The organism is Xanthomonas sp. NCPPB 4037, assembly GCF_041475695.2.
Taxonomy (GTDB): Bacteria; Pseudomonadota; Gammaproteobacteria; order Xanthomonadales; family Xanthomonadaceae; genus Xanthomonas; species Xanthomonas campestris.
Map to the genome: position 1 here is coordinate 1,768,678 of NZ_CM191261.1, position 461,373 is coordinate 2,230,050.

Annotated in this window: 393 protein-coding genes, 7 tRNA genes, 6 other RNA genes and 8 pseudogenes (2 of these 414 cut by a window edge); 237 read left to right on the forward strand and 177 right to left on the reverse strand. The window is 64.9% G+C overall.

Annotation, left to right across the window (positions count from 1 at the left end; translation table 11 throughout):
• Positions 1–932: the 5' portion of an XC_2801 family transcriptional regulator gene (locus tag ACCQ01_RS07920; protein ID WP_011036627.1), read on the reverse strand. 103 nt of this gene lie to the left of the window's left edge; only the first 932 of its 1,035 coding nucleotides appear in the window; its start codon is at positions 930–932; its stop codon lies off the left edge, out of view.
• A gap of 129 nt (positions 933–1,061) precedes the next feature.
• Between ACCQ01_RS07920 and ACCQ01_RS07925 the strand changes: the two genes are divergently transcribed.
• The 6 genes from ACCQ01_RS07925 to ACCQ01_RS07950 all read left to right on the forward strand — a co-directional run bounded on the left by ACCQ01_RS07925 (position 1,062) and on the right by ACCQ01_RS07950 (position 8,714).
• Positions 1,062–1,289 (forward strand): hypothetical protein, encoded by a 228-nt coding sequence (locus tag ACCQ01_RS07925; protein WP_115005587.1) that lies wholly within the window; start codon positions 1,062–1,064, stop codon positions 1,287–1,289.
• On the forward strand, positions 1,286–2,059 hold the full coding sequence (locus ACCQ01_RS07930) for an SDR family NAD(P)-dependent oxidoreductase (RefSeq protein ID WP_042598752.1): 774 nt from the start codon (positions 1,286–1,288) through the stop codon (positions 2,057–2,059). The genes ACCQ01_RS07925 and ACCQ01_RS07930 overlap by 4 nt, the downstream gene beginning before the upstream one ends.
• Complete coding sequence (locus ACCQ01_RS07935; protein ID WP_042598753.1) at positions 2,056–3,246, forward strand: efflux RND transporter periplasmic adaptor subunit; 1,191 nt, start codon at positions 2,056–2,058, stop codon at positions 3,244–3,246. Before ACCQ01_RS07930 ends, ACCQ01_RS07935 begins: the two co-directional genes overlap by 4 nt.
• 114 nt (positions 3,247–3,360) lie before the next feature.
• On the forward strand, positions 3,361–6,531 hold the full coding sequence (locus tag ACCQ01_RS07940) for an efflux RND transporter permease subunit (protein ID WP_115004308.1): 3,171 nt from the start codon (positions 3,361–3,363) through the stop codon (positions 6,529–6,531).
• Between the two features lie 33 nt (positions 6,532–6,564).
• Positions 6,565–7,296, forward strand: a complete 732-nt coding sequence (locus tag ACCQ01_RS07945) for an SDR family oxidoreductase (protein ID WP_040941522.1) — start codon at positions 6,565–6,567, stop codon at positions 7,294–7,296.
• The gene (locus ACCQ01_RS07950) at positions 7,290–8,714 is read left to right on the forward strand and encodes an efflux transporter outer membrane subunit (protein ID WP_228432911.1); all 1,425 of its coding nucleotides are present in this window, start codon (positions 7,290–7,292) and stop codon (positions 8,712–8,714) included. Before ACCQ01_RS07945 ends, ACCQ01_RS07950 begins: the two co-directional genes overlap by 7 nt.
• A gap of 94 nt (positions 8,715–8,808) precedes the next feature.
• Here the strand turns inward: ACCQ01_RS07950 and ACCQ01_RS07955 are convergent, their stop codons facing one another.
• Complete coding sequence (locus ACCQ01_RS07955; protein ID WP_228425101.1) at positions 8,809–9,783, reverse strand: GGDEF domain-containing protein; 975 nt, start codon at positions 9,781–9,783, stop codon at positions 8,809–8,811.
• Positions 9,784–10,032: 249 nt separating this feature from the next.
• Between ACCQ01_RS07955 and ACCQ01_RS07960 the strand changes: the two genes are divergently transcribed.
• Positions 10,033–10,266, forward strand: a complete 234-nt coding sequence (locus tag ACCQ01_RS07960; protein ID WP_019237807.1) for a hypothetical protein — start codon at positions 10,033–10,035, stop codon at positions 10,264–10,266.
• A gap of 16 nt (positions 10,267–10,282) precedes the next feature.
• On the opposite strand, the gene ACCQ01_RS07965 is transcribed toward ACCQ01_RS07960, so the two are convergent.
• Positions 10,283–11,938 carry a sensor domain-containing diguanylate cyclase gene (locus ACCQ01_RS07965; protein ID WP_043877806.1) on the reverse strand — a complete coding sequence of 552 codons (1,656 nt, stop codon included), beginning with the start codon at positions 11,936–11,938 and terminating at the stop codon, positions 10,283–10,285.
• A 187-nt stretch (positions 11,939–12,125) separates the two neighbouring features.
• Between ACCQ01_RS07965 and ACCQ01_RS07970 the strand changes: the two genes are divergently transcribed.
• Together ACCQ01_RS07970 and ACCQ01_RS07975 are read left to right on the forward strand one after the other, a co-directional pair.
• Positions 12,126–12,368, forward strand: a complete 243-nt coding sequence (locus ACCQ01_RS07970) for a hypothetical protein (protein WP_161960349.1) — start codon at positions 12,126–12,128, stop codon at positions 12,366–12,368.
• A gap of 302 nt (positions 12,369–12,670) precedes the next feature.
• Complete coding sequence (locus ACCQ01_RS07975; protein WP_228432910.1) at positions 12,671–12,841, forward strand: hypothetical protein; 171 nt, start codon at positions 12,671–12,673, stop codon at positions 12,839–12,841.
• A gap of 301 nt (positions 12,842–13,142) precedes the next feature.
• Here the strand turns inward: ACCQ01_RS07975 and ssrA are convergent.
• Positions 13,143–13,539, reverse strand: a transfer-messenger RNA (tmRNA) gene (ssrA, locus tag ACCQ01_RS07980).
• A 133-nt stretch (positions 13,540–13,672) separates the two neighbouring features.
• Here ssrA and ACCQ01_RS07985 point away from each other — a divergent pair.
• Complete coding sequence (locus tag ACCQ01_RS07985; protein WP_228432909.1) at positions 13,673–16,132, forward strand: S8 family serine peptidase; 2,460 nt, start codon at positions 13,673–13,675, stop codon at positions 16,130–16,132.
• Positions 16,133–16,372: 240 nt separating this feature from the next.
• On the opposite strand, the gene smpB is transcribed toward ACCQ01_RS07985, so the two are convergent.
• Complete coding sequence (gene smpB / locus ACCQ01_RS07990) at positions 16,373–16,876, reverse strand: SsrA-binding protein SmpB (RefSeq protein ID WP_011036652.1); 504 nt, start codon at positions 16,874–16,876, stop codon at positions 16,373–16,375.
• 60 nt (positions 16,877–16,936) lie between these two features.
• On the opposite strand from smpB, the gene ACCQ01_RS07995 reads away from it, so the two are divergent.
• Positions 16,937–17,368 (forward strand): type II toxin-antitoxin system RatA family toxin, encoded by a 432-nt coding sequence (locus tag ACCQ01_RS07995; protein ID WP_011036653.1) that lies wholly within the window; start codon positions 16,937–16,939, stop codon positions 17,366–17,368.
• 2 nt (positions 17,369–17,370) lie between these two features.
• Positions 17,371–17,667, forward strand: coding sequence for an RnfH family protein (locus ACCQ01_RS08000; protein WP_012438734.1), 297 nt, complete (start codon positions 17,371–17,373; stop codon positions 17,665–17,667).
• A gap of 218 nt (positions 17,668–17,885) precedes the next feature.
• Here the strand turns inward: ACCQ01_RS08000 and ACCQ01_RS08005 are convergent, their stop codons facing one another.
• Positions 17,886–18,281, reverse strand: coding sequence for an outer membrane protein assembly factor BamE (locus ACCQ01_RS08005; RefSeq protein ID WP_011036655.1), 396 nt, complete (start codon positions 18,279–18,281; stop codon positions 17,886–17,888).
• Between the two features lie 103 nt (positions 18,282–18,384).
• Here ACCQ01_RS08005 and fur point away from each other — a divergent pair, with 103 nt between their 5' ends.
• On the forward strand, positions 18,385–18,795 hold the full coding sequence (gene fur, locus ACCQ01_RS08010) for a ferric iron uptake transcriptional regulator (protein WP_005988392.1): 411 nt from the start codon (positions 18,385–18,387) through the stop codon (positions 18,793–18,795).
• Between the two features lie 653 nt (positions 18,796–19,448).
• Here fur and recN read toward each other — a convergent pair.
• On the reverse strand, positions 19,449–21,113 hold the full coding sequence (recN, locus tag ACCQ01_RS08015; protein ID WP_228432908.1) for a DNA repair protein RecN: 1,665 nt from the start codon (positions 21,111–21,113) through the stop codon (positions 19,449–19,451).
• A gap of 138 nt (positions 21,114–21,251) precedes the next feature.
• On the opposite strand from recN, the gene hrcA reads away from it, so the two are divergent.
• The 6 genes from hrcA (at position 21,252) to ACCQ01_RS08045 (ending at position 28,501) form a co-directional block, all read left to right on the forward strand.
• Complete coding sequence (hrcA, locus tag ACCQ01_RS08020) at positions 21,252–22,283, forward strand: heat-inducible transcriptional repressor HrcA (RefSeq protein ID WP_029628994.1); 1,032 nt, start codon at positions 21,252–21,254, stop codon at positions 22,281–22,283.
• A gap of 100 nt (positions 22,284–22,383) precedes the next feature.
• The gene (gene grpE, locus ACCQ01_RS08025; protein ID WP_014507314.1) at positions 22,384–22,902 is read left to right on the forward strand and encodes a nucleotide exchange factor GrpE; all 519 of its coding nucleotides are present in this window, start codon (positions 22,384–22,386) and stop codon (positions 22,900–22,902) included.
• A gap of 141 nt (positions 22,903–23,043) precedes the next feature.
• Positions 23,044–24,972, forward strand: a complete 1,929-nt coding sequence (dnaK, locus tag ACCQ01_RS08030; RefSeq protein ID WP_228432907.1) for a molecular chaperone DnaK — start codon at positions 23,044–23,046, stop codon at positions 24,970–24,972.
• A 138-nt stretch (positions 24,973–25,110) separates the two neighbouring features.
• Positions 25,111–26,241 carry a molecular chaperone DnaJ gene (dnaJ, locus tag ACCQ01_RS08035; protein WP_014507316.1) on the forward strand — a complete coding sequence of 377 codons (1,131 nt, stop codon included), beginning with the start codon at positions 25,111–25,113 and terminating at the stop codon, positions 26,239–26,241.
• Between the two features lie 227 nt (positions 26,242–26,468).
• The gene (gene pdxY / locus ACCQ01_RS08040) at positions 26,469–27,377 is read left to right on the forward strand and encodes a pyridoxal kinase (RefSeq protein ID WP_114997662.1); all 909 of its coding nucleotides are present in this window, start codon (positions 26,469–26,471) and stop codon (positions 27,375–27,377) included.
• Positions 27,374–28,501 carry a prephenate dehydrogenase gene (locus ACCQ01_RS08045; protein WP_228432906.1) on the forward strand — a complete coding sequence of 376 codons (1,128 nt, stop codon included), beginning with the start codon at positions 27,374–27,376 and terminating at the stop codon, positions 28,499–28,501. Before pdxY ends, ACCQ01_RS08045 begins: the two co-directional genes overlap by 4 nt.
• 378 nt (positions 28,502–28,879) lie before the next feature.
• Here ACCQ01_RS08045 and ACCQ01_RS08050 read toward each other — a convergent pair whose 3' ends face one another.
• From ACCQ01_RS08050 to ACCQ01_RS08125, 16 genes are all read right to left on the reverse strand, one after another.
• Positions 28,880–29,077, reverse strand: coding sequence for a hypothetical protein (locus tag ACCQ01_RS08050; RefSeq protein ID WP_115576809.1), 198 nt, complete (start codon positions 29,075–29,077; stop codon positions 28,880–28,882).
• Between the two features lie 271 nt (positions 29,078–29,348).
• The gene (locus tag ACCQ01_RS08055; protein ID WP_115555735.1) at positions 29,349–30,752 is read right to left on the reverse strand and encodes a TolC family protein; all 1,404 of its coding nucleotides are present in this window, start codon (positions 30,750–30,752) and stop codon (positions 29,349–29,351) included.
• Complete coding sequence (locus ACCQ01_RS08060; RefSeq protein WP_228432905.1) at positions 30,749–31,834, reverse strand: efflux RND transporter periplasmic adaptor subunit; 1,086 nt, start codon at positions 31,832–31,834, stop codon at positions 30,749–30,751. Before ACCQ01_RS08060 ends, ACCQ01_RS08055 begins: the two co-directional genes overlap by 4 nt.
• On the reverse strand, positions 31,818–33,509 hold the full coding sequence (locus tag ACCQ01_RS08065) for an ATP-binding cassette domain-containing protein (protein WP_228432904.1): 1,692 nt from the start codon (positions 33,507–33,509) through the stop codon (positions 31,818–31,820). Before ACCQ01_RS08065 ends, ACCQ01_RS08060 begins: the two co-directional genes overlap by 17 nt.
• Before the next feature lie 88 nt (positions 33,510–33,597).
• A complete protein-coding gene (locus ACCQ01_RS08070) occupies positions 33,598–34,497 on the reverse strand; it encodes a hydrogen peroxide-inducible genes activator (RefSeq protein WP_115004321.1) in 900 nt (299 codons plus the stop codon).
• 95 nt (positions 34,498–34,592) lie between these two features.
• Positions 34,593–36,359 carry an ABC transporter transmembrane domain-containing protein gene (locus ACCQ01_RS08075; protein WP_014507324.1) on the reverse strand — a complete coding sequence of 589 codons (1,767 nt, stop codon included), beginning with the start codon at positions 36,357–36,359 and terminating at the stop codon, positions 34,593–34,595.
• Entirely contained in the window at positions 36,356–36,958 is a 603-nt protein-coding gene (locus tag ACCQ01_RS08080) for an IMPACT family protein (RefSeq protein ID WP_228432903.1), read from the reverse strand. Before ACCQ01_RS08080 ends, ACCQ01_RS08075 begins: the two co-directional genes overlap by 4 nt.
• A 208-nt stretch (positions 36,959–37,166) precedes the next feature.
• A complete protein-coding gene (locus tag ACCQ01_RS08085; RefSeq protein WP_014507326.1) occupies positions 37,167–37,760 on the reverse strand; it encodes an LOG family protein in 594 nt (197 codons plus the stop codon).
• A gap of 153 nt (positions 37,761–37,913) precedes the next feature.
• Entirely contained in the window at positions 37,914–39,356 is a 1,443-nt protein-coding gene (gene lpdA, locus ACCQ01_RS08090) for a dihydrolipoyl dehydrogenase (RefSeq protein ID WP_115572795.1), read from the reverse strand.
• 112 nt (positions 39,357–39,468) lie between these two features.
• On the reverse strand, positions 39,469–40,677 hold the full coding sequence (gene sucB, locus ACCQ01_RS08095) for a dihydrolipoyllysine-residue succinyltransferase (RefSeq protein ID WP_228432902.1): 1,209 nt from the start codon (positions 40,675–40,677) through the stop codon (positions 39,469–39,471).
• Between the two features lie 42 nt (positions 40,678–40,719).
• On the reverse strand, positions 40,720–43,548 hold the full coding sequence (locus ACCQ01_RS08100; RefSeq protein WP_115004326.1) for a 2-oxoglutarate dehydrogenase E1 component: 2,829 nt from the start codon (positions 43,546–43,548) through the stop codon (positions 40,720–40,722).
• 180 nt (positions 43,549–43,728) lie between these two features.
• Entirely contained in the window at positions 43,729–44,640 is a 912-nt protein-coding gene (locus ACCQ01_RS08105; RefSeq protein ID WP_228432901.1) for a GNAT family N-acetyltransferase, read from the reverse strand.
• A complete protein-coding gene (locus ACCQ01_RS08110) occupies positions 44,637–46,160 on the reverse strand; it encodes a ribosomal protein uL16 3-hydroxylase (protein ID WP_228432900.1) in 1,524 nt (507 codons plus the stop codon). Before ACCQ01_RS08110 ends, ACCQ01_RS08105 begins: the two co-directional genes overlap by 4 nt.
• A 311-nt stretch (positions 46,161–46,471) precedes the next feature.
• Entirely contained in the window at positions 46,472–46,972 is a 501-nt protein-coding gene (locus ACCQ01_RS08115; protein WP_228432899.1) for a DUF3060 domain-containing protein, read from the reverse strand.
• 88 nt (positions 46,973–47,060) lie between these two features.
• A complete protein-coding gene (gene purB, locus ACCQ01_RS08120) occupies positions 47,061–48,428 on the reverse strand; it encodes an adenylosuccinate lyase (RefSeq protein WP_228432898.1) in 1,368 nt (455 codons plus the stop codon).
• A 35-nt stretch (positions 48,429–48,463) separates the two neighbouring features.
• On the reverse strand, positions 48,464–49,786 hold the full coding sequence (locus ACCQ01_RS08125) for a hemolysin family protein (protein ID WP_228432897.1): 1,323 nt from the start codon (positions 49,784–49,786) through the stop codon (positions 48,464–48,466).
• Between the two features lie 286 nt (positions 49,787–50,072).
• On the opposite strand from ACCQ01_RS08125, the gene ACCQ01_RS08130 reads away from it, so the two are divergent.
• A complete protein-coding gene (locus ACCQ01_RS08130) occupies positions 50,073–51,476 on the forward strand; it encodes a class II fumarate hydratase (protein ID WP_228432896.1) in 1,404 nt (467 codons plus the stop codon).
• Between the two features lie 303 nt (positions 51,477–51,779).
• Here the strand turns inward: ACCQ01_RS08130 and ACCQ01_RS08135 are convergent, their stop codons facing one another.
• The 7 genes from ACCQ01_RS08135 to ACCQ01_RS08165 form a co-directional block, all read right to left on the reverse strand.
• Positions 51,780–52,202: a hypothetical protein gene (locus ACCQ01_RS08135; protein WP_228432895.1), complete on the reverse strand. Its 423-nt coding sequence runs from the start codon at positions 52,200–52,202 to the stop codon at positions 51,780–51,782.
• A gap of 98 nt (positions 52,203–52,300) precedes the next feature.
• The gene (locus tag ACCQ01_RS08140) at positions 52,301–52,834 is read right to left on the reverse strand and encodes a DUF2884 family protein (RefSeq protein ID WP_014507341.1); all 534 of its coding nucleotides are present in this window, start codon (positions 52,832–52,834) and stop codon (positions 52,301–52,303) included.
• A 27-nt stretch (positions 52,835–52,861) separates the two neighbouring features.
• Complete coding sequence (locus ACCQ01_RS08145) at positions 52,862–53,686, reverse strand: DUF4097 family beta strand repeat-containing protein (protein ID WP_228432894.1); 825 nt, start codon at positions 53,684–53,686, stop codon at positions 52,862–52,864.
• A gap of 9 nt (positions 53,687–53,695) precedes the next feature.
• Complete coding sequence (locus tag ACCQ01_RS08150; protein WP_011036684.1) at positions 53,696–54,682, reverse strand: ABC transporter permease; 987 nt, start codon at positions 54,680–54,682, stop codon at positions 53,696–53,698.
• Entirely contained in the window at positions 54,679–55,554 is an 876-nt protein-coding gene (locus tag ACCQ01_RS08155) for an ABC transporter ATP-binding protein (RefSeq protein WP_228432893.1), read from the reverse strand. The genes ACCQ01_RS08150 and ACCQ01_RS08155 overlap by 4 nt, the downstream gene beginning before the upstream one ends.
• A complete protein-coding gene (locus ACCQ01_RS08160; protein WP_011036686.1) occupies positions 55,551–55,913 on the reverse strand; it encodes a GntR family transcriptional regulator in 363 nt (120 codons plus the stop codon). Before ACCQ01_RS08160 ends, ACCQ01_RS08155 begins: the two co-directional genes overlap by 4 nt.
• 2 nt (positions 55,914–55,915) lie before the next feature.
• Positions 55,916–56,164 (reverse strand): hypothetical protein, encoded by a 249-nt coding sequence (locus tag ACCQ01_RS08165; protein WP_012438718.1) that lies wholly within the window; start codon positions 56,162–56,164, stop codon positions 55,916–55,918.
• A 134-nt stretch (positions 56,165–56,298) separates the two neighbouring features.
• On the opposite strand from ACCQ01_RS08165, the gene ACCQ01_RS08170 reads away from it, so the two are divergent.
• The 11 genes from ACCQ01_RS08170 to ACCQ01_RS08220 all read left to right on the forward strand — a co-directional run bounded on the left by ACCQ01_RS08170 (position 56,299) and on the right by ACCQ01_RS08220 (position 66,165).
• Positions 56,299–56,856, forward strand: a complete 558-nt coding sequence (locus ACCQ01_RS08170) for a glutathione peroxidase (RefSeq protein ID WP_228432892.1) — start codon at positions 56,299–56,301, stop codon at positions 56,854–56,856.
• Between the two features lie 60 nt (positions 56,857–56,916).
• A complete protein-coding gene (locus ACCQ01_RS08175) occupies positions 56,917–57,078 on the forward strand; it encodes a hypothetical protein (RefSeq protein WP_223648265.1) in 162 nt (53 codons plus the stop codon).
• Positions 57,008–57,910 (forward strand): FKBP-type peptidyl-prolyl cis-trans isomerase, encoded by a 903-nt coding sequence (locus ACCQ01_RS08180; protein WP_225041547.1) that lies wholly within the window; start codon positions 57,008–57,010, stop codon positions 57,908–57,910. Before ACCQ01_RS08175 ends, ACCQ01_RS08180 begins: the two co-directional genes overlap by 71 nt.
• Before the next feature lie 24 nt (positions 57,911–57,934).
• Positions 57,935–59,281 carry a UDP-glucose dehydrogenase family protein gene (locus tag ACCQ01_RS08185; protein ID WP_014507346.1) on the forward strand — a complete coding sequence of 449 codons (1,347 nt, stop codon included), beginning with the start codon at positions 57,935–57,937 and terminating at the stop codon, positions 59,279–59,281.
• Positions 59,274–59,510 carry a SlyX family protein gene (locus ACCQ01_RS08190; protein ID WP_011036690.1) on the forward strand — a complete coding sequence of 79 codons (237 nt, stop codon included), beginning with the start codon at positions 59,274–59,276 and terminating at the stop codon, positions 59,508–59,510. The genes ACCQ01_RS08185 and ACCQ01_RS08190 overlap by 8 nt, the downstream gene beginning before the upstream one ends.
• Before the next feature lie 18 nt (positions 59,511–59,528).
• Positions 59,529–60,206 carry a DUF2058 domain-containing protein gene (locus ACCQ01_RS08195; protein WP_323370324.1) on the forward strand — a complete coding sequence of 226 codons (678 nt, stop codon included), beginning with the start codon at positions 59,529–59,531 and terminating at the stop codon, positions 60,204–60,206.
• Positions 60,207–60,460: 254 nt separating this feature from the next.
• Complete coding sequence (locus tag ACCQ01_RS08200; protein WP_228432890.1) at positions 60,461–61,303, forward strand: transporter; 843 nt, start codon at positions 60,461–60,463, stop codon at positions 61,301–61,303.
• A gap of 243 nt (positions 61,304–61,546) precedes the next feature.
• The gene (locus ACCQ01_RS08205; protein ID WP_228432889.1) at positions 61,547–62,656 is read left to right on the forward strand and encodes a LacI family DNA-binding transcriptional regulator; all 1,110 of its coding nucleotides are present in this window, start codon (positions 61,547–61,549) and stop codon (positions 62,654–62,656) included.
• A 13-nt stretch (positions 62,657–62,669) separates the two neighbouring features.
• Positions 62,670–63,980, forward strand: coding sequence for an L-fucose:H+ symporter permease (gene fucP / locus ACCQ01_RS08210; protein ID WP_014507349.1), 1,311 nt, complete (start codon positions 62,670–62,672; stop codon positions 63,978–63,980).
• On the forward strand, positions 63,977–64,963 hold the full coding sequence (locus ACCQ01_RS08215) for a carbohydrate kinase family protein (RefSeq protein ID WP_228432888.1): 987 nt from the start codon (positions 63,977–63,979) through the stop codon (positions 64,961–64,963). Before fucP ends, ACCQ01_RS08215 begins: the two co-directional genes overlap by 4 nt.
• Positions 64,960–66,165, forward strand: a complete 1,206-nt coding sequence (locus ACCQ01_RS08220) for an AGE family epimerase/isomerase (protein ID WP_228432887.1) — start codon at positions 64,960–64,962, stop codon at positions 66,163–66,165. Before ACCQ01_RS08215 ends, ACCQ01_RS08220 begins: the two co-directional genes overlap by 4 nt.
• A gap of 413 nt (positions 66,166–66,578) precedes the next feature.
• On the opposite strand, the gene metH is transcribed toward ACCQ01_RS08220, so the two are convergent.
• The 3 genes from metH to ACCQ01_RS08235 form a co-directional block, all read right to left on the reverse strand.
• The gene (gene metH, locus ACCQ01_RS08225) at positions 66,579–69,335 is read right to left on the reverse strand and encodes a methionine synthase (protein ID WP_228432886.1); all 2,757 of its coding nucleotides are present in this window, start codon (positions 69,333–69,335) and stop codon (positions 66,579–66,581) included.
• Between the two features lie 82 nt (positions 69,336–69,417).
• Positions 69,418–70,557 carry a homocysteine S-methyltransferase family protein gene (locus ACCQ01_RS08230; RefSeq protein ID WP_075285812.1) on the reverse strand — a complete coding sequence of 380 codons (1,140 nt, stop codon included), beginning with the start codon at positions 70,555–70,557 and terminating at the stop codon, positions 69,418–69,420.
• Positions 70,554–71,549 carry an ArsR/SmtB family transcription factor gene (locus ACCQ01_RS08235; RefSeq protein ID WP_014507354.1) on the reverse strand — a complete coding sequence of 332 codons (996 nt, stop codon included), beginning with the start codon at positions 71,547–71,549 and terminating at the stop codon, positions 70,554–70,556. The genes ACCQ01_RS08230 and ACCQ01_RS08235 overlap by 4 nt, the downstream gene beginning before the upstream one ends.
• Before the next feature lie 123 nt (positions 71,550–71,672).
• On the opposite strand from ACCQ01_RS08235, the gene ACCQ01_RS08240 reads away from it, so the two are divergent.
• The 3 genes from ACCQ01_RS08240 to ACCQ01_RS08250 all read left to right on the forward strand — a co-directional run bounded on the left by ACCQ01_RS08240 (position 71,673) and on the right by ACCQ01_RS08250 (position 74,792).
• Complete coding sequence (locus ACCQ01_RS08240) at positions 71,673–72,821, forward strand: acyl-CoA dehydrogenase family protein (protein WP_042598792.1); 1,149 nt, start codon at positions 71,673–71,675, stop codon at positions 72,819–72,821.
• Between the two features lie 70 nt (positions 72,822–72,891).
• Positions 72,892–72,957: a hypothetical protein gene (locus tag ACCQ01_RS08245; RefSeq protein ID WP_233125238.1), complete on the forward strand. Its 66-nt coding sequence runs from the start codon at positions 72,892–72,894 to the stop codon at positions 72,955–72,957.
• 311 nt (positions 72,958–73,268) lie between these two features.
• Entirely contained in the window at positions 73,269–74,792 is a 1,524-nt protein-coding gene (locus ACCQ01_RS08250) for a platelet-activating factor acetylhydrolase IB subunit (protein WP_228432885.1), read from the forward strand.
• A gap of 551 nt (positions 74,793–75,343) precedes the next feature.
• Here ACCQ01_RS08250 and ACCQ01_RS08255 read toward each other — a convergent pair.
• Positions 75,344–75,430 (reverse strand) — tRNA-Leu (locus tag ACCQ01_RS08255).
• 121 nt (positions 75,431–75,551) lie between these two features.
• On the opposite strand from ACCQ01_RS08255, the gene rnr reads away from it, so the two are divergent.
• From rnr to ACCQ01_RS08275, 4 genes are all read left to right on the forward strand, one after another.
• Entirely contained in the window at positions 75,552–78,077 is a 2,526-nt protein-coding gene (gene rnr / locus ACCQ01_RS08260) for a ribonuclease R (protein WP_228432884.1), read from the forward strand.
• Between the two features lie 126 nt (positions 78,078–78,203).
• Complete coding sequence (locus tag ACCQ01_RS08265; RefSeq protein WP_014507360.1) at positions 78,204–78,677, forward strand: GFA family protein; 474 nt, start codon at positions 78,204–78,206, stop codon at positions 78,675–78,677.
• 315 nt (positions 78,678–78,992) lie between these two features.
• Complete coding sequence (rlmB, locus tag ACCQ01_RS08270) at positions 78,993–79,742, forward strand: 23S rRNA (guanosine(2251)-2'-O)-methyltransferase RlmB (RefSeq protein WP_228432883.1); 750 nt, start codon at positions 78,993–78,995, stop codon at positions 79,740–79,742.
• A gap of 247 nt (positions 79,743–79,989) precedes the next feature.
• On the forward strand, positions 79,990–83,022 hold the full coding sequence (locus ACCQ01_RS08275) for a diguanylate cyclase domain-containing protein (RefSeq protein WP_372358894.1): 3,033 nt from the start codon (positions 79,990–79,992) through the stop codon (positions 83,020–83,022).
• Positions 83,023–83,200: 178 nt separating this feature from the next.
• Here ACCQ01_RS08275 and rnt read toward each other — a convergent pair whose 3' ends face one another.
• The 9 genes from rnt to ACCQ01_RS08320 form a co-directional block, all read right to left on the reverse strand.
• Positions 83,201–83,851: a ribonuclease T gene (rnt, locus tag ACCQ01_RS08280; protein ID WP_011036706.1), complete on the reverse strand. Its 651-nt coding sequence runs from the start codon at positions 83,849–83,851 to the stop codon at positions 83,201–83,203.
• Positions 83,852–83,990: 139 nt separating this feature from the next.
• Positions 83,991–84,395 (reverse strand): RcnB family protein, encoded by a 405-nt coding sequence (locus ACCQ01_RS08285; protein WP_019237786.1) that lies wholly within the window; start codon positions 84,393–84,395, stop codon positions 83,991–83,993.
• A gap of 135 nt (positions 84,396–84,530) precedes the next feature.
• A complete protein-coding gene (phoU, locus tag ACCQ01_RS08290) occupies positions 84,531–85,241 on the reverse strand; it encodes a phosphate signaling complex protein PhoU (RefSeq protein ID WP_042598798.1) in 711 nt (236 codons plus the stop codon).
• Positions 85,242–85,361: 120 nt separating this feature from the next.
• The gene (pstB, locus tag ACCQ01_RS08295) at positions 85,362–86,192 is read right to left on the reverse strand and encodes a phosphate ABC transporter ATP-binding protein PstB (protein ID WP_011036709.1); all 831 of its coding nucleotides are present in this window, start codon (positions 86,190–86,192) and stop codon (positions 85,362–85,364) included.
• A 22-nt stretch (positions 86,193–86,214) separates the two neighbouring features.
• On the reverse strand, positions 86,215–87,078 hold the full coding sequence (gene pstA / locus ACCQ01_RS08300) for a phosphate ABC transporter permease PstA (protein ID WP_228432881.1): 864 nt from the start codon (positions 87,076–87,078) through the stop codon (positions 86,215–86,217).
• Positions 87,078–88,052: a phosphate ABC transporter permease subunit PstC gene (pstC, locus tag ACCQ01_RS08305; RefSeq protein WP_011036711.1), complete on the reverse strand. Its 975-nt coding sequence runs from the start codon at positions 88,050–88,052 to the stop codon at positions 87,078–87,080. Before pstC ends, pstA begins: the two co-directional genes overlap by 1 nt.
• A 111-nt stretch (positions 88,053–88,163) precedes the next feature.
• Positions 88,164–89,255 (reverse strand): phosphate ABC transporter substrate-binding protein PstS, encoded by a 1,092-nt coding sequence (gene pstS, locus ACCQ01_RS08310; protein ID WP_228432880.1) that lies wholly within the window; start codon positions 89,253–89,255, stop codon positions 88,164–88,166.
• Positions 89,256–89,432: 177 nt separating this feature from the next.
• On the reverse strand, positions 89,433–90,452 hold the full coding sequence (pstS, locus tag ACCQ01_RS08315; protein ID WP_012438693.1) for a phosphate ABC transporter substrate-binding protein PstS: 1,020 nt from the start codon (positions 90,450–90,452) through the stop codon (positions 89,433–89,435).
• Positions 90,453–90,644: 192 nt separating this feature from the next.
• Positions 90,645–91,895, reverse strand: a complete 1,251-nt coding sequence (locus ACCQ01_RS08320; RefSeq protein ID WP_228432879.1) for an OprO/OprP family phosphate-selective porin — start codon at positions 91,893–91,895, stop codon at positions 90,645–90,647.
• 338 nt (positions 91,896–92,233) lie between these two features.
• On the opposite strand from ACCQ01_RS08320, the gene ACCQ01_RS08325 reads away from it, so the two are divergent.
• From ACCQ01_RS08325 to ACCQ01_RS08335, 3 genes are all read left to right on the forward strand, one after another.
• Positions 92,234–92,554, forward strand: a complete 321-nt coding sequence (locus tag ACCQ01_RS08325; protein WP_192886189.1) for a hypothetical protein — start codon at positions 92,234–92,236, stop codon at positions 92,552–92,554.
• 112 nt (positions 92,555–92,666) lie between these two features.
• Entirely contained in the window at positions 92,667–93,347 is a 681-nt protein-coding gene (locus ACCQ01_RS08330; RefSeq protein WP_014507368.1) for a carbonic anhydrase, read from the forward strand.
• Positions 93,348–93,359: 12 nt separating this feature from the next.
• A complete protein-coding gene (locus ACCQ01_RS08335; protein WP_070692868.1) occupies positions 93,360–94,919 on the forward strand; it encodes a SulP family inorganic anion transporter in 1,560 nt (519 codons plus the stop codon).
• A gap of 202 nt (positions 94,920–95,121) precedes the next feature.
• Here ACCQ01_RS08335 and nth read toward each other — a convergent pair whose 3' ends face one another.
• Genes nth through ACCQ01_RS08350 form a run of 3 tightly spaced genes read right to left on the reverse strand, consistent with a single transcriptional unit; the run spans position 95,122 to position 96,963 of the window.
• Entirely contained in the window at positions 95,122–95,805 is a 684-nt protein-coding gene (gene nth / locus ACCQ01_RS08340) for an endonuclease III (RefSeq protein WP_228432878.1), read from the reverse strand.
• Positions 95,802–96,170, reverse strand: a complete 369-nt coding sequence (locus ACCQ01_RS08345; RefSeq protein ID WP_228432877.1) for a hypothetical protein — start codon at positions 96,168–96,170, stop codon at positions 95,802–95,804. The genes nth and ACCQ01_RS08345 overlap by 4 nt, the downstream gene beginning before the upstream one ends.
• A 10-nt stretch (positions 96,171–96,180) precedes the next feature.
• Positions 96,181–96,963 carry an enoyl-CoA hydratase/isomerase family protein gene (locus tag ACCQ01_RS08350; protein WP_014507372.1) on the reverse strand — a complete coding sequence of 261 codons (783 nt, stop codon included), beginning with the start codon at positions 96,961–96,963 and terminating at the stop codon, positions 96,181–96,183.
• A 164-nt stretch (positions 96,964–97,127) separates the two neighbouring features.
• Here ACCQ01_RS08350 and ACCQ01_RS08355 point away from each other — a divergent pair, with 164 nt between their 5' ends.
• The 4 genes from ACCQ01_RS08355 to ACCQ01_RS08370 all read left to right on the forward strand — a co-directional run bounded on the left by ACCQ01_RS08355 (position 97,128) and on the right by ACCQ01_RS08370 (position 100,622).
• Entirely contained in the window at positions 97,128–97,826 is a 699-nt protein-coding gene (locus ACCQ01_RS08355; RefSeq protein WP_004429231.1) for an FKBP-type peptidyl-prolyl cis-trans isomerase, read from the forward strand.
• Between the two features lie 90 nt (positions 97,827–97,916).
• Positions 97,917–98,714, forward strand: coding sequence for a CoA pyrophosphatase (locus ACCQ01_RS08360; protein WP_228432876.1), 798 nt, complete (start codon positions 97,917–97,919; stop codon positions 98,712–98,714).
• A complete protein-coding gene (locus ACCQ01_RS08365; protein WP_228432875.1) occupies positions 98,711–99,598 on the forward strand; it encodes a sulfurtransferase in 888 nt (295 codons plus the stop codon). Before ACCQ01_RS08360 ends, ACCQ01_RS08365 begins: the two co-directional genes overlap by 4 nt.
• 73 nt (positions 99,599–99,671) lie before the next feature.
• A complete protein-coding gene (locus ACCQ01_RS08370; protein ID WP_228432874.1) occupies positions 99,672–100,622 on the forward strand; it encodes a DUF1684 domain-containing protein in 951 nt (316 codons plus the stop codon).
• Between the two features lie 9 nt (positions 100,623–100,631).
• Here ACCQ01_RS08370 and ACCQ01_RS08375 read toward each other — a convergent pair whose 3' ends face one another.
• Positions 100,632–101,207: an N-acetylmuramoyl-L-alanine amidase gene (locus ACCQ01_RS08375; RefSeq protein WP_228432873.1), complete on the reverse strand. Its 576-nt coding sequence runs from the start codon at positions 101,205–101,207 to the stop codon at positions 100,632–100,634.
• Positions 101,208–101,230: 23 nt separating this feature from the next.
• On the opposite strand from ACCQ01_RS08375, the gene ACCQ01_RS08380 reads away from it, so the two are divergent.
• The 9 genes from ACCQ01_RS08380 to ACCQ01_RS08420 all read left to right on the forward strand — a co-directional run bounded on the left by ACCQ01_RS08380 (position 101,231) and on the right by ACCQ01_RS08420 (position 111,114).
• Entirely contained in the window at positions 101,231–101,722 is a 492-nt protein-coding gene (locus tag ACCQ01_RS08380; RefSeq protein WP_039528007.1) for an MOSC domain-containing protein, read from the forward strand.
• Positions 101,719–102,246 carry a YqiA/YcfP family alpha/beta fold hydrolase gene (locus ACCQ01_RS08385; protein WP_228432872.1) on the forward strand — a complete coding sequence of 176 codons (528 nt, stop codon included), beginning with the start codon at positions 101,719–101,721 and terminating at the stop codon, positions 102,244–102,246. The genes ACCQ01_RS08380 and ACCQ01_RS08385 overlap by 4 nt, the downstream gene beginning before the upstream one ends.
• A gap of 40 nt (positions 102,247–102,286) precedes the next feature.
• A complete protein-coding gene (locus ACCQ01_RS08390) occupies positions 102,287–102,793 on the forward strand; it encodes a GNAT family N-acetyltransferase (protein ID WP_228432871.1) in 507 nt (168 codons plus the stop codon).
• Between the two features lie 160 nt (positions 102,794–102,953).
• The gene (locus tag ACCQ01_RS08395) at positions 102,954–103,910 is read left to right on the forward strand and encodes an SAM-dependent methyltransferase (protein ID WP_228432870.1); all 957 of its coding nucleotides are present in this window, start codon (positions 102,954–102,956) and stop codon (positions 103,908–103,910) included.
• A gap of 427 nt (positions 103,911–104,337) precedes the next feature.
• Entirely contained in the window at positions 104,338–105,951 is a 1,614-nt protein-coding gene (locus ACCQ01_RS08400) for an ABC-F family ATP-binding cassette domain-containing protein (protein ID WP_228432869.1), read from the forward strand.
• Positions 105,952–106,118: 167 nt separating this feature from the next.
• Positions 106,119–108,254, forward strand: coding sequence for a bifunctional 23S rRNA (guanine(2069)-N(7))-methyltransferase RlmK/23S rRNA (guanine(2445)-N(2))-methyltransferase RlmL (gene rlmKL, locus ACCQ01_RS08405; RefSeq protein WP_228432868.1), 2,136 nt, complete (start codon positions 106,119–106,121; stop codon positions 108,252–108,254).
• Between the two features lie 210 nt (positions 108,255–108,464).
• Positions 108,465–109,241, forward strand: coding sequence for an NAD kinase (locus tag ACCQ01_RS08410; RefSeq protein WP_228432867.1), 777 nt, complete (start codon positions 108,465–108,467; stop codon positions 109,239–109,241).
• Positions 109,242–109,408: 167 nt separating this feature from the next.
• Positions 109,409–110,374, forward strand: a complete 966-nt coding sequence (locus tag ACCQ01_RS08415) for a 5'-nucleotidase (RefSeq protein ID WP_012438679.1) — start codon at positions 109,409–109,411, stop codon at positions 110,372–110,374.
• A complete protein-coding gene (locus ACCQ01_RS08420) occupies positions 110,371–111,114 on the forward strand; it encodes a fused MFS/spermidine synthase (protein ID WP_228432866.1) in 744 nt (247 codons plus the stop codon). The genes ACCQ01_RS08415 and ACCQ01_RS08420 overlap by 4 nt, the downstream gene beginning before the upstream one ends.
• 36 nt (positions 111,115–111,150) lie before the next feature.
• Here the strand turns inward: ACCQ01_RS08420 and ACCQ01_RS08425 are convergent, their stop codons facing one another.
• From ACCQ01_RS08425 to asnS, 13 genes are all read right to left on the reverse strand, one after another.
• Entirely contained in the window at positions 111,151–111,723 is a 573-nt protein-coding gene (locus ACCQ01_RS08425) for a DUF2939 domain-containing protein (protein ID WP_228432865.1), read from the reverse strand.
• Between the two features lie 112 nt (positions 111,724–111,835).
• Entirely contained in the window at positions 111,836–112,522 is a 687-nt protein-coding gene (locus tag ACCQ01_RS08430; RefSeq protein WP_228432864.1) for a DUF2461 domain-containing protein, read from the reverse strand.
• Complete coding sequence (gene sbcB, locus ACCQ01_RS08435; RefSeq protein ID WP_228432863.1) at positions 112,519–113,964, reverse strand: exodeoxyribonuclease I; 1,446 nt, start codon at positions 113,962–113,964, stop codon at positions 112,519–112,521. Before sbcB ends, ACCQ01_RS08430 begins: the two co-directional genes overlap by 4 nt.
• A 362-nt stretch (positions 113,965–114,326) precedes the next feature.
• Positions 114,327–115,697 (reverse strand): FAD-dependent oxidoreductase, encoded by a 1,371-nt coding sequence (locus ACCQ01_RS08440; protein WP_076035980.1) that lies wholly within the window; start codon positions 115,695–115,697, stop codon positions 114,327–114,329.
• A 49-nt stretch (positions 115,698–115,746) separates the two neighbouring features.
• Positions 115,747–117,018 (reverse strand): kynureninase, encoded by a 1,272-nt coding sequence (gene kynU, locus ACCQ01_RS08445; protein ID WP_228432862.1) that lies wholly within the window; start codon positions 117,016–117,018, stop codon positions 115,747–115,749.
• Between the two features lie 32 nt (positions 117,019–117,050).
• Positions 117,051–119,180, reverse strand: a complete 2,130-nt coding sequence (locus ACCQ01_RS08450; RefSeq protein WP_228432861.1) for an FUSC family protein — start codon at positions 119,178–119,180, stop codon at positions 117,051–117,053.
• Positions 119,181–119,242: 62 nt separating this feature from the next.
• On the reverse strand, positions 119,243–119,773 hold the full coding sequence (locus tag ACCQ01_RS08455; RefSeq protein WP_228432860.1) for a 3-hydroxyanthranilate 3,4-dioxygenase: 531 nt from the start codon (positions 119,771–119,773) through the stop codon (positions 119,243–119,245).
• Positions 119,774–119,848: 75 nt separating this feature from the next.
• Entirely contained in the window at positions 119,849–120,511 is a 663-nt protein-coding gene (gene can / locus ACCQ01_RS08460; RefSeq protein ID WP_014507393.1) for a carbonate dehydratase, read from the reverse strand.
• A 93-nt stretch (positions 120,512–120,604) separates the two neighbouring features.
• Complete coding sequence (locus ACCQ01_RS08465) at positions 120,605–121,243, reverse strand: FMN-binding negative transcriptional regulator (protein ID WP_228432859.1); 639 nt, start codon at positions 121,241–121,243, stop codon at positions 120,605–120,607.
• Position 121,244: 1 nt separating this feature from the next.
• On the reverse strand, positions 121,245–121,580 hold the full coding sequence (locus ACCQ01_RS08470) for a hypothetical protein (RefSeq protein WP_012438669.1): 336 nt from the start codon (positions 121,578–121,580) through the stop codon (positions 121,245–121,247).
• On the reverse strand, positions 121,577–121,882 hold the full coding sequence (locus ACCQ01_RS08475; RefSeq protein WP_042598819.1) for a hypothetical protein: 306 nt from the start codon (positions 121,880–121,882) through the stop codon (positions 121,577–121,579). Before ACCQ01_RS08475 ends, ACCQ01_RS08470 begins: the two co-directional genes overlap by 4 nt.
• Positions 121,879–122,133 (reverse strand): hypothetical protein, encoded by a 255-nt coding sequence (locus tag ACCQ01_RS08480; protein ID WP_228432858.1) that lies wholly within the window; start codon positions 122,131–122,133, stop codon positions 121,879–121,881. Before ACCQ01_RS08480 ends, ACCQ01_RS08475 begins: the two co-directional genes overlap by 4 nt.
• Before the next feature lies 1 nt (position 122,134).
• A complete protein-coding gene (gene asnS / locus ACCQ01_RS08485; protein ID WP_228432857.1) occupies positions 122,135–123,529 on the reverse strand; it encodes an asparagine--tRNA ligase in 1,395 nt (464 codons plus the stop codon).
• A gap of 188 nt (positions 123,530–123,717) precedes the next feature.
• Here asnS and ACCQ01_RS08490 point away from each other — a divergent pair, with 188 nt between their 5' ends.
• The 7 genes from ACCQ01_RS08490 (at position 123,718) to zipA (ending at position 131,655) form a co-directional block, all read left to right on the forward strand.
• Positions 123,718–124,056: a HesB/IscA family protein gene (locus tag ACCQ01_RS08490; RefSeq protein ID WP_014507399.1), complete on the forward strand. Its 339-nt coding sequence runs from the start codon at positions 123,718–123,720 to the stop codon at positions 124,054–124,056.
• A gap of 349 nt (positions 124,057–124,405) precedes the next feature.
• Positions 124,406–124,840: a 30S ribosomal protein S6 gene (gene rpsF, locus ACCQ01_RS08495; protein WP_011036747.1), complete on the forward strand. Its 435-nt coding sequence runs from the start codon at positions 124,406–124,408 to the stop codon at positions 124,838–124,840.
• Positions 124,841–124,851: 11 nt separating this feature from the next.
• Positions 124,852–125,082: a 30S ribosomal protein S18 gene (gene rpsR, locus ACCQ01_RS08500; protein ID WP_005991243.1), complete on the forward strand. Its 231-nt coding sequence runs from the start codon at positions 124,852–124,854 to the stop codon at positions 125,080–125,082.
• A gap of 325 nt (positions 125,083–125,407) precedes the next feature.
• Positions 125,408–125,857, forward strand: coding sequence for a 50S ribosomal protein L9 (rplI, locus tag ACCQ01_RS08505; RefSeq protein ID WP_005991240.1), 450 nt, complete (start codon positions 125,408–125,410; stop codon positions 125,855–125,857).
• A 371-nt stretch (positions 125,858–126,228) separates the two neighbouring features.
• Positions 126,229–127,182 (forward strand): alpha/beta hydrolase, encoded by a 954-nt coding sequence (locus tag ACCQ01_RS08510; protein WP_228432856.1) that lies wholly within the window; start codon positions 126,229–126,231, stop codon positions 127,180–127,182.
• Positions 127,183–127,360: 178 nt separating this feature from the next.
• The gene (gene smc / locus ACCQ01_RS08515; protein ID WP_228432855.1) at positions 127,361–130,864 is read left to right on the forward strand and encodes a chromosome segregation protein SMC; all 3,504 of its coding nucleotides are present in this window, start codon (positions 127,361–127,363) and stop codon (positions 130,862–130,864) included.
• Positions 130,865–130,920: 56 nt separating this feature from the next.
• Positions 130,921–131,655: a cell division protein ZipA gene (zipA, locus tag ACCQ01_RS08520; protein ID WP_070692902.1), complete on the forward strand. Its 735-nt coding sequence runs from the start codon at positions 130,921–130,923 to the stop codon at positions 131,653–131,655.
• Positions 131,656–131,836: 181 nt separating this feature from the next.
• Here the strand turns inward: zipA and ACCQ01_RS08525 are convergent, their stop codons facing one another.
• Positions 131,837–132,961, reverse strand: coding sequence for a pyridoxal phosphate-dependent aminotransferase (locus tag ACCQ01_RS08525; protein WP_228432854.1), 1,125 nt, complete (start codon positions 132,959–132,961; stop codon positions 131,837–131,839).
• Between the two features lie 187 nt (positions 132,962–133,148).
• Between ACCQ01_RS08525 and ligA the strand changes: the two genes are divergently transcribed.
• The 6 genes from ligA (at position 133,149) to ACCQ01_RS08555 (ending at position 144,109) form a co-directional block, all read left to right on the forward strand.
• Complete coding sequence (gene ligA, locus ACCQ01_RS08530) at positions 133,149–135,650, forward strand: NAD-dependent DNA ligase LigA (RefSeq protein ID WP_228432853.1); 2,502 nt, start codon at positions 133,149–133,151, stop codon at positions 135,648–135,650.
• Positions 135,647–136,621, forward strand: a complete 975-nt coding sequence (gene epmA / locus ACCQ01_RS08535) for an EF-P lysine aminoacylase EpmA (RefSeq protein ID WP_228432852.1) — start codon at positions 135,647–135,649, stop codon at positions 136,619–136,621. Before ligA ends, epmA begins: the two co-directional genes overlap by 4 nt.
• Before the next feature lie 111 nt (positions 136,622–136,732).
• Positions 136,733–137,419 carry a DUF3011 domain-containing protein gene (locus ACCQ01_RS08540; RefSeq protein WP_012438660.1) on the forward strand — a complete coding sequence of 229 codons (687 nt, stop codon included), beginning with the start codon at positions 136,733–136,735 and terminating at the stop codon, positions 137,417–137,419.
• A gap of 47 nt (positions 137,420–137,466) precedes the next feature.
• Positions 137,467–138,531 carry an S-methyl-5-thioribose-1-phosphate isomerase gene (gene mtnA, locus ACCQ01_RS08545; RefSeq protein ID WP_228432851.1) on the forward strand — a complete coding sequence of 355 codons (1,065 nt, stop codon included), beginning with the start codon at positions 137,467–137,469 and terminating at the stop codon, positions 138,529–138,531.
• 209 nt (positions 138,532–138,740) lie between these two features.
• Positions 138,741–141,440, forward strand: coding sequence for a DNA gyrase subunit A (gene gyrA, locus ACCQ01_RS08550; protein ID WP_228432850.1), 2,700 nt, complete (start codon positions 138,741–138,743; stop codon positions 141,438–141,440).
• Between the two features lie 191 nt (positions 141,441–141,631).
• Positions 141,632–144,109, forward strand: a complete 2,478-nt coding sequence (locus tag ACCQ01_RS08555; RefSeq protein WP_228432849.1) for a glucose/quinate/shikimate family membrane-bound PQQ-dependent dehydrogenase — start codon at positions 141,632–141,634, stop codon at positions 144,107–144,109.
• Positions 144,110–144,528: 419 nt separating this feature from the next.
• On the opposite strand, the gene ACCQ01_RS08560 is transcribed toward ACCQ01_RS08555, so the two are convergent.
• Positions 144,529–145,254, reverse strand: a complete 726-nt coding sequence (locus ACCQ01_RS08560; protein ID WP_228432848.1) for a hypothetical protein — start codon at positions 145,252–145,254, stop codon at positions 144,529–144,531.
• A gap of 162 nt (positions 145,255–145,416) precedes the next feature.
• Here ACCQ01_RS08560 and ACCQ01_RS08565 point away from each other — a divergent pair, with 162 nt between their 5' ends.
• Positions 145,417–145,938 (forward strand): hypothetical protein, encoded by a 522-nt coding sequence (locus ACCQ01_RS08565; protein ID WP_228432847.1) that lies wholly within the window; start codon positions 145,417–145,419, stop codon positions 145,936–145,938.
• Positions 145,938–147,737: a P-loop NTPase family protein gene (locus ACCQ01_RS08570; protein ID WP_228432846.1), complete on the forward strand. Its 1,800-nt coding sequence runs from the start codon at positions 145,938–145,940 to the stop codon at positions 147,735–147,737. The genes ACCQ01_RS08565 and ACCQ01_RS08570 overlap by 1 nt, the downstream gene beginning before the upstream one ends.
• 278 nt (positions 147,738–148,015) lie before the next feature.
• On the opposite strand, the gene hutU is transcribed toward ACCQ01_RS08570, so the two are convergent.
• Genes hutU through hutI form a run of 4 tightly spaced genes read right to left on the reverse strand, consistent with a single transcriptional unit; the run spans position 148,016 to position 153,335 of the window.
• A complete protein-coding gene (gene hutU, locus ACCQ01_RS08575; RefSeq protein WP_228432845.1) occupies positions 148,016–149,683 on the reverse strand; it encodes a urocanate hydratase in 1,668 nt (555 codons plus the stop codon).
• A 15-nt stretch (positions 149,684–149,698) separates the two neighbouring features.
• Positions 149,699–150,541 (reverse strand): N-formylglutamate deformylase, encoded by an 843-nt coding sequence (gene hutG / locus ACCQ01_RS08580; protein ID WP_228432844.1) that lies wholly within the window; start codon positions 150,539–150,541, stop codon positions 149,699–149,701.
• A 34-nt stretch (positions 150,542–150,575) separates the two neighbouring features.
• Positions 150,576–152,117, reverse strand: a complete 1,542-nt coding sequence (gene hutH / locus ACCQ01_RS08585) for a histidine ammonia-lyase (RefSeq protein ID WP_228432843.1) — start codon at positions 152,115–152,117, stop codon at positions 150,576–150,578.
• A gap of 12 nt (positions 152,118–152,129) precedes the next feature.
• Positions 152,130–153,335 (reverse strand): imidazolonepropionase, encoded by a 1,206-nt coding sequence (gene hutI / locus ACCQ01_RS08590; protein ID WP_228432842.1) that lies wholly within the window; start codon positions 153,333–153,335, stop codon positions 152,130–152,132.
• A gap of 75 nt (positions 153,336–153,410) precedes the next feature.
• Between hutI and ACCQ01_RS08595 the strand changes: the two genes are divergently transcribed.
• The gene (locus ACCQ01_RS08595; protein ID WP_372358895.1) at positions 153,411–154,766 is read left to right on the forward strand and encodes a formimidoylglutamate deiminase; all 1,356 of its coding nucleotides are present in this window, start codon (positions 153,411–153,413) and stop codon (positions 154,764–154,766) included.
• Positions 154,767–154,818: 52 nt separating this feature from the next.
• A complete protein-coding gene (gene hutC, locus ACCQ01_RS08600; RefSeq protein ID WP_228432840.1) occupies positions 154,819–155,556 on the forward strand; it encodes a histidine utilization transcriptional repressor HutC in 738 nt (245 codons plus the stop codon).
• A 182-nt stretch (positions 155,557–155,738) separates the two neighbouring features.
• Here hutC and ACCQ01_RS08605 read toward each other — a convergent pair whose 3' ends face one another.
• From ACCQ01_RS08605 to ACCQ01_RS08615, 3 genes are all read right to left on the reverse strand, one after another.
• On the reverse strand, positions 155,739–156,737 hold the full coding sequence (locus tag ACCQ01_RS08605; protein WP_228432839.1) for a restriction endonuclease: 999 nt from the start codon (positions 156,735–156,737) through the stop codon (positions 155,739–155,741).
• A 242-nt stretch (positions 156,738–156,979) separates the two neighbouring features.
• Positions 156,980–157,540: a phasin family protein gene (locus tag ACCQ01_RS08610; protein WP_014507416.1), complete on the reverse strand. Its 561-nt coding sequence runs from the start codon at positions 157,538–157,540 to the stop codon at positions 156,980–156,982.
• Between the two features lie 135 nt (positions 157,541–157,675).
• Positions 157,676–157,951, reverse strand: coding sequence for a polyhydroxyalkanoic acid system family protein (locus ACCQ01_RS08615; protein ID WP_057672745.1), 276 nt, complete (start codon positions 157,949–157,951; stop codon positions 157,676–157,678).
• 111 nt (positions 157,952–158,062) lie between these two features.
• On the opposite strand from ACCQ01_RS08615, the gene ACCQ01_RS08620 reads away from it, so the two are divergent.
• Positions 158,063–158,872: an FHA domain-containing protein gene (locus ACCQ01_RS08620; RefSeq protein ID WP_057672743.1), complete on the forward strand. Its 810-nt coding sequence runs from the start codon at positions 158,063–158,065 to the stop codon at positions 158,870–158,872.
• On the opposite strand, the gene msrQ is transcribed toward ACCQ01_RS08620, so the two are convergent.
• Positions 158,814–159,470, reverse strand: a complete 657-nt coding sequence (gene msrQ / locus ACCQ01_RS08625) for a protein-methionine-sulfoxide reductase heme-binding subunit MsrQ (RefSeq protein ID WP_228432838.1) — start codon at positions 159,468–159,470, stop codon at positions 158,814–158,816. The two genes, ACCQ01_RS08620 and msrQ, sit on opposite strands and share 59 nt — an antisense overlap.
• A 151-nt stretch (positions 159,471–159,621) precedes the next feature.
• The gene (msrP, locus tag ACCQ01_RS08630) at positions 159,622–160,590 is read right to left on the reverse strand and encodes a protein-methionine-sulfoxide reductase catalytic subunit MsrP (RefSeq protein ID WP_228432837.1); all 969 of its coding nucleotides are present in this window, start codon (positions 160,588–160,590) and stop codon (positions 159,622–159,624) included.
• A gap of 175 nt (positions 160,591–160,765) precedes the next feature.
• Here msrP and serC point away from each other — a divergent pair, with 175 nt between their 5' ends.
• From serC to aroA, 3 genes are all read left to right on the forward strand, one after another.
• Entirely contained in the window at positions 160,766–161,851 is a 1,086-nt protein-coding gene (gene serC, locus ACCQ01_RS08635; protein ID WP_228432836.1) for a phosphoserine transaminase, read from the forward strand.
• Positions 161,852–161,917: 66 nt separating this feature from the next.
• The gene (gene pheA, locus ACCQ01_RS08640) at positions 161,918–163,120 is read left to right on the forward strand and encodes a prephenate dehydratase (protein WP_228432835.1); all 1,203 of its coding nucleotides are present in this window, start codon (positions 161,918–161,920) and stop codon (positions 163,118–163,120) included.
• 115 nt (positions 163,121–163,235) lie between these two features.
• Positions 163,236–164,552, forward strand: a complete 1,317-nt coding sequence (aroA, locus tag ACCQ01_RS08645; RefSeq protein WP_228432834.1) for a 3-phosphoshikimate 1-carboxyvinyltransferase — start codon at positions 163,236–163,238, stop codon at positions 164,550–164,552.
• Here the strand turns inward: aroA and ACCQ01_RS08650 are convergent.
• The gene (locus ACCQ01_RS08650; RefSeq protein ID WP_228432833.1) at positions 164,536–165,099 is read right to left on the reverse strand and encodes an energy transducer TonB; all 564 of its coding nucleotides are present in this window, start codon (positions 165,097–165,099) and stop codon (positions 164,536–164,538) included. The genes aroA and ACCQ01_RS08650 overlap by 17 nt on opposite strands.
• A 113-nt stretch (positions 165,100–165,212) precedes the next feature.
• Positions 165,213–165,869 carry an energy transducer TonB gene (locus tag ACCQ01_RS08655; protein ID WP_042598846.1) on the reverse strand — a complete coding sequence of 219 codons (657 nt, stop codon included), beginning with the start codon at positions 165,867–165,869 and terminating at the stop codon, positions 165,213–165,215.
• Positions 165,870–165,978: 109 nt separating this feature from the next.
• Between ACCQ01_RS08655 and serS the strand changes: the two genes are divergently transcribed.
• From serS to ACCQ01_RS08685, 6 genes are all read left to right on the forward strand, one after another.
• Positions 165,979–167,259 carry a serine--tRNA ligase gene (serS, locus tag ACCQ01_RS08660; RefSeq protein ID WP_228432832.1) on the forward strand — a complete coding sequence of 427 codons (1,281 nt, stop codon included), beginning with the start codon at positions 165,979–165,981 and terminating at the stop codon, positions 167,257–167,259.
• Between the two features lie 277 nt (positions 167,260–167,536).
• Positions 167,537–168,556 (forward strand): LysR family transcriptional regulator, encoded by a 1,020-nt coding sequence (locus ACCQ01_RS08665; protein WP_011036777.1) that lies wholly within the window; start codon positions 167,537–167,539, stop codon positions 168,554–168,556.
• A 174-nt stretch (positions 168,557–168,730) separates the two neighbouring features.
• Positions 168,731–168,820: transfer RNA gene (locus ACCQ01_RS08670), tRNA-Ser, on the forward strand.
• An 84-nt stretch (positions 168,821–168,904) separates the two neighbouring features.
• Positions 168,905–170,374, forward strand: coding sequence for a site-specific integrase (locus ACCQ01_RS08675; RefSeq protein ID WP_228432831.1), 1,470 nt, complete (start codon positions 168,905–168,907; stop codon positions 170,372–170,374).
• Between the two features lie 54 nt (positions 170,375–170,428).
• Positions 170,429–170,803 (forward strand): type II toxin-antitoxin system RelE/ParE family toxin, encoded by a 375-nt coding sequence (locus ACCQ01_RS08680; RefSeq protein ID WP_076035963.1) that lies wholly within the window; start codon positions 170,429–170,431, stop codon positions 170,801–170,803.
• 1 nt (position 170,804) lies between these two features.
• Positions 170,805–171,146, forward strand: coding sequence for a helix-turn-helix domain-containing protein (locus tag ACCQ01_RS08685; protein ID WP_076035962.1), 342 nt, complete (start codon positions 170,805–170,807; stop codon positions 171,144–171,146).
• A gap of 88 nt (positions 171,147–171,234) precedes the next feature.
• Here the strand turns inward: ACCQ01_RS08685 and ACCQ01_RS08690 are convergent, their stop codons facing one another.
• Genes ACCQ01_RS08690 through ACCQ01_RS08700 form a run of 3 tightly spaced genes read right to left on the reverse strand, consistent with a single transcriptional unit; the run spans position 171,235 to position 172,703 of the window.
• Complete coding sequence (locus ACCQ01_RS08690; RefSeq protein ID WP_228432830.1) at positions 171,235–171,585, reverse strand: hypothetical protein; 351 nt, start codon at positions 171,583–171,585, stop codon at positions 171,235–171,237.
• On the reverse strand, positions 171,582–171,896 hold the full coding sequence (locus ACCQ01_RS08695) for a hypothetical protein (RefSeq protein ID WP_221290892.1): 315 nt from the start codon (positions 171,894–171,896) through the stop codon (positions 171,582–171,584). Before ACCQ01_RS08695 ends, ACCQ01_RS08690 begins: the two co-directional genes overlap by 4 nt.
• Before the next feature lie 45 nt (positions 171,897–171,941).
• Positions 171,942–172,703 carry a hypothetical protein gene (locus tag ACCQ01_RS08700; protein WP_221290891.1) on the reverse strand — a complete coding sequence of 254 codons (762 nt, stop codon included), beginning with the start codon at positions 172,701–172,703 and terminating at the stop codon, positions 171,942–171,944.
• 161 nt (positions 172,704–172,864) lie between these two features.
• Between ACCQ01_RS08700 and ACCQ01_RS08705 the strand changes: the two genes are divergently transcribed.
• From ACCQ01_RS08705 to ACCQ01_RS08715, 3 genes are all read left to right on the forward strand, one after another.
• Entirely contained in the window at positions 172,865–173,143 is a 279-nt protein-coding gene (locus ACCQ01_RS08705; protein ID WP_052309057.1) for a helix-turn-helix domain-containing protein, read from the forward strand.
• A 99-nt stretch (positions 173,144–173,242) separates the two neighbouring features.
• A complete protein-coding gene (locus tag ACCQ01_RS08710; RefSeq protein WP_043890308.1) occupies positions 173,243–174,334 on the forward strand; it encodes a nucleoid-associated protein in 1,092 nt (363 codons plus the stop codon).
• A 9-nt stretch (positions 174,335–174,343) separates the two neighbouring features.
• The gene (locus ACCQ01_RS08715; RefSeq protein WP_012437556.1) at positions 174,344–175,621 is read left to right on the forward strand and encodes a hypothetical protein; all 1,278 of its coding nucleotides are present in this window, start codon (positions 174,344–174,346) and stop codon (positions 175,619–175,621) included.
• Here the strand turns inward: ACCQ01_RS08715 and ACCQ01_RS08720 are convergent.
• The 3 genes from ACCQ01_RS08720 to ACCQ01_RS08730 form a co-directional block, all read right to left on the reverse strand.
• Positions 175,614–176,129 (reverse strand): hypothetical protein, encoded by a 516-nt coding sequence (locus ACCQ01_RS08720; protein WP_221290890.1) that lies wholly within the window; start codon positions 176,127–176,129, stop codon positions 175,614–175,616. The genes ACCQ01_RS08715 and ACCQ01_RS08720 overlap by 8 nt on opposite strands.
• A gap of 9 nt (positions 176,130–176,138) precedes the next feature.
• Complete coding sequence (locus ACCQ01_RS08725; protein ID WP_221290889.1) at positions 176,139–176,747, reverse strand: hypothetical protein; 609 nt, start codon at positions 176,745–176,747, stop codon at positions 176,139–176,141.
• Between the two features lie 115 nt (positions 176,748–176,862).
• Complete coding sequence (locus ACCQ01_RS08730) at positions 176,863–178,236, reverse strand: site-specific integrase (protein ID WP_372358864.1); 1,374 nt, start codon at positions 178,234–178,236, stop codon at positions 176,863–176,865.
• Here ACCQ01_RS08730 and ACCQ01_RS08735 point away from each other — a divergent pair.
• Positions 178,147–179,249 (forward strand): IS3 family transposase gene (locus tag ACCQ01_RS08735; RefSeq protein ID WP_503257891.1). Its coding sequence is split into 2 segments (ribosomal slippage): positions 178,147–178,405 and positions 178,405–179,249, totalling 1,104 coding nucleotides; the frame shifts between segments, so codons are not numbered across the junction. The two genes, ACCQ01_RS08730 and ACCQ01_RS08735, sit on opposite strands and share 90 nt — an antisense overlap.
• An 80-nt stretch (positions 179,250–179,329) precedes the next feature.
• On the opposite strand, the gene ACCQ01_RS08740 is transcribed toward ACCQ01_RS08735, so the two are convergent.
• Both ACCQ01_RS08740 and ACCQ01_RS08745 read right to left on the reverse strand, forming a co-directional pair.
• A complete protein-coding gene (locus ACCQ01_RS08740; RefSeq protein WP_116670933.1) occupies positions 179,330–179,680 on the reverse strand; it encodes an HNH endonuclease in 351 nt (116 codons plus the stop codon).
• A 185-nt stretch (positions 179,681–179,865) separates the two neighbouring features.
• The gene (locus ACCQ01_RS08745) at positions 179,866–180,192 is read right to left on the reverse strand and encodes a conjugal transfer protein TraD (RefSeq protein WP_116670932.1); all 327 of its coding nucleotides are present in this window, start codon (positions 180,190–180,192) and stop codon (positions 179,866–179,868) included.
• Between the two features lie 258 nt (positions 180,193–180,450).
• On the opposite strand from ACCQ01_RS08745, the gene mobQ reads away from it, so the two are divergent.
• Entirely contained in the window at positions 180,451–182,043 is a 1,593-nt protein-coding gene (mobQ, locus tag ACCQ01_RS08750; protein WP_228432545.1) for a MobQ family relaxase, read from the forward strand.
• A gap of 43 nt (positions 182,044–182,086) precedes the next feature.
• Here mobQ and ACCQ01_RS08755 read toward each other — a convergent pair whose 3' ends face one another.
• Complete coding sequence (locus ACCQ01_RS08755; RefSeq protein ID WP_311195713.1) at positions 182,087–182,452, reverse strand: hypothetical protein; 366 nt, start codon at positions 182,450–182,452, stop codon at positions 182,087–182,089.
• Positions 182,453–182,660: 208 nt separating this feature from the next.
• A complete protein-coding gene (locus tag ACCQ01_RS08760; protein ID WP_228432544.1) occupies positions 182,661–183,458 on the reverse strand; it encodes an NYN domain-containing protein in 798 nt (265 codons plus the stop codon).
• Positions 183,459–183,784: 326 nt separating this feature from the next.
• On the opposite strand from ACCQ01_RS08760, the gene ACCQ01_RS08765 reads away from it, so the two are divergent.
• Positions 183,785–184,147: a hypothetical protein gene (locus tag ACCQ01_RS08765; protein WP_228432542.1), complete on the forward strand. Its 363-nt coding sequence runs from the start codon at positions 183,785–183,787 to the stop codon at positions 184,145–184,147.
• Between the two features lie 379 nt (positions 184,148–184,526).
• Here the strand turns inward: ACCQ01_RS08765 and ACCQ01_RS08770 are convergent, their stop codons facing one another.
• From ACCQ01_RS08770 to ACCQ01_RS08800, 7 genes are all read right to left on the reverse strand, one after another.
• Complete coding sequence (locus ACCQ01_RS08770) at positions 184,527–185,711, reverse strand: FAD-dependent monooxygenase (RefSeq protein WP_228432540.1); 1,185 nt, start codon at positions 185,709–185,711, stop codon at positions 184,527–184,529.
• 34 nt (positions 185,712–185,745) lie between these two features.
• Complete coding sequence (locus tag ACCQ01_RS08775; protein WP_042598853.1) at positions 185,746–186,204, reverse strand: MarR family winged helix-turn-helix transcriptional regulator; 459 nt, start codon at positions 186,202–186,204, stop codon at positions 185,746–185,748.
• Positions 186,205–186,424: 220 nt separating this feature from the next.
• Positions 186,425–186,498: non-coding RNA, sX9 sRNA (locus ACCQ01_RS08780), on the reverse strand.
• Between the two features lie 74 nt (positions 186,499–186,572).
• On the reverse strand, positions 186,573–187,250 hold the full coding sequence (locus ACCQ01_RS08785) for a glycosyltransferase family 2 protein (RefSeq protein WP_228432538.1): 678 nt from the start codon (positions 187,248–187,250) through the stop codon (positions 186,573–186,575).
• Entirely contained in the window at positions 187,247–187,843 is a 597-nt protein-coding gene (locus ACCQ01_RS08790; RefSeq protein WP_228432537.1) for a methyltransferase domain-containing protein, read from the reverse strand. The genes ACCQ01_RS08785 and ACCQ01_RS08790 overlap by 4 nt, the downstream gene beginning before the upstream one ends.
• Positions 187,840–188,601 (reverse strand): PIG-L deacetylase family protein, encoded by a 762-nt coding sequence (locus ACCQ01_RS08795; protein WP_228432535.1) that lies wholly within the window; start codon positions 188,599–188,601, stop codon positions 187,840–187,842. The genes ACCQ01_RS08790 and ACCQ01_RS08795 overlap by 4 nt, the downstream gene beginning before the upstream one ends.
• Positions 188,589–189,584, reverse strand: a complete 996-nt coding sequence (locus tag ACCQ01_RS08800) for an acyl-CoA dehydrogenase family protein (protein WP_228432533.1) — start codon at positions 189,582–189,584, stop codon at positions 188,589–188,591. Before ACCQ01_RS08800 ends, ACCQ01_RS08795 begins: the two co-directional genes overlap by 13 nt.
• A gap of 287 nt (positions 189,585–189,871) precedes the next feature.
• Here ACCQ01_RS08800 and ACCQ01_RS08805 point away from each other — a divergent pair, with 287 nt between their 5' ends.
• Together ACCQ01_RS08805 and ACCQ01_RS08810 are read left to right on the forward strand one after the other, a co-directional pair.
• On the forward strand, positions 189,872–190,483 hold the full coding sequence (locus ACCQ01_RS08805; RefSeq protein ID WP_372358896.1) for a DUF488 domain-containing protein: 612 nt from the start codon (positions 189,872–189,874) through the stop codon (positions 190,481–190,483).
• A gap of 175 nt (positions 190,484–190,658) precedes the next feature.
• A complete protein-coding gene (locus ACCQ01_RS08810) occupies positions 190,659–190,889 on the forward strand; it encodes a DUF1653 domain-containing protein (protein WP_070694577.1) in 231 nt (76 codons plus the stop codon).
• A 35-nt stretch (positions 190,890–190,924) separates the two neighbouring features.
• On the opposite strand, the gene ACCQ01_RS08815 is transcribed toward ACCQ01_RS08810, so the two are convergent.
• On the reverse strand, positions 190,925–191,143 hold the full coding sequence (locus ACCQ01_RS08815; protein ID WP_228432532.1) for a hypothetical protein: 219 nt from the start codon (positions 191,141–191,143) through the stop codon (positions 190,925–190,927).
• A 61-nt stretch (positions 191,144–191,204) separates the two neighbouring features.
• Here ACCQ01_RS08815 and ACCQ01_RS08820 point away from each other — a divergent pair, with 61 nt between their 5' ends.
• Positions 191,205–191,429, forward strand: a complete 225-nt coding sequence (locus ACCQ01_RS08820) for a hypothetical protein (RefSeq protein WP_228432530.1) — start codon at positions 191,205–191,207, stop codon at positions 191,427–191,429.
• A 230-nt stretch (positions 191,430–191,659) separates the two neighbouring features.
• Positions 191,660–191,734: non-coding RNA, sX9 sRNA (locus ACCQ01_RS08825), on the forward strand.
• Positions 191,735–191,894: 160 nt separating this feature from the next.
• On the opposite strand, the gene ACCQ01_RS08830 is transcribed toward ACCQ01_RS08825, so the two are convergent.
• Both ACCQ01_RS08830 and ACCQ01_RS08835 read right to left on the reverse strand, forming a co-directional pair.
• Positions 191,895–192,632 carry a DNA/RNA non-specific endonuclease gene (locus tag ACCQ01_RS08830; protein ID WP_042598859.1) on the reverse strand — a complete coding sequence of 246 codons (738 nt, stop codon included), beginning with the start codon at positions 192,630–192,632 and terminating at the stop codon, positions 191,895–191,897.
• A 281-nt stretch (positions 192,633–192,913) separates the two neighbouring features.
• Positions 192,914–193,219: a hypothetical protein gene (locus ACCQ01_RS08835; protein ID WP_228432528.1), complete on the reverse strand. Its 306-nt coding sequence runs from the start codon at positions 193,217–193,219 to the stop codon at positions 192,914–192,916.
• Positions 193,220–193,346: 127 nt separating this feature from the next.
• Between ACCQ01_RS08835 and ACCQ01_RS08840 the strand changes: the two genes are divergently transcribed.
• Together ACCQ01_RS08840 and ACCQ01_RS08845 are read left to right on the forward strand one after the other, a co-directional pair.
• A complete protein-coding gene (locus tag ACCQ01_RS08840) occupies positions 193,347–193,475 on the forward strand; it encodes a hypothetical protein (protein WP_014507435.1) in 129 nt (42 codons plus the stop codon).
• Positions 193,472–196,339, forward strand: a complete 2,868-nt coding sequence (locus ACCQ01_RS08845; RefSeq protein WP_228432526.1) for a hybrid sensor histidine kinase/response regulator — start codon at positions 193,472–193,474, stop codon at positions 196,337–196,339. Before ACCQ01_RS08840 ends, ACCQ01_RS08845 begins: the two co-directional genes overlap by 4 nt.
• A 22-nt stretch (positions 196,340–196,361) precedes the next feature.
• Here ACCQ01_RS08845 and ACCQ01_RS08850 read toward each other — a convergent pair whose 3' ends face one another.
• A complete protein-coding gene (locus ACCQ01_RS08850; RefSeq protein ID WP_267132053.1) occupies positions 196,362–196,754 on the reverse strand; it encodes a response regulator in 393 nt (130 codons plus the stop codon).
• Between the two features lie 175 nt (positions 196,755–196,929).
• On the opposite strand from ACCQ01_RS08850, the gene ACCQ01_RS08855 reads away from it, so the two are divergent.
• Both ACCQ01_RS08855 and ACCQ01_RS08860 read left to right on the forward strand, forming a co-directional pair.
• Complete coding sequence (locus ACCQ01_RS08855; protein WP_228432522.1) at positions 196,930–198,426, forward strand: ATPase domain-containing protein; 1,497 nt, start codon at positions 196,930–196,932, stop codon at positions 198,424–198,426.
• Positions 198,427–198,508: 82 nt separating this feature from the next.
• Positions 198,509–200,485, forward strand: a complete 1,977-nt coding sequence (locus ACCQ01_RS08860; protein ID WP_372357279.1) for an ATP-binding protein — start codon at positions 198,509–198,511, stop codon at positions 200,483–200,485.
• A 36-nt stretch (positions 200,486–200,521) separates the two neighbouring features.
• Here the strand turns inward: ACCQ01_RS08860 and ACCQ01_RS08865 are convergent, their stop codons facing one another.
• The 14 genes from ACCQ01_RS08865 to ACCQ01_RS08930 form a co-directional block, all read right to left on the reverse strand.
• The gene (locus ACCQ01_RS08865; protein ID WP_228432520.1) at positions 200,522–201,247 is read right to left on the reverse strand and encodes a tetratricopeptide repeat protein; all 726 of its coding nucleotides are present in this window, start codon (positions 201,245–201,247) and stop codon (positions 200,522–200,524) included.
• Positions 201,247–201,648: a cytochrome c-type biogenesis protein gene (locus tag ACCQ01_RS08870; protein WP_225443923.1), complete on the reverse strand. Its 402-nt coding sequence runs from the start codon at positions 201,646–201,648 to the stop codon at positions 201,247–201,249. The genes ACCQ01_RS08865 and ACCQ01_RS08870 overlap by 1 nt, the downstream gene beginning before the upstream one ends.
• 47 nt (positions 201,649–201,695) lie before the next feature.
• Positions 201,696–202,238 carry a DsbE family thiol:disulfide interchange protein gene (locus ACCQ01_RS08875; protein WP_228432518.1) on the reverse strand — a complete coding sequence of 181 codons (543 nt, stop codon included), beginning with the start codon at positions 202,236–202,238 and terminating at the stop codon, positions 201,696–201,698.
• Positions 202,235–204,232, reverse strand: coding sequence for a heme lyase CcmF/NrfE family subunit (locus ACCQ01_RS08880; RefSeq protein ID WP_228432516.1), 1,998 nt, complete (start codon positions 204,230–204,232; stop codon positions 202,235–202,237). The genes ACCQ01_RS08875 and ACCQ01_RS08880 overlap by 4 nt, the downstream gene beginning before the upstream one ends.
• Before the next feature lie 66 nt (positions 204,233–204,298).
• Positions 204,299–204,769 (reverse strand): cytochrome c maturation protein CcmE, encoded by a 471-nt coding sequence (gene ccmE, locus ACCQ01_RS08885; protein ID WP_228432514.1) that lies wholly within the window; start codon positions 204,767–204,769, stop codon positions 204,299–204,301.
• Complete coding sequence (ccmD, locus tag ACCQ01_RS08890) at positions 204,766–204,969, reverse strand: heme exporter protein CcmD (RefSeq protein ID WP_116890809.1); 204 nt, start codon at positions 204,967–204,969, stop codon at positions 204,766–204,768. Before ccmD ends, ccmE begins: the two co-directional genes overlap by 4 nt.
• Positions 204,966–205,724 (reverse strand): heme ABC transporter permease CcmC, encoded by a 759-nt coding sequence (gene ccmC / locus ACCQ01_RS08895; RefSeq protein ID WP_228432512.1) that lies wholly within the window; start codon positions 205,722–205,724, stop codon positions 204,966–204,968. Before ccmC ends, ccmD begins: the two co-directional genes overlap by 4 nt.
• An 8-nt stretch (positions 205,725–205,732) precedes the next feature.
• Positions 205,733–207,028, reverse strand: coding sequence for a S8 family peptidase (locus ACCQ01_RS08900; RefSeq protein WP_228432510.1), 1,296 nt, complete (start codon positions 207,026–207,028; stop codon positions 205,733–205,735).
• A complete protein-coding gene (locus ACCQ01_RS08905) occupies positions 207,025–207,681 on the reverse strand; it encodes a zf-HC2 domain-containing protein (protein WP_228432508.1) in 657 nt (218 codons plus the stop codon). The genes ACCQ01_RS08900 and ACCQ01_RS08905 overlap by 4 nt, the downstream gene beginning before the upstream one ends.
• Complete coding sequence (locus ACCQ01_RS08910) at positions 207,678–208,271, reverse strand: sigma-70 family RNA polymerase sigma factor (protein ID WP_228432506.1); 594 nt, start codon at positions 208,269–208,271, stop codon at positions 207,678–207,680. The genes ACCQ01_RS08905 and ACCQ01_RS08910 overlap by 4 nt, the downstream gene beginning before the upstream one ends.
• 51 nt (positions 208,272–208,322) lie before the next feature.
• Complete coding sequence (locus ACCQ01_RS08915) at positions 208,323–209,066, reverse strand: TorF family putative porin (protein ID WP_372358897.1); 744 nt, start codon at positions 209,064–209,066, stop codon at positions 208,323–208,325.
• 468 nt (positions 209,067–209,534) lie between these two features.
• Positions 209,535–209,924 (reverse strand): c-type cytochrome, encoded by a 390-nt coding sequence (locus ACCQ01_RS08920; RefSeq protein ID WP_228432504.1) that lies wholly within the window; start codon positions 209,922–209,924, stop codon positions 209,535–209,537.
• Between the two features lie 22 nt (positions 209,925–209,946).
• Positions 209,947–211,293 (reverse strand): cytochrome C, encoded by a 1,347-nt coding sequence (locus tag ACCQ01_RS08925; RefSeq protein WP_228432502.1) that lies wholly within the window; start codon positions 211,291–211,293, stop codon positions 209,947–209,949.
• A 71-nt stretch (positions 211,294–211,364) separates the two neighbouring features.
• Positions 211,365–211,985, reverse strand: a complete 621-nt coding sequence (locus ACCQ01_RS08930; protein WP_228432500.1) for a cytochrome b — start codon at positions 211,983–211,985, stop codon at positions 211,365–211,367.
• 300 nt (positions 211,986–212,285) lie between these two features.
• On the opposite strand from ACCQ01_RS08930, the gene ACCQ01_RS08935 reads away from it, so the two are divergent.
• The 14 genes from ACCQ01_RS08935 to ACCQ01_RS09000 all read left to right on the forward strand — a co-directional run bounded on the left by ACCQ01_RS08935 (position 212,286) and on the right by ACCQ01_RS09000 (position 225,910).
• Positions 212,286–212,723: a sugar 3,4-ketoisomerase gene (locus ACCQ01_RS08935; protein WP_228432498.1), complete on the forward strand. Its 438-nt coding sequence runs from the start codon at positions 212,286–212,288 to the stop codon at positions 212,721–212,723.
• Positions 212,720–213,391, forward strand: coding sequence for an acetyltransferase (locus ACCQ01_RS08940; protein WP_228432496.1), 672 nt, complete (start codon positions 212,720–212,722; stop codon positions 213,389–213,391). Before ACCQ01_RS08935 ends, ACCQ01_RS08940 begins: the two co-directional genes overlap by 4 nt.
• 4 nt (positions 213,392–213,395) lie before the next feature.
• Complete coding sequence (locus ACCQ01_RS08945; RefSeq protein WP_119959825.1) at positions 213,396–214,349, forward strand: glycoside hydrolase family protein; 954 nt, start codon at positions 213,396–213,398, stop codon at positions 214,347–214,349.
• Entirely contained in the window at positions 214,336–215,268 is a 933-nt protein-coding gene (locus ACCQ01_RS08950) for a GNAT family N-acetyltransferase (RefSeq protein WP_228432494.1), read from the forward strand. Before ACCQ01_RS08945 ends, ACCQ01_RS08950 begins: the two co-directional genes overlap by 14 nt.
• Positions 215,268–216,380 (forward strand): DegT/DnrJ/EryC1/StrS family aminotransferase, encoded by a 1,113-nt coding sequence (locus ACCQ01_RS08955; RefSeq protein ID WP_228432550.1) that lies wholly within the window; start codon positions 215,268–215,270, stop codon positions 216,378–216,380. Before ACCQ01_RS08950 ends, ACCQ01_RS08955 begins: the two co-directional genes overlap by 1 nt.
• Positions 216,377–217,630: an O-antigen translocase gene (locus ACCQ01_RS08960; protein ID WP_228432492.1), complete on the forward strand. Its 1,254-nt coding sequence runs from the start codon at positions 216,377–216,379 to the stop codon at positions 217,628–217,630. The genes ACCQ01_RS08955 and ACCQ01_RS08960 overlap by 4 nt, the downstream gene beginning before the upstream one ends.
• Positions 217,627–218,577 (forward strand): glycosyltransferase, encoded by a 951-nt coding sequence (locus tag ACCQ01_RS08965; RefSeq protein ID WP_115530194.1) that lies wholly within the window; start codon positions 217,627–217,629, stop codon positions 218,575–218,577. The genes ACCQ01_RS08960 and ACCQ01_RS08965 overlap by 4 nt, the downstream gene beginning before the upstream one ends.
• On the forward strand, positions 218,574–219,704 hold the full coding sequence (locus ACCQ01_RS08970) for a hypothetical protein (protein ID WP_228432490.1): 1,131 nt from the start codon (positions 218,574–218,576) through the stop codon (positions 219,702–219,704). The genes ACCQ01_RS08965 and ACCQ01_RS08970 overlap by 4 nt, the downstream gene beginning before the upstream one ends.
• Positions 219,705–219,741: 37 nt before the next feature.
• Entirely contained in the window at positions 219,742–220,596 is an 855-nt protein-coding gene (locus ACCQ01_RS08975) for a Wzz/FepE/Etk N-terminal domain-containing protein (protein ID WP_228432488.1), read from the forward strand.
• Positions 220,597–220,761: 165 nt separating this feature from the next.
• A complete protein-coding gene (locus ACCQ01_RS08980) occupies positions 220,762–221,607 on the forward strand; it encodes a class I SAM-dependent methyltransferase (RefSeq protein WP_228432486.1) in 846 nt (281 codons plus the stop codon).
• A gap of 12 nt (positions 221,608–221,619) precedes the next feature.
• Positions 221,620–222,834, forward strand: coding sequence for an amidohydrolase family protein (locus tag ACCQ01_RS08985; protein WP_228432484.1), 1,215 nt, complete (start codon positions 221,620–221,622; stop codon positions 222,832–222,834).
• Positions 222,835–222,854: 20 nt separating this feature from the next.
• Entirely contained in the window at positions 222,855–223,553 is a 699-nt protein-coding gene (locus ACCQ01_RS08990) for a class I SAM-dependent methyltransferase (protein ID WP_228432482.1), read from the forward strand.
• 123 nt (positions 223,554–223,676) lie between these two features.
• Complete coding sequence (locus ACCQ01_RS08995) at positions 223,677–224,801, forward strand: glycosyltransferase family 4 protein (protein ID WP_228432480.1); 1,125 nt, start codon at positions 223,677–223,679, stop codon at positions 224,799–224,801.
• Positions 224,798–225,910 carry a glycosyltransferase family 4 protein gene (locus tag ACCQ01_RS09000; protein WP_228432478.1) on the forward strand — a complete coding sequence of 371 codons (1,113 nt, stop codon included), beginning with the start codon at positions 224,798–224,800 and terminating at the stop codon, positions 225,908–225,910. Before ACCQ01_RS08995 ends, ACCQ01_RS09000 begins: the two co-directional genes overlap by 4 nt.
• A 17-nt stretch (positions 225,911–225,927) precedes the next feature.
• Here the strand turns inward: ACCQ01_RS09000 and ACCQ01_RS09005 are convergent, their stop codons facing one another.
• The gene (locus ACCQ01_RS09005) at positions 225,928–227,142 is read right to left on the reverse strand and encodes a nucleotidyltransferase family protein (RefSeq protein ID WP_228432476.1); all 1,215 of its coding nucleotides are present in this window, start codon (positions 227,140–227,142) and stop codon (positions 225,928–225,930) included.
• A 53-nt stretch (positions 227,143–227,195) separates the two neighbouring features.
• Positions 227,196–228,683, reverse strand: coding sequence for a B12-binding domain-containing radical SAM protein (locus ACCQ01_RS09010; RefSeq protein ID WP_228432474.1), 1,488 nt, complete (start codon positions 228,681–228,683; stop codon positions 227,196–227,198).
• 219 nt (positions 228,684–228,902) lie between these two features.
• Here ACCQ01_RS09010 and ACCQ01_RS09015 point away from each other — a divergent pair, with 219 nt between their 5' ends.
• Together ACCQ01_RS09015 and ACCQ01_RS09020 are read left to right on the forward strand one after the other, a co-directional pair.
• Positions 228,903–229,991 (forward strand): HPr kinase/phosphatase C-terminal domain-containing protein, encoded by a 1,089-nt coding sequence (locus ACCQ01_RS09015; RefSeq protein WP_228432472.1) that lies wholly within the window; start codon positions 228,903–228,905, stop codon positions 229,989–229,991.
• A 39-nt stretch (positions 229,992–230,030) separates the two neighbouring features.
• Complete coding sequence (locus ACCQ01_RS09020) at positions 230,031–231,731, forward strand: ATP-binding cassette domain-containing protein (protein WP_228432470.1); 1,701 nt, start codon at positions 230,031–230,033, stop codon at positions 231,729–231,731.
• Positions 231,732–231,786: 55 nt separating this feature from the next.
• Here ACCQ01_RS09020 and ACCQ01_RS09025 read toward each other — a convergent pair whose 3' ends face one another.
• On the reverse strand, positions 231,787–233,193 hold the full coding sequence (locus ACCQ01_RS09025; RefSeq protein WP_228432468.1) for an MFS transporter: 1,407 nt from the start codon (positions 233,191–233,193) through the stop codon (positions 231,787–231,789).
• A 422-nt stretch (positions 233,194–233,615) separates the two neighbouring features.
• On the opposite strand from ACCQ01_RS09025, the gene ACCQ01_RS09030 reads away from it, so the two are divergent.
• Both ACCQ01_RS09030 and ACCQ01_RS09035 read left to right on the forward strand, forming a co-directional pair.
• On the forward strand, positions 233,616–234,617 hold the full coding sequence (locus tag ACCQ01_RS09030) for an LLM class flavin-dependent oxidoreductase (RefSeq protein WP_115530203.1): 1,002 nt from the start codon (positions 233,616–233,618) through the stop codon (positions 234,615–234,617).
• Between the two features lie 60 nt (positions 234,618–234,677).
• Positions 234,678–235,178, forward strand: coding sequence for a pyridoxamine 5'-phosphate oxidase family protein (locus tag ACCQ01_RS09035; protein ID WP_011036864.1), 501 nt, complete (start codon positions 234,678–234,680; stop codon positions 235,176–235,178).
• 31 nt (positions 235,179–235,209) lie between these two features.
• On the opposite strand, the gene ACCQ01_RS09040 is transcribed toward ACCQ01_RS09035, so the two are convergent.
• Both ACCQ01_RS09040 and ACCQ01_RS09045 read right to left on the reverse strand, forming a co-directional pair.
• On the reverse strand, positions 235,210–235,884 hold the full coding sequence (locus ACCQ01_RS09040) for an exopolysaccharide biosynthesis protein (RefSeq protein WP_228432466.1): 675 nt from the start codon (positions 235,882–235,884) through the stop codon (positions 235,210–235,212).
• Entirely contained in the window at positions 235,868–237,178 is a 1,311-nt protein-coding gene (locus ACCQ01_RS09045; protein WP_014507468.1) for a hemolysin family protein, read from the reverse strand. Before ACCQ01_RS09045 ends, ACCQ01_RS09040 begins: the two co-directional genes overlap by 17 nt.
• A 273-nt stretch (positions 237,179–237,451) precedes the next feature.
• Here ACCQ01_RS09045 and ACCQ01_RS09050 point away from each other — a divergent pair, with 273 nt between their 5' ends.
• The 3 genes from ACCQ01_RS09050 (at position 237,452) to ACCQ01_RS09060 (ending at position 240,188) form a co-directional block, all read left to right on the forward strand.
• Positions 237,452–238,078 carry a DUF47 domain-containing protein gene (locus ACCQ01_RS09050; protein WP_011036867.1) on the forward strand — a complete coding sequence of 209 codons (627 nt, stop codon included), beginning with the start codon at positions 237,452–237,454 and terminating at the stop codon, positions 238,076–238,078.
• Between the two features lie 9 nt (positions 238,079–238,087).
• A complete protein-coding gene (locus ACCQ01_RS09055; protein WP_011036868.1) occupies positions 238,088–239,215 on the forward strand; it encodes an inorganic phosphate transporter in 1,128 nt (375 codons plus the stop codon).
• Positions 239,216–239,426: 211 nt separating this feature from the next.
• Positions 239,427–240,188: a YdcF family protein gene (locus tag ACCQ01_RS09060; protein ID WP_228432464.1), complete on the forward strand. Its 762-nt coding sequence runs from the start codon at positions 239,427–239,429 to the stop codon at positions 240,186–240,188.
• A gap of 54 nt (positions 240,189–240,242) precedes the next feature.
• On the opposite strand, the gene ACCQ01_RS09065 is transcribed toward ACCQ01_RS09060, so the two are convergent.
• On the reverse strand, positions 240,243–241,739 hold the full coding sequence (locus ACCQ01_RS09065; RefSeq protein ID WP_228432462.1) for a S10 family peptidase: 1,497 nt from the start codon (positions 241,737–241,739) through the stop codon (positions 240,243–240,245).
• Positions 241,740–241,881: 142 nt separating this feature from the next.
• Here ACCQ01_RS09065 and ACCQ01_RS09070 point away from each other — a divergent pair, with 142 nt between their 5' ends.
• Positions 241,882–242,670, forward strand: coding sequence for a CDP-diacylglycerol diphosphatase (locus tag ACCQ01_RS09070; RefSeq protein ID WP_228432549.1), 789 nt, complete (start codon positions 241,882–241,884; stop codon positions 242,668–242,670).
• A gap of 268 nt (positions 242,671–242,938) precedes the next feature.
• On the opposite strand, the gene parE is transcribed toward ACCQ01_RS09070, so the two are convergent.
• A complete protein-coding gene (parE, locus tag ACCQ01_RS09075) occupies positions 242,939–244,828 on the reverse strand; it encodes a DNA topoisomerase IV subunit B (RefSeq protein ID WP_076035918.1) in 1,890 nt (629 codons plus the stop codon).
• Between the two features lie 163 nt (positions 244,829–244,991).
• On the opposite strand from parE, the gene ACCQ01_RS09080 reads away from it, so the two are divergent.
• The 9 genes from ACCQ01_RS09080 (at position 244,992) to truD (ending at position 252,938) form a co-directional block, all read left to right on the forward strand.
• The gene (locus ACCQ01_RS09080; protein WP_019237729.1) at positions 244,992–245,231 is read left to right on the forward strand and encodes a hypothetical protein; all 240 of its coding nucleotides are present in this window, start codon (positions 244,992–244,994) and stop codon (positions 245,229–245,231) included.
• Between the two features lie 166 nt (positions 245,232–245,397).
• On the forward strand, positions 245,398–247,062 hold the full coding sequence (gene pyrG / locus ACCQ01_RS09085; RefSeq protein ID WP_042598891.1) for a CTP synthase: 1,665 nt from the start codon (positions 245,398–245,400) through the stop codon (positions 247,060–247,062).
• Positions 247,063–247,472: 410 nt separating this feature from the next.
• Complete coding sequence (gene kdsA / locus ACCQ01_RS09090; RefSeq protein ID WP_011036875.1) at positions 247,473–248,303, forward strand: 3-deoxy-8-phosphooctulonate synthase; 831 nt, start codon at positions 247,473–247,475, stop codon at positions 248,301–248,303.
• On the forward strand, positions 248,300–248,662 hold the full coding sequence (locus ACCQ01_RS09095; protein WP_228432460.1) for a hypothetical protein: 363 nt from the start codon (positions 248,300–248,302) through the stop codon (positions 248,660–248,662). Before kdsA ends, ACCQ01_RS09095 begins: the two co-directional genes overlap by 4 nt.
• 124 nt (positions 248,663–248,786) lie before the next feature.
• Positions 248,787–250,079, forward strand: coding sequence for a phosphopyruvate hydratase (eno, locus tag ACCQ01_RS09100; protein ID WP_011036877.1), 1,293 nt, complete (start codon positions 248,787–248,789; stop codon positions 250,077–250,079).
• Between the two features lie 3 nt (positions 250,080–250,082).
• Positions 250,083–250,448, forward strand: a complete 366-nt coding sequence (gene ftsB, locus ACCQ01_RS09105) for a cell division protein FtsB (RefSeq protein ID WP_011036878.1) — start codon at positions 250,083–250,085, stop codon at positions 250,446–250,448.
• Positions 250,445–251,242, forward strand: a complete 798-nt coding sequence (gene ispD / locus ACCQ01_RS09110) for a 2-C-methyl-D-erythritol 4-phosphate cytidylyltransferase (protein WP_228432458.1) — start codon at positions 250,445–250,447, stop codon at positions 251,240–251,242. The genes ftsB and ispD overlap by 4 nt, the downstream gene beginning before the upstream one ends.
• Before the next feature lie 5 nt (positions 251,243–251,247).
• On the forward strand, positions 251,248–251,739 hold the full coding sequence (ispF, locus tag ACCQ01_RS09115; RefSeq protein WP_228432457.1) for a 2-C-methyl-D-erythritol 2,4-cyclodiphosphate synthase: 492 nt from the start codon (positions 251,248–251,250) through the stop codon (positions 251,737–251,739).
• Positions 251,740–251,834: 95 nt separating this feature from the next.
• Positions 251,835–252,938, forward strand: a complete 1,104-nt coding sequence (truD, locus tag ACCQ01_RS09120) for a tRNA pseudouridine(13) synthase TruD (RefSeq protein ID WP_228432456.1) — start codon at positions 251,835–251,837, stop codon at positions 252,936–252,938.
• A 116-nt stretch (positions 252,939–253,054) separates the two neighbouring features.
• Here truD and ACCQ01_RS09125 read toward each other — a convergent pair.
• Together ACCQ01_RS09125 and ACCQ01_RS09130 are read right to left on the reverse strand one after the other, a co-directional pair.
• Positions 253,055–253,130, reverse strand: a non-coding RNA gene (locus ACCQ01_RS09125) — sX9 sRNA.
• Positions 253,131–253,190: 60 nt separating this feature from the next.
• Positions 253,191–253,730 (reverse strand): Smr/MutS family protein, encoded by a 540-nt coding sequence (locus ACCQ01_RS09130; protein ID WP_228432455.1) that lies wholly within the window; start codon positions 253,728–253,730, stop codon positions 253,191–253,193.
• A gap of 99 nt (positions 253,731–253,829) precedes the next feature.
• Here ACCQ01_RS09130 and surE point away from each other — a divergent pair, with 99 nt between their 5' ends.
• Genes surE through ACCQ01_RS09150 form a run of 4 tightly spaced genes read left to right on the forward strand, consistent with a single transcriptional unit; the run spans position 253,830 to position 256,695 of the window.
• Positions 253,830–254,609: a 5'/3'-nucleotidase SurE gene (gene surE / locus ACCQ01_RS09135; protein ID WP_115576897.1), complete on the forward strand. Its 780-nt coding sequence runs from the start codon at positions 253,830–253,832 to the stop codon at positions 254,607–254,609.
• On the forward strand, positions 254,606–255,283 hold the full coding sequence (locus tag ACCQ01_RS09140; protein ID WP_011036884.1) for a protein-L-isoaspartate(D-aspartate) O-methyltransferase: 678 nt from the start codon (positions 254,606–254,608) through the stop codon (positions 255,281–255,283). Before surE ends, ACCQ01_RS09140 begins: the two co-directional genes overlap by 4 nt.
• Positions 255,284–255,301: 18 nt before the next feature.
• Positions 255,302–255,916, forward strand: a complete 615-nt coding sequence (locus ACCQ01_RS09145; protein WP_011036885.1) for a YqaA family protein — start codon at positions 255,302–255,304, stop codon at positions 255,914–255,916.
• Positions 255,913–256,695: a peptidoglycan DD-metalloendopeptidase family protein gene (locus ACCQ01_RS09150; RefSeq protein ID WP_228432453.1), complete on the forward strand. Its 783-nt coding sequence runs from the start codon at positions 255,913–255,915 to the stop codon at positions 256,693–256,695. The genes ACCQ01_RS09145 and ACCQ01_RS09150 overlap by 4 nt, the downstream gene beginning before the upstream one ends.
• A 174-nt stretch (positions 256,696–256,869) precedes the next feature.
• Here ACCQ01_RS09150 and ACCQ01_RS09155 read toward each other — a convergent pair whose 3' ends face one another.
• Both ACCQ01_RS09155 and yhbY read right to left on the reverse strand, forming a co-directional pair.
• A complete protein-coding gene (locus ACCQ01_RS09155) occupies positions 256,870–257,244 on the reverse strand; it encodes an Mth938-like domain-containing protein (protein ID WP_011036887.1) in 375 nt (124 codons plus the stop codon).
• 16 nt (positions 257,245–257,260) lie between these two features.
• A complete protein-coding gene (gene yhbY, locus ACCQ01_RS09160) occupies positions 257,261–257,566 on the reverse strand; it encodes a ribosome assembly RNA-binding protein YhbY (protein WP_011036888.1) in 306 nt (101 codons plus the stop codon).
• 65 nt (positions 257,567–257,631) lie between these two features.
• On the opposite strand from yhbY, the gene rlmE reads away from it, so the two are divergent.
• The 7 genes from rlmE (at position 257,632) to ACCQ01_RS09195 (ending at position 265,051) form a co-directional block, all read left to right on the forward strand.
• The gene (rlmE, locus tag ACCQ01_RS09165) at positions 257,632–258,264 is read left to right on the forward strand and encodes a 23S rRNA (uridine(2552)-2'-O)-methyltransferase RlmE (protein WP_225041414.1); all 633 of its coding nucleotides are present in this window, start codon (positions 257,632–257,634) and stop codon (positions 258,262–258,264) included.
• 61 nt (positions 258,265–258,325) lie between these two features.
• Positions 258,326–260,266, forward strand: a complete 1,941-nt coding sequence (gene ftsH, locus ACCQ01_RS09170) for an ATP-dependent zinc metalloprotease FtsH (protein ID WP_016945233.1) — start codon at positions 258,326–258,328, stop codon at positions 260,264–260,266.
• 312 nt (positions 260,267–260,578) lie between these two features.
• Complete coding sequence (gene folP / locus ACCQ01_RS09175; RefSeq protein WP_228432548.1) at positions 260,579–261,481, forward strand: dihydropteroate synthase; 903 nt, start codon at positions 260,579–260,581, stop codon at positions 261,479–261,481.
• Positions 261,481–262,464, forward strand: coding sequence for a tRNA (adenosine(37)-N6)-dimethylallyltransferase MiaA (miaA, locus tag ACCQ01_RS09180; protein ID WP_114997975.1), 984 nt, complete (start codon positions 261,481–261,483; stop codon positions 262,462–262,464). Before folP ends, miaA begins: the two co-directional genes overlap by 1 nt.
• Positions 262,465–262,540: 76 nt before the next feature.
• Positions 262,541–262,819, forward strand: coding sequence for an RNA chaperone Hfq (gene hfq / locus ACCQ01_RS09185; protein ID WP_011036893.1), 279 nt, complete (start codon positions 262,541–262,543; stop codon positions 262,817–262,819).
• Positions 262,820–262,830: 11 nt separating this feature from the next.
• Positions 262,831–264,150, forward strand: coding sequence for a ribosome rescue GTPase HflX (gene hflX / locus ACCQ01_RS09190; RefSeq protein WP_011036894.1), 1,320 nt, complete (start codon positions 262,831–262,833; stop codon positions 264,148–264,150).
• 406 nt (positions 264,151–264,556) lie between these two features.
• The gene (locus tag ACCQ01_RS09195) at positions 264,557–265,051 is read left to right on the forward strand and encodes a CinA family protein (RefSeq protein ID WP_016945236.1); all 495 of its coding nucleotides are present in this window, start codon (positions 264,557–264,559) and stop codon (positions 265,049–265,051) included.
• Between the two features lie 224 nt (positions 265,052–265,275).
• Here the strand turns inward: ACCQ01_RS09195 and ACCQ01_RS09200 are convergent.
• Positions 265,276–265,348, reverse strand: a non-coding RNA gene (locus tag ACCQ01_RS09200) — sX9 sRNA.
• A 362-nt stretch (positions 265,349–265,710) separates the two neighbouring features.
• Here ACCQ01_RS09200 and ACCQ01_RS09205 point away from each other — a divergent pair.
• The 9 genes and pseudogenes from ACCQ01_RS09205 to ACCQ01_RS09245 all read left to right on the forward strand — a co-directional run bounded on the left by ACCQ01_RS09205 (position 265,711) and on the right by ACCQ01_RS09245 (position 278,975).
• On the forward strand, positions 265,711–268,128 hold the full coding sequence (locus tag ACCQ01_RS09205; protein WP_228432451.1) for a TonB-dependent receptor: 2,418 nt from the start codon (positions 265,711–265,713) through the stop codon (positions 268,126–268,128).
• 421 nt (positions 268,129–268,549) lie between these two features.
• Positions 268,550–270,226: a 2-polyprenylphenol 6-hydroxylase gene (gene ubiB / locus ACCQ01_RS09210; protein WP_042598904.1), complete on the forward strand. Its 1,677-nt coding sequence runs from the start codon at positions 268,550–268,552 to the stop codon at positions 270,224–270,226.
• A 66-nt stretch (positions 270,227–270,292) separates the two neighbouring features.
• The gene (lexA, locus tag ACCQ01_RS09215) at positions 270,293–270,934 is read left to right on the forward strand and encodes a transcriptional repressor LexA (protein WP_228432449.1); all 642 of its coding nucleotides are present in this window, start codon (positions 270,293–270,295) and stop codon (positions 270,932–270,934) included.
• A gap of 172 nt (positions 270,935–271,106) precedes the next feature.
• Positions 271,107–272,138, forward strand: coding sequence for a recombinase RecA (gene recA, locus ACCQ01_RS09220; protein WP_011036899.1), 1,032 nt, complete (start codon positions 271,107–271,109; stop codon positions 272,136–272,138).
• Between the two features lie 115 nt (positions 272,139–272,253).
• The gene (gene recX / locus ACCQ01_RS09225) at positions 272,254–272,742 is read left to right on the forward strand and encodes a recombination regulator RecX (protein ID WP_103699613.1); all 489 of its coding nucleotides are present in this window, start codon (positions 272,254–272,256) and stop codon (positions 272,740–272,742) included.
• Positions 272,743–272,843: 101 nt separating this feature from the next.
• Positions 272,844–275,492: an alanine--tRNA ligase gene (gene alaS / locus ACCQ01_RS09230; protein ID WP_228432447.1), complete on the forward strand. Its 2,649-nt coding sequence runs from the start codon at positions 272,844–272,846 to the stop codon at positions 275,490–275,492.
• A gap of 141 nt (positions 275,493–275,633) precedes the next feature.
• On the forward strand, positions 275,634–275,846 hold the full coding sequence (csrA, locus tag ACCQ01_RS09235; protein ID WP_042598908.1) for a carbon storage regulator CsrA: 213 nt from the start codon (positions 275,634–275,636) through the stop codon (positions 275,844–275,846).
• 85 nt (positions 275,847–275,931) lie between these two features.
• Positions 275,932–276,024, forward strand: a tRNA-Ser gene (locus ACCQ01_RS09240).
• Between the two features lie 1,038 nt (positions 276,025–277,062).
• Positions 277,063–278,975: pseudogene (locus ACCQ01_RS09245) on the forward strand (methyl-accepting chemotaxis protein).
• A gap of 683 nt (positions 278,976–279,658) precedes the next feature.
• Here the strand turns inward: ACCQ01_RS09245 and ACCQ01_RS09250 are convergent.
• On the reverse strand, positions 279,659–280,360 hold the full coding sequence (locus ACCQ01_RS09250; RefSeq protein WP_228432445.1) for a pirin family protein: 702 nt from the start codon (positions 280,358–280,360) through the stop codon (positions 279,659–279,661).
• A gap of 137 nt (positions 280,361–280,497) precedes the next feature.
• Between ACCQ01_RS09250 and ACCQ01_RS09255 the strand changes: the two genes are divergently transcribed.
• Together ACCQ01_RS09255 and ACCQ01_RS09260 are read left to right on the forward strand one after the other, a co-directional pair.
• Positions 280,498–281,442, forward strand: a complete 945-nt coding sequence (locus tag ACCQ01_RS09255; RefSeq protein WP_228432443.1) for a LysR substrate-binding domain-containing protein — start codon at positions 280,498–280,500, stop codon at positions 281,440–281,442.
• 44 nt (positions 281,443–281,486) lie between these two features.
• Entirely contained in the window at positions 281,487–282,479 is a 993-nt protein-coding gene (locus ACCQ01_RS09260; protein ID WP_228432441.1) for a DedA family protein/thiosulfate sulfurtransferase GlpE, read from the forward strand.
• Between the two features lie 65 nt (positions 282,480–282,544).
• Here the strand turns inward: ACCQ01_RS09260 and ACCQ01_RS09265 are convergent.
• The 9 genes from ACCQ01_RS09265 to ACCQ01_RS09305 form a co-directional block, all read right to left on the reverse strand.
• Positions 282,545–282,621: transfer RNA gene (locus ACCQ01_RS09265), tRNA-Arg, on the reverse strand.
• A gap of 96 nt (positions 282,622–282,717) precedes the next feature.
• A tRNA-Arg gene (locus ACCQ01_RS09270) sits at positions 282,718–282,794 on the reverse strand.
• Between the two features lie 68 nt (positions 282,795–282,862).
• Positions 282,863–283,714, reverse strand: a complete 852-nt coding sequence (locus ACCQ01_RS09275) for an alpha/beta hydrolase family protein (protein ID WP_228432439.1) — start codon at positions 283,712–283,714, stop codon at positions 282,863–282,865.
• Positions 283,705–284,520: a bifunctional hydroxymethylpyrimidine kinase/phosphomethylpyrimidine kinase gene (gene thiD, locus ACCQ01_RS09280; RefSeq protein WP_228432437.1), complete on the reverse strand. Its 816-nt coding sequence runs from the start codon at positions 284,518–284,520 to the stop codon at positions 283,705–283,707. The genes ACCQ01_RS09275 and thiD overlap by 10 nt, the downstream gene beginning before the upstream one ends.
• A gap of 66 nt (positions 284,521–284,586) precedes the next feature.
• A complete protein-coding gene (locus ACCQ01_RS09285; RefSeq protein WP_116923313.1) occupies positions 284,587–285,066 on the reverse strand; it encodes a hypothetical protein in 480 nt (159 codons plus the stop codon).
• Positions 285,066–286,463, reverse strand: a complete 1,398-nt coding sequence (locus tag ACCQ01_RS09290; protein ID WP_011036911.1) for a PhoH family protein — start codon at positions 286,461–286,463, stop codon at positions 285,066–285,068. Before ACCQ01_RS09290 ends, ACCQ01_RS09285 begins: the two co-directional genes overlap by 1 nt.
• Positions 286,464–286,545: 82 nt before the next feature.
• Entirely contained in the window at positions 286,546–287,028 is a 483-nt protein-coding gene (locus tag ACCQ01_RS09295; RefSeq protein WP_228432435.1) for a peroxiredoxin, read from the reverse strand.
• A 38-nt stretch (positions 287,029–287,066) separates the two neighbouring features.
• Positions 287,067–287,417 (reverse strand): ribonuclease E inhibitor RraB, encoded by a 351-nt coding sequence (locus tag ACCQ01_RS09300; protein ID WP_016945239.1) that lies wholly within the window; start codon positions 287,415–287,417, stop codon positions 287,067–287,069.
• 13 nt (positions 287,418–287,430) lie between these two features.
• On the reverse strand, positions 287,431–288,057 hold the full coding sequence (locus tag ACCQ01_RS09305) for a glycine cleavage system transcriptional repressor (RefSeq protein WP_011036914.1): 627 nt from the start codon (positions 288,055–288,057) through the stop codon (positions 287,431–287,433).
• Between the two features lie 92 nt (positions 288,058–288,149).
• On the opposite strand from ACCQ01_RS09305, the gene dapA reads away from it, so the two are divergent.
• Both dapA and ACCQ01_RS09315 read left to right on the forward strand, forming a co-directional pair.
• A complete protein-coding gene (dapA, locus tag ACCQ01_RS09310) occupies positions 288,150–289,058 on the forward strand; it encodes a 4-hydroxy-tetrahydrodipicolinate synthase (RefSeq protein ID WP_228432433.1) in 909 nt (302 codons plus the stop codon).
• Positions 289,059–289,074: 16 nt separating this feature from the next.
• Positions 289,075–289,593 (forward strand): hypothetical protein, encoded by a 519-nt coding sequence (locus tag ACCQ01_RS09315; RefSeq protein WP_228432431.1) that lies wholly within the window; start codon positions 289,075–289,077, stop codon positions 289,591–289,593.
• A gap of 76 nt (positions 289,594–289,669) precedes the next feature.
• Here the strand turns inward: ACCQ01_RS09315 and fdxA are convergent, their stop codons facing one another.
• From fdxA to ACCQ01_RS09340, 5 genes are all read right to left on the reverse strand, one after another.
• The gene (fdxA, locus tag ACCQ01_RS09320) at positions 289,670–289,993 is read right to left on the reverse strand and encodes a ferredoxin FdxA (protein WP_011036917.1); all 324 of its coding nucleotides are present in this window, start codon (positions 289,991–289,993) and stop codon (positions 289,670–289,672) included.
• A 217-nt stretch (positions 289,994–290,210) separates the two neighbouring features.
• Positions 290,211–291,089, reverse strand: a complete 879-nt coding sequence (locus ACCQ01_RS09325; protein WP_228432429.1) for a 2-dehydro-3-deoxygalactonokinase — start codon at positions 291,087–291,089, stop codon at positions 290,211–290,213.
• Positions 291,086–291,997, reverse strand: a complete 912-nt coding sequence (locus ACCQ01_RS09330) for an SMP-30/gluconolactonase/LRE family protein (RefSeq protein WP_228432428.1) — start codon at positions 291,995–291,997, stop codon at positions 291,086–291,088. The genes ACCQ01_RS09325 and ACCQ01_RS09330 overlap by 4 nt, the downstream gene beginning before the upstream one ends.
• Complete coding sequence (gene dgoD, locus ACCQ01_RS09335; RefSeq protein ID WP_228432426.1) at positions 291,991–293,139, reverse strand: galactonate dehydratase; 1,149 nt, start codon at positions 293,137–293,139, stop codon at positions 291,991–291,993. Before dgoD ends, ACCQ01_RS09330 begins: the two co-directional genes overlap by 7 nt.
• On the reverse strand, positions 293,136–293,774 hold the full coding sequence (locus ACCQ01_RS09340; protein WP_042598921.1) for a 2-dehydro-3-deoxy-6-phosphogalactonate aldolase: 639 nt from the start codon (positions 293,772–293,774) through the stop codon (positions 293,136–293,138). The genes dgoD and ACCQ01_RS09340 overlap by 4 nt, the downstream gene beginning before the upstream one ends.
• 419 nt (positions 293,775–294,193) lie before the next feature.
• Here ACCQ01_RS09340 and ACCQ01_RS09345 point away from each other — a divergent pair, with 419 nt between their 5' ends.
• From ACCQ01_RS09345 to ACCQ01_RS09400, 12 genes are all read left to right on the forward strand, one after another.
• Complete coding sequence (locus ACCQ01_RS09345; RefSeq protein ID WP_011036922.1) at positions 294,194–295,165, forward strand: LysR family transcriptional regulator; 972 nt, start codon at positions 294,194–294,196, stop codon at positions 295,163–295,165.
• A 263-nt stretch (positions 295,166–295,428) separates the two neighbouring features.
• A complete protein-coding gene (locus ACCQ01_RS09350) occupies positions 295,429–298,341 on the forward strand; it encodes a TonB-dependent receptor (protein ID WP_228432424.1) in 2,913 nt (970 codons plus the stop codon).
• Positions 298,342–298,678: 337 nt separating this feature from the next.
• Positions 298,679–301,429 (forward strand): TonB-dependent receptor, encoded by a 2,751-nt coding sequence (locus ACCQ01_RS09355; RefSeq protein ID WP_228432422.1) that lies wholly within the window; start codon positions 298,679–298,681, stop codon positions 301,427–301,429.
• Positions 301,430–301,540: 111 nt separating this feature from the next.
• The gene (locus ACCQ01_RS09360) at positions 301,541–303,796 is read left to right on the forward strand and encodes a beta propeller repeat protein (protein ID WP_228432420.1); all 2,256 of its coding nucleotides are present in this window, start codon (positions 301,541–301,543) and stop codon (positions 303,794–303,796) included.
• Between the two features lie 103 nt (positions 303,797–303,899).
• A complete protein-coding gene (locus tag ACCQ01_RS09365; protein WP_228432418.1) occupies positions 303,900–305,813 on the forward strand; it encodes a sialate O-acetylesterase in 1,914 nt (637 codons plus the stop codon).
• A gap of 83 nt (positions 305,814–305,896) precedes the next feature.
• Positions 305,897–307,564 (forward strand): GH35 family beta-galactosidase GalD, encoded by a 1,668-nt coding sequence (gene galD / locus ACCQ01_RS09370; protein ID WP_075287474.1) that lies wholly within the window; start codon positions 305,897–305,899, stop codon positions 307,562–307,564.
• A 104-nt stretch (positions 307,565–307,668) separates the two neighbouring features.
• Positions 307,669–310,572: a TIM-barrel domain-containing protein gene (locus ACCQ01_RS09375; protein ID WP_228432416.1), complete on the forward strand. Its 2,904-nt coding sequence runs from the start codon at positions 307,669–307,671 to the stop codon at positions 310,570–310,572.
• Positions 310,573–310,663: 91 nt separating this feature from the next.
• On the forward strand, positions 310,664–313,027 hold the full coding sequence (locus ACCQ01_RS09380; protein ID WP_228432414.1) for a glycoside hydrolase family 95 protein: 2,364 nt from the start codon (positions 310,664–310,666) through the stop codon (positions 313,025–313,027).
• A complete protein-coding gene (gene xylB / locus ACCQ01_RS09385) occupies positions 313,024–314,517 on the forward strand; it encodes a xylulokinase (RefSeq protein WP_228432412.1) in 1,494 nt (497 codons plus the stop codon). The genes ACCQ01_RS09380 and xylB overlap by 4 nt, the downstream gene beginning before the upstream one ends.
• A 36-nt stretch (positions 314,518–314,553) precedes the next feature.
• On the forward strand, positions 314,554–315,894 hold the full coding sequence (gene xylA, locus ACCQ01_RS09390; protein WP_228432410.1) for a xylose isomerase: 1,341 nt from the start codon (positions 314,554–314,556) through the stop codon (positions 315,892–315,894).
• Between the two features lie 85 nt (positions 315,895–315,979).
• Entirely contained in the window at positions 315,980–317,407 is a 1,428-nt protein-coding gene (locus tag ACCQ01_RS09395; protein ID WP_228432408.1) for a sugar porter family MFS transporter, read from the forward strand.
• A gap of 321 nt (positions 317,408–317,728) precedes the next feature.
• Positions 317,729–319,231, forward strand: a complete 1,503-nt coding sequence (locus ACCQ01_RS09400; protein WP_042598929.1) for an MASE1 domain-containing protein — start codon at positions 317,729–317,731, stop codon at positions 319,229–319,231.
• On the opposite strand, the gene ACCQ01_RS09405 is transcribed toward ACCQ01_RS09400, so the two are convergent.
• Together ACCQ01_RS09405 and ACCQ01_RS09410 are read right to left on the reverse strand one after the other, a co-directional pair.
• Complete coding sequence (locus tag ACCQ01_RS09405) at positions 319,215–319,649, reverse strand: hypothetical protein (RefSeq protein ID WP_103701295.1); 435 nt, start codon at positions 319,647–319,649, stop codon at positions 319,215–319,217. The genes ACCQ01_RS09400 and ACCQ01_RS09405 overlap by 17 nt on opposite strands.
• Positions 319,650–320,097: 448 nt before the next feature.
• Entirely contained in the window at positions 320,098–320,319 is a 222-nt protein-coding gene (locus ACCQ01_RS09410) for a hypothetical protein (RefSeq protein WP_228432406.1), read from the reverse strand.
• Positions 320,320–320,545: 226 nt separating this feature from the next.
• On the opposite strand from ACCQ01_RS09410, the gene ACCQ01_RS09415 reads away from it, so the two are divergent.
• Both ACCQ01_RS09415 and folE2 read left to right on the forward strand, forming a co-directional pair.
• Positions 320,546–321,700, forward strand: a complete 1,155-nt coding sequence (locus tag ACCQ01_RS09415; RefSeq protein ID WP_228432404.1) for an N-acetylmuramoyl-L-alanine amidase — start codon at positions 320,546–320,548, stop codon at positions 321,698–321,700.
• Positions 321,701–321,734: 34 nt separating this feature from the next.
• Positions 321,735–322,670, forward strand: a complete 936-nt coding sequence (gene folE2 / locus ACCQ01_RS09420; protein WP_228432402.1) for a GTP cyclohydrolase FolE2 — start codon at positions 321,735–321,737, stop codon at positions 322,668–322,670.
• A gap of 386 nt (positions 322,671–323,056) precedes the next feature.
• On the opposite strand, the gene ACCQ01_RS09425 is transcribed toward folE2, so the two are convergent.
• Positions 323,057–323,131, reverse strand: a tRNA-Glu gene (locus tag ACCQ01_RS09425).
• Between the two features lie 47 nt (positions 323,132–323,178).
• Here ACCQ01_RS09425 and pcnB point away from each other — a divergent pair.
• The 7 genes from pcnB to ACCQ01_RS09460 all read left to right on the forward strand — a co-directional run bounded on the left by pcnB (position 323,179) and on the right by ACCQ01_RS09460 (position 329,379).
• Complete coding sequence (gene pcnB, locus ACCQ01_RS09430; RefSeq protein ID WP_011036939.1) at positions 323,179–324,546, forward strand: polynucleotide adenylyltransferase PcnB; 1,368 nt, start codon at positions 323,179–323,181, stop codon at positions 324,544–324,546.
• Between the two features lie 3 nt (positions 324,547–324,549).
• Entirely contained in the window at positions 324,550–325,035 is a 486-nt protein-coding gene (folK, locus tag ACCQ01_RS09435; RefSeq protein WP_042598934.1) for a 2-amino-4-hydroxy-6-hydroxymethyldihydropteridine diphosphokinase, read from the forward strand.
• A gap of 35 nt (positions 325,036–325,070) precedes the next feature.
• Entirely contained in the window at positions 325,071–325,886 is an 816-nt protein-coding gene (gene panB, locus ACCQ01_RS09440) for a 3-methyl-2-oxobutanoate hydroxymethyltransferase (protein WP_011036941.1), read from the forward strand.
• The gene (panC, locus tag ACCQ01_RS09445; protein ID WP_076036829.1) at positions 325,883–326,737 is read left to right on the forward strand and encodes a pantoate--beta-alanine ligase; all 855 of its coding nucleotides are present in this window, start codon (positions 325,883–325,885) and stop codon (positions 326,735–326,737) included. Before panB ends, panC begins: the two co-directional genes overlap by 4 nt.
• A gap of 107 nt (positions 326,738–326,844) precedes the next feature.
• Complete coding sequence (gene panD / locus ACCQ01_RS09450; protein WP_042598937.1) at positions 326,845–327,225, forward strand: aspartate 1-decarboxylase; 381 nt, start codon at positions 326,845–326,847, stop codon at positions 327,223–327,225.
• Positions 327,222–328,736: a glucose-6-phosphate isomerase gene (pgi, locus tag ACCQ01_RS09455; RefSeq protein WP_228432400.1), complete on the forward strand. Its 1,515-nt coding sequence runs from the start codon at positions 327,222–327,224 to the stop codon at positions 328,734–328,736. Before panD ends, pgi begins: the two co-directional genes overlap by 4 nt.
• Positions 328,737–328,791: 55 nt before the next feature.
• Positions 328,792–329,379: an ATPase gene (locus tag ACCQ01_RS09460; RefSeq protein WP_228432398.1), complete on the forward strand. Its 588-nt coding sequence runs from the start codon at positions 328,792–328,794 to the stop codon at positions 329,377–329,379.
• Positions 329,380–329,434: 55 nt separating this feature from the next.
• Here the strand turns inward: ACCQ01_RS09460 and ACCQ01_RS09465 are convergent, their stop codons facing one another.
• On the reverse strand, positions 329,435–331,390 hold the full coding sequence (locus ACCQ01_RS09465; protein WP_228432396.1) for a PhoX family protein: 1,956 nt from the start codon (positions 331,388–331,390) through the stop codon (positions 329,435–329,437).
• A 430-nt stretch (positions 331,391–331,820) separates the two neighbouring features.
• Between ACCQ01_RS09465 and ACCQ01_RS09470 the strand changes: the two genes are divergently transcribed.
• Positions 331,821–334,439, forward strand: a complete 2,619-nt coding sequence (locus ACCQ01_RS09470; protein WP_228432394.1) for a glycoside hydrolase family 3 protein — start codon at positions 331,821–331,823, stop codon at positions 334,437–334,439.
• 263 nt (positions 334,440–334,702) lie between these two features.
• Positions 334,703–336,265, forward strand: a complete 1,563-nt coding sequence (locus ACCQ01_RS09475; protein ID WP_011036949.1) for a sodium/sugar symporter — start codon at positions 334,703–334,705, stop codon at positions 336,263–336,265.
• An 80-nt stretch (positions 336,266–336,345) separates the two neighbouring features.
• Here the strand turns inward: ACCQ01_RS09475 and ACCQ01_RS09480 are convergent, their stop codons facing one another.
• Positions 336,346–338,202, reverse strand: a complete 1,857-nt coding sequence (locus tag ACCQ01_RS09480) for a putative bifunctional diguanylate cyclase/phosphodiesterase (protein ID WP_228432393.1) — start codon at positions 338,200–338,202, stop codon at positions 336,346–336,348.
• Between the two features lie 426 nt (positions 338,203–338,628).
• Here ACCQ01_RS09480 and ACCQ01_RS09485 point away from each other — a divergent pair, with 426 nt between their 5' ends.
• A complete protein-coding gene (locus tag ACCQ01_RS09485; protein WP_228432391.1) occupies positions 338,629–339,630 on the forward strand; it encodes a glycoside hydrolase family 5 protein in 1,002 nt (333 codons plus the stop codon).
• Positions 339,631–339,952: 322 nt separating this feature from the next.
• Here the strand turns inward: ACCQ01_RS09485 and ACCQ01_RS09490 are convergent, their stop codons facing one another.
• Both ACCQ01_RS09490 and ACCQ01_RS09495 read right to left on the reverse strand, forming a co-directional pair.
• Complete coding sequence (locus ACCQ01_RS09490) at positions 339,953–340,528, reverse strand: response regulator transcription factor (RefSeq protein ID WP_042598943.1); 576 nt, start codon at positions 340,526–340,528, stop codon at positions 339,953–339,955.
• On the reverse strand, positions 340,525–341,751 hold the full coding sequence (locus tag ACCQ01_RS09495; protein WP_042598944.1) for a sensor histidine kinase: 1,227 nt from the start codon (positions 341,749–341,751) through the stop codon (positions 340,525–340,527). Before ACCQ01_RS09495 ends, ACCQ01_RS09490 begins: the two co-directional genes overlap by 4 nt.
• A 121-nt stretch (positions 341,752–341,872) precedes the next feature.
• Here ACCQ01_RS09495 and ispG point away from each other — a divergent pair, with 121 nt between their 5' ends.
• Both ispG and ACCQ01_RS09505 read left to right on the forward strand, forming a co-directional pair.
• A complete protein-coding gene (gene ispG / locus ACCQ01_RS09500) occupies positions 341,873–343,138 on the forward strand; it encodes a flavodoxin-dependent (E)-4-hydroxy-3-methylbut-2-enyl-diphosphate synthase (RefSeq protein ID WP_228432389.1) in 1,266 nt (421 codons plus the stop codon).
• Complete coding sequence (locus ACCQ01_RS09505) at positions 343,119–343,850, forward strand: phosphatase PAP2 family protein (RefSeq protein ID WP_228432387.1); 732 nt, start codon at positions 343,119–343,121, stop codon at positions 343,848–343,850. The genes ispG and ACCQ01_RS09505 overlap by 20 nt, the downstream gene beginning before the upstream one ends.
• 141 nt (positions 343,851–343,991) lie before the next feature.
• Here ACCQ01_RS09505 and ACCQ01_RS09510 read toward each other — a convergent pair whose 3' ends face one another.
• The 8 genes from ACCQ01_RS09510 to amaB form a co-directional block, all read right to left on the reverse strand.
• A complete protein-coding gene (locus tag ACCQ01_RS09510) occupies positions 343,992–345,275 on the reverse strand; it encodes an MFS transporter (protein WP_228432385.1) in 1,284 nt (427 codons plus the stop codon).
• A gap of 193 nt (positions 345,276–345,468) precedes the next feature.
• The gene (locus ACCQ01_RS09515; protein WP_228432383.1) at positions 345,469–346,173 is read right to left on the reverse strand and encodes an aspartate/glutamate racemase family protein; all 705 of its coding nucleotides are present in this window, start codon (positions 346,171–346,173) and stop codon (positions 345,469–345,471) included.
• 144 nt (positions 346,174–346,317) lie between these two features.
• Positions 346,318–347,229, reverse strand: a complete 912-nt coding sequence (locus ACCQ01_RS09520) for a DMT family transporter (RefSeq protein ID WP_042598948.1) — start codon at positions 347,227–347,229, stop codon at positions 346,318–346,320.
• Positions 347,223–348,275 carry a UDP-N-acetylmuramate dehydrogenase gene (gene murB, locus ACCQ01_RS09525; protein ID WP_228432381.1) on the reverse strand — a complete coding sequence of 351 codons (1,053 nt, stop codon included), beginning with the start codon at positions 348,273–348,275 and terminating at the stop codon, positions 347,223–347,225. Before murB ends, ACCQ01_RS09520 begins: the two co-directional genes overlap by 7 nt.
• Positions 348,272–349,327, reverse strand: a complete 1,056-nt coding sequence (locus ACCQ01_RS09530) for a quinone-dependent dihydroorotate dehydrogenase (protein WP_076055474.1) — start codon at positions 349,325–349,327, stop codon at positions 348,272–348,274. Before ACCQ01_RS09530 ends, murB begins: the two co-directional genes overlap by 4 nt.
• A gap of 5 nt (positions 349,328–349,332) precedes the next feature.
• Positions 349,333–350,100, reverse strand: a complete 768-nt coding sequence (locus tag ACCQ01_RS09535; protein WP_043921735.1) for a class I SAM-dependent methyltransferase — start codon at positions 350,098–350,100, stop codon at positions 349,333–349,335.
• A gap of 2 nt (positions 350,101–350,102) precedes the next feature.
• A complete protein-coding gene (locus ACCQ01_RS09540) occupies positions 350,103–350,387 on the reverse strand; it encodes a DUF4190 domain-containing protein (RefSeq protein WP_011036963.1) in 285 nt (94 codons plus the stop codon).
• A gap of 328 nt (positions 350,388–350,715) precedes the next feature.
• Positions 350,716–352,248, reverse strand: a complete 1,533-nt coding sequence (gene amaB / locus ACCQ01_RS09545; protein ID WP_228432379.1) for an L-piperidine-6-carboxylate dehydrogenase — start codon at positions 352,246–352,248, stop codon at positions 350,716–350,718.
• 136 nt (positions 352,249–352,384) lie between these two features.
• On the opposite strand from amaB, the gene ACCQ01_RS09550 reads away from it, so the two are divergent.
• From ACCQ01_RS09550 to ACCQ01_RS09575, 6 genes and pseudogenes are all read left to right on the forward strand, one after another.
• Positions 352,385–352,461 (forward strand) — tRNA-Arg (locus ACCQ01_RS09550).
• An 886-nt stretch (positions 352,462–353,347) separates the two neighbouring features.
• On the forward strand, positions 353,348–355,048 hold the full coding sequence (locus ACCQ01_RS09555) for a ShlB/FhaC/HecB family hemolysin secretion/activation protein (protein ID WP_228432377.1): 1,701 nt from the start codon (positions 353,348–353,350) through the stop codon (positions 355,046–355,048).
• Between the two features lie 69 nt (positions 355,049–355,117).
• A pseudogene (locus tag ACCQ01_RS09560) lies at positions 355,118–367,168 on the forward strand (two-partner secretion domain-containing protein); the annotation flags it as partial.
• 62 nt (positions 367,169–367,230) lie between these two features.
• A non-coding RNA gene (locus ACCQ01_RS09565) (sX9 sRNA) lies at positions 367,231–367,305 on the forward strand.
• Between the two features lie 9 nt (positions 367,306–367,314).
• Positions 367,315–369,456: pseudogene (locus ACCQ01_RS09570) on the forward strand (hemagglutinin repeat-containing protein); the annotation flags it as partial.
• Complete coding sequence (locus ACCQ01_RS09575; protein ID WP_080565816.1) at positions 369,453–369,704, forward strand: hypothetical protein; 252 nt, start codon at positions 369,453–369,455, stop codon at positions 369,702–369,704. The pseudogene ACCQ01_RS09570 and the gene ACCQ01_RS09575, both read left to right, overlap by 4 nt.
• A 41-nt stretch (positions 369,705–369,745) precedes the next feature.
• Here ACCQ01_RS09575 and ACCQ01_RS09580 read toward each other — a convergent pair.
• Positions 369,746–369,954 (reverse strand): annotated as a pseudogene (locus ACCQ01_RS09580) (transposase); the annotation flags it as partial.
• Here ACCQ01_RS09580 and ACCQ01_RS09585 point away from each other — a divergent pair.
• Entirely contained in the window at positions 369,948–370,169 is a 222-nt protein-coding gene (locus tag ACCQ01_RS09585) for a hypothetical protein (protein WP_228432373.1), read from the forward strand. The pseudogene ACCQ01_RS09580 and the gene ACCQ01_RS09585 sit on opposite strands and share 7 nt — an antisense overlap.
• A 2-nt stretch (positions 370,170–370,171) precedes the next feature.
• Complete coding sequence (locus tag ACCQ01_RS09590) at positions 370,172–370,558, forward strand: hypothetical protein (RefSeq protein ID WP_147308924.1); 387 nt, start codon at positions 370,172–370,174, stop codon at positions 370,556–370,558.
• A 230-nt stretch (positions 370,559–370,788) separates the two neighbouring features.
• Here ACCQ01_RS09590 and ACCQ01_RS09595 read toward each other — a convergent pair whose 3' ends face one another.
• Positions 370,789–371,004 carry a hypothetical protein gene (locus ACCQ01_RS09595; RefSeq protein ID WP_228432372.1) on the reverse strand — a complete coding sequence of 72 codons (216 nt, stop codon included), beginning with the start codon at positions 371,002–371,004 and terminating at the stop codon, positions 370,789–370,791.
• Between the two features lie 97 nt (positions 371,005–371,101).
• The gene (locus ACCQ01_RS09600; protein WP_116891620.1) at positions 371,102–371,455 is read right to left on the reverse strand and encodes a SymE family type I addiction module toxin; all 354 of its coding nucleotides are present in this window, start codon (positions 371,453–371,455) and stop codon (positions 371,102–371,104) included.
• Between the two features lie 475 nt (positions 371,456–371,930).
• On the opposite strand from ACCQ01_RS09600, the pseudogene ACCQ01_RS09605 reads away from it, so the two are divergent.
• The 3 genes and pseudogenes from ACCQ01_RS09605 to ACCQ01_RS09615 form a co-directional block, all read left to right on the forward strand.
• Positions 371,931–376,625: pseudogene (locus ACCQ01_RS09605) on the forward strand (hemagglutinin repeat-containing protein); the annotation flags it as partial.
• Positions 376,626–376,634: 9 nt separating this feature from the next.
• The gene (locus ACCQ01_RS09610) at positions 376,635–377,084 is read left to right on the forward strand and encodes a hypothetical protein (RefSeq protein WP_228432369.1); all 450 of its coding nucleotides are present in this window, start codon (positions 376,635–376,637) and stop codon (positions 377,082–377,084) included.
• A 96-nt stretch (positions 377,085–377,180) separates the two neighbouring features.
• Positions 377,181–377,528: pseudogene (locus ACCQ01_RS09615) on the forward strand (hypothetical protein); the annotation flags it as partial.
• Here ACCQ01_RS09615 and ACCQ01_RS09620 read toward each other — a convergent pair.
• A pseudogene (locus ACCQ01_RS09620) lies at positions 377,528–378,630 on the reverse strand (IS3-like element IS1404 family transposase). The pseudogenes ACCQ01_RS09615 and ACCQ01_RS09620 sit on opposite strands and share 1 nt — an antisense overlap.
• Positions 378,631–378,712: 82 nt before the next feature.
• On the opposite strand from ACCQ01_RS09620, the gene ACCQ01_RS09625 reads away from it, so the two are divergent.
• Positions 378,713–379,441 (forward strand): VENN motif pre-toxin domain-containing protein, encoded by a 729-nt coding sequence (locus tag ACCQ01_RS09625; RefSeq protein ID WP_228434326.1) that lies wholly within the window; start codon positions 378,713–378,715, stop codon positions 379,439–379,441.
• 84 nt (positions 379,442–379,525) lie between these two features.
• On the opposite strand, the gene ACCQ01_RS09630 is transcribed toward ACCQ01_RS09625, so the two are convergent.
• Positions 379,526–380,506: an IS5-like element IS1646 family transposase gene (locus tag ACCQ01_RS09630; protein ID WP_144421975.1), complete on the reverse strand. Its 981-nt coding sequence runs from the start codon at positions 380,504–380,506 to the stop codon at positions 379,526–379,528.
• Positions 380,507–380,634: 128 nt separating this feature from the next.
• Here ACCQ01_RS09630 and ACCQ01_RS09635 point away from each other — a divergent pair, with 128 nt between their 5' ends.
• The 3 genes from ACCQ01_RS09635 to ACCQ01_RS09645 all read left to right on the forward strand — a co-directional run bounded on the left by ACCQ01_RS09635 (position 380,635) and on the right by ACCQ01_RS09645 (position 384,445).
• Positions 380,635–381,270, forward strand: coding sequence for a deaminase domain-containing protein (locus tag ACCQ01_RS09635; protein ID WP_228434329.1), 636 nt, complete (start codon positions 380,635–380,637; stop codon positions 381,268–381,270).
• Positions 381,248–381,634: a hypothetical protein gene (locus ACCQ01_RS09640; RefSeq protein WP_228434332.1), complete on the forward strand. Its 387-nt coding sequence runs from the start codon at positions 381,248–381,250 to the stop codon at positions 381,632–381,634. The genes ACCQ01_RS09635 and ACCQ01_RS09640 overlap by 23 nt, the downstream gene beginning before the upstream one ends.
• Positions 381,635–381,772: 138 nt before the next feature.
• On the forward strand, positions 381,773–384,445 hold the full coding sequence (locus tag ACCQ01_RS09645; protein WP_323370350.1) for a hemagglutinin repeat-containing protein: 2,673 nt from the start codon (positions 381,773–381,775) through the stop codon (positions 384,443–384,445).
• Here the strand turns inward: ACCQ01_RS09645 and ACCQ01_RS09650 are convergent.
• Positions 384,383–385,491 (reverse strand): IS3 family transposase gene (locus ACCQ01_RS09650; protein WP_503257963.1). Its coding sequence is split into 2 segments (ribosomal slippage): positions 384,383–385,230 and positions 385,230–385,491, totalling 1,110 coding nucleotides; the frame shifts between segments, so codons are not numbered across the junction. The two genes, ACCQ01_RS09645 and ACCQ01_RS09650, sit on opposite strands and share 63 nt — an antisense overlap.
• A 21-nt stretch (positions 385,492–385,512) precedes the next feature.
• On the opposite strand from ACCQ01_RS09650, the gene ACCQ01_RS09655 reads away from it, so the two are divergent.
• On the forward strand, positions 385,513–386,352 hold the full coding sequence (locus ACCQ01_RS09655) for a VENN motif pre-toxin domain-containing protein (RefSeq protein ID WP_372358867.1): 840 nt from the start codon (positions 385,513–385,515) through the stop codon (positions 386,350–386,352).
• 14 nt (positions 386,353–386,366) lie between these two features.
• On the opposite strand, the gene ACCQ01_RS09660 is transcribed toward ACCQ01_RS09655, so the two are convergent.
• Positions 386,367–387,581: an IS4-like element IS1481A family transposase gene (locus tag ACCQ01_RS09660; RefSeq protein ID WP_372358868.1), complete on the reverse strand. Its 1,215-nt coding sequence runs from the start codon at positions 387,579–387,581 to the stop codon at positions 386,367–386,369.
• A 303-nt stretch (positions 387,582–387,884) separates the two neighbouring features.
• Between ACCQ01_RS09660 and ACCQ01_RS09665 the strand changes: the two genes are divergently transcribed.
• The 3 genes from ACCQ01_RS09665 (at position 387,885) to ACCQ01_RS09675 (ending at position 392,556) form a co-directional block, all read left to right on the forward strand.
• Positions 387,885–388,373, forward strand: a complete 489-nt coding sequence (locus ACCQ01_RS09665) for a TspO/MBR family protein (protein WP_372358869.1) — start codon at positions 387,885–387,887, stop codon at positions 388,371–388,373.
• A 710-nt stretch (positions 388,374–389,083) separates the two neighbouring features.
• Complete coding sequence (thrA, locus tag ACCQ01_RS09670; protein WP_100665527.1) at positions 389,084–391,591, forward strand: bifunctional aspartate kinase/homoserine dehydrogenase I; 2,508 nt, start codon at positions 389,084–389,086, stop codon at positions 391,589–391,591.
• Positions 391,588–392,556, forward strand: a complete 969-nt coding sequence (locus ACCQ01_RS09675) for a homoserine kinase (RefSeq protein WP_228433423.1) — start codon at positions 391,588–391,590, stop codon at positions 392,554–392,556. Before thrA ends, ACCQ01_RS09675 begins: the two co-directional genes overlap by 4 nt.
• 68 nt (positions 392,557–392,624) lie before the next feature.
• On the opposite strand, the gene ACCQ01_RS09680 is transcribed toward ACCQ01_RS09675, so the two are convergent.
• A complete protein-coding gene (locus tag ACCQ01_RS09680; protein WP_029217002.1) occupies positions 392,625–392,939 on the reverse strand; it encodes an EthD family reductase in 315 nt (104 codons plus the stop codon).
• 164 nt (positions 392,940–393,103) lie between these two features.
• Between ACCQ01_RS09680 and thrC the strand changes: the two genes are divergently transcribed.
• The gene (thrC, locus tag ACCQ01_RS09685) at positions 393,104–394,408 is read left to right on the forward strand and encodes a threonine synthase (protein ID WP_228433421.1); all 1,305 of its coding nucleotides are present in this window, start codon (positions 393,104–393,106) and stop codon (positions 394,406–394,408) included.
• A gap of 99 nt (positions 394,409–394,507) precedes the next feature.
• Positions 394,508–395,248, forward strand: a complete 741-nt coding sequence (locus ACCQ01_RS09690) for a murein L,D-transpeptidase catalytic domain family protein (RefSeq protein WP_228433419.1) — start codon at positions 394,508–394,510, stop codon at positions 395,246–395,248.
• Between the two features lie 91 nt (positions 395,249–395,339).
• Here the strand turns inward: ACCQ01_RS09690 and ACCQ01_RS09695 are convergent, their stop codons facing one another.
• Positions 395,340–395,963, reverse strand: coding sequence for a Crp/Fnr family transcriptional regulator (locus tag ACCQ01_RS09695; RefSeq protein WP_228433417.1), 624 nt, complete (start codon positions 395,961–395,963; stop codon positions 395,340–395,342).
• 246 nt (positions 395,964–396,209) lie between these two features.
• Here ACCQ01_RS09695 and hisS point away from each other — a divergent pair, with 246 nt between their 5' ends.
• The 11 genes from hisS to ACCQ01_RS09750 all read left to right on the forward strand — a co-directional run bounded on the left by hisS (position 396,210) and on the right by ACCQ01_RS09750 (position 407,323).
• Entirely contained in the window at positions 396,210–397,643 is a 1,434-nt protein-coding gene (hisS, locus tag ACCQ01_RS09700; RefSeq protein ID WP_228433415.1) for a histidine--tRNA ligase, read from the forward strand.
• Between the two features lie 217 nt (positions 397,644–397,860).
• On the forward strand, positions 397,861–398,187 hold the full coding sequence (locus tag ACCQ01_RS09705) for a YerC/YecD family TrpR-related protein (RefSeq protein ID WP_011036977.1): 327 nt from the start codon (positions 397,861–397,863) through the stop codon (positions 398,185–398,187).
• 9 nt (positions 398,188–398,196) lie between these two features.
• The gene (hisG, locus tag ACCQ01_RS09710; RefSeq protein WP_011269813.1) at positions 398,197–399,111 is read left to right on the forward strand and encodes an ATP phosphoribosyltransferase; all 915 of its coding nucleotides are present in this window, start codon (positions 398,197–398,199) and stop codon (positions 399,109–399,111) included.
• A complete protein-coding gene (hisD, locus tag ACCQ01_RS09715; RefSeq protein ID WP_228433413.1) occupies positions 399,108–400,403 on the forward strand; it encodes a histidinol dehydrogenase in 1,296 nt (431 codons plus the stop codon). The genes hisG and hisD overlap by 4 nt, the downstream gene beginning before the upstream one ends.
• Positions 400,400–401,488, forward strand: coding sequence for a histidinol-phosphate transaminase (hisC, locus tag ACCQ01_RS09720; RefSeq protein ID WP_228433411.1), 1,089 nt, complete (start codon positions 400,400–400,402; stop codon positions 401,486–401,488). Before hisD ends, hisC begins: the two co-directional genes overlap by 4 nt.
• The gene (gene hisB / locus ACCQ01_RS09725) at positions 401,485–402,612 is read left to right on the forward strand and encodes a bifunctional histidinol-phosphatase/imidazoleglycerol-phosphate dehydratase HisB (protein ID WP_014507574.1); all 1,128 of its coding nucleotides are present in this window, start codon (positions 401,485–401,487) and stop codon (positions 402,610–402,612) included. Before hisC ends, hisB begins: the two co-directional genes overlap by 4 nt.
• Positions 402,609–403,211: an imidazole glycerol phosphate synthase subunit HisH gene (gene hisH, locus ACCQ01_RS09730; protein WP_042598963.1), complete on the forward strand. Its 603-nt coding sequence runs from the start codon at positions 402,609–402,611 to the stop codon at positions 403,209–403,211. Before hisB ends, hisH begins: the two co-directional genes overlap by 4 nt.
• Positions 403,208–403,942: a 1-(5-phosphoribosyl)-5-[(5-phosphoribosylamino)methylideneamino]imidazole-4-carboxamide isomerase gene (gene hisA, locus ACCQ01_RS09735; RefSeq protein ID WP_228433409.1), complete on the forward strand. Its 735-nt coding sequence runs from the start codon at positions 403,208–403,210 to the stop codon at positions 403,940–403,942. Before hisH ends, hisA begins: the two co-directional genes overlap by 4 nt.
• The gene (hisF, locus tag ACCQ01_RS09740; protein ID WP_042598965.1) at positions 403,936–404,712 is read left to right on the forward strand and encodes an imidazole glycerol phosphate synthase subunit HisF; all 777 of its coding nucleotides are present in this window, start codon (positions 403,936–403,938) and stop codon (positions 404,710–404,712) included. Before hisA ends, hisF begins: the two co-directional genes overlap by 7 nt.
• On the forward strand, positions 404,702–405,322 hold the full coding sequence (hisIE, locus tag ACCQ01_RS09745; RefSeq protein WP_228433407.1) for a bifunctional phosphoribosyl-AMP cyclohydrolase/phosphoribosyl-ATP diphosphatase HisIE: 621 nt from the start codon (positions 404,702–404,704) through the stop codon (positions 405,320–405,322). Before hisF ends, hisIE begins: the two co-directional genes overlap by 11 nt.
• A gap of 414 nt (positions 405,323–405,736) precedes the next feature.
• Entirely contained in the window at positions 405,737–407,323 is a 1,587-nt protein-coding gene (locus ACCQ01_RS09750; protein ID WP_228433404.1) for a calcineurin-like phosphoesterase C-terminal domain-containing protein, read from the forward strand.
• Between the two features lie 191 nt (positions 407,324–407,514).
• Here ACCQ01_RS09750 and ACCQ01_RS09755 read toward each other — a convergent pair whose 3' ends face one another.
• From ACCQ01_RS09755 to ACCQ01_RS09770, 4 genes are all read right to left on the reverse strand, one after another.
• Positions 407,515–408,564, reverse strand: coding sequence for a C13 family peptidase (locus ACCQ01_RS09755; protein WP_228433402.1), 1,050 nt, complete (start codon positions 408,562–408,564; stop codon positions 407,515–407,517).
• A 356-nt stretch (positions 408,565–408,920) separates the two neighbouring features.
• A complete protein-coding gene (gene mtnC / locus ACCQ01_RS09760) occupies positions 408,921–409,619 on the reverse strand; it encodes an acireductone synthase (RefSeq protein ID WP_114998142.1) in 699 nt (232 codons plus the stop codon).
• A 2-nt stretch (positions 409,620–409,621) separates the two neighbouring features.
• A complete protein-coding gene (locus ACCQ01_RS09765) occupies positions 409,622–410,188 on the reverse strand; it encodes a 1,2-dihydroxy-3-keto-5-methylthiopentene dioxygenase (protein WP_011036989.1) in 567 nt (188 codons plus the stop codon).
• 33 nt (positions 410,189–410,221) lie between these two features.
• The gene (locus tag ACCQ01_RS09770; RefSeq protein WP_011036990.1) at positions 410,222–410,875 is read right to left on the reverse strand and encodes a methylthioribulose 1-phosphate dehydratase; all 654 of its coding nucleotides are present in this window, start codon (positions 410,873–410,875) and stop codon (positions 410,222–410,224) included.
• Positions 410,876–411,393: 518 nt separating this feature from the next.
• Between ACCQ01_RS09770 and ACCQ01_RS09775 the strand changes: the two genes are divergently transcribed.
• Positions 411,394–412,192 (forward strand): IS5 family transposase gene (locus ACCQ01_RS09775; RefSeq protein ID WP_228433400.1). Its coding sequence is split into 2 segments (ribosomal slippage): positions 411,394–411,665 and positions 411,664–412,192, totalling 801 coding nucleotides; the frame shifts between segments, so codons are not numbered across the junction.
• Positions 412,193–412,393: 201 nt separating this feature from the next.
• On the opposite strand, the gene ACCQ01_RS09780 is transcribed toward ACCQ01_RS09775, so the two are convergent.
• A complete protein-coding gene (locus ACCQ01_RS09780; RefSeq protein ID WP_228433398.1) occupies positions 412,394–413,824 on the reverse strand; it encodes an amino acid permease in 1,431 nt (476 codons plus the stop codon).
• 76 nt (positions 413,825–413,900) lie between these two features.
• A complete protein-coding gene (locus ACCQ01_RS09785) occupies positions 413,901–415,373 on the reverse strand; it encodes an amino acid permease (RefSeq protein ID WP_228433396.1) in 1,473 nt (490 codons plus the stop codon).
• Positions 415,374–415,552: 179 nt separating this feature from the next.
• Here ACCQ01_RS09785 and ACCQ01_RS09790 point away from each other — a divergent pair, with 179 nt between their 5' ends.
• Positions 415,553–416,104, forward strand: a complete 552-nt coding sequence (locus ACCQ01_RS09790; protein ID WP_076056997.1) for an NUDIX hydrolase — start codon at positions 415,553–415,555, stop codon at positions 416,102–416,104.
• Positions 416,105–416,210: 106 nt separating this feature from the next.
• On the forward strand, positions 416,211–416,492 hold the full coding sequence (locus ACCQ01_RS09795; protein WP_011036994.1) for a hypothetical protein: 282 nt from the start codon (positions 416,211–416,213) through the stop codon (positions 416,490–416,492).
• A 197-nt stretch (positions 416,493–416,689) separates the two neighbouring features.
• Here ACCQ01_RS09795 and serA read toward each other — a convergent pair whose 3' ends face one another.
• Positions 416,690–417,931, reverse strand: coding sequence for a phosphoglycerate dehydrogenase (gene serA / locus ACCQ01_RS09800; protein WP_040941385.1), 1,242 nt, complete (start codon positions 417,929–417,931; stop codon positions 416,690–416,692).
• 207 nt (positions 417,932–418,138) lie between these two features.
• On the opposite strand from serA, the gene ACCQ01_RS09805 reads away from it, so the two are divergent.
• From ACCQ01_RS09805 to ACCQ01_RS09815, 3 genes are read left to right on the forward strand one after another with little or no spacing between them, the layout of a single operon-like run.
• Positions 418,139–419,557: a D-2-hydroxyglutarate dehydrogenase gene (locus ACCQ01_RS09805; protein WP_228433394.1), complete on the forward strand. Its 1,419-nt coding sequence runs from the start codon at positions 418,139–418,141 to the stop codon at positions 419,555–419,557.
• 34 nt (positions 419,558–419,591) lie between these two features.
• A complete protein-coding gene (locus ACCQ01_RS09810) occupies positions 419,592–419,885 on the forward strand; it encodes a DUF2388 domain-containing protein (RefSeq protein ID WP_011036997.1) in 294 nt (97 codons plus the stop codon).
• Complete coding sequence (locus ACCQ01_RS09815; protein ID WP_228433392.1) at positions 419,882–421,744, forward strand: DUF7844 domain-containing protein; 1,863 nt, start codon at positions 419,882–419,884, stop codon at positions 421,742–421,744. The genes ACCQ01_RS09810 and ACCQ01_RS09815 overlap by 4 nt, the downstream gene beginning before the upstream one ends.
• Positions 421,745–421,999: 255 nt before the next feature.
• On the opposite strand, the gene ACCQ01_RS09820 is transcribed toward ACCQ01_RS09815, so the two are convergent.
• From ACCQ01_RS09820 to ACCQ01_RS09840, 5 genes are all read right to left on the reverse strand, one after another.
• Positions 422,000–422,401: a hypothetical protein gene (locus tag ACCQ01_RS09820; protein WP_116922267.1), complete on the reverse strand. Its 402-nt coding sequence runs from the start codon at positions 422,399–422,401 to the stop codon at positions 422,000–422,002.
• Between the two features lies 1 nt (position 422,402).
• Positions 422,403–422,969, reverse strand: a complete 567-nt coding sequence (gene yeiP / locus ACCQ01_RS09825; RefSeq protein ID WP_011037000.1) for an elongation factor P-like protein YeiP — start codon at positions 422,967–422,969, stop codon at positions 422,403–422,405.
• 100 nt (positions 422,970–423,069) lie between these two features.
• A complete protein-coding gene (locus ACCQ01_RS09830) occupies positions 423,070–423,840 on the reverse strand; it encodes an SDR family oxidoreductase (protein WP_228433390.1) in 771 nt (256 codons plus the stop codon).
• A gap of 103 nt (positions 423,841–423,943) precedes the next feature.
• Entirely contained in the window at positions 423,944–424,840 is an 897-nt protein-coding gene (locus tag ACCQ01_RS09835; RefSeq protein WP_228433388.1) for a hydroxymethylglutaryl-CoA lyase, read from the reverse strand.
• A 76-nt stretch (positions 424,841–424,916) separates the two neighbouring features.
• Positions 424,917–425,714 carry an enoyl-CoA hydratase-related protein gene (locus ACCQ01_RS09840; protein WP_076036860.1) on the reverse strand — a complete coding sequence of 266 codons (798 nt, stop codon included), beginning with the start codon at positions 425,712–425,714 and terminating at the stop codon, positions 424,917–424,919.
• 116 nt (positions 425,715–425,830) lie between these two features.
• On the opposite strand from ACCQ01_RS09840, the gene ACCQ01_RS09845 reads away from it, so the two are divergent.
• The 13 genes from ACCQ01_RS09845 to recJ all read left to right on the forward strand — a co-directional run bounded on the left by ACCQ01_RS09845 (position 425,831) and on the right by recJ (position 440,024).
• A complete protein-coding gene (locus ACCQ01_RS09845) occupies positions 425,831–426,079 on the forward strand; it encodes a FeoA family protein (RefSeq protein WP_228433433.1) in 249 nt (82 codons plus the stop codon).
• Complete coding sequence (gene feoB, locus ACCQ01_RS09850) at positions 426,076–427,935, forward strand: ferrous iron transporter B (RefSeq protein WP_228433386.1); 1,860 nt, start codon at positions 426,076–426,078, stop codon at positions 427,933–427,935. Before ACCQ01_RS09845 ends, feoB begins: the two co-directional genes overlap by 4 nt.
• Before the next feature lies 1 nt (position 427,936).
• Entirely contained in the window at positions 427,937–428,185 is a 249-nt protein-coding gene (locus ACCQ01_RS09855; protein ID WP_011037006.1) for a DUF6587 family protein, read from the forward strand.
• A gap of 63 nt (positions 428,186–428,248) precedes the next feature.
• Entirely contained in the window at positions 428,249–428,749 is a 501-nt protein-coding gene (locus ACCQ01_RS09860) for a nuclear transport factor 2 family protein (protein ID WP_228433384.1), read from the forward strand.
• 105 nt (positions 428,750–428,854) lie between these two features.
• Positions 428,855–430,156, forward strand: coding sequence for an aminotransferase-like domain-containing protein (locus ACCQ01_RS09865; RefSeq protein ID WP_323370335.1), 1,302 nt, complete (start codon positions 428,855–428,857; stop codon positions 430,154–430,156).
• Complete coding sequence (locus ACCQ01_RS09870) at positions 430,153–430,881, forward strand: MOSC domain-containing protein (protein WP_228433380.1); 729 nt, start codon at positions 430,153–430,155, stop codon at positions 430,879–430,881. Before ACCQ01_RS09865 ends, ACCQ01_RS09870 begins: the two co-directional genes overlap by 4 nt.
• A gap of 74 nt (positions 430,882–430,955) precedes the next feature.
• Entirely contained in the window at positions 430,956–431,672 is a 717-nt protein-coding gene (gene dapB / locus ACCQ01_RS09875) for a 4-hydroxy-tetrahydrodipicolinate reductase (RefSeq protein ID WP_011037010.1), read from the forward strand.
• A 240-nt stretch (positions 431,673–431,912) separates the two neighbouring features.
• Positions 431,913–433,040, forward strand: coding sequence for a glutamine-hydrolyzing carbamoyl-phosphate synthase small subunit (gene carA, locus ACCQ01_RS09880; protein WP_228433378.1), 1,128 nt, complete (start codon positions 431,913–431,915; stop codon positions 433,038–433,040).
• Entirely contained in the window at positions 433,040–433,591 is a 552-nt protein-coding gene (locus ACCQ01_RS09885) for a hypothetical protein (protein WP_228433376.1), read from the forward strand. Before carA ends, ACCQ01_RS09885 begins: the two co-directional genes overlap by 1 nt.
• 57 nt (positions 433,592–433,648) lie before the next feature.
• Positions 433,649–436,891: a carbamoyl-phosphate synthase large subunit gene (carB, locus tag ACCQ01_RS09890; protein ID WP_228433374.1), complete on the forward strand. Its 3,243-nt coding sequence runs from the start codon at positions 433,649–433,651 to the stop codon at positions 436,889–436,891.
• Between the two features lie 8 nt (positions 436,892–436,899).
• Positions 436,900–437,364 carry a transcription elongation factor GreA gene (greA, locus tag ACCQ01_RS09895; RefSeq protein ID WP_014507602.1) on the forward strand — a complete coding sequence of 155 codons (465 nt, stop codon included), beginning with the start codon at positions 436,900–436,902 and terminating at the stop codon, positions 437,362–437,364.
• Between the two features lie 3 nt (positions 437,365–437,367).
• Positions 437,368–438,288 (forward strand): phosphoglycerate mutase, encoded by a 921-nt coding sequence (locus ACCQ01_RS09900; protein WP_228433372.1) that lies wholly within the window; start codon positions 437,368–437,370, stop codon positions 438,286–438,288.
• Positions 438,285–440,024 carry a single-stranded-DNA-specific exonuclease RecJ gene (gene recJ / locus ACCQ01_RS09905; protein ID WP_228433370.1) on the forward strand — a complete coding sequence of 580 codons (1,740 nt, stop codon included), beginning with the start codon at positions 438,285–438,287 and terminating at the stop codon, positions 440,022–440,024. The genes ACCQ01_RS09900 and recJ overlap by 4 nt, the downstream gene beginning before the upstream one ends.
• An 87-nt stretch (positions 440,025–440,111) precedes the next feature.
• Here the strand turns inward: recJ and ACCQ01_RS09910 are convergent, their stop codons facing one another.
• From ACCQ01_RS09910 to ACCQ01_RS09920, 3 genes and pseudogenes are all read right to left on the reverse strand, one after another.
• The gene (locus ACCQ01_RS09910; protein ID WP_114998193.1) at positions 440,112–441,140 is read right to left on the reverse strand and encodes a DUF1176 domain-containing protein; all 1,029 of its coding nucleotides are present in this window, start codon (positions 441,138–441,140) and stop codon (positions 440,112–440,114) included.
• Positions 441,141–441,229: 89 nt separating this feature from the next.
• Positions 441,230–442,492: an acyltransferase family protein gene (locus ACCQ01_RS09915; protein ID WP_228433368.1), complete on the reverse strand. Its 1,263-nt coding sequence runs from the start codon at positions 442,490–442,492 to the stop codon at positions 441,230–441,232.
• 202 nt (positions 442,493–442,694) lie between these two features.
• Positions 442,695–443,876 (reverse strand): annotated as a pseudogene (locus ACCQ01_RS09920) (acyltransferase family protein).
• Between the two features lie 208 nt (positions 443,877–444,084).
• Between ACCQ01_RS09920 and ACCQ01_RS09925 the strand changes: the two are divergent.
• From ACCQ01_RS09925 to ACCQ01_RS09945, 5 genes are all read left to right on the forward strand, one after another.
• Positions 444,085–444,933, forward strand: coding sequence for a LytTR family DNA-binding domain-containing protein (locus tag ACCQ01_RS09925; RefSeq protein WP_228433431.1), 849 nt, complete (start codon positions 444,085–444,087; stop codon positions 444,931–444,933).
• A 73-nt stretch (positions 444,934–445,006) separates the two neighbouring features.
• A protein-coding gene (prfB, locus tag ACCQ01_RS09930) for a peptide chain release factor 2 (RefSeq protein WP_100097357.1) occupies positions 445,007–446,132 on the forward strand; the annotation gives its coding sequence in 2 pieces (ribosomal slippage) (positions 445,007–445,081 and positions 445,083–446,132; 1,125 coding nt in all).
• A gap of 211 nt (positions 446,133–446,343) precedes the next feature.
• Positions 446,344–447,861: a lysine--tRNA ligase gene (lysS, locus tag ACCQ01_RS09935; protein WP_228433366.1), complete on the forward strand. Its 1,518-nt coding sequence runs from the start codon at positions 446,344–446,346 to the stop codon at positions 447,859–447,861.
• Between the two features lie 138 nt (positions 447,862–447,999).
• The gene (gene rpfG, locus ACCQ01_RS09940; RefSeq protein WP_011037024.1) at positions 448,000–449,136 is read left to right on the forward strand and encodes a cyclic di-GMP phosphodiesterase response regulator RpfG; all 1,137 of its coding nucleotides are present in this window, start codon (positions 448,000–448,002) and stop codon (positions 449,134–449,136) included.
• Between the two features lie 2 nt (positions 449,137–449,138).
• Entirely contained in the window at positions 449,139–451,304 is a 2,166-nt protein-coding gene (locus tag ACCQ01_RS09945; RefSeq protein ID WP_228419481.1) for an ATP-binding protein, read from the forward strand.
• Positions 451,305–451,361: 57 nt separating this feature from the next.
• On the opposite strand, the gene ACCQ01_RS09950 is transcribed toward ACCQ01_RS09945, so the two are convergent.
• A complete protein-coding gene (locus ACCQ01_RS09950; protein WP_042598991.1) occupies positions 451,362–452,228 on the reverse strand; it encodes a crotonase/enoyl-CoA hydratase family protein in 867 nt (288 codons plus the stop codon).
• A 177-nt stretch (positions 452,229–452,405) separates the two neighbouring features.
• Positions 452,406–454,088, reverse strand: coding sequence for a fatty acyl-CoA ligase RpfB (gene rpfB, locus ACCQ01_RS09955; RefSeq protein ID WP_103700790.1), 1,683 nt, complete (start codon positions 454,086–454,088; stop codon positions 452,406–452,408).
• A 97-nt stretch (positions 454,089–454,185) separates the two neighbouring features.
• Here rpfB and ACCQ01_RS09960 point away from each other — a divergent pair, with 97 nt between their 5' ends.
• Entirely contained in the window at positions 454,186–454,632 is a 447-nt protein-coding gene (locus ACCQ01_RS09960) for a nuclear transport factor 2 family protein (protein ID WP_228433364.1), read from the forward strand.
• 190 nt (positions 454,633–454,822) lie between these two features.
• On the opposite strand, the gene acnA is transcribed toward ACCQ01_RS09960, so the two are convergent.
• A complete protein-coding gene (gene acnA, locus ACCQ01_RS09965) occupies positions 454,823–457,591 on the reverse strand; it encodes an aconitate hydratase AcnA (RefSeq protein WP_228433362.1) in 2,769 nt (922 codons plus the stop codon).
• Positions 457,592–457,739: 148 nt separating this feature from the next.
• Here acnA and ACCQ01_RS09970 point away from each other — a divergent pair, with 148 nt between their 5' ends.
• From ACCQ01_RS09970 to ACCQ01_RS09985, 4 genes are all read left to right on the forward strand, one after another.
• Complete coding sequence (locus ACCQ01_RS09970) at positions 457,740–457,997, forward strand: AbrB/MazE/SpoVT family DNA-binding domain-containing protein (RefSeq protein ID WP_011037031.1); 258 nt, start codon at positions 457,740–457,742, stop codon at positions 457,995–457,997.
• Positions 457,994–458,401 carry a type II toxin-antitoxin system VapC family toxin gene (locus ACCQ01_RS09975; protein ID WP_011037032.1) on the forward strand — a complete coding sequence of 136 codons (408 nt, stop codon included), beginning with the start codon at positions 457,994–457,996 and terminating at the stop codon, positions 458,399–458,401. Before ACCQ01_RS09970 ends, ACCQ01_RS09975 begins: the two co-directional genes overlap by 4 nt.
• Positions 458,402–458,453: 52 nt before the next feature.
• A complete protein-coding gene (gene acnB, locus ACCQ01_RS09980; protein ID WP_228433360.1) occupies positions 458,454–461,045 on the forward strand; it encodes a bifunctional aconitate hydratase 2/2-methylisocitrate dehydratase in 2,592 nt (863 codons plus the stop codon).
• 196 nt (positions 461,046–461,241) lie between these two features.
• Positions 461,242–461,373, forward strand: partial view of an alpha/beta fold hydrolase gene (locus ACCQ01_RS09985; protein WP_228433358.1) — the 5' end (the start) only. The gene runs 744 nt beyond the window's last position; the window shows 132 of its 876 coding nt (coding positions 1–132); it begins with the start codon at positions 461,242–461,244; the stop codon falls past the right edge of the window.

Below are 461,373 nucleotides of genomic sequence, written 5' to 3' on the forward strand. Positions count from 1 at the left end.
CGTGCAGGGCACTGTGCCATCATGTAATCGGCGTCGAAGTTCAGGCGCGTCACCAGGAAATCCACGAACGCACGCACCTTCGGCGACACCAACCGGCCACCGGCGAAGACCGCGTTGAAGTCCACTTCCGGCCCGGTCCAACCGGCCAGTACACGCCGCACCATGCCCGATTGCACGAACGGCTTGGCCATCACATCGCCGGTCAGCAACAAGCCTTCGCCGCATAGCACCGCACCATTGAGTGCGGCCGGGTCGTTGGCCACCATCAACGGATTGACCGGGAATTCGCGCACATCGCTGCCGTCGCTGAGCGACCAGAAGAAGCGGTTGTTGTGCACGTTGCGGTTCTTGCGCAGGGCGAGCGTGCGATGGAACTGCAACTCGTCCGGGTGCAGCGGCTCGCCATAGCGTTCGATGTAAGACGGGCTGGCAAACACCTGCGTGCGCAGGCTGCCCAGCTTGCGCGCGACCAGGTTGGAATCGGGCAGGGCACCCACGCGCAGGGCCAGATCGGCTTCGCCGCCGATCAGGTCCAGCTTCTCGTTGCCCAGGTGCATGTCCAGCTGGATTTCCGGGTATTGCGCGTGGAATTCGCCCAGCAACGGCGCGATCCAGGTGATGCCCAGCGAGTACGGTACGGTGAAGCGCAACCAGCCGCGCGGGCCCGATTGCAATTGGCCGACGGCGCTTTCGGCTTCTTCCAGTTCACGGGCAATGCGCTGGCAATGCTCGTGATAGACCGCGCCGGCTTCGGTCAGGCCGATGCGACGCGTGGTCCGGTGCAGCAGGCGGGCACCCAGCCGGGTTTCCAGTTCCTGCACCTTGCGGCTGACCGTGGTCTTGGGCAGGCCGAGCGAGTTGGCGGCAGCGATGAAACTGCCTTGTTCGACCACCTTGACGAAGATCAGGGTGTCGTTGAGATCGTGGGTCATGAGGGGTGCCTTCCGGAGTCTGGAGGGATTGGACCGCTTGCGGGACGATTATTCCCCTAAATCCGGACTAATCAAGTGCTGCTTTGAGGCCTAGCTTATGCGGCATCCCCTCCACGCAGGAGCGCCGCCATGTGGTTACGCCAACTTCTCGGCTTGTCCCCCAGTCCCCGCGACGCCCTTGAGAGCGCGTTCGATCCGGTGCAGATGCCGGAAAAACGCCCGCATTCCAGCGTTTCGCGTGCCTTTGCTGCCTCGCCCAAGCGGCAGGCCGGCGGTGCGCCGGTGCGCCGCAGCGGGCTGTCTGCACGTTGGGCCATGTGTGGGATTGTCCCGATTTCGGGAGTGAAAGTCCCGTGACTGGGATGGTCCAATCCGAGACGGTCGTTCTGGGTGGCGCGGGCAACGTCGGTGCCGGCATTGTCGCCGCGCTGCTCGAGGCGCAGCTGCCGGTGCTGGTAGTCGGTCGCGATGCCGCCAAGCTGGCTGCGTTGCGCGCCCGCCATGGCGACAGCCCCTTGCTGGAGACGGTGCAGGGCTCGGTGGCCGATGACGCCGCCGCGCAGGCGCTGGCTGCCGAGCTGGCGCAGCGCCCACGCCCGCTGGCGGCGGTGGTTGCGAGCCTGGGCAGCCCGCTCAAGGCTGGCCGCCTGCTGGACCGCCCGGTCAACGCCTTGCGCCGCCGGCTGGACCGCGACCTGCTTCCGCACCTGGCGGCCGCCCGGCATCTGATGCCGCTACTGGCCGAGGCCGATGGCGGCGGCCGTTACCTGTTGCTCGGCAGCCCGTGTGCGTTGCGCGCGTGGTCGGCGCACGGCGATATTTCCATCGCCGCGGCGGCCACCCGCATGCTGGCGCAGGTGCTGCACGAAGAAGCCAAACCGTTGGGCGTGCGCGTACACCTGCTGTCGGTCGAGCAGCCGGTGTGCACGCCCAGCCGTGCCAAGGAGGCCTGCCCGGAATGGATCCGGGCCGTTGACGTCGGCCGCGCCGCCGTCTCGTTGATCGCCGGGCCTGGCCAGCCCGGACACGCCATCGTGACCGTCAGCCGTCGCCCGCAGACCGCACCGTCGGCTGGCCGCCTGGCCGGTCTGCAGTTTCCCCTTCCCACCCGAGAGATTTCCCCATGACCCCGAACGCCACCCCGTTCCGTTTTCCCTTGCGTACTGTATTGACGGGCGCTGTCCTCGCGGTCGTGTTGGCCGGTTGCGGCAGCAAGGCCGCCGAGACCGGCGCGCCGCCACCGCCCAGCGTCAGTGTCGCCCCGGTGCTGCTGAAAGAGATCAGCCAGTGGGATGAATTCAGCGGCCGCATCGAGCCGGTGGAAAGCGTGGAGCTACGCCCGCGCGTGTCCGGCTATATCGACAAGGTCAATTACGCCGAAGGCGCCGAAGTGAAGAAGGGCGATGTGCTCTTCAGCATCGACGACCGCAGCTACCGCGCAGAGTTTGCCCGCGCCAATGCCGCGCTGGTGCGTGCCCGCACCCAGGCCAGCCTGGCCCGCAGCGAAGCGACGCGTGCGCGCAAGCTGTCCGAGCAGCAGGCCATCTCCACCGAAACCTGGGAACAACGCCGCGCCGCGGCCGACCAGGCCGATGCCGAGGTGCTGGCCGCACAAGCTGCTGTGGACACCGCCAAGCTCAACCTGGACTGGACACGCGTGCGTGCCCCGATCGACGGCCGCGCCGGGCGTGCGATGGTCACCGCCGGCAACCTGGTCACTGCCGGCGACAGCGCCAGTGTGCTGACCACGCTGGTGTCGCTGGACAAGGTGTTCGTGTACTTCGATGCCGATGAAGGCACCTTCCTGCGCTACTCGCAGATGAGCCGCAACGGCGAGCGTCCGGACGAGCGCGGCGGCGAGTTGCCGGTGCGCATCGGCCTGGTCGGCGAGCAGGGCTTCCCGCACAGCGGGCGCGTGGATTTCCTGGACAACCAGGTCACCCGCAGCACCGGCACCATCCGCGTGCGTGCCGTGCTCGACAACGCGGATCGGCAGTTCACGCCAGGCCTGTATGCGCATGTGCAGTTGCTCGGCAGCGGCCAGTTCAAGGCCATGCTGGTCGATGAAAAGGCCGTGCTGACCGACCAGGACCGCAAGTACGTCTACGTGGTCGACAAGGATGGCAAGGCGCAGCGACGCGACGTGGAGCTCGGCCGTACGGCCGATAGCCTGCGCATCGTCCGCAAGGGCCTGGCCGCCGGTGACCGCGTAGTGGTCGATGGCGTGCAGAAGATCTTCATGCCCGGCATGCCGGTCGACGCCAAGGCTGTGGCCATGGTGCCGGCGGCGGACAAGCGCACCGCGTCCAACTAAGCACCCGTTTTACCGCTGCACCGCGCGCCCCAACCGCCGGCCATCCCGATGGCCGGACCGGGGCGCTGTGTGCCGCGCCGCCACCCGGCGGCGACTTCTTTCAGGACCATCCCCATGGACTTTTCCCGTTTTTTCATCGACCGACCGATCTTTGCGGCGGTGCTGTCGATCATCATCTTCGCGGCTGGCTTGATCGCCATGCCGCTGCTGCCGATCAGCGAATACCCCGAAGTGGTACCGCCGAGCGTGCAGGTGCGCGCGGTCTACCCGGGCGCCAACCCCAAGGTCATCGCCGAGACCGTCGCCACGCCGCTTGAGGAAGCCATCAACGGCGTCGAAGACATGATGTACATGAAGTCGGTCGCCGGCTCCGATGGCGTGCTGGTGGTCACCGTGACCTTCAAGCCCGGTACCGATCCGGACCAGGCGCAGGTGCAGGTGCAGAACCGCGTCAGCCAGGCGCAGGCGCGTCTGCCCGAGGACGTGCGTCGCCAGGGCGTGACCACGCAGAAGCAGTCGCCGACGCTAACCATGGTCGTGCATCTCACCTCGCCCAAGGGCAAGTACAACTCGCTGTACCTGAGCAACTACGCGTTGCTGAAGGTCAAGGACGAGCTGTCGCGCCTGCCGGGCGTGGGCCAGATCCAGATCTTCGGCGCGGGCGATTACGCCATGCGCATCTGGCTGGACCCGGACAAAGTGGCTGCGCGCGGGCTGACCGCCAGCGATGTGGTTGCCGCCATCCGCGAGCAGAACGTGCAGGTTTCCGCCGGTCAGTTGGGCGCCGAGCCGATGCCCAACAAGAGCGACTTCCTGCTCTCGATCAATGCGCAGGGCCGCCTGACCACCGAAGAAGAGTTCGGCAACATCGTGATCCGCAGCGGCAACAGCGGCGAGATCGTGCGGTTGTCGGATGTGGCGCGCCTGGAACTGGGCGCCGGCAACTACACCTTGCGCTCGCAGCTGGACAACCAGAACGCGGTGGGCATGGGTGTGTTCCAGTCGCCCGGTGCCAACGCAATCGAATTGTCGGACGCGGTGCGCGCCAAGATGGCCGAGCTGGAAAAGCAGTTCCCGCAGGACATGGCGTGGTCGGCCGCGTATGACCCCACCGTGTTCGTGCGCGACTCGATCAGCGCGGTGGTGCATACGCTGCTCGAAGCGGTGCTGCTGGTGGTGCTGGTGGTGATCCTGTTCCTGCAGACCTGGCGTGCCTCGATCATCCCGTTGCTGGCGGTGCCGGTGTCGGTGGTCGGTACGTTTGCCGCGCTGTATCTGCTGGGTTTTTCGATCAACACGCTGAGCCTGTTCGGCCTGGTGCTGGCAATCGGCATCGTGGTCGACGACGCGATCGTGGTGGTGGAAAACGTCGAGCGCAATATCGAAGAAGGCCTGACCCCGCTGGCCGCGGCGCACCAGGCTATGCGCGAAGTGTCCGGGCCGATCATCGCGATCGCGCTGGTGCTGTGCGCAGTGTTCGTGCCGATGGCGTTCCTGTCGGGTGTGACCGGACAGTTCTACAAGCAGTTCGCGGTGACCATCGCCATCTCCACGGTGATCTCGGCGATCAACTCGCTGACCCTGTCGCCGGCGCTGGCCGCCATGCTGCTGAAGGCACACGACGCGCCGAAGGACGGCCCGTCGCGGCTGATCGACCGCTTGTTCGGCTGGCTGTTCCGTCCGTTCAATCGCTTCTTCAACAGCAGTTCGCACAAGTATCAAGGCGCGGTGTCGCGCGCGTTGGGCAAGCGCGGTGCGGTGTTTGTGGTGTACCTGTTGCTGCTGGTCGGCACCGGGGTGATGTTCAAGCTGGTGCCGGGCGGCTTCATTCCCACCCAGGACAAGCTGTACCTGATCGCAGGCACCAAGCTGCCGGAAGGCGCCTCGCTGGAGCGTACCAATGAGGTGATCCGCCAGATCACCCAGATCGCGCTGCAGACCGAAGGCGTGGACCACGCGATTGCGTTCCCGGGTTTGAATCCGCTGCAGTTCACCAACACGCCCAACACCGGCACGGTGTTCCTGACGCTCAAGCCCTTCAGTGAGCGTAGCCGCAGTGCGGTGCAGATCAATGCGGAAATCAACGCACGCATCAGCCAGATCCAGCAGGGCTTCGCGTTCGCCTTCATGCCGCCGCCGATTCTGGGTCTGGGGCAGGGCTCGGGCTACTCGCTGTACATCCAGGACCGTGCGGGACTGGGCTACGGCCAGCTGCAGAGTGCGGTGAACGCGATGTCCGGTGCGATCTCGCAGACGCCGGGTATGCAGTTCCCGATCGGCACCTACCAGGCCAACGTGCCGCAGCTCGATGCCAAGGTCGACCGCGACAAGGCCAAGGCGCAGGGCGTGCCGTTGACCAATCTGTTCGACACGCTGCAGACCTACCTGGGTTCGTCGTACATCAACGACTTCAATCGCTTCGGTCGCACCTACCAGGTGATCGCCCAGGCCGATGGACAGTTCCGCGACAGCGTCGAAGACATCGCCAATCTGCGCACCCGCAACGACCGTGGGCAGATGGTGCCGATCGGCAGCATGGTGACGCTGGGCCAGACCTACGGCCCGGATCCGGTGATCCGCTACAACGGGTATCCGGCTGCTGACCTGATCGGTGAAGCAGACCCGCGCGTGCTGTCCTCCACCGAGGCCATGCAGACGCTATCCGGCATGGCACCGAAGGTGTTGCCCAACGGCATGAACATCGAGTGGACCGACCTGAGCTACCAGCAATCCACGCAAGGCAACTCCGCGTTGATCGTGTTCCCGATGGCGGTGCTGCTGGCGTTCCTGGTGCTGGCCGCGTTGTACGAAAGCTGGACGCTGCCGCTGGCGGTGATCCTGATCGTGCCGATGACCTTGTTGTCTGCGTTGTTCGGTGTGTGGCTCACCGGTGGCGACAACAACGTGTTCGTGCAGGTGGGCCTGGTGGTGTTGATGGGCCTGGCGTGCAAGAACGCGATCCTGATCGTGGAATTTGCCCGCGAACTGGAAATGCACGGCAAGGGCATCGTTGAAGCCGCACTGGAAGCCTGCCGCCTGCGGCTGCGCCCGATCGTGATGACCTCCATTGCCTTCATCGCCGGCACCGTGCCGCTGGTGTTCGGCCATGGCGCTGGCGCAGAAGTGCGCTCGGTCACCGGCATCACCGTGTTCGCCGGCATGTTGGGCGTGACCCTGTTCGGCCTGTTCCTGACGCCGGTGTTCTACGTGGCCCTGCGCAAGTGGGTGACCCGTGGCGAACCCGCCGCATCGGCCGCCGTGGCACATGATCCGGTCAAGGCCTGATTCCTCTTCCCCCATCTTTGAAGGACATTGCACATGAGCACCAACAAGATCGCACTGGTCACCGGCGGTACCCGCGGCATCGGCCTGGAGACCGTCCGTCAACTGGCCCAGGCCGGCGTGCACACGCTGCTGGCCGGCCGCAAGCGCGATGACGCCGTTGCCGCCGCACTCAAGCTGCAGGCCGAAGGCCTGCCGGTGGAAGCCATCCAGCTGGACGTCAACGACGACATCAGCATCGCCGCGGCCGTTGGCACGGTGGAGCAGCGTCACGGCCACCTGGACATCCTGATCAACAACGCCGGCATCATGATCGAGGACATGCAGCGCAAGCCGTCCGAGCAGAGCCTGGACACCTGGAAGCGCACCTTCGACACCAATCTGTTTGCGGTGGTCGGCGTGACCAAGGCGTTCCTGCCGCTGCTGCGTCGTTCGCTGGCCGGGCGCATCGTCAATGTCTCCAGCATCCTCGGCTCGTTGACCCTGCACACACAGCCGGGCTCGCCGATCTATGACTTCAAGATACCCGCCTACGACGCCTCCAAGAGCGCACTCAACAGCTGGACCGTGCACCTGGCCCATGAGCTGCGCGAGAGCGCGATCAAGGTCAACATGGTGCACCCGGGCTATGTCAAAACCGACATGAACGGTGGCGTCGGCGAGATCGACGTGGAGCAGGGCGCACACAGCAGCGTGCAGATGGCATTGATCGATGCGCACGGCCCCAATGGCAGCTTCACCCACCTGGGCGAGGTGCTGCCATGGTGAGGACCTTGCTGGGCGCCGCGCTCGCCGCGGCGATCCTGAGTGGTTGCGCGGTCGGGCCGGATTACCGCCCCGAACCGCCGGCCGCGGTGACACTGCAAGGCGCGCAGGATGCGGCCTACAGTGCCGAGTCGCCGGTGGGCAATTGGTGGTCGCAGTTCGATGACCCGGTGCTGGAACAACTGGTGCGCGATGCGTTGTTCGCCAACCACGATCTGCGCATTGCCGTCTCGCGCGTCAAGCAGGCGCGTGCGGTGTTCGTCGAACGCCGGTTGGACCAGGCGCCGCACATCACCGCACAGGGCAGCTTCGATCGCCGCGAACAACAGCAGGTGATCGCCGGCAATCAGCGTTTCCTCACCGAGCAGACCACGCTGGGTCTGGATGCGGCGTGGGAGCTGGATCTGTTCGGCCGCCAGCGGCGTGCGTCGGAGGCGGCGCGTGCCGACCTGGAAGCCGAGCAGGCCGGCCTGCAGGACGTGCAGGTCACGGTGGCCGCGGAAGTGGCGCGCAACTATTTCGAATTGCGCGGTACGCAAAAGCAGCTGGACGTCTCCAAGCGCACCCTGACCAACCTGCGCGACACCCAGAAGCTGACGCAGACGCGTTGGGACCTGGGTGCCGGCAGCGAGCTGGATGTGCAGAGCAGCCTGGCACGCTTGAAGGCCATCGAAGCCGACATTCCATTGCTGGAAACTGCCGAGGCGCAGTACCGCCATCGGATTGCCGTGTTGCTCGGTCAACAGCCGAATGCGCTGGATGCCACCCTGGTGCCGCGCATCGCACCTCCGTTCGCCCGCGCCTTGCCGCTTGGCGATACCGCCAGCTTGCTGCGGCAACGCCCGGACGTGCGCACCGCCGAACGGCGTCTGGCTGCGGCCACCGCACAGGTGGGCGTGGCCACGGCCGATCTGTTCCCGCGCATCAGCGTGAGCGGCTTTGTCGGCTTTCTGTCTGGCGATGCGGCCAGGTTGACCCAGGGCAACGCAAAGGCGTGGTCGATCACGCCGTCGATCAGCTGGGCCGCGTTCGACTTCGGCACCGTACGTGCACGCCTGCGTGCCAGCAAGGCGCAGGCCGAAGGCGCGTTGGCGCAGTACCAGCAGACCGTGCTGCTGGCACTGGAAGACACCGAAAATGCCTTGACCGGCTACGGGCGTCAGCAGGCGCGCCTGGCGATCGTGGTGGACCAGGCCAATGCGGCGCGGCGTGCCGAGCAGCTGGCGCAGATCCGCTACCGCGAGGGTTCGGAAGACTTCCTGACCCTGCTGGATGCACAGCGCACCCAGCTGGCGGCTGACGATGCATTGGCGCAGGCCGAAGCGGCGGTCAATGTCGGCGTGGTCGGCGTCTACAAGGCGCTGGGTGGCTGGAAGCAAGGCGATGCACCGGCCGCGCCGGTGGCAGTGGCCGAGCGCTGAGATGGCAGGGCGGGGTGGCCGCGCGGCCACCCCGCCCATGCAGGCACGAGGGTATCAATCGCTGATCGGCAATTGCCGATCAGCGATTGATGACTCAGTCGGCGATGCGCACGCTGTCGCGGCCGCCGTTCTTGGCCAGATACAGCGCCGCATCCGCACGCGAAAACCAGTCTTGCCAGTGCGTCTCGCCATCGTGGCGGGCCGCGCCCAGCGACACGGTGATGCGTCCGCCCGGCCCGCGTAATCCGTTGCGGATCACCTTGCGCAAGCGTTCGGTGGCCGCTTCCAGTTCCGCCAGCGAGCCGGCACGCAGCAGCACCACGAACTCTTCGCCGCCGAAACGGAACACCTGGTAAGGCTCACGCACCTCGAACCGCAGGATCGTGGCCAGGTCAGCCAATGCCGCATCGCCGGCGGCATGCCCGTACAGATCGTTGACGTCCTTGAAGTGGTCCAGGTCCAGGATGATCAGGCTGTTGAGCCGATCCTGCGGCTGGCGCTGATCGATCTGATGGGTGAGCGCGCGCTCGAGCATGCGCCGGTTGGGCAGCCCGGTCAGCGCATCCAGCGAGGCCAGTTCTTCCAGATGCACGCGGTCGTCCTGCATGCGCACCGAGAACGCGTAGCCCACCGCCAGCGTCACCAAGGTGACCATCACAGTGGAGATGCCCTGGCCAGGGCTGACGATCAAGCCGGGCAGCAACAGCAAGGCCGCCAGCAACGGCAGGCTCAGCAACACCGCGCGCTGCGGGCCGCAGAGAAAATAGTTGGTGGCCAGCACCGGGAACAACCAGGGCAGGGCGCCGTCGCCGCCGCTCCAGCAGCCGATCAGGCAGCCAGCGACATTGATGGAGGCCAGCCACACCCCGCCGCGTCCGGTGCGCTCGGCACTGCGCATGCGCCAGCCACGCCACACCGCGACCAGGCCGAGCGCGGCAGTCAACGCACATGCCACCACTTGGCCATGCATGGCCAGGTACACCGCGTACAGGCAGAGCAACAGCGCGGTGATCGGCCCGAGCATCTTGACGATGCCGAGGCGGAAATCCCGCCGCAAATGGAGGATCACGGGCGAAGTTCTGGAGGAGTCGGCATCAGTATCGGCCGACGCGTGCGAAAGTTGAGGGAAGGTGGTGCGCGCCGGCAGCGCATCGTGCGTGCGCAAGGTTGGCCAGATGCCGATGCGGCGCACAACGCTGATCAGCACGGACCTCGATACGCCGCACCCGACCAGATGCCGCATCCCGCATGCGCTGCGCGGTTTCGCAGATCCTTGACGGCATAGCCGCAACCTTGGGACTTTGCCGTGGAGTCACCGATGCCTAATCGCTCAGAGTTGGATGCGCACCTGGATGCACTGCAGGACGCGCTGCCAAACGTGGCGTCCGATGAGGACGCCGACTTCGATTATCTGGATTTCCAGGCCCGCGCCGAGGCCGTCCTGCACAGCGCCGCACCCGAAGACGCCGCGCATGTACGTGGCCGCATCGACGACATGCTGGCCAGCGCCGGGCTGATCCCGACCGACGACAACGGCCAAGCCTGTCGCTGACAGCAGGGGCCTGGCGTCACACGCTGCCCGGCGTCACCGCGCTGACCACCTGATTGCGCCCGGCCTGCTTGGCCCGATACAGCGCCTCGTCGGCCTTGCGCAGCAACTGCGCGGCGTTGCCTGCATGCCCGGGGAAGGTCGCTACGCCGAACGAGGCAGTGATCTTGGGCAGTGACACGCCATCGGCCATTACCTGCAGGCCATCGATGCCGGCGCGTAATTTCTCCGCCATCGCGCTGGCGGTGGCCAGGTCGACCTCGGGCAGGATGATGGTCAGTTCCTCGCCGCCGTAGCGGCAGCAGATGTCTTCGCCGCGGGTCTGCGCCAGCAGCAGTTCGCCGATCGCAGCAAGCACGCGGTCGCCACCGCTATGTCCATGCAGGTCGTTGAATTGCTTGAAATGGTCCACGTCCAGCATCAGCACCGACAATGGCTGCACACGTCGGGTGCAGCGCGACAGCTCGTGGTTGAGCGCTTCTTCCAGATAGCGGCGGTTGAACAGGCCGGTCAGCGGGTCACGGATGGACTGCTGGCGCAGCGTCTCGCGCAGGCGCAGGTTGTGCAGCGCCAACGACAATTGTTCGGCGGCCGCCTCGGCCACTGTCAGCGAGGCCAGTTCCTGCGCGTTGTCGCCGCGCAGCGCGAGCATGCCCAGCTGGGTGCCCTGTGCCGACAATGGAATGCAGACCGTGCTCGCATGCGGCGGAAGATTGACGCCGGCATGCTGGCAGACCATGCCTACGCTGGCGTCCTCCACCAGGTGAGTGCGGTCGCGTCGCAGTGCCCAGCACTCTTCGGGCGCAATGCTCCCGCGTTCGCCATCTGCCAGCGTTCCCCACGCCGCCACCTGCTCGGCGCGATCGCGCGAGGCGCGCAGCAGATACACCGCGCCCGACACACCGGGCACCAATGGGGCGATCGTGCGTGCCGTGATTTCCAGAGCTTCTTCCGCGTTGCGGCAGTTCTGCAACAGGCCGGAGTAGCGCGCCAGCGCTTCCAGGCCTGCCGAGGTGCGTTCCAGCGTGCTGAACGATTCGGCCAGCCGCGTGCTGCTCGTGCTGGCTTCTTCCTCGGCGCGCACACGGCGGGCCAATTCGCGCGACAACAGCCGGTAGGCCAGCACCATGACCAATAGTCCGGACAAAATGCCGATCGCCGTCATCCACAGCACCCAGCGCGCGCTGTCGTGGTTGGCCTGGGTGCGCGACACCAGCTGCCGGCGCTCCAGTTCACCCATCAGTTGCACCTGCCGGCGCAGGGCCGAAGAGGTCTGGAACACGCCCTTGGCGATGGAGGCGCGCGCGCCATCCAGCCCGGTGGCGCGATAGCTGTGCAACAGGTCGTTGATCTGCACCAGGCGCATGTCCACCAGCTTGTCCAGCGCGGCCACGTTGCGCAGTTGCAGGGGGTTGTCCTGCACCAACACCTCAAGCCGTGCAATGCGCCCGGGCAGGCGCCCGATGGCGTCGGCATGCACGCCCAGAAAGGCCTCGTTGTCGGTCAGCACGAAGCCACGCGCCGACGACTCTGCCGACAGCAGCCCGGCCTGGATCTCGTCGATGCTGGCAATGACTTCCTGCGTATGCGAGACCCACGCGGCCGCCGTCAGCGACTGCCGCGAGGTGATGTAGCCACCGACGCCGATCAACACAAAGATCAGCCCGCCGAGCATCAAGGCCCCGGCGGCGTGGCGTTTTGCTTTTCTGGTCAACACCGTGTTCCCCAAACAAGGATCGTCTGGTCGAGTCCGATGCAAGCGCTGTGCCTATGCTTCACTTCGCTTGCCCGCTGGCGGCACGGGGTCGCCTGCGTGCGGAGCCAGCGGTATCCTTGTGGCGAGTCATCGAGCCGAGCACGCGTTGGTCATTTTTCTTGGGCGTTACCAGTTGTCGTGCAATGCGCTGCCGCACCCTGCCCAAGGGTGGCGCGCGGACTGGCGCATCCAGCAGGTGGGTGCATCCAAGGCCGGCGACCTGGCCCGCGGCGAGCTCTCGCCCCTGTTTACCGACCACCGCAGCGCCATGGCCGCCGCCCGTGCCGCCGGCATGGTGATCCTGGAAGCCATGCACGCCGACGCCCAGCGGCAGCTCGAATACGCCTGAGCACTGGCGTTGCTTCTCGCCGACGCCGCCTGAACTCCAAGGCCTTCGGCGTTCGATCTCGGGCCGACGCGATCAACGGCCGGCGGGCGAGGCCGGGCTTGGGAGGGCATATCGCCCGCCTTGACGGTGTACGCGCACGAGCCGAACCGGCGGTGGAAATTCCCTTTTTGACTTGTTCTAGCGAGCTGCCTGCCGAGCGCCCATTGCCTGCCGGCAGGCACCCGGTGTTCTGCGAACACACTGGCACGCCATTTGCTGCTGTCTCTCTACGAGCGCTGGGGAGCGCGCCAAAGAGAGCAGGAATGGAAGAGCACACCAAACAGGCCTTCGTCATGCTGCGACAGGAAGCCACCGAATTGCTGGCCCTGTTCGACCGCCTATGCTGCGATACCGCGCCAGTGACAGTGGTGCCGGGCAATGCGGCCGAGCCGGTCCGCGCGCATGCGCCACAGACCGGTGACGTCACTCTCTGACGCGCTGCGTCCACTGTCGGGGCTGAGCGAGCCGCATCACGGTCGTGTTGTGGTGATCTGCTGTGCCGCCACTGCCACTGCCCGTGCCGGCGCTTCGCGCTACTGCCCCCTAACGAGGCGGCACTGTAAACGCTTGTGAGCAAGCAGGGCGGGGCTGCAAAGCCCAGGTGTCGGGAACTTCTTGCGGACCGGCCTGACCCGCACGGCAGCGCTCTCCAAACGCCCAACACCGCACATGAAAAAGGCCAGTCGTCTCTCGCGAGAACGCCTGGCCTTAGTCGGTCGTCTTAGGACCGTTGTTTGGTGGAGGTGGGCGGAATCGAACCGCCGTCCGGAAGCACTCCATCCCCAGCACTACATGCTTATCCCTCCGTTAGATCTCGTTCCCAGGCAGCACGGCGGGCAAAGCGCACCTGAAAACCAGCCTGCTTGATCTAACCGATAGCTGACAGGCAGCCACTACCGGCGGTTCCGTGATAATGACCCTACATCTACGAGCACGGGCACAAGTAGTTTCGGGGGTTCGCCTTAGGCGGCTGTAGAACTACAACTAAAGCCAATTAAGCAGCGATAGCGAAGTCCGAACCGTAGTTGTCGTCGTTGGCAACTAAAAGTTTGCTGCTGGATTAACGAGGAAAGCTGCCCCCTCGGCATGCGCCAAGCGACTTCGCGACCCCCGTCGAAACCAGTGCACCCCCGGGGAAAGCATCAAAACGCTGACGTAACCAGTGTAGGGATCGGCGCGCCCGGTCACAAGTAGTGAGATAGGCAGCGCTTACAGTGGCTTCAGTTGCACAGACCGGAACTATCCGGAAGTGAAGGAGCCACTGGATGAGCACAGGCAAGCGCCCCACCGGCCCGCGCACGACGCGCGCCGCAACCAAGAAGACCGCCAAGGCCGCCCCGCCGGCCAAGCGCCGTCCGGCGCGTCAGGCCACCGCCAAGGCGGAAACGCAAGAGGAAAACGGCCATCGCACTCGGGTGCAGGGTAAAGCCCGCACCGTCATCTACATCCATGGCATTGGCAACAAGCCGCCGGCTGAGGTATTGCGCTGCCAGTGGGACAAGGCCTTGTTCGGCCGCCCGATGGGTGAGCGCACGCGGCTTGCGTACTGGGTCAACCGCGAGCGCTACCCGGTGCCCGAGCCTGGCAGTTGCGATGGCCGCGATGTGGGGCCGGCGTTGAATCAGAGCGTGCAGCGGGCGTTGAGCACGCTGGGGCTGGTGCCGGGCGAGCAGGACCTGCACGCGCTGGCCGATGCGCTGGCACAGAGCGAGCAGGAGCGTGCTGATCTGCACCAGATGCTGGACGAGCTGCAGGCCGCGCCGCTTGCCGGCGGCGTGCAGGCGAAGGGGCCGATCGATGCGATCAACCGCGTGCTGTTGCGGCTGATTTCCGCGGCGCTGCTGCAGGATGTGCACGATCTGTTCTTTGTCCCTGAGCGGGCTGCGCAGATGCGCGAAAGCCTGGCGCAACGGTTGCGCGCCGGTGGCGGGCCGTTTGTGGTGGTGGCGCACAGCCAGGGCTCGATGATTGCCTACGACGTGCTGCGGCAGTTGCAGGCCGATGGCTGCGAGGTGGCGCTGTTCCTGACCCTGGGCTCGCCGCTGGGCTTGCCGCAGGTGCGCAGCATGTTCAAGCGCTGGACCGGGACGCGCAAACTGCCGTTCCCCGACTGCGTGCGGCGCTGGGTCAATGTGGCCGAAACGCGCGACCCGATCGCGCTGGATCCAGACCTGACCGACGACATCGCCAATGCCAAGGGGCGGTTCGAGAACATCGCCGCCGCGCGGCTCAACCCGGACTGGGAGCACAACCCGCATTCGGGCTCGGGATATCTGGCCATTGCGCAGGTGCGTGCAGCGGTGCGGCAGGCGGTGGGTGTGGGCTTCGATCAACCGGTCTCCAATGCGGTGCTGATCAAGGACCTCAGTGAGCAGCTCGAGGCGCACGGCGCGGACTATCGGCACGAGGTGTTGATCGAGCTGGACCGTCGCGTCCTGGGCGCGGACCCGGCCGGCGTGCGTGCGCAGTTGCTCACCCACATGCGCCAGATTGCCGGGCAGAGCACCGGCCTGGACGGCGATGCATTGGACGACGCGATCGAACTCGAAGACAGCCTGCAACGCTTCATTTCGGCGCGGCTGACGCGGTTCGAGATCGAAACGCTGCAAAGCCGCTACCGCGCGCTGGGTTTCCGGCGCGTCTGGCGCGATGCCGGCAAGCGTGCGCTGATCCACGTCTCGGGCAATGTGCTGCATGTGGATGCAGCACGCACGGCGTATCGCGCACGTGGGCAGCAGATCGGCTGGGCGGTCCTGGATACCGGCATTGCGGCCGGGCATCCACATTTCTTCGTGCCGGGCGAGCGCGACAATGTGGTGGCGCAGTGGGATTGCACCCGGCGCGGCGCGCCCAAGCGGCTGACGCGGGCCGATGGCAAACGGTTCACCGCACTCGATGGGCACGGCCATGGCACGCACATCGCCGGCATCATCGCCGGCTGTTGCCGGGCGACGGTGCCCGATGCCCGTGGCAAGCCGGGCGAACTGCTGGAATTTGCCGGCATGGCGCCGGAGACGCAGCTCTATGGCTTCAAGGTGCTGGACGACGCCGGCAACGGGCGCGATTCGTGGATGATCAAGGCAGTGCAGCACGTGGCCGACCTCAACGAGCGTGCCGGCGAACTGGTGATCCACGGCGTCAATCTGAGCCTGGGCGGGTGCTTCGACCCGGAAAGCTACGGTTGTGGCTTCACGCCGTTATGCAACGAGTTGCGGCGGTTGTGGCGGCAGGGCGTACTGGTAGTGGTGGCGGCCGGCAACGAAGGCCTGGCCTGGCTGATGCAGAACGACGGCGGCACCTACCCGGCGAATATGGATCTGTCGATCAGCGATCCGGGCAATCTGGAGGACGCGATCGTGGTGGGATCTGTGCACAAGAGCAGCCCACACAACTACGGCGTGTCGTATTTTTCATCCCGCGGGCCGACCGCCGATGGCCGCTCCAAACCCGATGTGGTCGCCCCGGGCGAGAAGATCCTGTCCGCGTACTACGGCTTCGACCCGCGCGACCCGTCCAGCCTGATGGTCGAAATGAGCGGCACCAGCATGGCCGCACCGCATGTGTCCGGCGTGCTGGCCGGTTTTTTATCCGCACGCCGCGAGTTCATCGGCTTTCCGGACCGGGTCAAGCAACTGCTGCTGGACACCTGCACCGACCTGCAGCGCGATCGTTACGTGCAGGGCAGGGGGGTGCCGAATTTGATGCGGATGCTTGGAGCGACGTGATGGCGCGGGAATTAGGAGTAGGGAATCGTAAAAGCGAAGGTTGGTCGATGAGAGCCGGTACCACGCAGCGTGATGAGCTCGAGTTCGGCTAGCGACGCGTTGCGCCGCGAGAACGGGCAGGAGTCCTCGTCAGCGCACTGCCCGGATGTCCGCCACCTAGCTGGCGATGCCAGCCATCATCAAGCTCAGGCGATGCCGCCTTTACGATTCCCGATTCCCCAATCCCGATTCCCGGCTTACTCACGCATCCCGATTATGCCGCCGCATCACGCGCTGCTTGTCGCGCTGCCAGTCGCGTTCCTTGGCGGCATCGCGCTTGTCGTGCGATTGCTTGCCCTTGGCCAATGCGATCTCCAGCTTGACCTTGTTGCTGCTCCAGTACAGCGCGGTGGGCACCAGCGTGTAGCCTTCGCGCTCCACGCGGGTCAGCACCTTGTCGATCTCGGCCCGGTGCAGCAGCAGCTTGCGGTCACGGCGCTCCACCGGAATCACGTGGGTGGAAGCCTGGATCAACGGGGTGATCTGCGCGCCGATCAGGTAGATCTCGCCCGACCGCACGTAGGCGTAGCCGTCGACGATGTTCGCGCGCCCGGCGCGGATGGCCTTGACCTCCCAGCCCTGCAGGGCCAGGCCGGCTTCATAGCGCTCCTCGAGGTGGTACTCGTGGCGCGCACGTTTGTTCAGGGCGATGGTTTTCGTGGCCGTCGCGCTCTTTGCTTTATCCTTGGCAGGTTTCTTGCTCATGCCGCTATTGTCGCCGATTCGGCGTCGCCAAACGATCGCCCGTCTTTCACAAGTCAGAGAATGCCTACCATCCGTCGCAGCGCCCTAGTCGAACACAGCGCCACCCGCATGTTCGATCTGGTCAATGATGTCGCCGCCTATCCGCGCCGCTTCGGCTGGTGCGACGCTGCGCATGTGCTTGAAGAGGACGACGCCCACATCGTGGCGCGGCTGGACCTGGGGCTGGGGTCGTTCCGCACCTGGTTCACCACCGAAAACATCCTGGAGCGGCCCGAACGCATCGTGATGCATCTGCGCGACGGGCCGTTCAAGCGCCTGGAAGGCCTGTGGGAATTTCAATCGCTGGGTGACAACGCGTGCAAGGTGAGCCTGACCCTTGAAGTGGAAACCAGCTCGCGGCTGCTGGGCCCGGCGCTGGCGCTGGGCTTCCAGGGCCTGGCCGACCGCATGGTCAATGACTTCGTGCGGGTCGCCGATCGCGGCGACGTCTAGTCATGCGGGTGGAGGTCATCGTCGCCTGGCCGGACCGCTACAGCGCGGTCCAGCTGGAACTTGCCGAGGGCGCCACCGTTGCCGAGGCCGTTGCCGCCTCCGGGTTTGCCGGTGACCAAGCGCTGGTCGCCCAGGCGGTGCATGGCGTGATTGCCACGCCGGCCCAGGTGTTGCGCGACGGCGACCGTGTCGAATTGCTCAGGCCGCTGCTGCTGGACCCGAAGGAGGCGCGCCGGCGTCGTGCCGCGCCCGCCAAACAGGCGCCGGGCACGCAAAAGAAGCGCAATGCTTCGCCGTAAGGTGCGTTTGATGCGCGGGGAGAGATGAGTTGCCGTCTGCTCCAAGCTCGGGGCGGGCATCGAAAAGCAGGGTGCTAATGGTCAGCGCCTCGGAGCACGCACATGGAAGCAGCGCGCAGCATCCTGTGGGGTCACCGAGACAAGCAGGGCTGGCCGTTGACCAGCGATACCCAGATCAAGCAGCAGCGAGTGGTGATCCACTCGCTGCGTCAGCGTCCTCAGCGGCCGCGCTGCTTCTTCTTGTCGCGGGCCAGGTTGCGGCCGAACTGCTTGGGCGCCGACTTGGCCAGCTGCTCGTCCTGGGCCGGGAAATAATCGCCTTCCCAACGCACGACCTGCTCATTTTCGAAGAACACGGTGAAGTTCTTGACGTCGGTCCGCGCCAGACGATCGACACGCTGCGTGGACGTGTAGTCCCAACGCTGGGCATGGAACGGATCGGGGATGGACGGTGTTCCCAGCAACGCGCTGACCTGCTGCTTGCTCTGGCCTACCTGCAGTTGCTCCACGGCGGTCTGTTTGATCAGATTGCCCTGGTAGATCGGCTGCTTGTAGATGATGCCGCAGCCAGCGGTGGAGAGTGCAACGGCGGCGACCAGCAGGAGATTGCGCATCGGGGATTAAGTGCTGAGGAAATCACGCCGATGATACACTCCCGGCGGTCGCCGCGACCCGTCTCAGGCAGCTGGCGCTAAATCGCCAATGAACGGAGAACGTATGGAAACCCACGACCTGCGCAAAGTCGGGCTCAAGGTGACCCATCCGCGTATGCGGATCCTGGAACTGCTCGAACAGAAGAGCAACCAGCACCACCTCAGCGCAGAAGACATCTATCGCCAGCTGCTGGACCATGGCGACGAAATCGGCCTGGCCACGGTTTACCGCGTGCTGACCCAGTTCGAGGCCGCAGGCCTGGTGTTGAAGCACAATTTCGAAGGCGGCCAGGCTGTGTACGAGCTGGACCGCGGCGGCCATCACGACCACATGGTCGATGTGGACACCGGCCACGTGATCGAGTTCGAGAGCGAAGAAATTGAAGCGCTGCAGCGCCAGATTGCGGCGAAGCATGGCTACGAGCTCGAAGAACATTCGCTGGTGCTGTACGTGCGCAAGAAGCGCCCGCGCTGACGCCACGTTGCTGTAGGCAACACTGACAAGGCGGCTTCGGCCGCCTTGTGCATGTTTGGGAGAAGCGCATTGCTATCTGCTGCGCGCGACGTGCTATCCGTTTTGGCGTTAGATGAAACAGCGGTCAGCGTTCTGGCGCGTAAGTGCGTTTTGGTGCGCCGCACAGCGCGTGCCCGCCGCTGCGCCTGCACGCGACGATTGAGTACTGCCATCCCACTACTCAACTGCCGATGCAGGAGGTCTGCAGTGATGCGTGGATTGCGCATGTCACGTGTGGCTAGGGCGTTGTGCAGTGCGCGTGCGCAGCAATTGCAGCGCGCGCCGCAATCGAGACGTCCGTGGTCAAGCGCGATGTACGCCTGCCGTTCGGCGGGAGCAAGCGCCCCAGCTTCAGTCTGGAATTGGTCTCAGGTAAGACACTGGCGCCGCATTGTCGCGATGCGCCGTAAATACTGCATCGGGTGCCGGCTTACCGAATCACCAGGCCTGCGCTATCGAACAGGCCAATCGCACTGAGAGTCGGAGCTCAACAGGCATGCCGATCTACCGATCGCAGCAATATCCAGCCCCGCAAGCGCGGAGGGAAAGTCAGTGCGAACTCGGGCGGGCACATCGCGCTGCGAGCCCGCAGCACGATGTGCCCGCCCTGCAACTCAGGCGCTCTGCAGCAGCTTGCGCGCCGCCGCGCGGGCTTCCTTGCTGACTTCCACGCCGCCGAGCATGCGCGCCAGTTCTTCCTGGCGTGCCTGCGGGCCGAGCAGCTCCACCGCGCTCTGGGTCATGCCATCCACCGGTGCCTTGCTCACGCGGTAATGCGCGTGGCCTTTGGCGGCGACCTGTGGCAAGTGGGTGACGCACAGCACCTGGCGTTCTTCGCCCAGGGCACGCAGCTTCTGGCCGACGATGTCGGCCACCGCGCCGCCGATACCGGAATCCACTTCGTCGAACACCATGGTCGGCACGCTGTCCAGGCCGAGCGCCGCCACTTCGATCGCCAGCGAGATACGCGACAGTTCGCCGCCGGAGGCCACCTTGCGCAGGGCGCGCGGCGGCTGCCCGGCGTTGGCGGCGACCAGGAATTCCACCCGCTCGGCGCCATTGGGATCCGGGCGCAGGGTCTCTTGCGGCTGCAACTGGATCAGAAATTGCCCGCCGCCCATGCCCAGTTCGCCGATCAGCGTGGTGGTGGCAGCGGACAGTGCCTGCGCGGCGCTCTGGCGGCTGGCGCTGAGGACGCTGGCGGCGCCTTGCCAGACGCCGATGGCGGCCTCGATGTGCTTGTCCAGCTGCTGCAGGCGCTCGTCGGCGCCGCGCAGGCTGTCGACCTCGGCGGTGAGGTGGTCGCGATGCGCGGCCAGCTCGTCGGGGGCGACGCGGTGCTTGCGCGCCAGGTCATGCAGGCGGCCGAGGCGGCGCTCCATGGCCTCGAACTGGGTCGGGTCGGCATCCAGGTCGTCGCGCACGCGGTCGAGCAGGGCGAGCGCTTCTTCGATCTGGATCGCGGCGCTGTCCAGCAGCGCATCCACTTCGCCCAGCCGCGGCTCGTGCTCGGCCACCCGGGCCAGGTCGTGCCGGCTGTCCTGCAGCAGGCCCAGCGCCGAAGGGCCCTCGTCGCCATTGAGCTGCTGGACCACGCTTTCGCAAGCACCGATCAGGGCAGTGGCATGTGCCTGGCGGCGATGGTTGGTGTCCAGCGCGGCGATGGCCGCCGGGTCCAGATCCTCGCGCTCCAGTTCGGCCAGTTGGTGCTCCAGAAAGCCGATGCGGTCGGAGACATCGCCTTGCGCAGACAAGGCATCGCGCTCGTCCAGCAGCGCCTGCCAGCGCTGGCTGGCCTGGCGCACCTGCTCGCGCTGGGCGCTGTTGCGGGCGTAGGCATCGAGCAGGGCCAGCTGGCTGTTGCGGGCCATCAGCGCCTGGTGCTCATGCTGGCCGTGGATTTCCACCAGCCGCGCGGCCAGGTCGGACAGCTGCGATGAGGTCACCGGGCGGCCGTTGATCCAGGCGCGCGAGCCGCCGTCGGCGCGAATGATCCGGCGCAGCTGGCATTGGGCATCGTCATCGAGCTCGTTGTCGGCCAGCCAGGTCAGGCCGGGATGCTCGGCCGGCAGCTGGAATTCGGCCGACAGCTCGGCGCGGTCGGCGCCGTGGCGGACCACGCCGCTGTCGGCGCGCTGGCCGGACAAAAAGCCCAGCGCATCCACCATCAGCGACTTGCCGGCGCCGGTTTCGCCCGAGACCACGGTCATGCCCGGCCCGAATTCGAGTTCGGTGGCGCGGACAACGGCGAAATCCTTGATTGAGAGGTGTCTGAGCATGGGGTCGAGTGTGAACGCTTTGGGGAAGCTTAGGGCCGATGGGGACGCTGGGGGAATGGGATGCTTGCCAACCCCGGGGCCAGACATTATCTATGCCCAGTCTCACCGGATGATCCCATGCGCGCGTCCCAGTCCCCAATGCTCGACCCCCGCGCACGCCACCTGCTGCGCACGCTGATCGCGCGTTACATCCGCGATGGCGAACCGGTGGGCTCCAAGACGCTGGCCCAGCATGCCGGCCTGGATGTCAGCCCGGCGACGATCCGTAATATTTTGGCCGACCTGGAAGACATCGGGTTGCTCAGTTCTCCGCACACCTCGGCCGGGCGGGTGCCCACCGCGCACGGCTACCGGGTGTTCGTCGACAGCCTGGTGCAGATGCAGCCGCCCGGCGAAGAGGAGGTGCGCCGGCTGCGCGCCGAGCTGGCCAGTAGTAACGGGACGCAGTCGCTGCTGGGTAGCGCCTCGCAGATGCTGTCGGCGATGAGCCACTTCGTGGGTGTGGTGAGCGCGCCGCGCCGCGAGCAGTTTGCGTTCCGGCATATCGATTTCGTGCCGCTGGACGCGCGCCGGGTGCTGGCGATCCTGGTATTTGCCGACAACGAGGTGCAGAACCGGGTGATCGAGCCGCGCCGCGCCTACGAGCCGGCCGAGCTGGAACGGGTGGCCAACTACCTCAACGCGCAGTTCGCCGGGCGCGCGCTGTCGGACATCCGCGCTTCGCTGCTGCGCGAACTGCGGCTGGCCAAGAACGAGATGGAGCAGTTGCTGGCGCACAGCGTGGACCTGGCCAGCGAGGCGCTGGTGCCGGCCGACGCCGACGACATGGTGATGGCCGGGCAGACCCGCCTGATGGGCGTGCAGGACCTGTCGGACCTGGACCGGCTGCGCGAGCTGTTCGAGGCCTTCGCCAGCAAGCGCGAGATCCTGCAGTTGCTCGAACGCACCATCCAGGCGCCGGGCGTGCGCATCTTCATCGGCGAGGAAACCGGCATGGTGTCGCTGGACGACGTCTCGCTGGTCACCGCGCCGTATACCGCCGGCGGCCAGGTGCTGGGCGTGTTGGGGGTGATCGGGCCCAAACGCATGGCCTACGACCGGGTGATTCCGCTGGTGCAGACCGCCGCGCAGATGCTGGGCGCGGCCATGGAGCCGCCCGGCACGCGATAACCGCGCTCGATCGGAGTGATGGCATTTGCTTGAAACGCGCGCGAGCGCCCACATACGGGGTGACGTTGGGGCGGGCGTTCCGCTTGCCCGGGAACTGCACATGAACCAAGACCACCCCGAATTCGACTCCGAAGACCTGTCCCAGAACCCGCCCGAGACCGATCCGCTCAAGGCCGAAATCGAGTCCTTGCGCAGCGAGATCGCCCTGGTCAAGGCCGACGCCCTGCGCGAGCGCGCCGACCTGGAGAACCAGCGCAAGCGCATCGCCCGCGATGTGGAGAACGCGCGCAAGTTCGCCAACGAGAAGCTGCTCGGCGAACTGCTGCCGGTGTTCGACAGTCTGGACGCGGGCCTCACCGCCGCCGGCACCGAGCCCAGCCCGCTGCGCGATGGCCTGGATCTGACCTACAAGCAGCTGCTCAAGGTGGCTGCCGACAACGGCCTGACCCTGCTCGACCCGGTCGGCCAGCCGTTCAACCCCGACCAGCACCAGGCGATCAGCCAGGGCGAGGCCGAGGGCATCGCGCCGGGCCACGTCGTACAGGTGTTCCAGAAGGGTTACCTGCTCAACGAGCGCCTGCTGCGCCCGGCCCTGGTGGTCGTGGCCAAGCACGACTGAGCACTGCTGCCGGCTGAACCGGCCGGCGCAGGCGCGGAACGCAGATTCGTACAGGTGGCTTGAACACCTGCGCACCACCCCCACATCTCAGCCAGACCCGGCGTCGCCGGACACAGCTAAAGACTCATCAGGAGCGTATCCATGGGCAAGATCATTGGTATTGACCTCGGCACCACGAACTCGTGCGTGGCGATCATGGACGGCGGCAAGGCCCGCGTCATCGAAAATTCCGAGGGCGATCGCACCACGCCCTCGATCGTCGCCTACACCAAGGACGGCGAAGTGCTGGTCGGTGCCTCGGCCAAGCGCCAGGCGGTGACCAACCCGAAGAACACCTTCTACGCGGTGAAGCGCCTGATCGGCCGCAAGTTCACCGACGGCGAAGTGCAGAAGGACATCTCCCACGTGCCGTACGGCATCCTGGCGCACGACAACGGCGATGCCTGGGTGCAGACCAGCGATTCCAAGCGCATGGCGCCGCAGGAAATCTCCGCACGCGTGCTGGAAAAGATGAAGAAGACCGCCGAGGACTTCCTGGGCGAGAAGGTCACCGAAGCGGTGATCACGGTGCCGGCGTACTTCAACGACAGCCAGCGCCAGGCCACCAAGGACGCGGGCCGCATCGCCGGTCTGGACGTCAAGCGCATCATCAACGAGCCGACGGCTGCTGCCCTGGCCTATGGCCTGGACAAGAACGGCGGTGACCGAAAGATTGCCGTGTATGACCTGGGCGGCGGCACCTTCGACGTGTCGATCATCGAAATCGCCGAAGTCGATGGCGAGAAGCAGTTCGAAGTGCTGGCCACCAACGGCGACACCTTCCTGGGCGGCGAAGACTTCGACAACCGCGTCATCGAGTATCTGGTCGACGAATTCAACAAGGATCAGGGCATCGATCTGCGCAAGGATCCGTTGGCGCTGCAGCGCCTCAAGGACGCCGCAGAGCGCGCCAAGATCGAGCTGTCGACCTCGCAGCAGACCGAAGTGAACCTGCCGTACGTCACCGCCGATGCCTCGGGCCCGAAGCACCTCAACATCAAGTTGACCCGTGCCAAGCTCGAAGCGCTGGTGGAAGACCTGGTCAAGAAGTCGATCGAGCCGTGCCGCACCGCGTTGAACGACGCCGGCCTGCGCGCCAGCGACATCAACGAAGTGATCCTGGTCGGCGGTCAGACCCGCATGCCGAAGGTGCAGCAGGCGGTTGCCGATTTCTTCGGCAAGGAACCGCGCAAGGACGTCAACCCGGACGAAGCCGTGGCCGTGGGCGCCGCGATCCAGGGCGGCGTGCTGGCAGGCGACGTCAAGGACGTGCTGCTGCTGGACGTGACCCCGCTGTCGCTTGGTATCGAAACCATGGGCGGCGTGTTCACCAAGATCATCGAAAAGAACACCACCATCCCGACCAAGGCCTCGCAGACCTTCTCCACTGCCGAAGACAACCAGTCGGCCGTGACCGTGCACGTGCTGCAGGGTGAGCGCGAGCAGGCCCGCTTCAACAAGTCGCTGGCCAAGTTCGACCTGTCCGGCATCGAGCCGGCGCCGCGTGGCATGCCGCAGGTGGAGGTGTCCTTCGACATCGACGCCAACGGCATCCTGCACGTGTCGGCCAAGGACAAGAAGACCAACAAGGAACAGAAGGTCGAGATCAAGGCCGGTTCGGGCCTGTCGGATGAAGAGATCCAGCGCATGGTCGCCGACGCGGAAGCCAACCGCGAAGAAGACAAGAAGTTCCAGGAGCTGGTGCAGACCCGCAACCAGGCCGATGGCCTGATCCATGCCACCCGCACCGCGATCACCGAGCATGGCAGCAAGGTGGGTGGCGATGTGATCGGCAAGGTGGAAGCGGCGTTGGCCGATCTGGAAACCGCCATGAAGGGCGACGACAAGGCGCAGATCGAAGCACGCAGCAAGACCCTGGAAGAAGCCGGTCAGTCGCTGTACGCAGCGGCCGCCGCAGCAGAACAGGGCGGCGGCGCCGATGCGGCCAGCGGCAATGCGCAGGCCTCCAAGGCCGCCGATGACGTGGTGGACGCCGAGTTCACCGAGGTCAAGGACGACAAGAAGGCGTGAGTCGGGAATAGGGAATAGAGAATCGGAGGAGCGGTGCTACGGCATCGCTCCTTCGCTGTTCTGACCCTTCCGGATGCCTACTGATGTGAGGATGTACGCTTTGAACGATTCCCTTCTCCCGATTCCCGATTCCCTGTCATGAGCAAACGCGATTACTACGAAGTTCTGGGCGTGGCCCGTGGCGCCAGCGACGAGGAGCTGAAGAAGGCTTATCGGCGTTGTGCCATGAAGTACCACCCGGACCGCAATCCCGGCGACGCTGCTGCAGAGGCAACGTTCAAGGAATGCAAGGAAGCCTATGAAGTGCTGTCGGATGGCAACAAGCGCCGTGCCTACGACGCGCACGGCCATGCGGCGTTCGAGCACGGCATGGGCGGCGGCGGCGGTGGGCCTGGTGGTCCGGACATGGGAGATATCTTTGGCGATATCTTCGGCAATATTTTTGGCGGTGGCGCCGCCGGTCCGCGCGCTGCGCGACGTGGTGCCGACGTCGGCTACGTGTTGGAACTGGATCTGGAAGAAGCCGTCGCCGGCATCGAGCGGCGCATCGAGATCCCCACGCTGATCGAGTGCGACCCCTGCCACGGCAGCGGCTCGGAAGACGGCAAGGTGGAAGTCTGCGCAACTTGCCATGGGCGCGGCCAGGTCCGCATCCAGCGCGGCATCTTCGCCATGCAACAGAGCTGCCCGCATTGCGACGGCCGCGGCACGCTGATCCAGAACCCGTGCAAGACCTGCCACGGCGCTGGTCGCGTGGAAGAAGACAAGGTGCTGTCGATCAAGGTGCCGGCAGGCGTGGACACCGGCGACCGTATCCGCTTGGCAGGCGAGGGCGAAGCCGGCCCGGCCGGTACGCCACCGGGCGATCTGTATGTGGAAGTGCGCGTGCGCGAGCATGCGATCTTCCAGCGCGATGGCGACGACCTGCATTGCGAGGTGCCGATCCGCATTTCGCAAGCGGCACTCGGCGACACCGTGCGGGTGGCCACGCTGGGCGGCGAAGCGGAAATCCGCATCCCGGCCGAAACGCAGACCGGCAAGCTGTTCCGGCTGCGTGGCAAGGGCGTGCGCTCGGTGCGCAGCCGCAGCGAGGGCGATCTGTACTGCCGCGTGGTGGTGGAAACGCCGGTCAACCTCACCGCCGATCAGCGCGAGTTGCTCAAGCAGTTCGAGGCCACGTTCACCGGTGAGGACGCGCGCAAGCACTCGCCCAAGTCGGCGACGTTCATCGATGGGGTGAAGGGTTTTTGGGATCGGATGACATCCTGATCCAGGGGCGCCGATCCAGCTGATGTGATCCAGCAACGTCCGGCGTGCAGAGATGCACGCCGGATTTTTTATGGAATCGCCTGCGCGGATTGCCTGCCCAACTCGGCATAACCAAGCAGTCACCAGGCGCAGCGTTGTCTGCGCGGGTGTGCCATACCTGCTGTTTCGACAGCACGCTTGCTGGCTTGCGCGGATAATGGGACATCTCTTTCGAAGATGGTGCCTGCATGAGCGACGCAACCGACAGCCACCTCGTCCACGGCCGCCGTCAGCGCCCGGATGGTCCTGCACCGGTCGATGTGATCTCGGTGCAATCGCAATTGGTCTACGGGCATGCCGGCAATAGCGCTGCGGTGCCACCGTTGCGCGCGCTGGGCTTGCGCGTGGCGGAAGTGCCCACCACCTTGCTGAGCAATGCGCCGTTCTATGCCACCTTGCGCGGACGCATCCTGCCGGCCGACTGGCTGGCGGATCTGTTGCTGGGCGCGACCGAGCGCGGCCTGCCGCAGCGTGCACGCATGCTGGTCTCCGGTTACTTCGGCAGCCTGGCCAATGGCGAGGCCTTTGCGGACTGGCTGGAGCAGACCCTGCCGCAGGCGCCACAGTTGCGCTATTGCCTGGACCCGGTGATTGGCGACACCCACACCGGCCCCTACGTGGAGCCTGGGTTGGAGCGCGTGTTTGCCGAGCGGCTGTTGCCGCATGCCTGGCTGGTCACGCCCAATGCCTTCGAGCTTGGTCGCCTGACCGGGCTGCCGAGTCTGGAACAGGACGATGCCATCGTCGCTGCACGCGCCTTGCTTGCGCGTGGCCCGCAATGGGTGCTTGCACATAGCGTGGCGGGCGGCACCGGCGAGCTGGTGACCTTGGCTGTGAGCGCTGAGGCAGTCTATCGCTGGGCCAGCCCGCACCTGCCGGTGGACGTGGCCGGCACCGGTGATGTGCTGATGGCGTTGCTGATCGGCCTGCTGCTGCGCGATGTGCCATTCGAGCAGGCGGTGGGGCATGCACTGACCGGCGTGCATGCGGCGCTGGAGGCCACCTTGGCTGCCGGCTTTGAGGAATTCGATGTGCTGGCCGCCGCGCCGGCCGCGCTTGGCACCGCGCCGCGCTTTGCGGTCGAGCGACTGGCGTGATCGCGCATCCGGTCGTTGGCATCGTCGGGATCGCCGGCGCCTACGGGCGCTGGCTCGCCCAATTCCTGCGCACGCGCATGGGGCTGGAGGTGATCGGCGTGGATCCGGCGTTGCCGGACGGGCTGGACGACGCCACGCTGGTGGCGCGCGCCGATGTGCTGATTTTCTCGGCGCCAATCCGCCACACCGCCGCGCTGATCGAACGCTATGCCGCTCTTGCCGGCGCGCGTGCGGCGGAGCAACTTTGGCTGGATGTCACCTCGATCAAACAGGCGCCAGTCGCGGCGATGCTGGCGTCTCAGGCCGAGGTGGTGGGCCTGCACCCGATGACCGCACCGCCCAAGTCGCCCACCTTGAAGGGGCGGGTGATGGTGGTCTGCCGCGCACGTGTGCAGCGCTGGTCCGGCTGGGTGGATGCGCTGTGCAGCGCGTTGCAGGCCGAGTGCGTCTACGCCACACCCGAACACCACGACCGCGTGATGGCGCTGGTGCAGGCCATGGTGCATGCCACCCATCTGGCGCAGGCCGGCACCTTGCGCGACTACGCCCCCTTGCTCGGCGAGTTGCGCACCTTGATGCCGTATCGCTCGGCCTCGTTCGAACTGGATACCGCGGTGATCGCGCGCATCCTCTCGCTCAATCCGTCTATCTACGAAGACATCCAGTTCGGCAATCCATACGTTGCCGAAATGCTCGACCGTCTACTCGCGCAGTTGCAAGAACTGCGCGGCCTGGTGGTGCAGGGCGATGATGCGGCACGCCTGCGATTTCGGCAGGCCTTTCTCGATGCCAACGCGCAGGCCCTGCAAGGCGACTCACTGGCGGCCGGCAACTACACCTATGAGCGGGTGGGCTACCTGCTGGCCGACCTCACCGAGCCGCTGGCCTTGAGTGTGTATTTGCCCGAAGACCAGCCGGGCTCGTTACGCGTGTTGCTGCATGTATTCGAGCAGCACGGCGTCAATCTGTCCTCGATCCATTCCTCGCGCACGCCCGGCGGTGAGCTGCACTTCCGGATGGGGTTCGAGCCGGAGAGCGATCGCGCTGCACTGGGCCTCGCCGCAGCGCAGATCGATGCCGACCGTATCGGGCGGGTGCTGGAGCGGGTTGATCGGGAACGTTGAGTCTTTCGACTCAGGCGTGGTGCTCCAGAGTTTGCGAGACCTGACTCATCCGCGGCAGCGATGTAGTCATAGGCCTCGCGTCTGCCCACGCCTGTTCCGCATCACGAGTAGGCAGGCTTTAAGGTGCTTTGCTTCTGTCAATCGAATGGCCTCTGGACGCACCACATCTGCGGCAGCAACGCAGTGGCAAGTGGAAACGGACTCGCCTGTTGAGTAATTCGAATCATTGTGAAAGCGGCCCCGAGCACTGGCGCCGACACGTGGCAGATTCATCCACACAGGGTGTGGATGAATCCTGGACAAGCATGTGGATAACTCGCATCAGCCCTTGCAGCGCAACGGCCGGGTTTGCCATGGTCAAAAAATGACCAGCTGGCGTTATGCCGCTTGCAGGCTCAGCTCACCACCAGTGGTGACGAAGCGTTGGCCCTGCCGCAGCAGATGGCGACCGTCGGGGAGCTCATAGCGTGGTGTCGCGTGTGTCTGCGTGCGCCCCTGCGGCTGGTCGTCGCGGAACTCGATGATCACGTAGGGCTCGCCGTCTGCACCGACGGCCGGAAATTGCCGAAAAGACATCTCGCACCTCCTCAGTTTCAAGGTTGCAATGCGACCGACAACGATCGCGCGACCGGCGCTGTTGCCGGTGTCGCGAGCATGCGCAGCGCCGTGTTACCGATGCGTCGTCAAGCGATGAAGCACACAATGATGGCGCCGGTTGTGGCTGCTTTTTAGCTTCTCGCGCTACGCGCGCGACACTTCGAGGGCATGGCAGTGGTGCGTTGCACGCTGCCCAACGGCGGGCTTGTTGTGCTGGATCCACGAACAAATCCGCCAGCGCCAGCGTGCGCTACTGGCGCAGCATCAAAGCATCACGGTCCGCAGTGGCCGCAGCCAGCTCGGCACGTGCGGAGGCGATCCGCGCCTGTGCATCGATCAGCCGCACGCGGGCATCGTTGGCAGTTTCTTCGCGTTGATTGACGAGAAAAAAGTCGCCCGAGCCCAGTTCGAAACGGCGCCGCTCCGCCGCAGCGAGCCGGTCTGCCAGGCTGCGCTCCTCATCGGCGATGCCGGCCAGCCGCTCGGCGGCATTGAGCGAGATGACGATGGATTCCACTTCCACTGAAATCTGGTCGCGAAGGAAGCGGCTGCGTTGATCCAGCGCCTCGATCTCCGCGCGTGCCTCGGCCACGCGGCCCTTGGCGGAACGGTTTTCCAGCGGCACGCTGAAACGGAAGCCGATGATCGCATCGGTTGGCGAACGGTTTGGGCCACCCACGCCGGGCGCGCCCAGATCCTTGCTGACCTCGAAACTCACGTCCAGGCGTGGCTTCAGATCGTTCTGCGCCAGCATCAGGCGGGCGGTGGCCTGATCGATGCGGGTCAGCACGGCGCGGTAATCGGGGCGTTCCACTGGCGCGGTGATCTTGCTGGCGCCGGCCAGGCCTTCGAGCGCGGAGGTATCGGCGGGCAGCCGCTCGGCGGACACGATCAGCGGCATGCCGGCGTCGTCGCGCAGATACAAGGACAACGCATTGGCCGCATTGGCGAAGTCCTGCTCCGAGCGCACCACGAGCGCACGGCGGCGCACCAGATTCTGGTCGTTTTCGGTCAACAGAATGGTTGGCCGTGCGCCGAGCGTCACCTGCCGGGAAATCGCGTTGCGGCGGCGTTCGGCCAGTTCCAGCAGGTCCTTGTAGGCCCGCAGCTTCAGCCCGGCCGCGACCCAACTCTGGTAGGCATCCACCGCGCGGCGCTGCACGCCAATCGCCACCATCTCCGCTTCGTACTGCGCCACGTCGATGTCGCCGCTGGCCACGCTGCGACGGGTGCGGCGCTCATCCACCACGCGGTCGCGCAGCAGCGCATACAGCGCACCGACTTTCACTTCGCCGCCGCGGTCGGTGTAGGACTTGTCTTCGTAGACCGGAAACGACCCGCGCGAGGACCGGTACCCGCCGTAGTAGTAGCCGCCGTTTTCCTCGAAGGGCCGCTTGACCGTGCTCTCGATCGAACTGCCGTCGTAATAGCCGGCTTCGCGCGAGCGGCCATCGATATCGAACACCGTATCGAACGCGCCATTGGCCGATAGCCCCTTGCCTTCGGCCTGGCGCACCTTGGCCAGCGATTCGACGATCTGCGGCGCCGAGCGGGCAGAGGACTGCAATACCTCGTCCAGGGTCAGGGCAGCGGTCTGGGCGAATGCCGCACCGGGGCAGAGTGCGATCAGCAGGGCAACAAGACGGCGCATCATTTCTTGCCCGTCGCGTCGTCTTCGGCCTTGTACACCGCCGGCTTGGCCTTGCCGTCATCCTGCTGCGTGGCGGTCGGGCGGCGGCCGAATTCCAGCGGGAAGTTGTTGAGTTGGCGCCACAGTTCGTAGCCGACCCGCACGGTTTCGCCCTGCACCCAGCCGCGCACCTTGCCGCCCTGGCGCGCGAATTCCTGCGCCGGCCACGCCGGCTTACCCGGCATGGGTTCGACCAGGATGCGGAACAACCCATCGGGTGCGGCGTTGGGGTCGATGGCACGCACGCGGCCATCGAACATGCCGTGCGCCACTGACGGCCAGCCGCTGAACTGGATTGCCGGCCAGCCTTCGAACTCCAGACGCACCGGCCGGCCCGGGCGGATCAACGGCACGTCGCGGCCGTCGATATACAGTTCGACCGCACGCTCCACGCGTTCTGGCGCGATCACCGCGAGCACCGTGCCCGGCGACACCATCGCGCTGCCGCTGGCGGCGTTGAGCTGTTGCACGCGGCCGTCGCGCGGCGCACGCACCAACTGCGCAGATTGGCGATTCAACTGGATGTCGATCCGGGTCAACTTGGCGCGCGACTCGGCCAGCTTGGCATCGGCTTCGGCCACCTTGATCTGGGTCAACTCGTAGTCGCGGCGGCCGGCCAGGCCTTCGGCGAGCAATTGCCGGCTGCGCTCCACATCGATGCCGGCCACCGCGCGTGATTGCTGGATGGCGGTGATCTCGGCCTGCACTTGCGCCCGTTCGCTGGCCAGGCGGGTCAGCAGGTCCGGATCCAGATCGCCGACGCGCGCGATCGGGTCGCCACGCGAGACATGCTGGCCGTCGTGCACGTACCACGTCTCGACACGGCCGGGAACGAAGGCGGTGACCTGCTGCTGGCGGTCGCCCGGGTCCAGCGAGACCACTTGTCCCTTGCCGCTGGCGGTCTGCACCCATGGCGCCAGCGCCAGGATCGCCACGGCAATGGCCACGCCGATCAGCAGCATCCAGGCCAGTGCCTTGGCGATGCTGGGCGGCCGCATCGCCGCCAGGGTGGGGAAGTGCGCGTTGCGATCAGCGGCCTGGCGCATCGTCTGCCTCCTGCATGGATGCGATCAGGGCATCGCGCGTGGCGTAGCGCTGCTGCTGCTCGGGCTGCAGGCGGAACCAGCCGTCCAGGGTGATGTCCTCCGGCCGGCCGGTGCACAACAAGGCGGTGGTGCCGGTGGCTTTCAAACGGCGCAGGATCTTGGTCAGGCGTTCGGCCGGAATCAGGTCGTACAACTGCGACAGCATCAGCACACGCGGTTGCACCAGCAGCGCATTGGCCAGCTTCAGCGCCATTACCTCGCCGATCCACAACGGGTAGCCGGAGGCAGCCAGGCGCGTGTCCAGCCCCTTGGGAAGCGCGGCAATGCGGCTGCGCAAGCCCACCGCATCGATGGCTTCCAGCATCGCTTCGGAGCTCACATCACTGGAGGCCAGCGCCAGGTATTCGCGAATGGTGACCTCCACGATGGTGGGGCGGTCGAGCACGGTGACTTCCGAGCGCAGCAGGTACATGTCGAAGGTCGCCATGTCGGCGCCGCCCACCATCACCAACCCGCGATCGGGCACCACGTGCCGTTTCAACACCATTGCCAGCAGCCGCTCGGCACCGCCATCGGCCAGCGTCACCAGCTGTTCGCCGGCGGCCAGCGAAAAGTCGAACCGCGCGCCGTCGATCACCACCCCATCCAGGCGGACCGCGCTGTTGCCCGGGGTCGTGCCCGGCGCCACCACGGCACGCTCCTGCGGGATGGCAAACAGCAACGAGAGTTCTTCGGAGCTGGCGACCAGGTCGTAGAACGCGTCCAGGTAGGTGCCTAGCTGGGAGATACCGTAGAACACCGCGCTCAGGATCAGCTCGGCCGCCACCAGCTGGCCGATCGACAACTCACCGCGCAGGATCAGGTTGCCGCCCAGTGCCAGCAACGCGGCGCTGGCCACCGCGTAGACCAGCAGGAAGGAGGCGGTCTGGGTGAAGCTGTAGCTGAAGTGGCGCCGATGCCGATCGATATACGCGGCCGTGACCGCCTCGGAGCGATCCATCGCGAAATCGAGATGGCGGCTGGACTTGTAGAACCCGTTGGAGCCGCCGACGCTTTCCAGCCAGCGGGCAGCCTCGTGCTTGGCGTGGCTCAGATCCACCGCGGTGCGGATCGACCCGCGCGACCAGATCATCCAGATGCTGAAGATCACCAGCAGCAGCAGGGCGTTGAAGCCCAGGAAAAACGGGTGGTAGAAGCTGGTGACGATCAGCCCCACCGCCGACTGCAGCACGATGGTGAACGCACCGATGGCCAGACTCGGCACGGCCTTCTGCACCACCACCAGATCGAAGTAGCGGTTGAACATGTCGCCGCGGTTCTGGTCGGCGAAGAACGGGTTCTGCGCATGCACGGCGCGCACCGTGATCTCGGCCACCACGCGTGCGAACAGGCGGCGTTCGAACAGCGCCATGACCCACACCCGCATCGCGCTCAGGCCGGCGACCAGCAGCAACAGGCCGAGCAACAATCCCGACAGGGTCCATAGCGGCGTGGGCAGCGCGGTGTTGGCCACGCTGTTGATCAGCAACTGCACCGAGATTGGCGTGGCCAGCGACAACAGACTGATCGCCACGCCGTAGACGATGGCCAGACGCACATAGGGCATGTCCGGCCCGACGATCTCCGCCAGCCAGCTTGCCGCTTCCCGCCATCCGATCTGTTTACCCGCCGCCATTGCACTTCCGCTGATGAGTTCAGTGCAGCATTGACGAGTTCGTGCTCACGAACAAGGTCGGCGAGCTTATTTGCCGCATAGGATTTTCCTATGCGGCGGCGGCACGCAGTAAATCGGCGATAAGCCCGAACGCCGGCGCACGGCCGGCACCTTGTCGCCAGAGCAGGCCGATGTCGCGGTAATAGCGCCCACCCTTGACCGGCCGCACCACCACATCATCGCCCTCGCGGATCTCCTGGCGCACGTACAGATCCGGCAGCAGCGCCAGGCCCATGCCCATGCCGGCCATCTGCCGGATCGCATCCAGACTGGTGCCTTCGTAATCGCGCAGCACGTTGGCGCCGACTTCCGCCGCAATCGCGGCCACCTGCTCGGCCAGGCGATATTCCGGCATCAGGGTCAGCAAGCTGGCACCGCGCAGATCGGCGGGAGTGATGCAGGCTTTGGTCCGCAGTGGATGGTCGGCAGCCATGGTCACGTGCAACGGTTCGCGGAACAGGCGTTCGCTATGCAGGCCGCGCCCGGCCACCGGCAACTGCGCCAGGATCACGTCGTGCACGCCAGTGGCAAGGTCGCTGGCCAGCACTGTTGGCAATCCTTCGCGCACATGCACGCGCAGCGCCGGATGCTCACGGTGCAGCCGCGCCACCAGGCTGGGCATCAGGTACGCGCCCAGCGTGGGCGACACGCCGAGCCGGATGGTGCCGATCAGCGAATCCGCCGAGGTGGCGCGCACGTCTTCCAGATCGGCCAGATCGAGCAGGATGCTGCGTGCACGCGCCAGCAGTTCGCGCCCCAATGGGGTGAGGATCGCGGGCCCGCCGCGTTCGAACAACGGCGCGCCGATGATGGTTTCCAGCCCACGGATCTGCTGCGACAGCGAGGGTTGCGAAACACCCATCTGCTCGGCGGCACGGGTGAAGCTACCGGTGTCTGCCAGCGCGACGAAATAACTGAGTTGGCGGATGGTGGTTCTGGGGCGGGGCATGGGTCAGCTCCTGGCCTCAGCGCGCATAGGCGTGCATGCCGAGGTGGCCGTACGCGCGTGCCGCGTGATTGCAGCAATCAGCGAGCGTGTGGCGGTCACTGATCGATGAACTGCAGCTTCGCCAACTCCGCGTACAGCCCGCCTTCGGCCACCAGTTGCGCATGCGTGCCCTGCGCCACGATGCGGCCGGCGTCCATCACCACAATGCGATCGGCCTTGAGCACGGTTGCCAGGCGATGCGCGATGACCAGCGTGGTGCGGCCCTGCATCAAGCGGTCCAGCGCCTGCTGCACGGCGCGCTCGCTTTGTGCATCCAGCGCGCTGGTGGCCTCGTCCAGCAACAGGATCGGGGCATCCTTGAGCAGCGCCCGTGCGATTGCCACGCGCTGCTGCTGGCCGCCGGACAGGCGCGTGCCGCGCTCGCCCAGTTCGCTGGCATAGCCCTGCGGCAATGCGCGCAGGAAGACGTCGGCCTCGGCAGCCGTGGCGGCGGCTTCCACCTGCGCGTCGCTGGCGTCCAGGCGGCCATACCGGATGTTGTCGGCGGCACTGGCGGCGAACAAGGTCGGCTGCTGCGGCACTAGTGCGATCTGCTCGCGCAGCAGCACTGGATCGGTCTGGCGCAGATCTACGTCATCGATCCGCACGCTGCCGCTCAGCGGGTCGTGGAAACGCAACAGCATCGCCAGCACCGTGCTCTTGCCGGCGCCGGAGGGGCCGACCAGCGCGACGGTTTCGCCCGGCTGCACATGCAGGTCGAAGCCATCCAGCGCCGGCATGTCCGGGCGTTGCGGGTAGTGGAAGACCACCTGGTCGAAATGGATCGCGCCGCGCACCGGCACCGGCAACGGCTGCGGGGTCGCAGGCGCGACAATTGCCGACTGCTCGTCGAGCAACTCGCCGATCCGCCCCATGCCACCGGCTGCGCGTTGCAGCTCGTTCCACACTTCGGCCAGCGCACCCACCGAACCACCGCCAATCAATGCATACAGCACGAACTGGCCCAGCGTGCCCGGCGTCATCTGCCCGGCGATGACATCGTGCGCGCCCAACCACAGCACCGCGACGATGGCTCCGAAGATCAGCATGATCGCCACTGCGGTGACGGTGGCCTGGGTGCGGATGCGTACGCGCGCGGTCCCGATGGCTGCCTGCAAGGCCTGGCTGAAGCGGTTGCTCTCATAGCCCTCGCGCGCATGTGCCTGCACCGTGCGCACCGCCCCCAGCGTTTCGGCGGCAAGCGTGTTGGCGTCGGCCACGCGGTCCTGGCTGGCCCGCGAGATCTTCTGCAGGCGTCGCGCGCCGAGCACGATCGGCAGCACCGCCAGCGGAATGCCGATCAAGGTGAAGCCGGCCAGCCGCGGGCTGGTGACGAACAGCATCACCAGGCTGCCGATCACCGTGACCGAACTGCGCAAGGCCACCGACATGGTGGTGCCGACCACGCCGCGCAGCAGTTCGCTGTCTGCCGACAGGCGCGATACCAGCTCGCCGCTGCGGCTGCGATCATGGAAACCGGCATCCAGGCCAATCAGATGGGCATACAGGCGGCCGCGCAGATCGGCGACCACTTTTTCGCCCAGCAGCGCCACGAAATAAAAGCGCGCCGCCGTGGCCAGCGCCAGCACCACCGCCACCGCGAATAGAAGCGCGAAGGCCTGGTTGATCTGCGTTCCGCCGGAGAAGCCGTGGTCGATCATGCGCTTGACCGCAGCCGGCAGGCTCAGCGTGGCCGCCGAGGAGACCGCCAATGCGACCAGCCAGGCCGCGAACAGGCCGCGCTGGCGCTGCACGAAGGGCCACAGGGTGCGCAGGTTGCCAAGCTTGCGGAGTGGGGCAGGCTTGGCGGGGGGCTGGCTCATGCGGCTTCCGGTGTTGAGAGATGGACCCTGTTGCGAGTGGCGTCGCACAGGCGGGTTTTCAAGCCGGCGAGCTGATCCGCGGCCACTTGCACGCGCAATGCGGCGCCCTCGGCGTCGAATTGCTCGTCCAGCTTGTCGGCGTGGAAGGTCGATAGCGCGGCGTGGACCACGCCCAGGTCGTCGAACGGGCAGCGCACGGCCAGCAGCGACATCGTCACCAGTGGCCGGCGCATGGCCAGCCGCAGGCATTCGGCGGCCGTACCGACATAGGCGCGCACCAGGCCGCCGGCGCCGAGCTTGATGCCGCCATACCAGCGCGTCACCACCACCACGACGCGGTCGTAGCCCTGGCCATCGATCGCAGCCAGGATCGGCCGGCCGGCGGTGCCGCTGGGTTCGCCGTCGTCGCTGGAGCGGTATTCCTGCCCGTAGCGGTAGGCCCAGCAATTGTGTGTGGCATCCACGACCGCAAAGCGCCGCACCTGCTCCAGTGCCTGCTCGGGCGATGCCAGCGCGCAAGCCTGTGCGACAAAGCGACTGTGCTTGATCTCCAGGCTGTGGTGCGCGTCGGCGGCAAGGGTGTCTGGCATCGCGTGCATTCTATGCGAGCTGGTCGCGCGCGGCCGGGCGTGCGTCTCTGTGCGAGCAGGTGCGGGCGCCAAGATGTTGCGGCGCGGATGTGCAGCGCGCTATCCGCATGGTCACTGATCAGCGTGGTGCTAGATCACTACAGCATCTGCGCGGGGTTCGCGCCGTACTCCTAGCCGCTGCGCTGGTCCGCAGCGACTGTTGCTGCCGCCGTGACGATCACACCAGGGTGGAGCGGCGCTTCTCGTCGATCCACTTCGATGCCTGTGCCGGCGTGTAGTGCTGCATCCACTCCAGCATCTGCTCGATGTCGGCGCCGTACCACAGGTCGCTGCGCTGATCCGGATGCAGGAAGCGTTCCTCGACCATGCGATCGATCATGCCGATCAGCGGCGCATAGAAGCCTTCGATGTCCAGGAACGCGCAGGGCTTGTTGCCGATGCCCAGCTGCCGCCAGGTCAGCATCTCGAATATCTCCTCCATGGTGCCAAAGCCGCCGGGCAGGGCGACGAACGCATCCGACAGCTCGAACATGCGCATCTTGCGCTCATGCATGGAGCCGACGATTTCCAGCGTGGTCAGCCCGCGATGCGCCACTTCCCAATCGGCGAGCTGCTGCGGAATCACGCCGGTCACTTCGCCACCTGCGGCCAGCACCGCGTTGGCCACCGTGCCCATCAGCCCGACATTGCCACCGCCATACACCAGGCGCAGCCCCTGTTTGGCGATGCGGTCACCCAGCGCGATGGCGCGCTCGGCATAGGCAGGCTTGTTGCCGGCATTGGAACCACAGTAGACGCAGATGCTTTTCATGGGATGAGAATCGGGAGCAGGGAATTGGGAATGGGTAAAAGCAGAAACAAAAGCCGGAACGCATGACGCCGGACCTAGGCCCGGCGTCATGCATGAGGAGTGAAGCGACGAACCGCTGTTGCGATTCCCGATTCCCCACTCCCGATTCCCGGCTTAATTCGCCTTATGAATGGCGCGCTTGCTCACCGCCATGGCGGCGTCGTGGATTGCTTCGGACAGGGTCGGGTGCGCATGGCAGATGCGTGCCAGATCGTCCGCCGAGCCGCTGAACTCCATCGTCAGCACACCTTCGTGCACCAGCTCCGAGACACCGACGCCCACCAGGTGCATCCCCAGCACGCGGTCGGTTTCGGCATCGGCGATCACCTTGACGAAGCCGGCCGGCTCGCCCATGGCCACCGCACGGCCGATCGCCGCGAACGGGAAGCTGCCGGCCTTGTAGGCCACGCCTTCGGCCTTGAGCTGCTGCTCGGTCTTGCCAACCCAGGCAATTTCCGGCTCGGTGTAGATGACCCACGGAATGGTGTCGAAGTTGACGTGGCCGGGCAGGCCAGCAATCAGCTCGGCCACTGCGATGCCTTCCTCAAAGCCCTTGTGCGCCAGCATCGGGCCGCGCACGCAGTCGCCGATCGCCCACACGCCGTCGACGCCGGTGTGGCAATGGCCATCGACCTCGATCTGGCCACGCTCGGTCACCTTGACGCCGGTGCCCTCGGCCAGCAGGTTCTTGGTCGCGGCCTTGCGGCCCACGGCCACCAGCAACTTGTCCACGGTCAGGGTCTGCTCGCCGGCGGCGTCGGTGTAGCTGAGCACCACCTGCTTGGCGTCGCCGCTGCCGGTGATCTCGGTCTTGCTGACCTTGGCGCCCAGCTTGATGTCCAGGCCCTGCTTCTTGAATTCCTTCAGCGCGGTCTTGGCTACTTCGGCATCGGCCAGCGCCAGGAAATCCGGCAGCGCTTCGAGGATGGTGACCTCGGCGCCCAGACGCTTCCACACGCTGCCCAGTTCCAGGCCGATGACGCCGGCACCGATCACTGCCATGCGCTTGGGCACTGCGGTAAAGTCCAGGCCGCCGACGTTATCGACGATGGTGTCGCCGTCGAACTTGGCGAACGGCAGTTCGATCGATTCCGAACCGGCCGCAAGGATCACGTTGGTGCCCTTGAGCTCGATCTCGCCGCCTTCGTGCTGGGTCACCTTGACGATGTTGCCCGGCTGCAATTGGCCGAAGCCGTAGTACGGGGTGATCTTGTTCGCCTTGAACAGCATCGCGATGCCGCCGGTGAACTGCTTCACGATCTTGTCCTTGCGGCCGATCATGGTGGGCACGTCCATCTTGGCGTCGTTGAAGCTGATGCCGTGGTCGCCGAACAGGTGGCCCATGTTCCAGAACTGGCGCGAGGAATCCAGCAGCGCCTTGGACGGGATGCAGCCCACGCGCAGGCAGGTGCCGCCCAGGGCGGGCTTGCCGTCCTTGCCGATGGCTGCGTCGATGCAGGCGACCTTCATGCCGAGCTGCGCTGCACGAATCGCAGCGTGATAACCGGCCGGGCCGGCACCGATGACGACGACGTCGAATTGTTCTTGTTCGCTCATTCTTCGCTCACGAGATTGGGGATTGGAGATTGGGGATTCGCAAAAAGCACGATGCTCTGAATCGGGGCGCTCTCGCTAATCCCCAATCCCGAATCACCAATCCCGGCTTTCATCACAGACCAAACAGCATCCGGCCCGGGTTTTCCAGCTGATTCTTGATGTCGACCAGGAACTGCACCGAATCCTTGCCGTCGATGATGCGGTGGTCGTAGGACAGCGCCAGGTACATCATCGGCGCGATCACGACCTGGCCGTTCTCGGCGATCGGACGTTCCTTGATCGCGTGCATGCCCAGGATGGCGCTCTGCGGCGGGTTGATGATCGGGGTCGATAACAGCGAGCCGAAGGTGCCGCCATTGGTGATGGTGAAGGTGCCACCCTGCAGGTCGTCCAGGCCCAGCTTGCCGGCGCGCGCCTTGGCGGCGTAGTCGGCGATGCCCTGTTCGACTTCGGCGAACGACTGGCGCTCGACGTTACGCAGCACCGGCGTCACCAGGCCCTTCTCGGTGGAGACGGCGATCGAGATGTCGCTGTAGCCGTGATAGATGATGTCGTCGCCGTCGATCGAGGCGTTGACCAGCGGGAAGCGCTGCAGTGCGTTGGCGGCGGCCTTGACGAAGAAGCTCATGAAACCGAGCTTGATGCCGTGCGCCTTCTGGAATTCGTCCTGCAGTTCCTTGCGCGCGGCCGACACCTTGGCGAGGTTGACCTCGTTGAAGGTGGTCAGCATCGCGGTGGAATTCTTGGACTCCATCAGGCGCTTGGCGATCGTCTTGCGCACGCGGGTCATCGCCACGCGCTCTTCCGGACGGGCGCCAGACGCCTTGCCCACGCCGCCGGCCTTGGCGAAGTTGACGATATCTTCCTTGGTCACCGCGCCACGACGGCCGGTGCCGTCTACCTGCGACGGATCCACGCCCTGGGTGATGGCGGAAAAACGCGCACCCGGCGGCAGGCTGTCAGCAGACGACTTCGATGCAACCGGCGCTGCAGCGGCAGCCGGTGCCGGCGCAGCAGCAGGCGCAGCGGCGGCAGCCGGGGCATCGGCCTTCTTCTCTTCGGCCGGTGCGGCCGCGGCCACGACGCCTTCTTCGATGATCGCCAGGATCTGGTTGCTGGTGACCGTGCTGCCGGCTTCGAACTTGATTTCCTTCAGTACGCCGTCGACGGGCGAAGGAACTTCCAACACGACCTTGTCGGTTTCCAGATCGACCAGATTCTCGTCGCGCTTGACCGCTTCACCGGCCTTCTTGTGCCAGCTGGCGATGGTGGCGTCGGAAACGGATTCGGGCAGTACCGGAACTTTGACTTCGGTGGCCATTCGGGGAGCGTCCTAGGGTTTTCGTTCTTTGGGGAAGAGGAGTTATTCAGCGACTTGGTCGTTGAACGGATTGAGCAGCGCATCGGCAACCAGCTTCTGCTGTTCGGCGATGTGGTCGGCCATGTGGCCGGCAGCAGGCGAGGGCGAACGGGCACGGCCGGCGTAATGCAGGCTCTGACCGCTGGCCAGACAGAAATTCAGGTGATGGCGGATCTGGTACCACGCACCCTGGTTCTGCGGCTCTTCCTGACACCACACCACGTCGGCGGCATTACCGAAGCGCTTGAGTTCTGCAGCCAGCTGCGCACGCGGGAACGGGTACAGCTGCTCCACACGCAGGATGGCAACGTCGTCCTGGCCACGCTTGGTCTGGTCTTCGAGCAGGTCGTAATAGACCTTGCCCGAGCACAGCACCACGCGCTTGACCTTGCTCGCGTCGGCCTTGGCATCGGGGATCAGATGCTGGAACTGCCCATCGGCCAGTTCTTCCAGCGTCGACACCGCCAGCTTGTGGCGCAGCAACGACTTCGGGGTCATCACCACCAGCGGCTTGCGGGTGGTCATGCGCATCTGGCGACGGATCATGTGGAAGCACTGCGCCGGGGTCGTCGGCACGCACACCAGCATGTTCTCCAGCGCGCACAGCTGCAGGAAACGCTCAAGACGTGCGGAGCTGTGCTCCGGACCCTGGCCTTCGTAGCCGTGCGGCAGGAACAGCGACAGACCCGCGATGCGGCCCCACTTGGCTTCGCCGGCGGCGATGAACTGGTCGATCACTACCTGCGCGCCATTGGCGAAGTCGCCGAACTGCGCTTCCCAGACGCACAGTGCATTCGGGTCCGTGGTGGAGTAGCCGTACTCGAAGCCCATCACCGCTTCTTCGCTCAGCAGCGAGTCGATGATGGTGGCGTCTTCGGGGTTTTCCACCAGCTGGCGCAGCGGCAGGTAATAGCTGTCGGTCTTCTGGTCATGCAGGATCGCGTGACGGTGGAAGAACGTACCGCGGCCCGCATCCTGGCCGACCAGGCGCAGCTTGTGGCCTTCGGCCAGCAAGGTGGCGTAGGCCAGATTTTCGGCGAAGCCCCAGTCACCGGCCTGATTGCCGGCGGCCATCTTGACGCGGTCTTCGTAGATCTTCGCCACACGGGCGTGCAGTTCCACACCGGCCGGGATGGTGGTGATCAACTTGGCCAGACGGTCCAGCTCATCGCGCTTAACGCGCGTATCGACCGGATCGGCCGCAGTGCCGACCAGATACTTGGACCAGTCGATGGCGAATTCGTCCGGCTTGCGCTTGGCTAATTCGGTGGTGTATTCGCCCGAATCCAGCTTGTTGCGGTAGCCATCCACCAGCGCCTTGGCCTCGTCGGCGCTCAGTACGCCATCGCTTTCCAGCTTGGTGGCGTAGAGCTCGCGGGTGGTCTTGTGCTTGCGGATGGTCTGGTACATCACCGGCTGCGTGGCCGCCGGCTCGTCGGCCTCGTTATGGCCCCAACGGCGGTAGCAGACCAGGTCGATGACCACGTCCTTCTTGAACTGCTGGCGGAACTCATAGGCCAACTTGGACACGAACATCACCGCGTCCGGATCGTCGCCGTTCACGTGGAAGACCGGCGCGCCGATCATCTTGGCCACGTCGGTGCAGTACAGCGTGGAACGGGCATCGTCGCGTGCGCTGGTGGTGAAGCCGATCTGGTTGTTCACCACGATATGCACGGTGCCGCCGACCGCGAAACCGCGCGCCTGCGACATCTGGAACAGCTCCATCACCACGCCTTGGCCGGCGAATGCGGCGTCGCCATGGATCAGGATCGGCAGCACGGTCTTGCGATCCGCATCACCGAAACGCTCCTGACGCGACCGCACGCTGCCGACCACGACCGGGTCGACGATTTCCAGGTGCGAGGGGTTGAACGCCAGCGCCAGGTGGACCTGCTTGTCGTCGCCGACCGCAATGTCCGCCGAGAAGCCCATGTGGTACTTGACGTCGCCGGTGTGCGCGCGGTCGTCGTGGGCGTGCTCGAACTTGCCTTCGAACTCGTCGAACAGCTTGCGCGGGTTCTTGCCCAGCGTATTGACCAGCACGTTGAGGCGGCCGCGGTGGGCCATGCCGATCACGATGTCCTTGACCTGGTCATTGCCGGACTGGCGAATGATGGTGTCCATCATCGGGATCAGTGCGTCGCCGCCTTCCAGCGAGAAGCGCTTCTGGCCGACGTACTTGGTGTGCAGGTAGCGCTCCAGGCCTTCGGCGGCGGTGAGCCGCTCCAGCGTGCGCTTGCGGCTGGCCGCATCGGCAGCGATCTTGCCGCCGGCATCTTCCAGGCGCTTGTAGATCCACTGGCGCTGGTCGAATTCGGGGATATGCATGAATTCGGCGCCGATCGTGCTGGCGTAGGTCGCCTTCAGGCGCGCCAGCAGATCCTTCAGCTTCATCCGCGGCTGCCCGCCGACGCCGCCGGTGCTGAACTCGCTGTCCAGATCAGCCTGCGAGAGGCTGTGGAACGGCAGGTCCAGGTCGGGCGGGTTGACCGGCGGGGTCAGGCCCAGCGGATCGAGCTGCGCGCCGAGATGACCACGCGAACGGTAGGCGGTGATCAGACGACCGACATTGCGCTCGCGCTCGTCGCTGGCGCCCACACCGGTACCGGCATTGGCAGCCTGTTTGGAGGCGCTGAGAATGTGGGCAATTGCCGCCGAGTGCGGCACATCACCGGCATCGCGACCGTTGAAGCCGTCGAAATACGCCTTCCACTTCGGATCGACACTGTCGGGGGCGACGAGGTACTGCTCGTACAGATCCTCGATATAGGCGGCATTGCCGCCGGCGAGCTGCGATGACTGCGCGAACTGCTTTAGGAGATTATCCACGATGGTAAGTCGGGTCTGCTGTGGGGATGATTGTGCGGAAGCGGCAGGGCGAGTTGCCCTATCGGTCGATCTCAAATCTCGAAAAATTATACCCCCTTGCGCTTGCGAGGGGGCGTCTGCGAGCTGACCGGCGGGGTAGACCAATTGGCCAGACGCCTACGCGCAAGGGGCGCTGCGGCGTCAGATGCCAAGCGCGCGCGGTTCGTTCCAAAGTGCGCTGCGCTCCCATATCTGCGCGAATTCACGCTCCAGCTGCCGGCTGCGTGCCGCGCCGGTCAGCCAGGTTTCGCCGTCGTCGAAGCGGTGCCCTGTTGGACGAAAGTAGTAGGCGTCATCGCCGATCACGTAGGCCGATGCATAGCTGGTATCGACCGGATCGCTGATCGCACGGAACCGGAACACGCTGGGCAGGCGTTGCGCCAGCCGCAGCAGTGCGCTGCTGCTGGCGCCGGCCGCGGCGGGCTCCTGCACCAGCACGTGCACGCGCTTGTCGTGGCGAGCGGTGGCAAAGCGACGCAGCGCCTCGAGCACGGCCGGGGCATCGAACAACGCCACGTCCAGGGCGCGCGTGTAGATCAACACCTGCCGGCGCGCGGTGCCGAGCAGGGCGGTGGTGGCGGTGTGTGCCGCTGCCAGGGTTTCGACCGCCATCGGGCCGTCCAGGCGGCGATACAGCGCTTGGCCTGCAGGCACCTCCTCTGCGGTTGTCGAGAGCTCAGTGGGAGGCACAGGCAGGAAACCGAGCCGGCCGAACAGGGCGGCGGCTTCTGCGCTGACATGCGTGCTCACGGTGGGCCAGCCGCGCTGGCGGGCGCTGTCCACGGCGGCGGCAAGCAGGCGAGCGGCCAGACCGCGCCGGCGCCAGGCTGGCAGGACGCCCAGGCGGTCGATGCGCCGATCCGGGGTGAGCCGGACGGCGGCGACCAGCTCGCCATCCGCATCGCGTGCGGCCAGGTGCAGACTGAGCGGGTCGAGGGCATCCCAGGAGTCCTCGGTAGCGCTGGCCGCCCAGCCCGCACGCAGCGCACGCAAGGTCCCGGCCTGCGTGGCCGGGTCCAGGGTGACGATCTGCGCCGGGCCGGCGGTGGTCATGCGCGCTGCGGATCCTCGTCGTCGTGCAACGCGTCGTCGTCGGCCGGGTTGGCGTCGTCGTCTTCCTGCGCGGCAGTGGCGTCGCTTGCCGTGCCGGTGTCGGCGGCCGCGTCGGCGGTGTCGTCCTCGTCTTCCGCTTCCTTGAGCGCATCCGGCTGGTCAGCCTCGTCTGCGACCGCTTCCACGTCGGCGTCCGCATCGATCTGCGCGGCGTTGGTGTCTGTATCCAGATCAGCGTCTTCGTCGTCGGCGTGGTCGGCCGACAGGCTCAGCGTATGCGCATCGTTGTCGTCGTCGAGGTCTTCGTATTGATCCTCATGCGCGCGCTGGTAATGGCCTTGCGCCAGCAGTTCCAGCACCACCTCGCGGCCACGCACGGACAACTGCCCGTACAGCGCGCCGTCGATCTCCTCGGCAGCGGCCAGGCGGCTGGCGTCCTTGACCGACAGCGCAAATTCCAGGCCGCTGCAGAACAGGGTGGCGCCGCGCTTGGCACGTCGCCAGGCCAACCGCGACCACGGGTGGCGATGCAGCAGCACGCCTTCGTCCAGGGCCTGCTCCACGGCCTCGCGCGGGATTGGTTCCGGTGCCGGCACCACGTCGCCGGAGGCACGGTAAGTGGTCATGAAGCGGCCAAACCAGTCGCCCAGGCGGTCCGGGTCGTTCATGCGCAAGGCGTTGAGCGCGGCGACCACGCGGTTCATCGCGGTGACATCGATCTCGTACGGATCGGCCGGCACCTTGAGGTCTTCGTCGTGATAGCGCACGGCCTCGTCGGCATCGGCGATCAAGGTGTCCAGATAGTCACCGATCAGCTCGGCAGAGGAGGGCGCGCGGGTGCCGATGGAAAAGGTCAGGCAAGCGTCCTCGGCCACGCCGTGGTGCGGCACCAGCGGCGGCAGGTACAGCATGTCGCCCGGGCCCAGCACCCAGTCGTGGGTCGGCTTGAATTCGCGCAGCAGCTTGATGTCCACATCGTCGCGGAACGCCAGCGGCGTGGGCTTGCGGCCCTGCGAGGTGCGTGCGTCGACCTGCCAGCGGCGATGGCCCAGGCCCTGCAGCAGGAACACGTCGTAATGGTCGACATGTGCGCCCACCGAGCCGCCGGTGGCGGCGAAGCTGATCATGATGTCGTCGATGCGCCAGCGCGGCAGGAAGCGGAACTGCTCCAGCAGCGCACGCACGTCGGCGTCCCACTTGTCCACGTCCTGCACCAGCAGGGTCCAGTCGTGGTCGGGCAGGCCGGGGAAGTCGGTTTCCTGGAACGGGCCGGTGCGCACGCTCCAGTCGTCGGTGGCGCGGTCGTGGCTGATCAGCCGCGCCAGCACGCCGTCTTCGCAGGCCAGGCCGGCCAGGTCTTCGGGCTGCAGCGGCGACTGGAAATCCGGGAACGCGTTGCGGATCAGCAGCGGATGCTTGTGCCAGTAGGTGCGGAGAAAGCGCTCGACCGGCATGCCCAACGGCAACCCTGGACGGGCCTGGACTTCGATGACGGGAGGGGTCGCTTTGCGTGCAGCCATGGAGGAAATCCTTGCAAGGTGTAGACGGGAGTGCGCGGGCGCGGTCTGGCCGCGCGAAGGCGCCTATTGTCCGATGCTTGCGCCGGATGTGCACCTGCGCCGCGTGCACGGGGCGGCCCTCCTTCAGCAATGTGCGTGACGGGGCGTGTGTTGGGGCGTGTGCAGGCCGCACGATCAGGCAAGCCGGTGGCCGGCATGCGAATCGACGGTTGCGGCGCTGCAGTACACGCGGCCGGCTTCGCAATGGTAGCGACCGCGTCGAGCGGTTTTTAAGCGGATCTGCAGCCGGATCCGCCAGGCGCTGCCGGCCCTCACATCACCTTGTTGCCACGACCGCGGTCGTCCAGCGTGGGTTTGCTGGACGGGTTGACGGTGTTGTCGTTGCCGGAAAAGCGCACCTGCTTCACCTCGCGCGCCAGCACCAGATTCTGGTTGCCCTGGATGTCCACACTGTCGACGTTGGTGAGGTTCAACGTGTTGTTCTGGCCGGTGACGCTGAGCTCGCCGAGCTGTTTGTTGAGAACAGTGAAATTGCTGCCTTCCAGCCGGATAGCGCGCGCCTTATCGACGTTCAGCGCGCCGCGCGAGGCGGTGATGGTGATCGAGGCGCACGCGCCATGAATCAGCCATTCGGTGTCATTGCGGGTCAGGCGCAGATCCTTGCCGTTGCAATCGGCGCCGCTGGCTGGGTCGGTGAGCGTCGAAGACGCCGCCGAGACCGCCTGCGCGGCGGGGCCATCGCCGCCGCAGCTGCTCAGCAGGGCAATGGTGGCAAGGGACAGCAGAGGAGCGTTGATCCGGACTGCGCGCATGGTCGATCCTTCAATGGATGAGGCAGGTCGATGAGGCCGGCACCATACCAGCCTCACCCGTGCGCGCTGTTGACGCCGGACCGACGCGTCAGATGGCGCGCGCCAGTTGCTCGGCCAGGCCGGTGTAGCCACCGGGCGTCAACGCACGCAGGCGCTGCTTGTCCTCTTCGGGCAGTTGCAGGCTTTCCACGAACGCCTGCATCGAGGCGGCGGTGATGCCCTGCCCGCGGGTCAGTGCCTTGAGTTGCTCGTAGGGATTGGGCAGGCCATGGCGGCGCATCACCGTCTGCACGGCCTCGGCCAATACTTCCCAGGCGGCGTCCAGATCGGCATCCAGGCGCTCGGGATTGACGGTCAGCTTGCCCAGGCCTTTGGCCAGCGAGTCGAGTGCCACCTGGGTATGGCCGAACGCGGTGCCGAGGGCGCGCAGCACGGTGGAGTCGGTGAGGTCGCGCTGCCAGCGGCTGATCGGCAACTTGGCGCTGAAATGCTCGAACAGCGCATTGGCGACGCCGAAATTGCCTTCGGCGTTCTCGAAGTCGATCGGGTTGACCTTGTGCGGCATGGTCGAGGAACCGACTTCGCCTTCTTTCAATTTTTGCTTGAAATAGCCGAGCGAAATGTAGCCCCAGATGTCACGCGCCAGGTCGATGAGGATGGTGTTGGCGCGGCGAGTGGCATCGCCGATTTCGGCCACGTTGTCGTGCGGCTCGATCTGCGTGGTGTAGGGGTTGAAGACCAGCCCCAGGCCTTCGACAAAGCGCTGCGCGAACTGCGGCCAGTCCACCGACGGGTAGGACGCCACGTGTGCGTTGTAGTTGCCCACCGCGCCATTGATCTTGCCGGTCAGCTCGACCGCGGCGATCTGCTTGCGCTGGCGCTCCAGCCGCGCCACCACGTTGGCGATCTCCTTGCCGAGCGTGGTGGGCGAGGCGGTCTGGCCATGCGTGCGCGAGAGCATCGGCTGCGCGGCCTGGGCGTGCGCAAGCGTGCGCAGCGAGGCGGCGACACCGTCCAGGGTGGGCAGCAGCACCTCGCGGCGCGCCTGCTCCAGCATCAGGCCATAGCTGAGGTTGTTGATGTCTTCGCTGGTGCAGGCGAAATGCACGAATTCCAGCGCCGGGCCCAGCTCGGCATCGTCCTTGAGCTGTTCCTTGATGAAGTACTCCACCGCCTTGACGTCATGGTTGGTGGTGCGTTCGATCTCCTTGACGCGTGCGGCGTGCGTCACGCTGAACTGCTCGGCCAGGACGCGCAAGCGCTGCGTGGCGGCGGCCGAGAAGGCCGGCAGTTCGGCGATGCCCGGCTCGGCGGCCAGTGCCAGCAGCCACTCGATCTCCACTTTCACCCGTGCCTTGATCAGGCCGTATTCGGAAAAGATCGGGCGCAGCGCGTCCACCTTGGAGGCGTAGCGGCCATCGAGCGGGGACAGGGCGAGCAGGGCGGAATCCGACATGGGCAGGGCACTGGGAAGCAGGCGGGGCGGCTATTCTACGCCGCCCCGGCGCCGGCTTCGCCGACCGGGCGCACCGTCACCGCCTGGATGCGGTGGCCGACCATCCGCCGGACCGTGAGCAGGTGCCCGTCCAGTTCCAGGGTCTCGCCTTCTTCCGGCAGCCGCTGCAGCTGGTGCACGATCAGGCCGCCAACCGAATTGACCTGGTCGGGCGCGCTGAGATCGCGGCCCAGCAGGCGTTCCAGGCGAAAGATCGAGGTGCTGCCGGCCACCAGCAGCGAGCCGTCCTGGCCGCGCACCGGTGCGTCGCGCACCACGTGGCGGTGCTCGTCCTCGATCTCGCCCACCACCACTTCCAGCAGGTCCTCTAGGGTGAAGAAGCCCAGGATGCGGCCGTGCTCATCAACGCACAGCGCCAGATGGGTGGCGCCGCTGCGGAACTGCTCCAGCGCCCGCGGGATCGGGCTTTCCAGCGCCAGCACGGTGGCCGGGCGCAGCAGGGGGCGCAGCGCATCAAGGGTCTGGCCGCGCGCCATCGCCACCAGGATGTCCTTGGTGTGCAGGATGCCGAGTACCTGCTCGCCCTCGGCGTCGAACCAGGGATAACGGCTGTAACGCGAGGTGCTGAATTCCACCAGCACCGTCTGCAGCGTCATGCCTTCCCGCAGGCTGCGCAGGTGCTCACGTGGGCGCATCAGGTCGCCAGCCACCAGGTCGGGCAGCTCCAGCACGTGGCTCATCAGTGCCATGCCGTGATCGGGCGCGACCGCGTTGGGGTCCTGGCGGCCCACGATCAGCTTGAGTTCCTCGCGCGAATAGCGGTGCGATTGGTGCTCCACCTCGCCCCAGCCCAGCACGCGTAGTAGCCGGTTGGCGCTGGTGTTGAGCACCCAGATCGCCGGATACATGACCCAGTAGAACGCGTATAGCGGTGCGGCCGTCCACAGCGACATGCGCTCCGGGCGGCGAATGGCCATCGATTTGGGCGCCAGTTCGCCAAGCACGATGTGCAGAAACGAGATCAGGCTGAAGGCGATCGCCAGCGCGGTGAACTGCGCGGCTTCCGGCGATAGCCCCAGTGTGTCGAACACCGGCTGCAGCAGATGCGCGAAGGCCGGCTCGCCGACCCAGCCCAGGCCAAGCGAGGCCAGCGTGATCCCGAGCTGGCAGGCCGATAGATACGCGTCCAGGTGTGCATGCACGCCCAGCAGCAGGCGCCCGCGCCAGCCGTGGTGTTCGGCCAGGCCCACTGCCTGGGTATGCCGCAATTTGACCAATGCAAATTCGGCGGCGACAAAAAAACCGTTCAACAGCACCAGCAACAACGCGATCAGCAACAGCCCGACGTTAGCCCACATGGCGTACTTCACGCGGTGCGGTCACCGGAATGCGCTGCGCAACGTGTGCGGGGCTGGGGCGGCGGTGTGGCCTGGCGTGGCACGCGATCAAAAGATGGGTTCTACAGTCAGGCGCGTCGCCCATGGCAGCGAAAGATCTCCAGCAAACACAGGCAACAGTCTAGCCGCAGTGCTGCGATGACATCGCGGCGACGGCTTGGGCGCGTATCGTATGGCGTCGCCAGCCCGGGTGCGCCCCGCTGCCAGCCTTCCTTCACCACCAATCAACGATGTGCGGAGAGTGCAGATGAGCGAGAGTTTCAGGATCGAACACGACAGCATGGGCGAATTGCAGGTGCCTGCCGATGCGTTGTGGGGTGCGCAGACCCAGCGCGCCGTGCAGAACTTCCCGATTTCCGGCCAGCCGATGCCGCGCGGTTTCATTCGCGCGCTGGGGTTGATCAAGGCCGCGGCCGCAGGGGTCAATGCCGATCTCGGGCTGCTGTCCAAATCGGTGGCCAAGGTGGTGCAGGAAGCCGCCTTGCAGGTGGCGCAGGGCACGCACGATGCGCATTTCCCGATCGATGTGTATCAGACCGGCTCTGGTACGTCGTCGAACATGAATGCCAACGAGGTGATTGCCACGTTGGCCACGCGCGCCGGCAAGGATGCGGTGCATCCCAATGACCACGTCAATCTCGGGCAGAGTTCCAACGACGTGGTGCCCACCGCGATTCGCGTCTCGGCATTGCTGGCGGTGCAGGAGCAGCTGCAGCCGGCGCTCAAGCACCTGCGCAAGACCATCGACAAGCGCGCCAAGGGTCTGGACAAGATCGTCAAGACCGGCCGCACGCATCTGATGGATGCGATGCCGCTGACCTTTGGTCAGGAGTTCGGCGCGTGGTCTGCACAGCTCAGCTCCGCGCAGGAGCGCATCGACGACAGCCTGAAGCGGCTGCGCCGGTTGCCGCTGGGCGGCACTGCGATTGGCACCGGCATCAACGCCGATCCGCGCTTCGGCGGCAAGGTGGCCAAGGCCTTGTCCACGTTGAGCGGCGTCAAGTTCGAGAGTGCCGAGAACAAGTTTGAAGGCCTCGCCGCGCAGGACGACGCGGTGGAATTGTCAGGCCAGCTCAATGCGCTGGCGGTGGCCTTGATCAAGATCGCCAACGACCTGCGCTGGATGAATGCCGGGCCGCTGGCAGGGCTGGGCGAGATCGAATTGCCGGCGCTACAGCCAGGCAGTTCGATCATGCCGGGCAAGGTGAATCCGGTGATTCCCGAGGCGACCGTGATGGTGTGCGCGCAGGTCATCGGGCACCACACCGCGATCACGGTGGCCGGGCAGACCGGCAATTTTCAGTTGAACGTGGCGTTGCCGCTGATCGCCGCGAACCTGCTGGATTCGATCAACCTGCTCAGCAACGTCTCGCGCCTGCTCGCCGATACCGCCATTGCCGGATTGAAGGTGCGCCAGGAGCGCGTGCGCGAGGCCCTGGACCGTAACCCGATCCTGGTGACCGCGCTCAACCCGATCATCGGCTACGAGAAGGCCGCCGCGATCGCCAAGCGCGCCTACAAGGAGCAGCGCCCGGTGCTGGATGTGGCCAAGGAAGATAGCGGTCTGAGCGAGACAGAGTTGCGCCGTTTGCTGGACCCGGCGGCGTTGACACGCGGTGGCATCCAGGCGGGCGGCGGTGGTGGCGGCTGACCTTGGTCAGCTGTTGTAGGAGCGCATCTGGTGCGCGATGGGCTTTGTCGATAACGCTTCATCGCGCGCAAGCGCGCTCCACGGGCTCGCGGTGACGCCCAGCATTACGTACGTTCGATGTTTCGGCGGCATGCTGCCGAAGCTTCGCAGTACGGCTACAGCGACAGGATAGCTTTGCGCAGGTGCCGTAGGCGCTGATTGCACTCAGCTGTCGTAGGAGCGCGCTTGCGCGCGATGGGGCGGTATCGATAACGCTTCATCGCGCGCAAGCGCGCTCCTACGGATTGCCGCGGTTATGCAGACTCAATGCCGCTCGGCCTGCACATTGCTAAAGCTTTCGCGATACGGCTGCAGCGGCGGGATGTCGTTGAGCAATTCGCCACTCAGGCGCTGGATTTCCGGCGTTGCGGTGAGCTTGATCGACTTGTACTCGGGGTCCGGGCCCGCATCGGCGATGGCCTGCTGGCGCAACATCTGCAGGTGACCGAACAGCAGCTGCAACTTGAGCCGGGTCGGCTCGGCCTGCGGCAGGGCGATATCGTCGATCTTCAGCGTGCCGTCCGGAGTGATTTCCGCATTGGCTGCGGGTGGGCGGCGAATCATCACCGACTGGGTGGTCACCGCGACACGTGGCTTGCCACGTTCAGCGCGGCGGGACGATTGGTCACCGCAGGCGGCCAGGGTGCACAGCAGTAGCGCCATGCAGAGCATCACGAACTTGTTCATGGGGTCGGTGGGTCGTGGGAAGACAAGTAGTGTAATCCCGCGTCCGTCAACGCTGCCCCGATCAATCGACCGGGGCGGCGCATCCCTGCACAGGGGCGTTACTTACGGCAGTCCTCGACGTCGTGCTGGGTGAGGCTGGCGTAGGGCGCAAATGCCGGAATCAGGCTGGCGGCCGCATCCTGCGCCGTGCGCAGGCCAACCAGGCGGTCGCAGATCTGCAGTGCGTGTTGCTTGAAGGTGTCGGCCTCGGCTTCGATCTTCTCGCCGATCTGGTCGGGGTTGCCGCTCAGCACGCCCTTGAGCGCTTCGCCGGCCGCGTGCGCACCGAACGCCGCGCCCTTGGTGCCGATCTCGATGCCTTGCTTGGCCACGGCCTGCAACTGCGCGTAATAGCCGCGCATGGCCTGCTGCTGCGCAGCGTTCAGCGCCACCGGCTTGCCAGCGATGCGCAAGCTGCCGTCTGCACCGATCCTGGCTGCCGGCAAGCCGCTACGGTTGAGCGTGACGCTGTTGTTGTCGAACGTCACGCCGCTGCCGTTGACCTGCGCCGAGCCGCTGGTCGTGCTTTCCGAGTGCCCGCCGCACCCCACCAGCAACGCCCCCATCAGTAATGCCGAAGCAAGCACTTTCATCTGCAGTCTCCCCATGTTGGACGTTGATCAGTTGTCGGCCGGCACACGCGTGGTGCCGGAGATATCGCTGGCGCTGATATCGCCACTGCCCTTGTGCGCCAACGTCAGATCCCCTCGCACCTTGCGCACATCCGCGGCCCCGGAGGCGATCGATTCGATGTTGACGCTGCCTTGTACATCGCGGACTTCGAGATCGCCCGAGCCAATGCTGCCGACCTGCACGTTGCCGGCGACGCCATGCAGCTTCACGTCCCCCGAGCCGATCTTGCCGACCTCGGCTGCGCCACGGATCTGGCGCGCCTTGATATCGCCAGAGCCCACGGCCAGCACCTGCAAGGCGCCCGCGTCCTCCAGTTCGATATCGCCCGAACCCACCTTGGCGGTCACGCGGCCCTTGGTGCGGCGCACGGTCATGTCGCCGGAGCCAACGTCGGCGCTGACGGCTGCGGCGCCGCTGATCTCGGCATCGCCGGAACCGATATCGAACTGCACCAGCAGCGTATTCGGCACGCTGCCGCGCAGGTCCAGATAGGCGTAGCTCTCGCCAATGGAAATGCGCAGCGGGCGGTCGTCTTCCAGCGTGACCACCAGTTTGCTGCCCACCCGTTTCTGGGTGACGGTGAGGTTGCGCAGCAACTCTGGCCGGGCAGCGCAGGCACGCCCGCTCACGCGACCGCTGGTGCCCGGGATCGCCTCCAGGCGCAGGTCATTGGAAGCGATTTCGAACAACACCGTCTTGATCCCGGACAGCTGCAACTCCAGGCTGCGCGGATCGGAAAACTTGCACTGCTCTTCGGCCACGGCAGCGCCGGGCAGACCAAGCAGCAGGAGCAGACTCAGTGGCAGGCGCATGGCGCGACCTCAGGCTTCGGAGCGCCGGCGGCGCAGGTAGATGGAGGCAGCGATCAGGGCAACGCCGATGGCCGCACCGATCCAGATGTCCGGGTTGCCGTAGACGCGTGCGCTGTCAGTGTGTTGCAGCACCCATTGCACCAGGTCGCTGGGATTCTGCATCGCACTGCTGTCCAGGGTGCCGCTGACCGCGCGCGGCGACCAGGTGCCGGGCAGGGCGCTCAGCAGGCCGCGGTAGCCGACGATGTACCAGACCCAGCCGATCGGCAGCGACACACCGGGCATGGCCGAGAGAATGCTCAGCATCACGCAGGCCAGCAGCGGGAACAGCACCGCCCACAGGAACGGCTTGGAAGTGGCCCAGGCCGAGCAGAACATCAGCCAGCCCACGGTCGGCAGCGACCACAACAGGCTCATCGGCACGGTCATCAACAGCCGTCCAACCAGGGCGAACGGATGCGAATGCGTGGCCATGGCCCACGGGCTGGGGACGCCGGCGATCAACGCGCCACCGATGGCGATCAACCACAGGGCAAGGCCGACCACCAGGCCGATCGCAATCGCGATCAGCGGCGCCAGCAACAACGCCCATGCGGCCTTGGACAGCACTGTCTGCGTGTCCGACACCGGCAAGGATTTCCAGAACAGCACGCTGCGATCGCGGCGGTCGTCGTAGAGGCTGCCCAGCGCATAGAAGAACACCACGAAGGCCAGTACGACCGAGGCGATGCCGATGCCGCCCAGCAGCAGGCCGTCGCCCACCTGGCCCAGGGTGCGGGTGTATTCGGCCAGGTCGTCCATCCTCATGCTGTCGCCGGACATGTTGCCGCGCGCGCTGACTGCGCCGATCACCGCGCCCAGCAGCGCGAAGAACACCGCGATGCCGCCGGTGATCACCTGCGACCAGACGAAACCGCCACGGTGCTCCCAGTACTCGCGTTTGAGCAGCCAGGTGAACGTGCGTGCGGGAGATGCTTGGTGGGTCATTGCATTCATGCGTAGGTCCCCTTCATGACAGCAACAAACAGATCGGCCAGGCCGGGATTGCGGGTTTCACCGAAGCGGGCCAGTTGCTCCTTGGGCGCACCGTCGAACAGCATCACGGTCTTGCCGAACGGCAGGCTGCGCTCGTCGATGGGGCCCAGTGCGCGCGCGCTTTCCAGGTGCTCGGCGTTGACCAGCACTTCGGTGTAACGCTCGGCGACGTGTTCCATATCGGCCGTGAGCACGATGCGGCCGTCGCGGATGAACATCACATCGGTGAGGATGTGCTCGATCTCTTCCACCTGGTGGGTGGTGACGATGATGGTTTTCTGCTCGTCGAAGTAGTCTTCCAGCAGGCGCTGGTAGAACTGCTTGCGGTACAGGATGTCCAGGCCCAGCGTGGGTTCGTCCAACACCAGGATGCGCGCGTCGATGGCCATCACCAGGGCCAGGTGCAGCTGCACGATCATGCCCTTGGAGAGTTCGCGCACCCGCGATTTGCGATTGAGCTGGGTGTTGGCCAGAAAACGCTCGCACTTGGCACGGTCAAAGCGCGGGTGGACGCCGGCGACGAAGTCGATGGCCTCGCCGACACGCAGCCAGCGCGGCAGCACCGCTACATCGGCAATGAAGCAGACCTCGTTCATCAGCGCATTGCGTTGCGTGCGCGGGTCCATGCCCAGCACCTGCAGCTCGCCGTCGAAATCGGTCAGGCCCAGCACGGCCTTCAGCGCGGTGGTCTTGCCGGCGCCGTTGGGGCCGATCAGCCCGATGATGCGGCCGGCGGCGATGGTGAAGCTGGTGTTGTCCAGCGCAAGTCGGTGCTTGTAGGCCTTGCGCAGGCCACGAGCGTCGACCACGTGGTCGGTGGAGACGGCGGTCATGGTGTTTTCCCCTGTGGCAGCAGATCGTCGATGGTCAGTCCCAGGCGCTGGATGCGTTCCAGCACCGCAGGCCATTCTTCATTGAGGAAGCGCTCGCGTTCGCTTCCGCGCAATTTCTGTGCGGCTTCCGGGGTCATGAACATGCCCAGGCCTCGGCGCTTCTCCACCAGGTTTTCGTCGGCCAGTTCCTGATAGGCGCGCGAAACGGTGATGGGGTTCAATTGATAGTCGGCCGCCACTTGCCGTACCGAGGGCAGGGCGTCGCCAGGCTTGAGGATTCCATCGAGCATCATGGCAATCACACGTTCCTTGAGTTGGCGATAGATGGGAGCGCCGTCGCTCCACTGGATGTCAGTCATGATCAGCTCCGTGGGCGCAGGACTTGCGCGAAGGAGAAATAGGGCATCGACAGCGAGGCGCGCAGGTGCCGGCTGGGCCGGGTGCGTGTCTCGGGGGGAGTTGTCGCGTTTTCCGTAACCGCCTCCGACGCGCCATAATCGGCGCCGGTATCCGTGACCTGACTGGAAGCGGCTCCCAGGCAACCAATGGCGAACAGGGTGCTGCCGAACAGCAGCAGCGGAACTGGTCGCGTAAAGCGTGTGCTGTTCATGCTTTCCCCTGCGTTGGATGACTGGTGTTGTATTCAACTATAACACCGACACGCAGGCAGTCAACTGCCTGTCATACCCAACTGATGGCACTCCGCCGCTGGCGCGCGTGTCCTCACCACCTAGGGCACCGCTCATGTCGCTCAATCGTCTGTTGGTCCTTGTATTTGCTGGACTTTTTTCCACTGCTGCGGTGGCGGCCGGCACCTCGGTGCTGGATCTGGACTACCGCCCGCTGGCCGGCAAGGCCCCAATCAACCTGAACCGTAGTTACGGCGGCAAGGTGGTGATGGTGGTCAACACCGCCAGCAAGTGCGGCTTCACCCCGCAGTACGAAGGCCTGGAGACGCTCAATCAGCGCTTCGGCAGCCGCGGGTTCACGGTGCTCGGCTTCCCGTCCAATGATTTCCAGGGACAGGAACCCGGATCTGAGAAACAGATCCAGGAATTCTGCACGCTGACCTATGGCGTCAAGTTCCCGATGTTTGAGAAGGTGCATGTGCTGGGCGCGCAGGCGACCCCGCTGTATCAGCGACTGACGCGCGAGACCGGCGTGGCGCCGGGTTGGAACTTCCACAAGTATTTGATCGGTCGCAATGGACAGGTGGTGGCGCAGTTCCCGAGCAAGGTCAAGCCGGACGATCCGCAGGTGCTGGCGGCGATCGAGCGCGAGCTCAAGGCGCCGGCACGCTGAGCGCGGCGCGCGCAACGTCGCGTGCACATGCGACAATGCGTATTCAGCGCCGGCGTCGGCGTGATCTTTTCACTTTCGGGAAGTGCATCGAATGAAGATGGGAAAGCGCGGCGCGGCGGCGTCGCTACTGATGGTGGCAATGTCGGCAACGATGCCTGCGATGTCGCAACAACCGGCCGCAGCGGCCACCAAGGAGAAGCCGGCTTTGAATGCATCGTCTGAAAAGAGCAACGTGAGTTACGCCATCGGTATGGACGTGGCACGTTCGTTCGAGCCGATCGCGCAGGACATCGATGTGAGCGCCATGCAGCGCGCCATCGAGAACGCCTTCAAGGGCGGCAAGCCGCTGTTGTCCGACGAGCAGACCCAGGCCACCGACACCGCACTGCGCACCGCGCTGGCGGCACGCAACGGCCAGCAGATGCCGGGCATGGCACCGGGTAGCGCCCCGGCGGCACCGTCCAAGGAAAATGTCGGCCTGATGCTCGGTGATCGCGCGGTTGGCCCGTCGCTGGCAGGCATCAAGGACGAGATCGATCTGTCGATCCTGATGGAAGCCGTACGCACCGTATTCGCCAAGGGCACCACGCGGTTGACCCAGCAGGAAGCGGCCGCAACGATGCAGGCGTTCGCCACTGCCAAGCAGGGCGCAGCCGGTGCCAAGAATCGCGAAGAAGGCAATGCGTTCCTGGCCAAGAACAAGACCGAAAAGGGCGTGATCACCACGGCCTCGGGTCTGCAGTACATGGTGCTGCGCCAGGGCAGCGGCGAGCGCCCGATGCCCACCAACACGGTGCGCGTCAACTACGAAGGCAAGCTGCTCGACGGGAAGGTCTTCGACAGCTCCTACCAGCGCGGCCAGCCGGCCGAGTTCGGTCTGAATCAAGTGATTGCTGGATGGACCGAGGGTGTCGCCTTGATGCCGGTCGGTTCGAAATATCGTTTCTGGATTCCATCCAACTTGGCCTATGGCCCGAACGGCACGCAAGGGGGGCCGATCGGACCGGACGCAACGTTGACGTTCGATGTCGAACTGATGGGTATCCTTCCCTGATCCCCCACAGGAGTACCCCCACCCATGCGAGTTGCGATCTTTGGTACCGGCTATGTTGGTCTTGTCACCGGTACCTGTCTGGCGGAAGTAGGTCATCACGTTATCTGCGTGGATATCGACCAGGCGAAAGTTGATGGTCTCAATCGTGGGGTGATTCCCATCTATGAACCCGGCCTGGAGCCGATGGTGAAAGCCAACCACGCCTCTGGCCGGTTGCGCTTCACCACCGACGCGGCCGAGGCGATTGCGCACGGCGAAATCACCTTCATCGCCGTGGGCACGCCGCCGGACGAGGACGGCAGCGCCGACCTGCAGTACGTGCTGGCGGTTGCGCGCACCGTGGGCCGTCATATCGACGGGCCGTCGGTGATCGTCAACAAGTCCACGGTGCCGGTCGGTACCGCCGACAAGGTGCGCGCGGCCATCCAGGAAGAACTGGATGCACGCGGCGTGGACCATGAGTTCGACGTGGTTTCCAACCCCGAGTTCCTCAAGGAAGGCGACGCGGTGGCTGACTGCATGCGCCCGGACCGGATCGTGATCGGTGCCAAGAAGCCGGCAGCGATTGCACGCATGCGCCGCCTGTATGCCCCGTTCAACCGCAACCGCGATCGCATCGTGGAAATGGACGTGCGTTCGGCCGAGCTGACCAAGTACGCGGCCAACGCGATGCTGGCGACCAAGATCAGTTTCATGAACGAGATCGCCAACATTGCCGAACGCGTCGGTGCGGACGTCGAGCATGTGCGTAACGGCATTGGTTCGGATCCGCGCATTGGCTGGCACTTCATCTACCCCGGTGCCGGCTACGGCGGCTCGTGCTTCCCGAAGGATGTGCAGGCGCTCGCCAAGACCGCGCAGCAGTACGGCATGCAGCCGACCCTGCTCAACGCGGTGGAAAGCGTCAACAACGCGCAGAAGGGGCATCTGTTCGAACTGGTGCAGCGTCACTATGCCGATGGCAACGGCAGCATCGCCGGCAAGACCTTTGCGGTGTGGGGCCTGGCGTTCAAGCCCAATACCGATGACATGCGTGCAGCCTCCAGCCGTCGCCTGATGGCGCAGTTGTGGGAAGCCGGTGCCAAGGTGCGCGCGTATGACCCCGAAGCCACGCACGAAGCCAAGCGCATCTTCGGCGAGCGCGACGACCTGACGTTCTGCGACGACGCCTTCGCCGCACTGGAGGGCGCCGACGCGCTGGTCGTGGTCACCGAGTGGAAGCAGTTCCGCAGCCCGGATTTCGGCAAGATCAAGCAGGCTCTGAAGGACGACGTCGTGTTCGACGGCCGCAACCTGTACGACCCGCAGGAGATCGAAGCCGCAGGTCTGGCGTACTACGCCATCGGACGAGGCCGTTCGCTGCATGCATGAGCAACTCTCGCCGCGCGACCAGGAACTGGAAGCGCGGTTGGTGGAACTGGAAACGCGCCTTTCCTTTCAGGAGCAGGCGCTGACCGAACTGAGTGAAGCGCTTGCGGACGCCCGTTTGACGGGCGCCCGCAATGCTGAATTGATCCGCCACCTGCTCGAGGATCTGGGCAAGGTGCGCTCCACGTTGTTTGCGGATGCGGCGGACGAACCGCCACCGCCGCACTATTGATTGCAGATTGCCACCGCCATGAGCGATACCCTACGTGACCAGTTGCTTGGGTTGGGCTTCAAGCCCGCCCCCAAGCCCGAACGCAAACCCGACGCACGGCCTGCCGCGCGTCCGCATGGCAAGGGTGGCAAGCCTGCGCCCGGCAAGCCGGGACAGGGCAGGGGACCGCAGCGGCCGCATGCCGCCGCGGCACCCGACGGCAAGCCCGCGCCCTCTGCCAGGCCGCATCCGAACGCAGACCGTCGTGGGCCCCGGCCTGCGCGCACGCGCGAGGATATCGACCTGGCCAAGGCCTACGCGATCCGCGCGCAACGCGAGAAGGACGAGCGCATCGAAGCCGAGCGCGTGAAGCAGGAAGAAGCACGCCTGCGGCGCGAAGCCAAGGCCAAGCTGGAAGAACTGCTCAAGGACAAGAGCCTCAATCACGCGGAAGCGGACATCGCCCGTCACTTTCCGTATGGCGGCAAGATCAAGCGCATCTACGTCACCGCCGATCAGCTCAAGGTACTCAATGCCGGCGAGTTGGGCGTGCTGCAACTCAACGGCCGCTATCTGCTGGTGACAGCGCAGGTGCTGGCCGAAGCCGAAGCCGTGTTTGCACCATCGGTGGCGTTGAAGGTGGACCCCAATGCACCGGCCGGTGACGACCCGTACGCCGACCCGAGATACCAGGTGCCGGACGACCTGGTCTGGTGAGTCGGGGCTTGTTTTTCCGGCACATTGAAGGCAACAAATCAGGCACCTGAGCGGTGCCTTTTTGTTGGCCCATCGCTGTCTTTGTTGGCTCGTAGGCCTAACGAATGCCTGGCTTCCAGCGCTTCGGTTCTGTTGCGCCGCGATACACAGGCCAATCACGGCCAGCACCCCACCATCGCAGCGCTCGCGGATGGCGGCTTCGCGGATGATGACGCGACTGATGCGCCGCCGCTTCTTCATTGGAAGGTCTTGCCATGTCCACACTGTCACGTTTTCGCTCTGCCTCTTCCTCTTCCTCTGCGGCTGAAGCAACGTATTGCGCGCAGTCACGTCACCGATCATTTGCACGCCGTCTCGGTACATCCGCCGCAGTGCTGCTCGCACTGACTCTGCTCAGCCAGCGCGCTTTCGCGCAGGCCGACGATGCGCCGGCGTTCGATCGCCCGGGGATCCCGTTCGCGGCCGAGACGCTGCGCCCCGGCGCGTTTGCCTGGGAGCAGGGGCTTCCCGATGCCAGCACCGACCGCAGCGGCGGACAGCGCACCACGCTGTACACGGCCGATACCGTGCTGCGCCTGGGCCTGTTTGAGAACGTCGAGCTGCAGCTGGACAGTGACAGTTACAACTGGCAGCACGCCGGTGGTGAGCGCGTGCGGGGTGGTGGGGACAGTCACGTTGCACTCAAGGTGGCGCTGCCGTCGCGCGTGGAGAGCTTTCATTGGGCCGTGCTCGGCAGCTACAGCGTGCCGACCGGCAGTGCGGCCTTCAGCGATGGCTATTCGCGCGAACTGGGTGTCACCGCCTCGTGGGACCTACCGCAGGAGCGCGCATTGGCGTTGTACGTCAACTACGCGCGCGATAGCGATGGCCACCAATGGACCTTCGCACCGAACTACACCTTCTTTTCCGGCGAGCACTTCAGCAGCTATGTGGAAGCCGGCATCGACTCGGGGGGTGACCATGCACGGGTCGCGGGCGCGGGCGGTGCCTGGCAGCTGCCGCACGCGATGCAGTTGGATGTCTCGGTGTTGCGTGGGCTGACCTCCGAGAGCCCGGACTGGCAGGGCGGGCTAGGGCTGTCGATCGCCTTCCAGTAACGGTGAGCTGCGGATACGCCGGGGCCAGCACACAGGCGCTGGATTTGGAGCCAGGGCGCTTGATCTGGTCGTCGCGGTGCAGGGACATTCGTCAGTACCAGTGGACTGACCGACGCACGCTCCAGCCCGTTCCCACAGAAATGCTGCACTGCCGCATGCATTGAATGCAGGGAAAAGGCCTAATTGGATCGATCCAATCAGCGTCGAGTGCATGCCTCTTCCTTACCACTCCAGGTCTGCTGCGTGACAGGCGCCACGCCGGCGCCTCCGTCGCCTGAGGACGACGCAGCGGGCCGTACCCGCCGTGGCGCGGTGACCTTGCGCGATATCGCCAACGCCATCGGCGTCTCGCGCGCGACCGTGTCGCTGGTGCTACGCGGCAGCCCGCTGGTGCATGCGAGCACGCGCGCGCGGGTCGAGGCCGAGCTGGATCGCCAACATTATGTCTATAACCGTGCCGCCGCCAATCTGCGCCGCCGCACGTCATCCAGCATCGCGCTGGTGATCAATGATCTGTCCAATCCGTTCTTCGCCGAATTCGCCGCTGGCGTGGACGAGGCGCTGGGCGCAGCCGGGTACGTGACCTTGCTCGGTAGCACCGGCGAATCCACGCAACGCCAGCAGGCGGTGCTGAGCTCACTGATGGAGCACACGCCCGCCGGCATCATCCTCTCGCCGGCCGAAGGCAGCCAGGCGCAGGCACTGACCCAGGCGTTGGGACGGCAGCGCAACGTGCTGCTATTCAATCGCGAGGTCGCCGATGCCGAGTGGGATCTGCTGGCGCTGGACAACGAGCAGGGCGCCTTCGAGGCCTGCTCGCATCTCATCGCGCAAGGCCATCGGCACATCGTCTTTTTCGGTGGACATGCCGCATCCAGTTCCTGCCGGCAACGGCGCGCCGGTTACGCGCGCGCAATGGCGGCCGCCGGTCTGGCAGTGCAGTGGGTGGAGTCGGCACCCAACCGCCAGGATGCCGCAGTCTGTGCGACCCAGATGCTTGCGCACCCCGACCGCACTGCCAGTGCCGCGGTTTGCTACAACGACAGCGTTGCACTCGGATTGATGGCCGCGTTGGCCATGCGCGGCATTGTGCCCGGCCGCGACTTTGCAGTGACCGGCTTTGACGATATCGCCGAAGCCGGCTTGTTCACCCCCGCACTCACCACCTTGGCGGCCGACCCACGCGCGCGTGGCCAGCAGGCTGCACGGCTGATGCTGCAGCGCATTGAACACCCCGACCATGCGCCGCAGCGGCTTACCGCCGCGGTGGCATTGAAGATTCGCGCGAGCAGCGCATGTGCACCGTCCCCCGCAGTGTCCACCCATCCTCCCACCAAGGCCCCAGGCCGCTGACCAGGCAACTCCTATGGTTTCCCTTTCCACGCAATCCACTGTGCCAAGCGGCAACAAGGCGCCCGTCAACAACGGCGTCGCATTGTCGGTGGCCACCACGATCTTTTTCATGTGGGGCTTTCTTACCTGCCTCAACGACATCCTGATCCCGCATCTGAAAGCGGTGTTCGAGCTCAACTTCGCGCAGGCGATGCTGGTGCAGTTCACCTTCTTCGGCGCGTATTTCCTGATGTCGCTGCCGGCCGGCTGGCTGGTGGCGCGGTTGGGCTACAAGCAGGGCATCGTGGCCGGCCTGGCGGTGGCGGCGGTCGGCGCGCTGGGCTTCTGGCCGGCGGCGGAACTGCGCGTGTATGGCGCCTTCCTCGGTGCATTGTTCGTGCTGGCCACCGGCATCACCATCCTGCAGGTGGCGGCCAATCCGTACGTGGCGCTGCTCGGTCCCGAGCGCAGCGCATCGAGCCGGCTCACCCTGGCACAGGCGCTCAATTCGCTTGGTACCGCGATCGCGCCGCTGTTCGGTGGCTGGCTGATCCTGTCCAACACCGTGATGACGGGCGACCAGCTCAAGGTGCTGCCGGAAGCCGAGCAGTTGGCCTATCGCGTGCAGGAAGCGCAGGCAGTGCAGGGGCCGTATATCGGCCTGGCGGTGGTGTTGTTCCTGCTGGCGATCTTCGTGTTCCTGTTCCGCCTGCCGGCGCTCACCGATGCGAGTGCGCAGAAGGACGAAAGCGCGCATTCGCTGCTGGATGCATTGCGCCACCCGCATGTGCGGTTCGGCGTGCTGGCGATCTTCTTCTACGTAGGGGCGGAAGTCGCGATCGGCAGCCTGATGGTCAACTACTTCTCGCTGCCGCAGATCGGCGGCTTCACCGAGCGTCAGGCGACCAACTACGTCTCCGCGTACTGGACGCTGGCGATGATCGGGCGCTTCATCGGCTCGGCGCTGCTGGCCAAGTTGTCGCCGCGCGTGTTGTTGTCGGTATTCGCAGGTATCAATGCGCTGCTGCTGGGCCTGACCATGGCCAGTGGCGGCATGCTGGCGGTGTATGCGCTGGTGGCGATCGGCCTGTTCAACTCGATCATGTTCCCGACCATTTTCACCTTGGGCATCGAGCGTCTTGGCCCGCTGACCGGGCGTGCGTCGAGCCTGCTGATCATGGCCATTGTGGGTGGCGCGATCGTGCCGTACCTGCAGGGCCTGCTGGCAGACCGCATCGGCTTGCATGAGTCGTTCGTGTTGCCGCTGCTGTGCTACCTATACATCGTGTTTTACGGCATCTGGGGCTCGCGTCTGCGCGGCGCACTGGCGGAGGCGCGCGCATGAGTGCTGCCAAGAACCAGGTGGTGTGTTTCGGCGAAGCGCTGATCGACATGCTGGCGCTGCCGCCGGCCGGCCCGGACGAGGCTCGCACCTTCGCCCAGTATGCGGGTGGCGCTCCGGCCAACGTCGCTGTTGCGGTGGCGCGGCTGGGCGGCGCGGCGCACTTTGTAGGCATGCTCGGGCGCGACATGTTTGGCGATTTCCTGCTGGAGAGCCTGCAGCAGGCCGGCGTCGTGACCGATGGCATCGTGCGGACCGATGAGGCCAAGACGGCGCTGGCATTCGTCGCGCTGGATGCGGCCGGCGAACGCAGTTTCAGTTTCTATCGCCCGCCTGCGGCGGACCTGTTGTTCCGTGCCGAACATTTCGCCGCCGATGGCTTTGCGCAGGCAGCCGTGTTGCACGTGTGCTCCAACAGCATGACCGAGCCGGCCATCGCGCAGTGCACGCTCGACGGCATGCGCCGCGCGCGTGCCGATGGCGCCATCGTCAGCCTGGATCTCAATCTGCGCCCGATGCTGTGGCCGCAGGAGGTCGACCCGGCACCGCTGTTGTGGGAAGCGCTCGCGCTTGCCGATGTGGTGAAACTGTCGCGCGAAGAGCTCGACTATCTTGCCGGCACGCTCGACAGCGATGCCAGCGCGGTGACGCAGAAGCTGTGGCAAGGCCATGCCCGTTGGTTGCTGGTCACCGATGGCGGCGGGCCGGTGCATTGGCAGACGCGTGTGGATTCCGGGCAGGTGCCCGCGTTCCAGGCGCAGGTGCGCGACAGCACGGCGGCCGGCGATGCCTTCGTGGGCGGCCTGTTGTTCCAGCTGGCGGCGCGCGCGAGCACGCTTGAGCAGCTGTGTGCCGACCCGGCGGCCATTGCCGAGGTGATTCGCTTCGCCGCCGCGGTTGGTGCGCTGGCGGTGACACGCAAGGGCGCATTTGCCGCGATGCCCAGCGTTGACGAGGTCCATTCTTTGATCCAGGAACAATCATGAGCCCATTGCCCGCGACCCCCGCACCGGATTTCCGTTCGGCCGATGTCCTGCGCCAGCACATCGCCGACACCATGGCCTTCTACCACCCGCGCGCGATCGACCCGGCCGGCGGCTTTTTCCAGTATTTCCGCGACGACGGCTCCATCTACGAGGCCGGGCACCGGCATCTGGTGAGCAGCACGCGCTTTGTCTTCAACTATGCGATGGCCTACCGCGAATTCGGCAATGCCGACTATCTGGACGCGGTGCGGCATGGCCTGGCCTATTTGCGTAACGTGCACCGTAATGCCGCCACCGGCGGTTATGCGTGGACGCTGCGCGATGGCGTGGTGGAAGACGACATGAACCACTGCTACGGCGTCGCGTTCGTGTTGCTGGCGTATTCGTGCGGCTTGAAGGCCGGCGTGGACGAAGCACGCGCGTGGATGCACGAGACCTGGCAGCTACTGGAGAAACATTTCTGGGAGCCGGGTTTTGGTTTGTACCGTGACGAAGCCGATGCGCAGTTCAACTTCACCACGTATCGCGGCCAGAACGCCAACATGCACATGTGCGAGGCGATGATCGCCGCCTACGAAGCCAGCGGTGAGCAACGCTATCTCGACCGCGCGCTGCTGCTCGCCGACAACATGACCCGGCGCCAGGCCGCCAAGGCCGATGGCCTGGTGTGGGAGCACTACGATCTGCAGTGGAATATCGATTGGGACTACAACCGCGAAAATCCCAAGCACCTGTTCCGCCCGTGGGGATTCCAGCCCGGGCACCAGACCGAATGGGCCAAGTTGCTGATGTTGCTCGATCGCTATGCGCCGGCCGACTGGTTGCTGCCGACTGCGCAGCACCTGTTCGATGTGGCGGTGGAGCGGTCGTGGGACGCCCAGCGTGGCGGGCTGTATTACGGCTTCGACCCCGACGGCAAGGTCTGCGACGACGACAAGTATTTCTGGGTGCAGGCCGAGTCGCTGGCTGCCGCTGCGTTGCTGGCGCAGCGCAGCGGTGAGGCGCGCTACTGGCAGTGGTACGACAAGCTCTGGGAGTACTCCTGGACGCACATGATCGATCACCGTTACGGCGCGTGGTACCGCATCCTGGATGCGGACAACCGCAAGTACAGCGACGAGAAGAGCCCGGCCGGCAAGACCGATTACCACACCATGGGTGCGTGCTACGAAGTGTTGAACGTGCTGCGGCCGGCTGCGTGATGCGACACGGTCGGCGAAGTGTGCCCACCTTCAATGACTCCAAGACGCCGAGATATCGACTCGTAGCGGCGTTTAGACGCAGTCAGACGTTGAGGTCAGAAGCCTAGTCGGTCGAGGGCGCGATGTCCTCACCGCTCGCGGGACACGCCGTGAACCCATCCCTGGGGGCTCGGTGGCGGCATCCATGCCGCCACACGGTCCCGCAAGCGGCGAGGACACCACGCCAGAGAGTTTTCTGGTTGCTTTGTTGAAAACCACGCACACCGCCCATCGCGACTGGTCCTTGTCTGTCCACTGTCGCGGGACCTTACGCGGCATGGATGCCGCGTAAGCGCTTACAAGGACGTACTTGCAGCGTGTCCCGTGATGGGGGCGGGCAGGGGCCCTGCAGCCAGGCGGCAGATCAGCTGCCCTTACTCCGGGTCGTAATCCAGATTCGATGCCAACCAGCGTTCGGCCAGCGCCAGCGTGATGCCCTTGCGCTTGGCGTAGTCGGCAACCTGTTCCTTGCCCAGGCGCCCCACCACGAAATACTGGCTCTTGGGGTGGCTGAAGTAGTAGCCCGACACGGCCGCGGTGGGCAGCATGGCGAAGCTTTCGGTCAGCGACATCGCCGCGTTGCGCTCGGCATGCAACAGATTGAACAAGGTGCGTTTTTCGCTGTGCTCCGGGCAGGCCGGATAACCGGGCGCCGGGCGGATACCTTGATAGCGCTCTGCAATCAACGCCTCGTTGTCCAGCGTCTCATCGGCGATATAGCCCCAGAATTCGGTGCGCACGCGCTGATGCAGGCGTTCGGCCAAGGCCTCGGCCAGGCGATCGGCCAACGCCTTGAGCAGAATGGAGTTGTAGTCGTCGTGGGCCGCTTCAAAACGCGCCACATGCGGGTCGATGCCGATCCCGGCGGTGACTGCGAACGCGCCAATCCAGTCCTGCTTGCCGCTGCTCCTGGGCGCGACGAAGTCGGCCAGACAGAAGTCCGGGCGGTCGACGGGTTTGTCGACTTGTTGGCGCAAAAAGTGCAATAAATGCCGAGATTCGGGATTGGGAATTCGGGATTGGCTGGGCTGTTGCGACTCCCCAATCCCGACTGCCGAATCCCTGTGGTCCGTCAGGACCACTTCAACATCATCGCCCACACTGTTCGCCGGCCACAGGCCGAAGACGGCTTTGGCGGTCAGCCATTTCTCTTCGACGATGCGCTTGAGCATGCGCCGGGCGTCGCGATACAGCTCGCTGGCCTGGGGGCCGACGATCTCGTCGCTGAGGATGGCCGGGAACTTGCCGGCCAGTTCCCAGGCCTGGAAGAACGGGGTCCAGTCGATCAGCTCGATCAGCTCGTCCAGCGGGTAGTCGTCGAACACGTGCAGGCCGGGCTGGCGCGGCGCGGGGGGCGTGTAGCTGTCCCAGCCGCCATCGAACTTTTGCGCGCGTGCCTTTTCAAGCGATACCAGCCGCTTGGCATCGCCACGGTTGCGATGGCGCGCGCGGATCTCTGCGTAATCGGCATCGTTGGCGGCGACGAAGGCCTGGCGCAGATCGCGCGAGATCAACGATTGCGCCACACCCACCGCGCGCGAGGCATCCTTCACCCACACGGTCGGCGCGGTGTAATGCGGGTCGATCTTCAGCGCCGTGTGCGCACGCGAGGTGGTGGCGCCGCCGATCAAGAGCGGAATCTCGAAGCCCTGCCGCTGCATCTCGCGCGCTACGTGCGACATCTCTTCCAGCGAGGGCGTGATCAGGCCCGATAGCCCGATCAGGTCTGCGTTTTCTTCGCGCGCACGATCCAGGATGACCTGCGCGCTGACCATCACGCCCAGGTCGACCACATCGAAGTTGTTGCACGCCAGTACCACGCCGACGATGTTCTTGCCGATGTCGTGCACGTCACCCTTGACCGTGGCCATGATGATCTTGCCGTTGGACTTGCCGACATCGCCGGTACGCAGTTTTTCCGCCTCGATGAAGGGCAGCAGATAGGCCACGGCCTTTTTCATCACGCGTGCGGATTTGACTACCTGCGGGAGGAACATCTTGCCGGCGCCGAACAGATCGCCGACCACGTTCATGCCGTCCATCAGCGGCCCTTCGATCACGTCCAACGGGCGCGTGGAGAGTTGCCGGGCTTCTTCGGTGTCGGTTTCCACAAACGCATCGATGCCGTGCACCAGCGCATGCGCCAGGCGTGCACGCACGGGTTTTTCGCGCCAGGCCAGATCTTCGGTCCTGGCGGCGCCCTTGGTGCCCTTGTAGCGCTCGGCGATTTCCAGCAGCCGCTCGGTGCCGTCCTTGCGGCGGTTGAGGATCACATCCTCCACGCGCTCACGCAGTTCCGGGTCGAGCTCATCGTAAATCGGCATACCGCCGGCGTTGACGATGCCCATGTCCATGCCGGCCTTGATTGCATGGAACAGGAACACCGAGTGGATCGCCTGACGCACGCTTTCATTGCCGCGGAACGAGAACGACACATTGGAGACGCCGCCGGAGATATGGCAATGCGGCAGGGTGCGTTTGATCTCGCGCGTGGCCTCGATGAAGTCCACCGCGTAGTTGTCGTGCTCCTCGATGCCGGTAGCCACCGCAAAGATGTTCGGGTCGAAGATGATGTCTTCCGGCGGGAAGCCCACTTTTTCAGTCAGCACTTTGTAGGCGCGTGTGCAGATCTCCACCTTGCGCGCGCAGGTGTCGGCCTGGCCCACTTCATCGAAGGCCATCACCACCGCGGCGGCACCGTAGCGCAGCACCTTGCGCGCCTGTTCGATGAACACCGCTTCGCCTTCCTTGAGCGAGATCGAGTTGACGATGCTCTTGCCCTGCAGGCACTTCAGGCCCGCTTCAATCACGGTCCATTTGGACGAATCCACCATCACCGGGATGCGCGCGATATCCGGCTCGGACATGATCAGGTTGAGAAAGCGCGTCATTGCCTTCTCGGAATCGATCAGGCCCTCGTCCATGTTGACGTCGAGAATCTGCGCGCCGTTGGCAACCTGTTGGCGCGCCACCTCCACCGCTTCCTCGTAGCGCTCTTCCTTGATCAGCTTGCGGAACTGCGCGCTGCCGGTGACGTTGGTGCGCTCGCCCACGTTGACGAACAGCAGGTCCGGGGTGATGACCAGCGGTTCCAGGCCGGACAGACGGGTGTAGCGGGGCTGTGCGTTCATGCGGGCATCTGCAAGGTGACGGGTCGGCCAGAGCACGCGTGCGTGTCAGGCCGGCAACGAAGACGGCGCGCGCAGGCCTGCGTCATGCGGCTTGCTCCAGCGCGTTGGGCAGCTGGCGCGGCGGCAGGTCGGCCACGGCCTCGGCAATCGCGCGGATATGGTCCGGCGTGGTGCCGCAGCAACCGCCTACCAGGTTGAGCAGGCCGGATTTGGCGAACTCGCGCAGCGTTTCGGCCATTTCTTCCGGCGTCTCGTCGTATTCACCGAACGCATTGGGCAGCCCAGCATTGGGATGCGCGCTGACGTAGGCATCGGCGATTTGCGAGAGCGTCTCCACGTGCGGGCGCAATTCCTTGGCGCCCAGCGCACAGTTCAGGCCCACCGACAACGGCTTGCCGTGTGCAACCGAGGCGTAGAACGCTTCGGCGGTCTGCCCGGACAGCGTGCGCCCGGAGGCATCGGTGATGGTGCCGGAGATCATCACCGGCAGGCGGCCGCCACGCGCTTCGAACACTTCTTCGATCGCATACAGCGCAGCCTTGGCGTTGAGGGTGTCGAAGATGGTTTCCACCATCAAGGTATCGGCGCCGCCATCGATCAGGCCGTCGATGGCTTCGCGATAGGTTTCGCGCAGCGCATCGAAGCTGGTATTGCGGTAACCGGGGTCGTTGACGTCCGGGCTGATCGAGGCGGTGCGGCTGGTGGGGCCGAGCACGCCGATCACAAACCGCGGCTTGTGCGGCGTCAGCGCTTCGACGGCATCGCAACAGGCGCGTGCGACCTGGGCACCGGCCTTGTTCAACTCGTACACCAGATGTTCGAGGTGATAGTCGGCCTGACTGACCGAGGTGGCGTTGAAGGTATTGGTTTCCAGCAGATCCGCACCGGCATCCAGGTAGGCGCGATGAATGCCGGCGATGATCTCCGGGCTGGACAGCAGCAGCAGATCGTTGTTGCCCTTCAGGTCATGCCCTTGCGGCGCGTGATCGCAGCCGGCGCCGTGCACGTGCCCTTGCGCGCTGTCGTACCCTTCGGAAAACCGCGTGCCGCGGTAATCGGATTCCTGCAGATCGTGGCGCTGGATCATGGTGCCCATTGCGCCATCGATGATGAGGATGCGCTCGCGTAGCGCCGCGGTGAGCTTAGCCGCGCGTTCCGGGTGCAGCCATGGCAGCGAAAACGGGATGGAGGATTCGGCACTGGGGATTGGCAGGTGTGTCATGCGCTGGCTCTCCGCGACGTGTTGCTCTTGCCTTCAACCAATCCCGACTCTCGATTCCCAATTCCCGGCTTCATCGCAATCAACGAGATCACTTCGAAATGCGGTGGACGCTTTTCGCGCGTCACCGACTCCAGGCTGGACACGTCCAGGCCGGCTTTCTCGACGAACTTGCGCAATTCCTTGGCTGCAAAGCCCAGGTTGACGTGGCCGTAGGCCTGCACCGCTGCGCGGTGCTCGTGCTTGGCCAGGCTGCACAGCAACAGCCGGCCGCCGGGGCGCAGTACGCGCGCCGACTCGGCCACCGCCTGCGCAGGCTTGGCCGCATAGGTGAGGGCATGCATCAGCACCACCAGGTCGAAGCTGGCATCGGGGAAGGGCAGTGCATGCATGTCGCCTTCGCGCACTTCCACATTGCGCAGCTTGCGCAGGCGCTCGCTGGCCGCAGCGACCACGCGTGCGCTGGTGTCGATGCAGATGTAGCGGGTGGCGTGTGGCGCCACCAGCTCGGCGAGTACGCCATCGCCGGAGGCGATATCGAGCACGTCGCCGGTTTCCAATAGCGGCAGCGCGGTGCGTGCCAGCGCTTCCCAGGTGCGCCCTGGCGAGTAGTGGCGCTCCATGTCGCCGGCCACCGAATCGGCCCAGTTCTGGTCGGCGGCGCGGTTGGCGAGCACGGCAGCCACGCGCTCGGCGTCCTGGCGCAGCAGCGGGTCGTCGCTGCCGGTGCTCAGCGCCAGCCACAGCGCACGCTGGGCCGGGTCCAGTGACACTTCGTCGAAGCGGTAATACGCCGACACGCCGGCGCGGCGGTCGCGCACCAGGCCGGCCTCCTTGAGCTTGGCCAGATGGGTGGACACGCGCGGCTGGGCGAGGCGGGTGATGGCCGACAGCTCGGCCACGGTGAGTTCTTCCTGTTCCAGCAAGGCCAGCAGGCGTACCCGGGTGGCGTCGGCAAACACTTTCAGGCGGGCCGACCAGTCTTCCAGATCCATGAATATCTCTATATCGCGATATGGAGATATTTTCGGCCGGGCGGGGTGTGGGGTCAACTACATACGCATGCGAATGGTTGTGGCTACAATGGCCGCTCAGCCAATACCCGGGAGGGGTCGAACGTGGATTTCAGCTTTACCGAAGAACAACTGATGATCCAGGACGTGGCCCGCCGGATCGCGCAGGAAAAGATCGCCCCCAGCGCCGAGCAGTTCGACCGCAGCGGCGAGTTTCCGCTGGAGAACATCCAGCTGCTGGGCGAGAACGGCCTGATGGGCATCGAGGTGCCGGCCGAGTACGGCGGCGCCGGCATGGACCCGATCAGCTATGCGCTGGCGATGATCGAGATCGCCGCCGCCGATGGCGCGCATTCCACCATCATGTCGGTCAACAACTCGCTGTTCTGCACCGGCATCCTGAAGAACGGCACCGAGGCGCAGAAGCAGCTGTACGTGCGCGCAATCGCCGAAGGCACGCACATCGGCGCGTTCGCACTGACCGAGCCGCAATCTGGCTCGGATGCCTCGGCCATGCGTTGCCGTGCGATCAAGCAGGGCGATGGCAGCTTCGTCATCAACGGCAAGAAGAGCTGGATCACCTCCGGCCCGGTGGCCAAGTACATCGTGTTGTTCGCGGTGACCGAGCCGGACAAGGGCTCGCGCGGCATCACCGCCTTCATGGTCGATACCGCGCGCGCCGGCTTCCATCGCGGCAAGACCGAGCCCAAGCTCGGCATCCGCGCCTCGGCCACCTGCGAGATTGAGTTCGCCGATTACGTGGCGCAGCCGGACGAGGTGTTGGGCGCGGAAGGCGAGGGCTTCAAGACCGCGATGAGCGTGCTTGACGCAGGCCGGATCGGGATCGCCTCGCAGGCAGTGGGCATTGCGCGTGCGGCCTATGAGGCCACGCTGTCCTATGTGAAGGAGCGCAAGGCGTTTGGCGCGGCGATCGGCACCTTCCAGATGACCCAGGCCAAGATCGCCGACATGAAGTGCAAGCTCGACGCAGCCTTGCTGCTCACTTTGCGCGCGGCCTGGCTCAAGGGGCAGGGGCAGAAGTTCGGCACCGAAGCAGCGGTGGCCAAGCTCACCGCCTCCGAAGCGGCGATGTGGATCACCCATCAGGCCGTGCAGATCCACGGCGGCATGGGCTATTCCAAGGAAATGCCGCTGGAGCGCTACTTCCGCGATGCCAAGATCACCGAAATCTACGAAGGCACCTCGGAGATTCAACGCCTGGTGATCGCGCGCGGCGAAACCGGGCTGCGCTGAGTTCGGCTGCCCAGCGCTGCCGCGGGTGCGGTAACGCCGGAACGCTCTCCGCGATGCCAAGATCACCGAAATCTACGAAGGCACCTCGGAGATTCAACGCCTGGTGATCGCGCGCGGCGAAACCGGCCTGCGCTGAGGTCGGCCGCGTTTCGTCACGCGCCACCGGTCGAGGCCTATCCACATCAGTCGCGTAATAGTTTGCTGAAATCGTGGTGTATCAGATGGCGATCCACCGCCTCGTAGGAGCGCGCGCGCGATGAAGCGTTACCGAGAATGCCGCATCGCGCGCAAGCGCGCTCCTACGATGTCTAGGCTGCTCAGCCTGCACGGCGTCAGGCGCCGAGCCACCACCACAGCAGCGCCAAACCGCAGCCTCGCTGCGTACACGCTTGTCGTACGCCGCGCACGCAGACCACAATCGCCGCATCTCCCGTCTCTGGTGCGCGCATGTTCCGGTCTTTGCACGCGGTGGTTTCCCGCCTTTCGCTGTCTGCCATTGCGCCCGCGCTGGTGTGCTGTGGGCTATTGCTGGTCTGCACCGCGGCCACTGCGCAGACGCCGCCACCGTCGATCGTGCCGACCGACCGGCTGCAGGAGCCTTGGTGGTCGCAGCGGCATGCGCAGGTGCTCGAGCAGGCGAAACAACACGCCGACACGCCGCTGCTGCTGATCGGCGATTCGATCACCCAGAACTACGACAAAGCCCAGGCACCCGACGAGAATTTCCAGCCCACCTGGCAGACTTTTTACGGCAGCCGTGGTGCGCTCAACTTAGGCTTCAGCGGCGATGGCACCGAGCACGTGCTGTGGCGCCTGGCCAACGGTGAAGTGGACGGCCTGCATCCCAAGGTGGCCGTGGTGTTGATCGGCACCAATAACACCGGGCACCTGCAGCACACCGCCGAGCAGACCCAGCTGGGCATCGATGCGGTGGTCGCGGCGATCGAACAGAAGCTGCCACGCACGCACATCCTGTTGCTGGGTGTGCTGCCAAGTGCGGTCTCGGCCGAAAAGTCGCGCCGCGACGCGCAGGTCAACCAGGCCCTGGCGATGCGCTATGGCGATAATCCGCGCGTGACCTACCTGGATGTGGGGTCGATCTTCCTGCGCGACGGCGCGCTGCGCACCGAGCTGTTCTACGACACCCGCTTCCGCCCGCCGGCCGGTGCCCTGCATCCGGACACGCAGGGCCAGCGCATGCTGGCGGAAGCCATCGAGCCGACCCTGGCGAAGCTGCTGGGCGAGCCACCGGTCAAGCCGGTCGCCGAGCTCGGCCGCGACGTGGCAACCTCGCTGATCCCGGTCGATTGGCTGGAGCAGGACTCCTACGACTGGTACGCGCGCCACCACGCCGCACTGGCCACCGCGCGCAGCCTCAAGCCGGAGGTGGTGATGATCGGTGATTCGATCACGCATTTCTGGGCCGGCCCGCCGCAGGCCACGCGCGTCAGCGGGCCGGCGTCCTGGGCCTGGCTGTACGGCAAGCGGCCGGTGTTGAATCTGGGCTTTGGCTGGGACCGCACCCAGAACGTGCTGTGGCGCATTCGCCAGGGCGAACTCGATGGGCTCGATCCGCGTTGGGTGGTGCTGCATATCGGCACCAACAATCTCACCGGCACCGCGCAATCGCGCGCCAGTACGCCCGCCGAGACCGCGCAGGGCGTGGAAGCGGTGGTTGCCGAAGTGCGCCAGCGCCTGCCCAACAGCAAGTTGATCCTGATGGCGATCATGCCCCGCGGCCATCGCCCCGACAGCCCGCAGCGAGCGCCGATCGCCGAAACCAACCGCCTGCTTGCTGCGCGCTTTGCCGGTGACCCGGCGGTGCGGCTGGTGGATATCGCGCCGCAAATGCTGCAACCCGACGGCGCCTTGCCCGAGGCGCTGATGCCCGACGGTACCCACCCCAGCGAGGCCGGCTATCGGATCTGGGCACAGGCCCTGCGCGTGGCAGGCATTACTGCCGCGCCTTGAGCTGCGGTGTTCACGGGCGGCGCCGCCTGCGCCTGTGATCGTCGCTGCGATGCGATGCGATGAGGTGGGTCGAATTGCTTAGGTCGAGTTGCTGTTGCGTCGCAGCTGGCGCACGGCGCGTCCGGTTTCGTCGACGCCAATCGCATGACGTCTATCGCCCTGATGCTTGACCCTTGCGATTGAGCAGCACTTCTACGCGCGCGGCGCACACATGAGTTCGTTAGGAAAGGCTGGGAGCAAGCAAGCCGTGGGGCAGGGCAGAGACCACGCAGTTGCCGTGCTTGTCAGAGTCCGTTGAACTGCATGGTCATGCAGTCAACAGACAGGCTGAGGCTGCCTGCATCGAGGGCGCAAGCGCCAACGCATCGAGCAGGAACAAACAGGCCGGGTTAGGTGCTTTCGCCACAAGCCGAGCGCAGCCGCGCACATCTGGCGCAAGGCCTGCATTACCGATCTCGCGCAGCGTGCAGTGCCCACGTCGCAGCACCTACCCGAAAAAATCTGACCCCAGAAACCAGAAGACCCCCGATCGCTCGGAGGTCTTTTTAAACTGGTGCCCAGAAGAGGACTCGAACCTCCACGAAGTTGCCCCCGCTAGCACCTGAAGCTAGTGCGTCTACCAATTCCGCCACCTGGGCAGGTGAGCCGCGAATTTTGCAGACTCCTGGCGGGCTTGTCAACGGGTGATGTGGAGCAATTGCCAAGGGCCTGGCTGGCATTGCCGCCCACGTCAGGACCGCAAGGGGTACCATTAGGGTAATGACAAAGAAAAATACCCCCGATTCCGACCGGCCCAGCCGCCGCAAATCCGCCAGCCCGGGCGAGTCCAGCACCGCCGAGCAACAGAAACTGCCGGGCTGGATGCCGGACTTCCTGGTCCGCGCTGCGGCAGGTGCGTCCACCAAATCCGCCAACAAGCGCGCTGCGGCAAAGGCGTCGTCCGACCAGCCGGCACCTTCCGTCGAGCCTGCTGCGCCCCGCGCACCGCATCCTCGCAAGAGTGGCCCGCCTGCGCCGCCGCCGGAACGATTCCAGAAAGACGCCGTCCAGGCTGTTGCGGACGCCGGATTCAAGGACCCGCACGCCGACCGCGAAGCGCTGCGCTACGCCGAGCCGATTGCCAGCCGCGAAGCCATCCTGCAATTGCTGGAAGATTGCGACGGCCCGCAGACCGCTGAAGAAATCGCCGAACAGCTGGGCTTGAGCGATCGCATCGATGCGCTGGGCAAGCGCCTGGCCGCGATGGTGCGCGAAGCGCAGCTGGTGCAGAACCGCCGTGGCGGCTATGCACCGGTGCAGCAGACCAGCCTGATTGCCGGCGTGGTGATCGCCAATCCGGAAGGCTTCGGGTTCCTCAAGCCGGACGAAGGTGGCGACGACCTGTTCCTGCCGCCGTTCGAAATGCGCAAGGTCATGCACGGTGATCGCGCACTGGCCAACGTCACCGGCATTGACCGCCGTGGTCGCCGCGAAGGCGCCATTGCGCGTGTGCTGGAACGGCGCATGTCGCGCATGATCGGGCGCTTCTTCTACGAGCACGGCGTGGCCTACGTCGACCCCGACGACAAGCGCGTGCAGCGCAATGTGCAGATCGCCCCGGACGGCATCGGTGAGGCCCGCGAAGGCCAGCTGGTGGTGTGCGAGCTGATCGCACCGCCGGACGCGCGCCGCCCGGCGATCGGCAAGATCATCGCGGTTCTTGGCGACAAGCTGACCCCGTCGCTGGTGGTGGAAATGGCCATCCATGGCCACGAGTTGCCGCATGAATTCCCGCAGGAAGTGCTCGACGAAGCCGCGGCGGTGCCGCTGGTGGTCGAGCCGCAGATGATCGGCGGGCGCGTGGATCTGCGGCAGATGCCGCTGGTCACCATCGACGGCGAGGACGCCAAGGATTTCGACGACGCGGTGTATTGCGAGCCCAATGCCGACGGTTTCCGTCTGGTGGTGGCGATCGCCGACGTGTCCAACTATGTGCGTCCCGGCACGCCGCTGGACGACGAAGCGCAAAAGCGCGCCACCTCGGTGTATTTCCCCGGGTTTGTGGTGCCGATGCTGCCGGAGACCCTGTCCAACGGCATCTGTTCGCTGATGCCCAAGGTCGACCGCATGTGTTTCGTCTGCGATATGCAGGTCGGACGCGATGGCGAAGTGACCGGCTCGCGTTTTTACGAAGCGGTGATGAATTCGCATGCGCGCCTGACCTATAACCAGGTCTGGAAGGCGGTTGGCGAAGACGATGCCGATACCAAGGCGTTTATCGGCCCGTTGTTGCCGCAGGTGCAGCGTCTGCATCAGCTGTACAACGTGTTGTCGAAGGCGCGCACGCATCGCGGCGCGATCGAATTCGAAACCTCCGAAGTGCGCTTCGTGCTCGACAACACCGGCGAGGTCACCCAGGCCGGCATGCTGGTACGCAACGACGCGCACAAGCTGATCGAGGAATGCATGATCGCCGCCAACGTCGAGGCAGCGCGTTATTTGTTGAGCATGCATGTGCCTGCGCCGTACCGCGTGCATGAGCGGCCGCCGGAGAGCAAGTTCGAAGACCTGCTGGAGTTCCTCAAGGAATTCCAGCTGAGCCTGCCGGCGTGGAGCAAGGTGCGCCCAGGTGACTACACCAAGTTGCTGAAGAAGGTGCGTGCGCGTCCGGATGCCGCGCTGCTGGAATCGGTGCTGCTGCGCAGCCAGAGCCTGGCGGTGTATTCGCCGGAAAACAACGGGCACTTCGGCCTGGCACTGGAGGCGTATGCGCACTTCACCTCGCCGATCCGCCGTTATCCCGATCTGCTGGTGCACCGTGCGATCAAGCACGCGCTGACCGGCGCCAGCCCGGAAAAATACATCTACACCCCGCGTCAGATGGCCGCGTTGTCGCTGCAGTGTTCCGAGCGTGGCCGGCGTGCCGACGAGGCCGAGCGCGAAGTGGACGAGCGTTATCGCGCCGCCTGGATGGAAAAGCATGTCGGCGGCCAGTTCGACGGCGTGATCAGCGGTGTAACCAGCTTCGGCTTGTTCGTGGAATTGACCCAGTCCAAGGTCAACGGCCTGGTGCACGTCACCCAGCTGCCGCAGGACTACTACCAGTTCGATCCGATCCGCAAGACGATGACCGGCGAACGCCGCGGTCGCGAATTCCGTCTGGGCGACCCGGTACGCGTGTTGGTGCTCAAGGCGAGCATGGAAGAACGCAAGATCGACTTCCGTCTGGCCGAAGATGGTGCGCCTGCAGAAGCACCGCTGCCGCCGCGTGAGAAGCCGGCCAAGCGCAAGAAAAAGCCGTATTGATGCTGCGCGGTAGTGCGGGTGGCCGGCATGGCGGCCCGCACTGCTGAGCCGGACAGTGCGGAGTGAGTGCCACCGCGCCATGATGACGCGGTGGTTTGCCTAACACGCCGATCTGCGAGGCAAACGATGAGCGCATCTTCCGAATACAGCGGTGGCTGCCAATGCGGCGCGGTGCGCTTTCATGTGCGCGGCGTGCTGGACCACGCGTCAATCTGTCACTGCCGCATGTGTCAGAAAGCGTTTGGGGCGTATTACGCGCCGCTGGTGTCGGTGCGTGGCGCCGCGTTCCGCTGGACCCGCGGTGAGCCCAAGCGCTTCGCGTCGTCGACGCTGGTGCAGCGCGGTTTTTGCGCCGAGTGCGGCACGCCGTTGACCTATGAAGCACCTGATGGCGTGGCGATTGCCGCTGGTGCATTCGATACGCCAGAGCGGTTGCCCCCACATATTCAGTACGGGCTGGAGCGCAAGTTGCCGTTCGTCGATACCCTGACGCAGCTGCCGACACGCCCGAGCGAGGACGACGCGGCGGCATTGGCTTTCCAGGCCGCGCTCGTATCGCATCAGCATCCGGATCACGACACCGAGCGGTGGCCGGTGTAAGCAGCGATCGGGCCTCGCCTTGCAGGTCCTCGCTGTGTTCAATCAGGCTGATGTCGGCGCACTGCGGTTCGTTGCCGACGTCGACGCGACAAGCGTTCAAGCGCTTGTCCACAGCGGTTCACCTCGCGCGGAAACAGTCCGGCGCACGGCTGCCGTTGCGGCGTGCGCGCTGCGGGCAGCGGCGTATGACTCCCGCAGGTGCCAGCGGCGGCGCTGCAATCGTTTACCTGCTTTGTCAGGCGATCCATGCCCCGGCCGTGACGTAGCAGGCCGCAGGCCCTACCATTCCCCCTCATTTCTTCGTATGCCCGCGCAATGAGCAAGCAGAACCAGTGGATCGTCGGCGTCAATGCTGTCGCCTCGTCCGTCGAGAACGACGCCGACAACGTGCGCGAGGTCCTGATCGAGGCCGGTAGCAAGAACCCGCGCCTGACCGAGATCGAAGAACAGGCGCGCCGCAAGGGCATCGACGTGCGCCGGGTCAACACCCAGGCGCTGGACGGCGTGGGCGGGCAGGTGCGCCATCAGGGTGTGGCTGCGCGCTACGCCGCAGCGCGACTCTGGGCCGAGAACGAACTGGAAGGCCTGGTGGAGAGTGCGCAAGGGCGCGCGCTGGTGCTGATCCTGGACGGCGTGCAGGACCCGCACAACCTGGGGGCCTGCCTGCGCAGCGCCGCTGCTGCCGGCGTCACCGCGGTGGTGATTCCCAAGGACAAGTCCGCCACGGTCAACGCCACCGTGCGCAAGACCTCGGCCGGCGCGGCCGACCGCATCCCGGTGGTGGCGGTGACCAACCTGGCGCGCTGCCTGCGCGATCTGCAGAAGCAGGGCGTATGGCTGTATGGCCTGGCCGGCGAAGCGGAGGCTTCGCTGTACAGCGTGGACCTGCGCGGCAATGTCGGCCTGGTTCTGGGCGGCGAGGGCGATGGCTTGCGTCGGCTCACCCGCGAGCATTGCGATGGCCTGGTCAAGATTCCGATGCCCGGTGACATCGAAAGCCTCAATGTCTCGGTGGCCACCGGCGTGACCTTGTTCGAGGCCGTGCGCCAGCGTCTGGGCGCCTGAGTCATGCGGTGCGCCGGCGCCGCAGTGCGCGGGCCGGGCACTGCGGCAGCGAGTTTATAAGCGCGCAGCGCTCATCGGTGGCATACCGGCAACACCACACTCTTGCGCAATTGCAGCGCATCGCGCGGTGCGCTGGCCTCGTCCACGCACCGGCCAGCCCACTACATCAGGTCTGGCCATCGCGACAGCGGCACTGCCGCGCTTTTTTGCCTACCATATCCGCAGCGAACGGCGTGTCGTGTGGGTGATGAAGCTTGGGGTGGGCGCTCGCAGCGCGGGCGATAGTGGGGATGGCGCAACGGCGTCGACACGAGGGTGGGGGCAGTGGCAACGCTGGCTCGCGGCCTGCGTGTGCGCGCTGTTGTGGATGTGCTCGCTTGCAGCACACGCGGCCCCGGGCACGAGCGCACGCCTGCGCGACTACGCCATCGACAGCTGGAGTTCGCGCAACGGACTGCCGCATAACTCGCTGCGCGACATCGCCCAGACCGCCGATGGCTACCTGTGGTTCGCCACCTGGGAGGGCCTGGTCCGCTACAACGGGCTGGAATTCACCGTCATCGATCGCAGCACGCGGCCCGGCCTGCCCGACAACGGCGTCGGCGCGCTGTACGTGGATCACGACGACGCCCTGTGGCTGAGTGATGCACGCGGCAATCTGGTGCGCCACGGTGCCGATGGTCACTGGCGGCAGTGGCCGCGCCGTGCCGATTGGCCACAGGCGCTGATCCACGGCATGACCATGGATGCCGATGGCCGGATGTGGCTGCTGTTCGAAGGCCATGGACTGGGCTGCCTTTGGCCGGATGGGCGCTTCGACTATTTCCCGCCGCAGGCAGGCGTGCCGTTGCAAAGCAGCTTCCCGCGGATGGTGTTCGACGGCCGGGGACGGCTGTTGATCGGCACCTTGGATGGGCTGATCTACCGCGAGCCGGATGGCCGCATGCATCGCGCACCCGCAGCGTTCGGCCTGCCGCCGGGTCTGGCCTGGCCGTATCGGGCACCGGACGGCACGGTGTGGGTGGTGGCCGGCGAGCAGCTGTATCGCCTGCAGGGCGAACGTGCGCAGCTGGTGCACCAGGTGCCGGGGCAGGGCCACTTCACTGCGATGCTGCAGGATCGCCATGGCGACCTGTGGCTGGGCAGCGAGAGCCAGGGCCTGCTGCGCATTGGCAGCCACGGCGTGGAGCATCTGGAGGCTGGCCGTGCGCTGCCCACCGGGCGCATCGTCAGCCTGCGCGAGGATGCCGAAGGCAGCATCTGGGTGGGCGCCAACGGTGGCCTGTTCCGCCTGCGCGAAACCTTGTTCAGCAGCTACAGCCAGCGCGACGGGCTCAGTGGCGACTACGCGCGCGCGCTGCTGGAAGACCGCGATGGCAGTCTATGGGTGGCGACCACCGCAGGCCTGGACCGCCTGCTGCCCGACGGCCGCATCGTGCCGGTGCCGGTGGCCACACCGTCCGGGCGGCGGTTGTCGGTGCTCAGCCTGGCGCTGGATGGGCGCGGCGACCTGTGGGTGGGCACCTATGCCGATGGCGTGTTCGTGCTGCGCAACGGGCGTGTGCTGCGCCACTTCGGTGAGGCCGACGGCATTCCCAACGGGCACATTCGCGCAATCGTGATCGACGATGCCGACACCGTCTGGCTGGCGACCCAACGTGGCGTGGTGCATCTGGTCGATGGGCGGCGGGCGCCGCTGGCCATCACCGGCCTGCCCGATGGTGTGGTGACTGCGCTGGCCAGCATCGATGGCGCGCTGTGGGTCGGTTCGGTCGATGGCGCGGCCGTGGTCCGTGACGGTGTGCTGCAGCAGCTGCTGCTGGAGCGGCTGGGCGGTGCGCGCAGCGTGTTCGGATTCCAGCGCGTTGGCGAAGATGTCTGGATTTCCACCGATCGTGGGCTGTACCGGGCACGTCGTGGCGCGCTGGCACGCGTGGGGCTGGAGCAGGGCATGCCGGTGGACACCGTGTTCCAGCTGGTCGCCGACCGCCTGGGCAATGCCTGGATCAGCAGCAACCGCGGCGTGCTGCGAACTGAACTCAATACACTCAATGCAGTGGCCGACGGGCGCGGCCGGCTCGGCATCGAACGCTACGGCGAAATCGATGGCATGGGCAACGCGCAGGCCAATGGCAGCTCTGGCCCGAGCATGATCGAACGTGCCGATGGCACCGTGTGGGTGGTGACGGCCGGCGGCGTGAGCACCGTGGACCCGGCACGCCTGCAGCGCTTCCGCGAACGGCCCGCGCCGCCGCCGTTGATCGAAAACGTGCAGCAAGGCGGCCGCCCGGTGCCATGGCGGCAGCAGACCAAGCTGCCGGGCGGGCAGCGGCTGACGGTGTCCTATGTCGGCATGAGTTTCCTGCTGCCCGAACGCATCGAGTACCGCACGCGCCTGGATGGTCTGGACAACACCTGGATCGAGCGTGGCCGGCAGCGCAGCGTGGAATTCATCGGCCTGCCGCCGGGGCGTTACAGCTTGCGTGTGGCCGCGCGCCACCCAGGTGGTGCCTGGAGTCCGCACGAAGCGGTCTGGGCGTTCGAGGTGCTGCCGCTGTGGTGGCAACGCCAGGACGTGCGGCTGGCCGGCGTGCTGGGCGCGCTGCTGTTGCTGGCGTTGCTGTATCGCTTTCTGTTGCGGCGCTACAAGACCCACAACGCGCGGCTGGCCGAACTGGTGCGCAAGCGCACCGAAGACCTGCAACGGCAGGCGCAACGGCTGTTGCAGGCCAACCAGGAAAAGAGCGAGTTGCTGACGCGTTTGCGCATCAAGTCCGATGCGTTCGAACGCCAGGCCCACGAAGATGCGTTGACTGGTTTGCCGAACCGGCGGCATTTCGACGAGGCGCTGGCACGTGATCTAAGTCGTGCCCGCCGTAGCGGGCGGCCGCTGGTGCTGGCGATTCTGGACATCGACCATTTCAAACGCATCAACGACCAGTATTCGCATGCCAGCGGCGATGCGGTGCTGCATGACGTGGGCGTACTGCTCACGGCGGCGGCGCGTGCCTCGGACCTGCCCGCGCGCCTGGGTGGTGAGGAATTTGCGCTGCTGCTCAGCGACACCACGCTTGAGCAGGCGCACGCCTTGTGCCTGCGCATCCGCGCGCAATTCCATGCGCGGCATGACTGGGGCGGCGTGGAAGACCTGCAAGTGACCTTCAGTGCGGGACTGGCCGAACTGGGCGAGGAAGAGTCGGGTTCATCGCTGATGCAACGCGCCGACCATGCGCTCTACGAAGCCAAGAGCGCCGGGCGCGACCGGATCTGTATTGGTTAGGACGGGATTGGGGATTTGGGATTCGCAAGAGCGCGCTGTTTGGCGCTGTGCTGGTTACAAGAAACGGCGCGGGGAATTAATCGCGTTGCATGCAGCACTGCTGCTACCGACGTTGTCTCAGAAGCCGGGAGCGCCGCTCTTACGAGTCCCTAATCCCGACTGCCCAATCCCCACCCACTCACCCCGCGCTGGCCGGGCCCGGCCACGCGTTGGCAATCTTGCAGAACAGCCGCGCGGTCTGTTCGGTGTCGTACACCGCGCTGTGCGCATCGGCGCTGTTCCAGTCCAGGCCGGCGGCCTGCGCGGCGCGCGCGAGCACGGTCTGGCCGTATGCCACGCCGGCCAGGGTCACCGTGTCGAACACGCTGAACGGATGGAAGGGGTTGCGCTTGTGGCCAACGCGGGCAACCGCGGCATTGAGAAAATTCAGGTCGAAATGCGCGTTATGGCCCACCAGGATCGCGCGCTGGCAGCCATACTTCTTGACCGCTGCGCGCACCGGTGCGAACACATGGTCCAGCGCGTCCTTTTCCTGCTTGGCGAAACGGAACGGATGGTCGAGCACGATGCCGGTGATCTCCAGCGACTTCGGGTCGATCTCCAGCCCCGGCGCCGGCACCAGATGCGCACTGGCGGTTTCGCCCGGGAAGAAATGCCCCTGCGCGTCCATCTCGATCGGCACGCAGGCGATTTCCAGCAAAGCGTGCTTGTTCCAGTCGAACCCGCCGGTTTCCACGTCCACCACCACCGGCAGATAGCCGCGAAAACGCCGCGACATGGGGAGCAGGGAGGGGGAGGGTTGCAGGTCGACCGGTTCGTTCATAGGCATAGCCTAGCAGGTCGCATGGCCGGCCCGATCGGTCACACGGCCGCCGTCCTTGCGCAGTAGAAAGACGGCCAGACACGAAAAGGCCAGACCCGCGCGTGCACGGATCGGGCCTGGTGACGTCAGCTGCGGGGCGCAGGTATCAGCGGCCGGCGACCACGCTGGCAATCAGGCCGGTCGCAACCGCGATCAACACGTAGGTGTTGTCCACACGGCGCCACTCATGACCACGCGGCGGCGTGTTCAGGTGATGCTTGCGGTAGTCGGCCACGCGGTTGCCGCGATGGTCCGGTGCCAGCCGTTCGCCGCGGCGGTACGGCGGGCCGTGGCGATCGTTGCGGTGGTCGTTGGCGCGCGCATTGCGGTGGTCGTCGCGGTGATCATCGTGGCGGTCGTCGTGACGGTCAGGGCCACGGTCGTCATGGCGTTGTGCAGACCGGTTGCGATCGTCGTCGTGGCCGCGGTTGTCGTGCTGCTGAGGTGCGGCAAACGCGCCGCCGGATGCCAGCAGCGACAGGGCCATGAAGGAACCAATGATGCGTTTCATCTGCGCGACTCCTGAGGTCACAGGGACTGCCTGTGCAATTTCACCCTAGGCGTCTGAAGATGAATACGTAATGAAATAAAGCTTTTCGGGCGATCTCCCGGTCATCCGCAGCGCCGCTGGGGCAGAGCGCTGGCCTCAGATGACGCCGGTAGTGCTGGTCTCGTCGCGCTTCAGTCGCGGCGGCAGCGGCTGCTCGCCATGCACCAGGAACCAGACGTTCTCGGCGATATTGGTGGCGTGGTCGCCGATCCGTTCCAGGTTCTTGGCCATGAACAGCAGATGCGTGCACGGGGTGATGTTGCGCGGGTCTTCCATCATGTAGGTGAGCAGCTCGCGGAACAGTGCGGTGTACTGCGCATCCAGGCGTGCATCTTCGTCGCGCACACGGATCGCCGCATCGGCATCCTTGTTGCGGTAGGCCTGCACGGCTTCGCGCACGGCCTGCGCGGCCATCTGGCCGAGCGCGCGCAAGCCCACCGTCTGCGGCAGCGGCGGCGCGGAATTGAGTGCGATCGAGCGCTTGGCCACGTTGGCCGCGTAATCGCCGATGCGTTCGATATCGGCCGGAATCCGCAGGCCGGCCAGGATCTCGCGCAGGTCGCGCGCCATCGGCCCGCGCAATGCCAGCCGCATCACGTCATGGCTGATCGCATGTTCCAGCGCATCGATGGCTTCGTCGTTGACCACGATGCGGTGCGCGGCATTGTCATCACGGCGCTCCACCACATCCAGCGCCGCTTCCAGCTGCGCCACTGCGGTATCACCCATGCGCACGATTTCGGCGACAAGACGGTGCTGCTCCTCGTCGTAGCTTTTGACGATGTGGTCGTTGAGGTGCTGGTTCATCGTGTTCTCGATTCGTGGCAGTGGTGGATGTCCGTCCCTGCCCAGGCATGCGCATGCAGGTGGCGTCGCACGCGGCGGGGTGGCGGAGCTGCTTCAATGCGGTGATACGGCAGGCCTACATCAGCCGAAGCGGCCAGTGATGTAGTCCTCGGTCTGCTGCTTGGACGGCTGCGAGAAAATGGTTTCGGTGCGATCGTGTTCGATCAAATCGCCCAGATACATGAAGGCGGTGTAATCGGAGACGCGTGCGGCCTGCTGCATGTTGTGGGTCACGATCACGATGGTGTAATCGCGCTTGAGTTCTTCCACCAGTTGCTCGATACGGCTGGTGGAAATCGGATCCAGCGCGGAGGTCGGTTCGTCCAGCAACAGCACGTCCGGCCGCAGCGCCACCGCACGCGCGATGCATAGGCGCTGCTGCTGGCCACCCGACAGACCCAGCGCGCTTTGGCCCAGCTTGTCCTTGACCTCGTCCCACAGCGCGCCCTGGCGCAGCGCGTGCTCGACGCGGTTCTGCATGTCGGCCTTGGACAGTTTCTCGTGGTGACGGATGCCGTAGGCCACGTTCTCGAAGATGGTCATCGGGAACGGCACCGGCTTCTGGAACACCATGCCGACCTTGCTGCGCAGGCGGTTCATCGGATATTTCGGCGACAGGATATTTTCGCCATCCAGCAGCACTTCGCCACGCGCTTCCAGCTTCGGGTACAGCGCATAGATGCGGTTGAAGATGCGCAGCAGCGTGGACTTGCCGCAACCGGATGGCCCGATCAGCGCGGTGACGCGCTTTTCCGGGATTTCGATATTGATGCCCTTGAGCGCGTGGTACTTGTCGTAATAGAAGTCCAGGTTACGTGCGGCCACCTTCACCGGCGCCTGCGCCGTCGGCGCCCCCTTGGCGGCCGGAACAGCGATGCGATGCATCGGCTTGGCGTTTTGGAGATCGTTCATGTCGGGCGTCCGGAAAGAAAGGTCAGTCATTGGAAATCTTGTTACGCAACAGCAGCGCACGTGCGCCCAGGCTCACCAACAAGACGAACACGGTCAGTACCAGTGCACCCGACCAGGCCAGTGTCTGCCACGACTCATACGGGCTGCCGGCAAACTGGTTCATGATCACTGGCACGCTGGCCATCGGCTGGAAGATGTTGCTGTTCCAGTACTGGTTGCCGAAGGCGGTGAACAGCAGTGGTGCGGTTTCGCCGCTGATACGCGCCAGCGCCAGCAGCACGCCGGTGACGATGCCGGCAGACGCGCTGCGATACAGCACCTGCACGGTCACCTTCCAATGCGGAATGCCCAGCGACAGCGCCGCTTCGCGCATTTGCGAAGGCACCAGGCGCAGCATTTCGTCGGTGGTGCGCACCACCACCGGCAGCACGATGAAGGCCAGCGACAGCGCACCGGCGAACGCGGAGAAGCGCCCGCCGGTCTGCATCACGTACAGCGTGTACACGAACAGGCCCAGCACGATGGACGGTGCCGACAGCAGGATGTCGTTGACGAAGCGCACCACCACGCCGGTCTTGCGCGCATTGCCGTATTCGGCCAGCCAGGTACCGGCCGCCACGCCCAGCGGCGTGCCGATCGCGATCGCCAGGCCACACATCACCGCGCTGCCGAAGAAGGCATTGAGCAAGCCGCCTTCCTGCATCGGCGGCGGGGTCATCTTGGTAAACAGGTTGACGTCGATGCCGGGCACGCCCTTGGACAGCAGCGTCCACAGGATCCAGCCGAGGAAGAACAGCCCGAACAACGCCGTGATGCAGGACAGCAGCAGCGCCACCACGTTGGTGATGCGGCGCCGCGTGTAGAGGTGTTGCGAGACCGACGACATCAGTTGCCCTCCCGACGCGAGAGCTGCATCAGCATGAAGCGCGCAATGGCCAGCACGATGAAGGTCACGATGAACAACACGAAGCCCAGCAACAGCAGCGCGGAGCGATAGGTTTCAGTTGCCTCACCGAAATCGTTGGCGATCAATGCCGCAATGGTGGTGCCTGGTTCGAGCAGCGACGGCGACAGGCGCACCGTGTTGCCGACCACGAAGGCCACCGCCATGGTTTCACCCAGTGCGCGGCCCAAGCCCAGGAACACGCCGCCAATCACGGCAGACCGCGTGTAGGGCAGCACGATGTCCCAGCTGACTTCCCACTTGGTCGATCCCAGCGCGTACGCCGATTCCTTCAGGCGCGTCGGCACGGTCAGGAATACTTCGCGCATCACCGAGGAAATGAACGGGATCACCATGATCGCCAGCACAAAGCCTGCGGTCAGCAGGCCGATGCCCAGCGGCGGGCCCTGAAACAGTTTGCCGATCAGTGGCAGCGTGCCCAGGTTGTCGTTGAGCCACGGCGTCACGTGCTCGGTCATCACCGGCACTAGCACGAACAGGCCCCACATGCCGTAGATGATCGAAGGAATGCCGGCGAGCAACTCGATTGCCGTGCCGACCGGGCCGCGCAACCAGCGCGGCGCTACTTCGGTGAGGAAGAAGGCGATGCCGAAACTCACCGGCACTGCAATCACCATCGCGATCAACGCAGTGACCAAGGTGCCGTAGATCGGTGCCAGCGCACCGTATTTGTTCTCGACCGGATTCCAGTCGGCGGAATAGAAGAAGCTCAGGCCCTGCATCTGCAGCGCGTGGCGTCCGCCCCACAACATCGACAGCGCAGCGCTGCCCAGGGCCAGCAGGACGAAGACGACGGTTGCCGCCAATGCCAGTTTGAACAGGCGATCGGCACGCGCATCGCGCAGATCGCGGCCGCGCGGTGCGGTCATCGCTTCGGGAATGGCGGTGGCATTCATTCGATTGGGCTCGTCACCCGCGCAATCGCGGGAGCGTGAGATAGCAGGATCGACGCGGCGCCCTCAGGCACCGCGTCGCAGCGCAACCCGCCACAGCGGCGGGGGCGAACATCACTTGAACTCGCTGCCCCAGTAGGCTTCGATCTGCTTCACCAGCTCCGGCGGCAACGGCACGTAGTGCAGTTCGCTGGCCTGGGCCTGGCCGTTTTCCAGCGCCCACTTGAAGAAATCCAGCGTGGCCTTGCTGCGGGCCGCATCCTTGGGCTGCTTGTGCATCAGCATGAAGTTGGTCGCGGTGATCGGCCAGGCCTTCTCGCCCGGTGCATTGGTGATCACCAGGTTGAAGTCCTTGGCGTTGGTCCAGTCGGCGCTGGCCGCTGCGGCGGCGAAGCTTTCAGCGTTTGGCTCCACCCACTGGCCGGCAGCGTTCTGCATCGACGCGTACGGCATCTTGTTCTGCAGCGCGTAGGCCAGTTCGACATAGCCGATCGAGCCCTTGATCTGCTGCACGTACGAGGCCACGCCTTCGTTGCCCTTGCCGCCCACGCCGCCCGGCCATTGCACCGAGGTGCCTTCGCCGACCTTGGTCTTCCACTCCGGGCTGACCTTGGACAGGTAGTTGGAGAAGTTGAACGTGGTGCCCGAACCGTCGGAGCGATGCACCAGGTTGATCTTGGTCGCCGGCAGGGTCACGCCCGGGTTGGCCGCAGCAATCGCCGCGTCGTTCCACATGGTGACCTTGCCCAGGAAGATGTCGCCGAGCAGGGCGCCGGTCAGGCGCAGCTTGCCGGGCGCCATGCCTTCGATGTTCACCACCGGCACTACGCCGCCGATGGCCGAGGGGAACTGGCCCAGGCCGGCCTGCTGCAGCTCGGCGCTATCGAGCGGCTTGTCGGAGGAGCCGAAATCCACGGTGCCGGCCTTGATCTGCGCAATGCCGCCGCCGGAACCGATCGACTGGTAATTGACCTTGTTGCCGGTGGCGGCGTTGTAGTCGGCCGACCACTTGGACACCAGCGGGTAGATAAAGGACGCACCGGCGCCGGCGATCTCCGCGGTCTTGCTCTCGCCGGCCGCCGCGCCTGCGTTGGCACCGCCTTGTGCGGGATCGCCGGACTGCGCGTCCTTGCCGGGCGAGCAGGCCGTCAGGGCAAGGGCGATGGTGAGGGACAGGGCGGTCAGGCTGGCCGACTGCAATTTCATGGTGGCTCCGAGGCAGGATTGGCCGGGTGTCCGGCAGACGCAGCTATGAAATGATGTTTTTGTTACACGTGCATGACAGTGCCATCCGGGCACTGGCATCACAAAAAAAGACGCGGACCCGAAAGTCCGCGTCCCGGTCCGGACGCCGGGGAGAGAGACGGCGTCGGTCCTGTGCACTTAGCGGGGCAGGGTCTTGGCCCAGTAGGCCTCGATCTGGCTGACCAGCGTGTCCGGCAGCGGCACGTAGTCCAGCGCCTTGGCCTGCGCATCGCCCTTGCTGTAGACCCAACGGAAGAACTCCAGGGTGTTCTTCAGGCCGGCCGGATTCTTCGGCTTCTTCTGCACCAGGATGAAATTGGTGGCGGTGATCGGCCAGGCGTTGTCGCCGGCGGCATTGGTCATCACCAGGTAGAAGTCCTTGCTGCTGCCCCAGTCGGCACTGTTGGCGGCCGCGGCGAAGGTCTCATCGGACGGCTGCACAAACTTGCCGGCCGCATTCTTCATCGCGGTGTAGGCCATCTTGTTCTGCAGCGCGTACGACAGCTCGACATAGCCGATGCCGCCCTTGATCTGCTTCACGTAGGCGGCCACGCCTTCGTTGCCCTTGCCGCCGATGCCGGTCGGCCACTGCACCGCGGTGCCTTCGCCGACCTTGCTCTTCCAGTCCGGATTGACCTTGGACAGATAGTTGGTGAAGTTGAAGCTGGTGCCCGAACCGTCGGAGCGATGCACTACGGTGATCTTGCTGTCGGGCAGCTTCACGCCCGGGTTCAGCGCAACGATGGCCGCATCGTTCCAGGTGGTGACCTTGCCCAGGAAGATATCGCCCAGGGTCTTGCCGTCCAGCTTGACCGCACCGGCAGCGATGCCCGGCACGTTGATCACCGGCACCACGCCGCCGATCACCGAGGGAAACTGCGCCAGCCCGGCGGCAGCCAACTCTTCGGGCTTGAGCGGGGCATCGGAAGAGCCGAAATCCACACTGGCGGCCTTGATCTGCGCAATGCCGCCACCGGAGCCGATCGACTGATAGTTGACCTGCTTCTTGGTGGCGGTGTTGTAGTCGGCCGACCACTTCGACATGACCGGGTAAATGAACGATGCGCCGGCGCCGGTGACATCGGCAGCCTGGGCGCCCATGGCCAGTGCGGCAGCGAGCACGCCGACAGCCAGACGGGATTTGATGGAAGAGATCACGGAACAGCTCCTTGTAGCGATAGGGATGACGTCCCGCAGGGCGCCATTGCAGGGCAACGGCGTGACTGCGCAATGTCGGGGAGATGACACGAAGATGACGGGGCGGAAGTGGCACCTTTCACAGCGACGCACAGCGCCACGTGCCGTCAGTGCCAGCGGCAGGTGTCCGCAGACGCCTGCCGCTGCGATGGCTTACCAATAGAACTGCGCGCGTGCCTCGATGATCGACGGGTTGTCGTCGACCAGCCCGCGGGTGGCGCTGTTGTAGCGGGTGCTTTCGACCTTGGCGTAGTCGAGTGCGAACTTGAAGTTGGAGCGCCAGTACCAGTTGGCGCCGATGGTCCACACATCCATCTTGCCGCCCAGCACGCCATCGACGAACGGCGTGTTGCCGTTGGCGACCAGGTGGCCGTCGTTGAGGTCCAGGGTGTCGTAGCGCACTGCCAGCTGCCACATGCCCGATGCCGGTTCGTTGGGCAGCGGGGTGGTCGGCACGCCGGCCTTGTAGCCCCAGGTCTCGCCGGTGATGTTCCAGACCCCGCTGACGTACCAGCCGTCACTCTTATAGTCGTTTGCGCTGGCGCCGATGCGGTTGGCGTTTTCCCGGAAGTACTCGCTCTGCAGCTTGAACGGCCCGGTGATCCACATCGCTTCAGCGCCAGCCACGCCCACGTTGTCGACATTGGTGATGGCACCGCTGTCGATCAGGCGCACGGTGGTGAGGTCGGCGTCCGGCCGCGCGCGCAGGCGCAGGGTGTCGTCGTCGGTGTCGTAGGCCAGATAGCTGAGGCCGAAGTGCAGCACATTGCCGGTCTCATTGATCGGCGCCCAGGTGCCGCGTGCGCCGTAGCCGCTGCCGTGGGCCTGGTTGCGGGTCAGTTCGCGGCCGAACGCGCTGGCGGTCAGGCTCCAGTTGTTGTCGCCCATGCCGTACGCCACACCGAGCCGGCGCGAGATGCCGTAGGTATTGGTGACCGCGGCCTTGGACACAAAGTCATTGTTCTTGGTGCTGGACAGCTCTTCCAGGCTGTTGGGCTGCTTGAACTGGCCGAACTGCAGGTAGTTGTTGGCGTTGCCGCCGAACTTGTACTTGATGTTGTTGTCCAGGAAGCGTCCGGTGCTGCGGATGGTGGTGCCGCGCACAGTGACTTCCTTCAGCACGCTGGGGTCGTAGCCGGCGACCCATTCAAAGTTGCCCGGCCCCTTGCCCTTGAGCACCAGCTCGGCGCGGCGAATGCTGAATTCGGAATTGTCACCGTTGGCGCCGATCGGGCCGTTGAGATCCTGCACGTCGTTGTGGAACCAGTTGCCATCGGCCTGGACCAGGCCTTCCAGCGACATTTCCGAGCCGCCGATCACATCGATGGCGATTTCGGCGTGGGCTGCCGGCGCGGCGAGCGCCATCAGCAATGCGGAGCCGAGCAGGGTAGGAGAAAGTTTCATGGTGCCTTGCGACCTGACGAGAAAGTGGGCGCAGGCTAGGTCGTGAAAGTTGCGTTAATGTGACAATTCCGCAACCATTCGTCGGAACACTTTTTGTCAATCAAGACAAAGATTTACGCGTGTTTTGTTTTTGTCAGTGTGTGTCATGAGTCTGAACGAAGTCGCGCTTATGACAGTTTTGATAGCGCCGAAACCCGGCAATTTGCGTGACTTAGTTAATGGCGAGCTGAACCGCAGCCCGCAAGTGGCGCTTTCCATCGCACTTTGTGCATCGCACCACTTGCGCTGTCGGGTTCTAAATTGTTAGTTTCGAGGCCATGTTTCCGCGATTCCTCCAATTGCTGTTGGTTTGCCTGCTCGCGCTCACCGCGTGGTCGGCAGCCAATGCGCACACCCGCATCCAGAATGCGTTAGTGGGCGACGGCTTGGCGGTGATGGTGGATGCTGGCGAAGAACGCGATGCCACCGAAGATCCGCAGGACGATGGGGACTCCCAGACCCAAGTCGATACACAGCCTGCAGACGATATCCCCTTGCTCTCCCAAGCATGGCCGGTGCTGGCGCGGTATTCACCCTCTTGGTACGCGCATCACGCGCCGGCAAATCACAAACGCGACCTGATCCCGCAACTGCGTCCTCCAAACGCCCTGCGCGCCTGATCCCAGCTGTCGCTGTACCCGGCGTTTCCGCCGGATTCTCTTTGATTTGTTCAATTTCGCAATTCGCGGTTTGCGCCGCGGATCGCTATCCGTTGCCTAGAGGTTATCTCCCATGGAAAGTTTGCTTGAAGGTTTTCGTCATTTCCGTAAGGAAGTGTATCCGCGCCAGAGTGCGCGCTTTCATGAACTCGCTGCCGGCCAGAAGCCGCACACGCTGTTCATCACCTGCGCCGACTCGCGCGTCATGCCGGAGCTGATCTTCTCCGCGCAGCCCGGCGAATTGTTCGTCTACCGCAACATCGGCAATGTGGTGCCGCCTTACTCGCAGCACGTCAGTGGCGTGGTTGCGGCGATCGAATACGCCATCGCTGTGTTGGGTGTGCGCCACATCGTGGTCTGCGGCCATACCGACTGCGGCGCCATGAAGGCCGTGCTCAAGCCCGAGTCGCTGGAAGATGTGCCGTCCGTGGCTGCTTGGTTGAAGCACACCGACGCAGCGCGTCACGTCACTGCCCACCACGGCCATGATCCGGCCAGCCAGGAGGCGCTGAGCTGCATGACCGAAGAGAACGTGGTCTCGCAGCTGGACCATCTGCGGACGCAACCGGTCGTGGCAGCACGCCTGGCGGCAGGCACGTTGCGGATCCACGGCTGGATCTACGATATCGCCCACGGAGAGATCCGCGCCTTCGATGCCGAAAAGGGGGGCTTCCGCCCGCTCCTGGGCGAGAAGACTCCCGAAGCCACTCCTCGCCCGCGCTTGCAGCAAGCGGTGCGGGCTGAACTCGTCTGACGGAGCACACTCATGAACACAGCAGGTATCGGCGGATATTTCCGTCAGGGGCTGTTCGGGCGTGATTTGCTCGCGTCAGTGGTGGTCTTCCTTGTCGCGTTGCCCTTGTGTATGGGCATCGCGATCGCATCCGGCATGCCGCCGGCAACGGGTCTGATCACCGGCATCATCGGCGGACTGGTTGTTGGTTTTCTGGCCGGCTCACCGTTGCAGGTGAGCGGCCCGGCCGCTGGCCTGGCTGTGTTGGTGTTCGAGCTGGTGCGCGAGCATGGCGCTGCCGCGCTCGGCCCGGTGATTCTGGTGGCTGGCGCGATCCAGCTGGTCGCCGGTCTGTGCCGGGCAGGAGTGTGGTTCCGGATGACGTCGCCGGCCGTGGTGGCCGGCATGTTGTCGGGCATCGGCATCCTGATCGTGGCCTCGCAGGCGCACGTGTTGATGGATGCAGCGCCCAAGGCGCGCGGTCTGGAGAACTTCGCTGCACTGCCTGCCGTGTTGTGGCAGGCGATCAGCGAAGGCACCGGCCGCACCGCGTTGTTCGTGGGCCTGGCGACCATCGGCATCATCCTGGCGTGGGACAAGCTGCGTCCGCAGCGCTTGCGCTTCCTGCCGGGTGCGTTGATCGCCGTGGTGGTGGTGACGGCGACCGTGCAACTGCAGGGACTGAACGTCAACAAGGTCGATGTTCCGACCAACCTGTTCTCGGCGATCAGTATTCCCAGCCTTTCCGACATCTTCGGGGTGTTCAATCACACCTTGCTGGTGTCGGCGGTGACCTTCGCCTTCATTGCCAGTGCCGAGACCTTGTTGTCGGCAGCGGCGGTGGATCGGATGCACCAGGGCGCACGGACGCAGTACGACCGTGAGCTGGCGGCGCAGGGCGTGGGCAACATGCTATGCGGTTTCCTGGGTGCATTGCCCATGACCGGCGTGATCGTGCGTAGTGCGGCCAATGTGCAGGCCGGTGCTGCTACGCGTGCGTCGACCATCCTGCACGGCAGCTGGCTGCTGGTGTTCGCGATGCTGCTGCCGTGGCTGTTGCGGATGACGCCGGTGGCCTGTCTGGCCGGCATCCTGGTCTACACCGGCGTGAAGATGATCAAGATCGGTCAGGTCAAGGAACTGGCGACCTATGGCCGCGGCACTGCCGCGATCTATCTGGCCACCACGTTTGCGATCGTGGCCACCGACCTGCTGACCGGTGTGCTGATTGGTTTCGGTCTGTCGCTGTTCCGTCTGGCCTTGCATTCCTCGCGCCTGAAGGTCGAGGTGCGCGAGCACGCCGACAAGAAGGACGAAATGCATCTGACCCTGCAGGGTTCTGCAACGTTCCTGAAGGTGCCGGCGATGGCGCGCACGCTGGAAAGCGTTCCGCCGAACACGGTGCTGCATCTGGACGTGGCCAAGCTGCATCACGTCGACCATGCGTGCATCGAGTTGCTGCGGGACTGGAGCCGCAATGCAGCGTCGCGCGGCTGCGAGCTGGCCGTGGACTGGAATGAGCTGGATCGTCGCGTGGAGGGCCAGCGCAAGGTGGATCCTGTGCCGACGCAGGAACCGCGCAAAGCGGCCTGACCCTGATAGCCACCCGGCGTTCGCGCCGGGTGTGTCCTGTCGTGACCGGATGATGCATGGCGCCGATAAGACGCATCATCCGGTCGCGATTTTTTTTGGGCCGGGATTGGGGATTCGCAGATTGGGGGCTCGCACTGGCGGCTTTCGACTGGCGGTTACTGCGCGCAGCCCGATCCTTGCTTCCGCAATCTTCCTTTGGCGATCAGGCAGCCACCGTCTTGTCGCGGTAGCGGCATAGATCGTGGATCACGCAATTCGGGCAATCCGGTTTGCGTGCCTTGCAGACGTAGCGCCCGTGCAGGATCAGCCAGTGGTGGGCGTCGTGCAGGAATTCGGCCGGAATGACCTTGACCAATTTGTCTTCGACCACGCGCACGTCCTTGCCGGGTGCCAGGCCGGTGCGGTTGGCGACGCGAAAGATGTGGGTGTCCACGGCCATGGTGGGCTCGCCGAACGCGGTGTTGAGCACCACGTTGGCGGTCTTGCGGCCCACGCCAGGGAGCGCCTCGAGCGCGGCCCGATCATGTGGCACCTCGCCGCCGTAACGCTCCAGCAGGATGCGGCAGGTGGCGATGACGTTCTTGGCCTTGGCGTTGAACAATCCAATCGTCGAGATGTAGCGCTTCAGGCCTGCTTCGCCCAGGTCCAGGATGTCGCGTGGCGTATTGGCAACCGGATACAGCTTGCGCGTGGCCTTGTTGACGCCAACATCGGTGGCTTGTGCGGACAACAACACCGCAATCAGCAGTTCGAACGGCGTGGTGTATTCCAGCTCGGTGGTGGGATGCGGGTTGAGTTCGCGCAGCCGCGCAAACAGCTCCTGTATCTCCGGCTTGCGCAGGGTGCTGCCGCGACGCAGCGGCGATGCGGGAAGTGCGCTGCTCATGTGGACGCTCCACCGCTGGCTTTGGCTTTCGCGCGCGCCAGGATCGCGGCGGCGAGCGGGGGTAGCGCTGGCGTTGCGGATTGCGCGGGCGTGGGCGCAGGTGCGCGGCGCGCGTCACGTTCGGCCGCACGTCGTTGCAAGCGCGCCATGCGTGCTTGATAGCGTTGACGCGCCGCCCATGCGGTCTGCAGGCGTTGCTGTGCGGCAAGCAGGGCGGCGGTCACAGCGGGATCCACTGCGTCGTGCTGTTCAGGGCAGTACTCCATCAGCCCGAGCGCCAGCGCGCCATCGAGATCGTCGGCCAGCACGCGTTCGAACAACTGCAAAGGCAGTGCATACGGCGAGGAAACTGCATCGGAGTTCATGGCGATGCAATCAGCGATTGCGGAACTGCGCGGGGCGCTTGTCGAGAAACGCACGTGTGCCTTCGCGCATGTCGTCGGTCGCAAACAGCAGGGCAAATTGTGCGGTTTCCAGCTGCAGGCCTTCTTCCATGCCGCATTCGCCACCCACCACCACCGCATCCAGGATGCCGCGCAGCGCGAGCGGTGCGGAGCCGGCCAGGCGCTCGGCCAGTGCGGTGGTTTCCGCCTGCAAGGCCTCTGGTTCGACCACGCGATTGACCAGGCCCAGTTGCAGGGCGCGCGCGGCATCGATCGGCATGCCGAGCAGGCACAGCTCCAATGCGGCGGCGCGGCCGGTGAGGCGGAGCAGGCGTTGCGTGCCGCCGAAGCCCGGGATCAGGCCCAGATTGATTTCCGGTTGCCCGATCCGTGCAGTGGCGGCGGCAATGCGCAGGTGGCAGGCCATTGCCAGTTCCAGCCCGCCGCCCAACGCGAACCCGTTGACCATGGCGATCACCGGCTTGGGCATCCGCTCGATCCGGCGCATCAGCCGCTGCCCCAACAGCGAAAACTCGCGGCCCTGCATTGCGGAGAGCTCGCTCATCTCGGCGATGTCCGCGCCGGCCACGAAGGCCTTGGGGCCGGCGCCGGTCAGCACCACTACGCGCACGTCTTCGGCCGCTGCCGCCTCTGCAAATGCCGCATCCAGCGCCTGCATGGTCTGCTGGTTCAAGGCGTTCAGTTTGTCCGGGCGATTGACCGTAATGGTCCGGACATTGGCGTGGTCTGCGATCAGAATGACGTGATTGGACATCGGACTTCCTGGCTAACGTAAAAAAAAAGTAAATGCGGAACTTCTGAAACCCTTGCTGGTCATAGGTTTCGTGATAAGTAGCGGTTCGCTATCGCGGCCGCTATCCTAGCGCGTCATCTCAGGCGGCAGACCCGTCCTGTGCCACCACCCTGGAGAATTGTTTGATGAAGTTGCGTTCGATCGCGGTCGCTGTGGCGGCCCTGGCCCTGACGGGCAATGCGCTGGCCCAGGACACAACGTCCGAGAAGGGCAAGCTGAGCTACTACTTTGGTTATGACTACGGCAACAACCTTGCCGAGCTCACCGGACGTGGTGAACAGCTGGATATCAACTCGGTGGTGAAGGGTCTGCAGGACGCCTATGCCAAGAAGCAGCCGGCCATCACTGCCGACCAGCTGAAGCCGGCCGTGGAAGCGTTCCAGAAGCGTGAGCAGGGCCGTGCCCAGCAGGCCAAGGCCGAGTACGACAAGGCCGCTGCCGCCAACAAGACCAAGAGCGATGCGTTCCTGGCCAAGAACAAGAGCACCGCTGGCGTGCAGACGCTGCCGAGCGGCGTGCAGTACCGCGTGATCGAAGCCGGCAAGGGCGCCAAGCCGACCCAGGCCAGCACCGTGCAGCTCGAAGTCGCCGGTCCGTTCCCCTTCGGCGACCGCGAGAAGGCACGTCCTGCGCAGCAGATCCCGGCCATCAAGGTCAGCGAAGTCGAGATGCAGGCCATGCGCGACACGCTGCTGCAGATGCCGGCCGGCTCCAAGTGGGAAGTGACCCTGCCGCCGGAAAAGGCCTACGGTGCCGACCCGCGTACCCCGTTCCCGCCGAACGTGGCCGTGCAGTTCGAGATCAAGCTGGTCAGCGTCAAGTAATTGCGTTTGCTGTTGCTGTGACAACGCCGGCCACCAGGCCGGCGTTGTCGTTTCAGGTATGGGAAGGACATCACGCGCGGAGGCCGCACGATGCAGGGCGAGGATTCGAACAGCGGTGGCCTGGCCAGCCCGTGTATCGGTGTATGTTCGCTGGACGCGCAGGGGAGCTGTGTCGGTTGCCTGCGGAGCCTGGATGAAATTGCACGCTGGATGAGCATGAGTGACGGTGAACGCCTGGAATATCTGCAGACGGTGCTGCCCGCGCGCGCGTTGGCGGCGCAGCTGCCCGAGTGCGCGGCCTTGCAGCGTGCGCTGTATCCGCTGCACACCGCGCCAGATGGGCCCGGCTGGAACCATGCCGAGTTGATCGATCTCACCGAAGGTGGCGCCTCGGCCGAAGCGGCGGTGTTATGCGGACTGGTGCCGCGCACGCAGGGCACGATGGTGTTGCTGACGCGGCGCACCGACAGCCTGCGCCATCACGCCGGGCAGGTGAGTTTCCCCGGTGGCCGGATCGAGCCGTCCGATGCCGATGCGGCAGCGGCGGCGTTGCGCGAAAGCTGCGAGGAAATCGCGCTGGGCGCGCAGCAGGTGCACGCACTGGGCTATCTGGACCCGTTTCTGACCGTCAGTGGGTTCCGTGTGACTCCGGTGGTAGCGGTGATCGACCCGGCCTTTGTGGCCGTACCGCAGCCGGACGAGGTGGCCGAGGTCTTCGAGGTGCCACTGGCCTATCTGATGGACCCGGACAATCTGCGCAGCGTGGAGCTGGAGTACCGCGGCCGGCCACGTCGCGTGCTCGAATACGACTGGCCCGGTCACCGGATATGGGGTGCCACCGCGGCCATTCTTCTCAATCTTCGCCGTCGTCTGGAGCAGAGTGCATGAGTGCCGAACCCGACTGGACCACGCTGGTGGACAGCGCCACCCTGGCAGCAGCGCTGCAGCACCCGCAGCTGCGTCTGCTGGATGCGCGGGCGGCACCGCCCACTGTGCCGGACCCGGGCGCCGCACAGCGCGACTACGCACAAGGACATCTGCCGGGTGCGCATTTCGCCGATCTGCACGACGCGCTGGCGGATGTGTCGCGCCCTGGGCAAGGGCGTCATCCGCTGCCGCACAGTGATGTCTTCGCGGCCCAGCTCGGCCGCTGGGGGATCACGCCCGACAGCCAGGTGGTGGTCTATGACGCGGCCGACGGCAGCATGGCGGCCGCACGTGCGTGGTGGATGCTGCGGCTGATGGGCCATCGCCGCGTAGCGGTGCTGGATGGCGGCCTGGCCGCCTGGCGTGCGGCCGGGTTGCCCGAGACCACGGCGGTGCCTTTGCCGGCCGACAGCGGCGCGTATCCGGGTAGTTTCGATGCGGATGCGGTGGTGGACGCCGAGGCGATCCTGGCGCGCCTGGATGCGGCGCCGGGCTGGCTGCTCGACGCACGCGCCGGCGAGCGCTTTCGTGGCGAGGTTGAGCCCATCGACCCGGTGGCCGGGCATGTGCCGGGCGCGGTGAGTCGCCCGCTCGGCATGAGCCTGCGTGATGGGCGGTTCAAGCCGGCGGCGGAGTTGCGCGCCGAGCTGGGCGCGCTGCTGGGCGACTACGCGCCGGAGCAGGCCGTGGTGATGTGTGGCTCGGGTGTGACTGCCTGCCATCTGCTGCTCGCGCTGGAGCTGGCAGGGCTCTCCGGTGCGCGCGTGTATGCCGGATCGTGGAGCGGCTGGTTGCAGGATCGCAGCCGCCCGGTCGCGGTCGCTAGCCAATTGCAGGCACAATAGGCGCAGGAAAGGTGGCCTGTGGGGACGCAGGCTCGCTGCGCGGAGCGCAGTTCTCGCAGTGTTGGGTGTGCTGATGCGGTGGCAGTTGCAGCGTGGCGCGATAGGCGTCGTGGGAATCGTGCTGGTGGTTGCATGTTCGGCCGGGTCGACCTCGCAGGGCAGTGGTGCAGCGGCTGAGCCATCGAGCGCGCGCGCCGATCGTGACGGCTACGCTGCAGCGCTTGCGCAGGCACGTGCGGCGCGCCGTGCCCAATTGCATGCTCCGGATGGCTGGTTGAGCTACACCGGCTCCGGCCGCGTGCGCCCGGGCCGCTATCGGGTGGGGGCCGACCCGCATGCCGATATCGTGCTGCCGGCGGGGCCTGCGCAGCTGGGCAACCTGACGCTGGATCCCGAAGGCCAGCTGCGTTTCCAGGCCGCGGCCGGCACCGGAGTGACGCTGCACGGCAAGCCCGTGACAGAGGTGGTGCTCGCGCCCGAGCGGGCAGGGCAGCCGGGCGACCGTCTGCGTATCGATGCGCGCGAGTTCTATGTGGTGCAGACCGGCGCCTTGTACGGGTGGCGGTTTCGCGACCCGGCAGCGCTGGCGCAGTTCGGTGAGCTGGACTATTTCCCCACCGATGCGCACTGGCGTATCGACGCGCGGTGGCAGCCGTATGACGCGCCACGTGCCACCACGTTGTTGACCTCGATCGGCACACCGTTGACGGTGCAGGTGCCGGGCGAAGCGGTGTTCACCCGCAACGGCCAGCGTTATCGCCTGCGTCCGATCGCACAGGATGGCGACGCCCGTCTGTTCTTCGTGTTCGCCGACCGTACCAGCGGTAAGGAAAGCTACGGCGGCGCGCGCTATCTCTACACAGACGCGCCGCGCGACGGGCGCGTTGTGCTGGATTTCAATCTGGCCGAGAACCCGCCCTGCGCGCTGACGCCGCATGTGGTGTGCCCGATTGCACCGCCGTATAATCGCCTGGATCTGGCGGTCAACGCCGGCGAGAAGACCTATCGCCCATCCGGTCGCTGAGCGCGGCGCTCAGCGCGGCGCGTGTACCCAGCGCACGGCAGTTTCGATGCGCTCCCACGGAAACAACGGCCCGGGGTCGCGCTTGCGCTGGATCTTGCGCGAAGGGTCGTCGCTGGCCGCTTCCTGGGTGGTGTCCAATGCCTCGTGGCCGGCCATCCGCCGTACCGACGGCAGCTGTTGCTGCAACCATTGCAGCAAGGTCACCAGCGCGTTGATTTGCGCGTCGGGGTAGGGTTCGCGCATCTGCTGATGGCGCGAATCCAGCCAATGCGGATAACGCCCACTGTTGACCAGTTCGATGCCCAGCGTGTGCGGATTGTGGCCGCGCACGTGGTGGGCGACGCGCTCCAGCGCCACGTATTGCTGAATGCTGCCATTGCGGTCGATGTAGTAGTGGCCGCTGTTGCCGGTGCCGCTGTCGTAGAGCACGCGTTCGCCGTATTCGCGCGCCATCGCCATGTCGGGCAACTCGGTGCAATGAATGACCACCATGTCGATGTTGCGCAGCGTGCGCCGGTCCAGCCGCGATTCGTAGGACAACGGCGCGTAGGTGATCGGGGGCGACGGCAGGACGGCATCGGACATGGTGCGGATGCTAGCATTCGACGATGGCTTTGAATCCCGACAGCCCGCTGGGCAAATTGATGGCGACGCTGCCGCAGACCGGGCAGGTGACCTGGATCGGCGTGCGCCCGGCGCGCGACGTGGACATGATCGAGGTGGACGCGGCGCAGGCCACCACCGGCATCGGCCTGGTCGGCGACCGCTACAAGGGCGGCAGCGGCAAGCGTGGCGTGACCCTGATCCAGGCCGAGCATCTGCCGGTGATCGCAGCGCTGGCCGGCCACCCCGCGATTGCGCCGGCCACCTTGCGCCGCAATCTGGTGGTGTCCGGCATCCCGCTGATCGCCTTGAAGGGGCGGCGCTTCCGCATCGGCGATGTCGAGCTGGAAGGCACCGACCCCTGCGATCCGTGCTCGCGCATGGAAGACGCACTTGGCGCGGGCGGCTACAACGCCATGCGCGGCCACGGCGGGCTGTGCGCACGCATCCTGCGCGGCGGTGTGCTGCGCATCGGCGATACGGTGCAGGCGTTATGAGCCGCGGTCACTGCATCCTGTCGCACGGCTTCGAAAGCGGCCCGGACGCGCTCAAGGTCACCGCCCTGGCCGATGTTGCCGGGCAGCTGGGCTGGACCCACGAGCGCCCGGACTACACCGATCTGGACGCACGCCGCGATGTCAGTTCGCTCGGCGATGTGCAGGGCCGGCTGCAACGCCTGCTGGAGATCGCGCGGGCGGCGGCCGACAAGGGCCCGCTGGTGCTGGTCGGTTCCAGCCTGGGCTCGTACATCGCCGCGCAGGTGTCGTTGCAGGTGCCCACGCGCGCGCTGTTCCTGATGGTGCCGCCGACCAGGATGGGGCCGTTGCCGGCACTGGATGCGGCGCGCGTGCCGATTTCCATCGTGCATGCCTGGCGCGATGAATTGATCCCGGCCGGCGAGGTGATCGCCTGGGCGCAGGCGCGGCATGCGCGCTTGCTGCTGGTCGACGACGAACACCGGCTGGCGTCGCATGTGGATGCGTCGGCGCGCGCCTTCGCCGAACTGTTGCAGAGCCTGTGATGCGCATCGGTCTGAAGATGTGCGGGCTGCGGGGCCTGCGATGAACGTGCTGATTCGCGAAGCCAGCGATGGCGATGCTGCGGCGATCGAACTGCTGACGATGGTCGCGTTCATGCGCGACGAACATAGCCGCCACGACGAGCAGCACGTGATCGCCGCCTTGCGCAACGACGGCGCGCTGGCGCTGTCGCTGGTGGCCGACCACGACGGGTATGTGGTCGGGCACCTGGCGGTGTCGCCGGTGTCGCTGTCGGACGATTCGCCCGGCTGGCACGCATTGGGGCCGCTGGCGATCGGGCCGGGGCATCAGCGCCAGGGACTGGGCACGCGCCTGGTGCAGGCGGCGCTGGGCAGCTTGCGCGAGCGTGGCGCTGCCGGTTGTCTGGCATTGGGCGAGCCGGCGTTTTTCCGGCGTCTGGGCTTTGCGGTGGAGCCGGGGCTGGTGTTGCCCGGCGTCCCGGCCTCCGAGCTGCAGGCGCTGGCGTTCGGCGACCGTCTGCTGCCGCTGGCCGATGTCGCCTATCACCCGGCCTTCGGGCTGGGGTGAGTGCAGCCGCTGGCGACCGCTTGGCGTGCTCCACGCCAGGCCTTGCGTGCGGTGCCAGTTCGCTCGGCCGCATCTTCCATCGCGGTAGAGACGCCGTCGCGCCGGGAGTGATCGCAGCATGGCGAGCGCTGCGATTGGCGCGCTCCTGTCGAGGTGGACAATGCAACGTGATGACGAAGACCTGGGCCAGGCCGCGCAGGCGGGCCGGCTGATTTCCCACGGCAGCGATGACCAGGACGATGCTGCGTTGCTGGCATCGCTCACATCGCGTCTGCGCCAGAGCGGTGACCGGCCCGAAGCGCTGGTCCAGCGTCTGCTCGGTCTGGTCGATGCGCTCTGGGCCACCGAGTTCGGGCGGTTTCTGCTCAGGCATCGCGGGTTGAATGCCTACTGGACCCATCGGCTGGTGACGTATCGCGCCGATGCGCAGCCGAACGAGTCGATGTCGGCGATGGAACGGCATATCTTCGAAGAGGCGCCTGCAGTGCTGGCGACCCGCGAACGCTTCGGCATCTTCCAGCAGCAGCTGCAGGAGCTGCTGCGGCCAGGCATGACGCTGGCATCGGTGCCCTGCGGATGGATGGGCGAGCTGTTGCTGCTGGACTACCGGGAATGTCCGGACGTGCGCCTGATCGGTATCGATCTGGACCCGCAGGCGCTGGAAGGGGCGTTGCACCTCGCACGTGCGCGCGGGCTGGAGGGGCAGCTTTCGCTTCGTCTCCAGGACGCATGGACGCCTGGTGCCGACGATCACGTGGATGTGCTGACCAGCAATGGCTTGAACATCTATGAGCCGGACGAGGTGCGCGTGATTGCGCTGTATCGCGCATTTTTTCAAAGGCTGGCGCCAGGTGGCGTGCTGGTCGCAAGTTTCCTGACACCGCCGCCGACGCTGTCTGCCGAGTCGCCGTGGAAGCTGGAACACATCGATCCCGAGGCGCTGACGCTGCAGAACCTGGTGTTCGCCGAGATCGTCCAGGCGCGCTGGGCCTCGTTCCGCACCCACGCGCAGACCCGCGCGCAGCTGGAAAGCGCCGGGTTCACCGATCTCCGCTTCATCGATGATCGCGCCAGCATCTTTCCTACGGTGGTTGCCCGGAGACCTGCGGCCCGCTGAGTGGGGGTGGCGAACGCATCGGCCGCGTCGTATGCACCGCTGTGGCGGTTGGACGCAGGCCTGGCGGGCGAGTTTCGTGCTGCGTGCTGCGTGCTCAGTGCTCAGTGCTCAGTGCTGCGGGTCCTGGCCTTCGGCGAGTGCTTGCCGTGCTTTTTCGAGGGCGCCTGACAGCCAGCAGGGTGCCGGCCGCCAGGAGCTTAAGCATGTCTGCAAGGTCGGGTGCTCACCATGCTGCGCTTGAACGCGGTCAATCCTGCCGCGGTGTTCGGGATTTGGCTTGCGTCGCAGGCTGACCTACGCTTTGCCGCGTTGCCCACTGTCTGAGGATTGGTCCAATGCGCCATTGATGCCGCCGTCGTGATGACGGCCTTACCCGCTGCCGGTCCGGCTGGATCGGTGCGTGTGCTGGCATGCAATGGAGACCCGTATGACCTGTCCGTCGCTGACGCTGGAAAGCGTTGCGTATGTGCTGCCCGATGGCAGCCCGCTATTTTCCGATCTGTCCATCCACATCGACCAACGCGCCACCGGCCTGGTCGGGCGCAATGGCGTGGGCAAGAGCGTGCTTGCGCGCCTGCTGGCCGGCGAGGTGCTGCCCAGCGCAGGGCGTTACGTGCGCAACGGCAGCGTGCATTACCTGCCGCAGCGCGTGCGCGTGGCGCCGGGGCAGAGCATTGCCGAACTGGCCGGGGTCGCGCCGCTGCTGGATGCGCTGGACCGTATCGCCGCCGGCAGCGTTGCGCCCGCCGATTTTGAACTGGTCGGCGAGCGCTGGACCGCCCATGCGCAATTTGCCGCAGAACTCGAAGGGCAAGGCCTGGGTGGGCGCGATCCGCGTGCACCGGCCGCGCAGCTCAGCGGCGGCGAAGCGACGCGCGTGGCATTGGCTGGTGCGTTTCTGACCCGGCCGGACCTGTTGATTCTGGACGAGCCCAGCAATCACCTGGATGGCCCGCAACGCCAGCGGCTGATGGATCAGTTGCTGGCGTGGAGCGGTGGCCTGCTGGTGATCAGCCACGACCGCGGCCTGCTCGATGCGATGCAGCGCATTGTTGAATTGTCCGCGCAGGGGCTGCGCAGCTACGGCGGCAATTACACGTTCTATGCGCAGCAGCGCGCCATCGAACAGCAGGCGGCCAGCGCGTTGCTGGCCCAGCGCAAACAGGCGCGTGCACGCGGTGAGCAGGCGTTGCGCGAACAGCAGCAGCGTCAACAGCAACGCCAGGCACGCGGCGCGCGTGCTGCAGGGCAGGCCAACCAGGCCGCGATCCTGCTCGGCGCGCAGAGGCAGCGCAGCGAGGTCAGCGCCGGGCGGCTGCAACAGCAACGCCAGGCCGAACAGGCGCGGCTGAGCGAGGCGGTGGTGCAGGCCGCAGCGCTGGTGCAGGACGACCCCACGATCGCGCTCCTGGCGCCGACATCGCCCGCCGGCGCATCGCGGCAGCTGGCCACGCTGCAGCAGGTGGAGCTGGCCGACGGACGGCTGGGCGGGCGGCGGGTGGACCTGCTGCTGCATGGGCAGCCGCGGATCGGCCTGGTCGGCCCCAATGGCAGCGGCAAGTCGTCGTTGCTGCAACTGCTGGCCGGGCGCCTGCAACCCAGCGCGGGGCAATGCCAGGTGCATGTGCCGGCGGCGTATCTGGATCAGCACCTGGGCCTGCTGGATCCGGCGCGCTCGGCCGCTGCGCAGCTGCAGGATGCAGACCCGGACGCGCCAGCCCACGCGCAACGGCTGCGGCTGGCGCTGCTGGGGCTGGACCAGCAGCGTGCCGACCTGCCCACCGGCCAGCTCAGCGGCGGCCAACGGCTCAAGGCGGCGCTGGCCTGTGCGCTGTACCGGGCGCAGCCGGCGCAACTGCTGCTGCTGGACGAGCCAACCAACCATCTGGACCTGGCCTCAGTGGAGGCGGTGGAAGCGCTGCTGCAGGACTATCGCGGCGCCCTGATGGTGGTCTCGCACGACGCCGCCTTCCTGCAACGGCTGGGTCTGCAGCAGCGCCTGGACACGGCCCAGCCGCAGTGGCGGCTGGCGCCGTGGTGAACCGCGCACGGGCAGGGCAGGCCGTCGGGCTGGTAATGCCGGCCCCGATGGTCGACCATTTGCCCCCGCCCGCGGCCACGGCAGCGCTTCACCGCCACCGGCCCGCTGTCCTGCTTCCACGGTCGCCGCCAGCTGCGCGGTCATCGTCTCCATCGATACCTGCCTACGTGAAATTCTTCGCATCCTGTGCCAAGGGCCTGGAATACCTGCTCGCCGACGAGTTGCTCGCGCTCGGTGCCAGCAAGGCCACCGCCACCATCTCCGGCGTCAACGTCGAGGGCGCCTTGCGCGATGCCCAGCGCGCCGTGCTGTGGTCGCGGCTGGCCAGCCGGGTGCTGTGGCCGCTGACCGAGTTCGATTGCCCGGACGAAGACGCCCTGTATGCCGGCGTTGCCGAGCTGCCCTGGCATGAGCATCTGTCCACCGGGCACACGCTGTCGGTGGATGCGCACGTGTCCGGCACCGCCATCACGCACGCGCGCTATGCGGCGCAGCGCATCAAGGACGCGGTGGTGGACACCATCCGCCGGCAGGGGCTGGAGCGCCCGTCGGTGGACGTGGAAAGCCCGGACCTGCGCCTGAACCTGTCGCTGCGCAAGGGCCGCGCCACTATTTCGGTGGATCTGGGCGGCGGGCCGCTGCACCGGCGTGGCTGGCGCATGGCGCAGAACGAAGCGCCGTTGAAGGAAAACCTGGCGGCTGCCGTGCTGCTGCGCGCCGGCTGGCCGCGTGCCTATGCCGATGGCGGCGGCTTGCTGGACCCGATGTGCGGCAGCGGCACCTTGTTGATCGAAGGCGCGCTGATGGCGGCCGATGTCGCGCCCGGTCTGCAGCGCTATGGCAGCGACATTCCCAGCCGCTGGCGCGGGTTCGACCGCGACAGCTGGCAGCAGCTGGTGACCGAGGCACGCGAGCGCGACAGCGTTGGCCGTGCCGCGCTCAAGCAGGTGATCCATGGCAGCGACATGGACCCGCATGCGATTCGCGCTGCCAAGGAAAATGCGCAGGTGGCCGGCGTGGCGGAGGCCATCTGGTTCGGCGTGCGCGAGGTCGGCGACCTGCAGACTCCGCCGCAGGCCACCGGCGTGGTGGTGTGCAACCCGCCGTATGACGAGCGCCTGGCCGCCGATGCCGCCTTGTATCGCAAGCTGGGCGACACCCTGCAGCGCGTGGTGCCGCAGTGGCGGGCGAGCCTGCTGTGCGGCAATGCCGAGCTGGCGTATGCCACCGGCCTGCGTGCGGGCAAGAAATACCAGTTGTTCAACGGTGCGATCGAGTGCGCGTTGATCGTCTGCAACCCGATCGCGGTACCGCGCCGGACTCCGTTGGCGGCACCGACGGCGCTCAGCGAAGGCGCACAGATGGTGGCCAACCGCCTGCGCAAGAACCTGCAGAAATTCAAGAAGTGGCGCGCCCGCGAGGGCATCGAGTGCTTCCGCGTCTACGATGCCGACCTGCCGGAATATTCCGCTGCCATCGACGTGTATCAGCAAGCCGATGGCGACCGGCGTATCTTCCTGCACGTGCAGGAATACGCCGCGCCGGCGACCATTCCCGAGGCGGATGTGCGCCGTCGCCTGGGCGAATTGTTGGCCGCCGCGCGCGAGGTGTTCGAGGTGCCGGCCGAGCGTGTTGCGTTGAAGTCGCGCGAACGTGGCAAGGGCGGCAGCAAGTACGGCCGCTTCGAGCAGCGCAACGAAATCGTCAATGTGCGCGAGCACGGCGCGCTGCTGCGGGTGAATCTATTCGATTACCTGGACACCGGCCTGTTTTTGGACCATCGCCCGTTGCGCGGCACCATGGCCACGCAATCGAAGGGGCGGCGCTTCCTCAATCTGTTCTGCTACACCGGCGTGGCCAGCGTGCAGGCGGCGGTGGCCGGTGCGAGCTCCACCACCAGCGTGGATCTGTCCGGTACCTATCTGCAGTGGTGCGCCGACAACCTGGCCTTGAACGGCCACGCCGGCAGCAAGCACAAGCTGGTGCAGGCCGACGCGCTGGCCTGGCTGGAAGCCGAGCGCGCGCATTTCGACGTGATCTTCTGCGACCCGCCGACCTTCTCCAACTCTGCGCGCGCAGAAGACTTCGATATCCAGCGCGAGCATGTGCGGCTGTTGCGCGCGGCAGTGGCACGTCTGGCGCCGGGCGGGGTGCTGTATTTCTCCAACAACTTCCGTCGCTTCAAACTGGATGAGGAATTGGTGGCCGAGTTCGCGCAGTGCGAGGAAATCAGCCCGCGCACCATCGATCCGGATTTCGAGCGGCATGCGCGGATCCATCGGGCGTGGCGGTTGACGGCGTGATGACAGGCCGCGCCAGCGGCCGGTGACGGCGCAGCGCAGGGCTTGGACGGCGTGCGGCGAATCCATCTGCACCTCGGTGGCGCGGCGGCCTGCCGCACGCAGCGGATGCCGCGCAACGCATCCGCCGCGGCGCACGCGCCGTGACAGCGGTCTGCGCACGAGCCCACCACGGCGCTGCGGTATGCTGATTCGCATGCCCTGGAGTCAACGATGACCGCAATGCCCCGCATCGCTTTTCTTGCCAGCCCCGCCGAGCCGGCGGTGGCCGCACGCGCGCGCCTGGTGCAGCGCTACGGCGACCACGCCTTGCACGATGCAGACATTGTCTGCGCGCTGGGCGGCGACGGATTCATGCTGCAGACCCTGCACCGGCACGGTGCCGCCGATAAGCCGGTGTTCGGCATGAAGCTGGGCTCGGTCGGGTTTTTGATGAACCAGTACCGCGACGATGAGGACGACCTGCTGGCGCGCCTGCAACGCGCCGAGCCGGCCCACCTGCGTCCGCTGGAAATGCTGGTGCAGACCGAATCCGGCACCAGTGCCGGTTCGCTGGCCTATAACGAGGTCTCCTTGCTGCGGCAGACCCGCCAGGCCGCGCATCTGAGCGTGGATCTCAATGGCCAGACCCGCATTGCCGAGCTGATCGGCGACGGAGTGATGGTGGCAACCCCAGCCGGCAGCACCGCCTACAACTACTCCGCGCACGGCCCGATCCTGCCGCTGGGCTCACACACGCTGGCCTTGACCCCGATCGCGCCGTACCGGCCACGGCGCTGGCGCGGCGCCATCCTCAAGGCCGATACCGAAGTGCGCTTTCGCGTGCTGGATCCGTACAAGCGCCCGGTCAGCGTGACCGCCGACTCGCATGAAATCCGCGACGTGGTCGAAGTGACCATCCGCGAATCCATCGAACGCCGCGTCACCTTGCTGTTCGACCCCGAACACAACCTGGAAGAACGCATCTTCAGCGAGCAGTTTGCGGTGTGAGGGGCGGCGATTGGGCAGTGGAGATTCGGGATTGGCAACAGCAACGGCGCGGCACGTGTGCTTTGGACGTGTACACACACGCTACGATGCTGCACGGATGCCCGAGGCACTCCCGATCTACCGTTCCTGCTTCTACCGATTCCCCACTCCCCAATCCCGGCATTCAAATGGCTGACAACTCCCCCAGACTGCTGACCGTCGCGGTGACCTCCCGCGCATTGTTCGATCTCGAAGAAGGCCACGCGCTGTTCGAGGCCGACGGGGTGGAGGCGTATTCCGCGTTCCAGCGCGAGCACGAGGACGACATCCTGGAGCCGGGCGTGGCATTTCCGGTGGTGCGCAAGTTGCTGGCGCTCAACCACGACACGCCCGAAGAAACGCCGCGCGTTGAAGTGATCCTGCTGTCGCGCAATTCCGCCGACACCGGCTTGCGCATCTTCAATTCCATCCAGCATTACAACCTGGGCATCGTGCGCGCGACCTTCACCTCCGGTCAGCCGACCTGGCCTTATGTCAAACCGTTCGGCACCGATCTGTTCCTGTCGGCCAATCCCGAGTCGGTGCGGCGCGCGCTCACCCATGGCATCGCAGCGGCCACCATCATGCCGCGCGCACCGGGCGAACGGGCCGAGGCGGCTGCGGCCATCGTCGACAACGACGACACCCGCTTGTCCACGCAGCTGCGGATCGCTTTCGACGGCGATGCGGTGATCTTCGGCGACGAGAGCGAGCGCATCTCGCGCGAACAGGGCGTGGAAGCGTTTGGCCGCCACGAGCGCGAGCGCGCACGCGAGCCGTTGTCGGTGGGTCCGTTTCGTAACTTCCTCTCCGCCCTGCATGCGCTGCAGGCGGCGTTCCCGCCGGGCGAGGCCTCGCCGATCCGCACCGCGCTGGTCACCGCGCGCTCGGCACCGGCGCACGAGCGGGTGATCCGCACCCTGCGCGAGTGGGGTGTGCGGCTGGACGAAGCGCTGTTCCTGGGCGGGCGCCACAAGGGGCCGTTCCTGGAAGCGTTTGGCGCAGATATCTTCTTCGATGATTCGCAACACAATATCGATAGTGCACGTCAGCACCAGCATGTGGCCGCCGGCCACGTGCCGCACGGCGTGGCCAACGACCCCCCGATCGGATGAGCGGGCCGCAGCGCACGCCGGTCCGCGCCGCGCTGCGGATGAGCTGGCGCGCGGTGGAGCTGTCCTTCGCCGAGGACACCATCCAGACGCGCATGGCGCGCTGGGCGCCGCACCGGCTGGTGGTGCCCTATACGCGCGGCATGTTGGCGGCGTTGTGGCTGCACCCGCGCCCGCAGTGCATCGGCATCATTGGTCTGGGCGGCGGCGCGCAGGCCAAGTTCTGTCACCGGTATCTGCCCTGGGCACGTGTCGAAGCAGTGGAGGCCGATCCGCAGGTGCTGGCCTTGCGCGATGTGTTCCGCCTGCCGCGCGATGACGCACGCCTGGAGGTCAGCCTGGACGATGGCGCGGCCTGGATCGCCCATCGTCCGCAACGTTATGACCTGCTATTGCTGGATGCTTACGACGCCGACGGCATCCCGCCGGCTCTGTGCACTACCGCGTTCTATACGGCGTGCCAGGCGGCGCTGCGGCCCGGCGGTGTGCTGGTGTTGAACCTGTTCCAGGTGGCGACCGCCGAGCACCTGGGCACGCTGCGCGCGCTGTTCGATGGACACATGCTGGTGCTGCCCCAGCCGGATCTGCGTAACCAGATCGTGTTTTGCTGGGACGGTAAACGCACGCCCGGCAGCGTCGCCGATGCACTGCGGTCACTTCCGTGGTCAGCGGCGCGGCAACTGCGGCCCTCCATGCAGCGCCTGCAGGCGGCGTGGACGGAGCGGGCCTGGCGATTCAGCTAAATGCTGCGTGCTGACCAATGTGCATGCTGGCGCGACTCAGCCGCCGGCAGGGGCACTGCCTGCGGCATCGCGCAGCGGTAGTTGGATGTCGGTGAGCCGCCAACGCAGGCCCTGGCGACTCAGCACGAACACCACCGGCGCACCACTTGCAGTGTGCGTGGTGGCGGTGAATCGGCGGGTCGATTCGAAGCGTTGCTCGGCGCCGTCCAGCGGTCGCGCAGGCGAGGGGGCTGCGTAGGTGTCCGGGCTGACGGTGTCGCCGGTCACGCGGTTCCAGACCTGATGGCCTTGCAGCAACGCGCTGATGCCTAACGGCGTCACCAGCGTATCCACGCCGGCGCCGCCGAGACGGCTGGCAATCTGCAGCGCAAAACCACCCAGCAGGCTCGATTGCAGGCTGCTGCCGGCTTCGCGCACCACGTAGTCGTCCAGTTGCGCTTTCAGGTTGACCCGCAGCGTCGGGAAGTCCACGTGCCGCGCCAGTTGCGCGGTGTCGCGATTGGCCACGGCCTGGCTGATGCCGCGGATTGCCAGATACGGCCCGCCGACCACATAGCCTGCCAGTGCCAGCACGATCAACAGCGGAAGCAACCACCACCATTTTTTCATTGCCGCCACTCCTGGATTGATCGGCGCGTTACAGCGGGTGCATGTGTTGGAAGGCGTGGCGGATGCGCGCACTGCGGCAGGCCGTGCGCGGGCATGCATGGCCTGCCTGCGCTCAGAATTCCAGATCCAGCGCGGCACACAGGTAGTCAACAAACGGTGCCAACACCACCAGATCGGCCGCAATGGTCTGGCGTAGCCGATTGCCGGTCATGGTGGCGTCGTCGAGCGGACGCAGATACGCCCAGTTGCGGTGCTTGAGATCGTCGATGAACTCGAAGTCCGTAGGGAAACCGCGCGGTGCACGCACCAGTTTTTCGCTGTCGTCGAGTGTGAATTTACGGGTCAGCTTGGGCGCGTGCGCGGCGGCTTTCCAGCTGCCCGGGTTGTCGAAGATGAACTGCCGTAGCTTGCGTTGCGTCTCCGGCTCCGGATGCCACAGCCCTGCGCCAACGAAACTCTCGCCGGGTTGCAGATGGATGTAGAACGACGGTGCCGGCAGCTCGCGCCGCCGCGCATGGAACAGCCGCGCGCCTTGCCAGTTTTTATAGGGCGATTTGTCGTTGGAAAAGCGCGCGTCGCGATAGATGCGAAACAGCGAGCCGCCCTGCGTTTTGGGATCGGCGCGATAGTGCTCGCTGATCTGCGCAAGGTCCGGTTGCAGGTCGGTGATGAGCTGCAGGAACGGCTGGCGCACATGCGCCTCGTACTGATGCCGATGGTCGTTGAACCAGGTCTTGTCGTTGTGGCGGGCCAGGGCGCGCAGGAACTTGAAGCTGGCGTCGGAAAAATAGGTGGTCATAGCGTGCGTTGGAGGTCCGAACCCCAGGCGGCGAGCTGGTCGAGCAGGGATTGCTTGGTAGCATCGTCGGAGTGAGCAAGCCGTAAATCGGCGATCTGCGCGTAGAACTGTTCCAGCGTGACTTCGCCCAGGCCGCGGTCTTCCAGCAAACGTTGACGGCGATAATGGTTCCAGCGTTGGTGCTCGTCTGGGGAGAGTGTCTGCGGCCAGTTGCGCGCCCGGTAACGGAACAGCAGTTCGATCAGGCGTGGGTCGCGGAAGCGCGCTTCCAGTGCGCCCAGTTCGCCCGGCGCGCTGCTGCGCACCTGCGTCAGCAGGCGCTTGTCGCCTTCTGCCAGGAAGCCGTCATACAGCGAGGCGTCGGCGTCGTTGACCGCTGCTGCCCCGGCGCGCTCGGCGCCGTAGATCTGGCGTACTTTTTCCGCCAGCTCCGGGCCCAGTTCGCGCAACCGCGCGGCCTTGGCTTCCACCGCGGCGCGGTCCACGCCCAGACGCTGGAAATCATCGCTGCGCAGATGCTGCCAGGCCACCAGGGCGGGTGCCTTGTTCAGATGCACTTCCTTGAGCGGGATGCGCTGCTCGCCTTCGGGCAGATCGGCGGCGCGAATATACAGGCGGTCGGCGATCTCGTCCGGGCTCAGGCGCAACAGCGCATCCGGGTCGCCGTCCAGGTCGAACACGATCACGCGGCTCTCGATGCGCGGGTGACGGGTCAGCGGCAACACCGCCGCCGCGCACAGGCGCGTGGCCGGGTAGCGCTGCGAGATGTGCAGCACCGGTTGCATCGCAATCACGTCCAGCAAACTGGCAGCAAAGCGCTTGTCGCGCAGCCGCAGCGCGTAGTCCCACAGTTTGGGTTGGCTCTGCTGGAACTTGCGCGCCATGCCGATGGTGGCGTACACGTCCGACAGGGCTTCATGCGCATCGCCTTCGCGCACGGCATTGGCATCGGCCAGATGCTCCAGCTTGAACGAGGTGGCGCCATCCTCGCGCTGTGGCCACACGATGCCGTCCGGGCGCAGTGCATGCACCAACCGCAGCACGTCGAGCAGATCCCAACGCGAGTTGCCGCCACGCCACTCACGCTCGTAGGGATCATAGAAATTGCGGAACAGGCCGCAGCGCACGAACTCATCATCGAAGCGGATCGAGTTGTAGCCCAGCGTGCAGGTCTGCGGGCGGCCCATCTGCTCGGCAATGCGCGCGAATGCCTCGGCCTCGTTCACGCCCTCACGCAGCGCGTGCTGCGGGGTGATGCCGGTGACCATGGTGGCGTAGGGCGAGGGCAACAGATCGTCGGCCGGCTGCACGAAGAAACTGATCGGCTCTTCGATCACGCGCAGTTGCGCATCGGTGCGCACCGCCGCGAACTGCGCGATGCGGGTGCGGCGCGGATCCTGGCCGAAGGTTTCCAGGTCGTAGAAGAGAAAACTGTCAGGCATGCCGTATCACAATCCAAAGCTGCGGCGCGCTGCAAGGCGCCGCCGGTGCTGGTTAGTATCTCTCATCCTCCCGCCGGCTCGCTGAGGCGCGGCTGTGCGGGAGCGCTGTCAGGTGCAGTGGAATACGCCGCGATGCTTCACGCGCGGCAAAGAGGCATTGTGCGCTCGCGATGCCAGCGGGCGCGGGCAAACGGCTGACGTCATGGCCCAGCGCTGCTGCCCGCGCGCCGCACGCGAGATAGCGACCACGGCGCGCATACATGTCATGCGATGGTCGCGGCCGCGGCGTCGCTCGGATCGTGGCCGCCGGCGCGCCACCACGGCCCTGCCGCTACGTCATCGGCAGCGCCGCATCCCTGTGCTCAGTGCGCGCCTTCCAGCGGCTCCAGGCGCGCATGCACCACCGTTTCGAGTGCTGCCCAGTCGATCCGCGATAGATCGGTGTGGCCGTGGGTGGCTTCGACCAGGATCTCGCGCTGGATCTCGCTGCGTGCCAGGGCGATCGCGTAGCGCGTGCGCAGGAAGGTGACCATGGTGTAGTGCGGGACGAAGCGGGTGGGCCAGCGTGCCTGCAGTTCCTGTTCGAGCGCGCGCTGCAGCAGGAATTGCGCATCGCCCACGCGATCGCGCATCTCCAGATAGTTTTCCAGTGCCATCTGCTGGATCGCGGCTGCATCGTCGCGGCGCGCGGCTTCGAAGGCCGCGAACGCCTCGCCCAGGTCGCTGTGTGCATCCAGCTGCTCGGCCAACGCCACGCAATCTTCGAACGCGCAGTTCATGCCCTGGCCGTGGAACGGCACCATCGCATGCGCGGCATCGCCCAGCAGCACGGCGCGGCCATCCAGATGCCAGCGCTCGCGGGTCAGCGTGCCCAACAGGCCGGGCGGGTGCTCTTCCCAGTGTTCCTTGAGCTGCGGGATCAGCGGCAATGCATCGGGAAAGTCGCGGGCAAACAAGGCCAGCGCTTCGTCGCCGCTGCGGGTGGTGGCAAAGCTCGGCGTGCCTTCGTTGGGCAGGAACAAGGTCACCGTGAAGGTGCCGCCGTCGTTGGGCAGGGCGATGCACATGTAGCGCCCGCGTGGCCAGATGTGCAGCGCATTGCGTTCGATGCGGAAACCGCCATCCGCCCGCGGCGGAATTTCCAGTTCCTTGTAGGAATGATCGAGAAAGGCGATGTGTTCGCCCACCGGCGCCTTGCGCTGCATGGCCGCGCGCAAGGCCGAGCCGGCGCCGTCGCTGCCGACCAGTGCCTGGAAGTGGATCTCGTGCGGCTGGTCGTCGCGGTCGTCGATGAAGCGCGCGTAGCCGGCATCGAAATCCACCGTGTGCAGGCGCCGATAGAAATGCACGCGCGCGCCGGCTTGTTCGGCCAGATCGAGCAGGGTGACATTCAAGGCGGCGCGGTGGATCGACCAGATCACCTCGCTGTCGTCACGCCCGTAGCGCTGCAGCTGCGGCTCGCCGCTGACCGGGTGGATCATGCGTCCGCGCATCATCACCGCCTTGGCCATCACCGCGTCTTCGGCGCCGGCCTGGCGCAGGGCATGCCGGCCACGTTCGGCCAACGCCAGGTTGATCGAACGCCCGGACTCGTAGCCCTTGATGCGTGGGTCGCCACGGCGTTCGTACAAGGTGATCTGCCAGCCGCGCCGCGACAGCAGAATGGCGAGCAGGCAACCGGCCAAACCGGCGCCGATCAGGGTCAGGGAACGAGGGGAGGCAGCAGCGCTCAATGCGGTATCCGGCAGCGGCCGGACAGGGGCGCCGGCAAGGAGGAAGGGCTCAGGCAGCGGCCCAGGTTTCCACGTGCTCCACCAACTGGTGCAGATCGCAGAAGCGGTTGTACAGCGGTACCGGCGCGATGCGGATCACATCCGGCTCGCGCCAGTCGCCCAGCACGCCCAACGATTGTAGGTATTCGAACAAGGCACGGCCCTGCGTGCGGCCACCGGCCACGCGCAGCGACAGCTGGCAGCCACGCTGTGCGGGATCGGCCGGGGTGACGATCTGCAGCACCTGCGGCACGCGCGCTTGGATCAGCTGTTCCAGATGCCCGGTGAGCTGCTCGGATTTGGCACGCAGCGCCGGCATGCCGGCCTGGTCGAACAGCGCCAGCGACGCGCGCAGCGGCGCCAGCGCCAGCACCGGCGGATTGCTCAGCTGCCAGCCTTCGGCACCGGGCGAAGGCACGAACTGCGGTTCCATGCGGAAGCGTGTGGGTTGTTCGTGGCCCCACCAGCCGGCCATGCGCGGCAGGTTGCTATGTGCATGCCGCGCATGCACGAAGCACCCACCCACCGCACCCGGGCCGGCGTTGAGATATTTGTAGTGGCACCACACGGCGAAATCGACGCCATCGTCGTGCAGGCTGAGCGGGATGTTGCCCACCGCGTGCGCCAGGTCGAAACCCACCGCTGCGCCCTGGGCGCGCGCCAGCCGCGCAATCTCGCCCAGCGCGAACGCCTGGCCGGTGCGGTACTGGATCCCTGGCCACAGCACCAGCGCCAGCCGCGGGCCGTGCTGCGCAATTGCTTCAGCGATCGCGTCCATCGACAGCGTGCCGTCGGGTGCGTCGGGCTCCACTTCGATCAGGTGGGTGTCCGGGTCCAGCCCGTGCAGGCGCAGCTGCGACTCCACGGCGTGGCGATCGGACGGAAACGCACCGGCTTCGATCAGGATCGCGGCACGCTCGGTGCTGGGCCGGTAGAAGCTGGCCATCATCAGGTGCAGGTTGACGGTAAGCGTGTTCATCGCCACCACCTCGTCCGGCTGTGCGCCGACCACCCGTGCCAGCCCGTCGCGCACCAGCTGGTGATAGGTGAGCCATTGGGTCGGGCCAGTGAAGTGGCCTTCCACCGCGAGCGCGCCCCACTGGTCGAGCACTTCGGACACCATCGCACGCGCCTGGCGCGGTTGCAGGCCCAGCGAATTGCCGACGAAATAGGTCTGATCCTGGCCGCCATGTTGCGGAAACACGAACGCATCGCGGAGCGCGCGCAGCGGGTCGGCAGCGTCCAGTGCGGCAGCATGGGAGCGGGACAGCGGATCGGTCATCATCGGCTCGCGGCGCAGGTCAATGCCGCAGTTTACCTGCTGGCGCCCTGCGCGCCGTCATGCACGGCCGGGGCCTCGGCAGTGGCGGGGCGGGCGGGGCGCAACAGGTGGGTCAGGGTGCCGATGCTGTCGGTGATACGGTCGATGGTGTCGGCCAGCGCCGCCGCTGCGGGCAGGCCATCGGGCAGCGCCGCCAGCGCATCGGACACCCCGCGCTCGGCGGTGCGCAGCGTGGCCGGCGCCGGCACGCGTCCTTCGCGCAGACAGGCGCTCAACTCGGCCAGGGCCTGATCGGCCTGCTCTGCGAACGCAGGCAATCCATCCAGTGCCGGCAGCGGGTGGCCATCGCGCAGCACCGCTTCCAGTGACAGCGTGGCGCGGATCAAGCGATTGCCGTTGGCCAACAAAGATTCGGCGCGCTTGAGCTCGTCCAGGTTGCGCCGGCTGCGGGGCTCTCCGCGCAGTCGTTCGATCGAGGCCTGGGTATTGGTGCGCGCCACGCGCGCGGCGGCGCGGCTGTCGCTCAAGGCATCCAGCTGGCCGAGCAGCAGGTTGCGCAGGTGTGCGCGGTAGGCATCGAGCAATTGCGCCAGCGAGGCGCGGATCTGCCGGCGTTCGCGCGTGGGCCACAGCGCGTAGGCGATCAGCGCCAGTGCGCTGCCGGCCACGGTGGCCTGCAGACGCGCGCCGACCGCCTCGCCCGGCGACACCCCTTCGAACGACAGCAGCAGCACCAGCATGCCGGTCAAAAACGCCACGCCGATGCCGTAGTTGACCTGTGTCAACAGGCGAAATCCCAGGCAAAACAGGGCCAACAGGCTGAGGCGGATGCCGGCACCGTCCATCGCCAGATGCGCAAGCAGCGTGGCCAGCAACAAGCCGATGAAGGTGCCGGCAACCCGCAAGGCGCCAAAGCTGAAAGTACCGCCGAAATCCGGCTTGAGCACGATCGCGGTGGTCATCGGGATCCAGAAGCCGTGCGGAATCTGCTGCCAACGCTGAAAGGCGATCGCCAGGGCCAGGCACACGCCGCAGCGCAACGCATGACGAAACGCCACCGAAGACAGGTCCAGGTTCGCCCGCAGCGTGGCCCAGGTGGCGGCCGGGCGCAGCGCCGCGGGCAGCCGCGCTTCGGCCAGCTGCGCCTGGATCTCGCCGCGGCTGCTGGCCCAGTGCGCATTGCGGACCAGGGCGCGCAGCTGGCCGCCGAGGCCTTGCGCGCGCGCCACCGCCACGCGCACCAGGCGGCGCTCGCGGGTATCGGCGTTGTCGTGCTGGAACTGCGCCAGCGCCGCCACCAGATCGTCGAAGCCGGTCATCGAGGCCGTGGCGGCGGCGGGGTCTTCCCCCACGGTCATCGCGTGGGCAAGTTGTTCCAGCACGATGGCGCTGCGCTCCAGCACGCGTTCGATCGCCGGCCGCGCCTGTGACTGACCCAGGCGAGTGTCGGCGTCGGCCAGCGACAGCAGTTCCAGGCGCACGCGGTCGCACAGCTCGGCAATGATGCGGAAGCTCTGCACCGCGATTGCGCGCGAGCGGTGCTCGCCATGCAGCATGACCATGGCATCGAGCACTTCCTGCGTGGCCGGTGGCGGCGCACTGGCTTCCGGGCGTTGCCGCGCAATGCCGGCCAGCTGCCGCATCAGCTCTGCCAATGCAAAGCGCTCGGGCCGGTAACGCTGCAGGGGCCATGCAGCCAGCGCCAGCAGGACCTGCAGCACGCCGCCGGCAAAGATCAGCAGCGCAACGCCTGGCGCCTGCGCCACTGGCAGGCGCATGTCGGCGCTGACCACCAACAGGATCATGCTGGTCAAGCCCACTCGGGCCGCCACCGGGCCCAGTGCGACCAGCAAGCCGCCGCCCAGGCCGAGCACCAGCCCGGCGAGCACCAGGGCGGGGGTGTTGTGGCCGACCCAGATGCCCAGCAGCGCGGCGCCACCGGCCGCCAGCGCCGCCATCAGCATGCGCTGCAGGCGCGCCCGATACGGGCCGGGCTGATCGGAGAACATGGTGTTCAACGCACCGCTGCACACCGCCAGGCCGGCCGCAACATGCCCCGTCGCCACGCCGATCAGCAGCGGCAACACCACCGCGGCGGTGTTGCGCAGTGCAACGCGCAATGGCACGTCGCGCGGCTTGAGGTCGATCAGTGCGCGCAGCATGGCGTGGAGGTCAGCAGAAACAAGGTGGTTGGCAAATGCGGGTGCAACCCACGGCCCGCGGCTCAGGCCTCGACGGCGGCATAGCGTTCCGGCGCAGGGTGCACATGCCCGCACTGCGTGCAGGTGCGCAGCGCAAGCGAACGATAGAAATGATCGAACACCGGCGGGAAATCGGTTTCGATATTTTCCAGCGGGAACATTGCTTCATACAGCTTGTGGTTGCACTGCGGGCAATACCACTGCAGGCCGTCCTGCTCATGCGGCAGGCGCTCACGCTCGATCACCAAGCCGATCGATCTGGCGGCGCGTTGTGGCGAATGCGGCACCTTGGGCGGCAGCAGAAAGATCTCGCCGGCACGGATCGGGATGTCGCGCGCATTGCCGTCGTCCTGCACCTTCAGCACCATCTCGCCTTCGAGCTGGAAAAACCACTCCGGGCCTTCATCATAGTGATAGTCGGTGCGCGCGTTCGGCCCACCAACGATCATGATGATGAAGCCGTCCTGCTGGATGCACTTGTTGCCGACCGGCGGCTTTAGCAGGTGGCGGTGCTGCTCGATCCAGGCGTGCAGGTTGATCGGCGGGACCAGCATCGGCGTTCCTTGGCGAAGAAGACGCCCAGCATAGCCAACCGGCGGCACCGATGGGTGCCGCGCGGCCGGCTGCGCTCAGCGTTCGCTATGGTCGGCCTGGATCTGCGCCAGTGCCGCGTCGTAGCGCTCTTGCAGGATGTCCGCACGATCGACCGACATACGCAGATCGTGCGCACGCCCGTCGCGCAGGCTGTAGACCCAGCCATGCACGCGCAGTTCCTGGCCGCGGTCCCAGGCGTCGCGCACGATGGTGGTGCGGCAGACGTTGACTACCTGTTCCAGCACATTGAGCTCGCACAGGCGTGCGTGCTGCACCGACAGGTCGCCGGCCTGGTGCAGGCAGGCCTCGTGTTTGTCGGCCACATCGGTGACGTGGCGGATCCAGTTGTCCACCAGGCCCATGCGCTTCTGGGTCAGGCTGGCAAACACGCCGCCGCAGCCGTAATGGCCGACGACCAGAATGTGCTTGACCTTGAGGACGTCCACGGCGAACTGGATCACCGACAGGCAATTTAGATCGGTATGCACCACTACATTGGCGATGTTGCGGTGGACGAACACTTCGCCCGGCGCCATGTCGATGATCTGGTTGGCCGGAACGCGTGAATCCGAGCAGCCGATCCACAGATATTCCGGGGATTGCTGGGTGGACAGCTTGGCAAAGAATTCCGGGTCTTCGCGATTGATGCGATCGGCCCAGGCGCGGTTGTTTTCAAGCAAATGGTTGAGCTCGTTCATGCGCGCAGTATTCCAGAACGTGGGGAAGGGAGCGTAGGTGCCACCGCAGTGGCGTAAAGCCGTGGTGCAGGAACGCCAAGCCGACGGCGCTGCTCAGTCATGGCTGCTGCGCGCCTGCAGTGCATCGCGCATCAGCGCGGCCACCGCCTGCGTCTCGGCCGAGGCCTGGGCGGCCAGCGCATCGCTGACGGCACGCACATTGGCCACCGGGTGATTCTGACTGAGCTTGAAGGTGAGTTCGATGCGGCTGGGTACGAAGCGGAATGCCACCAACCCGCGCAGCTGGCGCCGATGGCTGTCGCGGTCCATCTCGAATAGCCAGTCGCTGCCGATGCTGTGTTCGAACTGCGCGCTCATGCGCCCGATCAAGTCGCCGACCGCCGCCTCGTCCTCGACCACGCTGCACTGACCATGCAGATGCGCCACCGCGTAGTTCCAGGTGGGTACGCGTGCGGCGGCTTCCTTGTCCGGATACCAGGTGGGCGACACATAGGCATGCGGGCCGTGCACGAGCATCACTGCATCGCCATGATAGCGCGCTTGCGGATTGGGGCGGGCCCAATGCCCTTCGATGACGATCGCCTCCGCATCGCGCCGATAGATCACCGGCAGATGCGAGATGACTGGTTGCCCAGTCTCGCCCGGCGTGATCAAGGTGACGAACGGGTCATGCGCGATCAGGCCGTCCAGCAACGCCAGATCGGTCTGTGCGAACGCGCGCGGTGCGTACATCTCAGGCGCGGCCGCCCATCGTCACTACCATGCGCTCGCGCAGGTCGGCATCGCTGTCGCCACGCGGTGGCGACACCTCATGCAGCGAAAAACCGCGCATCAGCGCGTCTTCTTCGTCCAGCCCGTCCAGTGCCACGAATTCGGCATCGAACAAGGCCGCGCGTGCGGTGTCCTCGCTGTCGTAGGCCAGCGTCTTGCCATCGCTGTCCAGCACTTCGGCAGTGCCGGCTTCCTTGATGCGCAGGCGCGCCCAGATCAGCGTGCGGCCGATGGTGGCCAGCCACCACTGATCGTGGCTGCCAGAGCTGTGCGCTGCGTCGATGTCGATGATGTTCATGCCAGTACCTTGGAAAGCAGCCCGAGCAGGGCCGCCATGCCCAGGCCGAAAAAAATGGTCAGCAGCGAGAGCCAGGCGGGTGTGGCCAGACCGGACAGCGCACTGTCGCGGTAGCTGCGGTAGCGGCGCGCCAACAACCAGCGCCACGCGGTGGGGCTGATGAAGGCCGGGTCGCCGAAGCTGTCCAACGCATCCGGATGACGGTCGCGCAGGTGCACCAGGGTGAGTGGCCAGAAGATCAGCAGGGCGGTCAGCCCGGCGACCGCAACACCCACGAAACATAGCGCGAAGAACAGGGTCATGTGTCCGCCATCAGCAAGGCCAGCTTGGGAAGGACTGCGCCAACCAGCAGCGCAGCAATGGTCCACCACAACGGGCGCACTGCGTGGCCGATCGCCTTGCGTGCGGGCTCACTTCGCCACCATGCAGCGGAATCCAGTTGCATGGCTGACTGCCGCGCTAGTCGTACGCCCCGTACGCCGGCGATGCCGGCCGCCAGCAATGCCAGCACGAAGGCCAGCACCTGCAGCGTGGAGGCGGCCAACAGGCTCACATCAGAACTCCGCGCTGCCCGGCGCGCGCGGGTAGGGGATCGCGTCGCGGATATTGCTCAAGCCGCACACGTAAACCACCAAGCGCTCGAACCCCAAGCCGAAGCCGGCATGCGGCACCGAGCCATACCGGCGGAAATCGCGGTACCAACTGTAGTGCTCCTTATCCAGGCCGAACTGCGCCATGCGCGCGTCGAGCACGTCCAGGCGTTCTTCGCGCTGGCTGCCGCCGATGATCTCGCCGATGCCCGGCGCCAGCACATCCATCGCCGCAACCGTCTTGCCGTCGTCGTTGAGGCGCATGTAGAACGCCTTGATGTGCTCAGGATAGTTGGTCACCACCACCGGGCGGCCGATGTGTTCTTCGGTCAGCCAGCGCTCGTGCTCGGTCTGCAGGTCCAGGCCCCATTCGACCGGGAAGTCGAACTTCTTGCCGGAGTTCTGCAGCAGCTTCACCGCTTCGGTGTAGTCGATCTGCTCGAACGGCGCATTGATGAAGGCTTCCAGCTTGCTGATGGCGTTCTTGTCCACGCGCTCGGCCAGAAACGCCAGATCGTCGCCACGTTCGTCCAGCACCGCGCGGAACAGGTACTTGAGGAACTGTTCGGCCAGGCGCGCGTCTTCGGCCAGATCGGCGAAGGCGATTTCCGGCTCGATCATCCAGAACTCGGCCAGATGGCGTGTGGTGTGGCTGTTTTCGGCGCGGAAGGTCGGCCCGAAGGTGTAGACCTTGCTCAGTGCCAGGCAGTAGGCCTCCACGTTGAGCTGGCCGGACACGGTCAGGAAGGTTTCCTTACCGAAGAAGTCGCGGCTGAAATCCACCTCGCCCTGCGCGGTGCGCGGCAGGTTCACCATGTCCAGCGTGGAGACGCGGAACATCTGCCCGGCGCCTTCGGCGTCGGAGGTGGTGATGATCGGCGTGCTGATCCAGTTGAAGCCGTTCTGGTGGAAGAAGCGGTGCACCGCCTGCGCCAGGCAGTTGCGGATACGCGTGACCGCGCCGAACAGGTTGGTGCGCGGACGCAGATGCGCCACTTCGCGCAGGAATTCCGGCGACATCGGCTTGGGCTGGATCGGGTAGGTCAGCGGGTCTTCGACCCAGCCGACGATCTCCACGCCGCTTGCCTGGATCTCGAACGATTGCCCCTTGCCTTGCGACTTCACCAGCACGCCCTTGGCGATCAGCGAACAGCCACTGGTCAGGCGCTTGATCTCGTCGAAATTCGGCAGCGACTCGGTGGCCACGACCTGGATCGGCGCGAAGCAGGAGCCATCGGTGACGTTGATGAAGGCCAGTCCGGCAGACCCGCGCAGCGTGCGCACCCACCCGCATACCGTAACTTCGCCGCCTTCCGGGATCTTCCCCGCAAGCGCATGTTCAACGCTGACCACCGTCATGACTATTCCTCGCCGTAGCGACCTTGGAGTGACCTGCGAGTTTACTGGCTGCGACCGCGCCGGCGCGAGCACCTGAACAGGCGCAGGCGCGCCGTGCTTGTCTACGGGCAACGCTGGCCCCATCTGGCCTGCATGCCGATCGCGCCGGTCGGCCTCTATACTTGCCGCTATTGTGTTGGAGTGCCCGTATGACCATCAGCCTCACCCCCGCCGCGCTGGAGCGCGTGCAGCGTTTCGTGCAGCAGACCCCGGGTGCGCTGGGGCTGCGCTTTGGCGTGACCAAGACCGGCTGCTCCGGCTGGGGCCACATCACCGACCTGGCGCGCGAAAAGCGTGATGACGACGCGGTATTCGAGCAGGGCGGAGTCAGCATCTTTGTCGACCCGACCAGCCTGCCGCTGGTGGATGGCACCTGCATCGACTTTGGCAAGCACGGCCTGAGCGAGACCTTCACCTTCAGCAACCCCAATGCCACGGCCGAGTGCGGCTGCGGGGAAAGCTTCACCACCGAAGCCGAGCATCGCTGAGCTAGAGAGTGAGCGAGACAGCGCCGGAGTGTTTTTCCTTCTCCCATCGGGAGAAGGTGTCCCAAGGGGGCGGATAAGGGTACGGGCGAAGCTCGCGTGGCTGAGCAACACGAGTGGCTTTGCCCCGTACCCTCACCCCAACCCCTCTCCGGCGGGAGAGGGGCTTAAGCAGTCGCCGCACTCGTGAGCGTGGCTGTTGGGATGGCCCGGTTGCGGCTAAGCGCTTGAACTGCCATACTTTCTGGCTTCCTGCCCGTTTTGGCGGGAAACCCTTGCTCCACCGGCCGCCTTGTGCGGGTTCCCGGGGAGCTGTCCGGCCCACGTGGCCACATCCGAAAGGTAAAACAACATGAGTCGTCATTACGAAGTCGTGTTCCTGGTCCATCCGGACCAGAGCGAGCAGGTCCCGGCCATGATCGAGCGCTACAAGTCGCTGATCGAGGGCGGTAACGGCACCATCCACCGTCTGGAAGACTGGGGCCGTCGTCAGCTGGCCTATCCGATCCAGAACCTGGTGAAGGCGCACTACGTGCTGCTCAACATCGAAGTCGACCAGGCCGTGCTGAGCGAGCTGGTGGAAAGCTTCCGCTTCAACGATGCGGTGCTGCGTCACCTGGTGATCAAGCGCGATGGCCCGGATACCGAGCAGTCGCTGATCATGAAGAGCAAGGACGAGAAGGGCGACAAGCCCGAGCGTAGCGAGCGTCGTCGTCGTGACGACGAGGAAGGCGATGCTGCACCTGCCGCCACCGATACCGACGGCGACAACGCCGAAGCCGCTTAAGGAGCGCTGTCATGTCCAAGTTCTTCCGTCGTCGCAAGTTCTGCAAGTTCACCGCCGAGGGCGTCAAAGAGATCGATTACAAGGATCTCAACACCCTGCGTCAGTACCTCACCGAGAACGGCAAGATCGTGCCGAGCCGCGTGACCGGTACCAAGTCCAAGTACCAGCGTCAGCTGGCAACGGCCGTCAAGCGCTCGCGTTTCCTGGCGCTGATCCCGTACACGGACAATCACGACGTCTGAGTAGTACTGCGTGGGAGCCCGCCAGTGGCGCGGCTCCTTCGCAAGGCCCACACGGTTTTTCTGTGTGAGTCGCTCACAAGAGCCCGCACGGTCTGATGTGAGTCCCTCACGAAAAGCCCGCACGGTCTGATGTGAGTCCTTCACAAAGGCCCGCACATCCATGTGCGGGTTGATAAATTGATAGAAGCTGGTAGTTCGAGTGTGCGGTGTTGGTCGGGGTTCTTACGATTCCCGATCCCCCAAACCCGATTCCCGGCTTCTCCTATTCGGACAGCACCCGTTGCGGCGGCCACAGGCCGGCGCTAACGAATAACGGAGCACCACCATGGATCTGATTCTTCTGCAGAAAGTGACCAACCTGGGCAACCTGGGTGACAAGGTCAGCGTCAAGCCGGGCTACGGCCGCAACTTCCTCGTGCCGCAGGGCAAGGCCGTGCCGGCCACCGCTGCGAACGTTGAAGCGTTCGAAACCAAGCGCGCCGAGTACGAAGCCAAGGCCAACACCATCCTGGCCGATGCGCAGAGCCGCGCCACCAAGTTCGAAGGCGCCAGCGTCACCATCGGCGCGCATGCGTCGACGGAAGGCAAGCTGTACGGTTCGGTCGGCCCGCGCGACATCGCCGAGGCGTTCACCGCCGCCGGCCTGCCGCTGGAAAAGAGCGAAGTGATCCTGGGCGAAGGCGCATTCCGCAATGTCGGCGAGTACGACGTTGTGCTGCACCTGCACGCCGATGTGGAAACCACCGTCAAGGTCATCGTCGAATCCGACGCCTGATTGCGATACGTGTCTGCATCAAGAAGGGCGCCTCACGGCGCCCTTTTTTTATGGGCGGAAAAATGGACAGAGCGAGGCGGTGACGGGCGCTAGTTGCATCAACGGTGCGATCAGGCTTGTCTGCTGACGCGCTGAGCAGACCAGGCGCAGGCGGAGCTGTCTGTTTCGCGGCCAAACCGCCGAAACGCTTGACCTTGCCGCGTTGCGTGTTGCATCGACGGTGCGACCAAGCTTGTCCACTGACGCGTTGAACAGACCAGGCGCAGGCGCACCTTTCTGATTCGCGACCAAACCGATGCGACGCCTGTGCTTGCCGCGTGGCGTGCTGCGTTGCAGGCTCGGCGTTCCTTGCATGATTCGAGGCGCAATGCATGCAGTCGCATCGATACGCTGTCTCCGGAACGCGGCCGCGCGGTGGTCGGCCATCGGCACGGCTTGGCCGCTCGGTCCTCGATGCGCGCTCACCGTTCTACCGGTTCGAAACGTTCGAGGTCGGTGACGGTCACGGCGGCCGCTGGCGCATGCGCATCGGCATTCCGCGGACCCGGTCGCCGCGGCGCGGATTCCCGGCGTTGTGGATGCTGGACGGTAACCGGGCGCTGGCGCAGTTCGATCACGCATGGCTGCAGGGCTTGGCCGCTGCGCGGACCCCGTGGGTACTGGTGTTCGTTGGGCCCGACAACGACCTGCTGGTGGATCTGCCCAGGCGTGCCCATGACTACACGTTCCAGCCAGCGGACCATTCGTTCCTGGCCCCGCCCACGGCGCCGCCCGGGCCGGTGGGCGGCGGCGCCGACGCGCTGCTGGAGGTGTTGACGGGGCGGGCCATGCCCGCGCTGGCGCGGCGTGTGCCGCTGGACCGTGAGCGGCAGGCGCTCTGGGGGCATTCGTTGGCCGGGCTGTTCGTGCTGCACGCGCTCTACTCCGGGCGTGGGCCGTTCACCGAATACGCGGCCGCGAGCCCGTCGCTGTGGTGGTCGCAGGGAGCGTTGCTGGGCGATCCGGAGCAACGTTTCAGCCGTGAGGGGCCGGCGCGCGCTATGCGCCTGTGGCTGTTTCTCGGCGGTGCCGAACGGGCAGGGCACATCGATCCGCATGCCCGGCAGGATCCACACCGTGCCGCGTTGCTAGAGGGCATTGCCGGCGCGCCCGCAGATGCCGCTGCACGCCTGGCCGAGCGCCTTGCAACGGTGCCGCGGTTGGCGGTGCGCTACCAGGAATTTCCCGCATTGCAGCATGCGGCAGTGTTTCGCGCCGCACTGCGGGCCGCGCTGCAACACCTTGCGGGCCTGCCGGTGCGTGGCCGCCGGCCGCGCCGGTCCTGAACCGCGCCGGCCGCCATGGCTTGCGCGGCGGCCATGCCCGCCGTGCCTGCCCGGCTATACTCGCCATCAATCGTTCGCTTCGTGTACTGCCGCCGGCGCCTTGCCAGCCAGGGGCGAAGCCCTCGCAAACCCGTCCCGACGGCGCCTGTTGCGCCGTTGACCGAGATCCCTAGCGTCCATGCGTCTTTCCACGATCAAGCTGTCCGGTTTCAAGTCGTTCGTCGACCCGACCACGTTGCACCTGCCCACCAACATGACCGGCATCGTCGGCCCCAATGGCTGCGGCAAGTCCAACATCATCGATGCGGTGCGCTGGGTGATGGGCGAAAGCTCGGCCAGCCGCCTGCGCGGCGACTCGCTGACCGACGTGATCTTCTCCGGCTCCTCGGCGCGCAAGCCGGTGTCGCAGGCGACGGTGGAGCTGATCTTCGACAATTCCGATCACACCATCTCCGGCGAGTTCGCCTCGTTCAACGAGATCTCGGTCAAGCGCCTGGTCAGCCGCGACGGCACCAGCGCGTATTACCTCAACGGCACCAAGTGCCGGCGCCGCGACATCACCGATCTGTTCCTGGGCACCGGCCTGGGGCCGCGCAGCTACTCGATCATCGAGCAAGGCATGATCAGCCAGATCATCGAGGCGCGCCCGGAAGATCTGCGTGTCTACCTGGAAGAAGCCGCCGGCATTTCCAAGTACAAGGAACGCCGCAAGGAAACCGAAACGCGCATCCGCCATACGCGCGAAAACCTCGATCGCCTGGGTGACCTGCGCGAGGAAATCACCAAGCAGCTGGCGCATCTGCAGCGCCAGGCGCGGCAGGCCGAGCAGTACCAGGCCTTGCAGGAAGAACGCCGCATCAAGGATGCGGAGTGGAAGGCGCTGGAATACCGCGGCCTGGATGGCCAGCTGCAAGGCTTGCGCGAAAAGTTGAACCAGGAAGAAACCCGCCTGCAGCAGCTGATCGCCGAGCAGCGCGATGCCGAAGCGCGCATCGAAACCGGCCGTGTGCGCCGCGAAGAGGCCGCCGAAGCGGTGGCCAAGGCGCAGGCCGATGTCTACCAGGTCGGTGGCGCACTGGCGCGTATCGAGCAGCAGATCCAGCACCAGCGCGAACTCTCGCACCGCCTGCACAAGGCGCGCGACGAAGCGCAGAGCCAGCTGCAGGAGCTCACCCAGCACATCAGCGGCGACTCCGCCAAGCTGGCGATGTTGCGCGAGGCGGTGGCCGATGCCGAACCGCAGCTGGAGCAATTGCGCGAAGACCACGAATTCCGCCAGGACGCGCTGCGCGAGGCCGAAGCCCGCCTGGCCGACTGGCAGCAGCGCTGGGAAACCCATAACCGCGACACCGGCGAAGCCTCGCGCGCCGGCGAAGTGGAGCGCACCCGCGTCGATTATCTTGACCGGCAATCGCTGGAAGCCGACCGTCGCCGCGAGGCGCTGGTCAACGAACGCGCCGGGCTGGATCTGGACGCGTTGGCCGAAGCGTTCGAGCAGATCGAATTGCGGCATGAAACGCAAAAGGCCTCGCTGGACGGGCTGACCGAGCAGGTCGAAGCGCGCAAGCACGCGCTGGGTGGCTTGCAGGAACAGCAACGCGCCAGCCAGGGCGAACTGGCCGAAGTCCGCAAGCAGGCGCAGGCCGCACGTGGCCGGCTCTCGTCGCTGGAAACCTTGCAGCAGGCTGCGCTGGGTCAGGAGCAGGGCGCGGCGGTGGCCTGGCTCAAGGCGCGCGGGCTGGATTCGGCCGCGCGCGTGGGCGAGCGCATCAGCGTGGAAAGCGGCTGGGAAAACGCGGTGGAAGGCGCGTTGGGCCAGTTGATCGAAGGCGTGCTGGTGGAGGCGCCGGAGCAACTGGTCAACGCGCTGGGCGAGTTGGGCGACGGGCGCATCGCGCTGGTGTCGTCAGCCACCGACAACGTGCAGTTCGCGCCGACCTCGCTTGCCGCCAAGGTGCAGGGGCCGATTGCGATCCGTCGTTTGCTGGCGCGCCTGCATGCCGCCGAGGACCTGGATGCCGCGCGCAGCCTGCAGCGCAACCTGCCGGACGGCGATTCGGTGATCACCCGCAGCGGCGAGCGGCTGGGCGAGGGCTGGGTGCGCGTGTCGCGCTCCGGCGCGGCCAAGCAGGGCGCGTTGCTGCGCGAGCGCGAGATCCAGGAGCTGCGCTCGCAGATCGACACGCTGCAGGAGCGTGAGGGCGACCTGGAAGAACAACTGGCCAGCTTCCGCGAGCAACTGCTGGCCGCCGAACAACAGCGCGAAGACGCGCAGCGCCAGCTGTACATGGCGCACCGCAGCGTGTCCGAACTGGCCGGCCAGCTGCAGAGCCAGCAGGGCAAGGTGGACGCGGCACGTGGGCGCATCGAGCGTATCGAGGCCGAATTAGGGCAGTTGCTGGAAACCCTGGACACCAGTCGCGAGCAGGCCCGCGAAGCGCGCGCCAAACTCGAGGACGCGGTGGTGCGCATGGGCGACCTGCAAGGCACCCGCGAAGCGCTGGAAAGCGAACGCCGCCAGCTCACCGATGCACGCGACCAAGCGCGCGATGCCGCGCGTGGCGTACGCGATGCGATGCATGCCTTGGCACTCACGCTGGAATCCCAGCGCACCCAGATCACCTCGCTGAGCCAGACCCTGGAGCGCATGGATAGCCAGCGCGGTCAACTCGACACGCGCCTGGAAGATCTGGTGGCGCAGCTGAGCGAAGGCGATTCGCCGGTCGAAACGCTCGAACACGAACATCAGGCCGCCTTGAGCGAGCGCGTGCGCACCGAGCGCGTGCTCGGCGAGGCGCGCACCATGCTGGACAGCATCGACGGCGAACTGCGCAGCTTCGAACAGACCCGCCAGCAGCGCGACGAGCAGGCCCTGGCGCAACGCGAGCGCATCTCCCAGCGCAAGCTCGACCAGCAGGCGCTGGTGCTCAACGCCGAACAACTGGCCGCCGCGGTGGTCAAGGCCGGCTTCGTGCTCGAAGACGTGGTCAATGGGTTGGACGAGGCCGCCAACCCGGCCGAGTGGGAAGCGGCGGTGGGGCAGATCGATGCCCGCATGCGCCGGCTGGAGCCGGTGAATCTGGCCGCGATCCAGGAATATGGCGAAGCCGCGCAGCGTTCCGAATATCTGGACGCGCAGAACGTGGACCTGACGACCGCGCTGGAAACGCTCGAAGAAGCGATCCGCAAGATCGACCGCGAAACCCGTGGCCGCTTCAAGGACACTTTCGACCGCGTCAACTCGGGTGTGCAGGCCTTGTATCCGCGCTTGTTCGGCGGCGGCCACGCGTATCTGGAGCTCACCGGCGAGGATCTGCTCGACACCGGCGTGACCATCATGGCGCGCCCGCCGGGCAAGCGCGTGTCGAGCATTTCGCTGCTGTCCGGTGGCGAAAAGGCGATGACCGCGGTGGCGCTGGTGTTTGCGATCTTCCAGCTCAACCCGGCGCCGTTCTGCCTGCTCGACGAGGTGGACGCACCGCTGGACGAGGCCAACGTCGGCCGCCTGGCCAACATGGTCAAGGAGATGAGCGAGAAGGTGCAGTTCCTGTTCGTCAGCCACAACAAGGCGACCATGGAAGCGGCGCGCCAGCTCTCCGGCGTGACCATGCGCGAACCCGGCGTCAGTCGCCTGGTGAGCGTGGACCTGGAAGAGGCCGCACGTTTGGCGGGCGCGGCATGACGTGCCATGCTTGCTGGAATGATTACACCTGTCACTCTTGCGCGGAGGCACGCTGAATGTCCGACATGGCCATGATCCGGATCGGGATCCTGATCGCTGGACTGCTGCTGGTCGCGGCCATCTTCCTGTTTGGCCGCCCGAAAAAATCGCCGCAGGGGCGACGGGTCGACAAGGACGACACCCAGCCGCGCGAACGCCGTGAGCCGGTGATTTCCAGCGGCGTGGACGCGGACGGCACGCCCTTCGAGCGCAGCGACACCGGCGCCGAACAGAGCGAACTGGAACTCGATGACCAGGACGGTGCTGGCGGCAACGATGTCGGCAAGCGTCCGAATCAGGATTTCGACAAGATCGTGTCGCTGTTCGTGGCGGCCAAGGCCGGCCAGGTGCTGCGTGGCGAAGACGTGGTGGTTGCCGCGGAAAAGACCGGCCTGGTGTTTGGCCACATGAATGTCTTTCACCGCTTGGTGGAAGGGCATCCCGAGCGCGGCCCGATCTTCAGCATGGCCAGCATTCTCAAGCCGGGCAGCTTCGACATGGCCAACATCCGCGAGATGCAGACGCCGGCGATCGCCTTCTTCCTGACCTTGCCGGCACCGATGACCGCGCTTGATGCCTGGGAAAAGATGTTGCCCACCGTGCAACGCATGGCCGAACTGCTCGACGGCGTGGTGCTGGACGACAGCCGCAACGCCTTGGGCCGCCAGCGCGTTGCGCACATCCGCGACGAACTGCGTGCTTACGACCGCCAGCATCAGGCTCCGCCGCTGACCAAGTCGCCGCGCTGGTGATTCCCCTCTCCCGCAGGAGAGGGAATCAAAGCCCCTCTCCTGCGGGAGAGGGATTGGGGTGAGGGGACGGGGCGAAGCCCTGGCGCGGCTGGGCGGCACGAGGCTTCGCTCGCACCCTCATCCGCCCCTTCGGGGCACCTTCTCCCGAGGGGAGAATGGATTGCCACTCAGTGCTTAGTGCTCAACGCTTCGCTTTAGCAAACGCCTCGCGGAAGCGCAGCATTTCGGCCTCGCTGCCTACGGTGACACGCACCCGCTTGGGCCAGATCGGCCAGCTGCGGCCGACGATGACGCCCTGCTTCTGCATCGAGTCGGCGAACATCTTGCCGTCGCGCTTGACGTCGACCATGAAGCAATTGGCCTGCGATGGCAGGCAGGTGTAGCCCTTGGATTTTAGCCAGGCGATGGTGTCGTCGCGGACACGGGCGTTGTCGGCGCGGCGGCTGGGCACCAGCATCGGATCGCGCAGGCTGGCGATGCCTGCGGCCATCGCCGGGACGGGCAGCGGGTTGCCACCCAGGCTGGCCAGTTTTGTCAGCAGACCCGGGGGGGCGAGTGCGGCACCCAGCCGCATGCCGGCCATGCCGTAGAGCTTGGAGAACGTGCGCAACACGATCAGGTCCTGCCGCTGGCGCACCAGATCGGCCACCGACGGCTCGGTGCTGTAGTGGATGTAGGCTTCGTCCACCACCAGCACGGCGCTGGCGGGTTTGTTGGCGAGCAGCCATTCGATCTCCGCGCGCGGGGTGATCGAGCCGGTCGGGTTATTGGGGTTGCACAGATAGATCAGCCCGGCGCTCGGGTCGGCCTTGGCCATGGCCTTGACGTCATGCGCGCCGTCGGCACGCAGCGGCACCTTGCGGACTGGCACGCCTTGCGCGGCGGCCAGGTCGGCCAGCGCTTCGAAGGTCGGGTCGGCCATGACCAGGCCGGCGCGCGGTGACGTGAACAAGGTGCCGGCGCGGTTGAGCGGGTCGCTGGAGCCGGGAAAGAACGCAAGGTGGTCGTGCGGCAGCTGCAGTTCGCCGGCCATCAGGTTGCGTAGGTCTTGTTCCATTTCGAACAGATAGCGGCCCGAGCGTGCCAGCGAGCGGCTCGCCGCATCCAGTGCAGCCGGCGACAGCCCGGTGGGATGCTCGTTGAAGTTGAGGTACACCGTGCCGGCCGCAAGCGCCACGCTCGGCGCTGCAGGTGCGGCAGCGCGCTTGCGGGCCGCCTCTGCCGCAGGCGTCAGCCCCAGGGCGGACACCGCCAGGCCGGACGTGGCAAGGCTGAGGAAGGAACGGCGCGAGACGGGCAACGACACGGGGGAGCTCCGGAGGGGTTGGGCGAAGAGGGCGCAACGCTAGCGGTTTTGCGACCGTCTGCCTATCGGGAATCACCCTGCCGCGTCCGCTTCCGACGGACGGTGCTCTGCAGCGGTCTGCCTGCACCACGTCCGGCATCGGCGGCGGCCGTTAGAATGGGCGGCCCAGCATCCTTTCTGCGATCGCATGACTGCCAGCCCGGATCCCGCACAGCGCATCGATGCCCTGCGTCAGCGCATCGAAGACGCCAACTACCGCTACCACGTGCTCGACGAGCCGCAGATCGCCGATGTCGAGTACGACCGGCTGCTGCGCGAGCTGGAGGCACTGGAAGCGGCGCATCCGGAGCTGGCCACTGCCGATTCGCCGACCCAGCGCGTGGGCTACCTGGCCGCGTCGCGGTTTGCCGAAGTCCGGCATGCGCTGCCGATGTTGTCGCTGGGCAATGCCTTCAGCGACGAGGAAGTGGCCGAGTTCGTGCGCCGCATCAGCGAACGGTTGGAGCGCAAGCAGCCGGTCTTTTGCGCCGAACCCAAGCTCGACGGCCTGGCCATCAGCCTGCGCTACGAACAGGGCGAATTCGTGCAGGGCGCCACCCGCGGCGATGGCGCCACCGGCGAGGATGTGAGCGCCAATCTGCGCACCGTCAAGGCCATTCCGCTGCGCCTGCGTGGCACGGGCTGGCCCGAGGTGCTGGAGGTGCGTGGCGAGGTCTACATGCCGCGTGCCGCGTTCGAGGCCTACAACGCGCAGATGCGCCTGCAGGGCGGCAAGGTGCTGGCCAATCCGCGCAATGGTGCGGCCGGTTCGTTGCGACAGCTCGATGCACGCATCACCGCGCAACGGCCGTTGAGTTTTTTTGCCTACGGCGTGGGCGAGGTCGCGGACGGTGCGTTGCCGCCGACCCACTCGGCGATGCTGGCGCAGCTGCGCGAGTGGGGCTTCCCGGTCAGCCAGCTGGTAGAGGTGCTGCAGGGCAGCGAGGGTTTGCTGACCTACTACCGGCGCATCGGTGAAGCACGCGACGGCCTGCCATTCGATATCGATGGCGTGGTGTACAAGCTGGACGATCTGGCCGGCCAGCGCGAGATGGGCTTTGTGTCGCGCGCACCGCGCTGGGCGCTGGCGCACAAGTTCCCTGCCCAGGAGCAATCCACCACGGTGGAAGCGATCGAAATCCAGATCGGCCGCACCGGTGCGGCAACGCCAGTGGCACGTTTGAAGCCGGTGCACGTGGCCGGTGTGGTGGTGACCAACGCGACCTTGCACAACGCCGATCAGATCGCGCGCCTGGATGTGCGCGTGGGCGACACGGTGATCGTGCGACGCGCCGGCGATGTGATTCCGGAGGTGGCCGGTGTGGTCGCCGAGCAGCGCCCTGCTGACACCCAGGCCTGGCAGATGCCGACCCAATGCCCGGTGTGCGGCTCGGAGATCGTGCGCGAAGAAGGCCAGGCGGTGTGGCGCTGTTCGGGCGAGCTCACGTGCCCGGCGCAGCGCAAGGAAGCCTTCCGCCACTTTGTGTCGCGGCGCGCGATGGACGTGGACGGGCTGGGCGAAAAATTCATTGAAGTGCTGGTCGACAGTGGCGTGGTGCAGGGTGTGGCCGACCTGTATCTGCTCAATGTCGACCAGCTGCTGCAGCTGCGTTTGATCAGCACCGCCGACAGCCCGCATGCGTTCCTGCGTGAAGCACGCGAGCACCTGGCTGCCGGTGCGTATGCGCAGGTCGAGCAAACCATGGTCGGCATCGGTGTGGATCTTGCCGGCGTGCAGCCGGTGCCGCAGACCTGGCAGGCCGATCTGTTGCGCGCGGGCTTGCCAGCGTTCGACTGGAACCGCAAGAAAATCGCCACCAAGTGGGCCGAAAACCTGATCGAGGCGATCGAGACCTCGCGCGACACCACGCTGGAGCGCTTCCTGTTTGCGCTGGGCATCGAGCATGTGGGCGAGAGCACGGCCAAGGCGTTGTCGGCGTGGTTTGGGGAGCTGGAGGTGATCCGCCATCTGCCCTGGCCGCTGTTCAAGCGTGTGCCGGACATCGGCGGTGAAGTGGCGCGCTCGCTCGGGCATTTCTTCGATCAGGCCGGCAACCAGCAGGCGATCGATGATCTGCTGCAGCGTGGTGTGCGCATCGGCGATGCGCATCCGCCCTCGCCCAAGCTGCGCGGCGCGCTGAGTTTTGCGGTGCTGCTCGAAGACCTGGATATTCCCAAGGTCACCCCGGTGCGTGCGCAGCAACTGGCCGCCGCGACGTCCTCGTTCGATGCGTTGATCGCCTCCGAGGCCGACCCGTTGCTGCAAGCCGGTGTGCCGGCACCGGTGATCGCCTCGCTGCAGCAGTGGTTGGCGCGTCCGGAAAACGCGGCACTGGCAACGGCCGCGCAACGCGCCATGGACGCGTTGCTGGCGCAATTGCCGCAGGCCGATGCGGTGCAGGCCGGGCCGCTGGACGGCCAGACCGTGGTCATCACCGGCACGCTGGCCGCGCTGACGCGCGATGCCGCCAAGCAGCGCCTGGAATCGCTGGGCGCCAAGGTGGCCGGTAGCGTCTCCAAGAAAACCGCGTTCCTGGTGGCGGGCGAAGAAGCCGGCTCCAAGCTGGACAAGGCGCAGAGCCTGGGCGTGGAGATCTGGGACGAAGCGCGGCTGCTGGCGTTCCTGGGTGAGTACGGTCAAGCGGTATGAGCACGCTGCCCGGCGAACTGCCGGTGGATCTGGAGGCGCTGCGCCTGCGCGCGCGCCTGAATGCCCTGATTCGCGGCTTTTTCGCCGAGCGCGCCGTGCTGGAAGTGGAAACCCCGGTGCTCTCGGTGGCAGGCAATACCGAGCCGAACATCGAGAGTTTCAGCACCCGCTTCAGTGGCCATGTTGATGCGGGTGCGCCCACGCGCTGGCTTCGGACCTCGCCTGAGTATCCACTCAAGCGGTTGCTCGCCGCCGGCGTCGGCGATTGCTATGAGCTGGGGCGCGTGTTTCGCAACGGCGAAGCCGGTGGCCGCCACAATCCCGAGTTCAGCATGCTCGAGTGGTACCGGGTGGGCTGGGATCATCGCGCGCTGGCGAATGAAACCGTCGCGCTGATCGAACAGGCTTTGGCGCTGGTCGGGCGCAGCGCGTCGGTCAACGTGCTCACCTATCGCGAACTGTTCCTGCACCACCTGGGAATCGACCCCTTGCTGGCGCCGCTGGACGTATTGCGCGCGCCGCTGGCCGATGTGGCGATCGCTGCCGACGGGCTGACCCGCGACGATTGGCTGGATCTGCTGATGACCCACCACATCCAGCCAGGCTTTGCGCGCGACACGCTGACCGTGGTGCACGACTGGCCGGCCAGCCAATGCGCGCTGGCACGTATTCGCGACGACGCCCCGCCGGTGGCCGAACGCTTCGAGCTGTACCTGGGCGCGTATGAAGTGGCCAATGGCTATCACGAATTGAACGACGCGCACGAGCAACGCATGCGCTTCGAACGCGACAACCAGCGGCGTGCGGCGCGTGGCCTGCCACCGTTGCCGTTGGATGAGCGCCTGCTGCAGGCATTGCCGCAGCTGCCCGATTGCGCGGGCGTGGCGGTCGGCGTGGACCGCCTGTTGATGGCCATGCGCGGCACCACGCAGATTGCCGATGTGCTGGCATTTGCGTTCGCACACGCCTGAGCCGCCACCGCACTGTCATCGGCGTCGTATTGCTTTCTTCACATCGATGGTGCTCTCATCATCACGTCCACGGGGGCGCGGCGTTGGTCGTTTCGGGTGAGGATTTTCAGCATGAAGTGGCTGATCGGCTTATGCGGTTTGTGGGGCTTGCCGCTGCTGATGCTGGCCGATGTGCAGGCGGCGGAGCGTGGCTCCGGCGTGGTGCGTTGCGAATCCAAGGACATGGCGCGCGTGCATTGCGACATGGACACCGAACACGGCGTGCAACTGGTGCGCCAACTGTCCGAGACCAGCTGCATTCGCGGCAGCGAGTGGGATATCGAACGCGATGGCGTGTGGGTGGAGCAGGGCTGCCGTGCGGAATTCGCCTCGGCCCGCGTGCTGACCGCCCCGCAGATGCGCCGTGTGGTGCGCTGTGATTCCAATGGCAGCAAGGTGGCGTGCCCGGTGATCCTGCGCGGCGCGCCGGTGCGCCTGTTGCGGCAACGCTCGGTGTGGCCGTGCAAGGAAGGCCGCAGCTGGGGCACCCGCCGCAATGAAATCTGGGTCTCGCGTGGGTGCGATGGCGAATTCGAAGTGGGCGCCGAGGATGGCTCCGGCTTCGTCGACATGCCGCGCACCCTCACCTGTGAATCCAAGAGCCGCTCGCGCCGCATGTGCGGGGTGTCGGTGGAGCGCAGCGTGCGCCTGCGCAAGCAGATCTCCGGCTCGCCGTGCGTGGAAGGGCAGACCTGGGGCTGGAGCCGCGATGGCGTGTGGGTCAACGACGGGTGCCGGGCCGAGTTCATCGTCGACTGACGGGCCCGTCCACTGACTGCCCGGCGCACGCGCCTTACAATGGCGGCATGAACGACAGCGCCCATATCGATTACGCCCGCTACGACCACATCCGTCCGCTGCTGTGGACCGGTGACGCCCTGGAATTGCTCGACCAGCGCAAGCTGCCCTTCGTGGTGGAGCACGTGCGTTGCGACAGTAGCGATGCGGTGGCCGAGGCCATCCATTCGCTGGCCGTGCGCGGCGCGCCTGCGATCGGCATTGCGGCCGGCTGGGGCGTGGTGCTGGCAGCGCGCGAGATCGCCGCCGACAGCGGCAGCGAGGCACTGCAGAAGCTCGAACCGGCGCTGTTGCGGCTCAATGCCGCGCGCCCGACCGCGGTCAACCTGGCCTGGGCGCTGATGCGCATGCGGCGCGTGCTTGCCGCCGCAGGGCCGGACTGGCGTGATGTGCTGGCCCATGAGGCGCAAGCCATCGCCGACGAGGACCTGGCCGCCAACCGCCATATGGGCGCGCTCGGCGCCGCCCTGATCGCTACTGGCAGCGGTGTGCTGACCCACTGCAACACCGGCTCGCTAGCCACCGCTGGCTTCGGCACCGCGCTGGGCGTGATCCGTGCCGGCATGGCGCAGCAGCGCATCAGCAAAGTCTTTGCCGGCGAGACCCGGCCCTGGCTGCAGGGCGCGCGCCTGACGGTGTGGGAGCTGCAGCAGGACGGCATCGACGCCACCCTGATCGCCGATTCGGCCGCCTCGCACCTCATGAAGTCGGGCCTGGTGCAGTGGGTGATCGTCGGCGCCGACCGCATCTGCGCCAATGGCGACACCGCCAACAAGATCGGCACCTACCAGCTGGCGATCGCCGCCCGCCACCACGGCGTCAAGTTCATGGTAGTGGCGCCGTCGTCCACGGTGGACATGGCCACTACCGATGGCGACCAGATCGAGATCGAACAGCGCGATCCGGGCGAATTGTTCGGCGTGGGCGGCGTACGCACCGTGGCCGACGGCATCCACGCCTGGAATCCGGTGTTCGACGTCACCCCGGGCCATCTGATCGATGCCATCGTCACCGAACGTGGCGTCATCGCGCAGCCGGACCTGGCGCGCATGCAGGCCGCCTTCGGCAACTGAGGCCGCATGCGGGCGCGGGGCCGGCAAGTGCCCCGCAAAGTCCTGCAAGTGCTTGTTTCTGGCTGGTAAACCGGCGGCATCGGGCTGCCCCTTCATGCTACAATCCGGCGCTTGAATCGATCGGCGGGAGCGTGGGGTCGGCAGCCTGTCTCTGAGGCGCCCCCGACGCGGCTTTCCGGCTCGCCCGCCACCTCACTTACGGAACCCGAATGGCAGAAACCGCCAAGGAAATCATCCAGGTCAACCTGGAAGACGAGATGCGCAAGAGCTACCTCGATTACGCGATGAGCGTGATCGTGGGGCGCGCACTCCCCGATGCGCGCGACGGCCTCAAACCCGTGCATCGCCGTGTGCTGTTCGCGATGAACGAGTTGGGCGCGCACAGCAACAAGGCCTACTTCAAGTCGGCGCGTATCGTCGGCGACGTCATCGGTAAGTACCACCCGCACGGCGACCAGTCGGTCTACGACACGCTGGTGCGCATGGCGCAGCCGTTCTCGCTGCGCTACCTGATGGTGGACGGCCAGGGTAACTTCGGTTCTGTCGACGGCGACTCCGCCGCGGCGATGCGTTACACCGAGTCGCGCATGTCGCGGCTGGCGCATGAGCTGATGGCCGACATCGAAAAGGAAACCGTCGATTTCCAGCCCAACTACGATGAAAAGGAACTCGAGCCGACGGTCATGCCGACCCGGTTCCCGAGCCTGCTCGTCAACGGGTCGGCCGGTATCGCGGTGGGCATGGCCACCAATATCCCGCCGCACAATCTGACCGAAGCGATCAACGCGTGCATCGCGCTGATCGACACGCCGGAGCTGGATATCGAAGGGCTGATGGAGTACATCCCGGGCCCGGATTTCCCCACTGCCGGCATCATCAACGGCACCGCCGGCATTGCCGCCGGCTACCGCACCGGCCGTGGCCGGGTGCGCATCCGTGCCAAGGCCGACGTGGAAGTGGCCGACAACGGCCGCGAAGCGATCGTGGTCACCGAGATTCCGTACCAGGTCAACAAGGCACGGCTGATCGAAAAGATCGCCGAGCTGGTGAAGGAAAAGAAGCTCGAGGGCATCAGCGAGCTGCGCGATGAGTCCGACAAGGACGGCATGCGCATTTACATCGAAATCAAGCGCGGCGAGTCGGCCGAGGTTGTGCTCAACAACCTGTACCAGCAGACCCAGATGGAGTCGGTGTTCGGCATCAACATGGTGGCGCTGGTCGATGGCCGCCCGCAGTTGATGAACCTCAAGCAGATGCTGGAGGCGTTCATCCGCCACCGGCGCGAGGTGGTCACCCGCCGCACCATTTTCGAACTGCGCAAGGCACGCGCACGTGCGCATGTGCTGGAAGGTCTGACCGTCGCGTTGGCCAACATCGACGAGATGATTGAGCTGATCAAGACCTCGGCCAATCCGCAGGAAGCGCGCGAGCGCATGCTGGCCAAGACCTGGGAACCGGGCCTGGTGGGCGCGCTGCTCGGCGCTGCCGGTGCCGAGGCGTCCAAGCCGGAAGATCTGGCGCCGGGCGTGGGCCTGTCCAACGGCTTCTACCAGCTCAGCGAAGTGCAGGCCTCGCAGATTCTGGAAATGCGTCTGCATCGCCTGACCGGGTTGGAGCAGGAAAAGCTCACCGACGAATACAAGCAGTTGCTCGAAGTCATCCAGGGCCTGATCCGTATCCTGGAAAACCCCGACGTGCTGTTGCAGGTGATCCGCGACGAGCTGATCAACATCCGCGAAGAGTATGGCGATGCGCGCCGCACCGAAATCCGTCACAGCGAAGAAGACCTGGACATCCTGGATCTGATCGCGCCGGAAGACGTGGTGGTGACGCTGTCGCACGCGGGCTATGCCAAGCGCCAGCCGGTGAGCGCGTATCGCGCGCAGCGCCGAGGTGGCCGTGGCCGTTCGGCGGCGTCGACCAAGGAAGAAGATTTCATCGATCAGCTGTGGCTGGTCAACACGCACGACACGCTGTTGACCTTCACCAGCAGCGGCAAGGTGTTCTGGCTGCCGGTGCATCAGTTGCCGGAGGCCGGCTCCAATGCACGCGGTCGCCCGATCATCAACTGGATTCCGCTGGAATCGGGCGAGCGTGTGCAGGCGGTGTTGCCGGTGCGCGAATACGCCGACAACCGTTACGTGTTCTTCGCCACCCGCAACGGCACGGTCAAGAAGACCCCGCTGAGCGAATTCGCGTTCCGTCTGGCGCGCGGCAAGATCGCCATCAATCTCGATGAAGGCGATGCGCTGGTGGGTGTGGCGCTGACCGATGGCGACCGCGATGTGCTGCTGTTTGCCTCCAACGGCAAGACCGTGCGCTTTGGCGAGTCGACCGTGCGCTCGATGGGCCGTACCGCCACTGGCGTGCGCGGTATCCGTCTGGCCAAGGGCGAGGAGGTGGTCAGCCTGATCGTTTCCGAGCGTGCCGGCGGAGTGGAAGACGCGGTCGAGGACGAGAGTGCCGAGGAGGTCGTGGAGACCACCGACGGCGCCGAGCCGGCAGTGATCGATGTCGCCGACAACGGCGATGTGGCCTACATCCTGACCGCCACCGAGAACGGGTATGGCAAGCGCACGCCGCTGGCCGAATACCCGCGCAAGGGACGCGGCACGCAAGGCGTGATCGGTATCCAGACCACCGAGCGCAACGGCAAGTTGGTGCGTGCGGTGCTGCTGGGTTCCACCGATGAAGTGCTGCTGATATCCGATGGTGGCACCTTGGTGCGCACGCGTGGTTCGGAGATTTCGCGCGTGGGCCGCAACACCCAGGGCGTGACGCTGATCCGGCTGTCCAAGGGCGAGAAACTGCAGGCGGTCGAACGCCTGGATGCTTCGCTGGAAGAGCCCGAGGATGTGGTGGACGAGGCGGTTGCAATCACCAGCGATGCGCCGCCTGCCGAGGGCTGATCGCGCGGTGCGATGTGCACAGTCATGAAAAACGCCGGCGCATTGCCGGCGTTTTTTTTGCGGTATTTGGCTGTAACGCATTGTTGACAGAACATGTCAGCAAAGAACGCAGGTCTTTCACAAAAACGGGTCGAAGGTAGTTCGCGGTGCGGCAACGTTGCGTTGGCCGCAGATGCAAAGAGGAACTACTGATGTCGACATTGCTTCGTCCCTCCCGTCGCGGCCATTGGGCCCTGGCGATTTTGGGAGGCGTGATTGTGCTGCTGGGGCTGGTGCTGCTAGCAGGTGGTGCGTGGCTCGCCGCGCTGGGCGGATCCTGGTATTACGCACCGGCAGGCCTGGCGATGCTGATCGCTGGCGTGTTGCTGTTCCGCGGCCGCAATGCCGGCGCGTGGTGGTTTGCCGCCGTCGTGGTCGCCACGCTGCTGTGGACGTGGTGGGAGTCGGGCAGTGATTACTGGCGCTGGGTGCCGCGGCTTGGATTGATCGTGGGCCTGGCGTTTGTGCTGGCGCTGCTGTTGCCCAAGCTCGAGCGCCCGGTGTCGCGCGCCGTCTCGCGCAGCGTGGCTGGCGGACTGGCAGTGGTGTTTGTGGTGGCCTTTGCGTTGGCCTTCGTGCCGTTCGGAATCACCGAGGCCGAGGGTGCATTGACGCAGGTGGCAGGCATCGCCGCAGGTGTGGTCAATCGCCCCGCCGATGGCGCACAGCCGGCACAGCCCGCCAATGCGCCGGTCGATGACGACTGGGCCGCATATGGACGCAGCCAGGCTGGGCAGCGCTATTCGCCACTCACCCAAATCAATCGCGACAATGTCAGCCAGCTGCAGCAGGCGTGGGTGTTCCATACCGGCGATGTGCCGACCAAGCGCTGGGGCGCTGAAACCACACCGTTGAAGGTGGGCGACAGCCTGTATCTGTGTAGCGCGCGCAATCAGGTGATCGCGCTGGACGCCTCCACCGGCAAGCAGCGCTGGCGCTACGACCCCAAGGTCAAGGACGAGGCCATTCCATACACCGCAGCCTGCCGCGGGGTGTCGTATTACGAAGTGCCAACGTCGGCGCCGGCCGCGAATGACGCAGCCGCGGCGCAGGCGGCGACGGCGCCTACGCTCTGCCGTTCGCGCGTGATCGAAGGCACGCTGGATGGGCGCCTGATCGCATTGGATGCGCGCACCGGGACGCCATGCGCGGACTTCGGCACGAACGGCCAGGTGGACATCACCGTCGGCATGGGCGAGACGCCACCTGGCTACATCTCGATCAACTCGCCGCCGGCCATCGTGCGCGGCGTGGTGGTCACCGGGCATCAGGTGCTCGACGGGCAGAAGCGTTACGAGCCCTCCGGTGTGATCGAAGGCTTCGATGCGGTGACCGGCAAGTTGCGCTGGGCCTGGGACATGACGCATCCGGAATGGAACGGCGCACCGCCGCCGGGCCAGAGCTGGACGCGCGGCACGCCCAATATGTGGACCACCGCCGCAGCCGATGAGCAGTTGGGCTATGTCTATCTGCCGATGGGCAATTCCACCGCCGATTACTGGAGCAGCTCGCGCACGCCGCAGGAAAACCGTTACGCGACCTCGCTGGTGGCGCTGGATGTCGCCACCGGCAAGCCGGTATGGAATTTCCAGACCACCCACATCGATGCATGGGACTACGACCTGGGCTCGCAGCCGAGCCTGATCGACTTCCCCAAGGACGGCGTCAACGTGCCGGCGGTGCTGTTGCCGAGCAAGCAGGGCGAGCTGTATGTCCTGGATCGGCGCACCGGTAAGCCGCTGGTGGGCGTGGAAGAGCGTGCGGTGCCAGGCGGTGGCGTGGAGCCGCAGATGCGTGCCAAGACGCAGCCGTTCTCGCTGTATCACACGTTGCGCAAGCCGGATCTGACCGAACGCGACATGTGGGGCATGACCCCGATCGACCAGCTGGTTTGCCGTATCCAGTTCCGCAAGGCCAGCTATAAGGGCATCTACACGCCGCCGGAAGCGGACCGGCATTCGATCGAGTACCCCGGTTACAACGGTGGTTCGGATTGGGGCAGCGTGGCGGTAGATCCGCACCGCGGTGTGATCGTGGCCAATTACAACGACATGCCCAACTACAACCTGCTGGTGCCGCGCGCCAAGGCCGACAAGCTGGGTTGGGCACCGCGCGATGAAGTGCGTGGCGATGCGGGCGGTGCGGAAGGCGCAGGCGACCCGCAGACCGGCACGCCGTATGCAGTCAACGTCAATGCCGGCTGGCGTCTGCCGTTCACCAAATTGCTGTGCAAGGAGCCACCGTATGGCGGCATCCGCGCCATCGATCTGGCCAGCGGCAAGACGCTGTGGGACCGCCCGTTCGGCAGTGCGCGCGGCAATGGCCCGTTCGGCATCCGTTCCGGCCTGCCGATCGAAATCGGTACACCGAACAATGGTGGCGCGGTGGTGACGGCAAGCGGTTTGATCTTCATTGCCGCAGCCACCGACGACCTGATCCGCGCGATCGATCTGGCCACCGGCAAGGAGCTGTGGCATGCCAAGTTGCCGGCCGGCGGCCAAGCCAACCCGATGGTGTACGAATACGGTGGCCGCGAGTATTTGGTCATCATGGCCGGCGGGCACCACTTCATGGAGACCCCGGCAGGCGATGCGTTGATCGCCTACGCGTTACCGCAGAAGGCGCAATGATGTCGGAGACGAGCGGGGGCGGCTGCTAACGACAGGCAGACGCCATGCCACGTGGTTGGTGGCTGGAATCGGAGTGTGCAATGCAGGCAGACATACTGATTTCACCCGTGAGTCGTCCTCCGGCAGCTAAGAGGGATCGCACCATTCGTCAGTGACTCAGGACCGTTGAAGCACGAAAAAGCGCACCGCAAGCGGTGCGCTTTTTTCTTGAAGCACATCTGGCAAGCGCTCAGCTATCTCGGCAAGACAACGCTAATCTTGCCCAGCGCTTGCCCACATGATGCATCAGGCCGCAGGCTTTCCCGATTCCCGATTCCCGATTCCCGATTCCCGATTCCCGATTCCCGATTCCCGATTCCCGATTCCCGATTCCCGATTCCCGATTTCCGATTTCCGATTTCCGATTCCCGATTCCCGAATCACCCAACGTTCGCCGCCACCTCGTCCTGCACCGCATCGCGCACATCCTGCGCCAGCGTCGCCTTGACGATGATCGAGCGGATCGCATCGGTGGCCTCGGACAGCGGCACATCGTTGCTCAGGCGCTGGAAGGTGTCGCGGCTGTTGTAGCCGGAGCCATCCTTCAGGTAGTGCTCGTACATCGATAGCAGATCCTGGCAGGCGGTGATCAGCGCAGCGACATTGCCACGTACCAGCGCATGACCGATCTGATCGAAGCTGTGCAGGCAATCGGCAAGCCAGTGCAGGTCGTAGCGCGCGGTGGCAGGCTCGGGTGCGTTGTGGCCGCGGCTATAGGCGCTGTAGCGACGCAGGCTGCGCGCCACGCGCGCCACATGCGCGAACAGCGTGCCGATCTCGCTGGCGATATCCAGCCGCCGCACCAGCACCATGGGAATCACCTGGCCGGCAGCGGCTGCCTGCTGCTCGGAGGCGTTCTGCTCATGCTGTTCGAGCGATTGCTTGAGCACGGCATAGCTACGCTGCAGCGATTCCAGTTCCAGCGTGGTGGCCGCCGCTCGCGCCTTCAGTTGCGACAGCGCCGCCTGATAGCGGCCAAGGCTGTCCTGCGTACTGGCAAGCTCGCCGGATTCGGCACGCAGCTGGCGGCCACGCACGAATGCCAGCCCGGTCGCGATCAGCGCCCAGAGTGCGAATGCAGGCACCAGGTAGATCAGGATGCCCATGGGGATTCCTCGAAACGTTGCATACATTGTCGGCCTAGATGTGCGCATCTTGAGAGAAAATTTCAGGCCATGCAGTAGCGCGAGCTACAAACCAGAGATGCCGCAGGCTGGTACTATCTGCGAACTACGCTAGCTTGTGATGAAATCGGCAAAGGAGTGTTCGTGATTCGTCCCCGCCATTCGCAGCTTGAGTTTGTGCAGCAAACTAGGAATTACCATGAATTGGCCGCGAAAGTTAAAAAATATGTGAACGAGGATGCTTCACATCAAATAAGTAGGCAAGCTTTATACATCGGTGTCCGATGGCTAAAATTGGGTGGAAGTCATCTTCGTGAGGCTAGAATGGCCAAAAAAGTAGGGATGACTCGCGCTGTCTATTCAAAATCTTACTACGCGGCATATAATTTTTCGAAAGGCGTTCGTTACATCGCCAATGGCGTGGTTAGCTTGAAGGGGGACGATCATCAAGCGGCGTCTGATCTTCCGGAAGACTTTCCTGACAGGCAAGTGGTTTCTAGATTAATAACGGAATTATATGCCTGTAGGCTGCGTGCTGATTACGATAATTGGTCTGACCAAGCAGCATCCTATTCCATGTCTTCGATCGATGCGGTAAGAGCCGCTGGTCATGTTGCGTCTTCCTCTCGGCTCTACATCACAAATAAATATGGAAGGATTTTGTAATGAGTGAAATTGGCCATGAAGCCTCTATCGAAGAAGCAAGGCGAATTTTCGAAGGGAGTATTGGTGCACGACTCCCCGACGCGATAAGGGAATACGTCGGGCCTGAAGAGTTTCTGTCATTTGTTGTTGGGAAGGCTGCACCTTTATATATTTCGGCGCTTAATTCAACTCAGGCGGCTCTTTCTGAGCATAATCCATTTCGTGGGCGCCTGCGGCTTCGTGAACGAGCTGCCAAGAAGTTTCCTGGCTCATTAGAAGCTAATTGCCTTCTAACTTTACTTACTCGGTCTACAAGAACATTGACGGAAGGAGGGGCCGCTAATCATTTCATAGTCCCATATGTGCCGTTTCAAAATCGAGAAGATCATGTGCTGGCTCAAGCAGCCACGCATATAGTTCTGGGGCGTCGTGGAGTTGGTAAATCCACTTTGATCGTGCGCGCTAGAGAGTTGCTATCACGTTCTGGTGCAGCTTCAATTGCGCTAGACATGCAAGTATATTCGGCTAGCTACGGGGACGATGCCATTCGAGACGTGGCGTTAGATGTTGTGAGTAGGTTGCGAGAGCTGAGTCCTGAGTTTGAGCAGGAAGGTTCGGTCATAGGGCGAGATCTTCTGGAAATCGAAGTTCAGCTAAATTCAGTTGGCAGCCCTGAAAAGGTGTTGCCGCGGTTGAAAAGGGTTATTAGGTCCATTGCAAAATTTGTTGGCGGTGATGTCTATTTTTTTCTCGACGATTATCATGTGATTGATGCGGATGTACAACCAGTACTCCTGCATTTTCTAAATAGTGCAATGAAAGGGGCTTCTGGATGGTTAAAAGTAGCAGGCGTCAGAAGTCTTATTAATTATTATTCAGCAACGAACAGGGTCGGACTTCAAATTCCAGGCGATGCACAGGAAATATCACTTGATTTGACGTTGGAGAACCCCGAGGCAGCTGAAAGACACTTGCGCGCCATATTGTCTAGCTTTCTCAATGCGGTGGGCTATTCTGTGAGCGAACGCGTTATTCCTGAGGCTGCTTTCAAGCGTCTCGTCTGGGCCAACGCTGGTGTGCCACGGGATTTCCTGCAAATGTTTGCTCGCGCCCTTGAACATTCGCAAAGGAATGGTCATTCGAGCATTACCGTTTCAGATGTAAATATAGCAATTGGTGAGTTTGGGCAGAAGAAATTCCAAGAAATGCGGGATGATGCTAGAGGAGACGTTAGTAGGATTGATATTATGATCAGGGCTCTGGAGCGTTATTGTCTTGACATCAACAAAATAAACGCTTTTCTTTTGAAAAGCGAAGACAGTGAAGAGCGCGAGCTTGTCCGAAAACTAAGTGACCTTCGCCTGGTTCACTTGATCCATCAGTCCATTACGCCAGATAGTGCGGGGGAGAAGTACGAGGCATTTATTGTGGATTATGCGCTATTCACTGGTTTCCGTCGACGTCCAAATGTTCGAGAGATGATTCCTAAGGTATCTCAGTTTAAAGCCTCGGACCTAAGGAAGCTGCCGAAGGTGGAAGATGGATTTCTTGATAGATATGAAGGAGAGGGATTTGAGGCTAAGAAAATGGTGGCTAAGCGAAGCGGGCGGGATTCCTCTTCTGAGACAAAGCCCAGTAGTAAAAGAAAAATTGAATTGAGCGATGTTCAGGGCGCTAAGGCGAAAAAAAAGAAGGCTGTTGCTGGTTCAAGCAGAGCCTCCGTAAAGAAGGGTGCTAAGAAGCCCACTAAAAGTGTAAAAAAGATTGTTGCAAAAAAGGTGGGTGCTGGAGGGGCGGCGGTTAAAGCATCTGCTAAGTGAGCAAATTTCAAAAAAAATTGGGCGAGCGGGTAAGAAGTTAGTATCAAATGCACCTGCGGCTAAGGGGGAATAATTGCATAAGATAATTCTAGGCGGGCGTTATTCGAATGTTCCTAGTGCGAAATTAATGGCTGTGGAGGGTGTCTGATGCCACTAAATGCACGGCGGCGCGCTTTAGTGTAGAGACCGTAGCCTCAAGTGGAACCAAAATTAGCGCATCTAGATGGGTGATTTTATATCGACCAGATGCTCAGTGTATTAGTAAAGCCAAGTCTGCTTTAGCCTAATATGCTCGGCAAATCCAGCCCTTTTTCCTTCGCGCAATCGGTTGCAATGGCGTAACCGGCATCGGCGTGGCGCATCACCCCGGTGGCCGGGTCGTTCCAGAGCACGCGTTCGATGCGCTTGTCGGCGGCCTCGCTGCCGTCGCAGACGATGACCATGCCGGCGTGCTGTGAAAAGCCCATGCCGACGCCGCCGCCGTGATGCAGCGACACCCAGGTGGCGCCGCTGGCGGTGTTGAGCAGGGCATTGAGCAGCGGCCAGTCGGAGACCGCGTCCGAGCCGTCGGCCATCGCTTCGGTTTCGCGATTGGGCGAGGCCACGCTGCCCGAATCCAGATGGTCGCGGCCGATCACCACCGGCGCCTTCAGCTCGCCGCTGCGCACCATGGCGTTGAAGGCCAGGCCCAGCCGGTGGCGATCGCCCAGGCCCACCCAGCAGATGCGCGCTGGCAGGCCCTGGAAGGCGATCTTTTCGGCTGCCATGTCGAGCCAGCGATGCAGGTGCGCATCGTCGGGGATGAGCTCCTTGACCTTGGCGTCGGTCTTGGCGATGTCGTCCGGGTCGCCGCTGAGCGCAACCCAGCGGAACGGGCCAATGCCGCGACAGAACAGCGGGCGGATGTAGGCAGGCACGAAGCCGGGGAAATCGAATGCGTTATCGATGCCGGCTTCCAGCGCCATCTGCCGCAGGTTGTTGCCGTAATCCACGGTAGGCACGCCCAGCGCGTGGAAAGTGAGCATGGCGCGGATGTGGTTGGCCATCGACTCGCGCGCAGCGGCTTCCACTTCCTTGGGCGCGCTCACGCGTTTTGCGTCCCACTCTTCCACGCTCCAGCCCTGCGGCAGGTAGCCGTTGACCGGGTCGTGTGCAGAAGTCTGGTCGGTCAACAGATCCGGTTTGATCCCGCGCAGCAGCAGTTCGTCCAGCACGTCGGCGACATTGCCGAGCAGGCCGACCGACAGCGGCTTCTTCGCGGTGCACGACTCCTCGATCAGGCGCAGCGCCTCGTCCAGCGAATCGGTCCAGGTATCGAGATACCCGGTGCGCAGGCGCATGTCGATGCTGGAGCGGCGGCACTCCACCGCCAGGCAGGAGGCGCCGGCCATTACCGCCGCCAGCGGTTGCGCGCCGCCCATGCCGCCGAGACCGCCGGTAAACAGCCACTTGCCGGCCAGATTGCCGGCGTAGTGCTGGCGGCCCATTTCCACGAAGGTTTCGTAGGTGCCCTGCACGATGCCTTGCGCGCCGATGTAGATCCAGCTGCCGGCGGTCATCTGGCCGTACATGGCCAGGCCCTTTTGATCGAGTTCGTTGAAGTGGTCCCAGTTGGCCCAGCGCGGCACCAGGTTGGAGTTGGCGATCAGCACGCGAGGCGCATCGGCGTGCGTGCGAAACACGCCGACCGGCTTGCCCGACTGCACCAACAGGGTCTGGTCATCGTCCAGGCGGGTCAGCGCGGCGACGATTGCATCGAAGGATTCCCAGTCGCGCGCGGCACGGCCGATGCCGCCGTAGACCACCAGTTCCTGCGGACGCTCGGCCACGTCCGGGTCCAGATTGTTCATCAGCATGCGCAGCGGCGCTTCGGTGAGCCAGCTCTTGGCGGTAAGCGTGGTGCCGGTGGCGGCGCGGATGACGCGGGTGGAGTCGTGACGGGTCATGCCAAGGTCCTTCAATCAACGGTGAGCGGCGGGCGTGGCGCCCGCGGCGAAATCCAGGCAGGCGCGCAACACATGCCGCAAGACGGCGCGCAGTGCGGCTGCGTGTACCGGTTGCCACGGCGTTGGCCAGGTGTCCGGTGTGATCTGTTCCGGTTCCTGCATGTAGCCGCGGCAGGCCAGCTCCATCTGCAGCGCGTGCACGCCCTGATCCGGCTGCGCGTAGTGGCGGGTGATCCAGCCACCCTTGAAACGGCCGTTGCGCACGGTGCTGGAGCCGCTGCTTCGGCACAGCTGTTCCACCGCATCGGCCAGCGCCGGATCGCAGCTGGCATCGTCGTTGCTGCCGATGTTGAACTGCGGCAATTCGCCTGCGAACAGGTGCGGGATGTGCGAGCGGATCGAATGCGCGTCATAGACCACGATGCGCGGATGCAGTGCGCGCAGACGTGCAATTTCATTGGCCAGCGCAGCGTGATACGGGTCGAACCATTGCGTGCGCCGCAACGCGATCTGTGCCGGATCCGGCGCCTGCCCATCGCGGTACAGCGGCTGATTGTCGAAGGTGGTCAACGGGCACAGGCCGGTGGTGTGCTGGCCGGGATACAGCGAGGCACCACTCGGGTCGCGATTGACGTCGATGACCGAACGCGAAACCGCCGTGCGCACGGTGGTGGCGCCCAGGCTCTGCGCAAAGTCGTAGAGCTGATCCACCCACCAATCGGTATCGCGGCAGGCCAGCCATGGCGAAACGAAGTGGTTGGCCACGCTCTCCGGCAGGTCGGTGCCGGTGTGTGGGAAGCTGATCAGCAGCGGTGCGTTGCCGCGCTGCACGTGCAGCCAGTCGGGCAGGGCGCTCATGCGCGCGCTCTGCAATGCGACGCGATGGGCCGGCTCATGCGCTCAGCTCCACGCCAGGCAGCGCAATGCCCACCGCAGTGGCGAGGGCGCCCGAGCGCACCAGCGCGCTGGCGGCCAGCATGTCCGGATGGAAGTAACGGTCGTCCTGCAGCGTGGGCACCTGTGCACGCAGCAGTGCACGCGCGGCTTCCAGTGCGGCGCTGGAGCGCAACGGCGCGTGGAAATCGCAGCCCTGCACGGCGGCCAGCAGTTCGATGCCGATGACGTGCGCGGCGTTGTCGGCCATCGCCAGCAGGCGGCGTGCGCCATGCGCGGCCATCGACACGTGATCTTCCTGGTTGGCGGAGGTCGGGATCGAATCGACGCTTGCCGGATAGGCGCGTTGCTTGTTCTCCGAGACCAGCGCGGCGGCGGTCACCTGCGGAATCATGAAGCCCGAATTCAAGCCGGGGCGCGGGGTGAGAAACGCCGGCAGGCCCGAGAGCGCCGGGTCGACCAGCATCGCGGTGCGGCGCTCGCTGATCGAGCCGATTTCGCACACCGCCAGGGCCAGCATGTCGGCCGCGAATGCCACCGGCTCGGCGTGGAAGTTGCCACCGGACAACGCCTCGCCGGTATCGCTGAAGACCAGCGGGTTGTCGGACACGCCATTGGCTTCAATTTCCAATGTGCGTGCGGCCTGGCGCATCACATCCAGTGCCGCGCCCATCACTTGTGGCTGGCAGCGCAGGCAGTACGGATCCTGCACGCGTACATCGCCGAGCCGGTGCGATTCGCGGATGCTCGAATCGGCCATCAGCGCGCGCAGCGCTGCAGCGGTGGCAATCTGCCCAGGCTGCCCGCGCAGGGCATGGATGCGCGCATCGAACGGCGTGTCCGAGCCCTTGGCTGCTTCCACCGACAGCGCGCCGGTGACCAACGCGGCCTGCAGCACGGTTTCGATCTCGAACAAGCCGGCCAGCGCGCAGGCAGTGGAGAACTGGGTGCCGTTGAGCAGCGCCAAACCTTCCTTGGCACCGAGCACGCGTGGCTGCAGCTGCGCCTGGGCCAGCGCGTCCGCCGCCGGCAGGCGCTGATCGCCGACGAAGGCCTCGCCCACGCCGATCATCACCGCGGCCAGATGCGACAGCGGCGCCAGGTCGCCCGACGCACCCACCGAGCCCTGGCACGGCACCACCGGGGTGATGCCCTTGCGCAGCATCGCCTCCAGCAGCGCAAGCGTATCGGGCTGAATTCCCGAGGCGCCCTGCGCCAGGCTGGTGAGCTTGAGCGCCATCATCAGCCGCACCACCGGCACCGGCGTGGGATCGCCGACGCCGGCCGCGTGCGAGAGCACGATATTGCGTTGCAGGGTCTGCAGATCGTCGCGTTCGATCCGCACGCTGGCCAGCTTGCCGAAGCCGGTGTTGACCCCGTACACCGGCTCGCCCCGCGCCACGATCGCCTCCACCGTCTGCGCGCTACGCAGCACCGCCTGCGCGCAGGCAGGGTCCAGGGTGACTTCGGCACCGCGATACAGCGCACGCCACTGCGCCAGGGTGACCTGGCCGGGCTGCAACACAACAGACGCACTCATGACGACTCCGGGTCAGCAAGGATGCCCGCGCCAAACGCGGGTGTGGAGAGGGTTGAAGCCCATGCGGTAGACCAGATCGGCCGGCGCGTCGATGTCCCAGATCGCCAGATCGCACTGCATGCCGGCGCGCAGCCGGCCTAGCCGGTCGCCCCGTCCGAGCGCACGTGCCGCTTCGCGGGTGAAACCGGCGATGCATTCGTCCACCGTCATGCGGAACAAGGTGGCGGCCATGTTCATCGCCAGCAGCGGGCTGGTCAGCGGCGAGGTGCCGGGGTTGCAGTCGGTGGCCAGCGCCAGCGGCACACCGGCTGCACGCAATGCGGAAATCGGCGGCAATTGGGTGTCGCGGGTGAAGTAGAACGCGCCCGGCAACAGCACTGCGACGGTGCCGGCGTGCGCCATTGCATCAATGCCGGCCTGGTCCAGGTATTCGATGTGGTCCGCCGACAAGGCACCGTAGCGCGCGGCCAACGCGGCGCCGTGTTGGTTGCTCAACTGCTCGGCGTGGATCTTGATCTGCAGCCCGTGCGCCTGCGCGGCGACGAATACCTGTTCGGCCTGCGCCGGCGAAAACGCCAGATGCTCGCAGAACACATCCACCGCTTCGGCCAGGCCCTGCGCCGCCACCGCCGGGATCATCTCCTGGCACACCGCATCGATATAGGTTTGCGCCTGCGCGCCGGGCGGCACCGCATGCGCGCCCAGGAAGGTAGGCACCACCTTCGCCTGCCGCAGCGTGGCGAGCTGGCGCGCGACGCGCAGCTGCTTGATTTCGTCTTCCAGCGTGAGGCCGTAGCCGGATTTGATCTCCAGCGTGGTCACGCCTTCGGCCAGTAGCGCGTCCAGGCGCGGCAGGCTGGCGGCGAGCAAGGCGGCATCATCGGCGGCACGCGTCGCGCGCACGGTCGCCACAATGCCGCCGCCGGCCGCGGCGATCTGCGCATAGCTGGCGCCGCGCAGGCGTTGTTCGAATTCATTGGCGCGGTTGCCCGCGTACACCAGGTGGGTATGGCAGTCGATCAGGCCGGGGCTGATCCAGCGTCGCTGGCAATCGTGGGTGTGGGTGGCCTGTAGCGGCGGCGCATCGGCCGCCGGCCCGGCGTGGACGATGGTGCCGTCCTGGCAGGCGACCACACCATCGTCCACGCTGCCCAGGCCGCCGTCGCCAGCGTCCAGCGTCATCAACCGCGCGTTGTGCCAAAGGACGTCGCAATGCATGGCGCAGGCCTGTGTGGTCTGATATGTATATACAATAGAGTCGGCAACCGAGGGTGTCCAGTGGCAGACCAACCAGTGCAAGCGTTGTGGGCGGCCCGGGCGTTGTTGCCCGATGGCTGGGCCAGCGACGTGCGGATCACCCTGGCGTACGGGCGCATCGCCGCTGTGCAGGCACAGGCCGCGCCCGCCACCACCGATACCCGTGCCGAGGTACTGCTGCCCGGGCTGGGCAACCTGCATAGCCATGCCTTCCAGCGCGGCATGGCCGGGCTGACCGAAGTGGGCGGGCGCAGCGGCGACAGTTTCTGGAGCTGGCGCGAGCTGATGTATCGCTTCGTCGACCGGCTGGACCCGGACAGCCTGCAGGCCATCGCCGAGCAGGCGTATGTGGAAATGCTGGAAGCCGGCTTCACCCGCGTGGGCGAATTCCATTATCTGCACCACAGCGTCAGCGGCGCGCCGTACGCGCAGCCCGCCGAAATGGCCGAGCGCATTGTTGCGGCGGCCGCGGGTACCGGCATCGGCCTCACCCTATTGCCGGTGTTCTACGCGCACTCGGATTTCGGTGGGGCGCCACCGAACCCTGCGCAGCGGCGGCTGATCCACGATATCGACGGCTTTGCCCGGCTGTTGTCGGACTGCGCGCGCAGCCTGGCGGCACTGCCGGACGCGGTGCTCGGGCTGGCGCCGCACAGCCTGCGCGCGGTAACGCCCACGCAGCTCGCCGCGCTGGTGCCGCTGGTGGATGGCCCCATCCACATCCATATCGCCGAACAACAGCGCGAGGTGGAAGCCTGCCTGGCCTGGTCGGGGCAGCGCCCGGTGCAGTGGCTGTACGCCAATGCGCCAGTGGATACGCGCTGGTGCCTGGTGCACGCCACGCATGTGGAGGCGGGTGAGCTCGACGCAATCATCAGCAGTGGCGCGGTGATCGGCCTGTGCCCGATCACCGAGGCCAATCTCGGCGACGGCCTGTTCCCGATGCAGGCATTCGCCAGCCGCGGTGGGCGCTTCGGTGTGGGCTCGGATTCGAATGTCTTGATCGATGCGGCCGAAGAACTGCGCCTGCTCGAATACGGCCAGCGCCTGCAGCTGCGCGCGCGCAATGTGCTGGCGCCCGCCGACACCTCCAGTGGCCGCTGGTTGTACAGCAGCGCATTGGCCGGCGCGGCGCAGGCGCTGGGGAGTGGGCAGCCCGGGATCTGCGTCGGTGCATCGGCCGACCTGCTGGAACTGGACCACACCCATCCGGCGCTGCTGGCACGCACGGACGATGCGTTGCTCGACAGCTGGCTGTTCGCCGCACGCGCTGGCGCGGTGCGGCATGTCTGGCGTGCCGGGCAGTGGGTGGTGCGCGATGGCCGCCATGTGGCGCGCGAACGTGTCGCCGCACGCTTTGCCGCCGTCATGCAAGCGCTGTTGCACGGGTGATCGGCGCGATCTGCGAAGCGGGCACAATGCAGGTCTCACCGGAGACCCTGTCGTGACCACCGCCACCCCCGCCGCACCCGGAACCTTGCATCAGCGGATCCGGCAGGACCTGGAGCAACGCATCCACAGTGGTGACTGGCCGCCCGGGCACCGCGTGCCGCCCGAGCATGAATTGATGGCGCAGTACGGTTGCTCGCGCATGACCGTCAACAAGGTGCTCGGCCTGCTGGCCGACGCCGGCATGATCGAGCGCCGCCGCCGCACTGGTTCGTTCGTCGCGCGGCCGCATCCGCATTTGGAGCAGGTGGCGCTGTCGATCCCGGACATCGAAGTGGAGATGACCACGCGCGGCCATGTCTATCAGTTTCAGTTGCTGTCGCGGCGCGTGCGCGCGGTGCGGCAGCGCGTGCCGCAGGAGCGTGCGCTGGGCGGCCGCGGCAAATTGCTGGCACTGGAAAGCGTGCATGTGGCTGATGGCAGTCCGTTCGCCCTGGAGCAACGCGTCATCGACATCACCACCGTGCCCGAGGCGCTGGTGCAGCCATTCGACACCATCGCGCCTGGCAGCTGGCTATTGCGCAACGTGCCCTGGACCCGTGCCGAGCACCGCATCAGCGCGATCAGTGCCGATCCTGCCCAGGCCAGATGCCTGCAGGTTGCCGATGGCGCGGCCTGTCTGGTCATCGACCGGCACACTTGGCGCGGCGACCAGCCGGTCACTTATGTGCGGCAGCTGTTCCTGGGCGGGTCTTACGACCTGATTGCACGCTTCGCGCCGGGCATGCGCTGAGCGATTCCGCACTGCGCACGTCGAGCTTGCGCGCGCATGCGGCCGGTGGCGGCAGGGTGCGTACTGGGCAAAGCGACGGGTTGGATGAAGCGACGGGCAAGGCGAGCGGCGGGCGAGGTGGTCGCGGCTGGCAGGTGTCGCGCAGAACGCACCGCCCGCACGCACGCATCAGGCTGCGCGATTCAGATCGTCGTGCATTGCCGCCAGCGCACCGGCTCGGCGACACCGGCGCGCGGATTGAGCTGCACGCGCACCGTGCGCAGGTAGGGGTAACGCTCCAGTTCGCGGCAAATCAGCGGCCAGGCGGTCGCATCGTCCACGGTGCGGTCCACCGCCAGCGTCAACTGCGTCAGCCAGATCCCGCGCACCAGTCCTGGCGTCTGCGCCAATGCCCTGGAGACTTCGCGCTGGTAGCCCTGCAACGTGGCGAGGTCCGGCTCATCGCCGGCGGCGACCGGCATGGCCGGTGGAGTCGACGTCGCTGCCTGTGCGGCCGATGCCGGAGCCGGCGCAACAGCCGGTGGAGCAGTCGATGTCGCGCCTGGTGCGGGAGTCAGTGCTGCGGCGCGTGGCAGTGGCTGCGCGGGCGGCACCTCGGCCGGCTGCAGGGCCACTGCCATCACCACTCCAAGCGTTGCCGCCGCCGCGCCGGCAATCACGGTGTGGCGGATCGCCCGGCGCCTGGCTGCACCGACCACGCCGGTCTCGATATCGCCGGGCAGGTAGGGCTTGAGCAGCGGCCACAGCCGCGCGCCATCCAGGACCTCGATGGACTGCTTGTCGGCCGCGGCCATGCCTTCACGTTCCATGCGGCCTTCGGTGACCATCACCCCGCCATTGGCGCCGGCCAGGCGGGCCATCGCGCCGAGTTCGTTCACCGCAGCCACGCCGATGCGATATCCGCGGCCGTGTTTGCAGGCCACCAGGCGGGTGCCGTGCTCGGTCTGCATCATGAAATCGGCGGTGGGCAGGCCGTCCTGCGGCAACTGGGTGGGTTGCCAGCCGCGCTGGTCCTGCAGCACCCGCAGCACCACGGCGGAAAAGTCGCGCCAATGCATCGCGGCCAGCGCGCGTACGCCTTCGGTCAGTTCGTTGGCGCGTCGGCGCACCAACCAGAGATAGCCACTCACCGCCAACCAGAGCAGGAGTGCAGCCACAAGCGCCAACATCCAATGGGACATGAGTATCTAGCGAAGCAATGGCGCGTCTAACGAAGCAGTGCGCTTAGAAGAATCCTTCGCGGCAGATTCGTCAATGGATCGCGGTCCGGTGAATGCACGAGCCGTGACCCAGGCAGCGAAAGACCCGCCAGTCCGAAGCCGTGAGGGGAGGGGAGCAAACGGACTTCGTGTTGCAGGACTGGCGGGTCTTCCCGATTGTCTAAAAAACCATGCTGCTTTGCAACAATCCAGTTGTGCAGGGTTTATTCGCCGTCAAAGGCCGCAGTGTGAGTAGCTGCGGGACCACTGCCCGGCGTTGCGGTGCCAGACGCAGTATCACTACTGGCCGCCTGTGCGGCCTGGTTGGCGGTGCGGTTGGCCCGCTTGGTCGCAGCCGTGTTCGCGCGCACCTGTGCCTTGAGCGACTCCACCTCACGACGCAGGTTTTCCAGCTCGTCCTGCTCGGGGATGTTGAGGGTGCGCAATACGCCCTTGACGCGTTCGTCGAAGGCCTTGCCCAGCCGGTCCCAGCCACGTACCGCGGTATCGCGCGCCTGCTCGAACTGGGTTTCCACTTCCTCGCGCAATTCGTCTGCGCTGGCGGCGGCCTTGCGCTGGCCGCTGCGTTCGTACGCGGCGCCTTCGCGTACCAGCGAGTCGAACAGTTTGCTGCCTTCGCTCTGCACACGGCCCAGGGCGCCGAGCCCGGCCAGCCAGACGGTCTGCGCCGATTCGCCGAGCCGGCGCGACACCTGTTCGGCCTGCGCCTGGAACCCATGGGCCGCGTTGCCGCGGTTGCCGTTCTGATCGTATCCGGTCGTCATGCGATGCTCCTGTCGGTTGCGGACTGACGTTACCTCACCCTAGTGCCGGCCCTGCATCGGCCAGGTGAAGCATCCATCAAGCATCTGCCCGCAGGCTGTGGCGCAGGTGACTTGCGGCTGAAGCCAGGGGCTGGATCAGGCCAGCTTTTCGGACAGCAGGCGGCGGATCTCGGACTCGACCATCGGCTGCATGGCCGACAACAAAAAGCCCAGCTCAGCGGTGACATGTACCTGCTGCGGCAGCAGATTGATCGCCCCGTCCACGCCCGCCCGCGCGATGCGCAAGGTGTCGCCTTCCCAGTGCGAAGCGATGCCGTAACGATCGGTCAGCTTGCGTGCCGCCTCCTCGATCGCCGCACGGGCCTGCGCCGGCGTTCTGGAATGGTCGTGGCGGATATCGATACTGGACATGGGTTCCTGAAGTCATGCGATGGAGCGCGCATTGTGCGCATGTGCGGGGCGCGCTCCAAGTGCGGCGGCATGCGCTATGGGGCTGCGGGCAAACCTGCTAGGCTGCGGCGGGTGCGCGATCTGCAAGTTCATTTCACCCACCGGCAGCAGCCGGATCATCCTCTCCAGCCCGGCGTCCACCGGATCGTACGCCATGCCTCCGGCAGCGTGCGGATCGTCGACGATGCCCAGGGCGCGTTGCTGTTGGCGCAGTTCTGCCTGGATCAGCGCGGTCTCTGGCTGCAGGTGGCCAACGGCATTCGCGGCATCCACGTCAACGGGCGGCCGGTGCGGCGCATGGCGTTGTTGCGTGCCGGCGATGCGTTGTATGCCGATGGCGTGGAGATGCTGTTGCGCAGTGCGCCGTCCACTGCACCGGCCAACGACATCCAGGACGACGATGCCGGCCTGAGCGAAGTCTGCCTGCTGCTACGCGGGCTGGGCGGTCGCCACCACGGGCGCAGTTTCACGCTGGACCGTTCGCGGCTGGTCGGCAGCGACCCGGCGGCGGACATCGTCATCGACGACCCGGCCTTCGCCGCCCAGCATGCCCGCCTGGAACGGCATGGCGACCGGGTGCTGATCCGCGATCTCGGCTCGGAAGAGGGCAGCTGGATCAACGGCGTGCAGGTGCGCGATGGCTGGCTGCAAGCCGGTGATCAGGTCGTGTTCGACGCGCGCCACCGTTTTGTGGTGGAAGTGCCCAAGATCCAGCACGACGCCACCTGGCATGTGCCCGAGAGCGACCCGCAACCGTTGCCACGCGTAAGCGAAGCCCCGACCCGGGCGCCGGTAAAGGTGGCCCGCTGGCCGTGGCTGCTGCTCAGCGCGGTGTTGCTGGCGGCGGCGCTGAGCGCCTTGCTGTGGTTCGGCGCGCGCTGAGCCGTTTCCACACGCGCCACCCCAGCAGTAGCGCCAGGATGCCGGCATACAGCGCCGGCTCGCGGATATCGGATTTGACCAGCCACCAGAAGTGCAGCACGGCCAGCAACCCGATCGGATAGATCAGCATGTGCAGCCGGCCCCAGTTGCGCTTGAGCCGCCGCATCCAGCCTTGAGTCGAGGTGATCGCCAAGGGTACCAACAGCAGCCAGGCGGTGAAGCCGACCGTGATGTACGGGCGTTTGACGATCTCTTCGAAGATCTGCGTCCAGAACCCGCGCAGGTCCAGCCACAGGTACGCGGTGAGGTGCACGCTGGCATAGAAAAACGCATACAGGCCGAGCATGCGGCGAAAGCGGATCAGCACCGCCTGGCCGGTCAGCTGCCGCAGCGGCGTAATGGCCAGGGTGATCAGCAGCAGGCGCAGCGCCCACAGCCCGGTGCGATGCTCGATCTCGGCCACCGGGTCGGCGCCCAGCTCGTCGCTGCCTTGCTGCCACACCTGCCAGAACTGCCAGCCCAGCAGCGCAATCGGCGCGAGCACGGCGGCATGCAGGGCGGTCTTGGCAGCGATCACGGAAACGGATGTCTTGGCCATGCGATCTCGAAGATGAAGCGATGCATCGCAGCCGCGATGCGTTGGTTGTCGTAGGAGCGCACTCGGGCGCGAGAGGCGTTTCCGGGAAAGCCATCGCGCCCGGGTGCGCTCCTACAGACAACGGGTGGATGTCACGCTGGGCGTTGCGTCTCTAGAACCACTTTTTCAGATCCATCCCTGCGTACAGCGAGGCGACCTGATCGGCATAGCCGTTGAAGGGCTTGGTCGCAATTCGCTCCGCAAACAACTTGCTGGCGGTGCCGGCAATGCGGCGCTCGGTCTTCTGACTCCAGCGCGGATGATCCACGGCCGGATTGACGTTGGAAAAGAACCCGTACTCGGACGGCTGCATGTCGTGCCAGGCGGTTTCGGGCATCTTCTCGACGAAGCGGATCTCCACGATCGACTTAATGCTCTTGAAGCCGTACTTCCATGGCACCACCAGCCGCAGCGGCGCGCCGTTCTGCTGCGGCAGCGGCTTGCCGTAGAGCCCGGTGGCGAGCAGCGTCAGCGGATGCATGGCCTCATCGATGCGCAGACCTTCGCGGTAGGGCCAGTTGATCGAACGGTAGCGCACGCCGGGCATCTGTTGCGGGTCGGCCAGCGTGGTAAAGGCCACGTACTTGGCCTTGGAGGTGGGGGCAAAGCGCTTGAGCACTTCGCCCAGCGGCACGCCCGTCCACGGGATCACCATCGACCAGCCTTCAACGCAGCGCAGCCGGTAGATGCGTTCTTCGGCGCTTATTACCTTGAGCAACTCGTCCAGCGACAGGCTGCCGGGTTTTTCGCACTCGCCACTGACCTTGACCGACCACGGCGACACCTTGAGTGTCTTGGCCGCCTTGGACGGGTCGGTCTTGTCGGTGCCGAACTCGTAGAAATTGTTGTAGCTGGTGACATCTTCCAGCCGGGTGAGTTCCTCGGCGGTGCGGAAGCCGCTGCGCGCTTGTGCGGGCGTCACCACGGTCTTCGGCGGAGGCGGCGGATCGGCCTCGGCGCACCCGGCCACGCTCAGCGCAGGCGTCAGCGCGAACAACTGCAGCAAGCGCCGCCGGTCGCGATAAACGGCCTCATCGGTGATCTCGCTGGACGGCGTCTTCAAGGCATCGCGAAGTGACATGGCAGGCTCCAGGCAGTGGCTGCAAGGTGAGACTAACGGACCAGCACGAAAGTTCTGCTCCAGGTCTCCAGACTACGCGGCGCAGGGTCAAAAGGATGCAGGTGCAACCGTTTGTCGGCGCTGCCAACGCGGATGCGCTGCGGCATACTAAGAGGCTAGCTCGACAAGGTGTGCCATGACACGCGCGTTCAATTTCAGTGCCGGCCCTGCGACATTGCCGGAATCGGTCCTGCGGCAAGCGCAGGAAGAGATGGTCGAGTGGAACGGCGTCGGTGCCTCGATCGTGGAAATCAGCCACCGCAGCGCCGACTTCATGGCGGTGGCCGCCGCCGCCGAGGCGGACTTGCGCACGCTGTTGTCGATTCCCGACGACTACGCGGTGCTGTTCACCTCCGGTGGCGCGACCACCATCCAGGCGCTGTTGCCGCTGAATTTCGCCGCGCCCGGCCAGGCGGTTGACTACGTGGTCAGTGGCCACTGGGGCAAGACCGCGATCAAGCAGGCCACGCCGTATGTGGACGTGCGCGTGGCCGCCGATGGCCAGCCCGGCGGTTATGTCGACATTCCGCCGGTCGCGAGCTGGACGCTGTCGCCGCACGCCGCGTACGTGCACATCACTGCCAACGAAACCATTCACGGGGTCGAGTTCCGCGACACGCCGGACGTGGGCACCTTGCCGCTGTTCGCCGACTTCAGTTCGTCGATCGCCTCCGAGCCGCTGGACATCAGGCGCTATGGCCTGCTCTATGCCGGGGCGCAGAAGAATCTGGGCCCGGTCGGTATTTCGGTGGTGATCGTGCGCCGGGAATTGCTCGAGCGTGCCGGCCAACCGCGTGCAGACATCTTCAATTACGCCTCGCACGTGGCGCGCGATTCGATGCTCAACACACCGCCCACCTGGAACTGGTATCTGCTCGGGCTCACCGTCAAATGGATGCTCGATCAGGGTGGGGTGGCCGCATTCGCGCAGCGCAATGCCGAAAAGGCCGCGTTGGTGTACGGCGCAATCGATGGCTCCGGTGGCTTCTATCGCAACCAGGTGATGCCGACAGTGCGTTCGCGCATGAACATCCCGTTTTTTCTGGGCGATGAGCAGCTCGATGCGTTGTTCGTCAGCGAATCCAAGGCGGCCGGCTTGCTCGCGCTGAAGGGGCACAAGGCCGTGGGCGGGATCCGCGCTTCGCTGTACAACGCCATGCCGGTGGCCGGTGCGCAGGCACTGGTGGCCTTCATGCACGATTTCCAGCAGCGCCACGGCTGAGTCCCCCACAACCGCGGCGATGCCGCGCTGGCGCAGTGCGCCGTTTTATTGAAGGAAAGCCCCCCGATGGCTCCCAAGCCCAAGAACACCAACGCCGCTGGCGGCACCGCCAAGTCGGCTACCAAGGCCAGCAGCAAGAAAGCCACCAAGTTAGCTGGCAAGGACAGCGCCAGGCCACTGGCAACCGCTGCCCCAGTGCTGGCCGATGTACGCGCCAAGATCGACGAGATCGACCGTGGCATCCAGGCGTTGATTGCCGAGCGCGCCAACTTCGCGCACCAGGTCGGCAAGGCCAAGGGCAAGCTGGCAGCGGCGGTGGATTACTACCGCCCCGAGCGCGAAGCGCAGGTGCTGCGCATGGTGGTGGACCGCAACGAAGGACCACTCAGCGATGAAGTGCTGGTGCATGTGTTCCGCGAAATCATGTCTGCGTGCCTTGCGCAGCAGGAGCCGCTGAAGATCGGGTATCTCGGCCCGGAAGGCACCTTCAGCCAGCAGGCGGTGCTCAAGCATTTCGGCCGCTCGGCGGTGGGTCTGCCGATGGCGACCATCGAAGAAGTGTTTCAGGAAGTGGAAGCCGGCAACGCCGATTTCGGCGTAGTGCCAGTAGAAAATTCCGGCCAGGGCACGATCCAGGTCACCCTGGATATGTTCCTCACCTCCAACCTCAAGATCTGTGGCGAAGTCGAGTTGCGTGTGCATCAGTACTTGCTCTCGCGCAACGGGCGCCTGGAAGACATCGAACGCATCTACGCGCATTCGCAGTCGTTTGCGCAGACCGCCGGCTGGCTGCGTTCGCACTTGCCCGAGGTGGAAAAGATTGCGGTCTCCAGCAATGCCGAAGGCGCGCGCCGTGCGCGTAATGCCGAGGACGCGGCGGCCATCGGTGGCGAAAGCGCCGCACACGTGTATGGCTTGAAGAAAGTCATCATGAAATCGATCGAGGACGACGACGACAACACCACGCGCTTTCTGGTGATCGGCCGGCAGATTTTTCCATCGTCCGGGCATGACCGGACCTCGGTGCTGGTGTTCATCCACGACAAGCCGGGCGCGTTGTTCGATGTACTCAGCCCGTTCGCGCGGCATGGCATCAGCATGAACCGCATCGAATCGCGGCCGTCGCACCAGGCCAAGTGGGAATACGGCTTCTTTATCGACCTGGCCGGCCATGTGGAGGACGAGTCGATGAAACAGGCACTGGCCGAACTGGAAGCGCATTCGGCACAGATCAAGGTGCTGGGCTCGTATCCGGTCGCCATTCCCTGAGCAGCGCATCGGCTGCGGCGCCGCGTCGGCCCTGACGCGGCGCCTGTCTCTACACCGCCTTCCTTCACACGCGCATTGCTGACTGCAGCGATGCCGTCGCAATCGGATCATTCGCATGAGCAACAGCACGCAACACTGGATCGCACAGCGCGGCACCGCGCTGCAGGGCAGCCTGACCATTCCCGGCGACAAGTCGGTTTCGCACCGCGCGGTGATGTTCGCCGCACTGGCGGATGGCACCTCGAAGATCGACGGCTTTCTGGAGGGCGAAGACACGCGCTCCACCGCGGCGATCTTTGCCCAGCTGGGCGTGCGCATTGAAACGCCGTCGGCGTCGCAGCGCATCGTGCATGGCGTCGGTGTGGACGGCCTGCAGCCGCCGCAGGGGCCGCTGGATTGTGGCAACGCCGGTACCGGTATGCGCTTGCTGGCCGGCGTGCTCGCGGCGCAGCGGTTCGACAGCGTGCTGGTGGGCGATGCGTCGTTGTCCAAGCGGCCCATGCGCCGCGTCACCGGCCCGCTGGCGCAGATGGGTGCACGTATCGAAACCGAATCGGATGGCACGCCGCCGCTGCGTGTCCATGGCGGCCAGCCGCTGCAAGGCATTACGTTTGCCTCGCCGGTGGCTAGTGCACAGGTCAAATCGGCCGTGCTGCTGGCCGGGCTGTACGCAGCGGGTGAGACCTCGGTGAGCGAGCCGCATCCTACGCGCGATTACACCGAACGCATGCTCTCCGCATTCGGCGTGGACATCGCGTTTTCTCCTGGCCAGGCGCGTCTGCGTGGCGGCCAGCGGCTGCGTGCGACCGATATCGCGGTGCCGGCAGATTTTTCATCGGCGGCGTTTTTCATCGTAGCCGCCAGCATCATTCCCGGCTCGGACGTGACTTTGCGTGCGGTAGGTCTGAATCCGCGGCGCACCGGCCTGTTGGCCGCACTACGGCTGATGGGCGCCGATATCGTGGAAGACAATCATGCCGAACATGGCGGTGAGCCGGTGGCGGACCTGCGCGTGCGGTACGCACCGCTGCAGGGCGCGCAGATTCCCGAAGCGCTGGTGCCGGACATGATCGATGAGTTCCCGGCGCTGTTCGTCGCCGCAGCTGCGGCGCGCGGCGACACGGTCGTCAGTGGTGCGGCGGAATTGCGCGTCAAGGAATCCGATCGTCTTGCCGCGATGGCCAAGGGCCTGCGCGCGCTCGGCATTGTGGTGGACGAAACCCCGGATGGTGCCACCATTCACGGCGGCACGCTGGGCAGCGGCGTCATCGAGAGCTATGGCGATCACCGCATTGCAATGGCGTTTGCCATCGCAGGCCAGCTGTCCACCGGGACGGTGCAGGTCAACGACGTGGCCAACGTGGCCACCTCGTTCCCAGGCTTCGACAGCCTGGCGCAGGGCGCCGGGTTCGGGCTCAGCGCGCGTCCGTAAACTCCACCGGCACCTGCACGCTGCTGACGACCGCATGGCCGTCACGCAGCGCAGGTTCGAAGCGCCACTGACGCAGCGTTTCCACCACGGCTTCGTCCAGGCGCGGATCCGGGCTGCCCTGGCGCTCCACGATGGTCACCACGCTGACGCGGCCCTGCACGTCCAACTGCAGCCGCGCGATGCGGCTGCCGGCGCTGCCGTCCTGCAGAGCCTGCGAGGGATAGCTCGGCATTGCGTTGCCGGGCAGCGGTTGCGGCTCCTGGCTGCTGATCGGCGGGCGCACCGGTAGATGCGGGATCATCATTGCCTCACGCGGCGCATCGGACGCAGGCAGGACCTGACGCGCCATCGGCGCTGGAGCATCAGTTGCCAGCGATTCGTCGCTATGCCGCGCCCACCACCAAGTGGGAATGACCACCAGCACGGCAAGCACGGTCGCCCACAACCAGGGCGAGGCATCGTCTCTGTCGTGATCATGCACGCGGCGGCCTGCGTCGCGCGGCAGGGGTGTGGCGTGGTGGGATGAAGACTGTGAGGTGAAGGACATGGCCAACCTCCGGGCGCATCTTTGGGATGACACCCACAGTCTGGTCGGCCTTGCCTGAGGCGCAGCTAAGGCGGCGCCTTCACATCCCGGTCGGCGACCGGGCGAGGTTCAGCTTACTGAGCGGGCTTGAACTCGAACGGGATATCGATACTGCCAGCCACCGGCTGGCCGCCGCGCTGGGCCGGGTGGAAGCGCCAGCGACGCACCGCTTCCATCGCGGCGCGGTCCAGATCGCGCGAGCCACTGCGCTGCACCAGCGCCACGCCGCCCGGGTTGCCGGCGGCATCCACGTCAACCCGCACCACCACATCGCCCGCATCGCCACGGCGCAGCGCCGCTGCGGGATAGCGTGGCGGCGGCATCTGGCCCTGCATCGGCACCGGCCGATCACCGCCTGCAACGGGCGCGGCGCTGGTCGGGGCGCCAGGTGCACCGGGTACTGCGTCTTCGGGAAGCGGGGCCGGTGCGGGCGGCGCAGGCGGGGTGGTTTCCACCAGGGTGGGGGCGTCTTCGGGCGGCTTGGCCTGCGGCATCTCGATGGAGCCATCCTGGGCCGGTAACGGCGCCGGCAGCGGCTGGATGGTGTCGGCGGGTGCGCCAGCGGTTGGTTGTGCGGGCGAGGCCTTGTAGAAGTCGTCCTTGCGCCCGGTGGCCCAGACCAGCAGGAACAGCAGCAGGCCCGCGACGAACGCGATACCGGCAATTTTCAGGGTGTGGCGGGGCAGACGCAGAACGATGTGGCGATCGGACGCAGGGCGGGGCGCGGGCATAGGGCTCACCTGAAGGATCAGGCCGATTCTGGCATAGCATCGGTGAATCGATCGCAGCGACTGTCGGAACAGGCGATAATCCCCGGCTCCCACCAAAAACGATCCTCCGATGCTAGATCCGGCCCTGCTTCGCCAACATCCCGCCGACCTTGCCGAGCGCCTGCGCAGCACGCGCGGCTTCGACTTGAACACTGCGGAACTGGAGTCGCTGGAGAGCGAGCGCAAGCGGATCCAGGTGCGCACGCAGGAGCTGCAGAGCCTGCGCAATTCCAAGTCGAAGGCAATCGGCCAGGCCAAGGCCAAGGGCGAAGACGTGGCGGCGTTGATGGCCGAAGTGGCAGGCTTTGGCGATGAGCTCAAGGCATCGGAAGACACACTGGATGTCATCCGCGCGCAGCTGGAAGGCATTGCACTGGGCATTCCCAACTTGCCGGCTGCCGATGTGCCCGCGGGCAAGGACGAGAGTGAGAACGTCGAGCAGGCGCGCTGGGGCACGCCGCGGCAGTTCGATTTCGCGGTCAAGGATCATGTTGAACTCGGCGCGCCGCACGGCTGGCTGGACGGCGAAACCGCAGCCAAGTTGTCCGGCGCGCGCTTCACCGTGCTGCGTGGCCCAATCGCCCGCCTGCACCGTGCGCTGGCGCAGTTCATGCTCGACCTGCATGTGGGCGAGCATGGCTACGAAGAAACCAACGTGCCGCTGCTGGTCAACGCCGATTCGATGCGTGGCACCGGTCAGCTGCCCAAGTTCGAAGACGATCTGTTCCAGACTGAAGTGGGCGATTCGAAGCGCTATCTGATTCCCACCTCCGAAGTGCCGCTGACCAATATCGTGCGCGATGCCATCGTCGATGCCGAGCGCCTGCCGCTACGCATGACCGCCCATTCGATGTGCTTCCGCGCCGAAGCGGGCAGCGGTGGCCGCGACACCCGCGGCATGATCCGCCAGCACCAGTTCGAGAAAGTGGAACTGGTCACCGCGTGCAGCCCGGAAGACAGCGAGGCCGAACACCAGCGCATGACGCGCTGCGCCGAAGTGGTGCTGGAAAAACTGGGCCTGCCGTATCGCAAGGTGCTGCTGTGCACCGGCGACATGGGGTTTTCGGCGATCAAGACCTACGACCTGGAAGTGTGGCTGCCCTCGCAGGCGACTTATCGCGAGATCTCTTCGTGCTCCAACTGTGGTGATTTCCAGGCGCGGCGCATGCAGGCACGCTGGCGCAATCCGGCCAGCGGCAAGCCGGAACTGCTGCACACGCTCAACGGCTCCGGCACCGCCGTGGGCCGCGCAATGATCGCAGTGATGGAGAACTACCAGAACGCCGATGGCTCGATCGATGTGCCGGACGCACTGCGCCCGTACATGGGTGGGCTGGAGCGGATTGGCTGAGCGTCATTGGACTGCTGCGCAGCCGTTTGGCTGCAGGGTCGTGAGCGCATTAGATAGCTGGTAGTCACGCGGCTGCCGCAGCGTTCGGCCGGCCCAAGCGGGCGCTAGCGATGCATGAGCAACGAAGTTCGACGCAGTGACCCAAAAGTGTTCGTAACCCAACGGGGCCGGTGACGGCCCCGTTGGCGTTTGAGGCAGGTGGCGCAAGGCGTGACGCCGGACACGTTCGTTGCTCGATTGGGATAAAGGTGGTTAAATATCGCGCATCGTTCTATCCATGGATACCTGCGCCATGCACGACCTGAATGACCTGTATTACTTCGCGATGGTGGTGGACCACGGCGGCTTTGCGGCTGCCGAGCGCGCGCTGGGGATTCCCAAATCGCGTCTGAGCCGCCGCATCAGTCAACTCGAAACCGACCTGGGCGTGCGCCTGTTGCAGCGCTCCACGCGCCGTTTCGCGGTGACCGACGTCGGCACCAGCGTGCACCGGCATGCGCAAACCATGCTGGCTGAGGCGCAGGCCGCGCGCGAGGTGGTCGACCGCCTCAGCGCCGAGCCACGCGGCCTGGTGCGCGTGAGCGTGCCGGTGTCGCTGGCACAGATCCAGTTACCGAAACTGCTGCCGCAATTCCTCGGTAAATACCCGAAGGTGCGGCTGCAGCTCAACATCAGCAATCGCCGCGTCGATGTCATCAACGAGGGCTACGACGTCGCCTTGCGCGTGCGTTCGCGGCTGGATGACGACGGCAGCCTGGTGATGCGCAGCTTTGGTCAGGTGCAGGAGTTGCTGGTTGCCAGCCCCAAGTACCTGGACCGCGCCGGACGTCCGAAAGACCCGGGTGAGCTGGCCAACCACACCACCATGAGCACCAGCGAGGACGAAGCGCACCAGCGCTGGGAACTGCACGGCCCCAACGGCGAGATGCGCCGCGTTGACCTGCAGCCGCGACTGGCCGGCTTCGACTTCCCGTTGCTGCAATCGATGGCGCGCGACGGCTTCGGCATCACCATGCTGCCGGAGACGGTGTGCGCCGAAGCGGTGCGCAATGGCGAACTGGAAGTGGTGCTGCCGCATTGGTCGCTGCCGCAAGGCATCTGCCACGCCGTGTTCGCCTCGCGCCGCGGCCTGCTGCCGGCCGTGCGTGTGTTTATCGACTTCCTGGCCGAACACCTGCCTCAGGAAATCGAGCGCTCGCGCCTGGATTGCGGCGGCAACTGCGCTGAGCTGGCGGAAAAGCTCAAGCGCGCCACCGCCGCAGCGGCCCCGCGCCTGGTGGTGGCCGAAGCCGGCTGAGCCAACGCCGACGCGTGGGCAAACCGGCCCGGGCATGCGAGAATGCGCGCCCGGGAGTGATCCCGGCGGTGGCAGCCCCAAGCAGTTTGGCGGTCACCACCTCAGCGCCACCTGCACTGCATGGTGGCGCTCGTGCGAGCGACCAAGGCCGTTGGCGCACGCACCAGCAGCATCGGAGAGATGGCCGAGCGGTTTAAGGCACCGGTCTTGAAAACCGGCGAAGGGTCAAACCTTCCGTGGGTTCGAATCCCACTCTCTCCGCCAGTCACTTCCAAGGCATTGATTTTTAACATAAAAATCTGAATTGGTTTGATTGGAAGGCAGGAAGCATGCAGAGGAAACACTCGCATGCGCATCCCTCATCATCTGAGCCGTTCTCCGACCGGTCGTTGGTCGTTTGTCCAACGTGTTCCCATAGATTTGCAAACCGTGATGGGCTGCCGGCTTATCAAACGCACCTTGCAAACGAAGGACTTGGCGCAAGCGCATGTGCGTGCGGTGGTCCTTGGGGCGGGCTATGCTCGGCTCTTCGCACAGTTGAAGGATCAACGCGTGGCCAAGCTCAACAAGTCGGACGCCGACCTCCTAATCGCTCGCCTGACGAGCGCCGAGAACCTCCAAGAACTGACGCTCAACCGCACCCGCCAGCCGGATGGGACGTTGACGGAGCAGTGGCAGATCGACAGTCCGAAGGACTTGAAGCTCTATCGGCAGCTCATGGAGCTGGAAGCGATGGCCGGCGCTGCCTTGCAGGCTCGGGCAGTTCCGGTTGCCGCGCCAACCATATTTGGCTCACCGCATGCGGGCCCGAGTAGGCAGGCCTCTGCGCCGGCCATCGAAACGGTGACGCTGGGCAAAGCCCGTGACGCGTTCCTGGCGACCCTCAAGGGCTCGACTCTGCCCAAGACCTACACCATCAAGAAGACCGCCATCGAGGCGCTGGTGACGTTCTTGGGGCCTGCGGTGAAGGTCCATGCCATCACTCGTTCGGACTTGGCCCGCTGGTATCAGGACATGCGCGAGAAGGGCGCTTCGACCCCGACCCTCACGAACAAGCAGAGCTACATCGGCGGCAAGGGCGGGTTCTTCGAATGGGCCATGGCGTCGGGCCATTACCCGAAAGGCGACAACCCTGCGTCCGGCCATGTGAGCTACTCCCAGCGCGAGAAGCAGGCTCGGAAGAAGCTGGGCTTTAAGGCGTATGACCGCGCCCAGATAAAGGCGCTGTTTGCACCTGATGCGCTGGCCGAGCTGTCAGAGTCGGCTCGCTGGGCATCGCTCCTTGGTCTTTACACTGGGGCGAGGGCGTCAGAGGTCGGCCAGTTGCTTATCAAGGACGTGTTTGAGGAGGACGGTATTCCGTGCCTCCGCATCTCAGACGAGGGCGAGCACCAAAAAGTCAAAACCGATGTCAGCCTTAGGACGGTGCCGCTCCATCCTGAGCTGCTCAATATCGGCTTCTTGGATTGGGTCGATGGCAAGCGCAGGGTCGGCGAAACGAGGCTGTTCCCGGCTGCCAAGGCTACAGCGGTCAATGGGCAAGGGAACTGGATCACCAAGGCTTTCAGTCGGCATCTGGCCGAGGTTGGGAAGGCCTGGGAGCCAGCAAAAAGAGGGTTCCACTCGCTCAGGAAGACCTTTATTCAGGAGTTGCAGGGGGCTGGGGTCGTGTCGGAGTTGCGCGCGCAGATCGTTGGCCATGAGCTCGATGACGAGCATCACTCAACCTATAGTCGAGAATTCAATGTTCGGGAAAAGCTCAGCGGCCTAGGAAAGCATTCGCCCGGACTAGCAAAGGTAAGCTTCGACAATCTCTAGCGTCTTCGGTCACCCCGACGGAACACACTTGACAGATGTATCAATAGGTATACAATGGCGACTGTGCTCAGAAGCAGGAAGCGTAAAAGCGCGAAAGACCTTAGCTGGATGGGCTCTTCAAGGGAAGACTTGATTCGTTTGTTCCCGGAAGAAATCCGAAAAGAAGCTGGTAAAGAGTTGCGGTCTGTACAGTTTGGTGAGGAACCTAAGGATGCCGATGGTCTCTCGAGCGCTGTCGGGCATGGCGCTTTCGAAATACGGTTCAGAGACAAGGATGGATGGTATCGAGTCATCTTGGTTACAAAGTTCGAGAAATCGATATATGTACTGCATGCTTTCAAGAAAAAAACGAATCAGACATCAGATAGTGATATCCAGATAGCCAAGTCCCGATACGCAGCAGCGAAGAAAGACGCAGGAGTTAAATAAGATGGCCAATAATGTTAATGATCATGGTGTCGCCCATGTAACGAAAGCTTCCGGCAATATCTTCACTGATTTGGGCTTCTCCGAGGCTAGTGCAACTGCCTTGCTAGCCGAGGCGGATGCCGAGATCGCTCAGCGTCAAGCTTTGCGAGAGACGCTAGCCGGTGCGTTGATATCTTGGATCGATGATGAGAAGTTGCGCCAGGAAGATGCTGCAGCTATTTTGAAGATATCCCGACCGAGGGTGTCTGACATCTATCGAAAGAAGGTCGAAAAATTCAGCGTTGACACCTTAATAGCACTCGCTGGTCGGGCGGGGATGAAGGTGCAGCTCAAAGTGGCTTAAGACTATTGGATTTTGCTGCGCGTTTTTTACGAAAAAGGGCTCCTTGTAAGGAGCCCTTTTGCTATTAAGATGTTGGGTGCCGTCGGGATCAGGAAGAAACCGGATAGCCAGCCAGCTTCGCATATACGACAAACAGGAACATCGGCAGCCCGCTCAGCAGGCCAAACACCCAGAAAGCGCCGATCAGGGTGAGGATTGTCATGGCCCACCACTGCCACCAAGCGAAACCGTTGTCCCGCGCCTGAGCCGCACGGGCCTCTGCCGGGTAGAGGCGAGCCGCCTTCCGGTTTCCGCGTTGGGCCATCACTGGCCCAACGAGAAATCCAAAAGGTCCCAGGAGAAGCAATGCTCCCGAATACCACCAAAAGAACCGGTCCAGTGGCGTCATGAGCTTGCGCCGGGCGGGCACCGGCTGGTCAAGTAGGGGAGGCGCGCTCATTTGGCGTAGGCCCTCCACGTGCCGTCCGCTTTGGCATAGCGCAAGTTCTTGTTGACGGGCACGGGGACCTGCCGACCTGCAATCTGCAGGAGCACCTGGCCGTGGGTATCGCACCTGTAGCCGTCGGCGCCTTCCGCTTCCACGCAGCCCGAAAGCTCGAAGTTTTGAATGTCCGTGACCTGGCCGGCGCCGCTCTGCTGGAGCAGGGTGACCAGCGCCTGCTTGGCGTTGTCGTTCGACGGCTTGCCGCTGCAGGAAGTCAGGCCCAGGGCCATGGTCAACGCGACCAGGCCAATCCTTGCGTGTTTCATGTCTGTCCTTTGAGAGCGAGAAGGAGTGGGGAGGAGGAGGCGGGGTTACTTGTCGCGGTTGCCGTCGGGCTTGAACCCGGCGATCCACATGCGGCTGTCCTTGAATGGCGTCAGCATCCCCGAGGGACCCGGGTGCAGGTTGGCCGTTTGGAGGAATCCCGAGACCCAGGCGACGCGCAGTGCGACATCGACGGCGCGGTCAGCGACGCCAGGGCGGCTTACGTTGACCACAAAAGGCTGAGTCGGTGGGTTGGGACCTGTGGACCGCTGTGCGCCCGTGTTGGGCTTGCCGGGCGGCACTCGAATGCCGCTCAACGTGTCCCGGCCCTTCCAGAGCGCAGCGCTGTTGAGCTCCGCCGTCTCACCCAGGTCGTCGGTCTCGGTCACTGCGGCATCGAAGCAGGTGCGGAAGGTCTCCGTGGTCGAGGCCGTGGGGCTGGTCCAAATGCGAGCTTCAGCCGTCCAGCAGGGCAGGGATGCACCCCACTCGGTAAAGGTCAACGCAACTCGGGGCCAGTCCAACTTCCCGAGCTGGGCCTGCTGGTGGTTGTCTGCCTTGAAGAGGTTGGGCAGCTTTCCTGCACCGCTGATGGGCGTGTAGATCGAGCCAGTTCCCTGGCTGCCGGCCTTGCTGCTGGCGTTCGGCTTGATGCCGACCATCTGCTTGCCCGTGTCGGCCAACCCCTTTCCGAGTTGACGGAAAAAGCCAGACTTCTGCTCCGGCACATCCTGGGCGTGGGTGGTGAACGGCGAGAAGAGCGTCAACGCCAGGAGCGCTGCGAACGCTCCTTGTCCTGAAAGTTCCATATGGCCTCTGATGGGTGCGATTCTATCTGCCATATTGGCAGATAAGTGCGTTAGGATGCTACTCGGTGCAGACTTGGAGCTCAGCCATCAGTTAGATCTCCATGCCCGCATCCCTGCCCACAAGTTCCGTCTTTGGTCGTCGCCTCCGTGCGGCCAGGCGCGTGGCAGGCCTGTCGCAAGTCGAACTGGGAGCGCTGCTGGGGATGAACGAGAAATCTGCCTCGTCACGACTCTCCCGCTACGAGCGGGGGGAGAGGGAGCCCGACCACGAGACGCTGGCGGCTTTGAGCAATGCCCTGGGTGTGCCCCCGGCATATTTCCATGCAAGCTCGGACGTGTTGGCTGAGGTCATTTTGCTGGTCGCCCGCTTGCCAGCAGATCGACAAATGGCGGTCCTGGAACTAATCAAAGGACACCTGGCGAACAGCACCGCTTCTTAGCGATCGTCGCTGAAGCGAGCACGAGCTTGGGGGCTGTCGGGGCCAGATAGAGGTGGGTGCTACCATCGTTGCCTGAGCCGAATGGGGGACAACGAAGCTATGGATAGACTGATTTTCGCGGTGATTCATTCTCTAGAAAAAGAAGCTCATTCCAATATTTCACAAGTCAGGCGTGCGCCTGGACCTTTGGACGTTTCACTCATCCAAGTGCAGTCGCTGGGGCAGCAACTGTCGCGTCTCGTCGGGCGAGACGGGAGCACCGTATTCTGGGGTCAATTCGGAACGAACAACCGAGAGGGTCAGTTCCCAAGCGCAGTAGAAAACTTGACCGCCAGTTCTGACCTAGCAACGTTTATGACGCTGACCGAGGTCGCAATGGCCGAACTTGTAGCCGCTGCGGGTAAGGAGCTTTTGTCGACTGGTGGCTATGTGTTTTTTATGGTTTACGAGGTCAACGCAACGCCGTTCCTGCTTGTCGCGATGATCAAAGAGCGCGGTGCGTTGAGCTTGTCGGTGGATATGGTCCCCACTGACATCCAGGAGCTGGACTTATCGAAGTTGCATCAAGCTGCACGTATCAATCTTACAAGGTATGAGCAGGCATTGAACGTGGGCTCTGCGGATGTCGATGCTGACGAGGAAGAGAGGACCTATCTCTGCTTCGTTAACAAAGGTGCACGCAATGAAGTAGCCAAGTATTTCATTGATGCGCTGGGGTGTGAAAAGGGTGTTTCATCCAACCGAGCTACCAAGTCAGCAATCGACGCTGTTAGGAAATTTGTCTCTTCAAAAAAAGAGATCAAGCCTCAGGCCCGTAAGGTGAGAAGAGCGGTTATCGATCATATGGCAGCTCTGCCGCAGGGGGCTGTAATAACGGTCGGAACCCTGGTTGCAGTGGTCCGTGTAGCGCTGGGAGACGAGTTGGTTGAGCACGTTGAGGGATTGAGTGAATACCTGAACGGCGAGGAGGCCCAAGTTCCAGAGTCTTTTGTGGTCAGTGCTCAATATCTCAAGTCCGTTACTCGGATAACGGCGCAAGCGGAGGGATGGCGTCTGTCGTTCGAAGACACGGAAATCAGCGAAACCGAGGGTCCTTTGATCTACAACCGTGCGGACAAGTCACTTCGAATCCGACGCCTCCCGGATGAGACAGCAAAGAAGATCGAGGCAGCTCTGGATCAGCGTGGCTAAGGACCAATCGTGTTCGAGAATGTAGTTCGCCTATACCGTGCCGCTGGGAGGCCTCCTGTAGAGGAGGGAACATTTTCCTATGACGGGCAGGTGTCTGCCGTTGCGGGCGAGATCCAAGAATGCCTGCGGATGGACAGAAAATTCGGGCACTTCGAAGATGGACCCGATGAAAACGGTGGGGAAATTTCATTCACATGGAAGCTGCCTGCGAATGAGTTCGGCAGGTTCTATTCCGACGTTTATGACTTCGTTGATGGGTCGGAGCTTCTAAGCTTAGGTGGTGTTCCTAGCAACTACTACCTTATCCAAGAAGACATCTTTGGGGAGGCTGAAGAGCCGACCCCTGAGTTGGCCGCTGCTTTGCATCTGGGAAGGTTGATTGGTGGCTTGCTCAAGCTCTCCTTGAACACGGTCTCTTTGACGGCTAGCACCAAGAAGCTCCTATTTGTTCTTCCAGCGACGGGCGACACCGGGCCAAAAACGTTCGAGATTGACACCAGGATAACTCGCCCCTGCCTACAGGCTCCCAAGCCCGATATCTCAATTTTGGAGGCGCTTTTTTCCGATGAAGAAGGCAGGCTGCACATCAATGAACATAGGCAGTTGTTCCGGGTAGCACTCACAAGCATTCTGGCGAAGAGGCACGCCGATGCTCTCGAGCCAGTATTCCAATACCTGGTCTACTCATGGTCTGACGTTGTCATGGCCTATGAACTCAACGCCGAGTGTTACGTCCAAAAGTTTTCCTTTGAGAAGCTTCGTGGGGATGTGGCGCGAATTGAGCTTGATTACGCAACCCGGATGGCTGCGGTGCTTGGAGAAAGCTCCGGGAAGATGCTGGCGCTTCCCTTGTCGATTGGTGGCTTGGCTGCAGTGTGGTTAGCGGGGGACGTATGGAGCGCCTCTGGCCTTTGCTTAGGCATGTTGTTGGTTTCGCTCCTGCTAAGCGGCATCCTCCACAACCAGCGCCTTGCTTCAAAGAGAGTTGAGGCGGGATTCAATCTCTCAATCTCGGACGTCCAAAGCTCATCTAGTAAACATCCCGCTGCACTGCAAACAGCGATCAATAGTGCAAAGGCAGGCTTCGCTCAGCAATTGGCATTTTTGCGGAAGGTCCATTTGGTCATCCATCCCCTAGCATGGTTGCCAACGCTCATTGCATTGGGGATGGTGATCTTAAAATTTGGTTCCAAGTCGTGGCCAAGTATTGTTCTGGTCGTCTTTGTATCCGTGAGCGCAGTCGCCTTCTTTAAGTCGCCCGCAGTAAAGAAAGAACTAACTAGGTAGTAAAGTGCTCTACTCCTTCTTTGACGGTCTCAAGTATTGCCTTCAATCCGGGGAAGAGCTCGGCAAGGATTGCAATCAAGCTTGTGAAAACTATTCTTAAGGTCCCTAGCCCATATTTTGATTGAGTTTTTACGCTTGAAAGATTTCGTTGCTCGCGGTTATTTCGAGAGTTTCGCTCATTGTTTTCTATCTCCCGTCTTTGCTCTTTGTTATTCTTCCATTTTTCCCAGGCGGCGACAATTTCTTTAAGAAAACTATGAGTTTCGCGGACTTCGGCTTTGAGTAGACTGACAGCAGTCTTGCTGTCAGTGTCTCGCTCTGCAATAGCGTTAAGGTGGTCTTCTATCCGCTCTATCCCACCTTCAGATTGGATTGCTTCGAATGCTTCCCCCTGCCAGCGGTGAAGACCTTTCAAGCTTTTTCTCGTAGGGTCATAGTCAGTGAGTAAGCCACAAATTTCATGCGCAGCGTCGAGAGAACCCAAAAGATCACTTCTGAAGGCTGTCATTTTTTATCCTCATGCAACAGTTAGCGAATAGCCGGTCCACATCGAGCCGGTCACGATGAGCGAGCCGCCTTCCGGAACCTCCGTCTCGGTCAAGCTTAGTTCTTCCCTCACCAGACGCATCCCCTTATAGATGAACTGGGAGACGACGGCTACATACATGCTGGTGCGGAGGTCCTCCAAGAATAGGCCCCCTGGCCAGATGACCTGCGCTTCATAGATCGCATCGCCACCACGGTAGATCGTGGTTTCAGCACCAATGCTGAAGTTATTGATGACACGAACTTCGTTGAGGACTAGATCGTCGGGGCTATGGTTGATCACAGCGCCATTCGCGCGGCGATCCTGCGAAACCACGCCGTCGATCGAAAACGAAGCCGAGGTCTCCGAAAAGCTCACCGGCCTGGTCGACGTGTCCAGATTGCTCGGGTTCGTGGGATCGTTGGAGTAGCGCGCCTGCACACTGAATTCTGACGGGATGTCCACAGTCGAGCTGCCGCCCGGCGGCGGTGCAACGACTTGCCAAGCAATGGTTGCAAGCGTGGGGTTCCTGATTGGCTTCTGGTATAACGCCAGGCGAACGGTCTCGTCGGTCTGGTTGATCAGGGTGATGTTCGACATGCATCAAACTCCTTTTGGTCGCAGGGATAAATCCTATGTTGACCATTAGTGCAAAACGAATTGGGTAGCACAAGCTGGGATTCCGTCCTTCTGCGACCTACTTCGCTTTTCTACATCACGGATAGAACTTACTCGGGTCTGCCAAGCTCTCCTTAAACTGCCCACGCTCATACTTGGGCAGCTCAACCGGCGGCTTGTATTTCGCCAGAATCCTGATCTGCGTTGCCCGGGCGAGCTTTGGCTTCTTGTGGAAATACGCGTCGTGCAAGACGGGGACGTTCTTCCGCAGCGAATGGCCGGTAATGAGGGCGATGTCTTGGTCGGACACGTTCTTGTGGTGAAGCTCTGTGGCAAGCGTGTGGCGGAAGGCATGAGCGCCGATGCCCTTTCCGAAGCCCAAGGTCTTCATGTAGCTGCTGAACTGGTTCACCGCGCCTTGGCTGTAGCGCGCATTGGTCTCACCCGTTTCCCGGTTCACGCCCGCAGACAGATGCGGAAAGAGTCTGGGATGGCCAGTAGCCTTGATGTCCTCAATGAAATCCAGGAAACCAGCATCCAGCAATGGTTTGGGGATGGGCAGGGTGCGAACTGCTGCTTTGCCTCTTAGGCTTTGACGGCTCCTGTCTCGATCCTTATGCCTGAGATCGGCGTCGACCGTTTTTTGAATGCGGATGCACCACACCTTGGCCTCCTCAACGATGTCAGCCACCTTCAGCTGAGCGAGCTCGTTGATGCGCGCCCCCGTGTAGAGCGAGATCATGGGCAGCCACCACCGGTGGGGATACTTCTTGGCCCAAGCTGGGAACGTCTTGGGTGAAAAGATGCGCTGAAGCTCTTCCTCGTCGAACAAGCGCTCGGGCTTGCTCGTGTCTACGACCAAGTCCTTCTTGATTTCAGCGAAAGCATCCATGGGCGTCATCGGAATCGCTTTGGCTTTCACCAGCTTGCCGAAGAAAGAAACCAGGAATCGTCGGTGCTTCTCAAGCGTGGCCGGAGCCGGGGGCGCCACGCCGAGTTCCTTGCCAAGGGCGACGGCTTGTTCGAACGTGTAAGCCTGATATTTGGGATCGGACAGCAGAAGCGGGGGTGCCCAACGCATCAGGTCCCACAGCCTGTAGATGTGAGCATGGTCGATGCGCGAGACAGGAATGTCACCACAGGCAATCCGCAGCAACTTCAACGTGCGGGCCGTGGCGTCGATGGTCTCCTTGGCCAGGCAGCAACGGTCGCGGTGCCCGAGGTAATCCGAGATCTCGACCGAGAGCAAGCGCGCTGGCGAGCCGAGGGGCAGGGGCTCGGGGTAGAGCGTTCGGTTCTTGCTGAGGCGCACCCGACGTCCCCCCAATTTTGAGTAGTGCCTCAGTTTGGAGTCCAATTCCCTACCCCGAGGAGATTGGACGTGAAGAAGCGTTTTTCCGAAGAACAGATCATCGGCTTCCTGCGCGAAGCCGAAAGCGGCGTCGCCATCAAGGACCTGTGCCGGCGGCATGGCTTCAGCGAGGCCTCGTACTACCTGTGGCGCAGCAAGTTCGGTGGGATGAGCGTGCCCGATGCCAAGCGGCTCAAGGACCTCGAGTCCGAGAACGCGCGGCTGAAGAAGTTGCTGGCCGAGCAGCTGTTCGAGAACGACCTGATCAAGGATGCGCTGCGAAAAAAGTGGTGAGCGCACCGGCGCGTCGGACGCTGGTGCGCGAGTGGATCGGGCGTGGTGCCAGCGAGCGTTGTGCGTTGGCAGTGATCGGTATGAGCGCCAGTGCACTGCGCTATTGCCCGCGCGAAGATCGCAATGGCGAGCTGCGCGAACGCATCTGTGCGTTGGCACATCGCCATCGCCGCTATGGCGTGGGGATGATCTATCTCAAATTGCGGCAAGAAGGACGCATCGTGAACTACAAGCGTGTGGAACGGTTGTACCGCGAGCAGCAGCTGCAAGTGCGCCGCCGCAAGCGCAAGAAGGTCCCAATAGGCGAGCGTCAACCGCTGCTGCGGCCAGCGCAGGCCAACCAGGTGTGGTCGATGGACTTCGTGTTCGACCGCACCGCCGAAGGGCGGGTGATCAAGTGTCTGGTGATCGTGGACGATGCAACCCACGAAGCGATCGCCATCGAGGTGGAGCGCGCAATCTCGGGCCATGGCGTGACACGCGTGCTGGATCGGCTGGCGCACAGTCGCGGCTTGCCACAGGTGATCCGCACAGATAACGGCAAGGAGTTTTGCGGCAAAGCGATGGTGGCCTGGGCACATGCGCGTGGCGTGCAGTTACGGCTGATCCAGCCTGGCAAGCCAAACCAGAACGCCTACGTCGAATCGTTCAATGGCCGGCTGCGCGACGAATGCCTCAACGAGCACTGGTTCCCAACCCTGCTGCATGCGCGTACCGAGATCGAACGCTGGCGACGCGAATACAACGAGGAGCGACCCAAGAAGGCCATTGGCGGCATGACGCCATCTGCGTATGCCCAACAGCTGGCCAACACCGATATCATCAACCCCGGACTCTAAACCCGGCCGCTACTCAGAGCGGGGGGACGTCGGGGAGCAGGCAGTCAGCAGCAATACGGCACTGGGAAGCAGGCGACGACTCAACATCCGATGTGAGTTCCAGTTGGAGGCGTGGGCCACCATCTTCCCATTGCAAGTCGCTTTCGAACCAGCTGTTTGAACAAGTCAGGAGATGGTGCAGGCCCTTGCCGCTTGTGGCGTCCTTGATTGCAGCGTGTGTGCGCGGCCACCACGTTCTCGGGCACATCCAAGCCGCCGTCTTGTTGAGCAATCAGGTGTTCGGCCGTGCACTGGTAAAGACGTGCAGAGCGAGGACGTAAGCCCAGTTCGCTGGGTGAGGATAGCCACATCGGCCGGTCGCAGTAGTAGCAACGGCCGGACTGTGCGTGGAAGGCATTGGTGCGAAGAGATTTGAGGCGCTTGTTGCTCATAGAGGGCTCCGGAATCAAAGGACGATTCCCGTGCCTCCTAGGGGAGAACCTCGGGCACCCGGAGCCTAGAGGCCATGCGGGCACAACACCGGGGGGATGCCCCCACTGGCAGGCACTTTGTAGCTCAACTTTTGGACGGCCGCAAGTTATCCCTCTCGAGCAAGCGCGAGTATTGAAAATCCGGATCAATGGGTTCGTTGACCTTTGTCAGCGCTGGTGATCGCCATCCGCAGCTCTCCTAGCGAGCAGGCGTGGTTCCGGTTTTCCTGGTCATTGCGATTTGCCACATGGGCCAATAGAGCTCCCACCAGCTCAGCATCCTCAAGCGATTCCGCGCCTGCGAGGAATACGAGCTCAGCGATCCGCATGCGTCGCTTCGCCTCGTCGCGGCGCTGCGTTTCCTTGGCCTTTGCCGCCTTGCGTTGACTGGCTAAAAGCTCCTTTGCTTGAAGTTGAGCCAGTCGTTCCGCGGCGCGTTGAATTTGATCGTGATAGTGGTTGGTGGTCGTCATGCGTTACTCCGGTAGTCCTGCCTTGAGTGAACCAAGAATAATCATCCCGTCAAGTTTGCAGTAGCTCCGAATTTTGGCTGCTGCGAAAATCGAAAAGATCTGAAAAGCAAGAGCTTTTAAGAACAAGCAAGAGCGCACTGATGCAATGTCTTCGACATAGCGCGCGCAAAGGGCTCCGCCCCTTGGACCCCAAGCGCGGTGCGCTTGCGAAAATCAAAAGCCACGGCATAAAGAGAGCAAACTCATCCGGAGCTCTCCATGGCCATCTACCACTCTCGCGTCAAAGTTTTTAGTCGTTCCCGCGGCGACTCTGCCGTTGCTGCAGCCGCCTACCGGGCCGGCCTGCTACTCATCGACCACCTCACCGGTCAGCGTCACGATTACCGCCGTCGCGCTGGAGTGGTGATGTCCGAGTGCCTCGCCCCCCAGGATGCCCCAGCATGGGCCCTTTCCCCCGCAGAGCTCTGGCCACAGGCCGAGGCCGCGGAAAACCGCAAGAACTCGGTGGTCGCCCGTGAGTTCGAGGTGGCCTTGCCCCACGAGCTCAGCGACGAGCAGCGGTCCGACCTCGCCATTGCCATTGGACAGGCCCTGGTCGCCCGCTACGGGTTTGCCGTCCAGGCCAGCATCCACTCCCCAGGTTCCCGCGACGGTTTGAACCACCACGTCCATTTGCTGGCCACCACGCGGCGGTTGACCAGCGACGGCTTTGCCGAGAAGACGCGGGAGTTGGATGGCGGCGCGTCTGGGAAGATCGAGATCGAGTGGATCCGCCACACCATTGCATCCACCATCAACGAGCACTTGGCCGCTGCGGGAATCGATGCGCGGGTCGACCACCGTCGCCTGGAAGTCCAGGCCGAAGATGCTCTGGCTCGCGGGGACTGGGCCGAAGCGATGGTGCTCTCCCGCCAGCCCACAAAGCACGTGGGCAAGACCGCCACCGCACTGGCCCGCAAAGGCGTGATGACCGACCGTGCCGCCGAGAACGCGCGCATCGTTCGAGAGAACGAGGAAGCGTTCGAACAGTTGCTTGCGCGAGCCGAGCAGGAGGGCAGGGCAACTCTGGGCTCCGCTGGTCATAGCCACGACCAGGCACAGCGCGATCGTCGACGCAGGGTTGGCTCCCCAAAAGACCTTCCGTCCTCTGTCCCGGGGTTGGAAATCCAAGGGCTCAGAGGCATGCGCCTCTCCGATGCGTTGGGTCGGCCTGCGGAAGATACCCAGGTGCGGCCGCCCCGCCCCATCAGTGAGCTGGTCACCGAGGCGGCTCGTGACCTAGCTGAGATCCTCTCGACCCGGTCTGACCTCGCCTTGGCTTCCACCCAGCGACTGGTGCGGCAATGCACAGCGCATATAGCAACACTCGGCGACAGCGTTGATTTGCGCAGATGGCTCAACGGTCTGGTCGAACGACTCGGCCGTCTGAAACGGAGCGTGCTCAAGTTCGCCCAGCGGTGCAGGGCCGTGGGGCGTGCCGAGAAGCTCTTCCACCTGGCTGAGCAGGCATGGGAGCAGTTCAACGGCGACCATCCCCGTCCCGACGGCGAGTGGTCCTCTCAAGAATGGGAAACGCGACGAGGACGGCGGTTGGCCGTGCTGGAAAAACGAACAGCCGAACTGGCGACAGCCAGGGCAGCGGTCTCCGAGCAGCATTGGAATGACTACGAGAATGAAATTGAGCTCCGCACAGCTGAGGTGGAGCAGTGGAGCGAGAAAGTTCTTGCGAGTCCTGAGCTCGACATCGCGAGCGGGTCTGTCGAGTTGGTCAAGGCCGCTTCTGCTGCACCCAAGCCCTCCCCGATGCCGATGCCAGCGCCGCAACCAACACGCCGTCGGCCACGCCCCTGATGGATGTCAAAAGCCCCGCATCTGCGGGGCTTTCTTCTTGGCCTTAATGCCGGGGCCGGGGGCGAGGCCGGAGGTCTATGTGTTCAATCCCAGTGGGCTCCTTGGGGCGGGGGACGTTGTCCTTGTTCTTCTTCTTGCGCGCCTCTCGCCATTCCTCGATTGAAGCGGGCATGGTCGGCACGACGCTGCGATCGACAGCCGCTCGTTTGACGAGGATGGGCTGGGAAGGGGCTATGGCTGACGCGTGGGTTTGACTGGCTGGGCCTGGCGCGCCGAGCCTCAACAGCTCTGCCGCAAGGTCGAGTGAGTATTGGATGTCCTCGACCTCATGAGGTGGAAGGCGTGTGGTGCGCTGCTGAAGAAGGTGGCCGAGCAAGCGACTGGCGACCTGGATCTGAGTTTGGTGCATGGGTGCTCCTGTGTTGGGTGAGCCCTCATCCAACCAAGAAACGGTGCTTACGCAAGAGCTCGCTTGTGGCTGCATTTCACAAATTTGAATACGCGAAGAAATTCGATGGCAGTTATGCCATTTGACGAATAGGAAAGATTTCAACTGGGTCGGCGTCCCCGATTTGTCGTTTGTAGAAGCACATGGTCCGCTGAGGCAACGGGAGCAATCACGCCGTATCGGCGGGTTCTGGCTTGTGCGCGATGCTGACCGACCAGCCGCCGGCCTCCTCCCGTTGCGTGGTCAGCAGGTCGTAGGTTTTGACCATATTGAGCAACCCCGAATGGCCATAGAGGTTGGGTGAGAAGGACGGGTCAGTGCGTTTGAGGTATTGGCCCAGTGCTCCCAATCCAACCTTGCCTTCAGAGGTGTCTCCCGTCAGCAGGGTGACGGCTTCAACCAAGAACCGAGGGCGGCGCTTGGGTAGCGGCTTGGCTTCAGCGCGGGGCGCTTCTTCTTTCGCCGCCTCCGATTTCAGGACAGGAAGTTCATTGCCCTGGACTTCGGGTGCTGCCGCTTCCTTGGCCTTCCGGTCCCATTCGAAGAACTGGTCGCAGGCGTTGCGCAAAGCATCCGGGGTCTTGGGCTCGCCCACAATGAAGACCGTCGCTCCACGCTCCCGGAGCTTGCGGCAAAGGTAAGAAAAGTCCGAGTCGCTCGTCACTAGGCAAAAGGTGTCGGCTCGGTGATCGAACAACGCCTCCAAGGCGTCGAGCGCCAAAGCGATGTCGGCCGTGTTCTTGCCGGAGGCGTATTGGTATTGAAGGCACGGGGTGAACGCCTGGCGGACCAGGACTTCCTGCCACTTGCTGGCGAGGGTGTTGTGGTTGCCATACCCACGGCGCAGCACGACCCGGCCGAACTGGGCCACCATGAGCAACGCGTGCTCCACGATGTCGGTCGGCACGTTGTCGCAATCGACCAACACGGCGACACGTGCTTCAAGCGGGCTGTTTGAGTTGCTCATGTCTGTGAGGTCCGAGTTTATGCAGACAGACAATGGCGTCAGCAACTTGCCGATGGCAAGCGGGCGCTAGCAATCGAGCCAAGCCCGGCGTTATGATCGAGGAAACATCGAAAGGAAACCTGCCAAGCAGGCTTTCTGCAACGGATTGAATGGGTTAAGTCGGAGGTGATCCGATCCCACTCTCTCCGCCATATCGTCTGGTGCGTTCGACCTCGACCGCCGCTAAGCCTCGAATAGTTAACTCCGAAGGCTCTCCTCCTGCTTCTCGACATCGCATTCGCGGAAGGCACGGTTCACTACCGCGTCTCTCGATATTTCTGCCACACATGCGTAGCGCGACTCCCAAGCAAGCAGCTGACGGGCCTCTCCGCACCCCGGATGGCCGGTATCTCGTAGTCCGCGGGCGCTTGTGGCGCGCGACCAATCCTGATCTACCGGCAGAAGCACGCGATGCGCTGGTGCATGCCTTGATGGACGCGCGACGTGCGGTCAAAGCGGCGCTACGTACGCGCGACGCGATGCAACTCAAAGCAGCGCGCGGTGAGGTGGATGCTGCAAAAACAGGACTCGGTGAGCGTGGGGCGGTCTGGTGGAACGACGGTGCACCCGATTTCAATCGTCACCTGATCAAGAACACGCCTTACGCCGATTGGTTCGCCAGGCAGGAAGCAAGTCAGGAAACGGATTAAGCCTGCTAGCTACCGTGGTACACAGGCGCACTTCCCGCCAAGCTGCCGAGATCAAGAACAAGAAAGGGAATTGATAATTGCTTGGCGTAACCACGCTAAGCGCGAAAGAAAATTACGTTCCGCGAGCCGGCGCTGATATGGCGGAGAGAGTGGGATTCGAAGCCTGAAGAGTTCGGCGGGAGTGGGGGCTAAACCCGCATCGAAACTTGCATTGCCTGTTCAGTCATCGAGCCGCGTAGCATCGGCGCCTACAGCATGACTGCGGTAAGCATGCTGTGCATGCAGGCTGCGCCATAGCATCCAGCTACGTGGTTGCGTGCAGATCCGCTCACTGTTGCATTGCGCAACAACTCACGCGGCGCATCTCATTGCCGCAGCCTCAGTCGTAACGAGACAAATCCGGCGCCTTGATGTCCGGGGTCATGAAAGTGTTGGCGAGGCCTTGCACGCTGGGTTGGCTGGCGAGCTTGAGCACGCCGTGCAGCAGGCGGATGCCGAGCCGGCTGTGCGGGTTCATCAGGCGTGGGCCGATCTTGGGGACGCCCTGGCCTTGTTCGACCATGGGCCGCATGGCTGCGTCGTAGGCTTGTGCCGCGTGCTCCAGGTCCTGGTTGCGCACGATCTCGCAGGCCAGCACATAGGCGCCGGTGACCGCGAGGGTGGCACCAATGCCGGCCAAGGGTGTTGCGCACCAGGCTGCATCGCCGGTGAGCAACACGCGGCCGGTGTGCCAGCGCGGCATGCGCACCTGGCGCAGTGCGTCGAAGTAGAAGTCGTCGGTGGTGCGCATGCCTTCGAGCACGCGCGGGGTCTGCCAGCCGGCATCGGCGAAGCGTTCTTGCAAGTAGCGCTGCTGCGCGGCCACGTCCCAGTCCTGCGCGCCATCTGGTGGCTGCTGGATCGAGAGCATTGCGCGGGTGGTGCCGTGCCGGTCTGGCCGTAACGAGACGCTGCGGCCGCCGGGGGCGTGATACCAGCGCCACATGCGGTCATCGTCGGCTGCGCGCGGGATGGTGAAGTGGGCAATGGTCAGGTCCATCCAGCGTGGTGCGTTTTCGCCGGGGAAGACCAGCTCGCGTGTGGCCGAACCCACGCCTTCGGCGACGATGACAGCATCGAAGCGTTCGCTGCGCCCGCTGTTGAAAGTGACAATGGCGCTTGCAGCATCGTCTTCGATGGCGGTGATGTAGTCGCCAAAGCGGTAGGTGACATGGTCACGTGCAGCGTCGTACAGCAGCCGCGCAAGGTCGCCGCGCAGGATTTCCATTTCGGCCGTGGGGCCGTCGCCATCCAGTGCGTCGGTCTTGAATTCGGCGGCGGGCGCGCCGTCGGCGTCCACCCAGGCGGTGCCTTCCTCGCCCGTGCCCTGTGCAAGTGCGGCCTGTTCCAGGCCCAGCCGGCTCAGGACGTCACGCCCAACGCCGCGGATGTCGATGTTCTGGCCGCCGTCCCTAAAGCCGGCGGCGCGCTCCACCACGGTGACGTCGACTCCGTGGCGGGCGAGGGTGAGGGCTGTAGTATTGCCGGCAATGCTCGCGCCGGTGATGAGGATGCGACGCGTCATGGGTGTGCCTGGGCTGGAAATATCAGGAGTGATATTACATGGTCTGCGCAGACCGCTCCAGGTTGACGATCAGGCGCTGCAGCAAGGCGACCGTTTGCGCGGCTTCCTGCTGGGTGAAGCCCTGCAGCGCCTCGGCATTCAGATCCAGCAGCACCTGGCCGCCGATCGCCGCCATCTTGCGGCCACTGGCGGTGAGCGACACCAGCGCGGCGCGGCGGTCCTGCGGGGTGGCGGTGCGCTTGATGAGCTTCTGTGCTTCGAGTTTGCCCAGCAAGGCGACCATCGCCGGCTGCTTGACCGCCGAGTCGTTGACCAGGTCGCGCTGCAGCATGGGGCCCTTCCACGACAGCAGCAGGATCGGGCCGATCAGCGCCAACGAGACGCCGTGCTGCCTGAGCGCGCTGTCGACCAGCCGGTTGAACACGCGCGCGGCGTGGTTGGCGAGGTATCCCGGTGCGACTGCGGCGCCGGGGTGGATGTTCTGATCCTGCATGGGCAAACCATGGTGATGCCGTGAGGCCGTGCGGCGATTTTATCGGCGTTGGCGCCATGCAGGTGGGGACGCGTGCGGATCGCCGACAAGTTGCCGAACGAAGCCAAAGGCTGCTTGCGGCGCATTGGCACCCCAGAGCGATTCGCAGTAGCTGCGTGTGTCGCTTGGTCAGTCCGGTTTTGAACTCGCTGGCGGATAGGCTGGCCGCCAGCCTTAGAGCGGCTAACAAGACGTAGCGAGCAGTCGTCAGCTGGGTGCGGACGGCGCGGAGGAACCGGGGTGTACGGGGTACATGCCGATTCCGAGCACCGGCCGCGCCCGCTTGGCAGCTGCGCAGTCGTTTTGATCGCTGCTCTTAGTAGAGAGGGTCAGCCCAGGCTTGGGCTGGCTGCCAGCAGGGTTGCCTCCAGGCGCAGCAGATAATCGGCGAAGCCGCCACTGGCACGTGCACTGCGGCGCGCACTGGTGTTCACCACCGGGCTGGCCAGGCGCGCGATGCGCATGCTGGCCTGTTCCAGGGCGACGACCAGCGCGACATCTTCGCTGCTACTCGCGTTGGAAAAGCCGCCGGCGGCCAGATAGGCGGAGGCCCGCATGCCCATGTTCGCGCCATGCACATGCGGATGGCCGTCGTGCCGGATTTCGCTGGCCAGAAACGCGGCGCGGGTCTGGCTCAGGTGATCGCGCCAGTCGGTCACTTCCACGACGCCGCAGAAGGCATCTGCCGCGCAGGCGAGTTGTGCCGCAAGCCAATCGGGCGGCACTCGGGTGTCGGCATCTGTGCACGCCAGCCAATGCGCACCGCGCGCAATCGCCGCGCGTGCGGCGGCCGCGCGTGCAACACCCACGCCGCCGCACACCTCCTGGGTGATCGCGCCGTGCGCGCGGGCGATGACGCCGGTTTGATCGGTGCAGCGGTCCAGTGCGACGTGAATCTCGACCGCTTCGCCCTGTAGTGCCGGGTGCTGCGCGGCCACGCGGATGGACTGCAGGCACGGCCCGATCAGTGCCTGCTCGTTATGCGCGGGGATGGTGACCGCGATCATCGTAACTGCTCGCGTTGTGCGATCGAGGGGCCGGCCATCCATGCCTGCAGCAGGAAATCTGCATCCTCGTAGCGGCACAGGGTATCGCACGCCAGCACCTGATCGAGCGCTTGATGCACCTGCTCCGCACTGCGCACCGCGCCTTCGAACGGATGCCGCCAGTGGCAGGCCACCAGGCAACCTTGCGGCGCCAGCGATGTGGCGAACAAGGCGACGGTGCGCTCGAATGCATTTGCGTCGAGGTAATAACCGACTTCGCTGAAGACGATCAGGTCGAATTGACCGGTTGGCCAGTCGGCCGGATGGTTGGCTTGTTGCAGCGTGATGCCTGGGTGCTGCTGCACGCGCTCGCTGGCCAGCTTGACGGCGTGGTGAGAAAGATCGGTTGCCAGCAAGCGGGTGCAGCGCGTGCCCAGCTCTGCGGTGAGCTCGCCATTTGAGCAGCCGAACTCCCAGCCGCGGTCGACCAAGGAAAAGGGCAGGGCGGCCAGCAGCACGGCGCGCTTGCGTTGCTCGTACCAGCGCGAGCGGTAGCCGAACGGGTCAGCGTCCGCGTAGAGCTGCTCGAAGTCGTCGCTGTTCAACACGCTCATGCGAAGAACACTTCGAACGTGCGATCGAAACGCGCCAGCACATGCGGCGGAAGAATCGGCTCGTTGACCGACGGAGTGCAGGTGCCAAGCTGGGTGGAAAAACACGTGATCGCGCGCTGTTTGGCGGCGTGCACGGCGGGCGTGAGCTCGAAACGCAGTGCGCGGTCGTCCTCGAAAATGCCGTCGCCCGGTTGCGACCAGTGCCATGCCCACACCGGATAGGTGAGCAGGCGCACACCGTGGCGTGCGCAGGCGGCGCGGGTGGCACGCGCAGCGGCTTCGTGGTCGGGGTGCCCGTCGCGGTGCCAGGTGACCAACACAAGATCCTGTGGCTGGAGATGGCTGGCAATCGCGTGCGTCATGGCGTCTTCGTGCTCGTGCAAAGCGCCGTCGCCAAGATCGCAATGGGTCACCGCGTGATTGGTCAGCCCAAGGGCCGCCAGTGCCGCACCGAGTTCCTGCCTGCGCGCAGGCGCCAACAGGTGCGGCGCCCAGGCGGGCACGTGCGGGTAGGCCATCTCGCCATCGGTCAGCGCAATCACACAGACCGGAATGCCGTGTGCTTGCGCGGCGGCCATCAAACCCCCACAGCCAAGCACTTCATCGTCCGGATGTGGTGCAACCACCACCAGCCGCCGCGCATCCTGCAGCAGCGCGCCCAGTGACGCTTGCGGCATGTGCTGGAGCACGGCTGCAGCGCGCCACACCGATTCCGGCGTTCCGGTGCCTTCGATCGGCTGCCCTGCTAGAGCGTCCATGCGGCCGCCTCCTGGTGGCAGCGCTCGCCCAGTGATTGCAGGTCGCGCTCTGCATGGTGTTGGCGAATGAAGACCAGCAGATCTGCACACCGCTGCGCATGCGCGCCCTGCATGCATAGCGGGCCCGGGCCGAGCGCGCGGGCGACGCGATCCACGGTGTCGCGGGCGATGGCCTCGACACTGCTGCGCAGTTGCATCACCTCGCGCTGATGCGCCAGGTGTGGCTGCGCATCAATGCGTGCTGCCACCTCACGCATCAGCGCACGTGTGCTGGCCAGGCCCGCATCGATGGCGCCGAGGTGCGCAGCGGCGTGTGGGTCACGACGCACGCGCGGTGATTGCCGCAATACGTCTGCCACCGCCGCGGTTGCGCCGAACCAGCACGCGGCAATGCCGGCACCGCCGTGCCAGAATCCCGGGCGCGCCAGATAGCCGCCATCTGCGGCGACCAGCTGTGCCGGCGTGGCACAGAAGGTGACGTTGGCCGTTTCGATCGCGTGCATGCCGAGCGCCTGCCACGCGCTGGCATCGATCCGAACGCCGGGTTGATCGAGCGCGACGGCACACAGGCCAGGGGCACCCTGGTGCGGCGCGGTGACCAGTGCATGCGTGGCATGCGCTGCGCCCGAGCACCAGGCCTTGGTGCCGTGCAATGCGTTGCCGGTGAAGTGCATGTCCGTGCCGGGCGGCTCGGCCGCCCACACGGCCCAGCACTGCTCTGGCTGCATGAGATCACTGCCCAGGTCCGCGCAGATGGCCTGCGCGTCGTAGTGCGCCTCCAACAATTTGGCAACGCACAAGTCCGCCGCCGCAATGTCGGCGAGGATGCGCCAGCGTGCGAGGGTGTTGCCACGCCCAGGTAGGGGCAGCGTGGGATGCATGGCCAACCACGTATTCACTGCGGCCAGGTCGAGGCCGCTCTGCGCAGATGCTGGAGAAGGTGATGACGAAATGAGTGTCATCGGACTGATGCGTGCGTTCATCACGAAAAGCTAAGCAGCGCTCGGTGCAAGAGGTGTGAGGCGGTCATCGCGGTGCGGTGATGACGCCGGTTGAGTTGGCTTGCGTGTGCTGTGAGCAGACAGTCACGAGGATTCGTTGGCGTGCAAGCAACAGAAAGGCGGGAGTCTCGGAGCGGCGGCATTTGCAGCGACGTTGCGAAATTGCAGCCAGCAAACACATGCACTGGCGCAACAGCCAGTTCACCTCGCGTGCGTGGCAGATCTTTTACGGTCGCACTGAACTTTCGCGATCAACGAATGCCATGGCGATGAACACTGAAACGCCGCAGATCCACGAGGTACATGTGTTGGCCAAAGCGGATACCGGTGCTCCCAGCACCGTCTGGACGATTGGCCATTCCACACGCAGTTGGGAAGCGTTTGTCGCACTGCTGCGCGTGCACCACATTGAGGCGGTGGTGGATGTGCGGCGCTTTCCTGGCTCCAGGCGGTATCCGTGGTTTGCAAGTGACGTAATGGCATCGGCGTTGGCCGAGATCGGCTTGGCCTACGTCTGGTTGCCGCAGCTCGGTGGACGACGGCGCGCGCAGCCGGGATCGCCGAATGGGGCCTGGCGTAATGCCGCGTTTCAGGGCTATGCCGACCACATGAACAGTGCGGAATTCCAGCAGGCATTCACGCAGGTGACCACGCTTGCGGCGAGCACGCGTAGCGCGCTGATGTGTGCAGAGGCGCTGTGGTGGCAGTGCCACCGCCGGTTGATTTCCGATCTGCTGGTGCACCGCGGCCATGCAGTGTTGCACGTGATGAGCGAGAAGCCCCCGCAGCCGCACCAACTGACGCCCGGCGCGCAGGCGGCAGGCACGGATTTGATTTATCCACCGCAGCAGGGCGCTTTATTTGCGGAGCACGATGCGTAGCCTGCACGCATCGCGCACAGCGCCTAAGCAAGCTGCAGTGTTTTGACGCAAGTCTGCCAGCACGCGTCATGTCGTCTGCTGATCGCGAGCGCGAGCCCTGCAGTCCGCTGCCTCTGCGCAACGCGGTCGGCAAAGCTACGCTACCCTTGCGCACTTCCACTCATGATGCATGCCCATGCCCTCCTTGCCTCCACTCCCTTCCATCGAGCCCGGCCGTTATCGGCATTTCAAAGGGGGACACTACGAGGTGCTGGGCGTGGTTCGTCACAGCGAGACATTGGCGCCGCTGGTGCTGTACCGCCCGCTCGAGACGGACGTAGGGATGTGGGTGCGGCCATTCGAGATGTTTGTGGCGCAGGTCGAGGTAGAGGGCATGATGCGGCCGCGGTTCGAACGGATCGGCTGACCGCAGGCTCCGCGTTGCGTCTTGCCGCCCTGCGCTTACGCGTCGCGCTGGCGGTCGAGCGCCTGCCGCGACAGCAGGCCAAGTCTGGAGGCAAAGGCCATCACTAGTTCCACTGCTTCGGCGCCATCGTCGGGATAGCGGCGGAGCAGGTCGCGCTCGAACGCTTCGATCGCCTCCCACGGGTCCGCCCTGGTCGCCACGCGCCGGCAGAGCTGCTCGAACAGACTGGTGGGCGGGTGAGGTGTGGGTGCCATGGCCGAAGTGTCGCCAGTGCGTGTCTCATGTCGTGAGACGGCGTGGCCGATACTGGGTTGGATGGATCGAACCGCGCTGCGCACCCATTTGGATCATCTCGATGCCGCGGTGCCGGCGTTGCTGAAGTCGTGCCCGGACCGCTGCCATTTCTGGCAAGCCTTTGCCGGGATGGCCGAGGTCATCGAGGCACGCGCGTTGTCGGTCGAAGATGCAGGCTTTGTCGGTCGGCGCATCGACGAGATTCTGGCCTGGCATGGCCTGGAAGAGCGCGGCCCTGATGGGTAGATACTGCGCGGCGATCAAGTTCCACACGTAACCCGACAGTCCACCGCGCTCAAGGCCAGCCACCGCCACGCGGTGGCTCGGCATCGGGACGCACTGCAGTTGCGGCGCGCGTATGCATCGGCGTGGGCGTCGGGCACGAACCTGATCACAAACGCGCCACCGATGTTTAGAGCAGCTATCAAAACTACTGCGCAGCCGCCAGGCGGGCGCGGCCGGTGCTCCGAATCCTCATGTACCCCCGTACACTCCGGTTCCTCCGCGCCGTCCGCACCCAACTGACGGCTGCTCGCTACGTTTTGTTAGCCGCTCTTAGCAGTGCGGGCGAACGGCAAGAGACAATCTCGCCGGCCATGCAATGCGCGGAGCGCAAGCAGGTAGCAGCTTTAGCATGTAGCGCGAATATGCGCCGCGCACAAAAGCAAAAAGCCCTGCGGACAGGGCTTCTTGCGCATTACGTCAGATCGGTTAACCCAGGTCGCAATTGCTCGGCTGTGGCCAGGTGGTTGCAGGCAGCATTGCCTTCACCGCCGCCGGTGCGGAGATGCCGATCTCGCTGGCACCGTAGAGGTCTTCCAGCTCGTCGATGCTGACGATGTAGCTGTCGAGCGAGCCAAGCGTGGCGCTGTTGGGAATCAGCCAGCTGATCGCGCGCGTGCCGCCGCCCGGGTTGGCGGTGATGATGGTCTTCCAGAAGAAATCCGGTGTGCGGATGCCGTGGCTGGTCAGAAAATAATCGTTGCTGGTGTCGCTATAGATCACACCGCCATAGACCTGCACGCTGGCGATATCGCGATAGCACTCGGCGACATTTTCTGCACGCACCCAGATGCCCTGGTTGAAGCCAGCCACCTGCGGCACGATGTTGGACATGAAGTTCGCGCGGCGAATATAGGTGGCGTTGTAGTCCATGTGGTTGGAGGTGACCAGATGGCCACGGTCGTAGCCGGAGCGCACGCTCGCATACGAATTGGTGGTGGTCTGGCCGGCGCAACCGCTGGGCAGGTCGGTGTCGAGAAAGAAGCTGGACGGACGCGCGGCCGAGCCGGTGTCGGCGGTGAGCGTGTATTCGTAACGCAAGGCCGTGCGGTTGGTGCAGTCGTAGCGCAGCAGAAAGCCGCCCTTGTTGAGCGTGACCACCTGGGCCTGGGCACCGGCACTGAAGGTGGTGAGGAGGAAAACGGCGAGAAAGATTCCCAAACGCATAGCGGCACATCTCCGTGGGTGGTGTGTGTGTTGGGCGCACGCCGCTGGCGCCAGGCACCGGAAACGTCCGCCACCTGTCGAGCGAGATGCGTGATTGCGTTGATGTCGCGGGCAGCCGAAGGCCGCCTGTGTAGGCCTGTCAGTGAATGGTGGTTGCCGCGCCCCTATCGCCACGCAGTGGCACGCGGTGAGTTAGATATCCGTCAAGCGAGCGCGAGCGTCAACGCTGGATTTCGCGAGCTGTGACTCAGCGCAAAAACTTCAACTGTGTAAGAGCGCGATCACCTGCGTGCAAACAAACTGTCGTGCACGTGCTGCATTGTTGTGCATGCGCGCGCACTGATGCATGCCATCGCTTTGTTGCACGCCAATGGTGCATCAACATCAAGATGCGTTCTGGATGCACAGCAAGCCCGAATCGCCAGATCACGACCGATTGGCAAATACGCAAGCACCAGCATGCGTGGTCTTGCACTTACAGCAGCATCTAGCGGCGCGGCATGATTGAGCGCGCTTGCGTGGCTGATGCCTGCCACACCATCAGCAAAGAACGCGACACCTTCATCAGCGACCTGCGACAACAGCAACCTGCACTCCAGGCGTGCGTGCTGGACGTGGCTGCGCCGCACTCCCATCATTGGCGGTAGCGGCTGCTAGCCCTCGTCACGTGCAGCCGAGATGTCGCATTCCCTTTGCTTTCTGGTGTTCAGACACATGTATGCACGCGTGACCACGGATGCCACGGCGTTGTTCGCCAGCGTCAACGCCGTAGAGGTGTTTATCGGCGAAGTGTCGCTGCCGTGCGCGATGATGGCCCCGCAGGTGCGGCGGGAACGCGCGTGACGGCGGCATTTCCGCACGGTGCCAGCATCATGGCGCAAGCGGTGCGCGAGCACGATTGGGCGCTGACGCCGCTTGGGCCGCCAACACAATGGCCGGCACCGCTGCGCAGCGCGGTCAACCTCATCCTCAGCTCGCCCGAAAGCATGTATCTGGTGTGGGGCGAGGCGCTGACATTCTTCTACAACGACGCCTACACCCCGATCCTGGGCCCGCGCCAACGGCGTGCGTTGGGCGCGCCGTTGCGCGCGTTGTGGGCCGATGCGTGGGACGCCTTGCGTGGGCCGATCGAGGCCGCGTTTGCCGGCCACGCGTCGCGCTTCGAGGAAATGCCCATCGGCATGAATCGGCACGGCAGCCCGGAGCAGACCTGGTGGACGTTTTCGTTTTCGCCGATCTATCTGGACGATGGCCGCGTCGGCGGTGCGTTCTGCGTCACCAACGAGGTCACCGATCGCAAGCTGGCGCAGCAGCACCTGGCCGACGAACACGAACGCCTGATCCGGTTGTTCGAGCAGGCGCCGATGTTCATGGCGTTCCTCACCGGGCCGCAGCATCGGGTGGAGTTCGTCAATGATGGCTATTCGAAGCTGATCGGGCACCGCGATGTGATCGGCAAGCCGCTGGCCGAGGCATTGCCGGACGCGGCCGAGCAGGGCTACCTGCAGCCGCTGGACGAGGTGTACCGCTCCGGCCGTGGGTACACGGCCAATGCGCTTGCCTACACCATGCAGGCCGAGCCGGACGGTGCGGTGGAGCAGCGCCTGCTGGATCTGGTGTATCAGCCGATCACCGGCAGCGATGGTGCGATCTCCGGCGTGTTCATCCAGGGCCTGGATATCACCGACCGCCTCAGCCTGGAACGCGCCGTGCGCGAAGCGGAGGTGCGCAACCGGCAGATCCTGGACAGCGTGATGGATTACGCCATCATCGCCACCGATCTGCAGGGCCGGGTGACGTCCTGGAATGAGGGCGCGCGGCGCATCCTGGGCTGGGCCGAGGCCGACATGCTGGGCCAGACGCTGGAGCGCACCTTCACCCCCGAGGACATCGCACGCAAGCAACTGCTGATCGAAATGGCGAGCGCGTTGGAAACAGGCAGCGGCACGGATGAGCGCTGGCATGTGCGCAGCTCCGGCGAGCGCTTCTGGGCCAACGGCTCGATGATGGTGTTGCGCGAGGAAACCGGCGCGGCCATCGGGTTCGTCAAGGTGTTGCGCGACCGCACCGCCGAGCGCCTGGCCGGCGAAGCGTTGCTCAAGAGCGAGCGCCGCCTGGATGCGCTGGTGCGTGCGTCGTCGCATGCGATCTTTTCGGCCAGTGCCGATTGGAGTGCCTTGCGCCACCGCGTGGGCAATGGCGTGCTCAGTGACGACCTGCCGGCCAATCCGCGCTGGCAGCAGGAGCTGGTGCATCCGGACGATCGCGCGCAGCTGGCACAAGCCATTGCCACCGCGATCGCAAACACGGCCAGCCTGGATGTGGAGTACCGCGTCAATCTTCCCGGCCAGCAGACCGGCTGGACGCAGATGCGTGCGGTGCCGCTGCTGGATGCGCACGCGCGCATCATCGAGTGGTTCGGCACCGCCACCGACATCACCGACAAGCGGCAGGCCGAGGCGCAGTTGCGCCAGCTCACCGATACCCTGGAAGAGCGCGTGCGCGAGCGCACCGCCGAGTTGTTGTTGGCCGAAGAAAAATTGCGCCAGAGCCAGAAGATGGAAGCGGTGGGGCAGCTCACCGGCGGGCTGGCGCATGACTTCAATAATCTGTTGACTGCCATCAGCGTGGGGCTGGAGCTGCTGCAAACGCGCATCGCGCAAGGCCGTTACGACCGGCTGGAGCGCTACGTGGAGATGGCGCAATCCAGCGCGGCGCGTGCGGCGGCGCTGACCCAGCGCCTGCTGGCGTTTTCGCGGCGGCAAACGCTGGCGCCCACCGCGCTGGAAGTGGAAACGCTGGTGCGCGGCATGCGCGAGATCATTGCGCGCACGCTGGGACCATCGATCGCGCTGCAACTGCGTGCCGATGCGCAAGCGTGGCAGGTGCTGGTCGATGCGCCGCAGCTGGAAAACGCCTTGCTCAACCTGTGCATCAATGCACGCGACGCCATGCCCGATGGCGGTGCCCTGACCATCGCCATTACCAATGCCGAGCTGCGTGGCAGCGCCGCGCAGCAGTTGGAGCTGCCGGAAGGGCAATACGTGTGCCTGAGCGTGCAGGACACCGGCACCGGCATGAGCGAAGAGGTGATGGAGAAGGTGTTCGAGCCGTTCTTCACCACCAAGCCGATCGGGCAGGGCACCGGCCTCGGTCTGTCGATGATCTACGGGTTTACCCGGCAGTCCGGCGGGCAGGTGCGTATGCATTCCGAAGCCGAGGTCGGCACCACCATGTCGCTGTACCTGCCACGTTTTCTCGGCGAACCGTTGCCCGCCGACCAGGCCGCCATCGAGGCGCCCACGTCACCAACGGTCGGCGACAGCAAGACCGTGTTGTTGGTGGAAGATGAAGCGCCGATCCGCATCCTGATCTGCGAAGTGCTGACCGATGCCGGCTACCGGGTCATCGACGTCGCGGACGGCAGTACCGCGGTGGAGCGCCTGCAATCGGCGGCGGTGATCGACCTGCTGGTGACCGACGTCGGCCTCACTGGCGCGCTCAATGGGCGGCAGGTGGCCGATGCCGGCCGTCTGCAGCGGCCAGCGCTGCCGGTGTTGTTCGTGACCGGCTACGCAGCGAGCGCGGCCGTAGGCGCCGGGCAACTGGAAACAGGCATGGAAGTGCTGACCAAGCCATTCCTGGCAGCCGACCTGGAGCGCAGGGTTGGCCAACTGCTCGCTCGTCCCGTCAGCGGTGCAGGCTGACTGCTGCTGACAGCGCGGTGAGTTACAGCGAAGTGCGAACGGTGTCCAGCAGATCGCGCAGGGTGAACGGCTTGGTGAGTAGACGCATGCCGCTGGCCAGAAAGTCCTTGCGCGCCGATGCTGCACCTGCGAACCCGGTCATGAACACGATGGGCAAGCTCGGGTACAACACACGTGCGCTGTCGGCCAGGTCGCGCCCGTTCATGCCAGGCAGGCAGATATCGGACAGCAGCAGATCGAAGACCGGCAGGTTCTGTAGCTGCTGCAATGCAACTTCGGCATCCTCTGCGGCGACCACCGTGTAGCCTTCGTCACTCAGGATGTCGGTGGTCATCAGGCGGATAGCGTCGTTGTCTTCCACCAGCAGGATGCGTGCGTGTGCAGTTGCGTAATTCACCAAGAGCCTCAAAACCATCTGTCGCGGTGCAGCGATCTGCGTGCAACGCTAGGGCAGGGGCCGTGAGGGTTGCGTTGGGGCAGGTGTGACGGTGTCCAGCGGCAGCCCTGGCAGCAAGCTGAGCACTTCAGCCGGCTTCGGTGAAGGAGTGAATGCGCGTGTTAACCTGAATGGCCTAGGGACACTTCATCTAATGACCTCAACGCGTATCGCCACGGGAACAAGCGGACTCGACACCATCCTGCGTGGTGGGCTGCCGTCCAACCGGCTGTACCTGCTCGAAGGCCAGCCAGGCTCGGGCAAGACCACGCTGGCGCTGCAGTTCCTGCTGGAAGGCGCGGCCAAGGGCGAGAGTTGCCTGTACATCACCTTGTCCGAAACGCTGGATGAGCTGCAAGAGGTTGCGCAATCGCACGGCTGGTCGCTGGATGCGCTGCATATTTTCGAGTTGGCGTCGGCCGAAGCGTTTCTGGGCGACGGGCGGCAGCAATCCATCCTGCACCCGTGGGAACTGGAACTGGATGGCACCGTCAAGCTCATCCAGGCCGAGGTGGACCGGGTCAAGCCTCAGCGCGTGGTGTTCGACTCGTTGTCAGAGTTGCGCCTGCTGGCGCAGGACTCGCTGCGCTACCGCCGCCAGGTGCTGGCGCTCAAGCAGTTCTTTGCACCGCGCAACATCACCGTGCTGCTGGTGGACGATCTGACCGGCACCAGCGAGGGCCGCGATTCGCATCTGCATAGCCTGTGTCATGGCGTGGTGTCGCTGGAGCGGTTGACCCTGGATTTCGGCGCCGCACGTCGGCGCATGCAGGTGCAGAAACTGCGCGGCGTGGATTTCATTGCCGGCTATCACGATCTGTCGATCCTGCGTGGCGGCATGCGGATCTATCCGCGCCTGATCGCCTCCGACCACCATGTCACCTTCATCGGCGAGGCAGTCTCCAGCGGGGTGCAGGAAGTCGACGATCTGCTGCACGGCGGGCCGTTGCGTGGCACCAGTACCTTGCTCACCGGCCCGGCCGGCAGTGGCAAGACCAATGTCGCCCTGCAATACGTCGCTGCGGCGTGTGCGCGTGGCGAGCACTGCTGCATCTTCGAATTCGACGAGCGCACCGGCACCTTGCTGGCCCGTGCCGAATCGCTGGGGCTGGATCTGCGTCGGCATCTGGAGTCGGGGTTGCTCGAGCTGCGCCAGATGGATCCGGCCGAGCTGTCGCCGGGCGAGTTCGCCTGGCAGGTGCGCGCCAGCGTGGAGCAGCGCAACTGCCGCCTGCTGGTGATCGACAGCCTCAACGGCTATCTGTCGTCGATGCCGCAGGAAAAGCAGCTGATGCTGCAGATGCACGAGCTGCTGTCGTATCTGAACCAGAGCGGCGTGACCACGTTCCTGATCAATCCGCAGCATGGTCTGGTGGGCACGATGTCCACCGGCAACCTCAACATCTCCTACATGGCCGACACCGTCATCCTGTTCCGCTTCTTCGAAGCACAGGGCCGCATCCGCAAGGCGCTGTCGGTGATCAAGAACCGCAGCGGTGCGCACGAAGATGCCATCCGCGAGCTGCGCATCGGCAATTCGGGCATTCGCCTGAGCGCGCCGCTCAACGACTTCCACGGCGTGCTGACCGGGACGCCGCATTTCATCGGTGACGAGGCGCCGCTGCTGGGCAACGATCTTGCGCGGCGTTGAGGCCCCCGGCGGCACGGTCCACATCGTGGCGCCGTTCGGCCGCGATGCGGAGAGCATTGCGGTCATCCTGGATCGTCAGGACCTGTCGGTGTGCATCCATGATTCGCTCGCGCAGATGGCGCGGCAGCTGGACGACTCCGCCGGCGTGGTGGTGCTGACCGAAGAAGCGGTGGCCGGTGATGTGGAGGCCTTGACCGCCGCGCTGCAGGCGCAGCCGCCATGGTCGGACATTCCGTTCGTGCTGCTGCGCTCCTCGCGCGGTGCCTATTACAACCGCCATACCACGCTGCCGGCGGCGGCGATCAATGTCATCGAGCTGGAACGCCCGTTGGGTGCGGTGTCGTTGCAGAGCGCCATTTCCACGGCGCTGCGCTCGCGTCAGAAGCAATTCGTCATCCGCGACCAGATGGCGCAGCTGGCCGAAAGCCAGGCGGCGCTGGCGCTGAGCGAAGCCGAGCTGCGCCGCGTCACCGATGCGTTGCCGGTGCTGATCGCCTTCATCGACAAACACCTGATCTACCGCTTCGCCAACCAGGCCTATGAAGTGTGGATCGGGCAGTCGCCCGCCGCTGTGGTGGGGCGGTCGCTGGACGAGGTGATGGGGCCGGCGCTGGTGCGCCAGCGGCGCGGCTGGATCGATGCCGCCCTTGCCGGGAAGGCGCTCACCGTGGAGGTGAGCTGGCCGCATGCAGACGGCCGCCGCCGCGATGCGGAGATCCGCTACCTGCCACGCTTCGATGCGCATGGCGAGGTGGACGGCTTTCATGTGTTCGCCACCGACGTGACCGCGCGCACCGTGGCGATGGAGTCGATCCAGCAGCAGGCCACGCTGCTCGAAGCCAAGGTGGCCGAACGCACTGCCGAGCTGGAGCAGCAGATGCAGGCGCGCGAAAGCAGCGAAGCGGCATTGCGCCAGGCACAGAAGATGGAAGCGGTGGGCCAGCTCACCGGCGGCATCGCGCACGATTTCAACAACATGCTCACCGGCATTCTCTCGGCACTGGATCTGGCGCGGCTGCGCATCGACCAGGGCCGCAGCGAAGGGCTGGGCCGGTTCCTGGATGTGGCCTCGGCCTCGGCGCTGCGCGCTGCAGCGTTGACCCAGCGGCTGCTGGCGTTTTCGCGCCGGCAATCGCTGGAGGCCCGGCATCTGCACGTCAATGATCTGGTGGTGTCGCTGCAGGAATTGCTGGCGCGCACGCTGGGCGAATCGGTGCAGCTGGTGACCGACCTGCAGGCGGACATGCCGGCGGCGTACGTGGATGAAAACCAGCTGGAAAGCGCCTTGCTCAACCTGGCGATCAACGCGCGCGACGCCATGCCCGATGGCGGCCAGCTGCGCATCGCCACCCGGCATTTGACCGTCACCGACGCACCATTGTTGCTCGGCCGCGGCATTACGCTGGCGGTCGGCGGCTATGCGGTGGTCTCGGTCACCGACAGCGGCACCGGCATGACCCCGGACGTGCTGGAGCGGGTGTTCGAACCGTTCTACACCACCAAGCCGATCGGCCAGGGCACCGGCCTGGGCATGTCGATGATCTACGGCTTCATGCAGCAGTCCAACGGCCAGGTGTGGGTGGAATCGGAACCGGGCGCGGGGACCACCGTGAGCCTGTATCTGCCCTCCGGCGTCAACGTGCACGATGCGCGCCCGGCCGTGCTGCCCAGCAGCGTGGTCGCCGGGCAGGGCCAGCAGGTGCTGGTGGTCGAAGACGATGCACAGGTGCGGCTGCTGGTCACCGAATTACTGCAGGAGCTCGGCTACCAGGCCGAAGTGGTGGCCGATGCCGATGCGGCATTGCCGATCCTGGCCTCACCGCAGCGCATCGATCTGCTGGTCACCGATGTCGGCTTACCGGGCCTCAACGGCCGCCAGCTGGCCGAGATCGCACGCCAGTCGCGTCGCGATCTGCCGGTGATCTTCATGACCGGCTATGCGGAAACCGCGCGCGATCGCGGCGAATTCCTGGGCGAGGGCATGAGCATGATCGCCAAGCCATTTACGCTGGGCGAGTTCAGCGGCAAGTTGCACGAAGTGCTGGGGCCTTCCGCGTAACGCTGCGTGTGCGCTGCAGCCACGCGCTGCAGGCGATCAACGCGTGGCTGCCTTCGATTGCCGCGCGCTGGCTAGCGATTGCGCCACTGCGATCTTGTCGGCAACGGCCTGTTGCATCGGCGAGCCGGTGTCCAGCAACCCATGCAGATGCTGCCAGTGGTCGGTGGCCGCGGCGTAGTCGTGTTGCTGGAAATCGCTGATGCCCAGCAGCCACAGGCCGCGCTGGTTGTCCGGCTCGGCGGCAACGACTTGCTGCAGACGTGTCCGCGAGGACGCATCGATGGCGAAGTCTGCGCGCGTGGCCATGTCCGAGGCCACCCAGCCCACGATGGCCGCGCTGTTGTCCGGCGCCAGCTGCAGTGCCTGCGCATACGCATCGCGTGCCTCGGCAGGGCGGTCTTCCTGCTCGTGCGCCTTGGCCTGCTGCATCCAGCTGGTGAGCGCCTGTAGCGCGGCGGCCTGTTGCGCGTCCGGAGTTGGTGTTGCCTCCACCGCAGCAGCCATGCCTGATGCAGACGCTGCACTACCAGGCTGCGCGAGGGCGCTTGCAGCCGCACGCTGTGGCTGCACGCTGGCGATTGCATCGGGCGTGCCGACCAGGCGATACAGCCCCGCCGTGCCCAGTGGCAGGCCCAGCATCAGCAGCAACGGCAGCGCATGCCGCGCGCTGCCGTTGCGCTGCGCATGCTGGCGCACCGGCATTACCAGCAGCGCCGTGGCGCCCACCACCATCGCGGCGCTTGCGAGATAAAAGCCCATCATCACCAGTCTTCCTCGGTCTGTGGCGCCACCGGTGTGCCGGCACGCGCCCGTTTGCGCACGGTGTGCAGGACCACGGCCGCGCCTGCGCCCAACATCAGCAACGGCCCGAACCACAGCAGCCAGGTGCCGCGCTTGACCGGTGGGTCGTACAACACGAAATCCGAATAGCGCTCCACCATGTACTGCTTGATCTGCGCATCGCTACGGCCGGCCTGAAGTTGCGCGAACACCTGGTGGCGCAGGTCGCGGGCCAGGTCTGCATTGGAGTCGGCCAGGTTCTCGTTCTGGCAGACCAGGCAGCGCAGCTGCGCAGTCAATCGCTGGAAGCGTGTTTCTTCGTTGCGGTCCTTGAACGGCAACGGGTCCACCGCCTGGGCGGCCAACGGCGGGGCCAGCAGCATGCCCAGCAGCAGCGCCAGCAGCAGGCGCGCGATGCGGTGCCGCAGGCTCACAGCGCGCCTTGGGACAAGCCCGCAATCGCCGGCATCAACTCGTTGCGGATGACCTCTGGCGTCAGCACGCCGATGTGCTTGTAGCGGATCATTCCGTGCGCATCGATCAGGAAACTTTCCGGCGCGCCATACACGCCGAAATCGATCGCGGTCTGGCCGGGCGCATCGGCAATCACCATGCCATAGGGATTGCCATGCTGCGCGAGCCAGGCGTTGGCATCGGCCGGCGCGTCCTTGTAGTTGTAGCCGATCAACGCCACGCCGAGCGTGCGGCCTTGCGCCATCAGCACCGGATGCTCCTGCGCGCAGGCGGCGCACCAGCTGCCGAAGACATTCAGCACGTAGGGCTTGCCCAGCAATTGATCGCGGGTGACCTGCTGCTGCGGTTGATCCAGCAGCGGCAGCGAGAACGCCGGCGCCGGCTTGCCGATCAGTGGCGAGGGCACATCGCGCGGGTTGTGCTGCATCGTCCAGTAGATGCCGAAGCCGAACAGCGCGGCCAGCGCCAGAAAGCCCAACAGGGGCAGGAGGCGGTTCACAGGTGCGACTCTCCGGCAACGGCGAGGGGAGTGGGGGCGATGGGAGCAGGCGACGACACCGCGGCAACCGCAGGCGCCGGTGCGCGGAAGCGCCGTGCGCAGGCGCTGACGAATCCGCCCAGCATCATCAACAGCCCGCCGGCCCAGATCCAGCGGATCAACGGCTTGTAGTACAGCCGCAGCGTCCAGTCGTTTTCGATGTGCTGGTCGTCCAGCGGCTCGCCCAGCGCCACGTAGAGGTCGCGGGTGGCGCCGGCGTCGATCGCCGATTCGGTCTGGATGCGCTCACTGCTGTACAGGCGTTTTTGCGGATGTAAAGTAGCCACCGGCGCGCCATCACGGCTGACCTGCACGCTGCCTTGTTCGGCTTTCCAGTTGGGCCCATCCACCAGCTGCACGCCATCGAAGCGGAAGCTGTAGCCGGCGATCTCCGCGCTCTGGCCGGGCGCCAGCCGCACGTCGCGTTCCACCGACAGGCTGTCCGACACCAGCACGCCGGCCACGAACACCGCCACACCGGCGTGCGCCAGCAACATGCCGGCCATCTCTGCAGGAAAGCGCCGGCCGCGCGGCATCTCGCGCCAGCGCTTGTGCATGAACAACGCGGTGCCGGCAGCCACCCAGGCGGCCGCACCGATGCCGGCAATGGCCTTCGCCTGGCCCTCGGCAAACACGCTGGCGACCAGCGCGCAGGCGATGGCGGCAATGCCCGCACGCGCGCCCAGCGACAGCAGCGGTGCCATCTCGGCCTTGCCCCAGCGCAGGTACGGGCCGAATGGCATTAACAGCACCACCGGCGCCATCAGCAACGGAAACAGCAGGCCGAAATAGGGCGGGCCCACCGACACCTTGCCCAGCCCAAACGCATCGGCCACCAGCGGGAACAAGGTGCCCAGCAACACCATCGCCGCGGCCACGGTGAGCAGCAGGTTGCCGACCAGGATCGCGGTCTCGCGCGAGGCCGCTGCGAACGGTTTGCCGGTGGCAATCTTGGGCGCGCGCAGCGCATACAGCAGCAGCGAGCCGCCCACCACCGCCACCAGGAAAATCAGGATGTACAGCCCGCGTCGTGGGTCGGCGGCAAACGCATGCACCGAGGTGAGCACGCCCGAGCGCACCAGGAAGGTGCCCAGCAACGACAACGAAAATGCCAGGATCGACAGCAGGATGGTCCAGGCACGCAGGCTGCCGCGTTTTTCGGTCACTGCCTGGGTGTGGATCAGCGCGGTGCCGACCAGCCACGGCATGAAACTGGCGTTTTCCACCGGGTCCCAGAACCACCAGCCGCCCCAGCCCAGTTCCGCATACGCCCACCAGCTGCCGGCCACGATGCCGGCGGTGAGGCAGGCCCAGGCGACGTTGGTCCATGGCCGCGCCCAGCGCACCCAGGCCTGTTCGAGTTCGCCGCCCAGCAGTGCCGCCACCGCGAACGCGAACGCCACCGAGAAGCCGACATAACCGGTGTAGAGCACCGGTGGGTGGAAGGTCATGCCCGGGTCCTGCAGCACGGGATTGAGTTCCCTGCCGTCGAGCGGAATCGGCGACAGCCGCCCGAACGGATTGGAGGTCAGCAGGATGAAGGCCAGAAAGCCCACCGATACCAGCCCCAGCACCGCCAGCACGCGTGCGGCGAAGTGCTGCGGCAGGTGCCGGCTGCAGGCGGCCAGCAGCACCGTCCAGGTGGACAGGATCGCGATCCACAGCAGCAGCGAACCTTCGTGCGCGCCCCACACCGCGGCGATGCGGTAATACCAGGGCAGCGCGATGTTGGCGTTGTCGGCGACATAGCGCACCGAAAAATCCAGCGACAGCAGCGACCAGGCCAGCAGGCCGAAGGCCAGCCACACGAACACCGCCTGGCCGGCAGCGGCAGGCCGCGCAACCGCCATCAGCGCGGTGTTGCCGCGCCAGGCACCGATCAGCGGCAACACGCCCTGCGCCAGCGACAACAGCAACGCCAAAATCAGCGCGATCTGGCCAAGTTCAGGCGTCATGGGCGTGGCGCTGCGGGCAACGGGAGAGAGTCATCTGGATCCGGAGTGATGGAGCGGTGGCGCGGGTCAGCGCACACCGCTCAGCGGGGCCGCGGCCGCTGGGATCGGCTTGCCGACGTGGCCTTCGGCCATCGCGTCCTTGAGTTCCTTCGGTATGTAGGTTTCGTCGTGCTTGGCCAGCACTTCGTTGGCGACAAAGCGCCCCGCCTGCATGCGGCCGTTGGCGATCACCGACTGGTTGTCGCGGAACAGGTCCGGCAGGATGCCGGTGTACTCCACCTGCGTGGCGGCGTGCTTGTCGATCACGGTGAAGGTGACGGTGAGGCTGTCGGTGGCGCGCTGGATCGAGCCGGCCTTGACCATGCCGCCAAGGCGGAACTGCTGGTAGCCGGCCGCCGCGCCTGCATCCACCTGGCTGGGCGTGAACAGGTAGCTCATGTTCCGTTGCAGGGCGAGCACGATCAGTGTCACCGCCAGCGCTGCAGCCGCCAGCACGCCGATCACCAGCCACAGGCGTTGTTTGCGGGTGGCGTTCATGCGTCGCGCTCCAGCACCGGCACCGGCTGGTCGCGCGGCCGGCGCGGTGCCTGCCGCTGCAGCTGTCCGCGCAGTTGCGCGGGCAAGCGTCGCCGGCGCAGCCATGGGGCGATCAGGTCGGCCAGCAGCACCAGCACGAACAAGGCATACGCGGTCCACACGTAGGCGCCGTAGCCGCCCATCGCGAGAAAGGCGCTCATGCGGTGCGCTCGGTCAAGACGATGCGGCGTGCCCAGTCCTTGCCGCTTTCCAGCGCAAGCAGGTCCACCCGCACGCGGCCGAACAGGCTGGCCACGTAATACAGCTTGGTCGCCACCAGCATCAGCAGCAGCGGCCACAGCATGTCCGCGCCCATCTTGGAGGGGCCGAGCAGGCGCACCGTGGAGCCCTGATGCAGCGTGTTCCACCACACCACCGAGTAATGCACGATCGGCAGGTTGACCAGGCCGACCAGCGCCAGCAGCCCGGCCGCGCGCATCGCCTGGCGGCGATCTTCCACCGCGTGGTACAGGCCCAGCACGCCGAGGTACAGAAACAGCAGCAACAGTTCGGAGGTGAGCCGGGCATCCCAGGTCCACCAGGTGCCCCACATCGGCTTGCCCCACAGCGAGCCGGTGCACAGGGTGATCAAGGTGAAGGCGGCGCCGGTCGGTGCCGAGGCCATGGTGACCACTTCGGCCAGCTTGATCCGCCAGATCAGCGCAATGAACGCCGACACGCCCATGGCCGCGTAGATGAAAAGGCTCATCCAGGCGCTGGGCACGTGGATGAAGATGATGCGGTAGGCGTCGTGCTGCTGATAATCCGGCGGCGCCAGCACCAGTCCGCCGTAGGCGGCCACCGCCGCCAGCAGCAGTGCCAGGCCCAGCGCCCACGGGCGCACCACACCGGCGAACCGGTAGAAGGTGGGCGGCGAGCTGAGCTTGTGCAGCCACAGGGGAATCCACTTGGCCATGCGCGTCGTCAGTTGGAGTGTTTGGAAAGCGCCAGCGCGTCGACCGCGGCGCCGGCGTTGACCTGCAACTGGCCATCGGAGACCTTGCTGGTGCGCTGCATGAGCGCACGCAAGGCGTTGGCGTCCATCGATGGCGACAGCGACAACAGCAACGCGGCCATGCCGCTGACATGCGCGGTGGCCATCGACGAGCCGGAGGTGAAGTCGTAGCGGCCGTTCGGCTGCGTGGTCAGGATGTCCTTGCCCGGTGCGCTGAGCACGCCGGGAAGGGCCGCCGTGGCGCTGCTGCTGCGCACTACCAGCACGCCCGGTACATCGTTCGGAAAGCCGTCCAGGCGCCCGTTCGGCGGCATGGCCGCGACCACGATGCGGCCCTGGTCGACCAGGTGGGTGAGCATCTTGCGCAGCAACGGGTCGGCCGGGCCGCCCAGGCTCAGGTTGACCACGCGTGCGGAGCTGTTGTTGATCGCCGCCAACGCCTTGGCCAGGGTAAAGGTGTTGCAGCGTGCGGTGGCGCCAACCGTGGGCGCGTACCAGCACGCCTTGTAGACGCTCAGCATGGCCTTGGGCGCCATGCCGACGATGCCTTGATGGTTGTTGCTGCCGGCGGCGATGATCCCGGCCACCTCGGTGCCGTGCGAATCGGTGCTGGTGGTGACCGGGGTGTCGTCCACCAGGTCGTGCACCTCGCGGATGCGTGACTTCAGATCCGGGTGGCTGGTGTCCACGCCGGTGTCGACCACGGCCACCGTCACGCCGCGGCCCTGGGTGATGGCCTGCGCACTTGCCGCGTCGGTGGCGATGAAGCCGCGTTGCAGGTCCACGTACGGGTCGTTGTAGCCGGTCAGGGCGCCGGTCTTTTCCGAGGCATCGGTGGAAAGCACTGAAAATTCCTGCACCGGTTGCACCAGCTCCACGCCGTCGTCGTCGGACAGCGCCTTGGTCAATTCGTCGCGCGAGACACCGGCCGGCGGCTGCAGCACGGCGCAATACAGGCCCAGCGAGGTGATCGGCCAGCCGGAGACTTCGCGCAGCTTGTAACGCTGCTTGATGGCTTCCATGCGCACCGCTGCCTTCTGGCCGGCGCCGTAGTAGCTGGACGCATAGCCGATCAGGCTGGAGCCGGCACGTGCCGGCGGTGCGCTGAGCGGATTGGCCACCGCCAGCAGGATGTCGCGGCTGCTGTCGGGCGTATGCGCATCGGCGGGCGCAGGAACGGTACCGGCGTCCTGCGCCTGCACGTTGCCGTGCAGGCCCGGTCCGGTCAGTGCGAGCAGCAGGCCGATGGCGAGGAAACGGCTCATGGGGCGGAGATGACCTCGGCCAGCCGGATGCCCGGATTGGCGCGCAGTTGCTGCACGGTCCGCTGCGGCTGAGCCGGCGGCTGCGGCGCGGCAGGCACCACGGTGTAGGCACCCATGTCGTTGGGCCCGCCGATCACCTGCAGCTGCTGTGCATGCAGCAGGCGGTCCCAGTCGGCCACGGTCATGCTGGCGTTTGGCACCACGCGGATGGCGCCTTGCGGCACCGGCAGCGCGGTGGCGCTGCTGAGCGTGCGGTAGTCGTGCGACGGCGACGGCGCCGGCGAAGCCAGCTTGATGCCCATGACACCCAGGCCGATGGCCTGGACCAACGCGGCAGCGGCCAGTGCACGGACGGTCCAGCTACCGGAGCGACGTGCAGCCGGCGCCGGTGCGGCGCGGACCTCGGGCGCGTCCAGGCGGCCAAGCAGGCGTTGCAGGCCGGCGTTGGCGTCCAGCGTGACCGCACACGGCAGCGCCAGCGCCTGGCGCAGGCGGGTTTGCTGGGCGAACTCGGCGCTGCACGAGGCGCATTTGGCAACGTGGGCGATCAGCCAGGCGTTTTCTTCTTCGGTGGCGCTGTCCAGTAGCACCGCCGGCATCAGTTCCCAGGCGTGCGAGCATTCCTTGCCAGGCGCGATGAAAAACGTCTTCATTGCAGGGTCTCCGTGTAAGGGGTGTTGCCGGCCAGGCCGGGCAGCACATTGCGTAATTTGACCCGCGCATGAAACAGCCGGGCTTTGATCGTGCCCACCGGGCACTGCATGATTTCGGCGACTTCTTCCAGCTTGTGGCCGACGCCGTAGACCAGTTCGATGACCAGGCGCTGATCCGGCGACAGCCGTTCCATGCCCTTGTCCAGCCAGTCGCGCAGTTCGCGGTCGTCGTTGTCGTCGGCACTGGGGGCGTGGTCTTCCACCACTGCGGTGTCGTCGATCGCTTCGCCGTCGTGCTGGCGCAGGCATTTGAGCCCGCAGCGGTAGGCGATGCCCATGATCCAGGTCGACACCTGCGAGTCGCCGCGGAAGTCGCCGGCCTTTTGCCAGGCGATCCAGAAGCAGTCGTTGATGGCTTCTTCGATGATGTCCGGGCGGCGCGTCAGGCGCGACAGGAACCGGCACAGGCGGCCGTGGTAGCTGTGGTACATGCTCGCCAGGGCGTCGCGATCGCCCGATGCCATGCGGCGTAGCAGCATGCGGTCGGTGGCATCGCCAAGGGTATCGGAGTCATTCATCAAAGCAGACATGGGGTTAGACACCTCTAGGTGCCCGCAGGCGGAGAAAAGGTTGCGTTTGGATCAGAAACTGCGGGAAACCATGCCGACCCACCGCAATTCGCCGGGGCCGCCCTGCGCCCGGGGGGTATTGCTGCTGGTCAGTACCCGGTCCAGCTTCACGCTCCATGCCGCGCGGCTCCACTTCAGGCCCAGTTGCCCATACCGATAGCGGCCGGAACTCTCAGCGCCGTAGGTCATCGCCGGAAAATCCGAGATGCCGGCGCCGGCCGACAGGCTGAAATCCCCGGTCAGCGGCACGTTGGCGGTGACGTCGACCACCGTGTTCCAGGGCGAGCGTTGCGCACGTGGGAAATTGAACCTGGAGAGCGAGAAGGTGAGCGTGTCGCGATAGGACCAGGCCAGGCTGGCTTCCTGGCGGTCGAAGGTGCGCGACTGGCGGTCGGCCGGATAGGCGTAATACAGCAGGCTGGCCTGCATCTGCCAGCGATCGCCCAGCATCCAGCCCCGCGCGCCCTGCAACGTGAGCGCCACCGGCTTGCTGAAGGAGGGCGATTGCAGCGCCGCGGATGCCGACACCGACCAGCCGGGCGCGGGCAGCCAATAGCCGGCCGCCTGCAAGGTGGCGCGATTGGGTGCGATGGAGATGCCGCGGTCGATCAAGGTGGACGCCACCGCCACTGCGCCGCCGACGTTGTCTGCCAATGCGCTCCCGCTGGTGCCTGTGACCAGCGCGAGCAGTAATGCGCGACGTATCGCCAGGCGGCGCTGCAGGACCCGCCGACAGTGTCGGCAGCGTCGGGACAGGCAGGGCGACCCCGGCAAGCGGGGCGGGCGCGGCTGTCCTGCCGAGCCGCCCGCAGGCCATGGCTGCCCGTCGCAGACGCCATGGCGTCGCGGTCGGGAAGGGGGCTGCTGGGCGGACGAAGCGTTCAACAAGGGCGGGGCGTGGACCGTGGCGGTGCGCGATAGTGACCCATTACGCTGGGCGAGACCGCCCCATGTGTGGCGGTTCCGTCCGTATACGCGAAGGGTTCGTGTCAGGCAACGCGGGACCGTGCACCTGTGCAGGTGCAGCGGTGACCTAGCTGCAGGCCGCGGACACTGCGGCCGGCGGGATGTACCGGGCTTGAAGCGATCCTCACAATGGCGCGGGTTTCGTTCAGGCCGGCGCAGGCGATACCTGCGTCCGGCCCGTCCCTCCGGCCCGCAGCCGGTCCGCTCGCACCCTGCGTGCCGGCCCGGCCGGTGCCGCCAGCGCGTGCCGGCCAGTCCTCAATGCAGGGTATTGAGGTAAGCGATCAGCGCGTCCAGTTCCTTTTCGTCTTCTAGCCCTTCGTACTTCATCTTCGTATTCGGCAAGGTGGCCTTGGAATCCTTCTTGAGGAAGTCCTTGAGGCTGGCGGTATCCCAGGTGCGCTTGCCGACCTTGAGCTCGGCCGAGTAGCCGCTGAAGTCGGCTACGGTCCCGGCGGGACGGTTGACGATGCCGAACAGGGAGGGGCCTTTCTTGTTCTTGCCTTGCGTCGCGCTGTGGCACTCGGCGCATTCGCTGATGAACACGCTCTTGCCATCGGCGGCACGTGCCGAGCCGGGCAGCAGTGCGCCGGCCAGCAACAGGCCGGCCAGCTGCGTGCATAACAGTGTGGTGTGGAATGACTTCATGGGGGTCCTTACGCGTGGGGAATCAGAACGTCAGATTGACCGACATGGTGAAGCTGTCCAGATCGCGCGGGTTGGTGATCGGCGGGCCGCGGAAGACGTTGGACGTGCTGCCGTTGAACTTGTCGAACCGGAACCAGCCGGCCGACAGGCGCAGGTTGGCGATCGATGTGTAGGTGCCTTCCTTGCCGAACGGGGTCCAGTACAGAAGGATCAGGTTGCTGGTGGTGTCGGGAATGCCCACCGGCGAGTAACGCGCCGCATCGAACGAGCCGGTGTTGATCATGTGCGCGGCCAGCACGCCATAGGTCTGCTTATAGGCGTAGTTCACGCTGAAGGTCTGATCGCGCACGCTGCCACGGTCCAGCGCAGGCATGGTCGGGTCGGACGGAATCAGCGGGCTGCCGTACTTGCGGCGTTCGTAGATGTTGACGTAGGCCAGTGACGCCACGTGTTCGCGCGTGCCCAGGAACTGATAGGTCAGGTCGTAGCCGAAGTCGGTGAGGTCGTCGCTGGGCCCGTTGCGCGGACGCTGGCGGCGCGTGTTGAGCGCGGTCAGGCCGACCGAGAAGAACTGCCGCTTCATGTCCTTCATATAGGCAAGACGCGCATAGCTGGTGTCGCTGAGCTTGCCCGGGTCGCCGTTGATCGGCCAGCCGAGGCGATCCTGCGCAGACGGCGACAACGCGCTGTAGCTGCCCACTTCGCCGTACCAGTTGCGGTCGTACAGCCCGTACACGCTGGCACCGATGACGCGGTTGGATAGCGACGAGGAGCTGAGCATGGTGGACGCGCCGCCGTTGGAGGCCGGCGTCAGCGTGGAGGCATTGGGCAACACATGGATCGGGTCGGAGATGCCCGGGTTGTTGTTGACGCTGACGCCGATCATGGTGTCCTTGCCGGCCATCTGGAACGGCTTGCTGACAAAGCGCAGATCCACATCGTCCAGGCGGGTGTCGAAGGTGGCGTTGCCGCTGTTGTTGGAACGGATCTTGGAATAGCCGCCGATGTTGTCGTTGATCCGGCCGGCCAGATACAGGTCGGCCTGGGTCAGCCGCGCGGTGCTGTCGCCGCGGCTGGGATTGCTGCGCGCCCAGGTGAGCTGGCCGGATACCGGAATCTTGGTGCCCTCGCCATTGGTATCGGTAAAGCCGCCCAGCTTGAAGCGCATGCCGTAGGGCGTGAGCGAGGGACCGTAGGAGCCGATATGGCAGTCCGCGCACGAAGAGCCGGTCTGGCGGGCGAACGAGGGAATCGCCTGTGCCTGCGTACTGGCCAGCAGCAGCAACGGGCCGGACACGCATAACAAGGACGTCAGGGAGGCGGTGCGCGATGCGTTGGCACGGCGCGAAGCAGGCTGGGATATAGGCATGGAAAGTCCTTGTTCGACGGTGCGGGGTTCAACGGAGAAAGAGCGGACCAGGGCGAGGGAGGTGCGAGGACTCATGCGCGCTTGCCCGGCAGCACGCGGTACAGCAGGCCATCGCGCAGCACCAGGTGATGCCACAGCGCGGCGCCGATATGCAGCAGCACCAGGGCCAGCAGCGCCCAGGCGGCATTCAAGTGCCACACGCCCAGGGTGTCGCCCAGATCCGGATCCGCCTCGATGAGGTTCGGCAGCGCCAGACCGAACAGGTAGACCGTCTTGCCGAACGCGTTGCTCAGCGACCAGCCGATCAACGGCAACGCAAGCATCAGCCCGTACATCGCCAGATGGGTGCCGCCTGCAGCCAGGCGAGTGATCAAAGGTGCGGGCGGGCCAGGTGGCAGCTTGCGCAGCCGTAGCCGCAGGCCGACACGCAGTACGAACAGCAGCAACACCATCAGGCCGAAATGGCGATGGCCTTCGAGCAGCCATTGGCGCAATGCGCGCCCATCGAGCTCGGCGCGCAGCAGAATCAGGCTGGCCGCCATCACCAGGCACAGCACGGTGAGCCAGTGCAGCACGCGCATCGGTTTGGGCAAGGGCGTGACCCGTGCGGCGGGCGCTGCGGGCATGGAGGGGGGCAGCGTTGTGGCGCTGCCGGTGGCTGCCGTGTCGGGCGCCTGGGGAGATGGATGCATCTGGGTGGTGTCCTCACCGGTGGTGGTCGTTGGTTCCGGCAGTGCGTGCTGCGCTGCCAGGCCTGGCTCCCCACGCCGGCCGGAACTGCGGCCAGGTGAACGTGCACCGATATGTGCGGCGCTACCGCTGAAAGGTTGCATGGCCACAACGAATTTTTATCGTGCCGGAGCGCGCTCGGCGTGCGATTGCGCTTGCGCGCACGCCACTTCGCAGCGCCGTGACCTGGCGCAACCTTTCGCGCATCCCGGCGCACTCAGGCATGTCGCACTACGTGCAGTCAGCGGTTACGCCCCGGAATCATGGCCTTCGAACCCATCCAGTTGCATACCCACGGCGACGATCGCGGCCTGCTCATTTCGTTGGAGCAGGAGCGCAACGTGCCATTCGAGATACGCCGCGTGTATTACCTGTTCGGTACCCGCAGCGGCGTGCACCGTGGTCAGCATGCGCACCGCCGGCTCAATCAGCTTGCGGTGGCCCTGCATGGCTCGGTGACGATCCTGCTGGACGAAGGCAAGGGCGATGGTCCGACCGAAGTGACCTTGAACGATCCCTCGCAAGGCCTGCTGCTGGGCCGCATGGTCTGGCGCGACCTGCACCAATTCAGCCCCGACTGCGTGCTGATGGTGCTGGCCGACCAGTTCTACGACCCAGGCGATTACATCCTCGATTACGACCAGTTCCTGGGCGAAGTGCGTGGGGACCGTCGCCTGGATGCATGCAGGCTGGAGGCATGAGCTTACGCAAACCTTTGGTGATCGTCGGGGCGGGCGAGTTTGCGCAGATCGCTTGCGAATACTTTCAGCACGATAGCGACTACGACGTGGTCGCCTTCAGTGTGGAGCGCGATTTCCTGCTGCGGCCCACCCTGGCCGAACTGCCGGTGGTGGCCTACGAGGAGCTCGAGCAACGCTATCCGCCCGCGCAGTACGCGGTATTCGTCGCGATTCCGGCGACGCAATTGAACCGCTTGCGCATGCGCTTCTACGAAGACGTAGTGCGCCGCGGCTACCGCTGCGCCACGTATGTCAGCTCGCGTGCGTTCGTCTGGCGCAATGCCCGGATCGGCGCCAACAGTTTCATCTTCGAAGGCAATGTCATCCAGCCGTTCACGCGCATTGGCGACAACTGCATCCTGTGGAGCGGCAACCACATCGGTCACCGCACCGTGGTGCATGACCACGTGTTTCTTGCATCGCATGTGGTGGTGTCCGGCTATTGCGAGATCGGGGCGCGCAGTTTCCTCGGCGTCAATGCCACGCTCAGCGACAAGGTGCGCATTGCCGAGGACAACGTCATCGGCGCCGGTGCCTTGGTGACCCGGCATACCGAAGCGCAACGCGTCTATGTCGGTGCGCCCGCGCGCGCGGTGGCCGGTAAGTCCAGTCTCGACGTGGTGCTCTGAGCCGATGTTCGCCTGGGAAAAACGGGGCCTGGTGTTCGACGTCGCGCGCGATGGCGTGGGCGGCTGGATGCAACATGCGGCGCTGACACCCACGCCGTACCGGCGTTCGGCAGAGGTGTTGCGCGTGTACGCGGGATTTCGCGATGCGCAGGGCGTCAGCCGCATCGGTTATGTCGATGTGCGCGCGGACGCACCCACGCAGGTCGTCGGTGTCAGTGCGCAGCCGGTGCTGGATATCGGCCGCGACGGCTGTTTCGACGACAACGGCATCATTCTGGGCGATGTGGTGGACGGGCCCGATGGCCTGTACATGTTCTACGTCGGCTTTCAGCAGGTGGCCAAGGCAAAGTTTCTCGCCTTCACCGGGTTGGCCGTGTCCACCGATGGTGGCGACAGCTTCCAGCGTCGCCAGGAGACGCCATTGCTGGATCGCGCGCCAGGGCGCAGCACGATTGCCGCGGTGCATTCGGCGCGCTTCGAAGATGGCGTCTGGCGGCTCTGGTATGCGGTGGGCGACGCGTGGGAAGTCATTGGCGGTACGCCCTTTCCGCGCTACCACATCCGCTATGCGCAGACCGAGGATCTGCAGCAGATTCCACGCGATGACGTGGTGTGCCTGGCGCCCGTCGGCGACGAATACCGCATCGGGCGCCCGCGCGTGTATCGCCTGGGCGAGCGCTATCTGATGTATTTCACCCGTGGCGACATCCATGGTGGCTATGTGCCTGGTTTTGCCTACAGCCATGACGGTGTGCATTGGGCGCGGGACGACAGCCAGTTGGGTCTGGCCTTGTCGCAGGACGGATGGGATGCGCACACGCTGTGCTACCCGGCACTGATCCAGCAGGACGATCGCGTGTTGATGTTTTACAACGGCAACGCGATGGGGCGCGATGGCTTCGGTCTGGCCGAGGCCCCCTTGCCGACGCAGCTGCAGGGGCGCCATGTTTTCGGTTAGGCCATACCACGCTGATGATGCGCAGGCTTGGGATGACTTGGTGGCCAGCTCGCGCAACGGCAACCTGCTGCATCGGCGCGGCTACATGGACTATCACGCCGAGCGCTTTACCGACGCGTCGCTGCTCATCGAGCGCGAGGGAGCAATCGTGGCGGTGTTGCCGGCCAACCAGGAGGGCGCGCGGGTGAGCAGTCATGCCGGGCTGACCTACGCCGGTTTGCTCTCGTCCAGTGCGCTGCGTGCGACCGGCACGCTGGAGGTATTCGGCCTGATTGGCGCGCACTACCGGGCGCAGGGCGTGCAGGAGGTGTTGTACAAGCCGGTGCCGCATCTGTTTCATGCCTTTCCGGCCGAAGAAGACCTGTATGCGTTGCATCGCCTGGGCGCGCAGCTGTGCCGGCGCGACCTGTCCTCGGCGATTGCGCTGCGCGAGCCATTTGCCTTCAGTGCCGAACGTCGCCGCGCCATTGCCAAGGCGCGCAGGGCCGGCATCCAAATCCACACCAGTACGGATCTGGTTGCCTTCCATGCCTTGCTGAGCGAGGTGTTGCACCGCCATGACGCCACGCCAACCCATCGGCTGGACGAGCTGCAACTGCTACAGGGGCGCTTTCCGAAAGAGATCTTGCTGCACGAAGCGCGCCTGGAAGGCGAATTGCTGGCCGCCGCGCTGGTATTCGATTTCGGCCGCACCGTCCACACCCAGTATCTGGCCGCCTCCGAGCGCGGACGCCAGCTGGATGCCTTGAGTCTGCTGTTGGGCGAGCTGATCGGCACGGTGTACGCGCAGCGGCAAGCTTTCAGTTTTGGTATTTCGACCGAGCAGGGCGGGCAGGTGCTCAACGACGGGCTGGTCACCCAGAAGGAACGTTTCGGCGCGCGCGCCGTGGTGCAGGATTTCTATTTGTGGACGCTGTGATGGATGTGCCGTTTCTGGATTTGCGTGCCGTCAACGCGCGCTACGCGGATGAACTCAAGGCCGCCGCTGCGCGGGTGATCGATTCGGGCTGGTATGTGCTTGGCCAGGAGCTGGCGGCGTTCGAAGAGGAGTTCGCCAGCTACTGCGGCGTGCAGCAGGCGGTGGGGGTGGGGAACGGGCTGGACGCGTTGTCGCTGATCCTGCGCGCTTACCGCGAATTGGGCGTGTTGCGCGAGGGCGATGAGGTGATCGTGCCGGCCAATACGTTCATTGCGACGTTCCTGGCCATCAGCCACAACCATCTGGTGCTGGTGCCGGTGGAGCCGGATCCGCAGACCTTCAACGTAGACCCGTGCAAGGTGGAGCGCGCCATCGGGCCGCGCACGCGCGCCATTCTGGCCGTGCATCTGTACGGACAGCTTGCCGACATGCCGGCACTGCAGACGTTGGCGCACCGCTATGGCTTGCTGCTCATCGAAGATGCCGCGCAAGCGCACGGCGCAAGCCGCGACGGTGTGCGTGCCGGCGCGTTTGGCGATGCGGCGGCGTTCAGTTTTTTTCCTACCAAGAACCTCGGTGCGCTGGGCGACGGAGGTGCGGTGGTGACCTCCGACCCGCGCCTGGCCGAGCGCGTGCGCGCGCTGCGCAACTATGGCTCGGAGGTGAAATACCAGCATCTGTTCCAGGGGGTCAATTCGCGCCTGGATGAGCTGCAGGCCGCATTTTTGCGCGTCAAACTGGGCTATCTGGATGAGGAGATCGGACAGCGCCGCGCAGTGGCCCAGCGTTACCTGCGCGAGATCGATCACCCCTGGATCACGTTGCCCCCGGTGGCGCATGCCGAGCAGCACGTCTGGCATCTGTTCGTGGTGCGTAGCCCGCGCCGCGATGCCTTGCAAAGCCATCTGCAGCACCTCGGCATCCAGACCCAGATCCATTACCCGGTGCCGCCACACCTGCAGCCGGCCTATGCAACGCTGGGCGATACCTGCCTGCCGATCAGCGAGCAGCTGCATCGCGAAGTGCTGAGCCTGCCGATGAGCCCGGCGCTGGACGATGCGGCCGTCAGCCGCGTCATCACCGCCTGCCAAGTGTTCGGTAGCGCACCGTGAATCTGCTGCGCAGCAGCGCTTACACCGGCGTTGCAACGCTGGCCAAGCTGCTGGCGGCGCTGGTGGTGATCAAGTTGGTGGCGGTGTTTGCCGGCCCGCAGGGAGTTGGCCGGCTGGGGCAGTTCCTGGCCCTGATGTCCGTGCTGGCGGTGCTGGCCGGTGGTGGCATCAGCGCCGGGATCGTCAAGTACGTGGCGCAGTACCGCAGCGACGCACTCGCACTGCAACGGTTATTGAGCGCCGCGCTCGGCTACGCCTGTGGTGCGGCGTGCGTGATGGCGGTGCTGGCGCTGGTCTTCAGCGACGTGCTTGCCGAACGGTTGTTGGGCAATGCGCAGGCGCGTTGGCTGATCTGTGTGCTGGCGGTGGCGCAGATCGGCATCGCGCTGGTCAATTACATCCTGGCGATCATCAACGGCTTCATGGACGTGCGCCGGCTGGCCATCGTGCAGGTTAGCGGGGCGGTGCTAAGCGTTTGCCTGGTCGCCTGGCTGGGCAGCGGGTGGCAGTTGCAAGGCGCCTTGCTGGCGTTGGTGCTGGGCCAGGTGCTGTGGTTGATCGCCGCGGTGCCGGCATTGCTGCGCAGCCCGTATTTTCAGCGCGAGATGCTGCGCATGCGGCTGGATGCGCAGATGACCCGCCAGCTTGCGGCGTTTTCGGTGATGACTCTCACCGCCACGCTGGCGCCGCAGCTGGTGGGCATGCTGGTGCGCGATCATCTGGCGCTGCAATTTGGCTGGCAGCAGGTGGGCTACTGGCAGGCGGTGAGCCGGGTCTCCGATGCCTACTTGCTGTTCTTTACCACCGCGATCAACGTCTATTACCTGCCCAAGCTGGCCTCGCTGCAGGACCGCCAGGCACTGCGCCGCGAGCTGCGTAGCGCCTATCGTTACGTGATGCCCGCGGTGGTGGCCATGGCGGCGGGCGTCTACCTGTTGCGTGACTGGGTGACCTGGCTGTTGTTCGACGCCCGCTTCGCCGCGGCCGCTCCGCTGTATGGCCCGCAGCTGCTCGGCGATGTGATCAAGATCGCCGCGTTCGTGCTCTCCTACGTGATGCTGGCCAAGGCGATGACGCGGCTGTTCGTGGTGTCCGAATGCGTGTTTGCCGCCAGCTATCTGGGGCTGGTGTACCTGTTCACTGCGCAGTTCGGCCTGATCGGCGCCATGTATGCGTTCGTCGTCAACTACGTGCTGTATCTGCTGTTCAACATCGTGGTGGTGCGCCGCTATCTGAGGGCGACGGCATGAGCGTGCTGGAACGCCCGAGCGGACGTGCGCGCTGGCCGCTGGTGTCGGTGCTGATTCCCGCGTTCAACCATGCGCGTTTCGTGCAGCGCTGCCTGGACAGCGTGCTGGAGGACCCGTACCCGTCCAAGGAGATCGTCATCATCGATGATGGCTCCAGTGATGACACCGGCGAGCGGATCGCCGCATGGATCGCGCTGCACGGCTATCGCGTGCCGGTGCAGTTCGTGCAGCGCAGCAACCGCGGCGTGGCGGCCACGCTCAACGAACTGGCATTGCGCGCGCGCGGGGAGTATCTGCGGCTGGGCGCCAGCGACGATTATCTGCTGCCAGGTGGTCTGGATGCGCAAGTGCGCTATCTGCGCGCGCATCCGCAAAAACTGGCGGTGATCGGCGATGCGCGGGTGGTGGACCAGCATGGGCAGCTGCTGCATGCCAGCGCCATGCGCGACCTGCATGGGGTGGATACCGCCCTCTATGGGTCGGACGCCGGCCTGCGCCGCGCGGTGATCCGGCATTGGGCGGTGAGTGGCGCGGTGGCGCTGCTGCGACGCAGTGCCTTCGATGCGCGCACCGGCTGGGATGAATCGCTGCGGATCGAAGACTGGGATTTTTTCCTGCGCCTGGCAGCACGCGATGCATTGGGATTCGTCGACCTGCCGGTGTGTGCCTACCGCTTGCACGGCAGCAATCTCAGCAAGACTGCCGATGTGCGTGCGCGTATTGCCAACCTGAGCGAGTCACGTGAGGTGGCGCTGCGCTGCGTGGAGCTGTTCGACGCGCCCGAACAAGGCTTGCTACGCGCCCAGGCCCACTATATTGCCGCGAAGGTCGCCTTCCTGCGGCGGCAGCCGATCAGAACGCTGGGCCACCTGTTGCGTTATGCGTGGTTGTCGCTGCCTGCGCAGATGCGCAGTGGCCGCCTGCGCCCACAGCGGGGTGTTGCATGAGGCTGTTGCGCCGCCCGGCCACGTATCTGGCCCTGCCGCTGTTGCTCAGCTGTGCGCTGACGCTACTGACCTACACATTGCCGGACGGGTATCTGGACGGGATCGCACTGTTGGTGGTCGCCGCCTTGGTCGTCCTGGTGCTGGATGGCGTGCTGGGCACCCGCTTGCCAAGCGTGCAGCAGTTCCGCGTGCAGCGGTATGCCGGCACGCGCGAGTCGTTCCTGGTGATGGCGCTGGCCGCCGGGGTGGCGGTGTTCTGCCTGCTGGACGTGGCGTTGTTTCCGATTCCGCTGTTCAGTGATCCGTCTTCGTATGCCACCTTGAGTCCGCTGCGCTCACATGTGCGGCACATCTCCAACATGTGCTGGATCCTGCCGCCGGTTGCGCTGCTGTGCGTGCGCCACCGCGGGTTGCGCACCGCGATGGTGCTGGTGGGATTCGTATTTCCGATCGTGGTGATTGACCGCAACCGCATCTTTGCCGGGCTGTTCTCGTTCGTGGTGGTGCTGTTGCTGCGCCGCGACCCCGCGCGGCAGCTGCCCTGGAAGCGCATTGCCTTGCTGGTGATGGCAGGTGGCGCGGTGTTCTCGGTGCTCGGCGCGCTGCGTTCGGGTTCGCTGGCCACCGTGGCGCTGCCCTTCAGCGCGTTCTACCGCGCCATGCCGCAAGGCGTGCAATGGCTGCTGCTGTACATCAGCGCGGGCCCGTACAACTTCGGCGCGATCCTGGCCAAGGGCTACGTCAATGCCAGTTTTCTGATCAACCAGCTGGTGCCGCTGAGCGGTTCCATCGCCACCGCCGGCACCAGCATTCCGCTGGATGCGCCCAACATCAACGTGGGCACCGAGTTTTTCCCGTTCCTGATGGCCTGGGGCGCACCCGGCGCGGTGATCGCACTGCTGGCGCTGTATGCCGCCTTGCTGTGGAGCGTGCGCCGCCTCAACGCGTCGCTGTCGATCTTCCACGTGTTGATTTTTTTGCGGATCGCCTACGCCTGCCTGATGTCGCCGTTCGCCCCGCAGGCATTCACCTGGACCAACTTCGCCTTCATCGGCCTGTGCCTGGGCTTGCACGCCTGCACGCTGTTGTTGCCGAACCGCCGCGCCCTGCCGGTTGCCTCCGCGTAGCCACCCCCATTTGTTTTCGATTGCCGAGCCAAGCCTGATGAAAGATGAAGACGAGATCTACCTGATCGACCTGTGGCGCATCCTGCTGCGCGAGTGGCGCTGGGCGCTCGCCGCGCTGCTGGTGGTGCTGGCAATCACGTTCGCCTTTACCCGCGTGGCCAAGCCGCAGTGGGAGGCCACGGCCTGGATCCAGGTTGGCGAGATTGGGCCGACCCCGGCCGGCCGCGATCCCAAGGTGGAGCCGTTCCAGCGGGTGATCGACCGGATGAAGACGCGGCTGTTCCAGGACGCGGTGCTGACACAGGCCGGCGTGCCACTGAAGAGCCGTGCCGCGCAGCTGTATCGCGGCAGTCTCAAACCCGATCCGGACCCGTACGCCAACCTGATCGGCATCACCATCCGTGCCGAATCCGCAACACAGGCGCGCACGCTCGCAATGGCCACCGTGGCGCAGCTGCAGGCATTGCATGGCCAGACCAACACCGCGGCGTTGGCGCTCGCGAAGACGCGCCTGCGCGGCCTGGACGAAGACCTGCGCGTGGCGACGGCCAGCCGCGCGCAGCTGCGGCAGCAGCTGGGCAGCCCGCAAGCCAATGGCCAGGCCACGCCTGCGCAGGTGCTGGCCGGCGTCCTGCTCACCGACAGCAACACCACCATCCGCGCCTTGAAGACCGAGCGTGACGATCTGGTCGCACGGCTCACCGAGCGCTACACCTACCAGACCTCGCTGGCGTGGCCGCTGTATGTACCGGACCACCAGGCGTTTCCTAACGCGATCATGGCCTGGGCTGCCGGCATTCTCGGTGGCGGTGCGCTTGGCGTACTGGCCGCGGTGTTGCGAAATGCCGTGCGCCGCCGTGCGCGTGGCCAGGAACCGCACGCGACGGTGTGAGCGCTGCCCCGCGCACGCGTTCCGCCCAGATCGTCCGCACCCACGCAGTGCCGCAACCAAAGTGGCGGCAGCCGGCACTCACGGTTCAATCAAGCGATGCCGCGAGTGCGGCGCCGCGTCTGGAGAGTATCGTGACAACAGCAGGACCGGTGGGAGAGCGCGCGCATGTCGGCAACCAATGAGCCACTGGCGCGGCGTGGCCGCGGTGTGGACGCGTCGCAGTTGCTGGAAACCCAGCGTGCCTTCGACAGCGTGGCCGCCGACTACGATGGGCCGCGCGGCAACAACGCGCTGATCCAGCGCATGCGCACCACGCTATGGGACACCGTGGCGACCGAACTGCCGGTCGGTTCGCGGCTGGTGGACCTGGGTTGCGGCACCGGGCTGGATGCAGGCGAGTTCGCCAGCCGTGGTTACAGCGTGCTGGCCACCGACTGGTCGCCGGCAATGGTGGCGCGCACCCGTGAGCGTGCTGCCCGACAGGGCCTTGAGGAGCGCCTCACTGCCGCGCATGTCGGCATCCAGCAGCTGGAGCGGCTGCAAGGCGAGTTCGATGGCATGTATTCCAACTTCGGCCCGCTCAACTGCGCGCCGGACCTGCCGGCCGTCGCTGCCGAGTGCGCACGCCTGCTACGCCCGGATGGCTGCCTGGTGTTTTCGGTGATCGGGCGGATCTGCCCGTGGGAAGTCGGCCACTACGCATTGCGCGGCCGCTTCAAGCGCGCGGCGGTGCGTGCGGCGCAGGGTGCGACCGCGGTGGGCATGAACGGCCACACCATCTGGACCTGGTATCACCTGCCGCGCGAGTTCTACCGCGCCTTCAGCCAGCACTTCGTGCTCGATCGTTACCAGGCACTGAGCCTGTTCCTGCCGCCGCCGTATTTGGTGGATTTCTATGAGCGCCATCCGCGCCTGTCCGCGCGCCTGGGGCAGTTGGACGATCGCATGGGCGGCTGGCCGTTGCTGCGCGACATGGGCGATCACTTCCTGATCGTGATGCGCAAGCGCTGAGTGGAGACCGCGATGGCCATGGCCGATGTGTGCCTGCACGGCGCGCGCGCGATCACCCTGGCCGGGCCATCGCGTGCGCCGGTGACCCTGCGTGCCGGCCACTTCGGTGGCACGCTGGGCACCGGCACGCTGCGGCTGGATCTGCAGGGGCATGTGCTGGCGCCGGGCCTGATCAACGCGCATGAGCATCTGCAGATCAACGCCGTGCCGCCGCTGCCGCAGAGCACGCCATTCGCCAACAGCTATGCGTGGATCGACGCCTTTCAGGCGCATTTCCAGCGTCGCGACGTGGCCGCTGCGCTGCAGGTGCCCAAGGACGTACGCCTGCGCCAGGGCGGGCTGAAGAATCTGCTCGCCGGGGTTACCTGCGTGGCCCAGCACGATCCCTGGCACGCCGCACTGGATGCGGCGGATTTCCCGGTGGCAGTCCTGCGTGCATTTGGCTGGAGCTATGCGTTGGGCGGGCCAGCTTATGGTCCTCCGGTGCAGGAGAGTTTCGCCGCGACCCCGGCAGAGCAGCCCTGGATGATCCATCTGGCCGAAGGCACCGACGCGGTTGCACGCGCGGAGCTGGACGCCTTGGACCGTCTCGGTTGCCTGGCCGGCAACAGCGTGTTGATCCATGGCGTGGGACTGGGCGAGCAAGATATCGACCGCATCATCGCCTGCGGTGCGGCCGTGGTGTGGTGCCCGTCGAGCAATCTGGCGCTGCTCGGCCAGACCCTGGACCCCTGGCGCCTGTGCATGGTCGGGCGGCTGGCGCTTGGCAGCGACGCGCGCGTCAGCGGCGGGCGCGACCTGCTCGACGATCTGCGCCTGGCCACCGACAGCGGGTTGGCCCCGGACCTGCTGCTGGGCCTGGCCACGCATCAAGCCGCGCGCATCCTGCGCCTGCCCGCGCGCGGCAGCCTGGCACCGGGCGCGGTGGCCGACCTGGTGATCGTGCGCGACCGCGGCGGTGAGCCTGCGGCGAGTGTGGTGGGTTGCAGCCGCAGCCAGCTGCGCGCGGTGATCCGCGATGGCAAACCGCGGATTGCCGACCCCGATTTCGCCCAGTGGTTCGACGCAGCCGGCATCGCAACCGTGCCGGTGTTGCTGGATGGTTGCCCCAAATTGCTGGACGCCGCGTTGGCCGATCCACAGGTGCTGGCACTTGAACCCGGCGTGCAGCTGCTGTCGCCGCACACGCATGCCGCAACGCGCGTGGTACTTGGAGCCGCGCAATGAGCAGTGCAATGAGCAGTGCAATGAGCAGCGTGCCCACCCTGGAGCCGGCCGCGGCGTATGCGTTGTGGGCGCAGGCGTATCCGCCACACGCGCATAACCCGGTGATGCTCGCCGAGCAGCGCGCCATGCTGGCGCTGTTGCCCACCGACCTGCGCAGCCAGCATGTGCTCGATGCCGGATGTGGTAGCGGGCGCTACATGCTGCAGGCGCTGCAACGCGGCGCTGCGCAGGTCACTGGCGTAGACCTCTCGCCGGAAATGCTGCAACGCGCTGCGCACGAACTGGCGCAACGCTGGCCCACCACGTGCTTCTCCCTGCAGCAGGGCAGCCTGGAACAGTTGCCGGTGGCCGATGCCATGGCCGACATCACCGTGTGCGGCCTGGTGGTCGGGCATCTGCCACGGCTGTGGACGGCGCTGGAGCAACTGCGGCGCGTTACCCGCATCGGTGGCAGCGTGCTGTGCAGCGACGTGCATCCGATCGGCCATGCGCTGGGCTGGCGACGCGACTTCAAGGCCGATGGCCAGCACTACGCCATCCGCCATACCCAACATCTCTACAGCCATTGGCATTCGGCATGCGCGGCGCTGGATCTGGCGATCGAGGCGGTGGCCGAGCCGATGCTCGATCCTGCCGACATCCCGCCTGGCGCGCGCTTCGACATCGCCGCGCTGCAAGTGCCGGTGGCGCTGGTGCTACGCCTGCGACGGCTCGCGTGAGCGGCATGGTGAGCGATGTGCAGGCGGCAGTTTGGCGCCGCGCCGTGCAACGGGTCGCGCAGAACGCGGGCAGTCGCGCCCACATCGCGCGCGCCGCACGTCCCCTGCACTCCGGGGACTGACGTGCACGTGGCCCATCTCAATCTGCTGCCCGCGCCAAGCGGCTGGGACGCTGCGCAGGTATTCGCGCAGTGGCCATCGCTGGCCGACATTGCCGAAGCAGTCGCCAGCACCGGCACCCAGGTGACGGTAGTGCAGGTGGCTGCGCACACCGAGCAGCTGACGCGGCAGGGCGTGGCGTATCACTTTCTCGACCCTGGCAAGCGCGGCAGCGCCGTACGTGCGCGGCGGCTGGCTGATCTGTTGCAGCAGCTCGACGTTGCGGTGATCCATGTGCACGGGCTGGAATTTGCCGGCGATGCACGGCGCCTCGCACGGTTGTTGCCGCAGGTGCCGATCCTGCTGCAGGACCATGCCAATCGGCCGCCGCGCTGGTGGCGCAGGCCGGTGTGGCGCGCGCGCTACGCAGCGGCGGCCGGCATCGCGTTCACCTCGCTGGCGCTGGCGCAGCCCTTCGTCCGTGCCAGGCTGTTTGGACCGCGCACGCAGCTGTTTGCGATCCCCGAATCGAGTAGCCGCTTCACGCCGGGCGACCGCATCCAGGCGCGCGCGGTCACCGGCCTGGCCGGCGACCCATGCGTGTTGTGGGTTGGCCATTTGAGCGAGGGCAAGGACCCGCTGTGCGTGCTGGATGCCGTGGCTATGGCGGCAGCGCGTCTGCCTGGCCTGCGGCTGTGGTGCGCCTTCCATGAGACGCCGCTGCTGGAGGAAGTGCGCCAGCGCATCCACGACGACCCACGGCTTGCATCACGCGTGCACTTGCTGGGCAAGGTCACGCATGCGCAGATTCAGCAGCTGCAACGGGCGGCGGATGTGTTCGTCTCTGCCAGCCATGCGGAGAGTTGCGGCTATGCCGCGCTGGAAGCCTATGCCTGCGGAACGCTGCCGCTGCTGAGCGACATTCCCGCCTTCCGTGCGCTCAGCGACAACGCGGCCATGGGCGCGCTGTTTCCGGTGGGCGATGCCGCGCGCCTGTCCGATCTTCTGGTGGCGCACGCACGCCAGCGCCCCGGAAGGGCGCAGGTGCGTGCGTCTTTCGATGCGCGGTTGTCGTTTGCCGCAGTGGGCCGGCAATGGCGCGACGCCTACACACAGGTGCTGCGCACGGCAGCGGGGCAACGGCAATGAAACTGGCGGTAGTGGTGCCCGGTGGCGTGGACCGCAGCGGCGAAGTGCGCGTGATTCCGGTGTTTCTGACCTTGATCGACTGGCTTGCACGCCACCACGAGGTGCATGTGTTCGTGCTGCACCAGGAGCCGGAGCCGGCCACCTGGATGCTGCGCGGCGCCACCGTGCACAACATCGGCCAACACCGCACCCGCCTGCGTGCAATCGCCGCGATCCGCGAGGAGCATCGGCGCGCGCCATTCGACGTGGTGCAGGCCCTGTTTTCCGGCTATTGCAGCCTGATTGCGGTGGTGGCGGCCAAGCTGCTGCGGCGGCCCAGCGTGGTGCATATCGCCGGCGGCGAGCTGGTGGCGCTGCACGGCATCGGCTACGGCGGCCGCCGGCGTTGGCGCGGGCGCCTGCGCGAGGCGGTGATCCTGCGCCTGGCAGACCGTGTCACTGCAGCCAGCCTGCCCATCATTGCTTCGTTGCATGCGCTGGGCGTGACGGCGCAGCGTGTGCCGCTGGGCGTGGACCTGCGCGCGTGGCCACCGGCGCCGCCGCGGGCACGCAGCGGCGGTGTGGCGCGGCTGCTGCACGTGGCCAGCCTCAACCCGGTCAAGGATCAGACCACCTTGCTGCGCGCCCTGGCTGCCCTCAAGCGTGCCGGTGTGGCGTTCGTGGTGGACATCGTCGGTGTCGACACGCTCGACGGCAGGATCCACGCATTGGCCGAACAGCTGGATCTCAGCGCGCAGGTGCGCTTTGTGGGCTTCAAGACGCAGCGCGAATTGCGCCCGATCATGCAGTCCGCCGATCTGCTGCTGATGTCCTCGCTGCACGAAGCCGGGCCGATGGTGTTACTGGAAGCCGCGCTGGTGGGCGTGCCCACGGTGGGTACGGCGGTCGGTCATCTGGCCGAGTGGGCGCCGAGCGCCGCACTGGCGGTACCGCCGGGCGATTGGGCCGGCCTGGCCGAAGCGATCCGCCAGGTGCTGGCCGATGACGAACTGCGCCTGCGGCTTGCCTGGGCCGCGCAATGCCGCGCCACCCGCGAAGATGCCGGGCTGACCACCCGGCTGTTCGAAACACTGTACCGCGAACTCTGCGCGGAGCGACCGTTGCGCTGATCAACTGCAGGTTGGCCTCAGGCCGGCTGCAGATACCCATCCAGCGCCGCGCGCACCACGTACAGCATGTCGGTGCGTGGCACCGGCCGGGTGAGGCGCGTCATCAGCCGCCGCGTCTGTGACTGGCGCACCCATGGCTGGTCTTGCAGCCACAGCTGCGTGCGCAGCATGTCGGCGCGCTCCTTGCGGCTCTCTGCCGACGGCGCGATGCGCTGGCGCAGGTACTGGCGTGCCTCGCCCAGCGAACGTGACCATTCGATGCCGGGCAACGCCGGCAGCCACAGGTTGGAGCAGGACGCGGTCGTCAAAGTCAGGCGCGCGGCGCGCATCCGCAACAGCGGCGTACACTGCGCACGCAGGCGTGCGAGCACCGCGGCCGGCACCACGTCGCCGTAGTAGCGCTGCAGCAACAGCAGCGGCGGCAACGCCCACCACGGCGGCGCAGCGCTGTCTTCCCACAGCACCTCCCAATCGCGCGGGCCCATGCGTGTGACCAGCAGTGCCAGATCGTGCAGGTGCATCAGGCGGATGCTGCGGTGGCAGATACCGCCGGCGGCGTGCAGCAGCAAATGGCACATCAATGCGCCGATCGACGGATAAGCGTTCAGGCCCGGCTGCGGACGCTCCGGCAGTACACGCGCGGTGATGTCCACGCACGCCACCGGCAAGCGTTCCTGGATGCGCGTGTGCAGCTCGATGCTGATCGGTGCATCGCGGTGCTCGCCCAGCCCGGCCACGGCCTCGCCGTGCACCGGCTTGAACACCTGGTGCTTCCACTGGTCGAACGAGGCCACATAGCCCAGCGCACACAGCAACTCGGCCGCACGTGGCGCGTCCTCTGCCTCTACCAATAGATCGATGTCGGCCATGGGCCGGTCGCCGGGCAGATACACGCCCAGCCGATGCAGGGCAGTGCCCTTGAGTCCAGTCACTGCAATGCCGGCACTTCTTGCGGCGGCATCGATCTGGGTCAAGAGCAGGGCGATACGGCGATGGCGATGCGCCACATGCGCACGCTGCTCATCGAGGAAGCGTGTCCATTCGGCTGTCTGCCACAGCGATTGGCGTTGCAGCAGCGGCGAAACGCCATGTGCGGCTGCTGCGGCGGCTGCCAGCTGCCATTGCAGGCGATCCCAGCGTGGCGGCGCCTCGCTGGGCTGCGCAAGCTCCCGGGCGAGCTGTTCGGTGGCCGTGCGCAGGCCATGTTTGATCGTGCGAAGCGAAGGCTGCATTCGGGGCAATCCGGAAAAGAGACAACAACGGTGGTGCAGGGCCGTGGCGTGTTTCAGCCGACCAGCACGCTGGCCAGCTGGCGCACTGGTCGCGCCGCCGCCATCAACGGTTCGGTGCGATGCGCGTGCTCGGAGGAGATCAAGCTGTCCCAGCGCTGCTCCAGCGCTTGCCACGCCTGCGCATACGCCACATCGCCCATCGCGGTGCGCGCCTGCTGCAGGTCCACTTCGGTGTGCAACAGATTGCGCACGCTGCGGTAGAACTCCGAGTCGTAGGCGCCGCGGAACATCATTGCCAGGTCGTCGCTGTCCTGCCAATGCGTCTTGCCACCCAGCTGGTTTTTCACTTCCTCGTAGAACTTGGTGCCGGGCAGCGGATACGACACGCTGACACCGATGAGATCCGGTGCGGCCTCGCGCACCAAGGCGCGGGTGGCCAGGATGTCGGCGAGTTCTTCGCCCAGATAACCCAACTGGATGAAAAAGCCCACGCGGATCCCGCGCGCACCCAGGCGGCGGCGTGCGGCGATGACATCGGCCACCTGTGTGCCCTTGGTCATCTTGTCGAGGATGCGCTGGCTCCCGCTTTCCGCGCCCAACCACGCCTCGGCGCAACCGGCACGTGCCAGGGCGGTGGCCATGCGGTCGCTGGCAAGATCGGCGCGCGTCTGGATCATGAAGGGGATCGCACCATCGGCATCGCTGAGCTGCTCGGCGAAGGTTTCCACCCAGTCGATATGGAAACCGAAGATGTCATCGGCCATCCAGATGTGATCGGGCCCAAATGTGCGCTTGAGGTGGATCATCTCTGCGGCCACGTCTTCGGCGCTGCGGCGCTTGTAGTGGTTGCCCCAGATCGGCTTGGCGCACCAGTTGCAGCGGAACGGGCAGCCGCGCGAGGCGGCCATGTTGAGGCTGAAATAGCCGTGGCGTTGTTGCCAGAAGGTGCGATAACGCGGGATGTCCACCAGGTCCCAAGCGGGCAAGCCGCTCAGCCGCGCATCCGGCGGCTGCGCGCCCACATGTTCGCGAGCGGCGGCCGGATGTGCGGTGGCGATGCGTGCCACGCCGTCCAGCCAGGTGTCGGGCGCGCACTGCGGGTTCGCGTCCAACCGCGCCACCAGTTCCAGCAACGGCGCGATACCTTCGCCGATCAACACTGCATCGGCACCTGCGGCCAGAAATACGTCCGGGTTGTCGGAGGCATCGGAACCGGCCACCAGCACGCGGCAGCCCTGTGCGCGCGCGGCGGCAATCATCGTGCAGGCCGCCTCGCGCATGCGGCTCAGGCACATCTTGGTGAGGAAGTTGAAGTTGTCTTCGTAGAACACCACCAGGTCCGGCTGCGCTGCCTGCAGCGCGCCGGGGTAGTTCTGCGCGTCGTCGGCAAGCATGGCATCGAACAGGCTCAAACGATGGCCGTGTTCGCGCAGCAAGGCGGCCACCTGCAACGTGGCCAGCGGCGGATAGGGCTTGCCGCGTTCCCATTGTTTGGGGTCGTAACGCAGGAAGTACGAATGGCTGACCTGGATCTTTAGCATCTGCGCAAGGTTCTCGTTCTGTCGCCAGGTGGGCGCAGCAGCGGCGCGCGCAAGACACCGGCATTCGGCTCGGCAGTAGGTGCGCATGCAAGCCACTTTGGTTGTGCCGATGCACGAGCCGTGCGCTGCGCGCCGTTCATGCGCGCGGCTGGCAATGCACGCAACCTTTCAGCGGCCGAGCCGCACACACCGGCTGAACTTGTGCACGGATGAAACGGCATGCCGCAGTCGGCCGCAGTGGCGGAATTGGCGCCAATCAGCGCGTTGCGGGCGGAGCGCGCGCACGCTGCAATGCCGGCCCCGCTGGATCCGTTTGACGAGCAACGGCCACGCCGGCATGGCGTGCGCAAACAGGTGCTCGGCGCCTTGTTCCATTTCGAAAGCGACAGCCCGGCGCTGCTTGCGCTGGTCGAGGCCGCGTATGCCGGGCTGCCTGCGCATCGCTTCGCTGGCGCGCCGCAGTTCCATATCACCCTGGATGTGGTGGCGCGTGCGTCGCGCCTGCCGGTGGCCGAGCCGCCGCCGGTTCGCACGCATGCCGCTGCCGGTCTGCTGTGCGGGGTGATGGACGAGTGCAACTACCTGATGGTGTCGGTGGCCGAGCGGCGCGCCATGGTGGTGGTGTCGGACGACATGCTGATGCATGCCTATCACCTGCGCTACGAGTTGATCGAATTCGCAGTATTCCTGCTGGCAGCGCGTGGCATGTCGCTGGTGCCGCTGCACGGCGCCTGCGTTGGCTGGCAGGGACGTGGTGCGCTGTTGCTCGGGGCCAGTGGCGCCGGCAAGTCGACCCTGGCCTTGCACAGTCTGTTGCGTGGGCTACAGTTCGTGGCCGAAGACGGTGTCTTTGTGGAGCCGCACCATCTGGTTGCAACCGGCGTGGCCAACTTCCTGCATCTGCGGCCCGCATCGCTGGGCCTGCTGGATGCATCCACCCGCGCCTGGATCAGTGCGGCGCCCACCATCCGGCGGCGCAGCGGGGTGGAAAAGTTCGAGGTCGATCTGCGCGATAGCCGCGCGGTGCTCGCGCCGGCCCCGCTGCCGTTGGCAGCGGTGGTGTTGCTGAGCGATATGCCGGCCACCGATCCGGCCCACCTGCTGACGCCGATGGCGCACGAGGAGATCGCTGCGTGCCTGGCGGCGGATCAGCCATATGCGGCCGGCCAGCCCGGCTGGTCGCATTTCATCGCGCAGGTGCAGCAGCGTGGCGTGTACCGCATGCAACGCGGCGCGCATCCGGATGCCGCAGTGGATGCGCTGCTGCAACTGCTGCACCGCGCCGCATCCTCACTGCCGGGCGCGTGAGCGCATGGCGCACGACGTGAGCCCATGACGAGCGCTGAAATGGACGCCGCCACATCGCGTGCATCGGTCCGCGTGGTGGTGCGCAGCTTTGCCGCCACGCTGGTGCGTGCCGATCGCAGCCGCATTGCGCTCTACGTGCTGTTGTCGCTCGCCGCCGCCTTGGCGGGCAGCGCGGTGGCCGTGTGCCTGGTGCCGCTGGTGCAGCCCGGCCAGGGCCTGCGCGTGGCCGGGCAGGTACTGGCCCTGCCCGGCGGCCTGCCATTGCAGGCGAGCCTGTTCGTCCTGGTAAGCCTGCTGTTTGCCGTGTTGCGCTGGCAGAGCGCGCGGTTGGCGGCCCGCTTGACCAGCCGCTATGCGATCGGCCTGCGCCAGCGCGTGCATGCCTCCTTGCTCGAGGCGCCATTGCCGGCCTTGGCCGATGCCAGCTCAGCGGAAATCGCCAACGTGCTGACCTACAACATCGAGATCGCCACGCAGGGGTTCAGTGCGGTGCTGCAGTTGCTGGTGGCCGGCATCACCGCAGTGGTGAGTGTGTGTCTGGCGCTGTTGATCGTGCCGGGTCTGGCTGCCGCCGCGCCGGTGTTGCTGGTGCTGGCCTGGTGCGGGCTGCGGGCTTCGGGCAGTGCGCAGCAGGCCCGCATCAGTCGCGACTACGTGGCCGACATGACTCGGCTGTTCTGGCTCAGCGAGGACTTCCCGCGGCGGCTGCGCCACGTGCGCTCGTTCCAGCGCGAGGATGTCGAAACCGGTCACTACACACGCATTTCCGATCGTCTGGGGCAGGGCTACGCGCAGCAGCAGGCATTGGTGGCCAACAGCCGCCTGCTGCTGGAGCTCACCGCAGTGGCCGCCATCGCCGGCATTCTGGTGGTGGCCAACCTGTGGCAGGGCGCCGATCGCGCCGCGTTGATCACCGTCAGCCTGTTGCTGGGCCGCTTGCTGCCGTATCTGGTCTCTACCCGGCAAAGCGTGCAGCAGTTGCGTTCGGCGTGGCCGGCCTTGCAACTGTGGCGCCGCTACGTGGCGCTTGCCGCCTCGCGCAGTGAATCGACACGCGCGGATGCTTCGACATTGCCGGCGCCGGTGCAGATCGATCGCGTCACGCTGCTGCAGCCACTGTCCGCGCTGCAGATTCCCAGCTTGGCGCTGGTGCCCGGTCAGATCACCCTGGTGGTGGGGCCATCGGGCATCGGCAAGAGCAGCCTGATGGATGTGTTGTCGGGCCAGACCGCGCCGTTGCACCTGCAGGCACGCATGGCGGGCCGCATGCTCGGGTTTTCCGAGTACCGCGCACTGATCCGCCACAGTGCGTATGTGGGGCAGGGCGTACGGCCATGGCAGCGATGCGTGCGCGATTGCCTGGAGTGGGCGCTGCCCGGCGCGTCGGAGGCATACATGTGGGCGGCGCTTGCCGATGTCGGCCTGGGTGCGCGGCTGCAACGCGATCCGCTCGGACTGGATGCGCCGATCAATGGCAGTGATGGCCGGCTCTCCGGCGGTGAACTGCAACGGCTGTTGCTGGCACAAGTGTTGTTGCGCGCCCCAGCGCTGGCCTTGCTGGACGAAGCGACCAGCGCACTGGATGCGCAGTCCGAGCAACAGGTGCTGTGCATGTTGCGCCAGCGGTTACCGCAGACCGCGTTGGTGGTGGTCTCGCATCGCACCAGCCTGGCCAGCATCGCCGACCACACAGTGCCCCTGGGTGCTGCGGCAACTACCCCCGCTGACGCCGTGCCGTAGCGCAGCGGCCTGCATCAACCATCAACGCACGACACGCGTGCGACTCCGCACGGCTTCACGCGGCGATCTCTTCCAGCGCACGATTGCGCGTGCGTGGGCCGAACGCAGCAATCACGCTGGCCACGATCGTCATGCTGATCACGATGGAGGCCAGCACGCCGTGGCTGCCGGTCTGCGCCAGCAGCCAGCCGATCAACACGCTGCTGCCGGCCGTAGACAACCGGCTGAAGGAATAGCAAAAGCCCACCGCACGTGCGCGCAGTGCCGTGGGGAACAGTTCGGCCTGGTAGCCGTGGTAGGCAAAGCTCATCCACGCATTGCAGAAGGCAATCATCGCCCCGCAGGCAATCATGCCCAGCGGCGCGTGCTGTAGCGCGAACAGCACGCCAAATACCACTGCGCCCAGCGCCGATGCACTGATCTGCCATTTGTTTTCCCAGCGATGCGCAACACGCAGCAGCAACAGCGGCGCCAACGGGTAAGCGAGCGAAATCGCAAACGCATACGCCAGGCTCTTGGTCACCCCGGCGCCTTGCGCGTTGATGAGCGCAGGCAGCCAGTTGCCGAAACCGAAGAAGCCGATCGCCTGGAAGATCTGGAACACCACCAGCATGCCGATACGCCCGCGGTAGGGCGGCCGCCACAATGCCGACAAGCGGTTGTCGGGTGCGGCAACCCGTTGCACCGGTTCCGGCGGCGGCAATGCGTGGCCAAGATCGCGGCTGCAAGAGGCCTCGAGCTGCGCCATCACCGCCTCGGCCTCGGCATGCCGCCCTTGCGCCGCCAGCCAGCGTGCGGACTCCGGCAGCCGGCTGCGCAGCCACCAGATCGCCAGCGCAAACACACCGCTCAGCAACACCACCCAGCGCCAGCCGCTGACACCCAGCGGCGCGTGCGGCACCAGCAGCCAGGCGGTCAGCGCCACGCTGGGCACCGCCAGGAACTGCAGGAAAAACGCGAATGCAAACGCGGCTCCGCGCATGTGACGCGGTACTAGTTCGGACAGGTAGGTATCGATAGTCACCAGTTCGATGCCCAGCCCGATCCCCACCACAAAGCGCAGCACGATCACTGCGGTGGCAGTGCTTTGCAGGCCCATGGCCACCGTGGCGGCGGTGTACCAGACCAACGCCACGGTAAACACCAGGCGGCGGCCGAAGCGATCGGCAAAGGGGCTGAGCAGGGCGGCCCCGACGAACAGGCCAAGAAAGGTCGCCGCGGCAAACGCGGCTTGATCGGACATGCCGAAGGCGCCGTCGTTGCCGCTGGCAAAGATGCCGTCGCGAATGAGCCCCGGGCTGATGTAGGCGGTCTGGAACAGGTCGTACAACTCGAAGAAACCGCCCAGCGCCAGCAGCCCGACCAGCCGCCACAGCGTGGCGCTGGCGGGCAGGCGGTCGATGCGCGCGGCGATCTGCGCACTGCTCGCCGTCGCGGCAGCGGAGGTGGAAGAAGACGTCATTGCAGGCGCCAAGGGGCAGGGCGCCTGAGCATAGCCAGGCCAGCTGCGGCAGTGCGCAGTGCGGCTTCGCCACCTGCGCTGCGTGTTCGCAAGGGGGTGTGTGCTCGCCTGACATGCCCGCTGGCGGAGGGCTGCAGCGCGGCTTTGCGTGATTTCACCACTGCGAAATGCACGCGCTATGCCGTGCCCCACATGCGCACGTATGCCTTGCGGCTGCCGTTCGCTGGCCATCAATCCGCTCAAGCAAGCCCGACCATTCCCGCGACACCAGACGCTTCGCTGCCGTCTGCCCGAAAGCCACAGACGCGCCCACCGGTGTTCACCTGCTGGGACGCTGTAATCCCCCAGCCAGCCCTTGTATCGCTGGCAATGTGCGCAGCGCAGCCCCATCTCTGTCCCATCATTCTTCCCGGAGTCATCCAATGACGCCCATTTCCGTGCTGGACCTGGCACCGGTCTGCGAAGGCAGCGACACCACCCACGCCTTCGCCAACATGCTCGATCTCGCGCAGCACGCCGAACGCTGGGGCTACCAGCGCTACTGGCTTGCCGAGCACCACAACATGCCGGGCATCGCCAGCGCCGCCACGGCGGTCTTGATTGGCCATGTCGCCGGCGGCACCAAGACCATCCGCGTGGGCGCCGGCGGCATCATGCTGCCCAACCACGCCCCGCTGCAGGTGGCCGAGCAGTTCGGCACGCTGGCCTCGCTGTATCCGCAGCGGATCGACCTGGGCCTGGGCCGCGCGCCCGGCACCGACCAGCCCACTGCCCGCGCCCTGCGCCGGTACTTCGACAGTGCCGACCAATTCCCGCAGGACGTGGCCGAACTGCTGCGCTATTTCGCGCCGGCCGTGCCAGGCCAGTTGGTGCAGGCCGTGCCCGGTGCGGGCCTGGACGTGCCGGTGTGGCTGCTCGGCTCCAGCCTGTTCAGTGCGCGGCTGGCCGCGGCGATGGGGCTGTCGTTTGCCTTCGCCTCGCACTTCGCACCCGATGCAATGGATGAAGCAGTGGCAATTTACCGCCGCGAGTTCCGGCCCTCCGCGCAGCTGTCCAAGCCGTACGTGATGCTGGCGCTGAATGTGGTGGCCGCCGAAACGCACGCGCAGGCACGCAAGTTGTTCACTACCCAGCAGCAGAGCTTCGTCAACCTGCGTCGTGGCCGGCCAGGCAAGATTCCGCCGCCGGTGGACGACATCGAAACGTTCTGGCAGCCGCATGAAAAAGCCGGCGTGGAGCGTGCATTGGCCTGCACCGTGCTCGGCGATGCAGATCAGGTGGCCCAGGGCGTTGCCGCCTTCATCGAACGGCACGCACCGGACGAGCTGTTGTTCACCGCCAATATCTACGAACACGCCGCGCGTCTGCGCTCGTTCGAGATCGCTGCGGCGGCCTGCCGCGAGCTGGACGTGACCACCGCGTGATTCACGTTGCTTTGCGCGCCGATCCGCTCAGATGCAGCCACATCTATTGGGAGTGACTGCATGCAGATCCAGGAACGCGGCGAGAGCATCAAGCAATTGGCGGAATTGATCCGCGGGGTGAACGTGGCAATGTTCACCACCGTGTCGGCCGACGGCCGGCTGGTCAGTCGGCCGCTCGGCACGCAGGAAGTGGAGTTCGATGGCGACCTGTGGTTCGCCACCGCCGCCGACAGCCCGAAGGTGGCCGAAATCGCCGCCGACCCGCGCGTCAATGTCGCCTATGCCTCGGCATCGAAGAACAGCTACGTCTCGGTGGCCGGCACTGCGCGGGTGATCGATGACCGCGCCAAGATCGAGCAACTGTGGTCGCCTGCAATGAAGGTGTTCTTCCCCGGCGGAAAGGACGACCCGAACCTGCGCCTGATCCACGTGCGCGCCGAATCGGCCGAGTATTGGGACGGCCCCGGCGGGCTGCTCGGCAAGGCGCTGTACTTCGTGATGACTGCAGTGACCGACGATCCGGGCAGCCTGTCGGACAACCGCGTCGTGGACCTCAAGTAAACCGGGCGATGCACGTGCCTGCCGTCTGCGCTCAGCGCCAGGCGGCAGGCCACCAGCCACGGATCAGGTCCACCAATTGGTCGGAGGTCACGCCAAAGGCGGCCACCGACAGCAACGCCGCGCCCCAGCCAACCAGCAGCAAGGCGCCATCGCGTTCGAGCAATGCCAGCGCGAACAGCAGCAGGATCAGCCCGAAGATGTAGTTGGTAAATGGGATCGGCAGGGTCAGCAGAATGCCGACCAGCACCAGCAGCAATCCGGTGAATACCTGCGCTGGACGGCGATCGACTAAACCGTGCAGGCGCGGCTTGAGCAGCCGGTCCAGGCGTCGCAGTGTCGGCGCCAGCCGCGTCATGAAGCGTTGGCCGGTACTGCGGCGCGGCCCGCGTTCGCCAATGAAGCGCGGCACCCAGGGCTTGCGCAGGCAGCACATCATCTGCACGCCAATGAGCACCGTCAGCGGGCCGCTGATGCCCCCGGCTACGCCCGGAATCGGGATAAAAGAGGGCAGGATCGCCAGGAACAGAAACACGCCGAACGCGCTCTGCTGCAGGTCGGCCAGGATCTCGCGCACGCGCAACACCTGCTGCGGTTCGCCGTCGCTGAAGGCAGCCAGCAGGCTGCGGATGCCTTCGTTGCGGTAGCGCATCTGCTCGCTGTCTTCCGCCGCATCGGGCGGCGGCGCGGCATCACCCGACGATGTCATCGCTGTCCTCGTCGCCAACGCGGCGCAACAGCAGTTTGTCCACGCGCGCACCGTCCAGGTCGACGATCTCGATGCGCCAGCCGGCCCAGTCGAAGAATTCGCCGGCCTGCGGAATGCGGCCGAAGTAGTAGATGCACAGGCCCGCGAGCGTGTGGTAATCGCCCTCATCGGCTTCCGGCAGCTCGGCGCCCAGCACTTCGCGCAGTTCTTCCACCGGCAGCGAGCCATCGATCAGCAGCGAGCCGTCTGCGCGCGTGACCACCAGGGCATCGTCGTCGGTGTTTTCCACCGCCTGCAGGCGGCCGACCACGGCGCCCATCAGGTCGCTGATGGTGACCAGCCCGCGGATCTCGCCGTATTCGTCTACCACCAGCGCCATCGACTGCTGTTCTTCGCGGAAGATTTCCAGCAGCTTCATCGCATGCGTGGATTCGGAGACGAACAAGGTGTCGCGCAGGTTCTGGAACAAGTGCGCGCCGTGGCCATCCATGCGCGTCACCAGCGATTTGACTTCCAGCACGCCGGCAATGTCCTGGTCGCTGCCGCGGTACACCGGGTAGCGCGAGAACTCGTGTTCGCGCATCACATGCAGATTGCGTTCGGGTTCGGCGTTGGCATCCAGCCAGGCGATGCGGTTGCGTGGCGTCATCAGGCTGTCGGCGGTGCGGTCGCCCAGGCGCATCACCCGGTTCATCATGTCGCGCTCGTGCGCATCGATCACGCCGGCTTCGTGGCTTTCGGCCACCAGCATGCGGATCTCTTCTTCGCTGACAGACGCCGATTCGTCCTTGCCCATGCCCAACATGCGCAGCACCAGCCGGGTGGAGCGCGCCAGCACCCACACGCCGGGCGCGGCGATCTTCGCCAGCCAGGCCATCGGCACGGCCACCACGCCGGCAATGTCTTCGGAATTGCGCAGGGCCAGGCGCTTGGGCACCAGCTCGCCGAAGATCAGCGTCAGGAAGGTGATCAGCGCCACCGCCAGGGTCTTGCCGATCACCGGCGCGTACGGGTCCAGCGCCGGCACGATGCCCTGCAGCCAGGTGCCGATGGCGATGCCGATCGCCTCGCCGCCGAATACGCCGGTCAGGATGCCGATCAGGGTGATGCCGATCTGGACCGTGGACAGGAAGTTTTCCGGGCTCTCGGCCAGGGCCAGCGCCCGCGCGGCGCGCTTGCTCGAGCCTGCCATCTGCTTCAGGCGGCTCTTGCGAGACGTCATCAGCGACATCTCCGACATGGCGAAGAAGCCGTTCAACAGAATCAAAGCAATGACGATCAGGAACTCAACCACGGGCGCATTCCCCGGTCAGTGAAGGGGAGGGCGGGGTGATACGCAGGTCGCCGGCGGCCTCAAGGGCGGAGCGGCAACAGGGGGGGCTAGGGTCGTCTTCCATAGGATGCGCCCGAAGGCGCGGTGGCATGTTAGCAAATCACAGGGTGGTTCGAGCCGGGAAATGCCCATGTGAAGGGGCTGCGCAGCACCGATATACCCAGACAGGTCATGGAACGGTCATAATTCGCCCTTGGTGCCGTCTCTCCCTCGACGGCAGGAAGTCCTCCACCCATGTTCTCGTTGCAGACCATCTTCGGTTCCGGCAAGCAGTTCTACGCGCTTCTGAACGAAGCGGCCGAGGCCGCCTACGACAGCACCAAGGCCTTGCACGCCATGATGCGCGAGTCCGACCGGCAACCCGCGTTGGACGCTTTCAAGCTGGCCCGCCTGCGCGAACGCGCTGCCTCCGACAAGATCGGCCAGGCGCTGGTGGACAGCTTCATGACCCCGATCGAGCGCGAAGACATCGAAGCGCTGGGCTCGGCGTTGTACAAGATTCCCAAGCAGGTCGAGAAGTTCGCCGACCGTTATTCGCTGGCCACCCAGCACCTGGAACACATCGATTTCGCCCCGCGTGCCTCGATGCTGGAGCAGGCCGCCGCGGTGGTGGTGGAAATGGTCACCGACCTGCCGCGCATGAACATCGACCGCATGACCGCGCTCAACGACAAGCTGCGCATGCTGGAAAACGAAGCCGACCGCCTGATGCTCGAGCTGTACCGCGACATCTATTCCGGCCGCCTGGACACCCTGCAGATGTTCCTGCTCAAGGAGTTCTTCGAGATCCTGGAAAAGGCCATCGACCGTTGCCGCGAGGCCGGTGTGGTGGTGTACCAGATCGTGCTGAAGAACAGCTGAGGTCGCCGCGTGCTTACCCTTGTTCTGGTGGTGATCCTGGCGGCGCTGGTGTTCGAATTCATCAACGGCTTCCACGACACCGCCAACTCCATTGCCACCGTGGTGGCCACCAAGGTGCTCTCGCCCGGCTGGGCGGTGATGCTGGCGGCCGGCATGAACCTCATCGGCGCGCTCACCGGCACCGCCGTGGCGCTCACCATCGCCTCGGGCCTGCTCAACACCAACGTGGTGGATGTCACCCCGCAGGTGATCCTGTGCGCGCTGCTGGGCGGCATCATCTGGAACCTGATCACCTGGTGGAAGGGGCTGCCGTCGTCGTCCTCGCACGCCTTGATCGGTGGGCTGTGCGGTGCCGGCCTGGCCGCCGCCCACAACAACTGGGATGCGCTGATCTGGTCGGAAAACATCGGCAACTGGGCCAAGAACAAGGGCCTGTTGTGGAAAGTGTTCGTGCCGATGATCACCTCGCCGATCGCCGGCTTCCTGCTCGGCATCGTGGTGATGTTGCTGCTGTGGGCGCTGATCGCCGGCATGGCCAAGCTGGGCGGGCCGATCGGCCGGCTGGCGCGTCCGCGCTGGGTCAACGCGTTCTTCGGCAAGGCGCAGATCGCCTCGGCGGCCTACATGGGCTACGCGCACGGCCATAACGATGCGCAAAAGACCATGGGCATCATCGCGATGACCCTGATCGGCGCGCAGTCGGCCGGTGCACTGGACGATCTGCCGAGCTGGCTGTCGTTTCTGCATCCGGGCACCGGGCTGGCCGCAGGTGCCGGCATTCCGATGTGGATCGTGCTGACCTGCGCAGTGGTGATGGCTGCCGGCACCGCTTCGGGCGGCTGGAAGATCATCAAGACGCTCGGCCACAAGATGGTCAAGTTGCACCCCATCCACGGCTTTGCCGCAGAAACCAGCTCGGCCACCGTACTCACCGTGGCCGCGCACTTCGGCATGCCGGTGTCCACTACGCACAGCATTTCCACCGCGATCATGGGCGTGGGCTTTGCCAAGAATCCGCGCTCGCTGCGGCTGGGCGTGATCGAACGCATCGTCTGGGCCTGGATCCTCACCATTCCGGCTGCCGGTGGCGTGGCGTATCTGATCCTGCGCGGGTTCGAACTGTTCGGCTGGACCTGAGGTCTGTCGCGCAGCGGTCATCTGCATCGTCGACGATGCGCCGCCCCCCGCGCGGCAATGTCCGACGCTTGGGCGGATGCGGTCAGTAGTCCACGCATGAGGCATGCTGGCCGGGGGATGATGCGACACATGCGCCGCTGTCAGGCATCACGCGCCTGCGTTGCGCGACGCAAACGCCTGAAGTCCCGCTCTTGGCTGACGGAGACGCAAGATGATGCTGTCGCTGGTCTGTGTGCTGTTCGGCTTTGCCTGGCTGATCGATCGGCTGGGCATGCGGCGCTTCTCGCGCCTGCTCGGCGCGCTGAGCCTGCTGCTGGTGCTGGCCGTGGGCTGCGGCCCGCTGCCGTCGTGGATGCTGCGCGACCTGCAACGCACCGGCGCCAATGATTTCACTGACTGGGGCGCGCGGAACGCCATCGTGCTGCTTGGCGCGGGCACGGTGCGCTCCGACCGTACCGATGCGCCGGCCGAAGCGAACGTGTTCGCCTATGGCCGCATCGTCGAGGCGGCGCGCCTGTACCGCGCCTGCGCCGCCACCGGCAACGACTGCAAGATCGAGATCAGCGGCGGCGATGCGCGCGGGCTCGGGCTGAGCGAGGCAGTGGTGTACCGGCGGGTGTTGCTGGGTCTGGGCGTGGAGGCCGGCGACCTGATTCTGGAGCCGGCCAGCATGACCACCTGGCAGAACGCGCAGTTCAGCCAGCCGCTGCTGCGCGCGTACCGGCCGCAGCGCATCGTCTTGGTGTCCTCGGCCACGCATCTGCATCGCGCCGAGCTGTATTTCCTGCACTTCGGCATGCGCACCACGCCGGTCCGTTCGGACTGGTTGCGCGCCTCGTGGTCGCTGCTGCCGCAGAGCTACAACTTCACCCTAGCCGATGTGGCGCTGCACGAATACCTGGGCATCGCGCGTTACCGTGTCTACGAATGGCTGGGCTGGAACGTGGAGGCCACGCTGCCCGGTGCGCTGTGATCGCTGCAATGCATTGCGCACTGCCGGCGACTGCTGCCGCCGGCAGGACCAACCTCAGCGTGTCTCGTACATCGCCTTGACGTCGCTGCGGAACGCGGCCTGGCTGTCGGCGCGGTTGTAGAACATGTGGCCGCCGGGGTACTCGCGCACCTGCACGCGCTTCGGGTCGCTGCCCATCGCCGGCATCTGGTCCACGGTGAGTACCGAGCCCATGAACGGGCAGGAGAGGTCGTTCCAGCCGTGCGCGATCAGCACGCGCAACTTCGGGTCGATCGCCACCGCCTGGCGCAATTGCGTCACCGCGCCCTTGCGCAGCTCATCGTCCCAGTCCCAGAGCTTGTTGACGTCGTAATTGAGTGCCTGGTAGCGCGCATCGATCTTCCAGCCCACCACGCGGGTCACGAAGTCCACCATCGCGGTGGTGGTGGGCGCGATGATGCTGTCCAGCAGTGGGTCGTTGGCGCGTTGCTCGGGGTCGTTGGGGAACGGGTCGAACGCGGTTACGTTGGAATCGTAACGGCTGCCCAACTCGCCTTTATCGCGGAAGACTTCGCGCAGATACGCCTGGGTTTCCAGGCGCCCGCCGGAGCGCCGCACATAAGCCGGATCCAGCCCGGTCATGCGCGTGACCTGCTGCAGCATCGCCTCGCTGGCCTGCGGGTCGGTGCGTCCTTTCATCAGAGCCACCGCGTAGTCGCCGCGCGTGTAGTCGATGACCTGGCGCATTGCCGCATCGGTGAGCTGGCGCTGGCGTTCCAGGTGCGCGGCGGCGATGGAGGGCAGCGTCATCATCCAGGCCAGCGGTGACACATCGCTGTTGTCGTCCAGGGTCGGGTTGAGGTACGGCGACACCAGCACCACGCCATTCATCGCCACGCCCAGGCGGGTCTGCAGGTAGTGGGTGATGCGTGGGCCGCGGAAGCCGCCGTAGCTTTCGCCCACCAGGTATTTGCGTGCCTGGAGGCGGCGATTCTTGAGCAACCAGTCGTAGACCACGCGCGAAAGATATTCGACGTCGACCTGCGGGTTGTAGAACTGCTTCTTGGCTTCGTCGTCACTGATTAAAGAGCGGCTGAAGCCGGTGCCGATCGGGTCGATGAACACCAGGTCGGTGAAGTCCAGCCAGGTGCCGGGATTGTCGCGCAGCGCGGCCGGTGCCGAGGCGCTGTTGCCTTCGGCGCCAAACGCCACTACCTTCGGGCCGATCGCGCCCATGTTGAGATACACCGATGAAGCACCCGGGCCGCCATTCAACGCAAAGGTGACCGGGCGGTCCTTGCCGTCGACGGTGTAGGCGGTGAAGACCACTTCGCCGGTGGTCTTGCCCTGCGCATCGCGGACCGGCAGGGTGCCGACGGTGGCGGTGTAGCTCAGTGAGCGCCCGGCCACGCGGGTGCTCTGGCGAACGCTGGCATCGGCAGGCAACGGCACCGGTTTGGCAGCGGGTGCATCGGCGGCGGGGTCGGTCTTTTTGTCTGCTGGCGCGGCCGCCAGGGCCGGCCCGCCCAACAGAAGAAGCGTCAGCACGCTGGCGCGCAGGAAAGAAGGCATGGTGGTCAACAGCGATGGGGGAGCGACGATCCTAGGCGCCTGCGATCGCTGTTGGATGTGCCCAAAGGCATGGCAGGACGCGCTGACCGAAGCGGCGCGGCTGGTTATGATGGCGCGCCGCAGGCACTGGTTGAAGACGAACGTGCATTGCCGTGTTGCCCAATTCCTTGCAGCTGCCACGCTGTTGGTGGCCGGCTGCGCCTCGCCGCCGCCGGTGCGGCATGCCAGCGATCCGGATGCGTTATGGCGCATCGTCACCACGCACTGCCTGCAGGCCGGGCCGGTGCCGGACGATTGCGCCGCGGTGTGGCCTGATCCGCAGCGGCAGGCGGTGGTACTGAAGGACAACCACGGGCGCTTCCAATACCTGCTGGTGCCCAGCGTGCGTGTCAGCGGGATCGAAGATCCCTCGCTATTGCGGGCCGATGCGCCGAACTATTTCGCCAGCGCATGGTCGGCGCGCAGCTTCGTTGCATCCGCGCTGGCGCAGCCGTTGCCGCGCGCCTATGTGAGCCTGGCGCTCAACTCGCCGCATGGGCGCTCGCAGGAACAGCTGCACATCCACATCGATTGCCTGCGCCCGGACGTCTACGCCGCCCTGCAGCGAGAGCACGCGCAGATCGGCCCGCAATGGCGTGCGTTGGCCGAACCCTTGCTGGGCCATGTGTATCTGGCCAGGACGCTGCCGGGCGATACGCTCAACGACGATCCGATTCGCCTGCTCGCCAGCGCCATTCCTGCCGATGCGAGCCTGCGCGATTACTCGCTGGTGGTGGCAGGCGCGCAGTTGGACGACGGGCAGCCGGGCTTCGTGTTGCTGGCGACGCGGCAGGATGCGGCCACCGGCAATCGGGCCAGTGGCGAAGAATTGCAGGACCACGCCTGTGGCCTGGTCACCGGCGCACACGAGGTGTTGCCGGGTGTGCGCTGAGTGATGCGTGAGCGCGTGGCTCGCGATGCGTGCTGAAGCGATTGCTGCTGCGCGCTGTTTGATGACGCGCGCATCGGGATCAAGTGAAGCGTCAGGTGTTTGAACGTTCTACACGCGCATGCGCCGCCGTTACACGCTGCTGAAATTCGAGCTTCACTCGGCCCGCGCATGCGGTGCGGTCATTCCAGAACACGCTTACCTCCGCGCGAAGAGATGCCTTCTCGCCGCTGCAACGAGCAGCGAGAAGGCAGTTCCGAATCGCCGCGTCCTAGACTTCCAGCGACGCCAGGTCGCCCTTGGTTTCCAGCCACTGCTTGCGGTCGCCCGCGCGCTTTTTGGCCAGCAGCATGTCCATCAACGAGCGGGTCTGTTCGCCGTCGTCAATCGTCAGCTGCACCAGGCGGCGCGTGTCGGGGTGGATGGTCGATTCGCGCAACTGCTGCGGATTCATTTCGCCCAGGCCCTTGAAGCGGGTGACGCTGATCTGGCCCTTCATCTTTTCGCGCGCAATCTTGTCCAGCAGCGTAGTCTTTTCTTCCTCGTCCAGCGCATAGAACACCTGCTTGCCCACGTCCACGCGGAACAGTGGCGGCATCGCCACGAACACGTGGCCGGCGGCCACCAGCGCGGGGAAATGCTGCAGGAACAGCGCGGTGAGCAGGGTGGCGATATGCAGGCCGTCGGAGTCGGCGTCGGCCAGGATCACCACCTTGCCGTAGCGCAGCCCGGTGATGTCGTCCTTGCCCGGGTCGCAGCCGATCGCGATCGCCAGGTTATGCACTTCCTCGGACGCCAGCACGCTGCCGGACGCCACTTCCCAGGTGTTGAGGATCTTGCCGCGCAGCGGCAGGATCGCCTGGAAATCCTTGTCGCGTGCCTGCTTGGCCGAGCCGCCGGCCGAATCGCCTTCCACCAGGAACAACTCGGTCCGCGACAGGTCCTGGCTGATGCAGTCGGCCAGCTTGCCGGGCAGGGCAGGGCCCTGGGTGACCTTCTTGCGGACGATCTGCTTTTCGGTCTTCAAGCGCGCGCTGGCGCGGTCGATGGCGATCTGCGCGATCTTCTCGCCGATCTCCACGTTCTGATTGAGGTACAGGCTGAAGGCATCGTGCGCGGCGCCTTCGATGAAGCCGGCGGCCTGGCGCGACGACAGTCGTTCCTTGGTCTGCCCGGAGAATTGCGGGTCGGTCATCTTCAGGCTGAGCACGAAGGTGACCCGGTCCCACACGTCTTCCGGCGCCAGCTTCACGCCGCGCGGCAGCAGGTTGCGGAAGTCGCAGAACTCGCGCAACGCATCGGTCAGGCCCGAGCGCAGGCCGTTGACGTGGGTGCCGTGCTGCGCGGTGGGGATCAGGTTGACGTAGCTTTCCTGGGTCAGCTCGCCCTCCGGCACCCACGCGGCCGCCCAATCGACGATCTCGGTGTCCTTCTTGAGGCTGCCGGCGAACAGATCCGCAGGCAGTAGCTCGCGGTCGGCCATTTCGCCCTTGAGGTAGTCGCGCAGGCCGTCCTCGAAGTACCAGCTGTCCTGCTCGCCGGTGGCCTCGTCGTGCAGCTTCACGGTCAGGCCGGGGCATAGCACCGCCTTGGCGCGCAGCAGATGGCGCAGCGCCCGCACATTGAACTTGGGGGTGTCGAAATACTTGGGGTCGGCCCAGAAACGCAGCCGCGTGCCGGTGTTCTTCTTGCCGACCGTGCCCACCACTTCCAGCTTGGAGGCGGCGTTGCCGTCGCGAAACTCCATGCGGTGCTCGTTGCCTTCGCGCTTGATGAACAGCTCGACCTTGGTCGACAGCGCATTGACCACGCTCACGCCCACGCCATGCAGGCCGCCAGAGAAGGTGTAGTTGCGATTGCTGAACTTGCCGCCGGCATGCAGGCGGGTGAGGATCAGCTCCACGCCGGGGATCTTCTCCTCCGGGTGCATGTCCACGGGCATGCCGCGGCCATCGTCGGAGACCTCGCAGCTGCCATCCTTGTACAGGGTCACTTCGACCTGCTTGGCGTGACCGGCCAGCGCCTCGTCCACCGAGTTGTCGATGACTTCCTGCGCCAGATGGTTCGGGCGCGCGGTGTCGGTATACATGCCAGGGCGGCGCTTGACCGGGTCAAGGCCCGACAGGACTTCAATATCGGCGGCGTTATAACGGGTGTTCATGCATCTCGTTGGCACGTGAAACGACGCGCAAGTGTGGGGTCTGGTGCGATTTTTTGCACGCGACCGGCGTTCAGTGGCCGGCCGGGCGCCGCTGACTATGCTGGCGTTGGATTCGGAGCCAAACGTCCCCACCTTAGGATGTCACCGAACCAGGAGTAGACCCATGAAGTTCAAGCACATTCTGATGCTCACCCTGGGCGCCGCCGCGGTTGCAGCACTGCCGGCCATCGCGCAGACCGCTCCGCCACAGGGGCAGGGCGCCAGCGCGCAGAAGGCCAATGACGACAAGGCCAAGACCGAGGCCGAGCGCAAGGCCGAGCGCCGCGCCGCTGCTGCCAAGGCCAAGCCGGAAGCCGGCCAGGCCCCGCGCGAAGAAGAGGAAGAAGAGAAGCCGTCGCGCTGAGGACAGCGCAGGTTTCGCCCGCAGACGCCCCGGCTCCGGTCGGGGCGTCTGCATTTGCACGATGTGCGTGCATCCAGTGGCGTCACGGACGCCTGGAGTGCACGCAACCCTTGGGCATTCGCCCGTCACCCGTTAAACTATGGCTTTCCGGGAGGCCTTGAGCCCCATGACTCCCCTGATTTTTGTAACAGGCGGTGTAGTGTCCTCGCTAGGCAAGGGCATCGCCGCTGCTTCGCTTGCGTCCATTCTTGAAGCGCGTGGCCTGAAGGTCACGATGATGAAGCTGGATCCGTACATCAATGTGGACCCGGGCACGATGAGCCCGTTCCAGCATGGTGAGGTCTACGTCACCGATGACGGCGCCGAAACCGATCTGGACCTGGGCCACTACGAGCGCTACGTGCGCACGCGGTTGTCGCGCAAGAATTCGGTCACGACCGGCCGCATCTACGAAAACGTGATCCGTAAGGAGCGCCGCGGCGACTACCTGGGCGCGACCGTGCAGGTCATCCCGCATATCACCGATGAAATCCGTCGCTGCATCGACGAGGCTACGGCCGGATTCGACGTGGCGTTGATCGAAATCGGCGGCACCGTGGGCGATATCGAGTCGTTGCCGTTCCTGGAGGCCATCCGCCAGGTGCGCACCGAACGCGGCGCCGAGAAGGCCATGTTCATGCACCTCACCCTGGTGCCGTACATCGCTGCGGCCGGCGAGTTGAAGACCAAGCCGACCCAGCATTCGGTCAAGGAGCTGCGCTCGATCGGTATCCAGCCGGACGTGCTGCTGTGCCGCTCCGAACAGGCGGTGCCGGATTCGGAGCGCCGCAAGATCGCGTTGTTTACCAACGTCTCCGAGCGTGCGGTGATCAGCTGCCCCGACATCGACGTGCTGTACGGCATGCCGCTGGAACTGCGCCGCCAGGGTCTGGACGAACTGGTCATCGATCAGTTCAAGCTGCGCGACAAGGTCGCCGCGGCCGATCTGTCCGAGTGGGAAGCGGTGGTCGATGCGGTCAAGCATCCGCTCGATGAGGTGACCATCGCGGTGGTTGGCAAGTACGTCGATCATCAGGACGCCTACAAGTCGGTGGCCGAGGCGCTCAAGCACGGTGGCCTGCGTCAGCGCACCAAGGTCAACCTGACCTGGCTGGAAGCGCAGGATCTGGAAGGCAGCGACATGGCCGCATTGCAGGGCATCGACGGCATTCTGGTGCCGGGCGGCTTCGGCGATCGCGGCTTCGAAGGCAAGGTGCAGACCTCCAAGTACGCCCGCGAGCACAAGGTGCCGTATTTCGGCATCTGCTACGGCATGCAGGCGGCGGTGGTGGACTATGCCCGCCACGTGGCCGATCTGGACGCTGCCAACAGCACCGAAAACGATCGCCAGTCGCCGCACCCGGTGATCGGCCTGATCACCGAGTGGCGCACCGCCACCGGCGAGGTGGAAAAGCGCGATGAAAAATCCGACCTGGGCGGCACCATGCGTCTGGGCCTGCAGGAGCAGCGCCTGAAGCCGGGCACTCTGGCGCGCGAGGTGTACGGCAAGGACGTGGTGGCCGAGCGGCATCGCCATCGCTACGAGTTCAACAACCGCTACCGCACCCAGCTGGAAGATGCCGGCCTGGTGATTTCCGGCAAGTCGATGGACGACACGCTGGTGGAAATGGTGGAGCTGCCGCGCGATGCGCATCCGTGGTTCCTGGCTTGCCAGGCGCATCCGGAATTCCTGTCCACCCCGCGCGACGGGCATCCGCTGTTCATTGGCTTCGTGCGCGCCGCGCGCGAGAAGAAGGCCGGCGGCAAGCTGTTGAAGGAAGCGCGTGCGTGAGCCGCTCCTTCTCCCGTTGGGAGAATGTGGTCCGTAGATGTGGATGGTGGGGCGCCGCAACACACTGGAAGGTGGCAGCCATGACGAACACTTCGACGCGGAAGCCAAGGCAAACCATGTTGCTTTAGCGATGCTTCGCAACCATACCCTTACCCCAACCCCTCTCCCGGTGGGAGAGGGGCTTAAATCAAAAGCGCGCAGCAGCTCCCTTCTCCCATCGGGAGAAGGGGCGCGAAGCGCCGGATGAGGGGCGCCGCAACACACCGGAAGATGGCGGCCCTGATGAACGCGTCGCCACGCGCCAACCAACGCAAACCACCCGGCTTCATAAGCGCTTGGTGCCCTTATTCTTACCCTCACCCCAACCCCTCTCCCGGTGGGAGAGGGGCTTCAATCAACAAGGTGACCTGATGAAACTGTGTGACTTCGAAGTTGGCCTGGATCAGCCGTTGTTCCTGATTGCCGGCCCCTGCGTGATCGAGTCGATGCAACTGCAGCTCGACGTGGCCGGCAAGCTCAAGGAGATCACCGGCAAGCTCGGGATCAACTTCATCTTCAAGTCGAGTTTCGACAAGGCCAACCGCACCTCCGGCACCAGCTTCCGCGGCCCCGGCCTGGAAGAAGGCCTGAAGGTGCTGGACGCGGTGAAAAAGCAGATCGGCGTGCCGGTGCTCACCGACGTGCACGAATACACCCCGATGAATGAAGTGGCCGCCGTCGTCGACGTGCTGCAGACTCCGGCCTTTCTGGTGCGCCAGACCGACTTCATCAAGAACGTCTGCGCCGCCGGCAAGCCGGTGAACATCAAGAAGGGCCAGTTCCTGGCGCCGTGGGACATGAAGCCAGTGGTGGACAAGGCCAAGTCGACCGGCAACGAGCAGATCATGGTCTGCGAACGTGGCGCCTCGTTCGGCTACAACAACCTGGTCAGCGACATGCGCTCGCTCAGCGTCATGCGCGACACCGGCTGCCCGGTGGTGTTCGATGCCACCCATTCGGTGCAGTTGCCGGGCGGGCAGGGCAGCAGTTCCGGTGGCCAGCGCGAATTCGTGCCGGTGCTGGCACGTGCCGCTGTCGCAGTGGGCATTTCGGGCTTGTTTGCCGAAACCCATCCGGACCCGTCCAAGGCGTTGTCCGATGGCCCCAATGCCTGGCCGCTGGACCGCATGGAAGAGCTGCTCGAGACGCTGATGGAACTGGATGCAGTGACCAAAAAGCACGGGTTCGCGCGCTTCGCATGAGTTCTGATCCGTGGGCGCAGGCGGCAGTGCGCCGCCAGCGCCGGCAGTGGCGTCACTGGCCCTGGGGCTGGATGGCGCTGGGCCTGTCGCTGTCCGCGTGGGCCTGTTTTGCGGTGATGGCCTTCCTGGCGGCCGCCAGCTTCGGCATGCCGGGCGACGGCAGTCATGCCATGCAGGCCACGCGCACCCCGATGCTGGTCACGCTGGTGGTGGGCGCGCTGGTGACGTTGGGCGGCCTGGTGGCCGGCCCCCTTGCGCTTCGGTTGGGTCGCCAGCCTGTCGCCGCGGCGATGGGGCTGGCCTCGCTGCTGTTCTTGCTCTTGTTGTTTGGCTTGTCGCTGCTGGGCGTGATGGCCTAGTGGCGCGCCGGTGGCTTGCCGTGCGTTCGCTGCCCATGCGATTTGGCAACGGGGCAGTGTGCGGCGATAATCCGGCAGCTTGTTTCCGGTGTACTTCCCCCCTTACTGGTAACCGATCGGACCTATGACCACTATTGCCAAGATTCTCGCCCGTGAAATCCTCGACTCCCGCGGCAATCCCACGCTGGAGGCGGAAGTCACGCTGGCAGACGGCTCGTTCGGCCGCGCCGCCGTGCCCTCGGGCGCCTCGACCGGCACCAAGGAAGCGGTGGAACTGCGCGACGGCGACAAGACCCGTTACCTGGGCAAGGGCGTGCGCAAGGCCGTGGAAAACGTCAACGGCACTATCGCCGAGACGCTCAAGGACTTCGATGCGGCCGACCAGCAGGGCCTGGACCGTCGCCTGATCGACCTCGACGGCACCGAGAACAAGGGGCGCCTGGGCGCCAACGCGCTGCTGGGTGTGTCGCTGGCCGCCGCGCATGCGGTCGCCGCCTCGCGCAAGCAGCCGCTGTGGCAGTACCTGTCCACCATCACCGAATCCGATGTCGCCCTGCCGGTGCCGATGATGAACATCATCAACGGCGGCGCGCATGCCGACAACAATGTCGACTTCCAGGAATTCATGGTGCTGCCGGTGGGCTGCAGCTCGTTCTCCGAAGCGCTGCGTGCGGGCACCGAGATCTTCCATTCGCTCAAGTCGGTGCTCAAGGGCCACGGCCTCAGCACGGCGGTGGGTGACGAGGGCGGCTTCGCCCCGGACTTCCGCAGCAATGTCGAAGCGCTGGACACCATTCTCGAAGCGATCGGCAAGGCCGGTTACACCGCTGGCGAAGACATCCTGCTGGGCCTGGACGTGGCCTCGTCGGAGTTCTACGACAACGGCAAGTACAACCTGGTGGGCGAGAACAAGCGCCTGACCAGCGAGCAGTTCGTCGACTTCCTGGCCGACTGGGTGGCGCAGTACCCGATCATCAGCATCGAAGACGGCCTGGCCGAGGACGACTGGGCCGGCTGGAAGCTGCTGACCGATCGCGTCGGCAAGAAGGTGCAGCTGGTGGGCGACGATCTGTTCGTCACCAACCCAAAGATCTTCAAGGAAGGCATCGACAGCGGCACCGCCAACGCGATCCTGATCAAGGTCAACCAGATCGGCACGCTGACCGAGACGCTGGAAGCCATTGCCATGGCGCATGCGGCCAACTACGCCTCGATCGTGTCGCACCGTTCGGGCGAGACCGAAGACACCACCATCGCCGATATCGCCGTGGCCACCACCGCCACCCAGATCAAGACCGGCTCGCTGTGCCGCAGCGACCGCGTGGCCAAGTACAACCAGTTGCTGCGCATCGAGCAGGCACTGGGGTCCGGCGCGCGTTACGCCGGCCGCGACGCGTTCGTTTCGCTCAAGCGATAAGCCGTGCGCAACTGGCGCTGGCTCCTGCTGGTGCTGGCGGTACTGCTGGCGTGGCTGCAGTACCGCTTCTGGTTCGGGCCTGGGAATTCCGGTGAAGTGATGATGCTGGAAGCCCAGGTTGCCCATCAGACACGGGATAACGAAGGCCTGCGCCAACGCAATCAGGCATTGGCGGCAGAGGTCAAGGATTTGAAGGACGGCGAGGCGGCAATCGAGGAACGCGCGCGCAGCGAGCTGGGCATGATCAAGCCCGGCGAGACGTTTTATCGCGTGGTCGAAGATGCGCCGCTGTTGCCACCGGCAGCGCAGGAAGCAGCACCGCCTGCACAACCGCCCGCAGCGTCTGCCGACCCGGTAGATCACCCATGACCGGCTCGGTGTGGGCGATTGTCCCGGCGGCCGGGCGTGGCACGCGCTTTGGCGGTGCGGTGCCAAAGCAGTATTTGCACGCGGCGGGCCAGCCGCTGATGGCCTACACGTTGGCGGCCCTGGCAGCACATCCGGCGGTGGCCGGGATCGTGGTGGCGATTGCTCCCGACGATGCCGACTGGCCGGGCTGGACAGCTGTGCACGCCAAGCCCCTGCTCACCTGCGTGGGCGGCGCCACGCGTGCGGCGTCGGTGCTGGCCGGGTTGCTTGCGTTACCGGACGGCGTGCGCACCGATGACTTTGTGCTGGTGCACGATGCGGCCCGGCCCAACCTGGCGCTGGCTGATCTGGACCGGTTGCTGGAGATCGGTCGCGGCGATCCGGTCGGTGCCATTTTGGCCGCGCCGGTGCGCGATACGCTCAAACGCGCAGGCGACGATGGCGGGATCGACGGCACCGAGCCGCGCCAGCGGTTGTGGCGCGCGTTGACGCCACAGTTGTTCCGGCGCCATCAGTTGATCCGCGGCCTCACCGAGGCATCGGCTGCCGGCGTGGACGTGACCGACGAGGCGATGGCGATCGAGCGGCTTGGCTTGCGTCCCTTGCTGGTGGAAGGTGCCGAAGACAACTTCAAGGTGACCACGCCTGCGGATCTGGCACGTTTTGAGTGCGAGCTGGCGAACCGCGACCGCGGTGGCGCCAGCCGGGAGGCTGAGCGCAGCGCTACGTCCTCTGCTGCAATGTCCGTTTTTTCCGGTGCGCGTTCTGCGGCGTCCGGTTCCGAAGAGGTGTAAGCAACATGTCCTTCAATTTCCGCATCGGCCAGGGTTACGACGTGCATGCGTTCGGCCCGGGCGATCATCTGATGCTGGGTGGCGTGCGCGTGGCGCATAGTCACGGCGTAATGGCACACAGCGATGGCGACGTGGTGCTGCATGCGTTGTGCGATGCGATGCTCGGTGGCCTGGCGCTGGGCGATATCGGCGTGCATTTCCCGCCCTCCGATGCGCGTTGGAAGGGTGCCGACAGCGCGCAGTTCCTGCAGCACTGCGACCAGTTGCTGCGTGATCGCGGCTGGCGGGTGGGCAATGCCGACATCACGGTGATCTGCGAACGGCCCAAGGTAGGCCCGCATGCGTTGGCGATGCGCGAGCGCATTGCCGGGCTGCTGGCCATCGAACTGGATGCTGTGAGCATCAAGGCGACCACCAGCGAGAAACTGGGATTCACCGGGCGCAGCGAAGGCATTGCCGCACAGGCCGCGGTGCTGCTCGGCAAGATCGCCGCCTAACTGGCGTCGCACGCGCGAGGCGTGCGATTGCATTCTGACGCCGGCGGTGCCGGCAGCATGCGTACGTCACCTGTCGCATCTCACTGGACTTTCCCATGAGCGATTCACCCGTTTTGCCGCGCGCGCATGGCGCCGCGGTGCTCACTGCGGCAATGCGCAGCATTGCCGAGGATTTCCAGGTTGATGAGTTGCCCGCGTTCGATGCATCGGGTGAAGGCGAGCATCTGCTGCTGACCGTGCGCAAGCGTGGCCAGAACACCGCTTACGTGGCCAAGCGTTTGGCGCAGTGGGCCGGCATTGCGGAGATGGGCATTGGCTACGCGGGTCTGAAGGACCGCCACGCGGTGACCACGCAGCGCTTCAGCGTGCATCTGCCCAAACGCATCGCCCCGGATTTGCGTGCGCTGGACGATGACGACATGCAGGTGGTGGAGCACACCTGGCACAACCGCAAGCTGCAGCGCGGCGCCTTGCACGGCAATCGCTTCGTGCTGACGCTGCGTGAGGTGGTGGGCGATCAGGCGGTGATTGATGCGCGCCTGCACGCGATCGCTGCGCGCGGCATCCCCAACTGGTTTGGCGAGCAGCGATTCGGTCGCGATGGTGGCAATGTCGCCGCGGCATTGGCGATGTTCGGTTACACGCGGCAGCTGGATGGCACGCTCGCGCCCGCACCCAAGCGTCGCCTGCGCAACGATCAACGCTCGCTGCTGTTGTCGGCAGCACGTTCGGCACTGTTCAACCAGGTGCTGAGTGCGCGCGTGGAGCAGGGCAATTGGGATGCGCCACTGGACGGCGAGGCCTGGATGCTGGACGGCTCACGCAGCGTGTTCGGTCCCGAACCCTGGAGCGAGGTGTTGGCCGAGCGTCTGGCGCGTTTCGACATTCATCCCAGCGGCCCGTTGTGGGGCGCTGGCGAATTACGCTGCAGCGCAGATGCAGCGGCGATTGAGCAGGCGGCAGTGTCGGATCCGCAATCGCTCGCGTTGCGCACGGGCCTGGAAGCGGCCGGCCTCAAGCAGGAGCGCCGCGCGCTGCGGCTGTGTCCGCAGGCGTTGGCACATGCCTGGTTGGACGCGCAGACGCTGCAGCTCACCTTCGCCTTGCCACCGGGCTGCTACGCAACCGCGGTGTTGTGGGAACTGGGCGAGGTCGTCGATGCAGCGCGCGTTGCACCGCAGTCGCGTTCCGAGGGCTGAGTGGTACGCCAGCACTAGCATTCCCGTAGGAGCGGCCTTGGCCGCGATGAGGCGTTCCCGATAACGCATCGCGGCCAAGGCCGCTCCTACGGTGCATGACCGGTGCGACCAAGGGCGGCTATCAAAACGTAGTAAGCAGCCGCCAGGTGGTTGCGGGCGGCGCGGAAGAGCCGGTGTGCAGGAGCAGTACATACCGATTTTGAGCACCGGCCGCGCCCGCCTGGCGGCTGCGCAGTCGTTTTGATAGCTGCTCTAACGCCGTGCCAACAACACCAGCAGAGCACCGGTTCCGCCTTGTGTCGGCGGTGCGGAATGGAAGGCCAGCACATCGTTGCGCTGGCGTAGCACACGGTCCACCAGGTTCTTCAGCACCGGTGCGCCACTGTCCGATTGCAGGCCCTTGCCGTGGATGATGCGCACGCAGCCGTGCTCGTGTGCATGCGCCTCCAGCAGGAACTGGCGTAGCAAGGCGTCGGCTTGTGTGGCAGTGGCGCCGTGCAGGTCCAGTTCGTCCTGCACCGAAAATTGACCGCGCTTGAGTCGCTGGAACAGCCGCGCGGGCAGGGTATCGCGCCGATAGCTGGCGGTGTCACCAGCTTCCAGCGGCGAAGAATCACGTAGCAGGCGCGCAAATTCGCTCTGCGCCTCGGCTTCGTCGCGCTCGGCCATACGCGCACGCGGCTTTGGCCGCGGCTTGGTGTTGGCGGGCGGTGCAACGGCGCGGATCGGCTTCACTTCGCCAATAGCTGCACGGAACAGCGCGCCGTCGTCTTCGTCTTCAGGATGCGACATCGTCACAGCGTACCCTGCCCAACCTCAGGCGCAAGCGAAGATCAAGCGCGAAGCGGACGGACGCATCCGGTATCATGGCCGGGTTTTCCGAGGAGTCCCATGCGCGTACTGGTTAGCAACGACGACGGTGTCGACGCCCCCGGCATCCAGATCCTGGCCGAGGCGCTGCGACGCGCCGGTCATGAAGTGATGGTAGTCGCGCCCGATCGCGATCGCTCCGGTGCCAGCAATTCGCTGACCCTGGATGTGCCGATCCGCACCCGCCGCATCGACGCGCAGACCTGCGCGGTTGCCGGCACACCCACTGACTGCGTGCATCTGGCGCTCACCGGCATGCTCGATTACGACCCGGATATCGTGGTCTCGGGCATCAATAACTCAGCCAATCTCGGCGACGACGTGATCTATTCGGGCACGGTGTCTGCTGCGATGGAAGGGCGTTTTCTCGGCCTGCCTGCAGTGGCGGTCTCGCTGGTGACGCAGAATCACGAAGCCCATCATTTCGAGACCGCCGCACGTGCCGCGGTGGAAATCGTGGCGCGGTTGAAGGCCGATCCGTTGCCCGCCGACACCATCCTCAACGTCAACGTGCCGGATCTGCCCTGGGCGGATGTGCTCGGTTTTGAAGTGACGCGTCTTGGCAACCGGCATCGGTCCGAGCCGTGCGTGCCGCAGAGCGATCCGCGTGGACGTACCGTCTACTGGATTGGCCCGGCCGGTCCAGAGCAGGATGCTGGCGCCGGCACCGACTTCCACGCCGTGCGCACCGGGCATATCTCGATCACGCCGATCCACGTCGATCTCACCCGCTACCAGGCGCTGGACACCGTCGCCGGCTGGGTCGGCGGCCTGACCGCTGCGCTGGACGCGCCGGCATGACCCCGCGGCTGCGCCTGCAACCGGAATCGGTGGGGATTGGCATGACCTCGCAGCGGGTGCGCGACCGTCTGGTCGAGCGTTTGCGCGAGTCCGGCATCCAGGACGAGGCCACGCTCAACGCCGTGCGCACCGTGCCGCGTCATCTGTTCATCGATGAAGCGCTGGCCTCGCGCGCTTACGAAGACACCGCGCTGCCGATCGGCCATGGCCAGACCATTTCCCAGCCATGGGTGGTCGCGCGCATGACCGAGGCAGTGCTGCAGGTGGCGCCGAAGAAAGTGCTAGAAGTGGGCACCGGCTCTGGCTACCAGGGCGCGATCCTGGCGGCACTGGGCCTGGAGGTCTATACCGTCGAGCGCATCGGCGATCTGCTGCGCCAGGCGCGCAAGCGCTTTCGCCATCTGGGCATGAACGTGCGCAGCAAGCACGACGATGGCCGGATCGGCTGGCCGGAACACGGCCCCTACGATGCGATCGTAGTCACCGCAGCCGCGCCGGCGCTGGTCGACGCCTTGGTCGATCAATTGGCGGTCGGTGGCCGGTTGGTGGCCCCGGTCGGTGGCGCTTCCTCGCAATCGCTGGTGCAGCTGACGCGCGGCGCCGATGGCGAGATCGCGCAAGAGGTTCTGGCGCCGGTCACGTTCGTCCCGCTGTTGTCGGGCATGCTGGATTGAACCCATGAGAGTTTCTCGATGAAGATATTCGGGCCGTTGTACGACGTGGCCATCCGTTGGTCCCGCCACCGCCGCGCACCAGCGCTGCTGACCGGCCTCAGTTTCGTCGAGGGCTTCATCTTTCCGGTCCCGCCGGAAGTGATGCTGGCGCCGATGTCGCTGGCCGAGCCGCGACGCGCACTGTGGTTCGCCACGCTGAGCCTGATCGGATCGCTCAGTGGTGCGCTGGTGGGCTATCTGCTTGGTCACTTCGCGTTCGCCGCCTTGCAGCCGCTGATCGAGTGGCTGGGCTGGAGCGCGCGCATCGACGAGCAGGTGCAGAACCTGCGGCAGGTGGTGGCCGAATCGCCGTGGAAGGCGTTCTGGTTGCTGGTGATCGTGGGCTTTACGCCCATTCCCCTGAAGATCTTTACCTGGGCCTCGGGCGTGGTCGGCGTGCCGATCCTGCCGTTCATCGCCAGCATGCTGGTGGGGCGCGGCAAGCGCGTGTACCTGGTGGCCGGCGCGATCCGCCTTGGCGGCGCGCGCGCGGAAGCCGCGCTGCACCGCTGGATCGAACCCCTGGGCTGGGTGGCGATGGCGGTCCTGGCGGTGGTGGCCGGCTGGCTGGTGTGGAAGGCAACGAACGGATGAGCAGGGCGCAGATGAAATCGGTACGCAAGACAGCGATGATGCTGGTAGTAGCGGCAGGGCTGACGGCCTGCAGCAGCGCGACAGTGATGCGCTCGCCCAACTCGGGCAGTGGTGGTGGCGCTTCACGGCCCAGTGCCGCGCCGCGTCCGTCGGTGCCGCGTCCCGGTGCAACCGTGACCGTGCAGCGCGGCGACACGCTGTATGCGATTTCGCGCCGTACCAATATCACCGCGCCGGACCTGGCTGCCTGGAACGGGCTGTCTTCGCCGAACACGATCTACCCCGGGCAGACGCTCAAGCTGTATCCGCCCGGCGCGAGCAAGCCTGGTGCAAGTGCACCGGTGGCCAGTGGCGGCACCGTGGTTCCGCCGCGCCCGGCCGCACCGATTGCGGCCCCGGTCAGTAGCGGCTTCAGCTGGCGCTGGCCGGCCGACGGCGTGGTGGTGGGGACCTTCGTCACCGGCGAGACCACCAAGCAAGGCGTGGACATTGCCGGTGCCAGCGGGCAAGCCGTACGCGCCGCAGCCGATGGCGTGGTGGTCTACTCCGGCGCCGGCCTGGTCGGCTACGGCGAGCTGATCATCATCAAGCACAACGACCAGTGGCTGTCGGCATACGGCCACAACCGCAAGCGCCTGCTCAACGAAGGCCAGAACGTGAAGGCCGGGCAGCAGATCGCCGAGATGGGCCGCAGTGGCGCCGCCCGCGACATGCTGCACTTCGAGATCCGCTACAACGGCAAGCCGGTTGACCCGCTGCTGTATTTGCCCAAGAAGTGAAGCCGGGAGTCGAGAATGGGGAGTCGGGAATCGTAACGGCCTTGGGCTGAGGCGTTACGGTGAGGCGCAGATTTCGCGCTCCACCAAGGGCGCGTCAGCGAAGTGGCATGGCTTGCTTGACAGCGACCAGTGCTTCAGCAGGCTTTGCCGAATCCCGAATCCCGAATCCCCAACTCACCCGCCTACGATCATCGCCAGCGCCACCCGGCGGCCTTCGCTGGCCAGCACGTTGTAGGTGCGTGCCGCCGCCGCATTGGTCATGGCTTCCAGGCCGATGCCGCGGGTCAGGCAGGCGGCCAGGACATCCGTAGACGGAAACTGCTGGCGCTCGCCGGTTCCCAGCAGGATCACTGCCGGGTTCAGCGCCAGCACGGCGTCCATGTGGGCAGGCTGCAGCTGGCCGAGCGAGGGGACGGGCCAGTGTTCCACCAGCTCGTCGGGCATCAGGATGAAACTCTGCTGCAGAATCTGCTCGTTCACCTTGGCGTGGCGGCCATCGGCCGCGCGTAGCGCGTAGGTGTAGTCGGGGTGTTCCTGGTTCAAAGGCATGGCAGAACTCGTCGGGTCAGCCGCGCGGCAGCACGATCTGGCGCTTTTCCTTGCTGGGGCGGTACAGGATGGCGACATGGCCGATGCGCTGCACCAGCGCGCAGCCGGTGTGCTCGATGATCTCGGCGATCAACGCGTCGCGGGTTTCACGGTCTTCCGCTGCCACCTTCACCTTGATCAGCTCGTGGCGTTCGAGCACGTCTTCCAGCTCGGCCACGAATGCCGGCGTGACGCCCTTGCCGCCGGTCTGCAGCAGTGCTTTGAGATCATGGGCCTGGCCGCGCAGGAAACGGTTCTGGGCGGAGGTTAGAACGATGGACATGCAGGATCGAAAGGAAGCAAAGGGTGTTCAGGGTATCATGGCGGCCCGTTCGGACCCCTTTGCCAATGCCTTCCCGTAGTAAAAGCAGCCAGCGCTGGCTCAAGGAACACTTCGCCGACCCCTTCGTCAAAAAGGCCCAGGCCGAAGGGATGCGCTCGCGTGCCGCCTACAAACTGGAAGAGCTGCTGCAGCGCGACCGCCTGCTCAAGCCGGGCATGGTGGTGGTCGACCTGGGCGCGGCGCCGGGCGGATGGTCACAGCAGGTGCGCAAGTCGATGGGTGCGAGCGGCCGGGTGGTGGCGCTGGACATCCTGGAGATGCCGCCCCTGGCCGGGGTGGAGTTCCTTCACGGCGACTTCAGGGAGCAGGCCGTCCTATCGCAGTTCGAGGCCATGCTGGGCGATGTGCCGGTAGACCTTGTTCTGTCGGATATGGCCCCCAATAAGAGCGGTATGGATGCGGTCGACCAACCGCGGATGATGCACCTGGCGGAACTGGCCATGGAATTTGCCGACACCCACCTCAAGGTAGGCGGGGCGTTCCTGATCAAGCTGTTCCAGGGTGTAGGGTCCGACGACTACATTCGTGAGCTTCGCCGCCGCTATGAGAAGGTGACGATTCGCAAGCCGGCGGCCTCGCGAAAGCGCTCCGCGGAAGTTTATGTGCTCGGTCAGGGCAAGCGTGCCCAGATCAAGTAAGCTGCCTACGATGATTGTTTTTTCAAGAATAGAAGAGTAGAGGGCACCGGAGCCAATGAGGATGAACGACTTGACCAAGAATCTGCTGCTATGGGTGGTCGTCGCGGTTGTGCTGATGGTCGTCTTCCAGAGCTTCTCGCCGCGCATGGCCGGCGGAGTGGGCCCTGACTCGATCACCTATACCCAGTTCCTGAAGGAAGTGGATTCGGGCCGGGTGAAGTCGGTGGATTACACCGATGAGACCAACTTGGCCGTCAACGCGATCCGCTTCAAGCGCACCGACGGCAGCGAAGCCACCGTCTACGGTCCGCGCGACGACAAGCTGGTCGACGTGCTGTACAGCAAGAACATCGAAATGACCCGCCAGAAGCCGTCCACCGGGCCGGGCTTCTGGTCGCTGGTGCTCAACTTCCTGCCGGTCATCCTGATCATCGGCTTCTGGCTGTTCATCATGCGCCAGATGCAGGGTGGTGGCGGCGGCGCCAAGGGAGCGATGAGCTTCGGCAAGTCGCGCGCCAAGCTGCAGGGCGAAGACCAGGTCAAGGTCACCTTCGCCGACGTGGCGGGCTGCGATGAAGCCAAGGAAGAAGTGGGCGAGCTGGTCGACTTCCTGCGCGATCCCACCAAGTTCACCAAGCTGGGTGGCAAGATTCCGCGCGGCGTTTTGATGGTGGGCCCGCCGGGTACCGGTAAGACCTTGCTCGCCAAGGCGATCGCCGGCGAAGCCAAGGTGCCGTTCTTCAGTATCTCCGGTTCGGACTTCGTCGAAATGTTCGTGGGCGTCGGCGCCAGCCGCGTGCGCGACATGTTCGAGCAGGCCAAGAAGCATGCGCCGTGCATCATCTTCATCGACGAAATCGATGCGGTGGGTCGTCATCGCGGTGCCGGTCTGGGCGGCGGTCATGACGAGCGCGAGCAGACGCTCAACCAGTTGCTGGTCGAGATGGATGGCTTTGAGGGCGGCGAAGGCGTGATCGTGATTGCTGCGACCAACCGTCCTGACGTGCTGGATCCGGCGTTGCTGCGTCCGGGTCGCTTCGACCGCCAGGTCGTGGTCGGCCTGCCGGACGTCAAGGGCCGCGAGCAGATCCTGCGCGTGCATATGCGCAAGCTGCCGCTGGCCGACGACGTCGTGCCGCTGGTGATTGCACGTGGTACCCCGGGCTTCTCCGGTGCCGATCTGGCCAATCTTGCCAACGAAGCCGCGTTGTTCGCCGCACGTGGCAACGAGAAGGAAGTCCGCATGGACCACTTCGACCGTGCACGCGACAAGATCCTGATGGGTGCCGAGCGCCGCTCGATGGCCATGAGCGAGGACGAGAAGACCCTGACTGCGTATCACGAGGCTGGCCACGCCATCGTCGGCCGTCTGGTGCCCGAGCATGACCCGGTCTACAAGGTCACGATCATTCCGCGTGGCCGCGCCCTGGGCGTGACGATGTACTTGCCGGAAGGCGACCGCTACTCAATGAATCGCGTGGCGATCGAATCGCAGCTGTGCTCGCTGTATGGCGGCCGCGTTGCCGAAGAATTGATCTTCGGTGGCGACAAGGTCACCACCGGTGCGTCCAACGACATCGAGCGCGCCACCAAGATGGCCCGCAACATGGTCACCAAGTGGGGCCTGTCTGACGAACTCGGCCCGGTGGCCTACGGCGAGGAAGAGGACGAGGTGTTCCTGGGCCGTTCGGTGACCCAGCACAAGAACGTCTCGGATGAGACCGCACGCAAGATCGACGAAGTGGTGCGGTCGATCCTGGACAAGGCGTACAGCAAGACCAAGACCATCCTCACGGAGAATCTGGACAAGCTGCATGCGATGTCGCAGCTGCTGCTGCAGTACGAAACCATCGACGTGCCGCAGATCGACGCCATCATGGAAGGCCGCGACCCGCCGCCGCCGGCTGGCTGGGGTAAGTCCGACAAGGACGGTGGCAACAACAACGACAAGGGTAGCCCGCGTCCGTTGCCGCCGATCGCAGGTCCTGCCGAGCAGCTGTAACGCCTGGTGGTCAGCTGCATGAAACGCGCAAGGCCAGGAGCGATCCTGGCCTTGTTGCATTGTGGTGGATTGAATTGCCAGTCCAATGTCAGTGGCTCCTACGCCACCGATGGCAAGTGCCGGGATGATGTGCAGAGGCCGATGCGCTGCGCGACAATGCCCGCCCCACGCCAGTGAGTAAGCGGGGCTGAGGTTGCCGCTGTCTCAACCACGCGTCACCGCGTTCCGCGACAAGATGCTGCGCGGCGAAATGCGCGCACTGCTGCATGCCAAGTGCGCATGCGGATCCTTCTTCCTGATCGAGAATTGCCGATGTTCGACACCACACCGCAATTGAACTGCGCAGGTCGCCTGCTGCGCCTGCATGGCCCGCAGGTGATGGGCATCGTCAATGTCACGCCGGACTCGTTCTCCGATGGCGGCCAGTACACGACGGTGGACGCGGCAGTGGCCCATGGGCTGCGACTGGTCGCAGAAGGTGCGGCGGTGCTGGATGTGGGCGGTGAATCCACTCGGCCTGGCGCCAGTGCGGTATCGCTGGAAGAGGAACTGCTGCGGGTAATCCCGGTGATCCAGGCCCTGAGCGCGCAGACCGATGTGCCGATCAGCGTGGACACCTACAAGCCCGAGGTCATGCGCGCCGCAGTCGCCGCGGGCGCGGGCATGATCAACGATGTACACGCGTTGCGGTCGCCGGGCGCGCTGGAGGCCGCTGCCGAACTCGCGGTGCCGGTGGTGCTGATGCATGCGCCCAGCGCACCGCACGCGATGCAGGCCGAGCCGCATTACGGAGATGTGGTGGCCGAGGTGCATCGCTTTCTGGCCGAGCGCATTTTTGCTGCGGAAATGGCTGGCATCGACAAGCGGCGGCTGATCCTCGACCCCGGATTCGGCTTCGACAAGAGCACCGTGCACAACCTCACCGTGCTGGCACAACTGCAGCGGCTGCAGGAATTTGGCCTGCCGGTGCTGGCGGGATTCTCGCGCAAGCGCACGCTCGGTGAATTGACCGGTCGCCAGGTTGCGGCCGACCGCGTGCATGGCTCGGTGGCCGCGCATCTGATCGCCGCCCAGCAGGGCGCGCAACTGCTGCGTGTGCATGACGTGGCGGCGACCGTGGATGCGTTGAAGGTATGGCGTGCGGTGGCTGCAATTCCCACCCCGCGCATGGCAGCAGCTGCGGCGCCGACGATTCGCTGGCCGGACGAGGACTGATGGCAGCCGACCAGCGCCCGCTGGCCATCGCCGTGATGGGCCCGACCGCCAGCGGCAAGACGGCACTGGCGATCGAGGCAGCGCAGCGCTGGGGCGGTGAGATCGTCAGTGTCGACTCCGCGCTGGTCTACCGCGGTCTGGACATCGGTGCGGCCAAGCCGGACGCGGCGATGCGTGCGGCGGTTCCTCACCATCTGCTCGACCTGCGCGATCCGTGGCAGGTTTATTCGGCGGCGGAATTTGCCGCTGACGCGCGCACCGCCATGGCGCAGATCGTAGCGCGCGGCAAGATTCCGATCCTGGCGGGCGGGACGGGGCTGTATTTCCGTGCGGCATTGGAAGGGCTGGCGCAGATGCCCGAAGCCGACCCCGCGGTGCGGCTGGCGATCGCTGCCGAAGCCGAGCAGGTGGGGTGGGGGGCACTGCATGCGCAACTGGCACGGATTGATCCGGTTGCTGCCGCGCGCATCCATGCCACCGACCCGCAACGCATCCAGCGTGCGCTGGAGGTCTACCGCATCAGCGGCAAGCCGATCAGCTACTGGCAGACGCGACCACCGGGCCCACGTGCGCCGGTGCGGGTGCTCAAACTGGTGCTCGCGCCTCGGCAACGCGCGGTGCTGCATGCACGCATCGCCATGCGCCTGGACGCGATGCTGGCAGAAGGTCTCCTGACCGAGGTTGAGCAGCTGCGCGCGTTGCCGCAGATGCGCGCGGTGGCGGCGCCACTGGATTTGCCGGCGGTGCGGGCAGTGGGCTACCGGCAGGCCTGGGAGTATCTGGATGGGGCCGGCAGCCTGGCCGAGTTCCGCGACAAGGCAGTGCAGGCCACCCGGCAGCTGGCCAAGCGGCAGCTGACCTGGCTGCGTGGCGAGCTCGACGCACGCTGGTTCGACCCGGAGCGTGATCGCGGTCAATTGGAACAGGCGGTTGCCGGCTTCCTCGGCCAACAGCGCACTATGCAGCAGCCTTCAGCCGTGTAACATCCCGTTTCCGGGACCGGCTGGGGAAAGCAGGGTCGACCGGAATCATAAGAACAATAATGAAGAGGATTTTTCGATGGCCAAGGGGCAATCTTTACAGGATCCATTCCTTAACGCGCTGCGTCGCGAGCGGGTGCCGGTCTCTGTGTATCTGGTCAACGGCATCAAGTTGCAGGGTACGATCGAATCGTTCGACCAGTTCGTGGTGCTGCTGCGCAATACCGTGAGCCAGATGGTCTACAAGCACGCCATTTCCACCGTTGTTCCGGCGCGCAACGTGCGCGTGGGCCCGGGTGGCGGCTATGTGCAATCCAATGAAAACAACCAGGCGGAAGATGACGACGTCGAGCAATGATGGAGTAGTGCGTGTTTGATCGCTCACGCAAGGGTGAACACGCGTTGTTGATTCAGACCCACTCCGGTGGGCCTGCCGAAGAGGATGTGCTGGAGGAGTTCGCCGAGCTTGCCAAGTCGGCGGGCGCCACGGTAGCGGCCACGCTCACCGCGCGCATCGATAAACCCAGCCCGTCGACATTGATCGGCAGCGGCAAGCTGGAAGAGGTCAAGGCTGCGGCCGAGGCCACCGGCGCGGATCTGGTGCTGGTCAACCACACCTTGTCGCCGGGCCAGGAGCGCAACCTCGAGCGGTATCTGGAGCGGCGCGTGATCGACCGTACCGGGCTCATCCTGGATATCTTCGCGCAACGCGCGCGCAGCCACGAAGGCAAGTTGCAGGTGGAACTGGCGCAGCTGCGCCACATGGCCACGCGTCTGGTGCGCGGTTGGACTCACTTGGAACGTCAGCGCGGCGGTGCGATCGGTCTGCGCGGCCCGGGCGAAACCCAGCTGGAAACCGACCGCCGCCTGCTGCAGAAGCGTGTGGAACAGTTGCAGAAGCGGCTGGAAAAAGTCGAAGTGCAGCGGACCCAGATGCGTCGTGCGCGCATGCGCAGCGAATTGCCGCGGATTGCGCTGGTGGGCTACACCAATGCTGGCAAGTCCACGCTGTTCAATGCGTTGACCGGCGCCGATGCCTACGCGGCCGACCAACTGTTCGCCACGCTCGATCCCACGGTGCGGCGCATCGCCTTGCCAGGCGGCAGCGCGGTGCTGGCCGACACGGTGGGCTTCGTACGGGATCTGCCGCACGAACTGGTGGCTGCATTCCGGTCGACCTTGTCCGAAGCGCGCGATGCGGATCTGCTGTTGCATATCGTCGATGCGGCGGACCCGCTGCGCGAAGAACGTATCCATCAGGTCGATGAGGTCTTGCAGGCCGTCGGTGCAGGTGATCTGCCGCAGTTGCTGGTATTCAACAAGATCGACAAGATCGAGGGTGCCGAGGTGCGCCATGACGCGCAGGACGGTATCCCCGACCAGGCACGTCGTGAGCGCGTCTGGATTTCTGCGCGCGATGGGCGTGGCCTGGAAGAACTGCAGCGTGCGTTGGGCCATCGGCTGGATCTGCGCCACATCACCGGTTCGCTCCGCTTGCCGGCCTCTGCCGGGCGCCTGCGCTCCAAACTGCATCAGCTGGAAGTAATCCGTAGCGAGCAGGTGGACGAGGAGGGCTGGTTGCTGGAAGTCGACTTGCCCTATGTTGAAGCCGAACGTCTGGCTGCCGGCGAAGACGGTGCACCGCTGCGCGCGTTGTTGCCGGATCGCCGTGAGGATTGGGAGACCTGATGCATGACGGTGCGGCCGCTGCAATGCGGCCGCATCCGGCATCGCATGTCATCCGCTGCTCCCGCGGCATCGCATAACGCGCATGTGCTCCGCGCTGGCGATCGATGGAGTCTGTTAGCGGCAGATCCACCTTCCTGTGGTCGCCTGCGGCCCAGCAATGCGCATCGCACACGCGGCCGAGAATCTCGCAAAGAGCTATAGGCGTGTCTGCGGCTAGCAGACGGCGAGCTTGGTCGGTTGACGCGGTGGCTATTCTTTTCTGGTGCAGCCCGCGTCGGGGCAGTGGCGACGCGCTGCGCATGTAGCCACTGAACCGCGGCCGCCCAGTAACCCGTCCTGTGCTGGTCTCACCGCAGACATTGGCGATGAATTGGGCTAAAACGTCGATTCCCCACACGCCGTGCCCATGTCCATGTCCACCGATTCCGAATTGCAGCAGCTGTCCGAGGTGTTGGGGCAGCAGCTGCTTGCCGCGCGCGAGCGCCTGGTCACCGCCGAGAGCTGCACCGGCGGCTGGATCGCCAAGGCGGTGACCGACGTGGCCGGCTCCTCGCACTGGTTCGAGTGCGGCATGGCCGCCTACAGCTACGAGGCCAAGCAGGCCTTGCTCGGCGTGCGGCCGCAGACGCTGGAAGTACATGGTGCGGTGAGTCGCGAGACGGTGATCGAGATGGTCTCCGGCGCGCTCGTGAATTCCGGCGCCAGCATCGCCGTCGCCGTAACGGGCATTGCCGGCCCCGGTGGTGGAAGCGACGACAAGCCAGTCGGCACGGTCTGGATCGGCTGGAAGCGGCGCGGCGGCTATGCCACTGCGCAGTTGTTCCATTTCAGCGGCGACCGAGACGCGGTACGTCGGCAGACGGTGGCCGCTGCGCTACGTGGCCTGAGCGCGCTGCTTTAGCACGCGCATGCGCACTGCTGCACGGCGCGCTGCTTTGTCGGTATCGCAGCCGGCGCTGCGGCGCTTGCCTTGCAGGTGCAGCAGGCACGCGCTGCGGCGCTGTCATTCCGGAAGTGTTGAATGCCCTGCGGTTGTAGGGCTGTACCTCAACGCGAGGGGCGTGCGCGTTGCATGCAAGGTGATAGGCATCACCGCATCCCGTCATATTGCGGCTGATCTAAAGCAGCTAATAAAACGCAGCGAGCAATTAGCAGGCGAGCTCGGACGGCGCAGAGGATCCGGAGTGCACGGCTGCAAATGAGAATTCCGAGCGCCGGCCGCGCTCCCCTGGCGGCCGCGTAGTCGGGTTGATCGCTGCTGTAAACCGCGGCCGTGCTCACACAAGCGAGCACGGAGTCGCCTGGCATTCGTCCCGCGAGCGATGGATTCGGTCATGCGCCCACTGCGTAGATGCGCGAACGGTAGCGTCGCTTGCAACATATCTCGCGGCCGTCGCCGCATGATGCAGTCGCAGCGTCTCACCGCCGGGGAACCCAATGCATATCGACCATCGACGCGGTGGCAGGCTTGCGCTTGCCATCTTCGTAGCGACGCACGCGCCCTGGCTGTACGCACAAGCGCAGAGTGACGCGCCTGCCGAACGCACGGAACCGGCGACCTTGGCCGCGTTGACGGTCACGGCGCAGAAGCGCGAAGAAGCATTGCAGGACGTGCCGATCATCGTTTCGTTGCTGCCCGAGCAACTGCTGCTGGACAACGGCGTCCACGACATCAAGGATTTGCAGGTGCTGGTGCCGGGATTGATCGTCACCAGTACCCAGAGCGCTGCGCAAACCACTGCGCGCATCCGCGGCATCGGCACGGTGGGCGACAACGCAGGCCTGGAATCTTCGGTGGGCGTGGTGATCGACGGGGTGCCGCGTGCGCGCAACGGTGTGGGGTTCTCAGACCTCGGCGAGCTGGAACGCATTGAAGTGCTGAAGGGTCCCCAGGGCACCGTGTTCGGCAAGAACACCTCGGCCGGCGTGATCAATGTGGTGACGCGCCGCCCCAGCTTCACGCGTAGCGCGGAAGCGGAACTGACGGCCGGCAACTACGGAGCGTTCGGTCTGGCTGCGGCATTCAACGATGCAGTGGGAGAAACCAGCGCGCTGCGCGTCTATGCCGCCAAGCGCCGCCGCGACGGGTTTGAAAATGTCGTGACTGGTGCCGGCCCGCGCACGGCGACCGACGACGGCGACCAGAATCTGGAGACCGGCCGCATCCAGCTGCTGTGGGAGCCGTCGCATGATCTGGCCATCAATATCGCCGCCGATGCCACCAATCGCGACGAGAACTGCTGTGTCACCGTCACCACCGAGCGTGGGCCGACCGCCGCGATCCTCAACGCGCTGACGCCAGGCGGGCAGGGCACCATCGGGCAGGCGGACCCGTCCCGGCGGCTGGCCTACAGCAATCGCAGCACCGCGCAGGACATTCGTGACCGTGGGGTGTCGGCGCAGGTGGACTGGACCACGCCCTGGCTGGGCGCGCCGGTGCTGACGTCGATCACCGCGTTACGTGACTGGACCTCGGTCAACGGCCTGGATTTCGATTTCAGTGCCGCAGACGTGCTGTACCGCGCACCGCAGCAGGATGAAATGCTCACCGGGTTCAGAACCTTCAGCCAGGAGCTGCGGCTGGCCGGTTCCAGTGAGCAGCTGGACTGGATGGTGGGTGCGTTCTACGCCGATGAAACCGTGCATCGCAACGAGTCGTACCGCTTTGGAACGGCCTACGAGCCGTACCTCTCCACGGCGCTGCTGGGACGCATCAACCCTGCGCTGGCCGCACGTGCAGATGCACCGCGCTTTATCGCCGATGCCACCGGCTTGCCCACCGGTTCGCTGTTTCGCGGCCAGGGCAGCCAGGACCGCTTCCGCCAGGATGGCCGGAGCGTTGCGGTGTTCACCAACAACACCTGGCACGCCACCGATGCGCTGGATGTGGTGGTGGGGCTGCGCTACACCCACGAACACAAGGCGCTGGCTTCCTCGTTCGAGAACCCGGATGGCAGCCCGGCCTGCGCGAGCTACTTCGCTGCGAACGGGCAGCTGGATCCGGCTGCGGCGCGACGCATTGGTGCGGCGCTGACTGCGCGTGGCGTACCGGCAGCAGCCGTGCCGAGCATCGCTCCGCAAGTGGTGGGCTTTACCTGCCTGCCGTGGAGCAATGTGGCGCATGACGGCCGCAGGACCCAGCAACAACTGACCGAGCGCGAATGGTCCGGCACTGCCAAGCTGGCGTATCGCTGGAACGACGCGCTGATGACGTATGTGTCGGCGGCGCGCGGCTACAAGGCTGGCGGCTTCAATCTGGACCGCGTGCAATCTGCCGATGGTTTGTCCAGCGGCGTGCAAGGCATCGTGCCGGTGGACGACACCGCCTTCCCGGGCGAGTTCGTCGACAGTTACGAGATTGGCGCCAAAACCACGTGGTTGGGTGGCAACCTGCTACTGAACGCCGCGTTGTTCTACCAGGATTTCAGCGACTTCCAGCTCAATAATTTTCTGGGCACCAGCTTCGTGGTGCGCGCCATTCCGACAGTGATCTCTCAAGGCGTGGACGCGGAAGTGCTGTGGCAGACCGGGTTGCCCGGCCTGATGCTGCAAGGTGGCCTCAGCTATACGGATACCGCCTACGGCCAGGACCGCCTGCCCGATGCGGACCTGGCATTGCTGCCCGGCAGCCGCACGAGTTTTGCGCCGCGCTGGTCTGGCAACCTCGCGCTGAGCTACGAACACGCCATCGGCAGCCAGCTGATCGGTCGTGCCAATCTGGGCGCCAAGTACAGCTCCGATTACAACGTCGGCACCGACCTGGATCCGCAGAAGCTGCAGCCGTCCTACACCATCGTCAACGCGCGATTAGGCATCGGCGCCAGCGATAAACGCTGGCAACTGGAAGCCTGGGCCGAGAACCTTGGCAATGTGACCTATCGGCAAGTGGCCATCGATGCGCCGCTGCAGGCCGGCTCGTGGAATGCATTTTTGGGTGCGCCGCGCACCTTCGGCATGACGCTGCGCTTGCGCTACTGAGATAGGTGCAGCGCCTGCCTGCGCGCTTCCGCGCTGCATGGGCTGGGTAATCAAGGCCTGGGTGCGGCCTCTGCTTCAGGTGCGCAGGCGACAGATGCGGGCGGATCGGCTACAAACGTACATCGTTCCCGTGTGCGTGACCCATGCGTTTGTCTCCTGCTTTCTCCTTGCGCGCGCCCGTCGCGCAGTCGCTCGCCACGGGCCTGCGGCGTTCCAGTGCGCGCACGCGTGTGCCGCAGCATGCGCCTCGCTGTCAGCAGTCTGTGAGGATGGCACTGCGTGCTGATGCTGTGGGCTCCGCGCTGCTGATCGCTCCGCCTGCGCGCGCGGCCTCTGCGTCGTGGCGAGTCAAAGTGCAGGGCAGTGTCCATGCATCTGCGTCGCTGCGTTGCGCAATCGCTGTGTCGCGAGGAGCACGCTGATGTGGGAAGCACTTGGCACCGTCCGTGACCTTGGGCGCCTGCAGGAAATCGCATCCGTCCTGATCCGCTATGGCTTCGGCGATGTGGTGCGGCGGATCGGCCTGGCCGACGTGCTGGAGCGTGCGGGCCGGCTGTTGCACTGGACCAATGCCGAAGGCCGTCTGCGCATGTCCGCGGCCACGCGTGTCCGCCGCGCGCTGGAAGAGCTCGGTCCCACGTTCGTCAAGCTGGGGCAGGTGCTGGCCACGCGCGTGGACCTGTTGCCGCCAGACTGGATCGAGGAACTCAGCGAGCTGCAGAACGCCGTGCCGGCACTGCCGTTCGAACACATCCGCCCGCAGCTGGTGGCTGCGCTGGGAATGGAACCGGAGCAGGTCTTCGCCCGGTTGGATGAAGAGCCGCTGGCGGCCGCATCGCTGGCGCAGACGCATCGCGCCTGGCTGGCCGACGGCACCGCGGTGGTGCTCAAGATCCGGCGCCCCGGCATCGGCGACACCATCGATGCCGACCTGCGTCTGCTCGCACGGCTGGCCGAAATCGTCGAAACCCGCGCGCCGGATCTGAAGCGGTATCGCCCCGCCGAAGTGGTGCAGCAGTTCACGCTGTCGCTGCGCCGCGAGCTGGACTTCGCCGCCGAGTGCCGCAATGCCGAGCGCATCGCGGCCAACTTCGCCAACGATCCGCAGATCCTCATTCCCGCCGTGCATTGGGAATGGACCTGCGAGTCGCTCAACGTGCAGGACTTCGTCGACGGCATTCCCGGGCGCGATCTGGTTGCTGTGGATGCCGCTGGCCTGGACCGCAAGGCGCTGGCACGCACCGGCGCCGGCATCGTGTTGAAGATGGTGCTGCAGGACGGCTGTTTTCATGCCGATCCGCATCCCGGCAATATTTTCTATCTGCGCGACGGGCGCATCGCGGTCATCGACTTCGGCATGGTCGGGCGCATCTCCGAACAGCGCCGTTTCCAGGTCGCGCAGCTGTTGCACGGCATGGTGAGCTACGACGCCGAGTCGGTCATCGACGTGTTGCTGGAATGGGCCGGCACCAGCCTGGACATCGACGAGCCGCGCCTGCAACAGGACATCGGCGCCTTCGTCGATGCCTATCGCGGCGTACCGCTCAAGGAACTGCGCATCGGCGCGATGCTGGGCGATGTCACTGCCATCCTGCGCGATCACGGGCTGACGTTGCCGTCGGACCTGGCGCTGATGATCAAGGCCTTCCTCACCCTGGAAGGCATGGGGCGCCAGCTCGACCCGGATTTCGACATGGCCAGCGAAGCGCGCCCCTATCTCGAACGCGTGGTGCTGCAGCGGTATGCGCCCAGCGCGATGTTGCGGCGTGGCCGGCGCACGGTGACCGGGGCGATTGATCTGATCGGCGATCTGCCGCGCGATCTTAAGCGCCTGATCCAGGCCGCGCGACGCGGCAAGCTGCAGCTGCATGTGGAAACGCGAGCCTTGCGCGAATTCGGCGAGCAGGTCGACCGCGCCGCCAACCGCCTCACCATGGGAATCGTCACCGCCGCGCTGGTGATTGGCTCGTCGATCGTGATGAACAGCGTTGGCGGCATTGCCAGCCGCTGGCTGCTGGCGCTGGGCGTCAGCGGGTTCATCGGCGCGGCGTTGTGCGGGGTCTGGATCCTGTTCTCAATCTGGCGCAGCCGCCGCTGACGCGGTCCCTGCGGCGGGGCAAGCAATCGCTTGCGCGCACGCTCGTTAGTAGTAATACTACTAACCATGGACCTGACCGATACCCAGCAAGCAATCCTCGCCCTCATCGCCGAGCGGATCGAGACCGATGGCGTGCCGCCCTCGCAGACCGAGATCGCGCGGGCATTCGGCTTCAAGGGCGTGCGCGCCGCGCAATACCATCTGGAAGCGCTGGAGCAGGCCGGCGCCATCCGCCGCGTTCCGGGCCAGGCGCGCGGTATCCGGTTGGCCGGCGCCGCTGCGCACGCCAAGGCCGCCCCTGCAGAGGAGCAGGTTCGTGATGATGTGCTGCGCTTGCCGGTGCTGGGGCGCGTGGCGGCCGGGCTGCCGATCGGCGCCGACATCGGGTCGGACGATTTCGTGGTGCTGGATCGGGTGTTCTTCTCGCCATCGCCGGATTACCTGCTCAAGGTGCAGGGCGATTCGATGTGCGACGAAGGCATCTTCAATGGCGACCTGATCGGTGTGCATCGCACCCGCGACGCCCGCTCGGGGCAGATCGTGGTGGCCCGGATCGACGAAGAGATCACCGTCAAGTTGCTCAAGATCGGCAAGGACCGCATCCGGCTGCTGCCTCGCAATCCAGATTACGCGCCGATCGAAGTGCTGCCGGATCAGGATTTCGCCATCGAGGGCCTGTATTGCGGCCTTTTGCGGCCCAACCGTTGAGCATTGCGCCGATGCATGCGCTGGCCGTTTCCCGAGCCGGTAGCGCAGAATTTCCCGCTGCCGCCACCAGGTTGGCCTCCCTAATCTAAGTGTGTCGCAGGCAGTCTCAGTCCGTGCGATACACCGCCGCTACATTAGCCCCATACCGAAATCACTGACGAGGATCACCCAGATGGATGAGAACAAGAAGCGCGCCCTTTCCGCCGCCCTGAGCCAGATCGAAAAGCAATTCGGCAAAGGCTCGGTCATGCGCATGGGCGACCGGGTCATCGAGGCCGTCGAGGTCATCCCGACCGGTTCGCTGATGCTGGACATCGCACTGGGGATCGGCGGCCTGCCGAAGGGCCGCGTGGTCGAGATCTACGGGCCGGAATCCTCGGGCAAGACCACCCTGACCCTGCAGGCCATTGCCGAATGCCAGAAGCTGGGCGGCACTGCGGCCTTCATCGACGCCGAGCATGCGCTGGACCCGATCTATGCCGCCAAGCTGGGCGTCAATGTCGATGACCTGCTGCTGTCGCAGCCGGATACCGGTGAGCAGGCGCTGGAAATCGCCGACATGCTGGTGCGCTCGAGCTCGGTGGACATCGTGGTGATCGACTCGGTTGCCGCGCTGACCCCGAAGGCCGAAATCGAAGGCGAGATGGGCGACCAGCTGCCTGGCCTGCAGGCCCGTTTGATGAGCCAGGCGCTGCGCAAGCTCACCGGCAACATCAAGCGCTCCAACACGCTGGTGGTCTTCATCAACCAGCTGCGCATGAAGATCGGCGTGATGATGCCGGGCCAGAGCCCGGAAGTGACCACCGGCGGCAATGCGCTGAAGTTCTACGCCTCGGTCCGCTTGGACATCCGCCGCATCGGTGCGATCAAGAAGGGTGACGAGATCATCGGCAACCAGACCAAGATCAAGGTGGTCAAGAACAAGCTGGCGCCCCCGTTCAAGCAGGTCATCACCGAGATCCTGTACGGCGAAGGCATCAGCCGCGAGGGTGAGCTGATCGATATGGGCGTGGAAGCCAAGCTGGTCGACAAGGCCGGTGCCTGGTACAGCTATGGCGATGAGCGTATCGGCCAGGGCAAGGACAACGCCCGTGGGTATCTGCGCGACAACCCGCAGGTGGCGATCAAGCTCGAAGCCGAGCTGCGCGAGAAGTTCCAGCCCGCCGAGGCGCCGCGTGAAGCCGGCGAGACCGAGAGCGAGTGAGTTTTCCCTATCGCGGGGACGGCGGAGTCAGTGCCGTCGCTCCTCGCGGTAGTTCTATCGAAAGCCAGGAGGGCGGGCGCCACGGACGGCGCATTTACCTTCGGGACACGTCACGATGAGTGAGCAAGCGCCCGCACCGAAGCGGGGACGTCGGTTCAAGGAACAGACGCCGGTCCAACGTGCACTGGGATTACTGGTGCGCCGTGAACATTCCAAGAAAGAGTTGAACCGCAAGTTGCAGGCGCGTGGTATCGAGCCCGAGGCCGCACAGGCGGCCGTGGAGCGGCTCGCAGGCGAGGGCTGGCAGGACGATGTGCGCTTTGCTGCCTCGGTGGTCCGTAACCGGGCCAGTTCGGGGTATGGGCCGTTGCACATCCGCGCAGAACTCGGAACCCACGGCCTGGATAGCGACGCGGTCAGTGCAGCGATGGCAACGTTCGAAGGGGACTGGACCGAGAACGCACGCGATCTGATCCGCCGCCGTTTCGGCGAGGATGGGCCGGTTGACCTGGCACAGCGGCGCAAGGCCGCCGACCTGCTGGCGCGGCGCGGCTTCGATGGCAACAGCATTCGGCTGGCAACACGCTTCGACCTTGAGGACTGAGGGCGTCAGGCCTGCTACCCTTTGTGGTTTCAGGTTGTTCCGCTCCTCTGCGCCCACATCTCATGGGGTGACCGGGACCACCGCCCGCCCAATGCCAGCCCATGAACGCACCTGCCAAATTCAGCACTTCCCAGATCCGTAGTGACTTCCTCGCGTTCTTCGAGGGGAAGGGCCACACCATCGTGCCATCCGCGCCGCTGGTGCCGGGCAACGATCCAACCTTGCTGTTCACCAATTCCGGCATGGTCCAGTTCAAGGATGTCTTCCTTGGCGCAGAAAAGCGCAGCTACGTGCGTGCCGCCGACGTGCAGCGCTGCCTGCGTGCCGGTGGCAAGCACAACGATCTGGATTCGGTGGGCTACACCGCGCGCCACCACACCTTCTTCGAGATGCTGGGCAACTGGTCGTTCGGTGATTACTTCAAGAAGGACGCCATTGCCTGGGCGTGGGAGTTGCTGACGCAGGTCTGGAAGCTGCCGGCTGATCGCTTGCTGGTCACGGTGTACCACACCGACGAAGAAGCCTTTGAACTCTGGCGCGACATGATCGGCATCCCGGAAAGCCGCATCGTGCGCATCGGCGACAATAAGGGCGCGCCGTATGCGTCGGACAACTTCTGGCAGATGGCCGACACCGGTCCCTGCGGTCCGTGCACCGAAATCTTCTTCGATCATGGCGATCACATCGCCGGCGGCCCACCGGGTTCGCCCGATGAAGACGGCGACCGCTTCATCGAAATCTGGAACCTGGTGTTCATGCAGTTTGATCGCCAGCCAGACGGCACCCTGGTGCCACTGCCGGCCCCGTGCGTGGATACCGGCATGGGCCTGGAGCGGCTGGCCGCCATCCTGCAGCACGTGCACACCAATTACGAAATCGACGTCTTCCAGGCGCTGATCGGTAAGGCCAGCGCGCTGACCGGCATCGCGGATCTGGAAAACAAGTCGCTGCGCGTCATCGCCGATCACATCCGCGCCTGTTCGTTCCTGATCGTGGATGGCGTATTGCCATCCAACGAAGGGCGTGGCTATGTGCTGCGCCGGATCATCCGTCGCGCGTTGCGGCATGGCTGGATGCTGGGCGTCCGCCAGCCGTTCTTCAGCAAGATGGTGCCCACGCTGGTCGAGCTGATGGGCGAGGCCTATCCCGAACTGGTGGTCGCGCAGGAGACTGTGGCGCGTGCGTTGTTGGCCGAAGAAGAACGGTTTGCCGAGACGCTCGACGCCGGCATGAAGATCTTCGACGACGTCGCGTCGCGCTCGCAGGAGATCATTCCGGGCGCGGATGCGTTCCGTCTTTACGACACCTACGGCTTCCCGGTCGATCTTACCGCCGACATCGCACGTGAGCGCGGAATGCGCGTGGACATGGAGGGCTTCGAGTTCGCCATGGAGCGTCAGCGCGAAACCGCGCGCGCGGCAGGCAAGTTCGGTGGCGGCGTGGCGCTGCCTGCGGATCTGGTGGCCACCATGGCGCCGACCGTGTTCCTCGGCTACGAGGCCCAGGATGCTGACGCGCTGAAGGTCGTCGCGTTGTTCAAGCAGGGGCGGCCGGTGGACCGTGCCGAGGCCGGTGATGAGGTCATCGTGTTCACCGATCGCACGCCGTTCTACGCCGAATCTGGCGGCCAGGTCGGCGACAGCGGTCAGCTCAGCGGCACGGACGTCAGCATCGAGGTCGCCGACACACAAAAGTTCGCGGGCCAATTCCATGGGCATGTCGGACGTATCGCGGAGGGCATGCTGAAACTTGGCGACGTGTTGTCCGGTGGTATCGATGTGCAGCGTCGTGGCAAGACCATCCTCAACCACTCGGCCACGCATCTGCTGCATGCCGCCTTGCGCGAGGTGCTCGGGACCCACGTGCAGCAGAAGGGCTCGCTGGTGGCGCCGGATCGCCTGCGCTTCGACTTCTCGCATTTCCAGCCGATCACTGCGGAAGAACTTGCAGTGATCGAGCGCAAGGTCAATGCGGAAGTGCGCACCAATCACAGCGTTGAAGTGCACAACATGGCCATGCAGGAGGCCTTGGACTTCGGTGCGATGGCGCTGTTTGGCGAAAAGTATGGCGAGCGCGTGCGCGTGCTCAAGATGGGCGGCTATTCGACCGAACTGTGCGGCGGCACCCATGTCAGCCGCACCGGTGACATCGGCTTGTTCAAGATCACCTCCGAAGGCGGCGTCTCTTCCGGCGTGCGCCGCATCGAAGCGGTGACAGGGCAGGGCGCACTCGACTACGTGGCTGAAGAGGAGCGTCGTCTGGGTGAGGCCGCAAGCCTGCTCGGCGGCAACAGCACCGAGATCGTCGACAAGGTGCGGGCGCTGACCGATCGCCAGAAGCGCCTGGAGCGCGAGCTGGAGTCGCTCAAAGCCAAGCTTGCATCCGGCGCGACCGCCGACCTCGGCGCCAGCGCGGTGGACGTGGCTGGGGTCAAGGTGGTCGCGGTGCGTCTGGAGGGATTCGACGCCAAGGCTTTGCGCGAGGCCATGGATCGCCTGAAACAACAATTGGGCGACTCGGTGATCGTGCTGGCCGGCGCTGCCGGCGGCAAGGTCGCCCTGGTGGCCGGCGTGAACGGCAGCCCAACTGGCAAGGTGAAGGCAGGGGAACTCCTCGGCCATATCGCCAGTCAGATCGGGGGCAAGGGCGGTGGCCGTCCGGATCTCGCCCAGGGTGGTGGCGAGGACGGGCCCGCCCTTGCGACTGCGCTCCAAGGCGTGCCCTCCTGGGTCAAGCAACACTTGGGCTGAACACTTGTCCTGCCAAGCCTTGCTGGCTGGCAGGATGTCCCGCTACCATTTCTGGTCTTTATCCCCTTTACCTAGGGCGCGTCTCATTCAGGAGGCCGTCGATGCTGGTGGGATACCCGCCAGTTCCAGGAGATTTGCAAAATGTTGATCCTCACTCGCCGAGTAGGCGAAACCCTGATGATCGGCGACTCGGTCACCGTGACCGTGCTCGGCGTCAAGGGAAATCAGGTGCGCATTGGCATTACCGCGCCTAAGGATGTTGCCGTGCATCGCGAAGAAATCTATCAGCGCATCCAGCGCGGTGACGAGCCGGTTGCGTCCGGTGCGCATCACAACGACGATTCTTCGGACTGATCGATTCAAAAGGGTTTACGTTAGCCCCTCTTACCCGGTATTCTTCGCGGCCTGCCACGAGACACTGCGGCAGGATGCAAAAACTGGAGCGATGCCCGAGCGGCTGAAGGGGCTCCCCTGCTAAGGGAGTATAGGGTCAAAAGCTCTATCGAGGGTTCGAATCCCTCTCGCTCCGCCAGTTCAAAAAACACCCGCAAATCCTTGATTTGCGGGTGTTTTCATTTGTGCGTTTGCCAAGTAGAAGATACTGCCCCACCTGCTTCGCGCGCTCGGATGCTCCGTGTGGTTACAGTGGTCAAAGTGATTGTCCAGGCGGGCGGCGCTACCCAACATACACGTGCAGTGCGATCACTTGCAGGCGATGACCTTGTCCACCCGCATGCAGTGTCTGAAGCCGCCTCGGCGCTACTTTCAGATCTATGCAGGCATCTTGGAGTTGCGGATAGCGCGGTGGCTGCTGCTGGTGCCGTGCATTGCTGTGCAGGTGTCGAATTGCACCAGCGCGTGCCGACGTGCGGTGCGGCTGTTCGCTGGGTCCTGGGTATGACCTCGCATCGCCTGGCCTTGAGCGCAGGGCCGTTCCTTTTGGCTACATCCTGTGCTCGATCAGCTAAACAGCAAACGCAGCATCGTCAGGCGTTGCTTCTGCTGCACTTGCTCGCCGGCTGATATGGCTGAGATGCCTCCAATTGATGAGGGTTTCGGTTTTTAGCGAAGGCCGCTTCGGAGTCTCGGCGCAACAGTCTCTGCCCGCAGATTGAGGCTTCCAGCGCAGCTGGCACCGATTGGATGCGTTGCATGGTGGTCGCATCACAGGGTGCCGATGGTGTCTCAACCGCATCCGTGGCACATCACCGCGTCCGATGATCACGCGATCTATTTCCTTGGCGTCCACACAACGATAGTGCGATTGCCGGCTGACGTGGATGCTTCGTCCTTAGAGCGATTTCATCGCGTTGCGAAGAGTGAACTCGCAACGCCAGGGGCGGCCTCTGCATACGCGCCAGCCATGCCGGCCGTCGATGGATAGAAACAACTGATCGATGGACGCTCGCGAGATAGCGCTACCTAGGCTCCTTCAGTGATGTGGCCTGTCCAGAAGAGTCCGCTTTTCGCCTTAAATCATGCATAAACCTGCTCGCGTGCGCGCTTGGAAACGGTCAAGGATTCGATGGGTGAGCCGCTAAAGATGTGACCCACACCACGGAACGTTGGAATGCGCTTGCAGCCGCTTGTTGGACGTCTTACCTCTCTCTGGACCCGAGGGCTGCAGCACAAGGCCACCGCGATGGATCGGGTCATGGCCGTCATCGAGTTCGATCTGGAGGGCCGCATCCTGGATGCGAACCACAACTTCCTCGCCTTGATGGGCTATCGGCTGGAAGATGTGGTCGGCAAGCACCACCGCATGTTCGTGCACCCGAGCGAACGCGAGAGCGATGGGTACCGGCAGTTCTGGGACACGTTGCGGCGTGGCGACTTCCATGCCGGGCGCTATTGCCGCCTGGGTAATGGTGAGCGGGAGGTGTGGATCAACGCCTCCTATAACCCGCTGCTGGATCGCTCCGGTAAGCCGTATCGCGTGGCCGCATCGACGCGATCGACAAGGTGGTGGCGGTGATCGAGTTTTCGCTGGATGGCACGGTGCTCGATGCCAATGCCAATTTTCTTGAAGTCATGGGCTACCGGCTGGACGAAATCCGTGGCCAGCACCACCGCCTGTTTGTCGAACCGGCGCAGCGGCAGTCGGCCGAATACCGCGTGTTCTGGGAAAAGCTCGGGCGTGGCGAATTCGATGCCGGGCGCTACAAGCGCGTGGGCAGGGACGGGCGTGAGGTCTGGATCCAGGCCTCCTACAACCCGGTGCTGGACGAGCGTGGGCGCCCTTACAAGGTCATTAAGTACGCTACCGACATCACGCGCCAGGTGGTGGAATCCGCTGATGCGGACGGCCGGATCCAGGCGATTGCCAAGGTGATGGGTGTGATTGAGTTCGACCTGGATGGTCGGGTGCTGAGTGCCAATGACAACTTTCTGGCGATTCTCGGTTACCGCGCCGACGAGGCGATCGGCAAGCATCACAGCGTGTTCGTCGATGCTGCCTACAGCGCCTCGGAAGACTATCGCCAGTTCTGGGCCAAGCTGGCCCGCGGGCAGTTCGATGCTGGCCGGTATCGGCGCCTGCGCAAGGATGGCAGCACGGCCTGGATCCAGGCCTCCTACAACCCGATCCTGGATGTATCCGGGCGCCCATACAAGGTGGTGAAGTACGCCACCGACGTCACCGACCAGGTGCGCTCGGCCGAGCGCATGCGCGATCTGGTGCGGCAAACCATGGGCATTGCGCAAAACGTGCAGCGCGAGGCGCACCATATTTCGGCAAGCAATCAGGAATTGGTGAGCCGTGCGGCCAGCCAGTCCGATGCCGTGCAGCAGACCTCCACCAGCATCGAGCAGTTGGCCGAGACGGTGCGCACCAATTCGGAAAATGCCGGCGCTGCGCAGCACATGGCCGAAGAGTCAGCCACTGTGGCCCGCAAGGGCGCGCACGTCATTGCCGAGGTCGTGCAGACCACTTCCAGCATTCGCAAGGCGACCGACCGCATCGGCCAGATCATCGAGGTGATCGACGGCATTGCCTTCCAGACCAACATCCTGGCGCTCAACGCGGCGGTGGAAGCCGCGCGTGCAGGCGAGCAGGGCAGGGGCTTTGCCGTGGTGGCGACCGAGGTGCGCAGCCTGGCGCAGCGCTGCAGCGTGTCTGCGCGCGAAATTCGCTCACTGATCGAAGACGCGACCAATCAGGTGGGCGATGGCTCACGCCTGGCCGAGCAGGCCGGCAAGGTGATGCAGGACATGGTCAGCTCGGTGTTGAAGGTGACCGCGACCGTGGAGCAGATCGCCGCCGCCAGCCAGGTGCAGGCCCAGGACATTTCCACTGCCAATCAAGCGCTGCAGTCGATCGGTGTGCAGGCGCGTGATCAGGCGCAGATGGTCGATGATCTGGCGCGCTCTGCGCGTGTGCTGGAGGCCGATGCGGACGCGCTGTTCGCGCTGGTCAATGGCGACGAGGTCGGTCAGCCGCCGCAGGATACGCCCGCGGTGGAGGTGCTGGCACGGCGTGCGTGATGCATGGCGGGCGTTGCTTGTGGGCGCTGACGGGTTTGCTTGCGCATAGGCTTGCGTGCCGGTTGGTTGGATGAAGCGCGTGTGCTGGAGCAGTTGCAAGTGCGCTCGTTCTGCTGATCGACCGGTGTGCTCAGTGCTTGGCTAGCGAGTGATGCAACGTGCCGTGTGTGCAGCGCCGCTGGAGTGCTCCGCGTTGGTCGCCGTGTAGCGCGTGCGGTGCGACTGTCCTAGTGATGCAGACCTGGAAGCGCCCACATTGCAGAGCAAGCGTGTGCGAAGTGCGCGCTTGTATCTCCTGCGGTTTGCGGCGTGCCGAGGGGAGTGCTTCTCGAATAGTCGTGCGTTGATTCGGATTACTTGCATCGCATCAAATCGCGGCAATTTCATTGCGTTTTGCCGTCTCGTCGCGTGGCTGACGACTGCGAGAAGCGCAGGCTCGATGGTTCTATGGCCGCTATCGCTGCCAGGCAGGCAAGGCTGCAGCGCAAAGGCGCCTCCACCCGTGGCATGACACGGTGCCTACGCATCTATCATTCAATCAAGCAGGCATGTTCTAACGCCTGCTGTCGTCAAGGCAGCCGATGCCACAACAAAAACCCGCCAGTCGGCGGGTTTTTGCATTACTGGTGCGCAGCCGCCGTGCACGTGACTCCGATACATCAAGGCGACGCACTGCCAACCACTCACTGCGGCAGGTCGAACACCAGCACTTCGGCATCACGGGCATCGGCCAGCACGATCTCCGGCTCGCCCGTCACCTGCAAGGCATCACCGGCCGCCAGCACCTGGCCGTTGACGGTCAGGCTGCCGCGCGCCACTTGCACGTAGCCGAGGCGGCCCTGAGCCAGTGGGTGCTGCAGACGGCCTTCGCCATCCAGGATGGTGGCGTACAGGCGCGCATCCTGGTGCAGCTTCAGCGAGCCACCGTCGCCGTCGGGCGAGGCGATCAGGCGCAAGGTGTTGCGCTTGCTGTCGGCGTCGAAATGCTTTTCTTCGTAGCTGGGCTCAATGCCGTTGCGCTCGGGCATCACCCAGATCTGCAGGAAGTGCACCGGGTCGCTGGTCGAGTGGTTGAACTCGCTGTGGGTGACGCCGCTGCCGGCGCTCATGCGCTGCACATCGCCGTAATGCAGGACCGATCCCGTGCCCATGCTGTCCTTGTGCTCCAGTGCGCCGTCCAGCACGTAGGAAATGATCTCCATGTCGCGGTGGGCATGCGTACCGAAACCTTCGCCCGCCGTTACCTTGTCTTCGTTGATCACGCGCAGCGGGCCGATGCCCATGTGGCGCGGATCGTGGTAGCTGGCGAAGGAGAAGGTATGACGCGAGGACAGCCAGCCGTGCTCGGCGCGGCCACGGGTTTCGCTCTTGCGGACAGTCAACATGGTGCTTCTCCTTGGAAAGATTCGAATGAGGCGGAAGGTGCGTTTTGCTTGCCCGTTCCGTTGATGCGTAGTGTGGAGAGGTGCCCCGGGTAAAAAAAGCGAGTAGATTTGACTGCTACCATCGAAAAAATCGAACAATGAAAATCAGTCTGGATGCGTTGCAGATCCTGGACGCGATCGACCGCCGTGGCTCCTTCACTGCCGCGGCGAAGGTGCTGTTCAAGGTGCCGTCGACGATCTCCTACACGGTCTCCAAGCTGGAGGAGGACCTGGGCGTTCAGTTGTTCGAGCGCGTTGGCCCCAAGGCCACGCCAACGCAGGCCGGCCGCGAGCTGTTGCGTGAGGGGCGGCAATTGCTGCGCGCGGCGCAGGAGCTGGAAGTGCGGGTGCGGCGGGTCGCCTCCGGCTGGGAGTCGGAGTTCGCCATTGGCCTGGACGCGGTGCTGCCGGCGTCATTGCTGCTGCCGCAACTGCTGGACTTCTATCGCATCGCCGACAGCACCCGGTTGCGCGTGGTGAGCGAGTCGCTCTCCGGCAGCTGGGAGGCGCTGCTGGATCGACGCGTGGATCTGGTGGTTGCTGCTGGCGAAGGGCCGAGCGGTGGCGGTTATGTCGCCGAACCGATCGGCTCGCTGCGGTTCGTGTTCGCAGTGGCCGCTACGCATCCGCTGGTGGACGCCGGAGTGCTGGGCGTGGCGGAGCTGGCCGAGCATCGCGCGATCGCGGCAGCGGACTCTGCGCGCCGGCTGCTGCCACGCACGGTGGGGCTGCTCTCCGGCCGCGACGTGCTCACCGTGCCGGACATGCAGACCAAGTTGCAGCTGCAGCTGGCTGGGGCCGGCTATGGCTTCCTGCCCGAGCCATACGCGCGCGGCGCACTGCAGGCCGGCGCCCTGCGCGCGCTTGCGGTGGAAACGCACAAGCCCGACGAGACGTTCTATTTGGCATGGCGCCCGGGCGAGGAGGGCGAGGCGCTGGGCTGGTGGCGGCAGGCGCTGCGCAGCGACGGGTTATTTGCGCGCTGGCTGGAGCAGCTGGCCGAAACGTATCGTTCCGTCGCCACTGGGCAGCCGGTGGCGTAGCGATAGGCGGATAATGGCCGCTCGCCATCGCGCCAGGGTGCCGCATGCAAGGCTTGATCGAACAGTACGGATTGGCGCTGGTGTTCGCCAACGTGCTGGCGTTGTCGCTCGGTCTGCCGGTGCCGGCCATGCCGACCCTGGTACTGGTGGGCGCCGGCTATGCCTTGCACGGCGGCAGCGGCGCGTGGAGTGCCGCGCTGGCAGCACTGGCTGTTTCCGTATTCGCCAGCGTGCTGGGCGATCTGGTCTGGTATCTGGCCGGGCGCCGGTTCGGCAATCGCACCTTGCAGTCGCTGTGCCGGCTGTCGCTGTCGCGCGATACCTGCATGAAGAAGACCGAGCGTTTCTTCGGGCGCTGGGGCGTACGCGTGCTGGCGGTGGCCAAGTTCGTGCCTGGCCTGTCGATGGTATCGGTGCCAATGGCGGGCGCGATGCAGGTGCGGCCAGGAGCATTCCTGCGCTACGACGCGTTTGGCGCGTTGCTGTGGGCCGCGGTGGGGCTTGGGTTGGGCGCACTGTTCGCCGATCAGGTGCAGGACGTGCTGCACTTTCTCTCCACTCTAGGCTCGGGCGCAGTGCTGGTGGTAGCGCTGCTGTTGGCCGGTTATGTCGGCTGGCGCTGGTGGCGCCGCCATACGCTGCTGCGCTCGCTGGAGACCGCGCGCATTGCGGTGGAAGAACTGGTGCCGATGCTTGCCGCCGACGAAGCGATGCGGCCGGCGGTGCTGGATATCCGCGCGCAGGGCTTTCGCGATCTGCAGCCGTACACGATTCCCGGTGCGGTGTTTGCCGATGAGCGCGAGCTGGCGCAGATTCTGGCAACGGTGCCGCGCGATCGCAGCGTGGTGATCTATTGCGCCTGCCCGGATGAAGTGTCCGCCGCCTGGTTGGCTGGGCGCTTGCGCGAGCGCGGGTATCGCGATGTGCGTCCGCTACTGGGTGGGCTGGATGCCTGGCGCGATGCGGGGCATCCGGTGGTCTCACTGGTGCCATTGGCCACGTTTGCGCCGACCGGCGAAGCAGGCGCACTGGCCTGACGCACGGTCCACTGGATCTGATAGGCAAAAAAAAACGACCGGCAAGCTGGTCGTTTTTCCAAGAATGGTGCGCCCGGAGAGATTCGAACTCCCGACCGCCTGGTTCGTAGCCAGGTACTCTATCCAACTGAGCTACGGGCGCATGTCTTGTTTGAGTGGTGCAGATCCGCCGCAATGCGATCGAACCTTTGTAACTAAAAAGACAGCGGTTGAAGGCTGTCTTATGTTGTTCTGAAGATGGTGCGCCCGGAGAGATTCGAACTCCCGACCGCCTGGTTCGTAGCCAGGTACTCTATCCAACTGAGCTACGGGCGCCTCGTCAGGAGCGGAATTATGCGGATGCCTGACGCGTGCGTCAATCCCTTTGTGACGATCCCGTGGCGCTATCGATCGTGCAGCGACGTGCGTAACGCAGCGGCGACCGCGATGGGTGCGCGCATCCACGCGAAGTGGTCGCTGCGGACGCCCAGCGCTGCGTCGTCGAGCAGGCGCAGCGTCGTGGGCGCCTGCGGCATCTTGGCGCAAAGCGCGTGCAGCGCTATAGCGGGGCCGAAGCGGTCGTGTGCGAACACCACACCGTCGACCGGGCAGATGACACTGGCCAGTGCCTGCTCCAGATCCCACGGTGCGCCTGCAGCGCGGTAGCGATTGATGCAGCCAACGCGCGCCCAGTCGGCGATCAGGCTGCGCGCTTCGGTCCCCGCAAAGCCGAGCCGCCGCCCGTGCAGCACGCCTTGCACACGTGCCAGCCATGGCAGGAACCGGTATGCCAACGGCAGCCCATAACGCAGCGGTGACGGAAAGTTGCGCCAGTACGGCGATCCGCTGGCGACCAGCCACAGGCGCGCCGCATTGCCCGGATGCAACGCGGCATGGCAGCAGGCCAGTTGCCCACCCAGGCTGTGGCCGCCCAGCAGCCGCGGCAGCGGCGGTGACTGCGCAGCGACAATGGCCTGGCTGGCCCGCAGATCATGTTCAAGCAGGGTGCGAAACCCCCAATCGTGGTGACGCGATGCACGCAAGGTGCTGCTGCCGTTGCCACGCCATTCGTGCACGAAGACCGCAATGCCGCGCTCGGCCAATGCCTGCGCGAATGGCGCGTAGTGCCGGGCCGCCACGCCCAATGCAGGTAACCACAACAGGCTGGCGATCGGCTGCGCAGGCGCGTAGTGCAGCAGCTGCCAGCCGTGCCCATCCGCCGCGGTGGCCGTATGTGCGGCGTTGATCAGTCCCATGCGTGCGGCGCGGCACCGAAGTGATCCAGCACCACTACATCGCTCTGGCCCGGACGCTGGCCGTTGGCAATTGCACGGGCCACATAATCGATCGCGGCCTCGCAGGCGTTGAGCAACGACAGGCCCTGACACAACTGCGCGGCAATGGCGGCAGAGAGCGTGCAGCCGGTGCCGTGTGCGTCCAGTTCCAGGCGCGGATGCATGAAAATTTCCTGCGCAACGCCGTCGTCGAACCGATCGATCACGCGCGTGCCTTCGCGCAAATGGCCGCCCTTGAGCAACACGGCGTTGGCGCCCAGCTCCAGCAACGTGGCGGTCGCATGGTCGGCGGCATCGGGGGTGTCGATACGGCGGCCGGTGAGCAATTCGGCCTCGGGCGTATTGGGCGTGATCAAGCTCGCCAGCGGCAACAGGCGAGTGCGCAGTGCGTCCAACGCGGCGTCTTCGAGCAAACGCGCACCGCTGGTGGCCACCATCACCGGGTCGAGTACCACGAATGGCGGGCGGTACTGTTCGAGCAGGTCGGCCACGCAGTGGATGACATCGGCGTTGGCCAGCATGCCGAGCTTGACCGCCTGGATCTGGAAATCGGCAAAGCAGGCATCGACCTGGGCGCGCAGGAATGCCAGCGGCGGCACATGCACTGCGGTGACACCACGGGTGTGTTGCGCGGTCAGTGCGGTAATGGCGGACAGGCCGTGCACGCGATGCGCGGCGAAGGTCTTCAGATCGGCCTGGATGCCGGCACCACCGCCGGAATCCGAACCGGCGATGGTCAATGCGGACAGCGTGCTGGGCGTGGTCATGCGGCGATTCTGCACTGCCGCGGCGCGACTGTGCAGACTCCCTTTAACGCCTTGGGTCGTGGTCGATCAGGCGCCGCCGTTGATGGCGATTTCCGAAAACGCGCCGGTTTGCGGGTCGTACAACGCGCCCCAGAAGGCAGCGCCGCCATCACAGGCGCGCACTGCGGTCGTGGCCGGTTTCAGCGAGGGGCTGTCGGGCAGCTTGAACGCATTGATGTAGATCAGCTCACGCCCATCGACCACCACGCCCACGTATTGCCGGTCGAAGTCGCGCGGCTCGGCGATGGTGGGGGTGAGTGCGTCCTGGCGTGATTCGAGTAGTTCGATCTGCTGATGCGTCGGCGCCCAGTAGCCGGTAATCCTGCCCGGTTGGCGTGCCGGGCTGTCGCGCGAGCAGGTGTCCAGCACCTGATCGGCGATGGTCTGCCGTGTGATCACCCACGACTGGCCGCTTTTCAGGTTGGTCGGCACGCTGGCCGGCTGGGTGGTTGCGCAGCCAGCCAGGGTGAGCAACGTCAGCGCCGCAGCGCTGCGCAGCGTGGACATCACAGCACCTCCGAAGCGAAGTCGGCCAGCCGCGAACGCTCGCCGCGCCGCAGCGTAATGTGCGCGCTGTGCGGCCAGGCCTTGAAGCGATCCACCGCATAGGTCAGGCCGGACGTGGTCTCGGTGAGGTAGGGCGTGTCGATCTGCTCCACGTTGCCCAGGCACACGATCTTGGTACCGGGGCCGGCACGGGTGATCAGCGTCTTCATCTGCTTGGGCGTGAGGTTCTGCGCTTCGTCCAGGATCAGATAACGCGACAGGAAGGTGCGCCCGCGCATGAAGTTCATCGAGCGGATCTTGATGCGGCTGGCGAGCAGGTCGTTGGTGGCCGCGCGGCCCCATGAGCCGCCGTCCTGGTTGTGGGTGAGCACTTCCAGATTGTCGGTGAGCGCGCCCATCCACGGGGTCATCTTTTCTTCTTCGGTGCCGGGCAGAAAGCCGATGTCTTCGCCCACGCTCACCGTCGCGCGGGTCATGATGATCTCGCGGTAACGCTGCTGGTCCATCGTCTGCGCCAGGCCCGCGGCCAGCGCGAGCAGCGTCTTGCCGGTGCCGGCGGTGCCGAGCAGGGTGACGAAATCGATCTCCGGGTCCATCAGCGCATTGAGCGCAAAGTTCTGCTCGCGGTTGCGCGCGGCAATGCCCCAGACCGCATGCTGGGTATGGCGGAAATCATCCACCAGGCACAGCGTGGCCTTGCCGCCGCCGACCTTGGCCACGCGCAGTTCCACTTCGTCTTCGCCCGGCAGATACAGGTACTGATTGGGATACCAGTCTTCGTCGTCGGCCAGCACGATCTCGTAATGGGTGCGTCCGCGCTCGTTCCAGCTGCGCAGGTCCTCGTTGTGCTTTTGCCAGAAGTCTTCCGGCAGCTCGATCGCGCCGGTGAACAGCAGGCTGAAATCGTCCAGCGCGCGATCGTTCTGGTAGTCCTCGGCAACCAGGCCGCTGATGTAGGCCTTGATGCGCAGGTTGATGTCCTTGGACACCAGGATCACCGGCACATCGGGGTTTTCTTCGCGCAGCGCCAGCACCGAGGCGAGGATCTTGTTGTCCGGCAGCATCGCGCCGAAGGTGCGGCCCGGCTCGATCGGGTGGATCTGGAAATACAGCCGCCCGATCGCGGCCTGGCCCTTGAGCTGGATGCCCTGCGGGTGGCTCAGCAGGATGCCGGCCTGGATCTGCTCGGCGTTGGTGTTCTCCAGCAATTCGTCCAGGAAGCGGCTGACCTGGCGCGCGTTGCGGCTGACTTCGGAGGTGCCCTTCTTGGCGTTGTCGAGTTCTTCGATCACCTGCATCGGCAGGAAGACATCGTGTTCTTCGAATTTGAACAGCGCGGTGGGATCGTGCATCAGCACGTTGGTGTCCAGCACGTAGATGCGCTTGCCTCGGGTCATTGGGTCTTCCAAGTGATGGAGCAGGGGCGAGCCATCACGCCTGCGCAGGCAGGGTGATGGAGGACGCGGGAAACGAGGGAACTCACTGTTTGGCGTGCGCCTTCAACGCGGCCAGCACCGCATCGGCATGGCCGGCGACCTTGACCTTGCGCCAGGCCTGCACGACCTGCCCCTCGGGCGACAGTAGGAAGGTGCTGCGCTCGATGCCGAGCACCTGCTTGCCGTACATGTTCTTTTCCTTGATCACGTCGAAGGCGCGGCACAGTGCTTCATCGCCATCGCTGACCAGCGGAAATGCAAACCCCTGCTTGGCGCAGAAGTTGTCGTGTGACTTCACCGAATCGCGCGAGACGCCCAGGATCTTGGCGCCGGCCTTGTCGAATTCCGGCAGCAGCGCGTTGAAGTCCAGGCCTTCGGTGGTGCAGCCGGGCGTGCTGTCCTTGGGGTAGAAGTAGATCACCAGCCAGTGGCCGGCATAGGCGCGCAAGGTGGTCTGGGTGCCGCCGGACAGCGACAGCGGCAGATCGAAGGTTGCAGCGGGCAGTTCCAGTACAGCGTCGGTCATCGTTGCTCAGCCTGAAGGGGAGAGGCGGTCGGTGCCGATCAGGCCGGCCCGACGTCCATCCCATCATAAGCAGCCACATGGAAACGTTTGGCGAGTGCATCGAACGCGGCATTGCGCTGATTCAGCGTTTCCAGGGTGTGGTGTTCCAGTTTGTCCACATGCAGGAAGTACGACTCTTCGTCGTCACCATCGTCCTCGTCGCGTTCGCCGAGAAAGATATCGATGACGCGGTAGCCGTCCTTGGTCAGTTGCTCGGCCAGCTGCTGCAGCGGTTGCTGCGCCGGATCGGCAAAGAAATATTCCCAGCGCAACGGGCCGTCCAGGTTCCAGTCGGTTTCCGAGCGGATGTGGTCGAACATCTGTTTCAGCGCGGACATCGCGATGGCCATGCGAACTCCTGTCTTAAAACTTCATCGGGTCCATGATCGCGTCGAGATTGAGGTGATCACAGAATTCCAGGAAATCATCGCGCAAGGCAGCGATGTGCATGTTGGCCGGCACGCCGATGGTCACCTGCGCAGAGAACATCTCCGCACCGGTCTGCATCGCGCGGTAGCGGGTGCTCTGCAGGTTCTCGATGGTGATGCCCTGGCGGTCGAAGAAATCGGCCAGCTGGAACAGGATGCCGGGCTTGTCGGCGGCGATCACCTCGACGATGTACGGCAGCAGATTGGATTGCGCCTGCTTGGGGCCGGTGCGGTACCACACCAGCTTCAGGCCTTCTTCGCGTTCGAGCCGCGTCAGCATGGCTTCGAGCTTGGCAACCGAGTCCCAGGAGCCGGTTGCCAGCGCGGTGACCGAGACATCGCGCCCCACGGTGGCCAGGCGGGCGTCCACGAGATTGCAGCCGCTGTCGGCGATGCGGCGGGTGACGGGCAACAGGGGGGACTCCGGATGCGTCGTGTAGGCGTTGATCAGGAGGTGGTTTTCGGTCGGCGAAGGCCGGGGAGTCGAGTCAGTCAAAGGGGCTTCCGGCATTGCATCAGGCTGAATGGCCGCCCGGGCAGGCGCCCTGGCGGTGACCAGCATACTTGCCCGTGCTTTCGCGCCGCAAGTAACATGCAGGCGGCCACAACCCGCGTGCGCGCGGGCCTTTCCTGTCACGTAAGAGCAGCAGAATCTTGTCCCTTTCCGGCATCATCACCGCGCTGGCGACCCCTTTCGGGCCGGACGGCGCACTCGACCTGGATGCCTGGCGGCGGCTGCTGGAGCAGCAGCTGCACGGCGGTGTCCAGGGAATCGTGGTTGCCGGCTCGACCGGCGAAGCGGCGGCACTGAGCGACGACGAATACGACACGCTAGTGCGTGCGGCCGTGGCGCAGGTGGCCGGCCGGGTGCCGGTGCTGGCTGGCACCGGGCTCTCCGGTACCGCAAAAACCATTGCGCAGACCCGCCGTGCCGCTGCGCTGGGCGCGCAGTACGCGCTGGTGGTGACGCCGCCTTACGTGCGGCCCACCCAGGCCGGGCTGCTGGCGCACTTCCAGGCGGTTGCCGACAACGGCGGCCTGCCGGTGGTGCTGTACAACGTGCCGGGCCGTACCGGCTGCGACCTGCTGCCGGAAACGGTCGCCGCGCTGGTGAGCCACCCGAACATCGTCGGCATCAAGGAAGCACGCAGCGAACCGGAGCGGATTGCCGCGCTGATGGCCTTGCGCAGCGACAGCTTCGTGGTGCTCAGCGGTGACGACGGCAGCGCCGCGCAGTCAATGCTGGCCGGCGCCGACGGCCTGGTGTCGGTGGCGTCCAACGCGCTGCCTTCGGCCTACCGCCGGCTCTGCGATCTGGCCCGCACCGGCCAGCACGAGGCCGCCAACGCCTGGGACACGCGTCTGAGCGAGTACCACAGCTTCTGCGGCGTCGAATCCAATCCCATCCCCGTCAAGGCGCTGCTGCAGCGCGCCGGGATCGGCCACGGCCTGCGCTTGCCGTTGCTGCCACTTTCCGCGGCCCATCAGCCGGCCGCCGACCGCCTTGCCGCCAACGCAATTGCGTTGGAAGCGCTTTCCAGCCGCGAAATGCTCGCGGCCTGACCCAGGAGATCTATCGATGCGTCATTCCGTTTCCCCCGTCCGCTTGCTCTCGCTCGCGCTGCTGGCGACCGCCACCGTCGCCGCCACGAGCGGCTGCAGCTGGTTCCACAAGGGCGCGCGCGGCGACTATGCGCTGGCCCCGGAGGCACGTCCGCTGGAAGTGCCGCCGGATCTGAACCTGCCCGACACCTCCGGTGCCATGAAGGTGCCGACGCTGGCGTCCACCACCCAGCAGAACGCCAATACGCCGCCGTCGGCCAGCGCCAACAGTGGCTTTACCGTGCCGGGCGAGCGCGATGCGGTGTTTGCCAAGGTGGGCGACGCGCTGGCCGATATTCCGGGCCTGACCATCGCCAGCAAGGCGCAGATGCTGGGCTCCTACGACGTCACCTACGAGGGCGCCAGCTTCCTGGTGCGCGTGGTCAAGGTCGAAGCCGGCAGCTACGTCTCGGCGGTTGATCCGCGCGGCATGCCTGCCACCGCGGCGGCACCGGTGGCGTTGATCGCCTCGCTGAAGGGCAAGCTGGGCGGCTGAGGCCGGTTGGCAGTGCAGACAGCAAAACGGGCGCCCAGGGCGCCCGTTTTGTATTTGCGGCCGGCGGCGCTACGGATCAGCGCTGCAGCAGCGGCAATTTGTCCGGCTTGCCGTCCCACTCGGCGGCGTCGGGCAGCGGCTCCTGGCGCACGGTCAGCACCGGCCAGGCCTTGGCCAGCTCGGCGTTGAGGGCAACAAAAGCTTCCTGTCCCGCCGGCACGTCGTCCTCGGGATAGATCGCGTTGGCCGGGCATTCGGGCTCGCACAGGGTGCAATCGATGCACTCATCCGGGTCGATGACCAGAAAGTTCGGGCCTGCGTGGAAACAATCCACCGGACAGACTTCGACGCAGTCGGTGTATTTGCACTTGATGCAGTTTTCGGTGACAACAAAAGGCATGGCAACTTCCGGCGTTAAGCCGCGCAATTCTAAAGCAGTCGCGTGGTGGGTGTGCGGGCGGGGCGTGATCTTGCAGTGATTTGGCGGTGCGAGGGCGGTTGGCGGTGCTGCCGCCTCGCGCTTGACCGGCGCTCGGGGCGCGGGCATTAGGGCGAACGCGCGCTGGTGGCGCGCGGCCCGCGCCTTCTCGCCTCACTGCGAGAAGGCGTTGCCGAGGTCAGGCGAGGCCGCGCTGTTGCGCGAGCGCGAACAGGCCGGCCGCGGCCAGGTCTTCCGGGTGCAGCTGGGAGGTCACGCCCAGGTGCTGCAACGCCAGGGCGTAGCGCTGGGCCAGGGCGGGGCTGCCGACCAGGTGCACCGCGCGGTGGTCGCCGCGGTGGTCGCGCAGTTCGTGGCCGATCAGCAGGCCAGAGAGGTAGGACGGCAATGCCTGCGCGGGCAGGCGCTCGAACAGCCCCAAGGTGCGGGTGCCGAACAGGTGATGGCTCAGCCCGCCGGGCTCGGAGCTGCGCGTCACCCCCTGCAGGAAGGCGCCCTCATCCAGGCTGCCGCCGTCGTCCTGCATCAGCTTGCCCAGGATGCTGTGCTCACGGAGCAGTGCATACAGCTCGCCGGTCATGAGGGTGGCAAAGCCGGTGAGCTGGCCGTGCGCCAGGCAGGCCCATTTGCTGTGGGTGCCGGGCAGGCAGGCGATGTGTTCGCCGTCGCCAAGCGCGGCGAGCAGGCCCACCAATTGGGTTTCTTCGCCGCGCATCACATCCGGAGTGCCGTCGTGTTCGCCGACGCTGACGCCGGGGACGAACCACAGCGTGCGGCCGGGGAGCAGGTCGTCGTAGCGCTGCATTGCCTGGGCCAGCGCCGCCGTGTCGGCCGGGCAGGGCAGGTAGGCCTGTTCCACCCAGCCATTGCGGCTGCCGATCATGCCCGACAGCAGTACCGGGCCGTCCCAGCCAGTGATCAGCGCTTCCAGCACCGCGTTGAAGCGGCCCTGGCAGGCCAGGATGCCGTCGGCGCCGCGGCGGTGGTCGCGCACCTGGCCATCGGGCCCGAGCAGATAACCGCGCAGGCTGCTGGTGCCCCAATCAATCGCGATCATGCGCTGGCCACCCGGCTTTCGGGCAAGCCGCGCACCGGCAGGTCGCAGACGTACAGGCCGCCGGCCTGCGGGGTTTGTGCCAGCTCGGCATCGCTATGGTCCAGGCGCGAGCTGATCACGTGCAGACGGTCCAGTGCGGCGCCGCCGAAGGCACTGCAGGTGGGGTGCTTGACCGGCATCTGCACGATCCGCTCCACGCTGCCGTCCGGGCGATACCGCACCACGCGCCAGGCGCGCCATTGCGCGTTCCACAAGTGGCCGGCGTTGTCGATGATGGAGCCATCCGGCTCGGCGTCGTCGCGGTCCAGTGTGGTGAACACGCGCGTATTGCTGGTTTGCGCGGTGTCCGGGTCGTAATCGCAGCGCAGGATCTGCGGGCGCACCGAATCGCAGTAGTACAGCGTGCGGCCGTCCGGGCTGAAGCAGATCGAGTTGGGAATGGACACGCCCGGCAACGGCAGACGACGCAGCCCGTGGCGCAGCGAGAACTGGTACATCGCCCCGCGCCCGGCCTTGTCGTCGTGCTCGTCCATGGTGCCGAACACGAAGTTGCCATGGCGATCGGCGCGGCCGTCGTTGCTGCGCGTGAGCGGGTTGTCGGCTTCGACATCGGCCAGATGGTCAAGCGGCAGCGTGTCGCCGTCGGCATTGTCCGGGTCGGCGATGCAGATGGCCTTGGCCAGCGCGATCAGCACGCGGCCATCGTCCATCAGGCCGATGCAGCCCGGGCGGTCGGGCAGTGTCCAGAAGCGCGTCTGCGCGCTGCCGGGGTGATGCCGCCACAGGCGTTTTTCGCTGATGTCCACCCAATACAGCGCTTCACGCTGCTCGCACCACAGCACGCCTTCGCCATGCGTGCAGCGGCTGTCGACGGCCAGCACGGCGGTGTGGTCGGCGGTGCTCACCATTCGGCGATGCTGCCGTCGGCGTGACGCCACACCGGGTTGCGCCAGTCCGGCGGATTTTCGTTTGCGCGCTTGAGCATGTCTTCGTTGATCTCCACACCGAGCCCGGGCTTGGGCAGTGCGGCAATGCTGCCATCCACACAGTGAAAATCTTCTTTGTTGATGACGTAATCGAGCAGGTCGGCGCCTTCGTTGTAGTGGATGCCGATGCTCTGTTCCTGCAGCACGGCGTTGTGCGAAACGAAGTCCACGTGCAGGCAGGCAGCCAGCGCGATCGGGCCAAGCGGGCAGTGTGGTGCGAAGCCCACATCGTAGGCTTCGGCCATGGCGGCGATCTTGACGCACTCGGTGATGCCACCGGCATGCGACAGGTCCGGCTGCACCATGCCGATGCCGCCGGCGCACAGCACGTTCTTGAACTCGAAGCGCGAGAACATGCGCTCGCCGGCAGCCAGCGGAATGCAGGTGCTCGCGGCCAGGCGCGGGTAGTACTCGGCCTGTTCGGCCAGTACCGGTTCTTCGACGAACAACGGCTTTAACGGTTCGAGCTCGCGCAGCAGCGCCTTGGCCATCGGCGCGCCGACGCGGCCGTGGAAGTCGATGCCGAAATCGATGCTGTTGCCGAAGGTCTCGCGGATTTCGGCCACCTTGACCACTGCCGCATCGACTGCGCGCGCGCTGTCGATCAGCTTCATTTCCTCGGTGCCGTTGAACTTGAAGGTGTCAAAGCCCAGCGCACGGTAATCGTTGATCTGCGCGATGATTGCGCCCGGGCGGTCGCCGCCAACCCAGCGGTAGGTCTTCATGCGATCACGCACCAGCCCGCCCAGCAGTTCGTACACCGGCACGCCGAGCGCCTTGCCCTTGATGTCCCACAGCGCCTGGTCGATGCCGGCGATGGCGCTCATCAAAATAGCGCCGCCTCGGTAAAAGCCGGCGCGGTACATGGTCTGCCACAGGTCATTGATGCGGGCCGGATCCTTGCCGACCACGTAGCCGGCCAGCTCGTGCACGGCCGCTTCCACGCTGCGCGCACGGCCTTCGATGACCGGCTCGCCCCAGCCGGTGATGCCCTCGTCGGTTTCGACCTTGAGGAACAACCAGCGCGGTGCGGCGTGGTAGGTGGTGAGGCGGGTGATCTTCATCCTTGCAGTTCCTGGTAAGCCTGCACAAAGGCGCGTGCATGCGTCTGGGTTGTTTCGAGGGATTGGCCGGGTTTGTACAGTTCGCCGCCGATGCCGGCGCCGGCGGCGCCCTGCGCCATGAAGCCGGCCAGGGTCTGCGGGCTCACCCCGCCGACCACGTAAACCGGCACGTGGGTCGGCAGCACCGAGCGCAAGGCGCGCACATGCGCCGCGCCATAGGTGGCCGCGGGGAACAGCTTGAGGATCTGCGCGCCGGCGTCGATGGCATCGAAGGCTTCGCTGGCGGTGGCAAAGCCGGCCACCACGGTCAGCCCACGCGACACCGCATGGCGGATCAGCGAAGGCTTGGTATTGGGGGTGACGATGAAACGCGCGCCGATCTCGGCCAGCGTGTCGACGTCTTCGTTGCGCAGCACGGTGCCGGCGCCGATCCAGGCACGCGCGCCGTAGCGCTGCTGCGCCAGGGCAATGCTCTCGGCCCAGCGCGGCGAGTTGAGCGGGATCTCGATCGCGTCGAATCCGGCGTCGATCAAGGCACCGACATGCGCCAGCGTGTCTTCCGGGGTGATGCCACGCAGGATGGCGACCAGCGGCAGGGCGAACGGGTTGAACACGGGAGTGGTGGATACAGTCATCGGGTTACTCGCACTAGAGCGGAATACAGCCATCGACGGCCAGACGGCCCTCGATGTCGGGGGAAGGGGTGCGGCTGCGCGATCGGGCAGGGCAGGCGGTGCGCGTTGCAGACCCGGGCACGGAGGCGGCGGCACGGCGCACACTACGGCTGCCCGGCGCGGCAATTGCCGCAAGCACGGGCGCAGGCCGGCTGCCTGCGGTTGGCCGGCAAGATGGCGTCATCGTCTTCCTCCTCGGCGGTCATGGCATCCGCGTGTTGCCGCCATCTGGCGGGCAACCACGACTGTTCTGGCCGCGCCCGGGAGGTAGGGGCTCCTGCTGCGGCGCTCGATAGCCTCGCGCGGGGAGATATGTGCTGCAAATGAAATTTTCGGCATATTCTATTCCTCCGACGAATACACGTCCGCGACGGCACCCCATGGCAAATTCCGGTACTCCCTGGTTCAACGCAGCCCGGCTCAAGACCCGCCAGCTGTTGTTGTTGTTGCATCTGCACGAACAGCGCTCGGTCCTGCGTGCGGCCGAGGCCGCCAGCATGACCCAGCCGGCCGCCTCCAAACTGCTGGCGGAAATGGAAGACATGCTCGGGGTGAAGCTGTTCGAGCGCCACGCGCGCGGCGTGGAGCCCACCTGGTACGGGCACGTGCTGATCCGCCGCGCCCGCGCGGCGATGTCGGAGATCGGCCGGGCGCAGGAAGAGATCGCCGCGTTGCGCGCCGGCCGCATGGGCCAGGCCTCGATCGGCACGGTGGTCAATCCGGGCACCAACCTGGTGCCGCAGGCCATCGCCGAGGTGAAACGCGAGTTCCCCGACATCCTGGTGCGGGTGGAGATGGACTACAGCCGGCCGCTGGTGGCCAAGTTGCTGGATGGGCAGCTGGACATCGTGATCGGCCGCATCCTGGGGCCGGAAGGCGTGGGCGAGCTGGAATTCGAGCCCCTGGCCGACGAGCCGCATTCGGTGATCGCCCGCGCCGGCCACCCGCTGGCCAGCCGCGCCAACCTGCAGCACGCCGATCTGGTCCGCCACGGCTGGATCCTGCCGCCGGCCGACAGCGTGCTGCGCGCGCGACTGGATTCGATGTTCATGGAGCACGGCGTGCAGACCCCGACCAATGCGATCGAGACCTCGTCGCTGCCGGTCACCTCCACGTTGCTGCGCGGCAGCGACATGCTGACCGCGTTGCCGGTGGAGTCGGTGGCGCCGCTGATCCAGGCCAAGTTGCTCACCGTGCTGCCGATCGAATTGGGCGTGCGGATGGAGTCGTTCGGCATCATCCGTCGGCGCGATTACATTCTGCCGCCCGGCGCCGAGCGCATTTTGCAGGCCCTGCGCAGCACCGCGCGTCGCTTGTATCCGGGCCTGCGCAGCCCGGAATCGCCTGTCTAAGCAGACTCTTCCATTTCCATTCCTTTTCAGCATACCAGCCCGTGAATTTTTCATTGGCTGGCGCTAGACCGTGCGCCTATACCTGTGCGTCAGATCGCACGCTGAAGCGCACGTGAAGTCGGGCAAGTGATCGGCGGCCAAGCCGCCATGTAGTGGAAGCGGAACCGGGCCCCAGTGCCCAGGTCCCATCGATCACGCGACCCCATTGGTCGCGACAACCAGTCTTCAGTCTTCAGTCGTCTTGCGTCCTGGGAGGGATTCGGATGTACACATTTTCCAGCCATGCTTCGGCAGGCACGGGCGCGCGTGCGCGTCGTTTGGTTCGCCTGCGTCACTCGGCCATGGCCATCAGCATCGGCGTGCTGCTCGCGGCACCGGCCTATGCTCAGCAGGCGCCACTCACCAACGCTGGCGGCAGCGCGGTGGACCTGGACACGGTGGAAGTGCGCGGTGTGCGCGCCAGCCTGATCAAGTCGCAGGTGATCAAGCGCGACGCCACCCAGATCGTGGATTCGGTCAGTGCCGAAGACATCGGTGCCTTGCCCGACCGCAGCGTCACCGAAACCCTGCAGCGCGTCAGTGGCGTGACCATCGACCACTTTGCCGCCCGCAGCGACCCGGACCATTTCTCCGCCGAAGGCAGTGGCGTGATGATCCGTGGCCTGACCCAGGTGCGCGGTGAGCTCAACGGGCGCGACATCTTCAGTGCCGCCAGCGGCCGTGGCCTGAGCTTTGAAGACGTGCCGGCCGAACTGATGGCCGGCGTGGACGTGTACAAGAATCCCTCGGCCGAGATCATCGAAGGCGGGCTGGGCGGCACGGTCAATCTGCGCACGCGCATGCCGTTCGATAATCCGGGGCGGATCGTGGGCGGCAATGTCGATTACAACTACGGCGACATGAGCAAGAAGTACAAGCCGTCGGCCTCGTTCCTGTTCAGCGACCGCTGGAACACCGGCATCGGCGAAATGGGCTTCATGATCGACATCGCCCATTCGGAGCTGGCCACGCGCTCGGACGGCATCCAGGTCGAGCCCTATGTGCGCCGCACCGACGACGCGGTGCTGGCCGGCAGTGGCCGTAGCGAGGTCTATGTGCCGGGCGGGGTGAACTGGCGCCAGCTGGATTTCGAGCGCAAGCGCGACGGCATTGCCGCGGCCTTCCAATGGAAGCCCAGCGATGCCACCGAGATCTATGCCCAGTTCCTGCGCTCACGGTATGAGATGAACTGGCAGGAGCACGCGGCGTTCTTCAACGACAGCAACAACAGCATCACCCCGGCACCGGGCACGACCTTCGACTACGACGATCGCGGCGCCTTCCTGCGCGGCTCGCCGGTGTCCAGCTCGTGGCGCGGCGCGCTCACCGGCGATGGCGTGCGCTTCAACACCGACAACCGCTATTCCGAACAACGCACCACCACCACCGATCTGTCGGTGGGCTTCAGCCACTTCTTCAACGACAACCTGCAGATCAAGGGCGACATGCAGCTGGTGCAGTCGGAGAACGAACAGCTGGATTTCACCGTGTTCAGCGCCACCTATCTGCCGGGGCTGACCTACGATGTCTCCGGCAAGTATCCCAGCGTGCAGATCGCCAACCCGGCGTTCACCCAGGACCCGTCCAATTACTTCTGGGCGGCGGCGATGGACCACCTGGGCAAGAATCGCGGACGGCAGCTGTCCACGCGCGTGGATCTGGAATACACCTTCGATGACAGCAGCTGGTTGCGCTTTGCGCGCTTCGGCATGCGCGCCACCGACCGTAACCAGATCAACAAGAACTCCGGCTACAACTGGGGCGTGATCTCCGACAACTGGGCTGCCATTCCGGGCACCAGCAACGGGCTGGCCAACATGTCGGACTTCATGACCGACCAGTCGTCGTTGTTCACCTTTTCCAACTTCTTCCGGGGCGGCGTGAACGTGCCGACCACGCTGGTGGTGCCCAACAGCAGCCTGGTCAACAACTACGGCTCCGCCTCGCAGATGATCCAGCAGATCGTGGCGCTGCGCGGGTATGGCTGGGCGCCGGACACCTATCAGCCGCAGGACACCAATCGCCAGTACGAGCGCACCCAGGCCGCCTATGCGGCGCTGTATTTCGGCAACGACGAGGCGTGGGGCATTCCGGTGGACGGCAACATCGGCGTGCGCGTGGTGCAGACCAAGACCCAGGCCGAAGGTTTTGGCCAGTTCCAGAACCTGGCCGGGCTGAACGTCTCGCCGGAGTTGCAGGCGCGCTACACCGGGCAGTACTTCGACAACAATTCGCAAGGCCGCTACACCAACGTGTTGCCCAGCCTGAACCTACGGCTGCGTTTCAGCGACAGCCTGCAATGGCGTTTTGCCGCCTCCAAGGCAATGGCGCGCCCGGACTACACCCAGCTGCAGCCGTACGTGTTGCTCAATGTGGAAACCAACGACGCCGGCCAGGCGACTGACTTCGTTGGCACCGCCGGCAACCCGAACCTCAAGCCGATGGTGGCCAACCAGTTCGACACCGCGCTTGAGTGGTATTTCGACACCAGCGACATGCTCTACACCACGCTGTTCTACAAGAAGGTCAAGGACTACTTCTCCACCCAGACCCGCAGCGAAATCTACGACAACCGGCCGTGGCTGGTGACCCGCCCGTACAACATGGACGAAGGCACAATCCGCGGCGCGGAGTTCGGCTACACCCAGTTCTTCGACAGCCTGCCGGGCTGGCTGAACGGGTTTGGCATCAATGCCAACTTCACCTTCGTCGACAGCAAGGGCGGCGCCAACACTGCCACCGACCCGTACACCAACACCACGGTCACCGGTGTGGAACTGCCGCTGGAGGGTTTGTCGCGGCGTAGCTATAACCTGGCGGGCATTTATGAGAAGGGGCCGCTGTCGCTGCGCCTGGCCTACAACTGGCGCTCGCGCTACCTGCTGACCACCAGCGATGCGGCTACCCGGCTGCCGACCTGGGCCGATGACTATGGCCAGCTCGATGGCTCGTTCTTCTACCGCTTCAACGACCATCTGCAGCTGGGCCTGCAGGCCAACAACCTGACCAACACCGTGACCAAGGTGCTGATGGGGCCGACCTCGTACGAGGGCGGCGAAGTGGATCCGCGGCTGTACACGCGCTCCTCGTTCGTCAACGACCGCCGCTACTCGCTGGTGCTGCGCATGAATTGGTAGTGCGCCGCGTCACGCGGCAAGTGTGCGCGGGCCTACAGGTGCAGGCCCGCGTTCTGACTGCTACGGCGTGAAGTCCGCAATGCCAGAGACAGCGGGTTTCTCCGGCTTGCTATAGTCGTTTTGAATACCTTTCCAGGAATATTTCATTGGTGTGGCATGACAGGCCCGCCCTATGCTCCCGCCGCAGCCGCTAGGTAAGCCTTGTTGGGATTACCGCGCATCCACCAGCCCAAGGCCCTTGCCGCGGCCGGATGTGGCAGCAACGACGACAGGGCAGGGCGTTCGCGCACCTGCCCGCCAAAAAATAAGCAGTACATGCGTCCTGGGAGGGAGCACCATGTCAGTGCAACATCGCCACATTCCGGCAGGCCGGGCTGTGGGTCAGCGTTCGATCAGTGAATTCCGCCGCTCCGTGATGGCCATCAGTGTGGCCACGCTGCTGAGCGCGCAGGCCTATGCGCAGGATGCGACCACCACTGCCGCACCGGCATCGGATGCGACCACCCAGCAGCTGGACACCGTGCAGGTCACCGGCACGCGCAGCAGCGTCACCAAGGCGCAGCTGGTCAAGCAGAACGCCGAGCAGATCGTCGACTCCATCGTCGCCGAAGACATCGGCAAGCTGCCCGACAACAACGTCGCCGAGGCGCTGCAGCGCATCTCCGGCATCCAGATTTCGCGCAACTACGGCGAAGGCAGCTCGATCGCCATCCGCGGCCTGACCCAGGTGCGCACCGAGCTCAATGGCCGTGACATCTTCACCGCCAATGACGGCCGTGGCCTGAGCTTCGAAGACGTGTCGGCCGAACTGCTCGGCGGCGTCAACGTGTACAAGAACCCGTCGGCCGACATGATCGAAGGTGGCCTGGGCGGCACCGTCGACCTGCGTACGCGCCTGCCGTTCGACTACGAAGGCCGCAAGATCGCCGGCAGCGTCCAGTACAACTATTACGACCTGGCCGACGACGGCAAGCCGGCGTTCTCGGGCCTGTTCAGCGATCGCTGGCAGACCGGCATCGGCGAGATCGGCATCCTGGTGAACTACTCGCAGCAAAAGAGTCCGTTCCGTCAGGACACCATCTCGATCGAGCCGTGGTGGGTGCAGGACAATTTGCCTGGTTATGAGGGGCAAGGGATTGCGGTTCCACGCGGCGCGGGCATCAACACCACCGTTGGCGAGCGCGAGCGCAAGACCGGTGCATTTGCGATGCAGTGGCGTCCGAACGATTCGGTCGAGGTCTATACGCAGGTGCTGCGTTCGGAGTACGACTTCAGCTGGCAGGATTATTCGTTCTTCGCCTTGACCGGGCAGACGCCAATTCAAGGCTTGCCCGGCATCCAGGTCAACGACCGAAACGAATTCGTCAACGGCTCGTTCCAGAATGTGCCGACCGAATCCAACACCAGCCTGACCGAGCGGCATTCGGTGACTACCGATTACTCGTTGGGCGCCAAGTGGACGGTCAATGAGAAGCTGACCCTGAGCACCGACTTCCAGTATGTCGATGCCACCACCACCGGTACGCGCTATATCCTGTCTACCGGTCAGACCACCAGCCCGCAGTTCAATGTCGATTTCCGTGGCGACCTGCCGCGCTTGTCGGTGACCGATGCCAGTGGCGCAGAGGGATATCTGGCCGATGCCAACAATTACGACGGTTGGCGCTATCACCTAGACAACAAGGACGACAACAAGGGCACCGAGTTCGCCTGGCGCGCCGATATGGATCTGGCCTTCGACAGCGATTTCGTGCGCAGCTTCAAGGCCGGTGTGCGTTACACCGACCGCGATGCTGAGACCAAGGGCGGTATCTACCGCTTCCTTTGCCTAAATGCTTGTGTTCAAGATCAGCAGGACAAGGTGCCGTTCTCCCAATTTCCAACGATTGGTCTGGTGACCAACCCGATTACCGATTTCTTCCGTGGCCAGAGCAGAGCGTTTGGTCCGACCCTAACCGCGTCGGATGCGGCAGTTGCCAATTACCAGCAGACCTTGGCTCTCTTGGGCGGCACGCCGCTGGAATTTGCGCCCAACAACATCAACACGCAGAACGAAAAGACCTACGCGGCTTATGGTGTCCTGCGCTTTGGCGTGGATGGCGACATTCCGTTCGACGGCAACATCGGCTTGCGCGTAGTGCGTACCGAAGTGGGCTCGCAAGGTGTGCGCACAGGGACCGCCACTGAAGGTGGTGGGCTGATCCCGATTAGCGCACAGCAGACCTACACCGATGTGCTACCCAGCCTCAACCTCCGCTGGCTGCTTACCGACAAACTTCAATGGCGTTTCGCTGCTTCGCGCGGTATCTCGCGTCCCACCTTTGATCGCCTCAACCCCAATCTCAGTCTGAGCGCTGACGGTAGCAGTGGCAGCGTTAACCGAACTGGTCGGGCAGGTAATCCTGATCTGGAGCCGATGCAGGCTGACCAATTCGATAGCTCGTTGGAGTGGTACTACGGCCAAGGGTCGATGGTTTACGGGACTCTCTTCTATAAGAAGATCAATGGTTTCATAGCAGACGCCGTTTTTAATGAGCAGTATTTGGACGAAGACGGCCGGCCGGTAAATTGGCAGATCACCCGCCCGGTCAACGGCGATGCCGGCAAGATCCGCGGCGCGGAACTGGGCTACACGCAGTTCTTCGACTTCCTGCCGGGCTGGCTGAGCGGCTTCGGCCTGCAGACCAACTACACCTACGTCGACAGCGAGGCGCCGAGCCCGACGGCCACCGACACCAACGGCCAGTCGCTGACGGTGCCGCTGGAAGGCCTGTCCAAGAACAGCTACAACGCGATCCTCAGCTATGAGACCTCGCGCTTCCAGGGCCGTGTGGCCTACAACTGGCGCAGCGACTGGCTGGTGACCACCGCGGGCAACGGCACCGGCAACCTGCCGGTCTACAACAAGGGCTTCGGCCAGTTGGATGCCTCGCTGCGTTTCAACATCAATGATGTGTGGTCGATTTCGCTGGACGGCGTGAATCTGCTCGATACCCGTCGCGAAAGCTACCTGGGGACCGAGTCGCGCTACCGCGACTTTGTGATTAACGATCGTCGGTATGGCCTGACGTTGCGGGCCAGCCTGTAGAACGCGCCGTAGGAAGTGCGTCGCCGGTCCGGCGAGCTGTGCAGGCAGCTCGTTGGACTGGTGTTTTTCCTATCGACGGCGTTGCCGTCGATCGCGAGGGGAGCCGGAGGAATGATCGCAATGATCGATCCGCCTACTAAGCGCCGCACCACCACAACAGGAGCATGGCTGGCTGTCTTGAGCCTGCTGCTGTTGCTCTTTTCGACGCCCAACGTGCGTGCGGCCGAGCCCGCCACGTCCGGGCCCTACCAGTGGCGCAGTGTTGCCATTGGCGGTGGCGGATTTGTCACCGGTGTGTTGTTTCATCCCGCCGAACGTGGTCTGGCCTATGCGCGCACCGATGTGGGTGGCGCGTACCGCTGGGATGCGCAGGCGCAGCAGTGGACCGCGCTGACCGACTGGTTGGGCGCCGACGACTGGAACCTGATGGGCATCGACGCATTCGCCGTCGACCCCGCCGATGCCGATGCGCTGTATCTGGCGGCCGGCACCTACATGCACGAACGCGCCGGCAATGCCGCAGTGCTGCGCTCGTTCAACCGCGGCCGCACGTTCGAGCGCGCCGATCTGCCGTTCAAACTGGGTGGTAACCAGCTGGGCCGCGCCAATGGCGAGCGGCTGGCGGTGGACCCACACGATGGCCGCGTGCTGCTGCTGGGTTCGCGCGATGCCGGCCTGTGGCGTAGCGACGATCGCGGCGCGCACTGGGCGAAGGTGGCGTCGTTTCCCGACGCCGCGCTGGCCGGTGCCACCGCACGCAATCATGTTGGGCGCGAGCAGGCGGTGGGGATCGCCTTTGTCGTGTTCGACGCAGCCAGTGGCAACACCGGCACGCCAACACCGCGCATCTACGTGGGCGTGTCCACCGAACAGACCAGCCTGTATGTGTCCGACGATGCCGGCCGCAGTTGGGCACCGGTGGCCGGGCAACCACGCGGCCTGCGCCCGAGCCACATGGCCGGCGGCAGCGATGGGCACTGGTATCTGAGCTATGGCGACCAGCCCGGGCCGGACCTGATGGCCGGGGGGGCTCTGTGGAAATTCACGCCGGCACAGGGGCGCTGGCGTGAGATCAGCCCGATTCCGCAGCCAGCCAGTGGCGATGGATTCGGCTGGGGCGCGGTGGCGGTGGATCCGCAACATCCGCAGGTGCTGCTGGCCAGCACCTTCCGCCGGCGCACGCCGCGCGACGAGCTGTATCGCAGCGTGGATGGGGGCAAGCACTGGACGCCGTTATTGGCCGATGCGGTGTTCGACCACAGCGCCGCGCCGTGGACCGCACATGCCACGCCGCACTGGATGGGGGCGCTGGCGATCGATCCGTTCGACGGCAACCACGCGCTGTTCGTGACCGGCTACGGCATCTGGGCCTCGCGCAATCTGCAGGATTTCGCCGCACCGCAGCGCCCGCTGCAGTGGTGGTTCCAGGACCGTGGGCTGGAAGAAACCGTGCCGCTGGACCTGCTCAGCCCGATGGCCGGCGCGCATCTGCTCAGCGCGCTCGGCGATATCGATGGCTTCCGGCATGACGAGCTGGACCGCGCGCAGTTGCAGTACGCCGGCCCACGGCTGACCAATGGCGAAAGCCTCGATGCCGCCGGCCAGGCGCCGCAGTGGGTGGTGCGCAGCGGCACCGTGCGCGATCGCCGCAACAACGAAATCCGCGCGCTGTATTCGCGTGATGGCGGCAAGCAGTGGACGGCGTTTGCGAGTGAACCGCCAGCCGGGCAGGGCTCCGGCAGCATTGCCATTGGTGCCGATGCGGCGCAGGTGGTGTGGGCACCGGCGCGCGGCGGCAATTGGCGCACGTCCGACTTCGGCGCGCAGTGGCAGCGTGTGGACGGCCTGCCGGATACCGCGGTGGTGGTGGCCGATCGGGTGGATGCACGGCGCTGGTATGCGGTGGATGTCGCCAGCGGGCAGCTGTACGAGAGCACTGATGCCGCGCGCAGTTTCCGTGCGACCGGTGTGCAGGTGGGCAGCCCGGCGCGCGATGAGCGCAGCCGCCCGCAGCTGCGTCCGGACCCGTGGCGCGCAGGCGTGGTGTATCTGGCCAGCCCCGGCAAGGGTGTAATGCGCTGGCAGGGCGGCGCGCTGCAGGTGCTCTCACAGCCAGACGAAGCGCGCTCGCTCGGCATCGGCAAGGCGTTGCGTGCCGGTGCGCCGCCGGCGCTGTATCTGGCCGGGCGCGTGCAGGGCGTGGATGGCGTGTTCCGCTCCGACGATGGCGGCGTGCAGTGGCAACGCATCAACGATGACGCGCACCGCTTCGGGCGCCCGTACAGCGTGACCGGTGATCCGCGCATTGCCGGGCGTGTGTACTTCGCCACCGGCGGCCGCGGCATTTTCTACGGCGATCCGAGATGAGCAGTGCATGCCTGTCCGCGACGTCCTGCTGCTTTACCGTGTACGGCGCCGCCGGCCTGGCCGCTGCGGGCGCCGTGACACCGCCGACCCTGGAGATCACCGCATGACCCCGTTCCACATTTCCCGCGCCTGCTTGCTGGGTGTGTTGCTGGCCAGCGGCAGCGCCGCCGCGCAACCGAGCCTGCCGTTGCTGTTTGCCGATGGCGCTGTGCTGCAGCGCGATGAGGCAATGCCGGTATGGGGCTGGGCCACGCCCGGCGCCGCAATCACGGTGAGTTTCGATGGCAAGCAGGCCACTGCCAAGACCGATGCGCAGGGGCGGTGGAAGGTGCGCCTGCCCGCACACACCGCCGGTGGCCCGTACGTGCTGAGCGTGCATGGCGACGGCGGCGCGCTGCAGGTGCGCGACGTGCTGGTCGGCGATGTCTGGCTGGCCAGTGGGCAATCGAACATGGAGTGGCCACTGGCCCAGGCCAGCGATGGCCCGCAGGCGGTGGCGGCGGCCAACGATGCGCAGCTGCGCCACTTCAAGGTGCCCAAGTCGTGGTCGGTGCAGCCGGAGACCAAGCTCACCGGTGGCGACTGGAAAGCGGCCACGCCGGAGAACGCCGGTGCGTTTTCGGCGGTGGGCTATTTCTTTGCGAAAGAGTTGCGCGCCAGTACGGGCGTACCAATCGGTATTGTCGACAGCACCTGGGGCGGCAGCGCGATCGAGGCGTGGATGGACGCCGCCTCGCTGGGCCTGAAGGCCGAGCAAAACCAGGGCGCGATCGAGGCGATCAAGCAGCGCGATGCGGCCGCGCAGGCCGCCACCGGCAAGCGCATCGGGCGCTGGCCCAAGGTGGAAGGCGACATCCCTCAGTGGCGCACGCCCGAATTCGATGACCGCGACTGGGACAGCATCCCGGTGACCCAGCAATGGGAACTCAGCGGCTATGAGGGCATGGACGGCATTGCCTGGTACCGCACCACCTTTACCCTGACCACCGCCGAAGCCAAAGCGGGCGTGCAGTTGGGCGTGGGCCAGATTGACGATTCCGACATCACCTACGTCAATGGCCAGCAGGTGGGCCAGACCGAGAAACAGTGGAACCTGCCGCGTGTGTATGCAGTGCCGGCGGCGGCGCTGCGGGCCGGCGTCAACCAGGTCGCGGTGCGCGTGGAAGACCTCAGTGGCGGTGGCGGCATGCACGGCCCGGACGAACAGCGCTTCGTGCAAATCGGCAGCACCCAGCGTTCCCTGACCGGCTGGAAATTCCGCCCGGCGCAGGTGCGCGTGTCGCTCACCGACAACAAGAACCAGCTCCCCACGCTGCTCTACAACCAGATGATCCACCCGCTGCAGCCATTCCCGGTCAAGGGCGTGATCTGGTACCAGGGCGAAACCAACGCCACTGACACCGGTGCGGTGAAATACCGCGACCAGTTCGCTGCGATGATCCAGCAGTGGCGCGCCGAGCGCGGTGCCAAGCGGTTGCCGTTCCTGTGGGTGCAGCTGGCCAACTTCAAGGCCGGCGGCGACACCGGCGATCTGAGTCCGTGGGCGCTGCTGCGCGAATCGCAGTCCAAGACGCTGGCGCTGCCGGCGACCGGGCAGGCGGTGATCATCGACATCGGCAACCCCACCGACATCCACCCCACCAACAAGCGCGACGTGGGCCATCGCCTGGCGCTCGCTGCGCGGCATGTGGCCTACGGCGAAACGCTGGTGTACAGCGCGCCGGTGTTCGCCCGCGCCAGCTATGCCGATGGCCAGGCCAGCGTGCAGTTCGATCTGCAGGGCAGTGCCTTGCAGGTGCGCGGCGGCGGTACGTTGCAGGGCTTTGCGGTGGCCGGTGCGGACAAGCGGTTCCACCCGGCGCAGGCGCGCATCGCCGGCGATCGGGTGATCGTGCGCAGCGATGCTGTGGCCGCGCCGCTGGCAGTGCGCTACGGCTGGAGCGAAAACCCCGCCGACGCCAACCTGGTCAATCGCGAGCAATTGCCCGTTTCCCCCTTCCGAACCGATACCTGGTGACACGGAGTCCTATGTCCATGCATTCCCCCGTTGCACGCGTGATCCCTCGTTCGCTGGCCGGCCGTTGCCTGCGGCCGTTGCTGTTGTCTTCCCTGGCGGTGGCGCTGGCCGCCTGCCAGTCCGGCGAGCCGGACAGCGCTGCGAAGCCGCAGGCCGCCGCAACGCCAGGTACCACGGCACCGGCCACGGCGCCTGCCGCCGCACCGGCGACGCAGACACCGATGCCGCAGTTCGTCAGCAAGGACGGCAAGCACGCCCTGATGGTGGACGGCGCGCCGTTCCTGATCCTCGGCGCGCAGGTCAACAATTCCAGCAACTATCCCGGCGTGATGGACAAGGTGTGGCCGGCGATGCAGGTGCTGGGCCCGAACACCGTGCAGGTGCCGATCGCCTGGGAGCAGGTGGAGCCGGAAGAAGGCAAGTTCGATTTCTCCTTTGTCGACACGTTGCTGGCGCAGGCGCGCGAGCACAAGGTGCGGCTGGTGCTGCTGTGGTTTGCCACCTGGAAGAACAATGGCCCGGCGTATGCGCCGCATTGGGTGAAGACCGACAACCAGCGCTTCCCGCGCGTGGTGACGCGTGAGGGCAAGGCAATCGGGTCGCTGTCGCCGCATGCGCAGGCCACGCTGGATGCCGACCGCAAGGCGTTCGTCGCCTTCATGCAGCATCTCAAGCAGGTCGACCCGCAGCACACGGTGATCATGATCCAGCCGGAAAACGAACCGGGCACCTACGGCAGCGTGCGCGACTTCTCGCCGATGGCGCAGAAGTTGTTCGACGGCCCGGTGCCGGACGAACTGCTCAAGCGCTTGAACAAGCAGCCGGGCAGCTGGGCGCAGGTGTTTGGCGCCGATGCCGACGAGATCTTCCACGCATGGTCGATCGGCCGTTACATCGATCAGGTGGCCGAAGCCGGCAAGCAAGCCTATCCGTTGCCGATGTACGTCAATGCGGCGTTGCGCGGGCCGTTCAATCCGGGCCAGCCCGGCCAGTACGCCAGCGGTGGCCCCACCGATAACGTGCTCGACGTGTGGAAGGCCGCCGGCCCGCATATCGACCTGCTGGCACCGGACATCTACATGCCCGAGTACCGCATGTACACCACGGTGCTGGAGCGCTACGCGCGCCCGGACAATGCCTTGTTCGTGGCCGAAACCGGCAACCGCCCGGAATACGCGCGTTACCTGTTCCCCACGCTGGGGCATGACGGCATCGGCTGGTCGGCGTTCGGCATGGATTACACGCGCTATTCCAACTATCCGCTGGGCGCCAAGCACGTCAACGAAGAAACCCTGGCGCCGTTCGCGCTGGGCTTCAAGCTGGTGAGCCTGGGGATGCGTCCGTTCGCCAAGGCCGCATCCGAAGGCAAGCTGCATGGCACCGCCGAAGAACCCGGCCAGGCCGTGCAGGAGCTCAAGCTCAACGATCGCTGGAGCGCCACCATCACCTACGGCGTGCCGCAGTTCTGGTTCAAGGGCGAGCCGCCGGGCAACCCCGAGCCGATCGGCGCGGCACTGATTGCCGAGCTGGGCCCGGACGAATTCCTGGTCACCGGTTACCACGTGCGCGTGACCCTGCACCCGGCCAGCGAAGCCACCGCCAACATGCTCTACGACCGCGTGGAAGAGGGCCAGTACGACGGCGACACCTGGCAGTTCCAGCGCAACTGGAATGGCGACCAGACCGACTACGGCGTCAATTTCTCCAGCGCACCGCAGCTGCTCAAGATCAAGCTGGCTACCTACAACTAAGTCCCGCACGCCGCGCAGCTGCGTGGCGTGCGGCGCACCGTATATCCATCGAACCCAGTGCTGCCGCCCCCGCGGCAGTGTTTCGCCATTCAAAGGGAGTGAACATGCAAACCACCCACCATTCCGCCGGCCGTGCGCCTGCATCCCGACGTCGGCCGCTCGCGCAATGCGTGGCGCTGTCGTTGGCCTTGTTGGCCAATGCCGCGCATGCGCAGGAAGTGCGCAAGGCCGCCGACGGCGTCACCGTGATGCCGAGCGCCAAGGGTGCCGCAGCGGTGCGTCTGCAGGTGGTCGATGCCGGCATCATCCGCGTCAGTGCCGATCCCGACGGCGACTTCGCGCGCACGCCCAGCCTGATGCGCGTGCCGGTGCAGGGCGATACCGCCTTCCAAATTGCCGAGCAGGGCGACAGCGTGCAGCTGAAGACCGGCAAGGTCACCGCCACCGTTTCCACCGTCGATGGCCATGTCAGCTTCGCCGATGCCAATGGCAAGCCGGTGTTGTCCGAAGTGGCCGGCGGGCGCAGCTTTGCGCCGCTGAAAGTGGAAGGCAAGCAGTACCTGAGCGTGCGTCAGCGCTTCCAGTCGCCCGATGACGAAGGCTTGTACGGCTTCGGCCAGCACCAGCAGGGCTGGATGAACCAGAAGGGCCGCAATGTCGAGTTGCAGCAGAACAACATCGACATGGCGGTGCCGTACCTGGTGTCCAGCCGCAACTACGGCCTGCTGTGGGACAACAACTCGATCACCCGCCTGGGCGATCCGCGCGGCCTGCAGCCGCTGCCCAAGTCGCTCAAGTTGTACGACGCCAAGGGCAAGTCCGGTGCACTGACCGCGCGCTACGCCATCAATGGGAAGCAGGTGCTGGAGCGTCGCGAGAGCGAAGTGAATTACCAGTACCTCAGCGACCTGACCAAGTTCCCGAAGAAAGCGATCACCAAGGACAAGGACAGCCGCATGCAGGTCACCTGGGAGGGCGAGATCGAAGCGCTCACCGGTGGCGAACATACCTTCTCGCTGTACTCGAGCGAGTACGCCAAGCTGTACGTGGACGGCAAGCTGGTGATCGACCGCTGGCGCCAGAACTGGAACCCGTGGAATCACGAGTTCAAGCTGGATCTGGAGCCCGGCACGCGCCACACCGTCAAGATCGAATGGGATCTGATCGACCCCAGCTACATCGCGCTGCTGCACCGCGACCCGCTGCCCGCCACCGAAGCGAAGGATCTCTCGCTGTGGTCCGAAGCCGGGCAGATGATCGACTACTACTTCGTCTCGGCTGACTCCTACGACCAGGCCGTGGCCGGCTACCGCGAACTTACCGGCAAGTCGGTGATGCTGCCGAAGTGGGCGTATGGCTTCTGGCAGAGCCGCGAGCGCTACAAGAGCCAGGACGAACTGGTGGGCGCGGTGGCCGAATACCGCAAGCGCAAGCTGTCGCTGGACAACATCGTGCTCGACTGGTCGTACTGGCCGGAAAACGCCTGGGGCTCGCATGATTTCGATCCGCAGCATTTCCCGGACCCGGACGGCATGGTCAAGGCCGTGCACGACATGCACGCGCAGATCATGATTTCGATCTGGCCCAAGTTCTATCCCACCACCGCCAACTACAAGGAACTGGACGCGGCGGGTTTCATGTTCAAGCGCAACGTCGAAGTCGGCGAGCTGGACTGGATCGGCAAAGGCTACAAGAACTCGTTCTACGACCCGTACTCCGAAAAGGCCCAGGCCATCTACTGGCGCCAGATCAACGAAAAGCTCAACAGCAAGGGTTTCGATGCGTGGTGGATGGATGCCGACGAGCCGGACGTGCATTCCAACCTGGCCATCGGCGAGCGCAAGGCACGCACCACGCCGACCGCGTTGGGCCCTTCAACCGAGTTCTTCAATTCGTATCCGTTGCCGCACACGCACGGCGTGTACGTGGGTGACCGTGCGGCCGACGACAAGCGCGTGTTCATCCTCTCGCGCAAGGGCTATGCCGGCACGCAGCGCAATGCAGTGGCGGTATGGAGCGGCGACATCGTCTCGCGTTGGGACGACATGCACGACCAGATTTCCGCCGGCGTGAACATGGCGCTGTCGGGCCTGCCGAACTGGACCTTCGACATCGGCGGCTTTGCGGTGGAGAAGCGTTACGAAAACCAGGACCCGGCGCATCTGCCGGAATGGCGCGAACTCAACACGCGCTGGTTCCAGTTCGGTGCGTTCGTGCCGATCTTCCGCTCGCATGGCCAGTTCCCGTACCGCGAGATCTGGAACATCGCCCCGGAAGGCACGCCGTTCTACGAGAGCATGGCCTACTACAACCGCCTGCGTTACGCGCTGCTGCCGTACATCTACAGCCTGGCCGGCGATACCTACCAGCGTGACGGCGTGATCATGCGCGGCATGATGATGGACTTCCCGGATGACGCGAAGGCACGCGACATCAACGACCAGTACCTGTTCGGCCCGGCATTCCTGGTCGCACCGGTGACCCGCTTCGGCGCGACCTCGCGGCAGGTGTATCTGCCGGCCGGCAGCAGCTGGCTGGATTTCGCCACTGGTAAGCGCTACGAGGGTGGCCAGACCATCGAGGCCGCCGCGCCGATCGAACGCATGCCGCTGTTCGTGCGTGCCGGCTCCATCGTGCCCACCGGCCCGGTGCAGGAGTACGTGGACCAGAAGCCGGATGCGCCGCTCACCGTGGTGGTCTACACCGGTGCCAATGGCCAGTTCTCGTTGTATGAGGACGACGGCAAGGGCTATGGCTACGAGAAGGGCGAGTTCAGCCGCATTCCGCTGAGCTGGGACCAGGCCAAGGGCGAGCTGCGCATCGGCCAGCGCGAAGGCAGCTGGACCGGCATGCAGGCCAAGCGCACCATCAATGTGCGTTTTATCGACGGCCCGCGTGAGGACGCCGGTGCGCTGGAGCCCAAGGTGGACACCAGCATCCAGTACGACGGCAAGCCGGTCAGCGTGTTGCAGCGCAAGATTGCGTCCGGCAAAGCGCGTCGTCGATGATTGCAGGCTGTCTTTCCACGATGAGTGTGCAGATGCCGGAGCGCCGCAAGGCACACGCGCGCAGTTCCGGTGAAGCCGCGCGGTGGTCACCGTGCTGACACGCAGAGAACTCTGCAAGGCAACCGGGGCCGCAGTCGCGGTCCTGGGTGCCGCTCCGGCGTTGTCGCAGGCAGCTGGCGTTGCACCATTGCCTGCGGTCGCCCCGGACGATGCCTTGCAGCTGTGGTATCGCGAGCCGGCCAATGAATGGGTGCAGGCCTTGCCGGTCGGCAACGGCCGCCTGGGCGCGATGGTGTGGGGCGGCATCGCCCACGAGCGTCTGCAACTCAACGAAGACACGCTGTATGCCGGTGGCCCGTACGACGCCACCAATCCGCAGGCGCTGGCGGCGTTGCCGCAGGTTCGCGCGCTGATCTTTGCCGGCCGCTATGCGGAGGCCGAGCAGCTGGCCGATGCCAAGCTGTTGTCGCGCCCGCTCAAGCAGATGCCGTACCAGCCCTTGGGCGATCTGTTGCTGGATTTCGATCGTGCCGACGGCATCAGTGAGTACCGTCGCCAGCTCGATCTGGATACCGCAGTGGGCACCACCACGTTCCGCTCCGGTGGCGCGGTGCACCGGCGCGAGGTGTTCGTGTCGGCGCATTCGCAGTGCATCGTGGTGCGTCTGTCCTGTGATCGGCCGGGTGGCATTTCGTTGCGGGTGGGCATCGACAGCCCGCAGAGCGGCGAGGTCACGGTGGAGCATGGCAGCCTGCTGTTCAGTGGCCGCAATGGCAGCTTCGCCGGCATCGACGGCAAGCTGCGCTTTGCATTGCGCGTGCTGCCGCAGGTCAAGGGTGGCAGCGTCACCGCGGTGCGCGACCGTCTGCGTATCCAGGGTGCTGATGAAGTGGTGTTGCTGCTGACCGCAGCCACCAGCTACCAGCGTTTTGATGCGGTGGAAGGCGACCCGCTCGCGCTCACCGCGGCAAGCCTGCAAAAAGCCAGCAAGCTCAGCTACGCCGCGTTGCTGCGCACGCATCTGGCCGATCATCAGCGCCTGTTCCGGCGCGTGGCGATCGACCTGGGCAGCAGCGAAGCGGCCAGGCTTCCCACCGACGAGCGCGTGCAGCGATTTGCCGAGGGCAACGACCCGGCACTGGCAGCGCTGTATCACCAGTACGGGCGCTATCTGCTGATCTGCAGCTCGCGGCCCGGCACTCAACCGGCCAATCTGCAGGGCATCTGGAATGACCTGATGCAGCCGCCGTGGGAGAGCAAGTACACCATCAACATCAACACCGAGATGAACTACTGGCCCAGCGAAGCCAACGCACTGCACGAGTGCGTGGAACCGCTGGAAGCCATGCTGTTCGATCTCGCCCGCACCGGTGCACACACCGCCCGTGCGATGTACGACGCGCCCGGCTGGGTGGTCCACAACAACACCGATCTATGGCGCCAGGCCGGGCCGATCGACGGTGCGCAGTGGAGCCTGTGGCCGATGGGCGGGGTGTGGTTGCTGCAGCAGTTGTGGGACCGCTGGGACTACGGCCGCGACCGTGCGTATCTGGCCAAGATCTATCCCTTGTTCAAGGGTGCGGCAGAGTTTTTCGTCGCCACCCTGGTGCGCGACCCCGGCACCGGCGCGATGGTGACCAATCCATCGATGTCGCCGGAAAACCAGCATCCGTTCGGGGCGGCGGTCTGCGCCGGCCCGACCATGGATGCGCAGCTATTGCGCGACCTGTTCGCGCAGTGCATCGCGATGAGCAAGTTGCTTGACGTCGATGCCGCGCTGGCACAGCAGCTGGCCACGCTGCGCGAGCAATTGCCGCCCAACCGCATCGGCAAGGCGGGGCAGTTGCAGGAGTGGCAGCAGGACTGGGACATGCAGGCGCCGGAGATCCATCACCGCCACGTCTCGCATCTGTATGCCTTGCATCCCTCCAGCCAGATCAACCTGCGCGACACGCCCGAGTTGGCGGCTGCCGCGCGGCGTTCGCTGGAGATTCGCGGCGATAACGCCACCGGCTGGGGCATCGGCTGGCGCCTGAACCTGTGGGCGCGGCTGGCCGACGGCGAGCATGCGTACCGCATCCTGCAACTGCTGATTTCGCCCGAGCGCACCTATCCAAACCTGTTCGACGCACATCCGCCGTTCCAGATCGATGGCAACTTCGGCGGCACCGCCGGCATTACCGAGATGCTGCTGCAAAGCTGGGGTGGCAGTGTGTTCCTGCTGCCGGCCTTGCCCAAGGCCTGGCCGCGCGGCAGCGTGTGCGGCCTGCGTGTGCGCGGCGGCGCCAGCGTGGATCTGGAATGGGATGCAGGTCGCTTGCAGCAGGCCCGTGTGCACAGCGATCGTGGCGGGCGCTATCAACTGTCCTATGCAGGGCAGACCCTGGACCTGCAACTGGGCGCCGGGCGCACCCAGCAGGTGGGCCTCAACAACAACCGATTGGTGAAGCAATGAGCGTGTACGTAGGACTGGATGTCGGCACACAGAGCGTCAAGCTGGTGGCCTACGATCCGCAGGAGCGCGCTGTGGTCGCCACCATCGGCGCGCCGATGGAATTGATCAGCCGCGACGATGGCACCCGCGAGCAGCAGGCGCAGTGGTGGATCGACGGCATCGTGCATTGCTTCGCGCAGCTCGATGCCGAGCTGCGTGCGCGCGTGCGCGGCATCTCGGTGTCCGGGCAACAGCATGGCTTCGTGCCGGTGGCCGCCGATGGCAGCGTCACCGCGCCGGTGAAGCTGTGGTGCGACACCAGCACCGCGCTGGAATGCGACGAGATCATGGATGCGGTGGGCGGTGCGGCAGGCAGCGTGGCCACCGCCGGCAACCCGATCATGGCCGGCTACACGGCATCCAAATTGCCGTGGACGCGCAAGCATCGCCCCGAGGCGTATGCGGCGATGACCACGGTGATGTTGCCGCACGACTACGTGAACTTCTGGCTCACCGGCGAGCGCTTCACCGAAGTGGGCGATGCCTCCGGGACCGGTTGGCTGGATGTGCGCACCCGCCAGTGGTCCGAGCGCATGCTCGGCGCCATGGATGCGCAACGCGACCTGCGCGATGCCTTGCCGCCGCTGGTGGAGACTGGCGCGGTGTTCGCCCTGTCCGATGCGGCTGCAGAAGCGCTCGCATTGCCGGCCGGCGTGCGCGTCACCACCGGTGGTGGCGACAACATGATGGCGGCGATCGGCACCGGCAATGTCGTGCCTGGCCGCCTGACCATGAGCCTGGGCACCTCCGGCACCTTGTTCGCCTATGCCGATCATCCGGTGGTGGACGACGACGCACGCTGGGCCGCGTTTTGCTCGTCCAGCGGTGGCTGGTTGCCGCTGATCTGCACCATGAACTGCACCGTCGCCACCGAAGCGGTGATGCGCATGTTCTCCATCACCCGCGCGCAGACCGAGGCCATGATCGCCGACACCACACCCGGTGCCGACGGGCTGGTGCTGTTGCCGTTCTTCAATGGCGAGCGCACACCCAATCTGCCGGATGCGCGTGGCTGCCTGTTCGGCATGGATCTGCACAACACCACGCCGGCGCATTTCTATCGCGCGGCGATGGAAGGGGCCACCTACAGCCTGCGTAATGGCTTCGATGCCTTTGTCGCCGCCGGCCTGCAGTTCGATACCATCCTGCTCACCGGCGGCGGCAGCAAGAGCGCGCAGTGGCGGCAGATGGTCGCCGACGTGTTCAACCTGCTGGTGGTGGTGCCGACCCAGCCAGAAGGCGCGGCGTTTGGTGCCGCGCTGCAGGCGGTGTGGGCCTGCGACCGCGACGATGGCGGCCAAGCCGCGTTGTCGGAAGTGGTGCTGGAGCACCTGCAGATCGACGATGCATTGTCGGCGCGCCCGGATGCACAACGCGTGGCCGCCTACCAGCAGCACTACCAGAACTTCCTCAAGCACCTGCACGTCGTCAGCCCGCTCTACGCCGGCTGATTCATCACTCCCCCAGTACCAAGGACCTCTCACCCCATGAGCAACACCGTTTTCATCGGCGCGAAAGAATATTTCCCCGGCATCGGCAAGATCGGCTTCGAAGGCCGTGATTCGGACAACCCGCTCGCGTTCAAGGTGTACGACGCCAACAAGCAGGTCGCCGGCAAGTCCATGGCCGAACACCTGCGCTTTGCGGTGGCCTACTGGCACAGCTTCTGCGGCAACGGCGCCGATCCGTTCGGCCCGGGCACGCGTGCGTATCCGTGGGACGTAGGCAACACCGCGCTGGCGCGTGCCGAAGCCAAGTCCGATGCCGCGTTCGAATTCTTCACCAAGCTCGGTGTGCCGTATTACTGCTTCCACGACATCGACCTGGCGCCGGATGCGGACGACATCGGCGAGTACGAAAACAACCTCAAGCACATGGTGCGCATTGCCAAGCAGCGCCAGGCTGACACCGGCGTCAAGCTGCTGTGGGGCACCGCCAATCTGTTCTCGCACCCGCGCTACATGAATGGTGCCTCCACTAATCCGGACTTCAACGTCGTGGCGCGCGCCGCGGTGCAGGTCAAGGCGGCGATCGATGCCACGGTGGAGCTGGGCGGGGAAAACTACGTGTTCTGGGGCGGTCGCGAAGGCTACGCCTGCCTGCACAACACGCAAATGAAGCGCGAGCAGGACAACATGGCGCGCTTCCTGACCCTGGCGCGCGACTACGGGCGTGCGATTGGCTTTACCGGCAACTTCCTGATCGAGCCCAAGCCGATGGAGCCGATGAAGCACCAGTACGACTTCGACAGCGCCACGGTGATCGGCTTCCTGCGCCAGCACGGCCTGGACCAGGATTTCAAGCTCAATATCGAAGCCAACCACGCCACGTTGTCGGGTCACAGCTTCGAGCACGACCTGCAGGTGGCCAGCGATGCCGGCCTGCTTGGCAGCATCGATGCCAACCGCGGCAATCCGCAGAACGGCTGGGATACCGACCAGTTCCCGACCGACCTGTACGACACCGTCGGCGCGATGCTGGTGGTGCTGCGTCAGGGCGGGCTGGCACCGGGCGGGCTGAACTTCGATGCCAAGGTGCGGCGTGAATCGTCCGACCCGCAGGACCTGTTCCTGGCCCACATCGGCGGCATGGACGCGTTCGCACGCGGGCTGGAAGTGGCCGATGCCCTGTTGACCTCCTCACCGCTGGAAACCTGGCGCGCGCAGCGTTATGCCAGCTTCGACAGCGGCGCGGGCGCAGACTTTGCCAACGGCACCAGCACGTTGGCGGATCTGGCCACGTACGCCGCCGGCAAGGGCGAGCCGACGCAAGTCAGCGGCCGCCAGGAAGCCTACGAGAACCTGATCAATCAGTACCTGACGCGTTGATGTCCCGTGGCCGGCGGCGCACTGCGTCGCCGGCCGATGCCGGCCACCCCCGTGGCCGCTCCTTTGCATGCTTCCAGGTGAATCCATGTCCAGTGTCTCCGTAAACGGCGCCCCCGATGCCGGTGAGAACACCCGTTTTATCGTCCTGATCAGTTGTGTAGCCACGATCGGCGGTTTTTTATTCGGTTTCGATAGCGGCGTGATCAACGGCACTGTCGACGGCCTGAAGCAGACTTTCCAGTCCAGCGCCTTCTTTACCGGGTTAGAAGTAGCCTCAATGTTGATCGGCTGCGCCATTGGCGCCTTCTTTGCCGGTAGCCTTGCCGACCGCTGGGGCCGCCGTGCGATCCTGATCATTTCTGCGGCACTGTTTCTGGTCTCGGCGATCGCCGCTGGCGCCGCGCACAACTCCTGGTTTTTCATTTTCGCCCGCATGATGGGCGGACTTGCGGTAGGCGCGGCCAGCGTGATCTCGCCGGCCTACATCGCCGAGGTCGCCTCCGCACGCTATCGCGGCCGGCTCGCCACCATGCAGCAGATCGCCATCATCAGCGGGCTGTTCTGCGCGTTCTTGAGCAACTACCTGCTGGCCAATGCCGCCGGTGCGTCCACCGAGCCGTTGTGGGCAGGGCAGGCCGCCTGGCGCTGGATGTTCTGGATGCAGGCCATCCCGTCGCTGCTGTTCCTGCTGCTGTTGCTGGTCATCCCCGAAAGCCCGCGCTACCTGGTGGTCAAGGGCCGTCGCGAGCAGGCGCTGGTGGTGCTCAAGCGGCTGTACGGTAACGCGGCCGCGCAGACCAAGCTGGGCGAAATCTCCGCCTCGATGTCGGCCGACCAGCACAAGCCCAAGTTCTCCGACCTGATCAGCAAGACCACCGGCAAGATCCGCCCGATCGTGTGGATCGGCGTCGGCCTGGCGGTGTTCCAGCAGCTGGTCGGCATCAACGTGGTGTTCTATTACGGCGCGGTGCTGTGGCAGGCGGTAGGCTTCTCCGAACAGGACGCCTTGCTGATCAACGTGCTCTCCGGTGGCCTCAGCATCGGTGCCTGTCTGGTCACGGTGATGCTGGTCGACAAGATCGGCCGCAAGCCATTGCTGTGGATCGGCTCGGCCGGTATGGCGGTATCGCTGGCACTGGTGACCTACGCCTTCGCCACCGCCTCGCTGGATCCCAACGGCAAGCTCGCCATGTCCGATGCCATGGGCATGCTCGCGCTGGTCGCCGCCAACGTCTACGTGGTGTTCTTCAATGCCTCGTGGGGCCCGGTGATGTGGGTGATGCTGGGCGAGATGTTTCCCAACCAGATCCGCGGTTCGGGCCTGGCCATTGCCGGTGCCGCGCAGTGGACCTCCAACTTCGCCATCACCGTCAGCTTCCCGATCCTGCTCGGCAGCATCGGTCTTGCCGGCGCCTACGGCATCTACACCGTTGCCGCCTTCATCTCGGTGTTCTTCGTGCTCAAGTACGTCTACGAGACGAAGGGCAAGGAGCTGGAGCAGATGGAAGGCTGATCACGGCGTTGTGCTGATATCAGCGTGAGAAACGCAAAAGGCCGCCGCATAGGCGGCCTTTTGCGTATGTGAATCGAACTGCGCGAGCCACACGGCTAGTGCCGTTCTCATGCGCACTGCAACCTAGCGCTAGCAGCGAGGAATCCCCAATCGCGGCACTTAAGGATGACATGCGGCAGTCTGTGAGCTGCTCCACGCTTGTCGCGCGGCGGATGCGTGCGTGTGGTACGCAGTCTTGCAATCTGTGCACTCCAGCTATACTCCGCACCTCAGTTCGATCCACACTAGGCCAAATTCGTCGACGAACCAGGGAGTGGTTGTATGGCAGTTGCTAAGGAGCTCGGAGAAGGTCTGCTGCTGAGCCTGTGTTATTGCATCGTCTTTCTGCTCGTGTGGCATCTGTCTGTCGACCAGTGGTATCTGCCCGCGGGATTAAGGGCGGTGACACTTTTGATGATGCCGTACCGGCGATGGCCCTTCTTGCTGGCCGGCGATGCCGCCGCAGTGCTGCTGTTGCGTGTGCCGATGCTCGACACCCGCGATTACGCACCGATCTGGGCCTACCTCAGCCCATTTTTGCTCGCGCCCGGATTGGCCCTGGCTGTCTCAGCCGTGCGCCGGCATACACCTGACCTGATCTACCGCAATGCGTCGCTGCTGCCGATGATGTTGGTCTTGGCTCTGTGGAATACGTTGTGCGGTATGGCACTGAACGCTGCGCTCGGTGGCCCGACAGTCAGCTCGCCAATCGAGATTTTGCTGCGTACCTGGATGGGCTCGTATCTGGGCATCCTGATGTTCCTGCTGCCGGCCCTGCTGTGGCAGCGGCGTACAGAGACCTACCTGCGCGATGACCTGGTGCGTGACAGTGCATTTGCCGGGCTGACCATGGCGGCCCTGTTCTGCACGGCCAACGTGGTGCCGGAGCCCTTATTGCGTCAGGTCTTGATGGCGGCCCTGATCGCGCCGGCGATTGTCCTGACCCTGCGTCACGGCTGGCGGGGTGCCGCCACCGGCGCGCTCATGGCGAACGTGATCGCGGCCTTGTCGCGCTCGGTGTATGGCCGCGCGGCGTACGACGCCGAATTGTTTAGTGTGCAATTGCTGCTGGCGGTGATTGCGACCGGCCTGTTCGTGCTGGGGTCGCGTCTAGCGCTTGCCTATGCGCAGTCCAGCAATCTTGCGCAAACGCCGTCGGAGGCGTTGCAGTTCGCGCAGGCGGGGTATCTCGCTGCGGAGCGCACGCTTCGCAATCGGGTGGTCGACTATTCCGATATCAATGTCCACATCAACCGCCTGCGCAAGGACTGCGTGGCCCAGCTGCGCGAGCGTGGCCACCATGCGGCGGCGATGGAGATCACCAGGGCGGGCGTGATCGAGTCGCAATTGCTGCATGAATACGTTGCTGGACTGTATCCGCTGGAGATCGAGACACACGGCCTCTACCAGGCGTTGCGCTCGCCGGCACTGTCACGGTTCTACGCGACCGAGATTCACCACGCGCTGCGCGGAAACTGCAGCCGCCTGTCGCTGGGGCTGCAATTGGCGGCCTACCGCTCAGCACTCAATGCGATTGAAATGTTGCCTACGGCGAAAAGACATCTGGTCCAGGCGCGTGCGTGGCGAAGCGGGGAGATGCAGGGCGTGGTGATCAGGATCTTTGCGGATGTCTCAGTGCTGGAGTCGTCGCGCCACGATTCTCCTGATGCCGAAGCCGAGCTGCGCACCCGTCTCAAAGCGCATGGCGGTAGATTGCGCCGCCGCCATGCGTCTGTCCTCAGCTTCCTGGTTGCAGAGCAGACGTCGGTTACTTCGTCCGTGTAACAACCCAGCGATCACCGGCCGCTTCGCTCACCAGGTGCACGGTGAAGCGGGGCGTCTGATAAATCAGTTGCGCATTCGTCGGAACGGTCAGCGAGGTCACCACCATCCTGCCGACATCTTTGCCCATCGGCAGGACCCACAGGATCTCACCTGCGCGACCGACGGCGCCGCGAACCACCCCTGTGGCGTCGTTGATCTGCAGGTAGAGCATGCCCTCACGCTCGAACTCATAAATCCGCCACGTGGGATCCACGGCAAGATTGGTTGCCTTCGGAGCAGATTCACCCAGGCCTGTCGCTGCCATCGTGGAGACGGTTCCGTCTCCTGGGCAACAGGCATTCGCCGTCCCGATGCCGAGCAGCAACGCGCCGGCGAGGGCACCCAGAGCCTTGACTGCGAGTTTTGCCTTCACTTCCATGACTTCGCCTTATCCCAAAGTGGGAAACACTTCGCCTGCGATTCAGGCCCGTCTAAGGTAAATCCTTCTTGGTACTTTCGTGAGTGACCAAGTCAAGGATCTGCTGATTTGCTGCCTGCTTAGAGAATGCTGGCGCTCCAGATCGTTTCTACGGAGGTCCAGCCAGACCAGTAATCCTGCGCGCAGCGATCTAGACCGCAGGCCCGTTCCTACGAAGGTGGCTAGGCTAGCTGCGTCTTTTCACGGGCGGTGCGCCGTATGGCTGACATCGGCCCGCTCTTGGGGCCTACTGCGGACGTCCTGCATGTGCATCTACGCTGACATCCATACGACGCCGGCAGGCAGAGCAGCGCTTGCATCGCACGCGCGTGGCTATCGGGTTGCGTGAGACACGCAGCTGCGCAGCGCCGTCTTGAGCATGTCTTGCCCGAGTGCATCCAGCGCCTCTTCACTGCGGCACCGACTCCATCCGTGCGCGTTCAAACCACTGAATCACCTGTTGATGGTGCGGTTCGCCCCAACGGCGCAGGAACTGCTGGGTGTGGTGATCGTGCGGATCACGGAGATTGGTCAGGCGTTGGGCGATGAAATCACGGGTCAATAACTGGTTGCAGTCGACTTCGATGCAATGCCGCCAGGCGGTATAGCTGTCGGGGAGAAGGGCGGACATCGGGAGCTCCGGAAACGGGGGAACATGAATGAAGGTTCGCGGCAGCGCGGGGCAGGGCTTGCGTCTGGCTGTTAAATGTTACTTTATAACACTTATTCCGGTGCGTAGTTATCATCCAAGTGCTGCTCCTTCCCTCGCTTTGTCTGTGTCGGCCAAATCGTGTCGCTGGTCCTGGATTCCAGGCCGCGCGGCACCTCATTGGGCTGCACATAACGGAGCGGTCGCAATGAAGCGGCGCGATCTGTTGCGCACCGCAAGCGCCTCGCTGCTGCTCTCGCCGGTCCTCGGCTATACGCAGAGCCTGCCCGTTGTGCAGGCGTGCGACCTGCAGCAGGACGGTGCGCTGCTGCGGCTGCGTCTCCAGATCAGTACGCAGGTTACCTACCGCCGCTTCACGTTGGCCGATCCTGCGCGGCTGGTGATCGATCTTGCGGGCGTGTCGACGCAAGCGCCACGGATCGGGCCGCTGCCGGACGGCACGGTGGTAACCGCCATTCGCAGCGGGCCGCATGCCGATGGCTTGCGCGTTGTTGTCGACCTGGCCCGGCCCGTCGACGCGGCCAATGCACACTGGGACGGCACCGCGCTTCTGGTCGATCTGGCCGCTTCATCCAATGGCGCATCGCCGCCAGGGGCGGAGGTCGCCGCTGCACCGATCGCCGCGACACGCTCACGCCTGCATCCCTACGTGATCGCCATCGATGCCGGGCACGGCGGCAAGGACCCGGGTGCGGTGAGTGCCGATGCACGCTATGAAAAACATGTCGCGATGGCCGTCGCCGGGCGGCTCCATCAGCGCTTGGCGGCCGACCTGCGGTATCGGCCGACGATGATCCGCAGTGATGATCGCTTCGTGCCCTTGCATGAGCGCGTCATGATCGCGCACCGACACAATGCCGATCTGTTCGTCTCGATCCATGCCGATGCCGCGCCCAGCAGTGCGGCGCGTGGCGCCTCGGTGTTTGCGTTGTCCCAAGGCGGCGCCAGCTCGGCATTGGCGCGCTGGACCGCCGATAGCGAGAACGCGGCCGATGACATGGGCGATAGCGCGCGCCGCCTGCGGGTGCCGAGTAATCCGGTGTTGTCGCAGGTGCTGGCCGACCTGTCGCTCAGCGGCACCATCGCCAGCAGCCTGCAGTTCGGCAAGCTGATGCTCGATCGCCTGCAGCACGTCACACGACTGCATCAGGACCAGGTGGGTCAGGCCGGGTTTGCAGTGCTGAAATCGCCTGATATCCCATCATTGCTGGTGGAAACCGGCTTCATGAGTAATCGCGACGATTGCAATCGGCTCTGTGGCGACGCGCATCAGGATGAACTGGCGCAGACGCTGCACGCCGGCATCGACGATTACTTCCACGCATTTCCCGGTCGCGCCTGAGTGCGGCCGTCCCTTTCTTCTTCCATGGGTTTTCATGTCCGCCACGCTTCCCGATATCGCCGTCACCGAACCTTCCGCACTGCACGCGCCCTTACGCTGGGTTGGCATGCAGGACATTGCGATTCCCGTGCGCCTGGACGAGGCCGAGCCGAGTGGCACGGTGGCTGCACGCGCGCAGGTGCAGGTCGATCTGCCGCGGCCCGAACTCAAGGGTATCCACATGTCACGGCTGTATCGCTTGCTGGATCGGCATCTGGAGCAACCGCTATCACCGGCGATGCTCTCGCAGTTGCTGCAGGCAATGATCGACAGCCATGCGGATTGCGGCAGCCGTGCGGCGCGGGTGAGTCTGGCCTTCGAAGTGATGTTGCGGATGCCGGCACTGCGCAGTGAGGGACTGGCTGGTTGGCGTGCCTATCCGGTGCGCATCGACGCACAGAGCAGGGCGGGACGCAGTGAGATGCGTCTGCAGATCGATGTGCTCTATGCCTCGACTTGTCCGTGTTCGGCCGCGCTATCGCGTCAGTTGTTGAGCCAGGCCTTCGCGCAACAGCACGCCGGACAGACCGCAGTGCAGGTCGAAGATGTCGCTCAGTGGCTGCAACGCAACGGCTCGTATGCCACGCCACATAGCCAGCGCAGCGTGGCGCAAGTGCGCGTGGACTTGGTGGCGCGCGTGCAGCGTTTCGACATCCGCGAGTTGGTGGTCTTGTGCGAAAGCGCATTGGCCACGCCAGTACAGGCAGCGGTGCGGCGAATTGATGAGCAGGCATTTGCACGCTTGAACGGTACCAACCTGATGTACGTGGAAGATGCCGCGCGCCGGCTCCGCAAGGAGCTCGCCGAGCGCTATGCCTCATTTCATGTGGCGGTCCGCCATTTCGAAAGCCTGCACGCGCACGACGCGGTTGCCGAAACTGGCAGTGATGCAGACGTCTTCCACATGATTGCCGAGTCGCACGGTCAGTGACGTGCGCTGCAGGCATCTACGGCAATTCGTGCCAGGCGCGTGTTGCCCACGCGCTTGGTCAGGCACACGGCGTTGCATCTGACTGAGGCGGAATGACCTGCGCGCGCGTCGGTCCGCACGCGGTAATCGGCGTTGGCTGCGCTGGAGCGGCGTCGTAGTTGCTCACCGCGGTTGAACACCTTCCACGCAGTACGGTGCGGCGTGTTGCTGCGCAGGCGGCCTCGGCAATCGGCGCAGCGGCCGCCATCGCAGTGGTCGCTGCATAACGGCCGCGACCACACCCACGCAGCCCACAAGCTGCCCCTGATTCGATCGCCTGCATTCCCTGCCCACAACGCAAAAGCCCCGCAATCGCGGGGCCTTGGCGTGTCTGCAGAGGACGAAGTTGGCGCTCCCTAGGGGGCTCGAACCCCTGTTTTAGCCTTGAGAGGGCCACGTCCTAACCGCTAGACGAAGGGAGCGTTTGGTGCGAGCTGTGCAGCGCGCTAGTATAGTGAGGTAAAAGCCGTTGGGCAATCCTGAAACACGAAACGGAAGCGCCACCATCGAACCTTCAGTTACATCCCCGTTCACGCTGCGCGTCATCCCACGCGACCAGCACACCATCTCGCGCAAGGACATCAGCCCCAACGCGTTGCGCGTGCTGTACCGCCTGCGCGAATCCGGCTTTGGCGCCTACCTGGTTGGTGGTGCGGTGCGCGACCTGCTGGTCGGCGGCCACCCCAAGGACTTCGACGTGGCCACCAGCGCCACGCCGGAGGAAGTCAAGGCGCTGTTCCGCAATTGCCGCCTGATCGGCCGCCGCTTTCGCCTGGCGCATGTGGTGTTCGGCCGCGAGATCATCGAGGTCGCTACCTTCCGCGCCAATATCGATGACGGCAGCGGTGACCGCGAGCTGGATAACGGCCGCCTGGTGCGCGACAACGTCTACGGCACTATCGAAGACGATGCGATCCGCCGCGACTTCACCTGCAACGCGCTGTATTACGCGATCGAGGATTTCTCGGTGCGCGATTACTGCGGCGGCTTCGAAGACGTGCAGGCGCGCTTGATGAAGTTGATCGGCGACCCGGAGCTGCGCTACCAGGAAGATCCGGTGCGCATGCTGCGCGCGGTGCGGCTGGCGGCCAAGTTGAACTTCGACATCGAAGCCGGCACCGCCGAGCCGATCCCACGCCTGGCCGGGCTGTTGTCCGAAGCGGCGCCCGCGCGTCTGTTCGAGGAAATTCTCAAGCTGTTCCTGTCCGGGCACGGCGTGGCCAGTTTCGAGGGCCTGGAGCGTTACGGCCTGCTTGGGGCGCTGTTCCCCGAAAGTGCAGCGGCGCTCAAATCCAACCGCAGCGGCGCATTGCGCGCGATGGTGCTGGAAGGCCTGCGCAACACCGATGCACGCGTGGCCAACGATGAGCCGGTGTCGCCGGCGTTCCTGTTCGCGCTGCTGCTGTGGCCGGCGTTCTGCCGCACCCTGATGGGGCTGCAGGCGCAGGGCGTGCAGCCGGAAGACGCACAGCGTCGCGCCGCCGATCGGGTGACCTTGCACCAGCTGGAGCGGGTGGCCTTGCCGCGTCGCTTCTCGCTGCCGATGCAGGAGATCTGGCTGCTGCAGACCCGGTTCTCCTCGCGCCAGCGCAAGCGCGTGTTCCGCACCTTGTCGCACCCGCGCTTCCGGGCCGCGTTCGACTTCCTGGTGCTGCGCCAGTTCGCCTCTGCCGACCATGCCGCCGATGTCGAGTTCTGGCGCGATGCGCAGCAGTCGTCCGGCCAGGAGCTGGTGGACGCGATCGAGAACGCGCAGGCCGATCACGACGGAGATGAGTCGGCACCGCGCAAGCGTCGCCGCCGCCGCCGTCGTACCGGCGCCGCCGCAGGCGAGTAGGGCGTGCTGACCGCCTTTGTCGGCCTGGGCGCCAACCTGGGCCAGGCCGAGGCCACCGTGCGCGCGGCCATCGTCGCGCTGGGCACGCTGCCGCAGTCCTCAGTCACCGCCGCCTCGCGGCTGTACCGCACGCCGGCCTGGGGCCGCGAGGACCAGCCGGACTTCATCAATGCCGTGGCCGCCGTGCGCACTACGCTGGCGCCGCTGGCGCTGCTGGACGGGCTGCTGGCGATCGAGCAGGCGTTCGGCCGCGACCGTCGCGACGGCGAGCGCTGGGGCCCGCGCACCCTGGATCTGGATGTGTTGCTGTACGCCGAGCAGGTGATCGACCTGCCGCGTCTGCAGGTGCCGCACCCGCATCTGCATGCCCGCGCGTTTGCGCTGGTGCCGTTGGCCGAGCTCGCCCCGGAGGCGATCATTCCAGGGCATGGAACAGTGCGACACGCCCTACAGGGCGTCGATGGCTGTGGGCTGGAGCCGATTGGGTAGATAATGGCCGGCTTATCACCCCACGTAATGAGTTCATGAGCAGCCACGCCGACAGCAAGCCCTGGACCGTGCCCGCCTTGGCGCAGGCCAAGCGCGACGGTCGAAAACTGGTCATGTTGACCGCCTACGACGCCGGGTTTGCGCGCACCTTCGACGCCAATGGCGTGGACCTGATCCTGGTGGGCGACTCGCTGGGCATGGTGGTGCAGGGGCACGAGTCCACGCTGCCGGTGACCACGGCCGACATGGTCTATCACACCGCCGCGGTGGCCCGCGTGCTGGAACGCGCGCTGCTGGTGGCCGACTTGTCGTTCCAGGCCGATGCCACGCCGGAACGTGCGCTCGATGCCGCCACCCAGCTGCTGCAGGCGGGTGCGGAGATGGTCAAGATCGAAGGCGCCGGGCACAAGCTCGACGTGATCCGCTACCTGGTTGAGCGCGAAATCCCGGTGTGTTCGCATCTGGGGCTCACGCCGCAATCGGTGCTGCGCTTCGGCGGCTACAAGGTGCAAGGCCGTGGCGAAGCCGGCGAACAGCTGCGTCGCGACGCCCAGGCCGCGGTCGATGCCGGTGCCAGCCTGATCGTGCTCGAATGCGTGCCGACGCCGATCGCGGCGCAGATCAGCGCCGAGTTGCGCGTGCCCACGATCGGCATCGGTGCTGGCCCCGGCTGCGATGGCCAGGTGCTGGTGATGCACGACATGCTGGGCTTGGACAGCGGCCATCGCCGTCCCAAGTTCGTCAAGGATTTCCTTGCCGAAGGCGGGTCGGTGGCGGGCGCCGTGCAGGCCTACGCGCAGGCCGTGCGCGATGGCAGCTTTCCCGACGCCGAGCACGCGTACGCCGCATGATCCAGACCCTTACCGATCTGTCGGCGCTGCGCGCACTGGTCACCGGCTGGAAGCGCGAAGGGCTGCGCGTGGCGCTGGTGCCCACCATGGGCAACCTGCACGCCGGGCACTATTCGCTGGTGATGCTGGCGCGCCAGTACGCCGACCGCGTGGTCTCCAGCGTGTTCGTCAATCCGACCCAGTTCGGCCCCAATGAAGATTTCGCACGCTACCCGCGTACGCCAGAAGCCGACATGCGTGGTCTGGAGGACGCCGGGTGCGACGCGCTGTGGTTGCCGGACGTGGACACCATGTATCCGCTCGGGACCGCGCTGGCCACGCCGATCCATGCACCCGGTGTCAGCGACGTGCTCGAAGGCGTCTGCCGGCCCGGCCACTTCGATGGCGTCTGCACGGTGGTGGCGCGCCTGTTCAATCAGGTGCAGCCGGACGTGGCTGCCTTCGGCAAGAAGGATTATCAGCAGCTGGCGGTGATCCGGCAGATGGTGGCCGACCTGGCGTTTCCGATCGAAATCCTGGGCGGCAGCATCGTGCGCGAGGCCGATGGCCTGGCGATGAGCTCGCGCAATCAGTATCTGTCGGCAGACGATCGCCCGATCTCGGCACAGATCCGCAAGGTGCTGCTGCAGATGCGCGACAGCCATGCCGCCGGCGTGCCGCGCCTGCAGGTCGAGGCGGCGGCAACCCAGGCACTGGAAGCGGTGGGTTTCCGTGTCGACTACACCGCGCTACGCCTGCCTGATCTGAGCGAGCCCGACGACGGTTTAGGCGCCCCGGCGGCCGGCCCACGCGTGGCGCTGATCGCTGCCCGGATCGGCAGCACCCGGCTGATCGACAACCTGGAATTCTGAGGCCGCGAGCGCGGCCGGGCTGAAGCCCTCACGACCGGCTGCGCTGCTGGCCGGTCGATGCCTGCACTTTCCGCTAAAATGCCGGCTTTCCTTTGCGTTGTAGCCACATGCACCTGTCCCTGCTGAAAGCCAAGATCCACCGCGCCACCGTCACCCACTCCGAGCTCAATTACGAAGGCTCGATCGCCATCGACGGCCTGCTGCTGGAAGCGACCGGCATCCGCGAATTCGAACAGGTCCACATCTGGGACGTCACCAATGGTGCGCGTTTCAGCACCTATGCCATCCGTGCCGAAGAAGGCAGCGGCATCATCTCGCTCAACGGCGGCGCAGCGCGTCACGTGCAGGTGGGCGATCTGATCATCGTGGCCGCGTTCGCCAGCATGAGCGAAGACGAAGCCAAGACCTTCAAGCCCAATCTGGTATATGTGGATGCGCACAACGCGATCTCCCACACCAACCACAGCATCCCCACTCAGGCCGCATGACACATACCAACGGATTCGACGCGCTTCACGCCCACGCCCAGCGCCTGCGCGGCGCTGCCATCCCCGCATTGCTTGCCGCAGAGCCCCAGCGGCCCTCGCAGTACGCCCGGCAAGTCGGTCCGTTGTATTTCAACTTCGCGCGGCAGAAGTACGATCGCGCCGCGCTCGATGCGCTGTTTGCAATCGCACGCGAGCGCGACCTGGCAGGCGCATTCCAGCGGCTGTTCCGTGGCGAGCAGGTCAATGTCACCGAACAGCGCGCCGCCCTGCACACCGCGCTGCGTGGTGATCTCACCGGCGCGCCGGTCGCATCCGATGCGTACGCCACCGCTACTGAGGTCCGGCAGCGCATGGGCGCGCTGATCCAGCAGCTGGAAGGCACCGACGTCACCGACATTGTCAGCGTCGGCATCGGGGGTTCGGATCTGGGTCCGCGTCTGGTCGCCGATGCATTGCGTGCACCGTCCGGTGCGCGTTTCCGCGTGCATTTCGTTTCCAATGTCGATGGCGCGGCGATGCAGCGCACCCTGGCAACGCTGGACCCGGCACGGACCGCCGGCATCCTGATTTCCAAGACTTTCGGCACCCAGGAAACCCTGCTCAACGGCAGCATCCTGCATGCGTGGCTGGGTGGTAGCGAGCGCCTGTATGCAGTCAGCGCAAATCCCGAGCGCGCCGCCAAGGCGTTCGACATTGCGCCAAGCCGCGTGCTGCCGATGTGGGATTGGGTGGGCGGCCGCTATTCGCTGTGGTCGGCGGTCGGTTTCCCGATTGCACTGGCGATCGGTTTCGAGCGTTTTGAACAACTGCTCGACGGTGCCGCGCAGTTCGACGCGCATGTGCTCAACACGCCGCTGGAAGAAAACGTGGCAGTGCTGCACGGACTGACCGCGGTGTGGAACCGCAACCTGCTCGGTAGCGCCACGCATGCGGTAATGACCTACGACCAGCGCCTGGCCTTGCTGCCGGCGTATCTGCAGCAGCTGGTGATGGAGAGCCTGGGCAAGCGCGTCAAGCTGGACGGCTCGGCCGTGGACAGCGACACCGTGGCGGTGTGGTGGGGCGGTGCCGGCACCGACGTGCAGCACAGCTTCTTCCAGGCGCTGCACCAGGGCACCAGCGTGGTGCCGGCCGATTTCATCGGCACCGTGCACAACGACGACCCGTACGCAGAAAACCATGTCGCGCTGATGGCCAACGTGCTGGCGCAGACCGAGGCGCTGGCCAATGGCCAGGACAGCAGCGACCCGCACCGCAGTTATCCGGGCGGTCGCCCGAGCACGGTGATCCTGCTCGATGCACTCACTCCGCAGGCGCTGGGTGCGCTGATCTCGATGTACGAGCACAGCGTGTACGTGCAGTCGGTGATGTGGGGCATCAACGCGTTCGACCAATTCGGTGTCGAGTTGGGCAAGCAGTTGGCCAGCCAATTGCTGCCTGCCCTGAAGGGCGAGGCCGCCGATGTGGCCGACCCGGTCACGCGCGAGCTGTTGGCCAAGCTGCGCGGCTAAGCGCGGCAGCAATCGCCGGTGTGTTGAGTGACGGGGCCTTCGGGCCCCGTTGCGTTTGAGCCATTCGCTGCTGGGCAGCCTGCTGCAGGAGGATGGCGCCACCTGGTTCAACCCGGACGCCTTCACCCGGCAATGGGTGGAGCAGGGCTGGACGCTGGACGAGGCCAATGCGCAGGCCTGGCAGGAAGGCGTACGACGGCTGCGCCGTGCAATGGATGAGGGCCACGACTATGCCTTCGAAACCACGCTGGGCGCGCAGACAATCCCGCGTCTATTGCTCGAGGCCTGTGCGCAGCACCGCGTCGCCGTGTGGTTTTGCGGCTTGTCGAGCGTGGAGCTGCATTTGCAACGCGTCGCGGCGCGGGTGGCCGCAGGTGGCCATGCGATTGCCGAGCACAAGATCCGCGAGCGCTTTGATGCATCGCGCGCCAACCTGATTACGTTGTTGCCGCATCTGGCGGTGCTGCATGTGTACGACAACAGCGCGCCGACCGATGCGGCCGGGCAGGTGGAACCGCTGCTGGTACTGGAGCTGGATCACGCCGGGCTGCATTACCCGACCACCGCCGAGCAACTGGCGCAGGTGCCGGACTGGGCAAAACCCATTGTGATGACGGCCCTGGAGGCGCGCGGCGTGTCGTGATGGCATGTCCGCTCGCAACGCCTTTCGGTCGCTGCGAGCGGCACGCCAGATAGGCTTACGCCTTGCTCAACTGCACCGCCACCGGGTCACCGGTGAGATAGCCCACCGCAGCGCCGAAGCGATCCTTGTAGTTGGCGCGCACCAGTGGATCCAGTGTGGCCTTGACGGTGTCGTGCAGCGGGCTTTCCCAGTCGCCGGGATGCTGGAAATTGCTCATGACATAGGTCCAGCCATGGATCTGGTCGACCGCGTGCAGGCCGGTGGATTCGGCGCCGGCCGGCACCGAGAGCAGGCGCGTCAGCGTGCCGCTGTCGACGTTGTAGGCCCACAGGAAATTGTTGACGTGCAGGCTGCTGTCTTCGCCAATGAACAGCGTGCGCAGCGACTCGGAGAATTTGAGGTTGTCCGGATTCGCCAGCCGGTTCGGGTCGGCCAGGTTGCCCAGCCCGTCGGCCTGCGCGAGGTCGTGGCCGGTCAGCGCGGCAGGCGCGGCCATGTCGATCGGCACCCATTCGCTGTGGATCGGTGCGCCCTTGGTGTCGCGGCGCCCGCCACGCAAGTTGAGCGCATACACCGCGCCGGACTGCGGGCCTTCCACCTTCACGTCGCCCGAGCCGTTGAGCATGCTGGTGACGATGTAAGACATCGCCATGTAGGCGATCTTGTCGCGCGCGTTGACGGTGGTGCCTTCGAGCTTGGTGAAGCCCAGGCTGCCGCCGGCCAATGCGGCATAGCGATGGGTTTCCAGATAGGTGGCCGCCTTCTCCATGCCCGGCTTGATGCGGATCCAGTTGTAGGTGCCGTTGAAGGGAATCTTGGTGAACGTGGCATCGCCCGGGTCGCTCAGGTGCACGTCGAGAATGTCGGCGGCGGTGAGGCGGTTGGCGAGGGCTTCGATCTCGGCGCTGGTGGCGTGTCCCAGCTTGATCCAGCTCAACGTGGCCGCGCCCGGGCCGACGCCGGAGGTCTGGTGCCACTTGCCGACATAGAGCGTGCCGGCCGACAGGTCGGCCTCGCGATCGGCGATGAACATGAAAAGCCCGCCATTGGTGGCGTCGTCGCCCATCAGCACGGTGCGCTTGTCCGGCATCACCTGCACCAGCTCGTGCGAGATGCGGCCCAGGCAATAGTGCTTGCGCACGCTCCCCGTTCCGTCCGGGTGCACGGTGATCTCCGGCAGGTGGCCGTAGTGGTACGGATTGGCGCGCTCCGGGTCGCCATACAGATGCGTGCTGTAGCTGCGGAACTGGGTATTGCCGGCCAGCGCGGTGGCGTCGGGTTCGTACTCTTCGCTGGACAGATGCGTATTCCACGGCGACAGGCTGGCGCCGCAGGTGGTCCACAGGCCGTGGACGGGGGCGGTGTCGACGTTGTGGTATTTCACCAGCGACAGCTTGCCGGTCGCCGGGTCCTGGTCGAGCGTGAGCACGGCGATCGGTGCGGGCAGGTGGCGGTTGGTGTCGTTGCCGGCCTGGTCGCGGGTGGTGTATTCGAACTGCACCACCGCAAACACCGTGTTGCCCTTGACGCCTGCGACCTTGGCATTGGGCAGGGTGAGCAGCGACGACCCATCCGGGCAATCGGAAAAAAACGGGCGCTCGGCACCGGGTTTGGAGCGGTCGATGATGGGGCGATGCTGGATGTCGTAATAGCCGCCGGCCAGCACGGTGCCGCCGTGACCATCGGGCACCTGGTCGCCGGTGACGAAGAACGGGTGATAGGCCAAGGCGTAGCGCTGGGTGCTGCCGTCATGCCGGGCCACGGTGAGTGCCGAGCCGACGGTGGTAGTGGCCATCGCCGCCGGGTCGGCCAGGGTGGGCGCCGGCATGCCGTGGAAGGTGGCCGAGACCAGCCGCGCGGGGTTTTCCGAGGGACGCAGCGGGCGCGCAGCCAATGCGGCACCGCCGAGTTGCTGCAGTGCTGCGGCGCTGGCGCTGCCTAGCGGCAGCAGAGGAACCGACGCCAGCAATTGCAGGGCGCGGCGGCGGATGGGATCGGGGGAGGCAGACATCGAAACTCCAGGCAATGACGGCAATGGCAATGCGTCGCGCGCATCGGCAAGCCGGTCACGCTAGGTCGCCCAGATGACACTTGTTTGACGGCGGGCTCACCCGTTGGCTGTGTTTCAGATTAGCGAGCTGATGCGTGGTGCCGGCTGGGCAGTACGGGTCGACGGCTGCGCACTGCGCGCGCGCGCCGGTGGTGCGATGCAGCAAAGTGCGCGGGCGCGTCGGCGCAGACGTGGCACCGGATTCGGCGATTTTCCGCGGTTTGACTGCGGCTGCCGGTATTCCAACGCTATAGCTCTGTCCGATAAGTTCCCCGTGATTTGGCATACGGGCGAGCACGGTTGACAGGGTAGGGGAATCACGTGAGCGTACGCCGCCTAAAGGCCTGCGGCGCTTGCATTGCGGCAGGAGAACCACCTGGAGACCCGGATCTTGGACATGCTGCTTCGTCGTACCGCCGCGCCCGTTGCGCGCCGCGCCCTCTCCCTGGCTACCGCTGCTGCGGTGCTGATGCTGGCTGCCTGCCAAGGCAAGGACGCCACTTCCACCACCGCGGCCGACACGACCGCCCCGGCGGCAACGCCGGCCGAGACCTCCACCACCATCCATCCGGACCAGTGGCCGTCGCCGAAGTGGCCGTTCTCCCAGGACCAGGCGCTGGAGCAGCGCATCAGCGACGTGATGGCCAAGATGAGCGTCGAGGAAAAGGTTGCGCAGACCATCCAGGGCGACATCGCCAGCATGACCCCGGACGATGTGCGCAAGTACCGCATCGGTTCGGTGCTGGCCGGTGGCAACTCCGACCCGGGCGGCAAGTACGACGCCAAGCCGGCCGAGTGGCTGAAACTGGCCGACGCGTTCTATGAAGCGTCGATGGACACCTCCAAGGGCGGCAATGCGATTCCGATCATCTTCGGTATCGATGCGGTGCACGGCCAGAGCAACATCGTCGGCGCCACGCTGTTTCCGCACAACATCGGCCTGGGCGCCACGCGTAACCCGGACCTGATCAAGCAGATCGGTGAAGTCACCGCGGCCGAAACCCGCGTCACCGGCATGGAGTGGACCTTCGCGCCCACCGTGGCGGTGCCGCAGGACGACCGCTGGGGCCGCAGCTACGAAGGGTATTCCGAGTCGCCGGACGTGGTGGCCAGCTTCGCCGGCAAGATGGTCGAGGGCGTGCAGGGCGTACCGGGCACGCCGCAGTTCCTGGACGGCAGCCATGTGATTTCGTCGGTGAAGCATTTCGTCGGCGACGGCGGCACCACCGATGGCAAGGACCAGGGCGACACCAAGGTGTCCGAAGCCACCATGCGCGACATCCACGCCGCGGGTTACCCGCCGGCGATTGCCGCCGGTGCGCAGACGGTGATGGCCTCGTTCAACAGCTTCAACGGCGAAAAGATGCACGGCAACAAGGTCATGCTGACCGACGTGCTCAAGGGCCGCATGAATTTCGGCGGCTTCGTGGTTGGCGACTGGAATGGCCATGGCCAGGTTAAAGGCTGCACCAACGAGAACTGCCCAGCCTCGTTCATTGCCGGCGTCGACATGGCGATGGCCTCCGACAGCTGGAAGGGCATCTACGAGACCGAACTGGCCGCAGTGAAATCCGGCCAGATTTCGATGGAACGCCTGGACGATGCGGTGCGCCGCATCCTGCGCGTCAAGCTGCGCCTGGGCCTGTTCGAAGCCGGCAAGCCGTCCAAGCGCCCACTCGGCGGCAAGTTCGAGCTGCTGGGCTCGCCCGAGCACCGCGCCATTGCGCGCCAGGCGGTGCGTGAGTCGCTGGTGCTGCTGAAGAACCAGGCCGGCGTCCTGCCGCTGGATCCGAAGAAGCGCGTGCTGGTAGTCGGCGACGGCGCCAACGACATGGGCAAGCAGTCCGGTGGTTGGACGCTGAACTGGCAGGGCACCGGCACCAAACGCAGCGACTACCCGAACGGCAACACGATCTGGGAAGGCCTGAACAAGCAGATCAGCGCAGCCGGCGGCAGCGCCGAGCTGGCCGTGGATGGCGCCTACAAGACCAAGCCCGATGTGGCTGTGGTGGTGTTCGGCGAAAACCCGTATGCCGAATTCCAGGGCGACATCGCCACGCTGCTGTACAAGCCGGGCGACGACAGCGAGCTGGCGTTGCTGAAGAAGTTCAAGGCCGAAGGCATTCCGGTGGTGGCAGTGTTCCTGAGCGGCCGCCCGCTGTGGATGAACCAGTACATCAACGTGGCCGATGCATTCGTCGCCGCGTGGTTGCCGGGCTCCGAAGGCGAGGGTATTGCCGACGTGCTGTTGCGCAAGGCCGATGGCAGCGTGCAGAACGACTTCAAGGGCAAGCTGAGCTTCTCCTGGCCCAAGACCGCGGTGCAGTTCGCCAACAACGTCGGCCAGAAGGACTACGACCCGCAGTTCAAGTTCGGCTTCGGCCTGACCTACGCCGACAAGGGCGATCTGGCTGCGCTGCCGGAAGAGTCGGGCGTCTCCGGTGAGCAGTCGGTGGGCGGGGTGTACTTCGTGCGCGGCAAGCCGGCGCTCGGCATTGCGATGCAGCTGTCCAACGCCGGCCAGGCCAACATGCCGGCGACCACGCTGCCGGTGGGCCTGTCCGATGGCAGCCTGAAGATGAGCGCGGTGGACCACAAGGCGCAGGAAGATGCGCGCCGCCTGCAGTGGTCCGGTGCCAAGGCCTCCAGCGTGTTGCTGGTGTCCGGCAAGCCGGTGGATGTGTCGCGCGAAAGCAACGGCGACGTGCAGTTGCAGCTGACCCTGCGCCGCGACAGCGTGGTGACCGCGCCGGTGTGGCTGGGCGTGGGCTGTGGCGAAAAGTGCGGCGGCCGTGTGGATGCGCAGAAGACCCTGGCCGCATTGCCGCAGGGCCAGTGGAAGGTGGTGGGCATCCCGCTGAAGTGCTTTGCAGTGGCCGGTGCCGACGTGACCAAGCTGACCCAGGTCGCCAGCATTGAAAGCGCCGCGGCCCTGGACATCGCGGTGTCCAAGATTGCGCTGGGCGCACTCAACGAAGCCGAAGTCACGGTCGACTGCCCGGTCAAGTAAGTCCAGCCGCAGTGGCTGGCCGCAGGGCCGCCCACTGCTGCGCTGAAGCAACACGTGCACCGCCACCTTTGGCGGTGCACGACAGCGGCCACCGTTGCAGGTGGTGTCAACAGCCGCCGCGGGGAGCGGTGTCGTCGAATGGCCGGGAGGGCCTGCAGCCGCGGTTCGCCGCGCTGACGCTACGTACCTAAGTGCGTGGCGGCGGCACGCTGCAGGCTTGCCCGATCGGCGGCGCACACCCCAGAGCCAGACAGGAGAGTGCAGTGGGTTTAGCGACGTTGGATATCGTGATCGTGCTGGTGTATCTGGCCGGCATCTTCGTGCTCGCGCAGTGGGTGTCGCGCGAGAAGGCCGGGCACAGCAAGAGTGCCGAAGACTACTTCCTGGCCAGCAAGTCGCTGCCGTGGTGGGCGATCGGCGCTTCGCTGATCGCAGCGAATATTTCTGCCGAGCAGATCATCGGCATGGCCGGTTCCGGCTATGCGATAGGCCTGGCGATCGCCTCCTACGAATGGATGGCGGCGTTGACGCTGCTGATCGTGGGCAAGTTCTTCCTGCCGATCTTCCTGCGCAACGGCATCTACACCATGCCGCAGTTCCTGGAGCAGCGTTACGGCAAGTGGATCCGCACGCTGATGGCGGTGTTCTGGCTGCTGCTGTACGTGTTCGTCAACCTCACCTCGATCCTGTGGCTGGGCTCGATCGCGGTCAGCCAGGTCACCGGTATGGACCAGACCCTGGCGCTGACCCTGATCGGCGTATTTGCGCTGGTGTATCAGCTGTACGGCGGTTTGAAGGCGGTGGCGCTGACCGACATCGTGCAGGTCACCTTGCTGGTGTTGGGCGGCCTGCTGGTGACCGGCCTGACGTTGTCGCGCATCGGCGATGGCGCCGGCGTGCTGGCCGGCTTCAAGCAGCTGTGGAGTGCGCACCCGGAGCACTTCCACATGATCCTCAGCAAGGACAATCCGTTCTACAAGGATTTGCCTGGCCTGAGCGTGCTGCTGGGCGGGTTGTGGGTGATGAACATCAGCTATTGGGGCTTCAACCAGTACATCATCCAGCGCGCGCTGGCCGCCAAGAACATCGGCGAGGCGCAGAAGGGCATGGTGTTCGCGGCCTTCCTGAAGCTGCTGATGCCGGTGGTGATCGTGGTGCCGGGCATTGCCGCAGTGGTGCTGGCACCGGATCTGGCCAAGCCTGATCAGGCGTACCCCACCATGATGCAGCTGTTGCCGACCGGCATCCTGGGCCTGGTGTTTGCCGCGCTGGTGGCCGCGATCGTGGCCTCGCTGGCGTCCAAGATCAACTCGGTGGCGACGATCTTTACCCTGGATTTCTACGCCAAATTCCGCCCGCAGACCGAGCAGAAGCAATTGGTGCGCGTGGGTCGTATCGTTGCCGCCGTCTCGGTGCTGATCGGCATCCTCACCGCACGGCCGTTGCTGGGCAACTTCGATCAGGGCTTCCAGTTCATCCAGGAATTCACCGGCTTCTTTACCCCCGGTGTGGTGGTGATCTTCATGCTGGGGCTGTTCTGGAAGCGTGCCAACGAAGCTGGCGCATTGACTGCGGCGATCGGCTCGGTGGTGCTGTCGTTCGCGCTGAAGATCCTGTGGCCGGCACTGCCCTTCATGGACCGCATCGGCGTGGTGTTCGTCGCGGCGCTGGTGCTGGCGGTGGTGGTGTCGCTCCTGACACCGGCCACGCAGGCGCGCGATCTGATCCGCACCAAGGACGTGGCCTATGGCACCACGCTGGGCTTCAAGATCGGTGCGGTGGGCGTGGTTGCGATTCTGATCGCGCTGTACGCGGTCTTCTGGTAAGCGCCAGCGCACATCGCAGGCAGTAAGTAACGCGGCGCGGAGAGCATTCTCTGCGCCGCGTTGCGTTTGGGCGCCGTCACTCAGAGGCGCACGGCTTCCAGTAGCGGTGCTGGCGGGGCAGCGTCGGTGGCGCGTTCGTACCACGGTGTCTCCAGCCAGGCTTCCAGCGCGGCGGCAGGCATCGGTTTGGCGATCCAGTAGCCCTGGCCTTCGTCGCAGCCCCAGCTGCGCAGCTGTGAGTAGGCCTGCGCCGACTCGATCCCTTCGGCCACCACACGCTGGCCCAGGCTGTGACCGAGCTGGATCATCGCCGGCACCAGGGTGCGGTCGGTGCGGCTGTCCGGCAGCGAGCGGACGAAGGATTGGTCGATCTTCAGCGAGCTGGCCGGCAGTTGTTTGAGGTAACTGAAATTGCTGTAGCCGGTGCCGAAGTCGTCGATGGCGATATGCACGCCCAGCGCGGCAACGGCCGCCAGTTGCTCGGACAGATGCTCGGGGTGGCGGATCATCGCGCTTTCGGTGAATTCGATCTCCAGCCGGCGCGGGTCGAGCTTGTGGCGGTCCAGGCCGCGGCGCAGCAACCCGACGAAACCGGGTTGATCCAGATCGGCGGCCGACACGTTCAAGGCCAGGTTGAAGTCCAGGCCCTGCTGTTGCCAGCGCGCGGCCTGGGCGATGCCCTGGTCGATCACCCAGGCGGTGATGCGGTTGATCAGCGCGGTCTTTTCAGCCATCGGAATGAAGTCCGACGGCATCACCGGGCCGATCATCGGGTGCTGCCAGCGCAGCAGCGCTTCCACCGCTACGCAGCGGTGATCGTGCAGATCCACGCGCGGCTGGTAGTGCAGGCGCAGCTGGTTGGAGCTGGCCAGCGCGGCGGGCAGGGCGGCCAGCAGGCGGAAGGTATTGCGCTGGACCACGTCATGCTTGCGCTCGTACAGGCTCCAGGTCAGGCAATGTTCACGGGCGACATCCACCGACGTGGTGAGCGAGCGCAGCGTGTCGGCGGCGCCGTAGCTGGTTTCCAGCAACACCGCGCCGATCGAGGCGACTGCGGTGTGCGGAATGCCCTGGTGCTCCAGCGGCGCCACGAACCCTTTGGAAATCTTGCTGCACAGCGCGCTCAGGCGCAGCGGGTCGGCGGTGGTGACCATGAAGGCGAAGGTGGTCGGATCCAGCCGATACAAGGCGGTGCCGGCCGGCAATTTGCTGATCAAACGCTTGTAGGCCAGCGCCACATAGCCGTCTGCGTAATCCCAGCCCAGCGCCTTGACCATGTCGCGGAAGTAATCGCTGCCGCACAGGTCCACCGCGATCGCGGTGGCGGCGGAATCAGCCGTGCGTTGCAGCAATACCGCGTCCAGGTCTTCGCTGAAGCGCGCGCGGTTGGGCAGGCCGGTGGGGCCATCGCGGTAGGTGCTGCTGCGCAGGTTCTCGACCCGCAGCACGGCCAGGTCGCGCAGGCCTTCCAGTTGGATGCGTTGTTCCGCATCCAGCCTGGCACGCGGGCTGGTGCCGATCACGCACAGCGTGCCGATGGTGTGGCCATCGCGCAGCTTGAGCGGCGCGCCAGCGTAAAAGCGGATATGCGGCGCGCCCAGCACCAGCGGGTTGTCGCAAAAGCGCGGGTCCAGCAAGGCATCGGGAATCACCAGGACGTCATCGGAGCGCAGCGCGTGCGCACAGAAGGCATGTTCGCGCGGGGTCTCAGGCGCTTCCAGGCCGACGCGGGCTTTAAACCATTGGCGGTGTTCGTCCACCAAGGAGACCAGGGCGATCTCGGTCCCCAGCATGCGTGCGGCCATGGCGGCGATGGTGTCGAACACCGGGTCCGGCGGCGAGTCCAGCAGGCAAAGACCGTGCAGGACCGCCAGCCGTGCCGCTTCATCGAGCGCAGACGGGAGGGGGGAGGCGACAGGAGCGGGCGTGGAATGCATGTGCCCGTATCGGCCTCGAGCGCGGCGACTTGATCGCGCGCGACTGGCGCCGTTCAGTTGGCCGCGCGTGCGAGTGGTGCAGCGCGGCAATCCGCACGCTGCATTCGACACTCCGCGCAGCACTGGCGGCCGAATCACTGCGCTGCACCACGGCAGGGCGCAGACGGGTTCGGGTGCGCTGTGCCTGCGATGCCGCAGGTTTCCCCGCAGTTCCCGACAAGCACGCGGCGCCCGGACACGCACGAGATAACGTTACCAGCACGCTGGATGCGGATCTGCGCGCTCTGTCCTGATCTGTACCTGTTGTTGGTTCTGTGACCCGCGCTGCGATCGCCTGCGTCGCGGGTTGGCACGGTCTTGGCGCACGCCTGATGCGCGCTGTCCGCGGACGCCGGTCTGCGGCGTCCACCTTGTCTGGAGCCGAGCATGAACACCATTCCTCGCCTGGCGCAACGCCTGGTCCTGATCCTTGCCGGCTTGGTGCTGGCCTCATCCGCGCACGCTGGCTTGTCCGTGTCGGGCACACAGCTGAAGGAATCCAATGGCAATACCTTGATCCTGCGCGGCATCAACCTGCCGCATGCCTGGTTTGCCGATCGCACCGATGCCGCGCTGGCGCAGATTGCGGCCACCGGTGCCAACAGCGTGCGGGTGGTGCTCAGTTCCGGCCACCGCTGGAACCGCACGCCCGAGGCCGAGGTGGCGCGCATCATCGCGCGCTGCAAGGCCCTGGGGTTGATCGCGGTGCTGGAGGTGCACGACACCACCGGCTATGGCGAAGACGGCGCCGCCGGCAGCCTGGCCAATGCCGCCAGTTACTGGACCAGCGTGCGCACTGCGCTGGTGGGCCAGGAAGACTACGTGATCATCAACATTGGCAACGAGCCGTTCGGCAACCAGCTCAGTGCCAGCGAATGGGTCAACGGCCACGCCAATGCGATCGCCACGCTACGTGGCGCCGGGCTCACGCATGCGCTGATGGTGGATGCGCCCAACTGGGGCCAGGACTGGCAGTTCTACATGCGCGACAACGCGGCGGCGTTGCTGGCGCGCGACAGCCGCCGCAACCTGATTTTCAGCGTGCACATGTACGAGGTGTTCGGCAGCGACGCGGTGGTGGACAGCTACCTGCGCACCTTCCGCAGCAACAATCTTGCGCTGGTGGTGAGCGAGTTCGGCGCCGATCATCGCGGCGCGCCCGTGGACGAGGCGGCGATCATGCGCCGCGCGCGCGAGTACGGCGTGGGCTATCTCGGCTGGTCGTGGTCGGGCAATGACAGCAGCACGCAGTCGCTGGATATCGTGCTCGGCTGGGATCCTGCGCGTCTCAGCAGTTGGGGACGCAGCCTGATCCAGGGCCCGGACGGCATTGCAGCGACCTCGCGCCGGGCGCGGGTGTTCGGTGCGCGCGTGCGGGCGATGGAGTGATGCATCGGTGGTTTTGCGGCGGGGCGCGATGTGCCTGCAAGGATCATCGCGTCTGTTGTGCGTTGTGCAGTGTGTTCTGTGAGGCGCTTGTAGCGTGGTTACAGCGCTCTAGGCGGTTGCAGAGCGCGTAAGCGATCGGCTGGCAGCCTGGTTCGTGCTTTCGCCGACTGCGCTGTGTACGCAACGTCGGCTGTGCTTCAGCGCAACGACGATGACTGGTGCGCGGTCATCCATGATGCGCGGCGAACGATCACCCATGCAGAGGCAGCCGCTCAACGTGTTTGCGAAAGCCGGCCAAAACCGCAGCAGGCACACCAGGCGCTTAGCGCCCGGGCTCGCGCTGCGGTCCCGGGCTCGGGCGCTTGGTGAGCTTGCGCTGCAGCGAGCGGCGGTGCATGCCCAGCAGGCGCGCGGCGGCGGACACGTTGCCGCCGGTTTCGTGCAGCGCCTGCTGGATGTGCTCCCACTGCAGGCGGCTGAGCGGGGTCATCATTTCCTGCGCGGTTTCTTCTTCGTCCGGCTCGGGCAGGTCGTCGTCCTCTTCGCCCAGCGCACGCATGATGGTGGGGATGTTGGCCGGCTTGGGCAGGTAGTCGTCGGCGCCGAGCTTGATCGCCTCCACCGCGGTGGCGATGCTCGCGTACCCGGTGACCAGCAGGATGCGCATGTCCGGGCGGATCTCGCGCAGCGGCTGGATCAGGTTCAATCCCGAATCGTGGCCCAGCTTCAGATCGATCAAGGCGAAGTCCGGCAGCGCGCTGCGTGCGGTGGACAAGGCGCTGGCCGCATCGGTGGCTGTGAGCGTTTCCACGCCGCGGCGGGCGAGGCTGCGTTGCAAGGTGCGCAGATACAGGGTGTCGTCGTCGACCAGCAGGCCGGTGCGGATGGGTGTGCTCATGCAAGGGCCTCGTGTTCGGAGAGCGGCAGGCGGAAACCGACGCGGGCGCCGCTGCCTTCGGCGGGAAGCATCCACAGTTCACCCTGCAGCCGCTCGACGGTGGCATGCGACAAGGCAAGGCCCACGCCCATGCCGTCGGGCTTGCCGCTGTTGAACAAGGTGCCCGGCAACATTGCCTGCGAGGTGTCGAAGCCCAGCCCGTAGTCGCGCACTTCGCCCACCAGTTGGTCGTCTTCCACGCGCAGGGTGAGGTCGATCAGCGGCCGGCCGGCGCGTTCGCCGGCATCGGCGGCGTTGTTGAGCAGCACCATCAACAGGTGGCTCACGCCGGGCTGCAGCATCAGCCGCAGCGGTGCATCTTCATTGCGGCGCAGCTCGATGGTCGGGCGCACCAGGCGCCACTGTTCCAGCACATCGCGCACCGCCACCTCGCGGCTGAGATGGCCGTTATCGGCGGGTGCGGCCAGCGCCAGCACGCGCTCGTGGCATTGCACCAGCAGTTCCCGCAGGGTTTCCAGGTCTTCGCGCAGCTCGACCTGATCGCACTGGTCGGCGATGTCGTCGGCCAGCAGGGTCATCGTCGCCAGCGGGGTGTTGAGCTCATGCGCCACCGAGGCGGCATGCGTAGCCAGCGCCACGATGCCTTCGTTGCGTGCAAAGCGCTCGCGCAGCGTGGAGATTTCGCGTTCGCGCTCGCGCAGCGACAACGCCAGCCGGGTGGCGAACACCAGCACCACCACGGTGGAGAGCAGGAAGTTGGCCGCCATGCCCCACATGTGCAGGGTCAGCGGGTCGAAGCCGCCGTACGGCAGTGGCAAGCCGAATGCGGCGCTGATGACGTAGCCGGCCACGCAGGCCGCCGCCACCGCCATCGCCCAGCTCAGCGGCAGGGCGAGTGCGGCCAGCGCGATCAGCACCAGAAACAGCGAACCGAACGGGTTGGCGATGCCGCCGCTCCAGCCCACCATCCAGGTCAGCACCGTCACATCGACCAAGATGTGGCCGAACTCGGTGGCCGGGCCCACCGCGCCGCGGTGCGCCACCCGCAGCTGCGCATACAGGTTGAACACCGCCAGCGCGGCCACCCCGGCCCAGAGCGGCTCCTGCGGCAGGGTCAGGCCCATGAGCCCGCTGGCGACCAGGATGGTGGCGGCCTGGCCGGCGGTGGCCAGCCAGCGCAGGCTGCACAGGGTCCGCAGGAAGGAGGCGTCGGAGGTATTCATCTCGGCAATGCTATGCGCTCGTCGGGGTGGTGGCCTGCGACAAACCGTCGCATCCGGGCGGGGAGGGGCCGCGTGCAGCGCTTCAGCTGTGAGCGGACGGCGGACAGGCTAAAATAGCGCGATGTACGACGCCGTCACCCGCCCAAGTCCCCCCGCCGATGCCAGCGCCTGGCCGCGCCGCATCACCCAGGCCGTCAAGGTCGGTAACGTCATTGTGGGCGGAGGCCATCCGGTGGTCGTCCAGTCGATGACCAATACCGACACTGCCGACATCGCCGGCAGCGTCAAGCAGGTCGCCGAGTTGTGGCGGGCCGGCTCGGAAATGGTGCGCCTGACCGTCAACAATGCCGAGTCGGCAGCGGCGATTCCGCGCATCGTCGACAAGCTGCGCATGATGGGCATCGAAGTGCCGTTGATCGGCGACTTCCACTACAACGGCCACCAGCTGCTCACGGCCGAACCGGCCTGCGCCGAGGCGCTGGCCAAGTACCGCATCAATCCGGGCAATGTGGGCTTCGGCAAGAAGAAGGACCTGCAGTTTGCGCAGTTGATCGAATTCGCCATCCAGTACGACAAGCCGGTGCGCATCGGCGCCAACTGGGGCTCGCTGGACCAGGCGTTGGCCGCGCAGCTGATGGACGAAAATTCCAAGCGCGAGACGCCGTGGGATTCGGGCCGGGTACTGCGCGAAGCGCTGATCCGCTCGGCGGTGGATTCGGCCGAACGCGCCGTGGAACTGGGCTTGCCGCGCGAGCGCATCATCCTGTCGGCCAAGGTGTCCGGCGTGCAGGAATTGATCGCGGTGTACCGCGACATGGCCGCGCGCTGCGATTTCGCGCTGCACCTGGGCCTGACCGAGGCCGGTATCGGCAGCAAGGGCATCGTGGCCTCGGCCGCGGCGCTGAGCGTGCTGCTGCAGGAAGGCATCGGCGACACCATCCGCATTTCGCTGACGCCCGAGCCGGGGCAGTCGCGCACGCAGGAAGTGATCGTCGCGCAGGAACTGCTGCAAACCACCGGGCAGCGTGCGTTCACGCCGCTGGTCACCGCATGCCCCGGCTGCGGCCGGACCACCTCGGAGTTTTTCCAGGAGCTGGCCGGCGTGGTGCAGAACCATGTGCGCGCCAAGATGCCGGAGTGGAAGATCAGCAATCCTGGCGCGGAGAACATGACGCTGGCGGTGATGGGCTGCGTGGTCAACGGGCCGGGCGAGTCGCGGCACGCCAACATCGGTATCTCGCTGCCGGGCACTGGCGAAGCGCCCTCGGCACCGGTGTTCGTGGATGGCGAAAAGACCGTCACCCTGCGCGGCGAAAACATCGCCTACGAATTCATCGACCTGATCGATCAGTACGTCGAACGCACCTATGTCCGTCGGGCCGGCTGAATCGCCGGCCGGATTCAAGAGCTGGCTGCAGCGCAATGCGTGGCGGTTCGGCCTTCTATTTGCGGGCGTGCTGCTGCCGCTGGGATTGTTCGTCGACCTCGCCGACGAAGTGCATGAGCTGGAAAACTTCTATTTCGACGAGCCGTTGCTGTGGAGCCTGCGCAGCATTGCCTCGCCTGGGCTGGATGCGTTCTTCAGCGTCGTCTCTAAAGTTGGCTACCAGTACGGCGTGATCCCGCTGGATATCGGGATCGTGCTGGTGTTGCTGGTGCTACGGCGCTGGCGCGAAGGCACCTTCGCCGCGCTGGGGTTTGTGGGCTCGGCGTTGCTCAACCTGGGCGCCAAGCAGTTCTTTCAGCGGCACCGGCCCAGCCTGTGGGAATCGATCGCCCCGGAAAGCACTTTCAGCTTTCCCAGTGGCCACGCGATGGGCTCGATGACCCTGGCCGCGGTGGTCATTGCATTGGCGTGGCGTACGCGTTGGCGCTGGCCGGTGACCAGTGTTGCCGGCCTGTTCGCGCTGCTGGTCGGTGTCTCGCGCATCTATCTGGGCGTGCATTACCCCTCCGACATCCTCGGCGGCTGGTCGGCCGCATTGGTGTGGGTGGTAGGCCTGTATCTGGTGATGTTCCGAGGCATGCGGCGCCCGCATTGGCGCACGCCGAGCGGGGCGGTGGTGGAGCAGCCCGGGCGCGTGCCGTTCGCTGATTAAGGCGATCACAAACCGACTGCGCAGCCGCAAGGCGGGTGCGGCCGGTGCTCAGCATCAGAGCCATTCCCACTTTGTACTCTGCGGCTCTTGCGCGCCGTGCACGTCCGCCTGACCGCCGCTCGCTAGGGGTTGGCAGCGGCTCTAAGAAGTGCGGACACGCTCCCGTTGCCACAGGCGGACGCCAACGATGGCTCCGATGGATGCCAGCAGAATCACGTAATACGCCGGCCCCATCGGGTGTTGCTTGAGCAGCAGCACCACGAGCAACGGGGTCAGGCCGCCGAACACGGCATAGCCCAGGTTGTAGGCAAACGACACGCCGGACAGACGCACCACCGGTGGAAACGCCTCGACCATCACGCGGGGAATCGCACCCAGCACGCCCAGCGCAGCACCGAGCAGGGCATACAGCGGGAACAGCAGTTGCGGGTCGCCTGCCAGGCGATAGAACAGCCATGCGCTGATGCCCAGGAATACGCTGCCGGCCAGCAGAACACGCCCGTTGCCCCAGCGGTCCGAGAGCGCGCCGGCTACCACCGAGCCGATGGCCTGCATGAGCACTGCCAAAAGGTTGGCCTGCAGCGCGACCGGTGCCGGATAGCCATAGGCGGTCTGCAGCAGCGTGGGCGTCATCAGCGATACCACCAGCACTGCGGCGGCCACCACCCAGGTCAGCCACAGCGACAACGCCAGACTGCGCGGGTGATCGCGCAGCACCACTTTCAGTGGCGTCTCGCGTGCCAGCGCACGCATGGCCACCAACTCAGCGAACACGGGCGTTTCATGCAGCCAGCGCCGCAAATACACCGACAGCAGGCCGAAGATGCCGCCGGCCAGGAACGGCAGTCGCCAGGCGTATTCGGCGATTTCCTGCGCGGTAAAGGCGCGATTGAGTGCGCCGGCGCTCAGCGAACCAAGCAGCACGCCGGCAGCCAGGCCAGCAGTCAATGTGCCGCAGGCCAGCCCTCTGCGTCGCGCGGGCACGTGTTCTGCGACGAACACCCATGCGCTGGGAACCTCGCCGCCAATGGCCGCGCCCTGCAGCAGACGCATCGTCAGCAGCAACAGCGGTGCAGCCAAGCCGATCTGCGCGTAGGTCGGCAGCACGCCGATAGCGAGCGTGGGCAGCGCCATCAACCCGATGCTCAGCGCAAACATGCGCTTGCGCCCGAGCAGGTCGCCGAAGTGGGCCATCACAATGCCGCCCAGCGGGCGGATCAAATAGCCGGCGGCAAAAATGCCGAACGTCTGCAATTGCCGCGTCCACTCCGGAATGCCGGGCGGGAAGAACAACTCGCCCAGCACCTTCGCGAAAAAGATGAAGATGATGAAGTCATAGAATTCCAGCGCGCCGCCCAGCGCGGACAAGCCCAGCGTTTTGTAATCGCGGCGGGTGAGCTGCGTTGGTAGGGCGTCGGTGGTCATGCAATTGCATCCTGTCGCGGGTGGCGACGCATTGCCATTGATGCTGGGAAACGCGCCGAGCACCAATGCTAGCTGCCATGCAGCGCCGTCGCTACGGCGTTTGCGCAATGGAATGCCGATAACACCTATCAGACTTCACGCAAAATACGCTGTTGCTTCGGTCAGGGCGCCATTGCTGCGCTTTCGTCGCGAATCAGCCGGACACGCTTGCCAATGCCGCCGCCTCGGCGTGCAACGCGGTGGTGTCGAACAACGGCAGCTGCGCATCGGTGCTGTCCACCAGCAGCGAAATCTCGGTGCACCCGAGGATGATCGCTTGCGCACCGTGCTGGCCGAGGTCAGCCATGACCTGACGGAAATAGTCGCGCGATTCCGGTTTGATCACGCCCTGGCACAACTCGTCGTAGATCACCCGATGCAGCTGTGCGCGTGCCTCGGCCGGCGGCACCAGCACGTCCAAGCCCCGCGCTTCCAGGCGCTCGCGATAGAACGGTTGCTCCATGGTGAAGCGCGTACCGAGCAGCCCGACACGGAGGATGCCCGCGGCGACCAATGCATCGGCGGTGGCATCGGCGATGTGCAGCAACGGCAGGGGTGTGGCGGCGGTGATCGCGTCAGCAACGCAGTGCATCGTGTTGGTGCACAGCACGATGAAGTCGGCGCCTCCGGCTTGCAGTGCACGCGCTGCTGCTGCCATCGCCTGGCCGGCCCCCTCCCAATCGCCGGCATGCTGCAGCCGCTCGATCTCATGAAAATTGACGCTGTAAAGCAGCAGCTTCGCCGAGTGCAGGCCACCGCACGCATCGCGCACCTGCTGGTTGATGATGCGGTAATAGGGCAGGGTGGATTCCCAGCTCATTCCGCCGATCAAACCAATGGTTTTTGTTGGGACCGGCATGCGAACTCCACGTCAGTGCAGCGGATGGTAAATCGGAAACCTTACGGCGCAGGTGGTACGCAGTACGCGGCGACCGAAGTCTACGTTGCCATTGCCGAGGAGATGCATGGCCAGCGAGCCCATCCAGCTGCCGCGTGGACCCGCTCACTCGCCCGGTTTGGCGCCTTCCACCGGCGCATGCGTCGCCGCGCGGCGCGCCAGCACGGTTTCGCGATGCGCGATGTACACGTTGGCAGAGATGATGATCGCCGCACCGATCACCGTGTGGCGCGCGATCGCTTCGCCGAACAGCCACCACCCCAGCAAGGCCACCAGGGGCAATTGCATGAAGCTGATCGGCTGCAACGCAGAGACTTCGCCCAGCTTGAGCGCACGTGTCCAGAACAGTTGCCCGGCGGTACCGAAGATGCCGGTGGCCACCAGCCACAGCCAGTCGATCCCGTGTGGCCAGGTCCATTGGAACAACGCCGGAATCAACGACATCGGCACCCAGAACACGTAGGTGTAGAACACCACCGTGTCCGAATCATCGCTACGCGAGAGCTGCTTGATCTGGATGGCGACCACCGCGCTGATCACCGCGGCCAACAGTGCAATCAGCAGCCCGGGCGTGAATGTGGACGAGCCCGGCCGCAGGATCACCAGCACGCCTACGAAACCGGCTGCTACTGCCAGCCAGCGGCGCAGGCGCACTTGTTCGTGCAGCCAGATCACTGCCAGCACGGTGACAAACAACGGCGTGGAATACGACAACGAAATAGCCTGCGACAGCGGCAGATGCCCGATCGCCCAGAAGCCGCACAGCATCGAGGCCAGGCCAATCAGCGTGCGCGCCAGGTATTGCGGTAACTGGCGCGTGCGCGGCAGCGGTTTGCCAGGGCGCACGATCAACGGCAGCAGCGCCAGCAGGCCGAATGCGTTACGGAAAAACGCGATCTCGGTCGTGGCGATGTCCTTGGACGCCAGCCGGATGGTGATGGCCATCAGGCCGAACGCAAATGTGCTGACTAACATCCACAGCGCAGCGCGCGCCGACGCGGGCTGCGCTGTCACCAATGCGCTCCGATCACGCGCGGCTCCGGTTCCAGGATCACCGAATACCGCTCCCGCACCGATTCGGCCACCTGGCGTGCGAACGCCAGCAACTGCGCGCCGGTGGCATTGCCGTGATTGACCAGCACCAAGGCATGCGCTTGGGAAATGCCGGCGTCGCCCTCGCGCCTGCCTTTCCAGCCGCATTGTTCGATCAGCCACGCCGCCGAGAGTTTCCCCTGGCCGGGCTGCTCGCCGGGGAACACCGGCATGTCGGCAAAGCTCGCCTGCAAAGCGGCAATCTGCTCACTCGGCAGCAGCGGGTTCTTGAAGAAGCTGCCGGCGTTACCCAACACCTCCGGGTCAGGCAGCTTGCGCTGGCGGATGTTGATCACCGCCTGCGCCACATCGGCCGCGCCCGCGAGCTCGGCGCCCATGCGCGCGAGTTCTTCGCGGATGCCGGCATAGTCCAGCCGTAATTCGTGCAGCAGCGGCAGATTGAATTCCACCGCCACGATCAGATACCGGTCCGGCTGCTGTTTGAACACGCTGTCGCGGTAGGCAAAGGCGCACTCGGTCGGCGTCATCCGCACGAACTGCTGGCTGCCGCGGTCGTAGGCTTCCACCACATGGATGAAGTCGCTGACCTGCGCGCCGTAGGCGCCGATGTTCTGGATCGGGCAGGCACCCACGGTGCCGGGAATCAGCGCCAGGTTTTCCAGGCCGGAAAGCCCCTGCTGCAGCGAATACATCACCAGCCCATGCCAATTGACCCCGGCGCCGGCGCGCACGATGGCGTGGTCGGCATGGTGGGCGATAATGGCGATGTCGCGGTTGTCGAAACACAGCACGCAGCCGGGCGGGTCGCCGGCCAGCAACACATTGCTGCCGCTGCCCAGCACCAGCAGTGGTTGCCCGGCGATTTGCGGCGCAGCCAGTGCGTCGGGCAGTGCCTCGGGCGCATGGATGTTCAACAGCCAGCGCGCCGTGGCATCCACATGAAAGGTGTTGAGTGCGCGGAGCGGGGCGTGTTCGGTGAGTTGCCAGCGCAGCGGCGATGCCGCGCTCATAGCGGCCCCACCGCGCCGCCACTGGGCGACTCACGACGGCGCCGGATTGCATCCACGCACTCGCCGATCAAGCGCGGCCCGCGATAGACCAGGCCGCTGTAGCACTGCACCAGGCTGGCACCGGCGGCCATCTTGGCCACCGCATCGGCGCCGGACGTGATGCCGCCCACGCCGATCAACGGAATGGACTCGGGCAGGCGTGCACGCAGGCGGCGCAGCACCAGCGTGGATTGCCCCAGCAGCGGTGCGCCCGACAGGCCGCCGGCCTGCTCGGCCATCGGATGGGTGGCCACCAGGGTGCGCGTCACCGTGGTATTGGTGGCGATCACGCCATCCACCGCAAGGTCCGCCAACACGCGTGCGGCCGCATCGATGTCGCGGTCGTTGAGGTCCGGTGCCACCTTCACCAGCATCGGCACGCGCTTGCCGTGCTGCGCGGCCAGGGCTTCCTGGGTTTCACGCAGATCGGCGATCAGCCGGCGCAGCGCCTGTTCTTCCTGCAGCTCGCGCAAACCGGCGGTATTGGGCGAGGAAATGTTGACGGTGATGTAGTCGGCCAGCGGATACACGCGCTCCATGCAATAGCGGTAATCGCTGGTCGCTTCCTCGTTGGGCGTGTCCTTGTTCTTGCCGATGTTGATGCCGAGCAGGCCACCGCGCCGGCGCGCACGCTGCACGTTCTTCACCAGCACATCCACGCCCAGGTTGTTGAAGCCCATGCGGTTGATCACCGCCTGGTATTCGGGCAACCGGAACATGCGCGGCTTGGGATTGCCCTCCTGCGGCTTCGGCGTCACCGTGCCGATCTCGACAAACCCGAAGCCCAGTGCCAGCAGCGCATCGATGTGCTCGCCGTTCTTGTCCAGCCCGGCGCCCAGGCCCACCGGGTTGGGGAACATCAGCCCGAAGGCGGGCGTGGGCAGGGGCACCGGCCGGGTGGCCACCAGCGCCGTGGTGCCGGTGCGGTAGGCGGTGTCGATGGCGCGCAGGGCCAGCGCGTGGGCGCGCTCGGCGTCGACGGCGAACAGGAAGGGGCGGGCGAGCGAATACATGCGGGTCAGTTCAATCTCCCGGCAAACACGCGGGTCTGATAATGGAAATCGATGTGCCCATCCTGGGCATGTGCATCGAACAGGGTGCGCAGCGCGGCAAGCATCGGTGCATGCCGCGGATCGTGCGCCAAGGGCGCGTATGACGACGACAGCAAGCGGCCGCGCAAGGCCTCGAAGTCCAGCTGCTGCACGTTGGGAAACTTGGCCATCGCAACGAAACCCTCGCCGAACCACGCCTGCATGGTGGCATCGTCCTGGTAACGTTCGGCCACGGCGGTGTAGTCGGTGCCGTAGTCCAGCAACAGCTGCTCATAGCCGCGCAGGAACGCCGTGCTGTCCAGCTCGCGGCTGTTCCAGTACACCACCGCCAGACCGCCCGGCTTGAGGATGCGCGCCCATTCGGCGCGCACCGCGAGCATGTCGAACCAATGGAAGGCCTGCGCCGCAGAGACCACATCCACGCTGGCATCGGCCAGCCCGGTCGCCTCGGCAGTGCCGTCGACCGCCCGGAATTTGGCATAGCTGGCCAGCCATTGCTGCGCTGCTTCGCGCATGGCCGGATTCGGTTCCACTGCGGTCACCGGGTAGCCGGCCTCCAGGAACAGCCGGCTGGAAATTCCGGTGCCGGCACCGATGTCGGCCACGTGGTTGGCGGGCGTCACGCCGAGCTGCTCATGCAGCCAGCGCAAGACCTGCGGCGGGTAGCTGGGCCGGTAGCGCACGTACGCGGCCACCCGGTCGTTGAACCGTTGCGCGGAGGATGGCGCGGCCATGCTCACGCGTTTGCCGCCGCAAACCAGGCCAGGCCGCCGAAGAACAGGACGAAGATCGCCACGCCCGCAATCCACATCGCCACCGAGATCCAGCCCAGGAGCAGGCCGCCAACAGCCAGCCCATCGCCTTCCAGGCCTTGCGGATTGCGCCGGATCTCGCCGCGCGCCAGGTGGCCGGTGATGATGGCGCAGACGCTGCCCAGGAACGGCAGCAGGGTCCAGCCGAGAATGCCTGAGACCAGGCTGACGATGGCCAGCGTGCTGGTCTGTCGGACGACATGATTCATCACAACTCCTTGGGTGGCCACGGCCGGAGGGCAGGGCGCCGCACAATTATCCCAGAGCGGGCACGCAAATGGCGTGCGGTCTGCGGCGGAATGGCGGTTGTGCAGTATGGCCTGCGGGATGCATCGGGTCGCGGCCAATGCGTGAGGCGGTCTTTTGCGCACTGGGCAAGCGCTGGGTGTTGCATGTGCTCGCGTTGGCCCTGGCGGGGCAGCGCGCAGAAAGCAGCGCGTGCGTCGCTGCAGGCAGTGGTACCAACAGGCGCAGCGAGCGCCAGGTGCCAGCACCGGACAGCGCCCCGGAGCCCGGGGCGCTGCGATCACAGAGTGATCAGAGGTCGAACTTGATGCCTTGCGCCAGCGGCAGCGAATCGGAGTAGTTGATGGTGTTGGTCTGGCGACGCATATAGACCTTCCACGCATCCGAGCCGGATTCGCGACCGCCGCCGGTTTCCTTCTCGCCACCGAACGCACCGCCGATCTCCGCACCCGAGGTGCCGATGTTGACGTTGGCAATGCCGCAGTCGCTGCCGGCCGCCGACAGGAACTTCTCGGCCGCCTTCAGGTTCTGGGTGAAGATCGACGACGACAGGCCCTGCGGCACGCCGTTCTGCAGATCGATCGCCTCATCCAGCGTGCTGTACTTCATCACGTACAGGATTGGCGCGAAGGTCTCGTGCTGCACCACCGCGTCGCTGTTCTTCAGCCCGGTCACGATCGCCGGCAACACGAAGTTGCCTGGGCGATCGATCGCGGTGCCGCCCACTTCCACGGTTCCGCCGGCGGCCTTGGCCTTGGCGATGGACTCCAGGAACTGCTCCACCGCACCGCGGCTGTTGAGCGGGCCCATCAGGTTGGCCGGGTCGGTGGGGTCGCCGATCTTGCTGTCGAGCTGCTTGTACGCCTTGACCAGGGTGGCCAGCACGTTGTCGTAGATGGATTCATGCACGATCAGGCGGCGCGTGGTGGTGCAGCGCTGGCCGGCGGTGCCGACCGCACCGAACACGATGCCCGGCACCGCCAGCTTCAGGTCGGCGGTTTCATCCAGGATGATGGCGTTGTTGCCGCCCAGCTCCAGCAGGCAGCGGCCCAGGCGACGGGCGACCTTCTCGGCCACCACGCGGCCGATCTGGGTCGAGCCGGTGAAGCTGATCAGCGGGATGCGGCCGTCTTCGACCAGCTTTTCCGACAAGGAGGTGCCGGCATCGTTGATCAGGAAGAAGATGTCCGGGAAGCCGGCCTCCTTGAGCGCGGCATTGCAGATCTTCATCGTCGCGATCGCGGTCAGCGGGGTCTTGTTGGACGGCTTCCAGATGCAGATATCGCCGCAAATAGCCGCCAGGAACGCATTCCACGCCCACACCGCCACCGGGAAGTTGAACGCACTGATGATGCCGACCAGGCCCAGCGGCTGGTACTGCTCGTACATGCGGTGGCCCGGGCGCTCCGAATGCATGGTGTAGCCGTAGAGCATGCGGCTCTGGCCCACCGCAAAGTCGGCGATGTCGATCATCTCCTGCACTTCGCCATCGCCCTCGGGCTTGCTCTTGCCCATCTCCAGCGCCACCAGCGAACCGAGCGCGTCCTTGTGCGCACGCAGTGCCTCGCCGCACAAGCGCACGGCCTCGCCACGACGCGGCGCCGGGGTGGTGCGCCAGACCTTGAAGGCGGCCTGCGCGCGCGCCACGATCAGCTCGTAGTCCTCCGGCGTGGTGGCCTGCACATCGGCGATCACCGCATTGGTGGTCGGATTGAGCGGCTGCAGCACCCCGGCACCGGTGGCCTGCGACCAGGTCCCCTCGCCAAGATAGGTGCCGGCATTGGACGGGGCGAGGTCGAGCGCCTTGAGCAGGTCAGCGGACATGGAATCTCCAAGAAAGTCGGGACGGCCGCACCCCGCACCAGGCGGAACGCAACGCAAGTAGCCGCCGATTTTAGCAGGTTCCCCGCACCGCCCGCCGGCTTGGCAAGCCGGACGAACATGCGACAATGCCGCCCTTGGCCCCGTAGCTCAGCTGGATAGAGCGTCCCCCTCCTAAGGGGAAGGTCGCCCGTTCGAATCGGGCCGGGGTCACCAGAAGTTTTGACGCTCTGACTGGCTTGGGGGAACAAAGCCGCAATGGCATCTTCAATGTCGGTCAGTTCGTCATCCAGTGCTCCGCACCAGCGACTAATTCGCCCGTATCCGGGCACTCGTGGGATCACGTTGCCCTTACCCGGTGCTGCGTGCCTGGCGAGGCATTCTGAAAAGCTCGTTGAGTCGAAAGATGGGTTCAAGCTCTTCCCAATTTTCATCAGTGCGCTCGCGGTAAGTGGAATCCGCTATGTATCTCGCAACCTGATCTTTATCTGATTTCCATGGTCAGGTTCAGTGGGTTGTCATCGCCTGACATGCCCTTGGACAATCTGCCTCTCGCTAGACCCTGACTTCTTCATCGCCTAAGCCCCTCGCAACAACGGGGTATATGCCGGCGAATTCTATGTAGATGCGCCCGTTAGGTGGACACGCCCGAGACGTCCCGCAGGCACTAGCAGCTAACCAGCCGCTGGCTTCTGTTCAAGCAGCGGCAACTTGCCTGGCAACTTTTCTTTTCCTTGATTCCAAACTGCCTGCTGATAACGTCGACCTGACTTCTATGCCCTTGCGAACATCCCTTAGATAAAAGTAATTAAGGGAATTTGGAAGACGTTAGGCGCCAAGTCTCAACTGGCCACCCAGTTATCCACGTTCTCTGCTTCGCAACTCAGATTTATTTATGAGATTTGCGTCACGAATCGAAAAGGGTGGGACTTTTCTTACAGGAACCTCCCTACACGCAGCGTTGACCCCCTGTTCACGTTCCAGCAAAGTTGCGCCGGATTTGCGTGCTGACGGGTTGGATCGCCATTTTGGCGGCCAGGCACGCCGATGCCAGCGGGGTCGCGCAGCAGCGCGGTAACGCTGTCAACAGGGGCAAGACACGATGTGGAAACGATCGGCGCCTTTTGCGCTGGCGGCTTGCCTATGGGCGGTTGCCGGGCAGGTGGCTGCACAACAGGCAGCACCCACCACGCTGGACCGGCAGGAGCAGTTGCGTCAGGCCGAAGAGATCCAGCGCCGGCAGGAGCAGGAGCGCCAGGCGCCGTTCGCCGGCCCGCGCGAGGATGCCGAGCGGGTTGATGCGCGCAGTACTGTGCTGCCCAAGGAGGAGCTGTGCTTTGCGATCACCCGTGTACGTGTGTCCGGTGCTGGGGCGGATGGCGCGCGTTTTGGGTGGCTTTGGAAATCCCTGCGCCGGTATGAAGGCCGTTGCATCGGGCGCGTGGGGATCGATGTCATTCGCCGCCGCGCGTTGGACCAGCTGGTTGCACGGGGCCTGGTAACCACGCGCATCGGCGTGCCCGAGCAGGATCTCTCACGCGGCGAACTCCGCTTTGAATTGATGCCTGGCCGCTTGCGCGACGTGCGCATCGTGTCCGATCAGGGCAGCGCCTATTGGAAGAATGCGTTGCCACTGCGCCATGGCGACTTGCTGGACCTGCGCGCGATCGAACAGGCCGTGGAGCAGTTCAAACGGCTGCCATCGCAGGACGCCAAGATCGATATCGCACCCGGTGATGCGCCAGGCGAATCGGATCTGGTCATCACCCTGCAGCACGGCCGTCGCTGGCGCGGCGTACTCAATGCCGACGATTCGGGGGTTGAGGCGACGGGGCGGATGCAGGGCGGTCTGGATGTGTCTTTCGACAATCCATTTGGCCTCAACGATGTGCTCAGCGTCGGCTACAGCCACGATCTGGCCACCCGCGACGAAGAGCGCGGCACGCGCGGCAACAGCCTGAGTTACAACCTGCCGTGGGGATGGTGGACGCTGGCGCTGTCTACGTCCTCGTATCGTTATCACCAGCGGGTGGATGGGTTTTTGCAGACTTTCCAGTCCAGCGGCGAATCCAGCAACGCACAGCTGGATCTCCAGCGCGTCCTGCATCGCAACGGCACCAGCAAGACCTCTGCCGGCGTCACGGTGGGGCGCCGACGTGCACGCAGTTATCTGGATGGCGTGGAAATCGGCATCCAGCGTCGCGATACCAGTAGTGCGGAATTCTATTTCACCCATCGGCGCTATCTGGGGGCGCTGCAACTCGACGTGCGGCTTGCGCACCGGCGTGGCACGCCGTGGTTCGACAGCCAATGGACCGGCTATGACCCGCAGATCGGTTTCCCCTCGTTTCGCTATGGCGTCACCACGCTGGACGTCAGCACCGCGCTGCCGTTCAAGCTGGGTGCGCTGCCATTTGCATGGGAAAGCAGCTTGCGCGCACAGACGGCGGGCGAACTCTTGCTCGGGTCGGAGTTCGTCACCATTGGCGGCCGTTACAGCGTGCGCGGGTTCGACGGCGAAGCCACGCTGGGTGCCGAGAAAGGCGCCTATTGGCGCAACACGCTCAGCCTGCCTGTGCAGCAACTCGGCATAACGCCGTACCTCGGCTTGGATGCAGGCCGCATTGATGGCAGCAGTGCCAGCGGCCTGCGCGGGCGCAGCCTGGTCGGCGGTGCTGTGGGCCTGCGTGGCGGCTGGTTCGGCGCCAGCATCGATGCCTTTGCCGGTTGGGCGATTCATCGCCCGGATGGTTTCGGCAGTGCCCAGCCTGCGTACGGCGCACGGTTGATCTACCAGTTTTGACATTGACCACGCTGCCGTCCGGCAGCGTGTTTTCGGATTGATGCCGCCATTGGCGGGCGAGAGAGACACATGGACAAGCAAACGATGGGCATGCGTGGTTACGTGGCCGAACAGTGCAAGCGCGGACTGGCGCTGCTGCTGTGCTGCACGGTGACCTGGACATCGTTTCCGGCGTGGGCGCAGGTTGCGCCAACGCCCAATCCCGGTGGTCAACAGCCCGGCCAGCAGGTCGCGGCCAACGGCGTGCCGGTGGTGGACATCGTCGCGCCCAACGCGCGTGGCATCTCGCACAACCGCTACAGCAATTTCAATGTTGGCCCCAATGGATTGATCCTCAATAACAGCGCGCAGATTTCCAAGACCGAACTTGGCGGCTACGTGGCCGGCAACAACAATCTGCAACGCAGCGGTCCGGCCTCGTTGATCCTCAACGAAGTGACCTCGGCCAGCAGCCGCCTGCAGGGCTATACCGAAATTGCAGGCGCCAAGGCGCAATTGGTCATCGCCAACCCCAATGGCATTTCGTGTGATGGCTGCGGCTTCCTCAACACCTCGCGTGTCACCTTGACGACCGGCACGCCCAACCTGGGCAGCGATGGTGCGTTGAACGGCTTCACGGTGACTGGCGGTGCGTTGAGCATCGGTAGCAATGGCCTGGACGCGTTCAATGTGGACCGTCTGGACCTGCTGTCGCGCCAGTTGAGCGTGGGCGGTTCCATCTGGACCAAGGAACTGGTAGCCACGGCCGGTACCGGTCGTATCAACTACGACGGCATGCTGCTGGATGTGTTGCCGGGCACCGATGGTGGCGCTCCGGCGATCGGTATCGACGTTGCGCAGCTGGGCGGCATGTATGCGGACCGGATTCGCCTGATTGCCACAGAGGCCGGTGTCGGCGTGGTAAGTCGCGGGACCTTGGCCGCACAAAGTGGTGATCTGCAGATCGATGGCGCAGGGCAGGTGAGCTTGCGTGGCACCACGGTCGCGCGCGACGGCTTGAGCGCGCGTGCGGCTGGCGATCTGGAGCAGAGCGGCGTGCTTGGATCGCAGCAGGGCACGGTCAGCCTGCGCGGCGCACAGCTGCGTCTGGGGGGCGATCTGGTCGCCGCAGGTGCACTGGATGCGCAGGCCAGTGGCACGCTGACACACAGTGGGCGTAGCAGCGCGGGCTCGATCCGTCTGTTCGGTTCTCAATTGAACGCGGACGGCAGCTTGCATACGCAAGGTGTGCTGGACCTTGGCGCCGATGGGCTGTTGCGCACCGGCGGGGTTGCTTATGCAGGTGCAGGTGCGACCCTGCGCGCCGTGCGCCTTGGCGTGTCGGGGACACTGCAGAGCGGTGCTGCGATCAGCATGCAGGCGAACGACATCGATGCACTGGGAACGCTGGACGCAGCGACCGCGTTGCGGGTGAACAGCACAGGCAGCTTGCGCCTGGCGGGGCTGGCCCAGGCGGGGCAGGATGCCGATGTGCAGGCCGGTGGCGCCCTGGAGCTGCAGGGCCAGCTGGTTGCTGGCCCTGCGCTCTCGTTGGGTGCAGGCAGCGTGCGTATCGCGCAAGGCGCAGCGGTATCGGCGGGTGGCGATCTGGCCATGCGTAGCGCCGGGTTGTTGGAGACGGCCGGTAGCGCCTATGCAGGCCGCGACCTTCAGGTCCAGGCGGGTGCGCTGAATAATGCCGGGCACCTGTCTGCTGTGCGCGCTGCGCAAGTGGCGGTGGATCAGGCGGTGGACAACAGCGGCAGGCTGGTCGCTGGCGCAACCTTGCGTGTGGATGCGGCGCAGCTGGACAGCCGCGGCGATGTGGGCAGCCAGACGGGCGACACTGTGGTGCGGAGCCGCGGCAGCCTGAATCTGCGCGGCAATACCGTGGCAGGCGCGGCGATGACGCTGGATGCCGCGACCACCGCCGATGTCTCCGGCACGCTCAGTGCAGGCCGGCTGGATCTGCGCAGTGGCGGCAACGCCACGCTGGCGGGCGCGATACAGACCAGCAGCGGTGCGCTGACTGTGGCCTCTGCTGGAACGCTGACCAGCAGCGGCATCCTGCGGTCCACGGGCGAGCTGGCGTTGCAGGCCAACGGGTCCCTGCTGCAGCGCGGGCAGTTGCGTAGCGACGGCAATCTGCTGCTCGCAGGTGCGGCCATCGATAGCGACGGCACCGTGGAGAGTGGTGTCAACCTTCGTCTTGCCAGCCAGGGCGACATGCAGCTAGCCGGCACCCTTCAAAGCGCAGGTGCAACTGCGCTACAGGCTGGTGGCCGGGTGGACAACGGCGGTGCAGTCGTTGCGGTGGGCACGTTGGGCCTGGATGCCGCAGCGCTGCGTAATGCGCAAGGTGCGGCGTTGTCGTCTCAGGGTGATGCCACCTTGCGTACCGCCGGCCTGCTGGATAACGCGGGCAGCTTGTCTGCCGGCGGCAACCTGCAGCTCACTGCAGCGAACGTGGTGCAACAGGGCAGCGCGACTGCGGGCAACGCACTGACCGCTTCGGTCAGCGAAACGCTCGACAACACCGGCAGCCTGGTCGCCAAGCAAGCCGTGCAAATCGATGCCGGCACGTTGCGCAGCAATGGGCAGCTTGGCAGCGAGTCGGCCGATGTGCGATTGAATTCGCAAGGCGATATGCGCTTGGGCGGCGTGGTAGCTGCGGCAACCGAGCTCCAGGCAACGGCTGCCGGAGATCTGCAGCAAGACGGCGCCTTGCGTGGGCGATCGGTGACGCTGCAGGCCGGGCGAGACCTCACCACTGCAGGTAGCTTGCAATCCACCAACGCGCTGGACCTGCAGGCGCAGCGCACGCTGACCTTTGCCGCGCAGGGTGCGGTCGGCGGCGATGCGCGTCTGCGTGCAGAGACGCTCGCCACCACCGACGCTGCGGTGCTCCAGAGCGCCGGTGCGATTGGCCTGGACGCTGCGGCCATCGACAGCCGCGGCAAGCTCGATGCTGCGGGCGACCTGCGTGCCAGCAGCCAGGCGGATCTGCGGCTTGCCGGTGTTGCGCAAGGCGGGCGCGATGTCACGCTGAGCGCTGGCGGAAACCTCGAGAATGCTGCGCAAGTGTTTGCGGGCGGCGATTTGGTCGCACAGGCGCAGCGCGTTGAAAATGCCAGCGCCGGTGTGTTGGCCGCCGAGCGGGATGTTGCAGTGGAGGGCACTACGCAGCTGGTCAATGCCGGCCGCGTGCAGGCCGGTCGGGATCTTCAGATCACCACTGCCGGCTTCGAACAGACGGGCAGCGCCTCTGCAGGCGCTGCACTGACCGCAACGATTGCAGGCGCCCTGGAAAACAGCGGCAACCTGATTGCCAAAGATGCGCTACGCATTGATGCCGGCACGTTGCGCAGCAGCGGCCAGTTGGGTAGTGAGCGTGCCGCTGTCAGCTTGAACAGCCTGGGCGAAATGCAACTGGCGGGCGTGGTCGCTGCGGCAACCACCTTGCAGGCTACTGCAGCAACCGACCTGCAACAGGCCGGCGCGCTCAAGGCCCAGTCGATCGCACTCCGGGCTGGGCGCGATCTCGCTGCCGCCGGCACCCTGCAGTCCACATCCACGCTGGATCTGCGCGCGCAACGTGCCTTGACCATCACTGGTCAGGCATCCAGCAGCGCAGCGACTTCTCTCACCGCCGGGACGATTGCCACTGGCGTGGATGCCGTCGTGCAGAGCGGCAGCGGCATCACCCTGGACGGGCAGTCCATCGACAGCCGGGGGGCGCTCGATGCCGCCAGTGACCTGCAGATTCGCAGCACTGGCGCACTGGCGCTGGCCGGTGTGGCCCAGGCCGGGCAGGACGTGGTGCTGACCGCCGGTGGCGCCTTCGACAACGCAGCACAGGTTGTTGCGGCGCGCGATCTGCGCCTGCAGGCGGCCACTGCCAGCAATGCAGCTGGCGGAACATTGGGGGCATTGCGCGATCTGCACGTGGAGACGGCTGGCGTGCTCGACAACGCCGGCAGCCTGCATGGCGAACGCAGTCTGGCGCTGAGCACGGGCGCGCTGCTGCAGCGTGGGCGTTTGTACAGCGGTGATGCGCTGTCGATCACTTCGCAAGGCGCATTCGACAATAGCGGCCAGTTGGTGTCCGGCAATGATCTGAGCATTACCGCAAGCCGCATCAGCAGCGATGGCCAGTTGGGATCGGTGAATGGCGCGGTGGCGCTGACCAGCCAGGGCGATGTCGACCTGAAGGGCGTGGTATCTGCCGCCACCACCCTGCAGGCCACGGCCGGCGGGGACCTGCTACAGGCGGGCACGCTCTCTGCGCAGTCTGTGACGCTGAATGCCGGGCGCGACCTCAGCGCTTCCGGTACCTTGCAGTCTGCCTCCACCTTGGACCTGCAAGCGCAGCGCGCACTGCGCATAAGTGGCCAAGCCCAGGCAAACAGCATCGCCTTGCAGGGCGGTAGCGTGGCAACAGGGACTGGCGCCGTCGTCAAGAGTGTCGGTGCGATCACGCTGGACGGCGCTGCCATCGATAGCCGCGGTACGTTGGATGCCGGTAGCGATCTGTCATTGCGCAGCACCGGTGACCTGTCTGTCGCCGGCATCGCGCAGGCAGGTCGCGACGTGGTGCTGAGCGCTGTGGGAACCGTGCAGAACGGCGGCCAGGTGGTGGCCGGTCGCGACATGTCGGTGCAGGCAGGTCGTGTCGACAACACTGCTGCCGGCGCGCTTGGTGCGGGTGGAGCACTTACCGTGGTCAGCGCTGGCGCGTTGCAGAACGACGGTGCCCTGCAGAGTGGCGGCGAGCTGCGCATGACCGCAGCAAGCCTCGATCAGAGCGGTAGCGCGTTCGCAGGCAATACGCTGGTTGCAAACATCACCGGTACGCTGGACAACCGCGGCAGCCTCACCGCCAAGAATGCATTGCAGCTGGACAGCGGTGGCTTGCGCAGCAGCGGACAGCTGGGCAGTGAGACAGCTGGCGTCACGCTGCACAGCCGGGACGATCTGCAGTTGCAGGGCGTTGTGGCCGCGGCGACCACCTTGCAGGCCACTGCGGTGGGCGATCTGCAACAGGCCGGCTCGCTCAAGGCGCAGTCCGTTGCGCTGCAGGCCGGCCGCGACCTGGGTATCTCCGGCACGCTGCAATCCGCATCGTTACTCGACCTGCAGGCGCAGCGCACGCTGAACATGGCAGGGCAGGCGAGTGCCGCCGGCAATGCCAGCTTGCGCGGTGCGCAGGTGGTTACCGGTCAGGCGGCGGTGCTGCAGAGCGGTGGGGCCATCACCGTGGACGGTGCAGCGATCGATAGCCGCGGCGCGCTGGATGCAGCGACCGACCTGACGTTGCGCAGTACCGGCGACCTTGCGGTGGCCGGCATCGCGCAGGCAGACCGCAATGTCACCTTGGCCGCCACAGGCGCGCTCAGCAATGCGGCGCAAGTCGTTGCCGGCCAGGCGCTCGGCGTCACTGCAAACAGCGCGAGCAATGCCGCGACCGGTGTACTACTCGCCCAGGGGAGCACCACGCTGGCGATCGGCGGCCTGTTCGATAACGCCGGCGCCGTGCGTGCAGGCAACCAGCTGAGCATGAACGTCGGCAGCCTGCGCCAGACCGGGCAGGCCTACGGTCTGCAGGGCCTGGGGTTGATCGCCGACGGCGCAGTGGACAATCGTGGTGATCTGATTGGCGGTAACGCGTTGCGTGTGGAAGCGGCGCAGCTGAGCAGCAGCGGCCAGCTGGGCAGCGAGCGCGGCGATGTCACACTGGTCAGTCGCGGCAACCTGCAACTTGGCGGTACGCTCGCAGCGGCAGGGGCGTTTTCGGCCCAGGCGGATGGCGCGTTGGCGCAGAGCGGCAGCGTGAGTGCCGGCTCAAATGTGGAGCTGCGTGCGAAGGGTGACCTGAATGTTGCTGGCCAGCTTGGCGGCCAGCAGATCACCTTGAACAGCGATGCGGTCCTGCGCCAGCAAGGCGTGGTCAGCGGCACCACTGTCGGTTTGCAGGGCGCGCGTATCGAAAATGCCGGCCAGACCACAGGCTCCGGCAATCTCACGTTGCGCGCTGGCGAGATCAGCATTGGTGGCACCGTTGGCGCCGGTATTGCAGGCGATGGCAGCTTGGGCAACGGCAGCACGCTCAGCGTGATCGCAGACCGCCAGCTCACTGCGTCCGGCAAGTTGCTGGCCGGCGGCAATCTCATCGCACAGGGAAGCCAGTTGCAGTTGGCCGGTGCCAGCACGCGCGCCACTGGCAACGCCAGCTTGACCACGGGCGGCGATCTGGATCATCGCGGTGGCGATCTACTTGCGGGCGGTACGCTTAGCCTGCAGGCGGGTGGCCGTATCGACAACGGCCTGCTTGGATCGGTTGGCGGAAAGCTGCAGGCCAACCAGGTCAGCATCGATGGCGGCAGCTTGAACAATGCTGGTGGCCAGCTGGTGCAAAGCGGCAGCGGAGCGACCCGCGTCGTGATCGGCGGTGCATTCGACAACACCGGCGGCACGCTGGCTAGCAATGCGCAGGATCTGACCATGACTGCAGCCAGTCTGGAGAATGCGCAGGGGCGCATCGAACACGCCGGCACCGGCGCCCTGTCGGTCACCAGCCGTGGTGCGCTGGGCAACAGCAGCGGACGCATCCTCACCCAGGGTCAACTGACCCTGGGCACCAGTGGCGCGTTGAACAACCAGGGTGGCGCGATTGCCGCAGCGGGCGATGCAGTCTTGACTGTCGCCAGCCTCAATAACATCGGGGGTTCGGTGTCCGCACGTGGATTGAATGTGCAAAGCACCGGCGCAGCCGACAACCGTAACGGCCTGCTACAGGCCAATGGTGGCGCGCTGACCTTGCGCGCCGACAGCCTCAGCAATGCAGGCGGTACCGTGCAGGCCGTTGCCAACGCGGGTGCGGGCGGCAGCCTGCGCGTGGAGCTCAATCGCGGCCTGGACAATGGCAACGGCACCATCGGTGCCGGCACCGATGCAGTGATCACTGCAGAAAACATCAGCAGCAGCGGCGGCAGCCTGCAAGCCGCACGCGACCTCAGCGTCACCGCACGCGGCCAGCTGGACAATCATCAGGGCGGCAAGCTCAGTGCAGGCCGCGACCTCAACGTTGCTGTCACTGGCGCGTTGCTCAACAGCGGTGGCCAGCTCGATGCCGGCAACACGCTGACCGCATCGGGCGGTCGTATCGACAACACGCAAGGCAGCATCGTCAACAACGGTGGCGGACTGACGCGCATCACCACGGGCGGTGCCCTGACCAACACCAGCGGCAATCTCGGTGGGCGCGGCAGCGTGGTCATCGATGCGGCCAGCATTGCCAACAACAGCGGCCAGCTGGTCGCTGGTGGCGATCTCATCGCCAATACCAACGGCTTGAACAACCAGGGCGGCAACGTCTACGCCGGCGCGAGCTTCCTGTTGCAGCGCGCAGGCGCCACGCTCGACAACCAGAACGGCAAGATCAAGGCCGAGCAGGCTGTTCGTCTGAATCTGCAGAACCTGAGCAATGCCGGCGGCCAGATCGGTGCCGGTAGCGCGATCGGTGGTGCTGGCGATGTGGTGATCGATACCGTCGGCTTCGACGGCGGCGGCAGCATCCTGGCGCAGAATCTGCTGGATCTGACCTTACGTGGCGATTACACCCATCGCGCCAGCGCAGACCTTACCAGTAACGGCAATTTCAACCTGCGTGTGGGCGGGAGTCTGGTCAACGAGTCCACGCTCAAGGCTGCGCGCAGCCTGGATATCAGCGCCGGCAGCATCACCAACCGTGCCGGTGCCAACATCCTGTCCAACGACACCCGCCTTAACGGCGGCAACGTCATCGATAACGCCGGTAGCATGTCTGGCAACGGCGCGCTGTCGCTGGTGGCAAACAGCATTTACAACACCGGCAGCATCGTCGGCGGCAATGTCACGGTGAATACCGGCACGCTCGTCAATGGTGCCGACCTTGGCGGCACAACCGACAACGCAGCCTATGGCTCCGCGTTGCTCGGCTCCACCGGCAACATGAACCTGATCGTGCGCGATCAGCTGCTCAATCGCGACGCGCGCATCTTCAGCCTGGGCAATATTGCGATTGGTGGTGCGCAGGATGGTGGCGGCACGTTGGTATCGCGCACAGGTGTGGTGAATAACGTTTCGGGCAGCATTGAGGCGGATGGGAGCATCTTGATTGCAGCCAGTCAGCTGAATAACCGGCGGCGGGTTGTCAATACGACCAGTGTATCTACCGATCCTGGTGACGATGTGTATTCGGGTGGCGAGCTTATCGAAGGTAAAGCGATCAGGAATCTGCAAGGCGCACGTGCGCCTTACCCGTACCGTGGACTCGCACCGGGTATTTATCGCAACTATCAAGTGATCCAGCAGGAACAGCTGTCATCGGCAAGCGCTGAGGGGAAGATTGCTGCAGGCGGAAACATTCTGCTATCCGGTAGCGTCACAAATAATGCATCCACCATCGCCGCTGCTGGGCTTTTCGCAGCAAATCAACGAGGTCTCGGCGGGCTCTCGGACAACATGATTGTTGGCGGCGAGCAGTTGTTCAATCAGGCACTCGCGTTAAACCAGACGGTTCGTCAGAGCGATGTCGAACATATCGTCACTGCGATCACCAACGATTGCATGCAGCCGGTCGGACAGAAGGTTGTCTGCTATTACGAGGAAGAAGACCAGAGGCTGAATTCCTCGACCACGAGCAGTAGCTATATCGCCCTGGGCGCCAGCATGACCGGCGGCCAAGGCGTCAGCATCAACGGTGCCAACATCAGCAACGGCGCCGTCGGTAGCGACGGTCGTAACATTAGCGGCGCCTCGCTCAATGGCGTCGGCGCACAAGGTGGATTGAGCGGCCGCTCAAGGCAGACCGCGGCCAACGTCGGCAGCCAGGCTGTGATCGGTCGCGCCAACGGCGGCGCGAGCAGCATTCGCGTGGCCACCGGCACCGCCGGTAGCGCAGGCGCGCAAGTCGGTGCCAACACGCAGGACACGACGCTGGCCACATCCGGCGGCATCGTCGCGATGTCGGTCGCACCGGTGATGTCCAACGACAGTGGGCTTGTACGCAGCTCCGTCGATCAGGCCAACGTGCAGACCGCCGCCGCTGGTACAGGCGTTGTCGCAGGTGCGACCGGAAGCCGCACGCGTGTCGACCCAGCCACCATTCCTGTCACCAACATTGTTGGCGGCGGCCAGACCTCGCTGACGCAGATCGATCTGCCCATCGGTGGCTTGTATAGCTTGTCCAGCGGCACCGCCACCGATCGCACCGCGATGGGCCGTGCCGCCAATGGGCTTGGCGGCATCAACGGCTGGCGCAGCAATGGCCCGGGCCGCCGTTACCTGATCGAGACCGACCCGCGCTTCGTTAACTACAACAACTTCATCAGCAGCGATTTCCTGCTGGACAAGCTGGGCGTGGACCCGGAGTGGACCCAGACCCGCCTGGGCGACGGCTTCTATGAGCAGCGCCTGGTGCTGGACCAGATCACCCAGCTCACCGGCCGCCGCTATCTGGGCAACTACGAAGATGGCGTTGCGCAGTACCGCGCGTTGCTGGAATCGGGGGCGTCCGCTGCCGGCCAGTTGCAGCTGAGCATGGGTGTCGGCCTGACCGCCGCACAGGCGGCCGCACTCACGCAGGACATCGTGTGGATGGTCGAGCAGGACTACCAGGGCCAGAAGGTGCTGGTGCCGGTGGTGTATCTGGCCTCCAACTCGCTGCAGTTGCGCGGCAATGGCGCCTTGATTGCCGGCGGCAACGTCGAGCTCAACGCCACCAATTCCATGAGCAACCAGGGCGTGATTGCCGGCGCCGATGTCAGCATCACCGCCGGCAATTTGCTCAACCAGGACCGCATCAGCGGCACCGGCAGCGTGGCGCTGGAAGCGCGCAACGACTTGCTCAACCAGGGCCAGATCCAAGGCCGCGATGTCGGGCTGCTGGCGGGCAACAACCTGATCAGTGAAGCAGCCAAGGCCATCAACGGCGTTGGCATTTTGTCCGGCATCAGTGCCAGCAATACGCTGCAGATGGTCGCCGGCAATGACATGACCTTGACCGGCACCCGCGTGCAGGCCGATGGCAGCGCGGCACTGACCGCCGGCAACAACCTCAGTCTCACGCCCAGCGCCTTGCGCAACGACAACGGGCTGCTGCGCGGTGGCGATGCGGTGTCCGTCACCACCGGCCAGGATCTGATCGTCTCGGCAGGCAACGACCTGCAACTGCACGGCGTCACCATCAAGGCCGGCGGCAGTGCTGCGCTGCAGGCGGGCAACAACCTCTCGCTGACCCCGACCACCGGCCTGGACGGCAAGGTTGCCACCCGCACCACCATCAGCACGGGCGACAGCCTGCAGCTGACGGCGGGCAACGACCTAACCATTCGTCAGGCCGAGGTCAAAGCCGGTGGCGACCTGATCGCGGCAGCAGGCAACAACCTCAATGTCGAATCCGTCCTCAACGAGAGCGAGACCAATAGCTACAACAGCCGCAACGGCAAGACTCGCGTTACGACGACAACCACCACGCAGACCGTCGACCAGCAGGCTCTTACCGCCGGCGGCAATCTGATTCTCAGCGCCGGCAACGACGTCAACCTGGTCGCTGCCAAGCTGGACGCCGGCAAGGGGCTGGGCATCAGCGCTGGCAACGACATCAACGCCAGCACCCTGACCACGGTGGACACCAGTGACACGCTGGAAACGCGCAAGCGCTTCAAGCAGACCACCGCGACCCGCGACGAAACCGTCTACGGCACCGAGTTCAATGCCGGTGGCAACCTGGCCATGCAGGCCGGAAACGACATCACCCTGACCGCCGCCACCGCTGCAAGCAAGAACGGCGCTATCAGCTTGGCTGCCGGCAACGACGTCAACCTGCTCGCCGCCAGCGAGCAGCACGATGCCGTGCAGGACATGACCAAGAAGAAAAAGGGCACGTTCTCCAGCAAGACCACGACCACGCATGATGAGTGGCACGACACCGTGGCGGTCACCACCACGCTCAGCGGTGACACGGTGCAGATTGCGGCGGGTAACGATTTGCTGTCGCAAGGTGCGCAGGTCGCCAGCACCGGCGATGTGGTATTGGCCGCAGGCAACAACATCACGCTGGACACGGTGCAGAACACGCACAGCGAAGAACACGAAAAGACCGTCAAGAAGTCCGGTCTCTACGGCGGTGGCGGATTCAGCGTCGCATTGGGCGTCACCAAAAAGACCGATGGGCTGGACGTCACCGAGGTGACTAACAGCGGCAGCCTGGTCGGCAGTACCGATGGCTCGGTGACAATGACCGCCGGCAACAAGGTGGCCATTACCGGCAGCGATGTGCTGAGTGCCACCAGCACTACGATCGTGGGCAAGGAAGTCACGATTGCCGCGGCAGAAAATACCGTGGATACGGTGCAGACCTCCAAGCAGCAGAGTGCGGGCATCACGTTGGGATTGACCGGCGGGGTGGTGGCTGCCGCGGAAGCGGCCTATAGCGCGACCAAACGTGGTTCGGATGTGGAGGACGATCGTCTAAAGGCCCTCTATGCCGCCAAGGCGGGTTACGCGGTCAGCGATGGCGTGGCCGAGTATCAGGCAGCTGCGGCCGCTGGCAGCAGTATGGGGGGCGTGAGTTTACGCATCGGTATTGGAGCTAGCAGTGCGTCGAGTAAGACGACAACACATGAGGAAACCACTGGCGGTAGCCGCATCCTGAGCGCCGGCAACGTCACCATCGCAGCGACAGGCGGCGATCTGAATGTCATTGGTAGCAAGATCAATGGTGAAAATGTCGTGCTGTCTGCGGCGAACGACCTGAACTTGCTGAGCAACCTGGAGACCAATACCAACAAGTCGGAGAACAAGAACGCCGGCGGCGAGATTGGTGTCAGCGTTGGTACCACGACAGGCGTGTATCTCACTGCTTATGCGGGTAAAGGCAGTGCCAAGGGCAATAGTGACGTACACGCTGAGAGCGTGGTGACCGCTAATGACAGGTTGACGTTGGTCAGTGGCAATGACACCACGATCAAGGGCGCACAAGCAATCGGCGACAAAGTGCTGGCCAACGTTGGCGGTGACTTGCTGATTCAAAGTGAGCAAGACACAAGTGACTATAAGAGCAAGCAGCAACAGGCGGGTATGACGTTGGTGTGGGGCTTTAGAGCAGCTATCAAAACTACTGCGCAGCCGCCAGGCGGGCGCGGCCGGTGCTCGGAATCCTCATGTACCCACGTACACTCCGGTTCCTCCGCGCCGTCCGCACCCACCTGACGACTGCTCGCTACGTTTTGTTAGCCGCTCTTAGTGGCAGCAGTGCGAACTACAGTCAACAGAAAGTCAACAACAGCTACACCAGTGTCAATGAACAAAGCGGCATTCAGGCCGGCAAGGGTGGATTTGATATCACTGTTGGTGGCAATACACACCTTGTTGGCGGCGCAATTGCAAGTACGGCGGATGCGACACTCAATCGCCTGTCCACGGACAGCCTGACGGTAGACGATCTTCAAAACGAAGCAAAGGCAAAGGCATCGAACATCGGTGTGGGCGCGGGGACCAGTGGTGCCGGGTTAGCGCAATCCGCCGCAAGTGCAGGACTCAGTGCTCTGGGCAGCGCCAATAGCAATGCCACGAGTACTACTCGCAGTGACATTGCTGCTGGTGCTATTGAAATACGTAATAAGGATCTCAGTGCCCTGGAAGGTCTGGAACGTAGCACCTCAATGCTTGACGGCAATAGCGTCAAGGCGATTGATACGAACAAGTTGCAGGAACAGGTCGAGCTGAGCCAGGTTGCAGGCGAAGTCGGATTCCGTACTGCCAAGGAAGTGATTGCTGCACGGCGTGACGCGGCAACAGAAGAGCTCAAAGCCGCAGCCGAGGACTATCAAGCTGCTACAACCGATGAAGAGCGTGCGGCAGCAGCGGTGCGGCGTGACGCCGCTCAGTCCAGTCTGAAGCAGTGGTCCGATGGCGGTAATGCCAAGATGGCAACGCAGGTACTGGCAGGCGTATTTCAGGCCAGTCTGGGCGGGGGCAGTGCTCTAGGCGCTGCTGCTGGTGTAGCTGCCAACGAAGGATTCCTGACCAAGCTATCAGCAAGCATCAGTAAGGGCTTGGATGGCGATGGTGTAGCCCACGAAGGAGCGATGAACCTGACCAGCATTGGCCTGGGTCTGATCGCTGGTGGTCTGATGGGGGATGCCACGTCGGGCGCCATCGCCGCCAACACCTCCCAGCAATATGGCTATTACGACTACCGTGACGGTAAGCGACAGCTGCTGGCCTCCGACGCTTTGCGTGAGATGGCAGGCGGTGACGAAGCTTTGCTGCAAGGCATGCGTACGCTGATCAACGAGGCAATCAAGAATGGCGCGGATCCAGCCAGCCTCGCGGCGGCGCTGACAACGCCTGGCGTTGCCAACAACATGGCGGGCATGGCGCTGGTTGAAGCATCGGCACAGAAGCAATACGGCAAGAGTTTTGGTGCGCTCGATGTAGTAGATCAGAAGTCAGTCTTGGGGCTGCTAGGTAAGGTCTATGTTGGTGGTATCCAGAGCATTGATCCTGAGAGACAGGCTCTTGTTACTACGGGAGGTGTCGAGACGCTACCGACGGTAGAGGTAGTCGGTAAATCGTCCGGTGGGCTCCTGCACGCTGGTCAGCTTGTCAGCGGAGTCATCGAGAGTGGTGGTCGCGGCGTTGAGAGAGCAAGCAACTGGCTGGGTCAAGACACTGCCTCGGCGCTTGCTTACGTCGCGATGGCAGCTGCTGGTGGCCCGGTCAAGACGGTCGCGAGTACGCTGTTCGAAAACTCTGCGCCAGGAGAGTTCCTGCAGAACAAGAAGCAGCAGTATCTGGTTGATCCGTTTGGCAATTTTATTGGTACTTATGGCCTAGGAGCCCAGAGCGAGCAGCAACTTCAATCGGTACGGCCCGCCACCAATATGATGGCGGGGATGGGCGTTGACTCGATGGCGTCAATTCTCGGTGTTATCAGTACACGGAAGGCAGCCAACAGCCTTCTTGATAGTTCGCAGGGTATTGGAAAGAAAATTGATGAAGCCGAAAGTAAGATTGTTTGGGTTGACGAAAAAGCGTCGATGAGTCCCAAGGCGCGCGATTATAATGACTCCGCTCCAGGTGCACGATCAAATGTAGAAACGCAAGCATCACAGGCGCCTTCAATCACAAGGACTATGCCAGATGGAACGGAACGGCCTGTCAAGTTCGATGGTGTTGACGCAGATGTGCTGGTGGATCGTAAAATATCTGTAGTTACGACGCCAAAGGCGAAAGACCAGGCGCTACGTCAATCTCAAGCTTTGTCAGAACAGGGCTTAACTGGTCGCTGGGAAGTGTCCACACAGGCGCAGGCTAATCGTGCAAAGAAGATGTTCGAAGAGCTTGGCATTTATAACATAACTGTAGAGGTGGTTAAGCCATGAGTAAAGTTAATAAGACTTTTGCAAAAGTAATAGCGGATTTTTGCAATTTTCTAGAGTTTTCTGACGCCAAAATAGTTGATCAGGATGCAGCTGTGCAGATGATGGAGCAGCTGGCCTTTGAATTGCAGAAACTTCCGGATATTGATAGGGACTTATTGTGCTCTGATTTAGTTTCTGCATCCTTAATGTATGAGGGTGAGGTTGCGGATTTTGTGAGAGATCTACCAAGCTCACTTGGTTTGAATTAATAGAAATAAAATTACTATTATTAGTTTATATGGGGGCGAATTCAACTCTGATTCGCAACGCGCTTGAGGACCTCCTCGGAGAAGACTTCGAGGGGCGTTTTGAATCCGAGTATCTTGCGCGGGCGATTGTAGAGTCGCTGCTCGATCCATCGCAGGTGCGCATCGGTGATGCTGCTGAAATCGATCTGTCGTGGCAATACTGGCGGGTCAATCCGTTGGCATTTTCGTTGCTGCCACGTTGCCATGCGCAGTCACCAGTTGACTGCGAGCGTTGGACGATCCAAGAGTGCTAAGGCCTACAGGGATAAGCAAAAGGAGTTGCTTGATCAAGGTAGGTTGATGGATGCTGTACAGATGGACGTTGATGACATCAGAGCTGAATTTGGCAACAAGTATGATGGCCATATTCAGCAAATGATTGATTATGCAAAGACATTGAACCTCGACGATTTTAAGGTTAAATGATCATGAATTTTGAACGACTAAGTTGTAGTGTTGGCCCAATCTCAAAAGGAATGGGTCGATCTAAGGTAAGGGAAATTTTGGGTGAATTTAATGAGTTTAATAAGAGCTCTCTTGCAAAAAATACTACCGATAACTTCTTCAATCATAGGGCTCACGTATATTATTCGGAAAAAAATATTGTTGAAGGCGTCGAATTTGTAAATGGGGCAAATGTTTCGATAAGTGGGATAAAAGTTTTTGATGAAAATTTTGAAGATTTTCTAAAAAAAGCCGCTGATAATGGATTGGTTATTGAGAGGGACGATCTTGGTGCTGTGCTTCCGGATATTGATGTTTCATTATTTTCTCCGGAGGGTGATTTTATAAAATCTGTTTATTTTGAAATGTGATGGTTGGTTTAATGTTGGATCGTAATGATGCTTGCCGTGATGTGAAGTTGACCCAATTCTGAGCATTAACCAAGTTCTAAGTCCAATTCCTATGCATGAAAAAGCATTTTTTCTTAAGAAATTAAGTCATCGGCCTCTTGCGTGAGGCCGAGGCGGCATTGTTGGGGCCGTAAGGTAGAGTTGAGTGGCAGAATCACCTGAACGTTGTGGCTAATTTGTCGCTATGGCTCTCACTGTTTCTGCTCCGGTTGCTGCTCAAGAATGTTACGTGCGGTGTTGGCTGCGTCATAGATGGCTTGGCCAATCGTTGGAAAAGTCTGTGCATCCAGGCAATCCGGTGCGGTCACAGCGATCACGTCGCCGTAGGCGGCGATGGTGCGCAATAAGCGTTCAAGTAAGTCGGTTTGGTCGAGCGTGAGACGAAAGACGACAGCAGGCTGCTTCATCGTTATTATTCTCTGCGGCGAAACGTGAGCGCATAAAAGTGTGTTGGCATGCGCGCTGAGCTTGATGCGGGTCGTACGCATGCTGTGCGGCACGTACTCAGTCTTTGTCCGCTACGCTTACGACTAGCTCGCCATCGCGCATGCGGATATTGAGTTTGCTGCCAATGGCAAAGCCCAGTTGCTCCAGCCAACGACCTCGCAGGCGGAGAGTGGGTATGCGTTGGCTACTAGCGGTGTAATAGCCATAGCCGACGGTTAGTTGCTGCGGTGGACGTGGGCGGCGTGGGGCACGTTGTTGTTTGGCGAGGTCGGCTGCGTTGGCAGCAGCGATCTGTTCGGGTGTGAGCATCGGAGTGAGCGGCGTCTCGACGATGCGCCAGACCGCGTCGCGGGTTGGCTGACGCTTTGCGCGCTTGCGGGTGGTAGTGGTGCGGGATGGCGGTTGACGCATGGCAAAGCCCTCCTGAACGAACAGGTGCCGTCGCTGATCAGCGACGGGATGTCGGGAGGTTAGAAACCGCTCATAGCCGGCGGGCGTATTCCTCCCGAAGGAGTGTTGTATTAGCCGCCCTCCCGACGCAGGCGTCGCGTCGGTTGCGCCTGCAAAGTACAGGCACAAAAAACCCACCGGTTTGACGGAGGTGGGTACCGCTATGAGAGGAGTTTCTACGCTCCTTGGTCAAGAGATTGCTACCCGTTACGAGCGATGTCAATGGCTTCGTCTTAAGTCAATTTAGATGCGATCCGTCATCACCTGATCAATACCGACCGCACGCTTCGTCCAGGGCGTGATTGCCGGCGCCGACGTCAGCATCACCGCCGGCAATTTGCTCAACCAGGGCCGCATCAGCGGCACCGGCGCTGTCTCGCTGGAAGCGCGCAACGACTTGCTCAACCAGGGCCAGATCCAGGGCCGCGATGTCGGGCTGCTGGCAGGCAACAACCTGATCAGTGAAGCAGCCAAGGCCATCAACGGAGTTGGCATTTTGTCCGGCATCAGTGCCAGCAATACGCTGCAGGTGGTCGCCGGCAACGACATGACCTTGACCGGCACCCGTGTGCAGGCCGATGGCAGTGCTGCGTTGATCGCAGGCAACAACCTCAGCCTCACGCCGAGCGCCTTGCGCAACGACAGCGGCCTTCTGCGCGGTGGCGATGCGGTGTCCGTCACCACCGGCCAGGATCTGATCGTCTCGGCAGGCAACGACCTGCAACTGCACGGCGTCACCATCAAGGCCGGCGGCAGCGCTGCACTGCAGGCGGGCAACAACCTCTCGCTGACCCCGACCACCGGCCTGGACGGCAAGGTGGCCACCCGCACCAACATCAGCACGGGCGACAGCCTGCAGCTGACGGCGGGCAACGACCTAACCATTCGCCAAGCCGAGGTCAAAGCCGGTGGCGACCTGATCGCGGCAGCAGGCAACAACCTCAACGTTGAGTCCGTCCTCAACGAGAGCGAGACCAATAGCTACAACAGCCGCAACGGCAAGACCCGCGTCACCACCACCACGACCACCCAGAGCATCGATCAGCAGGCGCTCACTGCCGGCGGCAATCTGATTCTCAGCGCCGGCAACGACGTCAATCTGGTCGCTGCCAAGCTGGACGCCGGCAAGGGGCTGGGCATCAGCGCTGGCAACGACATCAACGCCAGCACCCTGACCACGGTGGACACCAATGACACGCTGGAAACGCGCAAGCGCTTCAAGCAGACCACCGCGACCCGAGACGAAACCGTCTACGGCACCGAGTTCAGTGCCGGCGGCAACCTGGCCATGCAGGCCGGCAACGACATCAACCTGACCGCCGCCACGGCTGCAAGCAAGAACGGCGCTATCAGCTTGGCTGCCGGCAACGACGTCAACCTGCTCGCCGCCAGCGAGCAGCACGATGCCGTGCAGGACATGACCAAGAAGAAAAAGGGCACGTTCTCCAGCAAGACGACCACTACACATGATGAGTGGCAGGACACGCTGGCAGTTGGGACGTCACTGAGTGGCGATTCGGTTCAGATCGTTGCAGGTAACGACTTGCTGTCGAAGGGCACCCAAATCGTCGGCACTGGCGAGGTCACGCTTGCAGCAGGCAACAACCTGACCTTGGAAACCGCTCAGAACACACATAGCGAAGAGCATGACAAAGTCACCACCAAGTCCGGTCTGTTCGGAAGTGGCGGTATTGGGGTGACGCTCGGTAAGCAAAAGGTCACCACTGGCGCCGACATCGACCAGATCACGCATACCGGAACGACGGTCGGCAGCCTTGAGGGTGACGTCACCCTGGTGGCCGGCAACAAGTTGGTGATCACCGGCAGCGATGTCATGGCGCTTCAAGGCGACCTGACCGCGACCGGCAAGGACATCGCGATCACCGAGGTCTACAACGACACTGATACGGAACAGCGCAGCAAGTTTAGCCAAGGCGGTTTGTCGCTGACCTTGAGTTCGGCTGCGATCAGCCTGGCGCAGGCGGCAAACGACAGCTACAAGGCCAGCAAGGAGGTCAAGGGCGACAGTCGCATGGAAGCACTTGCGCTCGGATCGGCGGCCTACAGTGCATATGGCGCAGGTCAGGCCCTCGCACAGGCAGGCGGTTCGCTAGGCGGCAGCGCAAAAGATGCGGCTCAGGGCGCCAATCTGAGCATTGCCATCAGCATCGGCGGCAGCAAGAGCGAGAGCAAGAGCACGCAGACGGCCAGTGTCGCGCAAGGCTCCAAGCTCCAGGCAGGCGGTGACGTCAACCTGATTGCGACCGGTGGCGGCGACCAGAGCAACTTGTTGATTCGTGGTAGTGACATCAAGGCGGGCAATGATCTGCTGCTGGCAGCCGATCACGATGTACTCATCGAAGCAGCCAAGAACACCGCCGAGCAAAAAAGTACCAGTAAGAGCAGCAGCGCGTCGCTGGGTGTCGGCATCACTTACGGCCCGGATGGTGCCGCATTTGGCGTGATGATCAGTGCAGCTGGATCGCGCGGCAAGGCCAATGGCGAGGACGTGACCTACAGCAATAGTCATCTGGCTGCTGGCAACACGGCCACGGTCATCAGTGGCAATGACACCACGCTCAAGGGCGCGCAGCTGTCGGCGGACAAGGTGATCGCCGATGTCGGTGGCAATCTGAGCATCGAGAGCCTGCAGGACACCAGCACGTACGACAGCAAGGACAAGAGTGTTGGCGCGAGTGTGACCTTTGGCGCAGGGTTCAGTGCCAGCGCCAGCTATAGCAGTAACAAGGTCAGTGGCGACTTCGCGAGCGTGACCGAACAGAGCGGTATCCAGGCCGGCGACGGCGGTTTCAACATCCGTGTCGGCGGCAATACCGATCTGAAAGGCGCGGTAATCGCCAGCACCCAGGCGGCGGTGGATGCCGGCGTCAACCGCCTGCAGACCGGCACGCTGACCTATAGCGATATTGAAAACACCAGCAGTTACGACGCCAAAGGGTTCAGTCTGTCGGGCGGATATAGCAAGGGAACAGGCGACAAGAAGCAGCAAGGAGAAACCGGTCAGGTCCAGCCGACAGTCAACAACGGCGCAAACTGGTCGTGGCAGAACTTCCAGACTGGAAGCACCGGTACAGCGGCTGGCATTGGGAGCAAGAGTGGCGATGCGATATCGACCACCACCAGCGGAATCAGTGGTGGCAGCTTGCTCATCACCGACGAGGCTGGGCAACTCGCCAAGTCTGGTAAGACCGCTGCAGACGCATTGGCGGGTCTTAAGCGCGATGTGATCAGCGGCGATGACGCAGGTGGCTTGACCCAGCAATGGGATGGTCAGGCATTGCGTGACCAAGTTGCCGCGCAAGCGCAGATCACCGCCACCGCAGGGCAGCAGGCAACGAAGTTTGTTGGCGATTACGCACAGGGAAAAGTTGACAAGGCGGCCGAGCTCTATGCGGAAGCAGATGCAACCGGTGACGACAGCAAGCGGGCCGAAGCTGATCAGTTGATGAAGGATTGGGGCAATGGCGGCACGTTGCGTGTGCTGTCACATGCGGTTGTGGGTGGTCTGACAGGTGGCACAGAAGGAGCGCTAGGCGCAGCCGCAGGCACCGTGGCGGCACCGTACCTGGCAGAAGCGTTGGAGAAAGCCGGAATCAATAAAGCGGTGGCTGCCACGTTGACAGGGTTGTCAGCGAGCGCGCTAGGCGCTGCGGCCGGTGGTGCTGCAGGCGGTGCCGCAGCCTTGAATGAGGTGTCCAACAATTACCTCGGCCACCAAGAGCGGATGGAATATGCCACGGCCCTGATCGCTTGTTCCAAGTCTGGCACCCAGTGTGAACGCGCCGAGCAACTGAAGGCGCTGTCGGAAGAACGCAATCTCGCGTTGCGCGGTGCGTGTAGCGATCCAGCCAGCGGCGCATGCGCGGAGCAAAAACAGCTGGCCGCTGCAGCCATGCAAGATCAGCTCGATCACGCTGGGGAATACACCGCTTGGCTTGCGGGTCACGTGCCTGAGTTGGTTGGCCTGTTCAACTCCGACAAGGACGGTACACTGACCAAGGACTTCGTCACCCATGTGACGACTGCGGATCTTGGTCACAAACTTGCTTGCGCGACGGCAGGTGGGTGCAGCAACCAGGCCCTGGTTGCTGCGGCGCTGGGCGGCAGCATGCCCGTATCGATAGCAACCGCTGACGCCGCGCTACGTGCCGCACTTGGTGTTGGAGCAGGGGCTGTCGGAGCAAGGGAGCGTGGCGGTGACATGATCACCGGCGCTGTTGAACTGGCTCTGGGAATGAGTCCTGCTGGTCAAATAGGGAAATCGATTGATCAGCTAAGCTCTTTGTGGGGAAATGGTTACGCAGCTACCGCCGATAAGAACTTCAACGACGCAAAGGGCGCGTTGAATGCAATAAAAGCTGGTATCAGTGGCTATGCAGAGGATGTCGCATTTGCTGCCTACACAAACACGCACGGCTCCTGGGATATCTATGACATAGCCAAGGTGGGTGCAATCGGCGGCAAGGTCAGCGTTGACGTTCTCTCGCTCGTTGTTCCAGAGCTCTATGCAGGGAAGGGTGGTGTCGCCGCGAAGGCTGCCACAGGTGTGGGCGATGCGTTCAAAGCTGATGATGTAATCGACTATCTAAACTCTTTACGACCGAAGGAAGGCTCAGGGTCCCTAACGACGTCTTCCGCTGATGCCAAGGCAGGATTTCCTGGAAGTGCCGAGCACAAGGCTCAACGCTGGGAAGATTATCAGGCTAGAAATTCCGGAAATGACAAATCTTGGGACTATGAGCGTTGGAGTAAGCAGTATGACGTTAATATGCAGAACTCATCGGGCCCTCTGACGCGCGAAGCTGAATATAGAGCTGCGATTGGCGGAGAAAACCGTGTAATCCAAACTCCATATGGTCCGAGACAGATAGATGCTTTTGTTGACGATTCCAAGCTTCTGGTGCAAGTAAAAACAGGTCCCGAATCATTGACTACGATAAATTCGAAGCTTGGGGCGCGCTCAAACGAGATGGCTATAAAAAAGGATGCTTACTTGGTGCAAAACGGTTATCAGGTTGAATGGATCCTTGAGGCCGGGGCATCAAAACCTTTGTTGAATGCGTTGGAAAATGCTGGAATTAAGTATAGAATTGGGCCTCAGATAAAATGAGATAAGATGATGAAAAGTAAATCAAATTCAGGTGGCGATGAGTTAGAGAAGTTCCAAGAATTCATCTTTGGAATGGACGATGCGTTAGAGGGGCTTATTGCAGCGGCCGCCGCGGAAGGCATCTCGCTGGACTATTCCCTAGATAGCATAAATTCTCTAGAAATTCTTATTGATATCTTTTACGGAAAGCCAGGCGCAACAAGAAATCTGACTCGATGCTCCAGTTATTTGGGTGAAATGTTTAGAAGAGAGATCGGGGGGCATTGGGATCTCTGTCAAGACGATCCGCGTAACATTTACTACAAATTGCCAGTAATAACAAATTTCAGTGCGATCAGAGCTGATTTTTGCCCAATAGCAATTATCGAAAATTACATAACTAGACGTAGACGCGGATTACTTCGTGGAGCACTTGAGGTAAATCGTGAGTTTTCAAATAAAAATAAAGACAAAAATTAGATTTATTCAGAAGAGCGATACCGTTTGTGCAGGCTGGTGAAAGATATGGCCGCACAATGATGCAGGTTAGGACCTCAGCAACCTCAAGCGCCCGTTCTGACCACCAGCATGACCGGCAGTCAAGGCGTCAGCGTCAGCAACGGCGCCGTCGGCAGCGATGGGCGCAGAATCAGCGGCAGCGCGCTCAACGGCATCGGCGCATAGGGCGGCCTGAGCGGCCGTACCCGCCAGAGCGCAGCAACTGTCGGTAGCCAGGCGGTGACCGGTCGTGCCAGCGGCAGCGCCGGCAGCATCCGCGTTGCGACAGCGACCACCGGCAGCACCGGCACGCACGTCGACGCCACCACGCAGGACGCCGCGCTCGCCACCTCGGGCGGCATCGTCGCTATGTCAGTCACACCGGTGGTGTCCCGACGTCCCCCCGCCCTGAGTAGCGGCCTGGTTTAGAGTCCGGGGTTGATGATATCGGTGTTTGCCAGATGTTGGGCATAAGCAGCCGGGGTCATGCCGCCGATTGCTTTCTTGGGTCGGTCCTCGTTGTATTCGCGTCGCCAGCGTTCGATTTCGGTGCGCGCGTGCAGTAACGTCGGGAACCAGTGCTCGTTGAGGCATTCGTCGCGCAGTCGGCCGTTGAAGGATTCGACGTAGGCGTTCTGGTTCGGTTTGCCTGGCTGGATGAGCCGTAGTTGCACATTACGGGCATGCGCCCAAGCGACCATCGCCTTACCGCAAAACTCCTTGCCGTTGTCAGTGCGGATCACCTTCGGCAAACCGCGACTGTGCGCCAGTCGGTCCAGCACGCGCGTCACCCCGTGCCCGGAGATCGCGCGCTCCACTTCGATGGCGACCACTTCGTGGGTTGCATCGTCCACGATCACCAGACACTTGATCACCCGGCCTTCGGCGGTGCGGTCGAACACAAAGTCCATCGACCACACCTGGTTGGCCTGCGCTGGCCGCAGCAGCGGTTGACGCTCGCCTATTGGGACCTTCTTGCGCTTGCGGCGGCGCACTTGCAGCTGCTGCTCGCGGTACAACCGTTCCACACGCTTGTAGTTCACGATGCGCCCTTCTTGCCGCAATTTGAGATAGATCATTCCCACGCCATAGCGGCGATGGCGATGTGCCAACGCACAGATGCGTTCGCGCAGTTCGCCATTGCGATCTTCGCGCGGGCAATACCGCAGTGCACTGGCGCTCATGCCGATCACTGCCAACGCACGACGCTCGCTGGCACCACGCCCGATCCATTCGCGCACCAGCGTCCGACGCGCCGGTGCGCTTACCACTTTTTTCGCAGTGCATCCTTGATCAGGTCGTTCTCGAACAACTGCTCGGCCAGCAACTTCTTCAGCCGCGCGTTCTCGGACTCTAGGTCCTTGAGCCGCTTGGCATCGGGCACGCTCATCCCACCGAACTTGCTGCGCCACAGGTAGTACGAGGCCTCGCTGAAGCCATGCCGCCGGCACAGGTCCTTGATGGCGACGCCGCTTTCGGCTTCGCGCAGAAAGCCGATGACCTGCTGGTCAGTAAAACGTTTCTTCACGTCCAATCTCCTCGGGGTAGGGAATTGGACTCCAAACTGAGGCGCTACTCAAAATTGGGGGGACGTCGTGGCTGCGCAATACTTGACCAAAACACTCTACGGCGATGATCCACGTGCCATCGACCCGGTATCGGGGAAGTTCAATCCGAACCTGCTGCCGGAACAGGACAAGCAGATGCTGGTGGCTCTGTCGCAGGCGGCTGGGGCTATCGCTGGCGGTTTAGCTGGCGGCAGCTTGCTGGACGCTGGCATTGGCGCTCAGATAGCGGGCAATGCGGCAACAAACAATGCCATGCTAAGCGTGGACGAAGTTGCTCGCATTAAAGAAATGGCGAACGGCGATCCGGAAGCCGAAAAGCGACTATTAGCGGCCGCTTGCTCCAGAAAGAAGTGCGCTAATGGCCTGAACAGCAGCGACCCGTATTATGCGATTTGGTCTGCTTTGCAGACTGAAGGAGACAAGCCGGAATATCAGGGCGAGAAGGACTGGCTAAGTTGGCAGTCTCAAACAATAAACTATCCTTCAGGCTCTATGACAGACGCTTTGAGCGGAGTTAGACAAGGAGCAAACGTACCGCTTTTTAACTATACCCCTTTTGACGCGCTTGCAGACTGGTCCTCTAGGAATAATGTAGGAACTCGTACCCTGGGTGGACTGCAAATGTTCGGAGGAGCTGCTGAGGTCGCAGGTGCTTTCGTTGCCGCTCCGATCTGCACGACTGGATTTGGCTGCTTTGCAGTTGGCTACGTAGGATTTTCCGGCGCCGACAATGCCATTAGGGATGGTCTGATCAACGGCGTCGGAGGATGAGCCTAACCACATCGGCCGGGCTGACGGCGCTCAGATCCTCGATTTTTTTGCCGTTTCCGGCGCGTTTGCAGGGTGTTGCCTGCGTTACAGGCGCACGCTCCCCATAGCAGGCAATAACTGCTTTCGCTTCATCCACAGGTTTGACAGCGCAAACAGCGTCAGCACCTGCGCGGTGTTCTTCGCCAAGCCGCGATAGCGGACCTTGGTGTAACCGAACTGGCGCTTGATCACCCGGAACGGATGCTCCACCTTCGCACGCACGCTGGCCTTGAAGTGTTCCCAACGCTGTTCCCGAGCACGCTCCCGCTTGTTGCCGATGGCTTGCAGCGTCGAACGCCTGGCGGCAATGAAAAATGCAGCCTTGCAGGTCTGCAGTTCTTCGCGGTTGTCCGCACCGGTGTAGCCGCTGTCGCCGAACACGCTGTCTTCTTTGCCATGCAGTAATGCGTGCGTCACCGTGACGTCGGCGACATTGGCGGCTGTGCAATGGACGTGGTGCACCAGCCCGGAAAATTCATCCACGCCGATGTGCGCCTTCATCCCGAAATACCACTGATTACCTTTCTTGGTCTGATGCATCTCAGGGTCGCGCGCATGGTCGGCATTCTTGGTCGAACTGGGTGCAGCGATCAGCGTCGCATCGACGATCGTGCCCGACCGCAGGCTCTGCCCCTTGCGTGCCAGATGCGCGTTGACCGCTTCCAGCATCCGCGCGGCAAGGCCATGGGTCTCCAGCAGGCGCCGAAAGTTGAGAATCGTGGTCTCGTCCGGAACGTTGTCCAAGCCACCGAGCTGGGCAAAGCGCCGCAAGGTCGGAATCTCGTGCAGCGCTTCTTCCATCGCCGGATCGCTCAGCGCATACCACTGCTGCAGCAGATGAATCCGCAACATCGTCGCCAGTGCATACGGCTGCCGACCTGGCCGCCCCGAGACCGGATAGTGCGGCGCGACCAGCCCGAGCAGTTGCTGCCACGGGACGACCTGCTCCATCTCGGCCAGGAAGATCTCTCGGCGGGTCTGCTTGCGCTTGCCCAGGCCCTCAGCGTCACCGAACGTCAGTTGCATGGATCACTCCTCAACATCAGGCGGGTAGTGTCGCGTATTTGTGGTGCGTTGTTCAGAGGTTCCTTAGCGGCTCAAAGACTCTTTTTGGAGGAGTATCAACTCCGACTTTAGGTGGTCGTGCGCTTCAGATGCTCGGGCTTTCGGAAGGTGCAGCTGAGCTCGTCTATGGGCTTACGCAGTTGGCGCCTTCGGTTTCTGTTTCAAAGGGCTTGGATGCTGTTAACAAGGCTAATATTTCGTTGAATGAAATTAAAGCCATAGAAAAGCAGGTAGCTGAAATTAATTTGGCGCGAACTCAGCTTTCTTCACGAATTGCTGACCTGAGAGGAGCCCTTTCTGGTGGGGAAAGAACTGGGGGTAATATGGGGATCGCGCAGATTGATATCCCAGGAATTCCTGCTACCATGGCCGCATCGAGTCGTATTGATGTCCCTACTAAACAACAAGCGCAGTTGGGGTTCGTAGGTCAGGTTCCGGAAGTGTTTGAAAGCAGCGTGGTAAATACTGCAGCTTCGTTTCCGGTGCATCGAAGCGCTGACTCAGAAGCGAAAATATTGAACAATATTGCCAGTGTGCTAGGGGAGAACACTTCCGCAAAAGGGGTTATAAATCTTTTAACCGAGCGGCCGCCATGTTCAAGTTGCGCTAATGTGATAGATCTTTTTAAGGCAAAATATCCGAACATAAAACTTAATATAATGGATAGTGGTGGGGTAATCCGCCCGAAAAAAGGAGTTAGTAATGTTGCACGAAGAGAGGGTTGATTATAAAACCTTAAAGAGCTGGGCTCTTGAAGCCTATTATGATGGGTGTCGCGACTACGCTATTGCTAAAGGATTGCCGCACAGTCACGTCATGGGATATGTTTTATACGCGTTTGAAGATGGCTTTGAACGCCCTTTAGAAAATCTAATGTGGGAAGTTATTAACTATATACTTTGTGGTGGGTGGTTTCAGGAGGGCGGTGAAGTCCTTTATAAAAGAATTAAAGAAAAGATGGAAAGTGATGGGATCGAAGAGATTTTTAGCGAGTTGACTGGGGAGGAGCGAGAGGAGTTTTTGCGAGACCTTAAAATAATTAATTCTGAAGCAAATAAATTCCCGATTAGCCCTGGCTCTCAGTCTTGAAGATTTCCTGCAATGCGATCTTCTACGAATATCACTTGGAAATTTTGCAGCGCCGCATGCACTCTTCACCGATTAAATAACGGGGTCAGGTCTAATTGGTAGGCTAATCTGACCCTGCCTTCGGCCGAAGGCAATGCCGTGCTGCTCGCCAGCAAGGACATCGTGTTCGATGTCGCGCACAATACCCAGTCCAGCGGCAATGCCAGCACCGGCAAGGGCTGGGGTTTCAACAATGCGGCAGGGTTGCCTTACGGCAATTACAACCAGCAAGGCACCGGCAACGGCCAGACCGACACCATCACCGGCACCCAGTTGTCGGTGGGCGGCAACGCCAGCCTGACCACCACACAAGGCGACATCACTCTGACGGCCAGCAATATCGCCGCGCAGGGCAATGTCAGCATGCGTGCCGCAGGCGACCTGACCATCCAAAGTGGCCAGGACATCCTGGGTAATGCCAACCAGTCCACCAGCAAGGGCATCGGCACGGTGGTCATTTCCGACACCGAGCGCTTTGCCGGCTACAACAAAAAGAACCACACCGACGACAACGCCCAGGTCTCGCAGGTGGCCAGTAACGTCGGCAGCCTGGGCGGCAATGTCAGCCTGACCGCAGGCGGCGCGTACACCCAGTCGGCCAGCAATGTGGTTGCGGCCAAGGACGTGGACATCACCGCCGCCTCGATCCAGTTGCTGACCGCCAACCAGAGCAGCTCGGCCTCGCAGCAGGACGATGACCTGAAGATCGGCGCCTTCGCGCGCATCAAGTCCCCGCTGATCGATCTGATCAACAACGTGGACGATGCGCGCAAGTCCGATGGGCGCTTGGGTGCGATGCAGGGCATGGCGGCAGCAGCAAATGCCTATCAGTCGGCCAGTGCGATCAGCAGCATGGCCGGTGGCGCAGGTAGCGGCTCGCTGCTCAGCGTTGAAGCCGGCGTCGGCTTTGCAACCAGCGAGAGCAGCTTCAACAGCAGCAGTCAGATGTCGCAGGGCTCCACCATCACCGGTGGTGGCAATGTCCTCCTGAAAACCACCGAAGGCGACCTCCGCATCGTGCAAGGCAACATCAAGGCCGGCGACACGCTGAGCCTGGACTCGGCGCGCGATCTGGTGCTGGAAGCCGGCAGCTCCAGCAATACCGAGCAGAGCAAGGGCAGCAACGCCGGGTTCGAGGTGGGCGTCGGCGCATCGGTCGGCGCGCAGACCGGCGTGTACGCATACGTGCAGGCCAGCGCAGGCAGCCACAAGTCGAACGTGGACGGCAGCACCTGGCAGAACACGCAGCTGGCCGGCCAGAACATCGTCCTCAAGTCCGAAGGCGATACCACCTTGCGCGGCGCAGTGGTCAAGGGTGACAGGATCGATGCACAGATCGGTGGCGACCTGACCATCGAATCGCTGCAAGACAAGCTTGACATCCAGTCCAAGGAAAGCAGTGTGGGTGGCCGGGTGCAGGTCTCAGCGGGTACCGCTTGGGATGCCAGCGGATACGCAAGCGGCGCCAAGGCCAACGGCAACTACCTGGGTGTCGTCGAACAGTCGGGCCTATTTGCAGGCAGTGGCGGTTACCACGTCACTGCCGGTAACGTAAACCTGATCGGCGGCGCGATCGCCAGTACCAATGCCGGTGCCAGCGAACTGACCGCCGACTCGCTGACGTTTACCGATCTGAAAAACCAGATGGACTACAGCGCCTCGTCCGGCAGCATCAGCGGCGGCTTTGGCAGTACCGGCACCCAGAAAACCGACGACAACGGCAACCCGGTCCAGCAGAGCACTGGCGAACAGTCTCGCGACATCGGCAACAACATCGCCAGCGGCAACTACGGCAAGGCCAATACCGGCAGCTTCATGCCGGGGGTGCCGATGAGCGAAGGCGGCAGCGACACGACGTATACCCACGCCACGCTGACCGAAGGCACCATCAAGATCGGTGGCAAGACCACCACGGCAGCGGCCACCGGCATCAACACCGATGCCAGTGCCGCGCATGAAGCCGTTGCGACGTTGCCGGATGTACGCAAGATCCTGGGTGAGCAGCAGGCGATGGCGGCGGCAGCCGGCACGGTCATTGCAACTGGCAAGCAGATTGGCGATGACATTGCAGCCGCGGCAGAACGTAAGGCCGATGCCATCGAAGCGACGTACATCGAAGGCCTCGACACGCAGGAAAAACAAGACGCCTTCAACGCGTTGACAGCCGATCAGCGTCGTGACGCATTCATGCAGAGCGACCCGGACTACGGCGCCGCTTCCGAAGCGAAGCAGCATTGGGGCGTCGGCGGCGACTACAGCCGTGCACTGCAAGCGGTGACCACCGTTGTGGTGGGCGGTGTGTCAGGCCAAGGCGCCGGCCAGGTCGCCAGCAACGCATTGGCACCGTACGCGGCGCAGCTGATCGGCAGAACATTCGACCCAAACCACGGCAGCAATCCCAACGCAGCATTGCAATTGGTGTCGCACGCGGTGCTTGGTGCGGTACTTGCGGAGGTAAACGGCGCGTCTGTGACCGGCGGCGCGCTGGCAGGGGCCAGTGGCGAGTTGGCCGCCCAACACCTCACGCTAGCGCTTTACCGTGACGATCCCCGCGCATACGGCCCGGATGGAAAGTTCGACCCCAACCGCTTGCCGGAAGCGGATAAGCAGACGATCGTAGCGCTATCGCAGGCTGTAGGTGCGTTGGTAAGTGGGATCGCCGGAGGCGATTTGCGGAACGCATCGTTGGGGGTGTCGACTCCCCACAATTCAATGCCAGCCAAAACTAGAGGTCTGCGGTTGTTGTTGATCACGGAACTCGGCGGGCGTTAGGCCGCCCAGGCTGTCGTGTGGGATTTGCTGGTTGTAATCAGCAAGCCAGTGTTCGGTCTGTTCGCGGACCTCGCTCAGCGTGCGGAAGATGTGCATGTCCAGCACGCCGCGCCGGTAGCTGCCGTTGAAGCGTTCGATGAAACCGTTTTGCATCGGCCGTCCCGGCTCGATGAAATCCAATGCGATACCTTTGCGCTCGGCCCACTCGGCCAAGGCCAACGCGACAAACTCCGGGCCATTGTCCAGGCGAAGTTTGCCGGGGTAGCCGCGCCAGGCTGCGATGCGCTCCAAGGTGCGGATGACGCGGGCGGCCGGAAGATTCAAGTCCACTTCGATCGCCAAGGCTTCCCGACTGAAATCGTCGATGACATTGAACGTGCGGAAGCGTCGACCATCCCACAGCGCATCGGACATGAAGTCGATCGACCATCCTGCATTGGGGCCTGCTCCGCATGTCAGCGGTTGTGGATGACGCGTCGGGACCCGGCGCCTGCTGCGACGACGCTGATTGAGCTTCATCAAGCAATACACGCGCCAGACCCTCTTGTGATTCCACACATGTCCGCGACGGCGGATGATCTGAAAGAGCTTTCCAAAACCACGCTCGGGAAAGCGTTCGGCCAATTCGGACAACAGCGCAATGACCTCCTCATCCCGATCTGGACGACGCCGATAGCGCACTGTCGAGCGCGCCACGCCAACCACCGCACAGGCCCGGCGCTCGCTCCAGCCATGCTGCTCGATGAGCCAGGCAAGAAGCGGGCGCTTATGCGCCGGGTCTACAGCTTTTTTGCGATGACATCCTTGAGTGCATGGTTTTCCATCGCGAGCTCGGCATACATGCGCTTGAGCTTGCTGTGCTCGGTCTCCAGGTCGCGAAGGCGCTGCACGTCAGCTGCCTCCATGCCACCGTACTTGGACTTCCAGACGTAGTACGTCGCGTCGGAAATGCCCAGCTCACGGCACACATCTTTGACCTGGCGGCCGCCGTCCACCTGCTTCAGCGTGGCGACAATCTGGCTCTCGGTGAACTTGCTCTTGCGCATCGTTGGTCTCCTTGGTGGCTAGTGTGCCCGGAGACCTCTAACTATGGATGGATCAATTTTACGGGGAGTCGACAGCAGCACTGGGGCGTCGGCGGCGACTACAGCCGTGCACTGCAAGCGGTCACCACCGTCGTGGTGGGCGGCGTCTCCGGCCAAAGTGCTGGCCAGGTCGCCACCAATGCATTGGCACCTTACGCTGCGCAGCTGATTGGCAAGACCTTCGATCAAAACCACGGCAGCGATCCCAATGCCGTTTTGCAGGGCTTATCGCATGCAGTCCTGGGAGCAGTCCTTGCGCAGGTCAACGGCGGCTCCGTGGCAGGCGCCAGTGGCGAGCTGGCGGCACAATACTTGACCAAAACGCTCTACGGCGACGATCCGCGTGCCATCGACCCGGTGACGGGGAAGTTCAATCCGAACCTGCTGCCGGAACAGGACAAGCAGTTGATCGTGGCACTCTCCCAAGCGGTGGGCGCGCTGGCCGGCGGAATGACGGGCGGCAACTTGAAGGATGCACTGGTGGGAAGTGGGATTGCTGGAAATGCGGTGGAGAACAATTTCTTGGGGAACGCACAGAAGCAGCGGCTTGAATCGTTGCGTGCCAAATCCGAAGCGAATGGATTGACACCGCAACAAGCAAAAGAATTGGTCATCCTGGGTGTCAGTGACCAAGTGAGCGATGGTTTACTGGCGAGGTATCGTGCCGGCGAGCAACTGACTGCAGCGGACACGGAGAACCTGAAACTCTATCTTGGCGCCTATGCAGCCCAGAACGGAATCGATGCGGCAAGTGACCTGATCAAGAATGGATCGGTATCGACATCTGGATTTCCTTACGCTGATAACCGGGTCAGGTTCTAAGGTATCCCCACGTTTTACACCGTAAGCATCATCTGCTCGCGCACTGCCGCAGGCAGTGCGCGCAAGCGCCCTATCCACCGTGAGACGGGTTCCATCGGCCACTGCCTGACCAGCGCTTCTCGGCCGATGCGTAGCGTGGAGTAAAGCTTGCGTGTGCTGTTGCGAGGAGACAGCCACTGGGCGATACCGGTCGCTTCGCATCCCAGCCCCGCCAACCAGCTGGCGAATGCAGCCAACGTATTGATCAGCAGCAGGATCTGCAGTCGCTCGCCGCGTCGGGTCAAACTGTCTTCCAGCGCCTGGCCGTAGCGATGTGATTTTAGATCGCGAAATGCCAGTTCGATCTGCATCCGTCGTGCGTACACATTAACCAACTGCTTTGCGCTGGGTGCCTGCAGCTGCGGGGATGCAACGATCAGCCAAGGCTCGCGCTCACGCGCTGCGGCCTTCAGACTCGATGACGCACGTGAGGCTTTGGCGGGTGAGCGGCGATTGCACTGTTTGCGCCCTTGCCGTGCCTTGGCGTAAATCACCAACCTGCAATCGAGTGGATCGCTGCGATTGGCCTGCATCGGCGGTAACTCGCATGCACGATTGGACGCCAACACATGCAGTTTCCGGCTGTCGATCCACTGATCTGCTTCATCCCGCACGTCCTGCGGCTTGACTTGCGTGCGCCCGCGCAGTCGCCCAACCCAACACCAGCCCATGGCCGATACAGCGCGGAACCACGGTGTCCGGAAGCCGGCGTCAGTGACCAGGATCGGGCAAACATCGTCCGGAACCATTGTCCTCAGTTGTTGCAAGAAGTGTCTTTCTGCACCAGGCGATCCCTGCTGCTTTCCTGGCACTACCATATCCAGCAAGGTGAGCGTGCGGCCGCCCACCGGCACCGCTGCGCGCAGCAGACACCACGATTTGTCTGGCTTCAGATCGCTCCAGTCGATGACGATTACCGGCTGCGCGCCGCGCAGCAGCCAGTGCGCCATCTCGTGGTCGATCACCGATCGCTCGACCTGCAAATTGCGATTACTCAACAGGCGATCAACTGCCTTGAGCGGCGCGCGCACCCGCAGTGCGCTCGGCCACGAACGTGCGATGTCCATCAGTGTCAGCCTGCGTCCGTGCAACAACGCCTCGACCGCATGCAGCAACGCGCGTTCGCGCAACGCATGCATACCGGACAGTGAGTTGAGCAGGCACTTCTGCAATACTTCGCTGGCGCGCATGGTCGTCAACCTTCTCTGGCTTAGTCACCTTGAAGATTGCGCCATGCGCGCACTTTCTTCCAGGCAATTATGTCGCAAGTGATTGATCTGCCAGGAGGAAATGTGGGGAAACCTCAGGGTCAGGTTCACTTATCAAGTGAGCCGGCGTCAGTTTAACGACTGGCAGCCTCGCCTAAAGTTGATTCATCCATGATCACAGGTCTGCGCTCTGTTTGCATCGCCTGGACAGTCCATGTGGCAACGTGCACCACATCCGGATGCCTGAATAGCATGCGCTCACTTGCTAGCTGTATGGAGATGTCGATGACAAAGAAATCGCGGTGGCTTGGACTGGTGGGCTGGTTGGTGCTCTGCTATCTGGTGGCGGCCTTGGGAGCGGCGGCGTCGATCCAGGCAGCCAGCTTCTACGCTGGATTGCAACGGCCGGGCTGGGCACCGCCGGGGTGGTTATTTGGGCCGGTGTGGACTGTGTTGTACGGGATGATGACAGTGTCGGTGTGGTTGGTCTGGCGGCGCGGCGGGTGGGGCGGGGCGCGCGGTGCGCTGAGCGTGTTCGTGTTGCAGCTGGGGCTCAATGGGTTGTGGAGCTGGCTGTTCTTTGCGTGGCACATGGGGGCTTGGGCGTTTGCCGATATCGTGGCGCTCTGGTTGGCGCTGGTGGCGACCATCGTGACGTTCGCTCGTTACAGCCGTGGTGCTGCGTGGTTGTTGGTTCCCTATCTGCTGTGGGTCAGCTTTGCGGCGGCGCTGAACTATGCGGTATGGCAGCTCAATCCTCAGCTGCTTGGGTGAGCGGGCTAAGGTCCACGCGGCATGCTTGGGTCGCCCGGCTGCGTTGACTCTGTGGTGGGCGCTGCGCGCGTAACGAGCGCAAACAATGACGGGGCCATTCCAATTCCGCGAAAGACCTCGAAATGCTCAGCTGGCGTGTCGTCGCCATGGGGCCCAGAGTCATTGCTTGCCGCTGGCTGTCATCGGCCTGCATCAGATCATTGGAGCCGCCGAAGTCCTAACTCTGCTGTAAAGCGCGCGACCCATTCGCTAGAAGCGAGCTCTGTGGAGCGCGCGACCGAGTCGCCAAGAGCGACGCCCGAAGCCAGGTCTCACAGCTGCCAAGTTGCGCAGCGATCGACTCCGCGGCCATCAGAAAAGTTTCTATAGCAATCAATCGCTTGTGGTGGCTTTGCTTAAATCTTTGTCCTGCAAGGCTTTCTGCAGGCGGGTGACGTGGCGCGCAGCGCTTGCAACCCGGCCTGCTTGACAGGCTTCACCCCGGTGATGTCTTTTGGATGCATGCGTAACGCCTTCGCCACCGCTTGTCCCGTGATGCCGCCGATGCGGCGGGGTGCGGGCGTGGCCGGCATTACCACCGCCACCATTCGCCCGGTGCGGTCCGTCGTCTTCGCGTAACTTCCGAAAACAACGGCCCCGCACCCGGATCAGGATGCGGGGGTCCCCCTCTCTCACCTGAAGCGGACGGGGCCTCCCAACGAGGTCTGTCGATGTCATCGCCTGTCGTTTCGTTTGAACCCGCAGCTGTCCCAACGCCTTCCGCCCGCACCGTGGTGCATAAATTCGGTGGCACCTCGGTTGCCGATGCCGAGCGTTACCGGCATGTGGCGCAGCTGTTGCTGGCACGCGATGAGACCGTGCAGGTGACGGTGGTCTCGGCGATGAAAGGCGTGACCGATGCGTTGATCGAGCTGGCCGAACTGGCCGCGCAGAATCGTCCCGAGTGGCGCGAGCGCTGGCACGAAACGCGTGCGCGGCATCGCGGTGCGGCGGTGGCGTTGCTGGGCGAGCATTCCGGGCCCACCGTAGAGTGGTTGGACGAGCGCTTCGAGCATCTGTCGCAGATCCTGGCGGCGCTCGCAGTCATCGGCGAGCTGCCGCGCGAAGTGCTTGATCGCGTGCAGGGGCTGGGTGAGGTGTATTCCGCGCAGCTGCTTGGCGACCACTTTCGTGCATTGGGCGAAGACTGCGCAGTGCTGGATGCACGCGATGTGCTGGTGGTCAATCGTGGCGAGCTGGGCGTGGATGTGGACTGGGCGGTGAGCGCGCAGCGGCTGGACACCTGGCGGCAGGCGCATCCGCAGACGCGGGTGGTGGTCACCGGGTTTGTCGCGCGCGATCGCGGCGACCGCATCACCACGCTGGGGCGTAACGGCAGCGATTATTCGGGCGCAATCTTCGCGGCCTTGTTCGATGCTCACGAGCTGCACATCTGGACCGATGTGGATGGGGTGCTCTCGGCCGATCCGCGCGTGGTGCCCGAGGCGGTGCAGCTGGAAACCCTGAGTTACGACGAAGCCTGCGAGCTGGCCTATTTCGGCGCGAAGGTGGTGCATCCGCAGACCATGTCGCCGGCGATCGAACGCGGTTTGCCGATCATCATCCGCAACACCTTCCAGCCAGAACATCCGGGCACACGCATCACCGCCAGCAGTGCGGTGAGCGGGCCGATCAAGGGGCTGACGCTCAGCCCGGATCTGGCGGTACTGAATCTGGAAGGCACCGGCCTGATCGGTGTGCCGGGGACGGCCGAGCGTGTGTTCGCGGCGCTGCGCACGGCGCAGGTGTCGGTGGTGATGATCTCGCAAGGCTCGTCGGAACATTCGATCTGCTGCGTGGTCAAGCAGCATGAATCCGAGCGTGCGCGCAATGCGCTGCTGCAGGCATTTGCGCACGAACTCACGGTTGGCCAGGTGCAGCGCGTGCAGTTGACCACCGGCATCAGCGTGCTGGCGGCGGTGGGCGATGGCATGGCCGGGCAACCGGGTGTGGCGGCGCGCTTGTTCGAATCGCTGGGCCGCGCGCAGGTCAATATCCTGGCGATTGCGCAGGGTTCGTCGGAGCGCAACATCTCGGTAGCGATCGATGCAGCGCATGCCACCAAGGCCTTGCGCGCGGCGCATGCCGGTTTCTGGTTGTCGCCACAGACGTTCTCGGTGGGTGTCATCGGGCCGGGCAATGTGGGTGCGGCGTTGCTGGATCAGCTGCGTACCGCGCAGCCGCAACTGCTCGGCAAAGCCAACCTGGATCTGCGCCTGCGCGGCGTGGTCTCGCGCGGGCGCATGTTGCTGGAAGAGCGCAGCGTGACCGGCGATTGGCGCGATGCGTTTGCAGCGGCCTCCAAGCCCACCGATCTGGAGCGCTTCACCGCGCATCTGCTCTCCGCGCACCTGCCGCATACGGTGATCATCGATTGCAGCGGCAGTGCGGAAGTGGCCGACCGTTATGCAGGCTGGCTGGCAGCCGGCATCCATGTGGTGACGCCGAACAAACAGGCCGGCTCCGGCCCGTTGGCGCGCTATGAAGCGATCCGTGCCGCCGCCGATGCCAGCGGTGCGCGCTTCCGCTACGAGGCCACGGTCGGCGCCGGCCTGCCGGTGATCACCACGCTGCGCGACCTGGTCGATACCGGCGATGCAGTGACCTCGATCGAAGGCATTTTCTCCGGCACGCTGGCGTGGCTGTTCAACAAATATGACGGCAGCGTGCCGTTCTCCGAGTTGGTGACGCAGGCGCGCGGCATGGGCTACACCGAGCCGGACCCGCGCGATGACCTGTCCGGCGTGGATGTGGCACGCAAGTTGGTGATCCTGGCGCGCGAGGCGGGGCGGGCGATCAGCCTGGACGATGTCAGCGTGGAAAGCCTGGTGCCCGAGGCGTTGCGCCAGGCCAGCGTGGATGACTTCATGGCACAGCTGCAGACGGTGGACGCCGGCTTTGCGCAGCGGCTGGCCGACGCGCATGCGCGCGGCAACGTGCTGCGCTATGTCGCGCAACTGCCGCCAGATCGCGCCCCCAGCGTGGGCCTGGTGGAATTGCCCGCGCACCATGCGTTCGCCAATCTGCGTCTGACCGATAACGTGGTGCAGTTCACCACGCGCCGCTACTGCGAGAACCCGTTGGTGGTGCAAGGCCCGGGCGCAGGGCCGGAAGTGACCGCGGCCGGCGTGTTTGCCGATCTGCTGCGCGTGGCGGCGGGCGAGGGGGCGCGCTTGTGAATCAGATGGTGGACATGAGCCAGGCCGTGCCTGCCGCACGTGGCCTGCGCGAGGCGCGCGCATTTGCGCCGGCGTCGGTGGCCAACGTGGCGGTGGGCTTCGACCTGTTGGGCTACCCGCTGGATGGCGTGGGCGACACCGTGACCGTGCGCCGCATCGACGCCCCGGTGGTGCGGATTGCCGCCATTCGCGGCACCACCGTGGCGTTGCCGCTGGAGGCCGAGCGCAACACCGCCGGCGCGGCGTTGATGTCGCTGCGTGCGGCATTGGCGCTGCCGTTCGGCTTTGAACTGGAGATCGACAAGGGCATCGCCTTGAGTTCGGGCATGGGCGGCTCCGCTGCCTCGTGCGTGGCTGCGCTGGTGGCGGTGAATGCCTTGCTGGACACGCCGGTCAGCACCGACCAGCTCTATCAGCACGCGCTCGATGGCGAAGCGGTGGCCAGCGGCAGCCGGCATGGCGACAACCTGGGGCCGTTGTTCCTGGGCGGGCTGGTGCTGTGCACCTTGGAGCGGCTGGTGCCGATCGTAGTGCCGGAGGCGTGGCACAGCCTTGTTGTACATCCCGAGGCCGTGCTGGAAACCCGCCGTGCGCGCGAGGCGCTGGCCGGCGACTACCGCCTGAGCGAGTTCGTGGCGCAGAGCACCAACCTGGCGCTGGTGCTGGCCGGCTGCCATGCCGGCGATGCGGACCTGGTCCGCGCCGGCCTGCGCGATGTGCTGGTCGAGCCGCGGCGCGCGCCCTTGATTGCCGGCTTTGCGCAGGCCAAACAGGCCGCGCTTGCGCATGCCGCGCTGGGCGCCAGTATTTCCGGTGCCGGCCCCAGCGTGTTTGCCTGGTTCGAAACCCGCGCGGCTGCCGCGGCGGCGGCGCCGGCGGTGCAGGCCGCATTCGCCGGCGTGGGCCTGGACAGCCAGGCCTGGGTGACGCCGATCAACAGCCCCGCGGCACGGCTGCTTGCATGAGCCAGCGCACGCGTTGTTCGATCAGGCAGCAGCGGTGCGCGCAGCAGGCACGCACCGCGATGCCATGTTCAGCCGACCACCACGTCGCTGATCTGCATGACTGGCGCGAGATCGGTGTAGTTGGCGATATCGGCAAGAATCTCGGCCGCGTGCGGCCCGAAGCTGCCGTTGAAGGCCTCGACCGAGTCGCAAAAGATGTGGCACATCCCGATGTAAGGCGGCGTGCTGCCCGGCTCACCGCCGCTGATGCCCTTGTCCACCGTGTAGCTGAGGCAGGCCGCGCCCATGCGCGCGCTCACCAGCGGCATGTGGGTGTCGCTGTAGTAGGTGTGGTCGAAGCGGGCGCCATCGCGGTACGGGTACATCACACTGACCTTGATCATTTGCGGGCTCCACGGGAAGGTGCGCGCAGCATAGCGCCGCGCCGGCAACCCCGTGCGACCGCCTGGCGGCGCGCCGCGACACCCAATGCCGCCGCTCACCCGCAGCATCCGCCTTTCTCGTTGATGGGCGCTGGCCCGTTTCCGCTCTGCCTGGAGTCCGCATGATGTTCATCTCTACCCGTGGCGCCGCACCTGCCGTGAGCCTGAGCCAGGCGATCGCCGCCGGCTTGGCCCCGGACGGCGGCCTGTACGTGCCGCAGACCCTGCCGCCGGCGCGCACCCTGCAGGCCGGCGCAACGCTGGCCGACACGGCCACCACACTGCTGCAGCCGTTCTTCGAAGGTGACGCGCTGGCAGGCGAGCTGGCGGCCATCTGCGCCGAAGCGTTCGATTTCCCGGCGCCGCTGGTGCCGCTGGCCACGCCGGGCGACTACGCGCTGGAGCTATTCCATGGCCCCACCGCGGCCTTCAAGGATTTTGGTGCGCGGTTTCTGGCCGCTTGCCTGACGCGGCTGCGGCGCGCCGAAGACCGCCCGCTGACCATTCTGGTGGCTACCTCCGGCGATACCGGCGCGGCCGTGGCGGCGGCGTTCCATCGGCAGCCCGGCCTGCGGGTGGTGGTGCTGTATCCGGATGGCCGCGTGTCGCCGCGGCAGGCGCATCAGCTGGGCTGCTTCGGCGACAACATCCAGGCATTGCGTGTGGCCGGCACCTTCGACGACTGCCAGGCCATGGTCAAGCAGGCCTTGAACGATGGCGAGCTGCAGGCGCAGGTACCGCTGAGTTCGGCCAATAGCATCAGCCTGGGGCGGCTGCTGCCGCAGATGAGCTACTACGCGCACGCAGCGCTGCAGCACCACGCTGGCGCCGCGGCCGCATTGAACCTGGTGGTGCCTACCGGCAACCTGGGCAACGGCCTGGCCGCGATCCTGGCACGCGCGCTCGGCGTGCCGCTGGGCCAGATCGCGCTGGCGTCCAATGCCAACCATGTATTGCCCGACTATTTCGCCGGCGACGACTACGCCCCGCAACCCAGCGTGGCCACCGTGGCCAACGCGATGGACGTGGGCGCGCCCAGCAATTTCGAACGCCTGCGTTGGCTGTATGGCGGCGACGATGCGGCGCTGCGCGAAGCGTTCCGTGCGCTGTCGGTGGACGACACGGCGATCCGCCACACCGTGCAGCAACGCTTCGCACGCTACGGCGAGGTGCATTGCCCGCATACCGCCACCGCCGTGCACGTACTGGAGCAATTGCGCGTAGAAGGGGCCGAGGGCGGCACCGGCGACTGGGCGGTGGCGGCCACGGCGCACCCGGCCAAATTCGAGGCGGTGGTGGAGCCGCTGATCGGCCGTGCAGTGGAGATCCCGCCGGCGCTGGCGGCGCTGTTGCAGCGCCCGGCGCATGCCGAACCGCTGGCACCGGACTACCTGGCGTTCCGGCAGCGTCTGCTGGCGGATGCGCCCTGACCGAACACGTTCAGCCAGCCGGGGTTGGAAACCGGGCCGGATGCGGCTATCTCTAGGGGGTGCGGGCCCACGTGGCACCGCGTCCCTGTGGGTTGTTGCATGTCTTATCGATTGATCGCCGTTGCCGCCGCGCTATGCGGATGGGCAACGGCCGGCACGGCGGGTGCCGCCGACGCCATCGCTGCCTCGCCTGTGTCGCCCCTGGGCACACCGCAGGCCGGCCTGGTCGATGCACTGGCCCGCCAGGCACCGGCGCTGGACCGGCAGGTCCTGGCCCTGGCCACCGAAGCCCTGCAATGCGCGCGTCAACGCCAGCAGGTGGGCACCGAACGCGTGCTCAGCGTCATCGACTACAGCCGCCCCTCCACCGAGCGGCGGCTGTGGGTGTTCGATCTGGCTCGCCAGCGGCTGTTGTTCGAAGAGTGGGTGGCGCATGGGCGCAATACCGGCAACAACCTGGCGGCGAAATTCTCCAACGACGACGGCAGTTTCCAGTCCAGCCTTGGCGCCTTCACCGCGCAGGAGGCCTACACCGGCCACAACGGCTACTCGCTGCGCCTGAAGGGGTTGGAGCCTGGTTTCAACGACCATGCACGCGACCGCGCGATCGTGATCCACGGTGCGCCGTATGTCAGCGAAGCGGTGATCCGCAGCCAGGGCCGGCTGGGCCGCAGCCTGGGGTGCCCGGCGGTGCGGCCGGCGGTGGCCAAACAGTTGATCGATACCTTGCGCGAAGGCGCCTTCGTGTTCGCCTATTACCCGGACCGTGCCTGGTTGCGCCAATCGCGCCTGTTGAGTGGCGGTTGCGGCGCTGCCGTTGCCAGCGTGGGTGGGCTGTAGGAGCGCTGCGGCTGGCGTTGCCGGAGATGCTGCAGCCAGCGATTGCGATGCTTGCCCGCTCCGTTTCGCCGCCAGCGCATGGCGGCTGGGCTCAGACCTCGTCGCCGGCCAGCTTGCGTAGCGCCGGATAGTCCAGGATCTGCACCAGATGCAGCTGGGGCAGGGCGATCAGGTGCTGCTGCTTGAGCTTGGTGAAGGTGCGGCTCACCGTTTCCATGGTCAGGCCGAGATGGTCTGCGATGTCGCTGCGGCTCATCGGCAGCGCCACGGTGTCGCCGGATGCGCCCTGGCGGGTGGAGCGTGCGGCCAAACGCAGCAGGAAGTGCGCCAGCCGTTCGCTGGGTTGCAGGCGCGCCAGCAGCAGGCCGGTGTCCTGCGCTGCGGCCAGTTCCATGCCAGCACGCTGTAACAACTTGCGTTCCAGGCTTGGGTAGCGCTCGCGGAGCTGACGCATCTGCGCCAACGGCGTGCGGCAGACCCGGCTGTCGATGATGGCTTCGATATCGTGGCGATGGTGGCTGGTTTCGGTGAGCCCGACATAGTCGCCGGGCAGCACGAAGCCGGTGATCTGGCGTCGCCCATCGGCCAGGGTGCGCACCATGCGCAGCGCCCCGGAAGTCACGGTGTAGACGTGGTGGCGCGCCTCGCCGGCCCGCACCAGCGCGCTGCCGGTGGCATAGGCCTGCGCGCTGGTGGCCTGGTCCAGCGCGGCCATCTCTTGCTCCGAGAGCGCCGCGCAGATCGCCCGGCCGCGTACCGCACACAAAGCGCATTCGGAGTCACGGGCGGTGGCGCCAGTGGCCTCGGCCGGGGCCGGGCAGGTCACGCTGGGGTCTGGAAGCTGCCGGTACATGGGCCACGCACTGCTGGGACGCGGCGAATGATACGCCATGCGGTCAGCACGGCCGCCCAGCCGGTAGAATTGCGCGTTCGCCCCACTCGATACGCAGGAGTTTCGCTCGTGATCAAGCCCCGTACGCCGCCCGGCATCATGGAATTGCTGCCGCGCGAGCAGATCGCGTTCCAGCGCATGCTGGACGTCATCCGCCGCAACTACGAGCGGTTCGGGTTCCTGCCGGTGGAAACCCCGGTGTTCGAGCTCTCCGATGTGCTGCTGACCAAATCCGGCGGCGAAACCGAGCGCCAGGTGTATTTCGTGCAGTCCACCGGCGCGCTGGCCAATGCCGCCGCGGCTGCCGACGAGGGTGCCGAAAGTGGCGGCCTGCCGGAGCTGGCGCTGCGCTTCGACCTGACCGTGCCACTGGCCCGCTATGTGGCCGAGCACGAGCACGAGTTGAGCTTTCCGTTCCGCCGTTACCAGATGCAGCGCGTGTACCGCGGCGAACGCGCCCAGCGTGGCCGCTTCCGCGAGTTCTACCAGTGCGACATCGACGTGATCGGCAAGGATGCGCTGAGCATCCGCTACGACGCCGAAGTGCTGGCGGTGATTCACGCGGTGTTCGCCGAGCTGGGAATTGGCGATTTCAAGGTGCAGTTGAACAACCGCAAGCTGCTGCGCGGCTTTTTCGAAAGCCTGGGCGTGGCCGAGGGCGAGCTGCAGCTGGCGGTGCTGCGCGAGGTCGACAAGATCGACAAGCGCGGCGCCGAGTACGTGCGCGACACCTTGGCCGGCGAAGGCTTCGGCATTGCGGCCGCGCAGGTGGACAAGATTCTGGCCTTCGTGGCGGTGCGCTCCAACGGGCATGCCGATGCGCTGGCACAGTTGCAGGCGCTGGAGGCCTCGGTGGGCGCGAGCGCAACGCTGGGCGAAGGCATTGCCGAGTTGCGTGAGGTGCTGGAACTGGTCAAGGCGCTGGGCGTGCCCGAGACCGCCTACTGCCTGAATTTCTCGATCGCGCGCGGGCTGGATTACTACACTGGCACCGTCTACGAGACCACGCTGACCGATCACCCGCAGATCGGCTCGATCTGCTCGGGCGGCCGTTACGAAAACCTGGCCAGCCACTACACCAAGTCCAAGCTGCCGGGCGTGGGCATTTCCATTGGCCTGACGCGGTTGTTCTGGCAGCTGCGCGAGGCCGGCCTGATTGCCGGGATCGCCGAGAGCAGTGTGCACGCGATGGTGGCGCTGATGGACGAGTCGCGCCTGGATGATGCGCTGGATATCGCGCGCCGGCTGCGCATCGGTGGCATTAACACCGAGGTGCAGATGGAGCCAAAGAAGGTCGGCAAGCAGTTCCAGTACGCCGCGCGTGCGGGCATCCGCTTCGTGGTGCTGGCCGGCGACGACGAACTGGCGCGTGGCGTGGTGGCGGTGAAGGACCTGGTGCGCGAGCAGCAGTTCGACGTGGCCCGTGACGAGCTGGCCAGCACGTTGCAGGTGGAGCTGGAGCAGGCCAAGGCGATGCTGGTGTCGGGGATCGCGGCGAACTGATCGCGCCCATTGCACGGGCGTTGCGGGCAGCTGGCCGGAGCGATCTGGCCGGCTGCTTTCGTTTTCGGGGCAGGATGCGTGGCGGTGGCGGTGGCGCTGCGGTAGCGATACCAGGGCGCGTCCGTGCAGGGCGCTCTGCATGAACGCCGCAAGTTCGCCCGCTTGTCCTCATGGCCCTGTTTGCGCTAATGTACTAACACGCTATTACATTAACGCGATGAAACAACGACCTGCTCCCCGCGAAAGTACCGATGTCGCCGCCTCGCTGAAGATGCTGTCCGAGGCGTTGGCGTGCCTGGAGGCGCCCGGCGCCGTCGAGGCCTTCCTGCGTGACCTGTGCACGCCGGCCGAACTCGAAGCCATGTCCGACCGCTGGCGGGTGGTGCCGTTGCTGGTCAAGGGCGTGCCGTATCGCGAGATTCATGACCTGACCCAGGTCAGCGTCACCACCATCGGGCGTGTCGCGCGCACCCTGGAACACGGCGCCGGCGGCTATGCCGCGGCCCTGCGCGAGCAATCGTCGCGCCCTGTCGAATCCCACTGAGAGAACAAGATGAGTGCTTCCACGGCAGCACCGGCACGTGACCGGTTGCGCATTGCCATCCAGAAAAACGGCCGCCTGGCCGAGCCGGCGCGCAGCCTGCTGGCCGCCTGCGGGCTGAGCTGGCGGCAGAGCCGCGACAAATTGTTCTGCTACGGCGAATCGCTGCCGGTGGATCTGCTGCTGGTGCGCGACGACGACATCCCGGGCCTGATCGCCGATGGCGTCTGCGACCTGGGCATCGTGGGCCAGAACGAGCTGGACGAGCAGGCATCGGCGCGTCGTCGCGCTGGCCTGCCGGCCGCGTATCACGCCGTGCGCGGCGTCGGTTTCGGCCAGTGTCGGCTGATGCTGGCGGTACCGGAAGAATGGGACTGGCAGGGCGTGGCGCAGCTGGCGGGCAAGCGCATCGCCACCAGCTACCCGGCGATCCTGGCCGATTGGCTGGAGCGCCAGGGCATCGACGCATCGGTGGTCGAGCTCTCCGGCTCGGTGGAAATCGCGCCGCGCCTGGGCACGGCCGATCTGATCTGCGACCTGGTCTCCAGCGGCGCGACGCTAGCCGCCAACCAACTCAAGCCGGTCGAGCTGGTGATGGAAAGCGAGGCGGTGCTGGCCGGTGCCGTGCGCGAGCCAGCCGATGCGCGCGCGGCGCTGCTGGCGATGCTGCTGCGGCGCATGGATGGCGTGCTCAAGCTGCGCGACAGCAAGCTGCTGATGTTCCGCGCCGAGCAAGGCAACGTGGATGCGCTGCGCCGCTTGCTGCCCGATGCCGACCCGCTGGTGCAGTTGCCCGACGACGGCAATGGCGCCTTGCGCCTGCAGACCATGTGCCACGGCGCGGTGACCTGGCAACGCCTGGAAGAATTGGAACGCGCAGGTGCGCAAGGCTTGATGGTATTGACGGTGGAGCGCTCGCTCGCATGAACACGCTTGATTGGACCCAACTCACTGCAGACGCACGCACCCAGGCGTTGACGCGCCCGGTGCAGACCGTCGCCACGCAGACACGCGAGGCGGTCGCCACCCTGATCGCCGATGTGCGTGCACGTGGCGATGTGGCGCTGCGCGAGATCACCGCACGCTTCGACGGCGTCACGCTGGAGAGCTTTGCGGTCAGCGATGCCGAATTTGCCGCGGCAGATGCCGCCATCGCGCCGGAACTGCGCCAGGCGATGCAGGACGCCGTGGCGCGCATCGACACCTTTCACCGCGCCGGCATGAGCGAAGGCTATGCGGTGGAAACCGCACCTGGCGTGGTCTGCGAAAAGATCGTGCGCCCGATCGGCCGCGTGGGCCTATACGTGCCGGCCGGCAGCGCGCCGTTGCCGTCCACCGCCTTGATGCTGGGCGTGCCGGCGCGGCTGGCTGGCTGCCGCGAAGTGGTGCTGTGCACGCCGCCGCGCAAGGATGGCAGTGTCGACCCGGCGGTGCTGGTGGCCGCGCAACTCACCGGCGTGCGCCGAGTATTCAAGCTCGGTGGCGCGCAGGCGATTGCGGCAATGGCCTATGGCACCGACTCCATTCCCAGCTGCGACAAATTGTTCGGCCCGGGCAACAGCTTCGTTACCGAAGCCAAGCAGCAGGTGGCGCAATCCGGCGCGGCCGCGATCGACATGCCGGCCGGCCCGTCCGAGGTGCTGGTGATTGCCGATGCCGGCGCGCAACCGGCATTTGTCGCGGCCGATCTGTTGTCGCAGGCCGAACATGGCCCGGATTCGCAGGTGCTGCTGTTGTCCGACAGCGATGCATTGATTACCGCAGTGCAGGAGCAACTGGACCTGCAACTGGCGCAACTCTCGCGCGCCGACATCGCGCGCCAAGCGTTGGCGCAGTCGCGGTTGATCAAGGTGGCGAAGTTGCAGGAGGCGTTCGAGATCAGCAACCGCTATGCACCCGAGCACCTGATCCTGGCCTTGCGCGAGCCGCGTGCGTGGCTCGCGCAGGTGGAGGCTGCCGGCTCGGTGTTCCTCGGCGACTACACGCCCGAAGCACTGGGCGATTACTGCAGCGGCACCAACCATGTGTTGCCGACCAGCGGTGCGGCGCGTGCCTACAGCGGCGTAAGCGTGGCCAGCTTCCAGAACATGGTGAGCGTGCAGGCGGCGAGCAAGGCCGGTATCGATGGAATCGGCGCATGCGCATTGATTCTGGCGCGCGCCGAGGGCCTGGATGCGCATGCCAACGCGGTGGCGCTGCGCATGGGAGTGGCCGCATGAGCACGGCATCGGTAATGGATCTGGTGCGTGACGATCTGCGCGCATTTGCAGGTTATGCGTCGGCGCGCACGAGTGCGTTGCAGGGCGATGTGTGGCTCAACGCCAACGAGTCGGCCTGGGGAAATCCGGCCGATCCCGACGCCAGCACGCGTCGCTATCCTGATCCGCAGCCCAAGGGCCTGCGTGCTGCGCTGGCGCAGCTGTACGGCTGTGCGCCCGAGCAATTGCTGATCGGCCGCGGCAGCGACGAGGCCATCGATCTGCTGGTGCGTGGCCTGTGCGTGCCCGAGCGCGATGCGGTGGTGGTCACGCCGCCGGTGTTCGGCATGTATGCGGTGTGCGCGCGCCTGCAGAACGCGCCGTTGGTTGAAGTGCCGCTGGTCGATGGGGCGGACGGTTTCCATGCCGATGTGCTGGCGATCGTGCAGGCTGCGCTGGACGCCAAGGCCAAGCTGGTGTTCCTGTGCTCGCCGTCCAATCCGGCCGGCTCGGCGATCCCGCTGGCCGAGATCGAAGCTGCCTTGCAGGCGCTGCAGGGCAAGGCGCTGGTGGTGGTGGATGAAGCCTATGGCGAATTCTCCGATGTGCCCTCGGCCATTGGCCTGCTTGCGCGCTACGACAATCTGGCGGTGTTGCGCACCTTGTCCAAGGCGCACGCGCTGGCCGCTGCGCGCATCGGCAGCCTGATCGCCAACGCTGAGTTGATCGCGTTGTTGCGCCGTTGCCAGGCGCCGTATCCGGTGCCCACGCCATGCGCGGTGATGGCCGAGCAGGCCTTGTCTGCACCTGCGCTGGCAGTGACGCAGCGGCGGGTGACCGACATCCGTGCCGAGCGCGCACGCCTGCATGCCGCGCTGGTGCAGGTGGCCGGCGTGCGCCAGGTCTACCCCTCGCAGGGCAACTTCCTGCTGGTGCGTTTCGACGACGCCGAAGCAGCGTTCCAGGCGCTGCTCGAAGCGGGTGTGGTGGTGCGTGATCAACGCGCGGTGCCGCGCCTGTCCGATGCACTGCGCATCACCATCGGCACGCCCGAACAGAACGACCGTGTGCTGGGCGCGTTGCAGCGCAAGCAGGAGGCCGCATGACCCCGATTCTTTTCGTCGACCGCGATGGCACGCTGATCACCGAGCCAGCCGATTTCCAGATCGACGCCTACGAAAAGCTGCGCTTTGTCGACGGCGTGATTCCGGCCATGCTCAAACTGCGCGATGCCGGCTACCAGTTTGTCATCGTCAGCAACCAGGACGGTCTGGGCAGCGAGAGCTATCCGCAAGCATCCTTCGATGGCCCCAACAACCTGATGCTGCAGATCTTCGCCAGCCAGGGCATCGTGTTCCGCGAAGTGCTGATCGACTGCAGCTGGCCGGCCGACAACGCGCCGACGCGCAAGCCGGGCGTTGGTCTGATGGTGCCGTACCTGCAGGACCGCACCATCGACTGGAGCCGTTCGGCGATGGTGGGCGACCGCATCACCGACATCCAGTTCGCGCAGAACCTCAACATCCGCGGGTTCCAGCTGCGTACCGAGCAGTTCGGCGGCGATTGGGACTGGGCCGGCATCGCGCACGAACTGGCCGATGCGCCGCGCCGCGCGGTGGTGCAGCGCAATACCAAGGAAACCCGCATCCGCGTGGAGCTCGACCTGGATCGCGTGGCCGAACCGCACACCGCCACCGGGCTGCCGTTCTTCGATCACATGCTCGAGCAGATCGGCAAGCACGGCGGCTTTGCGCTGGATATCCGCGCCGAAGGTGACCTGCACATCGATGAGCACCACACCATCGAAGACACCGGCTTGGCGCTGGGGCAGGCCTTGCGCGAAGCCTTGGGCGACAAGCGCGGTATTGGCCGCTATGGCTTTGATCCGGTCGACAGCCCATGGCGCGTGGCCGGTGATACCGCACAGCACGGCTTCACCTTGCCGATGGACGAAACCATCGCCAGTGCCGCGCTGGATTTCAGTGGCCGGCCGTACTTCGTGTTTGACGGCGACTTCAAACGCGAGCGCGTTGGCGACATGCCCACCGAGCTGGTGCCGCACTTCTTCCGTTCGGTGTGCGATGCATCCGGATTGAATCTGCATCTGCACGTGCGCGGCGAGAACGATCACCACAAGGTGGAAGGCTGCTTCAAGGCATTGGCGCGTGCACTGCGCCAGGCGATCCGTCGCGAGGGCACCGCGTTGCCATCCACCAAGGGGGCGCTATGACCGACCTCGCGCTCATCGACGCCGGCGGTGCCAATCTGGGCTCGGTGCGCTATGCGCTGGAACGCCTGGGCGTGGAAGCGCGCGTGGTGCGTGATGCGCAGGGCCTGCAGGGCGCCGAGCGCGTCATCCTGCCGGGCGTGGGCGCAGCGCCGGAGGCCATGGCGCGCCTGCGTGCGCAGGGCCTGATTGAACCGCTACAGCAGTTGCAGGTGCCGCTGATCGGTATTTGCCTGGGCATGCAGCTGTTGTTCGAGCATTCCGAAGAAGGCGATGTGGACTGCCTGGGAGTGCTGCCGGGCATCGTGCGGCACATGACGCCGGCGCTTGGCATCCGCGTACCGCACATGGGCTGGAACCAGCTGGTGCCGATGCGTGACTCTGCGCTGCTTGCTGGGTTGCCGGAGCGTGCCAGCGCCTATTTCGTGCATGGCTATGCCGCGCCAGTCACAGCCGACACTGTCGCCGCCTGCGATCACGGTGGGCTGTTCACCGCGGTGGTGCAGAGCGGCTTGCGCTGCGGCGCGCAATTCCATCCCGAGCGTTCCGCCGACACCGGCGCGCGCATCCTGCGCAATTTTCTTGAGATGAGCTTCCCATGAGTTTCACCGTTTACCCCGCGCTGGACATCCGCGACGGCCGTGTGGTGCGGCTGCTGCAAGGCGATTACGCCCGCGAAACCCGCTACGGCGACGATGTGCTGCCGCGTGCGCAGGCGTTTGCCGACGCTGGTGCGCAGTGGATGCATCTGGTGGATCTGGATGCGGCCCAGGCGGGCGGCTACACCTTGGCCCCGCTGCTCGGTCAGATCAGCCGACAGACCGGCCTGCAGGTGCAGACCGGTGGCGGTGTGCGCTCGCGCGAGGACGTGGCGCGGATTCTCGATGCCGGCGCTGCGCGCGTGGTGGTGGGCTCGCTGGCCGTGCGCGACAGCGCCACGGTGATTGGCTGGCTGCAGGAATTCGGCACCGATCGGCTGACCATCGCGCTGGATACACGCCAGGACGCAGCTGACGTATGGCAACTTCCCGTGCATGGCTGGACCGAAACCGCCGAGGCCACGCTGGATCAACTGGCCACGCAGTACGCGCAGGCCGGTCTGCAGCATCTGTTGTGCACCGACATCGCGCGTGACGGCATGCTGTCCGGCCCCAACATGGGCTTGTATGCGCATCTGCGCGCACTGGCGCCGCAGTTGCAGGTGCAGGTCTCCGGTGGCGCGCGCAATCTGGCCGACGTGGCCGCGGCCAAGGCGGCCGGGTGTGCCGGCATCGTGCTCGGCAAGGCGCTGTTGGAAGGTCATCTGGATCTGAAGGACGCACTGGCATGCTGAGCCGTCGCATCATTCCCTGCCTGGACGTGCGCGATGGCCGCGTGGTCAAGGGCGTCAAGTTCCGCGACCACATCGACATGGGCGACATCGTCGAGTTGGCGATGCGCTACCGCGACCAGGGCGCGGACGAGTTGGTGTTCTACGACATTGGCGCCAGCCCGGAAGGGCGTTCGGTGGACTATGCGTGGGTCGAGCGCGTTGCGCGCCTGATCGACATCCCGTTCTGCGTGGCTGGCGGCATCCGCGATGTAGACACCGCACGTGCGGTGCTGCATGCCGGCGCCGACAAGATTTCCATCAACTCGCCGGCATTGGGGCGGCCGCAGCTGATCTCCGAGCTGGCCGACGCCTTCGGCGTGCAATGCGTGGTGGTCGGCATCGACTCGATCCGCGAAGAGGACGGGCAGTGGCGCGTCCGCCGCTACACCGGCGACCCCAGCAAGACCCAGGCGCTGCCGATGCGCACGCTGGACTGGGTGGCCGAGGCGCAGCGCCTGGGCGCAGGCGAGATCGTGCTCAATTGCATGGATAACGACGGGGTCCGGCATGGCTACGACATCGCGCAGCTGCGCCAGGTGCGCGCGTTGTGCCGAGTGCCGCTGATTGCGTCTGGCGGCGCGGGCGAGATGCAGCACTTTGCCGACGTGTTCGACCAGGCCGATGCCGATGGGGCGCTGGCGGCCAGTGTCTTCCATAGCGGTGCGATTCCGATTCCGGAACTCAAGCGCTTCCTGCGCGCGCAACAGATCGAGGTACGTGATGGGCAGTGAGACGACGGCAGCCGGCGATGTGCTCGATGCGCTGGACTGGAACAAAGGCGACGGCTTGTTGCCGGTGATCGTGCAGGATGCCGACAACCTGCGCGTGCTGATGCTGGGCTACATGAATGCCGAGGCGCTTGCAGTGACGCGTGCGCGTGGCGAGGTCACTTTTTTCAGCCGCAGCAAGCAGCGGCTGTGGACCAAGGGCGAGAGCTCGGGGAATGTGCTGCGCGTGGTCGCGATCGAAACCGATTGCGACGCGGACACCTTGCTGGTGCAGGCGCGTCCGCACGGCCCGACCTGTCACCTGGGCCGGACCAGTTGCTTTTCGACCGCGCCCGGCCAGTTCCTCGGCAGCCTGGACGCCTTGATCGCCGAGCGCGAGCGCGAGCGCCCGCATGGCAGCTACACCACCAAGTTGTTTGAGCAAGGCATTCGACGCATTGCGCAGAAGGTGGGCGAGGAGGGTGTGGAAACCGCGCTGGCCGGGGTGGTGCAGGGCGACGCCGAGTTGCTGGGCGAATCCGCCGACCTGCTGTACCACCTGATCGTGCTGCTGCGCGCACGCGGGCTGGGCCTGGGCGATGCAGTGGCGCTGCTGGAATCGCGGCACACGTAATCGCTCACCAGCGCATCTCGTGGGAGCGCGCTTGCGCGCGATGGGCGTTATCGATAACGCCTCATCGCGCGCAAGCGCGCTCCTACGTAAAGCGGGACTGCCACAGACCTTATCGCAGCCAGGCGCATCGTCGCTGCGCAGCGCCTCATGTTACTGCGCACAACTGGGCCTGGGCGCCGTTGGAATCGCGGCACAAGTTAGTTGCGACGCGGAGAATGCATCTCGTAGGAGCGCGCTTGCGCGCATGGGCTTCACCGATAACGCCACATCGCGCGCAAGCGCGCTCCTACGCACTACGGCTCGGGCCTCCTATCGCGCAGACGCACGCGTCCACGCGTCGCGATCACCCACCCGGCACTGCGGTGAGCCAGCCAGGCCCCGCTACAATTACGGCTGGTCATCGCAGGAACACCCATGCAGCTTCGTTTCGCTCTCCTGGCCCTGGGCCTGCTCGCAGGCACTGCGCATGCACGCGATGTCGTGGTCGATGGCGTGGTGTTCGAAGAGCGCGACGGCAGGCCGGGGCGGGGCCGTGATGAGCCTGGTCTTGCCGATGTCATCGTCTCCAATGGGCAGCAGCTGGTGCGGACCGACGCGCAGGGCCGCTACCGTCTGCCGGTGCGCGAGGGCCAGACCGTGTTTGTGATCAAGCCGGGCGATCGCAGTTTCGTTCCCAATGCCGATGGCCTGCCCGGGTTCTGGCGCCATTACGCGCCCAAGGGCTCGCCCAAGCGCAAATACAGCGGCATCGCTGCCACTGGCACCAACACCCGCAACTGGGATTTCGCACTGACCCCGCGCGTCGCTGCACAGGCAAGCGGCTTCCAGATGCTGGTGTTTGCCGACAGCCAGACCGCCAGCCTGGCCGATGTGGACTACTACCGCCGCGATATCGTCTCGCCCATCGTCGGCAAGGTCCCCGCGCGCCTGGGCACCACGCTCGGCGATATCGTCAGCGACGACCTGAGCCTGTACCCGGCCTTGAACAAGGTCACCACGCAGCTGGGCGTGCCGTGGTTCCATGTGCCGGGCAACCACGACCTCAACTTCGATGCGCGCGATGACCTGCAATCACTGGACAGCTGGCGTGCGATCTATGGCCCGGACACCTACGCGGTGGAGGAGGCCAACGCGAGCTTCGTGTTTCTGGACGATGTGATCTACACGCCGGGCGCCAAGCCGGCGTACGTCGGCGGCCTGCGTGAGGATCAATTCGCCTTCCTGCAGGCCTACCTGGCGCAGCTGCCGCGCGAGCGCGTGGTGGTGCTGGGCCTGCATATCCCATTGTTCGATGCCGCGCCCGGGCAGGAGACGTTTCGCCATGCCGATCGGCGTCGCCTGTTTGCGTTGCTCAAGGACTTCCCGCACGTGCTGGTGCTGAGCGCACACAGCCATACCCAGCGGCAGGTGGCGCACGGCGCCGATGAAGGCTGGCAGGGCGCGCGTCCGTTGCATGAATACAACGTGGGTGCGGCTTGTGGTGCGTTCTGGTCCGGGGTCAAGGACGCCGACGGCATTCCAGATGCCACCATGAGCGATGGCACCCCGAACGGTTATGCGGTGCTGCAGGTAGCGCCGGGGGGCGACTACACGCTGGCGTATCACGCCGCGCGTGCGCCGGACGATGCACAGCTGCTGCTGAGTGCACCCAAGGTGTTGCGGCAGGGCGCGTATGCGGCCTGGGGCGTGTACGCAAACGTGTTCATGGGCGATGCGCAAACGCCGGTGGAGATGCGCATCGACGGCGGCGCCTGGCAGCCGATGAAGCGGGTGGAGCGGCCCGATCCACGCGTGCTCGCTGAGAACACGCGCGACGATGCAGCCGAACAGCTGCGGGGGTACGACCGCTCACCGGAGGCCACGCCGTCCACGCATCTATGGCGCGGCGCATTGCCGACCACGCTGGAGGTCGGCGCGCATACCGTCGATGTGCGTGCCACCTTGCCTACCGGCGTGCAAAGTGCGCGCACCACCTATCGCCTGGAGCGCGCCACGCCCTGAGTTCGGCGTGCAGGGCGCACCTCCACAAACGCGAACGCCTCCACGAGGGAGGCGTCTTGGATCCGGGCTGGCAGGCGATGGGCGCGCTGGCGGGGATCGGTGCTGGCTGGCGTGTCGCTGGCTGGCCCGGCAAGTGTAGAGATGCGCGACTGCCGGTGACGTAATGAGAATTAGTCGCAACCTTTAGCGCATCACGGCCGCTTCGGTTTCGGCGCTGCCGTGGGTTGTGGGGGCGTGGAGGGCGCAGCGTCTTTGGTGTCGGCGGGGGTGTCGCCCTGATCGGCGACCGCGTCATCCGCGGCTTCGGCAACGACTGGCGGATATGGATATGCCAGCGCCGGCCCCGGCTGGAACCCGGCACGCCAGCGCGCCAGCACGGCCCCGATATGTTTGCCGACCGACTGCTGCGGCAACGACGGCAGCTCGCCGTCCTCTTTTTCGCGTGCAGTGATCGCTACCTTGGCTGCGTCGAACGCCGCCACTGGGTCGGCCACCTGGTTCATCGCATCGATCAACCAGGCCTGGCCGAAGTAGGTGGCATTGGAGGTGTTGCCGCAGCCGAAGGAGGGGCGGTCGGCACGTGCCGCGGCGAGCACCAGCGTGGTGGCAGAGCGCAGCGCGGGGATGAAGCCGCCCGAATAACACGCCGACAGCACGATGACACGGTTGTCGATGCCGGCATCGTCCAGTGCCTTGCGCAGATCCTGCGGGCTGATGAAATCTTCTTCGTTCTGGTCCACCTGCACATACAGCGTGTGGTCTTCGGTGCCGTGCGTGGTGACGAACAGCAGCAGCGCGTCTTCCTTGCGGTCCATGCGCTTGCCGATCGCCGCGAGCGTGTCGTAGAGATTGTCGTAGGTGGCCAGCGGTGCGTACGGGCGCTCGCCGAGATTGTCAGGATGATTTACCAGCGTGACCACGCGGCCACGGGCGTCGAAGCGTTGCTCGAACAGCTGCTTGAGGTAGAGCGTTTCGTTGCGGAAGACGTCGTCGCTGGCATCGCCGGCAAAGCCCACCACATACAGATCGGTGATGCCTGGGCGTTGCGGCGCCAACTTTTTCAGGGCGCTGGCGAGCGCCGTCTGGTCTACCGGATCGACCTGCGCGGCGCTGGCGTCTTGCTGCGCCGGTAGCGCCGCGCCGGCATCCGGGTGGCAGCCGGCAACCAGGGCCACCAGTGCGGTCAGTAGCAACAACCGGCGCAACAGGGCAGATGGGCCGGATCGGGATGACTGCAACATGGAGAACGCCAGGACCGGGAAGATGCAGATGTAGCGCTTGCGCGGGCGGATAACAAGCCGAGGCGGCTGGCGTCGCATGTAGGTGCTCGGTGATCCAACGCGAAGGTGCCGCATACGGGCATTGCGGTAGGCGGGCGTCATGCTGGCTTGCATGAGCACCCGTGTTGTCGACTCAACTTACCGAGCCGCCAAGGGCGCCTGCAGCTGCGCTCTGCAGTCAATACAAGCCAGCAATCTGAAGTGGACACGCTCGCCGTGATCAACAGGCGCAAGGTCATCCCAGCTTCCGCGTACTCACGGTGCCGCCCCACGCCAACAAAACCGCGCCATCAACCGAATCGATGGCGCGTGGTCAGTTACAGCACCAACTGCGTGAAGCTTTCCACGCGCTGGTGACTGCCCACATCGTCCGCCGAACGTGGCGTGGGGTAATCGTCCAGGCGGTCGAGCAGCGCGGTGCGCATGCCGGCGCGCTTGGCGGCATCCAGTTCCTCGATCACGTCCGACAGGAACAGGATCTCCGGCGCCGGCACGCCAATGCGTTCGGCGATGCGGCGGTAGCTGGAACTCTCGCGCTTGGGACCCACCTCGGTGTCGAACCAGTCGGTCACCAGGCCGCTCAGGTCGCCGGCATCGCTATGCGCGAAGAACAGCTTCTGCGCCGGCACCGAACCGGACGAATACACGTACAGCGGAATGCCTTCGGCATGCCAGGCCTGCAGCTGGATCGCCGCGTCTGCGTAGATGTGCGCGCTGAAATCGGCGGTGCGGTAGCCGTCTTCCCAGATCATGCCCTGCAGGGCCTTGAGCGCGGTGTGCTTGCGGTCTTCGTCGATCCAGGTCTGCAAGGTGGTGATCAGCACCTCATCCGGCACGTCTTCGCCGATCTCGTCGGCCACCTGATTGAGCCAATGCCGCACCTGCGGGTGCCCGCCGTGCTCGCGCACGTAGGCGGGCATGGCGCGGCGCGCATACGGGAACAGCACGTCCTTGACGAAAGAGATGCTGCTGGTGGTGCCTTCGATATCGGTGAGGATCGCTTGCGGTCGTGTCATCGTCAGCTGGCCTTTGGAGGTTTCTCGGGGGCGTAGCGGGGGAATTGTTTGGCGATTTCGGTGCCGGTGAAGTGGCCGACCCAACCGTCCGGCTCGGTGAAGAAACGGATCGCCACGAAGTGCGGCTCCGGGCCCATGTCGAACCAATGCAACGTGCTGTCCGGCACCGCAATCAGATCATCTTTGACGCATTCGATCTCGTAGACCTGCGCGTCCACGTGCAGCGTGAACAACCCGGAGCCGGCCACGAAGAAGCGCACCTCGTCTTCCTTGTGGAAGTGCTCATCCAGGAACTTGGCACGCATTTCTTCGCGCTTGGGATTGTCTGGCGCAATGCTCACCACATCCACGGTCTTGAAGCCGCGCTCGGCGCTGATGCGGTCGATGTCGGCGCGGTAGGCGGCCATCACCTGTTCGGGCGATGCACCCGGTTCGACCGGCTGGCTGGCGTGCCAACGCTCGAAGGTGACACCAATCTTGCGCAGCTCGGTGGCGATCTGCTCACCATCGCGGCTGTCGAAGTGCGGCGTGGTCGGGTTGGAATCGGCAAAAATACGCAGTCGGCTCATGGCGGTCTGGCTCACACGTGGGGCGGGGAGGGCTTAGCGCGGACTGCGCAGCTTGAGCAGCTCGAGTTCGCAATGCAGCAGGAATTCGAATGCCTCCAGATGACGGCGTGCCTCGGCCATGTTGCGGCCCCAGGCATACAGGCCGTGTCCTTCGATGAGATACCCCCACATGCTCTGTTTGTCCAGCAAGGCCTCGACCTGCGCGGCCAGCACCTGCATGTCCTGGGTGTTGGCGAACACCGGCACGTCCACCGCGGTTTCGTGGGTGGTATTGCCCTCGAAGGCCTTGAGCAGTTCGTAGCCTTCCAGGCGGATCACGCCGCTGCCTGCATACAGGCGGGAAGCAATCGTCTGTACCGGCGAATGCGTGTGCAACACGCAGCCAATCTCCGGGAACCGTCGATACAGCTGGGTGTGCAACAGGGTTTCGGCAGACGGGCGCAACGGGCGGCCCACGGGCTGGCCATCGAAGTCCACCACCATGATGTCTTCTTCGACCAGGCGGCCCTTGTCGCGTCCGGAGACGGTGATGGCCGCGTGCTGCTCGTCCAGGCGATGGGAAAAATTACTGCTGGTGGCGGGCGTCCAGCCGGCCTGGGCCAGCTCACGGATATTGCCGATCAGCAACTGCGCCAGCTCGTGCAAACGGGCGGCGCTATAGGGCAGGGGGGCAGTGGTCGCATTCATGCGCCTATTCTACTGCCCCACCGGATTACGGTCAGGTGCAGCGCAGCAGGGGCTGTTCCTGCCGCGCTCGGATCGCGAATGGCTGACGGAATGTAACGAGCGTGCGTCTTGCAGTGAGCGCAGTGGTTTTACCAGCCGGCTCTGGTTAGATGCAGTCAGAAGCCCGGGTCAATGCTGAGTCCGTCGAGGGCGCGGTGCCCTCGCCGCTCGCGGGACACGCCGTGAACCCGTCCCTGGGGGCTCGGTGGCGGCATCCATGCCGCCACACGGTCCCGCAAGCGGCGAGGACACTGCACCGGATGGTTGGTCGGTGGCCGCTTGAACAGCCGCTTGTCGCACCTGTGTCGGATGTCGAACCAGCGCCAGCATCAAAAAACGTGCATCACGTAGGGCGCTTCGCTATGCACGCCGACCATCTCGACCGGTCCTTGCCCGCCCAGCGCCGCGGGAAATGACGCGGCATGGATGCCGTGTAAGAACCTGTTCACGATCTTTCCTGATCAGTGCAGACTATGCGGATGCGCCAAAAGACCTATCCGAGTGACATGAGCCGGGAGCAGTTCGAACACGTGCTGCCGATCCTGGAACAAGCGCGTAAGCGCACCAAGCCACGCCGTGTGGATGTGTATGAGGTGTGGTGCGCAGTGTTGTACGTGCTGCGAACCGGTTGCCAATGGCGAGCGCTCCCCAGCGACTTTCCGAAGTGGCGGACCGTGCACTCGTACTTTGCCAAGTGGAGCGAGTGCGACGATGAGGGAGTGAGCCTGCTGGAGCAGGCACTTAAAAAATCAGGTTGGCGTGGTCCGCGCCAGACAGGAGCGCAACGCCTGCACCAGGTTCTTGATCGTGGACGCGCAGAGCGTAAAGAACACGGACACAGCGGGGCAAAAGGGATATGACGCGGGCAAGAAGGTGTCGGGCATCAAGCGGCATATCGCTGTTGATACTCAGGGATTGCCCCACGCAATCGCGGTGACGACGGCGGAGGTGACCGACCGCAAAGGTGCGCTGCAGGCGTTGGAGCGCTGCCAGTCAAACTTGACGCATGTACAAAGCTTACTGTGCGACAGCGGCTACACCGGAGTACGGTTTGCCGACGGCGTGCGAGAGATTTTAGGCGAGCAGCTCACGGTGCAGATTGCCAAGCGCAGCGAACTGCACACCTTCAAGGTCATGCCCAAGCGATGGATCGTCGAGCGTAGTTTTGCTTGGCTGGAGAAGAACCGAAGGCTATGGAAGAACTGCGAGCGCAAACTCAACACCAGCCTGCAGTTCATCCATTTGGCCTTCTTGGCACTATTACTCAGAAGATCGTGAACAGGTTCTTAGAGCCGACGGGGACGTCCTCGCGGCGTGTCCTGCGATGGTGGGCGGGCAATGGTCCTTGCAGCAACGCCGCAGATCAGAGCCTTGCAGGCCAAGCCACAAATCAGCCGCCCTGCAACGAAGGCTCAGATCGCCCGCTCCCCTAGGGGGCGCGCAGCCGTTTTGTCAGTCCCTGCTGGCCCGCGCGCGTGCTCAGCGGCCGTCGCGCAGGCGGCTGTGACGATAGCCGTAGCCGAAATAGACCACCAGCCCGACCAGCGTCCATAACCCCATCAGCATCCAGTTGTGCAGCGTCATGGCCGACAGCAAGGCCAGGCAGCTGAGCACACCGGCGCTGCAGATCAGCCACGCGGCCGGCATGCGGAACGGACGCGGCAGTTCCGGATGGGTGCGGCGCAGGATCAGCACGCCCGCGCACACGGCAGCGAAGGCGATCAGCGTGCCCATCGAGGTCAGCTCGCCCAGCACATCCAGCGGGAAGACGGCCGCAAGTATGGCGATGCCCACGCCAGTGATGACGGTATTGATGTGCGGCGTGCGGTACTTGGGATGGATGCGGGTGAAGATCGAGGGCAGCAGGCCATCGCGCGCAATGATCATGAAGATGCGCGGCTGCCCGATGATCATCACCAGCACCACCGACGACAGCCCGATCAACGCGCCCACTTCCACGACCACGCGCAACCAGGCCAGCTGCGGATGCGCCGCCACCGCGGTCACCACCGGCTCGTCAGTGCCGAGCAGGGTGTACGGCACCAGGCCGGTCATGACCGCCGCCATCGCGATGTAGAGCACGGTGCAGATCACCAGCGACAGGATCATGCCGATCGGCAGGTCGCGTTGCGGGCGATGCGATTCCTGCGCCGCCACCGACACCGCTTCGAAGCCGATATAGGCGAAGAACACCATTGCTGCGCCGCGCAGCACGCCTTCCATGCCGTACTTGCCCGGGCCTTCGTTGGCCGGGATGAACGGGTGCCAGTTGGCCGTGTCCACGTATTTCCAGCCCACCGCGATCACCAGCAGGATCAAGCCCGTCTTGAGGATCACCATGGCCATGTTCATTGCCGACGACTTGCGGATGCCGACATAGCACAGCCAGGTCAGCAGCAGCACGATGCCGGCCGCCGGCAGGTTGGCGATCGCCCCGGTGGGTTGCAATTTGCCGTCCAGCGGCGCGCTGACGAATGCGGCCGGCAGGTGGATGTCGAAATGCTCGAGCAGGCTCAAGAAGTAGCCGGTCCAGCTGACCGCCACTGCCGAGGCGGACACGCCGTATTCCAGCACCAGCATCCAACCGATGAACCACGCGGCCAGCTCGCCGAAGGTGGCATAGGTGTAGGTGTAAGCGCTGCCGGAGACCGGCACCATCGCAGCGAATTCGGCGTAGGCCATCGCACAGAACGCACAGCACACCGCTGCGAGCACGAACGAGAGCATGATTGCCGGGCCGGCATGGTCGGCCGCCGCCTGGCCGGTGATGACGAAGATGCCGCCGCCGATCACCGCGCCGATTCCCAGGGCGGTCAGCCCCCAGGGGCCAAGTGCGCGTTGCAGGCCCAGCCCGTCAGCCGCCTCATGGCTGGCGTGCGGGTGTTTGGTGGCCCAAAGTTGTTTGAACATGAAGCGGTTCCGGCTTGGCGCTACGCGCGGTCATTGAACAAGAAGACCGGCGTCGCGCGCCGGTCTTGAGAGAAGCTTAGGCCCGTTTCGCGAGGCGACTGTGGTGGATGCCGTAGCCGAAGTAGATCGCCAGTCCAATCACGGTCCAGCCCACGAACACCTTCCAGTGTTCCTGGAAGGCCTGGAAGAACAGGAACAGACAGGCCAACGCGCCCAGGGGGCAGATCACCATCGCCAGCGGCACCCGGAACGGGCGCGGCAGGTCGGGCTTGGTGAAGCGCAGCACCATCACGCCGGCGCACACGGTGGCGAAGGCGAGCAGGGTGCCCATCGAGACCAGTTCGCCCAGGACGTTCAACGGAATCACCCCGGCCAGCAGCGCGGCGACCACGCCGACGAACAGGGTGCCGACGTAGGGTGTGTGGAATTTCGGGTGCACCCTGCCGAACAGTTTCGGCATCAACCCGTCCTTGGCCATGGTGTAGAAGATGCGCGGCTGCGCCATCAGCATCACCAGCACCACCGAGGACAGGCCAGCGATCGCGCCGATCTCCACTGCAGTCTTGAGCCAGCTCAGTTGCGGGTGCGCTTCCAGCGCAGTGGCCACCGGCTTGGCGGTGCCGAGCTGGGTATACGGCAACAATCCGGTCAACACCGCGCACACGATGATGTAGATGACGGTGCAGATTGCCAGTGACACCAGGATGCCGATCGGCATGTTTTTCTGCGGGTCCTTGGTCTCGCCGGCGGAGGTCGAGACCGCGTCGAACCCGATGTAGGAAAAGAACACGATGGAGGCCGCGCGGAACACCCCGTCCCAGCCGAACTGCCCCGGCCCGGTGTTCTCCGGGATAAAGGGGTGCCAGTTCGCCGGATCGATGTAGGCGATGCCGAAGCCGACGAACAGGCAGATCACCACCACCTTGATCGCCACCACGATCGCGTTGGCGAACGCGGATTGGGTCACGCCCACGTAGCACAGCATGCTCACCGCGCCGACGATCAACACGGCCGGCAAGTTGACGATGTTGCCGGAGCTAACAAAGCCATGGCCGTCCCAGGCCAGGGGCGCGCCGGCCAGTTCTGCCGGGAACGGCAGCCCGAGCGTGCCGGTCAGGAAGCTGATGAGGTAGGCGGACCAACCGACCGCGACGCTGGAGCCGGCAAACAGGTACTCAAGCACCAGGCACCAGCCAATGAACCAGGCGACGCCTTCGCCGAGCGTGGCATATGAATACGAATAGGCGCTGCCGGAGACCGGCATCATTGCCGCGAACTCGGCGTAGCACAGACCGGCAAAGGCGCAGGCGATGCCGGCGAACACGAACGACAGCATCACAGCTGGCCCGGCGTGATTGGCTGCGGCCTGGCCGGTCAAAACAAAGATGCCGGCACCGATCACCGCGCCGATGCCGAGCATGATCAGGTGCTTGGCGGTGAGGGTGCGTTTGAGGGTGGCTTCGCCTTGCAGGCTGCCTTCGAACGGTTCGCCGGCATCGACGTGGCCTGCGGGCTCGATCGGTTTGACCCGCAATAAAGACTTCAGCATTCGGTGACATCCCCAGTGGCAAAGCAAGGCGCAAGCGCCCGGATGAAGGTCATGCGCCCGGACCCCGGTGGGTTGGGCAAGCGACGTACCTTGCCAAAGCTACACGCTCGCGACAAGCACGTACGCAGCATGAATGGCGATAATGGCCGCCTGGCCCTGCGTGGAAACCGAGACGAGCGATGGTGGATTCGACCCTGCAACAGCAACTGGCCGCGTACCGCAGCCGCTGGCCCGACGAAGCCGCACTGGCCGAGCAGTTTGCGCAACTCCTGGACGATGCCACCGATCCGTTCGTGCGCGAGCGTGTCGAAGGTCACTTCACCGGCTCGGCGTGGGTGGTCAGTGCCGATGGCACCCGCACGCTGCTGACCCATCACCGCAAGCTGCAGCGCTGGCTGCAGCTGGGCGGCCACGCCGATGGCGACCGCGATCTGGCCCAGGTGGCACTGCGCGAGGCACAGGAGGAATCCGGCCTCACCGGCCTGACCCTGGCCGACGGCCGGCTGTTCGACCTGGACCGGCACTGGATCCCGGCCCGTGGCGAGGTGGCCGGCCACTGGCATTACGACGCACGCTACGTGGTGGTCGCCGGCGCCGACGAGACTTTCCAGGTCAGCGAAGAATCGCTCGCTTTGGCGTGGCGCCCGATCGCCGAGCTGCTGGCCGACCCGGAGCTGGATCCGTCGATGCGACGCATGGCCGAGAAGTGGATGGCGCACGGCGGCAGCTGATGCGCCGGCGACGGGCGTTGCCGGGCCGGATTGCGCGGGTGCCGAGCGTCCGTTGGCTGGGCGGGCATGGCGGGATTGGGTACCCTTGGGCGCCCGTTGCCTGTCCATGCCCATGTCCCGCACCGCTGCTTCGTTCACATACCGCCTGGCGTTCCGCCCGGTCGATGACCGGATGGACTCGGCCGAACTGGCGCGTACCGTGCAACGGGCGCTGCTGGCGTTGAGCGGGCCGCCGCATGGCGTGGCGATCGTCAGCCTGCAGCGCCCGCCGCGCGAGGATGGCGACGGCCTGTACATGGAGGCGGTCACCACCGGCCCGGAGCGGTGGTATTTGAAGGCCGACGACTATCTGTTGAGCGAGGGCTTGCGCGGCGAGTTGCAGCCCTGAGGGGCTGGGATTCGGGATTCGGGATTGGGGATTCGCAAGCGCGTACGTTGCGTGATTCGCTTTTGCGCGCTTGTTTTGGCAGTGCGCGCATTCGCGTCTGCGCCACCGCAATCGATCCAAGCCAGAGAGCGGTCAGGGAAAGGACGCGCCAGCGCCGCCGCTCTTCCCAATCCCAACTTCCGAATCCCTAATCCCCGTCAGTAGAGAACCCGCGTCCGCAAGGTGCCGGTGATCTGACCCAGCTCGTCCTTCAACACGCCCGCCAGCTCCTCGCTGGCGCTGACATCGATCACCACATAGCCCACCTTGGGGTCGGTGCGCAAAAACTGACCATCGATGTTGAGGTTGTGGCGCGAGAACAGTTCGTTGATCTGCGACAGCACGCCCGGCACGTTGCGGTGGATGTGCAGCAGCCGCAGGCTGTCGGGGTGCTCGGGCAGGGTGACTTCAGGGAAGTTCACCGCCGACAAGGTGCTGCCGTTGTCGCTGTAGCGCACCAGCTTGGCGGCCACTTCGACGCCGATATTGTCCTGTGCTTCCAGCGTGCTGCCGCCCACGTGCGGGGTCAGGATGACGTTGTCGTGCGCAATCAACGGCGATTCGAACGCATCGCCATTGCCCTTGGGCTCGATCGGGAACACATCCACGGCCGCGCCACCGATCTGGCCAGAGGTGAGCGCCGCATCTAGTGCATCGATGTCGATGACGGTGCCGCGCGAGGCATTGATCAGATGCGCGCCGGGCTTCATGCGGGCGATTTCTGCCGCGCCGATCATGTCCTTGGTGGACGGGGTCTCCGGCACGTGCAGGGTCACCACGTCCGAGCGCGCCAGCAGGTCGTCCAGGTCGATCGCCGCGCGCGCGTTGCCCAGCGACAGCTTGGTTTCGATGTCGTGGAAGATCACCTGCATGCCTAGCGATTCGGCCAGCACGCCAACCTGGGTGCCGATGTGCCCGTAGCCAACGATGCCCAACACCTTGCCGCGGGTTTCGTGGCTGCCGGCGGCCGACTTGGACCAGCCACCGCGGTGACATTCCGCATTTTTCTGCGGGATGCCGCGCAACAGCAGGATGGCCTCGGCGATCACCAGCTCGGCCACGCTGCGGGTGTTGGAGTAGGGCGCGTTGAACACCGGAATGCCGGCCAGTTCCGCCGCTTCCAGGTCGACCTGATTGGTGCCGATGCAGAAGCAGCCCACCGCGATCAGCCGCTTGGCATGCGCCAGCACATCGGCGCTCAAATGGGTGCGCGAGCGAATGCCGACGATGTGCGCCTCGGCGATGCGCGCCTTGAGTTCGTCCTCGGGCAGGGACTTGGCGTGCAGCTCGATCTGCGAGTAACCGGCGGCGCGGAACACGTCCACGGCGGTCTGGCTGATGCCTTCCAGCAACAGGACGCGGATGTCCTGCTTGGGAAACGAGGTTTTCTTCGGCGACATGGTGGACGCACTGCAGCAATCGGGCCGGCCACTATGCCAGATGGGGTGGGCGATTTGGCACCCGCAGTGCCTGCGGTGTGACGCCGCAGCCCTTGTGCCGCAACGGTTTCAGCTGAATCCAACGCTGTGCGTACGCACGTTGACGCGGCTGGACGGGGCCGGCGCAGGCTGGCACGCTGTGGGGTTCCTACCGCCGCGCTGCGTGCCATGACCGATCCCCGCATCCTCTCCTTGCAACAGGCCGTCCCCGCGCTGCGGTTGAAGACCGAACCGGCCGACCTGGAGCACTACGGCCGCGACTGGACGCGCCGCTGGACGCCGAATCCGCTGGCGATCGCGCTGCCGGGGTCGGTGGAAGAAGTGCAGGCGGTGGTGCGCTGGGCCAACACGCATGCGGTGGCCGTGGTGCCCTCGGGCGGGCGTACCGGTTTGTCTGGTGGCGCGGTCGCAGCCAATGGCGAGCTGGTGCTGAGCCTGGAGCGGTTGAACAAGCCGCTGGCCTTCGATGCGGTGGATCGCACGCTCACCGTGCAGGCCGGTATGTCGCTGGAAGCGGTGCACAACGCCGCGCGCGAGCACGGCTTGGTGTATCCGGTGGATTTCGCAGCGCGTGGTTCGTGCTCGATCGGCGGCAATATCGCTACCAATGCCGGCGGCATCCGCGTGATCCGCTACGGCAATACCCGCGAATGGGTGGCCGGGCTCAGCGTGGTCACCGGCACCGGCGAGCTGCTGCACCTCAACAATGCGCTGGTGAAAAATTCCAGCGGCTACGACTTCCGGCATCTGATGATCGGCTCGGAAGGCACGCTGGGCATCGTGGTCGAAGCGACGCTGCGGCTGACCGACCCGCCGCCGCCGAGCAACGTGATGCTGCTGGCGCTGCCGTCGTTCGATGTGTTGATGCAGGTGTTCGCGGCGTTTCGCGCACAGCTGCGGCTGGAAGCGTTTGAATTTTTCACCGATCGCGCGCTGGAGCACGTGCTGGCGCACGGCGCGCAGGCGCCGTTTGCGCAGGTGCACCCGTACTACGTGGTGACCGAGTTCGCTGCCGGCGATGAGGCGCAGGAAGCGGCGGCGATGGCGGCGTTCGAGGCCTGCATGGAGCAGGGCTGGGTGAGCGACGGGGTGATCAGCCAGAGCGATGCGCAGGCGGCGCAGCTGTGGCGCCTGCGCGAAGGCATCACCGAAGCGCTGGCGCGTTACACCCCATACAAGAACGATGTGTCGGTGCGGATCTCGGCGATGCCGGCGTTCCTGGCCGAGACGCAGGCATTGCTGCACGACGCCTACCCGCATTTCGATGTGGTGTGGTTTGGCCATATCGGCGATGGCAACCTGCATATCAACGTGCTCAAGCCCGACGCCACCAGCCAGGCAGATTTCATCACTGCCTGCGAGCAGGTCACCAAGTTGCTGGCGCAGAGCCTGCAGCGTTTCGACGGCAGCATCTCGGCCGAGCACGGCATTGGCCTGGTCAAGAAACCGTACCTGTGGAGTACGCGCTCGGCGGCAGAAATCGCATTGATGCGCGGCATCAAACAGGTGCTCGACCCCCATCTTTTGCTGAATCCAGGCAAGCTGTTCGATATGGACGAGGTGCCCGGCGCAACGCCTGCCGGGTAGTCTCTTCACCACCTCACATGGAATAGACACGCCGATGATGCGCTCCCTGGTGTTTTGTGCGTTGACCCTGCTGCCGCTAGCAGCCGCCGCATCCAGTCTTGCGGGAACCTCGGCCGGTGCCTCGTCGGCCGGTTCGTCCAACAGCAGCAGTTCCGGCGACGACAAGGTGGTTGCCGACGCACGCGAAGATGCGGCCGGTTTCGTGGCCAGCGATGGCGCCATCCGCGGTGCGCGGCTTGAAGCGGCATTGCTGCAATTGCGCAGTCGCAGCGATGCGGCGCGCGTGTCCAGCGACCTGGAACTGGCTCAGTCCATCCTGGCGCAGTGAATCGTCGTCGCCGGTGCGCATGGCTGTGGCTGGCCGCAGCGATCGCACCGGCGGCGCACGCCCAATCGCAGCGTTCGCCCGCGCTGCAGGTGTCGGTTGTCGGGTCGGAGTTGATCCCGTCGGAGCGCGCGTCCAGCCAGGCGCTGCTGCAGCAGGTTGAACAACGCTTGCCCGCGGCCTGGGTAACGCGCGATGCAGCACCCATTCAATTGCAGTGGCGCCGCGATTTGCCGGCGCAGGTGCATGGTCGTGCGATCGGCAATCGCATCCTGCTCGATCGTGCGCTGTTGGATGCCTGGAGCATGCAGCCCGCCAGCGCACGCACTGATATCAGCGCCCCGGCCACGCGGGCGGCGATGGCGGCGTTGGTGCATGAATTGGCGCACGTGCGCGACCGTGGAGCGGGCAGTGCGTTATCGCGCGACCCACGCCTGCGCGATCTTGCCGGCTGGCAGGTGCGTCCCTGGCGGGTCGGGCGCGGTGCAAACCGCTTCAGCGACCGCAGTCCCGATGCCTACGAGCGGCATAGCCCGGCCGAATTTGTTGCGGTCAATCTCGAGCATTACGTGCTGGATGCGGACTACGCCTGCCGCCGTCCAGCGCTCGCGGCCTGGTTTTCCGAGCGGCTAGGGCCGCCGCACGCTGCGGCAGCATGCGCGCCGACCTTGCCGTATCTGCAGGCCGACAACGATGCCGGTGCGATGTCGCTGCTGGCGTTGGATCCGGCGCGGGTCTATGCGGTGGACTATTTGCTTGCCGAAGGCAACGAGCAGCCGATGAGTCGCTGGGGCCACAGCATGTTGCGGCTGGTGATCTGCGCGCCCGGCCGCGCGCCAGGGCCGGCGTGCCGGCTGGATCTGCAGTATCACCGCGTGCTGTCGTTTCGTGCCTTCGTCGGCGATGTGCAGATCTCCAGCTGGCGCGGGCTGACCGGCTCGTATCCGTCACGGCTGTTCGTGCTGCCGTTGAACCAGGTCATCGACGAATACACCAAGGTGGAATTGCGTGCCCTGTCGTCGGTGCCGCTGGCGTTGCGCCCGGATGAGATCGCCGCGCTGCTGGCGCGCGCCGCGCAGGTGCACTGGAGCTACGACGGGCGCTATTACTTCATCAGCAACAACTGCGCGGTGGAAACCTACAAGTTGTTGCACGACGGCGTGCCGCGTCTTGCTGAAGCCGCCGTGTCATCGATCACCCCGCGCGGCGTGCGCCAGCGGCTGCAGCGCGCCGGCCTTGCCGATCTGCACGTGCTGGACGACCGCGCGCAGGCCACACGTCAGGGCTATTACTTCGAATCGGCGGCTGCGCATTATCAGGCCATGTTCGACGTGCTTCGGCGCGGCATTCCGGTACCGCAGATGAGTGTTGCGCAATGGCTGGATGCCGCGCCTGGCGCACGCGCGCAGTGGTTCGACCGCGGCGGCCTGCGCGAAACCGCAGCTGCATTGTTGCTGGAGCAGGCCGCGTTACGGCGACAGGAGCTGATCGCGCGCGATGCGCTCAAGCGCCTGTTGCGGCCCGGCATCGCCGAGCGCGCAGCAGTGCAGGATCAACTGCAGCGCCTGTTCGCCCGGCAGGCGCGGCTCAGTCACCCGGCGGCGCTTCTCGATGGCCCCGGCTACGGATTACCGCAGGCCGACGAGCAGCAACGTGTGAGCGCCCAGGTCGCGCAGGCCAGTAGCGGCCTGGCCGATGGCTGGAAGCAATTGCAGGCGATGGGCCGACAGCAGTTGTCTGCGGAGCTGCGCGATGATCTGGAACAGGGTGAGGCGAACGTGGAAAGGCTGCGTGCACGATTGCGCGTGCTTGCACAGCCGGCGCAGGCAGTTGCGGCTGCTGGATCAGTGACTGCCAAGTGAGCGGCGACGCTGGCGTTTGCGTCGGTTGATTGCCGCGTTGCAGGCATTGCGGGTGCATCCAACACACCAACACGCCCGCGACTTGAAGGTCTTTAGGCGATTGCGAGTGAGTTGACGCTGACAACAGCGCGCATGCCGCGTTGCGCTGCGCGCAAGCTAACGCCGGGACGGACGCGCTTTCCAGTGCGTCCAGCGTGAGAAAGCGGCTTGGAAGCATCGGGAACGCAGCAAGCCGCTACATCTGCATGGCACGGCTCAGCTCGCAGGCTGCAAATCCGCTTGTTTTGCATAGTTGCGCAGCCACTCGCTGACGCCAGCATCACTGCGGTAGCGTTGCATCAGTGCAGTCAGCCGGGCGGGTGCCGGCGTGCAGTACTGCTCCACGGCCGCTTCGATTTCGCGGCGGCGCGCGTCGTCGTACGGCTCTTCGCCGGCGAAATGCTCGCAGGTGTCGTAGTCGTCCACCAGCTTGCGCACGTCGTCCGGCATGCCGCACAGGCCGGCCGGATGTTGCAGCCATTCCTCTTCCACCACCGGATCGGTGCAGGCGACTGCAGCGGGCGCAGAGGCGACCGCCGCAGGGGCGGGCGCCGGTGCCGGCTCGGCGGTGCAGGCACTCAGCGCCAGCAGCGCGAGCAGGCACAGGATGCTGCGCATGTCAGTCGGCGCGGCCGGCGAACTCGCCGGTGGTGGTGTTGACCAGCACGCGTTCGCCGTTGGTGATGTACTCCGGCACCATGATTTCGAGCCCGGTGTTGAGCTTGGCCGGCTTGGGGCGCTTGGTGGCAGTGCCGCCCTTGAGCTCTGGCGGGGTTTCGACCACTTCCAGAGTCACTGTCTGCGGCAGCTGCACGGCGACCGGCTGGTCGTCGATCACCTGCACGAAGATGCCGGTGAGGCCATCGGTGATGTAGCCGGCGTCGGTGCCGATCACCTCCGCGTCCAGCATGTAGGGGGTGTAGTCCTCGTCGTCCATGAACACGAAGGCCTCGCCGTCCTTATACGAATAGGTCGACTGGCGGCGCAGCAGTTCCACTTCCGGCAGGTTGTCGTCGGCATCGAAGCTGGCATCCAGCTTGGCGCCGCCCGGCACGCTGTACATGATGAAGCGGAAGCGCACATTGCCGCCGCGGCCCTGCGGCGAGCTGCGTTCGATGTCGCGGATCTGGTAGATGCCGCCGTTGTATTCGACGACGTTGCCTTTCTTGATGTCGTTAGCTTTCATGGGAATCGGGAGTTGGGAATGGGGAATTGGAAAAGCCGGGGCCGGGGTGCTGGGAGTGGGGCGCGGTTGCGATTCCTCATTCCCGATTCCCCATTCCCTGCTACTTGGGCGCCAAGCGCACGCCGCCGTCCAGGCGAATGACTTCGCCGTTGAGATAGCGCGTGCGCAGGATGAAGGCGACGGTTTCGGCGTACTCGTCGGGTTGGCCCAGACGTGAGGGGAACGGGATCGAGGCGGCCAGCGATTGCTGCACGGCTTCGGGCATGCCATCCACCATCGGGGTCCAGAACACGCCGGGCGCAATGGTCATGACGCGGATGCCGAAGCGTGCCAGTTCGCGCGCCATCGGCAAGGTCATCCCGACCACGCCACCCTTGCTGGCGGCGTACGCGGCCTGGCCGATCTGGCCCTCGTAGGCGGCTACCGAGGCGGTGTGGATGATTACCCCGCGCTCGCCATCCTCGCCGGCCGCGTTGTGTTGCATCACCTCCGCTGCGGCCTTGGCGACATTGAAGCTACCGACCAGATTGACCATGACGGTGGTGCAGAAGGTGGCCAGCGGCATCGCAGCCTCCTTGCCCAGCACGCGGCCGGCGCCGAGGATGCCGGCGCAGTTCACGGCCAGGTTGAGCCCGCCCAGTGCCTGCGCCGCTTGCGCGACATTGGCGGCAACCTGCGCCTCATCGGTCACGTCGGTGGCGAAATAGTGCGCGTTGCCGGCGCCCAGCAAGGCCAACGCCGCCTCTGCCTTGTCGGCATTGACGTCGAACAGCGCGACCTTGCCGCCGTCGGCGACGATGCGCTGCGCCACGGCCAGGCCGAGGCCGGAAACGCCGCCGGTAACGATGGCAAGGACAGAAGAAGACTGCATGCGCGTGGGTTCCTTGAAAGCGGTGATGCCGGCCGGCGATCGGTCGGCGATTCTAGCCGAAGCGCTCATCGCATCGCTGCGCGGCGCAACGCGGGTGGAATGATCAGGCGGCCGCTGCCAGTGCCTTGCCGACCTTGCTGCCGGTTTCCCTGCCCAGCAGTTGCGCCAGCCAGCGCCCGGTGCGGGCAAGGGCAGGCAGGTCGATGCCGGTGGGCATGCCCAGGCCATGCAGCAGATAGACCACGTCCTCGCTGGCGACATTGCCGCTGGCACCCTTCGCATACGGGCAGCCACCGGCGCCGGACACGGCCGCATCCACCACCCGCACGCCTTGCTCCAGGCAGGCGGCGATATTGGCCAGCGCCTGGCCGTAGGTGTCGTGAAAGTGCACGGCCAGGGCCTGCATCGGGATGCTGCCGGCCACCGCGGCCAGCATCTGGCGTGCCTTGGCCGGGGTGCCGACGCCGATGGTGTCGCCCAGCGAAATCTCGTAGCAGCCCAGGCGGTACAGTCGCTCGGCCACATTCACCACATCGGCCACCGCCACCTCGCCCTGGTAGGGGCAGCCGAGCACCGTGGACACGTAGCCGCGCACGCACACGCCGTCCTGCGCGGCCTGTTCCAGGATCGGCCGGAAGCGCTCGATCGATTCGTCGATGCCGGCATTGGTATTGGTGCGGTTGAAGGTTTCGGAGGCCGCGGTGAACACCGCCACTTCCTGCGCGCCGGCCGCGTGGGCACGCGCATAGCCCTGCAGGTTCGGCACCAGCACCGGGTAGGCGATGCCGGGCTGGCGGGTGATGCCCGCAAACACCTCGGCGGCGTCGGCCAGCTGCGGCACCCAGCGCGGGCTGACGAAGCTGGTCGCCTCGATTGTGCGCAACCCGGTGGCAGAGAGCTGATTGATCAAGGCGATCTTGTCGGCGGTGGCAATCGGGTTGGCTTCGTTCTGCAGGCCGTCGCGCGGGCCCACTTCGACAATGCGTACGAAGTCGCTCATGGGCGGCTCCGGGCCGTGGAGCGCCGTTGCTGCTGCCCGCTGCACGGCATGGGGTCGGCTAGATACCAGGACAGCCTCATGCGCTTTCCTCGCTCGCCCACGCCGGTGGGCGCTTGTCGAGGAAGGCGCCCAGGCCTTCCTGGCCTTCCGGCGACACACGCAAGCGGGCGATCAAGGCGGCGTTGGCCGCATCGATGGCATCGCGTTCGCAATACGGCAGCATGCTGCGCACCAGCGCCTTGGCGCTGCTGGCGGCCTGCGGTGCGGCGGAGAGCAGTAGGCGGATCTGGCGTTGCACCGCAATGTCGAGCTGGTCGGCGGCCACCAATTGATGCAGCAGCCCGAGCGATTGCGCCATGCCGGCATCGAAGATTTCCGCGGTGGCAAACCAGCGCCGCGCCTGGCGCGCGCCGATCGCGGCGATCACGTAGGGCGAAATCACCGCCGGCAGCAGGCCGAGGCGGCTTTCGGTCAGACCAAAGCGCGCCTCTGTGCAGCCGATGGCGATATCGCAACACGCCACCAGGCCGACGCCGCCGCCAAACGCGGCGCCATTGACGCGCGCAATGGTGGGCTTGGGCAATTCGTCCAGTGTGCGCATCAGACGCGCCAGCGCCAGTGCATCGGCCGCATTGTCGGCTTCGCTGGCGCTGACCATGCTGCGCATCCAGTGCAGGTCGGCGCCTGCGGAAAACGCCGCGCCGGCACCGGTGACCACCACCACCCGCACCTGCGCATCGGTACCGGCCTGCTGCAGGGCGGCGGTGAGGGCGGCAATCAGGGTCGCGTCGAACGCGTTGTGCACCGCCGGGCGATTGAGCCGCAACGTACGGACCGCTCCCTGGTCCTCGACGATCAAGCCGGTTTCCTGCATTGCGCATGCGTCCATGAATGGGATGCGAACCATGATAGCCGGCCCACCCGCTGGAGCCATGACGCGGTGCGTCGATGCTAGAATTGAGAACCATTCCTAACAATCAGGCCGTCTTTGTGACGTTGTCGGATATGCCATTGCATCGCGTCGCCACCGTGGAATCCGTGCAGGACCGTCAGCCCAACGACACCATCGCCCGGCGTCTGCGCGAACTGGGCTTCGTGGCGGGGGAAGAAGTGACGGTGCTGGCGATGGGCCCGGTCGGTCGCGAGCCGTTGCTGGTGCAGGTTGGCTATACGCGTTTTGCACTGCGCCTCAGCGAGGCGGCCCGCGTGCAGGTGCGCGACGACGGAGTGGCGGCATGAGCGCGATCGGCCTGCCGATGCGGCTGGCGTTGGTGGGCAACCCCAACAGTGGCAAGACCGCCTTGTTCAACCAGCTGACCGGCAGCCGGCAGAAGGTGGCCAATTACACCGGCGTCACCGTCGAGCGCAAGGAAGGCCATTTCCGCGCGCCTTCCGGGCGCGAGTTCGCGGTGCTGGATCTGCCAGGCGCCTACAGCCTGCAGCCGGCCAGTCTGGACGAAGCGATTACCCGCGATCTGTGCCGCGGGTTTTATCCGGGCGAGCCGGCGCCGGATGTGCTGGTCTATGTGATGGACGCGACCAACCTGCGCCTGCATCTGCGCTTTGCGCTGGAGCTGCGTGAGCTAGGCCGCCCGATGATCGTGGCGCTGAACATGATGGATGCCGCCCAGCGGCGCGGCATCGTCATCGACTTGCCCGCACTGGAGCAGGCGCTCGGTGTGCCGGTGGTCGAGACGGTGGCGGTGCGACGCGGCGGCGCCAAGGCGCTGGTCGAGCGCATCGACGCGCAGGCTGCGCACCTGGCGGCACCGAGCGCCACGCCGCCGGCCGATGGCAACTATCACGCCCAGGTGCGGCAGATCCTGAGCGCGGCAGTGACCATGCCGACGCGTACCTCGCGTGTGGACGATGCGTTGGACCGCTGGCTGCTGCACCCGATCTGGGGCTTGGTGACGCTGGCGGTGGTGATGTTCCTGATCTTCCAGGCGGTGTACGCCTGGGCCACGCCGGTGATGGACCTGATCGATGCCGGCACCGCGATGCTGGGCGACTGGGTTGGCACCCACATGGCCGAAGGTCCGCTCAACAGCCTGCTCAAGGACGGCATCATTGCTGGCCTGGGTGGGGTGATCGTCTTCCTGCCGCAGATCCTGATCCTGTTCGCCTTCATCCTGGCGCTGGAAGAATCCGGCTACCTGCCGCGCGCGGCGTTCCTGCTCGATCGCATGATGGCCTCGGCCGGCCTGTCGGGGCGCTCCTTTATCCCGCTGCTGTCGAGCTTTGCATGCGCGGTGCCGGGCATCATGTCCACCCGCAGCATCCAGGATCCGCGCGACCGCCTGGCCACCATCATGGTGGCGCCGTTGATGACCTGCTCGGCGCGCCTGCCGGTGTACGCCTTGCTGATCGGTGCCTTCATCCCGCAGAAGACCGTGTGGGGCATCTTCAATCAGCAGGGGCTGATCCTGTTCGCGCTGTATGCCGCGGCCATCGTCAGCGCGCTGCTGGTGTCGTGGACGATGAAGAAGTGGCGCCGCGACAAGAGCGAGCATCCGTTGATGCTGGAGCTGCCGTCCTACCGCGTGCCGCAGCTGCGCGATCTGGCGCTGGGCCTGTGGGAGCGCGCGGTGATCTTCCTCAAGCGCGTGGGCGGCATCATCCTGGCGCTGACCATTCTGTTGTGGTTCCTGCTGTCGTTCCCGGCCGCACCAGCCAATGCCACGTTGCCCGCAATCGACTACAGCTTCGCCGGGCGGATCGGCCATGCGATGGCGGTGTTCTTCGCGCCGCTGGGCTTCAACTGGCAGATCTGCATTGCGCTGATTCCCGGCCTGGCGGCGCGCGAAGTGGCAGTGGCGTCGCTGGCCACGGTCTATGCGCTGTCCGCGGCCGATGACGATGCCGCAGCGCAGGCGCTGTCGCCGTTGATCAGCGACGGCTGGTCGCTGGCCACCGCGTTGTCGTTGCTGGTCTGGTACATCTACGCACCGATGTGCATCTCCACGCTGGCCACCATCAAGCGCGAAACCAATTCCTGGAAGCAGATGAGCATCAGTGCGGTGTACCTGTTCGCGCTGGCCTATCTGGCCTCGCTGGTGACCTACCAGCTTGCCGTGTTGTTCGGAGCTGGCTGAGATGTCGCTGACCCTGCAATACGTGATCATCGCGCTCGCCGTGCTGGTGAGCGCCTGGGTGGTGATGAAGAAGCAGTTCCCCGGCACGCTGCGGCGTTTGCGCGGCGCGCTTGCGCTCGCCTTAGTGCGCGAGGGCCGCCCCGCGTGGATGCAGGCAATGGGGCGCCGCGTCGCACCGCCCGCTGGGCAGGGCGCGGCCGCCTGCGGTGGTTGCGACAGTTGCGGGCCGAAAACGCCGCGCAGCCACTGACGGCCGGCAGCGCCTTCGCTACACTTGCGCGGCCGCAGGACGCGGCAGTTCAGGGGAAAGGCGATGCGTGTGTTGGTGTTGCTGGCCGTATTGGCAGCGATTGCGGGGATTTATAACTACGGTGGGAATGCGCTGGACGAGCAGCAGGTGCGCGATCTGTATGCCGCGCACGACAAGGCGATGCTGGCCCAGGATGGTGAGGCCTTGTGCGCCATGACCGCACCAGACTTCGAGATGGTGGTGCTGTACCGCATGGATTCGCACCAGCAGCGCCGCACCACCACGCGCGAAAAATACTGCAAGGCCAATGGCGAGTGGGCGCAGGCGCTGCGCCAGGTGCATCCGTCGGTCAACCTGGAAGACGTGATGGACTACAAGCACTCCATCACCAAGGTCGAGATTGCACCGGACGAAGCCTCGGCCATGGTCGAAACCCGCGCCACGATCGGGTTGCCCGGCATGCGCATGACTTTGCGCAGCCGCGACAAGGTGATTCGCAAGCGCTGGAAGACCCTGGTGGAACGCAGCGAAGGCACCGCCTGGGTCGGGCCGGCGTACGACTGAGCGCGGCGCGCGCGCCGCCTTTGGTGCGCGGGAGCACTGGCGCTTTCAGCATCGTGCGGCAGTGAGCGCGCCAAGCGGTGATGCCATGCGCTGCCGAATGCACGCATGGCAGCGCGATCACGCGGTAAACAATCGCAATCAGGCCGCACCGCGTTCGCTGCAGCGCACAGCGCGTTGGCGGCGGGCAGTCGCTATGCTTGGTTGATGACGACCTCTTTCCAGATCTCCCGACGTGCGCAGGCGCTGACCAGTTCGGCGATTCGCGAAATCCTCAAGATCACCGAACGGCCCGAGGTGATTTCCTTTGCCGGCGGCCTGCCGTCGCCGGCCACGTTTCCGGTGGAGCGCATGCGTGCGGCCAGCGACCAGGTGCTGCGTGATGCGCCGCAGGCGGCGCTGCAATACGGCCCCACCGAAGGGTATCTGCCGCTGCGCGAGTGGGTCGCTGCACGGCTGAGCCGCGATGGCGCCAGCATCCGCCCGACCCAGGTACTGATCACCACCGGATCGCAGCAGGGGCTGGATCTGCTGGGCAAGATCTTTATCGACGAAGGCAGCAAAGTACTGGTGGAGACGCCGAGCTATCTCGGTGCCTTGCAGGCGTTTTCGCTGTTCCAGCCCAACTTTGTCGGCATGCCGTCCGATGCCGATGGCGTGGTGGTGGATGCGCTGGACCCCTCGCTGCTGGCCAATGCACGCTTTCTGTATTGCCTGCCCAATTTCCAGAACCCTACCGGGCGCCGGCTGCCGCTCTCGCGTCGCCAGGCGCTGGTGGCGCGGGCTGCGAAGGCGGGCGTGCCGATCGTCGAAGACGACCCGTACGGCGAGCTGTACTACAGCGGCGAGCCGCTGCCGAGCCTGCTGTCGATGCACCCGGACGGGGTGATCTACATGGGCTCGTTTTCCAAGGTGCTGGCGCCTGGTCTGCGCCTGGGTTACGTGGTGGCACCGGAGGCAGTGCTGGGCAAGTTGATCCAGGCCAAGCAGGCGGCCGATCTGCATACGCCGTCGTTTACCCAGCGCCTGGTGCACTCCACGTTGCAGGACGATTTCCTGGACACGCATATTCCGCAGATCCGCGCGCTGTATGCGCGGCAATGCAGCCTGATGCTGGAGGCGCTGGAGCGGCACTTTCCGCCGCAGGTGCAGTGGAATCGTCCCGACGGCGGCATGTTCCTGTGGGTGACGCTGCCGCAGGGCCTGGATGCCAGCGTGCTGCTGGCGCGTGCGATCGCGCGCAATGTCGCGTTTGTGCCCGGCGCGCCGTTCTTCGCCACCTTGCCGCAGACCAATACGCTGCGGCTGTCGTTCGTTACCGTGCCGGGCGAACGCATCGATGCCGGCATCCAGGTGCTCGGCGAGTTGCTGCGTGAGGCATTGGCGGAGCTGCCGGGGCAGGGCGCGTGAGCGCTGCGGAGACACGCCTCTCTACACCGACGCAGTTGACGCGGATCGACAGCGTGGCCACCGGCGTGGCGCGCGACTTCACCCGCCCAGGCAGCCGCAGTGCGATCGACAAGCGCATGGTCACGCGGCCGCTGCAGATCGGTGCAGAAGGATTGGAAGGCGACGAGCAGGGCGACCGCCGCGTGCATGGCGGTCCCGACAAGGCGATCCACCATTACCCGCGCGACCACTATGCGGCGTGGCAGGCCGAGATCGGCGCGCATGCGTTGCTGGAGGCGGCCGGCGCGTTCGGCGAAAACCTCAGCAGCCTCGGCCTGACCGAGGCCAATGTCTGCCTGGGTGATCGCCTGGCGCTGGGCAGTGCGGTGGTGGAGGTGTCGCAACTGCGGCAACCGTGCTGGAAACTTTCCGACCGCTTCGGCCTGCGCGACATGGCGCGCCGCGTCCAGGACAGCGGCCGCACCGGCTGGTACTACCGCGTGCTGCAGCCCGGGCAGCTGGCGGCCGGCGATGCGCTGACGCTGCTGGAACGCCCGCATCCGCAGTGGACGCTGTCGCGTGTGCAGCAGGTGCTGTATGCGCGCGAGGTGGATGCCGAGGCCATTGCCGCGGTGTTGCAGCTGCCGCTGGTGCCGTCGTGGCGCGCATTGTTCGAGCGCCGCCTGCAGCGCCGCGAAGTGGAGAGTTGGGGCGCACGCTTGCACGGCGCTGTCGATCCGGGGTGAGTGGTGGCGTCACGCGCAGCAGGCGGTTGCCGGTTCATCTTGTGAAACCGTTGCCGCCTCGCTAGCCTGACCCCATGACAACTTCTCCCGTGAAAGTTCTGATCCACGGTGCCTCCGGGCGCATGGGCAAGGCATTGCTGCGATTGGCCGCCGAAGACGACGCCTTGCACGTCGTCGGTGCGGTGGTGGGGCGGTCGCCCTCGCAGCGTGTGGTGGATGGCGTGCCGTACTTCGCCGCCAACGAACTGGGCGGTGCGCCGGCGTTCGATGTGGCGATCGACTTCAGCCTGCCGCAGGGCTTTGCGCCGATCCTGGCGTTGTGCGTGCAGCGCGGCAAACCGCTAGTCTCGGGCACCACCGGGCTGGACGAGGCGCAACGGGCCGGCTTGCTGCAGGCAGCGGGCCAGATTCCGCTGGTGTGGGCGTCCAATTTCAGCCTGGGCGTGGCGGTGCTTACCGAACTGGTGGAGCGCGCCGCCGGCAGCCTGCCGGGTTGGGACTGCGACATCATCGAAGCCCATCACGTGCACAAGCAGGACGCTCCCTCGGGCACCGCGCTGACGCTGGGCGAGGCTGCCACCGGCAGCGGGGCGCAGCCGCGGTTCGCCAGCGTGCGTGCCGGCGACATCGTCGGCGAGCACAGCGTGCAGTTCACCGGGCTGGGTGAACGCGTCGAGCTGATCCACCGCGCCACCAACCGCGACATCTTCGCGCGCGGTGCGTTGCATGCGGCCAAGCGCCTGCTCGGCAAGCCGCCGGGCAGTTACCGGGTGCGCGATCTGGTGCTGTAAACGCGGGGCGTCCGTTACATGAATGGACGCATGCCAGCGGGCCGTATTCACCTGGCACCCGTGCGGCGCCTGCGCTGATCGGTGTGCCGCGCACTGGCATGCCGGGGCACTTGCCTTTACAATTCTCGCTTGCCCGAACCTAGCGTCGGACCGGTCCCCAGCACCGCGTCCGCGCTTTGCTGCAACCGGAATTTGGCCGGGAGCGCATCGGAGTCCCAGGCAGCCAGAGCGAGACCCCACGTGACCCAACCCGCAATCCTTGTCCTCGAAGACGGCACCGTGTTCGAGGGCGAATCCGTAGGCGCCAACGGGCTATCCGTCGGCGAAGTGGTGTTCAACACCGCCATGACCGGTTACCAGGAAGTCCTGACCGATCCGTCCTACGCCCGCCAGATGGTCACGCTGACCTATCCGCATATCGGCAACACCGGTTTCAACGATCAGGACGACGAGGCCAAGCAGGTGTGGGCCGCCGGCCTGATCGTGCGCGATGTGCCGCGCCGTCCCAGCAGCTGGCGCAACCAGGTGGCGCTGCCGGATTGGTTGCAGACCCGCGGTGTGGTGGCCATCTCCGGCATCGACACCCGCAAGCTGACCCGTCTGCTGCGCGAGAAGGGTGCGCAGAACGGTGCACTGATGGCCGGCGAGATCGATGTCGAAAAGGCATTGGAAGCCGCGCGCAAGTTCCCCGGCCTGAAGGGCATGGACCTGGCCAAGGTGGTCTCCACCGAAACCACCTATCAGTGGCAGGAAGGTCAGCTGGACCTGGACGCGAACGCCTTCGTGCAGGCCGAGCTGAAGTTCAAGGTCGTGGCCTACGATTACGGCGTCAAGATCAACATCCTGCGCATGCTGGCCGAGCGCGGCTGCGACGTCACCGTGGTGCCGGCGCAGACGTCGGTGGCCGAGGTGCTGGCGCTGCAGCCCGACGGCGTGTTCCTGTCCAATGGCCCCGGCGACCCGGAGCCGTGCGATTACGCGATCAGCGCGATCCAGGAATTGATCGCCAAGAAGGTGCCCACGTTCGGCATCTGCCTGGGCCATCAGTTGCTGGCGCTCGCCGCCGGTGCCAAGACGGTCAAGATGGCCACCGGCCACCACGGCGCGAATCACCCCGTGCAGGATCTGGAGGGCGGCCGGGTGATGATCACCTCGCAGAACCATGGCTTTGCGGTGGACGAAACCACGCTACCGGCCAACGTGCGGGTGACCCACCGCTCACTGTTCGATGGCACCAACCAGGGCATCGCGCTGACCGACGCGCCGGCGTTCTCGTTCCAGGGCCACCCGGAAGCCTCGCCGGGCCCGCGCGATGTCGGGCCGTTGTTCGATCGGTTTGTCGCATCGATGGCCGAGGCGAAGTCTTGATGCGGGGATGCCTGCTGCTGGCGCTGTGCTGCACGGTGGGTGTGGTGCATGCCGCGCCAGCCAGCGATGGCGCAGTCAAGACGCTGGTGACCCGGTTGGGCATGGGCGGGCTTGGAACCGACATGGCCGAATTGACGGTCAAGAGCACGCCATCGTTGAGCGCGCTGGACGATGCGCAGCGCGTCTGCGCGCGCAAGCCGATCCAGGACATGATCGACCAAGGCTTTCGCAGCTCGATGATCGCCGGTCTCGGCGCCGACGGCGCGCAGGTGGTTGCCGATTGGGCGCAGTTTCTGGACACCTCCGCCGGCAAGTCGCTGGCGAGTGTGTTTGCCGGTTCCAACGCGCAGACGATTGCTGACAGGGCCGGTGCAGGGCTGGACGAGAAGGCACGTGCCGAGCTGGACACGTTCCTGCGCAGCCCCTCCGGCGCACGCCTGATGGCCGCGCTGGATGCCGCCTCGCCGATGCCCGACGACCACGAAGCACGCATGGCGAAAGACCTGAAGGCGCAGTGCGGCATCGTGCTGACCGCCGATGCCGTTTCCTGATCGACAGCGTCCGATCACTCCCCCTATTTGTCACGCTGTCCAGACTTAGAGAAGACAATGCCAAAGCGCACCGACCTTAAAACCATCCTGATCATCGGCGCCGGCCCGATCGTCATCGGCCAGGCCTGCGAGTTCGACTACTCCGGCGCGCAGGCGTGCAAGGCGCTGCGCGACGAGGGCTACCGCGTGGTGCTGGTCAACAGCAACCCGGCCACGATCATGACCGACCCGAACATGGCCGACGCCGTGTACATCGAGCCAATCAACTGGCAGACGGTCGAGAAGATCATCGCCAAGGAAAAGCCCGATGCCCTGCTGCCGACGATGGGCGGCCAGACCGCGCTGAACTGCGCGCTGGACCTGGCCGACCACGGCGTGCTGGAGAAGTACAACGTCGAGCTGATCGGTGCCAAGCGCGAAGCGATCCGCATGGCCGAAGACCGCGAGCTGTTCCGCGTGGCAATGGGCGAGATCGGCCTGGATTGCCCCCGGGCCGAAGTGGCGCACACGCTGGAAGAAGCGCTGGATATCCAGACCCGCGTCGGCTACCCGACCATCATCCGCCCCAGCTTCACGCTGGGCGGCAGCGGTGGCGGCATTGCATACAACCGCGAAGAGCTGATCGACATCGTCGGCCGCGGCCTGGAACTGTCGCCGACCACCGAAGTGCTGGTGGAAGAATCGGTGCTGGGCTGGAAGGAATTCGAGATGGAAGTTGTGCGCGATACCGCGGACAACTGCATCATCGTGTGCGCGATCGAAAACCTCGACCCGATGGGCGTGCACACCGGTGACTCGATCACCGTGGCGCCGGCGCAGACGCTCACCGACAAGGAATATCAGCGCCTGCGCGATGCCTCGATCGCGGTGCTGCGCAAGATCGGCGTGGATACCGGCGGCTCCAACGTGCAGTTCGGCATCAGCCCGACCACCGGCCGGGTGGTGGTGATCGAAATGAATCCGCGCGTGTCGCGCTCCTCGGCGCTGGCCTCCAAGGCCACCGGCTTCCCGATCGCCAAGGTTGCCGCCAAGCTGGCGGTGGGCTACACGCTGGACGAATTGAAGAACGAGATCACCGGTGGCCTGACCCCGGCCTCGTTCGAGCCGTCGATCGATTACGTGGTCACCAAGATTCCGCGCTTTGCGTTTGAAAAGTTCCCGCAGGCCGATGCTCGCCTGACCACGCAGATGAAGTCGGTCGGCGAAGTCATGGCGATGGGCCGCACCTTCCAGGAATCGCTGCAGAAAGCGCTGCGTGGCCTGGAAACCGGCAAGATCGGCCTGGACCCGACCGGCCTGGATCTGGGCAGCGAAGACGACATGGCCGCGCTCAAGCGCGAGCTGAAGGCTCCGGGCCCGGAGCGTCTGTTCTACGTGGGCGATGCGTTCCGTGCCGGCATGAGCGTGGCCGATGTGTATGCGCTGTCGTTCATCGACCCCTGGTTCCTGGACCAGATCGAAGAGCTGATCAGCCTCGAGCAGCAGCTGGCCGACGATGGCATGGCGGCACTGGATGCCCCACGCCTGCGCCTGCTCAAGCGCGCCGGTTTCTCCGACGCACGCCTGGCCGAGCTGATCGGCACCAACGAAGAAGCCGTGCGCACGCTGCGCCGGGCGCTCAAGGTGCGCCCGGTGTACAAGCGCGTGGACTCGTGCGCTGCCGAATTCGCCACCAGCACTGCGTACCTGTATTCGACCTACGAGGACGAGTGCGAAGCGCTGCCGAGCAACCGCGACAAGATCATGATCCTGGGCGGTGGCCCCAACCGCATCGGGCAGGGCATCGAGTTCGACTACTGCTGCGTGCACGCGGCACTGGCGCTGCGCGATGACGGCTTCGAGACCATCATGGTCAACTGCAATCCGGAAACCGTTTCCACCGACTACGACACCTCCGACCGCCTGTACTTCGAGCCGCTGACGCTGGAAGACGTGCTGGAGATCGTCGAGCTGGAGCAGCCCAAGGGCGTGATCGTGCAGTACGGCGGCCAGACCCCGCTGAAGCTGGCGCGTGCGCTGGAAGCCAACGGCGTGCCGGTGATCGGCACCTCGCCGGACTCGATCGATCTGGCCGAGGACCGCGAGCGCTTCCAGCAGCTGGTGGACAAGCTGGGCCTGAAGCAGCCGCCGAACCGCATTGCCCGCAATGCCGACGAGGCCTTGGTGCTGGCGCGCGAAATCGGCTACCCGTTGGTGGTGCGCCCGAGCTATGTGCTGGGCGGCCGCGCGATGGAAATCGTGTACGGCGAATCCGACCTGGCGCGCTATGTGCGCGATGCGGTGAAGGTCTCCAATGATTCGCCGGTGTTGCTGGACCGCTTCCTCGACAACGCGGTGGAAGTAGACGTGGACATCATTGCCGACAAGGACGGCAACGTGCTGATCGGCGGGGTGATGGAGCACATCGAAGAAGCCGGCGTGCATTCGGGCGATTCGTCCTGCTCGCTGCCGCCGTATTCGCTGTCGGCCGGAACCCAGGCCGAGCTGCGTCGCCAGGTGGTGATGCTGGCCGAAGGCCTGAATGTGGTCGGCCTGATGAACACCCAGTTCGCGGTGCAGGTCAACGACGCCGGCGATGACATCGTGTACCTGCTGGAAGTGAACCCGCGTGCCTCGCGCACCGTGCCGTTCGTGTCCAAGGCCACCGGCATGCCGCTGGCCAAGATCGCTGCACGCTGCATGGCCGGCAAGACGCTGGCCGAGCAGGGCGCCACCAAGGAAATCGTGCCGGACTACTACTCGGTGAAGGAGGCGATCTTCCCGTTCGCCAAGTTCCAGGGCGTGGACCCGATCCTCGGGCCGGAGATGCGCTCCACCGGCGAGGTGATGGGCGTGGGCCGCAGCTTCGGCGCTGCGTTTGCACGCGCGCAGGAAGCCGGCGGCATTAAGGCGCCGCCGCTGGGCAAGGCCTTCGTGTCGGTGCGTGACCCGGACAAGCAGCGCGTGTTGCCGGTGGCCCAGGCCCTGGTGGAACGCGGCTTCACCCTGGTGGCCACGCGTGGCACCGGTGCGTGGTTGCAGCAGCACGGCCTGAGCTGCGAGATCGTCAACAAGGTGGCCGAAGGGCGGCCGCATATCGTCGACTCGATCAAGAACGGCGAGATCGTCTACATCGTCAACACCACCGAAGGGCGCGCGGCGATCTCCGATTCGTTCTCGATCCGTCGTGAAGCGCTGCAGCATCGCGTGACCTATTCGACCACCGTCGCCGGCGCCAAGGCGCTGGTGCATTCACTGGAATTCCGCGGCACCGGCCCCGTCTGGTCGCTGCAGGAACTGCACAAGGAGCTGGAAGCATGAGAGCCCCCATGACGTCCAAGGGCGCGCAGCGTCTGCGCGAGGAACTGGACCACCTGAAGTCGGTCAAGCGCCCGGCGGTGATCACCGCGATTGCCGAAGCGCGTGCGCACGGCGACCTCAAGGAAAACGCCGAATACCACGCCGCGCGCGAGCAGCAGAGCTTCATCGAAGGCCGCATCAAGCAGCTCGAGGGCGAGCTGTCGCATGCGGAAATCATCGACATCACCAAGCTGGCGGCTGGCACCAAGATCGTGTTCGGTGCCACCGTGACGCTGGCCGATACCGAAACCGACGAAGAGAAGCGCTACCAGATCGTTGGCGATCTGGAAGCCGACATCAAGCTGGGCCTGATCGCGATCTCCTCACCGCTGGCGCGTGCGCTGATCGGCAAGCTGGAAGGCGATTCGGTGACCATCGATGCGCCGGCCGGGCAGCGCGAATACGAAGTCGTCAGCGTGGCGTATCTCGACTGATCGATGACCACCGCGACCCTGCTGCTGCCGGAACGCCGCCGCCTGCCCGGAACCCTGGGCGATGCAGCGGTGGCGCGTGCACTGGCGCGCGCCGATGTGCAGCCGGCCGAAGCTGGCGAAGTGGCGCAGTTGCAGCGCCATTTCGCGCTCACCCCGCGCCAGTGGCCGGTGGCGGCGCTGACGCGTCAGCTCGATGCCGGCGACGCCGCTGGCGCGACCTGGGTCCGCGCCGATCCTGCCTATGTGGTGCCGGACATGCAGGGCGCGCGCTTGATGGGCTATGGCGAAGCACTGGGCGCCACCGCCGAAGACCTGGCAATGCTGTTGCCGGTGCTCAAGCCGATGTTTGGCGATGCCGGTTTTCTGCTGGATGCACCCACGCCCTCGCGCTGGTATCTGCGGCTGTCGCCGGATGCACAGCTGCCGGAGTTCGCCTCACCCGAAGCGGCGATCGGTGAAGACCTGTTCGATCATTTGCCGGCCGGCGACACGGGCCGGCGCTGGCGCGCGCTGCTGACCGAAGCCCAGGTGGTGCTGCACCAGCATCCCTGGAACGAGGGGCGCGTGGCCAACGGCAAGCCGCCGATCAATTCGCTGTGGTTCTGGGGTGGCGGCGTGCTGCCGCACGCAGTGACCTCGCCGCACCGCCAGGTACGCAGTCGCGATTCGTTGCTGCGTTCGCTGGCGCTTGCCGCAGGTGCCGATGCGCAGGGCGAGCAGCGCGTGGATGCGCTGGTGGATCTGCGCCACCTGCGCTCGCTGGAGCAGTTCAGTGCCGATGCGGTGGCGCCCTTGCTCGCCGCCATCGCGCGCGGCGAACTCGATCGCCTGGTGCTGGATTTCCAGGACGGCGAGACTTTGACGCTGCAGCGCACGCAGCGCTGGCGGTTCTGGCGGAAGCCGCGCCTGCAGCTGGTGCAATGACCTCCAGCCCCACGATTGTGCGACGCCCGCCCGGGCAGGGCGGCACCTGGCCTGACGCAATGCTGCCGTTGTTGCGGCGGATCTACGCCGCGCGCGGCGTGGTCGATGTGCAGGGCGCGCACCCGCGGCTCGGCCAGCTGTTGTCGCCGGAGTTGTTGCACAACAGCCGCGTCGCCGCCGAACTGTTGGCCGATGCAATTGCTGCACAGCGGCGCATCCTGGTGGTAGGCGACTTCGATTGCGATGGCGCTACCGCGTGCGCAGTCGGCGTGCGCGGTCTGCGCATGCTGGGCGCGCTGGATGTGCACCATGCGGTACCCAATCGCATGGTGCATGGCTACGGCCTGTCGCCGGCGCTGGTGGACGAACTTGCCGCACTGCAGCCGGATCTGCTGGTCACCGTCGACCACGGCATCGCCTGTCATGCCGGTGTTGCGGCAGCCAAAGCGCGCGGCTGGACCGTGCTGGTGACCGATCACCATTTGCCCGGCGAGGTCTTGCCGCCGGCCGATGCGATCGTGGACCCCAACCTGGTGCAGGACAGTTTCCCGAGCAAGACGCTGGCCGGGGTTGGGGTGATCTTCTATGTGCTGCTCGCCTTGCGTGGCGTGTTGCGCGCGCGCGGGGCGTTTGCCGAGCGCGCAGAACCGGATCTGTCGGTGCTGCTGGATCTGGTGGCCGTGGGCACGGTGGCCGATCTGGTGCCGCTGGACACCAATAACCGCGCACTGGTGTCGGCGGGCCTGCGCCGCCTGCGTGACGGCAAAGGCTGTATCGGCCTGCGCGCGTTGATCGACGCCAGTGGCCGCGATGCGGCGCGGTTGAGTGCCAGCGATATCGGGTTTGCGTTGGCGCCACGTCTCAACGCCGCCGGTCGGCTCGAAGACATGGCGCTGGGCATCGAACTGTTGCTGTGCGAGGACTGGAGCCGGGCGCGCGAGATCGCAGGTCTGCTGGAAGAAATCAACGCCGAGCGCCGCGCGGTGCAGCAGTTGATGACCGACGATGCCGAGCAGGCCGTCACCAAGGTGATGCTGGCTGCCGACGGTGCGCTGCCGATGGCCGCCTGCCTGTTCGACCCCGAATGGCACCCAGGCGTGATCGGCCTGGTCGCCTCCAAACTCAAGGACCGCCTGCACCGTCCGGTGATTGCGCTGGCACCGGCTGAGCCGGGCAGCGACCAGTTGCGCGGCTCGGCGCGCTCCATTCCCGGCCTGCATATCCGTGACGTACTGGCGGCGGTGGATGCGCGCCATCCAGGCCTGATCCAGAAGTTCGGCGGGCATGCGATGGCGGCCGGCCTGAGCCTGGAGCACCGCGCGCTGGCCGCGTTCGAGCAGGCGTTTCAGACCCAGGTGCAGGCGATGGTCGATGCCTCGCTGTTGCAGGCCGAATTGCACAGCGATGGCGAGCTGGCCGCGCACGAACTCGATCATCTGCATGCCGAAGCGCTGCGTGCCGCCGGGCCGTGGGGGCAGGGCTTTCCCGAGCCGCTGTTCGATGGCCAATTCGAGGTGCTGCAATGGCGCCTGCTCAAGGAGCGCCACCTCAAGCTGACCTTGCGCTGCGCCGGGCGCGCCGAGCCGCTCAACGCCATCCACTTCAATGGCTGGCGCGGCAGCGAGCCGGCGCGCACGGTGCGCATCGCCTATCGGCTGGTCGGTGACGACTACCGCGGTGGCACTGCGGTACAGCTCATCGTCGAGCACTGCGAGCCGGCGGCGTCAGCGGGTTGAGAGGTGCGCTCCGGGCGCAGGCCTGGTGCGATCTGTCGTGCTGCAGACCGCGCCGTTGACGATGCGCCGGCCGGGTGATCGGGCCAGTTATTGTTTGACGTCGGCCACCACGGTTGGCAGCTCCCAGGCGCCGCCGGCGGCGACCAGCCGGCACAGGCCGGAGGTGGACTTGGAGGTCAGCACGAAACGGCGGCCATCCCAGGTCCACGCCGCCTGGCTGTAGCAGTCGCCCAGGCCACGGCCCTTTTGCGACTCCAGGATGGTGGCGCCATCCAGGTCGCTGGCGTGTAGGGTCACCAGGGTTGGGGCGAACGGTGCGCGCGCATTGACGACCCAGAAGCCGGTGCCGATGTTGTAGGCGCCCATCCAGCAATCGGTAGAGACCAGCAACTTCTCGTTGGTCAGGCGCGTCACGTTCAGCGGTTCCGACGCATCGCTGGCGTCGAGCCCCTTGCACTCCTCATCGGCAGGAAGGGTGGCGCGCAGCGCCTGATACAGCGCCGGCAGCGTGCCCAGGCGTGCGTCGCCTGCCTGCGCTGCGGCGAGCTTGGCCGCGCGGACCTGGGGTGCCGGCAACGGCGGCAGCACGGCGGTTTCGTCGCGGTCGCCCTTGCGCACCAGTGCCCCGCGGGTGCCGATCCGGCCCTGGAATTCGTCCATTTTCAGCAGCACCGCGGCCGCGCCGCGATCGGACAACTGCCAGCGCCGGCCATCGTTGCCGACCGCCACGATCTTGCTGCTGCGTGGCAACGCCGCCAGCAGCGCACCGACCTGCGCACTGGTCAGCACCGCAGTGCCGCGCTTGCCATCCAGCGCCAGCTTGCCCTGGTCGCGCTGATCGATCTGCAGGCTAAGCGAGGCCGGCATCTTGACCTCGTCGTACTGGCCCAGCATCAGCTCCGCCGTCACCGCCTGGCCGGCACCGGCCTTACGGGTGAGCAACACCGACACCGGCGGGTCGCTGTCATCGGCCTGGTAACCGGCAGCGCGGCAGGTGCGGGTGTTGTCGCAGGCAATGGTCCAGTCGTCGTGACTGAAATCGACGCTGGTGGCCGGCGCGGCGAGCGCGGCGACAGGCGAGAGCAATAACAGGGCGGTACACAGGGAAGGGCGCATCGATGATCTTCAACAACAGGAACGGACGCGCATCTTGCGTGGCGCCGGCAGCTGCCGTCCATCCCGCGGCGGAGCAAGGTTGGCGCGGGTTAGGACAACACGCGGCGTTGATCGCATTGCCTAGGCTCGCCTGGGTGCTCAGCAGCCGCAGAGACAGCCGTGCCCACAGCGGGCGCGGCGCGGGGACGCGCCGGCACACCGAACAACGGACGCAGCCAACGCAGGCGGCGGATGACCAGCTCATGCAGCAACAGGCATCCGGCCACGGTCGCCGCCAGCACCAAGACCGGCTCCAGCCACGCACCGAGCTTGAACGGCGCCAGCCAGTACAGCGCGACGATGATCAGGCTCTGATGCAGGATGTACCAGGGAAACACGGCCTCGGTGCAGTACGGCAACCAGGCGAACGGGCGGTTGAGGCCATGCCGCGCCCAGCCCAGCAAAGCGAGCAAGGCCAGCCATGTATAGGCAGCGCGCGCGAGGCGCTCTATCACCCCCAGCGGCAGCGCTGCCAGCGCGGTTTGCAAGCCGGCCGGCAGTAGCGATTGGCCGCCCGCCCGCAAGGTCAGCTCCACCGTGATTGCCAGCACCGCGCTCGCCAAGGTGAGCCAGCGCAGCTGCACCGCCCAGCGCCAAAAGCGCGCGTTATGCGCCAGCAGATAGCCCAGCAGGAACAACGGGAACGATTCGGCATGCACGAACCAGTCGCCGACCAAGGCGTGGGTAGGCGGGTAGCGCGGCAGCACCCACAGCACACAGATGCTTTCCCACAGGATCGGCAGCAGCAAGAGCGCCGGTACCAGCACGGCGGCGGGCAGCCGTGGCAGTGCCAGCGTCGGCAGCGCGCGGGCCAGCGCCACTAGCGCCAGGAGCAACAGCGTGTACGGCAGCAAGTAGGCCACGTACCACAGATGGTTCCAGGTGATGCCGTGCTCCCAGCCATCGAAGCTGCCGGCCGGCCAGGGACGCACCTGCCAATAGCGCAGCAGGAAGGCGCCAAAGCCCGGGCTGACCTTTCCATTCGTCACGCCCTGGCAATACGCCTGCACCGCCACCACCACGAACATGCCGAACAGCAATGGAGGCAATAACCGGCCGCAGCGCCGCCATGCGAACTGCCACGGCGCGCGTTCCGCACGCGCCAGTCCGATCGCAATGCCGGAGATCATAAACAGCAGCGGCATGCGCCAGCGGTTGAGAACGATCATCGGCGCCTGCAACCACTCGGCCGTATAGGCACTCTTGAGGTGGAACTCCCAGCCGGCCACGTAGGCCATGCCCACGTGATAGAGGATCAGCAGGGCGAAGGCGAAGACGCGCAAGGCATCGATATCGTGGCGGCGCTCGTTCATGGTCGTGTCGTTGGAAGGCGTGCCCGCATCCTCGGCAATCCGGCCCCATATAGTTGCGCCAAGGGAGCAATGCCGTCCCTGTGTGACCAGTTGCGGTCCCACGGGGACGAACAGGGGACGGCAAGCGGGCGATTGGCCCGAGATGCGCGAATAGTTTCACCCGAGCGAAGGCCGGCTCTGGCGTCGCTACGTCGCCGTCTCTTTACTTTATGACGGGAGCCGCGCGCAATGGTGTCATCGCTGGCAGGCCAAAAAGCGGCCGTAGCCAGCGCTGTCTGTGGATGATCTCGTAGCCCGCCAGGCACAGCGCGGCGGTCACGACGATCAGCGTCGCACTCTCGACCAGTTGCGGCAGTGCCAGTGGCTTAAGGGAATGTGCCAGGACCACGATGATGGTCTGATGCAGCACATAGACCGGAAACACGGCAGCGGTGAGATAACGCAAGGCGGCGCCGTCTGCACGACGGAAACGATAGGCAAAGCCCAGGATGGCGGCGATCGCGCACCACTGGTCGACCGCCCACAGCACCCGCAAGAGCAGGCGCAGAGTGGTCGGCGCAGGATGCGCGTCATCGTAAATGGAGAAATACCAGGTGTGGATCATCAACGCGTAGCTGCAAACGGCCAGCAGCAGTGCCACCCAGCGCAGGCGTTGCAGCGACTCCCAGACGCTGGTCATTGGCGCAATCAGCACTCCGATCAGGAAGATCGTCAGGTACTGCGCGTGGTTGTACCAATCGTCGAACAGCCAATGGGTCTGCTCGAAGCGAGCCACCAGCAGCAGACGTGCCAGCGCCAGGAGCGTCACCGGTACCAACAGCACCCGCCAGCCCCGAACTGCTCGCGCGGTCCATGCGCGTATCTGCACCATCGTGTCGGCAGGAAGCAGGCGCCAAAGGAACCAGGCCACCAGCGTGTAAGCCCACAGGTAAGGCAAGAACCACAGATGGTTCCGGGTCGGCAGGCGCAGACAGTCGCCGTCGGCGCCACAGAATCCTTGGTAGGCGCTCAGATACTTGGCATAGAACGCCAGGTAGCCCTCGTGGTAGCCGCCGGGTCATTGTTCCACCACTTGATAATAGGACTGTGGCGGCACGATCACGGCCATGCCGAACAACAGCGGCAGCAGCAGCTGGCGCAAGCGTCGATACAGCAAGTCCTCCGGCTTGCTGCGCAGCATGAATGCTGTGGCGACACCGGAAATCAGCAACAGCAGCGACATCCGCCACGGGCTGCTGAGCAGCATGAGCGGCTCCAGCATCAGCTGGGTGGTGGGACTTTTGACGTGCCAGTCCCAGGTCACGTAGTACATGCCGACGTGGTAAAGCACCAGCAGGCCAAACGCGATGACGCGCAGCCAGTCCAGATCGTGACGCCTTTGCATTGGCTGCCTCTGCCATCGCCGATGGGGGCCAACTACATGGGGTGGCGCTGCAGGCGCCCAGCGGATAGGGGCGACATCGGGAGATTCGGGGACGAATGGCGTCTGCAGTGGGGGCGACCGGCCGTGCCAGCCCTAGAATACAGGGATGAGCACTGACCCCGCCCGCACGACCCTGGAGCGCTTTCTGCCGTGGCAGCGCAGCGCAGGCATGTTCTTCTGGCTACTGGTGGTGGTGGTCAACGCCAGCGGCAACGCGGTGACCGAGTTGATGGATCGCCGGCGCGCCGGGCTGCCGATCCAGAGCTGGGAACCCTGGGTCTGGGAGCTGTCCAGCGGCCTGGTCTGGCTGCTAATGCTCGTCCCCGTCATTGGCTGGTTCACGCGCAAGCTGCCGTTGCATCTGGATACCTGGTGGCGCCGGCTGCCCTGGTATCTGTTGGTCAGCGTGGCGGTCTCGGTGGTGCACGTGCTGACGATGGTCGGGCTACGCATGCTGGCCTATCGGCTGCTGGGCGAGCATTACGAGTTCGGCGCGTGGCCGCAGGAACTGGTCTACGAATATCTCAAGGATGTGCGCACCTTCGCGATCATCGTCGCGTGCATGCACGGCTACCGGTTTCTGTTGCGGCGCTTGCAGGGCGAAGTGCGGCTGCTGGCTGCGCCCGACGAAGGCGCGCCGGTGGAGTCGCTCGAGCGCCCGGGACGCTTTCTGGTACGTAAGTTGGGGCGCGATTTCCTGGTCGCCGCCGCCGATATTGAATGGCTGCAGGCGTCCGGCAATTACGTCAATCTGCATGTGCGCGGGCACGACTATCCGCTGCGCAGCACGATGACGGCGATCGAGGCGAAGCTCGATCCGGCCGTGTTCGTGCGGATCCATCGCAGCTACATCGTCAACCTGGGCTGCGTGGTTTCGATCGAGCCGCTGGACGCCGGCGAGGCGCGCGTGCACCTGTCCGGCAATGGCCCGCTGCCGTGCAGCCGTCGTTACCTGGGGTCGCTGCGGCGGGCCGCCGGCCATGCAGAGGCGCCAACGGTGCCGGTTGTGCCGGGCTGAACTGGATGGCCACCGCGTTCCGCCGTCGCCGCCCGCTTGCTAAACTACCGGGCTTGTTTGCCGGAAGTCCGTCATGATCGAAACCAATCCGATCCGCCAGCGCATCACCGATCTCAACGATCGCGTGCTCTCGCTCAGGGGGTATCTTTGACTACGACGTCAAGAAAGAGCGTCTAGAGGAAGTCAGCCGGGAGCTTGAGAGCCCCGATGTCTGGAACGACGCCGAGCGCGCCCAGGCGCTGGGACGCGAGCGCTCCATGCTGGAAAAGACCGTCATCGGCATCGCCGATGTGCTGGCCGGCCTCACCGATGCCGGCGAGTTGCTGGACCTGGCCGAGAGCGAGCAGGACGAAGATACCGCCGTGGCGGTGATCGCCGACCTGGACAAGTATCAGGCGCACGTCGAAAAGCTGGAATTCCAGCGCATGTTCTCCGGCCAGATGGACGGCGCCAACGCGTTCGTCGACATCCAGGCCGGCGCCGGTGGTACCGAAGCCCAGGACTGGGCGGAAATCCTGCTGCGCATGTATCTGCGTTGGGCCGAGTCGCGCGGCTGGAAGACCGAGCTGATGGAAGTGTCCGGCGGCGAAGTCGCGGGCATCAAATCGGCCACGATCCGCATCGAAGGCGAGTACGCCTATGGCTGGTTGAAGACCGAGATCGGCGTGCACCGGCTGGTGCGCAAGTCGCCGTTCGACTCCGACAACCGCCGGCATACCAGCTTCACTTCGGTGTTCGTGTCGCCGGAAGTGGACGACAACATCGAGATCGACATCAATCCGGCCGATCTGCGTACCGACGTGTACCGCTCCTCTGGTGCCGGTGGTCAGCACGTCAACAAGACCGAGTCGGCGGTGCGTATCACGCATATTCCGACCAATACCGTGGTCGCCTGCCAGACCGGCCGCAGCCAGCACCAAAATCGCGACAACGCGATGAAGATGCTGGCCGCCAAGTTGTACGAGCTGGAAGTGCAGAAGCGCAACGTCGAGCGCGATGCGCTGGAAGCGACCAAGTCCGACATCGGCTGGGGCAGCCAGATCCGCAATTACGTGCTCGACCAGAGCCGCATCAAGGATCTGCGCACCGGCATCGAACGCAGCGATACCCAGAAGGTACTCGATGGCGATCTGGACGAATTCGTCGAAGCCAGCCTCAAGGCCGGCCTGGCGGCGGGCTCCAAACGCCTGGATGCCTGAGTGTGGTGCGCCAGTGCGGCGGTAACGTCGCACCGGCGCACTGCAGCACTGCGGAGACCGCGTTGCTCGCCAGCGACGCTTTGCCATCTCACGCCACGCGACACCGCTGCGTGATCGTTCCATCTCGCTGCACCGTTGCAGCGGCGCCGGCCCTACCGGCGCCTTACCCCCACCGGGCCCGTGCCCGACCCATTGCAGATCGATTCCCGCCATGACCGAACAGACCCCCACGCCGCAGCTCCCCGCCGACGAGAACAGCCTCATCGCCGAGCGGCGCGCGAAACTGGGCGCGTTGCGCGGCCAGGGCATCGCCTATCCGAACGATTTCGTGCGCACCCACTTTGCCGGCGACCTGCAGGCCGAGTTCGCCGATGCCGAAACCTGGACTGCCGAAGCGCTGGAAGCGGCCGACCGCGGCGTCAAGCTGGCGGGCCGGTTGATGGCCAAGCGGGTGATGGGCAAGGCCAGCTTCGCGCAGATCCAGGACGAGTCCGGGCGTGTGCAGTTGTTCCTGCAGGGCAATGTGCTGGGCGATGCCTACACCGCCTTCAAGGGTTGGGACGTGGGCGACATCGTGGCGGTGGAGGGCGGGCTGACCCGTACCAAGACCGGCGAGCTGTCGGTCAAGGCCAGTGCGCTGCGTTTGCTGACCAAGTCGCTGCGTCCGCTGCCGGATAAGTGGCACGGCCTGTCGGACGTGGAGCAGCGCTATCGCCAGCGCTATGTGGACCTGATCGTGACCCCGGAAGCGCGCGAGGTCTTCATCAAGCGCTCCAAGATCATCCGCGCCATCCGCGCCTGGCTGGACGCGCGCCGCTTCCTGGAAGTGGAGACGCCGATGATGCATTACATCCCCGGCGGCGCCACCGCCAAGCCGTTCAGTACCCACCACAACGCGCTGGATCTGGACCTGTACCTGCGCGTGGCCCCGGAGCTGTACCTCAAGCGGCTGGTGGTCGGTGGGCTGGAGCGCGTCTACGAGATCAACCGCAATTTCCGCAACGAAGGCGTGTCGACCCGGCACAACCCCGAGTTCACCATGCTCGAGCTCTACGAGGCTTATGCCACGTACCACGAGATCATGGACCTGACCGAACAGGTGATCCGCGACACCGCCCAGGGCGTGCTCGGCACCACCCAGGTCAGCTGGGACGGCGCCGACATTGATTTGGCGCCGGCTTTCCGACGCTGGCGCATGGATGAGGCAGTGCGCCACCACAACCCGGAGATCAGCGCGGCCGATTGCACCGACTACGCCGCGCTGCTGCGCCATTGCGAGCGGCTCAAGATCAAGGTCAAGCCGTCCTACGGCTGGGGCAAGCTGCTGCTGGAAATCTTCGAAGCCACCGTCGAACACACGCTGGTGCAGCCGACTTTCATCACCGACCACCCGGTCGAGGTGTCGCCGCTGGCACGCGCCAGCGACACCGAGCCGGGGTATACCGACCGCTTCGAGCTCTTCATCAATGGCAAGGAGCTGGCCAACGGGTTCTCGGAGCTCAACGACCCGGAAGACCAGGCGGCGCGTTTCCAGGCCCAGGTGCAGGCGAAGGACGGCGGCGACGACGAAGCGATGCATTACGACGCTGACTACATCCGTGCCCTGGAGTACGGAATGGCGCCGACCGGCGGGCTGGGCATCGGTATCGATCGGCTGGTGATGCTGCTGACCGGCAGTACCTCCATTCGCGACGTGCTGCTGTTCCCCTACATGCGTCCGGAAGCCTGATTTTTTTGTGCCGCCGCGTGCCGACGGCACAGATACTGCATATGCTAGGGCGGAGCTCCGGTCACGGTATGGCCGGAGGAGTCGGTACAGGGACCGACGTCGTCGCTTTCCCGTTCTCGAACGAGAGGAGAAACGGTTATGCAGGATGTTTTAGGGAATCCGGCGGGTGTATCTTCGGCGGAGACATGGGGAAGCTGGTCGGAAAAGGCGGATCTGGGATTGAACATCGTCATTGTCGATGACCAGATGTCCGCGCGGACAATGCTGCGTCATGTCATCGAAGACATCGCGCCGGAGTTGAAGGTCTACGATTTCGGCGATCCGCTGGACGCGCTGTCCTGGTGCGAAGCTGGTCGCGTGGATCTGTTACTGCTCGATTACCGGATGCCGGGCATGGACGGGCTGGAGTTCGCGCGGCGGCTGCGCCGTTTGCCGAGCCACCGCGACATTCCGATCATCCTGATCACCATCGTCGGCGACGAGCCGATCCGCCAGGCGGCGCTGGAAGCGGGCGTGATCGATTTCCTGGTCAAGCCGATCCGGCCGCGCGAACTGCGCGCCCGCTGCTCGAACTTGTTGCAGTTGCGCCAGCAGAGCGAGAGCGTCAAGCAACGTGCGCTGTCGCTGGAGCAACGCCTGCTTGCGAGCATGAACGAGGTCGAAGAGCGCGAACGCGAAACGCTTTCGCGCCTGGCACGTGCCATCGAATACCGCGACGGCGGCACCAGCGCCTTCCTGGAGCGGATGTCGCACGTGGCCGGCCTGGTGGCCGAGCAGCTGGGCTTGTCGGAAGAAGAAGTGCGCATCATCGAGATGGCCGCGCCGCTGCACGACATGGGCAAGATCGCCATTCCCGATTCGGTGCTGCTCAAGCCGGGCAAGCTCACCGAAGACGAAATGAACGTGATGAAGCGCCACCCGCGCATCGGCTATGAGCTGCTCAGCGGCAGCCAGAACCGCTTCATCCAGGTGGGCGCGCTGATCGCGCTACGCCATCACGAGCGTTACGATGGCAGCGGTTATCCCGACGGCCTGGTGGGCGAGGCGATACCGCTGGAAGCACGCATCGTGGCAGTGGCCGACGTCTTCGACGCACTGCTCTCGGCACGGCCTTACAAGGAAGCATGGACGATGGATGCAGCGCTAGCCTACCTATACGCCCAACGCGGTCGGCTGTTCGACCCGCGCTGCGTGGACGCACTGCTGCGCGGGCGCGCGCAACTGGAGCAGATCTGCGGACAGTTCTCCACCGCATCGGCGCGTCCTGGGGTGTGAGGATGTTGGCCTTACTCAGCGAGGTGCGTAGCAGGCTTGCGCAGCGCCAGGACAGTGAACATGGTCAGGCGTTGATCCGCATTGCCATGGTGGCGCTGATTCTGACCTACGAGGTGCTGTTCGCCAGTCGCTGGGCATTGCCGTCAACGCAACTGTTTTACGTCGTCGGTCTGACCCTGCTCAGTCAGGCCTTGGCGCTGATGATCTTTACCTGGATCGTGCTGAAGCCGGAGCGTTCGCACCCGCGGCGCGTCATCGGCATGCTGGCGGACTACGGGCTGATGTCGATGGCCATGAGTGCCATTGGCGAGCCGATGGCGTGCATCTACGTCGTGGTGATGTGGGTAACCATCGGCAACGGTCTGCGCTTTGGCAATCGCTATCTCTATCTTGCGGTCGTCATGGCGATGCTGAGTTTTGGCATTACGCTGGCGACTAATGCCTACTGGAAGCGCAACTTCGGTTTGGGTATTGGCTTGTGGCTTGGACTTGCCGCCATTCCGCTGTACCTGTCCGGCCTCCTCAGCAAGCTGACGCGTGCTACCGCAGAAGCGCGGCGCGCCAGTGAAGCGAAAAGTCGCTTTCTGGCAAACATGAGCCACGAGTTCCGGACCCCGCTCAACGGGCTTTCGGGCATGACAGAGGTTTTGGCAACCACTCGCCTGGATGCCGAGCAACGGGAGTGCTTGAACACAATTCAGGCGTCTGCCCGGAGTTTGCTTTCATTGGTGGAAGAGGTCCTGGACATCTCTGCCATCGAAGCGGGCAAAGTCCGGGTCGAGCATCGGGATTTCGCGCTTAGGGATCTTCTCGGTACTATTGATTTGATTCTTCAGCCGCAGGCAAGGGTCAAGGGTCTGGACTATGCGGTGGCCATTGCCCCCGATGTGCCCGATCTCTTGCAGGGCGATGCAGGACATCTTCGTCAGATCCTGTTGAATTTGACTGGCAATGCGGTCAAGTTCACCGATAGAGGGCATATCGACGTCACGATTGGGGTCGTCGAGCGTTCCACACCGGACAAGGTGCGCTTGCGTTTTGATGTGATCGATACGGGTATCGGGGTTCCACTCGATATGCAGCCGCGCTTGTTCGAGGCCTTCGAGCAAGCCGATAACAGTTTGGCGCGACGTTTTGAGGGCAGTGGCCTTGGCACTACGATCGCCAAAGGACTGGTCGAATCGATGGGCGGCGAAATCGGTTTTGTAGAGAATCCGAGTGGTGGCAGTCGCTTCTGGTTCGAATTGCCGTTCGACCTGGCGAGCGAGTTGGCTGCTGTCAGGGCGGTAAAAGACAACGCCGCACCCGGAGATACTGGCAACGTCATCGCGTTTACCGACCCGTTCCTGCGTCACCGGGCGCGCGTTCGAACATTGCAGATCCTGGTGGCGGACGACCATGCGGCCAACCGGATGGTGTTGCAGCGGCTATTGCAAAAAGCCGGTCACAAGGTGACTTGCGTCAATGGCGGCGAGCAGGTGCTGGATGCCCTTTCTGAGGCCGACTTCGACGTGGCCATTGTCGACCTGCATATGCCTGGCGTCAGTGGTTTGGATTTGCTGAAGCAATTACGTGTCATGCAGGCAGGATCCCAACCTAGAACCCCGGTTGTTGTCTTGAGTGCAGATGTAACGCCGGAGGCAATTCGCAACTGCGAGCAAGCGGGCGCTTATGCTTTTCTGGCCAAGCCGGTTGTTGCGGTAAAGCTGCTGGACACGCTTGCCGAAATTGCAGTGAATGGAAAATTGCCGCAGGCGAATGTGATGCCTGTACGTATCGGCGTGGCGCCGGATGGAGTTCTCGACGGCACTGTGCTCGACGAGTTGGCGTCTCTCGGCATGGGGGCGAATTTCGAGAAGGAGTTTATCCGCCAATGTTTGAGTGATGCCGAATCCTGTATCGCTGCGATGACCATCGATGCGCAGGCGGACGAGTGGGGGCAGCTGCGTGAGCATGCTCATGCGACGAAGGGCGTTGCCAGCAATCTTGGTCTGGTGACGTTGGCCGAGCAGGGTGGTGAGTTGATGGGCATGTCCGATGCGCAGATCATGACCGAATGGCAGATGCGTGTGGCTCAGCTGCAACGCAGTCTGCAGTTGGGTCGTGCCGCGCTTGAATCGCGCGCTAAAGAACGTTTCGGAAAAGATTCCGGAGAAGACGCGTCGTGACCAGAAGCCCGGCGGTACGCCGGGCCTGATCCCCCTGATGGCATGCTGTCATGCTAATCAGGCAATTCCCTTTGCAGCTCGGCGCGTTTGCGCTTTTACCAGACGGTCCATCGTCTTGAGTGACTTTTCGCCCAGCTCCAACGCAGCATCGACCCAGACCTCGGTGACCGCCATCAATTCTGCATGTGTGACTGGATTGCACAGTTCTCTTGCGCGATTCATCGCAAGGTACGACTGGGGGGTGCGTTGCTGCCTGGTAATCAAGTCGTGAGTTGCCTGAATGCCTTTTCCGCGTGGTACGAGAATGTCGACGACTCCCATGGCATGCATTTCTTCGCTGCTGTAGACGCGCCCATCGAGAATGATGCGTTCGGCTAACTGAGGCGATACCCGCCTTGACAAGAACGAGTAGGCGCCCATGCCGGGAAACAATCCGAAGAGGACTTCGGGGAGCCCCATGCCAATGCCTTCCTCCGCAATAATGGTGTGACACGACAATGCCATTTCCAGGCCACCACCAAGTGCGTCGCCTTGTAAAAGGGCAATGGTTCTGAAGTTGCCGGACAGCCCACGATGAAACGCAAACACACCGCGCACGCAACTTTCCGCATAGTGCAAAAGGCTTTGTCTGTCGCGTGCACGAATCAGCTGGCTGAATAAATCCAGGTCACCGCCGAGGTTGAAAGCGTTCGCATCGGAGGCAAGAACAAGGCTCCGCAAGCGATTGGATTCGTGCTTTGAGAAGTGGGAAATAGAGTCCAGGTCGTTGTGCATCTCCGTCATCAACTGAGGGCGGAAGCAGGGCCTGACGCCACTGGATGCATCAGCGTGCATGAACAGCCAATGTGCTGCATCGTCATGGCTGGAGTGCGTGCGGATCGTGGATTGAGTAGTTTGAACCTGTAGGGTTTCGATCATGCTCATGAGCTTGTCTCGAGGAGATCGCCCGCGGATGATGTGGCGCAGCGGGCGGTGCGGGCTCCACGAAGCGATCCTACACCGGCCCTATCTGTTTGAACGCAAAGGGCTTTCCCGTTGACGGGAAAGCCCTTGAGTCAAGCATTGGTTTATCGTTTTAGTTTATATGCCGAAGATCGACGATTAACCCTTGGCCGCATCCCGCAATTCGCGACGCAGGATCTTGCCGACGTTGGTCTTCGGCAATTCCTTGCGGAACTCGATCACGCGCGGCTGCTTGTAGCCGGTCAGGTTGGTGCGGCAGTGCGCCTTTACGTCCTCGGCGGTCAGGGCCTGGTCCTTCTTGACGATCACCACCTTGACGATTTCGCCGGACTTTTCATCCGGCACGCCGACTGCGGCCACTTCGAGCACGCCCGGCATCGTCGCGATGACGTCTTCGATCTCGTTGGGGTACACGTTGAAGCCGGACACCAGGATCATGTCCTTCTTGCGGTCGACGATATAGACGAAGCCACGTTCGTCCATACGCGCGATGTCGCCGGTGTGCAGCCAGCCTTCGGCGTCCATGACCTTGGCGGTCTCGTCGGCCTTCTTCCAATAGCCCTTCATCACCTGCGGGCCCTTGATGCACAGCTCGCCGATCTCGCCCAGCGCCAGCACCTTGCCATCGTCGTCCTTGATGCAGGCATCGGTGGACGGAATCGGCAGGCCGATCGAGCCGTTGTAGTCGACCAGATCCATCGGGTTGATGCAGGCGGCGGGCGAGGTCTCGGTCAGGCCGTAAGCCTCGACCAGTGTCAGGCCGGTGACCTGCTTCCAGCGTTCGGCGACCGAGCGCTGTACTGCCATGCCGCCGCCGAGGGTCATCTTCAACGACGAAAAGTCGATCTGATCGAAGCCGGGCGTATTGAGCAGGCCATTGAACAGCGTGTTGACGCCGGTAAACGCGGTGAAGCGGGTCTTCTTGAGTTCCTTGACGAAGCCCGGCATGTCGCGCGGGTTGCTGATCAGGTGATTGCAGCCGCCGATTTTCATGAAGACCAGGCCGTTCGCCGTCAACGCGAAGATGTGATACAGCGGCAACGCGGTGATCACCACCTCGTGGCCTTCTTCCAGCTTGCCGGTGCCGGCCAGCCACTGGTGCGCCTGTTGCATGTTGGCGACCAGGTTGCGGTGGGTCAGCATCGCGCCCTTGGCCACGCCGGTGGTGCCGCCGGTGTACTGCAAAAAGGCGATGTCGTCCGGCTCGATCTGCAGGGTCGGGACGCGGTGCTTGCGGCCCAGTGCCAGCGCGTCGCGGAAGCGGATCGCGCCGTTGATGCGGTACTCCGGCACCAGCTTCTTGACGTACTTGACGACAAAGTTGACCAGTGCGGCCTTCGGGAACCCGAGCATGTCGCCCAGGCCGGTGGTGATGACCTGCTTGACCTGCGTGTCGGCGATCACCTGCTGCACGGTGGTGCCGAAGTTGTCGATGACCACCAGCACGCTGGCGCCCGAGTCGATCAACTGGTGCTTGAGCTCGCGCGGGGTGTAGAGCGGGTTGACGTTCACCACGGTCAAACCGGCGCGCAGGATGCCGAAGGTGGCAATCGGGTATTGCAAGCAGTTGGGCATCATCAAGGCGACGCGGTCGCCTTTTTTCAGCTGCAACTCGCCGAGCAGATAGGCCGCGAACTGGTCGACCAGCTGATCTGCTTCGCGGTAGGTAATGGTCTTGCCGAAGCTGTGATACGCGGGACGATCAGCGAAGCGCGCCACCGATGTGGCGAAAACCTCCGCCACGGTGCGGAACTGCTCCAGATCGATCTCCGCGGCCACTCCGGCCGGATAACTTTGCAACCAAGGACGTGCCTGACTCATCTGCCCCCCCTCCAGGGTATTCGTTGGTGGCGTGCCATGTTCCACGGCGCCACAGCAACTGGCAGCATACCGTCATGGATGGAAAAGGCGAAGCGTGATGCGCAGCAGCATTTTGAGGTGGCACGTCGGGCTAGCTGCGTTCTGCGTGCTGGTGCTGGCCGGCTGCGCGAAGCCGGGCCCGGAACAGCGGCTGCGTGCCACGGTGGAGCAGATGCGCGCGGCGATCGAGGCACGCGATGTACGCGAGGCGATGGCGCCGGTGGCAGAGGATTTTGTCGGCGAGCACGGCATGGACGCGGCCGGGGCGCGGCGCCTGCTGCAACTGCAGCTGCTGGGTCATCAAGCGATCGGCGTCACCGTCGGGCCGTTGGACGTGCAGATGCAGGGCAGTACGGCAACCGTGCGCTTCAGCGTGTTGCTGACCGGCGGCGGCGGACGCTGGCTGCCTGATCAGGCGCAGCACTATCAGGTCACCACCGGCTGGCGGCTGCGTGGCAGCGACTGGGAGCTGTACCACGCGCAGTGGACTGCAGGTGGCGGGTAGGGCAGGTCCCAATATCAGCGAGCGCGACCATATCGGCTAGCGCTCTGTGCGTGCGCTCTTCTTGGTTCACAGAAGTAGCGCTGTTTCACTGCCATCAGGCGATCCCCAGCCACGCTTGCAATACATCCGTTGCGCAAAAGCGACACTCCCGCCGGGCGGCGGGAGTGTCGAGAACATCAGTTCAGTGCAATCAGGCTGCCTTGCGGGCGGCCAGTTGGCGCAGCACGTACTGCAGCAGGCCGCCGTGCTTGAAGTACTCCACTTCCTTCGGCGTCAGCAGCAGCACCTTGACCTGGAACTGCTTGACGCTGCCATCGGACTTCTTCGCATCGATGGTAGCGCGACGGCTGGCGCCGTCCTGCAGGCCGGTGATGTCCAGCACTTCCGAGCCATCCAGGCCCAGCGTCTGCGCATTTTCGCCTTCCAGGAACTGCAGTGGCAGCACGCCCATGCCGACCAGGTTAGAGCGGTGGATGCGCTCAAAGCTTTCGGCGACCACGGCCTTGACGCCCAGCAGGTTGGTGCCCTTGGCGGCCCAATCCCGCGAGGAGCCGGTGCCGTATTCCTTGCCGGCCAGCACCACCAGCGGCACGCCATCGGCCTTGTACTTCATTGCCGCGTCGTAGATGGCAAGCTTCTCGGGCGCCGCGCCGTCCTTGCCGAAATACAGCGTGTTGCCGCCTTCCTCGCCACCGAACATCAGGTTCTTGATGCGGATATTGGCGAAGGTGCCGCGCACCATCACATCGTCGTTGCCGCGCCGGCTGCCGTAGCTGTTGAAGTCGGCCGGCTGTACGCCGCGCTCCTGCAGGAAACGGCCCGCGGGCGAATCCTTCTTGATGTTGCCGGCCGGGGAGATGTGGTCGGTGGTGATCGAGTCGCCGAACAGTCCCATGATGCGCGCGCCATGCACGTCGTCGACGTGGCCCACCTGCATCGTCATGCCTTCGAAGTAGGGCGGGTTCTTGATGTAGGTGGACGCGGTATCCCACTCGTACAGGTCACCGTCCGGCGAGGCGATGGTGTTCCAGCGCGTGTCGCCCTTGAACACATCGGCGTAGTTCTGCTTGAACATTTCCGGGCCGACGGTGGCGGCGATGGTGTCGCCGATTTCCTTGTTGCTCGGCCAGATATCGCGCAGGTACACCGGCTGACCGTCGCTGCCGGTGCCAAGCGGGTCGCGGGTGAGGTCGATGTCGGTGGTGCCGGCGATCGCATACGCCACCACCAGCGGCGGCGAGGCGAGGTAGTTCATCTTGACCTCGGGATGCACGCGGCCTTCGAAGTTGCGGTTGCCCGACAACACCGAGGTCACCACCAGGTCATCCTTGGCAATCGCATCCGAGACGTCTTCCGGCAGCGGGCCGGAGTTGCCGATGCAGGTCGTGCAGCCGTAGCCCACCACGTAGAAGCCGAGTTTTTCCAGATCGGCCAGCACGCCGGCCTTGCTCAGATAGTCGGTGACCACGCGCGAGCCCGGCCCAAGCGAGGTCTTGACCCAGGGCTGCGCCTTCAAGCCCTTGGCCGCGGCATTGCGGGCGAGCAGGCCGGCGCCCAGCATCACTGCCGGGTTGGAGGTGTTGGTGCACGAGGTAATCGCAGCGATCACCACCGAGCCATCGCGCAGCTGCCAGCCCGCACCGCTGTCGCCAGCGCTTTCGGCCTGCGAGGCCTTGGCGCCCACCGCGGTGCCGCCGCCGCCTTCGTTCTTGAGCCGGTCTTCCTGCTTGGTATCGGCCAGGCGCTTGCTGCGCGCCTCGGCGAACGGCTTGAGGCTCTCGCGGTAGTTGGATTGCATGTCTTCCAGCAGCACGCGGTCCTGCGGGCGCTTGGGGCCGGCCAGCGACGGTTTGACGTCGCCCATGTCCAGCTCCAGCATGGCGCTGTACTGCGCATGCGGGGTGTCGGCGTCATGCCACAGGCCCTGTGCCTTGGCGTAGGCCTCCACCAGTGCAATCTGCTCCTCGCTGCGGCCGGACAGGCGCAGGTAGGTCAGCGATTCGTTATCGACCGGGAAGATGCCGCAGGTGGCACCGTATTCCGGCGCCATGTTGCCGATGGTGGCGCGGTCGGCCAGCGGCAGGTGCTGCAGGCCTTCACCGTAGAACTCCACGAACTTGCCCACCACGCCATGCTTGCGCAGCATCTGGGTGACCGTGAGTACCAGGTCGGTGGCGGTGGCGCCTTCGGGCAGCTTGCCGGTGAGCTTGAAGCCCACCACCTGCGGAATCAGCATGGAGGAGGGCTGGCCGAGCATCGCCGCTTCCGCCTCGATGCCGCCCACGCCCCAGCCCAGCACGCCGATACCGTTAATCATGGTGGTATGACTGTCGGTGCCGAACACGGTGTCCGGATAGGCGATCTGGGTGCCGTCCTTGTCCGCGCTCATCACCACGCGCGCCAGGTTTTCCAGGTTCACCTGGTGGACGATGCCGGTGTTGGGCGGCACCACCTTGAAGTTGTCGAAGGCCTTCTGGCCCCAGCGCAGGAAGCCGTAGCGCTCCTGGTTACGCTGGAATTCGATCTTGCCGTTCAGATCCAGCGCTTCGGGCTTGCCGAATACGTCCACCTGCACGGAGTGGTCGATGACCAGTTCGGAGGGGATCTGCGGGTTGATCTGGTCGGCATTGCCGCCGAGCCTGACCACCGCATCGCGCATCGCGGCCAGGTCGACCACGCAGGGCACGCCGGTGAAGTCCTGCAGCACCACGCGCGCCGGCATGAAGGCGATTTCGATATCGGGTTCGGCGGCCGGGTCCCACTTGGCGACGGCTTCGATGTGGTCCTTGCCGACGGTGACGCCACCGTCTTCATGCCGGAGCAGGTTCTCCAGCAGGATCTTCATCGAGTAGGGCAGGCGGGCGACATCGAAGCGCTCGCCCAGTTTGGGCAGGCTGTAGTAGTCGTAGCGCTGGCCGTTGACCTCTAGCGAGGTACGGGTGGAAAAGGAATCGCTCATGCATCACTCCTATGGCTTGCAGGCTTTAGGCTCGGCCACAGTGTGACCGATTCAGTGTGTACGCCCGGTTTGTGCACACCGGTATGTGGCCTTGAGTACGACAAGTCAAGTATGTAGAATTCATGCATACTTTTTCCGCGGAGCGCCCATGGAAGCCACCGTTGCCGAACGCGGCCAGATCACGCTGCCCAAGGCGGTGCGCGACGCGCTGGGGCTGACCAAGGGCACTACGCTCAAGGTCGAGCTGGAAGGCGGCCGCATCATTCTGCGCAAGAGTGTTGACGATGCCATTTCACGCGCACGCGGCCGCTTCAAGCTGGACGGCTTTGCCAGCACCGACGATGCGATGCGTGCCATCCGCGGGCGTGCACCGGGCGATCCGCTCGATCCCGAAGCCGGCGCATGATCGCGATTGATTCATCGGTGCTGGTCGACCTGCTGGCCGACAGCGCGCAAGCCGACGCCGCCGAAGCCTGCCTGCGCCAATGCCTGAGCACTGGCCCTGTGGTGGTGTGCGACGTGGTGCTGGCCGAGGTCTGCAGCGCGCTGCGCGATGGCGCCGAAGCACTGTCGGTGCTGGAAGACATGAGCATCCGCTTCAACGCGCTGGAGGCCAAATCGGCCTTGCGCGCCGGCGAGATGCAGCGCCGCTTTCGTGCGCGCGGCGGCAAGCGCGAGCGGGTGGTGGCCGACTTCCTGATCGGTGCGCACGCGATGCTGCAATGCGACGGCCTGATCACCCGCGACGACAGTTTTTTCCGCGACTACTTCAAGGGCTTGAAGATCATCGTGCCCAAGCCCGCTGCCTGATCCACGTTTTTCACGTTCTACACATTCACTAGCTGTCCTTTGGAGAATCCGCATGTTGGAAGCCTATCGCCACCACGTTGCAGAGCGCCAAGCGCTCGGTATCCCGCCGCTGCCGCTGACCGCGCAGCAGACCGCCGAGGTCATCGAGCTGCTGAAGAACCCGCCCGCCGGCGAAGAGGCCTTCCTGGTCGAGCTGCTCAGCCAGCGCGTGCCGGCCGGCGTGGACGACGCCGCTAAGGTCAAGGCCTCGTACCTGGCCGCGGTGGCGTTCGGCACCGAGACCAGCGCGCTGATCTCGCCGACGCGTGCCACCGAATTGCTGGGCACCATGCTGGGCGGTTACAACATCCATCCGCTGATCGAGCTGCTGGACAACGCCGAGCTCGGCGCCACCGCCGCCGAAGCGCTCAAGCACACCTTGCTGGTGTTCGATGCGTTCCATGACGTGCAGGAAAAGGCCGAAGCCGGCAACGCGCACGCCAAGGCCGTGCTGCAGAGCTGGGCCGATGCCGAGTGGTTCACCAGCAAGCCGGAAGTGCCGCAGAGCATGACCATCACCGTGTTCAAGGTGCCGGGCGAAACCAACACCGACGACCTGTCGCCGGCGCCGGATGCGACCACGCGCCCGGACATCCCGCTGCACGCACTGGCAATGCTGAAGAATGCGCGCGAAGGCGCGGCTTTCGTGCCGGAAGAAGACGGCAGGCGCGGCCCGATCCAGGCCATCGCCGATCTCAAGGACAAGGGCCATCTGGTTGCTTATGTTGGCGACGTGGTCGGTACCGGTTCCTCGCGCAAGTCGGCGACCAACTCGGTGCTGTGGTGGACCGGCGAAGACATTCCGTACATCCCGAACAAGCGCTTCGGCGGCGTGTGCCTGGGTTCGAAGATCGCGCCGATCTTCTACAACACCATGGAAGACGCCGGTGCGTTGCCGATCGAGCTGGACGTGTCGCAGATGGAGCACGGCGACGTGGTCGAGCTGCGTCCGTACGACGGCAAGGCGCTGAAGGACGGGCAGGTGATTGCCGAGTTCGCGATGAAGTCGGACGTGCTGTTCGACGAAGTGCGCGCCGGTGGCCGCATTCCGCTGATCGTGGGCCGTGGCCTCACCGCCAAGGCACGCGAATTCCTCGGCCTGCCGGCGTCGGACCTGTTCCGTCTGCCGATGGACCCGCCGGACACCGGCAAGGGCTTCTCGCTGGCACAGAAGATGGTTGGCCGCGCCTGCGGTCTGCCGGAAGGCCAGGGCATGCGCCCGGGCACCTATTGCGAGCCGAAGATGACCTCGGTGGGCTCGCAAGACACCACCGGCCCGATGACCCGCGACGAGCTGAAGGACCTGGCCTGCCTGGGCTTCTCGGCCGACCTGGTGATGCAGTCGTTCTGCCACACCGCGGCCTACCCGAAGCCGGTGGACGTCAAGACCCACCACACGCTGCCGGAGTTCATCTCCACCCGCGGCGGCGTGTCGCTGCGCCCGGGCGACGGCGTGATTCACAGCTGGCTCAATCGCATGCTGCTGCCCGACACCGTCGGCACCGGCGGCGACTCGCACACCCGTTTCCCGATCGGCATTTCGTTCCCGGCCGGCTCCGGCCTGGTGGCCTTTGCCGCCGCCACCGGCGTGATGCCGCTGGACATGCCAGAGAGCGTGCTGGTGCGCTTCAAGGGCGAGATGCAGCCGGGCGTGACCCTGCGTGACCTGGTCAACGCGATCCCGCTGTACGCGATCAAGGACGGTCTGCTGACCGTGGCCAAGCAGGGCAAGAAGAACATCTTCTCCGGCCGCATCCTGGAAATCGAAGGCTTGCCGAACCTGAAGGTGGAGCAGGCGTTCGAGCTGTCCGACGCGTCCGCCGAGCGTTCCGCGGCCGGTTGCACCGTGCACCTGGACAAGGCGCCGATCATCGAATACCTGACCAGCAACATCACCCTGCTGCGCTGGATGATTGCCGAAGGCTATGCCGATGCACGCACCCTGGGCCGCCGCATCAAGAAGATGGAAGAGTGGCTGGCCGATCCGCAGCAGCTGCAGCCCGATGCCGATGCCGAGTACGCCGCGGTGATCGAGATCGATCTGGCCGATATCCACGAGCCGATCGTGGCGTGCCCGAACGATCCGGACGACGTCAAGACGCTGTCGGAGGTTGCCGGTGCGGCGATCGACGAAGTGTTCATCGGTTCGTGCATGACCAACATCGGTCACTTCCGTGCCGCCGCCAAGTTGCTGGAAGGCAAGCGCGATATCCCGACCCGCCTGTGGGTTGCGCCGCCGACCAAGATGGATGCCTCCGAGCTGACCAAGGAAGGCCATTACGGCACCTTCGGCGCAGCCGGTGCGCGCATGGAAATGCCCGGCTGCTCGCTGTGCATGGGCAACCAGGCGCAGGCACGCGAGGGCGCCACGGTGTTCTCCACCTCCACGCGTAACTTCCCGAACCGTCTGGGCCGCAACACCAACGTGTACCTGGGTTCGGCGGAGCTGGCGGCAATCTGTTCGCGTCTGGGTCGCATCCCGACCAAGGACGAGTACATGGCCGATGTGGGCGTGATCAAGACCAGTGGCGAGCAGATCTACCGCTACATGAACTTCGATCAGATCCAGGAATATCAGGACGTGGCCGACACCGTCGCTGCCTGATCGAGCACAGCACGTTCGTCGCAAAACGCCCGGCACTGCCGGGCGTTTTTCGTTTAACGGGCACTGGCTTCGTTTGGCCGCACAAGTGCGGTGTGCCAAAGCAAATCGCAGGTAACTCCTCTGGCGCGCTGCAACAAAAATCTGAAGTGCACGGGTCTAGAGTGTCGCCGCTTCCGCCACTGCCGTTCGATGTCCAATGCCCATTTGCACGATCGCTGCTCAACCGCTGCACTACGCACAACATGGTCAAGGGTTCCCGGTGTTGCTGGGACACAGTTACCTATGGGATGCGGCGATGTGGGAACCGCAGGTCCAGGCCCTCTCACCG

Coding starts and splice junctions, on each gene's coding strand:
- ACCQ01_RS08905 (WP_228432508.1), bottom strand. CDS start 207,681: ATGAAGACGTTTTTCATCGCGCCTGGCAAGGAATGCTCGCACGCCTGG.
- ACCQ01_RS09080 (WP_019237729.1), top strand. CDS start 244,992: ATGAAGTTCAAGCACATTCTGATGCTCACCCTGGGCGCCGCCGCGGTT.
- ACCQ01_RS08655 (WP_042598846.1), bottom strand. CDS start 165,869: ATGCCCGCGCCCCGCCCTGCGTCCGATCGCCACATCGTTCTGCGTCTG.
- ACCQ01_RS09855 (WP_011037006.1), top strand. CDS start 427,937: ATGTCGCTGACCCTGCAATACGTGATCATCGCGCTCGCCGTGCTGGTG.
- ACCQ01_RS09970 (WP_011037031.1), top strand. CDS start 457,740: ATGGAAGCCACCGTTGCCGAACGCGGCCAGATCACGCTGCCCAAGGCG.
- ACCQ01_RS08350 (WP_014507372.1), bottom strand. CDS start 96,963: ATGTCCAATCACGTCATTCTGATCGCAGACCACGCCAATGTCCGGACC.
- ACCQ01_RS08370 (WP_228432874.1), top strand. CDS start 99,672: ATGCGGTGGCAGTTGCAGCGTGGCGCGATAGGCGTCGTGGGAATCGTG.
- ACCQ01_RS09005 (WP_228432476.1), bottom strand. CDS start 227,142: ATGCAGCCTTCGCTTCGCACGATCAAACATGGCCTGCGCACGGCCACC.
- ACCQ01_RS08785 (WP_228432538.1), bottom strand. CDS start 187,250: ATGATCGCGGTCACCATCCCCGCGCATAACGAGCAGGCACTGATCGGG.
- hisG (WP_011269813.1), top strand. CDS start 398,197: ATGAGTGCTTCCACGGCAGCACCGGCACGTGACCGGTTGCGCATTGCC.
- ACCQ01_RS08375 (WP_228432873.1), bottom strand. CDS start 101,207: ATGTCCGATGCCGTCCTGCCGTCGCCCCCGATCACCTACGCGCCGTTG.
- ACCQ01_RS08940 (WP_228432496.1), top strand. CDS start 212,720: ATGAGCTTACGCAAACCTTTGGTGATCGTCGGGGCGGGCGAGTTTGCG.
- feoB (WP_228433386.1), top strand. CDS start 426,076: ATGAGCGCGATCGGCCTGCCGATGCGGCTGGCGTTGGTGGGCAACCCC.
- can (WP_014507393.1), bottom strand. CDS start 120,511: ATGAACGAGCTCAACCATTTGCTTGAAAACAACCGCGCCTGGGCCGAT.
- ACCQ01_RS09145 (WP_011036885.1), top strand. CDS start 255,302: ATGAAGATATTCGGGCCGTTGTACGACGTGGCCATCCGTTGGTCCCGC.
- rnt (WP_011036706.1), bottom strand. CDS start 83,851: ATGCCTATGAACGAACCGGTCGACCTGCAACCCTCCCCCTCCCTGCTC.
- ACCQ01_RS09375 (WP_228432416.1), top strand. CDS start 307,669: ATGCAAACCACCCACCATTCCGCCGGCCGTGCGCCTGCATCCCGACGT.
- ACCQ01_RS08710 (WP_043890308.1), top strand. CDS start 173,243: ATGGATAGACTGATTTTCGCGGTGATTCATTCTCTAGAAAAAGAAGCT.
- purB (WP_228432898.1), bottom strand. CDS start 48,428: ATGTCGGATTCCGCCCTGCTCGCCCTGTCCCCGCTCGATGGCCGCTAC.
- ACCQ01_RS09695 (WP_228433417.1), bottom strand. CDS start 395,963: ATGGCCGCGCTGGACCAGGCCACCAGCGCGCAGGCCTATGCCACCGGC.
- ACCQ01_RS08920 (WP_228432504.1), bottom strand. CDS start 209,924: ATGAAGTCATTCCACACCACACTGTTATGCACGCAGCTGGCCGGCCTG.
- hisC (WP_228433411.1), top strand. CDS start 400,400: ATGAGCACGGCATCGGTAATGGATCTGGTGCGTGACGATCTGCGCGCA.
- rlmE (WP_225041414.1), top strand. CDS start 257,632: ATGCCTTCCCGTAGTAAAAGCAGCCAGCGCTGGCTCAAGGAACACTTC.
- parE (WP_076035918.1), bottom strand. CDS start 244,828: ATGAACACCCGTTATAACGCCGCCGATATTGAAGTCCTGTCGGGCCTT.
- panC (WP_076036829.1), top strand. CDS start 325,883: ATGATCCAGACCCTTACCGATCTGTCGGCGCTGCGCGCACTGGTCACC.
- lexA (WP_228432449.1), top strand. CDS start 270,293: ATGGACCTGACCGATACCCAGCAAGCAATCCTCGCCCTCATCGCCGAG.
- ACCQ01_RS08430 (WP_228432864.1), bottom strand. CDS start 112,522: ATGACCACCTATTTTTCCGACGCCAGCTTCAAGTTCCTGCGCGCCCTG.
- mtnA (WP_228432851.1), top strand. CDS start 137,467: ATGAACGACAGCGCCCATATCGATTACGCCCGCTACGACCACATCCGT.
- ACCQ01_RS08330 (WP_014507368.1), top strand. CDS start 92,667: ATGGAAAGTTTGCTTGAAGGTTTTCGTCATTTCCGTAAGGAAGTGTAT.
- ACCQ01_RS08390 (WP_228432871.1), top strand. CDS start 102,287: ATGAACGTGCTGATTCGCGAAGCCAGCGATGGCGATGCTGCGGCGATC.
- ACCQ01_RS09405 (WP_103701295.1), bottom strand. CDS start 319,649: ATGGAAGTGAAGGCAAAACTCGCAGTCAAGGCTCTGGGTGCCCTCGCC.
- ACCQ01_RS07975 (WP_228432910.1), top strand. CDS start 12,671: ATGGAAGAGCACACCAAACAGGCCTTCGTCATGCTGCGACAGGAAGCC.
- hisF (WP_042598965.1), top strand. CDS start 403,936: ATGCTGAGCCGTCGCATCATTCCCTGCCTGGACGTGCGCGATGGCCGC.
- csrA (WP_042598908.1), top strand. CDS start 275,634: ATGTTGATCCTCACTCGCCGAGTAGGCGAAACCCTGATGATCGGCGAC.
- recX (WP_103699613.1), top strand. CDS start 272,254: ATGAGTGAGCAAGCGCCCGCACCGAAGCGGGGACGTCGGTTCAAGGAA.
- pyrG (WP_042598891.1), top strand. CDS start 245,398: ATGACTCCCCTGATTTTTGTAACAGGCGGTGTAGTGTCCTCGCTAGGC.
- ACCQ01_RS08815 (WP_228432532.1), bottom strand. CDS start 191,143: ATGGCACCCACACCTCACCCGCCCACCAGTCTGTTCGAGCAGCTCTGC.
- ACCQ01_RS08250 (WP_228432885.1), top strand. CDS start 73,269: ATGTTCCGGTCTTTGCACGCGGTGGTTTCCCGCCTTTCGCTGTCTGCC.
- surE (WP_115576897.1), top strand. CDS start 253,830: ATGCGCGTACTGGTTAGCAACGACGACGGTGTCGACGCCCCCGGCATC.
- ACCQ01_RS08855 (WP_228432522.1), top strand. CDS start 196,930: ATGACCTCAACGCGTATCGCCACGGGAACAAGCGGACTCGACACCATC.
- ACCQ01_RS09755 (WP_228433402.1), bottom strand. CDS start 408,564: ATGTTGCAGTCATCCCGATCCGGCCCATCTGCCCTGTTGCGCCGGTTG.
- ACCQ01_RS08130 (WP_228432896.1), top strand. CDS start 50,073: ATGAGCGAGAGTTTCAGGATCGAACACGACAGCATGGGCGAATTGCAG.
- ACCQ01_RS08200 (WP_228432890.1), top strand. CDS start 60,461: ATGTCCACACTGTCACGTTTTCGCTCTGCCTCTTCCTCTTCCTCTGCG.
- ACCQ01_RS08155 (WP_228432893.1), bottom strand. CDS start 55,554: ATGACCGCCGTCTCCACCGACCACGTGGTCGACGCTCGTGGCCTGCGC.
- ACCQ01_RS08690 (WP_228432830.1), bottom strand. CDS start 171,585: ATGAGCGCGCCTCCCCTACTTGACCAGCCGGTGCCCGCCCGGCGCAAG.
- ACCQ01_RS09820 (WP_116922267.1), bottom strand. CDS start 422,401: ATGCGCAGCATCCTGTGCCTGCTCGCGCTGCTGGCGCTGAGTGCCTGC.
- ACCQ01_RS09305 (WP_011036914.1), bottom strand. CDS start 288,057: ATGCTGGTCACCGCCAGGGCGCCTGCCCGGGCGGCCATTCAGCCTGAT.
- ccmE (WP_228432514.1), bottom strand. CDS start 204,769: ATGAACGCCACCCGCAAACAACGCCTGTGGCTGGTGATCGGCGTGCTG.
- ispF (WP_228432457.1), top strand. CDS start 251,248: ATGTCCTTCAATTTCCGCATCGGCCAGGGTTACGACGTGCATGCGTTC.
- ACCQ01_RS08105 (WP_228432901.1), bottom strand. CDS start 44,640: ATGACCACCGCCGGCCCGGCGCAGATCGTCACCCTGGACCCGGCCACG.
- ACCQ01_RS09415 (WP_228432404.1), top strand. CDS start 320,546: ATGAAGCGGCGCGATCTGTTGCGCACCGCAAGCGCCTCGCTGCTGCTC.
- fdxA (WP_011036917.1), bottom strand. CDS start 289,993: ATGCCTTTTGTTGTCACCGAAAACTGCATCAAGTGCAAATACACCGAC.
- panB (WP_011036941.1), top strand. CDS start 325,071: ATGAGCAGCCACGCCGACAGCAAGCCCTGGACCGTGCCCGCCTTGGCG.
- ACCQ01_RS09640 (WP_228434332.1), top strand. CDS start 381,248: ATGTTGCACGAAGAGAGGGTTGATTATAAAACCTTAAAGAGCTGGGCT.
- ACCQ01_RS09945 (WP_228419481.1), top strand. CDS start 449,139: ATGTTGGCCTTACTCAGCGAGGTGCGTAGCAGGCTTGCGCAGCGCCAG.
- sbcB (WP_228432863.1), bottom strand. CDS start 113,964: ATGCCTGACAGTTTTCTCTTCTACGACCTGGAAACCTTCGGCCAGGAT.
- ACCQ01_RS09885 (WP_228433376.1), top strand. CDS start 433,040: ATGCGGGGATGCCTGCTGCTGGCGCTGTGCTGCACGGTGGGTGTGGTG.
- pstA (WP_228432881.1), bottom strand. CDS start 87,078: ATGTCGTCGGTCTCGCAACACCTCTACACGCGGCGCCGCATCACCAAC.
- thrA (WP_100665527.1), top strand. CDS start 389,084: ATGTCATCGCCTGTCGTTTCGTTTGAACCCGCAGCTGTCCCAACGCCT.
- ACCQ01_RS08400 (WP_228432869.1), top strand. CDS start 104,338: ATGACCTGTCCGTCGCTGACGCTGGAAAGCGTTGCGTATGTGCTGCCC.
- ACCQ01_RS09060 (WP_228432464.1), top strand. CDS start 239,427: ATGATGCTGTCGCTGGTCTGTGTGCTGTTCGGCTTTGCCTGGCTGATC.
- dapB (WP_011037010.1), top strand. CDS start 430,956: ATGACAACTTCTCCCGTGAAAGTTCTGATCCACGGTGCCTCCGGGCGC.
- ACCQ01_RS08665 (WP_011036777.1), top strand. CDS start 167,537: ATGGATACCTGCGCCATGCACGACCTGAATGACCTGTATTACTTCGCG.
- pgi (WP_228432400.1), top strand. CDS start 327,222: ATGACACATACCAACGGATTCGACGCGCTTCACGCCCACGCCCAGCGC.
- ACCQ01_RS08180 (WP_225041547.1), top strand. CDS start 57,008: ATGCCTGCGATGTCGCAACAACCGGCCGCAGCGGCCACCAAGGAGAAG.
- ACCQ01_RS08215 (WP_228432888.1), top strand. CDS start 63,977: ATGAGTGCTGCCAAGAACCAGGTGGTGTGTTTCGGCGAAGCGCTGATC.
- ACCQ01_RS08080 (WP_228432903.1), bottom strand. CDS start 36,958: ATGCACGCGATGCCAGACACCCTTGCCGCCGACGCGCACCACAGCCTG.
- ACCQ01_RS09050 (WP_011036867.1), top strand. CDS start 237,452: ATGTTCTCGTTGCAGACCATCTTCGGTTCCGGCAAGCAGTTCTACGCG.
- ACCQ01_RS09015 (WP_228432472.1), top strand. CDS start 228,903: ATGCCGCAGTCGGCCGCAGTGGCGGAATTGGCGCCAATCAGCGCGTTG.
- ACCQ01_RS08125 (WP_228432897.1), bottom strand. CDS start 49,786: ATGTGGGCTAACGTCGGGCTGTTGCTGATCGCGTTGTTGCTGGTGCTG.
- ACCQ01_RS08700 (WP_221290891.1), bottom strand. CDS start 172,703: ATGGAACTTTCAGGACAAGGAGCGTTCGCAGCGCTCCTGGCGTTGACG.
- recN (WP_228432908.1), bottom strand. CDS start 21,113: ATGCTCAGACACCTCTCAATCAAGGATTTCGCCGTTGTCCGCGCCACC.
- carB (WP_228433374.1), top strand. CDS start 433,649: ATGCCAAAGCGCACCGACCTTAAAACCATCCTGATCATCGGCGCCGGC.
- ACCQ01_RS08935 (WP_228432498.1), top strand. CDS start 212,286: ATGGCCTTCGAACCCATCCAGTTGCATACCCACGGCGACGATCGCGGC.
- ACCQ01_RS08695 (WP_221290892.1), bottom strand. CDS start 171,896: ATGAAACACGCAAGGATTGGCCTGGTCGCGTTGACCATGGCCCTGGGC.
- ACCQ01_RS08615 (WP_057672745.1), bottom strand. CDS start 157,951: ATGTCCAGTATCGATATCCGCCACGACCATTCCAGAACGCCGGCGCAG.
- ACCQ01_RS08840 (WP_014507435.1), top strand. CDS start 193,347: ATGTATGCACGCGTGACCACGGATGCCACGGCGTTGTTCGCCAGCGTC.
- ACCQ01_RS09395 (WP_228432408.1), top strand. CDS start 315,980: ATGTCCAGTGTCTCCGTAAACGGCGCCCCCGATGCCGGTGAGAACACC.
- ACCQ01_RS08360 (WP_228432876.1), top strand. CDS start 97,917: ATGCAGGGCGAGGATTCGAACAGCGGTGGCCTGGCCAGCCCGTGTATC.
- ACCQ01_RS09480 (WP_228432393.1), bottom strand. CDS start 338,202: ATGCATTCCACGCCCGCTCCTGTCGCCTCCCCCCTCCCGTCTGCGCTC.
- ACCQ01_RS09900 (WP_228433372.1), top strand. CDS start 437,368: ATGACCACCGCGACCCTGCTGCTGCCGGAACGCCGCCGCCTGCCCGGA.
- ACCQ01_RS08145 (WP_228432894.1), bottom strand. CDS start 53,686: ATGCGCCTGCCACTGAGTCTGCTCCTGCTGCTTGGTCTGCCCGGCGCT.
- ACCQ01_RS08160 (WP_011036686.1), bottom strand. CDS start 55,913: ATGACTGACATCCAGTGGAGCGACGGCGCTCCCATCTATCGCCAACTC.
- ACCQ01_RS09840 (WP_076036860.1), bottom strand. CDS start 425,714: ATGCAGGAAACCGGCTTGATCGTCGAGGACCAGGGAGCGGTCCGTACG.
- ACCQ01_RS07965 (WP_043877806.1), bottom strand. CDS start 11,938: ATGCTCGGCGGGCTGATCTTTGTGTTGATCGGCGTCGGTGGCTACATC.
- ccmC (WP_228432512.1), bottom strand. CDS start 205,724: ATGGCCAAGTGGATTCCCCTGTGGCTGCACAAGCTCAGCTCGCCGCCC.
- ACCQ01_RS08975 (WP_228432488.1), top strand. CDS start 219,742: ATGAAAGATGAAGACGAGATCTACCTGATCGACCTGTGGCGCATCCTG.
- ACCQ01_RS08570 (WP_228432846.1), top strand. CDS start 145,938: ATGAGTGAAATTGGCCATGAAGCCTCTATCGAAGAAGCAAGGCGAATT.
- ACCQ01_RS09030 (WP_115530203.1), top strand. CDS start 233,616: ATGACGCCCATTTCCGTGCTGGACCTGGCACCGGTCTGCGAAGGCAGC.
- sucB (WP_228432902.1), bottom strand. CDS start 40,677: ATGGCCACCGAAGTCAAAGTTCCGGTACTGCCCGAATCCGTTTCCGAC.
- ACCQ01_RS09635 (WP_228434329.1), top strand. CDS start 380,635: ATGCTCGGGCTTTCGGAAGGTGCAGCTGAGCTCGTCTATGGGCTTACG.
- ACCQ01_RS09490 (WP_042598943.1), bottom strand. CDS start 340,528: ATGAGCACACCCATCCGCACCGGCCTGCTGGTCGACGACGACACCCTG.
- phoU (WP_042598798.1), bottom strand. CDS start 85,241: ATGAACCAGCACCTCAACGACCACATCGTCAAAAGCTACGACGAGGAG.
- msrP (WP_228432837.1), bottom strand. CDS start 160,590: ATGTCACTTCGCGATGCCTTGAAGACGCCGTCCAGCGAGATCACCGAT.
- ccmD (WP_116890809.1), bottom strand. CDS start 204,969: ATGAGCGCCTTTCTCGCGATGGGCGGCTACGGCGCCTACGTGTGGACC.
- ACCQ01_RS09835 (WP_228433388.1), bottom strand. CDS start 424,840: ATGAGCGACTTCGTACGCATTGTCGAAGTGGGCCCGCGCGACGGCCTG.
- folP (WP_228432548.1), top strand. CDS start 260,579: ATGTTCGACACCACACCGCAATTGAACTGCGCAGGTCGCCTGCTGCGC.
- ubiB (WP_042598904.1), top strand. CDS start 268,550: ATGTGGGAAGCACTTGGCACCGTCCGTGACCTTGGGCGCCTGCAGGAA.
- ACCQ01_RS09830 (WP_228433390.1), bottom strand. CDS start 423,840: ATGCAGTCTTCTTCTGTCCTTGCCATCGTTACCGGCGGCGTTTCCGGC.
- recJ (WP_228433370.1), top strand. CDS start 438,285: ATGACCTCCAGCCCCACGATTGTGCGACGCCCGCCCGGGCAGGGCGGC.
- ACCQ01_RS08990 (WP_228432482.1), top strand. CDS start 222,855: ATGAGCAGCGTGCCCACCCTGGAGCCGGCCGCGGCGTATGCGTTGTGG.
- pstB (WP_011036709.1), bottom strand. CDS start 86,192: ATGAACGATCTCCAAAACGCCAAGCCGATGCATCGCATCGCTGTTCCG.
- ACCQ01_RS08945 (WP_119959825.1), top strand. CDS start 213,396: ATGTTCGCCTGGGAAAAACGGGGCCTGGTGTTCGACGTCGCGCGCGAT.
- rnr (WP_228432884.1), top strand. CDS start 75,552: ATGACAAAGAAAAATACCCCCGATTCCGACCGGCCCAGCCGCCGCAAA.
- ACCQ01_RS09915 (WP_228433368.1), bottom strand. CDS start 442,492: ATGAACGAGCGCCGCCACGATATCGATGCCTTGCGCGTCTTCGCCTTC.
- ACCQ01_RS08065 (WP_228432904.1), bottom strand. CDS start 33,509: ATGGCGGCGGGTAAACAGATCGGATGGCGGGAAGCGGCAAGCTGGCTG.
- ACCQ01_RS08385 (WP_228432872.1), top strand. CDS start 101,719: ATGAGCCGCGGTCACTGCATCCTGTCGCACGGCTTCGAAAGCGGCCCG.
- ACCQ01_RS07960 (WP_019237807.1), top strand. CDS start 10,033: ATGCCTAATCGCTCAGAGTTGGATGCGCACCTGGATGCACTGCAGGAC.
- ACCQ01_RS08605 (WP_228432839.1), bottom strand. CDS start 156,737: ATGTCCCATTGGATGTTGGCGCTTGTGGCTGCACTCCTGCTCTGGTTG.
- ACCQ01_RS08560 (WP_228432848.1), bottom strand. CDS start 145,254: ATGGGCATCCTGATCTACCTGGTGCCTGCATTCGCACTCTGGGCGCTG.
- ACCQ01_RS08275 (WP_372358894.1), top strand. CDS start 79,990: ATGAAGCTTGGGGTGGGCGCTCGCAGCGCGGGCGATAGTGGGGATGGC.
- ACCQ01_RS08830 (WP_042598859.1), bottom strand. CDS start 192,632: ATGCGTTTGGGAATCTTTCTCGCCGTTTTCCTCCTCACCACCTTCAGT.
- ACCQ01_RS08910 (WP_228432506.1), bottom strand. CDS start 208,271: ATGTCTGCTTTGATGAATGACTCCGATACCCTTGGCGATGCCACCGAC.
- ACCQ01_RS09000 (WP_228432478.1), top strand. CDS start 224,798: ATGAAACTGGCGGTAGTGGTGCCCGGTGGCGTGGACCGCAGCGGCGAA.
- ACCQ01_RS08950 (WP_228432494.1), top strand. CDS start 214,336: ATGTTTTCGGTTAGGCCATACCACGCTGATGATGCGCAGGCTTGGGAT.
- ACCQ01_RS08870 (WP_225443923.1), bottom strand. CDS start 201,648: ATGCTGCTGGCCCCGCCGTTGGCCGCCCAGGCGGTGGACCCGTTGCCG.
- rpfG (WP_011037024.1), top strand. CDS start 448,000: ATGCAGGATGTTTTAGGGAATCCGGCGGGTGTATCTTCGGCGGAGACA.
- ACCQ01_RS09195 (WP_016945236.1), top strand. CDS start 264,557: ATGTCCATGTCCACCGATTCCGAATTGCAGCAGCTGTCCGAGGTGTTG.
- ftsH (WP_016945233.1), top strand. CDS start 258,326: ATGAACGACTTGACCAAGAATCTGCTGCTATGGGTGGTCGTCGCGGTT.
- dnaJ (WP_014507316.1), top strand. CDS start 25,111: ATGAGCAAACGCGATTACTACGAAGTTCTGGGCGTGGCCCGTGGCGCC.
- ACCQ01_RS09515 (WP_228432383.1), bottom strand. CDS start 346,173: ATGCCGGTCCCAACAAAAACCATTGGTTTGATCGGCGGAATGAGCTGG.
- ACCQ01_RS09255 (WP_228432443.1), top strand. CDS start 280,498: ATGAAAATCAGTCTGGATGCGTTGCAGATCCTGGACGCGATCGACCGC.
- ACCQ01_RS08970 (WP_228432490.1), top strand. CDS start 218,574: ATGAGGCTGTTGCGCCGCCCGGCCACGTATCTGGCCCTGCCGCTGTTG.
- hisB (WP_014507574.1), top strand. CDS start 401,485: ATGACCCCGATTCTTTTCGTCGACCGCGATGGCACGCTGATCACCGAG.
- ACCQ01_RS08540 (WP_012438660.1), top strand. CDS start 136,733: ATGAAGTGGCTGATCGGCTTATGCGGTTTGTGGGGCTTGCCGCTGCTG.
- ACCQ01_RS09810 (WP_011036997.1), top strand. CDS start 419,592: ATGATGCGCTCCCTGGTGTTTTGTGCGTTGACCCTGCTGCCGCTAGCA.
- ACCQ01_RS09150 (WP_228432453.1), top strand. CDS start 255,913: ATGAGCAGGGCGCAGATGAAATCGGTACGCAAGACAGCGATGATGCTG.
- recA (WP_011036899.1), top strand. CDS start 271,107: ATGGATGAGAACAAGAAGCGCGCCCTTTCCGCCGCCCTGAGCCAGATC.
- ACCQ01_RS09295 (WP_228432435.1), bottom strand. CDS start 287,028: ATGACCGACGCTGTACTGGAACTGCCCGCTGCAACCTTCGATCTGCCG.
- ACCQ01_RS08000 (WP_012438734.1), top strand. CDS start 17,371: ATGCGGGTGGAGGTCATCGTCGCCTGGCCGGACCGCTACAGCGCGGTC.
- metH (WP_228432886.1), bottom strand. CDS start 69,335: ATGAACGCACAGCCCCGCTACACCCGTCTGTCCGGCCTGGAACCGCTG.
- ACCQ01_RS08450 (WP_228432861.1), bottom strand. CDS start 119,180: ATGCTGCGCGCACTGATCGACCTCAAGCCGCGCGACGTGCCATTGCGC.
- thrC (WP_228433421.1), top strand. CDS start 393,104: ATGTTCATCTCTACCCGTGGCGCCGCACCTGCCGTGAGCCTGAGCCAG.
- ACCQ01_RS09275 (WP_228432439.1), bottom strand. CDS start 283,714: ATGGGACTGATCAACGCCGCACATACGGCCACCGCGGCGGATGGGCAC.
- ACCQ01_RS08355 (WP_004429231.1), top strand. CDS start 97,128: ATGAAGTTGCGTTCGATCGCGGTCGCTGTGGCGGCCCTGGCCCTGACG.
- ACCQ01_RS09680 (WP_029217002.1), bottom strand. CDS start 392,939: ATGATCAAGGTCAGTGTGATGTACCCGTACCGCGATGGCGCCCGCTTC.
- ACCQ01_RS08775 (WP_042598853.1), bottom strand. CDS start 186,204: ATGCAGGATCAGAACATCCACCCCGGCGCCGCAGTCGCACCGGGATAC.
- kdsA (WP_011036875.1), top strand. CDS start 247,473: ATGAAACTGTGTGACTTCGAAGTTGGCCTGGATCAGCCGTTGTTCCTG.
- ACCQ01_RS09690 (WP_228433419.1), top strand. CDS start 394,508: ATGTCTTATCGATTGATCGCCGTTGCCGCCGCGCTATGCGGATGGGCA.
- lysS (WP_228433366.1), top strand. CDS start 446,344: ATGACCGAACAGACCCCCACGCCGCAGCTCCCCGCCGACGAGAACAGC.
- xylB (WP_228432412.1), top strand. CDS start 313,024: ATGAGCGTGTACGTAGGACTGGATGTCGGCACACAGAGCGTCAAGCTG.
- ACCQ01_RS09400 (WP_042598929.1), top strand. CDS start 317,729: ATGGCAGTTGCTAAGGAGCTCGGAGAAGGTCTGCTGCTGAGCCTGTGT.
- ACCQ01_RS08395 (WP_228432870.1), top strand. CDS start 102,954: ATGCAACGTGATGACGAAGACCTGGGCCAGGCCGCGCAGGCGGGCCGG.
- gyrA (WP_228432850.1), top strand. CDS start 138,741: ATGGCAGAAACCGCCAAGGAAATCATCCAGGTCAACCTGGAAGACGAG.
- hutH (WP_228432843.1), bottom strand. CDS start 152,117: ATGAGTGCGTCTGTTGTGTTGCAGCCCGGCCAGGTCACCCTGGCGCAG.
- dnaK (WP_228432907.1), top strand. CDS start 23,044: ATGGGCAAGATCATTGGTATTGACCTCGGCACCACGAACTCGTGCGTG.
- yeiP (WP_011037000.1), bottom strand. CDS start 422,969: ATGAAAGCTAACGACATCAAGAAAGGCAACGTCGTCGAATACAACGGC.
- eno (WP_011036877.1), top strand. CDS start 248,787: ATGACCACTATTGCCAAGATTCTCGCCCGTGAAATCCTCGACTCCCGC.
- ACCQ01_RS08475 (WP_042598819.1), bottom strand. CDS start 121,882: ATGACCCTGTTCTTCGCGCTATGTTTCGTGGGTGTTGCGGTCGCCGGG.
- ACCQ01_RS08455 (WP_228432860.1), bottom strand. CDS start 119,773: ATGCTGGTCCCGCCGATCAACCTGCACGCCTGGATCGAGCAGCACCGC.
- hutG (WP_228432844.1), bottom strand. CDS start 150,541: ATGAGCGCCCTGCCCGACTGGCTGCACGTGCAGCGCGGCAACGCACCG.
- ACCQ01_RS09290 (WP_011036911.1), bottom strand. CDS start 286,463: ATGACCCGAGGCAAGCGCATCTACGTGCTGGACACCAACGTGCTGATG.
- ACCQ01_RS09155 (WP_011036887.1), bottom strand. CDS start 257,244: ATGCCTTTGAACCAGGAACACCCCGACTACACCTACGCGCTACGCGCG.
- ACCQ01_RS08410 (WP_228432867.1), top strand. CDS start 108,465: ATGACCGCAATGCCCCGCATCGCTTTTCTTGCCAGCCCCGCCGAGCCG.
- ACCQ01_RS09750 (WP_228433404.1), top strand. CDS start 405,737: ATGCAGCTTCGTTTCGCTCTCCTGGCCCTGGGCCTGCTCGCAGGCACT.
- zipA (WP_070692902.1), top strand. CDS start 130,921: ATGTCCGACATGGCCATGATCCGGATCGGGATCCTGATCGCTGGACTG.
- ACCQ01_RS09485 (WP_228432391.1), top strand. CDS start 338,629: ATGAACACCATTCCTCGCCTGGCGCAACGCCTGGTCCTGATCCTTGCC.
- pheA (WP_228432835.1), top strand. CDS start 161,918: ATGGCTCCCAAGCCCAAGAACACCAACGCCGCTGGCGGCACCGCCAAG.
- nth (WP_228432878.1), bottom strand. CDS start 95,805: ATGAGCAGCGCACTTCCCGCATCGCCGCTGCGTCGCGGCAGCACCCTG.
- ACCQ01_RS08365 (WP_228432875.1), top strand. CDS start 98,711: ATGAGTGCCGAACCCGACTGGACCACGCTGGTGGACAGCGCCACCCTG.
- ACCQ01_RS08110 (WP_228432900.1), bottom strand. CDS start 46,160: ATGGCTGCACGCAAAGCGACCCCTCCCGTCATCGAAGTCCAGGCCCGT.
- ACCQ01_RS09350 (WP_228432424.1), top strand. CDS start 295,429: ATGTACACATTTTCCAGCCATGCTTCGGCAGGCACGGGCGCGCGTGCG.
- ACCQ01_RS09260 (WP_228432441.1), top strand. CDS start 281,487: ATGCAAGGCTTGATCGAACAGTACGGATTGGCGCTGGTGTTCGCCAAC.
- ACCQ01_RS08050 (WP_115576809.1), bottom strand. CDS start 29,077: ATGTCTTTTCGGCAATTTCCGGCCGTCGGTGCAGACGGCGAGCCCTAC.
- ACCQ01_RS08345 (WP_228432877.1), bottom strand. CDS start 96,170: ATGAACTCCGATGCAGTTTCCTCGCCGTATGCACTGCCTTTGCAGTTG.
- ACCQ01_RS09975 (WP_011037032.1), top strand. CDS start 457,994: ATGATCGCGATTGATTCATCGGTGCTGGTCGACCTGCTGGCCGACAGC.
- hisH (WP_042598963.1), top strand. CDS start 402,609: ATGACCGACCTCGCGCTCATCGACGCCGGCGGTGCCAATCTGGGCTCG.
- acnA (WP_228433362.1), bottom strand. CDS start 457,591: ATGAGCGATTCCTTTTCCACCCGTACCTCGCTAGAGGTCAACGGCCAG.
- rpsF (WP_011036747.1), top strand. CDS start 124,406: ATGAGTCGTCATTACGAAGTCGTGTTCCTGGTCCATCCGGACCAGAGC.
- ACCQ01_RS08060 (WP_228432905.1), bottom strand. CDS start 31,834: ATGCGCCAGGCCGCTGATCGCAACGCGCACTTCCCCACCCTGGCGGCG.
- ACCQ01_RS09040 (WP_228432466.1), bottom strand. CDS start 235,884: ATGACATCGTCGGGTGATGCCGCGCCGCCGCCCGATGCGGCGGAAGAC.
- truD (WP_228432456.1), top strand. CDS start 251,835: ATGAGCGATTCACCCGTTTTGCCGCGCGCGCATGGCGCCGCGGTGCTC.
- ACCQ01_RS08725 (WP_221290889.1), bottom strand. CDS start 176,747: ATGTCGAACATCACCCTGATCAACCAGACCGACGAGACCGTTCGCCTG.
- grpE (WP_014507314.1), top strand. CDS start 22,384: ATGAACCAAGACCACCCCGAATTCGACTCCGAAGACCTGTCCCAGAAC.
- ACCQ01_RS08185 (WP_014507346.1), top strand. CDS start 57,935: ATGCGAGTTGCGATCTTTGGTACCGGCTATGTTGGTCTTGTCACCGGT.
- ACCQ01_RS08415 (WP_012438679.1), top strand. CDS start 109,409: ATGGCTGACAACTCCCCCAGACTGCTGACCGTCGCGGTGACCTCCCGC.
- hrcA (WP_029628994.1), top strand. CDS start 21,252: ATGCTCGACCCCCGCGCACGCCACCTGCTGCGCACGCTGATCGCGCGT.
- ACCQ01_RS09355 (WP_228432422.1), top strand. CDS start 298,679: ATGTCAGTGCAACATCGCCACATTCCGGCAGGCCGGGCTGTGGGTCAG.
- serC (WP_228432836.1), top strand. CDS start 160,766: ATGACACGCGCGTTCAATTTCAGTGCCGGCCCTGCGACATTGCCGGAA.
- ACCQ01_RS08900 (WP_228432510.1), bottom strand. CDS start 207,028: ATGAGCCGTTTCCTCGCCATCGGCCTGCTGCTCGCACTGACCGGACCG.
- thiD (WP_228432437.1), bottom strand. CDS start 284,520: ATGACCACGCCCAGCACGCTGTCCGCATTGACCATCGCCGGTTCGGAT.
- ACCQ01_RS09865 (WP_323370335.1), top strand. CDS start 428,855: ATGGCAGCGCGATCACGCGGTAAACAATCGCAATCAGGCCGCACCGCG.
- ACCQ01_RS09795 (WP_011036994.1), top strand. CDS start 416,211: ATGCCCATGTCCCGCACCGCTGCTTCGTTCACATACCGCCTGGCGTTC.
- ACCQ01_RS08985 (WP_228432484.1), top strand. CDS start 221,620: ATGGCCATGGCCGATGTGTGCCTGCACGGCGCGCGCGCGATCACCCTG.
- smpB (WP_011036652.1), bottom strand. CDS start 16,876: ATGAGCAAGAAACCTGCCAAGGATAAAGCAAAGAGCGCGACGGCCACG.
- ACCQ01_RS09020 (WP_228432470.1), top strand. CDS start 230,031: ATGGACGCCGCCACATCGCGTGCATCGGTCCGCGTGGTGGTGCGCAGC.
- ACCQ01_RS08165 (WP_012438718.1), bottom strand. CDS start 56,164: ATGAACAGCACACGCTTTACGCGACCAGTTCCGCTGCTGCTGTTCGGC.
- ACCQ01_RS09590 (WP_147308924.1), top strand. CDS start 370,172: ATGAATTTTGAACGACTAAGTTGTAGTGTTGGCCCAATCTCAAAAGGA.
- ACCQ01_RS08320 (WP_228432879.1), bottom strand. CDS start 91,895: ATGAAACTTTCTCCTACCCTGCTCGGCTCCGCATTGCTGATGGCGCTC.
- ACCQ01_RS08810 (WP_070694577.1), top strand. CDS start 190,659: ATGCCCTCCTTGCCTCCACTCCCTTCCATCGAGCCCGGCCGTTATCGG.
- ACCQ01_RS08140 (WP_014507341.1), bottom strand. CDS start 52,834: ATGAAAGTGCTTGCTTCGGCATTACTGATGGGGGCGTTGCTGGTGGGG.
- ACCQ01_RS09585 (WP_228432373.1), top strand. CDS start 369,948: ATGCGCAGTCACCAGTTGACTGCGAGCGTTGGACGATCCAAGAGTGCT.
- ACCQ01_RS09860 (WP_228433384.1), top strand. CDS start 428,249: ATGCGTGTGTTGGTGTTGCTGGCCGTATTGGCAGCGATTGCGGGGATT.
- ACCQ01_RS08190 (WP_011036690.1), top strand. CDS start 59,274: ATGCATGAGCAACTCTCGCCGCGCGACCAGGAACTGGAAGCGCGGTTG.
- ACCQ01_RS08770 (WP_228432540.1), bottom strand. CDS start 185,711: ATGACGCGTCGCATCCTCATCACCGGCGCGAGCATTGCCGGCAATACT.
- dgoD (WP_228432426.1), bottom strand. CDS start 293,139: ATGAAGATCACCCGCCTCACCACCTACCACGCCGCACCGCGCTGGTTG.
- ACCQ01_RS09285 (WP_116923313.1), bottom strand. CDS start 285,066: ATGTCCACGCTGCGCAGCGCTGCGGCGCTGACGTTGCTCACCCTGGCT.
- ACCQ01_RS09610 (WP_228432369.1), top strand. CDS start 376,635: ATGAAAAGTAAATCAAATTCAGGTGGCGATGAGTTAGAGAAGTTCCAA.
- ispG (WP_228432389.1), top strand. CDS start 341,873: ATGTACGACGCCGTCACCCGCCCAAGTCCCCCCGCCGATGCCAGCGCC.
- ACCQ01_RS08265 (WP_014507360.1), top strand. CDS start 78,204: ATGAGCGCATCTTCCGAATACAGCGGTGGCTGCCAATGCGGCGCGGTG.
- acnB (WP_228433360.1), top strand. CDS start 458,454: ATGTTGGAAGCCTATCGCCACCACGTTGCAGAGCGCCAAGCGCTCGGT.
- pstS (WP_228432880.1), bottom strand. CDS start 89,255: ATGAAATTGCAGTCGGCCAGCCTGACCGCCCTGTCCCTCACCATCGCC.
- ACCQ01_RS08805 (WP_372358896.1), top strand. CDS start 189,872: ATGAACACTGAAACGCCGCAGATCCACGAGGTACATGTGTTGGCCAAA.
- ACCQ01_RS09300 (WP_016945239.1), bottom strand. CDS start 287,417: ATGGCCATCGCGATGTCCGCGCTGAAACAGATGTTCGACCACATCCGC.
- ACCQ01_RS08730 (WP_372358864.1), bottom strand. CDS start 178,236: ATGCCGCCGGCACAGGTCCTTGATGGCGACGCCGCTTTCGGCTTCGCG.
- ACCQ01_RS09535 (WP_043921735.1), bottom strand. CDS start 350,100: ATGGCCGCGCCATCCTCCGCGCAACGGTTCAACGACCGGGTGGCCGCG.
- ACCQ01_RS08420 (WP_228432866.1), top strand. CDS start 110,371: ATGAGCGGGCCGCAGCGCACGCCGGTCCGCGCCGCGCTGCGGATGAGC.
- alaS (WP_228432447.1), top strand. CDS start 272,844: ATGAACGCACCTGCCAAATTCAGCACTTCCCAGATCCGTAGTGACTTC.
- ACCQ01_RS09505 (WP_228432387.1), top strand. CDS start 343,119: ATGTCCGTCGGGCCGGCTGAATCGCCGGCCGGATTCAAGAGCTGGCTG.
- ACCQ01_RS08685 (WP_076035962.1), top strand. CDS start 170,805: ATGGCCAATAATGTTAATGATCATGGTGTCGCCCATGTAACGAAAGCT.
- ACCQ01_RS09790 (WP_076056997.1), top strand. CDS start 415,553: ATGGTGGATTCGACCCTGCAACAGCAACTGGCCGCGTACCGCAGCCGC.
- ACCQ01_RS08220 (WP_228432887.1), top strand. CDS start 64,960: ATGAGCCCATTGCCCGCGACCCCCGCACCGGATTTCCGTTCGGCCGAT.
- xylA (WP_228432410.1), top strand. CDS start 314,554: ATGAGCAACACCGTTTTCATCGGCGCGAAAGAATATTTCCCCGGCATC.
- ACCQ01_RS08470 (WP_012438669.1), bottom strand. CDS start 121,580: ATGAACATCATCGACATCGACGCAGCGCACAGCTCTGGCAGCCACGAT.
- ACCQ01_RS08980 (WP_228432486.1), top strand. CDS start 220,762: ATGTCGGCAACCAATGAGCCACTGGCGCGGCGTGGCCGCGGTGTGGAC.
- ACCQ01_RS08720 (WP_221290890.1), bottom strand. CDS start 176,129: ATGACAGCCTTCAGAAGTGATCTTTTGGGTTCTCTCGACGCTGCGCAT.
- rplI (WP_005991240.1), top strand. CDS start 125,408: ATGGATCTGATTCTTCTGCAGAAAGTGACCAACCTGGGCAACCTGGGT.
- murB (WP_228432381.1), bottom strand. CDS start 348,275: ATGAGCGCGGCATCGCCGCTGCGCTGGCAACTCACCGAACACGCCCCG.
- hisIE (WP_228433407.1), top strand. CDS start 404,702: ATGGGCAGTGAGACGACGGCAGCCGGCGATGTGCTCGATGCGCTGGAC.
- ACCQ01_RS08800 (WP_228432533.1), bottom strand. CDS start 189,584: ATGAACGCACGCATCAGTCCGATGACACTCATTTCGTCATCACCTTCT.
- fucP (WP_014507349.1), top strand. CDS start 62,670: ATGGTTTCCCTTTCCACGCAATCCACTGTGCCAAGCGGCAACAAGGCG.
- ACCQ01_RS09705 (WP_011036977.1), top strand. CDS start 397,861: ATGAAACAACGACCTGCTCCCCGCGAAAGTACCGATGTCGCCGCCTCG.
- ACCQ01_RS08075 (WP_014507324.1), bottom strand. CDS start 36,359: ATGAGCCAGCCCCCCGCCAAGCCTGCCCCACTCCGCAAGCTTGGCAAC.
- ACCQ01_RS09495 (WP_042598944.1), bottom strand. CDS start 341,751: ATGAATACCTCCGACGCCTCCTTCCTGCGGACCCTGTGCAGCCTGCGC.
- ACCQ01_RS08650 (WP_228432833.1), bottom strand. CDS start 165,099: ATGTCCTTCACCTCACAGTCTTCATCCCACCACGCCACACCCCTGCCG.
- ACCQ01_RS09555 (WP_228432377.1), top strand. CDS start 353,348: ATGTGGAAACGATCGGCGCCTTTTGCGCTGGCGGCTTGCCTATGGGCG.
- ACCQ01_RS09770 (WP_011036990.1), bottom strand. CDS start 410,875: ATGAATGCGACCACTGCCCCCCTGCCCTATAGCGCCGCCCGTTTGCAC.
- ACCQ01_RS09325 (WP_228432429.1), bottom strand. CDS start 291,089: ATGATCGCGATTGATTGGGGCACCAGCAGCCTGCGCGGTTATCTGCTC.
- ligA (WP_228432853.1), top strand. CDS start 133,149: ATGACTGCCAGCCCGGATCCCGCACAGCGCATCGATGCCCTGCGTCAG.
- ACCQ01_RS07935 (WP_042598753.1), top strand. CDS start 2,056: ATGACCCCGAACGCCACCCCGTTCCGTTTTCCCTTGCGTACTGTATTG.
- smc (WP_228432855.1), top strand. CDS start 127,361: ATGCGTCTTTCCACGATCAAGCTGTCCGGTTTCAAGTCGTTCGTCGAC.
- ACCQ01_RS08195 (WP_323370324.1), top strand. CDS start 59,529: ATGAGCGATACCCTACGTGACCAGTTGCTTGGGTTGGGCTTCAAGCCC.
- ACCQ01_RS08795 (WP_228432535.1), bottom strand. CDS start 188,601: ATGGACGCTCTAGCAGGGCAGCCGATCGAAGGCACCGGAACGCCGGAA.
- ACCQ01_RS08740 (WP_116670933.1), bottom strand. CDS start 179,680: ATGAGCAACAAGCGCCTCAAATCTCTTCGCACCAATGCCTTCCACGCA.
- ACCQ01_RS08955 (WP_228432550.1), top strand. CDS start 215,268: ATGGATGTGCCGTTTCTGGATTTGCGTGCCGTCAACGCGCGCTACGCG.
- ispD (WP_228432458.1), top strand. CDS start 250,445: ATGACCGGCTCGGTGTGGGCGATTGTCCCGGCGGCCGGGCGTGGCACG.
- pdxY (WP_114997662.1), top strand. CDS start 26,469: ATGAGCGACGCAACCGACAGCCACCTCGTCCACGGCCGCCGTCAGCGC.
- serS (WP_228432832.1), top strand. CDS start 165,979: ATGCTAGATCCGGCCCTGCTTCGCCAACATCCCGCCGACCTTGCCGAG.
- ACCQ01_RS09095 (WP_228432460.1), top strand. CDS start 248,300: ATGAGTTCTGATCCGTGGGCGCAGGCGGCAGTGCGCCGCCAGCGCCGG.
- ACCQ01_RS09910 (WP_114998193.1), bottom strand. CDS start 441,140: ATGCGCCCTTCCCTGTGTACCGCCCTGTTATTGCTCTCGCCTGTCGCC.
- ACCQ01_RS09130 (WP_228432455.1), bottom strand. CDS start 253,730: ATGTCGCATCCTGAAGACGAAGACGACGGCGCGCTGTTCCGTGCAGCT.
- ACCQ01_RS09630 (WP_144421975.1), bottom strand. CDS start 380,506: ATGCAACTGACGTTCGGTGACGCTGAGGGCCTGGGCAAGCGCAAGCAG.
- ACCQ01_RS09925 (WP_228433431.1), top strand. CDS start 444,085: ATGTTCTTCTGGCTACTGGTGGTGGTGGTCAACGCCAGCGGCAACGCG.
- ACCQ01_RS08675 (WP_228432831.1), top strand. CDS start 168,905: ATGCGCATCCCTCATCATCTGAGCCGTTCTCCGACCGGTCGTTGGTCG.
- ACCQ01_RS09345 (WP_011036922.1), top strand. CDS start 294,194: ATGGCAAATTCCGGTACTCCCTGGTTCAACGCAGCCCGGCTCAAGACC.
- ACCQ01_RS08820 (WP_228432530.1), top strand. CDS start 191,205: ATGGATCGAACCGCGCTGCGCACCCATTTGGATCATCTCGATGCCGCG.
- ACCQ01_RS08425 (WP_228432865.1), bottom strand. CDS start 111,723: ATGAAAAAATGGTGGTGGTTGCTTCCGCTGTTGATCGTGCTGGCACTG.
- mobQ (WP_228432545.1), top strand. CDS start 180,451: ATGGCCATCTACCACTCTCGCGTCAAAGTTTTTAGTCGTTCCCGCGGC.
- ACCQ01_RS07995 (WP_011036653.1), top strand. CDS start 16,937: ATGCCTACCATCCGTCGCAGCGCCCTAGTCGAACACAGCGCCACCCGC.
- ACCQ01_RS09600 (WP_116891620.1), bottom strand. CDS start 371,455: ATGCGTCAACCGCCATCCCGCACCACTACCACCCGCAAGCGCGCAAAG.
- msrQ (WP_228432838.1), bottom strand. CDS start 159,470: ATGGCCAAGACATCCGTTTCCGTGATCGCTGCCAAGACCGCCCTGCAT.
- ACCQ01_RS09330 (WP_228432428.1), bottom strand. CDS start 291,997: ATGGTGAGCACCGCCGACCACACCGCCGTGCTGGCCGTCGACAGCCGC.
- ACCQ01_RS08170 (WP_228432892.1), top strand. CDS start 56,299: ATGTCGCTCAATCGTCTGTTGGTCCTTGTATTTGCTGGACTTTTTTCC.
- ACCQ01_RS08680 (WP_076035963.1), top strand. CDS start 170,429: ATGGCGACTGTGCTCAGAAGCAGGAAGCGTAAAAGCGCGAAAGACCTT.
- ACCQ01_RS09250 (WP_228432445.1), bottom strand. CDS start 280,360: ATGTTGACTGTCCGCAAGAGCGAAACCCGTGGCCGCGCCGAGCACGGC.
- lpdA (WP_115572795.1), bottom strand. CDS start 39,356: ATGAGCGAACAAGAACAATTCGACGTCGTCGTCATCGGTGCCGGCCCG.
- rpsR (WP_005991243.1), top strand. CDS start 124,852: ATGTCCAAGTTCTTCCGTCGTCGCAAGTTCTGCAAGTTCACCGCCGAG.
- ACCQ01_RS08880 (WP_228432516.1), bottom strand. CDS start 204,232: ATGACGCCTGAACTTGGCCAGATCGCGCTGATTTTGGCGTTGCTGTTG.
- ACCQ01_RS08335 (WP_070692868.1), top strand. CDS start 93,360: ATGAACACAGCAGGTATCGGCGGATATTTCCGTCAGGGGCTGTTCGGG.
- ACCQ01_RS07985 (WP_228432909.1), top strand. CDS start 13,673: ATGAGCACAGGCAAGCGCCCCACCGGCCCGCGCACGACGCGCGCCGCA.
- ACCQ01_RS08490 (WP_014507399.1), top strand. CDS start 123,718: ATGACCATCAGCCTCACCCCCGCCGCGCTGGAGCGCGTGCAGCGTTTC.
- ACCQ01_RS09410 (WP_228432406.1), bottom strand. CDS start 320,319: ATGTCCGCCCTTCTCCCCGACAGCTATACCGCCTGGCGGCATTGCATC.
- ACCQ01_RS08850 (WP_267132053.1), bottom strand. CDS start 196,754: ATGGTTTTGAGGCTCTTGGTGAATTACGCAACTGCACACGCACGCATC.
- ACCQ01_RS08285 (WP_019237786.1), bottom strand. CDS start 84,395: ATGAAACGCATCATTGGTTCCTTCATGGCCCTGTCGCTGCTGGCATCC.
- ACCQ01_RS09010 (WP_228432474.1), bottom strand. CDS start 228,683: ATGCTAAAGATCCAGGTCAGCCATTCGTACTTCCTGCGTTACGACCCC.
- mtnC (WP_114998142.1), bottom strand. CDS start 409,619: ATGACACGACCGCAAGCGATCCTCACCGATATCGAAGGCACCACCAGC.
- ACCQ01_RS07950 (WP_228432911.1), top strand. CDS start 7,290: ATGGTGAGGACCTTGCTGGGCGCCGCGCTCGCCGCGGCGATCCTGAGT.
- ACCQ01_RS09510 (WP_228432385.1), bottom strand. CDS start 345,275: ATGACCACCGACGCCCTACCAACGCAGCTCACCCGCCGCGATTACAAA.
- ACCQ01_RS08865 (WP_228432520.1), bottom strand. CDS start 201,247: ATGATGGGCTTTTATCTCGCAAGCGCCGCGATGGTGGTGGGCGCCACG.
- hutU (WP_228432845.1), bottom strand. CDS start 149,683: ATGACCCGTCACGACTCCACCCGCGTCATCCGCGCCGCCACCGGCACC.
- ACCQ01_RS09140 (WP_011036884.1), top strand. CDS start 254,606: ATGACCCCGCGGCTGCGCCTGCAACCGGAATCGGTGGGGATTGGCATG.
- ACCQ01_RS08465 (WP_228432859.1), bottom strand. CDS start 121,243: ATGTACGCACCGCGCGCGTTCGCACAGACCGATCTGGCGTTGCTGGAC.
- pstC (WP_011036711.1), bottom strand. CDS start 88,052: ATGAATGCCACCGCCATTCCCGAAGCGATGACCGCACCGCGCGGCCGC.
- ACCQ01_RS09595 (WP_228432372.1), bottom strand. CDS start 371,004: ATGAAGCAGCCTGCTGTCGTCTTTCGTCTCACGCTCGACCAAACCGAC.
- ACCQ01_RS09805 (WP_228433394.1), top strand. CDS start 418,139: ATGACCGATCCCCGCATCCTCTCCTTGCAACAGGCCGTCCCCGCGCTG.
- ACCQ01_RS08760 (WP_228432544.1), bottom strand. CDS start 183,458: ATGAGCAACTCAAACAGCCCGCTTGAAGCACGTGTCGCCGTGTTGGTC.
- ACCQ01_RS08555 (WP_228432849.1), top strand. CDS start 141,632: ATGTCGACATTGCTTCGTCCCTCCCGTCGCGGCCATTGGGCCCTGGCG.
- ACCQ01_RS09665 (WP_372358869.1), top strand. CDS start 387,885: ATGACAAAGAAATCGCGGTGGCTTGGACTGGTGGGCTGGTTGGTGCTC.
- ACCQ01_RS09025 (WP_228432468.1), bottom strand. CDS start 233,193: ATGACGTCTTCTTCCACCTCCGCTGCCGCGACGGCGAGCAGTGCGCAG.
- hisD (WP_228433413.1), top strand. CDS start 399,108: ATGAACACGCTTGATTGGACCCAACTCACTGCAGACGCACGCACCCAG.
- ACCQ01_RS09465 (WP_228432396.1), bottom strand. CDS start 331,390: ATGTCTGCCTCCCCCGATCCCATCCGCCGCCGCGCCCTGCAATTGCTG.
- ACCQ01_RS07925 (WP_115005587.1), top strand. CDS start 1,062: ATGTGGTTACGCCAACTTCTCGGCTTGTCCCCCAGTCCCCGCGACGCC.
- ACCQ01_RS09765 (WP_011036989.1), bottom strand. CDS start 410,188: ATGAGCCGACTGCGTATTTTTGCCGATTCCAACCCGACCACGCCGCAC.
- ACCQ01_RS09065 (WP_228432462.1), bottom strand. CDS start 241,739: ATGCCTTCTTTCCTGCGCGCCAGCGTGCTGACGCTTCTTCTGTTGGGC.
- yhbY (WP_011036888.1), bottom strand. CDS start 257,566: ATGTCCATCGTTCTAACCTCCGCCCAGAACCGTTTCCTGCGCGGCCAG.
- ACCQ01_RS09960 (WP_228433364.1), top strand. CDS start 454,186: ATGCGCAGCAGCATTTTGAGGTGGCACGTCGGGCTAGCTGCGTTCTGC.
- asnS (WP_228432857.1), bottom strand. CDS start 123,529: ATGACGGTGGTCAGCGTTGAACATGCGCTTGCGGGGAAGATCCCGGAA.
- ACCQ01_RS08235 (WP_014507354.1), bottom strand. CDS start 71,549: ATGGATCTGGAAGACTGGTCGGCCCGCCTGAAAGTGTTTGCCGACGCC.
- ACCQ01_RS09780 (WP_228433398.1), bottom strand. CDS start 413,824: ATGTTCAAACAACTTTGGGCCACCAAACACCCGCACGCCAGCCATGAG.
- ACCQ01_RS09950 (WP_042598991.1), bottom strand. CDS start 452,228: ATGAGCATGATCGAAACCCTACAGGTTCAAACTACTCAATCCACGATC.
- fur (WP_005988392.1), top strand. CDS start 18,385: ATGGAAACCCACGACCTGCGCAAAGTCGGGCTCAAGGTGACCCATCCG.
- ACCQ01_RS09785 (WP_228433396.1), bottom strand. CDS start 415,373: ATGCTGAAGTCTTTATTGCGGGTCAAACCGATCGAGCCCGCAGGCCAC.
- ACCQ01_RS09365 (WP_228432418.1), top strand. CDS start 303,900: ATGACCCCGTTCCACATTTCCCGCGCCTGCTTGCTGGGTGTGTTGCTG.
- miaA (WP_114997975.1), top strand. CDS start 261,481: ATGGCAGCCGACCAGCGCCCGCTGGCCATCGCCGTGATGGGCCCGACC.
- ACCQ01_RS08150 (WP_011036684.1), bottom strand. CDS start 54,682: ATGAATGCAATGACCCACCAAGCATCTCCCGCACGCACGTTCACCTGG.
- ACCQ01_RS09530 (WP_076055474.1), bottom strand. CDS start 349,327: ATGTATTCGCTCGCCCGCCCCTTCCTGTTCGCCGTCGACGCCGAGCGC.
- ACCQ01_RS09660 (WP_372358868.1), bottom strand. CDS start 387,581: ATGCGCGCCAGCGAAGTATTGCAGAAGTGCCTGCTCAACTCACTGTCC.
- ACCQ01_RS09035 (WP_011036864.1), top strand. CDS start 234,678: ATGCAGATCCAGGAACGCGGCGAGAGCATCAAGCAATTGGCGGAATTG.
- ACCQ01_RS08115 (WP_228432899.1), bottom strand. CDS start 46,972: ATGCGCGCAGTCCGGATCAACGCTCCTCTGCTGTCCCTTGCCACCATT.
- ACCQ01_RS08135 (WP_228432895.1), bottom strand. CDS start 52,202: ATGAACAAGTTCGTGATGCTCTGCATGGCGCTACTGCTGTGCACCCTG.
- ACCQ01_RS08965 (WP_115530194.1), top strand. CDS start 217,627: ATGAGCGTGCTGGAACGCCCGAGCGGACGTGCGCGCTGGCCGCTGGTG.
- ACCQ01_RS08790 (WP_228432537.1), bottom strand. CDS start 187,843: ATGAGCGTGTTGAACAGCGACGACTTCGAGCAGCTCTACGCGGACGCT.
- rlmB (WP_228432883.1), top strand. CDS start 78,993: ATGAGCAAGCAGAACCAGTGGATCGTCGGCGTCAATGCTGTCGCCTCG.
- ACCQ01_RS08930 (WP_228432500.1), bottom strand. CDS start 211,985: ATGCATCCATCTCCCCAGGCGCCCGACACGGCAGCCACCGGCAGCGCC.
- hisA (WP_228433409.1), top strand. CDS start 403,208: ATGAGTTTCACCGTTTACCCCGCGCTGGACATCCGCGACGGCCGTGTG.
- ACCQ01_RS08085 (WP_014507326.1), bottom strand. CDS start 37,760: ATGAAAAGCATCTGCGTCTACTGTGGTTCCAATGCCGGCAACAAGCCT.
- ACCQ01_RS08005 (WP_011036655.1), bottom strand. CDS start 18,281: ATGCGCAATCTCCTGCTGGTCGCCGCCGTTGCACTCTCCACCGCTGGC.
- rpfB (WP_103700790.1), bottom strand. CDS start 454,088: ATGAGTCAGGCACGTCCTTGGTTGCAAAGTTATCCGGCCGGAGTGGCC.
- folE2 (WP_228432402.1), top strand. CDS start 321,735: ATGTCCGCCACGCTTCCCGATATCGCCGTCACCGAACCTTCCGCACTG.
- ACCQ01_RS08055 (WP_115555735.1), bottom strand. CDS start 30,752: ATGATGCGCCGTCTTGTTGCCCTGCTGATCGCACTCTGCCCCGGTGCG.
- hutI (WP_228432842.1), bottom strand. CDS start 153,335: ATGCATTGCGACGTCCTTTGGCACAACGCGCGGTTGATGACGCTGGAC.
- ACCQ01_RS09340 (WP_042598921.1), bottom strand. CDS start 293,774: ATGACTGTATCCACCACTCCCGTGTTCAACCCGTTCGCCCTGCCGCTG.
- serA (WP_040941385.1), bottom strand. CDS start 417,931: ATGTCGCCGAAGAAAACCTCGTTTCCCAAGCAGGACATCCGCGTCCTG.
- ACCQ01_RS08765 (WP_228432542.1), top strand. CDS start 183,785: ATGCGTAGCGCGACTCCCAAGCAAGCAGCTGACGGGCCTCTCCGCACC.
- ACCQ01_RS09575 (WP_080565816.1), top strand. CDS start 369,453: ATGAGTAAAGTTAATAAGACTTTTGCAAAAGTAATAGCGGATTTTTGC.
- ACCQ01_RS08510 (WP_228432856.1), top strand. CDS start 126,229: ATGCAGTCGCATCGATACGCTGTCTCCGGAACGCGGCCGCGCGGTGGT.
- ACCQ01_RS07945 (WP_040941522.1), top strand. CDS start 6,565: ATGAGCACCAACAAGATCGCACTGGTCACCGGCGGTACCCGCGGCATC.
- ACCQ01_RS09315 (WP_228432431.1), top strand. CDS start 289,075: ATGCGTCATTCCGTTTCCCCCGTCCGCTTGCTCTCGCTCGCGCTGCTG.
- ACCQ01_RS08745 (WP_116670932.1), bottom strand. CDS start 180,192: ATGACGACCACCAACCACTATCACGATCAAATTCAACGCGCCGCGGAA.
- ACCQ01_RS08380 (WP_039528007.1), top strand. CDS start 101,231: ATGGCTTTGAATCCCGACAGCCCGCTGGGCAAATTGATGGCGACGCTG.
- ACCQ01_RS08925 (WP_228432502.1), bottom strand. CDS start 211,293: ATGCCTATATCCCAGCCTGCTTCGCGCCGTGCCAACGCATCGCGCACC.
- ACCQ01_RS09540 (WP_011036963.1), bottom strand. CDS start 350,387: ATGAATCATGTCGTCCGACAGACCAGCACGCTGGCCATCGTCAGCCTG.
- hfq (WP_011036893.1), top strand. CDS start 262,541: ATGGCCAAGGGGCAATCTTTACAGGATCCATTCCTTAACGCGCTGCGT.
- panD (WP_042598937.1), top strand. CDS start 326,845: ATGCACCTGTCCCTGCTGAAAGCCAAGATCCACCGCGCCACCGTCACC.
- aroA (WP_228432834.1), top strand. CDS start 163,236: ATGAGCAACAGCACGCAACACTGGATCGCACAGCGCGGCACCGCGCTG.
- kynU (WP_228432862.1), bottom strand. CDS start 117,018: ATGACCGATCCGCTGTCCCGCTCCCATGCTGCCGCACTGGACGCTGCC.
- greA (WP_014507602.1), top strand. CDS start 436,900: ATGACGTCCAAGGGCGCGCAGCGTCTGCGCGAGGAACTGGACCACCTG.
- ACCQ01_RS07940 (WP_115004308.1), top strand. CDS start 3,361: ATGGACTTTTCCCGTTTTTTCATCGACCGACCGATCTTTGCGGCGGTG.
- epmA (WP_228432852.1), top strand. CDS start 135,647: ATGAGCACGCTGCCCGGCGAACTGCCGGTGGATCTGGAGGCGCTGCGC.
- ACCQ01_RS08070 (WP_115004321.1), bottom strand. CDS start 34,497: ATGCCCCGCCCCAGAACCACCATCCGCCAACTCAGTTATTTCGTCGCG.
- amaB (WP_228432379.1), bottom strand. CDS start 352,248: ATGTCCGCTGACCTGCTCAAGGCGCTCGACCTCGCCCCGTCCAATGCC.
- ACCQ01_RS09360 (WP_228432420.1), top strand. CDS start 301,541: ATGATCGCAATGATCGATCCGCCTACTAAGCGCCGCACCACCACAACA.
- ACCQ01_RS08230 (WP_075285812.1), bottom strand. CDS start 70,557: ATGACACACCTGCCAATCCCCAGTGCCGAATCCTCCATCCCGTTTTCG.
- ACCQ01_RS08755 (WP_311195713.1), bottom strand. CDS start 182,452: ATGCACCAAACTCAGATCCAGGTCGCCAGTCGCTTGCTCGGCCACCTT.
- ACCQ01_RS08610 (WP_014507416.1), bottom strand. CDS start 157,540: ATGACGACCGGATACGATCAGAACGGCAACCGCGGCAACGCGGCCCAT.